Source organism: Flavicella sp. IMCC45537 (assembly GCF_057197705.1).
On the sequence record NZ_CM170067.1, the window covers coordinates 1,441,784 to 1,903,156 of the forward strand.

335 protein-coding genes, 6 tRNA genes and 3 rRNA genes (2 of these 344 only partly in view) are annotated in these 461,373 nt (G+C 34.0%); 130 read left to right on the plus strand and 214 right to left on the minus strand.

All coding sequences use genetic code 11. The annotated features are described in order from the left end of the window. The 8 genes from AC2DGP_RS06235 to AC2DGP_RS06270 all read right to left on the minus strand — a co-directional run. On the minus strand, positions 1-145 hold the 5' portion of the coding sequence (locus AC2DGP_RS06235; RefSeq protein ID WP_484492152.1) for a BNR-4 repeat-containing protein. 1,955 nt of this gene lie to the left of the window's left edge; 145 of the gene's 2,100 nt are visible here — the first part of the coding sequence; it begins with the start codon at positions 143-145; the stop codon falls past the left edge of the window. 139 nt (positions 146-284) lie between these two features. Further along, positions 285-1,415 carry a glycoside hydrolase family 88/105 protein gene (locus AC2DGP_RS06240; protein WP_484492153.1) on the minus strand — a complete coding sequence of 377 codons (1,131 nt, stop codon included), beginning with the start codon at positions 1,413-1,415 and terminating at the stop codon, positions 285-287. Between the two features lie 3 nt (positions 1,416-1,418). Then, on the minus strand, positions 1,419-3,686 hold the full coding sequence (locus AC2DGP_RS06245) for a glycoside hydrolase family 3 N-terminal domain-containing protein (protein WP_484492154.1): 2,268 nt from the start codon (positions 3,684-3,686) through the stop codon (positions 1,419-1,421). A gap of 552 nt (positions 3,687-4,238) precedes the next feature. After that, positions 4,239-7,769 carry a family 78 glycoside hydrolase catalytic domain gene (locus AC2DGP_RS06250; protein ID WP_484492155.1) on the minus strand — a complete coding sequence of 1,177 codons (3,531 nt, stop codon included), beginning with the start codon at positions 7,767-7,769 and terminating at the stop codon, positions 4,239-4,241. 251 nt (positions 7,770-8,020) lie between these two features. Continuing rightward, positions 8,021-8,992 (minus strand): Gfo/Idh/MocA family protein, encoded by a 972-nt coding sequence (locus AC2DGP_RS06255; RefSeq protein ID WP_484492156.1) that lies wholly within the window; start codon positions 8,990-8,992, stop codon positions 8,021-8,023. A gap of 294 nt (positions 8,993-9,286) precedes the next feature. After that, entirely contained in the window at positions 9,287-10,522 is a 1,236-nt protein-coding gene (locus tag AC2DGP_RS06260; RefSeq protein WP_484492157.1) for a DEAD/DEAH box helicase, read from the minus strand. 19 nt (positions 10,523-10,541) lie between these two features. Beyond that, positions 10,542-10,778 carry a hypothetical protein gene (locus AC2DGP_RS06265; RefSeq protein ID WP_484492158.1) on the minus strand — a complete coding sequence of 79 codons (237 nt, stop codon included), beginning with the start codon at positions 10,776-10,778 and terminating at the stop codon, positions 10,542-10,544. Positions 10,779-10,822: 44 nt separating this feature from the next. Beyond that, positions 10,823-12,178 carry an MATE family efflux transporter gene (locus AC2DGP_RS06270; protein ID WP_484492159.1) on the minus strand — a complete coding sequence of 452 codons (1,356 nt, stop codon included), beginning with the start codon at positions 12,176-12,178 and terminating at the stop codon, positions 10,823-10,825. A gap of 258 nt (positions 12,179-12,436) precedes the next feature. Here AC2DGP_RS06270 and AC2DGP_RS06275 point away from each other — a divergent pair, with 258 nt between their 5' ends. The 3 genes from AC2DGP_RS06275 (at position 12,437) to AC2DGP_RS06285 (ending at position 16,958) form a co-directional block, all read left to right on the plus strand. Further along, entirely contained in the window at positions 12,437-13,984 is a 1,548-nt protein-coding gene (locus tag AC2DGP_RS06275; RefSeq protein WP_484492160.1) for a PhoX family protein, read from the plus strand. A 3-nt stretch (positions 13,985-13,987) separates the two neighbouring features. After that, positions 13,988-15,775 (plus strand): cytochrome-c peroxidase, encoded by a 1,788-nt coding sequence (locus AC2DGP_RS06280; protein WP_484492161.1) that lies wholly within the window; start codon positions 13,988-13,990, stop codon positions 15,773-15,775. Positions 15,776-15,995: 220 nt separating this feature from the next. Further along, positions 15,996-16,958 carry a hypothetical protein gene (locus AC2DGP_RS06285; RefSeq protein WP_484492162.1) on the plus strand — a complete coding sequence of 321 codons (963 nt, stop codon included), beginning with the start codon at positions 15,996-15,998 and terminating at the stop codon, positions 16,956-16,958. A gap of 32 nt (positions 16,959-16,990) precedes the next feature. On the opposite strand, the gene bshC is transcribed toward AC2DGP_RS06285, so the two are convergent. Further along, the gene (gene bshC / locus AC2DGP_RS06290) at positions 16,991-18,583 is read right to left on the minus strand and encodes a bacillithiol biosynthesis cysteine-adding enzyme BshC (RefSeq protein ID WP_484492163.1); all 1,593 of its coding nucleotides are present in this window, start codon (positions 18,581-18,583) and stop codon (positions 16,991-16,993) included. Between the two features lie 212 nt (positions 18,584-18,795). On the opposite strand from bshC, the gene AC2DGP_RS06295 reads away from it, so the two are divergent. Further along, positions 18,796-19,998, plus strand: a complete 1,203-nt coding sequence (locus tag AC2DGP_RS06295; RefSeq protein ID WP_484492164.1) for an SMP-30/gluconolactonase/LRE family protein — start codon at positions 18,796-18,798, stop codon at positions 19,996-19,998. A 106-nt stretch (positions 19,999-20,104) separates the two neighbouring features. Then, positions 20,105-21,493 carry an SGNH/GDSL hydrolase family protein gene (locus AC2DGP_RS06300; RefSeq protein ID WP_484492165.1) on the plus strand — a complete coding sequence of 463 codons (1,389 nt, stop codon included), beginning with the start codon at positions 20,105-20,107 and terminating at the stop codon, positions 21,491-21,493. A gap of 36 nt (positions 21,494-21,529) precedes the next feature. Here AC2DGP_RS06300 and AC2DGP_RS06305 read toward each other — a convergent pair whose 3' ends face one another. From AC2DGP_RS06305 to AC2DGP_RS06350, 10 genes are all read right to left on the minus strand, one after another. Next, entirely contained in the window at positions 21,530-22,303 is a 774-nt protein-coding gene (locus tag AC2DGP_RS06305) for a Dph6-related ATP pyrophosphatase (protein WP_484492166.1), read from the minus strand. 9 nt (positions 22,304-22,312) lie between these two features. Continuing rightward, positions 22,313-23,623: a 30S ribosomal protein S12 methylthiotransferase RimO gene (gene rimO / locus AC2DGP_RS06310; protein WP_484492167.1), complete on the minus strand. Its 1,311-nt coding sequence runs from the start codon at positions 23,621-23,623 to the stop codon at positions 22,313-22,315. A gap of 125 nt (positions 23,624-23,748) precedes the next feature. Beyond that, the gene (ftsY, locus tag AC2DGP_RS06315; RefSeq protein WP_484492168.1) at positions 23,749-24,702 is read right to left on the minus strand and encodes a signal recognition particle-docking protein FtsY; all 954 of its coding nucleotides are present in this window, start codon (positions 24,700-24,702) and stop codon (positions 23,749-23,751) included. A 123-nt stretch (positions 24,703-24,825) separates the two neighbouring features. Beyond that, a complete protein-coding gene (locus AC2DGP_RS06320) occupies positions 24,826-24,978 on the minus strand; it encodes a DUF4295 domain-containing protein (RefSeq protein ID WP_300321342.1) in 153 nt (50 codons plus the stop codon). An 8-nt stretch (positions 24,979-24,986) separates the two neighbouring features. Continuing rightward, a complete protein-coding gene (gene rpmG, locus AC2DGP_RS06325; RefSeq protein ID WP_152287890.1) occupies positions 24,987-25,169 on the minus strand; it encodes a 50S ribosomal protein L33 in 183 nt (60 codons plus the stop codon). 28 nt (positions 25,170-25,197) lie between these two features. After that, positions 25,198-25,434: a 50S ribosomal protein L28 gene (rpmB, locus tag AC2DGP_RS06330; protein ID WP_300321335.1), complete on the minus strand. Its 237-nt coding sequence runs from the start codon at positions 25,432-25,434 to the stop codon at positions 25,198-25,200. A gap of 76 nt (positions 25,435-25,510) precedes the next feature. Further along, positions 25,511-26,758, minus strand: a complete 1,248-nt coding sequence (locus tag AC2DGP_RS06335; protein WP_484492169.1) for a competence/damage-inducible protein A — start codon at positions 26,756-26,758, stop codon at positions 25,511-25,513. A gap of 326 nt (positions 26,759-27,084) precedes the next feature. Beyond that, positions 27,085-27,696: a fumarylacetoacetate hydrolase family protein gene (locus tag AC2DGP_RS06340; RefSeq protein WP_484492170.1), complete on the minus strand. Its 612-nt coding sequence runs from the start codon at positions 27,694-27,696 to the stop codon at positions 27,085-27,087. 17 nt (positions 27,697-27,713) lie between these two features. Continuing rightward, positions 27,714-28,586: a formyltetrahydrofolate deformylase gene (gene purU, locus AC2DGP_RS06345; protein ID WP_484492171.1), complete on the minus strand. Its 873-nt coding sequence runs from the start codon at positions 28,584-28,586 to the stop codon at positions 27,714-27,716. 42 nt (positions 28,587-28,628) lie between these two features. After that, positions 28,629-29,489 (minus strand): 1,4-dihydroxy-2-naphthoyl-CoA synthase, encoded by an 861-nt coding sequence (locus tag AC2DGP_RS06350; protein ID WP_484492172.1) that lies wholly within the window; start codon positions 29,487-29,489, stop codon positions 28,629-28,631. A gap of 244 nt (positions 29,490-29,733) precedes the next feature. On the opposite strand from AC2DGP_RS06350, the gene AC2DGP_RS06355 reads away from it, so the two are divergent. Then, entirely contained in the window at positions 29,734-30,990 is a 1,257-nt protein-coding gene (locus tag AC2DGP_RS06355) for an alpha/beta hydrolase (protein WP_484492173.1), read from the plus strand. Positions 30,991-31,011: 21 nt separating this feature from the next. Here the strand turns inward: AC2DGP_RS06355 and lpxB are convergent, their stop codons facing one another. The 3 genes from lpxB to surE are packed head-to-tail and all read right to left on the minus strand — an operon-like array spanning position 31,012 to position 33,179. Next, entirely contained in the window at positions 31,012-32,121 is a 1,110-nt protein-coding gene (gene lpxB / locus AC2DGP_RS06360; RefSeq protein WP_484492174.1) for a lipid-A-disaccharide synthase, read from the minus strand. A gap of 1 nt (position 32,122) precedes the next feature. Continuing rightward, positions 32,123-32,407: a hypothetical protein gene (locus AC2DGP_RS06365; RefSeq protein ID WP_484492175.1), complete on the minus strand. Its 285-nt coding sequence runs from the start codon at positions 32,405-32,407 to the stop codon at positions 32,123-32,125. Position 32,408: 1 nt separating this feature from the next. Continuing rightward, entirely contained in the window at positions 32,409-33,179 is a 771-nt protein-coding gene (surE, locus tag AC2DGP_RS06370; protein WP_484492176.1) for a 5'/3'-nucleotidase SurE, read from the minus strand. A 239-nt stretch (positions 33,180-33,418) separates the two neighbouring features. On the opposite strand from surE, the gene AC2DGP_RS06375 reads away from it, so the two are divergent. The 12 genes from AC2DGP_RS06375 (at position 33,419) to AC2DGP_RS06430 (ending at position 47,792) form a co-directional block, all read left to right on the plus strand. After that, positions 33,419-35,557, plus strand: a complete 2,139-nt coding sequence (locus AC2DGP_RS06375; protein WP_484492177.1) for a carboxy terminal-processing peptidase — start codon at positions 33,419-33,421, stop codon at positions 35,555-35,557. Positions 35,558-35,565: 8 nt separating this feature from the next. Next, on the plus strand, positions 35,566-36,651 hold the full coding sequence (locus tag AC2DGP_RS06380) for an ABC transporter permease (RefSeq protein ID WP_484492178.1): 1,086 nt from the start codon (positions 35,566-35,568) through the stop codon (positions 36,649-36,651). A gap of 160 nt (positions 36,652-36,811) precedes the next feature. After that, positions 36,812-38,143: a PhoH family protein gene (locus AC2DGP_RS06385; RefSeq protein WP_484492179.1), complete on the plus strand. Its 1,332-nt coding sequence runs from the start codon at positions 36,812-36,814 to the stop codon at positions 38,141-38,143. A 216-nt stretch (positions 38,144-38,359) separates the two neighbouring features. Next, entirely contained in the window at positions 38,360-39,478 is a 1,119-nt protein-coding gene (gene dnaN / locus AC2DGP_RS06390) for a DNA polymerase III subunit beta (protein WP_484492180.1), read from the plus strand. A 114-nt stretch (positions 39,479-39,592) separates the two neighbouring features. Beyond that, a complete protein-coding gene (locus AC2DGP_RS06395; protein WP_484492181.1) occupies positions 39,593-40,384 on the plus strand; it encodes a hypothetical protein in 792 nt (263 codons plus the stop codon). 31 nt (positions 40,385-40,415) lie between these two features. Next, positions 40,416-41,051 (plus strand): acyl carrier protein phosphodiesterase, encoded by a 636-nt coding sequence (locus AC2DGP_RS06400; RefSeq protein ID WP_484492182.1) that lies wholly within the window; start codon positions 40,416-40,418, stop codon positions 41,049-41,051. 99 nt (positions 41,052-41,150) lie between these two features. Beyond that, positions 41,151-42,233, plus strand: coding sequence for an AI-2E family transporter (locus tag AC2DGP_RS06405; protein WP_484492183.1), 1,083 nt, complete (start codon positions 41,151-41,153; stop codon positions 42,231-42,233). Between the two features lie 15 nt (positions 42,234-42,248). After that, positions 42,249-43,427: a class I SAM-dependent methyltransferase gene (locus AC2DGP_RS06410; RefSeq protein WP_484492184.1), complete on the plus strand. Its 1,179-nt coding sequence runs from the start codon at positions 42,249-42,251 to the stop codon at positions 43,425-43,427. Between the two features lie 197 nt (positions 43,428-43,624). After that, positions 43,625-44,179, plus strand: coding sequence for an acyl-CoA thioesterase (locus AC2DGP_RS06415; protein WP_484492185.1), 555 nt, complete (start codon positions 43,625-43,627; stop codon positions 44,177-44,179). 127 nt (positions 44,180-44,306) lie between these two features. Further along, positions 44,307-45,098 carry a formate dehydrogenase accessory sulfurtransferase FdhD gene (fdhD, locus tag AC2DGP_RS06420; RefSeq protein ID WP_484492186.1) on the plus strand — a complete coding sequence of 264 codons (792 nt, stop codon included), beginning with the start codon at positions 44,307-44,309 and terminating at the stop codon, positions 45,096-45,098. Positions 45,099-45,105: 7 nt separating this feature from the next. After that, a complete protein-coding gene (locus AC2DGP_RS06425; protein ID WP_484492187.1) occupies positions 45,106-47,403 on the plus strand; it encodes an FdhF/YdeP family oxidoreductase in 2,298 nt (765 codons plus the stop codon). Beyond that, positions 47,400-47,792, plus strand: a complete 393-nt coding sequence (locus AC2DGP_RS06430) for a glyoxalase (RefSeq protein ID WP_484492188.1) — start codon at positions 47,400-47,402, stop codon at positions 47,790-47,792. The genes AC2DGP_RS06425 and AC2DGP_RS06430 overlap by 4 nt, the downstream gene beginning before the upstream one ends. A 2-nt stretch (positions 47,793-47,794) precedes the next feature. On the opposite strand, the gene AC2DGP_RS06435 is transcribed toward AC2DGP_RS06430, so the two are convergent. Beyond that, positions 47,795-48,571, minus strand: a complete 777-nt coding sequence (locus tag AC2DGP_RS06435; protein ID WP_484492189.1) for a carbohydrate-binding family 9-like protein — start codon at positions 48,569-48,571, stop codon at positions 47,795-47,797. Positions 48,572-48,769: 198 nt separating this feature from the next. Between AC2DGP_RS06435 and AC2DGP_RS06440 the strand changes: the two genes are divergently transcribed. Both AC2DGP_RS06440 and AC2DGP_RS06445 read left to right on the plus strand, forming a co-directional pair. Further along, complete coding sequence (locus tag AC2DGP_RS06440; protein WP_484492190.1) at positions 48,770-50,017, plus strand: acyloxyacyl hydrolase; 1,248 nt, start codon at positions 48,770-48,772, stop codon at positions 50,015-50,017. A 156-nt stretch (positions 50,018-50,173) separates the two neighbouring features. Then, positions 50,174-51,331: an acyloxyacyl hydrolase gene (locus AC2DGP_RS06445; protein ID WP_484492191.1), complete on the plus strand. Its 1,158-nt coding sequence runs from the start codon at positions 50,174-50,176 to the stop codon at positions 51,329-51,331. 37 nt (positions 51,332-51,368) lie between these two features. On the opposite strand, the gene AC2DGP_RS06450 is transcribed toward AC2DGP_RS06445, so the two are convergent. Genes AC2DGP_RS06450 through kduI form a run of 3 tightly spaced genes read right to left on the minus strand, consistent with a single transcriptional unit; the run spans position 51,369 to position 54,194 of the window. Beyond that, entirely contained in the window at positions 51,369-52,541 is a 1,173-nt protein-coding gene (locus AC2DGP_RS06450; protein ID WP_484492192.1) for a DUF4861 family protein, read from the minus strand. A gap of 10 nt (positions 52,542-52,551) precedes the next feature. Continuing rightward, positions 52,552-53,346, minus strand: coding sequence for a gluconate 5-dehydrogenase (locus AC2DGP_RS06455; RefSeq protein WP_484492193.1), 795 nt, complete (start codon positions 53,344-53,346; stop codon positions 52,552-52,554). Between the two features lie 5 nt (positions 53,347-53,351). Further along, a complete protein-coding gene (gene kduI / locus AC2DGP_RS06460; protein WP_484492194.1) occupies positions 53,352-54,194 on the minus strand; it encodes a 5-dehydro-4-deoxy-D-glucuronate isomerase in 843 nt (280 codons plus the stop codon). Positions 54,195-54,328: 134 nt separating this feature from the next. On the opposite strand from kduI, the gene AC2DGP_RS06465 reads away from it, so the two are divergent. The 19 genes from AC2DGP_RS06465 (at position 54,329) to AC2DGP_RS06555 (ending at position 88,382) form a co-directional block, all read left to right on the plus strand. Beyond that, the gene (locus AC2DGP_RS06465; protein WP_484492195.1) at positions 54,329-55,354 is read left to right on the plus strand and encodes a LacI family DNA-binding transcriptional regulator; all 1,026 of its coding nucleotides are present in this window, start codon (positions 54,329-54,331) and stop codon (positions 55,352-55,354) included. A 4-nt stretch (positions 55,355-55,358) separates the two neighbouring features. Beyond that, complete coding sequence (locus AC2DGP_RS06470; RefSeq protein ID WP_484492196.1) at positions 55,359-59,438, plus strand: hybrid sensor histidine kinase/response regulator transcription factor; 4,080 nt, start codon at positions 55,359-55,361, stop codon at positions 59,436-59,438. Positions 59,439-59,647: 209 nt separating this feature from the next. After that, positions 59,648-61,186: a hypothetical protein gene (locus AC2DGP_RS06475; RefSeq protein ID WP_484492197.1), complete on the plus strand. Its 1,539-nt coding sequence runs from the start codon at positions 59,648-59,650 to the stop codon at positions 61,184-61,186. A gap of 22 nt (positions 61,187-61,208) precedes the next feature. After that, positions 61,209-64,346 carry a SusC/RagA family TonB-linked outer membrane protein gene (locus AC2DGP_RS06480; RefSeq protein WP_484492198.1) on the plus strand — a complete coding sequence of 1,046 codons (3,138 nt, stop codon included), beginning with the start codon at positions 61,209-61,211 and terminating at the stop codon, positions 64,344-64,346. Positions 64,347-64,378: 32 nt separating this feature from the next. After that, positions 64,379-66,103 carry a RagB/SusD family nutrient uptake outer membrane protein gene (locus AC2DGP_RS06485; RefSeq protein WP_484492199.1) on the plus strand — a complete coding sequence of 575 codons (1,725 nt, stop codon included), beginning with the start codon at positions 64,379-64,381 and terminating at the stop codon, positions 66,101-66,103. Between the two features lie 81 nt (positions 66,104-66,184). Further along, complete coding sequence (locus AC2DGP_RS06490) at positions 66,185-67,594, plus strand: sulfatase family protein (protein WP_484492200.1); 1,410 nt, start codon at positions 66,185-66,187, stop codon at positions 67,592-67,594. A gap of 5 nt (positions 67,595-67,599) precedes the next feature. Then, complete coding sequence (locus tag AC2DGP_RS06495; RefSeq protein WP_484492201.1) at positions 67,600-68,265, plus strand: DUF6250 domain-containing protein; 666 nt, start codon at positions 67,600-67,602, stop codon at positions 68,263-68,265. A 145-nt stretch (positions 68,266-68,410) separates the two neighbouring features. Next, a complete protein-coding gene (locus AC2DGP_RS06500) occupies positions 68,411-69,610 on the plus strand; it encodes a glycoside hydrolase family 88 protein (protein WP_484492202.1) in 1,200 nt (399 codons plus the stop codon). A 5-nt stretch (positions 69,611-69,615) separates the two neighbouring features. Then, positions 69,616-71,178: a DUF4955 domain-containing protein gene (locus AC2DGP_RS06505; RefSeq protein ID WP_484492203.1), complete on the plus strand. Its 1,563-nt coding sequence runs from the start codon at positions 69,616-69,618 to the stop codon at positions 71,176-71,178. A gap of 18 nt (positions 71,179-71,196) precedes the next feature. Continuing rightward, on the plus strand, positions 71,197-71,793 hold the full coding sequence (locus AC2DGP_RS06510) for a CBM96 family carbohydrate-binding protein (protein WP_484492204.1): 597 nt from the start codon (positions 71,197-71,199) through the stop codon (positions 71,791-71,793). Between the two features lie 65 nt (positions 71,794-71,858). Next, positions 71,859-73,421 carry a sulfatase family protein gene (locus AC2DGP_RS06515; RefSeq protein ID WP_484492205.1) on the plus strand — a complete coding sequence of 521 codons (1,563 nt, stop codon included), beginning with the start codon at positions 71,859-71,861 and terminating at the stop codon, positions 73,419-73,421. A 12-nt stretch (positions 73,422-73,433) separates the two neighbouring features. Then, positions 73,434-75,095, plus strand: a complete 1,662-nt coding sequence (locus AC2DGP_RS06520) for a glycosyl hydrolase family 28-related protein (RefSeq protein ID WP_484492206.1) — start codon at positions 73,434-73,436, stop codon at positions 75,093-75,095. Positions 75,096-75,204: 109 nt separating this feature from the next. Continuing rightward, positions 75,205-79,077: a chondroitinase family polysaccharide lyase gene (locus tag AC2DGP_RS06525; protein ID WP_484492207.1), complete on the plus strand. Its 3,873-nt coding sequence runs from the start codon at positions 75,205-75,207 to the stop codon at positions 79,075-79,077. 149 nt (positions 79,078-79,226) lie between these two features. After that, positions 79,227-80,702 carry a T9SS type A sorting domain-containing protein gene (locus AC2DGP_RS06530; protein ID WP_484492208.1) on the plus strand — a complete coding sequence of 492 codons (1,476 nt, stop codon included), beginning with the start codon at positions 79,227-79,229 and terminating at the stop codon, positions 80,700-80,702. Positions 80,703-80,910: 208 nt separating this feature from the next. Then, entirely contained in the window at positions 80,911-82,314 is a 1,404-nt protein-coding gene (locus tag AC2DGP_RS06535) for a T9SS type A sorting domain-containing protein (RefSeq protein ID WP_484492209.1), read from the plus strand. Between the two features lie 150 nt (positions 82,315-82,464). After that, a complete protein-coding gene (locus AC2DGP_RS06540; RefSeq protein WP_484492210.1) occupies positions 82,465-85,515 on the plus strand; it encodes a chondroitinase family polysaccharide lyase in 3,051 nt (1,016 codons plus the stop codon). Between the two features lie 116 nt (positions 85,516-85,631). Further along, positions 85,632-86,612, plus strand: coding sequence for a TRAP transporter substrate-binding protein (locus tag AC2DGP_RS06545; RefSeq protein ID WP_484492211.1), 981 nt, complete (start codon positions 85,632-85,634; stop codon positions 86,610-86,612). A 7-nt stretch (positions 86,613-86,619) separates the two neighbouring features. Then, positions 86,620-87,087 carry a TRAP transporter small permease gene (locus AC2DGP_RS06550; RefSeq protein ID WP_484492212.1) on the plus strand — a complete coding sequence of 156 codons (468 nt, stop codon included), beginning with the start codon at positions 86,620-86,622 and terminating at the stop codon, positions 87,085-87,087. Then, the gene (locus tag AC2DGP_RS06555) at positions 87,087-88,382 is read left to right on the plus strand and encodes a TRAP transporter large permease (RefSeq protein ID WP_484492213.1); all 1,296 of its coding nucleotides are present in this window, start codon (positions 87,087-87,089) and stop codon (positions 88,380-88,382) included. The genes AC2DGP_RS06550 and AC2DGP_RS06555 overlap by 1 nt, the downstream gene beginning before the upstream one ends. Positions 88,383-88,561: 179 nt before the next feature. On the opposite strand, the gene AC2DGP_RS06560 is transcribed toward AC2DGP_RS06555, so the two are convergent. The 13 genes from AC2DGP_RS06560 to AC2DGP_RS06620 form a co-directional block, all read right to left on the minus strand. Then, positions 88,562-88,720: a hypothetical protein gene (locus AC2DGP_RS06560; RefSeq protein ID WP_484492214.1), complete on the minus strand. Its 159-nt coding sequence runs from the start codon at positions 88,718-88,720 to the stop codon at positions 88,562-88,564. A gap of 12 nt (positions 88,721-88,732) precedes the next feature. Next, a complete protein-coding gene (ndk, locus tag AC2DGP_RS06565; protein ID WP_484492215.1) occupies positions 88,733-89,155 on the minus strand; it encodes a nucleoside-diphosphate kinase in 423 nt (140 codons plus the stop codon). A gap of 96 nt (positions 89,156-89,251) precedes the next feature. Further along, on the minus strand, positions 89,252-90,400 hold the full coding sequence (locus tag AC2DGP_RS06570; protein ID WP_484492216.1) for an alpha-hydroxy acid oxidase: 1,149 nt from the start codon (positions 90,398-90,400) through the stop codon (positions 89,252-89,254). 336 nt (positions 90,401-90,736) lie between these two features. Then, entirely contained in the window at positions 90,737-91,591 is an 855-nt protein-coding gene (locus tag AC2DGP_RS06575) for a fumarylacetoacetate hydrolase family protein (RefSeq protein ID WP_484492217.1), read from the minus strand. A gap of 18 nt (positions 91,592-91,609) precedes the next feature. After that, positions 91,610-92,389: an SDR family NAD(P)-dependent oxidoreductase gene (locus AC2DGP_RS06580; RefSeq protein ID WP_484492218.1), complete on the minus strand. Its 780-nt coding sequence runs from the start codon at positions 92,387-92,389 to the stop codon at positions 91,610-91,612. A 27-nt stretch (positions 92,390-92,416) separates the two neighbouring features. Beyond that, positions 92,417-94,078, minus strand: coding sequence for a UxaA family hydrolase (locus tag AC2DGP_RS06585; protein WP_484492219.1), 1,662 nt, complete (start codon positions 94,076-94,078; stop codon positions 92,417-92,419). Positions 94,079-94,217: 139 nt separating this feature from the next. After that, positions 94,218-95,096: an AraC family transcriptional regulator gene (locus AC2DGP_RS06590; protein WP_484492220.1), complete on the minus strand. Its 879-nt coding sequence runs from the start codon at positions 95,094-95,096 to the stop codon at positions 94,218-94,220. 87 nt (positions 95,097-95,183) lie between these two features. Beyond that, complete coding sequence (locus AC2DGP_RS06595) at positions 95,184-96,092, minus strand: LamG domain-containing protein (protein ID WP_484492221.1); 909 nt, start codon at positions 96,090-96,092, stop codon at positions 95,184-95,186. A gap of 74 nt (positions 96,093-96,166) precedes the next feature. Then, positions 96,167-96,328 carry a hypothetical protein gene (locus tag AC2DGP_RS06600; RefSeq protein WP_484492222.1) on the minus strand — a complete coding sequence of 54 codons (162 nt, stop codon included), beginning with the start codon at positions 96,326-96,328 and terminating at the stop codon, positions 96,167-96,169. 11 nt (positions 96,329-96,339) lie between these two features. After that, a complete protein-coding gene (locus AC2DGP_RS06605) occupies positions 96,340-96,867 on the minus strand; it encodes a DUF4442 domain-containing protein (RefSeq protein ID WP_484492223.1) in 528 nt (175 codons plus the stop codon). Positions 96,868-96,926: 59 nt separating this feature from the next. Continuing rightward, positions 96,927-97,442, minus strand: a complete 516-nt coding sequence (locus tag AC2DGP_RS06610) for a VOC family protein (protein ID WP_484492224.1) — start codon at positions 97,440-97,442, stop codon at positions 96,927-96,929. A gap of 102 nt (positions 97,443-97,544) precedes the next feature. Next, on the minus strand, positions 97,545-98,837 hold the full coding sequence (locus tag AC2DGP_RS06615) for a porin (RefSeq protein ID WP_484492225.1): 1,293 nt from the start codon (positions 98,835-98,837) through the stop codon (positions 97,545-97,547). A gap of 420 nt (positions 98,838-99,257) precedes the next feature. Beyond that, the gene (locus tag AC2DGP_RS06620) at positions 99,258-99,899 is read right to left on the minus strand and encodes a DUF6266 family protein (RefSeq protein ID WP_484492226.1); all 642 of its coding nucleotides are present in this window, start codon (positions 99,897-99,899) and stop codon (positions 99,258-99,260) included. A 1,331-nt stretch (positions 99,900-101,230) separates the two neighbouring features. Between AC2DGP_RS06620 and AC2DGP_RS06625 the strand changes: the two genes are divergently transcribed. Further along, positions 101,231-102,037, plus strand: coding sequence for a DUF3800 domain-containing protein (locus AC2DGP_RS06625; RefSeq protein WP_484492227.1), 807 nt, complete (start codon positions 101,231-101,233; stop codon positions 102,035-102,037). Between the two features lie 316 nt (positions 102,038-102,353). On the opposite strand, the gene AC2DGP_RS06630 is transcribed toward AC2DGP_RS06625, so the two are convergent. From AC2DGP_RS06630 to AC2DGP_RS06700, 15 genes are all read right to left on the minus strand, one after another. Continuing rightward, positions 102,354-102,710 (minus strand): hypothetical protein, encoded by a 357-nt coding sequence (locus AC2DGP_RS06630; protein WP_484492228.1) that lies wholly within the window; start codon positions 102,708-102,710, stop codon positions 102,354-102,356. Positions 102,711-102,767: 57 nt separating this feature from the next. Further along, on the minus strand, positions 102,768-103,196 hold the full coding sequence (locus tag AC2DGP_RS06635; RefSeq protein WP_484492229.1) for a hypothetical protein: 429 nt from the start codon (positions 103,194-103,196) through the stop codon (positions 102,768-102,770). Positions 103,197-103,198: 2 nt separating this feature from the next. Further along, complete coding sequence (locus tag AC2DGP_RS06640) at positions 103,199-103,630, minus strand: helix-turn-helix domain-containing protein (protein WP_484492230.1); 432 nt, start codon at positions 103,628-103,630, stop codon at positions 103,199-103,201. Beyond that, the gene (locus tag AC2DGP_RS06645; RefSeq protein WP_484492231.1) at positions 103,623-104,129 is read right to left on the minus strand and encodes a hypothetical protein; all 507 of its coding nucleotides are present in this window, start codon (positions 104,127-104,129) and stop codon (positions 103,623-103,625) included. Before AC2DGP_RS06645 ends, AC2DGP_RS06640 begins: the two co-directional genes overlap by 8 nt. Positions 104,130-104,176: 47 nt before the next feature. Beyond that, positions 104,177-107,029: a type I restriction endonuclease subunit R gene (locus AC2DGP_RS06650; RefSeq protein WP_484492232.1), complete on the minus strand. Its 2,853-nt coding sequence runs from the start codon at positions 107,027-107,029 to the stop codon at positions 104,177-104,179. Positions 107,030-107,033: 4 nt separating this feature from the next. Continuing rightward, the gene (locus AC2DGP_RS06655) at positions 107,034-107,951 is read right to left on the minus strand and encodes an Abi family protein (RefSeq protein WP_484492233.1); all 918 of its coding nucleotides are present in this window, start codon (positions 107,949-107,951) and stop codon (positions 107,034-107,036) included. Between the two features lie 168 nt (positions 107,952-108,119). Next, on the minus strand, positions 108,120-109,322 hold the full coding sequence (locus AC2DGP_RS06660) for a restriction endonuclease subunit S (protein WP_484492234.1): 1,203 nt from the start codon (positions 109,320-109,322) through the stop codon (positions 108,120-108,122). Beyond that, positions 109,323-110,948, minus strand: coding sequence for a type I restriction-modification system subunit M (locus AC2DGP_RS06665; protein ID WP_484492235.1), 1,626 nt, complete (start codon positions 110,946-110,948; stop codon positions 109,323-109,325). 345 nt (positions 110,949-111,293) lie between these two features. Then, on the minus strand, positions 111,294-112,025 hold the full coding sequence (locus AC2DGP_RS06670; protein WP_484492236.1) for a hypothetical protein: 732 nt from the start codon (positions 112,023-112,025) through the stop codon (positions 111,294-111,296). A gap of 17 nt (positions 112,026-112,042) precedes the next feature. Then, entirely contained in the window at positions 112,043-112,336 is a 294-nt protein-coding gene (locus AC2DGP_RS06675; protein WP_484492237.1) for a helix-turn-helix domain-containing protein, read from the minus strand. A gap of 187 nt (positions 112,337-112,523) precedes the next feature. After that, the gene (locus AC2DGP_RS06680) at positions 112,524-112,802 is read right to left on the minus strand and encodes a helix-turn-helix domain-containing protein (protein ID WP_484492238.1); all 279 of its coding nucleotides are present in this window, start codon (positions 112,800-112,802) and stop codon (positions 112,524-112,526) included. A gap of 100 nt (positions 112,803-112,902) precedes the next feature. Continuing rightward, on the minus strand, positions 112,903-114,198 hold the full coding sequence (locus AC2DGP_RS06685) for a hypothetical protein (RefSeq protein WP_484492239.1): 1,296 nt from the start codon (positions 114,196-114,198) through the stop codon (positions 112,903-112,905). A gap of 81 nt (positions 114,199-114,279) precedes the next feature. Further along, positions 114,280-115,497: a site-specific integrase gene (locus tag AC2DGP_RS06690; protein WP_484492240.1), complete on the minus strand. Its 1,218-nt coding sequence runs from the start codon at positions 115,495-115,497 to the stop codon at positions 114,280-114,282. Positions 115,498-115,730: 233 nt separating this feature from the next. Continuing rightward, positions 115,731-115,804, minus strand: a tRNA-Asp gene (locus AC2DGP_RS06695). Between the two features lie 152 nt (positions 115,805-115,956). Continuing rightward, complete coding sequence (locus AC2DGP_RS06700; RefSeq protein WP_484492241.1) at positions 115,957-117,096, minus strand: serine hydrolase domain-containing protein; 1,140 nt, start codon at positions 117,094-117,096, stop codon at positions 115,957-115,959. 247 nt (positions 117,097-117,343) lie between these two features. On the opposite strand from AC2DGP_RS06700, the gene uvrB reads away from it, so the two are divergent. Continuing rightward, a complete protein-coding gene (gene uvrB, locus AC2DGP_RS06705) occupies positions 117,344-119,329 on the plus strand; it encodes an excinuclease ABC subunit UvrB (protein ID WP_484492242.1) in 1,986 nt (661 codons plus the stop codon). Between the two features lie 170 nt (positions 119,330-119,499). On the opposite strand, the gene AC2DGP_RS06710 is transcribed toward uvrB, so the two are convergent. From AC2DGP_RS06710 to AC2DGP_RS06720, 3 genes are all read right to left on the minus strand, one after another. Next, on the minus strand, positions 119,500-121,944 hold the full coding sequence (locus AC2DGP_RS06710) for a TonB-dependent receptor (RefSeq protein WP_484492243.1): 2,445 nt from the start codon (positions 121,942-121,944) through the stop codon (positions 119,500-119,502). A 396-nt stretch (positions 121,945-122,340) separates the two neighbouring features. Continuing rightward, positions 122,341-123,417: a peptide chain release factor 1 gene (gene prfA / locus AC2DGP_RS06715; protein ID WP_484492244.1), complete on the minus strand. Its 1,077-nt coding sequence runs from the start codon at positions 123,415-123,417 to the stop codon at positions 122,341-122,343. Between the two features lie 106 nt (positions 123,418-123,523). Next, on the minus strand, positions 123,524-124,702 hold the full coding sequence (locus tag AC2DGP_RS06720; RefSeq protein WP_484492245.1) for an AIR synthase related protein: 1,179 nt from the start codon (positions 124,700-124,702) through the stop codon (positions 123,524-123,526). 282 nt (positions 124,703-124,984) lie between these two features. Between AC2DGP_RS06720 and AC2DGP_RS06725 the strand changes: the two genes are divergently transcribed. Next, the gene (locus tag AC2DGP_RS06725; RefSeq protein ID WP_484492246.1) at positions 124,985-126,004 is read left to right on the plus strand and encodes a glutamine synthetase beta-grasp domain-containing protein; all 1,020 of its coding nucleotides are present in this window, start codon (positions 124,985-124,987) and stop codon (positions 126,002-126,004) included. Positions 126,005-126,099: 95 nt separating this feature from the next. On the opposite strand, the gene AC2DGP_RS06730 is transcribed toward AC2DGP_RS06725, so the two are convergent. Continuing rightward, positions 126,100-127,035: a calcium/sodium antiporter gene (locus AC2DGP_RS06730; RefSeq protein ID WP_484492247.1), complete on the minus strand. Its 936-nt coding sequence runs from the start codon at positions 127,033-127,035 to the stop codon at positions 126,100-126,102. Positions 127,036-127,167: 132 nt separating this feature from the next. On the opposite strand from AC2DGP_RS06730, the gene AC2DGP_RS06735 reads away from it, so the two are divergent. The 5 genes from AC2DGP_RS06735 (at position 127,168) to AC2DGP_RS06755 (ending at position 129,288) form a co-directional block, all read left to right on the plus strand. Then, positions 127,168-127,305 carry an SsrA-binding protein gene (locus AC2DGP_RS06735; RefSeq protein WP_484492486.1) on the plus strand — a complete coding sequence of 46 codons (138 nt, stop codon included), beginning with the start codon at positions 127,168-127,170 and terminating at the stop codon, positions 127,303-127,305. Between the two features lie 16 nt (positions 127,306-127,321). Next, on the plus strand, positions 127,322-127,555 hold the full coding sequence (locus AC2DGP_RS06740; protein ID WP_484492248.1) for a putative signal transducing protein: 234 nt from the start codon (positions 127,322-127,324) through the stop codon (positions 127,553-127,555). Between the two features lie 60 nt (positions 127,556-127,615). Beyond that, positions 127,616-127,689, plus strand: a tRNA-Arg gene (locus AC2DGP_RS06745). 258 nt (positions 127,690-127,947) lie between these two features. Beyond that, a complete protein-coding gene (locus AC2DGP_RS06750) occupies positions 127,948-128,703 on the plus strand; it encodes a DNA/RNA non-specific endonuclease (protein WP_484492249.1) in 756 nt (251 codons plus the stop codon). Between the two features lie 72 nt (positions 128,704-128,775). Then, entirely contained in the window at positions 128,776-129,288 is a 513-nt protein-coding gene (locus AC2DGP_RS06755; RefSeq protein WP_484492250.1) for a hypothetical protein, read from the plus strand. Positions 129,289-129,291: 3 nt separating this feature from the next. Here AC2DGP_RS06755 and AC2DGP_RS06760 read toward each other — a convergent pair whose 3' ends face one another. Next, positions 129,292-130,239: an aldo/keto reductase gene (locus tag AC2DGP_RS06760; RefSeq protein ID WP_484492251.1), complete on the minus strand. Its 948-nt coding sequence runs from the start codon at positions 130,237-130,239 to the stop codon at positions 129,292-129,294. 186 nt (positions 130,240-130,425) lie between these two features. Here AC2DGP_RS06760 and AC2DGP_RS06765 point away from each other — a divergent pair, with 186 nt between their 5' ends. Both AC2DGP_RS06765 and AC2DGP_RS06770 read left to right on the plus strand, forming a co-directional pair. Further along, positions 130,426-131,436, plus strand: coding sequence for an HAD family hydrolase (locus AC2DGP_RS06765; protein ID WP_484492252.1), 1,011 nt, complete (start codon positions 130,426-130,428; stop codon positions 131,434-131,436). 52 nt (positions 131,437-131,488) lie between these two features. Further along, entirely contained in the window at positions 131,489-132,448 is a 960-nt protein-coding gene (locus AC2DGP_RS06770; protein WP_484492253.1) for a YHYH protein, read from the plus strand. 18 nt (positions 132,449-132,466) lie between these two features. Here AC2DGP_RS06770 and AC2DGP_RS06775 read toward each other — a convergent pair whose 3' ends face one another. The 13 genes from AC2DGP_RS06775 to AC2DGP_RS06835 form a co-directional block, all read right to left on the minus strand. Beyond that, on the minus strand, positions 132,467-134,110 hold the full coding sequence (locus AC2DGP_RS06775; RefSeq protein WP_484492254.1) for an AsmA family protein: 1,644 nt from the start codon (positions 134,108-134,110) through the stop codon (positions 132,467-132,469). A gap of 142 nt (positions 134,111-134,252) precedes the next feature. Continuing rightward, positions 134,253-135,836 carry a hypothetical protein gene (locus AC2DGP_RS06780; RefSeq protein WP_484492255.1) on the minus strand — a complete coding sequence of 528 codons (1,584 nt, stop codon included), beginning with the start codon at positions 135,834-135,836 and terminating at the stop codon, positions 134,253-134,255. Between the two features lie 21 nt (positions 135,837-135,857). Then, the gene (locus tag AC2DGP_RS06785; protein WP_484492256.1) at positions 135,858-137,657 is read right to left on the minus strand and encodes a RagB/SusD family nutrient uptake outer membrane protein; all 1,800 of its coding nucleotides are present in this window, start codon (positions 137,655-137,657) and stop codon (positions 135,858-135,860) included. A 16-nt stretch (positions 137,658-137,673) separates the two neighbouring features. Then, entirely contained in the window at positions 137,674-140,781 is a 3,108-nt protein-coding gene (locus tag AC2DGP_RS06790) for a SusC/RagA family TonB-linked outer membrane protein (protein ID WP_484492257.1), read from the minus strand. A gap of 255 nt (positions 140,782-141,036) precedes the next feature. After that, the gene (locus AC2DGP_RS06795) at positions 141,037-142,644 is read right to left on the minus strand and encodes a helix-turn-helix transcriptional regulator (RefSeq protein ID WP_484492258.1); all 1,608 of its coding nucleotides are present in this window, start codon (positions 142,642-142,644) and stop codon (positions 141,037-141,039) included. 427 nt (positions 142,645-143,071) lie between these two features. After that, a complete protein-coding gene (locus AC2DGP_RS06800; protein WP_484492259.1) occupies positions 143,072-144,934 on the minus strand; it encodes a sulfatase-like hydrolase/transferase in 1,863 nt (620 codons plus the stop codon). Positions 144,935-144,978: 44 nt separating this feature from the next. Further along, a complete protein-coding gene (locus AC2DGP_RS06805) occupies positions 144,979-146,667 on the minus strand; it encodes a sulfatase-like hydrolase/transferase (protein ID WP_484492260.1) in 1,689 nt (562 codons plus the stop codon). Between the two features lie 66 nt (positions 146,668-146,733). Beyond that, positions 146,734-148,296 carry an alpha-L-fucosidase gene (locus AC2DGP_RS06810; protein WP_484492261.1) on the minus strand — a complete coding sequence of 521 codons (1,563 nt, stop codon included), beginning with the start codon at positions 148,294-148,296 and terminating at the stop codon, positions 146,734-146,736. Positions 148,297-148,308: 12 nt separating this feature from the next. Beyond that, a complete protein-coding gene (locus tag AC2DGP_RS06815; protein ID WP_484492262.1) occupies positions 148,309-150,789 on the minus strand; it encodes a glycoside hydrolase family 2 TIM barrel-domain containing protein in 2,481 nt (826 codons plus the stop codon). A gap of 209 nt (positions 150,790-150,998) precedes the next feature. Continuing rightward, entirely contained in the window at positions 150,999-152,672 is a 1,674-nt protein-coding gene (locus AC2DGP_RS06820) for a sulfatase family protein (protein WP_484492263.1), read from the minus strand. 176 nt (positions 152,673-152,848) lie between these two features. Beyond that, positions 152,849-154,891 (minus strand): hypothetical protein, encoded by a 2,043-nt coding sequence (locus AC2DGP_RS06825; RefSeq protein ID WP_484492264.1) that lies wholly within the window; start codon positions 154,889-154,891, stop codon positions 152,849-152,851. 45 nt (positions 154,892-154,936) lie between these two features. Further along, positions 154,937-156,859, minus strand: coding sequence for a RagB/SusD family nutrient uptake outer membrane protein (locus tag AC2DGP_RS06830; protein ID WP_484492265.1), 1,923 nt, complete (start codon positions 156,857-156,859; stop codon positions 154,937-154,939). A gap of 10 nt (positions 156,860-156,869) precedes the next feature. Beyond that, positions 156,870-160,019 (minus strand): SusC/RagA family TonB-linked outer membrane protein, encoded by a 3,150-nt coding sequence (locus AC2DGP_RS06835; RefSeq protein ID WP_484492266.1) that lies wholly within the window; start codon positions 160,017-160,019, stop codon positions 156,870-156,872. A 304-nt stretch (positions 160,020-160,323) separates the two neighbouring features. Between AC2DGP_RS06835 and AC2DGP_RS06840 the strand changes: the two genes are divergently transcribed. Together AC2DGP_RS06840 and AC2DGP_RS06845 are read left to right on the plus strand one after the other, a co-directional pair. After that, positions 160,324-161,868, plus strand: coding sequence for an alpha-L-fucosidase (locus AC2DGP_RS06840; protein ID WP_484492267.1), 1,545 nt, complete (start codon positions 160,324-160,326; stop codon positions 161,866-161,868). Between the two features lie 121 nt (positions 161,869-161,989). Then, positions 161,990-163,570, plus strand: coding sequence for a ThuA domain-containing protein (locus AC2DGP_RS06845; RefSeq protein WP_484492268.1), 1,581 nt, complete (start codon positions 161,990-161,992; stop codon positions 163,568-163,570). A 40-nt stretch (positions 163,571-163,610) separates the two neighbouring features. Here AC2DGP_RS06845 and AC2DGP_RS06850 read toward each other — a convergent pair whose 3' ends face one another. Then, the gene (locus tag AC2DGP_RS06850) at positions 163,611-165,245 is read right to left on the minus strand and encodes a tetratricopeptide repeat protein (RefSeq protein ID WP_484492269.1); all 1,635 of its coding nucleotides are present in this window, start codon (positions 165,243-165,245) and stop codon (positions 163,611-163,613) included. 353 nt (positions 165,246-165,598) lie between these two features. Between AC2DGP_RS06850 and AC2DGP_RS06855 the strand changes: the two genes are divergently transcribed. Continuing rightward, positions 165,599-166,018: a hypothetical protein gene (locus AC2DGP_RS06855; protein ID WP_484492270.1), complete on the plus strand. Its 420-nt coding sequence runs from the start codon at positions 165,599-165,601 to the stop codon at positions 166,016-166,018. A gap of 164 nt (positions 166,019-166,182) precedes the next feature. On the opposite strand, the gene AC2DGP_RS06860 is transcribed toward AC2DGP_RS06855, so the two are convergent. The 3 genes from AC2DGP_RS06860 to AC2DGP_RS06870 are packed head-to-tail and all read right to left on the minus strand — an operon-like array spanning position 166,183 to position 172,557. Further along, entirely contained in the window at positions 166,183-167,742 is a 1,560-nt protein-coding gene (locus AC2DGP_RS06860; protein ID WP_484492271.1) for a PKD domain-containing protein, read from the minus strand. Positions 167,743-167,757: 15 nt separating this feature from the next. After that, entirely contained in the window at positions 167,758-169,452 is a 1,695-nt protein-coding gene (locus tag AC2DGP_RS06865) for a RagB/SusD family nutrient uptake outer membrane protein (protein ID WP_484492272.1), read from the minus strand. Between the two features lie 21 nt (positions 169,453-169,473). Beyond that, complete coding sequence (locus tag AC2DGP_RS06870) at positions 169,474-172,557, minus strand: SusC/RagA family TonB-linked outer membrane protein (RefSeq protein WP_484492273.1); 3,084 nt, start codon at positions 172,555-172,557, stop codon at positions 169,474-169,476. Positions 172,558-173,047: 490 nt separating this feature from the next. Between AC2DGP_RS06870 and AC2DGP_RS06875 the strand changes: the two genes are divergently transcribed. The 15 genes from AC2DGP_RS06875 to AC2DGP_RS06945 all read left to right on the plus strand — a co-directional run bounded on the left by AC2DGP_RS06875 (position 173,048) and on the right by AC2DGP_RS06945 (position 196,460). Continuing rightward, positions 173,048-175,534 (plus strand): T9SS type A sorting domain-containing protein, encoded by a 2,487-nt coding sequence (locus tag AC2DGP_RS06875; RefSeq protein ID WP_484492274.1) that lies wholly within the window; start codon positions 173,048-173,050, stop codon positions 175,532-175,534. Between the two features lie 225 nt (positions 175,535-175,759). Beyond that, positions 175,760-178,300, plus strand: a complete 2,541-nt coding sequence (locus AC2DGP_RS06880) for a glycoside hydrolase family 2 TIM barrel-domain containing protein (protein WP_484492275.1) — start codon at positions 175,760-175,762, stop codon at positions 178,298-178,300. Between the two features lie 113 nt (positions 178,301-178,413). Further along, a complete protein-coding gene (locus AC2DGP_RS06885) occupies positions 178,414-179,205 on the plus strand; it encodes an IclR family transcriptional regulator (protein ID WP_484492276.1) in 792 nt (263 codons plus the stop codon). A gap of 209 nt (positions 179,206-179,414) precedes the next feature. Further along, a complete protein-coding gene (locus AC2DGP_RS06890; protein ID WP_484492277.1) occupies positions 179,415-180,431 on the plus strand; it encodes a zinc-dependent alcohol dehydrogenase in 1,017 nt (338 codons plus the stop codon). Between the two features lie 85 nt (positions 180,432-180,516). Beyond that, entirely contained in the window at positions 180,517-181,281 is a 765-nt protein-coding gene (locus tag AC2DGP_RS06895) for an SDR family NAD(P)-dependent oxidoreductase (RefSeq protein WP_484492487.1), read from the plus strand. A gap of 14 nt (positions 181,282-181,295) precedes the next feature. Next, positions 181,296-182,723, plus strand: a complete 1,428-nt coding sequence (locus tag AC2DGP_RS06900; RefSeq protein WP_484492278.1) for a sulfatase — start codon at positions 181,296-181,298, stop codon at positions 182,721-182,723. A gap of 9 nt (positions 182,724-182,732) precedes the next feature. After that, positions 182,733-184,187 carry an aldehyde dehydrogenase gene (gene aldA, locus AC2DGP_RS06905; RefSeq protein ID WP_152285429.1) on the plus strand — a complete coding sequence of 485 codons (1,455 nt, stop codon included), beginning with the start codon at positions 182,733-182,735 and terminating at the stop codon, positions 184,185-184,187. Positions 184,188-184,211: 24 nt separating this feature from the next. Beyond that, positions 184,212-185,306 carry a mandelate racemase/muconate lactonizing enzyme family protein gene (locus AC2DGP_RS06910; RefSeq protein WP_484492279.1) on the plus strand — a complete coding sequence of 365 codons (1,095 nt, stop codon included), beginning with the start codon at positions 184,212-184,214 and terminating at the stop codon, positions 185,304-185,306. A 23-nt stretch (positions 185,307-185,329) separates the two neighbouring features. Then, entirely contained in the window at positions 185,330-186,364 is a 1,035-nt protein-coding gene (locus tag AC2DGP_RS06915; protein ID WP_484492280.1) for an aldose epimerase family protein, read from the plus strand. A gap of 48 nt (positions 186,365-186,412) precedes the next feature. Then, positions 186,413-187,432, plus strand: coding sequence for an L-rhamnose/proton symporter RhaT (locus AC2DGP_RS06920; protein WP_484492281.1), 1,020 nt, complete (start codon positions 186,413-186,415; stop codon positions 187,430-187,432). A 35-nt stretch (positions 187,433-187,467) separates the two neighbouring features. Further along, a complete protein-coding gene (locus AC2DGP_RS06925; protein WP_484492488.1) occupies positions 187,468-188,718 on the plus strand; it encodes a glycoside hydrolase family 117 protein in 1,251 nt (416 codons plus the stop codon). A 338-nt stretch (positions 188,719-189,056) separates the two neighbouring features. Then, the gene (locus AC2DGP_RS06930; protein WP_484492282.1) at positions 189,057-190,391 is read left to right on the plus strand and encodes a family 43 glycosylhydrolase; all 1,335 of its coding nucleotides are present in this window, start codon (positions 189,057-189,059) and stop codon (positions 190,389-190,391) included. A gap of 154 nt (positions 190,392-190,545) precedes the next feature. Then, positions 190,546-193,008: a glycoside hydrolase family 2 TIM barrel-domain containing protein gene (locus AC2DGP_RS06935; protein WP_484492283.1), complete on the plus strand. Its 2,463-nt coding sequence runs from the start codon at positions 190,546-190,548 to the stop codon at positions 193,006-193,008. Between the two features lie 7 nt (positions 193,009-193,015). Next, positions 193,016-194,872, plus strand: coding sequence for a sulfatase family protein (locus tag AC2DGP_RS06940; protein WP_484492284.1), 1,857 nt, complete (start codon positions 193,016-193,018; stop codon positions 194,870-194,872). Between the two features lie 73 nt (positions 194,873-194,945). Next, entirely contained in the window at positions 194,946-196,460 is a 1,515-nt protein-coding gene (locus tag AC2DGP_RS06945) for a sulfatase family protein (protein WP_484492285.1), read from the plus strand. Positions 196,461-196,569: 109 nt separating this feature from the next. On the opposite strand, the gene AC2DGP_RS06950 is transcribed toward AC2DGP_RS06945, so the two are convergent. The 10 genes from AC2DGP_RS06950 to AC2DGP_RS06995 all read right to left on the minus strand — a co-directional run bounded on the left by AC2DGP_RS06950 (position 196,570) and on the right by AC2DGP_RS06995 (position 216,361). Beyond that, positions 196,570-199,788 (minus strand): VCBS repeat-containing protein, encoded by a 3,219-nt coding sequence (locus tag AC2DGP_RS06950; RefSeq protein ID WP_484492286.1) that lies wholly within the window; start codon positions 199,786-199,788, stop codon positions 196,570-196,572. A gap of 250 nt (positions 199,789-200,038) precedes the next feature. Beyond that, positions 200,039-201,616: a RagB/SusD family nutrient uptake outer membrane protein gene (locus AC2DGP_RS06955; RefSeq protein WP_484492287.1), complete on the minus strand. Its 1,578-nt coding sequence runs from the start codon at positions 201,614-201,616 to the stop codon at positions 200,039-200,041. A 24-nt stretch (positions 201,617-201,640) separates the two neighbouring features. Continuing rightward, complete coding sequence (locus AC2DGP_RS06960) at positions 201,641-204,979, minus strand: TonB-dependent receptor (protein WP_484492288.1); 3,339 nt, start codon at positions 204,977-204,979, stop codon at positions 201,641-201,643. Positions 204,980-205,134: 155 nt separating this feature from the next. Next, positions 205,135-206,301 (minus strand): FecR family protein, encoded by a 1,167-nt coding sequence (locus AC2DGP_RS06965; RefSeq protein ID WP_484492289.1) that lies wholly within the window; start codon positions 206,299-206,301, stop codon positions 205,135-205,137. A 121-nt stretch (positions 206,302-206,422) separates the two neighbouring features. Next, positions 206,423-206,971, minus strand: coding sequence for an RNA polymerase sigma-70 factor (locus AC2DGP_RS06970; protein WP_484492290.1), 549 nt, complete (start codon positions 206,969-206,971; stop codon positions 206,423-206,425). Positions 206,972-207,174: 203 nt separating this feature from the next. Then, positions 207,175-208,725, minus strand: coding sequence for a sulfatase family protein (locus AC2DGP_RS06975; protein ID WP_484492291.1), 1,551 nt, complete (start codon positions 208,723-208,725; stop codon positions 207,175-207,177). A gap of 234 nt (positions 208,726-208,959) precedes the next feature. Beyond that, on the minus strand, positions 208,960-210,561 hold the full coding sequence (locus tag AC2DGP_RS06980) for a sulfatase-like hydrolase/transferase (protein WP_484492292.1): 1,602 nt from the start codon (positions 210,559-210,561) through the stop codon (positions 208,960-208,962). A gap of 228 nt (positions 210,562-210,789) precedes the next feature. Next, positions 210,790-212,178 (minus strand): glycoside hydrolase family 28 protein, encoded by a 1,389-nt coding sequence (locus AC2DGP_RS06985; RefSeq protein WP_484492293.1) that lies wholly within the window; start codon positions 212,176-212,178, stop codon positions 210,790-210,792. Between the two features lie 8 nt (positions 212,179-212,186). Then, on the minus strand, positions 212,187-213,866 hold the full coding sequence (locus AC2DGP_RS06990; protein WP_484492294.1) for a sulfatase-like hydrolase/transferase: 1,680 nt from the start codon (positions 213,864-213,866) through the stop codon (positions 212,187-212,189). Positions 213,867-213,877: 11 nt separating this feature from the next. Beyond that, positions 213,878-216,361 (minus strand): glycoside hydrolase family 2 TIM barrel-domain containing protein, encoded by a 2,484-nt coding sequence (locus AC2DGP_RS06995; protein ID WP_484492295.1) that lies wholly within the window; start codon positions 216,359-216,361, stop codon positions 213,878-213,880. A 350-nt stretch (positions 216,362-216,711) separates the two neighbouring features. Here AC2DGP_RS06995 and AC2DGP_RS07000 point away from each other — a divergent pair, with 350 nt between their 5' ends. Beyond that, positions 216,712-217,596, plus strand: coding sequence for a T9SS type A sorting domain-containing protein (locus AC2DGP_RS07000; RefSeq protein WP_484492296.1), 885 nt, complete (start codon positions 216,712-216,714; stop codon positions 217,594-217,596). Between the two features lie 607 nt (positions 217,597-218,203). On the opposite strand, the gene AC2DGP_RS07005 is transcribed toward AC2DGP_RS07000, so the two are convergent. Beyond that, positions 218,204-219,211, minus strand: a complete 1,008-nt coding sequence (locus AC2DGP_RS07005) for a LacI family DNA-binding transcriptional regulator (RefSeq protein ID WP_484492297.1) — start codon at positions 219,209-219,211, stop codon at positions 218,204-218,206. Positions 219,212-219,456: 245 nt separating this feature from the next. Here AC2DGP_RS07005 and AC2DGP_RS07010 point away from each other — a divergent pair, with 245 nt between their 5' ends. Genes AC2DGP_RS07010 through AC2DGP_RS07045 form a run of 8 tightly spaced genes read left to right on the plus strand, consistent with a single transcriptional unit; the run spans position 219,457 to position 233,368 of the window. Continuing rightward, positions 219,457-221,019, plus strand: a complete 1,563-nt coding sequence (locus AC2DGP_RS07010; protein WP_484492298.1) for a sodium:solute symporter family protein — start codon at positions 219,457-219,459, stop codon at positions 221,017-221,019. A gap of 26 nt (positions 221,020-221,045) precedes the next feature. Then, positions 221,046-223,325, plus strand: coding sequence for an FAD-dependent oxidoreductase (locus AC2DGP_RS07015; protein WP_484492299.1), 2,280 nt, complete (start codon positions 221,046-221,048; stop codon positions 223,323-223,325). Positions 223,326-223,327: 2 nt separating this feature from the next. After that, the gene (locus AC2DGP_RS07020) at positions 223,328-226,357 is read left to right on the plus strand and encodes a glycoside hydrolase family 2 TIM barrel-domain containing protein (RefSeq protein ID WP_484492300.1); all 3,030 of its coding nucleotides are present in this window, start codon (positions 223,328-223,330) and stop codon (positions 226,355-226,357) included. 9 nt (positions 226,358-226,366) lie between these two features. Next, on the plus strand, positions 226,367-227,650 hold the full coding sequence (locus tag AC2DGP_RS07025) for a glycoside hydrolase family 117 protein (protein WP_484492301.1): 1,284 nt from the start codon (positions 226,367-226,369) through the stop codon (positions 227,648-227,650). 37 nt (positions 227,651-227,687) lie between these two features. Continuing rightward, positions 227,688-228,803 (plus strand): glycoside hydrolase family protein, encoded by a 1,116-nt coding sequence (locus AC2DGP_RS07030; protein WP_484492302.1) that lies wholly within the window; start codon positions 227,688-227,690, stop codon positions 228,801-228,803. Positions 228,804-228,835: 32 nt separating this feature from the next. Continuing rightward, the gene (locus tag AC2DGP_RS07035; RefSeq protein ID WP_484492303.1) at positions 228,836-230,173 is read left to right on the plus strand and encodes a family 16 glycosylhydrolase; all 1,338 of its coding nucleotides are present in this window, start codon (positions 228,836-228,838) and stop codon (positions 230,171-230,173) included. A 9-nt stretch (positions 230,174-230,182) separates the two neighbouring features. Further along, a complete protein-coding gene (locus AC2DGP_RS07040) occupies positions 230,183-231,916 on the plus strand; it encodes a glycoside hydrolase family 2 protein (RefSeq protein ID WP_484492304.1) in 1,734 nt (577 codons plus the stop codon). A gap of 21 nt (positions 231,917-231,937) precedes the next feature. Further along, on the plus strand, positions 231,938-233,368 hold the full coding sequence (locus tag AC2DGP_RS07045) for a sulfatase-like hydrolase/transferase (protein WP_484492305.1): 1,431 nt from the start codon (positions 231,938-231,940) through the stop codon (positions 233,366-233,368). Between the two features lie 65 nt (positions 233,369-233,433). Here AC2DGP_RS07045 and AC2DGP_RS07050 read toward each other — a convergent pair whose 3' ends face one another. From AC2DGP_RS07050 to AC2DGP_RS07100, 11 genes are all read right to left on the minus strand, one after another. Then, on the minus strand, positions 233,434-234,222 hold the full coding sequence (locus AC2DGP_RS07050) for a T9SS type A sorting domain-containing protein (RefSeq protein ID WP_484492306.1): 789 nt from the start codon (positions 234,220-234,222) through the stop codon (positions 233,434-233,436). 231 nt (positions 234,223-234,453) lie between these two features. After that, entirely contained in the window at positions 234,454-235,488 is a 1,035-nt protein-coding gene (locus AC2DGP_RS07055; RefSeq protein ID WP_484492307.1) for a T9SS type A sorting domain-containing protein, read from the minus strand. Positions 235,489-235,765: 277 nt separating this feature from the next. Next, complete coding sequence (locus AC2DGP_RS07060) at positions 235,766-236,959, minus strand: T9SS type A sorting domain-containing protein (RefSeq protein ID WP_484492308.1); 1,194 nt, start codon at positions 236,957-236,959, stop codon at positions 235,766-235,768. A gap of 317 nt (positions 236,960-237,276) precedes the next feature. Further along, positions 237,277-238,086 carry a T9SS type A sorting domain-containing protein gene (locus tag AC2DGP_RS07065; protein ID WP_484492309.1) on the minus strand — a complete coding sequence of 270 codons (810 nt, stop codon included), beginning with the start codon at positions 238,084-238,086 and terminating at the stop codon, positions 237,277-237,279. Positions 238,087-238,398: 312 nt separating this feature from the next. Then, positions 238,399-239,949 carry an alpha-L-fucosidase gene (locus tag AC2DGP_RS07070; protein ID WP_484492310.1) on the minus strand — a complete coding sequence of 517 codons (1,551 nt, stop codon included), beginning with the start codon at positions 239,947-239,949 and terminating at the stop codon, positions 238,399-238,401. Between the two features lie 99 nt (positions 239,950-240,048). Then, a complete protein-coding gene (locus AC2DGP_RS07075) occupies positions 240,049-242,595 on the minus strand; it encodes a glycoside hydrolase family 2 TIM barrel-domain containing protein (protein WP_484492311.1) in 2,547 nt (848 codons plus the stop codon). A 12-nt stretch (positions 242,596-242,607) separates the two neighbouring features. After that, positions 242,608-243,858 (minus strand): NAD(P)/FAD-dependent oxidoreductase, encoded by a 1,251-nt coding sequence (locus tag AC2DGP_RS07080; protein WP_484492312.1) that lies wholly within the window; start codon positions 243,856-243,858, stop codon positions 242,608-242,610. A 14-nt stretch (positions 243,859-243,872) separates the two neighbouring features. After that, complete coding sequence (locus AC2DGP_RS07085) at positions 243,873-244,187, minus strand: 2Fe-2S iron-sulfur cluster-binding protein (RefSeq protein WP_484492313.1); 315 nt, start codon at positions 244,185-244,187, stop codon at positions 243,873-243,875. 12 nt (positions 244,188-244,199) lie between these two features. Beyond that, positions 244,200-245,357, minus strand: coding sequence for a cytochrome P450 (locus AC2DGP_RS07090; protein WP_484492314.1), 1,158 nt, complete (start codon positions 245,355-245,357; stop codon positions 244,200-244,202). A gap of 10 nt (positions 245,358-245,367) precedes the next feature. Further along, positions 245,368-246,183: an alpha/beta hydrolase gene (locus AC2DGP_RS07095; RefSeq protein WP_484492315.1), complete on the minus strand. Its 816-nt coding sequence runs from the start codon at positions 246,181-246,183 to the stop codon at positions 245,368-245,370. A gap of 6 nt (positions 246,184-246,189) precedes the next feature. Further along, positions 246,190-247,308: a Zn-dependent alcohol dehydrogenase gene (locus AC2DGP_RS07100; protein WP_484492316.1), complete on the minus strand. Its 1,119-nt coding sequence runs from the start codon at positions 247,306-247,308 to the stop codon at positions 246,190-246,192. Positions 247,309-247,468: 160 nt separating this feature from the next. Between AC2DGP_RS07100 and AC2DGP_RS07105 the strand changes: the two genes are divergently transcribed. The 3 genes from AC2DGP_RS07105 (at position 247,469) to AC2DGP_RS07115 (ending at position 252,238) form a co-directional block, all read left to right on the plus strand. After that, on the plus strand, positions 247,469-248,320 hold the full coding sequence (locus tag AC2DGP_RS07105; RefSeq protein WP_484492317.1) for an AraC family transcriptional regulator: 852 nt from the start codon (positions 247,469-247,471) through the stop codon (positions 248,318-248,320). Positions 248,321-248,442: 122 nt separating this feature from the next. Next, the gene (locus AC2DGP_RS07110; RefSeq protein ID WP_484492318.1) at positions 248,443-249,315 is read left to right on the plus strand and encodes a family 16 glycosylhydrolase; all 873 of its coding nucleotides are present in this window, start codon (positions 248,443-248,445) and stop codon (positions 249,313-249,315) included. A 10-nt stretch (positions 249,316-249,325) separates the two neighbouring features. Continuing rightward, positions 249,326-252,238: a glycoside hydrolase family 2 protein gene (locus AC2DGP_RS07115; protein WP_484492319.1), complete on the plus strand. Its 2,913-nt coding sequence runs from the start codon at positions 249,326-249,328 to the stop codon at positions 252,236-252,238. Positions 252,239-252,303: 65 nt separating this feature from the next. Here AC2DGP_RS07115 and AC2DGP_RS07120 read toward each other — a convergent pair whose 3' ends face one another. The 6 genes from AC2DGP_RS07120 to AC2DGP_RS07145 form a co-directional block, all read right to left on the minus strand. Then, complete coding sequence (locus AC2DGP_RS07120) at positions 252,304-254,127, minus strand: arylsulfatase (protein WP_484492320.1); 1,824 nt, start codon at positions 254,125-254,127, stop codon at positions 252,304-252,306. An 8-nt stretch (positions 254,128-254,135) separates the two neighbouring features. Then, on the minus strand, positions 254,136-255,134 hold the full coding sequence (locus AC2DGP_RS07125) for a Kelch repeat-containing protein (RefSeq protein ID WP_484492321.1): 999 nt from the start codon (positions 255,132-255,134) through the stop codon (positions 254,136-254,138). Positions 255,135-255,136: 2 nt separating this feature from the next. Then, complete coding sequence (locus tag AC2DGP_RS07130; RefSeq protein WP_484492322.1) at positions 255,137-255,832, minus strand: fibronectin type III domain-containing protein; 696 nt, start codon at positions 255,830-255,832, stop codon at positions 255,137-255,139. A 190-nt stretch (positions 255,833-256,022) separates the two neighbouring features. Beyond that, positions 256,023-257,471 carry a sulfatase-like hydrolase/transferase gene (locus tag AC2DGP_RS07135; RefSeq protein ID WP_484492323.1) on the minus strand — a complete coding sequence of 483 codons (1,449 nt, stop codon included), beginning with the start codon at positions 257,469-257,471 and terminating at the stop codon, positions 256,023-256,025. A 13-nt stretch (positions 257,472-257,484) separates the two neighbouring features. Further along, positions 257,485-259,005, minus strand: a complete 1,521-nt coding sequence (locus tag AC2DGP_RS07140) for a sulfatase family protein (protein WP_484492324.1) — start codon at positions 259,003-259,005, stop codon at positions 257,485-257,487. Between the two features lie 133 nt (positions 259,006-259,138). Further along, positions 259,139-263,425 (minus strand): hybrid sensor histidine kinase/response regulator, encoded by a 4,287-nt coding sequence (locus AC2DGP_RS07145; protein WP_484492325.1) that lies wholly within the window; start codon positions 263,423-263,425, stop codon positions 259,139-259,141. A gap of 254 nt (positions 263,426-263,679) precedes the next feature. Between AC2DGP_RS07145 and AC2DGP_RS07150 the strand changes: the two genes are divergently transcribed. Beyond that, positions 263,680-265,140, plus strand: coding sequence for a carbohydrate porin (locus AC2DGP_RS07150; RefSeq protein ID WP_484492326.1), 1,461 nt, complete (start codon positions 263,680-263,682; stop codon positions 265,138-265,140). Between the two features lie 30 nt (positions 265,141-265,170). On the opposite strand, the gene ligA is transcribed toward AC2DGP_RS07150, so the two are convergent. From ligA to AC2DGP_RS07215, 13 genes are all read right to left on the minus strand, one after another. Continuing rightward, the gene (gene ligA, locus AC2DGP_RS07155) at positions 265,171-267,171 is read right to left on the minus strand and encodes an NAD-dependent DNA ligase LigA (protein WP_484492327.1); all 2,001 of its coding nucleotides are present in this window, start codon (positions 267,169-267,171) and stop codon (positions 265,171-265,173) included. A gap of 116 nt (positions 267,172-267,287) precedes the next feature. Further along, positions 267,288-268,889 (minus strand): efflux transporter outer membrane subunit, encoded by a 1,602-nt coding sequence (locus AC2DGP_RS07160; RefSeq protein WP_484492328.1) that lies wholly within the window; start codon positions 268,887-268,889, stop codon positions 267,288-267,290. Beyond that, complete coding sequence (locus AC2DGP_RS07165) at positions 268,879-272,094, minus strand: efflux RND transporter permease subunit (RefSeq protein WP_484492329.1); 3,216 nt, start codon at positions 272,092-272,094, stop codon at positions 268,879-268,881. The genes AC2DGP_RS07160 and AC2DGP_RS07165 overlap by 11 nt, the downstream gene beginning before the upstream one ends. A gap of 4 nt (positions 272,095-272,098) precedes the next feature. Further along, a complete protein-coding gene (locus AC2DGP_RS07170; RefSeq protein ID WP_484492330.1) occupies positions 272,099-273,241 on the minus strand; it encodes an efflux RND transporter periplasmic adaptor subunit in 1,143 nt (380 codons plus the stop codon). A gap of 140 nt (positions 273,242-273,381) precedes the next feature. Next, complete coding sequence (locus AC2DGP_RS07175; protein ID WP_484492331.1) at positions 273,382-274,770, minus strand: trypsin-like peptidase domain-containing protein; 1,389 nt, start codon at positions 274,768-274,770, stop codon at positions 273,382-273,384. Positions 274,771-274,875: 105 nt separating this feature from the next. Next, positions 274,876-276,399 carry a hypothetical protein gene (locus AC2DGP_RS07180; protein WP_484492332.1) on the minus strand — a complete coding sequence of 508 codons (1,524 nt, stop codon included), beginning with the start codon at positions 276,397-276,399 and terminating at the stop codon, positions 274,876-274,878. 14 nt (positions 276,400-276,413) lie between these two features. Further along, the gene (gene nhaC / locus AC2DGP_RS07185; protein ID WP_484492333.1) at positions 276,414-277,841 is read right to left on the minus strand and encodes a Na+/H+ antiporter NhaC; all 1,428 of its coding nucleotides are present in this window, start codon (positions 277,839-277,841) and stop codon (positions 276,414-276,416) included. Positions 277,842-277,878: 37 nt separating this feature from the next. Next, entirely contained in the window at positions 277,879-278,331 is a 453-nt protein-coding gene (gene dtd, locus AC2DGP_RS07190; protein ID WP_484492334.1) for a D-aminoacyl-tRNA deacylase, read from the minus strand. A gap of 1 nt (position 278,332) precedes the next feature. Next, on the minus strand, positions 278,333-279,280 hold the full coding sequence (gene rsgA, locus AC2DGP_RS07195; RefSeq protein WP_484492335.1) for a ribosome small subunit-dependent GTPase A: 948 nt from the start codon (positions 279,278-279,280) through the stop codon (positions 278,333-278,335). Between the two features lie 120 nt (positions 279,281-279,400). Then, positions 279,401-280,483 (minus strand): chorismate mutase, encoded by a 1,083-nt coding sequence (locus tag AC2DGP_RS07200; RefSeq protein ID WP_484492336.1) that lies wholly within the window; start codon positions 280,481-280,483, stop codon positions 279,401-279,403. Positions 280,484-280,548: 65 nt separating this feature from the next. Continuing rightward, entirely contained in the window at positions 280,549-281,403 is an 855-nt protein-coding gene (locus tag AC2DGP_RS07205) for a prephenate dehydrogenase (protein ID WP_484492337.1), read from the minus strand. 27 nt (positions 281,404-281,430) lie between these two features. After that, a complete protein-coding gene (locus tag AC2DGP_RS07210) occupies positions 281,431-282,576 on the minus strand; it encodes a pyridoxal phosphate-dependent aminotransferase (protein WP_484492338.1) in 1,146 nt (381 codons plus the stop codon). A 3-nt stretch (positions 282,577-282,579) separates the two neighbouring features. Further along, on the minus strand, positions 282,580-283,392 hold the full coding sequence (locus tag AC2DGP_RS07215) for a prephenate dehydratase (protein WP_484492339.1): 813 nt from the start codon (positions 283,390-283,392) through the stop codon (positions 282,580-282,582). A gap of 757 nt (positions 283,393-284,149) precedes the next feature. Here AC2DGP_RS07215 and AC2DGP_RS07220 point away from each other — a divergent pair. After that, a tRNA-Gly gene (locus tag AC2DGP_RS07220) sits at positions 284,150-284,222 on the plus strand. A gap of 46 nt (positions 284,223-284,268) precedes the next feature. Here the strand turns inward: AC2DGP_RS07220 and AC2DGP_RS07225 are convergent. After that, entirely contained in the window at positions 284,269-284,910 is a 642-nt protein-coding gene (locus AC2DGP_RS07225; protein ID WP_484492340.1) for a rhomboid family intramembrane serine protease, read from the minus strand. Between the two features lie 190 nt (positions 284,911-285,100). Here AC2DGP_RS07225 and AC2DGP_RS07230 point away from each other — a divergent pair, with 190 nt between their 5' ends. Together AC2DGP_RS07230 and AC2DGP_RS07235 are read left to right on the plus strand one after the other, a co-directional pair. After that, positions 285,101-285,982: a lysophospholipid acyltransferase family protein gene (locus tag AC2DGP_RS07230; protein WP_484492341.1), complete on the plus strand. Its 882-nt coding sequence runs from the start codon at positions 285,101-285,103 to the stop codon at positions 285,980-285,982. 10 nt (positions 285,983-285,992) lie between these two features. Beyond that, positions 285,993-287,645 (plus strand): ArnT family glycosyltransferase, encoded by a 1,653-nt coding sequence (locus AC2DGP_RS07235; protein ID WP_484492342.1) that lies wholly within the window; start codon positions 285,993-285,995, stop codon positions 287,643-287,645. Between the two features lie 11 nt (positions 287,646-287,656). On the opposite strand, the gene glmM is transcribed toward AC2DGP_RS07235, so the two are convergent. Further along, a complete protein-coding gene (gene glmM, locus AC2DGP_RS07240) occupies positions 287,657-289,054 on the minus strand; it encodes a phosphoglucosamine mutase (RefSeq protein WP_484492343.1) in 1,398 nt (465 codons plus the stop codon). A 185-nt stretch (positions 289,055-289,239) separates the two neighbouring features. Continuing rightward, positions 289,240-291,036 (minus strand): 30S ribosomal protein S1, encoded by a 1,797-nt coding sequence (gene rpsA, locus AC2DGP_RS07245; protein WP_484492344.1) that lies wholly within the window; start codon positions 291,034-291,036, stop codon positions 289,240-289,242. Positions 291,037-291,408: 372 nt separating this feature from the next. On the opposite strand from rpsA, the gene AC2DGP_RS07250 reads away from it, so the two are divergent. Then, the gene (locus AC2DGP_RS07250; RefSeq protein WP_484492345.1) at positions 291,409-293,277 is read left to right on the plus strand and encodes a DEAD/DEAH box helicase; all 1,869 of its coding nucleotides are present in this window, start codon (positions 291,409-291,411) and stop codon (positions 293,275-293,277) included. Between the two features lie 90 nt (positions 293,278-293,367). Then, positions 293,368-294,777, plus strand: coding sequence for a 23S rRNA (uracil(1939)-C(5))-methyltransferase RlmD (gene rlmD, locus AC2DGP_RS07255; protein ID WP_484492346.1), 1,410 nt, complete (start codon positions 293,368-293,370; stop codon positions 294,775-294,777). 70 nt (positions 294,778-294,847) lie between these two features. On the opposite strand, the gene AC2DGP_RS07260 is transcribed toward rlmD, so the two are convergent. Continuing rightward, positions 294,848-296,098 carry a tetratricopeptide repeat protein gene (locus tag AC2DGP_RS07260; RefSeq protein WP_484492347.1) on the minus strand — a complete coding sequence of 417 codons (1,251 nt, stop codon included), beginning with the start codon at positions 296,096-296,098 and terminating at the stop codon, positions 294,848-294,850. 16 nt (positions 296,099-296,114) lie between these two features. Next, positions 296,115-298,655, minus strand: a complete 2,541-nt coding sequence (gene gyrA / locus AC2DGP_RS07265) for a DNA gyrase subunit A (RefSeq protein WP_484492348.1) — start codon at positions 298,653-298,655, stop codon at positions 296,115-296,117. Positions 298,656-298,917: 262 nt separating this feature from the next. Between gyrA and AC2DGP_RS07270 the strand changes: the two genes are divergently transcribed. Next, the gene (locus tag AC2DGP_RS07270; protein WP_484492349.1) at positions 298,918-301,458 is read left to right on the plus strand and encodes an ATP-dependent Clp protease ATP-binding subunit; all 2,541 of its coding nucleotides are present in this window, start codon (positions 298,918-298,920) and stop codon (positions 301,456-301,458) included. A 28-nt stretch (positions 301,459-301,486) separates the two neighbouring features. Here AC2DGP_RS07270 and AC2DGP_RS07275 read toward each other — a convergent pair whose 3' ends face one another. The 36 genes from AC2DGP_RS07275 to rpsL form a co-directional block, all read right to left on the minus strand. Next, positions 301,487-302,323, minus strand: a complete 837-nt coding sequence (locus AC2DGP_RS07275) for an arginine deiminase-related protein (RefSeq protein WP_484492350.1) — start codon at positions 302,321-302,323, stop codon at positions 301,487-301,489. 65 nt (positions 302,324-302,388) lie between these two features. Next, positions 302,389-303,675, minus strand: a complete 1,287-nt coding sequence (locus AC2DGP_RS07280; protein WP_484492351.1) for a citrate synthase — start codon at positions 303,673-303,675, stop codon at positions 302,389-302,391. Between the two features lie 281 nt (positions 303,676-303,956). Continuing rightward, positions 303,957-305,246, minus strand: coding sequence for a phosphopyruvate hydratase (eno, locus tag AC2DGP_RS07285; protein ID WP_484492352.1), 1,290 nt, complete (start codon positions 305,244-305,246; stop codon positions 303,957-303,959). Between the two features lie 159 nt (positions 305,247-305,405). Continuing rightward, a complete protein-coding gene (gene carA / locus AC2DGP_RS07290) occupies positions 305,406-306,506 on the minus strand; it encodes a glutamine-hydrolyzing carbamoyl-phosphate synthase small subunit (RefSeq protein ID WP_484492353.1) in 1,101 nt (366 codons plus the stop codon). A gap of 170 nt (positions 306,507-306,676) precedes the next feature. Next, complete coding sequence (gene rplQ / locus AC2DGP_RS07295; protein WP_484492354.1) at positions 306,677-307,162, minus strand: 50S ribosomal protein L17; 486 nt, start codon at positions 307,160-307,162, stop codon at positions 306,677-306,679. A gap of 60 nt (positions 307,163-307,222) precedes the next feature. Next, positions 307,223-308,215: a DNA-directed RNA polymerase subunit alpha gene (locus AC2DGP_RS07300; protein WP_300321630.1), complete on the minus strand. Its 993-nt coding sequence runs from the start codon at positions 308,213-308,215 to the stop codon at positions 307,223-307,225. A 20-nt stretch (positions 308,216-308,235) separates the two neighbouring features. Further along, on the minus strand, positions 308,236-308,841 hold the full coding sequence (gene rpsD / locus AC2DGP_RS07305) for a 30S ribosomal protein S4 (RefSeq protein WP_484492355.1): 606 nt from the start codon (positions 308,839-308,841) through the stop codon (positions 308,236-308,238). Between the two features lie 81 nt (positions 308,842-308,922). Continuing rightward, a complete protein-coding gene (rpsK, locus tag AC2DGP_RS07310; protein WP_152285502.1) occupies positions 308,923-309,306 on the minus strand; it encodes a 30S ribosomal protein S11 in 384 nt (127 codons plus the stop codon). Positions 309,307-309,318: 12 nt separating this feature from the next. Beyond that, entirely contained in the window at positions 309,319-309,693 is a 375-nt protein-coding gene (gene rpsM / locus AC2DGP_RS07315) for a 30S ribosomal protein S13 (RefSeq protein ID WP_484492356.1), read from the minus strand. A 3-nt stretch (positions 309,694-309,696) separates the two neighbouring features. Continuing rightward, positions 309,697-309,813 (minus strand): type B 50S ribosomal protein L36, encoded by a 117-nt coding sequence (gene ykgO / locus AC2DGP_RS07320; RefSeq protein WP_013621733.1) that lies wholly within the window; start codon positions 309,811-309,813, stop codon positions 309,697-309,699. Positions 309,814-309,824: 11 nt separating this feature from the next. After that, on the minus strand, positions 309,825-310,040 hold the full coding sequence (infA, locus tag AC2DGP_RS07325) for a translation initiation factor IF-1 (RefSeq protein ID WP_093668881.1): 216 nt from the start codon (positions 310,038-310,040) through the stop codon (positions 309,825-309,827). Position 310,041: 1 nt separating this feature from the next. Continuing rightward, the gene (gene secY / locus AC2DGP_RS07330; RefSeq protein ID WP_484492357.1) at positions 310,042-311,385 is read right to left on the minus strand and encodes a preprotein translocase subunit SecY; all 1,344 of its coding nucleotides are present in this window, start codon (positions 311,383-311,385) and stop codon (positions 310,042-310,044) included. A gap of 15 nt (positions 311,386-311,400) precedes the next feature. After that, entirely contained in the window at positions 311,401-311,850 is a 450-nt protein-coding gene (rplO, locus tag AC2DGP_RS07335) for a 50S ribosomal protein L15 (RefSeq protein ID WP_484492358.1), read from the minus strand. Between the two features lie 14 nt (positions 311,851-311,864). Continuing rightward, positions 311,865-312,047 carry a 50S ribosomal protein L30 gene (rpmD, locus tag AC2DGP_RS07340; protein ID WP_484492359.1) on the minus strand — a complete coding sequence of 61 codons (183 nt, stop codon included), beginning with the start codon at positions 312,045-312,047 and terminating at the stop codon, positions 311,865-311,867. 11 nt (positions 312,048-312,058) lie between these two features. Then, on the minus strand, positions 312,059-312,583 hold the full coding sequence (gene rpsE / locus AC2DGP_RS07345) for a 30S ribosomal protein S5 (protein ID WP_300321653.1): 525 nt from the start codon (positions 312,581-312,583) through the stop codon (positions 312,059-312,061). 10 nt (positions 312,584-312,593) lie between these two features. After that, on the minus strand, positions 312,594-312,947 hold the full coding sequence (gene rplR / locus AC2DGP_RS07350) for a 50S ribosomal protein L18 (protein WP_484492360.1): 354 nt from the start codon (positions 312,945-312,947) through the stop codon (positions 312,594-312,596). 17 nt (positions 312,948-312,964) lie between these two features. Continuing rightward, positions 312,965-313,510 carry a 50S ribosomal protein L6 gene (gene rplF, locus AC2DGP_RS07355; protein WP_484492361.1) on the minus strand — a complete coding sequence of 182 codons (546 nt, stop codon included), beginning with the start codon at positions 313,508-313,510 and terminating at the stop codon, positions 312,965-312,967. A gap of 15 nt (positions 313,511-313,525) precedes the next feature. Next, entirely contained in the window at positions 313,526-313,924 is a 399-nt protein-coding gene (rpsH, locus tag AC2DGP_RS07360) for a 30S ribosomal protein S8 (protein WP_484492362.1), read from the minus strand. Between the two features lie 248 nt (positions 313,925-314,172). Next, positions 314,173-314,442 carry a 30S ribosomal protein S14 gene (gene rpsN, locus AC2DGP_RS07365; RefSeq protein ID WP_484492363.1) on the minus strand — a complete coding sequence of 90 codons (270 nt, stop codon included), beginning with the start codon at positions 314,440-314,442 and terminating at the stop codon, positions 314,173-314,175. 3 nt (positions 314,443-314,445) lie between these two features. Next, positions 314,446-314,997 (minus strand): 50S ribosomal protein L5, encoded by a 552-nt coding sequence (rplE, locus tag AC2DGP_RS07370; RefSeq protein WP_484492364.1) that lies wholly within the window; start codon positions 314,995-314,997, stop codon positions 314,446-314,448. 1 nt (position 314,998) lies between these two features. Continuing rightward, complete coding sequence (gene rplX, locus AC2DGP_RS07375) at positions 314,999-315,307, minus strand: 50S ribosomal protein L24 (protein WP_300321667.1); 309 nt, start codon at positions 315,305-315,307, stop codon at positions 314,999-315,001. 11 nt (positions 315,308-315,318) lie between these two features. Next, a complete protein-coding gene (rplN, locus tag AC2DGP_RS07380) occupies positions 315,319-315,687 on the minus strand; it encodes a 50S ribosomal protein L14 (protein ID WP_152285515.1) in 369 nt (122 codons plus the stop codon). 1 nt (position 315,688) lies between these two features. After that, positions 315,689-315,946 (minus strand): 30S ribosomal protein S17, encoded by a 258-nt coding sequence (gene rpsQ, locus AC2DGP_RS07385; protein WP_152285516.1) that lies wholly within the window; start codon positions 315,944-315,946, stop codon positions 315,689-315,691. A gap of 12 nt (positions 315,947-315,958) precedes the next feature. Continuing rightward, a complete protein-coding gene (rpmC, locus tag AC2DGP_RS07390) occupies positions 315,959-316,147 on the minus strand; it encodes a 50S ribosomal protein L29 (protein WP_484492365.1) in 189 nt (62 codons plus the stop codon). A gap of 12 nt (positions 316,148-316,159) precedes the next feature. Beyond that, positions 316,160-316,588 (minus strand): 50S ribosomal protein L16, encoded by a 429-nt coding sequence (gene rplP / locus AC2DGP_RS07395; protein WP_484492366.1) that lies wholly within the window; start codon positions 316,586-316,588, stop codon positions 316,160-316,162. Positions 316,589-316,598: 10 nt separating this feature from the next. Beyond that, complete coding sequence (gene rpsC / locus AC2DGP_RS07400) at positions 316,599-317,315, minus strand: 30S ribosomal protein S3 (RefSeq protein ID WP_484492367.1); 717 nt, start codon at positions 317,313-317,315, stop codon at positions 316,599-316,601. Positions 317,316-317,327: 12 nt separating this feature from the next. Beyond that, a complete protein-coding gene (rplV, locus tag AC2DGP_RS07405; protein WP_484492368.1) occupies positions 317,328-317,735 on the minus strand; it encodes a 50S ribosomal protein L22 in 408 nt (135 codons plus the stop codon). A gap of 5 nt (positions 317,736-317,740) precedes the next feature. After that, the gene (gene rpsS / locus AC2DGP_RS07410; protein ID WP_300321686.1) at positions 317,741-318,022 is read right to left on the minus strand and encodes a 30S ribosomal protein S19; all 282 of its coding nucleotides are present in this window, start codon (positions 318,020-318,022) and stop codon (positions 317,741-317,743) included. Positions 318,023-318,028: 6 nt separating this feature from the next. Beyond that, positions 318,029-318,853, minus strand: a complete 825-nt coding sequence (gene rplB / locus AC2DGP_RS07415; protein ID WP_484492369.1) for a 50S ribosomal protein L2 — start codon at positions 318,851-318,853, stop codon at positions 318,029-318,031. A gap of 9 nt (positions 318,854-318,862) precedes the next feature. After that, entirely contained in the window at positions 318,863-319,153 is a 291-nt protein-coding gene (gene rplW, locus AC2DGP_RS07420; RefSeq protein WP_300321692.1) for a 50S ribosomal protein L23, read from the minus strand. Positions 319,154-319,160: 7 nt separating this feature from the next. Further along, on the minus strand, positions 319,161-319,790 hold the full coding sequence (gene rplD / locus AC2DGP_RS07425) for a 50S ribosomal protein L4 (RefSeq protein ID WP_484492370.1): 630 nt from the start codon (positions 319,788-319,790) through the stop codon (positions 319,161-319,163). After that, positions 319,790-320,407: a 50S ribosomal protein L3 gene (gene rplC / locus AC2DGP_RS07430; RefSeq protein ID WP_300321698.1), complete on the minus strand. Its 618-nt coding sequence runs from the start codon at positions 320,405-320,407 to the stop codon at positions 319,790-319,792. The genes rplD and rplC overlap by 1 nt, the downstream gene beginning before the upstream one ends. 364 nt (positions 320,408-320,771) lie before the next feature. Continuing rightward, positions 320,772-321,077, minus strand: coding sequence for a 30S ribosomal protein S10 (rpsJ, locus tag AC2DGP_RS07435; protein WP_139958432.1), 306 nt, complete (start codon positions 321,075-321,077; stop codon positions 320,772-320,774). A gap of 17 nt (positions 321,078-321,094) precedes the next feature. Beyond that, complete coding sequence (fusA, locus tag AC2DGP_RS07440; protein WP_484492371.1) at positions 321,095-323,218, minus strand: elongation factor G; 2,124 nt, start codon at positions 323,216-323,218, stop codon at positions 321,095-321,097. Positions 323,219-323,221: 3 nt separating this feature from the next. Continuing rightward, positions 323,222-323,698 (minus strand): 30S ribosomal protein S7, encoded by a 477-nt coding sequence (gene rpsG / locus AC2DGP_RS07445; RefSeq protein ID WP_139958430.1) that lies wholly within the window; start codon positions 323,696-323,698, stop codon positions 323,222-323,224. A 62-nt stretch (positions 323,699-323,760) separates the two neighbouring features. Beyond that, positions 323,761-324,135: a 30S ribosomal protein S12 gene (gene rpsL / locus AC2DGP_RS07450; protein ID WP_152285527.1), complete on the minus strand. Its 375-nt coding sequence runs from the start codon at positions 324,133-324,135 to the stop codon at positions 323,761-323,763. Positions 324,136-324,324: 189 nt separating this feature from the next. On the opposite strand from rpsL, the gene AC2DGP_RS07455 reads away from it, so the two are divergent. From AC2DGP_RS07455 to rlmB, 5 genes are all read left to right on the plus strand, one after another. Further along, entirely contained in the window at positions 324,325-325,998 is a 1,674-nt protein-coding gene (locus tag AC2DGP_RS07455; RefSeq protein ID WP_484492372.1) for a BamA/TamA family outer membrane protein, read from the plus strand. Between the two features lie 177 nt (positions 325,999-326,175). Then, positions 326,176-329,316, plus strand: coding sequence for a SusC/RagA family TonB-linked outer membrane protein (locus AC2DGP_RS07460; RefSeq protein ID WP_484492373.1), 3,141 nt, complete (start codon positions 326,176-326,178; stop codon positions 329,314-329,316). A 10-nt stretch (positions 329,317-329,326) separates the two neighbouring features. Beyond that, positions 329,327-330,739 (plus strand): RagB/SusD family nutrient uptake outer membrane protein, encoded by a 1,413-nt coding sequence (locus tag AC2DGP_RS07465; protein WP_484492374.1) that lies wholly within the window; start codon positions 329,327-329,329, stop codon positions 330,737-330,739. Positions 330,740-330,749: 10 nt separating this feature from the next. Further along, positions 330,750-331,466, plus strand: a complete 717-nt coding sequence (locus tag AC2DGP_RS07470) for a hypothetical protein (protein WP_484492375.1) — start codon at positions 330,750-330,752, stop codon at positions 331,464-331,466. 79 nt (positions 331,467-331,545) lie between these two features. Next, the gene (gene rlmB / locus AC2DGP_RS07475; RefSeq protein ID WP_484492376.1) at positions 331,546-332,286 is read left to right on the plus strand and encodes a 23S rRNA (guanosine(2251)-2'-O)-methyltransferase RlmB; all 741 of its coding nucleotides are present in this window, start codon (positions 331,546-331,548) and stop codon (positions 332,284-332,286) included. 66 nt (positions 332,287-332,352) lie between these two features. Here the strand turns inward: rlmB and AC2DGP_RS07480 are convergent, their stop codons facing one another. Both AC2DGP_RS07480 and AC2DGP_RS07485 read right to left on the minus strand, forming a co-directional pair. After that, positions 332,353-333,306, minus strand: coding sequence for a phosphoribosylaminoimidazolesuccinocarboxamide synthase (locus AC2DGP_RS07480; RefSeq protein WP_484492377.1), 954 nt, complete (start codon positions 333,304-333,306; stop codon positions 332,353-332,355). Positions 333,307-333,408: 102 nt separating this feature from the next. After that, positions 333,409-334,356, minus strand: a complete 948-nt coding sequence (locus AC2DGP_RS07485) for a PhoH family protein (protein ID WP_484492378.1) — start codon at positions 334,354-334,356, stop codon at positions 333,409-333,411. Between the two features lie 142 nt (positions 334,357-334,498). On the opposite strand from AC2DGP_RS07485, the gene AC2DGP_RS07490 reads away from it, so the two are divergent. The 5 genes from AC2DGP_RS07490 to AC2DGP_RS07510 all read left to right on the plus strand — a co-directional run bounded on the left by AC2DGP_RS07490 (position 334,499) and on the right by AC2DGP_RS07510 (position 342,778). Beyond that, positions 334,499-335,338: an SAM hydrolase/SAM-dependent halogenase family protein gene (locus AC2DGP_RS07490; RefSeq protein ID WP_484492379.1), complete on the plus strand. Its 840-nt coding sequence runs from the start codon at positions 334,499-334,501 to the stop codon at positions 335,336-335,338. A 43-nt stretch (positions 335,339-335,381) separates the two neighbouring features. After that, on the plus strand, positions 335,382-337,742 hold the full coding sequence (gldG, locus tag AC2DGP_RS07495) for a gliding motility-associated ABC transporter substrate-binding protein GldG (RefSeq protein ID WP_484492380.1): 2,361 nt from the start codon (positions 335,382-335,384) through the stop codon (positions 337,740-337,742). A 299-nt stretch (positions 337,743-338,041) separates the two neighbouring features. Beyond that, positions 338,042-340,267, plus strand: a complete 2,226-nt coding sequence (gene pflB / locus AC2DGP_RS07500) for a formate C-acetyltransferase (protein ID WP_484492381.1) — start codon at positions 338,042-338,044, stop codon at positions 340,265-340,267. A 54-nt stretch (positions 340,268-340,321) separates the two neighbouring features. Then, a complete protein-coding gene (pflA, locus tag AC2DGP_RS07505) occupies positions 340,322-341,077 on the plus strand; it encodes a pyruvate formate-lyase-activating protein (protein ID WP_484492382.1) in 756 nt (251 codons plus the stop codon). 198 nt (positions 341,078-341,275) lie between these two features. Next, the gene (locus AC2DGP_RS07510) at positions 341,276-342,778 is read left to right on the plus strand and encodes a DUF3360 family protein (protein WP_484492383.1); all 1,503 of its coding nucleotides are present in this window, start codon (positions 341,276-341,278) and stop codon (positions 342,776-342,778) included. 100 nt (positions 342,779-342,878) lie between these two features. Here AC2DGP_RS07510 and AC2DGP_RS07515 read toward each other — a convergent pair whose 3' ends face one another. The 8 genes from AC2DGP_RS07515 to AC2DGP_RS07550 all read right to left on the minus strand — a co-directional run bounded on the left by AC2DGP_RS07515 (position 342,879) and on the right by AC2DGP_RS07550 (position 360,108). Continuing rightward, positions 342,879-345,965 (minus strand): T9SS type A sorting domain-containing protein, encoded by a 3,087-nt coding sequence (locus tag AC2DGP_RS07515; RefSeq protein WP_484492384.1) that lies wholly within the window; start codon positions 345,963-345,965, stop codon positions 342,879-342,881. Between the two features lie 128 nt (positions 345,966-346,093). Next, a complete protein-coding gene (locus tag AC2DGP_RS07520; RefSeq protein ID WP_484492385.1) occupies positions 346,094-347,566 on the minus strand; it encodes a sulfatase family protein in 1,473 nt (490 codons plus the stop codon). A 47-nt stretch (positions 347,567-347,613) separates the two neighbouring features. After that, entirely contained in the window at positions 347,614-349,062 is a 1,449-nt protein-coding gene (locus AC2DGP_RS07525; protein ID WP_484492386.1) for an alpha-galactosidase, read from the minus strand. Between the two features lie 99 nt (positions 349,063-349,161). Continuing rightward, entirely contained in the window at positions 349,162-350,583 is a 1,422-nt protein-coding gene (locus AC2DGP_RS07530; protein WP_484492387.1) for a sulfatase, read from the minus strand. A 187-nt stretch (positions 350,584-350,770) separates the two neighbouring features. Then, on the minus strand, positions 350,771-353,113 hold the full coding sequence (locus tag AC2DGP_RS07535) for an arylsulfatase (protein ID WP_484492388.1): 2,343 nt from the start codon (positions 353,111-353,113) through the stop codon (positions 350,771-350,773). 196 nt (positions 353,114-353,309) lie between these two features. Next, complete coding sequence (locus AC2DGP_RS07540; protein WP_484492389.1) at positions 353,310-354,848, minus strand: sulfatase; 1,539 nt, start codon at positions 354,846-354,848, stop codon at positions 353,310-353,312. Between the two features lie 5 nt (positions 354,849-354,853). Next, a complete protein-coding gene (locus AC2DGP_RS07545; RefSeq protein WP_484492390.1) occupies positions 354,854-357,286 on the minus strand; it encodes a glycoside hydrolase family 2 TIM barrel-domain containing protein in 2,433 nt (810 codons plus the stop codon). Further along, the gene (locus AC2DGP_RS07550; protein WP_484492391.1) at positions 357,283-360,108 is read right to left on the minus strand and encodes a hypothetical protein; all 2,826 of its coding nucleotides are present in this window, start codon (positions 360,106-360,108) and stop codon (positions 357,283-357,285) included. The genes AC2DGP_RS07545 and AC2DGP_RS07550 overlap by 4 nt, the downstream gene beginning before the upstream one ends. 187 nt (positions 360,109-360,295) lie before the next feature. On the opposite strand from AC2DGP_RS07550, the gene AC2DGP_RS07555 reads away from it, so the two are divergent. Then, positions 360,296-362,605: a patatin-like phospholipase family protein gene (locus AC2DGP_RS07555; RefSeq protein ID WP_484492392.1), complete on the plus strand. Its 2,310-nt coding sequence runs from the start codon at positions 360,296-360,298 to the stop codon at positions 362,603-362,605. A gap of 20 nt (positions 362,606-362,625) precedes the next feature. Here the strand turns inward: AC2DGP_RS07555 and AC2DGP_RS07560 are convergent, their stop codons facing one another. Next, positions 362,626-363,042 carry a Fur family transcriptional regulator gene (locus tag AC2DGP_RS07560; RefSeq protein WP_484492393.1) on the minus strand — a complete coding sequence of 139 codons (417 nt, stop codon included), beginning with the start codon at positions 363,040-363,042 and terminating at the stop codon, positions 362,626-362,628. A 113-nt stretch (positions 363,043-363,155) separates the two neighbouring features. Between AC2DGP_RS07560 and AC2DGP_RS07565 the strand changes: the two genes are divergently transcribed. The 3 genes from AC2DGP_RS07565 (at position 363,156) to AC2DGP_RS07575 (ending at position 366,619) form a co-directional block, all read left to right on the plus strand. Continuing rightward, a complete protein-coding gene (locus tag AC2DGP_RS07565; RefSeq protein WP_484492394.1) occupies positions 363,156-363,554 on the plus strand; it encodes a MerC domain-containing protein in 399 nt (132 codons plus the stop codon). 79 nt (positions 363,555-363,633) lie between these two features. Then, a complete protein-coding gene (locus AC2DGP_RS07570) occupies positions 363,634-365,991 on the plus strand; it encodes a TonB-dependent receptor (RefSeq protein WP_484492395.1) in 2,358 nt (785 codons plus the stop codon). Positions 365,992-366,004: 13 nt separating this feature from the next. Beyond that, complete coding sequence (locus AC2DGP_RS07575) at positions 366,005-366,619, plus strand: GTP cyclohydrolase (RefSeq protein WP_484492396.1); 615 nt, start codon at positions 366,005-366,007, stop codon at positions 366,617-366,619. A 199-nt stretch (positions 366,620-366,818) separates the two neighbouring features. On the opposite strand, the gene AC2DGP_RS07580 is transcribed toward AC2DGP_RS07575, so the two are convergent. The 4 genes from AC2DGP_RS07580 to AC2DGP_RS07595 all read right to left on the minus strand — a co-directional run bounded on the left by AC2DGP_RS07580 (position 366,819) and on the right by AC2DGP_RS07595 (position 370,953). Continuing rightward, entirely contained in the window at positions 366,819-368,198 is a 1,380-nt protein-coding gene (locus AC2DGP_RS07580) for a DUF3500 domain-containing protein (protein ID WP_484492397.1), read from the minus strand. 128 nt (positions 368,199-368,326) lie between these two features. Next, a complete protein-coding gene (locus AC2DGP_RS07585) occupies positions 368,327-369,202 on the minus strand; it encodes a nuclear transport factor 2 family protein (RefSeq protein WP_484492398.1) in 876 nt (291 codons plus the stop codon). A gap of 92 nt (positions 369,203-369,294) precedes the next feature. Beyond that, positions 369,295-370,173, minus strand: a complete 879-nt coding sequence (locus AC2DGP_RS07590; protein WP_484492399.1) for a helix-turn-helix domain-containing protein — start codon at positions 370,171-370,173, stop codon at positions 369,295-369,297. 18 nt (positions 370,174-370,191) lie between these two features. Further along, on the minus strand, positions 370,192-370,953 hold the full coding sequence (locus AC2DGP_RS07595; protein ID WP_484492400.1) for a hypothetical protein: 762 nt from the start codon (positions 370,951-370,953) through the stop codon (positions 370,192-370,194). A gap of 194 nt (positions 370,954-371,147) precedes the next feature. Here AC2DGP_RS07595 and AC2DGP_RS07600 point away from each other — a divergent pair, with 194 nt between their 5' ends. After that, positions 371,148-372,122 carry a hypothetical protein gene (locus AC2DGP_RS07600; RefSeq protein ID WP_484492401.1) on the plus strand — a complete coding sequence of 325 codons (975 nt, stop codon included), beginning with the start codon at positions 371,148-371,150 and terminating at the stop codon, positions 372,120-372,122. A gap of 88 nt (positions 372,123-372,210) precedes the next feature. On the opposite strand, the gene AC2DGP_RS07605 is transcribed toward AC2DGP_RS07600, so the two are convergent. From AC2DGP_RS07605 to AC2DGP_RS07650, 10 genes are all read right to left on the minus strand, one after another. After that, on the minus strand, positions 372,211-374,622 hold the full coding sequence (locus AC2DGP_RS07605) for a glycoside hydrolase family 2 protein (RefSeq protein WP_484492402.1): 2,412 nt from the start codon (positions 374,620-374,622) through the stop codon (positions 372,211-372,213). Positions 374,623-374,634: 12 nt separating this feature from the next. Further along, the gene (locus tag AC2DGP_RS07610) at positions 374,635-375,828 is read right to left on the minus strand and encodes a glycoside hydrolase family 88 protein (protein WP_484492403.1); all 1,194 of its coding nucleotides are present in this window, start codon (positions 375,826-375,828) and stop codon (positions 374,635-374,637) included. 12 nt (positions 375,829-375,840) lie between these two features. Continuing rightward, positions 375,841-377,364 carry a RagB/SusD family nutrient uptake outer membrane protein gene (locus AC2DGP_RS07615; protein ID WP_484492404.1) on the minus strand — a complete coding sequence of 508 codons (1,524 nt, stop codon included), beginning with the start codon at positions 377,362-377,364 and terminating at the stop codon, positions 375,841-375,843. Between the two features lie 4 nt (positions 377,365-377,368). Continuing rightward, positions 377,369-380,365: a SusC/RagA family TonB-linked outer membrane protein gene (locus tag AC2DGP_RS07620; protein ID WP_484492405.1), complete on the minus strand. Its 2,997-nt coding sequence runs from the start codon at positions 380,363-380,365 to the stop codon at positions 377,369-377,371. Positions 380,366-380,575: 210 nt separating this feature from the next. Further along, positions 380,576-384,583 (minus strand): hybrid sensor histidine kinase/response regulator, encoded by a 4,008-nt coding sequence (locus AC2DGP_RS07625; RefSeq protein WP_484492406.1) that lies wholly within the window; start codon positions 384,581-384,583, stop codon positions 380,576-380,578. Positions 384,584-384,813: 230 nt separating this feature from the next. Next, the gene (locus tag AC2DGP_RS07630) at positions 384,814-385,890 is read right to left on the minus strand and encodes a glycoside hydrolase family protein (RefSeq protein ID WP_484492407.1); all 1,077 of its coding nucleotides are present in this window, start codon (positions 385,888-385,890) and stop codon (positions 384,814-384,816) included. A 31-nt stretch (positions 385,891-385,921) separates the two neighbouring features. Then, positions 385,922-386,257: an avidin-fold protein gene (locus tag AC2DGP_RS07635; RefSeq protein ID WP_484492408.1), complete on the minus strand. Its 336-nt coding sequence runs from the start codon at positions 386,255-386,257 to the stop codon at positions 385,922-385,924. A gap of 1 nt (position 386,258) precedes the next feature. Further along, positions 386,259-386,501 carry a (4Fe-4S)-binding protein gene (locus AC2DGP_RS07640; protein ID WP_484492409.1) on the minus strand — a complete coding sequence of 81 codons (243 nt, stop codon included), beginning with the start codon at positions 386,499-386,501 and terminating at the stop codon, positions 386,259-386,261. Positions 386,502-386,561: 60 nt separating this feature from the next. After that, complete coding sequence (locus AC2DGP_RS07645; RefSeq protein WP_484492410.1) at positions 386,562-387,380, minus strand: alpha/beta hydrolase; 819 nt, start codon at positions 387,378-387,380, stop codon at positions 386,562-386,564. 81 nt (positions 387,381-387,461) lie between these two features. Beyond that, positions 387,462-388,028, minus strand: a complete 567-nt coding sequence (locus AC2DGP_RS07650) for a Crp/Fnr family transcriptional regulator (protein ID WP_484492411.1) — start codon at positions 388,026-388,028, stop codon at positions 387,462-387,464. Between the two features lie 106 nt (positions 388,029-388,134). On the opposite strand from AC2DGP_RS07650, the gene AC2DGP_RS07655 reads away from it, so the two are divergent. Beyond that, a complete protein-coding gene (locus tag AC2DGP_RS07655) occupies positions 388,135-389,448 on the plus strand; it encodes a leucine-rich repeat-containing protein kinase family protein (protein ID WP_484492412.1) in 1,314 nt (437 codons plus the stop codon). Between the two features lie 17 nt (positions 389,449-389,465). Here the strand turns inward: AC2DGP_RS07655 and AC2DGP_RS07660 are convergent, their stop codons facing one another. From AC2DGP_RS07660 to AC2DGP_RS07700, 9 genes are all read right to left on the minus strand, one after another. Further along, the gene (locus tag AC2DGP_RS07660) at positions 389,466-390,023 is read right to left on the minus strand and encodes a Crp/Fnr family transcriptional regulator (protein ID WP_484492413.1); all 558 of its coding nucleotides are present in this window, start codon (positions 390,021-390,023) and stop codon (positions 389,466-389,468) included. 206 nt (positions 390,024-390,229) lie between these two features. Next, positions 390,230-391,540 carry a T9SS type A sorting domain-containing protein gene (locus tag AC2DGP_RS07665; protein WP_484492414.1) on the minus strand — a complete coding sequence of 437 codons (1,311 nt, stop codon included), beginning with the start codon at positions 391,538-391,540 and terminating at the stop codon, positions 390,230-390,232. 124 nt (positions 391,541-391,664) lie between these two features. Then, positions 391,665-391,738 (minus strand) — tRNA-Asp (locus tag AC2DGP_RS07670). 71 nt (positions 391,739-391,809) lie between these two features. Continuing rightward, a complete protein-coding gene (locus tag AC2DGP_RS07675; protein WP_484492415.1) occupies positions 391,810-392,409 on the minus strand; it encodes a nucleotidyltransferase family protein in 600 nt (199 codons plus the stop codon). 4 nt (positions 392,410-392,413) lie between these two features. Further along, positions 392,414-393,448, minus strand: coding sequence for an XdhC family protein (locus tag AC2DGP_RS07680; protein WP_484492416.1), 1,035 nt, complete (start codon positions 393,446-393,448; stop codon positions 392,414-392,416). Then, positions 393,448-395,577 carry a xanthine dehydrogenase family protein molybdopterin-binding subunit gene (locus AC2DGP_RS07685; protein WP_484492417.1) on the minus strand — a complete coding sequence of 710 codons (2,130 nt, stop codon included), beginning with the start codon at positions 395,575-395,577 and terminating at the stop codon, positions 393,448-393,450. Before AC2DGP_RS07685 ends, AC2DGP_RS07680 begins: the two co-directional genes overlap by 1 nt. Before the next feature lie 5 nt (positions 395,578-395,582). After that, positions 395,583-396,053 (minus strand): (2Fe-2S)-binding protein, encoded by a 471-nt coding sequence (locus AC2DGP_RS07690; RefSeq protein WP_484492418.1) that lies wholly within the window; start codon positions 396,051-396,053, stop codon positions 395,583-395,585. 184 nt (positions 396,054-396,237) lie between these two features. Next, the gene (locus tag AC2DGP_RS07695; RefSeq protein ID WP_484492419.1) at positions 396,238-398,934 is read right to left on the minus strand and encodes a TonB-dependent receptor; all 2,697 of its coding nucleotides are present in this window, start codon (positions 398,932-398,934) and stop codon (positions 396,238-396,240) included. A 4-nt stretch (positions 398,935-398,938) separates the two neighbouring features. Then, positions 398,939-399,745 carry a GLPGLI family protein gene (locus tag AC2DGP_RS07700; RefSeq protein ID WP_484492420.1) on the minus strand — a complete coding sequence of 269 codons (807 nt, stop codon included), beginning with the start codon at positions 399,743-399,745 and terminating at the stop codon, positions 398,939-398,941. 295 nt (positions 399,746-400,040) lie between these two features. On the opposite strand from AC2DGP_RS07700, the gene AC2DGP_RS07705 reads away from it, so the two are divergent. Both AC2DGP_RS07705 and AC2DGP_RS07710 read left to right on the plus strand, forming a co-directional pair. Then, the gene (locus AC2DGP_RS07705; RefSeq protein WP_484492421.1) at positions 400,041-400,619 is read left to right on the plus strand and encodes a hypothetical protein; all 579 of its coding nucleotides are present in this window, start codon (positions 400,041-400,043) and stop codon (positions 400,617-400,619) included. Between the two features lie 37 nt (positions 400,620-400,656). Continuing rightward, positions 400,657-401,271, plus strand: a complete 615-nt coding sequence (locus tag AC2DGP_RS07710; RefSeq protein WP_484492422.1) for a deoxynucleoside kinase — start codon at positions 400,657-400,659, stop codon at positions 401,269-401,271. 56 nt (positions 401,272-401,327) lie between these two features. Here AC2DGP_RS07710 and AC2DGP_RS07715 read toward each other — a convergent pair whose 3' ends face one another. The 3 genes from AC2DGP_RS07715 to AC2DGP_RS07725 all read right to left on the minus strand — a co-directional run bounded on the left by AC2DGP_RS07715 (position 401,328) and on the right by AC2DGP_RS07725 (position 405,490). Further along, a complete protein-coding gene (locus AC2DGP_RS07715; RefSeq protein WP_484492489.1) occupies positions 401,328-403,631 on the minus strand; it encodes a sodium-translocating pyrophosphatase in 2,304 nt (767 codons plus the stop codon). Between the two features lie 132 nt (positions 403,632-403,763). Next, positions 403,764-404,291, minus strand: a complete 528-nt coding sequence (locus tag AC2DGP_RS07720; RefSeq protein ID WP_484492423.1) for an inorganic diphosphatase — start codon at positions 404,289-404,291, stop codon at positions 403,764-403,766. 218 nt (positions 404,292-404,509) lie between these two features. Continuing rightward, on the minus strand, positions 404,510-405,490 hold the full coding sequence (locus AC2DGP_RS07725) for a pyruvate dehydrogenase complex E1 component subunit beta (RefSeq protein WP_484492424.1): 981 nt from the start codon (positions 405,488-405,490) through the stop codon (positions 404,510-404,512). A 320-nt stretch (positions 405,491-405,810) separates the two neighbouring features. On the opposite strand from AC2DGP_RS07725, the gene AC2DGP_RS07730 reads away from it, so the two are divergent. From AC2DGP_RS07730 to AC2DGP_RS07755, 6 genes are all read left to right on the plus strand, one after another. Further along, a complete protein-coding gene (locus AC2DGP_RS07730; protein WP_484492425.1) occupies positions 405,811-406,557 on the plus strand; it encodes an electron transfer flavoprotein subunit beta/FixA family protein in 747 nt (248 codons plus the stop codon). A gap of 46 nt (positions 406,558-406,603) precedes the next feature. Beyond that, complete coding sequence (locus tag AC2DGP_RS07735; protein ID WP_484492426.1) at positions 406,604-407,563, plus strand: electron transfer flavoprotein subunit alpha/FixB family protein; 960 nt, start codon at positions 406,604-406,606, stop codon at positions 407,561-407,563. A gap of 101 nt (positions 407,564-407,664) precedes the next feature. Next, positions 407,665-408,273 carry a bifunctional nuclease family protein gene (locus AC2DGP_RS07740; protein ID WP_484492427.1) on the plus strand — a complete coding sequence of 203 codons (609 nt, stop codon included), beginning with the start codon at positions 407,665-407,667 and terminating at the stop codon, positions 408,271-408,273. Positions 408,274-408,412: 139 nt separating this feature from the next. Continuing rightward, positions 408,413-409,237: a thymidylate synthase gene (locus AC2DGP_RS07745; RefSeq protein WP_484492428.1), complete on the plus strand. Its 825-nt coding sequence runs from the start codon at positions 408,413-408,415 to the stop codon at positions 409,235-409,237. 225 nt (positions 409,238-409,462) lie between these two features. Next, positions 409,463-410,488, plus strand: coding sequence for a hypothetical protein (locus tag AC2DGP_RS07750; protein WP_484492429.1), 1,026 nt, complete (start codon positions 409,463-409,465; stop codon positions 410,486-410,488). A gap of 748 nt (positions 410,489-411,236) precedes the next feature. Further along, on the plus strand, positions 411,237-411,719 hold the full coding sequence (locus AC2DGP_RS07755) for a dihydrofolate reductase (protein WP_484492430.1): 483 nt from the start codon (positions 411,237-411,239) through the stop codon (positions 411,717-411,719). Positions 411,720-411,827: 108 nt separating this feature from the next. Here AC2DGP_RS07755 and AC2DGP_RS07760 read toward each other — a convergent pair whose 3' ends face one another. The 15 genes from AC2DGP_RS07760 to AC2DGP_RS07830 form a co-directional block, all read right to left on the minus strand. Continuing rightward, complete coding sequence (locus AC2DGP_RS07760; protein WP_484492431.1) at positions 411,828-413,384, minus strand: arylsulfatase; 1,557 nt, start codon at positions 413,382-413,384, stop codon at positions 411,828-411,830. Positions 413,385-413,588: 204 nt separating this feature from the next. Further along, on the minus strand, positions 413,589-415,112 hold the full coding sequence (locus tag AC2DGP_RS07765) for an arylsulfatase (protein ID WP_484492432.1): 1,524 nt from the start codon (positions 415,110-415,112) through the stop codon (positions 413,589-413,591). A gap of 130 nt (positions 415,113-415,242) precedes the next feature. Next, positions 415,243-417,399 carry a tetratricopeptide repeat protein gene (locus AC2DGP_RS07770; RefSeq protein WP_484492433.1) on the minus strand — a complete coding sequence of 719 codons (2,157 nt, stop codon included), beginning with the start codon at positions 417,397-417,399 and terminating at the stop codon, positions 415,243-415,245. Positions 417,400-417,483: 84 nt separating this feature from the next. Beyond that, positions 417,484-418,797, minus strand: a complete 1,314-nt coding sequence (locus tag AC2DGP_RS07775) for a BatD family protein (protein ID WP_484492434.1) — start codon at positions 418,795-418,797, stop codon at positions 417,484-417,486. Then, complete coding sequence (locus tag AC2DGP_RS07780) at positions 418,791-420,506, minus strand: VWA domain-containing protein (RefSeq protein ID WP_484492435.1); 1,716 nt, start codon at positions 420,504-420,506, stop codon at positions 418,791-418,793. The genes AC2DGP_RS07775 and AC2DGP_RS07780 overlap by 7 nt, the downstream gene beginning before the upstream one ends. Beyond that, positions 420,499-421,500 carry a VWA domain-containing protein gene (locus AC2DGP_RS07785; protein ID WP_484492436.1) on the minus strand — a complete coding sequence of 334 codons (1,002 nt, stop codon included), beginning with the start codon at positions 421,498-421,500 and terminating at the stop codon, positions 420,499-420,501. Before AC2DGP_RS07785 ends, AC2DGP_RS07780 begins: the two co-directional genes overlap by 8 nt. Next, positions 421,490-422,002, minus strand: a complete 513-nt coding sequence (locus AC2DGP_RS07790; RefSeq protein WP_484492437.1) for a DUF4381 domain-containing protein — start codon at positions 422,000-422,002, stop codon at positions 421,490-421,492. Before AC2DGP_RS07790 ends, AC2DGP_RS07785 begins: the two co-directional genes overlap by 11 nt. Further along, positions 421,992-422,921 (minus strand): DUF58 domain-containing protein, encoded by a 930-nt coding sequence (locus tag AC2DGP_RS07795; protein WP_484492438.1) that lies wholly within the window; start codon positions 422,919-422,921, stop codon positions 421,992-421,994. The genes AC2DGP_RS07790 and AC2DGP_RS07795 overlap by 11 nt, the downstream gene beginning before the upstream one ends. Positions 422,922-422,926: 5 nt before the next feature. Continuing rightward, positions 422,927-423,892: an AAA family ATPase gene (locus AC2DGP_RS07800; RefSeq protein WP_484492439.1), complete on the minus strand. Its 966-nt coding sequence runs from the start codon at positions 423,890-423,892 to the stop codon at positions 422,927-422,929. Positions 423,893-424,095: 203 nt separating this feature from the next. Next, positions 424,096-424,206 (minus strand): 5S ribosomal RNA (gene rrf, locus AC2DGP_RS07805). Positions 424,207-424,372: 166 nt separating this feature from the next. Further along, positions 424,373-427,202 (minus strand): 23S ribosomal RNA (locus AC2DGP_RS07810). Between the two features lie 287 nt (positions 427,203-427,489). Continuing rightward, positions 427,490-427,563, minus strand: a tRNA-Ala gene (locus AC2DGP_RS07815). A 106-nt stretch (positions 427,564-427,669) separates the two neighbouring features. After that, a tRNA-Ile gene (locus AC2DGP_RS07820) sits at positions 427,670-427,743 on the minus strand. Positions 427,744-427,838: 95 nt separating this feature from the next. Continuing rightward, positions 427,839-429,362 (minus strand): 16S ribosomal RNA (locus tag AC2DGP_RS07825). Together the 16S, 23S and 5S rRNA genes with 2 tRNA genes alongside form the textbook arrangement of a ribosomal RNA operon. An 863-nt stretch (positions 429,363-430,225) precedes the next feature. Then, on the minus strand, positions 430,226-430,903 hold the full coding sequence (locus tag AC2DGP_RS07830; protein WP_484492440.1) for a DUF4294 domain-containing protein: 678 nt from the start codon (positions 430,901-430,903) through the stop codon (positions 430,226-430,228). A 182-nt stretch (positions 430,904-431,085) separates the two neighbouring features. On the opposite strand from AC2DGP_RS07830, the gene AC2DGP_RS07835 reads away from it, so the two are divergent. The 4 genes from AC2DGP_RS07835 to AC2DGP_RS07850 all read left to right on the plus strand — a co-directional run bounded on the left by AC2DGP_RS07835 (position 431,086) and on the right by AC2DGP_RS07850 (position 435,385). Beyond that, a complete protein-coding gene (locus AC2DGP_RS07835) occupies positions 431,086-432,177 on the plus strand; it encodes a M42 family metallopeptidase (protein WP_484492441.1) in 1,092 nt (363 codons plus the stop codon). Positions 432,178-432,340: 163 nt separating this feature from the next. Beyond that, positions 432,341-432,787, plus strand: a complete 447-nt coding sequence (locus AC2DGP_RS07840; RefSeq protein WP_484492442.1) for an NUDIX hydrolase — start codon at positions 432,341-432,343, stop codon at positions 432,785-432,787. A gap of 5 nt (positions 432,788-432,792) precedes the next feature. Further along, positions 432,793-434,706, plus strand: a complete 1,914-nt coding sequence (locus tag AC2DGP_RS07845; RefSeq protein ID WP_484492443.1) for a DUF294 nucleotidyltransferase-like domain-containing protein — start codon at positions 432,793-432,795, stop codon at positions 434,704-434,706. 1 nt (position 434,707) lies between these two features. Beyond that, complete coding sequence (locus AC2DGP_RS07850) at positions 434,708-435,385, plus strand: 3'-5' exonuclease (RefSeq protein WP_484492444.1); 678 nt, start codon at positions 434,708-434,710, stop codon at positions 435,383-435,385. 50 nt (positions 435,386-435,435) lie between these two features. On the opposite strand, the gene acs is transcribed toward AC2DGP_RS07850, so the two are convergent. Genes acs through AC2DGP_RS07865 form a run of 3 tightly spaced genes read right to left on the minus strand, consistent with a single transcriptional unit; the run spans position 435,436 to position 439,337 of the window. Beyond that, positions 435,436-437,340 carry an acetate--CoA ligase gene (acs, locus tag AC2DGP_RS07855; protein WP_484492445.1) on the minus strand — a complete coding sequence of 635 codons (1,905 nt, stop codon included), beginning with the start codon at positions 437,338-437,340 and terminating at the stop codon, positions 435,436-435,438. A 26-nt stretch (positions 437,341-437,366) separates the two neighbouring features. Beyond that, positions 437,367-439,055, minus strand: coding sequence for a sodium:solute symporter family protein (locus AC2DGP_RS07860; protein ID WP_484492446.1), 1,689 nt, complete (start codon positions 439,053-439,055; stop codon positions 437,367-437,369). Between the two features lie 27 nt (positions 439,056-439,082). Next, positions 439,083-439,337 carry a DUF4212 domain-containing protein gene (locus tag AC2DGP_RS07865; protein ID WP_484492447.1) on the minus strand — a complete coding sequence of 85 codons (255 nt, stop codon included), beginning with the start codon at positions 439,335-439,337 and terminating at the stop codon, positions 439,083-439,085. A gap of 223 nt (positions 439,338-439,560) precedes the next feature. Between AC2DGP_RS07865 and AC2DGP_RS07870 the strand changes: the two genes are divergently transcribed. The 11 genes from AC2DGP_RS07870 to AC2DGP_RS07920 all read left to right on the plus strand — a co-directional run bounded on the left by AC2DGP_RS07870 (position 439,561) and on the right by AC2DGP_RS07920 (position 456,611). Further along, positions 439,561-440,340 (plus strand): sulfite exporter TauE/SafE family protein, encoded by a 780-nt coding sequence (locus AC2DGP_RS07870; RefSeq protein ID WP_484492448.1) that lies wholly within the window; start codon positions 439,561-439,563, stop codon positions 440,338-440,340. 483 nt (positions 440,341-440,823) lie between these two features. Further along, the gene (locus tag AC2DGP_RS07875) at positions 440,824-441,813 is read left to right on the plus strand and encodes an outer membrane beta-barrel protein (RefSeq protein WP_484492449.1); all 990 of its coding nucleotides are present in this window, start codon (positions 440,824-440,826) and stop codon (positions 441,811-441,813) included. Between the two features lie 80 nt (positions 441,814-441,893). After that, positions 441,894-443,183 carry an ammonium transporter gene (locus AC2DGP_RS07880; RefSeq protein ID WP_484492450.1) on the plus strand — a complete coding sequence of 430 codons (1,290 nt, stop codon included), beginning with the start codon at positions 441,894-441,896 and terminating at the stop codon, positions 443,181-443,183. A 112-nt stretch (positions 443,184-443,295) separates the two neighbouring features. Then, positions 443,296-443,634, plus strand: coding sequence for a P-II family nitrogen regulator (locus AC2DGP_RS07885; RefSeq protein WP_484492451.1), 339 nt, complete (start codon positions 443,296-443,298; stop codon positions 443,632-443,634). A gap of 20 nt (positions 443,635-443,654) precedes the next feature. Then, positions 443,655-444,896 carry an ammonium transporter gene (locus tag AC2DGP_RS07890; RefSeq protein WP_484492452.1) on the plus strand — a complete coding sequence of 414 codons (1,242 nt, stop codon included), beginning with the start codon at positions 443,655-443,657 and terminating at the stop codon, positions 444,894-444,896. A gap of 324 nt (positions 444,897-445,220) precedes the next feature. Further along, on the plus strand, positions 445,221-449,735 hold the full coding sequence (gene gltB / locus AC2DGP_RS07895; RefSeq protein ID WP_484492453.1) for a glutamate synthase large subunit: 4,515 nt from the start codon (positions 445,221-445,223) through the stop codon (positions 449,733-449,735). A gap of 2 nt (positions 449,736-449,737) precedes the next feature. Beyond that, a complete protein-coding gene (locus tag AC2DGP_RS07900) occupies positions 449,738-451,204 on the plus strand; it encodes a glutamate synthase subunit beta (protein WP_484492454.1) in 1,467 nt (488 codons plus the stop codon). Between the two features lie 158 nt (positions 451,205-451,362). After that, positions 451,363-452,034: a TetR/AcrR family transcriptional regulator gene (locus AC2DGP_RS07905; RefSeq protein WP_484492455.1), complete on the plus strand. Its 672-nt coding sequence runs from the start codon at positions 451,363-451,365 to the stop codon at positions 452,032-452,034. 23 nt (positions 452,035-452,057) lie between these two features. After that, positions 452,058-453,647 (plus strand): SulP family inorganic anion transporter, encoded by a 1,590-nt coding sequence (locus AC2DGP_RS07910; RefSeq protein WP_484492490.1) that lies wholly within the window; start codon positions 452,058-452,060, stop codon positions 453,645-453,647. A 22-nt stretch (positions 453,648-453,669) separates the two neighbouring features. Continuing rightward, positions 453,670-454,275: a carbonic anhydrase family protein gene (locus AC2DGP_RS07915; RefSeq protein ID WP_484492456.1), complete on the plus strand. Its 606-nt coding sequence runs from the start codon at positions 453,670-453,672 to the stop codon at positions 454,273-454,275. Positions 454,276-454,406: 131 nt separating this feature from the next. After that, on the plus strand, positions 454,407-456,611 hold the full coding sequence (locus AC2DGP_RS07920; RefSeq protein WP_484492457.1) for a B12-binding domain-containing radical SAM protein: 2,205 nt from the start codon (positions 454,407-454,409) through the stop codon (positions 456,609-456,611). A gap of 80 nt (positions 456,612-456,691) precedes the next feature. Here the strand turns inward: AC2DGP_RS07920 and AC2DGP_RS07925 are convergent, their stop codons facing one another. Then, the gene (locus AC2DGP_RS07925; RefSeq protein WP_300322746.1) at positions 456,692-456,943 is read right to left on the minus strand and encodes a type B 50S ribosomal protein L31; all 252 of its coding nucleotides are present in this window, start codon (positions 456,941-456,943) and stop codon (positions 456,692-456,694) included. A gap of 123 nt (positions 456,944-457,066) precedes the next feature. Between AC2DGP_RS07925 and AC2DGP_RS07930 the strand changes: the two genes are divergently transcribed. The 5 genes from AC2DGP_RS07930 to AC2DGP_RS07950 all read left to right on the plus strand — a co-directional run. Beyond that, entirely contained in the window at positions 457,067-458,095 is a 1,029-nt protein-coding gene (locus AC2DGP_RS07930) for a glutaminyl-peptide cyclotransferase (RefSeq protein WP_484492458.1), read from the plus strand. A 77-nt stretch (positions 458,096-458,172) separates the two neighbouring features. After that, positions 458,173-459,690 carry a hypothetical protein gene (locus tag AC2DGP_RS07935; RefSeq protein ID WP_484492459.1) on the plus strand — a complete coding sequence of 506 codons (1,518 nt, stop codon included), beginning with the start codon at positions 458,173-458,175 and terminating at the stop codon, positions 459,688-459,690. Between the two features lie 17 nt (positions 459,691-459,707). Then, positions 459,708-460,388, plus strand: a complete 681-nt coding sequence (locus AC2DGP_RS07940; protein ID WP_484492460.1) for an SDR family NAD(P)-dependent oxidoreductase — start codon at positions 459,708-459,710, stop codon at positions 460,386-460,388. Between the two features lie 9 nt (positions 460,389-460,397). Continuing rightward, complete coding sequence (locus AC2DGP_RS07945; protein ID WP_484492461.1) at positions 460,398-460,994, plus strand: SprT-like domain-containing protein; 597 nt, start codon at positions 460,398-460,400, stop codon at positions 460,992-460,994. Then, on the plus strand, positions 460,987-461,373 hold the beginning of the coding sequence (locus AC2DGP_RS07950; protein ID WP_484492462.1) for a mannose-1-phosphate guanylyltransferase. 684 nt of this gene lie beyond the right edge of the window; the window shows 387 of its 1,071 coding nt (coding positions 1-387); its start codon is at positions 460,987-460,989; its stop codon lies beyond the right edge, outside the window. Before AC2DGP_RS07945 ends, AC2DGP_RS07950 begins: the two co-directional genes overlap by 8 nt.

Below are 461,373 nucleotides of genomic sequence, written 5' to 3' on the forward strand. Positions count from 1 at the left end.
AATTCACATCTTTAGTTCCGGCAAAATACAAACCATCGTCTGCAACTTTCGTTGAAGCATTTAAATTTACTACAAACTGTTTTTCTTGTGATTCTACTAAAGAACAATATAACAAGACAAAAATTACAAGGTAATACGTTTTCATACTATATGATTTATCTTTTTAGTAGTTCATTTTAATACAACAAGGCATCTTCCATTTGAAAGATGCCTTGTTGTTAAACTGATAGCTTACCTAAAAATCTCATTATTTTTTTACTTTTTATCAAATTATGAGTATGCTATTATTTTAACTTTAACACCTCACTACCGGCCATTAAAAAAGCACCAGTACCAAAATTTTGCCAGCTGTTTGCAGATGCTGGCTCTGGAGATGCACCAATATTTTGTACCCATCCTACTCTTCCGTCAGGATGTTGGCATGCTGCAAGAGCATTCCATGCTTTTTTTATTGCTGGAGTATATGTAGCTTTATCTAATAATCCATTATTCACACCCCAAGCCAAAGCGAATGTATAAAAACCACTTCCACTAACCTCACCATGATCGTAAGATTCTGGACACAACAAACTCGTTCTCCATAAACCATCTTCTGGTTGAATTTCAAGAATCCTAGCGGACATTTCTTTATATAGATTCAAATAGAAATCTCTATGTTCATAATCTTCTGGCATATCATCTAAAATCAATGCTAGTCCACCAAGAACCCATCCATTTCCTCTAGACCAGAATATTTTATTTCCGTTTTCTTCTTTTCTATCTTTCGAATTTCCTTTCCAAACAAAACGCATATCTCTTGCAAACAAACGCTCTTCTTTGTCGTACAATTGGTTATAAGTTTGCGTGTAAAATTTGTGCATCTCATCCAAATACTTAGGTTGTTCTGTGTATTTGGCATAAAGATTCAATACTGGAGGTGCCATAAACAAAGCATCACACCACCACCATAAAATATTCTTTCCATCGATTCCTGGATTCTTACCTGATTTCCAGTTATCATCTTCAAATAAATGTGCATCTAAGAATTTCGTTGTAGGTTCTAAATCCACAAAATTCCTTCTCTTTTCTGCCTTTGAAATATATAAGTAACTATAAGAAATAGCTACATCATCTGCATGATGTAATCTCTTATAAGTTTGCCAGTTATTATTAACTGCTTGGTTTTTTAAAGCAGCCATATACATCATATCCTTTGTCGTTTTATGCGCTCTTGCAACCCCTGTATAGTAAGCTCCTTCAGTCCAATCTGTTGGATGAATCGCAAAAATAGGATGTGCTTCTTGCCACTCCAAAGCTTTGATCATTGACGCCTCAATTTCGACATTATTTAACGAATCTTGAGCTACTGCTGTTTCTGATACTTTACAGCTTGATACACCTATTACAGCTAGTATACTTAAAATTAACTTTTTCATTTTTTATTTGTTGAGTTTGAATGTAGTTTCTAAATATTCTTTAGATGAAGTTCCAACCATTACAGTATAGTCTCCACTCTCTAAAACTTTTTGCATATTAGCCCCTGTAAATTCTAACATTTTTGGGTTAATCTTAAATGAAATTGTTTTACGCTCTCCTGGATTTAATTCAACCTTTTCAAACGCTTTCAGTTCTTTGTCTGGTCTTGTAACCGATCCTATTTCGTCTTTGATATACATCTGAACAACTTCCTTCGCTTTCATATCTCCGTTGTTTTTCACATCAACACTAACAATCAACTCTCTAGATGGAGTAATTTCAGTATTCGATATTTTAATATTCGAATATTCAAAATCTACATAACTCAAACCGAATCCAAATGGATAAAGAGGACCTTGCCCTAAAAACAGGTATTCCTTTTTATAGTTGATTTCTTTCATACTATAATGGAATGGCAACTGACCTATTGAACGAGGAATAGTTACTGGTGATTTACCAGATGGCGAAACTTCACCGAATACAATTCTTGCAACAGACTCATCTCCAAATTCACTTAAATCCCAAGTATCTAAAATTGCATCTGCTTTTTCTGCAATCGTATTGATAGACAAGGTTCTTCTGTGTTTTAAAACAACTACCACTGGTTTTCCAAGTGCTTTAATTTTTTCTAACAATTCGTCTTGAGGTCCCACTGGATCAATTGTAGCTCTATCCCCTAGTGTACTATTACTAAAATAAGCTTCTTTAGCTGTAAATTTATCACCTCCTAAAAACAACACCACTACATCTGCATTTTTCGCTGTGTTCACTAATTTGCTAATCGCGGCAGGGTTTCTCTCTAATAATTTAGGAGCACCGCCTCTTTCGTTTGTAAGATTGAATCCTTTTTCAGCAATAAACTTAATTTTACTTCCTGCAACAGACTCAAACATTTCTTTTGTGTTTTCTTTCAACAAAGGACCTAAAAGAGCAACTTTTGTCTTTTTCTCTTTCCACAAAGGCAATGTTCCATTTTCATTCTTTAACAAAATGATCGATTCTAAATCAGATTCTTTCGCTAATTCAAAAGAAGACTCTGCTCTCACTCCTTTTTTAACCTCTTCGATATCGATATACGGATTATCGAACAATCCTAAGATAAATTTTGTTCGTAACACACGTCTCACAGATCTGTCAATTAGTTTTTCAAGTTCTGGATTCTTTTTTACCATTTCTGGTAAGTAAGCATAAGAATCTTCTGCATATAAATCAATATCTATTCCTGCCTCTAATCCCATTTGAGCTGCCGCTTCCGGAGACTCAGCAACATTCATAAAATAGAACAAACGTGCAATATCATTCGAATCAGAAACTACATAACCTTCAAACCCCCATTGGTCGCGCAATACTCCTGTAAGCAAAGCTTGATTTCCATGACTCGCAACTCCATTTAAATCTCCATGAGAAGCCATAATACCCAAAGTTTTTGCTTCTTTCACAGCTGCTTCAAAAGGTGGATATATTTCATCTATCAAAGTCCTTGGTGAAATTTCTATAGCTGCAAAATTTGAACCTCCCAATACTTGTCCGTATCCTGCAAAATGCTTTGCAACCGCACCAATATGTGTACCATTTCCAAGTCCTTCATAATTTCCTTGTACACCAATAATGGCATTCTTTACCATTTGTGTTGTTAAATAAGTATCTTCCCCGAAAGCTTCACTCATTCTACCAAACCTCGGATCACGAACCAAATCAGCTTCTGGAGAATGACACATATGCATCCCTCTCAATCTAGCCTCTCTACCTACAATATCCCATTGTCTTTGTACCAATTCTGGATTGAAAGAAGCTGCAGATGTCATAGGTCTACCGAACTTAGTACATCCTTCTGCATCAACACCATTGTAAGATTCTGTTACAAACAATGCAGGAATTCCCCATCTATTGTGTTCAATAATATATTTTTGAAGTTCGTTGTTTAATTTTGCGGCTTCAACAGCACTTATATGCTCTCCCGGATTTTTGATACCCGCAATTCCTAATTCAAGTTTATCTTTAACACGTTTTGATAGTTTCAAGTTTCCCTGCTCATCATGTTTGACACCAATATTAGCATGAAAGATTCTCATTTGAGCAACTTTCTCTTCTAAAGATAATTTCGACATCAACGCTTCAATACGCTCTTCGATTGATAATGATTCGTCTTTGTAATCTTTTGAAACAGCATCTTTACTGCCACATGAATAAAACATCGCTACTACAGCTAATGATAAAACTATTTTCTTCATTTTTATATTTATTTTATTTTAAAATCAAAAGCTTACATTTTCCAGTAAGCGAATATAATTTGCATAATTTTTTCTCAAAATACCTTTCTTTATTTATGGACAATACTTCATCCTAACCTCAGAAATAACTTCAATATCTTGACAAACTTTTTTATTAAAAATCACAAATTGATATGTTACAAAATTTTCAATTTTCATACGAATTACCCCCTCTTTTTCTAAATAGATAACCACTTTCGTACACTTACCACTCTGTTTCTATGGTTTTTGAATGCGACATAGACTTACACAGCTTTCTTTTGAGAACCTTCTTCTATATTCTAAGTGAATTAGATAGCCGTAAACCGAATGCTAGACACCAAATAAACATGATACGCTAACACTATTTCAATTAAAACCCTCAAAAAATTCTCTTTAAATTTAAAAGCCTTTTACAATATACCTGTTCTGAACTGTATAGACTGTTCAATTTTCATTGGCAACCACTCCAAGTGATTTTTCACATCAACTCTCTAAATGCAAAAAGCCAATACTCTCATATTGGCTTTTTTCTTAAAATGAGTTTATCTTTAATTCTATGACATGTTTACCAGGATCTAAACGTACCGAATCAAATGCAGCTGGAACTTTTTCTCCATTATGCAACAAATCTTTCCCTTCTAAATTATTTAATGAAAACTCAGCTACCATGTTTCCAGGAATTTCAATAACGTACTCTTGTAGCCTTTTCCCTTTATAGCTATATTTTGCTTTAATCGTTCCTCTAACTGTAGGAACTTCTATTTCGCTTTTTCTTAAATTAGACATTTGAGGTTTGATACTTGCAATTCCAAAACCTGGTGTTTTTGGTTTGATTCCCCATAAGCCTCTTGGAATTACATTTGCCGGAGCAGCACCCCAAGCATGATTCCAATCTAAGTTTATTTTGTATTCATAATCCCATGCTTCTAAGGTGATGGTAGAACCAACCCTAATCATATTATACCAACTTCTTTTTGCTTTGCTTGCAAGCAATTCTAAAGCATAATCTTCTTCACCTGCATTATATAAACCATCCAGTAAAAATTGTGCTCCATACACACTACATGCCATACCTCTAGATTTCACAAAATCCACGACTGATTGAAAATGCTCTTCAGGTACAATTCCAAACGCCAAAGGCATCATGTTTGCGTGTAATGACGAATGATCTGTACCGATACCATCCACGTAGATTCCTTTTTCTTGATCAAACATTTGTTCATTCACTGCTTTTTTAGCTTTTATTGCTCTGTATTCAAAATCTAAAGCTTCTTGCGTTTTTCCTAATAACTTAGCAAACTCAGCCATGATTTTCATGTTTTCATAAAAGAAAGAATTGATTACAGTACTATAGGGTTTAAAAACAAAACCATCACGCTCTCCTTTTGTTTTACTTCCGTAGAAGTTTTTAGATGGCCAGTCAACGATATCTGTTAATGGTTTTTTATACCCATCAGGAAAACCTAATTTTTTCATGAATTCTGCGTCAACTTTTGTTGAAGTAATCAATCCATCTTCATTAGACAATTCGAATAGGGACTTATGCTTTAATGGTTCATAATAACGCTCTATCAACTCAATATTTCCAGTATACATGTAGTCTGCATAAATCAATAAAGGCACATGTTGTTGCCATTCTGTTGGCCATGTTGGGTTTTTCATAAAATATTCAATGGTTCTTCTTGCCATTGCATATTCTCTATCTGTTGTGTAATGACTTAACTGATTCAAGTAAGCATCTGCTTCGTATGGAATACGTTCTCTATCTCCATCTACGTACAAACCATTAAATGTTGTTGCTTTGATAGAGTATTTAGATAAATCCCAAACTTGATTTAAGACCTTGTTGTCACTTATAAAACTACTCGCTTCTTCATCCCAATAGGTATGGAAAGCTAGCTGCGTAAAATCTTCTGCTTTTAACTCACCTTCAAATCCTTCTATTTCAGCATATCTAAAAGGAACTAATGGAGGAAAACCGTTTGGCAAAGGCACCGCTTTGTTCGGTCTAGTATTTCTTTCATCTGTCTGAACTTGAATTTGATATTCTTTTTTACCAGGTAATACATCAACTTTTATCTCTTGGTAACGAATATTACTTTTCTTTGGTACAACTCTATTCACATTTCCATTATCATCCAACATTTCACCAACTCTCACTGTTATCGTGTGAGCCTTTTTTGCGTTGTATGTAAACTTCATAGTTGCGAAAGCTGCTTTATCAAAATCCATAAAGTAGAAATCACCTCTTTTTTCAAACTTACTAGGCTTTACTTGTGTAGTTTCAAATTTATTTTCTGTAGAAATGATATAATTATCGCTTTTTCCTGTAGTAAATTGTTGTGCTTCTGAATAGTCAACTAACCTATTTGCTTCATCCCAAATACGAACTTTCCAAAAATAAGTTTTACCTATTTCTAAATCTTTCCCATTATATTCTACATCTGTAGATTTTGATGAAGCCACTCTTCTACTATCCCAAACATCACCATTATTTACATCAATATTCGATTTTGAAGAAGCTACCAAAATTTGATATGCACCTTGATATTTAGCCCCTAAAGGAACTGACCATCCAAATTCAGGTTTTAAATCAAAAACCTTTACCTCCGTCTTTGGTTCTCTAATCAATTCTACTGTTAAATCTCTAGGCGCAGCTCTGAATTCATTACTATTCTTTTTAATTAATTCATCACACTTTGCTCTAAGTGCTGCAGCAATTTTTCTATACTTTCTTTTGTTAATTAAATTCTTTGTTTCTAAAGGATCTTTTTTAAGATTGTATAACTCTTCAACTCGTTTGTCATTTACATATCTAAAATATTTCCATTCATTGGTTCTAACTCCTTCACTCGGAGGGATCTCGCTGAAATTCCAGATATGCTCAATCAAAATTGTATCCCGTTCCATCGAACTTTTTTCTTGAGTTACAATTGGCATCAAGCTTTTTCCTTGCCAAGACTTCGGAGCTTCAACTCCCGCCAAATCCGCAATAGTGGCAGTAACATCAATATTCAAAGCCATATCATCTACATCTTGATGCTTTTTTACGCGTGGATCATAGACAATCAATGGAACACGAATTGAGTTATCGTACATCAACCATTTTCCTGCCATTTGTCTTTCTCCCAAGAAGTAGCCGTTATCACCCATGACAATAATAACGGTATTATTTTCTACTCCTTTTGCTTTTAACTTTTCTCTTATTTTTTTGATTTCTAAATCAACCCCAGAAATCATTCTATAGTACCCTTTTAAACTGTGCTGGTATTTTTCTGGTGTATCATATCTCCAAGTCCAACGTAACCTATTGAAACCTTCTCTTACTGCTTTTGGCTGTGCTTTGAAATACTTATCGCTTGCCAACACCGGGCCAGGTATTTTAGTATCTTTCAACATTTCATTAGTAGTCTCTTGCCAAAAGTATTGATCTACCGCACTGTCATGAGCATGAGGTGCGCTAAAGCTTAAAGACAAACAAAACGGCTCTTCATTAGCGCCATTCTTTTCAATAAAATCTAATGCTTGTTGTCCGGTATACCTTGTTAAGTGAACAGTATCTTTACCGATGGTTTTGTAGTAATATCCTCTTCTATCTTTGTATCTATGATTTCTATCGTACGAATCGTACTCGTCAAATTGTTTATCTAATCCATCATAACGTGTACCGTACTTCCCAAAAAAACCTGTATAATATCCATTATCTTTTAGCAATCTAGGATATGAATTATCCATATACTCATCACGTACATTTCCTGTTTGAAAGGTATAGTTATGAGATCTTTCATGTAAACCTGTAAGAATACTTGTTCTACTAGCAGCACAAATAGGCGTTGTTACAATCGCTTTCTTAAAATAGGTTCCAGATTTTGCCAAATCATCCATCTCTGGTGTCTCAACATATTTATTCCCATAATAACCTATTGCGTCATACCTTTGATCATCTGTTAAGATAAAAATAATGTTAGGTTTTTTATTTGTGGTATTATTTTGTTGTGCTTTTATTTTCCCTACGCCGGCGAACACTATAAACGCAAGCAACAAAAATCTATGATTGTGCATATGAATAAAATTAAATGTAAATTCTTAAACCTTGTTGTTTTCATCAGATCAAAACATAACCTAAAAAACACAACAATGTTCTAAATTACTTTTATTGATTTGAATAGCTGTACTGATGTGTAGTGAACCACTCTCTAACAAAACTATATCACACTCATAAACAACATCTTGAAAACTAACTTTTTCAAAACAACTGATTCACATTCAATCTCAAAAGCACAAATTATAAAATCCCTAGTAATCTTAATTATTTACACCTTATGAGTCAAATCAAACATCAAGGACATTATAAGCTCTCCTTCTTCAACAGAACACGGATTATCTCTATTACCAAGAAAATAATCAACGGTTTCCTGAATCATCGGTTGCTGAATATTGATCGGATTTTTAAACTCTAATTCTTCATAACTTCCTTTTGAATGTACCGTTAACTTGTCCTCATAAAAAGAAAACTGCAAGCTGCCATGTGATCCGTATATAGAACACATATCAGTTTTTAAATATTCTGGAGCTACAAAGGACCATAACCCTATAAATTGAACTTTATTTTGGAAATTTATTATTCCATTCACTGAATCATCGACCTCATATTTTGATGCTTGATTTGATGCTATACCAAAAGCACTCACATAATCACCAAAAAAATAATACATCAAATCTAACTGATGTGGTGCTAAATCGTGAAAGTATCCACCTCCTGAGACTCTTTTATCTAAACGCCAAGTAGTTTTAGGGTTAAAATCAAAAGGCTGAAGAAATCGAATATCTACATGATGTATTTCCCCTATATAGTTTTCATCTAAAAGTTGCTTCACTTTAATATACATAGGCAAATACCTTCTATAATGAGCTACTACCACTTTTTGAGAACTTTCTTGAACAATTTTAGACAATGAAGCAGCTTCTTCCTTGGTAAGTACCATCGGTTTTTCAACATAAACGTCTTTACCGGCTTTTAAGGCCTTCACAACAAGAGCATAATGACTAGAGGGAGGCGTAGCGATATAAATAGCATTGATGGTTCTATTAGCCAAGATAGATCCCACATTATCAAACCAAAAAGGAACATTATGTCTTTTCGCGAAATCTTCCGCCAAGGAAGCATCTCGTCTCATAACTGCTATCAACTCTGAATCTTTACACTTCTGAAATGCAGGACCACTTTTTACTTCTGCAACATCTCCACAACCTATGATGCCCCATCTTATATTTCTTTTTTTCATATCAATTTTTATGCAAGTTACACTCAAAATTATTTACTTTTATCAGAAGTCCTGTTCTGAACTGTTATGTAAAAAAAATAATATGTTTTATAAAAAGCCTCTTACTAAACTTTGATAACTAACAGAATATCCTCATCAATCTCTATAATATATCCCTAAAACCCAACTGTTACTTAACTACTTGTTTCCGTCCAAAGATTACGAATCATTTTCTCAAGAATTCAATTGGAACAAAATAATTTGCAAAAAAAATCCGATGTAACTCAATTGTTACACCGGATTATAATTTGTAAATCAATACCAACGTTTTTTCTTTTTCTTAGAAGCCTCTGACTTCCTTCCTGGTCTGTGCTTACTCCCCTTTTTCTTATGAACTTCAGGTTTCGCTTTCGGATCTAATGGATAGGGATGTTCTGTTTCTACAGAAATATGCGTATTTATTAACTTTTGAATACTTGCTAAATATGGCTTTTCATCAGCAGAACAAATTGAATACGAAGTTCCGATTTCACCTGCCCTACCAGTTCTTCCTATTCTATGCACATAGGTTTCTGGTACATTCGGCAAATCAAAATTCACTACTGCATCCAACTCTTTTATGTCAAGTCCTCTCGCAGCTACATCAGTAGCTATTAATATATTCACTTCCCCTCGTTTGAACCTGTTCATCGCATCTTGTCTTTCAGACTGAGGTTTATCACCATGAATACTATCTACTTGATAGCCATTTTTCAACAAACTTTTTTCAAGTTTATCTACACCATATTTGGTTCTTCTAAAAATAATAATATTTCCTTTTATTGTGTTTCTCAACAAATAAAGACAAAGTTCAATTTTTTGAGGTTTAGATGTATAGTACAAAACCTGGCTCACTGTTTTTACAACGGATGAAGTTGGAGCAACCTCTACTTTCTCTGGATTTTTTAAAATAGTCTCTGCTAATTGTACTACTTTGTGTGGCATCGTTGCCGAAAACAATAAAATTTGTTTTTCTACTGGACAGAGTCTTTCAATTTTTTTAACATCATCAATAAACCCCATATCCAGCATCAAATCTGCTTCATCCAAAACCAACGTTTCAATAAAACTTAGATTCACCAAATCTTGCTTATGCAAATCTAACAACCTTCCAGGTGTGGCTATTAAAATATCTACTCCTGCATCCAACAACTTTTTCTGAGGCTCAATGGAAGCACCACCAAAAACAACAGCTGTTCTTAAGACAGTACTCTCCGCATAAGATTTAAAATTTTCTTCAATTTGAATCGCTAGCTCTCTGGTAGGACTTACCACCAAAACTCTTATCTTTCTTCCTCTTTTAGAAGGATCTTGCCTATCGTATAAATTCTGAAGAATTGGTAAGGCAAAAGCAGCTGTCTTACCGGTACCTGTTTGAGCTGATGCGATTACATCTTTCCCTTGTAAAACCAACGGAATAACCTGTTCTTGCACCAATGTTGGTTGCTCGTACCCTTTATTTATAAGAGTTTTAACAAGCGGCTTGTTTAATTTTAAATCTCTAAATTCCATACTATATTTTTTAGCTTCTCTAGGCTTCCTCTTCGTACGCCTTCATCTCATCATCATAAAACTCAGATGCTTCCTCAATAAATCCCGCAACCTGAATCGAAAGTTCTTCTTCATCACTTCCTATGAGATCATCCATCAGTTCAATTTCATCATCTTTTAAATTGATTATAAATCGTGGAAATTCAGTATGAATTACAAAAATATCATCTTCATTTGCCTTCGTATTATCACCTAATAAAAACTTTGGTAACTCCATAGTATTGTATAATTATTATAATTTAATTCAATCTATCAAAAAGCCTATAAAGCTTTCTGTTCATTGATCATTTTATTTGTCAATTTGTGAAAGCGAAGATACAACATAATTGCGGATATAGTTAAGGAAACAAGCATCCCAATCCAAACTCCCAAAGCTTCTAAATTTGTTTTTAAACCCAAATAGTAACTCACTGGCAATCCGATAATCCAAAAAGCGACAAAAGTTACTATCATTGGGTATTTCACATCTTGCAACCCTCTTAACGCTCCTAAAAAAACCACTTGTATTCCATCCGAAATTTGAAAAAGCCCTGCCACAATTAATAATTGTGCCGCAAGAATTACCACCTCCGTATCATCTATATACAATAAAGGCAATAGGTCCTTTAAAAGAATAAAACCAGCCGCTAAAAACAAATCTATTATGAGCATTAAAAATAAAACGGACATGGCAATTCTTTTTAAAGACACAAAATCTTTTAATCCTTTTTGATTTCCAACACGTATTGTAGCTGTAACACTTAGACCAACCGCAACCATGTAGGTCATAGTTGCCAGGTTTAAACTAATTTGATTTGCGGCTTGTGCTTTAGTTCCGATCATTCCTGTCAACAAGATACCACCTGCAAACATACCTACTTCAAAAAACATTTGTAAGGCACTTGGATACCCAACGTTAAATACTTTTGCTACAAACCTCTTTTTAAAATTTGAAATTTTAATTCTCTCCACAAAAACAGCAAAAACATCTTTGGTGTGTACAATGTACATGATGAAGGCCAACATCAATATTCTTGAAAACAAGGTACCTAAACCTGCCCCTATCAACTCCATTCTTGGAAATCCAAATTTTCCATAAATCAACAAATAATTCAATAATACATTGATAATATTTGCTAAAATAGCGGCTCTCATTGGGTACTTTGTTTGAGACATTCCATCTGAAAACTGTTTATATGCCTGAAAAAGAAGCATTGGAATCATAGAATAGATGATAATATCAAAATAAGGAGATGCATACTCAACAACTTCAATAGGTTGATCCATTTTGTACATCAATGGCTTCATCAAAAACAAAACAACACATAAAACAATGGACAATATAAATGACATTAAAATTCCGTGTTGAAAATAACTTTTCCCTCTTTGAACATTATTTGAGGTATGCGCCTCAGCAATAAGAGGAGTGATGGCAAACGTAAATCCGATACCAATACTAAAAGCTATAAAAGCCAAACTATTTGCCAATGACACTGCTGCCAAAGGAGCAGGTCCTAATTCTCCTACCATAATACTATCTGCAAACCCAACAAGCACATGTCCTAATTGACCAAGCATTACAGGATATGCCAATTGCATGTTCTTTTTAAATTCTGAAGTATATTTTGATAGTTTCAACTTATAAATTTTAGATGGCACAAAGATAGAGTCATTTGACACAGCATTTAGAAATTATTTTAAAATCTTATCACTCAACTTAAATTGAGCTAAAGAAACCTCCTTATTTATAGTGATTCTTATTATTAACCATTAATTCACTTGTTTACATTATCATAAAGTTTTTCTAATTCAAAAAACACTTTTAGATAACTCTAAGCTTTTCATACAGAGATAGATTTGCGTCAAAATAATTAATCCCTAAAAACTAATTCAATTATGAAAATTTCAAAAATGTCTATTTTAAAGACTGTAGCAATGGCATTCTTAGCAGCCGCTACCGTTGCATGTACAGAAGACGCAATCAACGGACTTGATGGTGCCAATGGTGAAAACGGTATCAATGGTATCAATGGGCTTGATGGTGAAGACGGTAAAAACTTTGGTGAAATTGATTTCACAAATTCACTAAAAACATCAAAAACTCCTAACCTTTTAAAAGTTTCAAGTGATTTTTCCAATATTGTGGTAAAACCTATTTTATCATCTGAAGACACAATTCCGGAAAGTAAACATTTTGTCTATGGATCTATGGCAGATGGTGCTGGTTTGATTGGAAATAATGATGGAACTTTTACTTTGATCAATAACATAGAAGCAGACTACTCAATTGCTAGAATTTACTTAAACAGTAACTTAGAGGTTGCTTATGGAGAATATATTGTTAACGCTGACGCAACAGCTGCAACTGCTCAATGTTCTGGATCCTTAATTTCTGAAGACGAACATGGCTTTGGACCTTTATACCTTTCTGGAGGTGAATGGGGAGGTGCTTCTAAAGGAGTATTCTTAACAAATCCTTGGAAACCAACAAAAGGAGCAAGTTCTGCTAAAATGTTAACTGCATTCGGACAATGGTCTACGGAAAATGCTGTTGTTATTGGTAAAGATGCATATACTGATAAAACCGTTGCCTTTATTGGAGATGATCATTCTGATAACTCTGTACCTTCTGGACAATTAGGTATGTATGTAGGAAACAGAGGAGACTTAGAAGGAGGAAAGTTATATGGACTAAAAGTTACTTCTGCTGGAATTACAAATGAAGTAGACATGATTGAAGGAACAGAGTACACTGCTGATTTTGTGGAATTAGAAGAAACAGAAATTTCTGCCTTAGATGCAGAGTGTAAAGCCAAAGGTTTGATGGGATTCTCTAGATTAGAAGATATTGACTGGAGAAGAGGAACTGCTGAAAACCAAAGAGAAATATACTTTTGCGTTACAGGAAGAAACAAGCCTGATTTAGTAGGAAAAGGAACTTTATTAGGTCGTATTTACAAAGTAACATTAAACGATACTGACCCAACAGGTGCTGCAAAAATAACTTGCGTTTTAGATGGAGATAAAGTTGGAGGAAAAGCTGAAATGTTCCATTCTCCAGACAACATTTTGGTTACAGAGAATTATGCATATATTCAAGAAGACCCAAATGGTTACAAGTCTTTTGCTGACAATGGATTTGCAAAAGTATACCAATATGACTTAAATACTGGTGCCATCAAAACAGTTTTAGAATGTGATCAAACAAATGCTGAAACATTAGGATATGGCACAACAGCTAAATTTTGGGAAATTACAGGAATGATAGACGTAACGGATGTGGTGAATAACGGAAAAAACACTTTTATGTTGATTACTCAAAACCATGGATGGAATACTAAAACAGGTCAATTATTTACTGACTACAGTGCCGTTTTAGATGCTGAAAACCACTGGGCAGTAGAAGGTTCTACTTTATACACTATCGAAGGATTAGACAGATAATATATGAATCATTCAATTATCAAAAAGACATACACAATCTGTGTATGTCTTTTGCTATTTATCAATAGCGCTTGCAAAGAAGAAAAATCAAGTAATCAACCCATCAAATCTAACCCAATATTAAATTTAGAAACCTATTACAAAGCTCATCTTAAAAAAAGTTTTTTATATTTAGATAGCATCCAATCAACAGAAAGCACGCATCAAAATAAAGAATTTTACTTACAAGCACGAAAATATTTCAAACTTTCAGAACCCATATTATCCTCCTTAGATAAAGAAAATTACAAAACTTTAAACTCCCCTAATTTATTACGAATTCAGGAAGAGGATGCAACGGATATCAAAGTCAGACCCCCTATTGGATTTCAAGTAATTGAAGAAAACCTTTTTGGCGATACCCCAAAAGACAAGCAGATTTTTATCACCTCAAAACATACAAGTGATAGAATTAAATTTATTTACCAAAACACACACATAAAACTTAAAGATCATAACCTTTTATGGCTAATACGTGATGCTGTATTAAGAATTGCTACGACAGGTTTGACTAATTTTGACTCTCCAGTTCTTGGGCAATCTTTAAAAGAATCTACTTTAGTTTATCAAAGTGTTTCGCATATTATTACGCTATACAAAGAACGTTTTGTCCATATTGAAATTTATAATGAATGGTTGCATGAAATTCAAAAATCACAAAAATTATTATCTCAAGATTTTGATGATTTTGACCGTTTCAATTTCATTAAAAACCATACGAATAAGCAACTAGAACTTTGGAACAAAACTGCTACGGATTGGCAAGTTACTTTTCCATTTTCATTGGCTACCCAAAACGAATTCAATTCATTATTCAGTGAAGAGATGTTCAATATCAACTACTTTACAGACCATAATAGTGATACCATCTATTTGACTGATAAAGTTGCATTGGGTAAAGAATTATTCCATGATAAAAATTTATCTACCACCAAAAATATGTCATGCGCCACATGCCATATCAAAGAAAAAGGCTTTGCCGATGGAAGAAAAACATTTGACCGAAATCAAATAAGAAACACGCCAACTATTGCATATGCTGGCTTGCAAAAAGCATTTTTCTACGATAACCGAGCGGGTAGTTTAGAAGGACAAATTGTGGGAGTCGTTACAAACCACAATGAATTCGATTCTAATTTAGAAACACTTGAAAATATTGTTTCTATCAACCCATACTACAAAGCTAGATTTGATAGTTTGTACACTAAAAGCGCTACTGATGAAAATATACGTCATGCCATTGCATCCTATGTTAGAACCTTAAATAAGTTCAACTCAAGATTTGATAATAACATTAACAAAACTGAAAGCAATTTAACAGAAGCGGAGAAAAAAGGTTTTAATCTTTTTATGGGGAAAGCGGCTTGTGCAACCTGCCACTTCCCCCCTTTATTTAATGGTACAGTACCACCAAACTTCAATGAATCTGAATTGGAAATAATCGGAGTCCCAAGATCAAACAAAAATCAAAAACTAGATACAGATTTAGGGAGATATACCATTTTTCATACTGACGAAAGAAAAGGAGCTTTTAAAACTCCAACCCTAAGAAACATAGCTTTAACAGCCCCGTATATGCATAATGGCATCTATAACACTCTTGAAGAAGTGTTGGACTTTTACAATCAAGGTGGTGGAGCTGGTTTAGGTTTTGATGTTCCTCATCAGACATTACCTTTTGATAATTTAGATTTATCAGAAAAAGAAATAAAAGACATTATTGCATTTTTAAAAACACTTTCGGATCAATAAATCTGAAAATCTAATTCAGCAATACGATGAGTTTTACGACTCAAAAGTATTGCTGAACTTTTTTTAGACCAACATGACTATTCAGAATCTAGACAAAAGTTAACTCCATAGAAAATAAACACATATAATTCTTGATTAAAAACATACGCTACAGTAATTCGTTTCATTTTGAAGGGCACTCTATATATCTTAGTCATAACTAATCAAACCAAAAACCCAAATGAAACTAAAATTCACAATCATTGCCACGCTATTTCTAGGTCTTATAATGTCTGACTGTTCTTCCGATTCTGCGGAGAGCATTGATGAAACAGAGGAAACAGAAAAAGAAGCAAATGAAGAAGAGAACCCAATTGAAGAAGAAGAACCAGAAGAGGAGCAACCTGTAGTTACTTTACCCCCAGTATGCGATGACGTTAGTCAAATTGCCTTTCCTATTATTGACACCAATACAACACCTACAGAAAATAAATGTGACATTTTTACAGAAGAAAATGGAATTGTTGTGATGGAAGCGGAAAACACAAAATCTGACTTAAATCTTTGGTCTTTTAGCAATGAGACCTTAATTGGTAGAAAGAGTTGGACTTCCACGATACACGAAACAAAAGAAATTACAGATCATAAAGGAACAGGCTATATACATTACACAGGAACCTGGCTTAGCTGGAATGACCCTGAAAAAGTCTCCCCATTAGAATATACTTTTGAAATTAAAAATGCTGGAATTTATCGACTTTACCTTAGATCTTTTAAAAAGCTAAACGAAGAAGGGGACAAACACAATGACTGCTTTATTAGAGTTGAAGGGCTTGATGGAGCCACTTTTACTCCAGGAGAACCAAATCCATGTATTGAAGATTATGACTCTAAAAACGTACTCCCTGATACCAAAACATGGCTTTTAAAAAATAACACTAAATTTTATGGAGCATCTAACGTTAGTTGGGTCAATAACATGAGATTGGATACTCATAACGCAAGCACCGATGTTCCTCACTATAATAGACCTTTTGCTGTTTATAATTTTAAGGCAAACCAAACATACAAACTTATTATCACTGGAAGATCTTTAGGATTTTATATCGATAGAATTTTATTTGTAGATTTAAACAAATACAAAAACAACAATACGGTAATTAACGAAATTTCAAATACCGCTGCACAAAGTGCTTGTAAATAAAAATAAAAAAAGCGACTTCACAGTCGCTTTTTTTATAATTCTAATATGGTATAATCCATTCTTAAAGGATCTAACTCCTGTAATAGAGACGGAATTAACGATGCTCCATACTCTTCGTAAAACTCAGTGAAATTACTATTTCTTTCTTGTAACCCCTGACGTGGGAATAATGCATCTTGAATTTCTTTTACTCTATTTGTTACATCTAAATATTTCCTTTTTTCAGCTTTTAAAAGCCTTTTCTCAAGATTCTGTAATCCTTTTAGTTGCTTTTTTTGTTGTGCCTCAAGCGCTCCCAAAAAGCTAATATCCGTTTGCTCTGCAATAGGCTTTAAGCCTTTAAATAAATTATTCAAAAGCTCTTTTTCTTTTGATAAGTTTAAATCTAATTTACAACACTCTCGAACTACTTTTTCAATTAATGCTGTTTGCTTTAGAAATAAATCCGCATAACTAAGGTTCAATTTTTCTATTTTTTTCCCTTGCTTTTCCGACGCTATCATTACCGAATTTCTCAATAAAAGTATTGGAAAAACAACCTCAGAAGCATTAAATAGATTTTTTAATTGAAACCAATAGGCAAGCTCTCCCCCTCCTCCAATATAACAGAGATTTGGTAAAACTACTTCTTGATATAAAGGACGCATTATTACATTTGGACTGAATTTTTCTGGAGAGCATTCTAATTCCTTAATAATTCCTTCCTTTGTAAAAGTTTTATCAGTATTGTTAATTTTATACACCCCGTCCTCAAAAACAACACGTTCTCTAAGTTCATTCTCAATATAAAACAAATTAATATCCCTTGGGTTTACCTGTAACTTATAATTACTCTCTAAAAATTCATTTGTACTCTTTGTTGCATTTTTAGCATAACTATCCTCTAACTCTCTCTTTGCATAAGGAATAAATTCTTGCTTCAATACTTTATCATCACCGTCTACAATCACTAATCCGAATTCACCAAACAATTCATTTACCAAAAATCGAGTTGCTTCAGTTAAACAATTATTTTTCAAATAAGCATTATAAAACAAGTCTTTCAAATATTTTGATGATTGCCTATTCTCCAATACTTCAGAGAACAATTCGAATACTTTATCAAAATTTTGTATTCTTTTTCTACCCACCGGTCCAGAACTTTCAATCTCCCAACTTACTTTTTCACTCTTTACAAAAAAGTGATTTATCTCTTCAAAATCATGATCTTCCGTTGCCATCCAATAAACAGGCACAAAATTTTTCTCAGGAAATTCCTCTTTTAATTTTTTCGATAAATTTAAAGTGCTCACTATTTTATAAAGAAAATATAGTGGCCCTGTAAACAAGTTTAATTGATGCCCTGTAACGATTGTAAAAGAATTTGGCATCTTTAAGGAGTCTATATGATCTAGTGTCAACTCTGACACTTTTGTATCTACATATTGCTTTTTTAAGCTAGAAACCAATATTTCTCTTGAATTCAAACTAAATTGCTCGCTTTTCTGCTCTATCTGTTTTTGGAAACCATCTAAATTTGGAAAATTTCCATATAAATTTTTCACAGAATCTTTCCTGTCAAGATAGTCAACCATTAAAGTAGAAAAATACCCTGTGGACTTATAAGGAATATATGTATTCGGCATGCAATAGAAAATCTAATTATTAAAACTATATGTCGGTTTACAAGAACAACCTAACAGTTAAAAGCTAAAATAAACAAACTTATTGATACTAAACCTAGTTGATAAATGAAATTCATAAGGTAATGCGGTAGCACCAAAAGATAATCCTGACGAAGTTTTCAATTCCTTATTTTAATTTCTTGCAGCCAAAAATAATTTTAGTCAAAAACGCTATGAAAAACATTTTTTCTCTAATCCTTTTGTGCCTCTGTTCAATTGCCATTGGTCAGACTCCTATCAAAATAAGTACTCATAATTATAAATTCTTAGAAGGTCCGGCGTGGGATGGAACTGAGTACATTTATTTTTCGGATTTAAATGATTTTAAAGTTTATAAATATTCTACGATTGACAACACATTTGAACTAGCGTTTACAATGAATACAAAACCAAACGGTCTCATGTTTGACTCAAACAAAGATCTAGTAATATGTGAATTTAGTGCAGGAAAAATTTCTAAACGCACTACATCAGGTACTTTTATTGAGTATTTAAGTGAAGGATATAATGGTACTCGTTTTGACAATGTGAATGATTTATGTGTAGATGCTAAAGGTGGGGTTTACTTTACTGACCCTTCTGGGAGTAATTCACCCTATCAACCCGCAAGAAGAGTTTATTATATTACACATGATGGCATTTTAACAATTGTAGATGATGGAACCGGATACCTATACCCAAACGGAATTTTGATTTCTAATGACGGGCAGCACTTATTTGTGAACGACTCACAATCCTATAACATCTACAAATACGATATTGACTCACAAACCGGACATTTGAGTAATAAGCATGTTTTTGCAACTTTAACAAATAACAATGATGGAGATGGTCTATCTAGAGCGGATGGAATGGCGTTGGACTCTGATGAAAATCTATACGTATCGTCAAAGGCTACCATTCAAGTTTTCAATAAGCAAGGAACACAAACCGGTACAATCAACTTTCCTACCAAAACAACCAATATGGTATTTGGAGGTAGCGATAAAAAAACGTTATACGTTACCGGTTGGAACGAGGTTTATAAAGTAACTATTTTTGATGAGACCTCTGACTCTTTTGGTTTTCATCATCCATTTGATTTACCAGCATCAGCAGATTTATCTGTCAAGAGCCTGCTAAAAAACAACGTCATGAATCATTTTTTTCCTAACCCTACCTCAAACTATAAAACCAATATCAATATTGGAAATTCACAAATAGAAAACATCTCCATTTACAATAATTTAGGGAAATATTTAATGCCTAAAAAACATTCCATTAAAGGGAATATATTAGAATTAGAACTCAATCCTACTATTGATAAAGGAGTCTATATTGTCTCTCTTAAAACCAAACAAGGCAATTTTATAAATAGAAATATCATCATAAACTAACCAACAAGTACGTTAATGATAAACGCTCATATGTGTTCCAAATAAAACCATTTCAAATTCGAATCGATTTGCAATAAAGCTATTTTTGAGTATTCAAACCTAGTTTATGAAAATCACACTCAAAACACTATTCACCTTCTTATTTATAATCTCAATTCATTGTTGCTTTTCTCAAATAGCACCAAAGTTTAATAATAGGAAGACCATATGTTTTATTGGCAATAGCATTACACAGGATGGACGATATCATATGTTACTGCAAACCTATTTTGCTACAAGACACCCCAACATACATTTAAAATATATTAATTGTGGTATTTCTGGTGATGTTGCAGATGGTATGCTTGAGCGATTTGAATCAGATATCTTAATTCATAAGCCAAATTATGCCTTTCTAATGGTAGGTATGAACGATGTGCAACAATATTTATATAATCCCGATTTAAAAATTACGGACAATCTTTTAAAGAAACGTCAAAAAGCACTAGAAAACTATTATATAAAAACAGAAAAACTTGCGAATCTTATAATAAAAAACGGAATTATTCCGATTTTCTTGACTCCTTCCATATATGACCAAACTGCAAAAATTGATTGTACAAATAATATCGGAGTAAATGATGCCCTTGAAAAATGTTCGATCCATATTAGAAAATTAGCTAAAAAACACGATGCTTTGCTCGTTGACCTTCAACCAGAGATGCTTCGTTTTAACAAACTTGTTCAGAAAAAAAATCCATCAAAAACAATAATAAGTCAAGATAGAGTGCATCCAGGTGATACAGGCCATTTTATTATGATGCATACAATTCTAAATAGTATTGAAACACCCAATAAAATTTCTGAAATAAAAATTAACGCAAAAAAAAGAAAATTAATTTCAGTTAAAAACTCAGCAGTTACAGTGGTACCTGACTCAAATAATTTGACATTCATGGTCAACAATAATTCGCTTCCATTTCCCTTAACAAAAAATTATAAAGCAGCCGAACAACTTGTCGATTTTACCAAAAATTACAATCAAGAAATTTTAAAAATAACGCAACTTAAAAAGGGAACCTATCAATTGACCATCGATAAAATTAAAATTGGATCCTTCACTTCAAAACAACTCAGACATGGAATTAATTTAAGCAACTATACCAACACACCACAAAGCATTCAAGCAAAAGATATAGCCGTATTATGTAAACGTTACCATAAAATAAATGGAGACTTACGAATCATCGGACTCATTGACTATAAAAACTTAAAAGACTATAATGGCACGAATAATCTTGAATCCAAAAAAAGTTATCTTAAAAATTTGGTTGCAAAACAAAAAGGAAAAAGTTGGTATAACTACATGACCAAAACCACCAATCGATATTTCGAGGTTGTTGAAAAAAAGGATGATCTATGTAAACAGTTAGAAGAAATACGTTTTAAAATTTACGCTATGAATACACCAAAAACACATAGATACAAATTATTGGTTATAAATGAATCACCTTAGTTCCTTCGTTAAAAAACCAACTATTTCAATACAAATCTAATCCTTTTTCAGCAATAAATCACAATACCAAAAGCCGGTATCCCAAGACGATTGATCTTTCTTTTCTTTGTAACAATTTTGGTCTTTATCCTTTGAGAAATTCCCACAATTATCATCTGAGGTATCCGTATTTGCTTTGTAGGTTCTAAGAACCTTTTCTCCAATTTCAAACGGAACTGGTTCGGAAAAAATTGGTCCATCAAAAACAAATGTGTGAAACTCTCCATTTTCACCACACACATCAACTTCATCAGGTAAATCAGCAATAAACTGTTCATTTATCTCTCTTCCTACAAAACTTTCATCCAAGAGTTTGGTATTTACACAAACTGTAATAGCCTTAAAACCTAACTCTAAAAACTCCTTCAACAAAGCTTTTGTGTCTTTTTTCCATAAAGGATATACACCTTCTATTCCAACCTCACTCAGTTTTTTATCCCTGTAAGCTTTTAAATCCTCTAAAAAAATATCACCAAAAACAGCATGTTTGTAGTCTGATTTTAAGATGTCCTCCATTGCCTCCTTCATGATTTTATCATATAAAGACATTGTCACATCTCCTGGAAAATGAATTTTCTTCAAAGGCAATCCAATCAACTCGGCTTGTTTGTCCAACAATTCCTCTCTAAGACCATGCATTGAAACACGGCCAAACTCTCCATTAATATTGGTCAATAATGTACCTATTTCAAAATCTTTTGCTTGCGTAATTTTATACAATGCCAACGCAGAATCTTTTCCGGTACTCCAGTTAAAATAGGCTTTTTTCATCTTTACAACTTAAACAGGCTCTCCGTATAAATCAAAATCTCCAGCTTCAGTAATTTTTACGTTTACAAACTGTCCAACTTGAACATAATGCTTTGTTGCATCAATTAAAACTTCATTGTCTACATCTGGCGAGTCAAACTCAGTTCTACCAATAAAGTAATTCCCGTCTTTTTTATCGAATAAACATTTGATCGTTTTACCAACCTTTTCCTGATTTAACTCAAATGAAATCTGAGATTGAATTTCCATAATTTCTGCAACTCGTGCCTCTTTCACATCTTCAGGCACATCATCATTCAACGTACCCGCATGCGTATTTTCTTCATGAGAATAAGCAAATGCTCCTAATCTATCAAACCTTGAATCAATCACCCATTGCTTTAATTCTTCAAAAATCTCTTCAGTTTCACCAGGATACCCAACTATTAAGGTAGTTCTAATAGCCATTTCTGGTACTTCCTTACGGAATTCGTTAATTAGATTTACTGTTTTTTCATGTGTTGTCCCACGGCGCATTGATTGTAAAATTTCAGTATTGATATGCTGTAGCGGTATATCCAAATAATTACAAACTTTAGGTTCATTTCTCATGACCTCTAACACGTCTAATGGAAACCCTGCAGGAAACGCATAATGCAAACGGATCCATTCGATGCCCTCTACTTTTACTAATTCTTTTAACAATCCCGCTAACTCACGCTTTTTATAAATATCTAACCCATAATAAGTCAAATCTTGGGCAATCAAAATTAATTCTTTGATTCCTTTCTCAGCCAATTTAGTAGCTTCAATGACCAATTCTTCAATTGGAGTTGATCTATGCTTACCTCTCATAATAGGAATTGCACAAAAAGAACAAGGTCTATCACACCCTTCTGCTATCTTTAGATAAGCGTAATGTTTAGGAGTTGTTGTCAAACGCTCACCAATCAGTTCATGTTTGTAGTCAGCTTCTAAAACTTTCAATAAATTTGGCAAATCATGCGTACCAAAATACTCATCCACATCAGGGATTTCTTTCTCTAAATCTGGCTTATACCTTTCACTCAAACACCCCGTAACAAACACCTTATCAACCAAACCTTCAGCCTTTTTTTCAGCATAATGTAAAATTGTATTTACAGATTCTTCCTTCGCTTTACCAATAAAACCACAGGTATTGATTACCACAATATTTCCATCATCATTAGCATCCTCATGCACAACTTCTTTGTCATTAGCTTTCAACTGTCCCATTAACACCTCAGAATCATATACATTTTTTGAGCATCCAAGAGTTACTACATTGATTTTATTTTGCTTTGAAGACTTCGTTCTCATTGATTTGATATTTTAGACTGCAAAAATACTCATTACAAATAAGATTTAAGACAATAATTATAGAAACCTATAAACAAAAAAAAGAGCGCCATTAGGCACTCTTTTATATTCACTTTATAAATTTTCTATTTAAAGAAAGAATCTACAAATTCAACTTTATTAAAAACTTGTAAATCGTCAATGGCCTCACCAACTCCGATATATTTCACTGGAATTTTGAATTGATCTGAAATACCAATTACCACTCCTCCTTTTGCAGTACCGTCCAATTTAGTTACAGCTAAGGAACTAACCTCTGTAGCCAAAGTAAATTGTTTTGCCTGCTCAAAAGCATTTTGTCCTGTAGAACCATCTAACACTAATAAAACTTCGTGAGGAGCATCTGCAACCACTTTCTGCATTACCTTTTTAATTTTAGTTAACTCATTCATTAAGTTAACTTTATTATGCAACCTACCAGCGGTATCAATAATTACAACGTCTGCATCTTGCGCAACCGCAGATTTTAACGTATCAAACGCAACAGATGCCGGATCTGATCCCATTTCTTGACGCACAATAGGCACCTCTACTCTATCAGCCCATACCTGTAGCTGATCAATAGCTGCTGCTCTAAATGTATCTGCTGCCCCTAAAACAACTTTTTTATCTTGTTTTTTAAATTGTGCCGATAACTTTCCGATGGTTGTAGTTTTCCCTACGCCATTCACACCAACTACCATAATCACATGAGGTTTGTTAGTTTCAGGAATCGAGAATTCAGTTTCATTACCAAGATTTGTTTCAGAAAGTAAACCTGCAATTTCTTCTCTTAGAATTTCGTTTAACGCATTGGTACCAACATATTTGTCCTTTGCTACACGAGTTTCAATTCTTTCAATTATTTTCAATGTTGTATCAACTCCTACATCTGATGCAATAAGTACCTCTTCTAGATCATCTAATACCTCGGCATCTACTGTAGATTTACCTGCTACTGCAGTGGTCAACTTTTCGAAAAAACTAGTTTTTGTTTTTTCTAATCCTTTATCTAAAGTTTCTTTTTTTTCTTTTGAAAAAATCTTTTTAAAAAAGCTCATAAAATAATGTTAGTGAATTCAATTTTCTGATTCGCAATTGATTCAAAATTACGTAATAATATTAAATAAGAAAAGCTACTTCCAACAAATTGAAAGTAGCTTTAAATATCTTATATAAGCAAATTACTTTTTAGCTAAAAAGTCTTTCACTTTAGAAGGATCCATAATTGCTTCAACAAATGTATAAGCTCCTGTTTTTGGAGATTTTACCATTTTGATAGCTTTAGACAATCTTTTCGAACCTGTCTGTAACGTTGCTACTGATTTCTTTGCCATGTCTTACCTTATTTAATTTCTTTGTGAACAGTCATCTTCTTCAAGATTGGGTTGAATTTCTTCAATTCCATTCTATCAGGAGTATTTTTTTTATTCTTAGTCGTGATGTATCTAGAAGTACCTGGTTTCCCAGTAGCTTTGTGCTCAGTACATTCTAAAATTACCTGAATTCTATTTCCTTTTTTTGCCATCTCTATATATAATTTATAAGAAAAAAGATTATTTTATAAATCCTTTTGCTCTAGCTTCTTTTAATGCTGCTGAAATACCAACTTTATTGATATTTTTTAATGCAGAAGTAGATATTTTTAATGTAATCCATTTATCTTCTTCTGGTATGAAAAAACGCTTTGTAATTAAATTAGCGTTGAATTTTCTTTTTGTTCTATTCAATGCATGAGAAACATTGTTTCCTACCATTGCTTTTTTTCCTGTAAGTTCACAAACTCTAGACATCTTTAAAACTCTTTTATTGTTATTTTCTAAACGAGGTGCAAATTAACGATTAATTCTAGATACCACCAAACATTTTTCAATAGTTTTTTATAATTTCTTTTCTTAAAAGTTCCAAAGCTTTGTTAGAACTTCTATGAATTACCTTTTCTCTTGGTTTTCCAAAATTAAACTCCTCTGAATAAACCCCTGAATTTGATGCTATTGCAACACAAACCACACCAACTGATTTATCTGTTTCATCCGTTGTTGGCCCGGCATTTCCGGTAGTAGCAATTGCATAATCCGTATTGTGTTTTTTCAACATGCCAAAAGCCATCTCTTCCGCCACTTGAGTACTCACTATTGAAAACTGTTCAATAGTACTTGACTGAACCTCTAATTCTCTAATTTTCATCTCTTTTGTATAAGCTACCAAAGAGCCTTTAAAGAAGGCTGATGCGCCAGGTTTTTCTGTTAATAAAGCAGTCAAATACCCCCCAGTACAACTTTCTGCAACTCCCAAAGTTTTATTACTATTCTTTAACAAAGAAGCTATAAGCTCTACGATACTTTGATCATCTTCATAGCCAACAATCAAATCCCCTAAGAGCTTTTGTAATTTCGCCACTTCCGTATCAATTGTAGTTTCTACCACTTCCTTTTCAAAACCTTTTCCTGAAATTCTTAATTTCACCTTCCCTGGTGATGGCAGATACGCCAAACTTAGCATCTCAGGTAGCTCCTCTTCCCATGTCTCTAATTTTTCTGCTAGAGCACTTTCTCCAATTCCGTAAGTTATAATCGTCTTATGTTGAATATAGGGCAGCGTAAATTTGTTTCTTAGAAATGGTAAAACTTGGTTTGTCATCAATCCCTTCATTTCAAAAGGCACTCCTGGCATACTGACAAAAATGGTTTCGTTTTCTTCGAAAAGCATTCCTGGCGCAGTCCCTAGTTCATTATGCAAAACCTTACACTTTGAAGGGACCAATCCTTGTAACCGGTTCAATTCTGAAAAAGGAATATTTCGTTTTGAAAACATACTTTTTACATGGTTTACTACCGCATCATTCAAAACCAATTCATCAGAGAAATATTTAGCAAATGTATGTTTTGTAATATCGTCTTTTGTTGGTCCTAAACCACCGGTTACCAAAACCACATCTACCCTATTCTGCGCAGCTTTTAAGGCGTTTAAAATATGCTCTTCATCATCTTGAATAGAGGTTACTTGGTACACTGATACTCCAATCTTATTCAATTCTTTGGCCATCCATTGAGAATTGGCATCTACAATTTGACCAATTAAAATCTCATCGCCAATGGTAATTATTTCTACTTTCAAATTCTATCCTTTTTTAGAGCTACAAAAATACAGAAGTCTAGTTCATTTATAGAACTTTACCTCAAGAAACTTCTTTAATATTAAGGCATTTTTCTTCAGTATCCATCTTAATTTTCAAGACAATTCAAAAAGTCTTTTTTTACTTACTTAAAACACACATGAGTATTCTAAAATTTATTTCTGCCAACATACATACTATTAAAAGTCTTTTCTTCAAAACCTCTCATTTGCAAATCAAAAGAAAACAAACAAAGTTTTGTAATATTTAGATACTCAAGCAAACAATTCCTTCAAAAAAAAACGCCTAACAGACGTTAGGCGTTTTTTTATTTTATTTTCACTTCAAAACTCTTTTTCCCGTTGAGCTCTCCAATTAAAATATCGTTTTCTGCAACAGCTCCAACACCGGCCGGTGTACCCGTAAAAATAACATCCCCTTTTTTTAAGGTTAAATATTGCGACACATATGAAATTAACTCATCAATTTCCCAAATCATTTCATTTGTATTTCCTTCTTGCACAGTAGTTTCATTTTTTTTCATAGAAAAAGGAAGATTCTGTAAATCACCTAATGTTTCTTTAGCAACAAATTCTCCCATCACGGCGCTTCCGTCAAAAGCCTTTGCTTTTTCCCAAGGCAATCCTTTTTCTTTACAACTTTTTTGTACATCCCGTGCTGTAAAATCTATACCTAATCCAACTTCATCATAATATTTATGAGCAAATTTAGGACTGATATGTTTTCCAACTTTGTTAATCTTTACCAAAACTTCAACCTCATAATGCACTTCATTAGAAAAAGTGGGAATAAAAAATGGCATCTTTTTCGGAAGTATTGCCGAATCCGGTTTTAAAAAAAACACAGGCTCTTCTGTTTTCTCATTTTTTAATTCTGCAATATGTTTTGCATAATTTCTGCCAATACAAATAATTTTCATCGCTTTAAATTTCGTTTTTACTCACCAGTCATTGGAAAAACAATTGCCTTGTTTCCATCCACAATTATCTGATTGTTTAAATGACAACCAACGGCTCTAGCCAAGACCATAGTCTCTATGTCAGCACCTATCTTTTTCAAAGAATCAGCAGAACTTTCATGAGTTACCCTTTCTACTCCTTGTTCAATAATAGGTCCTTCATCTAACTCTTCTGTTGCATAATGTGCGGTAGCTCCAATTAATTTAACACCACGTTCATAGGCCCTCCTATATGGATTCGCTCCTTGAAAAGCAGGTAAAAAAGAATGATGGATATTAATTATTTTGCTAGGATAATGATTTATAAAATCATTCGTCAATATTTGCATATAGCGTGCCATCACAATTAAATCAATCTGATTGCTATCGAATAATGAAATTAAATCTCTCTCCTGCTCTTTTCTCGTTTCCTTATTTACTGGTAAATAATGAAAGGGAATTCCAAACATATCTGCTACAGGCTTTAATTTTTCATGGTTACTAACCACCATTTTCACATCACACAGTAGTTTACCTTCTTTATGTCTATGTAACAAATCATATAAATTATGACTTGTATGCGATACCATAATAGCTACCTTTTGCTTTTTACGCCCATAATCAACACTCCATGTTATTTGATAGGCCTCTGCCAAACGAGCAAAACGTTCTTCTAACTGATCTTTACTCAATACAACCGAGGCATCAGAAGCCACTCTTAATCTCATAAAAAATAGTTGTTCTTCCTCATTTGTATATTGCTGAGAACTTACAATATTAAATCCTTCTTGATAAAAAAAGTGAGTCAATTTGGCAATAATCCCTTTTTGATCCGGACATTTAATTAAAAATGTAACTATTTGTGGTTTCATTTATTTTAGCCTTTAGTTTTGTTAAGTATTAAGATTTTATTCTTACACTATATATTTTTTATCGAAGTTAGGTTTCCTTTTTTCTAAGAACGCATTTCGTCCTTCTTTTGCTTCATCTGTCATATATGCCAAACGAGTTGCTTCACCCGCAAAAACTTGCTGACCAACCATACCATCATCTGTTAAATTCATCGCAAACTTCAGCATTTTTATAGACATCGGTGATTTTTCCAGAATTTCTTGAGCCCACTCATAGGCCGTATCTTCTAACTCATCATGAGGAATAACAGCATTAACCATTCCCATTTCATAGGCATCTTGTGCTGAATAATTTCTTCCCAAGAAAAATATCTCTCTTGCTTTTTTCTGTCCAACCATTTTGGCTAGATAAGCAGAACCATAACCACCGTCAAAACTAGTAACATCCGCGTCAGTTTGCTTAAAAATAGCATGTTCTTTACTCGCTAACGTCAAATCACAAACCACATGTAAACTATGACCTCCACCTACTGCCCAACCAGGAACTACAGCAATCACAACCTTAGGCATAAAACGGATCAAACGTTGTACTTCAAGAATATTCAAACGATGCGAACCATCTTCTCCAACATATCCTTTATGACCACGTGCAGATTGATCTCCACCTGAACAAAAAGAATATACTCCATCTTTTGTTGAAGGACCTTCTGCAGACAATAAAATAACACCTATATCATTATCTTCTTGAGCATTGTAAAACGCATCATACAATTCAGAAGTTGTTCTTGGGCGAAACGCATTTCTCACATTTGGTCTATTAAACGCAATTCTCGCAACGTTGCCAGATTTATTATAAGTAATATCAGTATATGCTTCTCCTAAATGGCTTGAAGGCTTTACAGGTTGCCAATTTGCTTGTGTCATCTCTCTTATATTTTGGATGTAAATATATAACTATTGAAAAAAACAGGGAAAGCTTTGGATTAAATTTTATAACATGAACTGTTTCTCAAAAACATTTTCATTTTTTCTTCGTTAACATAGTATAATATGTAAATTTGTCACCATCGAATGCTAGTGACGAAAAACTTTTTAAATTGATTTTCTGTCACAGCAAAAAACGAAATATGTTGTACATTCGAAAACAAAAACTGCGATGCCTTCTTTTATGAAAAAAAACATTCTCTTTTCTCTATTTTTATTTCTTTCATTAAAATTTTTCGCTCAAGAAATAACTGCAATAGACATTCATAGTACTTATCTGAATGAAATAAAAGTTGTTAAAATTTATATTCCAGAAGACTACAAAGAAAGCAGACAGCGTTATCCTTTAACGTTGGTCATTGATTCAGAAACTCTTTTTGACTCCTATGTAGCCGACGCAAAACTGTTTTCAAAAAACAAAGCCGTTCCAAAACAAATCATTCTTGGAATAACCCATTTTGCAAATTCTAATAAGTCGAGAGATTATGGTTTTAACATCCTCAACAGTTTTCCACATGAAAACAGTATGAATACTTTAAATTTCATCAAAGAAGAATTAATTCCAAGAATTAAAAGCGAATATAGAATTGCCTCTTTTAAAACGGTTGTAGCAAATGATTTAACGGCAAACTTTATTAACTATTTTATTTTTGACAATAAACCGTTATTCACTGGTTATATCGCAATCAACCCAGACCTTGCTCCGGACATGCCTGAATACATGAAAAACTACGCTGGCCAGATTAAGGGAGACGACACTTACTATTATATGTCTCATGGAAATAATACAGAACAAAAAAAACTCGAAACCATCAACGCTACGGATGTTGGAATGATGGGGGTTTCTAATGTTTATTTCAATTATCGATTTGAGAATTTTAAAAAGACAAATAATTTAATAAGCACCCCACAGGCAATTGCAAGTGCGCAGGAATATATTTTCTCTATGTATTCTCCTATTGACGATGAGGAATTTGAAAAAAATATTTCCTATTTATCTCCCCTTGCTGCGATGGAATACCTACAGTATAAATACGAAAACATAGAATATTTATTTGGAGAAAAAATTCCGATTCGCATTGATGACTTTGTACGCTTAGAATCTATAGTTCTAGACCAAGAAGAAGGAAAACATTTATTAGAATATGGAGAATTGGCTTTGAAAGTTCACCCTACAAGTCCACTTGGAAATTATTATAATGGTCAGTTTTATGAAAAATCTAAAGAATATGACGAGGCCTTATTGGAATACAAAAAAGGTTATGCCAAAATACATGAAAGCTCTCCGAAAAGCATAGGATATTTTATGAACATAAAAAGGGTATTATCGCTTCAGAAACTTGAAGAAGAAGCGCTGAACGAACCAATTACAGAAGAAGAATTAGAAGAAGAAGATCCTATTGAAAACGATGAAGTTACAGAAGAAACGGGGACAATATGACTGAGCCAGAAAACGAATAATTTACTTATTCAATTCGTAAATCATTTTTGCTACCTTGGCTGAAGCCCCCGCACCACCAAGTTTTTCTTCAAGAATTGTATAATTGTTTAACAATTCATCTCTGGTTGTACCACCGATTATTTTTTCAAATTCTAACTTTAAATTTTTCTTGTTAAAATCGTTCTGAATCAACTCTTTCACAACTTCTTTATCCATAATTAGATTAACCAAAGAAATAAACTTTAGTGTTATAATTCTTTTTGCTATTTGATAAGAGATATTGCTTCCTTTATAACATACTACTTGCGGAATTTTAAACAACGCTGTTTCCAGCGTTGCCGTACCTGAAGCTACTAACGCTGCTTTAGAAACCGATAACAAATCGTAGGTTCTGTTTGTGACAAAACTTACATTTTCAGTTTTAATAAACGTTTTATAAAAGTCAAAATCTTGACTTGGCGCACCGGCAATTACAAACTGATACTCTTTATAATCCTCCACTAGAGATAACATTACAGATAACATTTTTGTAATCTCCTGTTTTCTGCTCCCCGGCAACAAGGCTATTATTGGCTTTTCGTTTAATTTATTTTCTTCTCTAAAACTTTTATCATCCATCAATTTCCTATCAGCAATTGCGTCAATTAATGGGTGACCTACAAAATTTACATCATATTGATAGGTATTGTAAAATTCTTTTTCAAAGGGTAAGATCACAAACATATGATCAATATCTCTTTTAATATCAATTACACGCTTCGCTCTACTTGCCCAAACTTGAGGAGAGATATAATAATTAGTTTTATAACCTTGTTGCTTTGCCCATTTGGCAATTCTTAGATTAAACCCAGAATAATCAATAAAAATCAATGCATCCGGTTGATACGCCGCAATATCATTTTTACAAAATTTTACATTTCCTAAAATTGTGGAAAGATTCATTAAAATCTCAACAAACCCCATAAAGGACAATTCTTTATAATGCTTCACCAAGGTACCTCCAACCCCCTGCATTAAATCACCTCCCCAAAATCTAAATTCTGCATTCGGATCTTCTTTTTTCAAAGCCTTCATCATATTAGATGCATGTAAATCTCCTGAAGCCTCCCCAGCGATGATGTAATATTTCATATTATATAAATTTTGTAAATAAGGTAATCAGCGCAGTTAGTATGGTTGCTAATAAAACTCCTTTAGCCCTATTCTCTTGATTCTTTTTTAAATACACAAAAAACACAAAAATATTTGCCACGGCTCCTAAAGTAATAATTTGCCCATACAAATCACCATCTTGAATCATTTCCCATGTAGTTATGAAATCATATTCTGAAAATAATTCCACATACAAATACACTCCAGATAATGTTGCAAACACAGCTACAAGAAATCCGATAAGTACTTCTTTTTGTTGTCTCATGCTACAAATCCCAATTATTTAATTTTGCGATAAAATGATGTGCTGTTAAATCAAACTGAACAGGTACAATGGAAACATAATTATTTTCCAATGCAAACTCATCCGTATCCTCTCCTCCATCTAAATTTTCAAAAACTCCTGTCAACCAATAATATTCCTTTTTCATTGGATTCACACGCTTGTCAAACTTTTCATTCCAATTTGCTCTAGCTTGCCTCGCTATTTTTACCCCCTTGAACTTTTCTTCTGTAATTTTCGGGAAATTTACATTCAGCACAACTCCATCGGGCAAACCATTTTCTAAAACATTCTTGGCGATTTTTGCAACATACGGCTCAAGACCATTAAAATTTGCATCCCAATCATAATCCAACAAAGAAAAACCGATAGATGGCACTCCCTCTACACCTGCCTCTATTGCAGCACTCATAGTCCCCGAATAAATAACATTTATAGATGCGTTACTTCCATGGTTTATTCCAGAAACACATAAATCAGGCTTTCTTTTCATCACCTCTTTGATTCCAATTTTAACACAATCTGCAGGCGTACCAGAACAAGTATACTCTTCCACTCCCGATAGCTCTGATTTCATTTTTGTCAAATACAAAGTCGCGTCTAAAGTAATGGCATGTCCTTTACCACTTTGTGGTGTATCTGGTGCCACTACAACTACATCCCCTAAAGTTGTCATCACCTCAATTAACTTGCGAATTCCAGGTGCAGTAATTCCATCATCATTTGTTACTAAAATCAAGGGTCTATCAGCCATAAAAATATTTTAACAGCACAAATTTACTACAATTTTACAGGACAACAGATTGAATATTTAACATTTTCTAAAGATTAAATGCAACGCGTATTTTGTACTCTTGTATTCACAAGGTTGAAACTTATCAAATTCAATCATATTTTTCAGCATTTTAGCGTTTGATTACAAAAATTGAATGTATCTTAGTAGTTGCGAAATTCTGAAAGAGAAATTTACATTACACATTAAAATTCAAGCATTTGAAAAAATATATTTTTAGTCTTAAAAGAAAAGTACAAATTTTAGGAGCTCTTGTTGTTTTAACAGGAGTTTTAGTAGGTTTTACTTATGAACCAACAACAAACCCTGACCCTAAAAAAGACAAGGTACTCGTTGGAGTTTTGCGGTATATCTTAAAAAATGGTCACTATGAACCTAAAGATATTGATGATGAGTTCTCTAAAGCAGTTTATACAAAATTTATAGATGAAATGGATCCTGTAAAAAGGTATTTCATAAAAAGTGATATTCATGATTTTGAACAATTCAAATATAAAATAGACGATCAACTAAAACGAGAAGATTTAAGCTTCTATACGTATGTTATGGAGCGTTTTGAATTGCGTTTGGAAGAATCTAGAACTTATTACAAAGAAATTTTATCGCAACCTTTTGATTTTGACAAAAAAGAAAAAATTGAAATGAATTATGATCAAATTGATTTTGCTAAAAACAAAAATATGCTGATTGATTCATGGAGAAAGCAAATGAAATTTAATGTACTGAACCGTTTGCAAACTTTAACCGTAATCGAAGAAGACAAGGCTAAAGAAGATAAAAAATACAAAAAAAGAGATTTTAAGACTTTAGAAATTGAAGCTAGAGAAAAAACCTTAGAAAACATTAACGATTTTTATGAGCGAATTACTGAATTAGACCATACAGATTGGTTTTCAACTTTTGTAAATTGCATGGTAGAGGAATTTGACCCTCACACCACCTATTTTGCTCCAAGAATAAAAGAACAATTTGACATCAATATATCTGGAAAGATAGAAGGTATTGGAGCTAGGCTACAAGAAAAAAATGATTACACAAAAATTGTGGAACTAATTTCTGGAGGTCCAGCTTGGAAACAAGGTGATTTAGAAGTTGGAGATATTATATTAAAAGTAGCACAGAAGGATTCTGAAAGTGTTGATATTGTAGGGATGCGTCTGGATGATGCTATCAAGTTGATCAAAGGAAAAAAAGGTACAGAAGTTATCTTAACCGTAAAAAAAGTAGACAATTCTATCCAACAAATCACTATTGTGAGAGATGTTGTTGAATTAGAAGAAACTTTTGTAAAATCAAGTATCGCGATCAAAGACGGTAAAAAGTATGGGGTAATCAATTTGCCTAAATTTTATATAGATTTTGAAAATCCAAATGGAAGAAATTCTGGTTCGGATATGGAAAAAGAAATCGAAGCACTGAAAAAGGAAAATATTGATGGCTTATTAATTGACCTTAGAAATAATGGTGGTGGATCTTTAAAAACGGCTATAGATATTGGAGGGTTGTTTATTGAAAAAGGACCAATCGTTCAAGTAAAATACAGAGACAATAAACCTTCTGTAAAAAAAGATTCAGATTCTGACATGCAATGGGACGGTTCTTTAGTGATTTTGGTAAATGAACTTTCTGCATCTGCCTCGGAAATATTAGCAGCAGCTATGCAAGATTACAAAAGAGCGGTAATTATTGGAAGCAAGCAAACTTATGGTAAAGGAACCGTACAAAATGTAATCCCACTGAACAAATATTACAATTATCCAGATGATTTAGGAGCTGTAAAATTAACAATTCAAAAGTTCTACAGAATCAATGGGGGATCTACTCAATTGGAAGGTGTAAGATCAGATATCACTATGCCAGACAAATACAGCTATGTTGAAATTGGAGAAAGAGATCAAAAAAATCCACTTGGCTGGGATAAAATAGCTAGAGCTAGTTACGAAGAAATGGATTTCTACAAAAATTTTGATGAAGTTATCAATAACAGTAAAAATAGAATTTCCAAAAACAAGGAATTTAACAAAATCAATGAGTATGCTATCTGGCTAAAAAACGCTCAAGACAATAATACATTCTCCTTAAATTTTGACACCTATTTAGAAGAAGATAAAAAACATCAATCTGAAATAGATCAATTTAAAGATGTTTTCAAACATGAATCAAAATTAAAATTTAGATCGCCAGAGAAAGAACTACCACTTATTGCTAAAGATAGTTCCTTAGCTGCCAAAAGAGAAGCTTGGCATGAAAACTTAACGAAAGACATCTATATTGATGAAGCTTTGAAAGTGTTGAGTGAATTGGAACCTAAAAAAAACAATCTTATTGCTAAAAAATAAGATTTAGAATGAGCAGAAACTCAAATTCTCTTAGTCATACAGCAGTCCAGAAGTTCAAAGAAAGTACTTCTGGACTTTTGTCTTTTATCTATATCTGCATTTGCGGTTTTATTGCTGTATTTTGCTATGTCCTGAGTCCAGATAGTTCTAGTAACGCTAACCAAATGCATTTAGAAATGCATTCAAAAAAACCAGGTTTTACAACTACGATGTTGGAGATACCGGTAGCAAACGACCAATCATTTTTTAATTTTTTACTGTATGGAAGTAGAACTCCTGCTGTTGAAACACCTATTTCCGAATATCGCATAGATAGTAAACATCTATATGTAAAAGAACTTTCTAACAGAGATGGTATAGAACGAAGCTATCCGATAACTGACTTCCAACAACCAATTGAAACTTATATCAAAACGAAAACTTATTATTTTGGTACAGATCGTTACGGTAGGGATCTGTTGAGTAGAATTTTAATTGGTACTAGAATTTCATTTTTCATCGGTTTTATTGCTGTATTCATTTCACTTATTCTTGGAATTAGTATTGGAGCTACGGCCGGTTATTTCGGTGGTAAAATCGATGCATTTGTTATGTGGTTGATCAATATTACCTGGTCCATTCCAACCTTATTGTTAGTGATCGCCATCACATTAGCCTTAGGAAAAGGTTTTTGGCAGGTATTTATCGCTGTAGGAATGACTATGTGGGTAGAAGTTGCCAGAGTGGTCAGAGGACAAATTCTTAGTTCAAAAAAATTACAATATGTAGAAGCAGCCAAGGCTTTAGGCTATTCAGACTTTAGAATTATTTTCAAACACATACTCCCAAATATTATGGGCCCAATTATCGTAATTTCTGCGGCTAATTTTGCAGGAGCAATCCTTATCGAAAGCGGCTTGAGTTTTCTAGGAATTGGTGCACAACCTCCTACACCTTCTTGGGGAGGAATTATCAAGGATCACTTTAATTATATCATTTTAGGAAAACCTTACTTGGCCATTATACCAGGTGTGGCCATCATGAGTTTGGTGATGTCATTTATGCTTATCGGTAATACGTTGCGAGATGCCTTAGATGTTAAAAGCAAATCTTAATTTTTTTTCGATCTTCCCCGATTCTTAAAGCAACTGAAAATCAAATAGTTCTTTAAAAACCCTATAAGTTATTAACAAAAATGTCTAATAACTTATTTCCTCATTAGTGTTGGTCATACATAAACATCGTTATATTTAATAAGAAAATACGAATCAAAATATGACTAAAACCAACACTACTAAGATATTTGTATTGGACACTTCAGTACTTTTATTCGATCACAACGCTATTAATAATTTTCAAGACAATAATGTAATCATCCCAATTACAGTTTTGGAAGAATTAGATAACTTTAAAATAGGGAACGAAACAAAAAACTTTGAAGCCAGAGCTATCATTCGATTTTTGGATAAAATGTCTGATAATGGCGGCTTAAACAATTGGATTCCTCTTGGAAAAAATAGAGGGAATTTAAAAATCGCTATGGTTACCTCTGATTTAAAAATAGATGCTGAATCTGTTTACGGAGCTAAAAAAAACGATCATAAAATTATCAATGCTGCTTTAGAAGCAAAACAAAATTACCCTAAAGCTCCGGTAACACTTGTTACCAAAGACATCAACCTAAGAATCAAAGCGAAAGCCATTGGCTTAGCAGCAGAGGATTACCTTACAGGAAAAGTAACAAACATCAAAAATATCTTTGAAGGCGTAGCTGACTTAGATGATATAGATCCAACATTTATTAAAAACCTTTACAATCATAGTAAAATTGATGAAGCTGGTGTGTTAAAAGATTCTAAATCAGCAAATGGATATTACATTTTAAATAAATCCTCTGATTCAGTTTTGGCTCGATACAATGCTAAAACCAAACAGGTTGAACGCGTTGAAAAAACTTACGCTTATGGTATCAAACCAAAAAATGCGGAACAAACTTTCGCCATGGATGCTTTGTTAAATGAAGATATAAAACTTATTGCTTTACAAGGTGTTGCTGGTACAGGGAAAACACTTTTAGCGCTAGCCTCTGCCCTTGAACAGAAAAACAGATTTGACCAAATTATATTATCGAGACCTATTATACCTTTAAGCAATAGAGACATAGGATTTTTACCTGGAGGAGCAGATGAAAAAATCTCACCATATATGCAACCTCTATGGGACAATTTAAAATTTATTAAATCTCAGTTTAGAGAAAACGAACGTAAGAGAAAAGTTCTTGAAGATATGGAGTCCAGTGGATATCTATCCTTAACAGCATTAGCATTTATCCGCGGACGAAGTTTGAGTAATGTAATGTTCATTATTGATGAGGCCCAAAATTTAACTCCTCATGAAATAAAAACAATCATCACCAGAGCAGGTGAAGGAACCAAAATAATTTTTACGGGAGATATTAATCAAATAGACACACCGTATATGGACGAACAAAGTAACGGTCTATCTTACCTAATTGATAAGTTAAAAGGGCAAGAATTATTTGCGCATATCAAACTTGAAAAAGGAGAACGCTCTGAACTTGCAAACTTGGCAAATAAACTATTATAGGAACTTAATTTTAGTGGTAGTTTTACTCAGAATAAAAAAGGCAAATGTTTTTAACAATTGCCTTTTTTTTGTTCAAAACATTTCTTTGCATACGTATCTAATTATAATATATTTGCTAGGCATCATTATTATAAAATAAAAAATAGCATTCTAAATTTTATTTATTTTTAAATAGTGATTATAACCTACACAACGACAGAATAAAACATACTGAAAATGAAATTTATAGCATCAAGTTCACAATTATTAAAACAGCTTCAAATATTAGGTGGCGTTATCAATAGCAACAACACTTTGCCTATTTTAGATAATTTTTTGTTCGAATTGAAACAAAATGAATTGACAATTTCTGCTTCGGATTTAGAAACTACCATTACATCAACTATTGATGTAGAATCGGAATCTAATGGAAGTGTTGCCATTTCTGCTCGTTTGTTGCTAGACACACTTAAAACATTCCCAAACCAACCGTTAACTTTTAAAACGGAAGACAATAATACAATTGAAATTAGCTCTGAACAAGGTAAATACGATATGGCTTACTTTAGTGGAGAAGAATTCCCAAAGACCATTTCTTTAGACAGTCCTAGTTCTACGATCATTCCTGCATCTGTATTAGGTTCTGCAATTTCTAAAACAATTTTTGCTACTGGAAATGATGACCTTAGACCAGTAATGAGTGGTGTCTTTTTTCAGTTTAGCTCAGATAATTTAACATTTGTAGCTACAGATGCTCACAAATTAGTAAAATATACTAGAACGGATATCGTTGCCAATGAGGCTGCTGAATTTATTATGCCTAAAAAACCTTTAAATCTTTTGAAAGGAATCTTAGGAACTAATGATATGGATGTTACGATAGAATACAACAACACAAATGCAAAATTTGTTTTTGATAATATTGTATTGATCTGTCGATTAATTGATGGAAAATACCCTAACTATGATGCGGTAATTCCGAAGGAAAACCCAAATAAATTAACCGTAGATAGAGCTTCTTTTTTAAACTCTACCAAACGTGTTTCAATTTTCTCTAGTAAAACAACACACCAGATCCGATTGAAAATGGCTGGTACAGAATTAAATATTTCTGCAGAAGATATTGATTACGCTAATAAAGCAGACGAAAGATTGAACTGCGATTACCAAGGAGATGATATGCAAATTGGTTTCAATTCTCGTTTCTTAACAGAAATGTTAAGCAACTTAACTTCAGAAGAAGTTTTGATTGAAATGTCACTTCCAAATAGAGCAGGTATTTTAACGCCTGTTGATGGTAACGAAGAGGGAGAACAAATTACCATGTTAGTGATGCCAGTAATGCTTAATAGCTAACTCGATTAATATAAGAAAATACAAATCCTATTAACACAAGTTAATAGGATTTTTTTATGCCTTCGATTTTAAAATTCAAATAAATCTGTATCTTCATTCCATAAAAACTACGTCATGAAAAAGTTACTTATACTATCTACCATACTCATTTGCAATACAATAATTGCTCAAACCAATTCTGAAAAGGAAAAAGCAGCATTAGCAAAAGCTACACAAAATCCGCTAGCAGCCATGTACAGTTTACCTTTTCAAAACAATACCACATTCGGAAACGGACCACATAAAAGACCCCAAAATGTAATGAATATTCAACCGGTAATTCCGGTTAGTTTGACCAAAAATTTAAACCTTATTAATAGGGTAATCATGCCTATCATAACCCAACCTGATACTTTTGAAGACAAAAGCAGTACGGGCCTAGGTGACACTAGTTATTCTGCTTGGGTATCTCCAAAAAAAGCTGGAAAAATTATTTATGGTGTTGGACCGGCGCTTCAAATACCAACTGCAACAAACAGTAACTTCGGATCCGGTGAATTTGGTATTGGTCCTTCATTAGTTGCCTTAACTATGATTGATAAATGGGTTGCAGGACTTGTGACTAATAACGTATGGACGTTTGGGGATGTTGCCGAAAATAAATTTTTATTTCAATATTTTGTCAACTACAATTTACCAAAAGCATGGTATTTAGTTTCTGGACCGATTATCACAGCAAATTGGAACGCTCCAAGTGGTGAAAAATGGACAGTACCCGTTGGAGGAGGTTTCGGTAAAGTATTTAAAATCGGAAAAAGGCCAATCAACTTTAATGCACATGTATACTACAATGTAGAACGCCCTACTGGTTTTGGAGAATGGCAAACAAGATTTCAATTACAGTTCCTATTCCCTGTTAAAAAATAAAATAAAGTTCATGCTGAAAACCTAATACGGCATGCTTTTATCGTATATTTCAATCATGAACTTTCTTGCACATTTATTTTTAGCAGAAAACCCTGAAGGAAAAATCGGAAATTTTATAGCAGATGCTGTCAAAGGATCCAATTTCACCCATCTCCCTATTGAGATTCAAAGAGGTATTATCCATCATAGAGCGATTGATACTTTTACCGATTCTCATGCTATCGTTAAACAAAGTAAAAGAAGACTTCATGATAGGTATGGCCACTTTAAAGGGGTGGTAATAGATATTCTATATGATCATTTTTTAGCAAAAAATTGGTCTAACTACTCCAACACACCTTTAGAGGTATTTGCTGAGGAAACCTATAATTTACTCCAAGAAAATTTTGATATTTTACCCGATAGAACACAATATCTATTGCCGTATATGAGAGAACAAAATTGGCTGTACAATTATAGAACTATCGAGGGAATTTCTCAAATTTTATGGGGAATGAATAAAAGAACTAAAGGAATTTCTAAAATGGATTTAGCAAAAGAAGACTTATTGCTATATTATTCTGACTTTAAAGAAGATTTTGAATTATTTTTTAAAGATCTCAGAGAATTTTCTAAACGATATTTGCAAGAGAAACAAGCTGATCAAGTGTTAACGAACCTGAAATGACTTGTAATTTTAAAGTTACGTTTTAATAGAATTTTACTAATATTGTAGCCTTAGCAGTTTATGTATATATTTGATAAACTGAATTGAAAACAAAACGCTATGGATGCAAAAACGCTTTCTAATGGAATCATTAGAGCTTTATTAGTGATCGCAGGTACTATTTTATTTTTATGGTTCTTGTATACAGTACAATCAGTAATTGTTTATTTAGTTATCGCGGCAGTTATCAGTCTAATTTCTAGACCGTTTATGCGATTTTTCAAACATAAATTAAAATTTCCAAATACAGTAGCCGTGGTAATCACCATGTCGTTTTTTTTGGTCATCGTTTTAGGGCTCATTGGAATGTTTATACCTTTGGTTTTAAAACAAGGAGAAAACCTATCCTTATTAAATACTGCTGAATTTAAATCAACTGTTGAGCAAATATTTCAAAAAGTAAATATTTTTTTCTTAAACAAAGGAATTGATGTTTTTGACGAACTGAAAAACTTTGATCTTTTAGCTCAAATGAAAAGCATTCCTGATATTTTTACAACGATTATTGGAGGTATCGGTTCCTTAGCTATGGGATTGTTCTCGGTTTTATTCATCACATTTTTCTTACTCAAAGACAGTAAAATAGTACACAATAGCCTATTTGCATTCATCGCAGATTCGCATGAAGAAAGAGTTGAAAAATCCCTTGATACCATCAAAGAATTATTATCTAGATATTTTCTTGGACTTGTTTTTCAGATAACAATCCTGTTTATTATTTACACTTCTGTATTATTAATTTTTGGTATTGAAAATGCCGTGGTGATTGCATTTATATGTGCTTTATTAAATCTTATTCCGTATATCGGGCCCTTAATTGGAGGGGCGCTCATGTTTATTTTAACAATTACAGAAAACCTAGACTTGAATTTTCAAAATGAGACACTGCCCGTTACCATGTACGTTATGACGGGATATTTAATTGCGCAGTTAGTTGATAATTTTTTCAGTCAGCCTATCATTTTTTCTAAAAGTGTAAAATCTCATCCTTTAGAAATATTCTTAGTAATTGTTATTGGAGGACTTATGTTTGGAATTATTGGAATGATCGTAGCAGTACCAACGTACACAGCTATTAAAGTAATTTTGAAAGAATTTTTATCAGAAAATAAAATTGTAATGTCTCTTACAAAAGACTTATAACCAAGAGCTCTCTAAGTGAACAATCGAATTATTTCTACAGAGGTACAAGATTTTATAAATCAAAACTTAAAATCTGATCTAAACAAACTTATCTTAAAAGGGAGTCCTTTTAATGATATTTCTATACAAGAATTGGCGCAACAAATTGAAGCTAAAAAAAAAGCAATCAAAAAACTTCCGCTATGGGCTGAAACAAAAAGCATTCTTTTTCCACCAAAGATAAATTTAGAACAAACATCCTCAGAAACAACTGCAGCATATAAAATTCAATTAATCTCAGGAGAATCTATTATTGACCTCACCGGTGGATTTGGAATCGATTGCTCCTATTTTTCTAAAGTTTTTAAAGAAGTTCATCATTGTGAGATGAATGAAGAATTGTCAGATATTGTTACGTACAATAATAAAATATTTGGGTATAAAAACATCATAACACATAAAGGAGATAGTCTAAAAACCTTAAAAAAACTAGACACGAAACATGATTATATCTATGTAGACCCCTCCAGGAGACATGATATAAAAGGTAAAGTTTTTTTACTCGAAGACTGCGTTCCAAATATTCCTCAAAATTTAGACTTTTTATTCGAATACACGGATAAAATACTGATCAAAAATTCTCCTATTCTAGACATCACAAGCACCATAAACGAGCTAAATAATGTCAAAGAAGTTCATATTGTTGCTGCACAAAATGAAGTTAAAGAATTTCTTCTCTTAGTTGAAAAAAATTATTCAGGGTCAATAAAAATTACCACAAAAAATATTTTAAAAACCAATCATCAAGATTTTTCTTTTGATTACAATCTAAAAACAACCTCTGAATACGCTCAACCAGAATATTTTCTATACGAACCCAATGCTGCTATTTTAAAATCTGGTGGTTTTCATGAAATATCTCAAACCTATCAAATTTCAAAACTACACCCGCACACACATCTATACACTTCGGAAAAATTAATCGAAAATTTCCCAGGAAGAATTTTTAAAATTAACGAGGTATTAAACTATGACAAGAAAAAATTAATAAAACTTTTCCCTGAGAAAAAGGCAAATATCACCACTAGAAATTTTCCAGAAACAGTAGCTCAAATAAGAAAAAAAACAAAATTTAGAGAAGGCGGTGATCACTATTTATTTTTTGCTACGAATCTTGAAAATAAAAAAATCGTCATTTCTTGCTCTAAGGCCTAACAGCATATTTTTTAAAAATTATTCAATAAAAACAAAAAGAACAGTTATAATACTGCAAAAAAACAGGTTTAAAAATCTGATTTAGTAAATATTTCGTAATTCTTTTTTTGATTTACATGAAAATTTATCACAATTGAATAAAATAAAACATTAAGTATATATAATACGTATTTTTGCAATTCATAAAACTATTAAGTATGTCAGCAAAAGTAAAAACATCAAAGGAGTCATCTGTTACCATCACAGAATTAATGCTTCCCTCTAACTCAAATTTTAGTGGAAAAATTCATGGGGGTTATATCCTAAATTTAATGGATCAAATTGCTTTTGCTTGTAGTTCAAAATATTCTGGTAAATACTGTGTAACAGCTTCTATTAATACGGTAGACTTTTTAAATCCTGTGGAAGTTGGAGAATTATTAACTTTAAAAGCTAGGGTGAACTATGTAGGTAGAACCTCTATGACGGTTGGTATTAGAGTAACCTCAGAAAACATTCATACTGGAGAAATAAAGCATTGTAATTCTTCTTATTTTTTAATGGTTGCTAAAAATGAAGATGGTAGTAATGCTGAGGTTCCCAAACTAAAACTAACCAGTAAAGAAGGTGTGAGAAGATTCATACGTTCTTTGGACAGATTAAACATGAAACGTCAAAGAAAACAGAACTTTCACAAAGACGAATTTTCTTATGAAGAATACCAAGAAGAAATAAAAAAACACAATGTAATCATTGAGTTAAAAGATAATTAAGCAAAAAAGGATAGTTTTAAAACTATCCTTTTTTGTTATTATTCAAAGCTGACTTTTATCACAATATGGTCAAAATACAGTCTACATACAACCTCTAAAATGTGTAATTTTACCAAAAAGGTAAATTATGCAAACATCTATTTATAGGAGTTTAAAAAAACATGCGGAGCAATCCGTAGAAATTGACGACTATCTCGTAGTTGAGGCTCCCATAGAAATACAGATCAACTCTAAACCATTTACCATGGTGATGAGAACTCCTGGAAATGATCTGCATTTACTTAGAGGTTTGTTATATGCTGAAGATATCTACAAAGGAAAAACAGCCTTACAAGTTATCAGCTCTGACACAGACAAAAATGGTTTTACCAAGATTAATGTAGAGATTAAAGAAACAGAACTTGGCAGTGCCTATCTAAACAAACGTTCTTTATTATCCGTTTCCTCTTGCGGAATTTGTGGCAAGCAAGAATTAGGTACTATTTCTCATCAGCAGAAACCACTAGGCCAATCCGCTCAACTTAATTTTTCTAAAATTCCAGAAATGTTTGACACCATGAGATCAAAACAACACACTTTTGATCTCACAGGAGGCTCGCACGCAGCTGTTGTATTTGATAAGAATCATGAATTCCTTTGTTTACATGAAGATATCGGAAGACATAACGCGGTGGACAAATGTATCGGAGAGCTACTCAACACTAACAAACTAAAACAAGCTACTTTTATGCTTGTCAGCGGAAGAGTTTCTTACGAAATAATCTCCAAAGCCTTTTTTGCAAAAATTAATACTATTGTTGCCGTTTCAGCTTGCTCTTCTTTAGCTGTTGATTACGCAAAAGAATTTGGAATATGTCTCGTTGGTTTTTCTAGACAAGGTAAATCCACGGTATATTCAAATCCTTCCAATATTTTATAATACTTCAATGACACAAAAAAAGACAAATGCTCAAGCTCCAGAAAAGTTAACTGGAATAAAACTATCAGAAGTACCAAAAGTATCTGTGGGTCCTAAAGCTATAAAATCTGCTTTAAGCCATATCAACAATGAAGTTGGTATGATCAAAGGTATTGGATTATTGTCTAAAATAAATCAAAAAAACGGTTTCGATTGTCCGGGGTGTGCTTGGCCAGACCCAGATGAAAAACGTGCTTTTTTAGCGGAGTATTGTGAAAATGGAGCCAAGGCTATTGCAGAGGAAGCTACTAAAAACAGAGTTTCACCTCTATTTTTTGCAACACATTCCATTGACCAATTGGCCAAACTTACCGATTATGAATTGGGTAAAAAAGGACGTGTTACGCACCCAATGTATCTAAAAGAAAGAGCTAGCCATTACGAGCCAATAAGCTGGGAAGAGGCATTTAATTTAATTGGAAAATCATTGCAAAAATTAGATTCTCCGGATGAAGCTATTTTTTATACTTCTGGCCGAACAAGCAATGAAGCCGCTTACCTTTATCAATTATTTGTGCGGCAGTATGGAACAAACAATCTCCCTGACTGCTCAAACATGTGTCATGAATCAAGTGGTGCTGCTTTATCAGAAACTTTAGGTATTGGTAAAGGCTCTGTTACCCTAGATGATTTCAATCATGCAGATTTGGTTATTGTAATAGGTCAAAACCCAGGGACCAACCACCCTAGAATGTTGGCTGCTCTGGAAGGAACTAAGAAAAATGGAGGAAAAATAATCAGTATCAACCCACTAAAAGAAGTAGGTTTGGTAAACTTTAAAGATCCCCAAAAGCCATGGACTTGGCTTGGAAAAGGAACGGAATTAACTGATCTATTTTTACAGGTAACCATCAACGGTGATGTTGCTTTATTAAAAGCAATTCTTTTTCTTTTGAATGAAAAAGAGAACAAAAAACCGGGAACTGTTTTTGACCATGAATTTATAGAAAAAAACACACAAGGATTCGATGCTTTTATTGAAGATATCAAAACCCAAAACATAGAGGAATTAATCGCTCAGTCTGGTGTTTCAAAAGAACAAATTTTGGAAGCTACAGAAATGATTGCTTCTCAAAAGAAAATAATTATTTGTTGGGCTATGGGCCTAACACAGCATAAAAATGGAGTTGACAACATTAGAGAAGTTGTAAACTTATTACTTTTAAAAGGCTCAATAGGTAAAAAGGGAGCTGGAACTTGTCCTGTACGAGGGCATTCTAATGTGCAAGGAGATAGAACTATGGGGATTTGGGAAAAACCTCATCCGAACTTTCTTACTAAACTTGAACAGGAATTTAATTTTGAAGCTCCTAAACATCATGGATTTGATGTGGTAGAAGCCATTGAAGCTATGCATCAAAACAGAGCTAAATTCTTTTTAGGAATGGGTGGAAATTTCATTTCCGCAACACCAGATACAGAATTTACTGCTCAAGCATTAAGAAATTGTGATCTTACAGTTCATATTTCTACAAAAATCAATAGAAGTCATTTAATTCATGGTAAGGAAGCCTTAATACTCCCTTGTTTAGGACGATCAGAAAAAGACCTACAAGCTTCTGGAGCACAATTTGTAACCGTAGAAAATTCTATGGGAGTTGTTTCTAAATCCGCAGGACATTTAAATCCATTATCTGATCAATTAAAAAGTGAAACCGCTATTGTCGCGGGAATCGCAAGTGCGACCCTTAAAAACTCAAACATCAAATGGAATGAATTTGCCAATAATTATGATTTAATTCGTGATAAAATTGAAAAAACAATTCCTGGGTTTGAAAATTTCAACCAAAGAGTAAGAAAACCTGGTGGTTTTTACCTTCCAAACAACGCGAGAGAAAATAATTATTCGACAACCAAAACTGGGAAAGCTAACTTCTCTATAAATCAAGTTTCTGACATCAAAATATCTGAAAATCAATTTTTGATGATGACGATCAGAACACATGATCAATACAATACAACCATTTACGGTTTAAACGATAGGTACCGAGGTATTCTTAACGAAAGACGCGTAGTTTTAATGAATCCTTTAGATATGGAAGAAATGAATCTACAACAAAAAGATTTAGTAACTTTGACTAGTCATTTTAACAATGAAAAACGACATGCGAATAAGTTTTTAGCCATTGCATACGACATACCTAGAAAATGTACTGCTACGTATTTTCCAGAAACTAATGTTTTAGTTCCCATCCAAAGTAAAGCTAGAATAAGCAATACACCGGCCTCTAAAACTGTTGTAATAACCATAGAAAAAGAATCATGAATCAAACAAGAGATCCTTTCCTTTTAAAATATAGACCCGAGATTAAAAATGCTAAAGTTTTAAAGAATAGTTCTCCTGTCGAAACATTCCAAAATATCACTTTACGTCCCATCATAAAGTTTCAACATTCCTTGCTATTTTTAATTCTTAAAAATTATTTAGTCAATATTAAATTTGACACGAAAGAAGCATCTCTAGAAAAAACAACAAATTTCATCTCAAAAGCATTACAAACTAACACACAACTTAATTTACAAGTTGTTCATAGTATTACCGGCTTATTTACAACAGAGGAATTTGAATTTTATGCAAAAAACACAAAAGAAATAAATAAAAGAATTCTTCAAATTTGTAAAGAACGTTTCCTTACCAATCTAGACGCTCTTTAAATTTATTTTTCGGGAGAAAATTCTAGGACCCCAAAACGGTTTGAATTGTGAACATCATCAAGATCCTTTATAGGGAATAGAGTGCTTACAACTCTTCTTTCCCCTTTTACTTCATTCCTTCCTTGTCGTAACACTTGAAAAGTCCACTTTGTTCCAAGCTCCGCTGGATGATACCAATCCATACCCCAAAAAGAGACCAAAGGAATAGCCATCTCCATCGTCCAGCCATTATCAATGTCAGAATTATCATTCAAAGTACCATTAATAATTACGGCTCTTTTAAAATCAGGATTAAATCCTTTCACAACACCTGGTTGTCCTTCATAATAATCTTCAATAAAAACAATATCATTCGCAGTTTTAAATAAATTCACCTCAAAAGCAAAATGAGATTTATTTGCCGTGGGGGTCGGGGTAATAAATAATTCTGCGCAGTCATCATAATACGGTTGTCCGTCTTGTTCAGTAGCTCTTGCCGTTATATATTTATCTTCCGCTTCATAAAACAAGTACAAATTCTTATCATCCCACAGCATCCTAAACTTCGTTTTTTGGCGATCAGATTCTTTTTTTATCTCATAAAAATTATCCAAACTAACCACTACTGCATCCTCCCAAGTTTTTTCATCCATTTTCCCATCAACCTCAATTTTCTCAGAACTTTTCAACATACGATAAGTATCTATTGCACTTTCAGAATGATGATCTTTTTCTTTTTTGCAAGAAAACAATATAAAAGTTAAGACAAATAAGGGTAAAACTTTTTTATAGGTATACATAGATATATTTTTTCGAAGTAAATATAAAGTTAATTACGGATGTAGTTCAATTCATTTTATTCAAAAAAAAATATTTCATCTAAATTCAAGGTTATATTTTTCTAAAAAAGGATTAAAATATAAACAATAGCATACCCAATAATTACTACAAAATTTCATACTTTTGAAAAAAATTTAACACTATTTAACATTATAACTATGGAAGGCTTTGAAACAAAAACTTCAACACATTTCAATAAAAAAAGTTTGGTTAAAATAACGGTCCTCAGTATCATATTTACTTTATCAATAGGACTTACAGCTTTTTCTCAAAAGAAAAAAGAATTGATCAAATATGAAGATGTAAAGGACATTGAAAACTATGGTAATTATAAATTCTTTGAGGTAATTGGTCATGGAGGAAGTCATTTTTATTCTGGTCAAACTTTAGATGATGCACTTTCCAACGGATATGGAGCGTTAGAATTAAGGTTAGGATGGAAAAATTCGGATCCAGAACACTGGAGTAACAAATATTATAATTCTATGAGTTATGGTGTTGGTTTCTATACTGGATTTATTGGTGACCCTGCCGTATTAGGAAACCCGAATGCTTTATATGCCTTTGCAGATTTTCCTATTGGTAGACAAACAGCTGACAAAAAAACAATTTGGAAATTTAGTCCAGCGTTAGGTTTAACCTATAATTTAGTGCCTTACAATCCTTCTGAAAACCCAACAAATGATGCAATTGGAGCTAGTTTTGCAGTATATATTAGTTTTGCTGGAAAAGGAGAAACAGCATTGACAAGAGATATGGATATCACTTATGGATTAGATTTTACTCACTTTAGTAACGGACGTTCTTTTATGCCTAACTATGGTTTAAATATGGTTGGATTCAATACAGGTTTAAAATATCATTTCAATTCAGCGCAAAAAAGAATTACCAGAGATCCATATTCAACAAAACAATTACAAGCACGATACAAAAGATCTCCTAGTATCCCTGTTGAAAAAGACCCTAGCAATCAATTCAATATCTTAACTTCAATCGGTACCGTTCAAAATGGATTTGACGAGAATCAAAATGGCGGAGACCCTGACAACAGATATTTAACTTTTTCTGGTTACTTAGAATACAATCATTCCTTTGATAGAATGCACGGTTTTAGTGTAGGTATTGATTATTTTTATGATGAAAGTTTAGTAATCACAACTCCTGATGAGCTATACATGTTTGGATACCATGTTGGATACGATTACACCTTTTGGAGATTTACTGTAAAAACCCAATTAGGAGGTTATTTTGGAGACGATAAAGGTAAAGGACTTCTATGGGCAAGACCCGGATTGCAATATAAAATCAATAATTGGTTAAGTGGACATGTTGCATTAAAAACTCGAAGAGGCTTTGCTGCTGACTGGGCTGAATTTGGTGTTGTATTCCACCCATTTAAATGGTAAGAGAAAAGAAGAAACCGACAATTTATTAAACAAAAAAGGACATATATTTACTATATGTCCTTTTTTTTTATAATCCTAGGAAGTAATGGTATATTTGGGTAAAAGGTTGAATAATTGCTAAAAACAAAACTTTACATCTTCCCGTTCCCCACAATCATGGTGACTTGTTGTTTTCTACTAACACATAAAATAGCAGCACAAGACATCTACAACGGATCAGATTCTTTAACTACCCAAACTGGTGACTTTAGATTTATAAGTTTAAAAACGCATGTTGGAGCTCATTTTTATACAGGAAAAACCCTCGACGATGAATTAAAGGATGGCTACAGATCCATTGAATTTAGATATGGTTGGCAAAATAGCAACCCAGAACACTGGACTAATAAACATTATAATGGAGTAAACTATGGACTGGGAATTTACACGGCTTATATAGGCACGCCAGGTGTCATGGGTACTCCAACAGCAATTTTTGGATTCATCAACTTCCCTCATAAAAATATCAGTTCAAGAACACGAATCATTACAGATGGAGCCCTTGGAGTAACCTATGATTCCAACTATTACCACGTTACAAAAAACCCCAGAAATGATGCTATAGGAAGTCCTTTTTCAGTTTATGTTAATATTGGTTTGGGATTAGAATCCATACTAACTAGAAATATAGATATCATATATGGCTTAGATTATACCCATTTCAGTAACGGACGTCTAACGGTACCGAACTATGGATTAAATATGCTTGGTGTAAACCTGGGATTGAAATACCATTATAATAAAGATGCAAAAATAAATGACACTCAAATCTCACAGGCTAGATTTAAGAGATACAAAAATACGCCTGCTCCAAAAAACATAAAACAACGTTTCAATGTTTTAAGCGCTTTTGGAACGGTTCAAAACGGTTTTCAAGAAACAGTGAATAAAAGCCTCGAAACGGATCGATTTTATACATTTTCAGGATATATCGAATACCAACTTAATTTCAACGTAAAACATGGACTCGATGCTGGTCTTGATTTATTTTATGATGGAAGTTTAGCTAACTTGTATAGTGAATCCGAGGACAGGTACTTATATGCCTATCATTTTGGTTACAACTATACCTTTGGGAAAATGTTGTTAAAACTAGACTTAGGAGGTTATATGGGACCAAACGGAGACAAAGGAAAAGAAGCCATATGGTCTAGAGCAGCCTTACAATACAAAATTGTAGATTGGTTTGGATTACACCTAGGCTTAAAGACCAAACAAGGTTTTAGTGCTGACTGGGCTGAGTTTGGCTTGATATTTCAACCCTTTATATGGTAAAACTCCCCAATAAATATTATTGAGGAGTTTAAAAAAATTATTTCAAAGAAACTATCAAAGGAGAATTCAATTGTTTTGAAAAATGATCTAAATATGAAAACCAGCTTTCTTTAGTAGGAAATTGTTTACTTTTTTTCCAAGTAAATCCGGCGTAATAAATTAATTTGTCTTTATTGACTTTAAGCTCTGCATAAGCGTTGCTCAAATCTTTTTCATCAACATCATACTTCTCAGAACTAATAAAGGTTTCCGAATCCGCAACAATGGAAGTCCCTAATTCAGAATCCGCATGTGGTTGCCAATACGTAACCCACTGATCACCAGAGAATACTTTACCATCCTTTTCATGTAGCGTTAAACCTGCATAAATGTTATCCGTACCTGAAATACTTGTTTCAAATTTAGATAGGTTATTTCCTAGATCTAAGGTTATTATTTTACTTTCAGTAATAGACTTTGTTCCAGCGTTCCAATTTTCATATTCTAAATAAAAACTGGTTCTTAATGGCCCAGTCGTAATAGTCCTCCACTTAGTATAATTCTTAGAGTAATAAAAAGTATCCTGATCTTTTACCGCTATTCCACCTACTCCTCTACTTACTCCAACATGAAAATTATCCAATCCTTCACCTGTATCTTTATGATAACTTCCCATTTTATCAACTAAAGTTTCTTTATACCATTTATTGATAATCGGATATTCCACTCGTTTTAACCAAGCATCAACTCCGCTAGATAACGTACCACCCTTTTGTCCTGTCTCCTTTAGCATTTGAGCGTTAGGTCCGTATACACGAAAAGCTACCTTATCATTTTCCCAAGTATAATCATCCGTTCTTTCGGGAACAAATCTAGAATAACACAGGATTTCCGTTTTGGGTTGCTTTGATTTTTTAATTTTCAGAACCTGAAATGTCTCGTCTGAATTTGCATCAATTTTAGGCTGAAACAATAGCTGATCCATAGTTCCATCTCCATTATTGTCAACTAATTGGGTAAGCATTAGTTTTCCTGTTGAATTACTTTTAATCCCTACAGTAGCATCTAAAATTTCTATCCCTAAAGAGGACTTATCCAATTCTACAATTTCCTGTGATCTGTCAAAATCCAAAGTGTTTTGAACCACAATGGTTTTGAAGTGTTTGTTACTAGAACAAGATGACAATAGCCCAACAGCCAGTACACAATTAATAATCTTAAATACTTTCATAGAAAAATAATTAATCTTCATTTGCTGGTTTTCCAATAGTCGCTAGAATTCCTCCATCAACATACACCACCTGTCCGTTTACAAAATTACTTGCATTAGATGCTAAGAATATCGCTGCTCCTTGCAAGTCATCTGGATCTCCCCAAACACCAGCAGGCGTTCTACCTACAATAAAATCATTAAAAGGGTGTCCATCTACTCTAATTGGCTCTGTTTGACTTGTCGCAAAGTAACCTGGGCCAATTCCATTAGTCTGGATATTAAATTTTGCCCATTCCGTAGCCATATTCTGAGTCAACATTTTTAATCCTCCTTTAGCTGCTGCATAAGCCCCTACAGAATTTCTTCCCAATTCACTCATCATAGAGCAGATGTTAATAATTTTACCCGCTTTACGAGCAATCATTCCTTTTACAACATGCTTAGACATGATAAATGGGGACACCAAATCAACTTTTATTACTTGCTCAAAATCTGCTGTTTCCATCTCTGCAAGAGGAGTTCTTTTGATAATTCCTGCATTATTCACCAAAATATCAATTGCCCCAACTTCCGTTTCAATTGCTTCAATGTTTGACTTTACCGCTGCTTCATCTGTTACATCAAATAAATAACCAAATACATTCAATCCGGCTTTTTTATATACAGCAACAGCATTGTCCAATTTTTCTTGAGAAGAATTTCCAGTTACAACAATTGTTGCACCCGCATTTCCTAACCCTGTAGCCATTGCCATTCCTAATCCGTGAGTAGCCCCTGTTATTAAGGCTACTTTTCCTGTTAAATCAAATAAATTTACTGACATATATTTTATCTTAAATCTGTTATTTTACAAACATCCATATCTCCATAGTCTAAGTTTTCACCAGCCATACCCCAAATAAAAGTATAATTACTAGTACCTGCTCCTGAGTGTATAGACCAAGGTGGAGAAATAACTGCTTCGTTTTCACCCATCCAAATATGTCTTGTCTCATTCGTTTCTCCCATAAAATGGCAAACCGCCTGATCTTGAGGGATTTCAAAATAGAAATAAACTTCCATTCGTCTATCATGAACATGCGCTGGCATTGTATTCCAAGCAGAACCTGATTTGATTTCTGTCATTCCCATTTGTAACTGACAAGTATCAACAATACTATTCACAATTAATTTTCTAAGGGTTCTTGCATTTACTGTCTCCACAGATCCTAATTCCACCACTTCTGCATCTTCTCTTCCAACTTTTTTATTAGGGAAAGATTTATGTGCTGGTGTTGAATTCAGATAAAATTTAGCAGGATTCGAAGCATCTTTACTTGAAAATACAACTGATTTTGCACCTCTACCAATATATAAAGCTTCTTTAAAGTCTACATCAAATACTTCTCCATCTACTGAAATACTACCTGCTCCTCCAATATTTATGGCTCCTAATTCTCTTCTTTCTAAGAAAAAACTAGATTTCAACGGATCAATTGACTCCAATTCCAATGGCTTAGACACAGGTACCGCCCCACCAATAATATACCTGTCATAATGAGAATACACCAACTTTACGTTGTCATTCGTCAATAAATCCTGAACAAGAAACTCGTCTCTCAACTCATTCGTATCCATCTTTTTAACCTCTCTTGGAGAAGCTGCATAACGTACTTCAAATTTTTCTTCCATGATATCTTCGATATTAATTTTATGATTAATTTTTTGTAAAAGTACTAAAATATTCCAAAAATACAATCGATTGTATTTTTGTTTTTTTATTTTATATATTTGTGATTATAAACTTATCATAAGTAACCTATTGTATGTCTAAAGGAAATAAAATTACCATTCATGATATTTCCAAAGCACTTAAGATCGACAGTTCCACCGTCTCTAGAGCTTTGAATAATAGTCCACGCGTTTCTTCAAAAACACGTGAAAAAATTCAAAAAAAGGCAATTGAACTTGGCTACCAAAGAAATAGTTTAGCTTCCAACTTAAGAACTAATAGAACCAATACTATTGGTGTCATAATTCCAAGAATTGCAAGACACTTTTTTGCTACGGTTATTGCTGGTATCGAAGAAACAGCATATGAAGCAGGCTATAATGTAGTTATTTGCCAATCCTTAGAAAGCTTAGACAGAGAGGTAAAAATCATGAATTCTTTGGCGTCCAACCGCGTCGATGGAATTCTTATTTCTACTTCTATGGAAACTTCCACTTTTCATCATATAAAATCTTATATTGATAACAATAATCCTGTGGTGTTTATTGATAGAGCTTCGGACGCTTTTCCTGAATGCTCTAACATTAGCATTGATAATTTCAAAGCTAGTTACGATGCTACTAAATTATTAATTAAAAACGGTAGGAAAAATATCGCTCATTTTTGTGGACCACAAAACATAGGGCTTTATAAAGATAGAAAAGAAGGATATATGAAAGCTTTAAAAGAAAATAATATACCGGTCAAACCTGAATATATTTTCGAATCTATTCTTTCTGAAGAAGATGGTATTTCTTGTGCAAAAAAACTTTTAAAATATCCAGAAATTGATGGTCTCTATTCAGCTAACGATACGGCAGCAATTAGTGCCATTCAATATCTAAAATCTCAAGAGATCAATATACCTGAACAAATAGCAGTTATAGGTTTTAACAACGATCCAATATCCGAAGTTATTGAACCGTCATTAACAACAGTGCATCAACCTGGATTCGAAATGGGGAAATTATCTACTGAAATTTTAATCCATCAGATTAAAAACAAATCGGATAAGAAAAATAATCAATCTAAAATTCTAGTTCCAGAATTAATTATTAGAAAATCATCTGAAAACGAATAGCTATATGAAATTACTGAAACTATTTTCTCTTATTCTTTTTTTGCATTACACCAACAATGCAAAAGCACAGTTTACGGATCATCATTTCAATAATTTAAAATTTAAACATTACACCACAACACAAGGCTTATCTCAAGGATCAGTCATTGCTATTCATCAAGATAAAACAGGCTATATATGGTTTGGTACTAGAGAAGGACTGAACAAATTTGATGGTACAAAATTCAAAACATTTCGACAGAATTCAGAACAAACAGAAAGTATCTCTGATAGCTGGGTTACAAGTATCTATCAAGATTCGAAAGAAAACATATGGGTTGGAACCAAAAAAGGCTTGAACCAATACAATCCTGAATTGGAAAATTTTCATCCTGTAGAAAAATGGACTGATAAATTGGCTTTAAATAAATTAGAAATTTGGGGAATAACTGAATATAAAGATTCTCTTCTTTTAGTAAGCACAAGTTCAGGTGTTGCTACAATCAACCTCGATAATAATAAAACAGAATTTTTAGTAAATAAAAACAAAGACGATAACAGTTTAACGAATAACAGAACCAGATCCATTTTTAATTCTAAGGATGGAAACATTTGGATCTGTACGATCGATAAAATTGAAAGATACGATATCGAAAATAACAAATGGCAACATTACGATTATCCTAAAGGAGCAACACAGAAAACTAATAGAACCAGTTCACCTAAAATTTTTAAAGATCATAAAAATAATATTTGGTGTGGTTATAGTAACGGATTGGCACTTCTAAATCCAGAAACAAACCGTTTTGAAGACTACCTATTACACGGTAAAAAACCAATAACAAATGAAGTAAGAACATTTTGTGAAGACAAATTCCAAAACCTATGGATTGGAACTTATAAAGGATTGCATATTTTAAATAAAACGGATAAATCCATACAAACTTTTGTCCACGATGAGAACAACCCAACAAGTTTAAGTCAGAATTCTATCTACAAAATCATAAAAGATAAAAAAGGAGATTTATGGATTGGTACTTGGGCAGGGGGTATCAATTACTTTGATTATAGTTATGATATTTTTAAACACATCCCAGCCGGCCCAGTCAAAAGTATGCTCAATTACAAGGTAATTAGCTCTATCATTGAAACAGAAAAGAATAATCTTTGGATTGGTACTGAAGGTGGTGGTTTAAATTATCTTGATAGAAAAACGGGACTTTTTTCTTACTATATGTATCATAAAAATGATAAAACATCCATAAGCTCTAATAATATTAAATCTATGATTCAAGACCATAAAGGTAATTTATGGATTGGAACTCATGATGGTGGTTTGAATTATTTAGATACTTCAAAAAAAATAGTGTCTTTTGAGCATTTTGATGGAACTCAAGAAAATGGCATTACTGTTTCGGATAAAAGAATCCTAGCTATTTTAGAAGACTCCAACTACAATATTTGGATCGGAACCCTTACCAATGGTTTATTACACTACAACACCAAAAGAAAAGAATTTATCAAACTCAACTATAGCTTAAAGTCGATAAATGCCATCCATCAATCCAATGACCCTGAAATACTTTTTATTACTGGTTCTCAAGGATTAGAAAAAATCAACATCAATACCAAGGTGATTTCTAGAATACCCGTTGACTATAAGGATCCCGACTCAAATAAAACGGTTAATTGCGTCTATCAGCATACAGACGGATCAATTTGGATAGGAACAGAGGGAGATGGTTTGTTCTCTTATAATCCATCAACTAAAATCACAAAAAAATATGGCATCAAACAGGGCTTGCTAAATGAAGTTATTTATGGAATTCTTCCTGATTCAGAAAATAATTTATGGTTTTCTACCAACAGCGGAATTAGTAGATTAAACCTTAAAACAGGTAACGTAAAAAACTTTGATGAATCTGATGGTTTACAAGGGAGTGAATTTAACTATGGTGCCTACTCAAAGGCCAATAACGGTTCTTTATATTTTGGCGGTACTAACGGTTTAAACTATTTCAATCCTTCACAAATAGTAGAGAATAAATTTGTACCTGCCGTAGATATTTTTAAAATGCGTGTGAGTAACAAACCCTTTAAAACCTTAACCAAACACACCCCTACTATTACCCTAAATTACAAACAAAACGATTTTAGTTTTGATTTCACAGCTCTTAATTTTTCGCAAGCCAATAAAAATCAATTTGCTTATAAACTAGAGGGGTTTGATGAAGACTGGAATTTTATTGGCAATAACAAATCAGCTACCTATACTAATATTGATCAAGGAAATTATAAGTTTAGGGTCAAAGCCTCCAATAATGATAACCATTGGAATGAGGAAGGAGAATCGATCTCTATTAAAGTACTACCAGCTCCTTGGAAAACTATTTGGGCCTATCTATTTTATTTCGTTTTCTTATCTGTGTTAACCTACGCAACTTATGCTTTGATACGATTAAGAAACAAAGAAAAAAATGAATTAAAAAAAGAAAAAATAAATAGAGAAAGATTGGAAGAAGTTAACCAAATGAAATTAAAACTTTTTACCAATATTTCTCATGATTTTAGAACTCCTTTAACGTTAATTATCGGTCCCTTGCAAAGAATGATCGAAAATAACATGGGAGATGACTTTATTCAAAAGCAACATATTACAATGCAAAGAAATGCAAATATGTTACTTCAACTAATTACGCAATTATTAGATTTCAGAAAAAGTGAATCTGGTAAATTAGAGCTACATGCCTCAGAATCAAATATTGTTTCCTTTACTAAGGAAATTAAACTTGCCTTTCAAGATTTAGCAAAAGTCAAAAACATAAAATACGATTTTGTATCAGAAAGAAAAGAAATCAACTTATGGTTTGATAAAATCAAAATGAAAAAAATTCTTTTCAATTTATTATCCAATGCCTTTAAATATACTCAAGACGAAAGTGAAATAAACATTTATATAGAAAGTACAAATACCGAAGTGATTATTACCATTACTAATTTCGGTGAAGAAATACCTCAGAAAAATATAAAACATGTTTTTGATAGATATTACCGATCCGACCAAGATGGATTTAAATCTGGATCTGGCATTGGTTTAGCACTTACCAAAAGTCTTGTGGATCTTCATAAAGGAAACATTTCCGTTACCAGTTCAAAAAAAGAAGGAACCTCCTTCCAGGTCAAATTTTTACTAGGAGATCATCATATTAACAATTCTGATAAATTATTGGCTACCAAAACCGAAAATCCATTGAGCCAAACAGAATCTGATCCAAATTTCGATCCTTCTGAGACCAGTGCAGAAATAGATAACAATATTACCCTAGATGAAAACAAGTCCACTTTATTGGTTGTTGAAGACAACTCTGATGTAAGAAATTTTATCAAAGAAATATTTGATGAAAAGTACAATATATATACAGCAGAAAATGGAAATACGGCTATTTCTATTGCAAACAACAAAGATATAGATCTAATCATCAGTGATATAATGATGCCTGTAATGGATGGATTAGAACTTTGTAAACAAATAAAATCAAATATTACTAGCAGTCATATCCCAATTATACTTTTAACGGCAAAAACGGATTCTGCCCATCAAAAAGATGGCTATCAATTTGGTGCAGATGCTTATATAACAAAACCTTTTGATGCGGCAATTCTTGAGGTCAGAGTTGACAACTTGCTAAGCACAAGAACCAATTTAATCAGTAAGTTTAAAAAGGACCTTATTTTAACTCCTAAAGAACTTTCCGTTACCTCTGCAGATGAATTATTTTTAGAAAAAGCAATTCAAATAATTGAAGAAAACATAACCGATCCTGAGTTTAACGTGCATGTATTCACCAAACAAATGAATATGAGTAGATCTGTTTTATATCGAAAATTCAAAGCACTTACCAATCAATCAATAACAGAATTTATAAGAACTATCAAACTAAAAAAAGCAGGACAATTGATTGCGAACACAAAAATGCATATCTCTGAAATAGCATATGAAGTGGGCTTTAGTGATTTGAAATATTTTAGAAAGTGCTTCAAGGCTCAATTCAACGAAGTACCTTCGAACTATAGAAACATCCATAAGAAAGAAAATGAGAGTTAGAAACTCTACTCCTTAGAAATTAAAAACTACCAAGATAAACATACATTTATTTTGGTAGTTTTTTTTTATATTTCTAGTACAACCAAGCAAAAACAGGGTTTTGAACAATTCACACCTCCTGTTAGACCATTTTGCACCACAAAAAACAACTTAGTATTCTCCAATTTTACAAAGTAAAACGAATACTAAAACCTAAACTTACGCAACCTATGAAAACAACCTATAGATTAATATTTATGTCTCTTGGCTCACTACTCCTCTTCAGTAGTTGTAATCAAGAGACATTTAGTCCGGGTGCTAGCTTGGATAATTATGAGGGTCCCAGTGAACTGCATTATCATGAAGTTTTAAATGCTAGAGAAAATGCAGCTTTAAAAACAGGAACTCCTACCATCCAAACAAATGGATTGATCCCTCACTATGAAATAGTTTCCGCTAAAAAATCTGACGGAAGTCAACTCGACGATACTTATATGAAAGATGTAAGCATCGAAAATCCAACAGAGAAAACCGTAAATTTAGATCCTGAAGATTATATCATCTTTGAAGGAGATACCATTAAAAGTTATACATCTTACAACTACAGTAAGGCAGGAGTAATTGAAATAGCAGACGAAAACAATTTTGGAATTGATGATTACTATTTTACTGTTAAAGTAACCACAAAAAATGGTGAATCCATAAGTTCTTCAACTTTTGATGATGTTTTTCATTTAGGTGTAGGCCCTGGATTAGTGACAAATTTGTTATACTCACCAATAGCACAAAATTTAGTAACATCAACTGATGCCACTACAACGCAGCCATACCTTATTACCGGAAATCCAGATGTTACATTTTCATTAGGTAGCGACCAAGAGAAATTAGTTATCGATACGGAAACGGGTGTTATTCGCCTGCAAGACGATTACACAACAACCCTTAACGACACCATATACCCAACGGTACAGGTTACTAGTAATATTAGTCAAGAAGTTACAGAATTTCAAGGATCTAGTTTCTTATTCTTAGTAGCCTCTAATGCTCCGGTAGATCTTCCTAAACAAACAAATTACTTTTTCTATCCAACACTACAAGCAGAAAGCAAATTGTATGGATACGAAAAAACTATTTTAAAACCAGGAGATGTAACCGAAGCCAAAACTTGGCTGCAGGCTGCCCCTGCCCCCCTAGCAGCAGAAGAAAGACCTGAATCCGTAATCGGAAACAAATCACTTTGGACCAATATGACTGCCGGAGATTGGGAGCCACATGAATCTTTTATTATTATAAACCCGCAAGACTTAACACAATACAAATTAGGGTACAACCTTGCAACCGTATTCTATACTAAAAATCAATATGTAGAATACAAAACTGATGGAGCTACTCCCTCTGAGCTAGAAATTTATATTTCTACAGATTTCACAGGTGACAACGAAACTTCTACCTGGACTCAAATCAATGACCAATTATCTTGTCAAATCAATACCACAACTGGTACGCCATTCATCGGAACTCCTTATCCTGGAGACCAGAAATTGGGAGATGGGGATCCTGATGGAAGAAAAGACCCTACAAGAAATGCTGATGCCAAATGGGTAAGAAATGAATTAAACCTAAATCCTTATAAAGATTCTAAAAGCTTTGCTTTAAAATTTAAAATTGCTGCTACCTACACTGGACCAGGAAAACCTGACTCTGGTTCAAAAGGAAGACCTGGTAGATACTATGTTTCAGACGTATATTTTAAAGCTTCAGAGGAGTAAAACATTTCAAAAAACGATTCAAATGAAAAATATTATAACAATATTCATAGCACTTACCTGCTTCTCTTTTATCGGGTACGCACAAAAAGCAATCACCGGGAAAGTCTCAGATTCCAACGGAAACCCATTACCTGGTGTATCCATTATCTCAAAAGGAGAAAATAAAGGAACCATTTCTGATTTTGATGGACTGTTTTCTTTAAACGATATAAAATCAGGAGCTAAACTTACCTTTAGCTATATGGGATTTGAAACCCAAGAGGTAATCATAGAAAACAACAATACGCTAAACATAAAACTTCGAGAATCTAATGTTAGCTTAGAAGAAGTTGTAGTTGTTGGTTATGGAACAGTAAAAAAGAAAGACTTAACTGGTGCTGTGGCCTCCGTTGCCGCAGAAGATTTAGTCAATACCGCCACTACTAATTTCGACCAAGCTTTGGCGGGTAGAGTATCTGGTGTGCAAATAGGTTCTGTAGATGGAACGCCTGGTGAAAGTCTTAATATTGTAATTAGAGGAGGAAACTCAATTACAGGAGACAACTCACCTCTATATGTAGTAGACGGAATTCCTCTTGAAGATTTTGACCCTGCTAGTATTAGCACAAATGACATTGAAAGTTTCGATATTTTAAAAGATGCTTCAGCTACTGCCATTTATGGTTCTAGAGCTGCCAATGGAGTTATAATCATAACCACTAAAGAAGGAAGAAGTGATGGTAAAACGGATGTAAAATTTAGTGTAGCACACAGCTTACAATGGATTCCAAACAGACTTCAGGTTTTGGGTCCTTATGACTATGTGTTGTACCAAGAACAAATCGCAAAGGCATTAGACAACTATACACCAGGTCAATACACTAATTTTTTCAAAAGAGATTGGGTTGATAAAGAATTATATCGAAATAGTGAAGGAACTAGCTGGCAAGATGAAATTTTCCAATTAGCAGAAACATCTCGTTACAATTTAAGTCTGAGTGGAGGTAACAAAACGACCAAATTGTACTTTTCAACAGAATACCTTGATCAAGAGGGAACAATGATCAATACAGGATTTAAAAAATACTTGAACAATTTAAAGTTCACGCACAAATTAAATTCTAAGACCACTTTTAATGGTTATTTACAATATTCTCATTTAGACCGAACTGGTCCTACCATTTCTGGGAATAAATATACAAGTGTTATAAGGGATGCTGTCCAGTTTAGACCCGTTGAACCCATTAATGATGATGGGTTGGAAGAAGGTGGTTACGATTTCGATGATAGCAATCAAAGGTATTTATTCAATCCTGTGAAAAACCTTGAAAATACAGATAGATCAAATCGTTCAGATGTAATTCGTGGTAGTTTAGCAATTACTCATAAATTCAAACCCAACTTATACCTTAGAGTGTCAGGAACTTATCAAGTTGACAATAGAAAGGAAACTTTATTCTTTGGATTAGACACACAACAAGGACGAAGAGGAACAGACCACATCAATGGAACTCTTACTACTCGTAGATATCAAACTTTATCTACATCCAACACCCTTACCTACAAAAAGAAATTTGGTAAAAACAGTTTTACTGGGTTGGCTGGATTAGAAGCACAAGCAAGAGATAGCGAATACGCCCGCATGAAAAATTCTGAAATTCCAACCGATTTATTCGGAATGGCAAAGTTAGATTTAGGAACATCACCATCGATTCCTGTTACCCAATTGTCTGCAAACACGTTACTGTCCTATTTTGCAAGAATCAATTATAGTTATAAAAATAAATATTTATTAACGGCAACATACAGAGCAGATGGATCTTCTAAATTCAGTGAAGACAACAGATGGGGGTACTTTCCTTCATTCTCAGCTGGTTGGAAATTAAGTGATGAAAACTTTATGATGGGTCTTGATGCAGTCTCTTTTGCTAAATTAAGAATTGGATGGGGTAAAACCGGAAACAACAGAATTGGAGATTATGACGCCTACAGCCAATTAAACGCAAGTGTTTCCAGTGGTTATGTATGGGGAACAGGTCAAAACTACACACCAGGTGCTTATCAAAGTAATTTAGGAGTTCCTGATTTACGTTGGGAAACTACAAGCCAAACAAATGCAGGGTTAGATCTTGGTTTTTTCAATCAAAAATTACAAGCCACAGTAGACTATTATAAAAAATCTACATCTGATTTGTTATTAAAAGCTGAAATGGCCCCACATACAGGATTTGACAAAGTACAACAAAATGTTGGAAAAGTTCAAAATGCAGGGTTAGAGGTTACATTAAATTCTGTCAATATTACTTCTGATAACTTTAGATGGACATCATCATTTAATATATCATTTAACAAAAATGAAACAATAGCCTTAAACGATGGTCAAGAGGCGATTTTTACTGACCCTGAATGGAATAATAGTTACCCAGAATATCAATATATCACAAAAGTGGGGCAACCTGTTGGGATGATGTATGGTTTGGAATTTGATAGAATTTACCAAGTAGATGACTTTAACTGGGACAATGCTTTACAAACCTATGTTTTAAAAGAAGGTATTCCCGACAATGGTACCTTACCTGTTGCCCCGGGAAGTGTAAAGTTTATAGATCAAAATGGAGATGGTACTGTGAACGATCAAGATAGAGTTGTTATTGGAAATCCACATCCTAAACATTTTGGGGGACTTTCAAATACTTTTGAATTCGGGGACTTTGATTTTAACTTCTTATTACAATGGTCTTATGGATATGATATCTTAAATGCTAATAAAACGGTATTTGGAGTTCCGGAGGCAGGTAGACGAAATGGATTTCCTGATTTAATAAATGCTTGGTCACCAACAAACACCAACACAACTGTGGGTACTATCAGATATGCTAATGTATATGGTGCAGCTCCCAAAGGAAATCAAATCGATAACCGACATATAGAAGACGGGTCCTATTTAAAACTAAAAGCAGTTTCATTTGGTTATAACCTACCTTCTGTATTTGCTGAGCAACTTAAGTTAAAAAGTTTACGAGTATTTGTAACAGGTCAAAATTTATTTACCTGGACCAACTACTCTGGCTATGACCCAGATGTGTCGGTGGGTAAATTTGGGGCATTAACTCCAAATCTAGATTACTCCGCCTATCCACAGAGCACAACTATTATGACAGGACTTGATATTATTTTTTAATAAGAATTTCAGAAACCTTAAAAATCTAAAAAATGAAAAAACTACATAAAATACTTTTAAGCTTATTTGCCATCGCAGCAATAAGCTCGGGTTGTTCTGATTTTTTAAATGAAGAACCACAATCAACTTGGGGGATCAACAATTTTTATTCGAATAGTATAGAGGCGGATATAGCTCTTGCAGGTATATACTCCCAATTTGCCAGTGATCAGGTTTATGGTCAAGCCATGTCGATTATCATGGAATCAGGTACGGATGAAGGTTATTATAATAGAAGATACAATGAAAACTGGACTGTTGGCTTATATCGTCACACCTCAGCAGACAATGATATCAAAAACTTATGGGCTTATTTATATCAGATCATCAACCTGAGTAATATTTTTATAGAAAAACTCGATAAATCCGGATTTGAAGAAGATGAGTACAATAGGTATATCGGAGAAGCGAAATTTTTACGCGCTCATGCCTTTTCTTTATTAGCATCTTGGTTTGAAGAAGTTCCTATGCCACTAACTTCAACCCTAGATCAAACTGCAAATCATCTTAAACCTGTAAGTTTAGAAGAATTATACACTCAAATCATTGAAGATTACACTTTTGCCTCAGAGCATCTACCATTGATTAGTGATGCTAGCTATATTCCGGGAAGGGCTAATAAAATGGCTGCACATGGATTAATGGCGCGAGTTTATTTAAAAATGGCTGGCTACCCTTTGAAAGACAATACAAAATATAGTAAAGTCCTTGAGCAATGCGAAATCGTAATTAATTCTGGTGAACATAGCCTCACTCCTTCTATAGTAACAACAGATATTGTGGACGGTGAAGAAGTTGTTACCATTGTTAGTGATAATTACAGAAAACATTTTTTAAGTTATATTGAAAATGTCTATGATACACAAGAAACTCTTTTTGAGATTTCCTTTAAATATCTAAGAGAATCTGGAATAGATGCCCATGGTAGAATCGGAGGAATCAATGGACTAGCTTTTAATTACGGAGGTGGTGATGATGGATATCCAGGTGCCTACGCTATGTTTAACACTACACCTGTTGTTAGAGATTTATTCGTCTCCAATGATGAAATTTTACGAAAAGCATGGAATGTTCCTGCGATGCAATACACTGGCAGTGGAGATGCTAAAGCAGTTACAAGTACACTTGCTTCAAATTACTGTCCAGGGAAATTTCGTAGATGGGAACCTGCTGATTTTGATGATTTAAATGACTCACCTCCTGCCGGAGAAATTGATCCATATATTCTTTTAGAAGCAAATCCAAACCCTAATAGAAACTTTACTGGAATCAACATTCCAGTTTTGAGATATGCCGATATTCTACTGATGCATGCCGAGGCAGATAATGCATTAAATGGACCTACCACTTCTGCAATAGGTTATTTAGATGAAGTTAGACGTAGAGCTGGTTTGGATTTCATACAAAATACAGGAAGAGCCGCTGCGGTATCTACTCAAGAATTATTCTTTCAGGAAATTGTTGACGAAAGACTAAGAGAATTTTGTTTTGAAGGAAGAAGAAAACATGATTTAATTCGATGGGAGTTACTAGGGACGAAACTAGAACTTTTAAATCAGGCAATTATTGGTTCACCCGATTTTAGTGCTACCGATGAAAATCATAAGGCTTTCTTACGGTCTGGGGAATTTTTTGATGTATCAAAACACATGTCCTTGCCTTACCCCTTGCAAGAGGTTAATTTGAATAAATTTTTAGACCAAAAACCTGGTTGGTAATAAAATATTAAACTAAAAAAAACCTAGTATTTCTTAATTTATTTGGAAATCCTAGGTTTTATTGATTAAAAACACTGCATTATGAAATTTAACATTGCTTCTCTACTTATTATTATTCCATTACTATTAAATGCACAAAAGCAGAAAAAACCCAATATTGTATTAATCCTAACAGACCAACACAATGCCAATGCCCTTAGCTATATGGGCAATCCAAATGTAAGCACTCCTAACATAGATCAACTGGCAAAAACAGGAATCTATTTTGACAATGCCTATGTTACTTTTCCATTATGTACACCTTCTAGATCTAGTATGTTTACTGGTAAAATGCCTCATACCATTGGCGTCAACTCAAACAAAGAAGGAGACAATCAAATTATCACTAATGAAAAACAAAATGTTCTAGGAACTATTTTAACAAAAGCTGGTTATGACTGTGCTTATGGAGGTAAATGGCACGCACATGAAGCAAGTATGTCGGCTGGCAATGGATTTGAATTTATTGCACCGATGGGAGATATCGGATTAGCCGAAAAAAGTATCTCATATATTGAATCGAAAAGAAATACCGAAAAACCTTTTTTTCTGGTAGTATCTTTTGACAACCCTCATAATATTTGTGAATGGGCCAGAAACGAACCATTGCCTTATGGAAATGTACCCTTACCAAAATTAGAAGACACTCCCCAATTACCTATCAATTTTAAAAAGTCCGAAACATTTCCGGAGGTTGTTCAGCTAGAACAAAACGCAAATAAAAAAGTTTACCCCACAACAAATTACACACAAAATGACTGGAGAAATTATCTCTATGCATATTACCGCCTGGTGGAAAAAGTGGATTTCGAAATTGGAAAAATCATCAAGGCGATTGACCGAAATAATCTTAGAGAAGATACTTTAATTATATTCACGTCGGATCATGGAGATGGCAATGCGGCCCATGGTTGGAATCAAAAAACAATCCTATTCCAAGAAAGTGTGAAAGTCCCTTTTATTGCAAATTATATTGGGAGTATCAAACCCAACAAAAAGCCAAACCCTACTTTAATCTCAAATGGACTTGACCTCTACCCAACCTTTTGTGCATATGCGGGCATCACAAACATGCAGTTACCAGGTAAAAATTTAAAGCCACTCTTAGATAATCAAAAATTAAAACTAGATCGGGAGTTTGTTGTGGTGGAAACCAAGTTCGAAGGAAAACAGGCCCTTGGAACTACGGGTCGTTCAGTGATCACTAACAAATACAAATATATTCTATACAATTGGGGAAAAGATAGAGAGCAATTGTTTGATCTAGAAAAAGACCCTTACGAAATGAATAATTTAGTAAGCTCTAAAAAACACATAAAGCAATTAGATTATTTGAGAGGAAATTTACACCAATGGTGCATGGAAAATAATGATGTCAAATTTCTAAAAAAAATCGTATTACCCTCTACTAGTAAAATCTCATCCAGCACACTTTTTGTCACTCCTTATTAAAGATCATGAAAGGTTTAATTTTCACATTTGCATTCTTACTAATTGCATGCAATAAAATACATACCTCTAAATCCGTATCTCTTACCAATGAAAATTGGGTAGTGGAACAACAACCAGGTGGATCCGTCTCTTTTGATAAGAAAAAATTAGAAATAAACGATGCCAAAGGTTGTACTGTATGGTATTCTAAAAAACTTAAAGCACCAATTCAAATTGATTATGAGGTAGAGATCGTTGATAAAGGAGGACCTTTTGATCGCGTTTCTGATTTGAATTGTTTTTGGATGGCTAATGACCCAATGTACCCCGAACATTTTTTCAGAAACACACTTCATAGAAAAGGAAAATTCACAAATTACCATAATCTCATGCTTTATTATGTTGGTTTTGGTGGACATAACAATACTAAGACACGCTTTCGAAGATATAATGGGGAACTAAATCGTCCTCTCTTACCTGAACATGATTTGAGTGGCGAAACTTATCAAATTATTCCAAATAAAAACATCCACATTTCTATAAGGGTTGACAGCAACGGAACTGTTTATAAAAAAGATGGAGAAATAATATTTCAGTTTTCTGACCAAGCCCCTTACACCTCGGGATATTTCGGATTCAGAACTGTAAACAATCACATGGTAATCAAATCCTTCAAAATAACCCAATTGTAACAAAACCCCATCTACCCCCCCTATAATTGTTAGAATCTACACGATTTCCCCCCTAACCTTGAACACTAATTCCCCCTCCAAAAACAGAAGTAATTTGGAACTTGCAATCAGATAACAAAATAAAATACTATTCAATCATACACATATGAAATATCTAAAATTATCTTTATTGCTAGTCATACCAATCCTTTTAAGTTCTTGTATGGCAACTTCAAAGAAAACGGAAGCCCCAGAAATTGCATCACAGATAGAATTTGCGGACAAACAACTATCTTTATTACTAAAGGTTGCAGAAGAAAAAAACAATATCCCTAGAACCTTGGATGCTCAGGGTGATATGCATTGGATTCACAAAAGATTTGATTGGACTGAAGGATTCTATCCTGGTTCTAATTGGTACTTGTACGAATTGACTAAGAATGAAAAATGGAAAATTGCGGCTGAAAAATTCCAAGCAATTTTTGAAAATCATAAAAATTACACCACCAATCATGATCTTGGTTTTGTATTTAATTGTTCCTATGGAAATGGATACCGACTTACCGGAAATGAAGACTTTAAAAAAGTTCTAATTACAGCTGGTAACTCTTTAATTACTCGATTTGACCCAACAGTTGGATGTATCAAGAGTTGGGATGTAGAAAAAGGTTGGCAATCTACTAGAGGATGGAAATACCCTGTAATTATTGACAACATGATGAATTTAGAACTTCTTTTTGAGCTCACAAAAATCACAGGAGACACTAAATACCAAGAAGTTGCTGTAGCTCATGCAGATACAACCTTAAAAAATCACTTTAGAAATGACAATAGTTCCTATCATGTAATCGATTATGATCCAGAAACGGGAGCTGTAAGAAACAAGCATACTGCACAAGGATACGCACATGAAAGCTCATGGGCGCGAGGACAGGCTTGGGGTATTTACGGTTATACTGTTTGCTATAGGTATACTCAAAACCCAATCTATCTGGAGCAAGCTGAGAAAATAGCCAAATTCATCATCAACTATCCTGGAACCCCAGTAGATGGTATTCCATATTGGGATTACAATGCACCAAACATACCAAATGAACCAAGAGATGTTTCAGCGGCAGCAGTGACTGTTTCTGCGCTTATCGAGTTAGATAGTTATTCGAAAGAATCGTATCTTCCTGCTATTAATAAAATCATGAACTCACTTGCAAGTCCTGAATACACGGCTAAACTAGGTGAAAACAAAAATTTTCTTTTAAAACATTCTGTAGGAAGCATTCCTCACAATAATGAAATTGATGTTCCTTTAAATTACGCTGATTACTATTATTTAGAGGCGCTGAGCAGGTATAAAACATATTTAAAATAAGCCTTATGAAAATAAAACATGTTCCACTACTTTTCATTGCTTTGTTGAGCACTACAGCGCATTTTTCGCAAACTTCTCCAACATGGGAGAACTTTGTAAAGGCTAAAAAAACAGGAAAAGAGGCTATCCTACCTGATTTTTCTTTCGCAGGTTACCACTATAGTGAAAATAGCATCCCTAATGCAGCCTATAAAACATTTGATGTTACAAATTATGGTGCCATTCCTTCCGATCATAAATCAGATAAAAACGCTATAAAAAAAGCCATTGCAGCTGCTATAAAAAACGGAAATGGAATTATCTTTTTTCCAAAAGGTACTTATCATATCAATACAGAATCTGATGACCAAAGTCAAATCATCATAAAATCTTCTAATATTGTTTTTAGAGGTGAAGGTGATGATGAAAATGGCTCTGTACTTCACTTTATGAATGACTTACCTCCCAAAGATCCAAAAAAAATGTATAGTTGCCCAAGTGCCATCCAAACCAGCGCTGGAGGATCCGATAGGTTTTTATCAGAGGTAATCTCAAATGCTAAGCGAGAAACATTTCAATTAAAAGTGAAAGATCCGTCTAAATTAAAAAAAGGTGATTGGATCATCCTAAAACTTTTGAACAATGATAAAAAATTAGTTTATGATGACAATGCGCCATTAGAAGTTGAAGATGCATGGAAAACTATCATAAACAAGGGAGTACAAGTTAACGAAAGACACCAAATAGCATCTATCAAAGGAAAAACAATTACTTTTTGCGAACCGATTCATTATAATGTTCAAAAAAATCATGGATGGAAAATATACAGCTTCGCACATTCTGAAGAATTAGGATTTGAAAACCTAAGATTTGAGGGGAATTGGAATAAAAAATTTGTACACCATAGATCTGCTGAAGATGATAGTGGTTGGGGAATCTTAAAAATTTCAAGAGCCGTAAATTCATGGGTACGCAATTGCACTTTTAAAAACGTCACCAACCCTTTGGGCTTTTCACAATCAGCATATTCTACAGCAATTGATATCACTATAGAAGGAAACATAGGTCATAGTTCTGTGGATGCAGGTGGTGGTTCTACAGGTATTTTAATTGCTAAAGTGAAAGATTTAGCCGGGATGCATCATGCTGTTGGAGTTGGTGGTGGCAGCACCTCAGCAACTGTCATATGGAGAAGTTCCTATCCTGCACATACTAGTTTTGAATCACATGCCTCTCAACCAAGGTGTACTTTATTTGACAATATAGAAGGTGGATTTTTCTCTGGACGTGCCGGTGGTGCTCGTCAAAACTTACCCAACCATGGTCGCTACCTTGTATTATGGAACTATAAACAAACAAGTCCTGCTATCAAAGATTTTAGATTTGTTGCTACAGACTCATGGTACTGGAGAATTGTACCTCCAATTATAGTTGGATTCCATGGTGCTGAAACCTCTTTTAACCCAAAAGAAGTTCAAATAGCAGAAAGTATAGGAGTCCCTGTTCAACCAGAATCTCTATTTGAAGAGCAATTAAAATTAAGACTCGGTTCGTTACCACAATGGATTGAAAAAAATGATAACCATTAACCTTTAAATCAATATATCATGAAAAAAATAATAACTTTTATTACACTCGTTGCTGTTACTTTTGGATTACAAGCACAAGCTCAAAAAATTAAGGTACAAGAAGATGCCTTTATTCAAGGTGGAAATACAGCTGATACTGCTTTTGGAGAAACCTCTCCTAAAAACTTAAGAATTTTTAATTCAAACGCTGACTCTAAATATGCGCGAATTACTTATTTAAAATTCGAGACTCCAAAAAAATTAAAAAGTGTCAAAAAAGTAACGCTTCATATCCCCTTAAAAGTTTATAAAGACGAGAATCAACCTGAAGCTACATTCAACCTAGAAATTTATGCTGTTGAAAATGACAAATGGAGAGAACTCTCTATTACTTGGGCAGATGCTTTAGAACTAGGGGAACTTGCAGGTAGTATGGAGGTTCCGCAATCTTTAGACAACAAAAACCAAAAATTAGCAATTGAACTAGACCCCAAAATAGTAAGTAAATTGTTCAATGGTAAAAAAGATCGCAAAATTACACTAGCTCTAGTCAATTCAAATTTTAATAAGATTAGCGCAATGGCTCCATCTAAAGAACAATCTACCAAAGTTGCATCTTATCTAATGATTGAATAAAATTAAAATTTCCGTTTATATAAAAGGATGGGACAGCTCATCCTTTTTACTTTAACTCAACTCCAATGAAATTAAAATACTTTTCACTTTTTGCACTTACGGTTCTATCAATATCATGCAGTTCTCAGAAAAAACAAAAAAATGAGACCGCTGAAAAAAAACCTAACGTGCTTATTATTTTCCCAGATCAACTACGTAGATATTCTGCGGGCTTTTGGTCAGAAGCACCTTATAAAGAATTTGTCAAAGGAAAATCAGATCCTGTAATTACCCCAAACATTGATGGACTAGCGAAAAACGGTATTGTTTTCACTAATGCAATTAGCAATTTCCCTTTATGCAGTCCTTATAGAGGGATGCTTATGTCGGGTAGATATCCTGAGCAAAATGGAATTTGGAATAATTGTAAAGTAGGAAGAAACCACAGTTTAAAAGACGACATTACTACCATTCCAGATTTGTTTTTAGAAGCAGGTTACAACACTTCTTATTTTGGAAAGTGCCACTGGTTAAAAAATGAACCTCTATTTGACATAAACGGGAATTATGTTGGCACAACTAAAGCTCCAGGTGGTCATCACGTAAACAAATATGACACCTATGTGCCTAGTAATAAAAGACACGGGATAGAATACTTTTACCAAGCACTAAAAGATGAGCATTTCAATCCAAGAATCTACTCAAACGACCCAGATGCTATTGAAGGCAAATCAGATGGTGAACTTCATCTACCAAAGATGTTTTCTGCAAAAAATGAAGCTGAAAAAATCATCAGTTACTTGCACAATAAAAAGCACAGGGATCCTAAGAAGCCTTTTTGTATGATTTGGTCTATGAATCCACCTCACAATCCATGGGATGATGAAAATACAGATATGGAATCCTTACACAAACATTACGATACGGATAAATATCCTGAAATTGACAAAGATTTAGTGGTTCGAAAAAATGCTGATACTAAAGTTGCTAACTATGCTAGACACTATTATGCAAATGTTACAAGTGCAGATAAATATATAGGTAAAGTTTTAGAAGAATTAAAGAAAACCGGAGAATTAGACAATACGATCGTAATCTTTAGCTCTGATCATGGTGAAATGTTAGGAAGTCATGGATTAACAGGGAAAAATGTAGTTGAATTAGAATCTCTTGCAATACCCTTTATAGTGCATTGGCCAAAAGGAATAAGCGCAGGAATTTCTGATATCCTAATGAGCGTGCCTGATGTGCTACCCACAGTTATGGGGCTAGCTGGAATTGAAAAAAACATTCCGAGAGATATTGAAGGAACAAACTTTGCTCCCTTACTATTGGAACCACAAAAAACTAGTTTAAAAAAACCTGAAGCTGCTCTTATTATGCTAGGAAATTCACGTGGTGTACAAACTAACAGGTATACTTTTTGTATTCAAGAAAACAAAAAACAGTGGGATAATAAAAAAGCAACTTCAATAGCCTCTGTTTTCTTTTATGACAATGAAAAAGATCCTTACCAACTGCAACAAATTTTTCCTGAAGAACAGCCTGAAGTATCCGCTAAGCTGCTTTCAACACTGGGTCAATTATTAAAGAAAACCAACGATCCTTGGTATCAAAACAAAAAATATAGTGACATCATTCCTTACTAAAAAACTATAAAAATGAAAATCTGGTTCATTGCTATCTTTTGCATATTTCTTAGTTGTACGAAACCCACAAAAGATGGTTTTGAACCCAGAATTTTAAAAGAATACAAAAAAAAGGGGATCTCCTCCAATCTACCCGATTATTCTTATGCAGGTTACGAGTATGGAGAAAAAAAAATTCCTGCACTCGATCAGCTCCACACTTTTAACGTTTTAGACTTTGGAGCCATCCCCAACGATACTATTGATGATACCAATGCTATCAATCAGACCATAGAAGCAGCAGGAAAAAACCATGGTGGTATCGTAAAATTTCCAAGAGGAACCTTTCTAGTCAATTCATCAAAGAAAAAAACAGATATTGTACATATCAACCATAGTAACATTACCCTAAGAGGATCTGGTTCTTCTGAAAATGGAACTATTATTCTAAGTACAACTCCTACCAATCAAGACGAATCTGATAGTCCTTGGCTCTCTCCTTTTGTTTTTCATAGCGGACTTAATTTACATGATACTCATAGTTTTTTTCATGTGGATTCAATTCCCGCAACTACCACTATCACAACTAGTATTCCAAGTAATGCTACTTTAATTCCAGTAAAATCAACTGAAAACATTACCGCAGGTGCCTATGTTATCATATCACTTCAAAACACAACTGAAAATGGCAACTTAATGCATGATCTCATGCAGCCATTAGTTTTCGAAGAATTTCAAAAAAGTTACACCAATGCTGGTATACAAAAGGCCAAATCATTTCAATGGCTTGTTGAGGTAGATAGCATCATAGATCCCAGGACTCTTTTAATAAAACAACCAACTAGAAGAGCTATTAACAAAGAATATAACCCTCAAATTACCATTATCCCAATGTTAGAAAATATAGGGATAGAACATTTTCATTTCAAATCATCATGGAATGGCAAATACAAGCATCATGAAAATCGAGAAATGGATTACGGCTGGGGGGCGATCAATTTGCATAGAGTAGCCAATGGATGGATTAGAGATATACATATTGATAATTATACCCAAACCACACATTTAGTGAATAGTAAGAATATTACTATTGACAATATTCTCATTACAGGAAAATCGGGACATTACTCCCCAAAAATGTACCATTCTTCAGACAACCTTGTACAAAACATTGATATCCAGAGCAAGATGACTCACGGACCTAGTTTGGAGGGGTGTTCCTTTGGAAATGTATTTAGAAATATCAAATTCAAACACCCTTCTACTATTGACCTTCATGGTATTGGAAATCCAGGTTTTTGTCCACCGATGTATAATTTGTTTGAAAACATAACTAATATAAAAAAAATAGCTGGTGGGGGTGCTCCTCAAAACCTACCCCATTCTGGCGAATTTAACACCTTTTGGGATATAGAAATTGAAGGTTGGAAAGACGAAGGTTTTAACGAAGTTTTTTATTCTTGGATATGGAGAAATCCAGAACAATTTAAAAACGAAATGCATATTGATTGCCACAAACAATATCTTCGAAGCAATCTAATTGCAATTAGATCAAAAAGTGAAGATAAAAAAATTAGTATTGAGCATAAATACGAAGACCGCAAAGATAATTTCATCTATGTTGAAGCTTTAAACAATTGTAAAAAAGTAATACCGTTATACAGCACCCAATTATCGCTAAGACTAGACAAGTAAAGTATTACGAGTATTATTCCCCTCTCTAAAAAACAACCAGCCCCCTCTACTATAACCATCATGTTTTAATTTTATGGATTCAACCTTAATCGAACTAATTAAAAAACTAATGAAAAAAAACAACATTAAAAAAACATTAAACCTACTCTCTTATATCGGAATTATATTATTCTGTTTTAAAAGCCATTCACAAGATCAATCTTTTGAAACCACCGATACACCGAGTAATTGGTCAGCAGCTATTGGAACTTTAAATATTTCAAATAAACACACCAAATTAGGAGAAAAATCTTTGCAATGGAACTGGACGGCTAATGATATACTAACAGTATCCAATCTTCATCAAAATGGCTTAGTAAAAGACGAAGTTTTAGATTATTATAAAAACATGTTTAGAATGTGGATCTACTCAGAGCAGGCTATTCCAAATGATGTTTTTGAAATAATTTTTTTAGACAATGAAGATAATCCTCAATTTTTTTATGACTTCTATTTAAATTTTACTGGCTGGAGGGCAGCCTCAGCGAGTTATAGAAATGAAATGGACGGACAAAAAAAAAATGATGACATAAGAACTCTTCAAATTAAAGCTCCTTCTTCAGGAAGTGGAACTGTGTATTTTGATTATATAGACTACACCATGGATAGAAATACTTCTAGAGCTCCTGACAATCAGTTAAAATTTATCAATGAAAATAACAACGAACATTGGGGAGATATTATCTACTTTCAATCTTTACCTAAAACCATTGGATATAATGAATCAATAACAGATCAAGAAGAAATCGATCTTGCCAAAGTGAAAACAGAATATGACAAATTTATTCTGAGTACCAAACCAGGTTCTGATGCTATAGATATTGCAGTTGCAGCCTACCTTAAGCAAAAAATTGAATATAATAATGGGATTATTTCTGGATTACCAATATATGGAACCGATTATTCAGATAGTGAAACTATAGCGGTTGTTGACGACTTTATTCATATTCTAGCTAGAGACTATAAACACAATGGTAATAACTTAAGCCTTACTTATTTTCTGAATTCTATTAGATATTTATTGGACCAAGGATATGCTGATGGTAGTTTGGTAGAAACGATACATCATATAGGATATAGATTTAGAAATGTAGCTAAATCAGTTCATTTAATGAAAACTGAATTGGAAAATGCAGGCTTATGGACCCAAGCTCAAAAAATGGTAGAATGGTATGCAGCAGTAGATATTATTTGGCATCCAACAGCTCATGAAAGTAATATGGATGATGCCTTGACAAGGTCTCTTCCTATCTTAGGAGCGTGTTTATATAAATCGACTAAAGCAGACCAAGTTCAATACTTAAAAGGTTTTAGGAATTATGCGCAAACATGGTTAACAACCTATGCCAAAGAAAGAAATGGACTTAAAGTGGACTATACAGGCTTTCATCATCATGTTTACTACCCTCAATACGCCTTTGGCTCATATAAAAGCTTGGCGCAAGCTGTAAATTATATTTCAAGTAGTAGCTATGGAATTTCTTCTGAAAAAAGAGAAACTTTCAAAAATGTCTTATCAGTAGCAAGGGTTGTAATGTCAAAAGACAACTTCGGTAATTCCCTTTCTGGAAGATCCCCTTTGAATGAAATTTCAATTGCAAGTGCTTACAAAAACCTGGGACTTATAGAGCCCGTAGATGAACAATTAGTGGGTGCTTACAATTATGTTCAAGGCTCTGATGATGACACAAAAAGTTACGCTACAGAAATCCCACCAAATGGTTTTTGGCAAATAAACTTCTCTAATCTTGGAGTATACCGTCAAGATGACTGGGTCGCGGATATCAAAGGGTTCAACAAGTACTTTTGGGGAACTGAAATTTACACCAAAGATAATCGATATGGCCGATACCAAAGTTACGGAGCGGTGGAAATTATGTATCCCGGTGGACATATAAACTCAGGGTTCGATATTAACGGTTGGAACTGGAACATGCCTCCCGGAACTACAAGTATTCATATGCCTTTCGATAATTTAAAGGCTGCCATAAACAGACAAGATGAAAAAACAGATTCTAACTTTGCTGCCAGCCTTCGATTTGGTTCTAAAGCCAACTATTATGTAGATGACAAACTCGAAGGAAACATTGGAATTTTTGGTATGGATTTCACACAAAAGGACGTGCTAGAAAATCAAAAAGACAAAGACGACAACCCTGTTGTATCTAGTTACAACAATACTTTTACATTTAAAAAATCAATGTTTTGTTTTGATGGTAAAGTTATTTGTCTTGGTTCAAATATCAATAACAATGATATCAATAACATCACAGCAACCAACCTTTTCCAAACCAAATTAAATAACACCAACACTCCCATCGTAATTAATAACACTAACACAACTACTTTTCCTTATACACCTTTACCTTTAAGTGCCGATGAGAACCACTGGATACTTGATGCTTTTAATACAGGATATTACATCAAAAAAGGTTCTGAAGTGGTAATTGAGAGAAAACAACAAACCTCTCCCATGGAAGATGGACAGTTAAATGAAGATGGCTCTCCTGTAACAACTACAGGCAAATTCGCCTCAGCGTATATCAATCATAATACCTCTCCAACCGATAAAGGCTATGAATATGTAATTATTCCCGGAAGTAACTCAGAGGATATGCAAGAATTTTCAGAAAAAATGTCGAACAATGCTTCGTCTGTATATGAAGTAATTCAAAAGGATGCCACAGCACATATCATCAGATATAAGTCAAAACATGGATATGTTTTATTCCAAAATGGAGAATACGGAGATGCCACTCCAATTAAAAGTAATGACACCCCTTGTCTTGTAATTACAGAAACGGCAGGAAATAATTTAAACCTATCATTAGTTCAACCAGATTTAAACTTTGCGACAGACTATGGTGCAAGCCAATCCATAACAACAACCTTGGTGCTTAATGGAGATTGGACCCTAAATACTTCATCAGGAGGTAATGTTCAAATTACTGCAGGTGTCAATGAAACTACTCTAAAGGTTGATTTAAAAGATGGATTACCTGTAGATATTGAATTGTATTCCGGTGTTTACAACCCTTTTTATCCTTCTTTCTTTTATGAAGATTTTAGATATAATAGTGGCAATAGAGGCTACAATGTTCAAGTTGTAAAAAACACAAACGGTCAATTAGAATCTAAATTGGGAAAAATTATATCAGATATAGTAGACAATCAAGACTCAAATGGAGAATTCAATGAAGTAAGATCTACAGTAAGAATTCCAGACAATACCTCTAGAGATCAAAAAGCTATTTCAATTGTAGGTGCTACCTCAGGACAAAATTATGAATTGGAAGTATGGATTCCTTTAACTTCTGTAGATTTATCAAGTAACAACCCATATATCGAAGTATCAGACACAAAGAAATATGTTTCTTTTTGGACAGAGTCTAGGTATGCCAATGGTGGGTCATCTGCTTTAACGGTGCACATTTCTACTGATTATACTGATAATGTAATAACAGCAAATTGGACGGATGTAACCTCTCAGTTGGGGAATATTGCAAAAAACGATAACAAGAATGACCAAATATATTTAAAATCTATCTTGGATATTTCTAATATCGACAGTTCTAATTTCACGCTGGCTTTTAAATATGAAAGTAATAACACTCCTCACTCTTCTAGTAATAGAAATGGAACTTTCTATATTTCTGATGTAAACTTCTTTACAAGTTCTGAAAACTTAAGTGTCGATGATGATACTTTTCAAACTGCACTTACAATATATCCCAATCCAGCTAGTTCATACATCAATTTATTAGTCGGAGATTCCAATTCAGAAATAACTTTTGTCGAACTACATAATAGTCTTGGTCAAAAAGTCTACACTCAAAACTCTTCCGAAACAATTTCGGTTATAAATTTCAAAAAAGGTCTTTACTACCTTACGGTTCATCTTTCAAATGGCGCCATTTTGACTAAAAAAGTCTTAATCAATTAAGCTTCTGAAAGCCTCATAGAAAAAAAACAATTTTCATGAGGCTTTTTTTAATTCGAACAATTAACCCCTTCAAAAGGAAGAATAACTCCCCTATTATTAAGATGTAAATGAAATAATTTTACATCATATAACCAATTAAGTATTCTATTATGAGAAAAATTACATTAAACACAATTCTATTTTTTTGCCTAGGACTTTTTTCCTTTATGGGGTCCTCACAAACTTCTTTTTACTACGAAGATTTTAGATATGAGAATGAAAGTAGAGGATTCACTATTCAAATTGTAACGAATGTTGGCCAAACTGTTGCTGACATTGGAAAAAGAGTTGGTGATATACCCGATGCAGATGATACAGATCCTGTATACACAACTAGGCCTACAAATAGAATACCTGAGGGAACCGAAAGAGAGCAGCGAAGTATTTCATTTAAAAATGTTACTGGAAGTCCTGCTAATACGAACCATGAAATTGAGGCTTGGGCATTGATGACATCTCAAGACCTTACAAATACAAGTTCTCCAAGTGTTTCTTTTAGAACTCAACAGAGATATGCTATAGGTGGGAATTCAAGTCTTACTATATGGGTTTCTACAAATTACACACACGGAAATGCCCCGAGCACAGCAACTTGGACAAACGAAACATCAAATATTACCGGTGAAATCGCTACCTCCGGTTTAAAAGGAGAAACTTTTGTTTTGGGAGAGCTAGATCTTTCTTCTTATACAAGTAGTTCAAACGTTACCGTAGCTTTTAAAAATGTAAGTGACAATTCTGTTTTTGTTTCTAATGTAAATACTCATGGAACATTTTACATTGCGGACGTTAATTTTCAATTAAATCCTAGTGATGTAATACCAGGAACAATCACATTAAATTCTAATGTTTCAGGACAGAATTCGATTTTTGACGAACCATATGCTAGCTCAGGAAACAACAGTACTAACTTTGATCCAAAATATTTTGATCGTATTTTTTCAGTCGATAATTATGCAACACGATTTATTTCTGGACAAACTATCCCAGTAAATGAAGGCCCAGTATTTAAAGTATCTATAGCATACAATCCAATTATAGTATCAGAATTTAAATATACTGTTAGAAACGCAGCAAAATCTGGTCTAGAACCAACGTCTTGGAAGATAGAAGCAAGTAATGATGAAACGAGTTGGACAGATGTGGGTGGAGGAGCATTTACACCAACACAAGATTCTGCCAGTGATGCAGCAGAACAAACTAGAGCTGTTAACACTAATAATGTTTCATACAGATATTACCGAATGGTACTAGCTTCTGAACTAACAGCTGCGAACAATACCGGCTTCATAGAGTTTCAAGAAGCCAATTTCACAACAATAGAAGCCACTGCTAGCACTAAAACACAAACGCTAAATAATAAAACAAAGGTATATCCAAATCCTGCAAGTACAAAATTATACATTCAAGAGATGTCTGATGTTACTATTCGAACGATTCGACTTATTGACATGACTGGAAAATCTATTTTTGAAGATACTTACAAGGATCATATAGATGTTTCTAATTTCAAAAAAGGAATTTACATTCTTCAAATAACAACAGACAATGGAGATAACTTTTCTGAAAGAGTTGTTATCAATTAAACTAAAAAATACAACCTCTCTAATAAAACTCCTTGATTTTAATCAAGGAGTTTTTTATTTTAGTAGGAAGATAAACACATGTCAAAACCATAACTACCAAAGCATTACGTATTAATTGAACAGAATACCCCTTAGGTATGAACAATTACTCCCTCATCATTACCAGCAATATGCTTTAGTTTTATAACATAATCAATTCCAATATTTTATGAAAAAAATTACATATACATTATTCTTCCTTTTACTTCTTTCAACAGGAACGTTTTCGAGCTTTGGGCAGGTTGAAAATATTGTGGAATACAACGATTTCCAATTTGACACCAATTCTGGTTTTACAAGTTTTGTAAGTCATAATCCAAACAATGTAGCAACAACTACCTTAATAAAAAGAACCGCTAATTTACCTACGGATGACATTGATGCTCCTGGCACTAGTAATTTGGGTTTCACTAGACCTACCAATAATTTTGGCCATTTTACAGATGTTAGAACTGCCAAATCCATTAAACTTTCTGGGAATAGCAGTACAGAAAATTATGAGGGAATCAGTTGGGTGGTTACTCAAAGTGTTGATATTTCAAAATTTATTGAAATGTCTGTGTCCTTTGCCTCTCAGAACCAGTACCACGAAGGTGCAGATGATGAAGATTTCCAAGTTTTGATTGCCTTTAATTACACAGACGGCGCAGATCCTTCTACTGTTACTTGGACGGACGCGACTGCAAATGTTATCGATATAAATGGAACCTTTGCGAACGATGGTAATTGGGCATATTCTAAATTGGATCTTACGGATCACATTAACACTTCTGGTGCGGATAAATTTGTATTGGCCTTTAAATACACTTACCACGACGACGGAAACCCGTTTAGCGGTACAGAAAACAGAAACGGTAACTGGAATATTTCTGATGTTAAATATGCCTGGAACGGTTATAAAGAGACTCTAGAGAACTACACAGACGAAACGAATATATGGTCTACAGAGACTTATAGCGGAGATAATGGCTTTTCTTGGACTATAGAAGGAAAAACTACGACAAATAGAATCGGTCCAACAAAAGAAATCTACATGGTAGCGGATAAAACAGGATTGACTTCAGGAACTATATCTGGTGGTATCAAATCATTTGCAGTTTCCTGCAAAAATATTTTTTCCACGAACTTGGCTAATTTAGAGTTGCTTGTAAATGGGATAAGCGTAGGAACAACTAGCAACACTACAAATGACGAGGAATATATTTTTAAGGTTGAAGATATAAACATTACTGGGGATTTCACTCTAGGTTTTAAAAATGCTGACACTTCAAATGGTTCTGTTGCATTTGACAATTTAATGTGGACAACTTTCAGTGAAGTGGCCAATACAAAATCACAAGAAAAAATTCGCTTCAGAGCGTACCCTAATCCAGCGACCAATACATTATTTATTCAAACTGAACAAAACGTCCATATTGATCAGCTACAATTAATTGATCTTACAGGTACTGTGATTTATCAATCTAGTTCAACTTCCGCTATTGATGTTCAACATATAAAACCAGGCCTATACTTAGTACACCTAACATCAAAAAAAGGTATATCTTCAAGTACAAGAATTGTTATAGAATAAATTCTTCTAAAATTTCAAAAAGCTCTCTATTCATATAGGGGGCTTTTTTTTTGACTATTCTCCCCCTTGTTGAAGACCAAAAATCCCCTCAGTTCTAACACAATACTATCTTAATTTTATCAAGTACTCAATTAATATTAAATTAGAAACATGATTTATCCTATCGTTCAAAAGCATAACCTTTTTATCAGCGTTATTTTTGCCTTGCAGACATTCGTTGTATTTTCTCAAAATAAACCAGTCGTAGAATCTTTTGAAAATAACAACTCGTTAAAATTTTATTCCCATACTAAAGGAACTAATTTGTCTCTTAGTAAAAAACATCACAAGTTTGGCGAAAATTCTTTGGAATGGTCATGGAAACAAGCAGGATCTTTTTCTACAAAAAATTTTAAGACTTTAGGATTAGAAGAGAGTCCTTTAAAATATGGAGCTCATTTTCCTGCAAGTCCTACCCTCTCAATGTCCATTTACAATGAAATTGCTCAAAATGGAAAAATAAAAATTGCCGCGAAAAACCATAATAACAATGATATCTTTTTTGAGATAGAATTGAATTTTACTGGCTGGAGAACCATTTGGGTACCCTATTACGAAATGAAAGGTGCAACTCCTAAAAAGGGAGAAGCCATAAATATTATTGAATTTTCTATTAGCACAAAAGCTCCACAAGGTTCTTTGTATTTTGATGACATTGTATTTTCTCAATACCAAGATGACAGACATTCCTATCCAGATAGAATTGTTCCGTTTATAAAATCTGATAAAGAGCCAGGTTCAGATCACTGGATGCCCTTAATTTCAAATATGGATTTTATTAACAATATTCAACCTGAAGCAATAAAACAAACTCAACTTAAAGACCTAACGAGTGTTCAAAAAAAATTAGATAATGCTATAGGTACTTATAAAAAAAGAAAAATAGATTTAGAAAAAATAAAATCTTCTTTTCATAAACTGGATTTAATTGATAACGGGAATACTATTCTTGGTCCTCCTATGAATTTCAAACAAGAACAAGTTTACTTTAATCCCAAACAGCAAGGAAAATTTAAAAACAATGAGATCAACAAACTAGGAAAATTAGTTCGAAACATTGGACAAGCCTTTTATTCAGCATCACCAAATGAAAAAAAGGAACTTGAAAGGATCTTCTTAATGGCAACCAAATACTATTTAGATCAAGGATGGCAGGAAGGAGTCTCTGGAGGTACTAGGCATCATATTGGATACAATGTAAGAGAATTAGCTGAAGGATTTTTTATGATGAGAAAAACACTCCAAGAGGCTGGACTGCTAAATGAAGTTGGTGGTAGTTTACATTGGTTGTTTAATCTAGGAATGGTACTAGATGATGAAACAAAATTTCATGTAAATCTTGATTATCTGAATACCCAAGCGTATTATCACTTACTTCTAATATTTATGGTCGATGACACCTCCAAACAAAGCACTATTTTAAAAGCTTATTCCAATTATATTGGCATTACCTTAGGCCAACAAAATCAAGAATGGGGATTTAAAATTGATGGTACCTCTTGGCATCACAACGGTCATTACCCTGCCTATGGAATGGGTGCTTTTAGGAATGTCCCGAGAATCATTCAAACTCTATCTGGAACAAGTTTTAGAATTTCGGAAGAAGGACATACAAACTTTAAAAATGCATTTTTAACAACGCGTCAATACAGTCAAAAGTTCGATTATGGTTTTGGTAATGCAGGTAGACATCCCTTAGAAAAAAGTAATATAAAATCCTTAAAATCGTCCTTCTTACAAATGGCTTATTCAGGTAATCCAGAAGGCACAGAAAAGATTGACAAGGAAATTGCCAGTGCTTACCTGAGACTTTGGGGTAAAAGTGATGCCCTAAACAGAGAAACTTTTAATAAACTTAATCAGATTCAAGAAGAAAATTTAGACGGCTATAAAACCCTACCGTATGCCGCTACAGCCATTCATAGGAGAAATAATTGGGCTGCAATTATAAAAGGTTATAGTAAATATGTTTGGGCCTCTGAAATTTATGTTGGTTCAAATCGGTATGGAAGGTACCCTGCCAATGGAACTATTCAATTATTAAATGAAAAAGGAGAATTAAAAAGTGGTTTTCAACAAAATGGTTGGGATTGGAATCGATACCCAGGAGCCACCATTATATATTTACCTTTAGAAGAATTAGAACCAAATACTCCTTTATTAATGTATCGATCTTGTGAGACTTTTGCAGGAGCTCTTGAACAAGATGGAAATGGTGTATTTGGAATGATCTTAAATGAATCTAAAGGTTCTAATGCAGATGGAAATGAAGTCAATGTTGGTTTCCCTGGAAAACTAAAAGCAAAAAAGTCTATTTTTTCTTTCGGAAAAAAAATAATTTGTATTGGATCAAATATTTCTAGTGAAGACCCGAATCACCCTACACAAACAAATTTATTTCAAACCGCACTAACAAAATCGAACAATGTTACCATCACACAAAAAAAGGGAAATATTACAAAACTTCCTTATGAAAGCGACTTTGGAAACTATATAATTGACCCCTATGGAAATGGTTATTATATTTTGTCTGATTCCAAAGTTGCTATGGCTAGAAAAGAACAACACTCTTTTCATAACAAATATTCCATAAAGACTGGTAAAATGGATCCAAAAGGAAAAGGACAAAAAGAAACCAAAGGAAAATTTGCCTCAGCATGGATCGATCATGGAACAACACCTAGCGATGCATCCTACCAATATGTGATTTATCCTTTTTTGAAAAAAGAAATGATGAAGAAATTTGGAAAAAATGCAAAAAAAGACAAATCATATAAAATTTTTCAAGCAAACGGAAATGCTCATATTGTCAAAGATGAAACTACCAACACCATAGCCTATGTAATTTTCAATGAAAAGGAATCTATACAACAAGGAGTTTTAGCCAATGTTTCTGCTCCCGCTATCCTTATGTCAAAAAAGCATGCAAACAACGCCTATGAAGTTTCTGTAGTACAACCTGATTTGAATTTTGAAGAAGTTAGATCAAATAGATATATAAATAATAGTAGAAAAGTTGACTTAACGGTTACCTTTAAAGGTAGCTGGTCTATCAAAACTAATCCGGATATCAAGAAAGTAAGTATTGAAAATGGAAATACAATTGTAGAAATGGTTTTGCAACATGGTTTTAAATCTACATTAAAACTTGATCTTAAATAGATGTAACTGAATGAAATAAAAAAACCAATACAATCGATTGTATTATTCAGGTGCTTTTTGCTATATTTACACAAAATTAAAACGCTCCTACTCAGGAGTTCTAAACAAAACCAACAATGAAGCAAACACCTATAGCTATCCTAATGGCTATACTCCTCTTTTCTCTTTACTCTTGTGAATCGATTCAAAAGACGAAGACCATTAAGTTAGCGCACGGATTAGACATGAGTCACCCTGTGCATAAAGCCATGGAGTTTATGGCTAGTGATTTAGAAAAAAGATCTGGAGGTACTTTAGCCATCGAAATATATCCAAACCAACAACTTGGTAATGAGCGTCAAACGGTTGAACTATTACAAATTGGTAGTTTAGGCATGACAAAAGTATCCGCTGCCATTATGGAGAATTTCGCTCCAAATATGAAAGTATTTGGTTTGCCTTTTCTATTTAGAGATCGTGCACATGCTTTTAACGTTTTAGACGGAGAAATAGGAAAAGAATTATTGGATGGAGGACAAAAATATTGGCTTAAAGGTTTAGGTTATTATGATTCTGGAAGTAGAAGTTTTTATACAAAAGACCGACCTATTTCAAAACCTGAAGATTTAAAAGGTTTGAAAATTCGTGTTATGGAAAGTGTTACTGCCATGAATATGGTAAATAGTTTAGGTGGTTCCCCTACTCCAATTTCTTGGGGAGAATTATATACTTCTTTGCAACAAGGTGTGGTAGATGGAGCAGAAAACAATCCTCCTAGTTTTTATTTATCTCGTCATTACGAAGTTTGTAAATTTTATTCTTTAGATGAACATACCACAGTTCCAGATGTATTAATTATGGGAACTCATTTATGGAACAGCTTAAACTCACAACAACAAGAATGGGTACAAGCTTCGGCGACTGCATCTGTTGAATATCAAAGAGAGTTATGGGCGGCCGCAGAAAAAGAAGCTTTGGAGGAAGTTCAAAAGGCTGGAGTAGAAATTATCAGACCTGATAAAACTCTTTTCCAAGAAAAAGTAACCTCGATGTATGAAGATTACAAAGATGAGAATGATGTATACAGTTTGATTCATAGAATTCAAGCAGTTAAATAATACTATTATGGATATTAGAAAAAAAGTAGATACTGTTTTAGGAACCTCACTTTCTGTTATTATGGGAGTTATGGTGATTAATGTATTATGGCAAGTGTTCACAAGATTTGTTATTGGGACACCTAGTTCTTTTACAGATGAACTAGCAAGATATTTAATGATTTGGGTTGGGGTGTTAGGAGCCGCTTATATTTCTGGTAAAAGAATGCACGTAGCCATTGACTTAATACCACAAAAACTAAGTGCTGCTAATCAAGCTAAACTAAAAGTTTTTGTAAATATTTTAATTATAATGTTCTGTTTCGGGGCTTTGATTGTTGGGGGAATTAGATTGGTGTATATCACTTACAGTCTAGAACAATATTCTGCTGCCTTACAAATTCCACTTGCATTGGTTTATTTAGTAATTCCAATCAGTGGAGTCTTAATCATTTTTTACAAAGTCTCAGATATCATCAACAAACAATTATCGTAATGGAATATATACCAGTAGTCATATTAGTTTTAAGTTTTCTAAGTTTTTTATTAATCGGAGTTCCCGTAGCATGGAGTATCGCTATTTCATCGCTACTAACTATGTTTGCTAGTATTCCTGTTTTACCAGCACTCACAACGGTGTCTCAACGAATAGGAACAGGTTTGGATAGTTTTGCGTTATTAGCCATACCATTTTTTGTTTTGTCAGGTCAACTCATGAACAAAGGAGGAATTGCACATCGATTGATAAATTTTGCAAAAACCTTAGTAGGCTCTCTTCCTGGAGGATTAGCCTTGATCAATGTAATTGCGGCCATGCTAATGGGTTCTATAGCTGGTTCTGCCATGGCATCTGCTTCTGCGATGGGAAGTATTTTAGGACCAGAAATGGAAAAAGAAGGATACTCTAAAGAGTTTGGAGCTGCTGTAAATATTACTTCGTCAACCATAGGTTTGATCATCCCGCCAAGTAATGTACTAATCGTATATTCTCTTGCTAGTGGAGGAGTTTCTATTGCTGCCCTTTTTATTGCAGGGTACATACCTGGAATATTAACGGGGTTGTTATTGATGGTTGTCGCTTCTTTTTGGGCAAAGAAAAAAGGATACAAACTTGGAGAAAGAAGCACTTTTAAAGCTGTAGGAAAAACTTTTATTGAAGCTTTCCCTAGTTTAATGCTGTTAGTAGTTGTTATTGGTGGAATTGTTGTTGGAATTTTTACTGCAACAGAGGCATCAGCAATTGCTGTTCTGTATACTCTTATCCTAGGATTTTGGTATAAGGAAATTACCGTAAAAGATTTACCTCAAATATTATTAGATTCTTGTGGAACTACAGCAATAGTAATGTTGTTGATTGGTGCCTCAATGAGTATGTCTTGGGTAATGTCATATGAAAATATTCCTCAGAATATTTCTGAAGTTTTACTAGGAATTAGCGACAACAAAATTGTTATCCTATTAATCATAAATTTCCTTTTACTATTCGTTGGTGTATTTATGGACATGACTCCTGCTGTTCTTATTTTTACTCCAATATTTTTACCTATCATTACCAAACTCGGAATGGACCCGGTACAATTTGGTATCATAATGGTTCTAAATTTATGTGTCGGACTTTGTACACCTCCTGTGGGTTCAGTTCTATTCGTTGGGGTGGGAATTGCAAATACAACTATTGAAAAGGTAGTAAAACCATTATTACCATTATTCTTAGCCATGATTTTAGCATTAATGTTGATCACATATATCCCAGCATTAAGTTTATGGTTACCTAGCGTATTTGGATTGTAATAATCCATTATCCGTTCAAAACAAAAGCCTTTCAAATAATTTGAAAGGCTTTTGTTTTTTCCTAAAATCTCATCTTAAAGTGAGAATTGTATTCCAAAATATTTACTTTTATTTTATTCATAAAAAAAGCCCCTTCAAAAAATTGAAGAGACTTATATAATTTTACCTAATAATTAATATTAAAGACTAATATCAAGATCTTCTAAGGCCAGTTCGTAAGCTCTTATTCTATCAACATTATGATTCATGTATTGTTTTGCTAAACGAATCAGTGAAGATCTTTGTTGAAATTTATCTGAATGTAATAAAAATTCAATAATTTGATTTTCTGCAGTCATTACTGTTTCTTCTTAATTAAATATTTCAGTTACATCAAAATGAAACTCACTTTCGATAAATGCGTTTTCATTTGAATCAGAGCCATGAATTGCGTTTTGAGAAATAGATTCAGTAAATTGACTTCTTATCGTTCCTTCTAAAGCTTTTTGAGGATCAGTTGCACCAATTAATGTTCTGAAATCATTTACTGCATTATTTTTTTCTAAAACAGCGGCTATTATTGGCCCGCTAGTCATGTAAGCAATCAATTCGTTGAAAAACGATTTACCCTCATGAATCTCATAAAAATCAGAAGCCTTTTGTTCGTCCAATTGGGTTAACTTCAAAGCTACCACCTTAAAACCGGCTGTATCAATCTTATTTAAAATGGGCATCATATAACCTTTGGCTATTGCATCTGGCTTTAGCATTGTAAACGTTCTATTTGTAATCATTTATTTTCTTAATTTAAAACCCGTGATATTGATAATCATGCTAAAATCTAACTTTCTTTTATTCTATTCAAAACAGGACCTCTGATACCTTAGGTCCTATTTAATTAAATGAGGTTGAAAAGCTCCTGTTTCTTGACAGCAAATTTGCTCCATTACTTGTAACAATTCTCTTTTCATTAAAGAAATTGTATGATCACCTCCTTGTTTACCTAAAGCACCTACTCCATACATAAAACTTCTTCCCATAAAAGTAAAATCTGCTCCACTAGCCATTGCTCTAGCAATATCCGGACCTCCTCTCAAACCAGAGTCAACCATTATTTTTATTTGATCACCAAACTTCTCTGCTAAGTTGGTCATTGGAACGATAGAAGATTGCCCTGCATCTAACTGACGCCCTCCATGGTTGGAAACAATGATTCCATCAACTCCCAAATTTATTGCTTTTTGCGCATCTTCTTCACTTACCACTCCTTTGATAACCAATTTCCCTTTCCATTGCTCACGGATAGAAGCAATTCTTTCTTCATTAAGTCTTCCTGAAAATGTTGCATCCATAAATTCACCTAACTTTTTTAAGTTTAAACCTTTAGGCATATATTTTTCTAAAGTTTTAAAACTAGGTTGCCCATGAATTAAAGTCTGTAAAGCCCAATCAGGCTTTTTCATAACTTCTATGATATTTTTAATACTCATACTTGGAGGCATTGCCAATCCATTACGAACATCTCTAGGTCTATACCCAAAGGTAGGCACATCTGCCAAAATAACTAATACATCTGTACCTACTGCGGCAGCTCTATCTAACAAATCTCTTTTTACAGATTCCTCAGCAGGATGGTACAACTGAAACCATGATTTTCCTTCTGTAATTTCTGCAACACGTTCAATACTAGAAGTAGTTACAGTACTTAAAATAAACGGGATATTATGTTCTTTTGCTGATTTGGCTAGGATTTCTGGAGCATTTGGCCACATCAATCCTTGAAGCCCAACTGGAGCAATTCCGAACGGAGCATCATACGTATGTCCAAATAATTCAGTTTTCATTTCTGACTTTTCAAAACTAGATAAATACTGAGGCATCAATTCTATCTTTTGCAAATCAGTTCTGTTTTTATCTAAATTGATATCTTCATTACAACCTCCATCTAAATATTCAAAAGCAAATTTTGGCATTTTTACCATTGCTCTCTTTCGTAAATCGTCTACCGATGGATATTTGGGATTGATTGTTAATTTCATTTTGGTTTATGTTTATATCGTTTTTGACAATAATGTCTTCAAAATTAAGAACTAGCTAAAGAACAACTATACTTTACAGTTCTGCTTATTGATATTTATTTCAAGCGTTTCTATTTTACTCTTTTAAAATACCATGAATAATTTTACAATACAATATTATTGCTTTTAGCACCTGGAGTCTCCCTAATATTTGATCCATATTGATACTTTTTTTGCCTAATAACACACAAACAACCATAAACTGCAATTTTCAGTTTCATTTTATAAAATAAAAAGGTTTGCCCTTTCCAACAAACATTAGAAAAAACAAACCTTTACGCTTAAAACTAAATACTATTATTGATAAGCTATCACATTTTGCTTAGAGACTCCCAAACCTTCAATTCCAAGCTCAACTACATCACCTGGTTTTAAGTACAATTCGGGTTTCAATCCCATACCCACTCCAAATGGAGTTCCTGTTGATATAATATCACCAGGTAACAATGTCATGAATTGAGAAATATGACTTATTGCCTCTTGAATATTAAAGATAAAATCTGAAGTAGAGCTATTCTGCATCACTTTTCCATTTAATTTTAACCAAACATTCAAATTATTAGGATCTTCAATTTCATCCGTTGTTGCGATAAAAGGACCTATCGGAGCGAAGGTATCGCAACTTTTTCCTTTTACCCATTGCCCGGAACGCTCTAATTGAAAAGCTCTTTCACTTACATCATTGTGCAATACATAACCTGCAATATGATCTAACACTTCATCTTGCTCTAAATAAGAAGCTTTTTTTCCAATCACAACAGACAATTCAACTTCCCAATCTGTTTTAGTACTCCCTTTAGGAATCATAATATCATCATAGGGCCCAACCATCGCTGAGGTTGCCTTGAAAAACAATACAGGCTCCTTAGGCACTTCCATCCCTGCTTCCGCCGCATGTTGTGCATAATTCAATCCAACACAAACTATCTTAGAAGGCCTTGTTAAAGGAGCTCCTAACCTAACCTCATCCTCTATTTCTGGACAGTTAGCCTCATTGACTTCTAACCACTTTTTTAATTTAAGAATCCCATCATTTCCAAAAAAATCCTCATTATAATCTGAACCAAATTCAGAAACATCAATTTTTTTTCCGTTTGCTAATTGAACCCCCGGTTTTTCGTCACCAACAGCTCCAAATCTAATTAATTTCATATCGTATTATTTATTTTATTATTTTCCATTTAATGTTACAAAGCCTCCATCGATTGGGTAATTTGATCCTGTAATAAAACCTGCCTCATCAGAACACAAAAACAAAACCAAATCTGCAATTTCCTGAGTACTTCCCATTCTACCTATAGGCTGTGTTTTAGATAATTTCTCAAACATTTCTTCCTCTTCTCCAGGATAATTCTTTTTTATAAAGCCATCTACAAACGGTGTATGAACCCTACCCGGAGCAATACAGTTACATCGAATTCCATCCTCTATATAATCCTTTGCAATAGAGTATGTCATGGTCAATACAGCTCCTTTGGACATCGAATAAGCAAACCTATCGTTCAAACCTACCGTAGACCCAATAGAAGCTAAGTTAAGAATAACACCTCCACCATTTTCTTTTAAAGAAGGAATACTTGCTTTGATACAATTATAAACCCCTTTGATATTCACGCTATACAACCGATCCAAATCTTGTTCCTCTACAGCTTCAATATTCCCTACATGAGCAATTCCTGCATTGTTTACTAATATTGAGATACTCCCTTGATTTGAAATACTCTCAATAATTTCGTTCACATTTTTCTGATTCGATACATCACATTGATGTGCTTTACCAACACCTCCCAAGCTCTCAATTTCAGCAATTGTTTCCTGAGCCCCCTCTAAATTAAAATCTAAGATATGTACCTGAGCGCCTTGTTCTGCAAAAGTCAGCGAAATAGCTTTACCTATTCCACTACCTCCACCAGTAACAAGAGCTATTTTATTTTTTAAACTAAACTTCATAGTGTTCTGATTATGTTATTCTGATATTTATAGAGACATTCCTCGTTTCCAAGGAATAAAATCATCTTGCCCTAACAACCTCGCTTTGGTTTGTTCTCCACTTGCTACTTTTATGATATATGCTAATAATTCTTCTCCTGTTTCTTTAATATTACTGGTTCCTTCAATAATATTCCCTGTATTAAAATCTATTATATCATTCATTTTTTGATACAATTTTGAATTTGACGCAACCTTTATAACAGGTGTAATCGGATTCCCTGTGGGAGTACCCAAACCAGTTGTAAACAAGATAACATTAGTTCCTGAACCAGCCAAACCCGTTGTTGATTCCACATCATTTCCGGGAGTACAGAGTAAATTCAATCCAGCTTTTTCAACTTGCTCTGTATAATCTAGAACATCTTGAATTGGAGATGTACCTCCTTTTTTTGCGGCACCAGCAGATTTAATAGCGTCCGTTATCAATCCATCTTTAATATTTCCAGGAGATGGATTCGCATAAAATCCAGCTCCCAATGCATCAGCTTTTTCACTGTAAACTGACATTATTTCTGAAAATTTATTTGCTATTTTTGAATTTGAACACCGGTTGATCAATTCTTGCTCAACACCATTTAGTTCAGGGAACTCAGACAAAACCGTAGCCCCCCCTAGACCAACAATTAAATCCGAAACATATCCCAAAGTAGGATTTGCAGAAATCCCTGAGAATCCATCAGACCCCCCACACTCCAATCCAATTACCAACTTACTTAATGGAGCCGGTTTTCTTTCAATTTTATTTGCTTTTATAAGACCAATAAATGTTTTTTTAATGGCTTCAGAAACTAATTCTTTTTCTGAAATACTTTGTTGCTGCTCCAGCACATACATTGGTTTACTAACCCGAGGTGACATTTTCTTCAAAGCTTTTTGTAAAATAGTTGCCTGAGCATGTTGGCAACCCAAACTTAAAATAGTTGCCCCTGCAACATTGGGATTATTGATATAACCTGCTAATAAATTACATAAAGTTACCGAATCTGATGTAGCACCTCCACACCCACCTTCATGGGTTAAAAACTTTATTCCATCAATATTTGGAAACAGCGGGTTTTTATAAAAACTATGATGGTTAGTGATAATATCCTGCTCCAATAATTGCGACTCAGTGGCACCATTTTTATAATTCTCAATAAGACTTTTGACATCGTATTGTGCTCCTTGCTTTTGGGAAAATCCTAATTGCTCTACCAAAGAATCTTTTAATACTTCAACATTTCTATTTTGACAAAAAACTAAAGGTATGATCAGCCAATGATTCTCTGTCCCAACTTTCCCATCTGCTCTATGATAGCCTTTGAATGTTTTGAGCTCAAACCTAGAAATATCAGGAGCATTCCAATCTACTGAGCTATCAGTATCGGATACAGCATATTTTTCTGTATCGTGTTCCAAATTGGCAGTACTGATCAAACCTCCTTTAGGAATCAATTTAGTTGCTCTTCCTACCAAAACACCGTACATATAAACGGCATCACCTTTATCTAAAGCCGTTATACTAAATTTATGTTTTGCTGGAATATCCTCTTGAACACGATAAGAAATATCCTCAAAAATCACCTCGGTTAACCGCTGCAAATCCATCAACGCGACAAGAACATTATCCTTTTTATGAATTTGTAAAATCTGCTTGCTATTTTCCATAACATTTATTCTCATTTGATATGAGACAAAATTAAATGGAATTAGAATGTGCATGTTATAGCAATATAGCTAAACATGATACTATTATTGCTTTAACTAAAAGAAAACAAAAACTTAAGCAATAATACCTTTATAAAGATCAAATATTATTCGTTTTCACGTTGTAATTTTTTAAGTAATCCGATGGAGTACAATTCATTACCAATTTGAACTGTCTATTAAAATTTGAAATATTATTAAAACCTGATTCATAACAAACCGCTGCAATATTAAAACGCTTTTCCATCAATAATTTACAAGCATAACCAATTCTAATTTCAGTCACATACCTAGAAAAAGTTTTTCTGTTCACACGCTTAAAATAACGACTAAATGCTGAAATATTCATGTGTGCAATATTGGCCGCCTCTTCTAAATTTATTTCCTTATTGAAATTTTTAAAAATATACGCTTGCACTTTATCTTGAATTTCACTTTTGGTTGCCTTGAAAGAATTTACAAAACCATCACTGGCAAGTTTTTTTATGTTTTTGTGTTTCGCTAATTTATCTAGAATCATCAAAAAAGAAATCGTTTTTTGAAATCCCTTCATTTCGAGCATTTCCTGAATTTCATCAATTATTTCCTTTCCTACATTCAAGAACTTTAATCCGCACTTTGATCTTTCAAATAATTCCAAAAGATGAATCATCTCAGGCGTCTCAAAAAAAGCTTCTCCTAAATAATTCTGTTTAAAATGGATTGCAATTGCTTTTGCTGCTTCCTCTTTGTCCTGATTAAAATAATTCTCATCATTCAACCACATATGAGGTAAATTTTTGCCAATAAGTACTACATCACCTACTTCAAATTTTTCTATGCTATCTCCCACAAAACAGGTTCCTTCACTTTTTAAAATCACCACGAGTTCCAATTCTGGATGGTAGTGCCATATTTTCAAAAAATAAGGATATTCATTTACTTTAGTCGTAAAAGAACTATTGCTAATACTGCTTCTATCTAAAAGGTGAAGTTTCATAAAACAATACTAATTAAACTCTTGCATTAAAAAAAATAATCATGAAGCAAAAATAATATTATCAAAATCAAATAACTGATTTTTATTTTAATCTAGACTAGGTTTCCAGGTTCTCACCCAATCATAACTAGTGGTTCTCTCTTCCTCTGAACCCGTCATGCCACCATTTAGCGGAACAGGATTCCAATCGTAAGTTTCAGTTACTAATCGTAGATACATCGCTAAGTTGAATTTTTCAACTGGGGTAACTGTTTTTAAATAAATTCCATCTAAAAAAAATAGTATTTCTGTTGGGCTTTTCCACCAAGCGGCATAAATATGGTAATTTTCATAAACAACACCACAAGCAGCAGAATTGCCAATGGAACCTGCTATCGTTTCATCACACTCTGCATTTCTACTATGCGTATTAGAGTGCATCTCTTTATCAAATCCTTGAGCCCATCCTGCATCCGTTGTAACTTCTCCAACACATTCTTGAATATCTAGCTCAGTTGTTCTTCTATCACAACCAACACCTTCATTTTTTGTATTGATCAACCAAAATGTTGAAGACATAAAAGTTTTGTTCGCCTTCATTTTACATTCAAAATACATCCCTACAGTTGCTGTTTCAACAGATCTTATTAACCCGCCGGCATGTGTGTAAGTATTTCCATTCACGATTTCCTCTTCCGCTAGCAAATAATTGGTAATTTTTAAATTTCCTTCTGCTACTGAAATCGCTTCATCTTTGAAAATAGCCGGAGGTCTCCCTACCCATGTGCTTACCCGTGATGCCCATTTCTCTGTGTCCAAATTATTCTGTTCAAACTCATCAGATAAATTTGTAACCTTTTCCCAAGTTCTTCCGTCTGATAAAGGATTCTGCCCTTCTTCAAAATAAGGTGTTTCTTTTGGAGCAGGTTCTATCGGTGGTTCTACAATGGTATTGTCATCATTGGAACAACTAAAAAATAATAGGAATAAAAATAATCTTGATACAATTTTACACATATCCCAAAGTTAAACTTTTCGTTTTAAATCAATAAAGCACTTCTTAGAAATAAAATATAACGGAGAAAACTAATTTACATCACGAAAAAATCAATTACGATATTATCTTTTACAAATTTTTTGGCTTTCTTAGATGCTTCCCAAGTTTTACTTTCTTCACTGTTCGGAATTACAAATGCAGTAATAGCCAAACAACTTAAACTTACAGCAATTATCCTTAATTTATTAAAATTCATACCTATAATCTTTAATTCTGTTTTTTTAAATTTATTTTTTGTTTATAAAATTCCTTATTCGCTATATAAATTGTTTTTAAAACTTCGCAATATACAATAGTACCCTCTTTATTTTTAAGCTCAGTCAATTTTTCTATTTGTATTTCATTCTGATTTTCAACACTAGATTTAATATACCTCAACTCATCATTAGTAAACTGAAATTCTGCATATAAATGTTCTCTTGCCGGTTTTTTAAATCGAATCGTAGCTTCTTTATCCCAAACCACATAATCATTTCCTAAAAGATGAATTAATTGAATCATGGGTATAGGATCTACAGCTGAAAACATACTGCCACCAAACATAGAACTAACATAGTTTTTGTTTTTCCAACTCAATCGAATTTTCACTTTTACAAGACTTAAATCTTTTGCTGTATAAATAACCTTCCCTGTACTTCTTTTGTACATGGGAGATTTATTAAACCCAAATTTAAAAAGAGTTGCTTTTGACACAAATTTCTCACCGAATTCTGTTAACTGCTTATAAATAGACATGGATTTAACTATTTTTATGAGGTTACACTTAACATTTATAGATTACTAAGTAGTTAAATTTACTGCTTGTCTTGATACGCTCCAGAGGAATAAGTCAATTCGTAACTATGCGTATAAATTTCAAAAACAATCCCAAAAGGATCTTCTACATACACCATTTTAAAAGGCTTTTCTCCTGGATAATATTCTCTGATAGGCATTCTTTGCTTTCCTCCATAAGAAACTATTTTTTCGGTCAAAGCTTCAATTTCTGGGTCTTGTACACAAAAATGAAATAACCCTGTATTAAAAGGGTTGAATTCTGGAGCTTCTTTTACTCCATGCGGAAACGAAAACAACTCAACTCCAATACCATCTGAAGTTGCCATATGTGCTATTTCAAATATTTCCCATGCATCTCCGAAAACATCAATACACATTTGTCCAATAGCTGTTTCAGCTTCTTTTTTAACCTCTGATGGCTCCATAATAACATACCACCCCATTACCTCTCCATAAAACGCCACAGCCTTATGAATATCCGGAACAGTGATACCAACATGTGAAAATGACCTAGGATATTTTGTTTCTTTCATATTACATTTTTTTTTAAGTACTCGTTAAAACTAAAAGTATATAAACTTAATCAATTCTCTTAACTTTTAGAAATTTCAAAGTAAATTCCCTCTTCTTTAACTTTAAAAAATAAAACCTAATCCTATTTCATAAATGTGATTTATAGGCTCTTGAACAGCATAATTTGTCCTGTGCTGATAATCCGCTTTTAAGACGATATTTTCCGTAGAATTATAGTTGATACCAAAAGTCCAGATACTCAAATCATTCACTGATTTTGGAAGGTTTTCCAAAACGGTTTCGATATGAAAATGTGTATTCAATCTTTCGTATCGAGTAAATAGCGTTAACTTTTGTTCTACTGCGTTGAAAAAAATATTTTCTTTTTCTTTCCTAACTTTATTTTTAATCAAATAAGGCAATACGTCACAACCCAACTCAACTAAATAACCATATACTTCTTTTCCTAATACCTGACCGATTCCAGTTGCTGATACTGTTTGTTGATAGATTTTTTCTGTATCTGTTAACTGTCCATAGGCCCCCACTCCAACAAAACTAAAATTACCTTTTTGGTAATTGGCATAAACCGAAGTAAGGTTAATCTTCCCCTTTAATTCTTTTTCAGAAACTCCATCAAAAACAGTTGCGCCTTGCCCCGAATCTCCAAAATAACCTGACAATGAAAGTGTAAGATTCGAAAATCCAGTATAATTTATTTGAGGGTTGATTGATATTGACTTCGGAGCATCCAATCGTATTTCTCTTCCTTGACGAATCCAAGTTGGACTTAAAAATTTTTCACTATTCAGTCCCTGAGAAAAACCTAAAGCATAACTCCAATTGTTAGAAAAATTTCCATAGAACATAACCCCTAATTCTATCCAAGTACTAGGAATAATCAAACGTTCCACTTCCGAACGATTTACGGAGTGAAACATAACAGGCTCATCATTATTATTCACATATCCTATAGTCAAAGGGTAAAAACCAAGCCTAGCTTTTAGATAATCTTGAAATAAATAATCTACAAAAGCCTCAAAGACAAATTCTAAATGAGCTTCTTCTTGTTTGTAGTGAATGTATTCAAACTGAACCTCTGAATTCCAAATTAATTTATCCGAAATTCGATATCCGAAAAAAGTGGCAAAACGATACAAACCGGAATAATACAATTCTAAATCCCCTATATTTTTATCAATTTCCCCTTGCGATGGCACAAAATTAAATTCACCAAAACCGCTGATGGAATATCTTTTCTCTGAGAAAAATATTTTGGAGGCTGCCAATGCCAAACCAGGCTGCTGTTTCAACTCAGAAGAATTACTTTTCTGAAGAGAATCTAAGGCATGTTTCTTTTGTCCGTGAACCTCAGAAACACCAATTAAAAATAGAAAAATTAAAAAAAATCTCATTTCTAAATTTTACTTTTCAAGGTACTACATTCTTAAAAAAAGTTAGTTATCCGAATAAATAAAATTAGAATAAATTTAATAACAAATAAATAGCATAACTTTTAAATAAAAAAAGCCTCAAAACAAATGTTTTGAGGCTTTTGCGGTCTGGACGGGACTAGCCCTAATTCCGTAAACACCTTATAATCAGTATCTTTAAAATGTACCTATATAAAGTCCACCTATTAAACCACCATTAATATCAATAATTGCATTAAAAACACCGTAGTGTATTGCTTTTAAATGCACTGTAAAGATACTGATTATAAAGCATATACAGAAACAACAACTAGAGTATTTGCTAAATGATAGCCAATAAAAAAACCGTTACAGCGAGTCTGTAACGGTTTCTTCCGTAAATGTATACTTACACTTAAATAATTAAGCAACCGTACCAGAGCCTAAGTATACACTATCTGAGGTTAAAGTACCTTCTTGATTTATAATAGCGATATAACTATGAACTACATCACCAACAAATGAACTTGGAACTGACACGCTAAACTCTTCTTCCGCTCTAACAATTCCTGTTAAAACCGAAACAGATTCTTTTTTAGATGGATTATAAACTAACATCATCATTAAATCTTCCTCTTTAGCGTCTCCTTCGCCTGTATTCTCTCTCCAACTAAAATCTACATGTCCAGCAGTATCATAAGCTGCTATAGCTTCTTGGGGTTTACTCAAATTACCTTTAGATAATAAAGTCTTTGCATAATCTACTGAAAAGTTTGGAGCTGAACCAGTAATTGAATTTCGTAAATTGTATGACATAGCCGCATTAAACTCAGTTTGTTTAATAGCTGAATTTTTAAAACCAACTCTAAGAAAATCCAAATTTGGTTGTAAAAACTCCAATACCTCTGTAAACTTGTTTCTTTGACTAACCTGTCCTTCTGTCCTTGGATTGGCTACACTAGATGGCTTAACTCTTAAATAATCAATACCTTTCCAACTACCACCAATAACATTACCTACTTTACCAGAAATCCCTCCTAGTATTCCTTGTGAAATCTTTCCCATTTCTATTTAAATTTAAAATTAATATTCGTTCGGATTTGGTACGGACTTACTATTGATATAAACACTCTAAATATAACGAATATTGTGCCACAAAATCAGTTAACAAAGGCTATACAACAACTTTGCACTACGATTCTTCTCTTTGCATACATTTAATCAATAATTTATTTTAGAATCAAAATATACGTTCTTTTCAAGAGCTAGTTTTTAATAAAAAGCATCAATTTTGGCTACTAAATCTTTATAGGAAGAATATCATTTAGACACTTTTTTTATTTTTTTGATTTTTTTAAAAAAGAAAAATACCATGCTTTATATAATTTTTAACATTGAATGTCTTTTATAAAAAATCAAAGCCAAACTAGCAGCAGGATTAAACAATAGGAAACTATGGTGCCTTTTGTTTGGTGTGTTTTTTATAAAATTAACCTTATTAAAAATTTTAAAAGCCGCTGGCACCGCCAGGAAGGGGGTTGCTTGCGAATAGCAAGGGGGCAACGCCCAGGACGTGGGGCAAAAACAAAAAAGCGGGGAATAGTTATATACGTATTACAATCAGAAGTAATAAGCGTGGAAATAGTTGTATTTTAATCGGAGTATTCATCCATCAATAACTATGTAAGACTTTTGTTTTTGCCCCAGAGGGGCGTGCCCTATAAGAAAGTAGCCCCGTTTTGTTTTTTAGAACGAATCCGCATAAATAAACGAGCGAATGACATTGAAAAAATAAAGAGAGGGGCGTCCGAATGACTTTAGGAATGAGACCGCTTAACCCCGAATTGACGTAAGTAACTAAGAACATTGCTTACTTGCCGAAAATGTGAAGCTACCATCGATACTATTATAATGGCTTTTTGCTTTTTTTAGGTACGAAGAAAAAGGAATATGCCATGGGTACGAAAATCAAAAAAGTAGTTGTTTGGCAGTATTTTGTTACGGATGCTTGGATTGTATAAAAAAAACGTAAACGATAGCTCTTTGGAGTTGTAGAATGAGGTACGAATGGAGCAAGCTGCAATGTGCTGGGCTAAATTAAAACGCTAGAGTACTTAAGACACTTAAGAATCCTTTGATAACGGTTTTGGCTATTACAAGTTGTGTTTGGCGATTTTGAAACCAGCATTTTGGAGAACCGAACCGAGCAGTACTTGAGCAAAAATAGTCTGAGTATTTTAAAATTACTTTCCTCGAGCTTTCATCGTATTTATTAAACGTCATTTTATAACTAAAATTTCAAATTTCAGTAAGAGTGGAGCAATTTATTATAGCAGGTGTTGCCTGTAGTACGATTACAGTCTAAATAACTTTAGTAGTGTTATTAATTATGTTTTGTGAAAATATTTAATTTTTATGTGTGTAATATATTTATATATGTTGTATATTTGCATTATAATTGGTGGGTAAATCCTAAGTCAAGTGTGATAAGCGTCATAAGTGTATATTTAAATACACCACTTTTAGGGACCGCCTTTTTTTATGCCTATATGTCTCATAATGTTTATTTAGATGAAAGTGGTGATTTAGGATTTAATTTCTCAGCACCTTATAGAAATGGTGGTTCAAGCAGATACTTGACAATCGCTTTTGTTGTATGTCCTAAAGAAAAAAAACATTTATTACAGAGAGTAGTAAAACGGATATATAGAAAGTATAAATTTAATCCAAAAGAAGAGATTAAGGCTAGTTCTTTAACTAACCCAATAAAAGAATCTATTTCTACAAGTATGATTAGTTTATTAAATTCTAATCCAGATATATCAATAAACTCAATCACTGTAAAGAAAGAAATGGTAGCGACACATATTAGAGCCGATTCTAATTTGCTTTATAATTATATGATGAAACTTTCATTACTTGATAAAATAGATAATCATGCTTTAGTAAATCTTGTTAGAGATAACAGAAGTGTTAAGATTCAGTCAGGTAATAGTCTTTCCGATTATTTACAAACTACACTATATTTTGAATTAGGGAGTGAAACTAAAATTATAGATATTCCTTCTGACAGTAAAAAGGTAACAAATTTAGTCTTTGCTGATTGGTTAAATAATATAGTTTGGGGTAATTATGAAGACTCTAATTCTGATCCGTATTTAATTCTTTCTCCTAAATTAAAAAATCAAACATTATTCTTTTAATTTTCATAAGTAAAAGAAGGTTAAGTATTTACTATTAATAACAAAATGTTTTTTTTAAAATAACGTTTACGAAGTATTATTGGAATTAAATCTTCTTTGATAAATGAAAAAGGATTGGATCAAGTTGCATTGTGGTAGGAATAATAAGCGATATTAAAAATTAGCAAAAAGCATAAAAATTATTTATAAACTCAAAAGAGACATAACTTGCGTTACATCTCTTTTTGTACTAATGAAATTTTATTAATATAAATCCAAGAAAATTTTCCTTATCAACATGTATTTGTTTTCTTAAAAGATTTTAAACTACTAATTATTAAATCTTAGAATATTCTAAATATAACCAATCAACAAAATCACTTAATTTAGATTTTATCAATTCTTCATCATTGTACTCTACCATTTTTAAACCATTATCAGTAACTTCTATTTTTTGTTTCTTTTTAATTGACTGTGTTAAATCATAATATTTATTAAACAACCAATCTCTACAATATAAATTAGCATCAGGTAATTTACCTAATTTTGGATTATGCTCTAAACCATTAAGAGCATTATAATCATAGTCTTTTGTATTGTCTTTTGGAAAACCAACTAAATCTAATACTATATCATAAATATGAACTGTTATATTAGTTAGGTCAATACCTTTCTGTTCTAATTCCTCAAACAAACACACTTGCTTAAATTCTTCAAACAATAAATTAACTAAACCATCTTTCAGATTACATTATTTACTTACTTCAGCGGGAACAGATGGATTAACAACAGGAAGTATAGCTCCATTTAAAAATGTCCCTCTAAAAACACCATACATCACCCCTCTAACAGTTGATATAGAGATTGAGTTCAACATAACTATAATATTTTCAGGTAAAGAACTTGTATTGTTTTCTTTATCAATATAGCCATCCAATTTATCAACATAATACAAACAACTAGCTTTAATATGACCTAATTTATCTTTAGTGTCATTATCCAATACCTTAATATCACAAGTTACGATTACTAACTCCATATCAAGGTTAAAACTTTGCTTCAACTGTAAATCAAAACCAAATTTAGTATTATTATCTATGCGATTCTTAGGTGTATTTATACTTGTTTCAAGTATTTCAACACCTTTAATTTGAAAATTAAATTGTTTTTCTGTTTCCATTTTTAAGCTTGATATTGTCTGCAACCTCCTTGCTGTGAATCTAACACACCAATCTGATTTGCATTAAGTATATAATCTAAACTGTTAAAACTATCAAAACCATTTGTTTTATTTTCCATTACAGGATAACTAAAACTAATAGTAATATCTTGTTTTTCTTTCGCAAAGAAATCAATATTTAATACTTCACCTATTTCAATCAAGGTGTCTTGAGTAAAATTATGAGTACCACTAAGCCATTTAGTAATTATACTTGGGCTTTTCATATCTAATGCTCTTAAAAGTCTGGTATTATTCCAACCTTTAATATCCATAGCTTCACGAATTTTTGCTGCATTAAGCATACGCTGTTCTGTTTTTTTCATTTCTACAGGTGATATTTCTTCTAAAATATCATCTAAAAAATCAAAATCTTGTTCTGCTGATTTATTCATAATTAAGGTTTTCAATTGTTAAATCCCCTTCAAAATCCCTTCCATCTTCACTAAAACGAATTTCTTTATCTTGCATTTTTTCTGTTATAAGCTGTGATAACTCTCTAAGTATGTAGTTTTCGCGTTCTAAATTAGTGTCTTCTTGAAAAGCTCTAATTGATTTTGGTTTATGACCACCACCACCAACAATGACTAATTGCGAACCATACCGAACACAATACAATCTTAAATTGCTATTATCTTCATCATAGAGTGCACAAACGCCATCACCAGGACTGCCTTCGTGTAGTTTAAAAAAGTTTTCTCTCATTCCTGTCTTAGAACTCATAGTCTTTAATCGAGCTACTATATCTTTTATTTCACTTTTAAATGAATTTTGATTATTCATTACAAAGTTTTTAAATGATGTATTTTCTTCTTCATCAATTAAAATAGTATAAACTGAACCTCTTGAGCCACTTAAATTCGGTATTTTTATTAATTGACATTTAGAAAACATATGGTCTGCAAATATATAACATTTTTTACTTATAAGTGAAATTATCTTTAATTATCCATTCCGTTAACAAAAGTCTCTACAAAGTTTACTACTTTATTTAAGATTCTATCTCCAATAGATTTACGTTTTAAAACATTTGGTTTTGTGCCTTCTATCAAATCCAATAATTCATCACGCAAAGGCTCTCTTTCCGCATAGAGATAATCTTCAATTAGTTTTTGTGTTTTTTCTGATGATAAGTTTTCTTCTTTTACAAATACTTCAAATGCTTTTCGCTGTTCTGCTGACCAGAATTTCTCAAACTCTTGTGGTATTGTATCTGCATCTTCTATTTCAGGTAAATTATCTTCTATAAACCTTTCTATTAATTCTCGTTTGCTTCTTAAATTAGCTTCACCAGTTAAAGCATCAACTATTTCTTTTTTCTTCGCTTCTTTTTCTGATTGCTTCGCATCTTTTAAACCTGCTAATAACTTTAAAATATAAGTTACATTGATTACATCGCTATGGATTAATTCTAATTCAAAATCTACATCATCAAGAATTGATACTTTCTCTTTAGCGTTTTCATCTTTGGTTTTTTGCCATAAATCTAAATACTTACTTCTATAATCATTAAACAACTGTTCTTCCATTTCGATATCTCCCCAATCGAAATTAGCAAAGGTTGTCATTGTGTTTTTTAAACGCATCAACTCTCTAAATGCCTTTATAAACTCTAATTCATCTGCCTCACTTACTAATTCATTTACACTATCAACAGTAGGAACTAATTCAAGAAGATTATTATATGCCTCATCAAATTTTTGCACATAATCTTCATAAGGTTCCATTATAATAACATCAATAGCTTCTTTATTACTAAAAAGTGTAATTGCTTCATCTGTTACTTTTTTCAAGTTACGGAATACTACAATATTACCTTGTGATTTCTGCTCGTTTACAATCCTATTAGTACGTGAATAAGCCTGTATTAAGCCATGATATTTTAAATTCTTATCTACGTATAAGGTGTTTAATGATGGACTATCGAAACCTGTTAAAAACATATTCACTACTAACAGAATATCAATTTTACATTCTTTTACTTTCTTTGATATATCATTGTAATAATTGTAAAATGATTGACTGTCTTTTGTAGAGAAATTAGCACCAAACATCTCATTATAATACCCAATATAACTTTCTAACTTATCTCTTTTATGAGGGTTTAGATTATACTCTGCACCTGGTTCAGCTGCTATATCGATTGGATCAGGTATATGACCGTTTGCATCATCATCTTCTTCATTCGCTACATAACTAAATATGGTTGCTATTTTTAGATTATGTTCTCCTGCTTCTTTTTTACGTTGTAGAATATCATAATAATTGACTAACATATCTGTACTACCAACACAAAACATCCCTGTAAACTCTTTGTTGTGTGTTTTACGGTTGTGATTTGCTATAATATAATCTGCTATTTTCTCTAAACGTTTTGGCGATTCCATTAACTCTTTACGGTCAATATCTTCTACTTCAATATCAATTTCTGTTGCAGATTCTTTTTGTTTGTATTTACCAACATATTCTACTGCAAACTTTAATACATTTTCATCCTTAATAGCATCCGTTATTACGTATTTATGTAAGCAATCACCAAATAATTCTTTTGTTGTACGCTTTCCTAATTCGTTTTTAACAGCATTGTCTGCAAATATTGGTGTACCTGTAAAACCGAACATTTGAAAGTTATTGAAGAATGCTTTTATACGGTTGTGTGTTTCTCCAAACTGACTACGATGACATTCATCAAAAATAAAGACGATACGCTCCTCTTTCATTTTCTCCATCTTCGCTAAATAGTTCTTTTTACTAATAGCTGTATTTAACTTCTGAATGGTAGTAACAATAATTTTAGTATCATCACTAAACTGTTTTACTAATGCTTTTGTATTGTCTGTACCATCTATACTGCCTTTAGAGAAACTATTAAACTCTTTAGTAGTTTGATAATCTAAATCTTTTCTATCTACTACAAATACCACCTTTTTAACTTGTGGCATTTTCATAATAATTTGGCTTGCTTTAAAAGAAGTCAATGTTTTACCTGAACCTGTAGTATGCCATATATAACCGTTATGTGTGCTGTTTTTAACCTTATCAATAATGCTTTCTACTGCATAGTATTGATACGGTCTAAGCACCATTAATATTTTATGCGTTTCATTTAATACAATGTATTTACATATCATTTTAGAGATATGACAAGGCTCTAAAAATTCCGATGTAAAACCATTTAAGATGTTAGTTAAACGCTTGTTTTCTTTATCTGCCCAAAAGAATGTTTGCTTAAAAGATTGATGTCTATTGTTTGCGTAGTATTTGGTATTAACACCGTTACTAATTACAAATATTTGTACGTATTGAAATAAGGCTGATTTAGCACCAAACGAATGTCTTTGATAGCGATTTATTTGATTAAAGGCTTCTTTCATTTCTAAACCTCTACGCTTTAATTCTATTTGAACTAAAGGTAAACCATTAACCAATAAAGTAACATCGTAACGGTTTTTATAACTACCCTCTATTGTTACTTGATTAGTTACTTGATATTCATTTTGACACCAATGCTCGGTATTTAAAAACTCGAAATATAAGTTATCGCCATTATCTCTAACAATATGTTGTTTTTCTCTTAATGTTTTAGCTTTTTCAAATACAGAACCTTTACTCAGCATATTTAATACACGCTCAAACTCTTTTGCAGTAAACGTAATATTATTATGCTTCTCTAACTGCGCTTTTAAATTAGTTATTAACGTTGCTTCATCTGGAATACTCACTTTTGAATATCCTTGATTTGATAACTGTTCTATTAACTGATTTTCTAATACTTGTTCTGGTTGTGTACTCATAATTTTATTGCCAAAGAGGTTCTTGAAGCCAATTAGGTTTCATACCTAAAGCATTTGGATCTACATTAGGGTATTTTACAAACAAATCATTTAAACGACTTGTAAAATTGTTATTAGGCTGTATAGTATCTAATAAATATTTCATTAAACATATATGTACATAAAGTTTACTAAACTCGTGTTGCTTAGGAACATTTACAGCATCATTTATCCAAGGGTTAGGTGGTTTGGTTAGTAACTTTACTGTCGCAGGTAAATTACGATTCCATAATCTTGAATGATGCGCACAAAAGTTTCTTATTTGCGCAATGGATTGTAACCAACTTGGTAAATATGTATGATTGACCGCACCATATTCTTTTGCTATCTCATCTTTAGCATTTATAGTGTGTTTTAAATTGCCGTACAATTTAGATAGATTACCGAAACTCACTTGTTCAAGACTTTTCCAAGATGGAGGAAATCTTAAATCATCTTTGTGTTTTTTAAAATGATTTTTTATGGTAACATCTTTACTTCTTGCTCTGGTAATTTCTTCTTCAATTTTGGCGAGTGTTCTTGAAAACTGCAATCTATCATTAAAAATTTCAGAATTACAAAACCACCAAGGGTCTATTTCGTGCGATAAGTAATAAATTAATTTAGTACGTAAACTAATTTCTATTTTTTCAATTACATCAAAAATTAATAAGCGTAACTCAGCATCAAAATTATAGAGTGCAATTACATCTGAAAACTTACTATTAGGCTTAAAAATATGCTTTTCTTTATCTTCTTGCATTACATACCAATACTCTCCTAAACGGTAATAACTTATGTTTGCTAAATAGCGTTCTACAAATGCTGGATTGGGTATCTCTAAACCTCTTTCTTGTAATTGGGTAATTTGTTCCTGTATGGTAATTGCTTTTTTACTAAACATAGAGATAAGGTGTTATTAGTAAAAACAGTAAGGTATATAAAGCAAAAGACACACCCTGGGACGCTGTTCTAACGGGTAGCGTGGTGTGTACTGTTGCAACAAATGTACAAAGTTTATAGTATATATCACTACTTTTTAACATAATTTGTTATTTTTTAACATTTTCAATTACACAAACATCTGTTGCAACAAGCCTTTTTTATAAGACTTTATGTGTTCTATTTTTGTATTAACTAAAGCTATATTTTTATCTATTGCTGATAAGAAATCAGCTATTTTATTTTGCTCCTCTAATGATGGCACAAAGAATTTCATCGTTTTTAGCTCATTGATTGACAAAACAGTTTGAGAAGTACCTACGCTATATTTTCCTATTTTTGATTTATAATAATTTAATAAGGTTATTAAAAAATAATTATTGCACTTTTCAACTTTAAAAACGGGATAATAAACACTTATTATACCTGTAAAGCCTAAACTATTTAAATTAAAATTAAAAGACCTGTTATCACTTCTTGATCTATATGTAATATAGTTTTCAGGTAATATATTAAAACCTAAATTATCTCTTTCCGAAATAGGATTATTGCCTGAATAATATTCTGATTGTAACATTAAACCTCTTTTAGAAGAAGTTAAAACAGGATATTGATTATTAACTGTACTTTTCTTTTTATATTCTATAATTAAATCACCTAACTTTTTTTCATTCCAGTTGCTAAATAATTTACCAGAATCATCTTTAAATCTTAATTCTTGTTTGAAAATTTTTTGCAGAACACCTTTCTTGTATTTTTCTAAAAGAGTTTTCTTTTTCTCTAATATTTGTATATGAGTATCTATTTTTGTTAGGAAATTAGCTATTTTTTGTTGCTCTAATAGTGAAGGATATATTAAGCCAACTTCAGAAAAGTATTTATAACTAATCATTTTACCATCTCTAATACCTTCAAGGTTTTGAGTTAGGTTTTTGATATAGTTATTAGTTTTTAAATAATATTTAAAATAACCTTCATTAGCATCATCTTTAGGTTTAAGAATAATATACGCAGGACTACAAATACCGTGATAATTACTTAACTCAATTCCTCCTTGGAATGATCTTAAGCTAATAATAAAATCGCCTTTTTCAACTACCTTGTACGAAGCTACACTTTGGTTGGTGACACTAATATTAAAATCAATCATTTCTCTTGGAATAGCTCCAAAATCTTGAGTGATAGCTAAAACAGGTAATTCGGAATTATGATTCTTGTTTGAAACACTCTTAAATAATTTATCGCCACTTAACCATTTCCAGTTATCACTAAATTCCTTAAACCTTAATTTGGGTTTAATATTGTTTTTATCAATTTTCTTGTATAACGACATTTAAAAAGGTGTTTTTATTCCTAACTCATTACAAAAAATCTTTATTTTATCATTGATTTTTGGTAGCTCAACATCGATTTGTATTATTTCAGTAGCTATTGCGTCAATATCAATCACTTCTTCTTCTTCAAAGGTATCTACATAACGAGGTATGTTTAAATTATAGTCGTTTTCTTTAACTTCGGTTGAAGATGCTAAAAAACTGTATTTGTCTTCGGTTTTACGTTCTCGGTAAGTAGTTACAATTTTGTCTATATCAGCTTCACCTAAAATATTTTGGGTTTTTACCTTGTCATAATGTTCGCTGGCATCTATAAATAAAATATCATTTGGGTTTTCTCTACATTTTTTAAACACTAAAATACAAGTAGGAATAGATGTACCGTAAAATATGTTCGCAGGTAAACCAATAACTGCATCTAAACAATTCTTTTCTTCAATTAAATATTTACGAATATGTAATTCTGCACCACCTCTAAACAACGCACCGTGAGGTAATACTACTGCCATTTGTCCGTTCTCTGCTAAATGATGTACCATATGTTGTACAAATGCAAAATCTGCTTTACTACCTGGTGCTAACTTACCGTATTGACTAAATCTATCATCACTCATTAAGAGTTGATTAGCACTCCATTTAGCAGAAAATGGTGGATTTGCTATAATAGCTTCAAAACGATGTTCTAAGTGTTGAGGGTGTTCTAAAGTGTCTTCTTGCTTAATATCAAACTTACGATAATGCACACCGTGCAATATCATATTCATACGTGCTAAATTGTACGTTGTACGGTTTAATTCTTGACCGTAAAAGTTGTTTACTTCATCTACTTCTTTTGCCACACGTAATAACAAAGAACCACTACCACACGTTGGGTCATATACAGATTTTAGTTTCTTTTTACCTGTTGTTACCAACTTTGCTAACACCATACTAACTTCTTGTGGCGTGTAAAATTCACCTGCTTTTTTACCAGCTCCACTTGCAAATTTTCCAATTAGATACTCATAGGCATCACCTAACACATCTAACTCTGTATTTTCTAATTTAAAATCTATTTTATCTAAGTGTGCCAATACTTTAGCGATAATCTCATTACGTGCTTCTGGACTTTTCCCTAATTTGGTAGAATTTAAATCCATATCTTCAAAAAGGTCTTCAAAATCTTCTTCACTATCCGTACCCATTGTACTGTTTTGGATATTGTTTAAGATTTTTTGTAAGTCTTCTAATATGAAGTTGTCTTTTGTATTGTAAGTTTCAGAAGTATCTTCTGCTACTGTATCACTTTCTTTTTCATCTTCATTATGATTACCACGTTTTGAAATAGCAGAAAATAATTCTGAGGGTTTTAAGAAGTACCCTAATTTTTCTAAAGATTCTTCTTTTATAGCTTCTATATATTCTTTTCCTGTCTCTGTGTTTTCGTCTATTTCAGAAAATAAAAATGTATCGCCACCTTCTTTAAGGATTTTGTTGGCATATATTTCCATTTTTTCGGCTAAGTACTTATAGAAAATAAAGCCTAATATATAATCACGAAACTCATCTGCATTCATTTTACCACGTAAAGTATTGGCAATATTCCAGAGTTGTTGTTCTAATTGTTTTTTATGGTCTTCTGACATATAATTGGTACAGTATTAATTCAATGTTAAAAATAGAAATATATATTGGTTTGAAGGCTTTTTTATAGTTTACTTTTCACCCCTGTTTTATGGTATATCACAAGTATCAAAATACAACTAAAGACATACCTTTAAATCAGACAGTTCTTACTATATTTGAGATTTGGAAATAGAGTTACACTCTTATAACTCATTTCTTTTTCATAGCATTTTTTTTTACAAACCCATCTATTCTTTTTCATAGCAATTTTAAAGAGGTGGGTTTATTTTTATACAAGAATATTATTGCTCTTATATTAACACTTACCCATTGACACTATTACCTTCTTTTATATATTGCTTTATTTATGTTTCCAATTTTTTCCTTTTACGAATAGAAAATAACGGTGTTATATGGTCTATTCCTTGTAAATGATATTTTCCGTTTCTATAGACAATGCAATTTGTTTGAACATCAGAATATTGTTTCAAGCCTTCTAATTCAAATTTAGAAATATCAAGATCTCTGAATGTTTTTTCTATAGAAATTAATTTTTCTTTCTTTGCTAAGTTTTTAATTCGTGAAGCCTTGGCTTTAGATATATTAAAAACTTCTTTAACTCCATTCACAGAAACTGGAGCACTCTCTAATTTAAAATTAAAGGAAGGAAAAAGAAAATGATAGGTACGTTGCTTTATTTGTACGTTTTTTTCTTTTTTAACCTTCCTCCAAAAATCTTTATGTAAATAACCGTACAACGCTGCACCCAATACTGCTTGTACCTTAAAAATATCATTCGGATAAAACTCAATACTTGCTCTAGAAACCCAATATTCCTTTTTTCTTATTCTATCAAAAGAATACAGTAAATAATATTTTGTTTTCTCATTCAATCGAACCCAATTCAACTCCAATAGCTTTTTTACATTTGCATTAATTGTCTTTTTATTTACATCCAATATCAAACACAAAAAATTTATTTCTTGTTTCGTAAATTTCAATTTACCTTCTGGATACAAATGTTTCAATAGTAGAAATAACTGAAGTGGTTTTTCTAAATTATTTTCTAAAACATAGATGCATTGCGCTATCGGCACCAATCTATAATTAGCTACTACTCTTTTTTTTTGAAAGCAACTTTAGAATTTTCTAACAGACTCCTTACATCTTTAATATCGTAATACACTTTTCCTTTTATTTTAGAATAAGCTATTACTCCTTCTGACCTCCATGTATTCAAAGTTTTATCACTGATATGAAATAATCGTTTGATATCAGCATTGTCTAGTATTTGAAATTCTGCACCTAGCTTTTCTTCTTTCAACTTTATAGAAAGATCGTTTAGGTTTCTTTCAATCTCACCAAGGTGTTTTACACTGGCTAAATATAAATTCTTAAAATCTTGCATCTTTTTATTTTTAATTCTAAATTATAATATTGCTTCATAACCATTTACCTCTTTTGTTTTTCTATTAAAGGTAGGTGTCCATTTTATATTCCCCAATAAAACGGACTTTCAACTTGGTCTAAAACTTGCTTTGGTATACCTGTAATTTGATGTGAAAATTACAGCGTATCATACACAACAAACGGATTTAATGTTTGTTGGATTTATTGTAGTTTTTATCTAATAAGACTTCTACATCTTTCATCTTATAGTAAATTTTGCTTCCTATTTGAGAAAATGAGATTACACCATCATTTCTCCATGTCTGAGCTGTTCTCTTGCTAATGTTCATTAACTGAATAAACTCCTGATTATCGAGAAAAGGCTCTTGAGGATTTTTTTTATTGTACTCTATTGTAGCGTTTAACTGATCTAATTTTACTACTAATTCATTGTACTGCTCTGATGTTAAAATTACTGCTTCCATTTGCTTATTTATTTTAAATTATATCGCAATATGGCAGCAATGAGGGGTACTTAAGCTCCAGACCTGATAAGACCCGATAATGTCTTATATAATTAGCATTTTAATGAAGTGGGTTACTTTTCATGTATTGAATAACCGATTTGTACGATTCTTCAGCTGTATATTTTTTTTCTAATTTTGATTTGATTTCTAATCCTATTTGAGTTCCAATGATAAGACATAAACTGTGTAAATCTTTATTAGGTAAGACACAAGCATCTCTTAGCGCTTCTACCACACCACGAATTACACTTTTTTTTCTTGGACTTAGAATTGATTTCCCATTGTTTGTAATGCTTAAGTCTTCAAGTAGCTTAAGAATATAATCCTGTTTTTCTTGACTTACAAATGTTTTGAAACTTTCCGTTTTCTCTTTTGTAGTATCTGTGTTTAATGAATTATTTATTCTAATTAGTTTCTTTGGACTCTCAACTCCACTCTGATGGTTTATTTCTTTATCTACCATTTTCAATAATTCATAAATATTATGAAACTCGAAAGGATAAAATAATTTCTCTAAATTGGTTGTGTAAGATTTTTTTTGTTCCTCAGTACCTATTACTATTTTTCTATAAATCCCAAGTTTCAAAAAATCTTTTGTAGAATATCCTTTTTCTAACGTTAGTCGTTTAATTTCAGCATCAATTTCCTTTGTAGAAAAAGCACCATCCAATTCAAGTTTCTCACTAAACAAAAACAGTTCGATGTCTTTTTTTAAATATCTTAAAGCTTTTAAATCTAACTGGGTTTTTTCCTTAATTAATTGATAATACTCAAGTTTTGTAACCTCTTTCTCTTTTAAATCATCTAACAATCTATTAAACTCATTCTCTATAACTGGTGTGTTTTCATTAGTTTTATTATACTTCAGTAGTCTATTTAATCTATTGGCTAAGACCATATGCTTTATAAAATGATTCGAAAATTTAGTGTCAAGACCATATTCACCATTCATAATTATAGCATCCCAAAACCAATCTTCTTGCTCCTTGGAGTCTTCGATTGAAGTCCAGTTTTCTCTATTAATAATTACATCTGAAACATCCTCCACATATTCCATTTGTGTAAAACGATACACCAAACTTGTTCTAAGGTCATCGTAACCTAGATTAGGGTCAAAAGGGTGAATGTATTCACTTAAAAATGGTGCAATATCTGGGCTTACATTCAGTAATTTTTTCTGAATCTTTTTTATTTCAGACTTTACCAATTGCTCTTTTTCTTCCTTATTTGTACAGGTAAGAAAAAGCATATATTCTTTTTCTAAATCTTTGTGGATTTTTTCAACTAATTCTCGGTCTATAGCATAGGTTAACCCCTCTAAAATAGATTTAACTACTTCTGAATACTTTGTCATTTATTTTATCTTTTTCATAACTCCAACCTATTACCTAGCAATGAATAATAGAGGAAATCAAATATACTATTTTAGAAAGATTTACATAGCCGTTTTATTCATTAAGATTGCCATATCATTACTTATTTTTGAATCTAAAACCTTAGCGTAAATTTGTGTAGTCGCTATCTTTTTATGGCCTAATAGCTTTGATACTGTTTCCATTGGTATTCCATTTGAAAGAGTAACCGTAGTTGCATATGTATGACGCGCTAAATGCGTATGTAGTTTTTTATTTATACCACACAAATCAGCTACTTCTTTTAAATAGGCATTCATCTTTTGATTGCTTGGTACTGGTAACATTTTTTGTTTTAATTGATGACAAGGATTGTTCTTGTATTTTTTCAATACCTTTTCAGCTTCTGGCAATACCGGTACTCTGCACTCTGAACCTGTTTTTGTTCTATTTAGTATTATCCATTTATAGCCATCAATCCCAATTTGAATGTGATTCTTTGATAGTTTCTCTAAGTCACGATAGGACAGCCCTGTGTAACATTGAAACACAAATAAATCTCTTATTATTTCAACTCTTTCAATATCAAATTCCTTTTCTATTAATTTATTTATTTCTTGCTGAGTAAGACAATCTCTTTGAGCTACTTTTTGAGTGATTTTATAATTTGCAAAGGGGTCTTTTCTTATATAATCATTTGCTAATGCTATTAAAACAACTTTCTTCAATGCTTTTATATGTTTCATTGCAGAATTGTGTTGACACTTTGCAGTAGTTTTTAAATAAAACTCAAAGCTTGTAATAAACTTATGACTCATTTCTGATAAATGAAAGTCTTCATTATTATATTGGACTTTACAGAATATTTTTATATGTTTTATTGCTGCTTGATACCTTTGATACGTCAAAGGAGAATATTCTTTTCCTATCAAACTTTTCATATTATCGTTATGCTCTTTGAATAACTCTACTATTGACCATTGTTTTTCACCTATTCCTAAAAAAGCATTTGACAGTACTTTTGCTGTAATTGTTTTTCCTCTTTCTTGTAATTCTTGTTGATGAGAAAATATCTGTCCTTGTATACTATATATATAATCGTTTAGTAAAATAGAACTATTAGAATTCCCTTTTGCTTTGTTTCTTGAAGTATCCCACAGATTTGGCTTTACACTTCTTTTAATAGAAAACTCTGATCTCTTACCATTTACTGTTATACGCGCGTATACTGGCGCTTGACCATCTTTTAACAATTTACTTTTTTTAATAAAAAACAGGATTGAAAATGTTGCTCTTTTCATAATGAAATATTTAGTTATAAAGTTAGAACAAAACACTTGTATTGTTTAATGCAAAAAACTGAATATCAACGCAAAAGAACAGCAATAGGAGGACTTTAATTCTAAATGAATAGTCCACCGATTAAGACACTTGCAATAAGGAGAATTTAAGAGAAGTAGAAAAGTATACACATAAAAAAAGCCCCATTTTAGTGGGGCTTTCATCAAATTTCTTTGATATACTTTTTAAAAAGCGGTCTGGACGGGACTCGAACCCGCGACCCCCTGCGTGACAGGCAGGTATTCTAACCAGCTGAACTACCAGACCGTTGCTGTTAGCGGTTGCAAATTTACATTGTATTCATGTATCTCACAAACTTTTTCCCATAAAAATTATGTTTATTTCCTTCTGAAAGCGACACAAACGCATAGTTCTTTCATTTACAAATATTTAAAAAATAATATTTTTCAAAAAAAAAATTAACTTTCAAGATATTTCTCTACAATACGCTTGATTTTTGAATTTAAGGAGGCAATAGACCTATAGCTTGTGTGCTCTAAAATAATAATTACCGTATCATCTTTTGGATATTGAATCAAACCTGTGTTAAAACCATTCCATTTTCCATAATGATAAACTCTACCATCTTTACCATGATCTAGTCTAAAACCAAACCCATAAGGAACTTTTCTACCATATTTTGTTTCCCCATTTGTTTGCATCAAAGACACAGAAGCTTCAGATAAAAGCATGCCATTATGCAATCCATAATTCCACTTATACAAATCTTCTGTATTGGCATAGATATTTTTATCGCCAACAATGGCATCATTAACGGTACCTCTAATTTTTAAATGTCTCCAACCCTTATAGAGTCTATAGCCAATTAATTGGTTCTCACGTATGGTATCTTTTTTATAGCTATACACAAAAGAATTTTTCATCCCCAATGGCTTAAAAATATTTTCATGCACAAAATCAGCATAGGTCATACCCGAAATTTTCTCTACAATGGAAGCTAAAACAAAGTATCCTGTGTTGGAATAATCAAAGTTCCTACCAGCTTTAAAAAAACGAGGAGTATTGGTTTCTTCCAGTAAAGCCATCATTTCAGAATTATTTGGCGGTTCTTTCTCTTCCCATTTATGCTCTGCTACCCAAAAATATTTTGGTACACCTGATGTATGAGTCAATAAATGCTCTATGGTTACATCCTTATAGGGAAAATCTGGATAGAATTGAGAAACCGAATCTTTCAAATGTAATTTACCTTGCTCATATAAAAGCATGATAGCTGTTGCCGTAAACTGCTTACTTACAGATGCGATTTGAAACGCAGAAGTTTGATGTAACAGCTCCTTTTTTCTAAAATCTGCAAAACCAATCTGGTTATTATAAACAATTTTACCGTTTTTTGCGACCAATACGGCGCCATGAAAATCATATCTTTTATGAATCCTTTTCAATAATGAATCCATTTTATGCCTCACCTGCTCTACTTTACCATCAGGATACTTTTGAACCACGACTCCTACTTGTCTTTTAATATTTTTAACGGAGTCTATTTCAACATATTCAATAGAATCTTGCGTGTAATTAGAGGTTCTTCCTAATTTCATAAATAGGAAAAGCAGGACAAGGATAACGGAACTAAATAATAAGACTTTTTTCAAAAAAAAATAATTGAGGGGTAATGTCTCGCAAATTAACATTATCTCACGGTATTTCAAAAAAATATGCTTGTTTAACATATACACCAATACCCCATTCCCATTAATTTTCAATTATTTCTCAGTTCAAAGTTCATTTACATGGAATAATTTTTATTATGTCCTTTATTAGATTTTCTTACGTTATTTTTGCAATATGGACTTTACATTACAATCAGCATACAAACCAACAGGAGATCAACCAGAAGCCATCAAGCAACTTACTCAAGGTATTTTAAATGATGAAAAATACATGAACCTTTTAGGGGTCACGGGGTCTGGTAAAACGTTTACAGTTGCAAATGTTGTTCAAAATGTAAATAGACCTACGCTTGTTTTGGCTCATAACAAAACATTGGCAGCGCAGTTATACGCCGAATTCAAAGAATTTTTCCCAAACAATGCAGTGGAATATTTTGTTTCCTATTATGATTATTACCAGCCTGAAGCTTACATCCCTTCTAGTGGTGTTTTTATAGAGAAAGATCTATCCATCAATGATGATATTGAACGTTTGAGAATCAGCACCTCCTCTGCTTTACTTTCTGGAAGAAGAGATGTTTTAGTGATTGCTTCCGTATCCTGTTTGTATGGTATTGGAAATCCTGTTGAGTTTAAGAAAAATGTAATTACCATAGAGCAAGATCAAGTTTTAGCGCGAACCAAATTTTTACATATGTTGGTGCAAAGCTTATATTCTAGAACCGAAACAGAGATAAAAAGTGGGAGTTTTAAAGTAAAAGGAGATACAATTACCATATACCCTTCCTATGGAGAATTTGCATACAGAGTTCATTTTTTTGGGGATGAAATTGAGGAAATTGAATCATTTGACGTTGAAAATAATACGGTAATTGAAAAATTTGAATCTCTAAATATCTACCCTGCAAATTTATTTGTGACATCACCAGACATCCTCCAAAATGCCATTCATCAAATACAAGAAGATATGGTGAAGCAAGTGGATTATTTTAAGGAAATAGGAAAACACCTTGAAGCAAAACGACTAAAAGAACGTACTGAGTTTGATTTAGAAATGATACGTGAATTAGGGTATTGTAGCGGAATTGAAAATTATTCTCGCTATTTAGATGGAAGAGAACCAGGTACAAGACCTTTCTGTTTACTTGACTATTTTCCAGAAGATTATTTGATGGTAATCGATGAAAGTCATGTAACCGTACCGCAAACACATGCCATGTATGGTGGTGATAGATCCAGAAAAGAAAACTTGGTAGAATTTGGCTTTAGATTACCTGCTGCAATGGACAACAGGCCTTTAAAGTTTGAAGAATTTGAAGCCGTGCAAAATCAAGTATTATATGTGAGTGCTACTCCTGCAGATTATGAACTTGAAAAAACAGAAGGTCATTTTGTAGAACAAGTGATTCGACCAACTGGATTATTAGATCCAATTATTGAAGTTAGGCCAAGTGAAAATCAGATAGACGATTTAACAGAAGAAATTCAACAAAGCATTGAACTTGACGAACGTGTTTTAGTAACCACCCTTACCAAAAGAATGGCAGAAGAATTGGCTAAATTCTTAACGAGAATACAAATTCGTTGTAGATACATACATTCTGATGTTGATACACTTGAGCGTGTTCAAATATTACAAGATCTTAGAAAAGGATTGTTTGACGTTTTAATTGGGGTAAATTTGTTAAGAGAAGGTCTAGATTTACCTGAAGTTTCTTTGGTTGCCATTATTGATGCTGATAAAGAAGGTTTTTTAAGATCGCATAGATCCCTAACGCAAACCATTGGTAGAGCAGCGAGAAATGTTAATGGTAAAGCCATTATGTATGGAGATAAAATCACAAAAAGCATGGAGTTAACTATCTCTGAAACAGCTAGAAGAAGAGAGAAACAAATCGCCTACAATGTGAAACACAATATCACACCTAAGCAAATTACTAAAAAAATAGACAATGCACTTCTTGAAAACCAAGGAACCTCCTACTCTTCTATAGATGAAAATATTGCCGCAGAACAAGATTTAACCTATTTAACGAAAGGTGAGATTGAAAAAAGAATCAATCAAGCAAGAAAAGAAATGGAAGCAGCTGCTAAAAACCTTGATTTTATTGTAGCCGCTAAATTAAGAGATCAAATAAAAGAATTAAAAGAAAAACTTTAAAAGGACCTTGAGAAATATTCAAGGTGCATTTATAAATTAATTTTGCCTTGGAGCTTCTGAAATGAAATTTATGCGTTTGAGTAAAATTCTCAAAAGAATTTTGATTAGAAAACACTTCTAATTGACACTTTATTTAAGTAATACTTCCAAAGCCTCAATAACTAAATAATTTACATAAAACCGCCTCCACTAGCTTCATTGGAATCTCTCTTTTTTCTTTTTCTAGCTTTGTTTTTACCACCTCCAAAATTATACATAAAGCCTAGAAAAACAGTCCTACTTTCCCAATTAAATTGGCCACTCTGAGGTATCGGTTTGTCGGATGTGAATTTAAATTTCATTCCTTTAAAAATGTCATTAAAATTCAAAGTTAACGTCCCTTTCCCTTTTAGAATATTATAACTAGCTCCTGTATTTACCATCCACATTGGATCTACATTAAATTGAATGGATTGTCCACCTCCTCTATACATTGCAAACAATTGCAATCGCAAATTTTTAGTGGCGGTAAAATTGTTGTTTACCCTAAAATTAAAAGCATTGTTTTGAACTTCAATTAACTCATTATTGGCTATTCCACTTTCTCTTTGAATATACAAATCCATACTTGCATTCATTCTCCACCAATTTGCAAAGGCGTGATTGCTTGAAAACTCAAAACCATATCTATCACTAGCATCCGAATTGATATAAGACAGCTCTAGCTTATCTTCATCAAATTCATCAATATTTAACACTCTTGTTATATTATCATTGATTTTTCGTAAAAATGTACCAACAGTAAAAGAGCCTTTTTCATATTGTCTCATATAGCTAATTTCAAATGAATTTGTAAACTGTGGTCGTAACTCAGGATTTCCAATAGAGGTTATAAGTGGTGTACTCCACTCTCTAATAGGATTTACTTGTTGAATGGAAGGACGATCAACCCTTCTACTATAACTTATTTGGTATTGATTTTTATCGTTGGGATTGTAGGTGAAAAAAGCAGAAGGATACACGGTAAAAATTTTGTCTGTATATGCTGCTGTTTCTCCAGACTGAGAAAAGTCACCTCGTACCTCATAACCCTCTAACCTAGCACCAAGTTGCATGGTTAATTTATCAAATTGCTGATTATAATTCACGTATGCAGAATAAATATCACGATCATAACGAAAAGAACTATTTCCTATAGCTGTTGTTTCATACCAGGAAACTAATTCGCCCTCTACAATAATTGTTTTTGGAATTCTATTCCCATCATCATCATACACAAAATTATGCTGTGTGGTATTTAAGGAGTTTTTAGTTCGATTATAACGTGCTTCTAATCCTAATTCTAACTTTGTTTTCTCAGATAATTGTTTGGTGTAATCTAAGTTATAAAGCGCTCTATCTTTGTTATCTACGACAAAATCCGTATAATTTCTTGTCATATCGTAAGGCTTGACCTTTTCATAAAAATCAGCATCTTGCTCTCTGTCATAATTGGAAATATTTGCTTCTAATTCAAGCTTTTCTCCTTCTTTTATATCAAAGGTATAGGCAAAATCATATGTTTTTGAATCTCCATCATTCTGTACATCAGAAGGACTATCTGAATCCAACATACCCGTAATTACCGTACTTGAAAATTGAGAATCACGAGATTTATTTTGAGTTGTATAAACAGAAAATGTATGTTTATCATTTATATAATAATCTGCACCAACCTTTAAAATATGATTTCCATAATTGGACTCAAAGTTAAAATCTTGTTGGATACTATTATCATCTCTATTCACCACTCCATAATTAGTATTATCTCCATTATTATATCCATAGTTCCCAAAGAAATTTACCTTACCTGTTTTAAAATTCATATTTGTTGAATAATTATATCGTGGATTATCGCCGTAGGTTAACCCTGTATTTACAGAACCATTAAATCCTAAATTAGAATTCTTATGTAGAATTATATTGATGATGCCACTCATTCCCTCAGGATTGTACTTTGCGGAGGGATTCGTAATTAGCTCAATACTTTTTATAGATGTTGAAGGAATTTGTTTTAATAGCTGAGCTGCTGAAACATTTGTTGGTTTTCCATCTATTAAAATTCTTACATTCTCATTTCCTCGTAAACTAATATTCCCCGATTGACTATCCACCGATACAGATTGTACATTGTTCAATACCGATGCAGCGGTAGCTCCCACGGAAGTTAAATCTTTCCCTACGTTGATTACCTTTCTATCAATTTTTTGCTCTACGGTTGATTTTTCTGCAACTACAACCACTTCATCCAATTCCGAACTTGCTTCTTTCAGCCGTAGCTTACCCAAGTCGTAGGTTCCGCTTTTTTTAGAAATTTGAATTTTTTCATGTAACGTGTCATAACCAATAAAAGAAACCAATACAATAAAATCTCCTTGAGGAATTTTTCTAATTTCAAAATAACCTTCATCATCTGTTATCGTTCCAGAAATTGTTTTTCCCTCAAGGTCTTGTATCTCAATATTCACATATGGCATGGGTTTCATACTGTTTTCATCATATACTTGGCCTATGATCACTCCAAATACTTCATCAGATGCTCTTAGAGAAAATGAAGTAGTTACCAATAGAAAACAGAAAATAATTAAGGATTTCATAGTTAGATTTTTATTATTTTGACACAAACTTACAAAATAAATAGTACTATGCAAAACAAAGTACTATATAAAACAAAAATAACACCCTATAAATAGGGAGGTTAAAATTCACTTATTTATGGTTATTGTGAGAATTGTATGAATACTTTAATTTTACAGTAAGTAAGAGTAATTAAATGGTTATTGTAAAAAACGGATGAAATACGCCCCTTAATGTTCATCCGTTTTTTTACTCTTTTATTTAAGATTGAATTTCAAAAAAATGATAATTAAATTAGTAGTCGGTTAATTATTTCGGTTGTGTTCTCGTGCCGCAGACACAACCGATTTTTTTTTACAAGACACAAAAAAAAGCTGCTAACATCTGTTAGCAGCTTTTTTATAACCTTATATTGCTTAAAGAGCTTCTCCCAACTCTTTTAACCTTTCTGTATTCTCAGCCAACTTAAGACCATCTATAATTTTATGAATATCTCCATTTATAACATTCTGTAAATCATATAAAGTCATCCCAATTCTGTGCTCTGTAACACGTCCTTGTGGATAATTATAAGTTCTAATTTTTGCAGATCGATCCCCACTAGCAACCAAAGAATTTCTCTTCAAAGAATCTGCCGCTAATTTTTTCTCTAGCTCTTGTTCATATAATCTTGAACGTAAAACCTTCATGGCCTTATCTTTATTTTTGTGCTGAGATTTTTGATCTTGACATTGTGCTACCAACCCAGATGGGATATGTGTCAAACGAACTGCAGAATAGGTAGTATTTACCGATTGCCCTCCTGGTCCTGAAGAACAGAAATAATCAATTCTAATATCACTCATCTTCATATCAATATCAAACTCTTCTGCTTCTGGTAAAACCATTACAGTTGCTGCAGATGTGTGTACACGTCCTTGCGTCTCAGTTTGAGGAACTCTCTGTACACGGTGTACACCAGATTCAAATTTCATATCACCATAAACATCCGCTCCTGAAATACTGAAAATAATTTCCTTGAAACCTCCTGAGGTTCCTTCGCTAATATCCTCAACTTCAACCTTCCAGTTTCTATCAGAGCTATATTTTGTGTACATCCTATACAAGTCACCAGCAAAAATACTTGCCTCATCACCTCCAGCACCAGCTCTAATTTCAACAATTACATTTTTACCATCTTCTGGATCCTTAGGAATCAACATGAATTTAATCTCCTCTTCTATCTGAGGGATTTGTTCATTAGCTTCATCTAATTCCATTTTAGCCATTTCAACCATTTCAGGGTCTGAACCATCAGAAATAATTTCTTTAGCTTCTGCAATATTGCTTAATAGCTTTTCATACTCATTAGACTTATCAACTATTTGACCTAAATCTTTATATTCTTTATTAAGCTTTACATAGCGCTTTTGATCCATAATGATATCAGGCTGAATAATCAAATCCGATACCTCATCAAAACGTTGCTTAAATATTTTAATCTTATCTAACATCTTTTAATCTCTTTTCTTGGATACAAATTTACATTTTTTATCCGATTATTATAGATACCAAAAAGACCAGTGTTTACACTGGTCTTTTCACTATATTTTAACGCAACTAATAAACAAATTCACCGAACTCACTTCTAATTGTCAATTTATTACTTTCTGCAGCCTCTACTCTACCCACAATTTTAGCCTCTACATTGAAACTTTTTGAAATTTCAATAATTTCAGATGCAATATTCTCTGGTACATAAATTTCCATTCTGTGTCCCATATTAAATACTTGATACATTTCTTTCCAATCTGTACCAGATTGCTCTTGAATAAGTTTAAACAATGGAGGTACCTCAAACATATTATCTTTGATAACATGCAAATCTTTTACAAAGTGTAAAATTTTAGTTTGAGCACCACCGCTACAGTGAACCATACCATGAATTTCATCTGCTGAAAATTTACTTAAAATTTCTTTAATGATTGGTGCATAAGTTCTTGTTGGTGACAGCACCAATTGGCCAGCATCTATCGGTGAATTCTCTACAGTGTCAGTTAATTTCACTTTACCAGAATACACCAATTCTTCAGGAACTGCAGCATCAAAACTCTCTGGATATTTCTCCGCCAAATATTTATCAAAAACATCATGACGAGCAGAAGTCAATCCATTACTCCCCATACCACCATTATATGATTTCTCATAAGTAGCTTGTCCAAAAGACTCCAATCCTACAATTACATCACCTGGTTTTATATTTGCATTATTTACTACATCAGCTCTTTTCATTCTTGCTGTTACAGTAGAATCAACGATAATTGTACGAACCAAATCTCCTACATCCGCAGTTTCTCCTCCTGTAGAATGAATCTCAACACCAAACTCTTTTAATTCTTGTAACAACTCCTCAGTTCCATTAATTATTTGGGATAAAACCTCTCCAGGAATTAAATTTTTATTTCTTCCAATTGTAGAAGAAAGCATAATATTATCCGTTGCTCCAACACATAATAAATCATCAATATTCATGATCAATGCATCCTGAGCGATTCCTTTCCAAACAGAAATATCACCTGTTTCTTTCCAGTACATATAAGCCAATGAAGATTTAGTACCTGCGCCATCTGCATGCATGATCAAACAGTACTCCTCATCACCCGTAAGATGATCCGGAACTATCTTACAAAACGCCTGTGGAAACAAACCTTTATCAACATTTTTAATAGCATTATGAACATCTTCCTTAGAAGCTGACACCCCTCTTTGACTATACCTTTTACTAGTTTCTGAACTCATTCTAATTTCTTTGAATTTGAAAAATGCAAAGTTACTTATTTGAAATCAATTTTTAGCCTATTGAATGAACTTTATATACGCAGAAACCTTTTAAGATTTTGCAATATTAAGAGCTTGAAAATAAGATATCCTAAATAAATTTCTTTGAAATCAAACATTCCATTAAAAATTTATTTTTCTACGTATTTTTACGTACTTTTTAATCCTTGATAGAAAATTATGTGTTATATTTGTGACTTCAAAAAATTATCATAGAAACATATAAACAATACATATAGAATTATGGCTAAAATTAAATTAGAGTACCTTTGGTTGGACGGTTACAAGCCAACTCAAAACTTAAGAAGTAAAACTAAAGTTGAGGAGCATGAAAACTTCCAAGGAACATTAGAAGAAATAGGAAACTGGTCTTTCGATGGTTCTTCTACACAACAAGCTTCTGGTGGAGCATCTGACTGTATCTTGAAACCAGTTGCGATCTACCCAGATCCTGCGCGTATTAACGGATGGTTAGTAATGACTGAGGTATTAAATGCTGATGGAACTGCACATGAATCTAACGGTCGTGCTACGATTGAAGATGATGATAATGACTTCTGGTTCGGATTTGAGCAAGAATACTTCATCATGGATACTGAAACTGATTTACCATTAGGATTCCCAAGAGGTGGTTACCCAGCTCCACAAGGAATGTACTACTGTTCAGTTGGTGGAAAAAACACTCACGGACGTGATTTAGTTGAAGAGCATGCTGATTTATGTATCGAAGCTGGATTGAACTTTGAAGGAATCAACCAAGAGGTTGCTTCTGGACAATGGGAATTCCAATTATTTGCTAAAGGAGCAAAGAAAGCTGGTGATGAAATTTGGATTGCAAGATATTTATTAGATCGTTTGACTGAAGGTCGTGGAATGTACATCGAGTACCACCCAAAACCATTAGGAAAAGATTTAGATTGGAATGGATCAGGAATGCACGCTAACTTCTCTAACTCTATCTTGAGAGAGTGTGGTTCTGCTGAGAAATACGCTGAAATTTGTGAAGCTTTCCGTCCAGTAGTTAAAGAACACATTGAAGTTTATGGTGCTGAAAACGATCAACGTTTAACAGGAGACCACGAAACTCAATCTATCGATCAGTTCTCATGGGGAGTTTCTGACCGTGGAGCTTCAATCCGTATTCCAATTATCGCTGTAGAAAAAGGATACAAAGGATGGTTAGAAGACAGAAGACCTGCTTCAAACGGAGATCCTTACAAGATTGCTGCTAGAATTATCAAAACTGTTAAGCCAGTTAAATAATAATAAGCACATTTATATAAAAAGCGTTCAAGTTAACTTGAACGCTTTTTTTATGCTCTTCCCTCAAAAACAGACACTATATTATACTTGTATCTTTAAAAAATCATTGTATAAATAAAGCCTATATATATAAGGAGTAAAATTCCACCTTCTAGTTTTCCGAAATTCATTTTTCTGTAAAAAAAACTAAGCGGTAAAATCAAGAAAGAAATAGCCAGCATCCAATAGATGTCATTTTCTATCAAACCTTTGTCTACAATGGTAATCGGATGGATTGCTGCAGTTAGACCTAACACGGCCAAAATATTAAAAATATTAGACCCTAATAAATTCCCTAAACTAATTGCTTTTTCCTTCTTTAGGACAGCTATAATAGAAGCAGAAAGTTCCGGAATACTTGTACCAACAGAGACTATTGATACACCAATAATCCTCTGACTCACATTAAACTGCTCTGCCAATCCAACTGCACCAGAAATCAGCAACTCAGAACCACCCCATAAAGCAGCTCCACCAATCGCTAAAAACATCAGAGCCTTCCATAAAGGCAACTCCTCATCATCTTCAGGCATCTCATCTTCTACTGCTGTCTTTTGAAACTTTAACATATAGATCAAAAATGCAACCAAAGCAGCAAAGAGGATTCCTCCTTCATATCCTTCAAGTACCCCATCAGTAATTATAAAGACATATAAAAGAATAGAAGCTAACATCATAATTGGCCAATCGGTTTTAAAAAAGCTCTTGGTTACCTTTATATCAGACAGCAATACAGTAATCCCCAACACCAATGCTAGATTTGCAATATTGGAACCTATAACATTTCCCATTGCTAAATCTGAATGACCTTGTATAGCAGATTTTAAACTTACAATTAACTCAGGCGCCGAAGTAGCAAATGAAACTACAGTCATACCAATAATAATTTTTGGTATCTGTAAACGCAAAGAAAACCCAACGGCTGATTTTAATAACCAATCTCCACCAAAGATTAACAATACTAAACCAACAATAATAAATATCAAATCCATTTTAATAATTTTGACGCAAAGATACCTATTCTAAAAGAGGTCCTATTTAATTTTGAATTTACTTTAACAAAAATCTTCAATTAATTTTGTAATTTAGATAGATCCTAAAATTGGAGAACTATGAAAAAACAGTTGTACAAATCAATTGCAAAATTCAATAAATTGGTTTTACCTTCTTTCGGTAAAAAACAATTAGACATGAGCAAAGCTAAAAAATGGCAATTGGCTATTATTGGCTACAGAGCTTTCATTACAAAAAAATCATTATAACCATAAATTACATACCATGGCAAACGAATCAAACCATGTTGCATTACATACTGCTTCTTTTATTGAAATCCAACGTCTACAACTAGATTTAAACGACGCTGAAATCCCTTTTATCACAAAAAATGATTCTGAATCTGCACGACTCGCTGGTTTCGGATCTTTTGGTGATCATGTTGAACTTTTTGTTTATGAAAACGACCTTTCAGAAGCAACAAAAATACTTGATAAACTAAAAGGAGAATTAATTTAATTTTTTTTCGATTTTTGTTTTGCATATTGTAATAAAACTCTATATTTGCAACCGCTTAACGGCCGCGTGGCGCAACTGAATAGCGCACTTGATTACGGCTCAAGAGGTTATAGGTTTGAATCCTATCGCGGTCACAAAATCTTATAGATTTTAGATATTAAATCCCTTTAAACATTCGTTTTTAGGGATTTTTTTATTTATCCCTATGAAAGAAGCTATCTTAACTTTAGATGTATTTCTTTTTATTAGCTGAAAAAGAAAACAGATGACACTGTAAAAAAGCTTTAACGCTTACAACTTCTTAAATCCCTATCCTTAAATCCAAGGAATCCCTACATTCACCAAAGTCAACTAGTGGTGAATTTTAATTACTTTTAAATAAAAAATTCAATATGAGAAAAGCAATCTTTTATATCCTATATTTCATTATTAACAATTCATCCTATGCACAAGCATTTGATTATACACCAAGCCCTTTAGACGGACAGGTTCTATATTATACAGAATTTACAACCTGCTATTCTAATCTACATAAGCAACCGTACTGGGTATCTTACGAATTAACAAAGGAAGAAATAGAGTTGGAAAGTAGAGAAAGACTAGGAAAATTTATTCAAGACAAAAATATTATTCTTGGAGCAGCAACGCACGATGATTTTACAAATACCAACTTTGACCGTGGGCATCTTTCTAGGGCAGAATACAATAAACGAAGTGAAAATTCCTATCGTGAAAGTTACTACACGTCAAATATCTCTCCTCAAATTGGAAAAAATTTCAATCGTGTTGGTGGAGATTGGTACAATCTGGAAGAACTAGAAAAAAAATTTTGTATTTCATTGGGAGTCATTTATTGTGTCTCTGGTCCTGTTTTCAATAAAAATATTGAAGCAATAGGTGATGCTACCTCAATTATTGTTCCAGGTTATTTTTTTAAAGCAATACTTTCAAAAGACAAAAAACATGCCATTGCATTTTTATTAAAACATGACAATGTACCGGATAAGTCTTTATGGGATAGTGCCATTTCTATAGACCAGCTAGAAGGTATTACAGGAATTAATTTTTTTAAAATGCTAAGTAACAAAACAGAACAAAAAATTGAAAATAGTCTAGATTTAGAATATTGGAAAAAACAAATTAAATAAATTGAAAGGACATGGATAAGCTATAAAAAAAGGAATTCACTACCTTTGACCATCTAATTCATTTCAAAATTAATGCAACCGAAACCAACTATAGAACTGCTCCCTACAAGAAAATTTATCTTTTTATTTATTGTTAGTCTAGGACTTTACAATGTTTGGTGGATGTATAAAACATGGAAACTTTTTAAGGAGCGTGATCAATCAGAAATTGTTCCACTTGCTAGAGCTATATTTGCGATTTTCTTTTTACATACATTATTTGAAAAAATTCAAGAGTTTGCAAGATCCACCGGTTATAAGGAAAATTTTTCTTCCCTTGCCTACTTTATAGGTTTTGTTGCTTTCAATATGTCAAGTCGACTACCAGGAGGTTTATGGGTTTTTTCTTTTTTATCAGTACTATGCCTGATACCTGCATTAAACGCTTTTAATTACGGCATCAAACATTCAGGAGAGTACGACATCATTGAAGATGAAAAATTCAATCAAAATCAAATTGTATTAACTGTAATTGGAACTTTGTTCTGGATGCTCACTATCATTGGGATGTTTGCAAATCCAGAAGCAATGAATCAAGCTCTTTAACACTTAATTCCAAACGAGTTTTTTCCGTTCCTTCCAATAAGACTCTGTCGGAACTGCAAAGTTTTGCAGAAGTATCAATTCCTCTTCTTGCAAAACAAAATCATTCGCTTTTAAGTTACTTAACAAGTGTTCCTTTTCAAGTGCTCCGCTTAACACAGAATAAGAATTAATGCTCTGCACACAAAACCTCAAGGCTATCGCATCAACACCTACTTTATATTTATAAGCCAATTGTTGTAATTGATTATAAAGCAATTCATATTGTAAGAAGTTTCTATTTGGTAACAACCTTCCATTCGCTAAAGCTTCCTTTATGATAATTCTTTTTCCATTCTTAGCTATTTCATTACAAAATTCGGCAACACTTTGATCTAAAATATTATGAGTCACTTGAAAAACTTCAAACAACTGTTTTTCATTTATTTCAATATCAAATGCCTCTTTTAAAACTTCCACCTGATTGCCTCCAGTAGTGGAAAGTCCTATTTTCAAATCAAATTTCTCCTGATATTCAGCTAATTTCTCTAATACTTCTAAATTCCTTAAAACACCTGTTTCAAAAGTAGCAGAGTGAATTTGATATGTAGTTAAAAATGGTTTTAAGTTTTTAGAAACGCTCCATTGCGAAATTAACTTTTCTAAACTATGCTCCTTTACTTCATGAATAGCAGCATCTTTTTTAAAATCCGCAACGTAAGTATACCCCCATTTGGTAGCCAATTCTATTTCGGAATCCAATTTAGAATTCAACCAATTTAAAAGTATCGATTCTGCCATTCCATAACCGGGTGAGGTGTCATAATAACGAACCCCATTTTTATAAGCCAACTCCAACAAGCTTATGCCATCTTGATTAAATTGATTTTTATCAAAAGGTTTACTTTCTTTTGTTTTTATATTTATATACTGAGGTCTTCCTATCGCAGCAGTTCCTAATCCTATCTTTTGCATATCACTTTCTCTATTGAAATATAAACATACTGTATTGCATAAAACCCTACAAGAAATATCATATCTTAAAAAACAGTTTATTCAATTTTCATCGATTAAATTTTAAACTTAACTTATATATTGATACCTTGTATTTATATAACTATTACAGGAATCTTTAAGTATTCTTAAATTCAAAACCAACTCATGAAAAAATGTATTTTTGCCATTGTTATTCTTCTATTCACTAGTTGTTCTCATAAAGACTCCAAAAGCAACAAAGTCTCTGACCCATTATCATCATGGAATACAGGCAAACATAAATCTCAAATTATCGATTTTGTAAACACTGCCACGAACCCTTCAAGTAAAAACTTCATCCCTGTTAATGAACGCATTGCGACCTTTGATAATGATGGTACTTTATGGTCGGAACAACCTTTATATTTTCAATTTTTCTTTGCAATTGACCAAATTAAGGCCAATGTAGAAAAACATCCATCATGGAAAACTACGCAACCATATAAAGCCGCATTGGAAGGAAACATGAAAGAATTATTACAATACGGAGAGGCAGGAATCGTCAAAATAGTGATGGCTACGCATGCTGGAAGTACAACAGAGGAATTTGAAGAAATTGTAAAAAACTGGTTAAAAACAGCAATCCACCCAACAAAAAACAAACCATATACAGACTTAGTTTATCAACCTATGCTAGAACTTTTATCTTATTTAAGATCAAACAACTTCAAAACTTACATTGTCTCTGGGGGGGGATTAGATTTTATGAGACCATTCACAGAACAGGTATATGGAATACCTAAGGAACAGGTTGTTGGTAGCACTATTAAAACATCATATGATTACAATAATGGAAATCCTATTATAAAAAGGTTACCTGAACTAGATTTTAATAATGATAAGGGAGGAAAACCTGAAGCAATCCATAAATTTATTGGTAGAAAGCCAGTTTTTGCCGCAGGTAACTCAGATGGTGATCTTCAGATGCTTCGCTGGACCGCTTCAAATAAATCTAAAAGTTTTATGCTTTACGTTCACCATACTGACTCAATAAGAGAATGGGCATACGATCGGGATTCTCACATTGGAAGATTTAACAAAGGTCTTGATGAAGCAAAAGAAAAAGATTGGACAATTGTAGATATGGAGCAAGACTGGACAGCAATCTATCCCTACGAACTAGTGCCTAAAAAATAATATTTAAAATTATCCTCGATAAAATAAAAACAAACTAAAAATCTGTAATTATATGAAATCATTGCGCATTATTATTTATTTTTTCAGTCTATGTATTGCCATAAGTTGTGGAACTTCAGAAAATAAAACAAGTTCGAAGAAGCAAGTAGCTCAAACAACAAATTTACTAACAACGGATTTCTTTAAAGAATATAGTATTTCTAGTAGCACCTATGGTACAAATACAACCGTCGAATTAAAGAACGGGAATAGAATTATAAATACCAATGCACTCCCTAATCATGAAACAGGAAAATTCCCTACCTATGGGAATCCAAATACAATTTCTGCGCAAAAATTGAAGTATTCCATTCCGATTAACCCTCAATTATCTGGTAAATCAAAATGGGCTAGAGAACCAGGAATCGCCATAAATGGAGTGAAGTTTGAACCAGAAACAGCGGAAAGATTTGTTTGTGAAACAGGCGAAGTGTATAAAATAGAAGCTTTTCAAGATTTGGTTAACCTAGGATTAGACTTTAACAATGCACATGTTCAACCAACGGGTGCTTATCATTATCATGGAGTACCAACCGAATTAATAAAAATTTTAGACAGAGAAGAAGATTTAATTCATGTAGGTTTTGCTAAAGACGGCTTTCCGATTTATTACTCTAAAACCGGTAAATACAAGCCAAGCTATCAACTGTCACAAACCAATCGAACTGGTGATGCGTGCGCCTATAAAAACCCAAAACATGGCATTGAAAAAGACCTTCAAGACACTCGCCCTGATGGTACTTTTGTTTCTGATTGGGAATACATTGATGGGCTTGGCAACCTAGATGAATGTAATGGAACTACCATAAATGGTTCTTATGCTTATTTTGTAACTGAGGAGTACCCATATATGAGTAGATGTCTAAAAGGGAATTTTACTGAAATCCGTAGAAAAGGACCACCACCGGGTCAACATAGACATAATGGCCGACAAGGACCGCCACAACATGACCATAGACCTCACGATTTGTAAAAAAAGCACTACACATTGCTATTTTTTCTTTTCAAATATCTTTTTTGCATTAGCGCCATCGATCATAAAATAATTAGGATCCGTTGGTACGGGATGACTGACTTTTCCAAAGTAGATGGGATTACATTTTTGCAGCGTTAAAGTTCTAAATAAATTGACGACAGATCCCATAAGCGTTTTTACAACTTTTACTTCATCTAATACAATTGCTTCTGGATTTCCATGAAATTTTTGTCCTAATATTTGACATGCCCTATCCGTTAAAACCACAATTTCTGCATTAGGAATAGAATCTTTTACAATATCATAGTCTGCAAATAAAGCGAGTCTATTGTTATTTGTAGAAAAAGCGACATCTTCAGCTTTTAAAACTCCTTTGGAAAGATTCATATCTATTACAAGTTCCTTTATATTTGAAGAATCTTTATCTGTGAATTTTGTGGTTAGTAATTTTGTAAAATCGGACCCTTTTACAGCAACAGTACCAAACGGACCGGCAAATGCAAAAGCACCAATATCAACCAAATTAAAATTTTGACTCTTTTTATAATTCTTTAACAAATGGTCAAGATCCATACCATAAAGCATTATATCCTTTCCATTCACTCCAATTTTAGCATTGGAGCTTTTCTTAAACTCGCTAAAATTATATCCCTTAAATTTCCAATCGACACAAAAATCTACATTACCTTCAGCAAATTTATGAGGATTATACTCATTCAGAGCTTTGTTTACATCTACATCAAAAGATGATACTTTAAAATTTAATACTTTTTCATTTTGACTGAAGCGTGTGTAGACTTTTCCTTTTGTAAATGCCTCATGCATCTCGGAATCGTTTATAAAACCTTTAAACTCCAAATCAATTATATGATCCTTTTGATAACTATAGCTCCCTTTAAACTGATAAGACTGATTTAAAAACCTAAGAAAACTAGATCTTACATCGATTTTATCCGTATTTAAATCAATACTAAAACCTGACGACAACTCCGATTTCTCAAGTTTTCTTAGATCATATTTTTCAAAAAATGTAGGTCTTATTTCTTGATTAGAATTTACCTCGATATCCAAAACATTACCAGACAATTTAAGTTTTGCCTTAACATTTTCAAACTCAAAAAATTCAGCATTTTTATTCCCATCTAACAAAATTGACATAGAGGCCTGCTTGACTTCTAACTCTTCTATTGCTAAAACAAATGGAGAACTCAATGAAGTATTACTTTGATCTGAAGATATCTCATTTAACACTGAGAAGGCATTGGCGATATTCCAATACTTCTCATATTCAATTAAATTTAAAGATCCATCTTCAATCACGGCTCTTTTAATAATCAACTTAGAACTAGATAACAATTCTTTTAAATCAAAATCAAGAGCTATTTTTTTTAAAGAAAAAATATTTTCATTTGGCTTAACAAAACCATCTTCAATAAATGAAACATTATTCAATGTAATAGCTACCTTAGGGAAATAAGTAAACAGATCATAACCTAAAGATTCTATCTGAAATTCACCTTTAAAATTGTCGTTAGCAACTAAAAGAAGTTCATCTTTCAACCAATCTTTTTTATACTCAAAAACAAACCAAGATCCTATTAGGCCAAAAAAGACAATTATTACAGGGAGTATTATGGCAAATTTTAAAACGTTCCTCATGTAAGCAACATACAATTATTTCAGACAAATATCTTCTTATTTTTTATTTTATCCAAAGCTATCCCCCACTAAAAAACAGAACAAAAAAAAAGAGCCTTCAACAAATGAAGGCCCTTTTTAATTTAAAATTAAAACAATTATACTATGGTCTTTCTTCTTTTTCTATTAAGAAGAAATCATCAATATATATAGTTGCTTCTGTAGTCTGTCCAGCATTCGCATTTATTCTGAACCATAACTTTGCCACATCTCTAGGAGAACGTGTATAGGTAACTTCTTGAGTTATCCATTCATCCGTTGGCAAGGTACCTGTAGAAAAATCTACTGTCGAATTCCATCCCCAATCGTTAAGCATAAACATTTGACCATTCAAAGGCATTACTGGACTATTTGCTCCATCAATATAAACCTTATAACGGAAAATGTATTCTTTTCCTGCTTCTAAAGGAATTACACCATCATTAGGGAACGAATAACCAGATTCTGAAGTTGCTTCTCCTGGTAAAATAGTCATTTTAACACTACTAGTTCCTAAAGATACTTGCTCCGTAGAAAGCTCCACATGTGGTGCATTTCTCCACCATGGCCCCCAAGCACTTGCATCTGCAACATTGGTAGGCAGCAAATTCTCATTATTCATGGTTACAGCTGAATCCGTAAATGCAACCGGAACTCTTGTATCTGTAGACGTAATTCCACTACCATCAGTTAACGAAACTGTAACTACATCAGGTCTGTATATAGGATCATCCAAAGTTACCACTAATACAGTTGCGTCATCCGGATTAATAACTACAGATTTGATAGAGAAATCTGTCCCATTCACTTTAGCTGAGAAAAAAGCTTCTTTCCCTGTAAAAGGAGCAAATTCTCCATTAAACGGTATATGAATCGACTCATCTAATTGCTCTTGAATTGTTCCTGTCACTTGGAATGGCTTAGATGAAGGTATAACATTGATAGTTGCAGGCACAAAATACCTTTCACTATCACCAGGAATATTCTCACCACTTCTTGTCAAATACAATTGCGCACTTTGAACCCCTAATTTTTTGAAGGTAGGTTCAAATACTTGACTAGAGCTTTGTTCGCCTGAAACCGTCCATGTTCTATTCGTCGGTCTCCCAATAGTTGATAAATCAGTAAACTCAAGTGTTCCACCAACCTCTACAGTAATTACATCTGAAGTACTTTCATGAGGTACCAAAGCACCATCTTGTCTTATCTCAATTTGTGGGACAATTGAATCATAAACATCCACTACAAAGGTAGTATCAATAACCCAAAGATCACCCACTTTCACTGATGGTAAAATATAATCTTCCACACCATTATTACCACGAAACGCAACTGAATCGTGAAAGGTGTTATGCAATGTCACCTCTTTTAAACCACCTGTTGGAAACAAGACATGTACAACATCTTCAGTTGAAACCGTATCTGTTTTATTTATAATAAACTGCTCAAAAACAGAGTCTCTTCTTGCAATTGGACCTCTTAAAAAATAATTCCCTTTAGGTATTGTCCAAGTATGATCCACTGTTCCTTGAGATAAATCCATAAAAGACATATAACCTCCAGCGGTTGATCTTAAAACATTTTGTCTAGCTCCTCCTGTGTAAAAACCAACATCAGAAAAGGTATTTGGTTGTTCATAGGATTCATCTTTACAAGCCACAAACATTGTAGCTATAGCGAAAGATAATAATAGATATATTTTTTTCATTTTAATAAAATTTAATTTTTATTATTCAGTCTCAATTCCAATGAAAGGATTTGTAACCAATTCTGTATTCGGTATAGGCCAATACGAATGCAATTCATCCGTATAGTTAGCTGTTGCTTCTTGAAATTCTGTGAAATTAGGATCTACATTTGGATCATCAACAGCTACCTCAACTAATAAACTAGCCCATCTAGTAACTGCATTACCAGCATCATTTACAGCATCATAATAATGTAGTGCATCATATCTTCTACTCGAAAGTTCCTCGAATCTTTGTTTCTTAATTCCCCATCTTCTTAGATCCACATTACGCTCTCCTAATCCTTCACCTCCCAATTCAAGCGGCTTTTCTACATGTCTGATATGCTCTCTTAGCATCTCTTGTGAATAAACAAGTTCATCATGATCATTCGAACCATATTCTGTATCTTCTGCGCTAAGTCCAATTAACTGTACAGCTGATCTACGACGAACTCTATTTACATACTTCATCGCTTCTGGTAAGTTACCTAGTTCTACCATACACTCAGCATAATTTAACATCACTCCAGCCAAACGAATGTATCTCTCATTCACTCCTGATCTTGGCGTTGACGGATAAATATCTTTTTCAGCTTCCACGATATCCCAGTTGGTATGCTTTCTCCAATAACTGGTATTTCCCTGATTAAAAGGTCCCGTTGTACCAGGCAGTCTTCCATACCAAGGAGAATCCACATCATCAACTAAAGCAATTGATGCAGAAGTTCTTAAGCTATACTTTCTAAATCCTCCACCTTCTACTCTATTTGCATCATCAGACAAATCCAACACTTCGTTTTTATACAAAACAGTCAACCAGTTTGATGGAATTGTCCCCAACCAATTTGGAGAAAATCTCCATGCCAAATCACTCGATAACAACTTCCATGAAAAACCAACTTCTGACATCTTAAAGTCAACTGTAAAAGATGCTTCCAAAATGGATTCTATATTAAATTCATCCATCGTCGTAAAGTTACTACCAATATTTGGCATTAAATCATATCCAAAGTCTTCTATAACGCTTATGTACTTTTCTGCAGCCTTAGCATATTCTGAATTATGTAAATATGTATTTCCTAATAAAGCAACAGCTGCACCAGCCGTAACACGTCCTAAATCATCTCCTGTCCAACTATTAGGTAAAACAGATGCGGCATACTCGAAATCAGCGATATAAAAAGTTCTCACTTCATCTGCAGGACTAGGAGTCTTAAAAAAATCACTTGGAGACATAGCAACCTCGGTAACCAAAGGAATAGATCCTCCATTATAAGAATTATACAAATTATAATAGAAAAATCCCCTTAATAGACGAGCTTGGCCTAATGCTAAAATAGCTCTTGCCTTATCTTCTCCTGATAAAGTAGGCATTATTCTATTTGCTGCCTCAATTACTTGATTCGCTCTAAAAACTCCCTCATAACCTTCTTGCCATTTTTGAATTGAAGGATTTGATGCATTATTAAAAGTTTGCAAATAGGAAGTATTCACCATTGTAGGACGTGCTCTCCATGATCCTGCATAAGCGTAATCACTTCTATTCAATTCTTCTACCAAATTCACCATAGTAGTACTTTTGAAGGTATTGTAAACACCATTCAATCCTGCTTCTAAATGTCCTGCTGTCTGCCAGAATACATCTGTAGAAATTTGATTAGGGTTTGATTGGTCTAAAAAATCCTCATCGTTACAGCCCGTTAAGGCAACTAGTAATACTGAACATCCAATAAGAGCTCCTCTTTTCGTTATGCTAGAAAAGAAATCTTTTATTTTTATATCTATATTTATTTTTTTCATGTCTTTCTTTATTTGATTAAAAGTCAAGTTGTACTCCAAATCTTAATATTGAACTTACTGGATATGTTCCTCTATCAATTCCTCTTGTACTTAAACCATTATTTCCTACTTCTGGATCATACCCTGTATACTTTGTAATTGTAATAGGATTTTGAGCAGATGTATACACACGTAATCTGCTTATTCCAGATTCTTTCAATACATTCTTAGGGATTGTATACCCTAAAGTTATGTTTCTCAACCTAATAAAAGACCCATCCTCTAACCAAAAATCAGTTTGTCCTCTGTAGTTTTCATGAGAATCACCTCTGTTTACGGGAATTGTAGAAGTTGGGTTTTGAGGACTCCATTGGTAAATCAAATCTCTATGATTCGATTTTTTATAAGTATACGCTTTCGAACCATTTAAAATTTCTGCTCCAAAAGATCCATACCATTGCATAGTAAAATCAAAATGCTTGTAGTTCGCATTAAAGTTCCAACCAAGTTCAAAATCTGGAACTCCGCTTCCTGCAAACTGTCTATCATTAATATCTAAAACACCATCGTTGTTAAAGTCAACATATTTCAAATCTCCCGCTTGAGCATTCGGTTGAATTTTTCTATATTCCTCTAAATCTTCAGGTTGCACAATTCCATCCGTTTCGATAAGAAAAAACGCTCCGGCTACATACCCCTCCTTAAGAAAAGAAACCAAATCCTCTCCTTGACCAACATTAGTTACTTGACTATTTGCCAATGCAACTTCTTTATTGGTATCACTCATTTTAGTCACCTTATTTCTATTTCTAGTATAAGTCAAACCTGTTTTGATGGTCATCTTCCCTCTATGTGTATAGTTTACAGCCAATTCTGTACCTTTATTTTCCATATCTCCCACATTAGATACAACTTGAGCATCATTTCCTGAACCAACTCCTTGACTCGGAGGTACAATAAATGGAAATAACATATCTCTCTTGTCTGCTTTGTAAAAATCTCCTGTCAATTGCAAGGCATTTCTAAAGAAGCTCAAATCAAAACCAATATTCGTTGAAGTAGATGTTTCCCATTTTACATCTGGATTTGCATAAGCTTGCTGAGTTAGTCCGCTTACCAAATTTTGATTAGATCCAGTATTGAACACATAATCATTTTCAAGAACCAATACCGGAGAATAACTATAATCTGCGATTCCTTGATTTCCTGTTGTTCCTCTACTCGCTCTTAATTTGAAGGCATTAACACTTCGTTTTAATGGTGCCCAGAAATTTTCTTCAGCAACATTCCATCCTACAGAAACTGAAGGGAAAGTCCCCCAGTGTTCTTTTTGAAACCTTGAAGAACCATCTCGTCTTACACTTGCGCTTAACAAATACTTACCATCATAATTATATTGGAAACGACCTAAATAACCAACTAAAGTGTTTGTTTTATCCTGATTCCATTGTCCAGTACCGGATCCTGCATTTGCATCAGGACTTGTAGCTCCATTCAAAACGGTAATATTATTATCCGCAATATCTAATTTCTCTCCGAAAAACTGAGCCGAGAAAAATGATTCTCTAGAGTATACACCTAATAATTTTACCTGATGCTTACCAATTTTTTTATTGTAATTGATAATATTCTCTAAAGAATAATTCTTACGTCTACCAGCAGTATTTCTTATTTTTGAACGTTCTGTTGGAATTTCTTCCCCTTCAAAGTTATAGGCAACATATTCAGGATTAACAGTAATTCTAGTACTATTAGCATATAAAATACCAACCCTAGAAGTAAATTTAAAATTTTTAGAGAAGTTATAAGCGACTCTTAAATTTGCATCAAAAGTATTCGTCTCAGTATCATCTTCTTGAATAAGCTTTCTACCCAAGAAAGTTAAGTTTTCAGCTTCACTACCACTTGATGACCCCGCATCCTCTAAACCATTGCTATCTAAAGTTAATTCTGGCTGAGAAGCATTGTAACTATTAGCATCTAATAACAGGCCCCAAGGAGCATGTTTTCTGTCTTCAGTCCTAAAACCAGCAACAGTAGACACATTCCACTTTCCTTTTTTAAATTGGGTATTTTGTCTTAAGTTCAATCGTTTATACCCCGACTTAATGATAACCCCTTCTTGATCAAAATAATTTCCTGTAAAACTATAAGTCAGTCCATTTTGCCCACCAGAAACACGAATACTATGATTCTTGATAGGAGCATAATTGTTCTCTACCAAGTCAATCAAACTTGTATTGTTTGTCATTTGGTGTGTACTAGTCTCCATTCTTGTCCAAGTATTCCCGTATGTTTTACCTTGTAAAGCTGTTGAACTTAAAAAATCAACATACAATCTGTCTTGGTTATTTAAAAGCGGTACACCAGAAGTTATACTCTGAACTCCGTAGTAAGTACTAAATGACATTTTCATTGTTCCTTCTTCCCCTTTTTTAGTGGTAATCAAAATTACCCCAGCAGCTCCCCTAGTACCATAAATTGCAGCAGAAGCATCATCTTTTAAAACATCAATACTTTCTATTTCCTCAACACTCAATTTAGGATCTCCTTCATAAGGAATACCATCCACCACATATAATGGAGTATTGTTTCCATATACAGAAGATAGCCCACGAATGATAATATTCGCACCAGCACCAGGATCTCCTGAGCTTGCTTGAACATTTACCCCTGCAATTTGCCCTTGTAAGGCTGATGCAACATCGGCCGTTGCAGAAACCTCAATTGCAGCTGCTTCAACTTTTACAACCGCCCCTGTGATCTCCTTTTTCTTTTGAGTACCATACCCAACTACTACCACCTCTTCTAAGGTAGATACATCTTGCTTTAAAACAACATTTAATGCTTTAGCTGTTGTTGCCTTAACCTCCTGGGTAACAAACCCCATATAGCTAAATACAATGATTTCTCCATCGGATGCTTTCAACTCAAAATTCCCATCAAAATCTGACGTTGCTCCTCTTGAAGTTCCTTTTACGACAATCCCCACTCCAGGAAGAGGTTCCCCTTCACTTGAAACAGTTCCTTTTACAATTTGTGTTTGCGCTTGTATATCAAAGCAACACGTTAGCAAGAGAATGCCTAAAAGAAGAAACCTAATTTTAGGTTTGGTTATACTCTTCTTTCTAAAATTTAATTTCATAATTATTCTGGTTTAAATTAGATATACAAATCAAATAATTTCTTTCCATAGATCTGAAAAACTAGACTTGATGAATACTTGATATAGACAAAAACAACCGTTTAAAAACTAAACACAAACTGAACACACTTTGCTTTCAAGCCCTTTAAAACTTAAGATCCCAAATAAACCTGAACAATTCTAAACTCACACAAAGCAAAAAGGCACTTGTCAAACTAGTTGACAGGTGCCTTTTATAAAAAGTCTTTCTTTTTCTTAGAACTTATTTATAAAATCAACTAAATTCACGTTCCTATCCAAACCTAATTTCTTCCTTACCCTATGTCTTGATGAATGAGAGCTCTCTACAGAAATACCTAACAAGGTTGCCATTTTTTTACTCGAAAAATTCAATTTCAGCAAAGCACAAACTTTCAAATCTGTAGGCCCTAAATCAGGGAATTCTGCTTTTAAGTTTTTATAAAAATCCTGATTTATAGCAACAAACCGTGCTTCAAACTCTGCCCAATTATTATTAGGATCACGCTGAATTGTCTTTACCTTATTCTTTAATTTCTGAACATCCACTTTATCATTGGATAGCTTTAGTTCTGAAGCAATCTCAGAAACAAACTCTTCTTTCTCTATTAATTGCAAAGCAGAAAGTGTAAGTTCCTTATTTTTAACTTCTAGAATACTATTTTTAGCATCCAGTTCAATCCTTTGCTTATCTTTTAGCGCTTTTTTCTCAGCTTTATGTTTAAAGCGAATCCCTTTAATAATTAAAAAAGCACTTAACAATATAAAAACCAAGCTAACAATTAAAACTAACTGTTTTAACTTATTGATGCTAGATTCTTGCTGCAAAATCATTAATTCATCTTCTTTGGATTTTAAAAGTTGTTTTTCCTTTTCAATCCTATACTCATCCTTAATATTCAAGAACTGAGCATTTTTTTCAAAATTCGCTCCATAATCTTGTTTATCTAATTTACTCGATTTTGCTAAATACTGATACGCTTTTTCAAACTTTTTTTGTTTTAGAGCCAAAATCGACAATCTTATATAATTCAAACTCTTATAGTTATGATGACTATTATAATCTTCAATCAACTTTAAGGAGGTTAAATAACTGTTTGAACTTTCCGCATATCTGCCTGATTCTTCAAGTGCGCGACCCAATAAATGATTAGAAATAACACTATATCTCTCATTGTACTGGTTTTTTAAAACATCAATCTCCTTAAATGTTTCAATAGCTTCTGCATATTTCTTCTTTTTAAGAAGTAAACTTCCTTTTTCTACTTCTAAAAAATAATCTTTTTTATTCGGATAAATAGCTTTATACATTGCATAACTGCTATCAAGATATTTCTCAGCCATATCAATTCTACCTGAACTTCTATATACATTGAAATAAGCATGATAAATAGATTTCACACTATTAAAAGGTACCTTTTTCTCTTTATAGGCTTGAACCATTATATTCCTTGCGAAATCTAAATGTTCTAACGCAGTTTCCTTTTTACCATATATATTGTAAAGCACTGCCAATTCTTGACGTATACGTGCAGCCCACACCATATCATTCACTGATTCAGCCAAACGTAAACCCGTCCAACAATAATCATAAGCACTACTATAATCAGAAATATGTTTGTGATAATAGGCATTCGCAAATACCGCCTTTATCATTCCTAATGTATCCTGTTGCTCTAATTGATAGTTGTAACTTTTATCGTAATAAAAACCAGTGCTGTCCATTTTAGAAGTTCTTAACGCAACGGCTTTATCAAAAAATTTATCTCTGTTTTTTAACGACTGACTTATTACTGAAAAACTTGTTAGACTCAAAAACAAGATAAAAAATAACTCTTTCTTCATAATTCAAAATTAACATCTCTTTCAAAAATACAAAGATTGTTTTGTTATCAAAAAAAACTAGCAACAAAACATAGACACAAAAACAAAACTCAAAACACTCAAAAACAACACTTTAAAATACATTTCAAAATATTGTCTAGTTTATGTCGGAATATTTAATTTTTAACACGAGTTCTAATCAAGTCTAAAAACGCATATTTCCCCCATTAAGAAATTAAATTTGTCCCTTATTATAACAGCTGATTTTCTGACGCAAATAAGAAAATTAATTGATATTATATTGCTTGCTAGTTTTAGGTTAAATATTGTTCAGCAGTTCGTATAGAAGTAGGCAATGAAGAATTTCAAATTAAATTAGTACATAATTAGAAAATCTATAGGAACTAAAAAAAGCCCTTTCTGTGGTTAGAAAGGGCTTTGTTTTTTTTTATAATTTAGGGATGATTTTTTTGGGGATATTTATTTTCTTATCATCCGCCCCTAATGCAAACTCTGATTTATGGTATTCATTTTGCTTAGTCCAATTACTCTCTATTCTTCCGTCACCTAAGGTAATATTTCCTAATTTTTTTCTAAACCAATCTGCTAATTTGATATACTCTTTATCATTAGCAACATTGTTCCTTTCTTTGGGATCTATTCTTAAATCATACAAAGCCATTTCTACATCCTTTCTAGGGGCTTTGATTCCCCACATAACATTTACGTTCGGTTTTTGTTTATTACTCGCCTTTGCATTACTCTCTCTATTTCTCATAGAAAATGAAAAATTCTTAGTTCTGATAAATGCTCTTGGTCCTGCAACATGATTAAACTCGCCTAGAACATAGTCCCTTTTTAGATTTTTGTTTTTTAACACCTCTGCCAAATCATAACCATCTAAAAAATCATATTCTTCCATTGAAAGATCTGTTCCACCAGCAGCAATTACAGTTGGCATGATATCAACATATTCTGTAAAACCAGTATATACATCACCTGCTTTAAATTTTTCACTTTCTGAAGAAACTACAATTGCCGTGGTATGGTTTGACAGTTCCCATGGCGAAAATTTAGCTTCAATCCCTTGCTCTCCCAATTGCCATCCATGATCTCCACAAACATAAAATATCAAATACTCCCTTTCATTCACTTTCGAGTATTCTTTAAAAGCTTTAATAGATTTTCCTATTTGATCATCGCCATAAGCGCAAAAAGCATAATAGTCTCTAATTGCCTGTTGCTTTTCTTCATAGGTAAGATCATCAATTTTCATCTTATCATATATTTTTTTCAACTGAGCTGGTAACTTTGAGACTTCCCTCTTATCAAATTCCGGAATTTCATAAATTTTTCCCTTAAAGCGATCTCTAAACTCTTTAGGTGGCATTACAGGTGTATGAGGAAAATGATAACTCAAGCTAACAAATACAGGAGTATTAGAATCTGCCCCCTTCATTGATTTACCCACAGGAGACTCATACAATTGATCTTTATTATTCAAATAATCTAAAAATTCTCTAGTAATATTTCCATCTAAAGTCTTATCACCTGGCATAGAATTCACTCCACCTATAATGAGTTCTGGATTACTACGAGTGTAAGCATATAAAATATCTAATTCCTTCTCAATTTCTTTTTTATTTTTTTTATCATTCTTTGTTAGTTTTTCACCCCTTGGAAAATATTTATGAGTGCCATTCGGATAATAAAAATTTACACGAGAACCAAGTTTCTTATACTTGCCATTAACCTGCCCCCACTCCGTACTATTATCCCAGTCTGTTGTATTTTTATTTTTTCTCAATTCAGTACTAGAAACATACTGCTGGTAAAAATTAGTTTCTCCTCTAACAGCTTTTGGCGTCCAATTAAAAATATAATATCCCTTTTTACCAAACATTGCCGTTTGATAACCATTATCTGCCATCACTTGAGGCATTGTTTTATTGAAAAAATCGGTTTGATTATGTGTTTTTTCGAATCCATAAATCCCCGAATGATGCGGGTATTTCCCTGTTATAATACTTCCTCTTGATGGAGCACACGCAGGTGAATTACAATAAAAATTTGTAAAAACGGTACCTTCTTTCGCAAGCGCATCTAAATTTGGAGATTCTACATACCCCAATGGACTATTTTTTTTTCCTGTTGTAATTTCATTAAAATATCCATTAGAATCCATTCTTTGATCATCTGTAACAATCCACAGAATATTAGGTTTTGTCATATTTTGTGCCGTTGTTTTATAAAAACCTGCACTAAACACCATAACCACTATACATAAGAGATGTTGATAATTTTTATACATTTTATACTTATTAGAATTGTTGTTAAAAAATATTATTCAAAATATTACTTATGTTTATTCTTCAGTTTCTTGTTTGCTTTTAAAGATTTCTGTTTTTCTCTCTTCAAATCTTCTAACTTTTTCAACTTTCTTTTGTCTTTTTCTGTTAACGGACCGTTTTTAGCAATATCGAACGTATTGAATCTTGGTAATACGGACTCTAGTCTTTCTTTTTCTGATTTTAGACCTGAAGATTCGTTTTGCCATTTTTTTATTTCCCTATAACTTATCAAATCGTTTGGTGTCTCACTTACATCATACCATCTATTTCTTCCATCCTTCATCAAATTTGACCCTCTTATTATCTGCATATTATCCTTATAACCATATACCCAAGACCTATGTTCATTTTTGTTCGTTGTTAAAAATGGCCAAAAAGATTCTCCATTAATTTCGTAATCCTCTGGTAACGAAACACCACCAATATCGGCTATGGTAGGTAATACATCTGACAAATTAAACAACACATCTTGCTCTCCTTTTTTAGTAAAATTCATTCCAGGAGCGTACACTATAAATGGCACATGGGTTCCTTTTTGAAGGTCAGGACTATTTTTTCCATAACCACTTGTACCATTATCAGCACAAAATATCAATATGGTATTGTCCTCTATCTTTAGATCTTTTAACTTTTTTAAATAAAGAGACAGTTGATAATCTAAATAATTAATATGATTATGAATCCCTGATTTCGTTACAGTACCATGTTTGTCAAATACTCCATTTTCACCTGTTATTTTTGGTGTCATTCTCTTATATTTTCCATTCTTCCACTCTACCTTTGGTGTTCCTGGCCATTTGTTTTTTTCTGTTGGGTTCAGAAAATCATAAGCATCATGTCCGAGGTGTGAGGTATGATACACAAAAAAAGGCTCTTCATTTTTAGTTTTTCTCTCCATAAAATCAAGAATAAAATCCAATTCTACATCCGGACCATAAGTCGATAAACCGTAGTTCTTTTTGGACTTATTAGTATTTGGCCACCATTCAAATTGTTTCTTTGCTGTGGGATGATTCATTAGCATCACATGAGGCTTCCAATACCAGCTTGATTGATCATATGTCGCTACTTTATTTCCTGTATTATTGTTGAGTTGAACTTTTTTCCCGTCCACTTTCTTGGTTTGTACTCGAAAATCAGTATATGGATTATCCATAGCTAAACTAGACTCTCCTGGCGTAAAAACTCCTTCATCAAAACCGAACAACTCTAATCTTTTATTTCTCATTTGTGTTTTACCAGACCAAAAGGTGGCATAACCAGCTGCCTTAGCGACATGACCAATAGTATACTCTGAACTTGCATACAAAGGATAAGATTCCAATTTTCCTTCAGGAGAAGAATATTTACCAATATTTTTGTTTCCCCACCACTTGTGTAAATGTGCATACCTTCCTGTCATCATCATTGCTCTACTTGGAGAACAAACAACAGCTGCCCATGCCGTTTTTATATAGACTCCATCTTTTGCTAATTGATCTATAACAGGAGTAGTTGCACGAAACTTTACATCTTGCGTGTTACCACCATGAGGTGGACTCCAGGTATCCGATTTATAAATCGGAAGTTCTCGAGCGCTAATATCATCAGCCAAAACAACTATAATATTAGGCATCTTCTTTTTCTGAGCATCCACAGCACAAAAAACAAACAAAAAACTAATAATCAACGACTTAAAAACTACTTCTCTCATAATTATTGGGTATAAAAAACCCGCAATTCTTCCAATAAGTTAAAGTTGCGGGTCGTATTTTTCTAATTAATCTACATGTGCATCCACAGCTCCTCCAATGGCAGTTTCTTTATATCCTTCCATCTTGATTTTAAAGGAATGTGCAAATTTCGAACTTAACTTTTTAGGAGACTTGATTACCAATCCTCTTGAATCTCTAGTCCACTGCAATTTCTCCGTACTTCCTAATAATTCCACAGATTCAATTTTAGAGTTTAAAACACCGATATCCGTAGATAATGTTTTAATCACAATTTCCTCCTGTGGAGCATCCATTACAATAGCATAAAACTCCTTATCTCCTTTTTTCGTGAAACGAATATCCTGATTCGTATATGCAATTTTATGTTTTTCAACTTTATGTCCTCCTTCAGGTAATCTTGTAGGTCCCTCTCCAAAAACAGTCCAAGGACGGGTACCGTAGATAGCATCTCCATTTACAGCAAGCCAATCTCCCATATCGACCAAAAGATCTTTCATTTCTTGAGGTATCGACGCATCTGGATTTGGTGGCACATTCAACAACATAAGACCATTTTTTGAAACAATATCGACTAAAATATCCACCAACTCATTCGATGTTGTAAATTTCGCATTCGGTCTATAAAACCAAGCTCCTGGAGAAGTATCCGTTAACCATACTTGCTCTTTAGGTTGATTTGGACGACCTCTTTCAAAATCTTTCACTGCTGTTTCTTCTGGAAATGTAGTTTCTTTATAACAAACAACAACTTCCTTACCCCATTTCAATCCCTTATTATAATAATAAGCCAAAAACTTTTGACGTAATTCTTCATCTAAGTTTTCTAACCACCAATCAAACCATAATACATCTGGTTCATAAACATCAATAAATTCCTTTAACTTAGCCCACCATGCATCATTAAAATCCTTATCAGGTGTATCTGAATCTAATGGATGTGGATTGGTATACAAATCATAATCCTCAGGATCAATTCCTCCATGTTTATGAGAGCCCGCAAAATACTGCCATGTAAAAGCATGATGAAAAGACCCCATGAATTTCATACCTCTAGATTCTATTTCTTTTTTCAATTCAGCTGAAGGGTCATAACCTCCATAATTCATAGAATTCCATCTTGTAGATTTGGCATCCCACATTGCAAAATTATCATGATGCATAGCGACAGGTCCGGCAAATTTAGCCCCAGAAATCTTAAACAACTCCGCCCACTCTTTTGCATCAAAAGCTGAAGGATCAAACTCTTCTATAATTTGCTTGTATCCATGCTCTGCAACAGGTCCATATTTCTGAACATGATGCGTATAATTCGTAGAAGGCTTCCCGTTTTTAGAAGGTACAATTTTACCATCTACGTACATCTTCATTCCATGCCAACCAGCATACCACTTTGTCGGGTCCGCTCCCACAAAAGCAGAAGAAACAGGTCCGTAATGTGTATAAATTCCAAATTTAGCATCCTGAAACCACTCTGGTGCTTGATTTACTTGAGATAAAGATTCCCAGTTTTCTTTGTATTTTTTCTTTTTCTGTGCAACCACTTCATTCTGAAAACAAAATGATGCCGTTACAGCAATAGCCATTAAGGTTTTATTAAACTTTATCATATTTAATATTTTTTATTTATTTATCGATTTTAACTGTTGTACCGCTGTTTTTAATCCTTTGGAAATCACTTTCACTTCAATAGCGCCAGGCTTTTCCGTTGTTTTTATAATTGCTAGGCATTTTCCATTAAATGCTTTTCTTTTTGATGACTGAAAAGAAGTATGATTCATGTTATCTCCATTTCCAGTTGCGATCAAGGTAGCTTCTCCATTAATTAAAAACTCAATGGTATTATCTGCTTTAGGAACTACATTTCCATCTTTATCAAGAATGGTGCATTCTATATAAGCCAAATCTCTCCCATTCGCATCTAACGTAGTTTTTCGAACGAAGACTTCCATTTTATTTGCCTTGCCAGCAGTGTGGATGGTTTTCTCTGCTACTTTTTTCCCTGAATTACGAGCAATCGCATGAAGAGAACCTGGTGTATATGTTACTTTCCATGATTGATATTCTACACCGTGCGTATCATTTTTTTGAATTCCAAGAGATTTACCATCCTGAAACAACTCTACTTCCTCCGCATTTGTATAAGCATAAACAGTCACTTCTTTGCCTTCCATACCTTCTAAATTCCAATGAGGAAAAATATGAACCATCGGTTTAGATGTCCATTGAGATTGATAAAAATAATAGCCATCTTTTGGAAATCCACATAAATCTATTGGAGCAAATGACGAGGATCTTGCCGGCCATCCAAAAGGAATTACTTCACCTAAATAATCCCAACCAGTCCATATAAATTGCCCCATGATATTATCTCTATTCTTAATATCTCTCCAGGCATCCATTCCTCTTTCTCCTAAAAGCTGTCTTTTTTCTACCCATTCATAGGCATCATTAAACTCATAACCTAATTCATCCCACCAAGCCTTTTTTTGATCGCCATACAAGTAGGTGCCTCTTGGATAATAAGATTGTGCAGAAGCACATTCTGTAACGATCCCCATGGCATCTGGAGCAATACGATCCTCTCTAACAAGACCATTTTCTTTTATATAATTATATCCTCTAATGTCACTTGTAGCAGCCGCTCCTTCACTTGGCCAAGCATCCCATCCATAACCAATCAATCCATTTGTAACTGGACGATAATCTAACCCATGTACAATTTTAATCAATCTATTTGCAATAGGAATACCTTCATCTCTTTTCATCTGGTCTATTTCATTACCAATACTCCACATAACAACAGAAGGATGATTTCTATCTCTTAACACAAAATCCGTTAAATCTTTATCTGCCCATTCCTTAAAAATTTCAGCATAATATTTTACCGGAATACGTGTTTTCTTACCATTTTGAACTGTTGCAGGATTTTTAACTACTTCCCATTCATCAAACATTTCATTCATCACCATGAATCCCATCTCATCACAGATATCCAAAAACTCAGTTGAAAACGGATTATGTGAGGTCCTTACTGCATTACATCCCATTTCTCGTAAAACTTCTAACTGACGTTCAATAGTCCTTCTATAAATTGCAGCACCTAAAGGTCCACCTGCGTGATGTAAACAAACTCCTTTCAATTTAGTTCTGACTCCGTTGATAGAAAACCCTTTGTCTTTATCATAACCCAAAGTTCTAATTCCGGTTCTAGTATGCTCTTCACCTATCAATTGTCCACCTTTATACAATTGAACTTTCACATCATATAAATTAGGAGCACTCGGTGACCATAATTTAGGATTGACCACCTCAAGTTGGATCTGAACCTTTGTTTTCTGAGAAGCTTCAATGGCAACAATTTGCTCCTTAACTGTAACTTTCTTATCATCTTTTAAAATTGATACAACCGCTTTAATTTCTTCTGAGATCCCTGATTCATTTTTTATTTCAAAATCTGTATTTACTATTGCTAGCTCATCAGTTATCTTTGGTGTTGTTACATACAAACTCCAATTTGGAATATATGTTCTATTCGTTATTTTTAACGTAACATCTCTATACAATCCAGTTCCTGAATACCATCTGTGGCCAGGTTGCTCAGAATTATCAAGTGTTACCGCGATAACATTTTCTCCTCCAAAATTGATATAGGGTGTTAAGTCGTATTCAAAACCAATATATCCCAATGGACGATACCCGACTTTAACGCCATTTATATAGACCACAGAATTACGATACGCTCCATCAAAATAGACAAATACTTTCTGCGAATTTTTATTAGCATTGACAACAAAGCTCTTTCTATACATACACTTACCCGTAGGCAACCATCCTCCTCTAGAAAAGGAAGGGTTCTTCTTTGAAAACTCACCCTTTATACTCATATCGTGTGGAACTGTGACATTTTCCCAAGAAGTGTCATCAAAAGCAACTTCTGTTGCTCCCTTCACATCACCTTTAGAAAACTTCCACCCTTTATTAAAAGGAATTTCTTTGGGTTCATCTAATTTATCCGCGCAAGAAACAAAGCAAATAGAAGTAATACAAAAAGTCACTACCTGTAGCAACACGAGTTTTAGTCTATGGAATTTAATTTTCATTTTTAATCTATTTCAGTATAGCTACAAATTTAAAAGAGGCGTATATATTCGCCTTGTTCAAATGTCTAAGAGATTAGAACGAATGGCTTTTTAAAACATTTATTATCTACATTTTGTCTATATACAGCCTTATTACCCTTTACAATTAGGCTTTACAAAAATAATGGCCACTTGTAAAGTGACCATTTGTTCTATTTAATTTAATAACCTTAATCATTCCAGTGTGCATCAATCACTTTTTGAATATGAGGATATTTAGCACCATCCTCTTCATTCAACTCTTTACGTTTTGCAACTAGCTGCTCTTTCAAATTGGCAATAACATCTTTGTAAGCTGGATCTGCATAGGCGTTATTCATTTCTTTAGGATCTTTTGTCAAGTCATAAAACTCCCAAGCCGCCGGGGTATGAAGTGTAAATCGATTCCCCCAACTTTTTTTATTCCATTCTGCATCAGGATTATCAGTATCAACCCAATACTTCCCATAAAAGAAGATCAACTTATATTGCTTTGTTCTGATACCAAAATGAGCAGGATTTGCATGGGCATGAGCCATGTGCATCCAATACCTGTAATAGGTAGATTGCTGCCATCCTTTTGGCTCCTCTCCTGTTTCTAAAATATGTTTGAAACTATGACCTTGCATTTCTTTTGGAGGAGTACCTCCAGCCATTTCAATCAATGTTGGTGCAAAATCTGTATTATTAATGATCGCATCCGTTCTTAAACCTGCTTTTATTTTTTCAGGATACCTTACAAAAAAAGGCATACGCATTGCTTCGTCATACATCCATCTTTTATCAATATAATCATGCTCTCCTAACATAAAACCTTGATCTCCGGTATACACAATAATTGTATTATCATACAAGCCTTCTTCTTTTAAATAGGAAATTAAACGAGCTACGTTATCATCTACTCCTTTCACACAACGTAAATAACGTTTTAAGTATTCTTGGTAAGTTGCATGAGTATAAGCATCACCTTCTAACTCATCTGCTTGGTGACGATCAAAATCTGGATTATTCTTTTTACTATAACGATCACTCCACATACGCATTCCCATATTTCGAATTGTATTTCTTTTCGAAACAGAAGACCCTACTACAGATAATAATTCTCCATTTTCACCACGTGTCGCAATAGAACCATTATTTGCATTATCATACAAACTTGCAGGCTCAGGAATCTCAACATCTGCTAAATAATCTTTATATCTAGGTGCAAATTCAAAATCATCATGAGGTGCTTTGTACTGATGAAACAAAATAAAGGGTTTGTTTTTATCTCGTTTATTCTTTAACCAATCCAAAGAAATATCAGTTACGATATCTGAGCTATGCCCTTTGTACATTTTACCTTCATAAGCAGGGTCCTTTTCTTCCGTAAAATGCATCCCTGTTTCAGTTAAATACGGATCAAAATAAGAACCTTGTTGTCCATGCTTGGTAAATACATTATAATAATCAAAATTTGGTTCTACTTTCAAATGCCATTTCCCAATGATTGCAGTTTGATACCCTAATTTCTTCATTTCAATGGGTAAATACTGATGCTCTTTTGGCAATTTCCCCTCAAGATCTAACACACCATTTGCTTGACTATGTTGACCCGATAAAATTGCAGCTCTACTTGGTGTACAAATAGAATTATTCACAAAACAATTGTCAAATATAATTCCTTCTTTCGCTATTTGGTCTAATGTCGGAGTCGGATTCAATTTTGCCAGTCTACTACCATAAATCCCAAACCCTTGGGTTGTATGATCATCTGACATGATGTAAATAATGTTGGGTTTCTTTTGTTCTATTTTCGAAGGTGTCTTAGCACATGAAAACAACGAAAGAATTCCTAAAGAAGCAATAACAATTTTAGAAGTCATTTTATTTTTAGTTTAAATATTAGATGGTAAAAATGCAATTTATCTATAAGGACGAACGCAACATATGTCTCATTCTTAAGAATAAACTACCAGATGTACTAGATTATAACTTGACGAACGAAAAAAAAGCCTATAAATTCTCATTTATAGGCTTTCTTTATTTCAGTTTTTCTTTACTAAGGTCTTACATCTTTCTTGTAAATTTCAAAATCGTCATAATACACTGTAAAGGTTGTTCCACTTGTTGGTATCGGTTGAATTCTAACACCTACATTGAAATAATCAGCTGTTATTTCCTTCTCTGTAGTCACTTTCTCCCATACTCCAGCTGTTGCTGAACCCCAATTTGGTGTAACTGCAGTTGCACCGACTGCTTTATTAAGCCAAATTTTATCTCCGTGCGATGTATCAAGTGTAGCACCCGGAACAATATACCTGTAATAACTAACCACATAAGTTGCCCCATTTTCATAAGTCACATCTGAACCAGACTCTAATCTAGGTTTTAATGTTGTTAGCTTTGCGCTTTGAGTACCACTATTAGCTTGCTCTGTTGAAAATCCAACTGTCGCACCAGCTCCACTTGCGCCTTCTACCCAATAGTCACCAAAAGTTCCTTCAAACCCAGAGTCAGTTAATTGTTGATCAAAATAAGGCATAATAGTTATGGCCGCAAAATCAGTTAGGGAACCGTTTCCAACAGAACGAATATCACTCGGACCTGTAAAACTCACTGTAATCACATCATCCTGATACATAGAATCACTCATATCTATCCCCAATACATTTGGAAACTCTGTATTTACAGCTATTGCATCAATAGGAAATGCGACTCCATTTAACATCACTTCGAAACCAGCAGTTGGATTGGACGATCCTGCTATACTTGCTGGATCAATATCTTGATCAAATGCTATAGCGATTAAATCACCCGATGTTTCTATAATATCCCCAATCTGCATTACAGGTGTTGGCACATACACATCAATTTCTTCATCTGTAAACCCTTGCAAAGGTCTTTCATCCAATGTAACAACAAATTCAGAAGCTCCATCATAAGACATAAATGCCATTCCCACTTCTGACGGATCTAACGGCGTATCTAACCTTACCTCTAACGCCTTATTATTCGTTTCATGTCTATACACTGAAGAAACAGGTCTATCAACACCGTTCACAGAAACACTAAAATGGTCTCCAATATTTTCTGAAAATTCAGCTAAATTGTCATTTAACAATACTCTAATTATATCATTATCTTGCTCTACGATATTTGATACTTCAAAAACCGCATCAGAAGGATTTACTTTAAAAATAACTGGCATTTCGTAAACTGCATTTGCAGCATTCAAAATCTCAGTTCTTTCACGCCTCACCGTTAATCTTCCTCTGAAAGCTCCTATAGCTTTATTAAAAGTAATGGTGTCAATGTTACGTCCTTCATGAGCTCCTCCAGGCACCAACTCTAAAGGGTCATAAGTTGTACTACTATTAAAAATTGTTTCTTCATCCTCTTCATCTTCCTCAATCGTAAAAACTCTCCATACGGTCTGTTCGGGACGAGAATTATTATCTTCCAACAAGGCACTTCTATCATCAAATATTAGTTTATCACCAAAATCTACAGTGATTGTATCAATAGCTTCAAAATCAATATCAACACCATTGATATCTCTCATTTCCATTTCAGGACGGATGGTATCATATACATCTACCAATAACTCAACCTCTGCAATCCATTTATCTCCAATCTTAATTGTTCTGATAGTATCATTTATAAAACCACCTGTTCCACTATTTCCTCCTGTAGGATCCCAGAGTCCTGGATATATAAAAGAAGTAGAATCTGCAAATTCATTGCGTAGTTTAATAATGGTATTTGAATCTCCTTTTTTAAACAATACATGAACTGTTTTATCCGTACTGATTGTATCTCCTGCATTTATGATATATTCATCATGATTTGGCAAATTAGCAGGAATTGGTCCCCTTAGAAAATAACAGTTATCAGGAATTTCCCAATAATGCGCTATTGCGCCTGCAGATAAATCCATAAAAGACAAATAATTATTCACCTCTCCTTGATCTGCGGTACTACCATTTGTTGTAGTAAACACCAAATCAGTAAAATCTTCTGGTTGCTCCCACTCATTTCCTAAACACCCTACTAAAAGCAGCAGTAGTAGAAACGATTTAATTAATATTTTAATTGTTTTCATTTTTCAATATTTTAGTTTTAACTAATAAGTAATATCACGATGAAACTACTCTACAACATTCCAGTTTAAATTACCATTAATTTCGTCTTGTGGTATAGGCAAATAAGAATGAAACTCAGGGTTATAGTTTGTTGAACCTATAAAAGCATCTCTTAAATGTGCTTCCTGCGCTTTAAATCCACTTGCTGGGAAATATGGTGCTTCACCTGTAGGAACCACATAACATCTCCATCTTTTAGGATGATCACCATTTAAATCTGCAGCATAATGATACGCATCATACTCATATTTAGCTAATTCAGTCAGTCTATTTCCTAACTCTCCCCAACGTCTTAAGTTTACTGGTCTATTCCCCTCTAACGCCAATTCTAAAGGCCTCTCAATAAACATTAAATGCTTTTTAACATTCTCCAAGGTTACAGCATTTGTAGGACTGTCTCCTCCTAAGTTGATGTTATCAACATAAGTTGTCTCTGCATTATTAAACTCTGCACCAGGATCTGTTGCGTTTCCAATTAAAGACACATGAGAACGTTTTCTTACTCTATTGATATATTTTAATCCTTCATAAATATCCCCTTTTTCAAGCATACATTCTGCATAGTACAAGTAGATTTCCGCCAATCTAATTACAGGGATATTAATTCCTGATTTATTAAATGTTGGTTCGTTTTGGTTCTTTTCTTCTCCATACCCATCTCCAACAGTATACCAATTTGTGAATTTTTTCCATCTTACCGGACAATTCTTATTCATTGGTGTTGCATTCACATGTTGACCGTAGTTCGCCGCAGTTACCCCATACATAGGTTCATCTGGATCATCCACTTGACATACAGAGTTCCCCATCCTTGAAGAATACATTCTCAGACGAGTATCTGCAGGTTCTGGATCAACTAACTCACCTTTATCGTACACATAATTTGGAACTTGATTTGCAGGATCTGCTGGATCTACTGGATCATTTCTATATAATAACCCCATCCATGTTGTTGGTTGAATATTTCCATTACCGTTTCCTAACTGTGTGGATATATTTTGAGTAACAGCCTCTTCATCTGTAGCTAAAATATTTTGATCCATAGAATAATTCACCTCAAAAATAGACTCATTATTAAATTCGTTTACTCCAGTAAAAACTTGATTTAAATTTTCTGCCAATTCATAACCGTAGTTTGTCATAACGTTCATAAGCAATGGTTCAGCACTTGCAAAATCATTGTCATACATATAAGCTCTTGCTAAAAATGCCTCACAAGCCCCACCTGTGATACGACCAATGTTAGAATCTCCTAAATCTCCCCAAGCAGCATAAGTTGCAGGCAAGTTTTCTAATCCATAAGTCAAATCAGCAATTAAAAAATCTCGTACATATTCCTTTTTAGAAAACGCTTTATGAAATTCATCAAAAGATTTTGGCACCGTTTCTAATACTGGAACAGATCCAAAATTAAAAGAACTATATAACTCTAAATAAAAATAACCTCTTAAAGCTCTGGCTTGAGCATAAATTAGCTGACCCTTTAATTTGGCATCAGCGGTTTCATACGTAGGAACCAAATTATTATATGCATCAATTACCTGATTAACTCTAAATACGCCTTGATACAATGCATTCCATTTATCTTGCACCTCCCTTGTTGTTTGGTCAAATGTTTGGCTTGACATCGGTGTATTTGTCAATTTTACTCTAAAGTTAGTTGGTACCGCCACATCTGCTCTAGTCGGCTCAAATAATATTCCTAGTATATTTCTATTTTTCAGAGTACTATATGCTGCTGTAAGACCAACATTCAAGTCATTATTATCCTGCCAAAAGCTTAAGGTTGTTAAGGCATTTGGATTAATTTGCTCCAAATCATCTGTACAAGATTCAAGAGAGATCAACCCTAGAAACACAAGGGTCATTTTAACCATAAAAATTCTCCCGAATTTCAATGTTTTATGTATATTTTGTTGTTTTTTCATTTTTAACTATTTAAAATTGAAATTGTAATCCTAATTTATACTGAGAAGAAATAGGATATCTACCTGCATCAATACCTCTAGTACTCAAACCGTTATTTCCTACCTCAGGATCAATACCTGTATAATTTGTAAAGGTTATTGGATTTTGAGCTTGAACATATAATCTCAACCTAGAAGCACCAATTCGTTCTAAAACTTTTTTAGAGAAAGAATACCCTAATTGAACATTTCTTAACCTCACATAAGTTCCATCTTCCATAAAGTAATCTGAAGCCCCTCTATAAGATTTAGAATTTGCTCCATCATTCCAAGGAATATTCGAGTTTTGATTATTCACCGTCCATGAGTAAAATAAATCTTTATGTGTTCCCGACTGGTATGCATATGCTTTACTTCCATTCATGATTTCAGCACCAAAAGAACCATACCATTGCATAGAAAAGTCAAACCTCTTGTAATTCGCTGAGAAATTTAAACCAACCTCAAAGTCAGGTGTACCACTTCCCATATAAATTTGATCTTGATCATCAATTACACCATCTCCATTTTGATCCTTATACATTAGTTCTCCCATTCGAGCTGTTGGATCTGTAGATGCCTGATATTCGGCAAGCTGCTCAGGAGTTTTAATAATACCGATTGTTTCCCTCAAAAAGAAGGAAGCTGCTTCATGCCCTTCAGTAATAACCGACACATCTTCAGCAGAAGCTCCATTTTTACTTGAAATATGAGAGTTATTTAATCTAATCAAAGGATTCGACAAACTTGTTTTTGTTACGATATTATTATTTTGAGTATAAGTAGCCGCTACATTCCAATTAAATCCAGATGATTTTCCTTTATGTCTATACTTCACAGCATACTCAACACCTGAATTTTCCATATTACCAATGTTAAAAATAGTTGTCGCATTATTTCCATTTACACCAGTAGAAGGAGCGTTTTTAACCGGAAATAATAAATCTTTCTTTTCACTTTTATAAATATCAGTACTTACAGTAAGTGCATTTCTAAAGAAACCAAAATCGTAACCTATGTTTGTTTCCACATTTGTCTCCCATTTCAAACTTTCATTAGCAAAGGCTTGCTGCGAAGTTCCTAAGTTATAAGTCTCACCTGCACCAGGTAAACCAGCAGTCGCATTATTACTACCGAAAACATAATTTTTATTCGCTACAACTACAGATTGGTTGCTATATAATGCAAACCTATCATTCCCCGTTGTTCCAATACTAGCTCTAATTTTAAAAGAGTTTACCACATCTTTAACAGGCTCCCAAAAGAATTCATCAGACACATTCCAACCTGCTGAAACAGAAGGAAAGAATCCCCATCTATTCTCCAAACCAAACTGTGAAGATCCATCATATCTACCACTTGCACTTAGCAAGTACTTTCCATCATAATTGTATTGAATACGAGCTAAATTCCCTCTGTTCACACGGATCCCATCTCTACCATTACTATCAATTGCATAAACAACTGCATAATTATCAAAAACCGTTACCGCTGGGTGAATATTATCTCTTTTTTCAACTTGGTAATATTCTGTGTTAGACTTCTCATATGAAAACAAAGCCAAGAACTTAAAGTTATGCTTTTGGATTCTTTTCGTATAATTCACGAAAGCTTCAAAAGTTAATTTAGATGTTGTCAAATCAGAAGTTCTATTCGAAGTCACTTGTGTATTTGGTATCAGCTCTCCATTATTATTATACACCTCAACTTTTGGAGATATTCTAACTCCTTTTTGATCATTATAGGTAGCTCCACCTCTAACAGTAAATTTTAAGTTTTTTGTAGCGCTATAATCAAATTGTGCATTTCCTGAATGACTATTAGATGTTCTATCCTCAAAAATCTTAAAATTTCTTGCAACATTGGCCTGCTGTCTTGCAGATCCTATCTCCCAATCATCCAAGTCTTGATCAGAAGCATTTTCAATAACATCTGACTCTAAATCAATATAATCCTGAAAAGGTCTATAATCATAGATCTTATTCATTACATTATTCTGGTTGTTAGGAATTTTCTTACTATCTCTTCTAAAAGTCAATCCAGTTGTAACTTTCCATTTCCCTTTTGTAAAAGTGGTATTAGATCTAACGTTAAATCTTTTATATCCAGAATTAACCATAATCCCCTGTTGGTCATAGTAGTTTGCATTGAATGAATATGTCAAGCCTTGAACACCTCCAGAAACATTTACCGAATGATTCTGAATGGGAGCCAAATCATTTAAAATAATTTCAGCTAAATCAGTATTGTTTGTAAAATACCTAGCATTTCTATGAATCTCTCCTTCTACTCCACCTTGAACTTTACCGGAGTTTAAAGAACCTCTTAAGGTTTCAATATAAGTAAACTCTTCACTTGTCATGGCATGTGCATCAGACATAATTTTTTGAACTCCGTATTCAGAATTTACACGAATATTCATCTGACCAACCTTACCTTGCTTGGTGGTTATCAAAATTACCCCATTAGAACCACGAGTTCCATAAATAGAAGCCGAAGCCGCATCCTTTAAAACATCAATTGACTCAATCTCACTAATCGCTAACTGAGGATCAGAATCATAAGGAATACCATCCACTACATATAAAGGAGAACTATTCCCATCTAGCAATGAACCAAAACCACGAATTAATATGTTCGCTTCTTCACCAGGTGCACCTGAACTAGCTGTTACATTCACCCCAGCCATCTGACCTTGCAATGCTGCTCCTAAATCTGAAGTAGTAGTTTTTTCTAGCTCAGCAGCTTTTACACTTACTACAGCTCCTGTTACCTCCTTCTTCTTTTGAGTACCATAACCTACTACTACAACTTCTTCCAAGGCATTACTTTCTGCTTCCAATACTACATCAACAGTACTTTTACCATTCACCTTAGCCTCAATGGTTGAATAGCCCATAAAACTAAATATCAACGTTGCATCCGCATCCGCTTCAATTTCATAATTTCCGTCAAAATCCGTAATAGCCCCTTTGTTTACGCCTTTTACAAGAACACTAGCCCCTGGGAGGACATCTCCATCCCCAGTAACGGTTCCTTTTACGACAATCTTCTGTGCCTGCGTAAATCCAACCCCCATACATAGCATAAAAGCTAAACATATGGGCTTGGAAACACAACTTGCAAATAATTTGAATTTCATATTATTAAATTAGGTTTAAATTAGTCTCACAAATATCCATAATCATAATTGTAAAACTTAAGACATATGTATCGAAGCATAATACATATGTTTAAAATGTTAAAATCTGTTAATTTAAAACAATACTCAAACAATACTCAATTAACAGATTTCCTATTTTCTTAAATCAAGCTTCACCCCTTAGATTCGTACTAAATATAAACTTGATATTGTTCATATACTGCAATATAAAAAACATATGTTCTTATTTTTGAAATCCACACTATGTAACTTAGCTTAGTAGATATAACTAACATACTTTATAATGAAATTATTAAAAATCAGTCTTTTAACCCTTTTCACATCTTTAGTTTTATTTTCTTGTGGAACGAAACAACAGAAAACATCAGAAAAGGTTTCAAAAACACCCAAATTTGAGGCGAATTGGGAATCAATAAAAAAGAACTACAAAGATCCTGAATGGTTCAACAAAACAAAATTTGGAATCTTTATCCACTGGGGTGCTTATTCTGTACCTGCATATGGTTCTGAATGGTACCCGAGACAAATGTATATGGATACTGCTGTTTTTACTGCCCAATTAAAATTACAAAAAGAAGGTCCGTCTAAAGAATTTTTGCACCACAAAAAAAACTGGGGTGATCAAAAAGAGTTTGGATACAAGGATTTCATTCCTATGTTCAAAGGAGAAAAGTTCAATGCTGAAGAATGGATCGATTTGTTCAAAGAGGCTGGTGCTAAATATATAATCCCGGTAGCCGATCACCATGATGGTTTTGCCATGTATAAATCTAATACTACAAGATGGAATTCATACGATATGGGACCTAAAAGAGATATTTTAGGAGAACTATTCAAAGCAGGTAGAGAAAAAGGGATGATTATGGGTGCTAGTTCTCATTTTGCTTTCAACTGGTCTTTCTACAATAAAAAAGCTCATTTTGATACAACTGACCCTGCTTACGCAGATTTGTACTCTTCTAAGGGAACAGATTTAAGAGAACCTGTTTCTCAAAAATTCTTAAATAGATGGTGGGAAAGAACAAAAGATGTTTTAGATAATTACCAACCAGATATTTTTTGGTTAGACTTCTATGTTGACATTCCTGATTTCCAAAGTGTACGTCCGAAATTAGCAGCATACTACTATAACAAGGGAATTGAATGGGGGAAAGAAGTAGTTTTACAAGACAAGAACTTCTCACATGAAGCATTTCCAGAAGGTTCAGTTGTTTATGATTTAGAAAGAGGTAAATTACCTGGAATTAGAAAATTACCTTGGCAAACAGATACTTCTATTGGTAAAAACTCTTGGAGTTATGTTACAAACTGGAAGTCTAAAACTACAAATCAAATTGTTGATGACTTAATTGATATCGTTTCTAAAAATGGTTGTCTACTTTTAAATGTTGGTCCGAAATCAGATGGTACTATTCCAGAAGATCAAAAGAAAATTTTATTACAAATTGGTGGATGGTTAAATATTAACGGTGAAGCTATATATGACACTAAATATTGGAAAACTTTTGGAGAAGGTCCAACAGAGGTTAAAAAAGGACATCATTCTGAAGGTAAAAATCAGAAATTCTCGTCTAAAGACATTAGATTTACGCAGCATAACGATAAATTATATGCTATTTTATTAGACTGGCCTACAGATGGTAAAATAAACATAAGCTCTTTGGCTAAGGGAAATGAGTTAGCTAAAGGAATCTCTATTGCAAATGTAGAAATCCTAGGAAGTAAAAATAAAATAAAGTGGACGCAAACTGAAAACGGACTTGAGATAAATGCTCCGAAGCAAAAACCATGTGATTATGCTCAAACAGTAAAAATTACATTAAAATAAGTCATCAGACTCCCTTAAAAAGCCATACTAATTCTTTAGTATGGCTTTTTTTGTTTTAATTTACCTGTTAAAAACACCATCACAAATTAAATATTGATTAACCAACTATTCATTTTACGCCATGTTAAACACAATTAAAACAATCTTGCTGGTTTTAACCATTGGAATAGCCACAGCATGTAAAATAAACCACAACAAGGAAACTAAAAAAGACGCACCTCTTAAAAAAAATATATTAGTTTTCACTAAAACCAATGGTTACAGACATAAATCTATAGAAGCTGGAATTAGTGCCCTTAAAATTTTAGGGTCTGAAAACAAATGGAATATTCAATTCTCAGAAGATTCTTTAGTTTTTAACACCCAAAAATTATCACAAAAAAATCTGGTACTATTCTTAAATACCACAGGAAATATTTTGGGACCAAAGGAAGAAGCGGCTTTTGAAAAGTACATCCATGAAGGAGGTGCGTTTTTAGGGGTCCATTCTGCAACGGATACTGAATACGATTGGCCCTTTTACAAACATATGATTGCTGCGCAATTTGCCTCACACCCCAAACAACAAAAAGCGCGTATTACCAAATCAAAAACATTACAACACCCTGCTACAGATCATTATAGCAATGAATTTGAAAAATTTGATGAATGGTACAATTTTAAAGAACCTGTTGAGCAACATGCGAATATCCTGTTGACACTGGATGAATCAAGCTACACTGGTAAACAAATGCATACTGAACATCCTATCTGTTGGTACCATCATTACGAAGGAGGACGAATTTTTTACACAGGCATGGGACATACTGATGCCTCATACTCAAATCCAGATTTTCTAATTCATTTAAAAGAGGGAATCCAATGGTGCTTGGGAGAAACGGAAGTTAAAATTCATCAAGACGGAGAAAATTTATTGGACAAAAGTTTAAGTAAATGGGACGTTTTTATGGGAGGTGTCCATACTTCTGTGGCTATAGATTATGAAAAATCTGACAATGTAAGAACTAGTAAGCCTTTAGGTCTCAATAACGATGTAAAAAATGTTTTCTCAATAATCGAAGAAAATGATGAAAAAATCTTACATATCACAGGTGAAATTTACGGTGGTTTGACAACCAAAAATGAATATCAAAATTATCATTTCCGAACAGAGTTCAAATGGGGAGACAAAAAATGGGAACCTAGACTCAAGGACAAACGAGATAGTGGTATACTATACCATGCCAAAGGAGTTCATGGCGCATTTTGGAACGTATGGATGGCTAGTTTAGAATTTCAAGTGCAAGAAGGCGATTGTGGAGATTTTATTGCCTTAGGTGATGTTTATGGTGATGTTCCTTCCTATGTAAAAGTTAATAACAACGGAAAAAAACATTTCACGTATGCACCGAAAGGAAAAGAAACTCCTCTAAAATGGGGGCCTGGTTTTGAATCAGGACAAGCAAGTAAGTCACAATTGTTTGAAAACCCAAATGGAGAATGGAATACGCTTGAGCTATATGTACTAGGCGATGAAAGTATCCATTTAGTAAACGGTCATGTTGTAAATCGTGTTAAAAATGCACGGTATGATATAGGAGGAAGAACCATACCTGTAACAAAGGGTAAAATCCAAATCCAATCAGAAGCTGCTGAAATTTTTTACAAAAACATGCAAATAAAACCGATTCAAAACTTTCCGAAAGAACTAAAAAACAAATAAAAAAAGAAAAAAGGTTTGACCGATGGTCAAACCTTTTTCTTTAAAATGAATTTATATATTCTGAGAGGTTTTCTGTTCTCTCTAAACCTAGTTTCTTTCTGAGTCTATATCTCGAAGTATGGATACTCTCTACTGAGATCCCTAAAAGAGGTGCCATTTCTTTACTTGAAAAGTTCAAACGAATCAAGGCACATATTTTTAGGTCGGCTGATTTTAGTTTTGGATGCTTTTCCTTTAAATTTTCATAAAAACTTTGATTTATTGAAGTAAACCTAGCCTCAAATTCTTTCCAGTTACTTGAAGAGCTACCCTGAATGGTTTTTACCATTCGACTAATCGTTTTCACATCTACAGTATCTTTTTGTTGTGATAATTTTGAATTTAAACTATTCAAAAACTCCTCTTTTTCTATCAATCGCAAGGCAGAACTTGTCAATTCTTTATTTTTCATTTCAAGAATTTCCTCTTGCCTTTTGGTCTCAGCTTCTTGACGCTCTCGTATTACTTGTTTTTCGGCATTATGTTTTTCTCTTAAATTTCTAACAAAGAAAAAAGTAAACACCAAAATCCCTACAATAGAAAAAATTAAAAATATCGTTTTTAAATACCAAATATCTTCTTCGTGCTCTAATACTTTCAAACGTTGTTCATTCTCCTGATCTTTAATCTGTTCTTTAGACAACCTATATTTGTCCTTTATATCAAACAACGGCAAATTATTTTTGTTTTTTATTCCAAAAACTTCGTCGTTCAAACCCTTCTCTTTTTCCAAATAATAAAAAGCCTTTTCATAATCTTTTTGAAGAAGTTTTAACTCTTTCAAAGCCTTAAAAACTTTAATTTTATAATTGGAATGACTTCTATATTTTTTAGAAACCTCCAATGATTTTAAATAAAATTGCTCCGCCTTTGTAATATTACCCGAAACCTTATAGGCATCTCCATACATGTAATAAATTAAAACCAAATAACTCGGGTCATTTTCACCAAAATATTCTTCAGCACTTTCAAGATCATTGAGTCCCTTAGACAGTTCACCACGCATACATTTTAAATACCCTGACTCGGCTTCTAAATAAAAATTTTTAGAATTCAGCAGAATATTATTCTTTGCTGCGAGACTACTATCTAAATATTTCTGAGCCTTCTCATAATCACCTCTTACCCTATGAAAACTTGTTAGAGCAAAATAATCACTCAGCATGTACACCTCTGTCAAAATGATATTTTTCCTAAACATTTCTTTATTTAACGCTAACGACATGTTTAGATATTTCAAGGCTTCATCATCTCTTTCAAAAAAACTATACAACCATCCTAATCCTTTGTAAATTCTTCCAACTCTTGTAGTAACCTTGCCATCTTCTAATAACAACCCTCTCCAATAACTATCATAGGATTTACTATAATTCACATGGTGAGAATAAATATCTCCAACTTCAATCAAACCTTCAACAGCCCTAACGGTATCATTTTTTTCTAGACTTAATTCAATAGATTTATTGTAACAATCTATCGCTTTGTCCGGCTGAGTAAAAGTTAATTTTCGGGCTAAATAGAATAAAGAATCTCTTTCATTTACCTCCTGAGAATTCATTAACTGAAAACTAAAGAGTACTAAAATAAATAGACTGATATTAATTTTTATCTGAACATTAATTATTTTTTCTAACATAATCTTTTCTCTAAAAAATGATATTTATCAATACTTGCAGAATGATACTTATGAACTCCCTTCAATTTAACTGATAAGATATAAATAAACATTTACATCTCCATAACAAGACAAACAAATCAACAATTATTTTTTTTAAAATCCGATTTCACTACGTATTAAAATTCTCCTGTTTACTTTTTGTCTATATAAAACCTAGTTGACTTATTTGCAATTTAGAGTTTCGTCAAGTTGATGTCAATATAACTCACAAGGTTTCAATATCAAAAAAATATAAATTTACTTAAACCGAAATTTTTAATAATAAACAAAATTCTTTTGAATCGAATAATTTTTCATCTTAAACGAATACCATGAAAATTTTTAAAAAAATAATTATTCTAACCCTAGGGGTTTCTGCTGGGAGTTACGCCCAAAATATCACCTGGAAAAATAAAGTGGAAACTATTCAAGTATCTGATACTATTTCTATGAAGTTGAATTATGATGCAAGACCCTTAAACTTTTTATACATCGATGCAAAACTACTGGAGGTGGATGCAGAAGGGAATGTAATCAACACCTACAAAAATTCTATTCCAATGCTTAAAACGGTGGAGAATGAAAATTTTGGTACTATTGAATACAAATACATTACATCAACAACAAACCCGCCATTAAAACCTAAACTACCTAAAGGGCATTTTTACAAACTTACTGCATTTATGATTTTAAATAACGCAAGCGATTTTGAATATAAAAGCGACTATTCAATCATTAAACTAAAAAAATAAATAGCTTCTAGAAATAGAATTCCACACTATTTCTCATCCTTCAATCAAAAGTTTTCAATAAATATTCTTCTACCATAGTAGAAGAAACTTATCACATAAAAAGACCGATTTACAAGTGTTTTCACACTGCAAATCGGTCTCAAACCTAAATACTCAACATTACATTACGGACGCAATGGTGTTTTAGAAACACTAATATTATCTATATATAATTTAAATTGATCCATATTTTGGGCATTATTCCCTCTTATCATAAACGAAATAGAACTAGCAGCATCAAACTGAGCATTTGCTGAAGTATACACCCATTCACCTGTTTTAAAATCTGGAGTAAACAATGCATGTGAACCAACTCCCCAATTTGTACCTGGGTTCCAATACACTCTTAAATCAGGAGCACTCGGTAAACTTGGTATAGTTCCATCTACATAGACCCATACTCCAATTTCATAATTTACATTTGCCTCAACATCAAACCTAATAAAATCAGATCCATCGGCAAGTTTATGTCCTAAGATCATTCCATTTCCACCTTCCATAATCGCATATCCACTTTTCAAACCATCTTGGGCTTGAACATCAGAAATATCAAACGTAAAGGTTTCAAAACCACCCCATCCAAGATTTTTCCATGTATCTATTGCACTATTTTCAAAACTATAATCATATTCTGAACCAATCAAAATATTAGATTTCTGATAAACTAAAACATGATCAGTAATAGTACTCACTTTAACAAAATCTGTTGAAGCTAGTACGCCTTGTGAATAAGAAACTTTTACAAGGTCATCACTATACACATTTTCTGTTCCTAAATTAAGGACTACAATATTTCCTTCAGTCGCGTCTAATTCTGCACTTACAATAGTAGGCGTTAAAATGGTACCATTCTCTAATGTTACCGTAAAATCATCCTTATTTAAAGTTGTCTCATCAATTTCACGACTAAATTCTAAAGCAATTGCATTCTCTCTTTGATAAACATCATCTAAAGTTACAGGTTGCGAAGAAGGAACAATAGATACAAAATTTGCAACTGTTACCGTATCTGCACTAAAAGGGCGATCTCTTTTAGCTACGAAATTCACTCCAAAAGTTCCGATTTTCTTGTATTTCACATCTATCTCAACATCAGATTCAGAAGTCAATGGGTCTCCGCCTCCAAATGCCCAATTAAAAGCCGCTGGCTCACCAATAGCTGCATATGAGTACCTTACCGTACTTCCCGCCTCTACCTCTTCTTGTGCATTTTCAACAACATTTAATTCACGAATGATATTCCCATCAGAGTCCAACAAACTTGCCTTAACTTCTGCCTCAATAAACGGTAAAACTGATACAACGATAGTCGTATCCAAAACACTACCTTTCAAAATCTCACCGTCATAAGCATCTTTGTAAAATTCTTGGTGTAGTTTAATATCATGATCACCCACAACCTTAAATTGCGTTTTAAAAGTAGATGCTGTAGACACTGTATCATTCGATGTACCTTCAATATCACCAATTCCTTTAGGCAAGGTCCATTTTCTAGAAACAACTCCAGCCGAAACATCCCCGAAAGAAATACTACCATTAATATTCACTCTGTTCTCGAAATCCATTTCCGATGTCACAATTACCCTATGACTTGGAATTATTAGGTCTACTTCTGCCTCGTCTTTACAAGCTGTAAAAACGGCTAACGCAACAAGTAATAAACCATATATATATTTATAATTCATAATGTGTGTTTTAGTTTATAGTTCTTCATTCGTTTGCACTTCTCCTGATGGAATCGGGAAATAATTATGCTGGTTTGGTGTGTAGTTTTGCTCACTTAAAAAGAAATCTGGACGGATTCTTTCAGCAATATAAAGAGGTGGTGTATCAAAAATCGTCGCCTTATTTGCTTCTCTCCAAACTTCATCTGCTCTCAGCTCTGCATAAACTTCCTCAACAATTCCCCAACGAACCATATCTTTCCATCTATGTCCCTCAAAGCACAATTCTAATGGTCTTTCTACTCTTCTAATGTGCTTCATCACCGTAGCTGCATCTGCTGTTACCATTGGTTGAGAACCATGAACTTGAGTACTAACGTGTAATTGCGGAAATTGACCAGAATTCTCATCCATATATTGCTGAAGTGTTTTTACACCCGCCCTATTTCTCACCATATCTATATACGTAATAGCTGTTGCAAAGTCTCCGGTATCCTCAATAATAGCCTCAGCATACATTAACAATACATCGGCGTATCTAATGTGTCGGAAATTAATTCCAGACCTACTATTTCCGTCTTCTGCTTCTAAAAAGTACCAATTCGTATGCTTTTTCACATATGCACTTTGTCCAAATCCCCAACCTTTTGTATCTGTATTTTCTCTTCCGTAGTAATCTCCTTCAAAGTTTTTAGGAGCGATCGATGCTGATAAGCGTCTTGAATGTACATTGCCATCATTTATAGGGTTTGCAGGATCTACCTCATCATACACCATTAATTCATGTAAAAAATAAGAGGCTAAAACTGTATTATACCCTCCATAATTTATTTGACCAAGCGCCCTTGCTAAGGCAGATGCTTCAGCTCCAGTTTCATTTTCAGTATCATCCACAATGGCTCCATTTACACCTGGATTCAATTCACTACTAAAACTAACTTCAAAAATAGATTCAGAATTATGTTCATTGGTATGAGTGAAATTATCAGCTACATCCGAAACAAGACTATACACACCTGAATCTATAACACCTTTAAACTGAGCCGCTGCTTCACTCCACTCTTGGTTGTATAAATATACTTTCCCCAATAAACTCTTGGCAGTTCCTTGAGTTACTCTACTACTTCCTTCAGACCAAGATAATGGCAACCTCGCTGCAGCAAATTCTAAATCAGGTTTGATAACTTGATTTGTTACCTCTTCAATAGTAGATAACGGTTTACTTAAATCTTCTGCAGTTTTAGCTACATCCGTATGAATCACAGCTTGACCATAAGAATGAACTAATTGGAAATAATAGAAAGCTCTTAAACACCTAGCTTGCGCTTCTATAGAAGCCTTTGCTGTTGTAGAGATCTGTGCCTCTTGGATATTTTCAATAACTTGATTTGCTCTAAAGATACCAATATACAATTCATTCCATCTGTCAACAACATAATAGGTATTGTCGTTGTAGGTAAGATTCCTAAACGCTGCTGGTCTGTACCATGATTCGGTTCCTGCAATATCACCCAACATCATTTCATGTTGAATCAATGCACCACTAACTCCCTGAAACTGTAAAGCTCCATAAACCGTTGTCAAAGCCGTATTAAACTGCCCTTCAGTTTCCCAAAACGTATCCGTAGAAATTGCATTCGGATTCACTTGCGTTAGAAAACTATCCTCATCACAACTTACCAAAGCCATAAGACTAATAGATAAGAGTATATATTTTTTTAATATTTTCATAATTTATAATATTTTCAAGAATTAAAATCCTAATTGAACCCCAAGCATAAATCTTCTTGCCACAGGGTAATTCCCTCTATCAACACCTCTTGTAAAGATTCCATCTCCACCAACTTCTGGATCATATCCTTTGTAATTTGTTACTGTCAAAGGATTAAAAGAAGTAACATACAATCTCAATCTATCAATACCTGCCATTTCTTTTGTGTTAGGTACTGTATATCCAACTGTTGCATTTCTTAACCTAAAATAAGTTCCATCTTCTAAAAACAAATCAGATCTCGCTCTTACATTATTATGATAAGCATTCTGTCTTGCAGTTGCGATATCAGAATTCGGATTTTGTGGAGACCACATACTATAAATATCAGTATGACGAGCATTTGCATAGGCAAACATTTTAGCACCATTGTAAATTTTGGCCCCATGAGAATAATAAGACTGTAAGGTTAAATCAAAACCTTTATACGCAAAGTTAAATGTCAAACCTGCCTCAAACTTAGCTTGCCCGGAACCACTATAAACACGATCATTATCATCGATTTGGTTATTCCCATCAACATCTTTATACATCATATCTCCTAATTGAGCTGAACCATCAATATTTTTATAAGCATCTAATTGCTCTTGTGTTTTAATGATACCATCATGCTGTACTAAGAAAAATGCACCCGCTTCATAACCTTCAGCTAAAAATGTAGTATAATCTACATTTGTTCCCATTGATGTTACTGGACGTCCATTTCCATAACCTCTACTAACACCGTCTAGGTTGGTTACTTCATTCTTGTTCTGAGTAAAAGTACCAACTATACCGTATTTCAATCCAAAGTCTGTTTGATCATTATAATTGATAGCCAACTCAATACCTTTATTGTACATGTTTCCGGCATTAACAGTAATCACATCATATAACCCCTCTGTTCTTGGGTGATACGTTCCTGTTGAAGGAGCGATACTCTTTCTCAACAACATATCTTCCTTATCATTGTAATAATAATCCGCAGTAATATTCAATTTGTTGTTAAACATTCCTATATCTACACCAATATTTCTAGAAATAGTAGTTTCCCACTTTAAATTGCTATCCACATATTTTCTTTGCACAGAACCGAACTCTAAATCTTCAGCCGACGTAAATGGATAATTCACACCCGATTGAATTGTGGCAGTTGTTGAATAAGGCCTCACTGTTTGATTCCCTACTTCTCCGTAACTGGCTCTTAATTTCAAACTATTCATTACCCTTGAACGGAAAAAATCTTCGTTATGAATATTCCAACCAGCAGAAATCCCTGGAAAAGTACCATATCTATTTTCTTCAGAAAAATTTGACGAACCATCTCTCCTAATACTTGCTGACACTAAATACTTACCATCATAATTATACATCACACGGAATAATTTCCCAGAGAGTGTGGTTGTTTCATCTTTACTAGTTGGTTTCACACCTTCACTTGCAGAGGCAAATGTTCTCAAATCGTTACTAGTTTGCTCACTAAAAATAGCGCCCACTCCCATTTCACGATAATTAAATTGCTCATAAGAAATTACCCCTAAAAACTGAAGATTGTTCTTACCAAAACTCTTTTTATAGTTTAAGATATTTTCAATAGTTTGTCTTTGCGACCATATATAATCTTCATCTAAAAGAGCATTAATTCTAGAAGCTCCCGGATTTAATTCTCCTTGATTATTATAGGCTAAAATTTGCGGTCTGTAGAATACTCTTTTATTTTCCCATGAGTTTGTACCTAAATTCAGTTTATAAGAAAACCCTTTAAAAATTTCATACTCTGCATTAAAAGCAAAATTCAACGTTTTAGTTGTTCTCTCATCAGTGTTTTGCATTTGATTTGACAGGTAACTATACTGAATTTCATTATCTGGTGGCAAAACTACCCCTGTATCTCCTACAGGAGTTAAAGAGTTCAATGGAGCTCTCCAAGGCTTTTGAACAATCGCTTGTTCATATAAAGCCCAAGGCTCTTGAGTTCTATTCTCTGTAGAAAACCCAACCGTAGTAAACACTTTTAATTTTCCTTTATTAAACTGCCCTGTAATTCTATTTGCCAATCTATCGAAGCCTGAATTTATCAAAACTCCTTCTTGCTTAAAATAATTTGTATTTAAATTAAATGTCAAGTTTTTCACACCTCCGGATATCTGCAAATTATAATTGCTTATTTCGGCATTATTATTTTGAACATCCCCTACAAAATCAGTGTCATAATCCAATGCATCAGGAGTAATGATAAACGTTGTTGGTTTTCTACCTAAAGCCGCTAAGGTTACATCCTCAATGTACAATTGCTGATTAGTATTCATTAAAGGAGTACCAGAGGTAATATTTTGAATTCCTGTGTAGGTATTGAAGTTTATTTTCATTTTCCCTACTTCACCACGTTTGGTAGTAATCAATATTACTCCATTAGAACCTCTTGTTCCATAAATAGCTGCAGAGGCACCATCTTTTAAAATATCAATACTTTGAATTTGATCAGGAGAAATATTTGGATTCCCCTCATAAGGAACTCCATCAACTACATAAAGAGGACCCAAACCATCTGAGTTCAAAGATCCTAAACCACGGATTTGAACATTTGCTGCTTCCCCAGGTCTTCCGCTGTTTGCTTGTACATTCACACCTGCAACTTGTCCTTGTAATGCGCTTCCAACATCAGCAACGGGTGCGATATCTATAACATCTGAAGTAATTTTAACAACTGCACCAGTAACTTCTTTTTTCTTTTGAGTTCCATACCCAATAACAACAACTTCTTCTAAAGCAGCTACATCAGCCTGCATGGTAACATCATAAGAACTTGCCGCAGCCACAACTAACTCACTTTGTTTATAACCAACATAGCTATACACTATCACATCCTCAGTGGATACATTTAACTCGTACAAACCATCAAAATCGGTTATTGTACCATTAGAAGTGCCTTTTACCAAGACACTAACACCAGGAAGAGGGCCGTCCTTATCAGACACCTTTCCTTTAATTGCATTTTTTTGTGCTTGGACAAAACCAACACTCATTAACAACAGTGTTGTCAACAAAATCTTGGCATCCCAATTTGCACATAAATTGAATTTCATATTTTTTCGATTAAAGTTTAGTCCTACAAATATGACCTTTAGCCAAAGTGATTTTTCAGAACTCTACTAGACTTAAACCCTACGAAATGTAATATTCATCGAAAAAATCTATTTTTTCACATAGACAATATATAAACTTAAACTTGACTAAAACCCTATTTTACTGATATTTACAAGCACCCTGAACGAAATCTCTAAATATTTCTATAAATACAAGTTCACAAGTATAACTTATCCATCATAGAGTTTCTAAAACCACACCTATACCCCTTTATTTAAATAAAAAAAGTTACTCTTTAGCCCCGATATAATCCAACCGACCCAATAAATAGAATGTTTTTACTAACCCAAGCTTATCTAGTTTTATTCAATCCATTTTATTTGATTGGATAAAAACATCACAAACTGTTGTGATATTATCTAGTGTTAAAATATTTTTTCAAGATCTACCCGAAGTAAATTTGTAATTGAATTAAAACCAACAAAATCAATGAAACAAACAACCTTATTAATTATGTTTTTCTTAAACTTTTGTGCTTTTGCGCAAACTAAAGTTGACATAAAATTAAACGTACGTCATAAAACTGGAGAAATAGACAGCTTTGACCGAACAAAATTCATAACTATTCACGCCAATCATACCGAAACAGAATGGGATGGTGATAATTTTGTAGATGATTTAAGAAATGATTTTCTTAACGGATATGACGTCTATTTAGGGAGAGATACAGGAGGAATTACATGGAATTTAAATTACATGCCAGAAGACACCGAGAGACCTGGTTTTGCAGACCCAACTAGCATCACTACAAAGGGAACTAATTCAAAAAACACTTATGCCACTAAAACAGCAATTCACCCCTACGAGGCAAGAAGAAACCATGTTATCGCTGCACAATTGCATCCTTTTTGGACAGGAGAAAGTCAAGTACCTACAAAACTTGGATGGGAACTTGCGAACGCAACTGCAACTGGAGAATATATGGGTAGATATTTCAATGCCTTCCATGGCGGAAACGGTCAGCCTCAACCACAATGGGTAGAAGTTATAAATGAACCTGCATATGAAGCACTCGGCGGAAAAACTGACTATACAAACTCACTCCAAGAGATTGCTGAATTTCATGTAGATGTAGCAGACGCCATACGTGCCCAAAATGAAAACTTGCTTATTGGTGGATACACCGTAGCTTTTCCTGATTTTGAAACAGGAGATTTTCAAAGATGGAACAACAGAGATAAATTATTTATTGATGTAGCAGGGACAAAAATGGATTTTTGGTCATGGCATTTATATGATTTCCCTGCGTTTGGAGGAAAAGTAGACTTAAGATCTGGTAGTAACTTAGAAGCTACTTTTGATATGAATGACCAGTACAGCATGATGACATTAGCACACACAAAACCCTATGTTATTTCAGAATACGGAGCGCAGACCCATGATTACAACAACCAAGGATGGAGCCCATATAAAGACTGGCTATTTTTGAAAGCTCAAAATTCAATGATGCTTTCTTTTATGGAAAGACCTGATCATATTGCAATCGCAATTCCATTTACTCCTGTAAAAGCAGAATGGGGATATAACGATAGTAAAGATATCCCTTATAATGCAAGATTAATGCGAAAAACGAATGAACCAGATAGCTACACTGGCGAATGGATTTACACAAACAGAGTTAAATTCTATCAATTATGGCAAAACGTTAAAGGAACACGAATTGATACAAAATCTGATGATTTAGATATCTTAGTAGATGCCTATATAGATGACAACAAAGCATATATTATCCTTAACAACCTTGAATTCAACGAAAAATCAATAGATTTAAACCTATTTGATACCGAAGACGTATCGATTTCAAGTATCTATAAAAGACATCTCACACTAATTGACAACGTTCCTGTTCTTGAAGAGGAAACAATCGCGTCTAATACCCAAAACATAAATCTTGGAGCAGAGTCTACAATGATCTTAGAATATACTTTTGATTCTAATGTAACAATAGATCAACTGAATGAAGAAAAAAAATACTACGCAACCAGTTACCTACAACCTATTATCGCAAACCAATCCATAAACTTTAGCATCAACTCTATTGAAAAAAACAATGCGGGAGAGGCTATTCTTAGACTTGGCTTAGGAAGAGATCACGGATCTAGTCTTACTCCTACTGTTACTGTAAACGGAACTGCCGTTGTAGTACCTACTGACTTTAGAGGTTACGATCAAGCTGATAAAAACAGATTCTTTGGAGTGATTGAAATACCCGTTGCATGGGAAATTCTAACTTCTAACAACACTGTAGATGTAACATTCCCAGATTCAGGGGGACATGTGAGTAGTGCCATTTTTCAAATATTTAATTATTCTGAAGAAGAAGAAGTAACAGAACCTTTTTGTACATGGAAAAACAAGGTTACCAATATTGCTCCAGGTCAAAACCTAGATCTTACGATTGATTACAATACTGCAGGAAAAGATCTTGCCTATATGCAAGTTACACTTCAAGAAATGAACTCTTCTTGGTCCGTTGTAAACACCTACACCCCAATTTACCCTGCAACTAATGACTCTCCTAACCAACAAGAAATAGCGACAACCTATACTATAGATGAAAATGCCACTCCTACTGAAGATTTGCCTGATGGTAATTTTTACTTGATGAAAATTTTTATTTCAATGGATAACAATGCAAGTTTTGCCAATGACAATACTCAGGTAATAATGGATACGGAAATTGCTTCTGTCTTAAACATAAATAAAAATAAAAACTTAAGGATTCATCCCAACCCGGTAAAAGATATTCTTCACCTTGACACGAACAAGAAATCAATCTCGTTTAAAATTTACTCTATAAACGGAAAAGAAATAAAATCCGGTCAAACAGAAGGTTCTATTGAAGTCTCAAACCTAGACATGGGTATGTATGTTTTGATCACAGATTTTGGCATCGAAAACTTCATTAAAAACTAAAAAGATACTTTTAATTAATTTTTCATTCGAATCTCAGAATAGAAATCTTAAAGCTTAAGAAATCGAAATATCCAAAAGATATCTAGATTTTTTGAGCTTTTGTTTTATATGTACAGATTTTGTCTAGACGGTATCTTTTTGAATAACTCAAAATAATAAGATTTTTACACCCTTAATAAAAGCCTCAAAATATTTCTATTCCTAGGCGTTACAATTCTAACTATTATGAAAAATTCCATTCTATTATTTTTAATGTCTGCATTTCTGCTTTCTTGTACTTCTAAACAAAATGTTATACAAGAACGGGAAATAGACTTTAATTTTGGATGGAACTTCTATTTATCACAAGAAAATTTAGCGATCAACCAATTGGAAAACAAAAGATTTCAAGAAGTACAATTACCTCATGATTGGGCTGTAACGAATGAATTTGATGAATCCTTAGGTAAAGATGCAATTGGAACAGGGTATTTAGCTTCTAAGGGCTATGGATATTATCAAAAGAATTTTGATTCTCCATCAAATCGAGAGCAATTAGTTTATGTGTTATTCGATGGGGTTTACAACAACTCTGAAGTGTACATAAACGGAAATAAATTAGGATCTCACCCATATGGTTATTCGCCGTTTTATTATGAGATTTCTGCGTATCTAAATTCTAATGGAAACTCCAATTCAATTATTGTAAAAATTGATCATACCCGATTTGCTGATAGCAGATGGTACACTGGTGCTGGAATTTACAGAAACGTAAAACTAATCACTACGCATAAAGTTCATATTCCTATTTGGGGAACCTTTATTACAACTCCAGAAGTTACAGAAGAACAAGCAATAGTAAATTTAAACACTACAATCAACAATCAATCTCCAGAGGATCAAACACTTTCTATTGAAACTAACATATTAGATTCCAACGGAACCCTTGTTAAAAGCGATACGCAAAGCATCAAATTAAAACAAAACACAAACGGCCAAATTACTCAAGAGATAAATATAAATAAACCTCAACTATGGTCCGTTAACAACCCTAAGCAATATAAAGCAATAACGAGCATCAAATCAAATGGAACCATAGTAGACAAAAAAATTACTGCATTTGGAATCAGATCTATTAGATTCGATACCGATAAAGGATTTTTCTTGAATGGCGAAAACATGAAAATCAAAGGAGTTTGTATTCATCATGATGCAGGAATGGTTGGTACCGCTATACCAAAAGGAGTCCTTAAAAGAAGATTAGAAATATTAAAAGATGGAGGTGTCAACGCCTTAAGAATCTCACATAATCCAGCTTCCAATGAATTATTAGAACTTTGTGACGAAATGGGTTTTTTAGTACAAGACGAATTTTTTGATGAATGGGACAACCCGAAAGACAAAAGATACAATCAAAATGAATCTAAAAGTACCGATTACATAACAAGAGGCTACGTAGAACATTTTCAAGAATGGGCTAAGAGAGATCTCCAAGCCGTTGTTTTAAGTCATCGAAACCATCCTTCCATATTTCAATGGAGTATTGGAAATGAAATTGAATGGACCTATCCTAGAAATGCAGAAGCAACAGGTTTTTTCAATAATATGAGCTGGCAAGGAAATTATTTTTGGTCAGAGCCACCTCACTCTGTTGCTGAAATAAAACATCAATTAGAAACGCTACCTAAAGAGAAATATGACATTGGAAAAACGGCTCAAAAACTATCTAAGTGGACAAAAGAATTAGATACAACCCGCCCTATTACCGCGAATTGCATTTTACCTTCTGCCAGCCATTTATCTGGCTATGCTGATGCTTTAGATATCGTCGGTTATAGTTACAGACGTGTATTGTATGATTACGGACACAAAAACTACCCAGACAAACCAATTATGGGGACAGAAAATTTAGCCCAATATCATGAGTGGAAGGCTGTTTTAGAAAGACCTCATATTGCTGGAATATTTTTATGGACAGGCTTTGATTATATGGGTGAAATTAGAGAACCATGGCCGGTACGTGTTCAACCATCTGGATTGTTAAACACGGCAGGTTTCAAAAAAGGCTCGTATCACATGATGAAAACCCTATGGAACGAGAATCCTCATATCTTTATTGCAACTCAAAATATTGAAAAGTCATTAAACAAAATTGACTCTAAAGGTACTATCGTTGCGAAAAACCCAGAATTCTGGAAAAGAGCTTTATGGCAATGGTATGATATTAACGAACACTGGAACTATAATGAAAACGAAATGATTTCAACTGAAATCTATAGCAATTGTGAGGAAATTGAATTATTTCTCAATGACAAATCTCTAGGAAAGAAAAAGCTTGCAGATTTTGAAGATCACATATACAAATGGGGAATACCTTATAAAGAAGGGACTTTAATTGCCAAGGGGGTTAAAAACGGTAAGAAAATATCTACATCATTAACAACCGCAAAATTGGCATCCAAAATCACTTTGAATCCTGATAAAAAAGAAATCTCTCCGAATAATTATGATGTTGTTCATATTGAGGTTCAATTAACGGACACGAAGGGAAACCCTGCCAAAACAGATGATAAGGAAATTACTTATACCATTGAAGGCCCAGCAAAATTATTAGGTATTGACAATGGTTGGAAAAAAAGTACACAAAAATTCCAAACCAACATCAACACTACCCATCAAGGGAGAACTTTACTTATTTTACAAGCACAAAACACAAAAGGAGAACTTATCATAACCGCAACAGGTAACGGTTTAGAAACCGCCAAAACACAAATTCTAATTAAGTAAAACAAAAAATTAGCTTTACCATTCTTGTTAAAGCTAATTTTATTTTATGTTTCCGCTAAATAGTATCAGCATAAAAAATAATATTACTTTTGTTACAAATCAACCAAAAAAGCATGACTGAAGAAAAAAGCGAAACTAAATCAAGCTACAATGTTCCAAATTTAGAACGTGGGCTCTTGATTATTGAACTATTAGCTGTTCATACGCAAGGATTAACTTTATCGGAAATCATTCAGTCTTTGGATATTTCAAAATCCAGTGCTTTTCGGATCACAAGTACATTGATTTTTAAAAATTACTTGCAGAAAAACGAGACAACTAAAAAAATAACACTTTCTAGAAAAATACTAACGCTAGGTATCTCCTCAATAAACGAACAAAGTATTGTTGAAATGTCTATAGATGTGATGCGTGCTTTACGTGATGAATTAAAAGAATCAGTGATGCTAGGTGTTCTATTAGGTTCTAAAGGAACAATTTTAGAACAGGTATCCTCTTCATACCCTGTAAAACTTTTTGTTGAACAAGGAACGCAATTTAGTTTGCATAGTTCTGTAGGCGGTAAAAGTATTTTGGCTTACTTACCAGAACCTGAAAGCAACAAAATATTAAAGGGCAAAACACTTCACAAATATACAGAGAACACCATAACCTCGATAAAAGATTTTAAGGAAGAATTAAAGAAAGTCAAAAAAACTGGATATGCCATTGATAACGGAGAAGACATTCAAGGTATTCACTGTATTGGTGCTCCTATTTTTAACGAACAAGGAACCCCTGTTGCTGCTATTTGGATCACCGCACCCCATGGTAGATTACCACATAGTGAGTTTGACAACAAAGGAAAAATTATTGCTGATTACGCTTTTCAAATTTCAACTAAACTGGGATATTTAGGAAAATAATATCCTCTACCATTCTTTTTTACACTGCTCAAAACACGAAAAAGTCTATTTATAGCCTAGATTAAACACGTCTAAAAACTAGACAAAAATTCAACATACATCGGTTTCATATATAAATTCAGTTTCTTATTTGAATAAACCATTAACATTTTATATATTTGTTTCATATTAGAAACAAGTTTTTTATTTGAAACAAAATATATTATAAAATGAAAGCAACACAATACGAAGGAAACAAGACTTTTTCAGTTGTTGAGAAAAGTGTAGAGGAACCAAAAAAAGGCGAGGTTAGAATAAAAGTAGCTTATTCAGGTGTTTGTGGTACTGATGTACATATTTACCACGGAATGATGGACCAAAGAGTTGACATGCCGCAAACTATCGGGCATGAAATGTCTGGTACTATTGACGCTATTGGGGAAGATGTTAATAATTACGCTATAGGCGATAAAGTTGTGGTGCGACCTCTTGATGATTCTAAAGCAAAACCATCTGACAAAGGATTCAATCATATTTGTGAAGAATTAAACTTCATCGGAATTGATAGTCCAGGATCTATGCAACAATATTGGAATGTACCTGCTTTCACATTACACAAATTGAAAGAAAATACCGATTTAAAATTAGCGGCATTAATTGAACCATTATCAGTTGCAACACATGATGTTCGATTAAGTGGGTTGGTAGCTGGTGAAACTGCCGTTGTATTAGGTGGTGGACCTATCGGGCTATTGGTAGCAATGGTTGCAAAAGAAGTAGGTGCTCAGGTAATTATTTCAGAAGTAAACCCAACGCGTATCGCAAAAGCTAAAGAATTAGGTTTTGATGCAGTGAGTCCGTTAGAGGTTGATTTAGTGGAATACGTTCATGGGAAAACCGATGGTCGTAAAGCAGATGTTGTATTTGAAGTTGCAGGAGTTCAACCCGCTTTGGATGTTATGACAGAAGTAGCAGGAATTAGAGGAAGAATTGTAATGGTTGCCATTCACGGTGTGAAAAAAGAAATTGATCTTTTCAAATTCTTTTGGAAAGAATTAAAACTAATTGGAGCTCGTGTGTATGAAAGAGAAGATTATGAAAAATCTATCGCGCTAATTACAGCAAATGAATTGCCTTTTGAAGCTATGATTACAGACGTTCAACCGCTATCAAACATACAACAAGTATTTGAAAACATCGACAAGAACCCTGATGGCTTAAAAGTATTAATGGACTGTCAACTTTAATTTTAAACACAAATGTCAGTTCGAATGATTTATTGAGATTAAAAAATCATATCGAAAACATTTACATATAACTAACAACATGAGTATCTTAAATAAATTTAATTTAGAAGGAAAAACAGCTTTAGTAACAGGTTGTAAACGTGGAATCGGAAAAGCAATGGCTATTGGTTTGGCTGAGGCCGGAGCAAATATCATTGGAGTATCTGCTTCATTAGAGCTAGAGGGAAGTCAAGTAGAAAAAGACGTTAAAGCCTTAGGAAAGAATTTCCAAGCATACCAATGTGATTTTTCTGATAGAAAATCTTTATACAAATTTATCGCTGAAGTAAAAGAAGACCACCCTCAAATAGACATCTTAGTCAATAATGCTGGTACTATTTTAAGAGCACCAGCAGCTGAACATCCAGATGAAATGTGGGACAAAGTAATTGAGGTAAACCAAAATGCTCAATTTATTTTAACAAGAGAAATTGGAAAAGAAATGGTAGCTCGTGGTGAAGGTAAAATTATTTTCACGGCCTCTTTACTAACATTCCAAGGAGGAATTACGGTACCTGGGTACGCTGCTTCCAAAGGAGCCATTGGTCAAATGACTATGGCATTTGCCAATGAGTGGGCTGGTAAAGGAGTAAATGTAAATGCAATTGCACCAGGTTATATTTCTACAGACAACACAGAAGCATTAAGAAATGACCCAGTGAGATCTGAGTCTATTTTATCAAGAATTCCAGCAGGTAGATGGGGTAACGCCGAAGATTTTGCGGGACCTACAGTGTTTTTAGCATCAGAAGCTGCAGCATATATGAATGGAACTACCATGTTAGTAGATGGTGGATGGATGGGTAGATAATTCAAAAATATTCAATGAGACTAATTTTAATCAAGATAAACACAATCATACAATCGCTTTGCTTACTAGCGGTTGTATGTGGTGTTTGTCACCAAATTTCCGCGCAACAAAAACCAAATATCGTATTCATCCTTTCTGATGATGCAGGATATGCTGATTTTGGTTTTCAAGGAAGTAAAGATTTTAAAACTCCTAACCTAGATGCATTAGCAAAAAGCGGAGTTAGGTTTACACAAGCGTATGTATCTGCGGCGGTATGTGGACCTTCTAGAGCCGGAATATTAACCGGACGATACCAACAAAAGTTTGGATTTGAAGAAAACAATGTTCCTGGATACATGAGTCACTCTGGACTTACAGGAGATGCAATGGGTTTACCCATAGACGAAACTACAGTAGCCGATTACCTAAAAGAATTAGGGTATACCACTGCAATTTTCGGAAAATGGCATATGGGTAATGCGGATCGATTCCATCCAACAAAAAGAGGTTTTGACACCTTTTATGGTTTTAGAGGTGGTGCAAGAAGTTATTATGAGGTTGACAAAGACAGTCCAAAATTTGAAGCTGATAAACAACTTGAAACTGGTTTTGAGAATTATCAAGAAAGTGAACTTTATTTAACAGATGCTTTAGCTAACGAAACTTCTGAATTTATTGAAAAAAACAAAAACAACCCTTTTTTCGTTTATCTTTCCTTTAACGCTGTTCACACGCCAATGGAGGCAAGAGAAGACGACCTAAAGAAGGTACCAAAACACTTAACAGGAAAAAGAAGAACCCTTGCTGCTATGACAATAGGGTTGGATAGAGCTTGTGGTGTTGTTTTGGATAAAATTAAAAAATTAGGACTGGAAAAAAACACACTAATAGTTTTTGCTAATGACAATGGGGGACCTACGGACTCCAATAAATCTTGTAACGACCCATTAAGCGGAACCAAAGCGAATCATCTTGAGGGAGGTATAAGAATTCCATTTCTAATGTCATGGAAAGGCAAACTTGAAAAAAAACAAGTCTATACAAAACCTATAAGCACCTTAGATCTTTTACCAACATTTGTATCAATTGCAGGTGGAACAATTGAAGACAAACCACATCTAGATGGAGTTAACCTTATCCCCTATTTAGAGGAAAATAATTCAAAGACACCTCATGAAACTTTGTATTGGAAAAAAGAATCTAGAGCAGCGATAAGACACAATGAATATAAACTGATTAGATTCCCTGATCGTCCCGCTGAATTATACAACATTGAACAAGACATTTCAGAAATAAATGATTTGGCTTCTGAAAACCCAGAAAAGGTTAAAGAATTATATAAAAAATTATTTGAATGGGAATTGACTTTGGAAAGACCTCTTTGGCAATTAAAGAGACTTTACGAGGGAAAAGCCGCCATTCGAATGGACAACAATAGAAAAGAAAAATTAAAAAAATAATATACTATTATGGCAGAAATTAAAGATTACCAATTATTTATAAATGGTGAATGGAGAACATCTACTTCAGGTGAAACAATTGATATTGTAAGTCCATCAACCGAAGAAGTAGTAGCACGTGTGCAAAATGGAACAGCAGAAGAAGCTATCGAAGCTTTAGAAGCTGCCGATAAAGCACAAAAAGAATGGAAAAAACTACCTGCTAGAGAAAGAGCAGATTTACTGTACAAATTAGCTGACGAAATTGATGCTAATAACGAATCTCTTGCACAACTTTTAGTAAAAGAACAAGGAAAGTTATTGAAAGTAGCGCGTTTCGAAGTCCAAGTAACAGCTTCTTTTATCAGATATGCATGTGAAGGAGCAAGAAGAATTGAAGGAGATATCATTCCTTCGGATAATCCTAATGAGCAAATTTGGATCCAAAAAGTACCAAGAGGTGTTGTAGTTGCAATTACTGCTTGGAACTTCCCACTTGCCTTAGCTGGTAGAAAATTAGGGCCCGCTTTGGTAGCTGGTAACACTATTGTTATCAAACCAACATCTGAAACTCCTCTAGCAACATTGGAATTGGGAGATTTGGCTAATAAAGTAGGTATTCCTGCAGGAGTAATCAATATCTTAACTGGTCCAGGACGTGCAATGGGTAACGCGCTTGTTGAAAGTCCATTATGTAAAATGGTAACAATGACTGGATCTACTCCAGTAGGTCAGCAAATTGCAAGAAATGCAGCTGACAACCTTACACATGTTCAATTAGAACTTGGAGGAAAAGCTCCTTTTATAGTTTTTGAAGATGCTGATATTGACGCAGCAGTAGAATCTGCACTGCATTCTAGATTTGACAACTGTGGACAAGTTTGTACTTGTAACGAAAGAATGTATGTTCATGAGAATATTTATGATACTTTCATGGAGAAATTTTTAGCAAAAGTTGCTGAAATAAAAGTTGGTGATCCGATGCTAGAAGAAACAGACATGGGACCAAAAGTGAATGGAAATGAATTAAAGCACATGGAGCACTTGGTAGAAGTAAGTGTTAAAGAAGGTGCTACTATTGCCGCGGGAGGAAAACGACCAGAGGGTGCTGAATTCGAAAAAGGATTTTGGTTTGAACCTACTGTTTTAACCGGAGTTACTCAAGATATGACTATTGTACATGAAGAATCTTTCGGACCTATACTACCTGTTTTAAAATTTAATTCTTTTGAACAAGTGATTGAATTCGCAAACGATTGTGAATACGGTTTAGCCGCCATGGTATTCACGAACGATATGAATACAATTATGAAATGTAATGATGAGCTTGAATATGGTGAAATCTATGTAAATAGAGGTCATGGTGAGCAGCATCAAGGTTTCCATAATGGTTATAAACTTTCAGGATCTGGAGGTGAAGATGGTAAATATGGTTTTGAACAATATTTAGAGAAAAAGACATTTTACATCAGACACAAAGCTTAATCCTATTCTTAAAAAAATATTATTATGAGTACAAAAATATCAAAGGTAGACGTAAAACTATTTACCGTTCCATTACCTGAAGTAATGGCTGATGCAAAACATGGTGATCACTATCATTTTGAATTGATCACTACTACCATTACTTTGGAAGATGGTAGCGAAGGAACTGGATATACCTACACAGGTGGAAAAGGAGGTTTTGCAATAAAAGCCATGATTGAGCATGATTTCTCAGAGGTTTTAATCGGAAAAGATGGTACTGACATTGATGGATTATATGATTGCATGGAATGGCATGTTCACTATGTAGGACGTGGTGGTGTGGCTTCATTTGCAATTTCTACCATTGATATCGCCTTATGGGATATCAAATGTAAAAAAGCAGGTCAGCCGCTATGGAAAATGGCAGGTGGTGCGGGTAATACTTGTAAAGCATACTGCGGAGGTATTGATTTGATGTTCCCTATCGAAAAGCTTTTGAAAAACATGGAAGGGTATTTAGCTAAAGGTTTCAATGCTGTAAAAATCAAAATAGGTAGAGAAAACCTGCAAGAAGATTTAGACAGAATCAAAGCGGTAAGAGAATATATTGGGCCAGATGTTACTTTCATGGTGGATGCCAACTACTCTATGACAGTAGAAAAAGCTATTAAAGCGATTGAAGGATTCAAACAATATGACATTACCTGGTTTGAAGAGCCAATCATTCCTGATAACTACAAAGGTTTTGGAGAAATTGTTGATGCCACGGGATTCCCTTTAGCCATGGGAGAAAACCTACATACAATTCATGAATTTGAATATGCTTTTGATCAGGCAAAACTTTCATTTGCTCAACCAGACGCTTCCAATTGTGGAGGAATTACAGGATGGTTAGCAGCTGCTAGATTAGCGGACAAACATGGAATACCAGCTTGTTCACATGGTATGCAAGAACTTCATGTAAGTTTGGTTTCCGCACAACCAAATTCAGGTTGGCTAGAAGTACATAGTTTTCCTATTGATGAATACACAACCAGACCATTAGTTGTAGAAAACTATAGAGCCGTAGCACCCGACTATCCTGGAGTAGGTGTTATTTTTGATTGGGAGAAACTAGCTCCTTTTGAAGAAAAATAAATTACTAAACTTAAACCAATAAAATGAGTATACATATTTCAGACTTTGGAGAAGTTCAAGGCGAAAAAATAAAACAATACACCATTGCTAATGCAAACGGTGTAGAAGTGAAAATCATCAATTTTGGCGCAACTATCACTTCTTTAAAAGTTCCTAACTCTAGTGGTGTAATAGAAAACATTGCTTGTGGATTTGACACATTAGAAGGGTATTTTGACACCACCTACCTAGAAAACTCTCCTTATTTCGGGGGAACAATTGGAAGGTATTGCTCTCAAATTAAAGATGCAAAATTTACTCTAAATAACCAGGAATACAACTTAGCAAAAAACTGTGGTGAAAACAATCTACATGGTGGAAAGCAAGGATTTGACAAAAGGGTTTGGCAATCGAGAGAAATAGATAACGGAGTTGAAATGACTTTGTTTAGCAAAGACTTAGAGGAAGGTTATCCAGGAGATGTGGCTACTACCGTCACTTTTACGCTTAGCAATACGAATGAGCTACGCATTGACTACAAAGCTTCTACGACCAAAGACACTCCTATTTCCTTAACTAATCATACTTACTTTAATCTCGACGGATTTGCTTCTACTGTTGAAAAACATGTAGCAAAAGTAAACACCAACAAAAGACAAGTGATGGATGAAACTGGAGCTGGAACAGGAGAAATTGTTGATATTTCGAATCAAGCCGATGATTTAACAAAAGGAAAAATAATCGGTGATGTTCATAGTGAGATTAATGATGGTTTTGAACACTTTTACACTTTTGAAAATCCTAATTTTGACTTAATTGAAGTGGCTCAGGTAGCATCAAATGAATCAGGAAGAACCTTAACTGTTTATAGTAAAGAACCTTGTATGCTCTTATATACGGGTAAATATACTTCTGATGAAATCAAAAGGGAAAATGGAGAACAATATGGAAAATTCCGTGGTTTCTGCTGCGAAACTCACAGATATCAAAACGGACCCAATATTCCCAACTCACCAAAATCTATAACATCAGCGGGAGAAGAATTTGAAAGTACCACGATTTTTAAATTTGAATGGTAATCTAGACGGAGTATAAAAAAACGAATTAATTAAACTTAAAATTATTATATGTTAACAGGTGTATTATTTGCAATTCTTGCAGGATTATTATTAGGCTTATATGCCTTACCAGAGAAATTCACAAAAGACTTTGAATTTGAAAACACATGGAGTATGTTTTTCGCTATCAACACTTTTGTAGTTCCGAACATTGCAGCTTTTCTATTAATAGATGGATTTTCTGATGTTCTAGCCGCAATTCCTTCCAACGTCTTAATTGGAATGATTGTATCTAGTATTGCATGGGGAATTGGAGCCATGATGTGGGGAAAAGCAATTAACCATATCGGTCTTTCCTTAGGTTTTTCAATTTTTATTGGAACCATCATTTTAGTCGGGTCACTGATCCCATTTTTTATTGGTGGAATCCCAGCTAGTAATGTATTCCTAACAATCTTAGGTGGTTTAGTAGTTGTACTAATCGGGGTCATGGCAAACGGAAGAGCAGGAATTATTCGTCAGCAAGATGAAGAAGCGGAGAGTTCTGAAAAGTCAAGCAAAGGAGGATCAATTGTAACCGGAATCACGATCGCTATTGTAGGTGGATTACTTGCTACCGGATTTAGTTTTGCTAACTCTTATGGAGCAGAAATCATTGATCAGGCTTCACAAGCGCAAGGGAATGCCTCTTGGAAAAGTGCCATTGCCGTGATGTATGTAATCTATATGGCCGGTGGTGTTGCCATTGCAATTTATTTTATACAACAATTATCTGCAAAAAAACTTTGGGGAAAATTCAAAACACCTCACCTAGGAAAAAACATTGCCCTAACAAGTATCATGGGAGTTTTCAATTTCGCCGCTTCTGTAGTTTTTGCATATGCAGCATTTAAACTTGGTAAAGAACTTGGTGGTAGTGTTGGTTATGCTATTTTCAACACTGCGTGCGTAGTTACGGCCATCGTAAGTGGATTGATAACAAAGGAATGGGCCAAAGCATCTCTTAAAGCTAAAAACTCTTTATATTTAGGATTGGCATGTATGGTTATTGGTATCGTAATTATAGCTTACTCAAATACACTCGCTTAAACACAAATTAAAATAAAACGAACAAAATGAACAAAATGAACAAAATGAATTTTTTTATTCCTGCAATCATTGGATTAGCATTATTCTCATGTGAGAAAAAAGCTGATTGCAGTCATTCTCATGAGGATCATGAAAAAGTAGTATTATCCGATGAAAAACAAGATTTTCTAGGAATCACTAACAAAGATAAATTAAGTGCCGCCTCAAAAAGAGCATTGCTTTGGGACGACGAATTAATCTATGGAAATGAATGGTTTTTCCAATACCAAACCTATGATTTAAAAGGTGATTTTGCATATGAAGAAGGAGTCGTAAGAAGAGATCCAAGTGCTATCATCAAACATGATGGTAAATACTATACTTGGTTTAGTAGAAGTACAGGACCTTCTCAAGGTTTTGGAGGCGATGTTGTTAAGGACAAAGTATTTCCTTGGGACAGATGTGATATTTGGTATGCAACCTCAACAGATGGTATTACTTGGAAAGAAGAAGGAGTTGCCGTTGCAAGAGGAAAGGCTGGTGAATATGACGATCGTTCTGTTTTCACAGTGGAAATCATGAAACACGAAGACATGTTTTACCTATGCTACCAAACGGTAAAGAACCCTTACAGTGTTCGTGTAAAAAACCAAGTAGGTTTAGCTTGGTCTAAATCACCTAATGGACCTTGGACAAAAAGTAAAGAACCAATATTAAGCCCTGCCGACAACGGTATTTGGAAAGGGGAAGAGCAAGATAGATTTGCTGTAGAAAAAAAGGGAGATTTTGATAGTCATAAGGTACATGATCCATGTATCATTCCTTACAAAGGGAAATTCTACCTTTACTATAAAGGAGAACAAATGGGTGAAGCTATTACGTTTGGTGGACGTCAAATTAGACATGGGGTTGCTATAGCCGATAACCCTAAAGGACCCTACGTGAAATCTCCATACAATCCAATAAGTAATAGTGGTCATGAAATTTGTGTTTGGCCATACAATGGAGGAATCGCTTCCTTAATTACAACGGATGGACCGGAGAAAAACACAGTACAGTGGTCTCCTGATGGAATCAACTTTGAGATTAAAGCAGTAGTAAAAGGTGCACCACATGCCATTGGTTTAAACAGAACGGCTGACAACGAAAAAGAACCAACTGAAATTTTACGTTGGGGATTAACGCATGAATATAAAAACTATAACTATCAGTATATTAGAGGATTTAAAACTTCTAGAATGCAACACCACACCGCAAAAGGAGTTGTAAAAAAAGGAAGTAAATTTTCTGTAAAAAATCAAAAATAGAATTTTATATTTTATTAAAAAAGGCTGTCGTTTGACAGCCTTTTTTCTTTAGTCTAATCTCTCTGAATACAAGACAACATATATGATTTGACCAAATATAATTCATGCTACTAAAAATCCCCCTATTTTTTTAAACTATCCATTATGCTATCAAGCCAAACTAAAAACTAAATGGTTACAGGGAAAACAAAACCTAATTTCAAAACAACCTCCATTGGATAAAATGTAGTATCATAAACTATATAAAAATTTATCAACCATCTGTTTCCCTTTGAAAATCATCTGTTTCTTTAAACGACAAAATTCTTGATTAGTTTTGAACTAGTAAAAACTACATCATGAAAAACTTAATAAATACTTTATTAGCTTGCATCCTACTTCAAACATTGTATGCGCAGAACCCATTAGTAACCCATTTATATACAGCAGACCCAACAGCTCGTGTATTTGACAACAAATTGTATGTCTACCCTTCTTGTGACGCAATCCCACCAAAGGGTGTAGAAGCTCCCAAATTCTGTATGCCTGGTTACCATTCGTTCTCCCTTGAAAACGGAAACACATGGAAAGACCATGGAAGTATTTTGGATCAAAATGACGTTCCTTGGGGAAAGAAAAACTCCTATGGGATGTGGGCCCCTGACTGCATCAAAAAAGGCAAGACCTATTATTATTACTACCCTGCTCAACCTAAGGATGAAAGTGCCTTTAGACGTATCGGTGTAGGAACCTCTAAATCACCTACAGGGCCTTTTAAATGGGAGAAAGAATATATAAAAGGTCTTGATGGAATTGATCCAGGATTGTTGTTAGATGACGATGGGAAAGCCTATATTTTTTATGCTGGCGGAAGGACATTGAAGGTAGCCAAACTAAAAAACAACATGAAGGAAATTGACGGAAGTGGAATAAAAGTAGAAGGCTTACCCGCTGGTTATGTAGAGGGACCATTTCCATTAAAACATGAAGGAAAATATTATCTGACTTTTGCCCATGTCTTTCCGCAAGAAGGATATACAATTGCATACGCAACTAGCGACACACCAATGGGTCCTTATCAATATCAAGGGAAAATTATGGATAATATTGGAAATGGAACAAACCATCATTCCATTGTCAAGTACCAAGACAAATGGATTTTATTTTATCATTGGTGGGAAATTAGTGGCTACAACAAACTACGTTCCATGAGAGCTGACTATATGGAGTTTAAGAAAGATGGGACAATCAAAAAAGTAAAACCAACTTTAAGAGGCATTGGAACTCCAAAAGTAAATGACACCATTCAAATAGATCGTTATAATGAAATCTCATCAGCTAAAACGGCATTTGTAGGAGGAAACGAACCAAAAGGATGGATGGTTTGTGATACCAAAATGATGGGTTATGTAAAATTTAACCGTGTTGATTTTGGTGATGGTGAAGCTAAAAAAATTAAGGCAAGAGTTGCATGTGGACAAAGAAATGGGAGTTTCGAAGTTCGATTAGGGCACTTCAAAGGTAAACTAATTGCCACTTTCCCCGCGGAATTTACAGGGGGTTGGAACCAGTGGAAAACTATTGAAACCGATATCACAGAAAAAATAACAGGAATAAAAAATATAGTTGTGGTGTTTAAATCTGACTGGGGAGCCGACAAAGTTGTGAATCTAAACTGGTTGCTCATAGAGTAAAAAAGATATATACCTTGATAAAAACACATTCGTATTAGTTTATTGAACATTTGTAGACGGTTATATGTACTATATACAGTTATTTTTGTAGCTTTCGCTTGCCATTCGTGCATTTGAACATAAAAATAAACTTTATCTTATTCAAAACTCAACAATGAAAAAAAATGTGTTCTCAATAGCAACTCTGATAATAGCTGTTTTCATCAGTATATCAAGTTTTGCTCAAAATCAAAACTTCAACAAGTCCTGGTTGTTTTTCAACGCAGAAAGTGAAGGAGCCGAATCGATGGCGTTCAATGACTCCAAATGGAGAAAATTAAATTTACCACATGATTGGGCTATTGAAGGTCCATTCGATGAGAAGTACAATGCGCGATGTGGAGGATTGCCCTTTCACGGAACTGGATGGTATCGTAAACACTTCACAATGCCTACAGAAGCAAAAGGGAAAACAATCCGTATTGAATTTGAAGGAGCTATGTACGATGCACATGTGTGGGTGAATGGAACCTTTGTTGGAAATCGTCCTTTTGGATATATAGGATTTGAATTTGATATAAGCAATGAATTAAAATATGATGGTTCTGATAATATCATAGCGGTAAAGTTGACTCCAAAGGATTTATCTTCTAGATGGTACCCTGGTGCAGGAATCTACAGATCTGTTTGGTTAAAAATTGATGAGCCAGTGCATGTTGGTCAATGGGGATCATATATAACTACTCCTACAGTCACAGAAAAACTTGCTGTGGTTCAAAACGAAACTACGGTTCAGAATAAAAGTAGCAAAACCGTAAAAGCAACTGTCAATCATGAATACTTTGATCCCAATGGAAAAAGTGTTGCAAAAAACATTGACGAAATTGTAATCGCCCCAAACTCCTCTACCATATCTGCGGTATACAATGATATAAAAAACCCAATGCGATGGGATATTGACAGTCCAAATCTATATAAACTAGTTACTACTATAGTACAAGAGGGTAAAACTGTAGACACTTACGAAACTACTCTTGGTTTACGTTCTATCTTTTACAGTGCAGAAGGTTTCTTCTTGAACAATAAAAAAGTAAGGTTTAATGGGGTATGCTTACACCATGACAATGGAGCTTTAGGTTCAGCTGTATACAAAAGAGCTGATCAAAGAAAATTACAAATAATGAAAGATATGGGGGTTAATGCAATTAGAACAAGCCATAACCCACCTTCACGTGAATTTTTAGAAGTTTGTGATGAACTTGGTTTATTAGTTTTGGATGAAGCTTTTGATGTTTGGGAAGAGGAAAAAGTACCAAATGGGTATAATGTTTTTTTTAAGAAATGGGCTGAAAGAGACATCAAAGATATGGTCCGTAGAGATCGTAATCACCCATCAATTATCATGTGGAGTACTGGAAACGAAATCCATGAACAACATGATAAGAAGAACGGTTGGAAAACTGCTAAAATGTTACATGAATACTGCAAAGAGATTGATCCTTCTAGACCTACAACTTTTGGAATGAATAATTATTCAGCTCCGTATCGTTTTAACTTTGCACAACAGGCAGATATAGCTGGTGTAAATTACAAACCTTCTAAATATAGTGAGATTATCGGTAACTACCCTGAAATGCCTATATACGGGTCAGAAACTTCAAGCTGCACGAGTAGTAGAGGTGTATATCATTTTCCAATAGAAAAATACAAACATCACGAATCATTACATGTAACAAGTTATGATATTGTTGGACCACCATGGGCCTACCCTCCTGATATTGAATTCCACTTCCAAGAAAAAAACCCTACTGTTATGGGAGAATTTATTTGGACTGGTTTTGATTACCTAGGAGAACCAACCCCGTATGGAGGGAAGGATAACTCCACAAATGGATACTGGAATGGGGACTGGCCTTCTCATGGTTCTTATTTTGGTGCAGTAGATTTATGTGGATTTCCTAAAGACAGATTTTTCTTATACCAAAGCCAATGGAGTTCTAAACCTATGATACACCTTTTACCTCACTGGAACTGGAAAGGTATGGAAGGACAGACGATACCCGTTTATTGTTACACCAATTGTGATGAAGCAGAGTTGTTCGTTAACGGGAAATCAATGGGAAAAAAAGTGAAAGGAAAAGATCTTACAGAAATTCTAGTTGACTTTATGAGATATGAACCTAAAACATTCAAATCTAAATATCGTTTGTCTTGGGACGTTCCTTATCAAGCTGGGACTATAAAGGTAATTGGTTATAAAGGTGGTAAACAAATACTAGAGGAATCTATAACCACTGCAGGAAAACCAACTAAAATTCAATTAACAGTAGACCGAAAAGAAATAGACGCCGATGGTAACGATTTATCTTATGTAACTGTAAAAATACTTGACAAAAACGGTAATATGTGTCCCCTTGCAGCTAATGAAGTAAACTTCTCTGTAAGAGGAAATGGTACACTTGTTGGAGTGGATAATGGAAACCAAATAAGTTTAGAACCTTTTCAAGCTAAAAAAAGAAAAGCATTTAATGGAATGTGTTTGGCAATTTTAAAATCTACAGAAAAAGCAGGAAAAATAACACTTTACGCTAAATCTAAACAGTTAAAAAGCGCAAAAGTTACTATTGAAACTAAATAATAAAAAAATGAATCAAAAACTCTCTCCTTTTAAAATTTTATTATTCTTCTGTGTTGTAAATTCCTTTTTAGGAACTGCACAAAAGAAAACCCCAAATATTGTTTGGATTGTATCTGAGGACAACTCTAAGCATTATATGAAACTATTCGATGAAAATGGTGTAGAAACTCCAAGCATTGAGAACTTAGCTAATCATGGTGTTATTTTCACCCATGCATTCTCAAATGCGGCAGTATGTAGTGCTGCAAGATCTACCTTGATCGCTTCCTCTTATGGTCCAAGATTAGCGACACATTATCATCGTAGAATGGCAAAAGTTGAAATGCCAGATGGTGTTGAAATGTTTCCTGCGTATCTAAGAAAAGCAGGATATTATACGACCAATTGTGCTAAAGAAGATTATAATATTATCAAGGAAGATAATGTTTGGGATGCATCCTCTAAAAAAGCATCTTGGAGAAATCGCAAAAAAGGCCAACCTTTCTTTCATGTATTCAATATTGCAACTACCCATGAAAGCAGAATGCATTTTAGCAGAGAAGATATGAAGGCAGGAACTAAAAATGATCAAAAAAATGTTTTTGTACAGCCTAACCACCCTCAAACAGGACTATTTAAATACTCAAACGCTAGATACCATGACAAAATTCAAGAAATGGATTCTGAAGTGGGTGCCGTTGTAGCAGAATTAGAGAAAGATGGTTTGCTAGAAGATACCTTTATTTTTTACTATGGCGATCACGGTGGGGTTTTACCAGGCAGTAAAGGGTACATAAACGAAATGGGAGTTCATGTTCCTCTAGTTGTTTATATTCCTGAGAACTACAAAAACTTGGTTTCGGTAAAAGCAAACACCAAAGAAGATGGTTTTGTGAGTTTCGTTGATTTCGGAGCAACAGTATTAAATTTAGCTGGTGTCAAAACCCCAAAAGGAATGGATGGTATCCCTTTCTTAGGAAAAGGTGTTTCTGCAAAAGATCTATCTAAGCGAGATGAAACTTTTAGCTATGCGGATCGTTTTGATGAAAAATATGATATGGTGCGTGCTGTAAGAAAAGGTAAATTCAAATACACTAGAAACTACCAGCCTTTTAATTTTAACGGTCTAATGAATAATTATCGATACAAACAACTAGGATACCAACAATGGAGTAATTTTTACAACAAAGGTAAACTTAATGATATTCAAGCACAATTTTACGAACCAAAACAACCTGAAGAATTGTATGATGTTGAAAAAGATCCTTTTGAAACAAAGAATTTAGCTCAGCTTCCAGAATACCAAGAAACCTTAAAATCACTAAGAAAAAATCTAAACAAACGCATTGCAAAAATGCCCGATTTAGCGTTTTATCCTGAATTTTACTTGATCAACAATGCTTTTGATAATCCGGTGAAATTTGGACAAAAACACAAAAAAGACATCAAAAATTATCTAAAAGTAGCCAATTACAGTCTTTTTGAATTTAATGAAGTTGAAGAAAAACTAAGAAATAGTCTTACTTCAACGGATCCTTGGGAAAGGTATTGGGCACTTATAGATTGTAGTGTTTTCGGTGAGGAAGCAGATACTTTTAAAGATCTAATTAAACAGATTGAAAAAAATGACAATGAATTAATCAATCGAGTTCGCGCCTCTGAATACCTAGGTCTTACAGGGCTGTCAAATCCTGTTGCATCCATGACTAATTGCTTGTATAATTCGAATGACGGAGGAGAAGCACTTCTAATTCTAAATTCTATTGTTTTAATGAGTGATGGTGGAAATAAATATAAATTTCAACTGAACAAAACAAAGCTAAAGAAAAATGCTCTAGATGAGCCACAGGTTTTAAGACGTTTAGAATATCTAATTAAATCATAAAACTAGAATAACTAGAAAAGGAAACTCTATTCTTTTTCTAGTTTTTTTTTGAAATCTAATCAAAACAGGAAACATGAAACATCTATTATTATCAATAAACTTACTTTTTTTGTCGGTCATAGGCATCGCTCAAAACCAACCCAATGTAATAGTTATTTTAGCTGATGATATTGGTGTTGGAGATCTCTCACATTACAGAAGACTACATTCAGATAACATTATACTTGAAACGCCAGCCTTGGATAAACTAGCTAAAAGTGGAATGATGTTCACTAAAGCCAATGCCCCGGCCGCTTTATGTGCTCCTTCAAGATACGCTATCATGACAGGTAACAGTTGTTATAGAAGTCCCTATCCATGGGGTGTTTGGGGATCATTTCAGGCTTCCCCAATAAAAGACAACCAGCTTACATTAGGTAGACTCATGCAAAAAGCTCACTATACTACTGCATTCTTAGGAAAATGGCATCTTGGAGGTGATTTTTTAGAAAAGGGAAGCGACTCTAAAATATACAGAGGTAATAGAGCTAAACCTGAAACAAATGTAGACATCACAAGAATGATTAACGGACCTCAACAAAAAGGATTTGATTATAGTTTTACATTGCCTGCAGGAATTCAAGATTATCCATATGCTGTTTATGAAAACGGAACTATGATGCCTTTGAAAGAAGACTCTAAAGTAGCATATATTTCTCAGGAAAACATGACTAAAATTGGGGTAAAACTTGATAAACTAGAAGGACTTGGTGATAGTAATTGGGATCCTCATCACATAGGTCCTTTGCTGATTGGCAAGGCTGTAAATTTTATTGAAAAAAATGCAAATAAAGACAAACCATTTTTCATGTATTATTGCTCGCAAGCAGTGCATAAACCTCATGCTCCTCCAGCGTATTTAAATGGTAAAAAAATTGCTGGCACTACTCCTTCAAAACATTTAGATATGGTGAAAGAGCTTGATGTTCAAATAGAAATGATGGTTGCATCTTTAAAAAAACAAGGAATTTATAAAAATACTTTGATTATTTTCACTTCAGACAATGGTGGTTTGATGATAAAACAAACTTTGGCATCAGGGCACAAACCTAGTGACATTTATAGAGGTGGTAAAAATCAGGCTTTTGAAGGAGGTTATAAAGTACCATTTATTGCTAGCTGGCCCGATAAAATTAAGTCTAAATCAAAATCTAATATTCCAGTTCTAGGCTTAGACATAATGGCAACTCTTGCAGCTCTAACGAATCAAAAAATTCCAGAGGGACAAGCTATGGATTCCTCTAACCTTCTACCTCTTCTTCTTAAGAAAGACAAACAAAAAATCCATCCATATATCATGGTTCAAAGTGGAACCGGTAAGGAAGTAATGATTCTTAAAGAGAGATGGAAATTAATTATTAAGTTGGATAAAAAAGACAAGACAGATAAAACAAGAACTCCAATCGCTCTGTTTGACTTAGAAAAAAATCCAACAGAGAAAAAGAATCAAAACCTAATAAACTCTCCTAAATACAAAGAGTTAATTGCGGAGTTATTTAAAACATACAACGAGACTAGAGACAGTAAAATAAAAACTGCTATTCGATAGTTGAACCACAAAACAAAAGGGAATCGAATAATTTCGATTCCCTTTTCAAACAACAACCAATTGATAGACTAAAATACTTCATATATTTTAGCCCCACTCAATGTCTTTATCAATTGTTCAAATAAAACAATTGATGTCTATCTTTATTATTTATTACGTAAAGAAATGGTTTCTCGTTTTTGTCAAACCAAATAACATCTCGAACATCTCTGTTAGCAAAAAATCCTGATTTTTTAGATGCTACATATTTGAATCCGCCAGCACCATTACCTTTTAATACCACACCAATACCTGCATCAGACTTTGTCGTTTCAACTTCTGATTGATAATTATTCCCAGCCATTAACAAGTCTTTCTTCCCGTCTTGATCAAAGTCATGATAAACGATACTGTTTATCGGAAAATATTGTGCTTGATTAGGAAAAGGTTCGAATTTAAATTTATTGTTTTCGTTTATAAAAACACCTGATCTAAATTCATTCGCTTCATAATGCAATGCCGATTTAATTCCAGGTCCAACAATTCCAGCCAAATCAGAATTGGCAAATTTTTGATAAGATTTTATCTTATTTTTTAAATGCGGTAACTGTTGAGTTGAACAACTCTTACCTCTCACCGGAACCTGTTTGTTTTTATATTCCTTTGCTAAAAAAACATCTTCTATTCCGTTAAAATCAAAATCACTTGTATACACATGAAATGGTTTTTTCTTTGATGCTTTAAATTTATAATTCAATCCAAGGTTACCTGCAACAATATCTAAATCTCCATCATTATCAATATCCTCTACCAAAATTTTATTCCACCAACCTTTGGTACTACTCAATTCAGAATAGGCTTCGCTTTTCACCAACTGTTTATTTTTATTTAAAAATACTTCGAGACCCATCCATTCTCCGCAGACTACTAAATCAGAAAAACCATCTTTATTTATATCTACCCATTGCGCCGCCGTGACCATCCCCAAGTCAAGAAATCCTGGAGCTAATTCTTTTGTTTTAATTTGAAATTTACCATTGTTGTTAACCAACAAATAACTTTCTGGCGCATAAGGATATTTACCAGGGATAACTCTTCCTCCAATAAACAAATCCATATCACCATCCCTATCGTAATCTTCAGAAATTACAATAGATCCAGAATTATTTACAACAGGAATTAAATTTCTAGACTTGTAAAAGCCTCCTAGCCCATTATTTAAATACAAACGATCTGAAAGCAATTCAGAATTTTCTTCAAATTCATAACTACCACTTACTACATACAAATCTAAATCACCATCATTATCAGCATCAAAAAATGTTGCAGCGGTATCTTCATAAGCACGATCTTCTACAAAAGCATTAATTTTCTTCTCCTTCAAATCATTTTTCTTTGTTCCTATCAACATTTTTCCTGGTTGGGTATGCCCACCTCCAACATACAAGTCATCAATACCGTCTCCATTTACATCTCCCTTAGCTAGACACGGACCGGTTTGACTTAATTTATGAGGTAACAAAACTTGTTTATTATAGTCATTAAAATAAGGGTCTTGATGTATCTCATTTGCTTTTTTCTCTGTAAACAACTTTTGATCATCATTTTTCACGTTATTTACAACTCGAGCGTTCTTATAGTTTAAAACGATATGTTGGTTCACTTTTATATTCTTTAAAAGCTGTGATGTACCGTCCAACCATTGAACCTCTAAACTCTTAATACCTACTCCCTTTTTAACACCAAAATTTAGTTTATTCGACACTGATGATAAAAAACCTCTAGTATTTGTTAATTGCCTTACTTGAACAGAATTATCTGAAAGGTGAATCTTTACCTTTGCACCCGAACCAAATTTATTAGTCTCTGGACCGTTTAACGAAATAGACAAAAACCCTCCCAGTTGTTGTTCTACAGCGTTATTTTTTAACAATGTTGCCTTTTCATTTATATTATTTACAACAATGTCTAAATCTCCATCGTTATCTAAATCGGCATAAATAGCACCATTTGAAAATGTTGGTTTGGTATCATTCCAAGAATCAGATGTATTTTCAAAAGTTAAATCACCATTATTCTTAAAAAAATAATTGTTTAACTTTTGCTGTGGTAACATTTTTGTAAACTGCAAGAAATCTTCCGCAGTAGGTTTTCTACCATTTTTCCTTAAAATGGAAAGAATTTTATTATTGGTATCTCTATCAATCACATCTCTATAAACCCCATTGGTTATATAAAAATCATTGAAACCATCTAAGTCAAAATCCGCTGACAAGATAGACCAACTCCAATCTGTGTTAGCAATACCTGCCATTTTACTTATTTCACTAAAATTCTTTTGCCCGTTATTTAATTGCAACATATTATGCATGTATTGATAATGATATCCATTTTCAACCATGGCCTCAAAGTTTTCAATGGAAGTCATTCCCATCGTTGTTTTTGATCTAATATAATCTTCTGGGTTCATATCCAAAGTCATCAAATCTTCTAACCCATCGTTGTTTATATCCGCATAATCGCTTCCCATACTATTAAAAGACATATGCTTAAAATACGTATCTCTAGATTCAACAAAACCTCCATTTTGATTATTGATATAGACTAAATCCGGATAATTAAAGTCATTACAAACATATAAATCTAGCCAACCGTCATTGTTTAAATCACCTACCTGGGGATTCAACCCAAAACCTAAATCTGTAATTATACCCGACTTTTTTGAAACATCTGTAAAATGTCCGGTTCCATCATTTTGATATAAACGATCGTTTCCTTTTAAGGCTGCATTTTTTGAATTTTTATCAGCACTTCTTAAATCTAAAATTTTTATTTTCCCTTCAATATCAGGAGAATTGGAAACATAAACATCCAAATCATTGTCATTATCATAGTCAAAAAAGGTTGTTTGTATGGTACGGTTATCATCCGCAATACCAAGTTCTTTTGCACTTTCTGTAAATGTTAGATCTCCATTATTGATAAATAATAAATTTGCAAACTTTCCTCCTTGATGCTTCCAACCACCTCGTGATATATATATATCCAGCAAACCATCTGCATTGACATCTACCATCGTTACCCCAGTATCAAAGCCTTCTTTATGATGTATCCCAGCACTTTCTGTTATGTCTTTAAACTTTAAGTCACCTTGATTCAAAAAAAGTTTATTCTCTCCTGTATTAGATGTAAAAAATAAATCAATCAACCCATCATTATTTATATCCCCTGCGGCAACTCCCCCACCTATATACAAGTACATATACTTGTAATAATTTGTTTTCACATCCTCTTTTAAAACATTTGAAAAATTCAAACCAGAAACCCCTGAAGTAACATTGGAAAACATTTTTTGTTTTTTAGGACTTTCTTTTTCCTGCGTTTTCGTGCAAGCGCATAAAAAAAAGAGTGATAAAAAAAAGAGAAAAAATTTTCTAATATGTAGTGAGGTATACTTCATTTTGTGATTCATTTATTTAAAGACTAAATGTATATTTTTTTTGAAAAAAAAGATGCATAGATTCAATGAATATTAAATAGAAACGGCAAGAATCCCAAGATCCTTACCGTCTCAATCAAACCAAATTAATCGAATGTCTTTATTCTCCTAATCCAGGTAATAATTTTATTTGAGCCGCAGGAATAGGTGCAAAATAATTCTCAGTACCTAAAGAACCAATAATTGGATTTTGAACCGCTATAATTCCTCCATTTTTATTATCTGGCGTAACTTGAGGATCTCTATTTCCAAGTGCCTCGGCTACCTTTTCTTTTCTAACCAAATCATTCCAACGTATCCACTCACCAGCTAATTCCCATTTTCTTTCTGTAAAAGTCAAATCCGCTAAATCTCCAGAAGTAACATCTTGATATGTCAATCCTGCAATTGGATTACCCTCAGCATCTAATTGTGGCACTGCGGTTGGGACTGCTGTAGCATAAGGCAAGCCTGCTGCTCTACGTCTTACCATATTCAAGGCTTCCCAAGCTTCTGCCGATGCCCCTCCTACTTCACCTGAAGCTTCTGCATAAATCAACAACACTTCCGCATATCTCATATAGAAATCATTTCTACTTGTAAAGAATACTCCTAAAGGAACATCTAAATCCGGTCCTACGATTTTCTTAAATACAGGTGTCACTTGATCATTAAAATTCGTCCAATCTAAATCAGTTCTGTAAGTTGCCTCTTTTCTTGCTCCTTCTGGAAAATCCTCAAAAAATCTAATCTCAGCAAAAGTTTCACCCCAACCTTTAAGGTCTCCTGGCATTCCCAAACAAGCAAACTTCCCATTTTGAGTACCACAAGGTTGACAGTAAGCAATAGTCCATGTACTTTCTTTATTAAACCTATTATCCATTGTCCAAAGGTTCTCTAAATTACTTTCTAATTCAAATCCATGAGACGCACTATTATCAATTACTTCTTTCGCCGTAGATTGTGCTTTGGCATATTTAGTATTGTCCTTAACCGGGAATCCTGCCCAATCCATATATAAGCGTGCTAATAACGATTTAGCCGAACCTTTATTTGGTCTAGGAGCACCATCTTCTACACCAGGATAAATTACTGGTAACAAAGCCACCGCTTGATTTAAATCTCTTTCAATTTGCTCATACACCTCAATCTCAGAAGAAAGTTTTATGTCATAATCAATTTCTGGAGTGGTAGGTAATGCAATTTTCCCATGCACACGAGCTAAATGAAAAAACATTGCACCACGTAAAAAATATACCTCACCTAAAAGTCTTTGCTGTACCTCAGGATCCTCTAATGTAATTCCTTCAATGTTTTTTAATACATTGTTTGCAGCAGCAATCATTCCATAAATGTTATTCCAATTCTGAACAGTTCTACCATTTGCGTTGGATATACTTCTTTGATCAAATTCTCTAAAATCTGCTTTGTTACTAGTTTTATGAGTAGTCATATCATCACCACTCCAACCATTCACATAGAACGTAGACCACATGGACGCATTTCTTAATTGTGCATATATTCCATTTACGCCTAAGTCTAATTCAAATATTGAACTATAGGCTCCAGGAGCTAATCTAATCTCTGTTGGATCCTCTTCTAAATCTACACAACTTTGAAGAGAAACAGTCAAGATGCAAATAGAGGCAATAGCAGCCATGAACATCTTAAATTTTCTATGAATATTTAATTTTATCATTTTTGTATGTTTTTAGTTTGGTTATTAAAGTTGGAATTTTGCTCCGATAGAAAAAATTCTAGGATTTGGATACGCTCCGGCATCAATACCAACTGCACTATCTGTATTTGCTGGATTTACAGCTACATCCGCAGGTCTAGAACTTAATTCTGGATCATACCCTGAATATTGAGAGATCAAGAATAAATTTTGACCACCCCCATATATTTTCAAAGTTTCAATTCCTTTAATATTTCTAAAAGTATAACCAATATTTAAGTTACTTAATCTTATGAAATCACCTTTTTCAACATATCTGGTAGACCCATAAACATTTTCTCCAGTTGCTGGAATATCTGTTTCATTAGTAGGTGTCCATTGATTTAATTGCTCTGGATGCATATAACTTCTTTGGTTTCCTGAAGCTCCAACAATAATTGCTCTTGTAGTATTATAAACATCAAATCCATGAACTCCTTGAATGAAAAGGTTTATATCCCAATTCTTGTAGGTAAACGTATTGTTGAAACCCCACATAAAATCTGGTGTACCATTTCCGATAGCTCCAATAACTTTTTCGTTATTATCATCTAGTAAATACTTAGCGTCACCTGGCACTGCAATCGGATTACCAGTATCCGGATCTAATGGAATGTTATCCGTAGATTTCCATGTTCCTAAAAAAGTAGCTCCTTGGAATTGTCCTAATGGCTCCCCTACTTGAATAATATTCCAAATATCTCCTTGACCATCTGTACTTTGGAAAGTTCCTTGAATTTCAGTTTTTCCGTCATATAGACTTATTACCTCATTCTTAATCTTAGACATCGTTAAATTAGCGTCCCATCTAAAACTATCAGTATCAATAAAATTAGCTCCTAAAGTAATATCAAACCCTGTATTTTGAACCTCACCAACATTTTGAATCTGACTGATATTTACACCCGCTAATGTTTCAGGAATTGGTACATTCAATAATAAATCTGTTGTATTCTTTTTATACCAATCTAAACTTAAACTGTATTTGTTATTTAAAAATCCTAAATCAACTCCTACATTCAACTGAGTTGTTGTTTCCCAAGTAGTATCTGGGTTTCCAATCCCTGCAATTGTAGATCCTTGAACAGGAGCAGGCAAACCGTTAAAAGAATATTTTTGATTGATACTAACTTCTGGGAAAGTACTGTAGGCATTGATATCTTGATTTCCTACTTGTCCCCATCCTGCTCTAATTTTTAAGTTACTCAAAACATCGCTATCAGCAACAAAGCTCATATTGCTAAAACTGTATGATGACGCGAATGAGTAAAATGTACCTGTTTTATTATCTCCTTGAAATCTAGAAGAAGAATCTGAACGAACCGTACCTGTTAAGAAAAAGATTTTATCCCAATCGTAACCAACTCTGGCCATAAAAGAAGAAATCCCTGTTTCAACTTTATTGTTTGAAATACTATATCCTTTGTTTAATTCAGCAAAATAAAACCCTGCTGGACCAATTAAATCATTTGCTCCGTATGCATTATATCTTGACTCTCCTTTTGAAAATTCATAAACACCAGTCGCTACAACATTGTTCTTTCCAAATGACTTCTTCCAAGTTACAATATTACTTACTTGATAATTTGTAGTTTTATAACTATTAAAGTTAGCATCTGGTGCTTCAAAATCCATTTTAAGATTTTCGTTTGTGATACCAATTGTACTTGCTCCTGCTACAACAGAAAAATTCAACGATTCAACAATATCATAACTTAAGTTGAAATTCACATTCAATCGATCCTCGATTTTTTGAAGATCACTCAAGTTCAATCTATGAATTGGATTGTAGTTAAGAGATGCCAATTCTCTAGTAGAGCGCTCATTGTTCATTCCTGCATCATTTACCAATGGTGTTGTAGGATCCCAAGCAATGGCGTGTGTTACCAAAGTACCTTGGTAACGACCAAATTGTTCGATATCATTGGTTGTTTTACCTCTACTTGCGTAAATATTACTTCCAACTTTAAACTTATTCGTAATTTTTGCATTCACATTAGAACGAATAGAAAATCGTTGATATCCCGTAGTTTGAACAACACCTTCTTGGTTTAAGTAGTTTCCAGAAACAAAATAATTAAAATTTTCTGTTCCTCCACTCATAGAAAGTTGCAAGTTGTGACTTATCGCTGTTCTAAACAATAAATCTTGATAATTTGTACCTCCCGACTGTGCTAGTTCGTCTATTTCTGACTGTGGAATAAACTCGCTTCCTCTTTTTGAATTCTCAATTCTAGCAAAGTTAGCAGCATCTGCTCCTAAACTTTCTAACATTTTTGGAACAGTTGAAAAAGAAGTAAAGTAATCTACATCCATTTTAGATTTCCCAGAACCTTTCTTAGTAGAAATTAAGATAACTCCATTTGCTCCTCGAGACCCATAAATAGCTGTTGCAGAAGCATCTTTTAATACTTCCATAGAAGCAATATCATTTGGGTTGATGGTTGAAAGATCTCCTCCAATAATTCCATCTACAACAACCAAAGGATCATTGTTACCTGTTATTGAATTCGCACCACGAATCCTAACTTTAACAGGTCCACCTGGTGTTCCTGACTGTTTAGCTACCGAAACCCCGGCAGCTCTACCTTGTAAAGCGTCTTCTACCCTAGCTAATGGTTGATCTTCAAAACTTTTTGCACTAATACTAGAAATAGATCCTGTAACATCTGATTTCTTAACTGTTCCGTAACCAACAACAATCACCTCATCTAAAGTAGCTGAATCTGGTTCTAATGCAACTGTAATACCTGTTCCATCACCAATAGAAACGGTTTTTGATTTGAATCCCATATAAGAAACAATAATTGTTGTAGCACTTAATGGAGCCTCTAAAGAAAACTTACCATCAAAATCTGTAGTTCCTCCAACACTTGTTCCCTGCACCATGACAGAAGCTCCAGGTAACGGTCCGCCTGTATCATCTAAAACAGTTCCAGAAACAACTTTTGTTTGCTGAACAGTTGCAGCTGTCAAAGGCTTAGAAGGGTTGTTTAATAGCACAATTTGTTTGTCAACTATCTCATAAGAGATTTTAGTTTTATCAAACAAATTATCTAAAATTGTAAATACCAATTCATTTTCTACATTCACAGAAACTTTTCTGTTGTAGTCAACTTCATTGTCATTATATAAAATCTTAAATTCTGTCTTCTCTTCAATCTCAAGCAATACATTTTCAATGGTTACATTATCCAAATCCATGGAAATTTTAGTCAATTGAGAATAGGTATTCGCTTGTATTTGAAAGAGTGATATAATAAATAGATAAACGGTTAATTTCATCTTTAAATCAAACTTTAAGGCATAGGGGAATCGTTCTCCTACATTAATGAGATTTTTCATACTTTTGTTATAAGGTTTAGTGGTTAAAAAAAATCACTACATTTTCAATCGGGTTATGTTCCAGCATTTCCCGGTTTTTTTTTATAAATGTAGTTCTGTGGCAAGTAAAATTGGTTAAGTCATAAAAAGTAGTTTATTGGTTAAGTTTAGTTAAATTATTTAATTTGAATTCTATCACCGTTAATCACATAGGTTAATTTGTAATTTTTATCAAACGATTGTAGAACTTGTTCTATGGTTTCAACATCAAAAGTTGCAGTAAACGATTGGTTCGCTAGTCCCTCGTTAGAATTCGTGATCTGTACATTATAATGTCTTTCTAGCTTTTTTAAAATATCACGAAACTGCATGTGCTTAAATCTTATTTTCCCATACCTCCAATCCGTATAAATTGAGGTATCAACTTTTTTTATTTTTATCACTTCAGATCCCTTTTTCCAGGTAGCTTTTCTGCCTGGTTTAAGAGCTACACTATTTTGTTTACTATAGACATCGTCTTTGCTATATAAAGAAACCGCTCCTTCTACCAAAACAGTATTTACCTGTTTATCTTCTTCATAAGAACTTACATTAAACGAAGTTCCTAAAACTCGAATATTTAATTTATCCGTTGCTACAATAAAAGGATGTTTTGGATCTTTTGTCACGTCAAAAAACGCTTCTCCATGTAAAAACACTTCTCGTTTTTTACCCTCAATAAAAGCAATGGGATACTTCAATGTAGACCCTGCATTCATATGAACCTTAGTTCCATCAGACAATTCGATTTGAAAAGTTTTTCCGTAAGGGACAGATAAAACATTATAGACTAGCTTTTTTGCAATATGTTCTTTTTTGACAGTTTTATAATCTAACTGTTTTCCAATCTGTTTTCCGATGACCTTTCCTTCTGAATCAACCAACGTTTTTGATCCATCTGCTGAAATAACTTCAACTTGACCATTATCTAATTTTAACAAAACATCTTTCTCATCAAAAACAAAATCCTCTTGAGTTAAATCAATGGACGATTCAATTTTCTCGGGTCCATTATTGTAAAAATAATACACCGACAAAGAAAGAACTAAAACTGCGGCAATTCTTGAAATTTGTAACCAGTAGCTTTTTTTAGGAGTTGGCTGTAACTTTAAAAGTAAATTTTCCCAATCCTCATTTTTAGTTTCCTCTATTTTTTTAATTTTCTTTTCTCTCCGCTTGATAAACTCCCCTTCCTCTAATCGAGATAAAATTTCTTTGGCATCTTTTTCATTATAAAACTCAGAGATCTCCTGAGAATCAACCTTTTGTTTATTCAGTTTAGCCTTGGCAATTATTTTTGCCATTCGAGAAATTTTATGAACAGAATTATTTTTCATAGCAATTTAAGGTGCCTATCGGACACGTTACATTACTAAGACGATAAAAAATCAAAAGGGGGTGAAAAAAAAAAAAAAAAAAAAAAAATTAATTAAAAATAAATGCAATAAAAACATAAGCACCATTTAACATCGGTCTTAATTTTTGGTAAGCAATTCTTTTTTGTGTTTTAACCGTATTTATGGAAACGGATAACTCTTCGGAGATTTGTTCATTTTTCAAACCTTTCAAACTTAACAAAATAATTTCCTTGCATTTGTAAGGCAGAGTGTTTACTGCTTCATGCACAAGTCTAGAAACTTCTTCCATTAAAAGTTCTTTTTCAAAATAAGAATCGCTTTCCAAAATTGACATTTCTAAAGGCGACAATTCTCTTTTAATTGCAAACTCTTTACTTTTTAAATAATCTAAGCTTTTATTTCTTACAGAAGTGTAGAGGTAAGACTTGATGCTGTTTTGATTCGCAAAAACAACATCTTTTTCCCAAATTTTAATAAAAACATCTTGTACAATATCTTTCGCAATGCTCAGATCCTGCACATATTTTTCAGCAAAAATAATCAAAGACGTATGGTAAGATCCATACATATCTTTGAATTTATTTAAAGTTAGTTTCTGTTTGTTGTTGGGCTTCAATGTGGTTATTTTTTACAAAAATTTGGTCAGAACTTTGCTCAATAAAAGTAATTAAAAGATTCCTACTTGTCAAACCTAAATCTATCTAAGGCGACATTTCCACAAAAACAATGAGTTCTAAATAAACTAACAAACCCAGGTAATATGGTTAATTACATGGGTTTATTTTACTCATAAAAAAAATAATTTTTTCTTGTTTTTTTTTAATATGCCTCCCAAAAGTCATATTTTTCCCCCAAAGTATTCCCTTTTTTATCCTTTAATTCAATCGCTTTTTCAACCATCTCTCTTTTCATTGAATCTAATTTACTGCTGTATTCTGGTAAAAAGGATAGATCTGTTATCTCCCAAGGATCTTTCTTAAAATTAAATAATTGTGTCACTCTAGATCCTGCAATAAATTTCCCTCTTTTATAATGTTCTCCTTCTGATCTTACGTATTCAATTAATTTATAATCTCCCTTTCGATAGGCTCTTTGAAATTGTTTGTAGGCATGATAAGTATACGCTCGCACTTGTTCTTTTTCGCCATTTATAACTGGTAACATACTCAGTCCATCTACAGAAGTAGGAATTGGAATTTGCACTACATCGCAAATCGTAGGAAAAATATCATGTATATATGAATATGCTCCAAGTCTTTTTCCTGAATCAGGTGCTGCTCCACCAGAAATAACAAAAGGTACATGAATTCCATCCTCATCATACAAACTTTGTTTCCCCATCAAACCATGATTTCCAACTGCCAATCCACTATCTCCAGCTAATACAATCAGTGTATTATCATATTTACCTGATTTTTTCAATGCCTCTATCACTTTTCCTATTTGAGCATCTAAATGGGTAATAATTGCATAATAACTCGCCAAATGTTCTTTTGCAACCTCCTCTGTTCTAGGCCATGGAGCTAATGCTTCATCTCTTAAAACCATATCTCCGTTATCAAAAGGATGTTGCATTTGATAGGAAGGTGTCAATTCCATATTTTCTATTGGGTACATATCTCTGTATTCTTGGGGAGCTTGTCTAGGATCATGTGGAGCATGAAAAGCCAAATACATAAAAAAAGGGTCTCGTTTTTTATATTTTTTAATATAATTTACAGCATCTCTGGCAAATATTTCCGACGTATGGGGTCCTAGTTCCTCATTACCTGTAGGTCCTCTCTTATCTGTTTTTGCAATAGGTCTCTGAACCTCTTTTCCTTTGTCATCAAATTCTATTAAATAAGCATCTTTCTTTGGAAAAACACCTTTATGATCCCAATCCCAAAGTGGCATTCTGTAATGATCTGTTAAATAAACTCCAATCCCCATTATGTGATCCCCTGAATCAAATGAACGTGACAAGGAAGCTCTATCTTGATGCCATTTCCCTATTACATGAGAGCGATATCCAGATTTCCGAAAGGTTTCCCCCATCGAATGATGATCTAACGGAAGCTCTCTTCCTTTTCCTTTTAAATGAAACAACTGACGCCCGGTATGCAACATAGCCCTACTAGGCATGCAAGTAGCTCCAGAAAATGCTCCCATCAAATACGTATTTGTAAAAACTATCCCTTCTTTTGCTAGACCGTCAATATTTGGCGTTTTTACTGGCATTCCTCCAAGCTCATGAATACCGGTATATCTATGATCATCCGTATAAATAACAATCACATTTGGTTTTTTCTTTTTTTGAGCTTGTACTCCACTAAAAGAAATCAGAAAACACCCTAAAATCAAGACTCTTAAAAAATCAATTTTCATCATATAATATTTTTATAATTCGTTTAGAAAAGAACAAATTTGATTCTTTTTAAACTTCATTTCATTCAAATATAATGAACATAAACATCAAAAATACTTCGAAAATCAGAGCAGCTTCATTTTAAAACATTTGTTCTGTAAATAAGAGATTTCAACTAAATTTTACCCCAAATTTTCATCTAAAATTCAAGTAAAAAAAATCCCTTCAAGAAACTGAAAGGATCTAAAAAACAATACTTATTTTTTGCTCTTTACTTTCGGCACATAACCAGGTGCATCATGTGCTGTATCATGCAAATCATAAATTGGCAATAATTTCAGAAATCGTTCTTGTTCCTGCTTCAGACTTTTCGGCACTTTATCCCAATTCTTAATTATCGGAAAACTTACCAAATCATCTGGTGTTTTTCTAACGTCATACCAAGTTCCTTTACCATCTTTCATTACCTCAAAACCTCTAATCAACTGCTGATCTTTTCTATAAGCATAAATCCAATCTCTATGCTTTTTCGTATCAGTAGTCAAATAAGGCCATAAACTCACTCCATCAAGCTCATAATTCTTTTCTATAGCACCCCCTGTAATATCAGCAATGGTAGGCAATACATCCGCAATATTCACCAAAATATCTTGTTCTCCTTGCTTTGTTAAATTTAATCCTGGTGCATACACTATAAAAGGTACATGCGTTCCTTTTTGACTTACAGGACTCCCTTTACCATAATAATGAGTTCCATTATCAGCGCAAAAAATAAAAATGGTATTATCCTCTATTCCTAACTCCTTAAACTTCTTGATATATAGCCAGGCTTGGTAATCTAAATAATTAATATGATTTCTAATTCCAGGCTTTGATAAAGAATTATGCGTATCATATACTCCATTATCACCCGTTACATTCGGAGCATAGCGAACATATTTATTCCCTTTCCATTCAATTTTTGGGGTTTGTGGATAATTATTATTTGGATGTTGATTAAAAAAATCAACCGATCCATGCCCTAAATGCGTTGTATGATAAACGAAAAAGGGTTTATCCTCTTTGTGTTTTCTCTCCATAAAATCAAAAATAAATTCCAATTCTACATCGGGTCCAAATGTATTTAAACCAAAATTCTTTTTATCCTTTTTTGTACTTGGCCACCAAGCTAATTTTTCATTTTGACTTGGGTGATTCATTAAACGTACATGAGGTTGCCAATACCAACCATATTGCTGATAGGTATCCACTTGCTTACCTGTATCTGCATTGATATAAACCTTTTTGCCGTTTATTTTCTTAGGAATAATTTTAAAATCAGTCATAGGATTATTCGGTGCCCCTTGTTCTCCTGGAGTAAAAACCCCTTCATCAAAACCAAATTTTTGTAAATCAGATCCCTTCATCTGAGTTTTTCCAGACCAGAGTGTAGCATAGCCTGCTTTTTGAGCTATATGGCCAATCAATGTTGAACTCTCGTACAAGGGCCAAGGTCTTTTTTTTCCTTTTTTATCTGTCGAAAATCCAAGATCTCCATTATGCCACCACTTATGCTTATCGGCATATCTTCCTGTCATCATCATAGCTCTACTTGGAGAACAAATAGTAGCTGCCCAGGCCGTTTTCACATACAAACCTTCAGTGGCTAATTTTGTTAATACAGGCGTTTTAGCTCTCATATTCATATCTGTACTTTCTCCTTTAGAATCTCCATTCCAAACTTTTGAATTGTACACTGGAAACTCTCTTGCACTAATATCATCAGCATAAACCAATACAATATTAGGTTTTGTTTTTTGTGCAATACTCATTATCGGTAGCACCAAAGCAAATGAGATAATTATTTTTAAAACATTCATATCTATATTCTTTTTTCAAGGTTACATCTTAACTTTTCTTGGTTCCACAAAGCTATGCCATCATGCACAATCTGCTGTAAACAAATGTTTTTCTTATTACCATAAATGTTTTAACATTTGACGCAACACTCACTAACAACCTAAAAATCAAAACACAACCTTAAAACACCTACAAAAAAAGTCCCACAATTTCTTGCAGGACCTTTTATTCTATTCTAAATATTAAATTTACTTTCTAACAATATCTTTTTTACGAACAGCTTTTCTATTCAAAAAAGAGCTAGACACTACACCATTCGAAACATCATCTAGAACGATGAATGGACGTTCATCTTCTTCAACGGTATTTAAATGAAAATTCCTAATCGTTAAACCATCTATATGCCTCACATAAACCCCAGAAGCTGGCAACGTGCCAACCTTACTGAATTCTGGCCACCAGTTCCCAAGAGTTTCCAATGTATACTCCTTAATAACCTTGTCTGCATCCTTTTTAGTACCACCTCCGGAAACAGTCATTTGAATATTATTCATTTGAATGTCTTCAATATTATGTCCTGGCATACCTGTTATAAAGAAAGCTGAATTCTTATCCAATTCTCTATTATCTACAATAAAATCACTAAAAATAAATCCATGCATTGCTTTCATGGGAAACATTTTCTTTGGCATATCAACCCCCGCTCTTTGTTGACAAAAGGTCATAAAAACAGGTCGTGGTACATTTTTCATTACCAAATTAGAAAATGTCATATTTTTCATTTCTCCCCCTTCATTCATCTGAATTTTCAAACCAGAATCTTGAATATCAAAAAATGTACAATTAGAAACTGTTACAGATTCAAAATCTCCTCTCGAAGCCAATCCGATACGCATACCTCCCCATTTTGTAGTAAAAATGCAGTTTGTTACCGTAATATTTTTACATGGATAGCTCGTGTTTGATGCCTGTAAGCAAATAGAATCATCACTATTATCAAAGGAAGAATCACTTACTCTAACGTTGGTACACCCATCAAAATCCAAACCATCTCCATTACGATTTACACGACTGACAATTTTAATACCTGAAACAACTATTTCATTACAATAAAGCCATGCTGATGTCCATGCAGCCGGGTTTCTTAAAGTTACATCTCGAAGTTTGATATCGTTACATTTGTAAAAACGCAACAACATAGGTCTTCCTCCCAATTTTATATTAAAATTTTTAGGACTTCCATTCCCATCTATCACACCATTACCCTGAATACTAAAAGACTTCGCTTTAGAAGCAAAAATCAAACAGCGATCCATATGCGGTTCGTCCTTATAAGTGTTATAATGAGTATCGGTAGTGTAATCCTTAATATTCGGACTTCCCAATAAAACAGCTCCATTCTCTATATATAGAGTTACAAAATCTTTTATATAAAGAGTTCCGACCACAACGGTTTTACCCGCTGGAATAATGACCTTTCCTCCACCATTTTCTGTGCAAGCATCAATTGCTAATTGCACCGCTTCTGTATCAATAGTACTCCCATCGGCTTTCGCTCCAAAATCCAAAACATTGAATTCTGTCGCAAAAACCTGACACTGAATACTAAAAAAAAGAATTAATATAATTTTCTTCATACTTAAAATTAATGTCCACCTTTAGGGTGACTGTCATTTGTATATCTCAACACTTTCGGTTTACCGGTTCCTCTTGCCATGGTAATCTCCTCCTTCCAAACAGAGCGTAACTTTTCAAGAATTTCTTTGTTTTCTTTTTTGTCAGCAAGATTTTTTAATTCTGAAGGATCATTTTTTAAATTATATAACTCCTCATAGACAGGCTGTTCTCCCTCTAAAGAAGAATCCGACAAGTATCTGTAATAAGCAATATCAGGATCATGTGTTGCATACAACATTTTGTTTACAGGAACCCCCAATTCTTTAGCTGTGGCTATCTTTTTTGATGCAGAGAATGTAGTGTTTTTATAATACCTGATGTATTTCCACTCTTTATCTTGAACAGCTTCACACTTAGGGTTTCCAAACTGAGTAGACCATAGATTCTCTGTATAAACGTAATCTCTTACCTCAGCATTTTTATCCACTAATAAATTTGATATGTCCTTTCCTTGAAATACTTGAGGTATCTCTACACCCGCCATACTTAACATTGTGGGAGCAACATCTATTGACTGTACCAAAGCATCACTTTTTCTTCCTTTATTCTTTCGTTTTGCTTTAGGATTCATCACAATCATAGGAACATGTGTCGTTTTTTCATAACACAAAGCTTTTCCTCCTAGTCCTTGCTCTCCCATAAACAATCCGTGATCCGATGTAAAAACGATAATTGTATTTTTATCCAACTTCAGTTTTTTCAACTTCAAACGTAAATTCCCTACCAATCGGTCAATTCCTGTCATGGCTTGAAGCTGCCTGATATACCTTTCTTTAACATCCTTTGAAGTATCAGAATAATTATAACCTGTTTGACGATCTTCTGCACGTAACAAATCTGCAGGTAACTTTGGTGTTTTTATATCTTTTTTAGCAATATAATTTGCTGGTAAAGGAATATCTATATCTCTATATAATGTTCTATATATCTCGTCATCTGTTTTTTTCATTTTCATAGAACTAGTTCCAGCTCCATGAGGTAAATTAAAATTGATTGACAACAAAAAAGGCTTATCCGCTGGTCTGGTTTCTAAAAACTTAACTGCTCCTTTTAATTTTCTAGCATTTGGATCTAAAAAATCATCTACTCCTTCATTGATCACCTCTGGCTGAGTAGAAGCTATAGCATCATTGAAAATGTCATGTACTTGTTTTGGATAAAAACGAATATGTCCATGACCTGCATACCAATAATCAAAACTTTTTTCCATCAAGCCACTCGTATATCCTCCTTCTCCTATTGGGGCATGATTCTTACCAATCCACCCTGTATAATAACCAGCATTTCTCATAACAACTGGATATGATTTTTCCCAAGCCTCATTTGATACTGCAGTACCCGAGTTAAAATTCACCCCATGTTTTCTTTCATATTGACTTAAAAGGATAGAAATTCTACTAGGAGTACAAATAGCACTTGAAATATGTGCATTGGTAAAAAGCACTCCATCTTTTGCTAATCTATCAATGTTAGGAGTTTGTACTATTTCATTTCCTGTACATCCCATCATTCCATACGATTGATCATCGGTTAGAATAAAAACAATATTGGGTTGTTTTGACTTTTTCTGAGCTTGCAGATTTAAAAATGAACCTACTAATAAGTAAGTCATTGCGAATAAAATTTTATTCATTTTTGTAATATTCATGTTTCAATAATTTATTTTGTTTGAACCGTAATGGTTGTTTCTTTTAAATTCTCAGCGGTAGCGATAATTTTAATATTTCCAGATTTCTCCGTTGATTTCACAATTAACATTGCCAAACCATTAAAAGCTTTCCTATTTGGTTCTTGAAAAGAATCCAATGAAGTCTGGTCACCATTTCCAACAGCTGCAATACTTCCTTGTCCCGTTACTTTAAATTCAATCAGGTTGTCTGCTAATGGACATAAATTCCCATCTTTATCCACCACACGTACTGTTACGAAAGACAAATCGGAACCATCAGCATTGATCATCTCTCGATCTGCTTGTAATACTATTTTTGCAGGTTTACCTGACGTTCTAATTTCTTTTTCCGCCGCTATATTCCCATTTTTATAGGCAACTACTTTAATAGCTCCTGGGCTATAAGGAACATTCCAAGATAAGCGATATTTCGATTTATACATTCCTTTTTTAAAACCATGGTACTCAGAAGGAATCATTGTAAAATCTTTTCCTTTTATTCTTCTTCCATAAGATTTTCCGTTAACAAATAGTTCAACCTCATCACAATTAGTATAACTGTATACAGGGATCACCTCCCCTTCTTTACCTTTCCAATTCCAATGAGGTAATACATGAACCATCGGTTTTGTTGTCCACTGACTTTGGTATAAATAATAACGATCCTTAGGGAATCCACATAAATCTACAGGAGCAAAATATGATGATCTAGATGGCCAATCATCATTCCAATACCCATTTGTAGAATTATCTCTACCTCCATAAGGAGTAGGCTCTCCTAAATAATCAAAACCAGTCCAAATAAACTCTCCCAAAGAATTCGGATTTTTTTCTTGATCGTCAAACTCAATATCTGGAGCATATGCCCAAGGCGGCCCCACAATTGCATCATAACTAGACACGTGATTTGTTTCCTTTTTAGGTAAAAAATCTATTGGCAAATGATACACTCCTCTACTACTCGTTTGAGAAGAGGTTTCTGAACCATATAAAATAATCCCGGGATTGTTCTTTTTAATTTCCGCATATTTATCAGACCAATAATTCATTCCAACCACATCTATTTGATACGCTAATTTATTTTTAAATGGCGCAGGATAATAATTAAATCCAGCTGTAGTTGGCCTTGTAGGATCTTGATCATGGCATATATCACTTAAATGCTTCGCTAATTTCCATCCATCTTTTTTAGACTGCTCTAAAATCTCATTTCCGATACTCCACATAATTACAGAAGGATGATTTCTATCCCTCATAATCATATCTCTTAAGTCTCGTTCATGCCATTCATCAAAATATTTATGATACCCATTCTCTACTTTTCCTAATTTCCATTCATCAAACGCTTCTGTAATGACAACAATTCCCAATTCATCACAAATTTGTAACATTTCAGGAGAAGGAGGATTATGACTTGTTCTTAACGCGTTTACCCCCATGCTTTGCATGATCTGCATTTGACGTTGCTTTGCTCTATAGTTCACAGCAGCACCTAAAGGTCCTTGGTCATGATGCATGCAGACCCCATTCAACTGTGTAACTCTTCCATTCAATAAAAATCCTTTTTCAGCATCAAAAGCAATTGACCTAACTCCAAAGTTATTAGAAACTGCATCCACGATGTGCTTTCCTACTTTAATTGACGTTTCGGCTGTATACAAATACGAATTTCCAATTTCCCACAAAGTAACATTGTCAACATTTATATCATGAGTTAGACTAATCTCAGTTCCTTCCTCCATAGAAGCAGATGAAACCTCTCTTGCTACAACCAAACCTTGTTTGTCCTTAATTTTTGTTTCTAAAACAACTTCTACGGATGAATTACCCGTATTTTTAACCTTTGTATCAACTTGTACAATTGCATTTCCGTCTTTAATTGAGGGGGTCGTAATTGAAATACCATATTGTGGAATATGTACTGGATTGTTAATTTTCAATCTAACATTTCTATATATTCCAGCTCCTGGATACCACCTTGCCGATAAATCTTCTGGAGACAGCTGAACTGCAATAATATTTGCTTGATCAAACTTTACAAAATCCGTAATATCAAATTCAAAACCAATATAACCATAAGGTCTACCTCCCACATAAGAACCATTTACCCAAATTTTTGCATTGTTCATAGCTCCATCAAATTCTACGGAAATACGCTTATCTTTATGAATAGATTCTAGTTCAAAATGCTTTCTGTACCAAGCTTCTCCTGTAACCGGCAAACCACCAGTTCTTGCGTTATGCTTATTACTAAACGGTCCTTCAATCGCCCAATCATGAGGCAAATCAAGACTCCTCCACGAAGAGTCGTCTAACGAAACCTCCTGTCCGTTGTTAATTGAAGCCTTTTTAAACCTCCAACCCTTATTAAAATTTTGATCTTTAACAACCGTAACGGTATTTGAATTACAAGAACTTAAAGGCAGCATCAAAACAAACGATACAAGGGACATTAAAAATTTGAAATATTTCATATTCTTTTTTATTATCATAAAGTTAACTTGGGTAAATATAGCCCTATCCCAAGTGCAAAAAAAGCAAATGAATATCTGTAGCCCTTTAAAGAACATTTGTTCTACTTATTTTTCTAATCTCATAAAAGTTAAAATCATCTTTTTGACACTCCTGTGATACAAATGAAAATTAAATTCGAAAAACCAATTACTAATCCTTCTTACATCAAGGCAGTATTCCGAAAACGTATCCGGAAAATAAAAACGTTTTCGGTAACGATCTCGGTGATAAAAATACAGTTTCACGAATAAAAAAAAGGAAACATTACTAATTTTACAGTAAATATTTTTCTTAAACAAACAATTTTATTATGAAAAAAAGTTACTTAATTACAGCTATTTTAATTCTAGTTCAATTAAATTTTTACGCCCAAGAAACGTTAATATCATCAGATGCCGGATTTACATTTGAAGGTAATGGAAATCCCGGAGGTACATGGTCAAGCGCAGAAAACCAATTAAAAATAGGTGGTACTGCAGACTCGAAGTACGGAAGAAACATGTACTATAACTTTGACATAACCAGTTTAAACAGTTTGACATTAAATAGTGCCAAATTTAAAATATACAACACCTCCAACAATAAAGAAAACATCACAGGAGATAGGATAATTAGCATTAACGCAATCTCGGATGGTACAGCAGGTACGTCTCTACCAATTGTTAGTGGTACTTGGGCAACAGACTTTTATGCTGGCCGTACGGTAGATATGTCAATTGCTACTTATACTTACTCAGGCGGAGCAAGCGTAGATACATATTTTGAATTTGACATACTTACCTATTTAGATAATATGAAAGCCTCAAATATTACTGAGATTTGTTTTGAAGTAACCGTCCAATCTGATGCACAAGCAGGAACAAGCGACGAAACATACTTTACATTTGGTAGTGAGACACACTCAAGCCACCCCGGGAACATTGAATATGAAGTTCCTTCTGCAAACGTATCTAGAGTAAGTAACATTGAAACTATGGTCTTCCCAAATCCAGCTAAAAATGAGGTTCAAATTACTTCAGAAGCAAAGCTTTCTAAAATTTCTATTTTTAACATAAGTGGTAAATTACTTTCTGAAAAAAACATTAGTTCTAAAAATAATAAGGTTGACATTTCTAGTTTTTCAAATGGAATTTATATAATTGAACTTATAGATATTTATGGTAACAAAGCTTGTCATAGGTTAATTAAAAATTAAGCAAAGGATCGAAATAACAAAAAATGAACCAAAAGCTCTAGGTAATTAAAAATCACCTAGAGCTTTTACAACTTTCAATCAAACTAAAAAAACAGGCCACTCTTCCTAGTCAGAACTAAATTTTGTGATCCCCAAATAAGAAAAGAAAGAAAGTGAAGTTATTATAATCTTTAAATAGGGTAGAATTATAAAATAAAACAAGGAAAATATCTTATGTTTCATCTTTCCTTAAAACAAACCGTATCAAAACCATCATTTTAAAAAAGTGAAATTCTTGCAAACTTTTCCTCTCAAAAGTAAAAAAATTGCAAAATCAGATAATAAAATGACTACACCCTGTGTCGTCCTAATATTATTTTAGATTTAGAAACTAACAAAAAGATTAATAAAATTTTAAAGTAAGTTTTATTCAATACAAAATATAAAGATAAACTAAAAACTGATTACTATAACGATTTTCGTAAACACTTTAGTACTCCAAATGACACCAGAGTTTTAATCAATCAAAAATAGAATCTAGCTATGGTGTTCTATTCAAAAACAATATGAACCCGTCAATTAAAAGTAAATAATTCTATCTTGATTCTGTAAACCCACAATTCAATATTTACAAAATCATAGAAGAACCTCTAACATTTAGCCTGCCATTAAGAACAATTGTTTGGGGTACGAATATCCCTTTAGTTTCTATTTGCTCTAGTAATAATTTTGCAGCAGTCTGCCCAATATCTTTTGTTGGTTGACTTACCGAAGTTAATGGTGGCGCAATATGTTCTGCCAACCTTGATTCTGAGAAACCAACAATTGCAATATCTTTTGGTATATTAAATCCATGATCTTTAAATACCTTCATTGCCCCAATGGCAGCAGCATCACTTGCTGAGAAAATAGCCGTGGGAACTTCATTTTGTTCAATTAACTCCAAGGCAATACGCGCCCCTTCCTCCATCGAAAAACCACATTGAATTTTTCTCCCTAATTCAATCTTATGTTTTCTATGAGCCGCATCAAAACCCTGAGCTCTATTTTTAAATAAAGATAAGTCTCTTGGACCAGCAAAATGCACAATATCCTCATGACCTTGAACTATTAAATGCTCCGTAGCGAAAAAAGCCCATTTATAATCATCAAAAACGACTTTAGAGGCTTCTAATTCCTCAACTACCCTGTTAAAAAAAACCATAGGTACATCTTCTTTAATTAGTTGTTTATATTTTTCAATATTCTGATTTTCACAAGACAGTGAAATGATCAAACCATCGACCATATTATCAATCATCGTCTCTATATTTTTCAACTCAATCTCTGAAGATTCATTAGACTGCATTATCAACACTTGATATCCTTGCTCCAATAGTATTTCTTGAGCACCAATTATTACTTCCGAAAAAAAACCGTTTACAAATTCAGGTACTATAACTCCAATATTTAACGAGCGTTGCTGAATCAATTTCCTCGCAATCGGATTAGGTCTATACCCCATCTCATTTGCTGTTTTTAAAATCAATTCTTTAGTCTCTAGTCGAATGTCATATTTGTCATTAAATGCCCTTGACACCGTTGACACGGAAACATTTAATTTTTTAGCGACGTCCTTAATCGTAGTATATTTCATATTACAATATTAGTCTTTTTTTCATTTTCTCGCAAAAAACAGAAACGTTCCCGTAAAAATAAACCCTTTTCGGGAACGTTTTCGGATATCATTTTATTGATTCCATTGCGAAAAACTTAAAATTAATAGAAATTGCACTATCTAAAAATCAAATCTACATGGGTCTTATTGATATTACAGTTATTTTAGTCTTCACATTATTAGTCTTTATATGTGGAATGAGCTTCTCAAAAGCGGGAAAAAACATGAAGTCATATTTTGCCGCTGGAGGTGCTTTGCCATGGTGGATGAGTGGACTTTCTTTATTTATGAGTTTCTTTTCGGCTGGTACTTTTGTCGTTTGGGGCTCCATTGCTTACAAAAGTGGTTGGGTTGCAATCGCAATTCAATGGACTATGTGTATTGCTGGTTTAATCATAGGATTCTGGATAGCTCCTAAATGGCAAAAAACAAAGGCTTTGACTGCAGCTGAATTCATAACAGACAGATTAGGTTATAAAACACAAAAAATATATACGTATTTATTTTTATTAATTTCAGTTTTTACCACAGGTGCATTCTTGTATCCCGTTGCAAAAATTGTAGAAGTATCTACAGGGATCCCTATTAGTGCGAGTGTAATTTTCTTGGGAATTCTAATCTTAATTTACACTACTGTCGGTGGTTTATGGGCTGTAATTGTGACAGATGTACTACAATTCGTAGTCCTCACTGCAGCGGTATTAATAGTAGTTCCATTATCTTTTGAAAAAATTGGAGGAGTTGATAACTTTATATCACTTGCTCCTGATAATTTTTTCGATTTTGTAAATGATGAATATACTCCAGGTTTCCTAGTCGCTTTTGGCTTATATAATTTATTTTTTATCGCTGGTAACTGGGCATATGTCCAAAGATATACTAGTGTTGCTACCCCTAAGGATGCTAAAAAAGTTGGCTGGTTATTTGGAGGTTTATATACAATTAGCCCATTAATCTGGATGTTACCACCTATGATTTATAGAGTACTAAACCCAGGATTAGGTGATTTAGCAGAGGAAGGTGCTTATTTACTTATGTGTAAAGAGGTATTGCCTGTTGGAATGTTAGGTCTTATGCTTGGCGGGATGGTTTTCGCTACCTCTAGTTCAGTGAATACAACCTTGAATATTTCAGCTGGAGTTTTGGCTAATGATGTTTACAAACACTTTAAACCACAGACTTCTGACATTCAGCTCGTTAAAATTGGTAAAACCGCAACGGTTGCACTTGGGGTAATCACTATTATTGTGGCGCTCCTTGTTCCGCTAATGGGAGGAATTGTAAATGTGGTAATGAGTTTGGCAGCCCTTACCGGTGGGGCAATGTTTCTACCTCCTCTTTGGGCTTTATTCTCGAAACATCAAACTGGAAAAAGCGTTTTAGCAATAACATTAATTTCCCTTGCTATCAATGGATTTTTTAAATTCATTAGTCCCTCTATTTTTTCTTTCTCCCTCGATAGGGCTACTGAAATGGGTGTAGGTGTCGCGATTCCAATTATCTTACTATTGATATTTGACCTAATCGCAAAACAACAGAATCTGGAAAACATGCAGCACGCTGAATACTTAGAGAAAGTATCAAAAAAGAGCAGTCCTACTGAAGAAGAATCTAGAAGTGGAAACAAAAAAGGAGGAAGAGTTATTGGTGTTGGAGTATTCTCAACAGGTCTGTTAATTCTTGGACTTTCGTTCATGGCCGACACTGGAGTCATGTTAGTCGGAGGAATGGGTACAGCGGTGCTTATTCTAGGAGCGATCATTATCAAAAAAAACACAGAGAAATAAAATATTATAATTAAAAATCAAATACAATGATTGTTGAAAATCATATAGCAGACGTAAGACAAAACAAAACTACTAGCCTAAACACCGAATTGGTAATTATAGGTGGTGGTACCGCCGGTGTTTGTGCCGCAATAACTGCAGCACGCAAAGGAACTAAAACTGTCCTTATACAAGACCGTCCAGTTTTAGGAGGAAATGCTTCATCAGAAGTTCGACTGTGGATTTTAGGGGCAACCTCACATCTAGGAAACAACAACCGTTGGTCTCGTGAAGGAGGTGTAATGGATGAAATCTTGGTTGAAAATCTATATAGAAATAAAGAAGGAAATGCCGTTATTTTTGATACCGTTTTATTAGAAAAAGTATTGAACGAAGAAAACATAACACTTCTGTTAAATACCTCAGTCTATGATATAGAAAAATCAGATGACAGAAACATCAAGTCTGTAAAGGCTTTTAACCCACAAAACTCAACAGAATATATCGTGAATGCTCCATTATTTTGTGACGCCTCAGGAGATGGAATTGTTGCCTTTAAAGCAGGAGCTTCTTTTAGAATGGGAGCTGAAACCAAAGAAGAATTTGGAGAATTATTTGCCCCAGACAAATCTTATGGTGAGCTTTTAGGTCATTCTATGTACTTCTACAGTAAAAACACGGATAAACCTGTTAAATTTACTGCTCCCGAATTTGCTCTCAAAGACATCAAAGCAATTCCTCGATATAAAGCTATTGGGAAAGACGACAAAGGTTGTAGATTCTGGTGGTTTGAATATGGTGGCCGAGGAGATACTATTCATGACACAGAAGAAATCAAATACGAACTTTGGAAAATCATATATGGAGTCTGGGACTATATTAAAAACTCAGGTGAATTTGAAGATGTTGAAAATATGACCTTGGAATGGGTAGGTACTGTACCAGGAAAAAGAGAAAGTCGACGTTTCGAAGGTTTATACATGATGAAACAACAGGATGTTATTAACCAAAGTAAATTTGACGATGCCATCGCACATGGAGGTTGGGCGATTGATTTACACCCTGCCGATGGAGTTTATAGTGAAAAATCAGGTTGTACACAATGGCATTCTAAGGGTGTCTATGACATCCCTTACAGATCTTTTGTCAGTAAAGACATTGATAACTTATTTTTAGCCGGTCGTATTATTAGCGCAACACATGTAGCCTTTGGATCTACAAGAGTTATGGCTACAACAGGATTATGTGCTCAAGCGATTGGAGCTGCAGCAAACATGTGTATTTCCAAAAAAGTGAAACCTGCGGGAATATTGGAAAATGGTTTGATAAAAGAATTACAAAATGAATTAAATCTTTTTGGTCAAAGCATCCCAAATGTATCTATCCAAAAAGAGAGTAATTTATTAACGTCAGCCGATATTTCAAGTTCTTCTAATTTAAGTCTGTCGACTATAAAATTTGATGGAAACTGGACTAATTTAGCGACTTCTGCTGCACAATTACTTCCTTTAACAGCAAACACAAAATACAGTTTCAAAATTGAAGTGAACGCACAAGAAGATACTGAATTAGAAATTCAACTTAGAACTTCTAAAAAAGCAGATAATTACTGCCCTGAACTAATACTTGAAAAACAAACTATTTCAGTAAAAAAAGGACAACAATTTATCGAATTTACCTTTGACAATTCAGTAAAAGAAAATCAATATGGATTTGTCACCTTTCTATCCAACCCTTCTATTGAAATTAAAAATAGTAACCAACGTTTTAGCGGTATTCTTTCTGTATTTAACGGAGTTAATAAAGCCGTTTCTAATAATGGTAAACAAACCCCACCAGAAAACATTGGGGTTGATACTTTTGAGTTTTGGATTCCTCAAAGACGACCAGAAGGGAAAAACATTGCCATGGAAATTTCACCAGCTATAGAAGCTTTTAATGTAAGTAACTTAGGAAATGGTTTTGTTAGACCAAATACAACAGTTAACTCATGGACTGCTGAGTTGAGTGATTCAACTCCTAACATTAATATAAGTTGGGTGCAACCACAAGAAATTAGTCAGATAACTTTGTTTATGGATAACGACTATGACCATCCTTTAGAATCAACACTTATGGGACATCCTGAAGAAGTTGCTCCATTCTGCCTAAGAAACTATACAATCAAAGACGAACATGGAAATATAGTTGTTCAAAACACAGGAAACTATCAAACCATAAACACATGGAAATTTGATAAAAAAATTAAAACCTCCAGTTTAACTATTGAAGTAGAGCACCCGTCTGACAAAGTACCTGCTTCTATTTTCGAAATTGTATGCGCATAACTATGAAAAACATATTGCTACTTCTAAACTTTCTAATTTTATTGTCTGGATGCTCTTTCAAACAGAATCCCAATAAAGAATTACCTCCATCCAAAATTTCTTTAAATGGCACTTGGAAATTCAATGTTATTTATGGTATGGGTTCTAACCCATTAAATATTATTGAACAAGATTCAGATATAATTATTGACAACAACGACAAAGAAAAAGTTGCAATAAAAGGTAAATGGCAGCTAAAGAATAAGGGAGCAAGAGGATCCGTTTTTTATGGCGAAAATTATTTATCCCGTAGGTTTAATCCTGGTGAATCTTCTGAAAATTATGTAAGATATAAACCTGGTATCAAAACGTCTGGATATTATGAAACTTTGATTCGCTATCCATTTTCTTCACATATGACCGCTCAAGTGAATATAAATCATGCGAACGGAACAACAACTAAATATGTAGGGCAAAGAAATTTTTGTGGGCAATGGTTGAGTTTGGGTATTTATAAAATGGATGCAGATCACAATAATTACATGGAGATCACTGCTATTACAGAAAACAATGTTGCAGCAGATGCTGTTATGTTTAGACCCATTTCCGAAAAAGCCTACTTGGAAGCGAAACAGCAACCTGATGAAGTTTTTCTACCAAATTACAACGACAAAAATTGGCATGATCTAAAAGTCCCTGGCCACTGGGGAATGATCAATTCATTCTCTAACTATAATGGTTTAGGCTGGTATCGTAAAGAATTCACTTTACCTAACAACTGGTCGAAAAGCTCATCAAATAGATATCGTCTTAAATTTGACGGTGTATATCATGTTGCTAAAGTATACGTAAACGGAACCTTTATCGGAACGCATAGAGGGGGATTTACTCCATTTGAATTTGACGTTAGTGATAAGATAATTTTTGGATCTAAAAATGTAATCGCTGTTGAAGCTGATAATAGTGCAAAAGTTGGTGCTACATGGAATTGGGGTGGGATTATTAGAGATGTGTATCTTTTAAAAAACAACGACGTAAGAATCCTTAATCAAAATATTCATGCTTCTCCTGATTTAGAAAATGGAACCGCACAAATAGACCTAAAAGTATTCATTGAAAACAATTCCAAGAAAACTAAAAAAGTAAACATTCATTCTCAAATCAGTAAGAATGGAGATCTAATAGCGTTACACAAAACAGTGAGTATTGGAGCAAACAGCACAGGTGAATTTGACCTAGCCGGAGAAATAAAAGCTAAGAATGTTCATCTTTGGCATTTTGACAATCCAACACTATACAAACTAAAAACGACGATAACAGAAAACAAAACCGTTGTTGACACAAAAAATAATCATTTTGGAATTAGAAAAGTAGAGGTTACAGCATCACAACTTTTATTAAACGGGGAACCAATACGATTAGGAGGTTTCAACCGAGTAAGTGAACACCGTTTTTGGGGATCTTCTGAACCTATAGAGGTCTTGGAAAAAGATGTAGACCTAATGAAGGAAGCAGGTGCTAATTTTATGAGAATTATGCATGGTACGCAAAATGAAAAATTAATTGACTTATGCGATAGAAAAGGAATTCTGCTCTTTGAAGAGGTTAATGTGCGTAACTTAACAAATCCAGAATTCACTCCACCTCACTACCCTCTTGCCAAACACTGGCTAAAAGGAATGATAGAACGTGATTGGAATCACCCAAGTATCATTGGTTGGAGTGTTGGAAATGAACTTACAAACCATTATGAATATGCAAAAAACACGATGGACTATGTTCGTAAATTAGATCCTAACCGACTCGTAACCTGTGTAAGTAATAGTGGACAAAAGGACCACGCTAACAGAAAAACAGATCCAAATACGGAGGTTGACTTAATTATGCACAACATGTATCGTTGGCAAGGTAACCCTCAAGAGATCATAAATAAATTAAGGAGAGAGTGGCCTGAAAAACCTATTTTTATTTCAGAATATGGGTTCGACCCCTACCCTACAACTTCTTTAGATGGGGATCAACAAATTTTTTCTGACTGGCACGAGTTATGGAGAGGAAAAAATCAATTTGTAATAGGAACTTCTTTATGGACTTTTAATGACTATAGAAGTGGATACGCTGCTACTTCTCAAGAAGAAAACAGAGTATGGGGCTTGATCAATGTTTGGAGACAAAAAAGAAGAATGTTCAATCGAGTTTCTAAAGAATTAAGTCCTATAAAAAATATAGAAATTCTAAATTTCGATATCAATAAAAATAAGGCAAAAGTAAACATCCCGATTAGAGGTCCGAAAGATTACCCTAGCTATACATTAAATAATTATACTCTAAGATGGAGTTTTAGGAATGAAGATGGTAAGATATTACAGTCAGACAATATCAAACTACCTTCTATAAGTCCGGCCGACAAAAATTGGAACGGAGAAATTACATGGAAGAAAACTTCAGAAGAAATTTTAGATTTAAAAATAGAATTAATTAGTCCTACAGGATACGTAAGACATAGTGAAACTTATGCTTTTACTACTCCTAAAACCCCAAACATCATAGAAGTAATCCCTGGAGACTCTTCACTAAGGGTACTTTTTGAAAAGGTTGCAGGTGCAAATGAATATTATGTCACATGTAAATCGAAAAACGGAGACATCATCAAATCATTTAAATCCATCACAAATGCCATTGAAGTTACTGGCTTAAAGAACAATGAAGATTATATCTGCAATGTTATCGCTATTAACGACAAAGGAGAAAGCAACATAAACCATGGTACAATTGGAAAAGCCAATGGCAAATTATTACCTCCCAAAATTTGGGATGCTTTTATTGCAGATAACAAAGTGGTAATCGGGTATACCAGTGAGTTTGATGATTCATTTTACAATGTGAAATATGGTTATAGCAAGGACAATTTAAATTTTACTTTTAGATCCAATGTTAGAGGTATGATGACTATAGATACGGAAAAAACGGCTCCAATATACTTACAAATTCAAAGAGAAAACAAAGGAAAAACAAGCAATTGGTCCAATATTGTACTAGCAAATAAAAATTAAACTACTCTCATGAAAACTTTAAACCATTTTAAAACAACTTTAATTCTTGGCCTTGTTGCTGCTATATTTTTGTCTTGCAATAATCGAAAGCAACCAACTAACGAAAACGGTTTTCCTTATAATATCACCGAAGACACTAAAAACAGGGTGTTAAGTAGTGCAATGAAGCGCGCATTTTTTCAATACGATGGTGTTACCCCGATGACAAATGAATTATATTCTAATTTTATGTTCACTGAACTAAAAGGTTTAGACTATAGTAATGGAGATGGAACCATATCCAGAAGGGATCCTTCAAAAATTTTAAAGGAAAACGGGAAGTATTATATCTGGTATACACACAGAAACACTTCTACACCTCCGATTGGTGCAAGAAACGCAGAAAAAAGTAATGACACTATACCTTCAACAGACTGGGACTTATGCGAAATCTGGTATGCTACAAGTACCGATGGATTTACATGGGAAGAACAGGGTGTTGCGGTACCTCGACCACCTAAGCCACAAGTAGGATGGAGATCTGTTGCAACTACAGACATCTTAAAATGGAAAGGAAAATACTATTTATATTTCCAAGGCTTTATGGAAGCAAGTGGTAAAAAAGGAGATTATTGTCCGGTTGCCGTAGCTTCTTCTGATTCTGTTGATGGACCATGGACCTACCATGAAGGTGCAGTTATCAATAATGGAGCAGAAGGAGAATGGGATCAATATGCGATTCATGATCCAAATCCGTTTATCCACAATGGACAAATATACATCTACTATAAATCGGCTTTTAACAGACCAGACAATTTATGGATTGGTGCTGGTTTGGCTATCGCGGATAATCCTTTAGGTCCATTTAAAAAACACCCTTTAAATCCATTATTTAATTCAGGACATGAAACTTCTCTATTTCCGTTTAAAGAAGGAATTGCCGCATTAGTAATTCAAGATGGTAATGAAAATAATACTATCCAATATGCAAAAGACTGGGTGAATTTTGAAATTGCATCTGTTTCTAAATTTATGCCAGTAGCCTCCGGACCGTACATTCCAGACGCATTTTTAGACAACAAAAATGGTAGAGGAATTACTTGGGGTTTGTCACATTTTGTAAATGCTGGCTCTCATAAAAAGCAGCACTCTATATTAGCCCGATTTGATTGTGACCTTAGTTTAGATTTACACGATCCACAAATGAAGAAAAAAATCAGATGGCATAAACCAGAAGTTTATTTTAAACATAAATTAAATAAAAAACAATTGGAAAGAATAAAGGCTGACCAAGCTGCATCAAAAAAAGATTAACCACAGAACAATAATATATTCACCTAAAACACAATAAATGAAACATCTTCTATCACTCACATTAATTCTTTGCATAGCACTGGTTTCCTGTAAACAAAAGGAAACTAAAAATGTCAAAAGCCACAAAATTGAAAACTTTAAAATAGAATTTGGAAAAGTATCCAAAACTTCTGTTTTCAACGAAGAAGACAACAGTGTATGGGGAGGTACCTTAACAAAAGGAGAAGATGGCTTGTACCACATGTTTTACTCAAGATGGCCAAAAAAAATTGGTTGGGAATGGGTAAATTATTCAGAAATCGCTCATGCCACATCAACATCTCCATTCGGACCTTTCAAATTTCATGACGTAGCCTTAGGGGAAAGAGATAACAATAAATGGGACGGAACAACAACCCACAACCCTACTATTCTTAAAATAAAAGAAAAATACTACCTATATTACATGGGTAACACTGGAGATAAAAAAATTGTAAGTGTACCAGGAAAGGCAAAAATTAACTGGATGCACAGAAACAATCAAAGAATTGGAGTTGCAGTGGCAGATTCCCCAAATGGACCATGGAAACGCTTTGACCAACCTATTTTGGATATCAATCATGATGATGAAAACGCATATGATGCTTTGATGACCTCTAACCCATCTGTTTGCGAGATGGCTGATGGTAAAATATTAATGGTTTACAAAGCGGTTGGTAAAAAATTCCCACTTCCTGCAGGAGGCCCAGTGGTGCACATGGTAGCTATTGCAGGCAGTCCTACCGGACCGTTTAAAAAATTCCCAGACCCTGTTTTTGTATTTCCAGGAGAACGATTCCCTGCCGAAGACCCGTACATTTGGTATCAAGATGGGAAATATCGCGCTATTGTAAAAAGAATAAAATTTGAAGGTAAAAAACGTTTGTTTTCATTAGTACACTACGATTCTAATGATGGAATCAAATGGGAAAAAGCAAAACACTTTGATATTTCTGAAAGAAAAGTAACTTGGGAAGATGATAGAGAACAACAGTTTACACACCTAGAACGTCCACAGGTTTATATGGAAAACGGAGAGCCTATTGCTTTGTTATGCGCTGCAGACACCCTAGTGAACAACGTTAGACATTCCTTCAATATTCAAATTCCTTTGAAAATCATTAAAGAAAAATAACAAAACCAATAAAAAAAATAAACCACTCTCGCATGAATCAAAACCTATGTCTTAAACTAAATCACCGTGCGTATATTTATTTGTTCACTTTATTGTCAATTGGATTCACTAGTTGTGCTAACAGTCAGATAGTTGAATTTTCAACCAATCCTCCGAACGAAGAAAATAAAGAAAAAGAAATTTCTTGCGAAGAAAAAAACACCGCTGTGGATATCCCTCGTGTATTACCGCAAAGAACAAATACGGATGAATGGCAATTGTATTGGGAAGACAATTTTTCCTACGCAAATGATCAACTGGATAAGAACTGGGATTCCCAAAACGGCTCTAGCGGACATATCCTATCAAGTCGTTGGAGAGACAACGCAATTGTTTCTAACGGTATCTTAGAATTATTAGCAAAAAAAGAAAAACGAGGAGGACAAGAGTGGACTACAGGAAATATTTGGACCAAAGAAACATTTGGGTATGGATACTACGAGTGTAAATATAAATATGCAGGAGCACCAGGAACAAACAATTCATTTTGGTTGATCCCAAGAGATAAATCAGTTGCTGGCTCAGAACTTATCTGTGAACTTGATGTAAATGAAGGCCATTTCCCGAATGAAGTGAACACAAACAAGCATCATTGGCAAAATGGAAGCAGCGAAAACAACCAGATAGGATTTTCTCATGGATTATCTCATGGTTATTCCCACACATTTAGAAAAACGATTTCAACAGAAAAAATAAGATTTTCTTCCAAAAACTCAAGTCATTTTCACATCAAAGAATTTCGAATTTACCCAGGTAATCTTAACTGTAGCTATCCTGAAAACATAATAACTAACGATAACAAAAACATACAAAATCTTGCGAAAGAAAGTATCATTACAACGAGTGGGGTTTATGATGAACGTTTTAAAAATGAAAATATAATTGATGGTTCTATTGCTAGCGGTTGGGTTTCTCAAAAGGAAGGGTTGAAATGGATTGAATTCACATGGGATACTCCACAAGAAATAGGACATATTCAGTTTATTAATGGATGGAAGAAACATGATTCTTGGATTGGTTTAATTACTGATTATAAAATTGAAGCTTTCGTAAATAATGATTGGGTAGAAATAACAAGTTTTGATGTTCTCCAGAAATATAATTATGCAGAGGAGTACCATATATATGGTATGGATTGGTCAGAAGATGAATTAAAGTTCTACGTTGACAATGAACTAATCAGAACCATACCTAACACACTTTGTAACCAAGAATTAAACATATTCTTAAGCTTAGCAATATTAGATCATGCAGGTGAAGTAACCGATGACATTGATGGTACTAGTATGAAAATTGACTGGGTCAAATATTATAAAAAAACAAAGAAATAAACACTTTCCATGACTTACTTAAACCATATTAAAATTTTCTTGTTAAGCATATTACTTAGTGCGTGCATTGGTTCTAAAACTAAAGGAACAACAAATCCTAATTTAAAAACATTACACGGAACTTGGAATTTTCTTGCATCCAATGAAATTGACAATTCTGACTTACTTAAACAAAACTTCAAAAACTGGGATACGATAACCGTTCCTGGCAATTGGGACACTCGTGAACGTTATGCAACCTACAAGGGAAAAGCTTATTATCAAAAAAACTTTACCGTTCCCGAAAACTGGAATAAAAAAAATATTCGACTGAAATTTGGTGCTGTTTATCAAACAGCGAATGTTTGGCTTAATGGTGAGTTTTTGGGAGACCATGTGGGCGGATACTTACCATTTGAGTTTGATATTACTGAAAAACTAAAGAAAAACGGAAGTAATTCTTTAATTGTGATGGCTGACAACACCATAAGAAGAGGGGCTTGGTGGGCTTGGGGAGGAATCAGTAGAGATGTAACTCTTTTTGCTGATAATGAAATTCGATTGGTTAAACAACATATTACTAGCATACCCGACTTCACTAAAAACATCATTTCGTTTGAAATAAAATACCAATTAGAAAACAAAAGTAACACAGAAAAGGTTATTGAAATTCAATCTGAAATTATTGATCAAGAAAAATTACCCCGTCAACAGATTGCTATTCCAGCGAACGCTAGCATCTACAAAACGATCTCTTTCAAAAGAAATATCGCAAATTATAAACTTTGGAATTTTAACACTCCGAACTTATACAACTGTAAAACTGAAATCACTTTCGATGCTGCTGTTTTAGATTCCAAAACAGATCATTTTGGTATTCGTAAGTTTGAGGTAAAGGGAGAGCAATTTTTCCTGAACAATATAGCTGTGCGAATGAATGGAGTGAACAGAGTACATGACCACCCAGATTATGGAAATACAGAACCAGATCATTTAATCCTAAAAGATTTAAGTGATATCAAATCTTTGGGTTGTAATTTTTCAAGACTTATGCATGCTCCATTATCTGAGAACATACTAGATTTTTGTGATAAAAATGGTTTTTTATTGATTGAAGAAATTCCTGTTTGGGGAGAAAAAGATCCAAATTCTGTACCCAACAACCCTTTGACTAAAGAATGGATGAAAGATTTAGTTGACAGAGACTACAACCACCCTTCTGTTGTTGCTTGGAGTGTTGGGAATGAATTGAGAACAACAACCCCTAAATGGGGCGAACAACATTTAACGGTTAAACAATATCAATATGTAAATGAAATGATTGATTATGTTGCAACTATAGACTCTACTCGATTAAAAACCTATGTTAGCAACACCTCGTACCAAGGAGGTATCAAAGGAATAGAACCTTATGAAAAAGTTGACTTCTTATCAGTTAACAGCTATGGACATGCATTGAAAATCATTGAAAAAGTACATAATCGATTCCCAAACAAACCCATATTTGTATCAGAAATTGGTAAAGGACAAATTGGGCCCGCTCCGAACGCTGTACTTGACCCTAATTTAATTCAATGGATCAAAGATTTAAAGAACTATCCTTATATTACTGGAGTTTCTCTTTGGAGCTATAACGACTATAGAAGTGACTATAAAGGAACTCCTGCCTCAGGATTCAGAGAATGGGGTATTGTTGATGAAAAAAGAAACAAGAAAAAAGCATATCAACAATTAAAGGATGCGTTTGCATTTTGGGCAAAATAAACTTTTGAAAACAATTCCCCTATGAATATCATTAATTTTAAAAAAAAAATTGTCATTGTGTTACTTCTTGCAAGTAATTCCTATGCACAACAAACACCAAATATCATATGGATCAACTGTGATGATCTTGGAAGAGAACTAGCTTGCTACGGTAATCCTGATGTCTACACTCCTAACATGGACAAATTAGCGTCCGAAGGTGTCAAATACACCAATGCTTACTCTAATGCACCTGTTTGTTCTGCAAGCAGATCCTCTCAAATTTTAGGAATGTACCCAAGTGCTGCCAACGTCTTAAACCATAGAACTATGGATAAAAAACCGTTACCTGAAGAGTTCCCAACACTCATGGAATTATTTCGAAAAAACGGATATTATTGCACTAATGGTTGGGCACATGCAATGCATAAACCTGGAAAAGAAGACTATAATTTTTCAGATAAAAACTTGTTTGATAGTACAGATTGGAAAAACAGAGATAAAAACCAACCTTTTTTTGCACAGGTACAAATACACGAGCCTCACAGAGTTTTTGTAAAAGACAAAGAAAATCCAATTGACCCAGCGAAAGTTACGCTACCTGGGTGTTACCCAGATTACCCATTGATCAGAGCTGATTGGGCGCTATATTTAGAAAGTATTCAAATTGCCGACAAAAGAGTTGGGCATATTTTGAATAGATTAGAAAAAGAAGGCTTGACAGATAATACCATTGTAATTCTTTTTGGAGACCATGGTAGACCACACATACGTGATAAACAATGGTTATACGAAGGAGGCCTTGCGATACCATTAATTGTACGTTACCCTAACAAAGCACAAGCAAATAGTATTAAAACAGACCTTATAAGTTTAATTGATGTAAGTGTAAGTTCTCTTGAGATGGCAGGGATCAAACCTACCAAAAACATGCAGGGTAAAAATGTTCTTTCAGGTGACAAACGAAAGTATGTGTTTGGATTCCGCCAACGCTGTGGAGATGCAGTAGATGATATACGATCAATCACTGACGGCAGATATAAATTAATTTGGAACAGAATGCCTGAACTGCCTTATATGCAATTAACCAGCTATAAGAAGCTTCAATATCCAGCTTTTAGTTTATACCATTTATTACATGAAAAAGGGGAACTTGCCGCTCCATTCAATCAATTTATGGCGGATACACGACCTGAGTTTGAATTATATGACTTAACGAAAGACCCTAATGAATTTAACAACCTAGCCACCAAAAAGGAGTTTAAAAAAACAAAAAAAAGGCTTTATAACCAGTTAAACAAACTTGTTTGTAAAATTGAAAAAAACAATGTTCCGGAATCGCCAAAAAGCACAGAACGTGCTAAGGCTGGATCCTATAATTTTTACGCAAAAGGAATGGCGAAAAAAGGCTTGCCTGAAAATGCAACTAACCAAGAAATTGTTGACAAATGGAAAATTGATTTGCTGCAATAAGTACAATTAAAAAAAAAAAAAAGCCTTGAAGAAATTCAAGGCTTTTTGCGTTAAGTAAATACTACTTATTCTTTGATGATCTTACGTTTCAAACCATTATCTGTTTCTACAAAATATACTCCTGGAGTTAAATCTGAAATATCTAAAGTGTCGCTTGCATTCAAACTTTTAACATATTGACCTAAAACGTTAGATACAATAACAGTTTTAGCCCCATGTAAATCAGAAATATTCAAGTTTCCTTTTGTTGGATTAGGATAAACTTTAGTTCCACTGTGTAAAACTTCACCTGAAACACTAGCCGTTGGATCTACAAATTGTTCAATATTATCAATATAGAATTTATCGTTTATGTCTAACGTGTCAAAAATAAAATACATTCTAGAAACGACTCCATCAGGATACCCATAACAATTAACTTCTATAGAAGACCATGTAGACATAGAACCACCTGTGTACGACGTTGAAGCTGTTTGATAAAAATTTCCATCAATTTTTAAACCTAATGTAACTGTTCCTGTCGCGTGAGGAGTAAGTATATCAAATCGAAAAGATTTACCATTTATTGAGTTCATTGAAGTTAACGATGCACCTACTGGATCCACAATCGGGAAAGCATAGTCTGGTGCTCCAGCAGCTGTAATATGCCATTCAATCGCATTAGCAGATGAAGCAGCAGGTGAATATGCTGTGTCATCAACTAACATAGCTTCAGCTTTTTCACCACCATGTTGAAATTTAATTTCCCATTCTGGAGTTTCTTCATCAAAAGTAATTGTTCCAGTTGGTAACTGGGCATTCATTGTTCCTGTAGCGAAAATCGCAACTGCAATAATTTGTAATTTTTTAATCATAATTTAAAATGTTTATATGGTTATTATTTAATTACAAACGTAAAGACAATAATCAGTTATTCAGCCATGAGAAAAACCTAATATAGAAATAACATCATATACACAAATCATTTAAAAATCCCAATAAAACTAATGAATTCAATTATACAATTGATAAACACTAATTAATCATAACGCAAAAACGTCTTTGAAAATCTCAAAGACGTTTAAACTTATTCTTAAAACAAATACTTATTTCACAAACTTAACAGTTCCATTTTCTGTGACAAAAATATAGATTCCTGATGGTAAAGTCTCCACTGAAATTTCAGATGATGTTAAACCTGATTGAACAGACACTCCAGTCATATTATAAATTGCATATTCTTTAGAAACAATAGAATTAACCACTAACACATCTCTTACTGAACTATAATAGACTGCTTCTAACTGTTCGTTTTGATTTTGAATAGATGCAACGGAAGCATCAATATCAAAAGTATCCGATGCATATCCATAGTTTTGAACATCAGAAGTACCATTATAACCATAGCCTAAAACTTGAAGCCTTACTCCGGTAAGAGCAGTATCTAAATGCGGTACTGTAATATCTGCCGTGGTAGATTGTGAAGTACTTAATGTAGTTACAGGAACCGAAATAGTAGTAGCTTCAGGAATTCCACCGTAAGCATTCGTTAAAAACCTAACGCGAACATCCACTATATCACTATTTCCCGGATCTGGTTTAACCGCTGTATAATCTACACCTATCGTTAAAACATCACCAGGAATAAGGTTTTTTCCATTTGCTAAAATATAATCCGCAACACTTACTCCTTCAATAGTCGTAATTGATACATTACAATTTACCTCAACACTGTTATCTTGTGTTATATCAAAAGGCGAGAAAACAGTATTCACGAAACCTGCCCCATTAGAACCACGTGCTTGAATTTTAACAGCAGACAATCCGGGATTAATTGCAGGAACGGTTAAAGCTAAAATAGTTGTTTGAGCTTCTGCATTATTAGCAACAGTTCCAGTAACAACCGTGCCAGCAACTTCATTCCAATCAGATGTTAAGAATCTAACGACAATATTATCGGAACCTGCAACTAAATTAGTGTAAGTAATTTCCACATTTAAAACCGTTCCGCTTGTTAAAGTTGAATTATTCGTTTGAAAAGTACTAGGATCCTCACCATTTATAGCGGTTATTGCAACAGATTGCGCTTTAATTAATGTAACAGCAAAAAGTGCCATCACGAAAAGTAATTTTTTAATCATAATATTTAAATTTAATTGGTTATTGTTAATGCCATCTAAATTAGCAGTTTAACAAGAAACAAGCACCATGATATAAACTTGATACAACAATAATAACAACCTCACAAAAACCGAACAAAAAAAAATCAAACCACTGAAAAACAACACTATAAAAATAAAAAAAACAAAAAAAGACAGATTTAAACTCAAGCACTGTATGTTCATATAAAATCTACTTTTTAAACAAAAAAAAGCCCTTTGAAATATTCAAAGGGCTTTATTATGAAAGAAAATGAATTTAGTTCTTTATGATTTTTCTTTTCAATCCATTAGCAGCTTGTAAAAAATACACTCCTGATTTCAATTCTGAAATATCAATAATAGTCTCTGCATTAAAAGTTTTAACCACTTGTCCTAATACATTTAAAACTTGAACCGTGTCAAGACCTGAAACATCAGAAATATGGATAATTCCATTTGTAGGGTTTGGGTATATCTCTAACTCTCCAATTAGATCATTATCAACAGAAGCAACTGGAGCTTCATTTACAATTGGAAAAGTCATTCCAAAAAAGTCATTTATCCAACCATCATCAGTATCATTTCTACGCTGTAAATCATACCTATCAGCACTACTTCCTGTCACAATTTGATTTCCATCACCATCATCAACAGTTGCATCAACGCTTAAACCATTTAAGGTTGCACCCAATGGAAACGTAAAATTGATTGTACTTGATCCAGAAATTAAAGTACCCTCAGTAGTAGTAATATCTGCATGAGTGACATCACCAATAGTTGCATTTGCATAAGGATCTTCTTCTCCATTCGCTGGATGCACCAATAAAATTCTATACCTAAGTCCTGAAATTGTTGTATTTGCCACATAATCAAACGACATTGTAAAACTCTCTCCTCTTGTTACTGTAGGAATAGTTGTTTGAACGTTAGAAATATCAATATATCCAGCAGGATAGTAAGCATCAACAATTGTGATAGCTTGGTTATTATTTATTAACGATTTCGATCCTACATCAGGATCTCCACCGGAAAACTTTAAAGTTGCAGCCACTTTGTTATCCGCATCTTCCTGATCCAATACTGTTAATGTAGTTACTTCCCATGTAATTATACGAGGAGAAGTTCCTGCTCCAGAATCAGATACGACATCAACATTTGTTTTAAAACCAGAAGATTTTGCAAAAATATTATCATTCGCAGCATTTTTGATTGGCATCCATAAGGTACCAAAAGAAGTAGGTTCTGCTTCTACTGGATCAGCTCCCGCATCCCAAGTAATGGTAGAAGTAACTGTAACTGTAGTTTCACTAAACGGAGCAACACCATCATTACCATCATCATTTAAAAAATATCCATTTGACGAAATCACAAGATTATCTGAACCTGAATGTGAAATAGAATAAGCAGTCGTTTGCCCATAAGACATTGAAGTTACCACCATGGCAACCATAAAAAGTAATTTTTTAATCATCATAAAAATTGTTAAAGGTTATTTATTATTTCATCAAAATTAGATAATATCAGTTTGAACAATCATCGTATATGTTTTAAAAACTACTACAAATGAACCAACAAAAAAATGTTAGAATTTACTAATTTTTAACGTTATTCAACAAGGCCAAGATTCAAAAAAAACAAATAAACACCTTTAAACACTAAAGATAGCTTTAGAACAAATGATTCTAAAAATATCACATATGTGCAAATGATTGCACTAATGATTCTGATAGTTTTGTCAATAAAAAAAGCCTCTGATATACTCAGAGGCTTCAATATAAATATCTATATTTAATGCTTCACAATCTTTCTTTTCAAACCGTTATCTGCTTGTAAAAAATATACACCTGCATTTAAATCTGAAATATCAATTGAGGTTTTAGCATCAAAAGTTCTAACTATTTGCCCTAACACATTAGAAACAGATATAGTCTGAATTTTAGAAATATCAGAAATATTAACAATCCCTGTAGTTGGGTTTGGATAGACCTTAATTTTGTTTAATTCACCATCTTCAACAGAGGCTACAGGAGCATCTTCAACAGTAAGTCCGGTATTTAATTTAAATGTAGCATTATTTGCATTTCCACCAGACTCAGGTGTCTGTACAAAAGTTAATGCCGGGGTAGCAGAAAAAGCACCTACAAAACGAATACCAATATCTGCTGATGTCAAATCTGCGATATTGTTTGCATCACTTGAAGCTGGATATTGTTTAATCGTATAAATACGAGTAAAATACCCAACTGTTGGAGAATCTAAAGTTGTTTCTGTTTTAATAATGGAATTATCAACATCCGTAAAACCTTCATCTAAATTAAACATTGAAGCATTTGAATAACTAGAGTAATGTCCTCCTCCACTAATAACAGTTCCAGAATCATAAACTCTAGAGTTTACTGTAACACCCGTTTCTCCAGCGATATCGTATGTCCCATTTGGAATGTTAGAAATAGTTATTATTATTGGATTTTCCAATGTTCCATCAGAATAAATGGTTGTTGGAGTATTGTCATACGTAACACTGATTTGAGCATTCAAATTTAAACCGGCTACAAAAAGCCCCATTAAACCAAGAAATTTGGGTAATTTTTTAATCATGATAAATTGTTTTTAGGTTATTATATTGTTCTCGACAAAACTACCTTAATACAATTCATATGGATATCATAAATGTTTCATATTATACCTTGTATGTGCACCTCAACAACGAAAATTATTAAGAATAAAAGAATCCTTTTATAAATTTTATTTCTCATTATAAATACACTAGACAAAATCTATTTTAACCGCATAAAACGATACAAATATGAGCATAAATAGGTCAAATGTTTTTTTTAAAACAATTCAAAAAAAAGCTCATGATTACCCCATGAGCTCAAATCAATTAATTAAAAATTCCAAAACTCGTAATTAAAACTTAATTTTAAATACAAATGCATGGTTTCCCAGTTTTTCTTTAGGCATTTCCACTGATAAACATTTATGATTCTGCGAAAAATCCAACTTGGTTTTATTCTCTAAAAATTCAATAGAGGTAATTTTTTTCGACAAATATGGATTCCCTTTTTTCAAACTATGAATTTCCAAAACACCACTTTCAGGCCAGTCCAAAACTGTGGCGTATAAAATATTTCCCTTAGTTGTGAACCTAATATCTTTAGAAGTATTATCTGCATTTTTATGTTCACTTAAATGCCCCTCTTTTACTTCAAAATCTCCTTCGCCATATATCTGAAATGGACGAGTACCGTAGATTGCCTCTCCATTAGTTTTCAGCCAATCCCCCATCTCCAATAAACGTTCTTTTACACCTTCAGGAATAGATCCATCTGCTCTAGGTGTTATATTCAATAATACTGCCCCATTTTTACTTACAACATCAACTAAAAAATCAATCAAACGATTGGTTGATTTGTACTGTGGATTACTAATATGAGACCACGCCTTCCAATCTATAGAGTCATCCGTTAACCAAGGAAATTCTTTTTTTTCCTTCATACGAGACCTTTCTAAATCTAAAACTGCCGACCCTTCTGCAAAGTCGAAAAACTTATAAGTTGAAACAACCTCTTGATTCTTTTCTTCTGCAGTTTGATAATAATATTGCAAAAAATCTTTTCTATACTGTTCTCCAATAACATCTACCTTGTTATCAAACCAAACCATATCCGGACTGTATTTATCAACGATTTCCTTTAAACGATCTAACCATTGTTGATTGAATTCTTCCCCTGCCATTGGGTAAGTTTCAGGATCAAACTTTCTTTTTTTATGTGGATTATTAGGATACTTAAAATCTCCTTTGTTTACTTTTGGACCATACAACCCAGCATATTCAGGATTAGAGGCATCTGTATTTTCATCCCATGTAGGAAACCAAGCATACAACCATTGTCTATGAAAAGTAGCGATAAACTTCATATCACGTTTTCTTATCTCTTTAGATAGCTCTCCCATGATATCTCTTTTGGGTCCCATTTCTTTTGCATCCCATTTTGTTAAATCACTATCCCACATGGCAAATCCATCAGCATGCTCTGATACAGGACCAGCAAATTTTGCCCCAGCATCCTTAAAAAGTTGTGCCCACTCTGCAGGATCAAATTTTTCTGCGGTAAACATTGGTATAAAATCTTTGTAACCAAAAGAATCTAAAGTTCCATATTTTTCAATATGATGCTTATGAATCTTATGCGCTTTCCCTTTTCTCGCCTCAGGATTATTCGCATCAACATACATCCAATGAGAGTACCATTCCGTTTCATAGGCAGGCACTGAATATGGACCCCAATGACAATAAATTCCAAATTTTGCATCCAAAAACCAATCCGGAGTCTGATGCTGCTTTAAAGACTCCCATTCTGCTTTGTAAATAACGCTCTGTTTTGTGGAAGTCTCATGCTTTTTGGAACATGATATCAATATAAGTGAAATTGCTATGATATATTTGATTGCTTTCATTCTATTATATATTTAATTGGAAATGATATAGCTCAAAGATATCAATTAGATCAACTTGTTAGGAACACAAATCGCTTAATTAAAAGACTAAATGGTTTTTTATTCTATTTTGACTTTTAATATTTCTGAGGTAATACCTGCTGTTGAAGCGGAAATAGACTCCATGCCTTGTTCAGTTTTTGTCTGAACCAACAAAATAGCTTTTCCTTGATGAGTTTTCACAACATTACCTTGATGGGTCGCCACATTTTTTTCCCATCCATTATCTACACCAATCGTTTTCAACAACTTACCATGACTAAAACTGATGGTATGGTCTTTATCGGTAATGAGGTTTCCTTTTTCATCTAACAAGTTTATTTCTATGACCGCCACATCATATCCATCTGCTTTTAGAATAGTTTTATTCCCTTTTATAGCAATAGAAGTCAAAACACCTTGACTTGATAATTCATACGAATCAACTTTTATCCCATTATTATAGCCCACTACTTTTAATACACCTTCACTATATGGTACCATCCACTTGATTATATTATCTGTTTCTTTAACATCTTCAAGTTTTTGTTTTCCTAAAGAATTTCCGTTTAAAAACAATTCAGCCTCTTCACAATTTGTATACGCCTGTACAATAATTGGTTCCGTAGTTGTATAATTCCATTTTGGATACACTTTGTACCATTCCCATTTCCTAAGCATTTTCCATACAGGTGCAGGTGTATACTGCATGTCAAATTTCCATCCCTCTTTTTCCGAATAGGAAAATTCTGATTCTTTAGCTGGAGTAGTCACCATATATACCTTTGGGTCCTTTTTCCAAAGACATTCATAAAAATGACCTCTTGGTGTTTTCAAACCAGCATAATCGAAAAAAGAAATTTCCAAACCTTTTCTTGGCCAAGGTCCCGCTTCTCCTAGATACGCAAATCCAGTCCAAGCAAAAATACCAGAAACAAATTCCCTTTCAATACAAGCTTTCCACTCCGAATAAGCCCCCCAATTCTCTGTTCCTAATATTTTTAAATTAGGATATACTTTGTGAGCTCTATCATATTCTGAAGCGCGATAATTAAATCCGTATACGTCTACGGCAGTTCCATAACCACTAGCCATACCTATAGAAGGTAAAACACTACCACACGTTGTTGGACGAGTTGTATCTACTTCTTTGACCCATTTCACCAACTGCTTTGCCGTTTTTGCTAGAGGATCTTCTCCTTCAAAATATTTAGTAAAAACTTTATTAATATTAACCACATCGTAGTCAGGAACTTGCTCATACCCCTGGGCACCAGATTTTTTATTTATTTCTCTGTAAGCTTTAGAATAATACGGAAACGTCCATTCAATTTCATTTCCGATACTCCACATAAAAACAGATGGATGATTAAAATCTCTCAAAATTAAATCTTTCAAATCACGTTCTGCCCATTCATTAAACACAGACGGATAAGATTTAGAATCTTCCTTTGAAGCAGCATTATCTCCTAAATAAACTAAACTTTTCTTTTTAGGGTTGTACCATTCATCAAAGGCCTCTGCCATCACTAACATTCCTTTTTCATCACAAACCTCCATCAACTCAGTAGAATGTGGATTGTGAGACATACGTACAGCATTCACCCCAATTGATTTTAGTTTATCAATCCTATACTCCCAAATTGCCTTTGGAACCGCTGCTCCTACAGCACCAGCATCATGATGTAAATTAACTCCTTTAATTTTCATGTTTTGACCATTTAAAGAAAATCCTTTAGCTGCATCAAAATTAAAAGTTCTTACCCCAAAAGTTTCAATCACCTCATCTACAATATTTTCAGAATCAAACAACTGCACTTTTAAGATATATAAATTGGGAGAATCAACACCCCATAATTTAGGATTCAAAATTGGAATCGCAACCTGAATCGAATTTTGATCTTTCACTTTTTGCTCTTTGCTCTTTACCAACTTTTTATCAGTATCATAAACACTATATTTTATTGATAAATTATTCTCAGACATAGCCACAGCATCCGACAACTTTGTACTAACAGATAACAAAGCTTTATCTTTCGAAACCTCAGGTGTAGTAATTTGTACCCCCCATTGTTTCATATGTAATGGATTCTTCTTTATCAACGTAACGTTCCTATAAATACCAGAACCGGTATACCATCTAGAATCGATAAAAGCCTTTCTATCTACTTGAACAGCAATCACATTGTCAGAACCATCAAAACTTAAAAACTCTGTTAAATTATAAGAAAAACTACTATATCCATAAGGTCTTTTCCCTAAAAAATGACCATTTATCCATACACTTGCATTGTTGTAAACACCATCAAACAAAACTGAAATCTCTTTATCTTCATCTTTTTCTGAAAGGACAAAGTGCTTTCTATACCAGCCCATACCACCTTCAACAAACCCAGTACTAGCAGCTCCTTTTTCCTTATTATAGCCTATTTCTATACTCCAATCATGAGGTACATCTAAAACCCTCCATTGAGAATCATCATATTTCGGAGATGCTATTTTGGCATCATCTTTCAATTCAAATTTCCAATTTTTATTAAAATCAATGGTTTCTCTAGAATTATTTTTCTCTTGACTACAAGCCACAAATAATAATAAAAGGGTAATACTTAGCGATGCTATTCTCATGAGTTTGATGTATTATTTTAACAAGTTCACAGGTTTAAACACCACCGAACTGTCTTTTAATTTAGTTTTATCTATTGGGTTGGAACCCTTAATAAATTTTGTTCCAATGACAAATGCTTTGGGATTATTTACTGCATCAACAGCTAACAATTCGTCTGATTTGAAATACCAAATAGAAAATTTAGCAGGATCTTCCTCTTGTCGAGTGATCACTTCATCATAACCTTGAGACAATCCAACCATTTGTAATTTCACATCATATTGATCTGACCAAAACCAGGGGATACTATTGTATTCTGATGTTTTCCCACAAATTGCTGCAGCAGCAACCTTTGCCTGGTCTACCGCATTCTGAACAGACTCTAAACGAATTTTTCTATCATAATGTGGATTGTAGTGATACGTGCAGTCACCGATAGCATAAATAGAAGCATCACTTGTTTTCGCTGTTCCATCAACTTGAATTCCATTATCAATCACAAGTCCGGCTTCTTTAGCCAATTCTGAATTCACTTTAATTCCAACACCCACAATAATTATATCCGCCTCATAAGAAGATCCATCAGCACAAACAACAACATTAGTTTCCGATTTGGCATCAATCTTTACAACATTTTTATTGACCAAAACATCCACGCCATTTTCATGATGCAAATCCATAAAAAACGAGGACATTTCAAGAGCGGTAACCCTGGCTAAAACTCGTTCTTCCCTTTCTAAAACAGTAACATTACCGCCTAGTTTCTTTAAAGAAGCTGCTGTTTCCAATCCAATATAACCTCCTCCAATAATCAAAATATTTTTCGAAACTGATTTCTCAAATGCCAATCGGATATTCTCTACATCAGCTCCTGTTCTTAAAGGAAATAAATTTAATGCTGATTTAACTCCAGGAATAGGTGGAATAAAGGGTCTAGCTCCTGTGGCTAAAACTAGTTTATCATATTCAATAATGGTCCCATCCTTCAATACGATATTCTTTTCTAGTCTATCAATTTTTTGAACTGATACTCCTAAACACAACTCAATAGATTCCTTATCATAACTCTCTTTTGACTTCAAAAAGTTAGAATCCATTCCCTCTGCACTGGTTAAATATGCTTTTGACAAAGGTGGCTTGTGATAAGGCAATATTGGATCGCGATCAAATAAAACGATTTTCCCTTTCCAACCTTCTTTCCTCAAGGAAAATGCAAAATTAACACCACCATGACTTGCACCTATTACCACACAAGTCTGTGTATCAGTATTGTTCTCAACCATCATTTATTTTTTTATTATTCAGATTCCGCAACCTGCAACACAACACCATCTAAAGCATCACTAATTTCTAATTGACAACACAAACGACTTCTATCATTTGCATGATCATTTAATTCGAGCATATCCGCTTCTATTTCACTTGCTTCACCCGTTTTACTAACATGAGCCTCATCTACATGCACATGACAAGTTGCACAAGAACAAACTCCCCCACAATCACCATCAATTCCAGGCACATTATTATCTACAGCCAACTGCATTACTGACCCTGAAGTCCCCTCTAAGGTAACCATCTCATTCTCTCTTGTTATAAATGTTATTTTTGCCATTTTATTCTTATTTTATTTTTTATTGAATTTTACTTTTATAGAATCGTAACCAACTTTTCTTTTGAACTGGTCTAAATCTTCAATATTCTCTTTGAAGTCAATTATATCTATCGATTGAACTTTATTCGCTAGTGTTTTTAATAAAATATTCATGATTTGTCGCGCATGAGTTGCCCCCAAACAATTATGATGACTGAAACCAAAAGCCACATGCGGATTTAATTTTCTATCCAAAACAACTTCATTCGGATTTTCAAAAACTTTGGCATCCCTATTCGCTGAAGCCCAGCATAATGAAATTCTTGAATCAGTCTTCACTGCATGTTCACAAACTTCAGTATCTTCAGTAACCACCCTACCCATATGAGTTAATGGAGAAAAATAACGAATCAATTCCTCTACTGCTTTTCCAGTAATTTCTGGCTCTTCTGCTAATCTTTTTAAAGATTCCTGGTGCTCGGCAAAGTATGCAATTGAATTTGTGATGGCATTGATCACCGTATCTCTACCACCAGAAAATGTTAGGATGATAATTCCTTTAATTTCCTCTCTAGTTAACTTTTTACCATTTACCGTTGCCGCTAATAACATAGAATACAAATCATCACCCGGATTCTGCATCGCCATACAGATTTTACCATCTATATAATCATACAATAGCTTTGCTTTGTCTCCATCTAGATCATTTCCTTCACTTCGAAACACGTGTGTTCCCCAAGAAATCCATAATTCAGATTCCTCATAAGGAATATTCAATAACAACGTCAAGGCCCTAGATTGTAATTTCAAAGAAAAATCTGCAACAACCTCAACTTCATTCATCGTTAAAACCTCATCAACTAAATCATTTATCTGATCAGTCAGTTTATTTACATACCCTTCCTCTAGAGGTCTTTTAAACCAAGGTTCCACTAAGGATCTAAAATCCTTATGCTCTGGTGGATCTACCTCAAAAGGAATTTGTCTTGTATCCCTTATATTTACTTCAGAAGGAACTACAATTCTCCCTGGGGTAGCACCAGACTGAAACTTTTTCCAGTTATGTGCACATTTTCGTACGTCTTTCAAACCAAGAACCATTGTGACAGGATCCTCCTGATCATTCATTTTTCCATATCCTTTTTGGATACGCGCCTCTTCAAATGGATCTGGCAATGCACTTTTTTCCATATTTTTAGCTTTAAATTTTTATTTGTTTTTTTAAAATTCCATCAAAAAACTCAATGGTCTCTTTAATATGTGTTTCCCAATAAATCCATTCATGTTTCCCTGAATTTTCTTTATAGGTATGTTCAATTTTTGCCTCTATCAACTGCTGATGTAACTTTCTGTTTCCTTCTATCAACTCATCATCCCGTCCACAATCAAATCTAAATGGCGGCAAATTTTCAATATTTCTCAAAATTGTAGCATATACCGAAATAGCTTCTTTATTTTCTTCTTTATAAGCCTCTAAAGGTTCTTCTACAAAAAGTTTCATCTCCTCAAGTACCGTTATGGAGGATAAACCGGACACTCCAGAAAAAAACTGATTGTATTTTATCCCTAACCGTAAAGCACCAAACCCTCCCATAGAGAGACCAGCTATAAAAAATTTAGAAGTATCACTTGCTTGAGGTATCAATTCTTTAACAGCATCTGGAACATCCTCCACAATCCATTTTTCAAAATTTGATTGCCTATGTTTTACATACGCACTTCCATCTCCCCATAAGCCATCAGAAGGCATTGCAATTATCATCGGCTGAATTTCACCTTTCTCTATCCATTCTTTCATTTTTAAATGAATACCAGTTTTGTGAGCCCAAATCCAATGACTGCCGTAAACCCCATGCATCAATATAACAACGGGTAGATTCTTTAATTTTTTTCCTTGTGGTACAAAAACTGAAATATCCCCCCTATGATTCAGATGCTTACTTTTTACCGTGATATGACGTAAATTATTCGTTTCAAAACGCGGGTCTGAAATTTCTGTAGTTTTAAAATTCGACATCATCAATTACTCAAAAACTATTACACCTTTCGCATTTTTTCCTGAAAGCATGTCATCAAATGCTTGTTGTAAATTATCTAAGGGATACGTACGTGTAATCATTTCATCTAGCATGATATCTCCTTTTTTATAATGATCAATAATTTTTGGAAAATCCTTTTGTGGGTTGCATTTACCATATAATGGGTTGATGTATTTCTTATCCCATTCAAACAAAGCCATATCAATCAATACTTCTTGTTCAATTCCGCTTACTTGTACCGCAGTTCCTGCATTTCTAACCATGGCCAATGGCGCCGCTCCTAATGCAGGAATCGCAGTGCATTCAAAGGCATAATCTGCCCCTCGGCCATCAGTCATTGCCTTCACTTTCTCAGCAGCTTTCAAAAGTCCCTTATCATTCTTATCTGCTAATATCGTATGTGTAGCTCCAAACTCCACAGCCATATCCAAACGTGTTTGATTGATATCTATGGCGATTATTTTTGAGGCCTTTGACACTTTTATTCCTTGAATAACATTTAAGCCTACTCCACCTGTTCCCAAAACAACGGCAGAAGAACCTTCTGAAACTTTCGCTGTATTCACTGCAGATCCAAAACCTGTCATGACTCCACAACTTACAATACTCGCCGCCGAATAACTCATATCTTGAATAGGGTTTTTAACGACAGCAGATTCTTTCACTAAAGTAAACTCGGATAGCGTTCCAATATTAAAAGAACGTTCAATGGGTGCATCGTTATACTTTGTCCCATCGATATGAGCATGCCCCTCTGTATAACCATTGCCTCCAGCAACTACAGGAGAATTATTCTCACAAATATGTTCATTTTCATGCTCACACTGAAAACATGCTCCACAGGGAGTAGCCCAATTTAAGATTACAGAATCCCCAACTTTAACGGTTTTAACAGAATCTCCAATTGCAGTAACAATCCCAGCTCCCTCATGTCCCATCACTATTGGTTTTCCCCAACTTAAGGAATCATGATCTGTATGACACAGTCCAGCAGCTTTAATAGCCACTAAAACCTCATCTTTTTTAGGATTTCCTACTTCAATATTTTCGATACTAAAACCACCTTTCCCGTTGGCTATAGCTGCTCTACATGTAGTGCTCATATGATACTATTTGTAATTAGTTAATTGATAATTCAAAAATAAAGACATGTTAGAAAGCAAAAAGTACCTATTCTAGCCGAATAGTAATCTATATTGACATACTGTATAAATAAAACAGATAATAACATCATAATTGAGTATTTTTGAAAAAAAACAGATCATGAAAGCCGAATTTGAAAAAATAGCTTCACCTGCTGAAAACTCTTTTAACTCATTTATTTTCAACAATAAAAGGTTTACTGCACCTTGGCATTTCCATCCTGAATTTGAGCTTACTTATATAGTAAAAAGTAAAGGGATTAGGTATGTTGGAAATAGCATACAAAAATTTGAGGAAGGTGATTTTGTATTACTCGGTCCCAATATTCCTCACTGCTGGAAAAACACAGATGAAAATGTAGCACATGTTCAATCTATCATCTTTCAATGGGATGAAGAATTACTAGGTCAAAACTGGATAGAAAAACAAGAATTCTCAAACATCAAAAAATTATTCTCTAAATCAAAACAAGGAATTAAATTTTCTTCTGATACCTCAGAAAAATTCTCAAAACGTTTATTTGAGTTGTTAGCGCTAGATCCATTTCACAAAATGCTTGGATTTGTTCAGCTTTTAGAGAGTTTAAGTAAAGAGGAAGACCTCGAATTATTATCTTCTTCGAATTTCACTCCCATATTAAATCGAAAGGCCAACAATAGAATTGAGGCAGTTTATCATTTTGTAAGGCATAATTATGATAAAAAAATTAAATTAAGTGATGTTTCTAGTTTAGTGGCGATGACAGACGAAGCTTTTTGCCGGTTTTTCAAAAAAACTTTTAACAAATCGTTTTTCACCTTTGTTAACGAATACAGAATCAATCTAGCCTGCAAATCACTAACTGAGACAACAAAACAGGTCAGCCAAATTGCTTATGACTGCGGATATGAAAGTCTTCCCTTTTTCTATAAACAATTTCAAAAGTTTATGAATTGTTCTCCTTTACATTTTAGAAAAAACCCACACGAATAGTAAATTTTTATCATTCCTCAAGAATTTTGTTCTGTTCAAAAACACATACGTTTCTCAATGAAACCGATATACTCGATAATTTTACCATAGCTTAAAACTCATAAAACAAACCAATTATACTCATGAAAAAAAATCGTCTAACATTATTATTCCTTGTTGTATTTGGAATAGTACATTGCTATTCTCAAAATCTAACGATACCACCAAAACGCTATGTAGATTCCGTAAAAACAGAAACAGCTGTTTTAAGAAAAACGGATAAACACCCTTTGTCCGATCAAGAGAACTCTGGCAACTGGAAAAAATCTAAAAGTGGCTCTGATGAATTTCAAAAAGGAAAACTAAACACCAATAAATGGTACCCTAACAATCCCAAATGGAAAGGTCGAGCACCAACGTATTTTCATGGTAGCAATGTAAGTTTAGAAAAAGGGGAAGTTGTAATTAGAGTCAATCAACACGGCGATGAAAAATTACCTGAAACTTATACACATTCTACTGGCTTTATTAAAAGCAAACAAAAATTTTTATACGGGTACTTTGAAGCTGAAATTAAACTGATGGATGCCCCGTGGGTCTCAGGTTTTTGGATGACTAATGTAAGTAAAGATTGGTGGACAGAAATTGATATTTGTGAAAATGCCCCTGGTGTTATCTACAACCGTCATGACTTAAATTCAAACATTCATGTGTTTAGAGCTCCTGAGGATAAAGGAAATATCAAAAAACATTTTTCAAGAACAAAAAAGTATTACTTCCCTCAAGAATTACAAAAAGACTATCATGTTTGGGGACTTGAATGGACACCTGAGTTTATTCGGTTTTATATTGATGGTATTTTGTTTAGAGAAGCAAAAAACACACATTGGCATCAACCCTTAGAAATCAACTTCAATTGTGAATCTAACAAGTGGTTTGGAGCACTACCTGATGACAATCGTTTGGATGGAGAATTCCACATAAAATATTTTAGAGTCTGGCAAAAGAAAAATTAAATTAATAAATATGAAAAAAAACGCAGCATTATTATTACTTGCCTTGGTATGCTTATCGGCAACAAGTCAAGAGCTTCCTTTTGGTTTCCCAAATACTGATAGGACAAAAACAAGTTTGAATCAAAATTGGAAGTTTCATTTAGGCGACCCTGATGAAAAATTTTACACAAAGAACTTAGATGATTCCAAATGGGAACAAATTAGTGTTCCTCATACATTAAAGCTTACCTCCTTAACATTAGATGGACTTCAAGACGAAAAAACACAATTAGTTTTTCATAGAACGGTTGGTTGGTACAGAAAAAACTTAAATATTCAGGAATCTAACAAAAAGGTATTTCTAGAGTTTGAAGGTGCACATCAAGTAACTGATTTATGGATCAATGGTGTTCACGTAGGACAGAATTCTATCGGAGGGTATACACCTTTTCATTTCGATGTTACAGAATTCGTTCAGAAAGGAAGTGTCAACCAAATTACATTATTAGTTGATAATAGAAGAAATGAAATTGTTCCTCCTGATCCAGGTCCCTTTGACTATGTTAAATTTAGTGGTCTTTACCGTGATGTATATCTAGTGGAAACAAATCCAGTACATGTTACTTTTAACTGGGAATCATTAAACTCAGGGGTAAACATTACAACACCTACTATAGACCCTGTGAATAAAAACGCTACTATTGATATCAAAACAGCTGTAAAAAACGAAAACACAAAACCTACTACTGTAAAAATCAGAACACGTATTATTGACAAAGAGCATATCGTTGTTTTAAATTTAGAAAACACACAAGAATTATTACCCGGACAAGAATATCAATTCAACCAAATAGGAAGTTTAGAAGATAATGTAGAACTTTGGGATACTAAAAACCCATATCTGTACCGTGTAAATTCAGTTATAGAAGTAGACGGAAAAGAAGTAGATTTTATCGAAAATAAAATTGGATTAAGAAAATTCGAACAAGACCCAATAAGAGGGTTTCTTTTGAACGGTAAACCAATTAAATTACTAGGTATGAATAGACATCAACAATATCCATATCTAGGGGATGCTGTTCCTAATTCTCTTCATTATAAAGATGTTTTACAATTCAAGGAATTTGGCTTTAACATTATTAGAACAGCACATTACCCGCAAGACAATGCTCTTTTGGATGCTTGCGATGAACTTGGAATCTTAGCATATGAAGAAGCTCCAACTTGGATTTCTATTTCTCAAAAAGACGAATGGTGGGACAACGTTGAAAAAGCGGCAAGAACTATGGTAAGAAATCATAGAAATCACCCTTCTATTGTCATGTGGGGAGCAGGTGTGAATCACAGAGGTTACGTCCCAAGAATCCATAACACCATTAAGCAAGAAGACCCAAATAGACTTACAGCCTCACAGGGCGCACGTTGGACTGGTTGGCAAGCCTCTGGCTTAACAGACATCAATGCCAATATGCTTTATGGGCCTTTTATCTGGGACCGAACAGAACCTATATTTGCAATGGAAGGACGCATAGGAGCCAAATCAGTTGCTCCTTATAAACGAGACCCGTTAATGACTGGGTTAATTGCATGGACAGCACATGCTTATTATACTTTTCATCCAACACACCCTAAAGCTAACGATTCTATAGATAGAACTAGAAGTGGTTTGATGACCATATTTAGACAACCTAGACCAGCTGCAGAATGGTACAAATCAGAATTATTAGAGAAACCGTTTATTGACATCAAAGAAGAATGGAATTCCAATACGGAGGAAATTACAGTTTACAGCAATGGAAACGAAGTCGAATTACTATTGAATGGTAAATCAATTGCTAGAGACAAACCAAGTGCAGATACAAGTTATGTTGGATTAGATCACCCTCCATTTATATTTAAAAATATCAAGTACAAAAAAGGTAAACTTACTGCGAAAGCATATTTTGACGATGCATCAAGTTTACAAACATCTAAAAGCACTGCTGGCAAACCTCATGCTATTCAATTAAGAGCAGACATTGAAGGGAGGACTTTTGTTGCAGATCAAACAGATATTTTAATGGTATACGCAACTATTGTTGACAAAAACGGTAATACTGTTACAGATTCTGAGAAAAAGATCACGTTTTCTACCAAAGGAGATGCCTCAATTATTGGTGATGATATCGAAATAAATGCAAACCCAATGTTTACAGAATATGGAATTGCTCCGGCATTGGTAAGAGCGGGTTCTAAACCTGGTAAAATTTCCATTTATGCAAAATCAAAAGGTTTGAAATCAGCAAAAATCACAACCTATACCACAGAAAGCAATGCTAATATCATTTCTAGAGATGCCATAACGGTGTATGATTTCAAAAACGAAAGAGTAGATCTAGGAGCCCCAGATCAATTAACACAATTCGGATGGAATTTTTGGAATGGAAGTAATGATCAAACAAACTCGTATGAATTCAAATCTTTTGAAAAGGCTAAAATTAGTATTACTTCAGCTCATAAAGAAGGTTTTGTAAAATGGTTGGGAGAAATGAATGTTGTTGGTAAATATGGATTTGCATATGGCGATGGAGCCATTGGAGTAAGTAAGGAAGGTATCAATTTGACTTTAGAAAATCTACCAAAAGGAAATTATAAGTTAAAAGTTTGGCATCATGCTCCAAGAACAAATTCTGATTTGATGGACCCTAATAAGGACAAATTAAAATCATTAAACACTTATAAATTACCCTATGAAAAGAACCTAACGATCACTTCTTCATCTTTAGTTGGAGAATCACCAGTCAAAGGAACTGTTACAGAAGGAAAACAAATGCAGTGGGACTTACCAGGAACAAGTACCGTGATAATACAATCAGACGGAAAAAATCCGGTAATAATAAACTACAACGGAACTGAAGGTAAAGGTATTTGGATCAATGCCTTTGAACTTAGTGAATGGAAATAATAACAACTTTAGAAATAAAAAAAGGTCAACCGAATGGTTGACCTTTTTTGTTTATGGATAGTTTATTATATTTTTTCTATATAAACATAATAAGCAACATTCTTTTCTCCCTTCTTGTTATAAAAGTTCGCATTCATTTTGGCCTTACCCTGAGTAAGTTCTACAACAAAATCCGCACTCTTATCGTTATCAGAAACTTCAACTTCTCTTTTTACTTGATTTCCTATATTGATAGATGCCTTAGTATACCCAAGATTTTTTCCTTTTGGTAATTCTCTTTCCAATCCTGGAAAATCTTCTTTAGTAATTGCAGGAACCGTTGTATTTATTAAAAGATTTGCTTCCGCAGGATACCTAGTCAAAGAAACTTTATATTTCCCCGTTTCTTTAACATCTATACACCAATAACCTTTTCCTTGATCCCCATTTCTAATAGCCACTTGATTCCAAGGTTGATTTCCATTATCTGCATGAATATCATGGCAAGTCAAAGCTATAGGGTTTTCAATATCTAAACCTACTTTAAAATAAATTTCCTTATCAAAATCCACAGATACTTCTTTCCACCACGCTTCATAAAAGGCACGCATTTCAGCTACTTTTTCTGGGTTAGCATCTGCTATGTTATTCTTTTGTCCCTTATCGTTTGAAATATTATACAATTCTTTTCCATTGATCAACCTCCATTTATTTTGCATTACTGCAGAACTCTTCCACTTTTTTGGGTTTTGAATTCTCTGAGAATCCGTAACAAGCATTCTGTCATTTGTAAGCTGAGGATTTTTCAACATTGAAACAATACTTTCTCCAGCAATCTTAAGATGGTCTTTAGGCAAAGAAATCCCGCATAGTTCCGCTAAAGTTGGCATAATATCAACAACTCCCGTCAACTCATTAATGTCTGTTGATTTATAGATATTTCCATTTTTCCAATGAATAAAAAATGGAACTCTATGTCCACCTTCATACTGGCTTCCTTTATGACCGCGCATTCCTGAATTAAATCCAGTACTTACTTTTGTCTTTTTGTTATAATACTCACCCGCTGCAGTTCCATTGTCCGTCATAAAAATTAATATCGTATTGTCAGCTACTTTTAATTCTTTTAATGTCTCTCGCAATTTCCCGAAATTATCATCTATATTCGTGATCATTCCATAAAAACGCTTTTGCTTCTCCTGCAAAACATCACCAGGTAAATCTTTGTACATATTATAGTATTCAAGAGGTACATTATACGGTCCGTGCGGCGCATTTGGAGCTATATAACAAAAGAATGGATTTTCTTTATTCTTTTTGATAAACTCAATAGCTTCCCAAAAAAAGACATCCGTGCAATATCCTTTATATTGGACTGGTTTTCCGTCCTTGAAATATACATCATCAAAATAAGTGTTATTCCAAAAATCTGGAGTTTGTTGAACACCACCGCCTCCATGCATCACTGTATTTTGAAACCCTCTATGTTCAGGTCTAAATGGATAGTTATCCCCCATGTGCCATTTTCCAAAGCCACCTGTTACATATCCACCTTCTGAGAACATATCTGCTAAAGTTTTTTCTTGCTCTCTCAATAAGGACCAACCCCCGATCGTATGCCATACACCGGTACTATTTGCATATCTACCTGTCATTAAAGCAGATCTTGTTGGTGCACATGTAGGTCCCACATGAAAATCAGTTAAATGATAACTTTCTCCATGGAAAACATCTAAATTGGGAGTTTTAATAATTTTATTTCCATGCACTGCCAAATCTCCATATCCCTGATCATCGGTGATCACTAAAATCACATTAGGTTTTTCAGGGTTATCTGATTTTTTAACTTTGTTAGATGTGCAACTCCCGAGTGCAGCAACAAGTACAATTGCTAATTTTACTATTCTCATATTCTTATTTAATATTGTTCCATTGATTGTAATTCAGGAGAACCACCTCTATGCCCACAGCCAGAAGCCACATAAATATGCTTATTAAAAACAAATGCTCCTGTCCCATGTCTACCTTGAAGTAAGGAAGGATAACTTCTCCATGTATTATTTTTAGTATTCAACGCCTCTACTTCAGCATGTGCCAAATCTTGTGTGGCCGATTCACCACCAATTACCAGAACATCATCTTTAAAGGCTACTGCCATATTACCGGCTCTTTGCGTAGGTAAATTCTCTTTCAGGGTTGACCATTTCATCAAATTCATGTCAAACACATCGACTTCAGCAATTGTTTCCGAAAAAGTTTTTTTAGGTGCCTTCGATAATCGACCCGCCAAAGAATAGATTTTATTGTTCAAATAGACCGCCTGAAAATGATCTCTTGCTCTAGGTGCATCTGGTAGAATCTTCCAATTTCCGCTAACTAAATCAAAACTATCAAACCATTTTTGATGACCACCTCTATGTCCATCTACAATTCCACAAGTAATATAAACCATACTTCCTTTCAAAGCATTTCCAGTAGAACCTCTTCTTCTTTCAACAGGGATTTCAGAAGATTTATGCCATGAATCCTTAATTGTATTATAATAATACACATGTGACACAGGAGTTTCTCCCGGGTATTTACCTGTCATAGCCCCTATGATATAAACTTTATTTTCAAACACCACAGGTTGAAAATGATGGAACTCCATAGGAGGTTTAGTCCCTTTTGACCATGTTTTAGTTGTTGTATCAAAAATACTAACCGGTCTAATTCCTCTGCCACCTAACAAATAAAATTTTGTCCCCACATTTACAAAAGCTGCTTCATGTCTTTGAATCGGCTCAGATCCATCTGAAGATAAAACAGCCTTCCATTGAGTAGTATCTTTTGGTTTATCTTTCGTAGGTAAGCCAGTACATCCCATCAAGAATATGACACTAACCCCGATACATAAAAGCTTTTTGTAAAAATTCATCTTTAATTAATCGAAAATTTAGAAATTACAGAAGTGGATGAATTTCCAATTTCATCTCTCGTTACTACCTTCCAATAATAGGTTTTACCAGCCGATAAATTTTGAACCAATTCAGAATCGGTAATAGCATCTCCCACCTTCGTTGTCGGAGTTTCATTCTCGTCTAAATAAACATCATAATTTAAAATATCATTATCTGCATCGCTCCCTTCCCAAGTTAATGTTACCGACGTATTCGTCAGTATTTCTTCAAACGCTGGACTTATTAATTTAGCAGGAAATGGGACATAATTGACTTCTCCATCCCCAGATAAGTAAAATTGCCAAACATCGCTTTTCGCAGTAGCTTCAGAAGAGCTTGAACTAGACACTACATACCATGAATAAGGAGTTTCTCTTGTCAAGGTTATTTCTCTACTATCTATTGAAGTAGTTTCAGATAATTCTTCATTTGTATCCAAGTTTTTATAATAAACTCTATAGCTCGTTGTATTAGCAGATTTATTCCAATCAAACAAAACGGTTGCTCTTGTCTCAGATTCAATAGAACCTGGTTCACAAGCCTCATTATTTAATGGGTATACTAAAACCGCTGGTTCTGGTGCGGGTGCAGGAGCAGGATCATCTTTAGAACAAGATGCTGTAATAACACACAGAACTAAGGTAACTATTCCGACTAGGTTTTTCAATAATTTCATTTTCAAAAGTTTAATTTGGTTTTAAGTAGTAAAGTTATAAATAGATTGCATATGAACAACATATCAATACCTTGATTCAGTATAACATATGGTTTTGACCACTGCCCATCGCGTACTTTTTACTGAATTAAAACTGAACTTCATTATTTCAAATTCTAAACTCCTTGTTATTTCAATTAAAAATAAAATTTTAATGTTCTTCTTTATTTTTTTTAGAATAACGTTTTTTACTCATGGTATAAGTCGATTTTTTTCTTTCAAACTCCCACTTTTTTTGTCCTTTAATGCAGTTTGGAATATGCGGATCTAACCAACCTGGCTCAATGTTTTCAGCATCCCATTTTTTGTATTCTTTTTCTAATTCTTTTACAATATCTAGATAAAGATCCGCAATGTCATGTCGTTCATACGAATCAGCTTTTAAATTAAATAAAAGTGTTTTCTCCTTGGAGGCACTTTTATACAATTTATAATCACCTTTTCTAACAGCATATTCATAACCACCAACAGACCTCCAGAATAATAAATCATGAGGCTTATCTAGTTTTTGCTCACTTACATATGGCAACAAACTAACTCCATCTAATTGTTTTCTTTGCTTCGGATCCTCTCCAATAGCATCCAAAAAAGTAGGAAATAAATCTAAAGAAGTTACCATGTTTGAATATACTTGATTTCCTTTTAATCCTCCAGGCCATCTGATGAAAAATGGAACTTTGATTCCACCTTCAAACAACATTCCTTTATACCCCCTATTTGGACGATTATCCGCAAATTCACCACGACCTCCATTATCACTTAAATAGACTAAAATCGTGTTCTCTTTAATCCCATTTGCAACAAGAGTTGAATCTATTCTTCCCACGTTATAATCCACTGCATTCACCATAGCACCATAAACACTTCTTCCACCATACTCAATATGCTTTGTGTTATCCAAGTATTTTTCGGTGGCATGATTTGGACCGTGGGGAGCATTGTATGCTAGATACATAAAAAAAGGCTTGTCAATTTTTTCATTAATAAAACGAATTGCTTCATCTGTAAAATCATCCGTTAGATAAGATAATTCCTCTTGCGGAACCTCAACTCCATTTCTAAAAATAGTTTGTAAAGGTCCGTTTGATATTCCCCAATAATTCATACCTCCTCCTGGAAAACCAAACCAATGGTCAAAACCTTGTTTAGGAGGGTGCAAATCAGGATGATCTCCTACATGCCATTTTCCGATAGCGCTTGTTCTATATCCTTTTTCTTTTAATGCTTCGGAAATCATCACTTCAGACAAAGGAGTTCCTACCGTTTCATCATTCACGGTATTATAAGGCATATTACAATCATGCCCAAAACGAGCTTGAAACCTACCTGTTAAAAGTCCTGCCCTTGAAGGACTGCAATAAGGATGTGAAACATAACCATTAGAAAAAATCACACCTTCACTTGCAATAGCATCCAGATTTGGAGTTGGAATATCGGTTCCGCCATTAAAACCAACATCAGCCCAACCTTGATCATCTGTGAGAACCACAATAATATTGGGTTTCTGAGAAGTTTTATGAGACTTATTTTTATTCTCTTTAGACTCACAACTTAAAAGTACGAGTCCAGTAATCATACCAAATACAATATTTTTATACATCTGAAGTGAGCTTTTAAAGTTTCTTATATATAGATTGAATATCTAATGGATCATCCATTTCTTTCTGCAGCCTTATCAAATCTTTAAATAAGGCTCTCACCTTTTCTTTGTTTTCCGGTAATTGAGCAATATCGTTCATTTCTTCAGGATCACTATTCATATCAAACAACATCACTTTTTCGATTTCTGGATAGACCAATAACTTAAACCCGTTTTTTCTAATCATACGTTGCACACTTAAATATGCTCCATAAACTTCTTTATAATGACTTTCAGTTACATTTCCTTTTGCTAAATCAAGAAAACTATTGAATTCAACAAACTCAGGTTTTTGAATCCCTGTCAAATCAATGGCGGTAGCCATAGCATCTTGTAAATACACATCGGAATCAACTCTTTTATTTTTAGGTACTTCAGGCCCTAAAATGATCATTGGTGGACGCATACTATGATCGTATAAATTTTGTTTCCCAAGTAATCCATGTCTTCCCATTGCCAATCCATGATCTGCAGTAAAAATTATATACGTATTATCCATTTTACCTGATTTCTTTAACGCATCTACAATCAATCCAATTTGAGCGTCTACATGTGTAATACTCGCATAATATTCTTTAATATGAGTTTTTATAGCATACTCTGTTCTTGGGAAAGGAGCCAATGCTTCATCTCTTAAATCGTTGCTATTAGCTATATCATGACGATAAGGATACTCAGACATATAACTTTTTGGCAATTCCATATCTTCCACCTTATACATATCTTGATATTCCTGAGGTGCCTGTCTAGGATCATGCGGTGCATTAAATGCTAAATACATAAAAAACGGAGTTTCCTTTGTTTTTGCTTGATTAATAAAGTCAATGGCATCATCTTTTAATACTTCACTCCAATGCTTTCCTCCCTTCCAAAAACCACCAAATTTGGTTTCCGTTGGAGACCAAGAGGTATCATTTTCATTTTGAGGCCTGTTATAGCCAACAGGCATAATTGCCTCTGATCCATTTTTCTTGTATTCTGGATTTTTTTTGAATTTTTCTACCATTGCATAATGATCCCATGCATCTTTTGGCATCCCAGGTCGAATATGTTTTACATTTTTAAATACTTTTCCTGCAGGAGCATCTACATGCCATTTCCCTGTCATATAAGTATCATAACCCGCTGATTCCATAACTTTTGACCAAGACTTATCAAATGAGGTTGGATCGTTATTCTTCCATTTCTGTCTAAATTCATTGGCTCTCCATACAAATCTTCCAGAATTCATCATAGCTCTAGAAGCTGCACAAACGGCACCACTCCAAGATCCCATATTATAAGCATGCGTGAAAGTAGTCCCTTCTGCCACAAATGAATCCATAGTTGGAGTAATAATTTGATTATTACCTAAAGCATGAATAGAAGAATACGTTTGATCATCTGTAAAAACAAATACGATATTCGGTTTAGAACTAACCTCTTCCTTTTCTTTTTTACTTCCGCAACTTGTCAATAAAACAAAACAAGCTAGAATTATAATTTTTATTCTCATATGTCTCAAAAAAATACTCGCTTAAAAGCGAGTATAAATTAGCAATTAATATTAATTTACATCTTCTCTACAAAGATTGATTTTATAAACTAATAATTAAAATACATATGTTCTTTAAACCGATACAAATGGTTTAAGTTGCACTATCATCCCCTTCATTAGAGTCACGGTCCGCTTGTCTTACATATTTACTAGGGATCACCCCAAATTGTTTTTTAAAGCATTTAGAGAAATAGGATGCGGTATTGAACCCTGTCATATACATTACCTCTTTCACCGACAAATCACTTTTTTCTAATAATTGAACAGCTCTTTTTAGTCTTATATTTCTGATAAACTCACTAGAGGACAAACCTGTCAGTTCTTTAATTTTCAAGAATAAATTACTCCTACTTAAAGCCATTTCTTTTACCAACAACTCTACACTAAATTCTGAATTCATCATATGTTTTTCAACTATCTCTATAGCCTTTTGCAAGAATGTTTCATCAGTTGAAGTTACCGTCACTTCTTTCGGCTGAAGGACTATTTCCCTGTTAAAAACCTTTCGTAGCTTCTGTCTATGTTTTAAAATATTTGACAACTTTAACTCTAACAATTCCATATCAAAAGGTTTTCTAACATAAGCATCTGCTCCAATTTTCAACCCTTCAATTTCAGACTCTTCTGAGGTTTTAGCGGTTAACATAACTACTGGAATATGACTTGTTTCTTTTGTCGTTTTTAATTTTCCACACAGCTCTACTCCATCCATTATTGGCATCATCAAATCGGTAATAATTATATTTGGAATTACCTTATTTGCAACTTCAAAACCTTTTTCACCATTTTCTGCTTCATAAATATAATAACTCTCACCTAATCCTTTTTTGATAAACGATCTAATATCAGGATTATCATCAACAACCAACAACACGGGTAATTGAGATCTTGATCTTGATAAATTTTGATCTACAATATCATCCAAAACTCCCATCACATGCGTCTCCGCATCAGCCTGGCCAACAAGAGGTTCTTTCTCATTAACATCTCTAAAACTTACATCTTTTGAAACATGATACATTTCTTTATCTTTCGGCAAAAACACAAAGAAAGAAGTTCCATAAGAAGGATCACTTTTTACATCAATAATTCCAGAATGGTGTTCTACTAATTTTTTAGTAAACGAAAGTCCAATACCAGTACCTTTCATATCTAAATTTGCTTTCCCAACCTGAGTATAAAATCTCTCAAAAATATGCTGAATTCTATGTTTAGGAATCCCTGGGCCAGAATCTTTAACTTGAATGATCACATATTTAGACTGATTTTCAACTTCCTGAATTCCTTGTGGTATTTCAAATGTAGCTCCATCATGAACCATCAAATCAACGGAACCATTTTCAGGCGTAAATTTGAATGCATTCGATAATAAATTATTAATAATCTTTTCCAAAGCATTTGAATCAAACCATGAATTAATGCTCTTCTTTTCTGACGAAATCTCAAATTTGATTTTCTTTTTTGAACTCAAAAATTGGAAAGGTTCTCCCAATCCTTCAACAAAGGCAACCATATCACTCTCACCAAGAACCAAATCCATTTTACCTTTATCCATTTTCCTAAAATCAAGCAACTGATTTACCAAACGCAATAAATAATCCACGTTTTTAAACATTAATTCATACTGCTCAGATACTTCTTTCTTAGAAATAGAATCACCTTTTTTTCTTAAATAATCCAGCGGACCACGAATCAAGGTTAACGGAGTTCTAAATTCATGAGATATATTCGTGAAAAATTCTAGTTTTAATCTATGTATTTCTTCGTGTTGCTCTTTTTCTAAATGTTCTAATTCTAGATCATGCTTCTTAGAGGAACTTATTAAGGTATACCTCCTGAAACCAAACAGACTTAAGGCAAAGAGTAAAAGGTATATTATTTTTGCTAAGTTTGAACTCCACCAAGGTGGTATCACCTTAATCTTTAATTTCGTTGGTGTTTGATCCCAAACCCCGTCATTATTTGAGGCCTTCACCTGTAGCGTATATTCTCCTGGTTCTAAATTAGTATAAGTTGCGAACCTTTTATCTGAGGTTGTATATACCCAATGTTTATTAAAGCCATCCAGTTTGTAGGCAAACATATTTTTCTTGGGTGCTGCATAATGTAAGGAGGCAAACTCAAAAGAAAAACTATTTTCACTGTATTTTAAATCTATTTTTCCAACTTCATTTATTGCTTTGGTAAGGATTACTCTTCCGTTTACCTCTTCTCCTATTGAGATAGGTTTATTGAAAATTGAAAATCCAGTAATTACCGTTTCACCGCTAACTTTATTATTTTTTATGGTAGATGGGTCAAAAATATTAAAACCACTCACCCCTCCAAACATAAGTTTTCCCTCTTTCGTTTTCCAAGCGGCTAACTCTCCAAACTCATCGTTTTGAAGTCCATCATTAACATCAAAATTTTTAAAGCTTTTATTAACCGGATTAAATTTAGAGAGACCTCTATTGGTGGCTAACCATAAATTCCCATCATTATCTTCTAAAATACCTTTGATAACATTATTTGGCAATCCATTAAGCTCTGAATAAACTTCAAAAGAAATACTACCCGACTCAGGGTCTTCTATCATTTTATTTAAACCACCTCCAAAAGTTCCAATCCAAATGTCTCCTGTAGAAGATTGAAAAATATTTAAAATATAATTATGGCTTAAACTAGAAGGATCCTTAGGATCATTCTTAAAAACCTGAAAAACGGGGTTTTTCTTTAAACTCTCAACCGAATCCAATTTACATAATCCATTACCAGTTCCAAACCAAACATTTTTATTTTTATCGATAAAAACTTTTCTGATAATATTACTTGAAACACTACCTTCTTGGTTTTTATTATAAGAAAGGATGTCTTTCTTAAAATCATTGGTTTCTTCATTCAATATCCATCTGTAAATTCCGGCTCCATATGTTGCAAACCATAAATTCCCGTAACTATCATCCGCTATAGAAAATAAACTACTGTTAAAGTCATTGTTCTTTATTAAGTCAGATTTTTTAATTTCTTTATCTTCAGTGATATCTATTTTATACAATGCAGCAGGTCCTTGACACCCCATCAATAAGATTTTCCTCTTATTAATTTCAACTTCTTTGATGGAATATACCGGCCACTTTAATCCGAAATTCACAAATTCAAATCCTTCGGATTTTTCTCTGTTCTTTCTCATCATATTTACACCTCCTCCTTCAGTACCTACCCATAAGGTACCATTAGAATCTTCATAAATTGATCTTACTTTATCATTACTAAGACTTTTAGGATTTAGGGTTTTCCTAACTGTTTCAAATTGCTTTCTCGTTGGATCATATTTATTTATACCTCCACCATTAACACCAATCCAAACAATTCCAGTTTTATCTACAAAAATGGATGTTACATTGTTTTTACTTAAACTTTTTGTTGGAAACCTAGGATTGTAAGTAAACTCCTTAATTCTTTTAGGTTTCTTTAAACCTTTATTATTTTTAAAATAAGTTAACCCCCTATTACTTCCTGCCCATAAATAATCTCCCGCAACGGCAAGTTCTCCATAACTCATGCCTGAAAATCTATCGGCTCTGTAAACATTCTGATCCAACTGTAATTTATACAATCCTTTTGAGGTAGATATTAAAACCCTCCCAAATGAATCTTCAATGATATTCTTAACAGGCGTAAATTTTGGAAGACCAATCATACTGTTCACTCTAGGAAAATAAATACTTCCGTTTTCATCATGAGACAGTCTGTGTAAGCCTTTTGCTCCTGCTACCCATATTTGCCCATTAGAATCCTCAAATATCTGATTTACACTGTTCGCATTTTTACCTCCTAAGACCACTTCGTTTGACGACAATTTAAAATGTCTAAATTTTATGGAATCTTGTGGCATTTCTAGATTCACCATATCTATCCCTTTGGCAGTTCCAACCCAAAGCCTATTCTTAGTATCTTTAAACACTGCACGTATGGTGTTATCTACAATACTATGTTTATTAAAATCATCATGTGTATATCGGGTGAACTTTTCTGTTTTTCTATTGTATAAATTCAAACCATTTCCTGTGGTACCAACCCACAGATTTCCATTTTCATCCTCAGCTATAGACCATATCAAATTACTACTGATACTAGTAACATCATTAGGATTCGGTTTAAAAACCTTAAAACTATAGCCATCATATCTATTCAAACCATCATGGGTTCCAAACCACATAAAACCTTGTTTATCTTGATAAATACAATTTACATCATTCTGAGACAGTCCATCCACAGTGGATAACTGCTCAAACTCTATAGAATTTTGTCCTGATATACTTGTTGAAACACAAAACAACAGAAACACACAAAACAACCTACATCCAATAAAACTTCTATGTATAAAATCAATCATATTCATAATTCAAAAGAATTCAATCAGTCTGGAGAGAGACTCGTTTTTCAAGAAATGCGCTGCCAAAAGTTGATGAACTTACAGCAGGCTAAAAATTATTCAATAAAAACAAATGTAGACGGTTTCAATCAATAATCAAAACAAAATAGAAAACTCATCCAATCCTTCAGAAATACAGAAAGCAAAAAATTAACATTTTTTAACATTCACAGTATATTTTCTTTATATTTATCCTGCTAACTAAACGAAAAAAGATGAATTTCAAAAAACCTAACTTTCAACTCTTTGTACTTTTAACTGCACTTATTTTAAGTACGTCTACGACAAAATCGCAAATCGCTTATGACCATATCACAAACAAAGCTGTTTCAGTTGGATCTTATGGTAGAGTTGGTGTAGATTGGTCATTTGATCATGGTAGAACCATTGGACGTCGACTAAACTTAAACAATATGGGAAGTATTGGTGGGCGTATGGAAGAGCAAGATTATTTAGAATTCGCCCCGTCTTTACAATTCAGACCCCAAAAAGGTGATAGTACGTATATCAACATGCAACTTAGACTTTCTGTTTATAGCAATAGTTTAACTTCCTTTGGTAACAGTACAACATCAAGTCTAGGTGGACTTACGTTTGCCATACCTGAATTATTTGTCCAAGCAAGAAATATTAAGAATACCGGAATTAATTTTTGGATAGGATCAAGACTTTATAGAGGACCTGATGTACATGTAGCGGATCACTTCTATTTTAACGACCATTCAGGCCAAGGTTTTGGTATTGAATTTAAGAAAACAAGACTTGCTGCTATTTTTGTTACCGCAACAGATACTACATCAACTGTACCACCCTATTTTTATCTGAACATTAAAACAGGAACTCCAAGTGCAGCTTTAAGGCAAAGAACTGTTTTAGTCGCTGAACATGATATTGATTTAAATGATCAAAATAGAATTACTTTATTAGGTGAGTATCACAGAATTCCAGACGCTCATGCAAGTGAAATAGAAGAGATACCAACCAACCCTATAGAGCCTGAGGTTCCTGTTTATAACTACGACTCAGATTATGGATTTGTTTTTGGTGCAAGACATCATGTTAATTTCAAAAACTTGAAAGAAGGTTCATTTAATGATTTTACAATAAGATACGGTACAAGAATTGCAAATGGTGGTGATGGTGGAGTCTCAAAAACCTGGGCTACTTTTGGAGCACCAGACACTATTTCTAGAACTTTTAAAGGAGCACATTCCCTTGCAATAGTGAATCATTCTGTATTTCACACTTCCGAAAACAATACCATCAACCCATATGTGATCATGACGTATAGTAAAGGTGGTGCTCCAGGAAACGGACTATCAAAAACCTATTTTGGTAGAGAAGTTTACAATAAAAAAGTCGACTTTACTATTGGAGCAAGAGATGAATATTTTTTCACAGACCATTTTCATCTAATCACTGAATTTCATTATTCAAGAAGAAGTGATGGTGATAATCCCGCAGCAAGCATGACTAAATTCACGATAGCTCCTGTTTTTGTGCCAAATGGACAGAGAAGTATATGGGCAAGACCACATTTTAGATTTGTTGCTTCTGTTGCAAAATATAATCAATACGCGCAAGACAATTTGTATTCCCCTTTTCTTCAATTCACAGGAAAGCGAAGTTGGGGTACCTATTTTGGTGTAAAGACTGAATGGTGGTTATGGAATTAAAAAAAGGGAGCAAATAATTGCTCCCTTTTTTTATTTAATCATTGAAATAAAATCTTCTTCTGAGATTATCGTAATTCCTAAATTAGTTGCTTTTTCCAATTTAGAAGGTCCCATTTTATCTCCCGCCACAACATAAGTTGTTTTCTTAGAGATAGAACTTGAAACCTTACCTCCGTTGTCTTCTATCGCTTTTTTCAATTCGTTTCTTGTTAGCTCATAAAAAACTCCAGATACCACAAATATTTTTCCTTCAAGTAAACTAGATTGATTCTCTAGAACTTCTGCAGACAATTCTAACTGTAACCCTGCGGTTTTCAACCTGTCAATTAATTCAAGATTCTCTTCATCCTTAGAGAAATTCACAATACTTTCTGCTATTCTGTCTCCTATTTCATCTACGGAAATTAACTCTTCAAAAGAAGCAGCAAATAAAGAATCTATATTTTTAAAGTGTTTGGCTAATTTTTTAGCGACTGTTTCTCCTACAAATCTGATCCCCAAAGCAAATAATACTTTCTCAAACGGTATCTCCCTTGATTTCTCAATTCCTCTAACAATATTTTGAGCGGATTTCTCAGCCATTCTATCTAAGGGAAGAATTTGCTCTTCTGTCAAATCGTATAAATCTGCATAGTTTGCGACCAAATTTGCTTTCCTTAAAAGCTCAACTGTTTCACCTCCTAAACCATCAATATCCATTGCTTTTCTACTAATAAAATGTTGAATTCTACCGGTTACTTGGGGCGGACACCCAAACTCATTTGGGCAATAATGTTTTGCATCTCCTTCCTTCCTAACAAGCTCAGCATTACATTCCGGACAATTTGTAGCATACTCAGTCTCAATAGAATGTTTAGGTCGCTTCTCTAAATCAACTCCAACAATCTTAGGAATTATTTCTCCTCCTTTTTCTACATATACAAAATCTCCAATCCTAATATCTAACTTTTCAATTTGATCCGCATTATGTAAAGAAGCCCTGCGCACTGTTGTTCCTCCTAGCTGAACTGGTTCCAAATTAGCCACAGGAGTAATTGCCCCTGTTCTACCAACTTGATACGTAATTTCATTAAGCACAGTACTTTGTTGCTCCGTTTTAAATTTATAGGCTATTGCCCAACGTGGCGCTTTTGCTGTATACCCAAGCTCTTCTTGTTGCCTTAAAGAATTTACCTTGATTACAACTCCATCTGTTTCATAAGGCAAATTATGTCTCTCTAAATCCCAACGGTTCACAAAACCAAATACTTCTTCAACACTTTTTGTAACAGTCATGGTATCTGGTACTTTAAATCCAGATTCTGCAGCCGCATTAAGAATATCTGAATGAGACTCAAATTTCGATCGATCCACAACAACCTGATATAAAAGACAATCCAAAGGCCTTTTGGCAACTTCAGTACTATCCTGCAACTTTAAACTTCCACTCGCCGTGTTTCTTGGATTGGCATAAACATCTTCCCCTTCTGCTTCTCGAGCTTCGTTCATTTTATTAAAGCCATCCAAAGGCAATATGATCTCTCCACGAATTTCAAAGGAGTCTAAAAACGGTTTTGTCAATTTTAAAGGCAGGGAACGAATCGTTTTCACATTAGTCGTAACATTATCTCCTTGAAATCCGTCACCTCTTGTTACGGCTTTCACTAAGCTGCCATTCTCATAAGTTAAATTAATTGACGCACCATCATACTTTAATTCGCAGGTATATTCTATAGGTCCTTCAACTATTTTCTTGATCCGTTTTTCCCAATCCTCTAGATCTTCTAAAGAATATGAATTATCCAAGGAGTACATTCTATTTTTATGTACTAATGTTTCGAAGTTCTTGGTTATTCCTCCGCCAACTCTTTGGCTAGGTGAATCTTTATCATAAAACTGCGGGTATTTTAGCTCTAGTGCTTCTAACTTTTTCAACAACATGTCAAAATCAAAATCAGAAATAGTTGAAATATCCTTCACATAATAATTATAATTATGCTTTCTTATTTCCTCACGTAATTCCTCTATCTGGTTTTCAACTGTCTGCCCCATTTATATTCTAATATATGATTTCATACAAATCTAATAAATGATCAGACATTTTCTATTTGAAACTTAAAAATAATCAAAAAAAAAGAACATCTAAATTGATGTTCTTTTCTCTCTTATTATTTTTTGGAATTCTTTGCTTCCTTCTCTCTTTGCTTGTAAGCTTCTTTTTCTTTCTCCTTCTGTTGCTTTCGTTGTTCTTTTTCTTCTTTCGTAAGTTTATAATCTACTATTTGCCCCATATAAACCAACGTATCTCTTTTAATAGAATCCAACTCAATATCTCTTTCTTCAGCAATTATCTCAGCATATTTTTCCATTTCCGCCTCAGAAACCCATCCACCTCCAAGTGATTTATACAAATTCACATAAGCGGTTAATAATTGTTGAAAGTTATCAGAATATGATAATTCTGCATCAAATTCTTGACGTTGATTCTCTGTAACTTCTAAATAACTAGTAACCCCTTGATAATATCTTTGACTGGACAAATTACTTGCATTATTAGCAGCGTCTAATCTTAATTGTCTAGCTTTTAACTCTTCTTTCAATGTTTCTATCTCTACTAAAGAGTTACTTACTTCTTTCATTGAATTCAAGACAGTATTTTCATATGATAACAAGGACTGTTTTGCTACTTCCCTGGCAATATCTACCCTCTTTTTATTTTTCCCAAAATTAAAAATAGGACCAGTTATCCCCGCAGAAGCTCCCCAACCTAATCCATTATCCAACACGGTTGACAACTCATTACTTCCTAAACCTAGAAGACCTGTTAAACTAAATGAAGGATATCTCATAGCCTGTGCTACCCCCACTTTAGCATTCGAAACTCTAAAGTTTTGTTCCGCTTGTAAAACATCTGGTCGTCTTAATAAAACCTCAGACGGAATTCCTATAGGAATAGAATCTGGTAGTTTATAATTATAATAAGTCACCTTTGTTTTTACATCGTCAGGCATCTTACCAACAAGTACACTCAAATTATTTTCAGTAATCGCAATTAGCCTTTTGTAATAGGGTACTGCTGTCTGTGCAATTGCCTTCTGAATTTCAGCCTGATTCACGTCGATAATGTGGGTATAACCAAAATCAAATCTATTCTGAATTATTGTTAACGTACTGTCACGACTCGCTAGCGTTTTATTTGAAATATCTAATTGCGTACGGTAGCCAATTAACTTAAAATAATTGATCGCAATCTCACTAATCAATGCAATTTCAATAGCCCTTTTCGCATACAAAGTACTCATTAACTCCGCCTTTGCCGATTCCGTTGAACGTTTATACTTCCCCCAAAAATCAATTTCCCAACTTGCATTTACAGTTCCATTAAAACTATTAAAGCCTTTATTATCCGGAAAAACATTTGCAAATGCCATATTTCTTCCTGCACTTGCATTATACGAAAATTGCGGAAGCCTATCTGCGTTGGTGAATTTCACATTGGCTCTTGCCTGTTCTATCCTGCTCGCAGCAATTAATAAGTTTTTATTATTCACAAGTGCCTGACGAACTAAGGTGTCAATGACACTGTCTTGAAAAATCTCCCACCATTTCAAATTCACAACACTATCTGTCAAGGTAGTGTCTTTTGATTTAAACCTGAATTCTGAGGTGGTCTGATCTTTAGGTTTGTGATAATTAGGTCCAACCGCACATGAATAGATTAACAAACCTATTACAAACATACTTATATACGTAGATAAATTAATTTTCATCATTAGCTTCTTTAGATGTTTCTAACTCATTCAATCTCTGCATCTCTCGTTTTTTCTCATATCCAGCGAGTTTTCCTATCAGGATAAATAACATAGGATACATGAAAACGCCCAAAAATGTAGCTAAGGTCATTCCACCAAGCAACGCCATTCCCATCACTTTTCTCGCTTCAGAACCAGTACCGGATGCTACTACCAAAGGAAAAACCCCTAAAATAAAAGAAAAAGCAGTCATTAAAATCGGTCTAAACCTAGATCTCGCCGCTTCAAGAGCCGCATCAAATAAACTTTTGCCTTTTTGAAATTCATCATTGGCAAACTCCACTATCAGAATGGCATTTTTAGCGGCCATCCCAATTAACATGACAAAAGATACTTGAGCGAAAATATTATTCTCAAAAGAAGGACTAAACAGTCTTGAAATCCATAGGGCAAACAATGCTCCAAATATAGCAAAAGGCGTTCCTAGAAGAATACTAAATGGCAACGACCAACTTTCATATTGGGCTGCCAAAATTAAGAATACAAATACCAACGAAAACGTTAATATAGTTCCTAAAGATCCTGAAGCCTTATTTTCTTGATAAGACATCGCATTCCAAGAAGTTGTCATATCTGATGGTAATGTCTCCGCAGCAACTTCTTTCAGAGCATCCATTGCTTGTTTGGAAGTATATCCAGGGGCAGGCCCTCCAGTTACCTCAACAGATCTGAATAAATTAAAACGAGTGGTATAATCAGGTCCGGAAATTGGTGTAATTGTAGCTACTGTTGACAAAGGCACCATATTTCCATCCTTATTTTTTATAAAAAAGTTCTCTATCTGAGACTCATCTACACGATACTCATTTTCTGCCTGAATATAAGTTTTATACAATCTACCAAACCTAGTAAAATCATTTACATATGCCCCTCCCATAAAGGCCCCTACTGTGGTATATAATTCATTTAATGAAATTCCTAATTTAAGAGCTTTCTCCTTATCAATATCCATATACCTTTGAGGTACTGTTGCCTGAAAAGTGGTAAAGGCACGACCTATTTCTGGCCTTGCATTTGCAGCCATGATAAACTTATTGGTATTTTCTGAAAGATATTCAGGTGAGTTACCTCCCTTATCTTGCACCATAATACTAAAACCAGATCCATTTCCTAATCCAGGAATTGCAGGAGGTCCAAAGGCAAAAGCTTGGGCTCCCTTTATTTTCTGAGCCAGCTCTACATTCAACCTATCAATAACCTGTTTAACCGTAGCTTCACGCTCTGACCAATCTCTTAAAGTTACGAACATGAAACCATTATTAGACGCCATAGAACCAGAAAGCATACTATAACCAGTTGCATTTGTCACATATTCCACTTCTGGATAGTTTAACAAAATAGCCTCTACATCACTTGCAACCTTATCAGACCTTTGTAATGAAGCAGCATTTGGAAGCTGTAGGTTTACATAAAAATACCCCATGTCTTCCTCAGGTATAAAACCTCCTGGAACCATTTTCCCGAAGATCCCTGCTCCAATAGTCAAAATAACTATAAAAATAGCTCCTCTCTTAACCTTTCCAGAAATAATTCTAGTATAAGTCATGTAGGAATCCGTACTCTTCCCCATCCATTTATTAAAAGCATCAAAGAATTTTCCTAACAAGCCTCCATAAGGTTTAGGTTCTTTTAATAATAAGCTACATAATGCTGGACTCAAAGTTAAGGCGTTTACCGAAGATACAATTACAGAAACCACAATAGTAATTGCGAATTGTTGATAGAGTAACCCAGTAATACCCGCCATTCCGGCTACAGGAATAAAAACCGCTACTAAAACCAATGTTGTTGCAATAACAGGAGCTGTTACCTTACGCATAGCATCTAATGTGGCTTCTTTTGAATTCATACCCGATGCAATATTCACTTGAACCGCTTCTACAACGACAATGGCATCATCTACAACAATACCAATGGCGAGTACTAGTCCCAGTAATGACAATACGTTAATTGTAAAACCTAAAGCAGGAAAAAACATAAAGGCTCCAACTAATGAAACTGGAATAGCCAATGTTGGAATCAGAGTTGCCCTCCAATCCTGAATAAAGATAAAGACCACTAGTACTACCAAAATCAACGCTACAATTAGAGTAACTATAATATCTTTAATACCTGCAGTAATCGGTAAGGTGGAATCTAACGAAACATCAAAACTCATTCCTTCTGGAAATCCTTTAGACAACTCCCCCATTTCTTTAACCGCATTTTGAGCCAACTCCACAGCGTTAGAGCCAGGTGCTTGATACAAAGCTACAATCGCCGATTCTTTTGGAATGGAATCTCTACCATCTGCATTGACCCCTAAACGAGGAATCATATTATAAGTTTCCACCCCTAAATCTACTCTCGCTACATCACCAATTTTCACATTAGAACCATCAGATTTAGTTCTAATTACAATCTCCTCAAAGGCTTCAGGTGAGTTAAATCTTTCCGGTAATCTCACGGTATAGGTAAACTCCGTTCCTGCTGGTGCAGGTTCCGCTCCAAATTTCCCCCCAGGAACAATTAAGTTTTGCTGATTAATCGCATCAATCATTTCAGAAACTGTAATTCCTAATCTTGAGAGTCTGTCTGGTTTAATCCAAATTCGCATAGAATAATTGGCTGCTCCCATAACATCTACACGACCAATACCTTTTAATCTAGCTAATTGATCCTTTATATTGATCAAAGCATAATTCCCTAAAAAATCCTGATCATTATGAGATGGATTTTCAGAAGTTAATGAGATAAGCATCAAAATATTGGGTAATGATTTTTTTGTAGTCACCCCATATTTTGTAACTGCTGCCGGTAATTTTGCAGTAGCCGCAGACACCCTATTCTGTGCAAGTACCGTATTCATATCCGGATCTGTACCTACGTCAAATGAAACTTGAATCACCATAGTACCATCATTGGCATTGGTAGATTTCATATAAATCATATTATCTACACCATTCATCTCCTGCTCTAAAGGAGTCGCTACAGATTCCTCTACATTCGTAGCATTTGCACCGGTATAAGTTGCTCTAACTTCTACAATCGGTGGCGTTAAATTTGGATATTGTTCAATTGGCAAACCAATTACTGAAACTGCTCCAACTATAACAATAATAATTGCTATTACTATGGCAACAATTGGACGGTGGACGAAAAAATTCCCTTTACTATCAGACATATATTTATTTTTCAGTTCTACTTTCGAACTCCACTAGATCCGGAACAATTTCCATACCCGCTCTAACTTTCTGAATTCCGTCTAATATTATTTTTTCACCTGGTTTTAATCCTGATTTTATCAGTCTAAAATCATCAACAGACAAACCAACTTCAACAGATCTATTTTCAACTTTATTTTCGTTCGTTACAACAAATAAAGAATAGTCTCCTTGTAATTCTTTCAAACATTTTTGAGGAACAAGCAAAGCATTTTCTGCATTTCTAATATTTATTTTCACTCTACCAAACTGACCAGGTCTTATAATCCTATCAGGATTCGGAAACGAAGCTTGCAGCAAAATTGCACCAGTTGTTGGATCTACATTTCTATCAATAAAATCAATATGACCTTTATGCTCATAAGTACTTCTATCTGAAAAAATCAATTGTACATTCTCCTTTGAGTCCTCTTCTTTAAATTTTTCCTTTTTTGCTGCAGCATATTCTCTAGCAATCAATAAATAATCATTTTCTGACAGAAAAAATTGAACTCGAACAGAATCAACTCTCGATACAGTATTTAAAATTACTGGATTCGGATCTTTACCGACAAATTCTCCTTGTCTAGCTAAGGTTTTACCTATCAAACCATTTAGGGGAGAATAAATATTAGTATACCCTAAATTAATTTTAGCAAGCTCTAGACTCGCTTTTGCAGCTTTCACCTCAGACCTAGCCGCATCCCTTTGTGCTCTAGCCATATCCAACTCTCGCTTACTTACAGCATCTATTTCTGCCAAGGGCTCTACCCTTTCTAAATCACTTTCTTTCTGAATTAAACTTGTTTTAGATTGTGCTAATCTACTTTCCTGAGTTGCAACATCTTGCTTAAAAGGATCTGCATCAATACTATAAAGCAGTTGTCCTTTTTTAACTGTGCTACCTTCTTTAAAATGAATTTGTTCCAAAAATCCTTCAACTCTAGCTCGAATAGGAATATCACTTTTACCGTAAACCTGACCTACAAACTCCCTATAAATTGGAACTGTTTTCGGTATTACTTCAACAACTTTTAATTTCTGAGGTGGTAATTTTACTTTTTTTTCTTCTTTGCATGAAGAAATCGCAAGCACACTCAACATGAGAGCATAAAGAGTAAATTTCATATGTGTTAGATTATAGTCAATTTTAAAAAGTAAAAGTAAAAAAAATAGCGGAGCTTTCCTCTATTTTAAATCACTATAAAAAAACAAATAAAAAGCCGATACTCATGGAGTAACGGCTCTAAAACTCAAATTAATACTTATTATCTAAAAATATAATTCTCTTTAACTCCTTTTGAATTTAAAATACCCAATTTTAAATAGCCAACCTCTGACTTTTCTTTCAACAAGGAATCCACTTGAGAAACGTTGGTCACTTTTTCATTATTTATTTCAAGTAACACATCCCCTTCTACAACACCTAATCCCTTTAATTCAGAGTTTCTAATATTCACAATTTTAACCCCTGAATCAACTTTTCGTTTCTTCATTTCTGCTTTTGACAATTCCTCAACTGAAAACCCTAACAAATTAACATGAAGTGTTTTATTTTCAGTTAATATGACCGTTTTTGTGAGTGTAGTATCCCCTCTAAGCACAGTTACTTGGATTTTATCACCAGGTCTTTTTGCATTTAATTGTCCTTTTAAATCTGAAAATTTTCTGATCTTAACATTTTCAATTTTAACTATAATATCTTCTTCTTGAAGTCCAGCTTCTTGAGCACCACCACCGTCGGTAACTGCCGTAATTCTCACTCCCTCTAAATCATCTTTTCTAGGATCATATTGGATTCCAATAAGTGCTTTTTGAACATTACCAAACTCCATAATATCCTCAATAACTTTCTTCGCTATATTTGATGGTACCGCGAAAGAATAACCCACAAAAGAACCTGTTTGCGATGAAATCGCTGTATTAATACCTATTAATTCCCCTCTTGTGTTTACCAATGCACCACCACTATTTCCCGGGTTAACCGCCGCATCAGTCTGAATAAAAGATTCCGTATTGGAATTCCCTTCTAAATCTCTTCCCTTTGCACTAATAATTCCTGCAGTAACTGTAGAAGTAAGATTGTAAGGATTCCCAACTGCCAATACCCACTCTCCAACTTGAATAGCGTCCGAGTTTGCAAAAGTTAACGACTCAAAATCATTCCCTTCAATTTTTAATAAAGCAATATCACTACCTGGATCTGCTCCCACTAACTCCGCAGTATAAGTTTTCCTATTATTTAAAGTAACTTCTATTGAATTAGCGTTGTCAATTACATGATTATTCGTAACAATGTAACCATCTTGTGAAATTAAAACGCCACTTCCAGTCCCTACAGACTCTCTCTCTCTTGGCGCACCATTTCCTCTTCCGTAAAAGAAATCTGCAAAAGGATCATGATATGTACTAATGGAAGTATTTTTTACATGCACCACTGCATTTAAACTCTTCGATGCTGCATCTACAAAATCAGTATTTTCACCAGCTATACTAGGAACACTTAGATAACTAGTTGGTATCGGAACAAAACTACTTGAAACTACCGAAGTTTCTGGACTTCCATGTTTTTGGTTTTTAGACAAATAAGAAAATCCTGCTAACGAAATTGCTCCTCCTAAAAAAGCAACAAAGACTAAACTAACTAATTTTTTCATTTTTAATTTTTATAATTCTAATCAAAGATAAAAAAGTAGTAGATAATTGTTATTATTTTTAACTCCCGTTAACTTTTTTAACGACGTTTTAACACCTAGGTTTTTCTACTTTTTAAGCAGTTGACTCAGGTGAAACTTAAGTCCAAAATCTAAACTCAAAGGATTAAAGTTCCCTTCAAACGGCTGGGTTTGACCAAAGTGAACAAGTAGATCCCATCTATCACTCAATTCTCGTTCAACACCAATTGCATATTCAAATAACAAGCCCTCTCCTAAGTCCAATGCACCGCCACCAGCTGCACCCACCATAAACTTTAGAGATGCCTTAGTCTTATTAAAAATAGGTTGATAGTAAGTCGCACCAACAAGCCCCTCCGCATAGGCACCATAATCACCTTGATAAGCCCATACAGTACCTGCATTAATACTAAATCTATCACCAAAATACTTTTGGATTTCAAACCCTAAAGAATTAAAACTCGACAAATAAGGCTCACCATTTTTATTCAAAGCTTTTGGAGGAAAATACGTTCTATTAAAAATAGACAAGGCTATATCATTCGCATAGTAATCATTAGAATTTACATTAAATTTATCCATACCTGAAACATCTGCTCTTGGCTTTAATCTTCCAAAACTTTTACCCAACCCAATCTCTACATGGTTAGAATCAAATGGCCCCCATGGAGAAAAAGTCTTACCAGTCATCATTTTTAAGTCGTACCCGTTACCTAACAGAAACGTTAATCCAGCCTCTGCTTGCACCGTAGCTCCACCTCCAGATTCAACACCACCACCTCCAGTAGGTCCCATTAAAAGACGTGACTCCAAATTCATAAAATTTGCAACCAATGGTAATTTAGCTCCAGCGCCCAAAAATATAGACATATACCCATCTGTACCACCTGCAAGCGCACCATTTAATTTTACAAGTCCATAAAAATTATTATTAATTTCTGCTTCCAATTGCATACCTAAAAGACCAATATTTGTTACCTCAGGTTTTGTTGGAACCGAACCATCAGATAAATTGAAATAAGAAGTACCGACAACGGCTACTCTTAACTTTGACTCCGCTAAATCATCATGTTTCACAAATTCATACCCGGAGTCTTTAACTTTCAAATAATTATTACCATTTAAGGTAAGTCCAACGTTGACCTGATTTCCAGAAATATTCCCTGTAGGAAAATCAATCCTAGAAACACCAAATCGAACCCCTAGCGCACCAAATCTTTGTTCTAAATTTAAATGAGGTCGAAGTATCAAACCTCCTCCATCATCAGCACCACCACCACCTCCTCCTCCAAGAAAGAATCCAGTATCCAAAAAAAGTCCAGATTTAGTTAATTGGGGACTCCAACCGGCTGACATCCCAAGTGTAATCAACCCCGGCCTTATTCCCGTTACTGCAGAATAAGAATTCACACCTACATATATGGTATTGGTGTTTTTCACCAAATGAAATAAATCAAGACCTATCCCTACAAAGCCTAAATCTGCTTCTGTTGACATTGAAACAGTCTCCCAACTCAACCTAACACGATTTGGAAATTTTTCAACAGAATATTCTTGAGATGTACAAAAAAGGCTAAAAAAAAGTAATACTTGTGTGATATAAATTTTCATTAAAAAACTATTTTCTAATTCTTCAAGTGTTTAATTTTCAAATTAAACGCCGCAAATAAAAGTGTAGTAATTGGACTTAAATAATTGAATATTGCAAAAATAAAATATTCTGAAACGGATACCCCTAGCACAGAGGATTGATATGCTCCACAAGTATTCCATGGAATTAAAACAGAGGTAACAGTTCCTGAATCTTCTAAAGTTCGACTTAAATTTTCTGGTGCAAGGTTTTTATCTTCAAAAGCCTTTTTAAACATTTTCCCTGGAATCACAATAGCTAAATATTGATCAGAAGCAATAATATTCAAACCTAAGCAACTGCCAACAGTAGCAAAAAACAATTCTAAAGTTGACTTTGTTCGTTTTAGTAAATATTCTGTAACAACCCCCAAAGCACCAATTCCATCCATCACTCCCCCAAACACCATTGCACTTATAATCAAAAGAATTGTCCATATCATTCCCTGCATCCCTCCAGAGGAAAACAAATCGTTCAATGCTTCATGACTTGTTACTATTTCAATATCAAAAAAAACTGCTTGGACTATACTTCTTACAAAGGAATCCGAAACTTCCAGTAAAACATCAGGTTGAAAATAAACAGAAAATACAATCGCTAAAAGCACACCCGATAATAATGCTAATAACGGTTTTACTTTCAAAAGAATTAAACACACTACCGTAGCCGGAACAACAAACAACCAAGGGGTTATATAAAATGTTTCTTCAATCACATTAAACATATCTGACAAATCTGTTTCACCTGTTGTAGTCAAATTAAAACTTATCAACGTAAAAACAAATAGCGTTACTAGTAATGTTGGAACTGTGGTTAAGGACATATATTTAATATGTGTAAATAAATCCGTTCCCGCCATCGCAGGAGCCAAATTTGTAGTATCACTTAAAGGGGACATTTTATCACCGAAATATGCTCCAGAAATAACCGCACCTGCAACCATCCCAGAGGGCACTCCTAACGCACTTCCTACTCCAACTAACGCGATACCTACCGTTGCTGAAGTAGTCCATGAACTACCTGTAGCAATAGAAATTATTGCAGAAATAACAACGGCAGCGGGCAAGAATATTTCTGCACTTAACACCTGTAAACCATAATAAACCATTGCTGGAATAACACCACTAACCAGCCAAGTTCCCGCCAATGCGCCTACTAAAAACAAGATCAGAATTGGAACCAAAACACTTTTAAGATTTTTAAAAACCTCCTTGAAAATTGAAAAAAACGTCTTATTCTTATTCAAACCCAGGAGCAATGCACAAAATGCGGAAATCAACAGAATGTATTGGTTGGAGTAATCACCCAATAGAACACCTTCCGCAAAAAAAATATTATACGCCAACAATGAAACCAACAAGACAACTGGAATCAAAGATTCTTTAATTGTTAAAACAGAATTTAATACTTTGTTACCCGACATAAAAAATGATTGAATAATATTTCGAATATAGCTTTTTTTATTTTCTATCTTTAGAATCTACCACAATGGTAACAGGTCCATTGTTAATCAAACTAACCTTCATATCTGCCCCAAAAACACCAGTTTGCACAGGTTTTACTAAATCAAATTCTAATTGGGATACAAATTTTTCATACAAAGGTATAGCAATCTCTGGCTTAGACGCTTTCATATAAGATGGCCTATGTCCTTTTTTAGTACTTGCTTGTAAGGTAAATTGGCTCACCACTAAAATTTCACCTTCCACGTCCTTCACAGAAAGATTCATGGTGTGATGATCATCAACAAAAACACGCATATTTGTAATTTTATTAGACAACCAAACAATATCTTCTGTTGTATCGGAATCCTCTATTCCTACCAAGATCAACAACCCGCGATTTATTTTAGAAAAAAGCTTCTTTTCAACCGTAACGGATGCTTCTTTAACAACCTGTAAAACAATTTTCATATTATTTTTTTTGACTGTAGATATCTTGTCTAAAATGCTCCTCTTCCCCCCTCATTATTTGCACATAACTAAAATACCTAGATGGAGCAATACTATCATCCTCTAATCCATTTTTTACAGCACATTTTGGTTCATCGAGATGCTTGCAATTATGAAATTTACAATCCTGTTTTAACTCAAAAAACTCAGGGAAATAGCCTGAAATTTCATCCTCTTCAAAATCTACAATTCCAAAACCTTTTATTCCAGGAGTATCAATTATATACCCACCAAAACTCAAAGCATGCATCTCCGCAAACGTAGTTGTATGCTGCCCTTGCTTGTGCTGCTCAGAAATCTCCAGGGTTTTCAAATCCAGGACTGGTTCTATAGTATTAACCAAGGTGGATTTACCAACTCCTGAATGCCCCGAAAACAAAGTTACCTTTCCCTGCATTAACTCCTTTACCTTCTCAACATTTACTCCTTCTTTGGCAGAGATCTCTATACATTCATAACCAATATTCTCATAAATTTCAATCAACTCCTCTTTCAGTTCATTTGATTCTTCAGTGTAAGTATCTATCTTATTAAACAACAACGTTACAGGTATATGATATGCTTCTGCTGAAACCAAGAAACGATCAATAAAACTTGTTGTAGTAGGCGGATTGTCAATGGTAATTACCAAGAAAGCACGATCTATATTAGAGGCAATTATATGGGTTCTTTTCGATAAATTAACCGACTTTCTAACAATATAATTTGTTCGATCGTGAATTTTTTTAATCACTCCGGTTTCTTTCTGCGGTTCTAGTTCAAAATCTACAGTATCTCCTACAGAAACAGGATTTGTACTCTTAATCCCTTCCATACGAAATTTACCTCGGATTCTACATTTATGCACTTCTGCATTCTCCGTTCGAACCAAATACCAACTACCGGTAGATTTTACAACCACTCCCTTCATAACCTATACTCTATAGCAAACCTTTAATAATACATTTGAAAACAAAAATACCACAAAGACCTCAATAATTTGAGAAACTTGTGGTATTCTTATCTTGTTTAAAAAACAATATGCAAGAAATTATTTTCCTGATACAATTGCTTCTTGATGGTTTATTGATTCTTGGTGAATCGCTTTGAAAACTGACTCAACAAAAGCATCACTCAATCCTCTAACAGCTGCTTCTTTTTTTACTGTTTCTAAAATTGCTGCCCATCTATCATCTTGTAAAATAGAGATATTTTCACCCTTTTTCACTTCTCCGATTTGCTCAACAACCTTCATTCTTTCAGCTAAAGTATCTAAAATATGATTATCAATTACATCAATTTCAGCTCTCAATTCTTTCAATTGATCTAATGCCTCACCTTCAGCTTTTGGCTCTCTTACCTTCAAGTCGTTCATGATTTCCACCAAACGATCTGGAGTAATTTGTTGCGCAGCATCTGACCATGCGTTATCTGGATCAACATGCGTTTCAATCATTAAACCTTCAAAGTTTAAATCTAAAGCAATTTGTGAAATATCCTGAATTCCAGTTCTATTTCCACAAATATGAGATGGATCATTGATAATAGGTAAATCAGGGAAACGTTGTTTCAAAGCAATTGGCAACTGCCATTGAGGTACATTTCTGTAACTTGTTTTCTTATAAGAAGAGAAACCTCTATGAATAACTCCTAAGTTTTTAATATTTGCAGTATACAAACGCTCAACACCACCTAACCACAATGCTAAATCTGGGTTAATTGGATTTTTAATTAAAACGATTTTATCAGTTCCATTTAAAGCATCTGCTATTTCCTGAACTGCAAATGGGTTTACAGAAGTTCTAGCTCCAATCCATAAGATATCAACATCTGCTTCTAAAGCTAATTTTACGTGTGCTAAATTAGCAACCTCTACAGCAATTTTCATTCCTGTTTCTTTTCTTACTCTCTGTAACCAAGGTAAAGCAATAGCACCAATTCCTTCAAAACCACCTGGTCTAGTTCTTGGCTTCCATACACCTGCTCTAAATACAGTTGCATCTGTGTTTTTCAATTCGTGAGCAATTTTCAACACTTGCTCTTCTGTTTCTGCACTACAAGGTCCAGCAATAACCAATGGATGGTCTAATTGCATGTCATCTAACCATGTTCTGAATTCTTTCGTATTTTCCATTTTAATCTAGTTTCTAAAATTGTTTCAAAATCAGCTAAAACCTTAGCCTTCTTTTAATTTATTTTTTATTTTTTTATTCCGTTTAATATTTCTTTTATGTAATTTGTTTCCGACATTGAATTCTTCAATGCTTCTGTATCCTCGTTTTCTATCAATTCTTTAAACTCTTGAAGATTTTTTATAAAACCATCTAAAGAGGTCAAAATATTTTTTTTATTTCCGACAAAAATTGGGGACCACATCTTTGGAGAACTTTTCGCTAAACGAACAGTAGATTCAAATCCACTACCCGCCATGTCAAAAATGTTTTTTTCGTCTTTTTCAATTTCCAAAACAGTTTTCCCTAACATAAAAGAACTTATGTGAGATAAATGAGATACATATGCAATATGCTTATCATGTTCTTTACTATCCATAAAGATAGTTCTCATGTTTAATCCATCGAAAATCTCTAAAGTTTTCTGAATAGACTCCTCACTACTCATCCCTTTATCACAAATGATATTTACCTTTCCATCGAACAAATTACAAATTGCTGCTTCTGGTCCAGAAAATTCAGTTCCGGCAATTGGATGAACGGCCACAAAATTAACTCTTTTTGAATGCTTTACAACATTTTTGCAAATGTTTTCTTTAGTTGAACCAACATCAAAAACCAAGGCATCATTTTTTACTGCATCCAACACCTCTAAAGCCAGTTGTGGCGCATGATTGACAGGTATTGCTATGACAACAACATCAGCAGAATTAACAATGGAAAAATCTGCAATTTCATCAATTATCCCTAGTTCAAGTGCCTTTTTCGCATTTTCCTCACTAGAATCAACGCCAAAAACAGTCCATTGGAAGCGTTTTTTTAGTTCCAAAGCGAGAGACCCTCCTATAAGTCCCAATCCAATTACGGCTACTTTTTTATTCATTTTATTACTTTTCAATATTCAGATTCGTTAAGAAACTCTTTCCAACACTTCTTCTAGTTTCTCTTCAGAAACACATAATGACAATCTTATATAACCTTCTCCATTGGATCCAAAAACAGTACCAGGAGTTAAAAACACATCTTTTTCATAAAGCATTTTATCAGTCATCTGTTCAGAAGTAATTCCTTCAGGCAATTTTGCCCAAACAAACATCCCTCCATTTCCAACATTGTATCCACAATTTAAAGCATCTAAAATTCTCCATGTCAAAGCTCTTCTTTTTTCATAGACTGCATTTATCTCATCAAACCAATCTTTAGATAGTTCTAATGCCTTAATCGCTCCTTTTTGAATTCCGTAAAACATACCTGAATCCATATTACTCTTTACTTTCAGAACTTCTGCGAGATACAACTCTGAACCAGACACCATACCAACACGCCAACCTGCCATGTTAAACGATTTGCTTAATGAATTTAACTCTAAAGCTACCTCCTTTGCTCCTTCATATTGAAAAATACTTTTAGGATGATCATTTAGAATAAAGCTATATGGATTGTCGTTCACTAACAAAATATCGTGTTTTTTTGCAAACAGTATCAAATCTTTAAACAATTCATCAGAAGCCTTTGTTCCAGTTGGCATGTGAGGATAGTTCACCCACATAATTTTCACTTTTGATAAATCATTCTTCTCAATCTCCTCGTAATCTGGCAACCAGCCATTCCCTTCAATTAGATTATATTCTATAGCCTTAGCTCCAACTAACTTTGTAACAGAACTATACGTTGGATATCCTGGATTCGGAATTAAAACCTGATCTCCTTCATTCAAAAACGCCATAGAAATGTGCATTATCCCTTCTTTTGACCCTAGCAACGGAAGAATCTCATTCTCTGGACGTAGAGATACTCCAAAAAAATTATTGTAAAAACTAGACATTGCACTACGCAATTCAGGAATTCCTTGATAACTTTTATAACCATGAGCCATAACATCGCCTAAAGAAGATGTCAAAGATTCCAACACCTCTACTGGTGGATTTAAATCTGGACTACCAATCCCTAAGCTAATAATTGGCTTTCCTTTTGCAATTAACTGACCTACTTCTCTTAATTTCTTAGAGAAATAATACTCCTTAACATCGTTTAATCTATTTGCTTTTGAAATCATCACTTAATTCTTTTTATATTCTCCTAACACTTTACAACTAGAAACTTTAGATCTAATATCTGAAAGGGCATTTTTATATTCTTTATAATCAGTAAAAACCAAATCCGCAAAAAATGCATATTCCCATGGTTTATCGATAATTGGAAGCGATTGTATCTTAGACAAATTAACTTTATGATTTGCCAATTCCATCAACACCTCTCCGAGAGAGCCACTCTCATCCTTAAGGACAAATTTTATAGAAGCTTTTGTTGGAAACTCAATCAAATCTTTGCCTTTTTTCTCTACAATAACAAATCGCGTATGATTGTCTTTTACTGTTTGAATCTCGGAAGCCAATATATCTAGTTCGTATATTTGGGCTGCTAAAGAACTTGCTATTGCCCCAACCCCTTTCAACTTTTTTTCCTTTATTCTTTTCGCTACATCTGCCGTGTCTTTATCTTCAATCAGCTGAATATGTGGAAACTTTCTAAAAAATTTTCGACATTGAAGTAAAGCCATAGGATGCGAATGAACCTCTTTTATTTCAGAGATATCTTGTCCTTCTAAAGCCATTAAATTGTGATGAATCGGTAAGTAATATTCACCAACGATAGTAATATCAGCTTCATCAATCAACGCATAATTTGGTAAAATAGCGCCTGCTATGGAATTTTCAATCGCCATAACAGCAATATCTACAGCTCCAGACATAACTTTATCTGGCATCTCAGCAAAAGTCATACACTCCTCCAAATCATTATTTTTGCCAAAATAATTTTCAGCAACTATGTGATGATAAGATCCTTTTATTCCTTGAATGGCTATTTTCATACTTCGATATCTATATAACAAAAAAAAGTCTCGATTTCTCGAGACTTCCTAAATTGTATTATTTATTATTTATTTTTACAACACACAGAAAGTCTCGCTTCTTTTAAAAAAATAAAAGAAGAAATAGAAACTATTAAATGCAAATGTGTTTTTCATTTTCTTGATATGAGCGACAAATGTAAATAAATATTTTCTATTACCAAACAAATAGCTTGATAAATTAATAATTATCACGAAGATATGTAACACACCAATTTAAAACTATGACAAACTTCATCGTAAAATAATTTTAAAAGAAAATATTCTACCCAACACCCCTCCATCGATCCTAAACACCAAAACTCCTTTAAATATATTAGAAGAACGTGTTTTGGAAATAACTGATCAAAATTATGAATGCATTGGTGTCTACAAAAGCAAAAGATTAATCGGGGTCTCCAGGTTATGGTCATTAACAAGGCATTGTAGTGATAAGTTCTTGGACTTGATTAGGTCATCATTCATAATGATCTCAGAAGTCAAAATATTGGTCAATAATTTTTCGAGTGAATCTATCTTTACCCAAAACAAAAAGACCATGAGACAACAGAACTAAACACTTATACAGGAAACAAAAAAATCTCATAAATTTTAATTAAATAACAATTATGAAATTCATGAATACCACTTTATCAAATTGTTTAAAAAAAAACAGTGAATTTTATTGATTTTTTTCTTGGTAGATCTAAAAAAGAAAGTATCTTTGCACCGCAATACCGCGAAAGTAGCTCAGTTGGTAGAGCGTCAGCCTTCCAAGCTGAATGTCGCCGGTTCGAACCCGGTCTTTCGCTCAAAAAAAGCCTTATCTATCGATAAGGCTTTTTTTTATGAAAACATTTAATTGGTAATTCTTTTTTCAATTACAAACAACAATATTATTGGAATCGCAAGTAATCCAATCATTATTGGATTTTCAAAAATCAATTGTGGGTACAAAAGTAAAGTCAATCCAAATCCTCCGATTGCTCCTCCTAAATGCGCACTATGCCCAACATTACCCAATTGTTTTTTCATTGCATATATTGAATACAACAAATACCCAACTCCAAACACATAACCCGGCAAGGGAATTGGAATAGGAAACATAATCAAGCTCATATTAGGGTATAACATTACAGCACTATAAACAATTCCAGAGACTGCTCCAGAAGCCCCCACCGCACTGTAATACGGTTCATTTTTATGATAGGCCAAAGAAAACAAATTCCCTAGAAACATACTACCAACATATACAATCAAGAAATTAAGAACCCCAAGGGAATCTATAACGGCATCAGAGAATATGTATAAAGCATACATATTAAAACCTAGGTGCATATAATCTATATGCAAAAAACCAGAGGTAAAAAGGCGGACTTTCTGCCCTGCCAAAATTGGACCTACTTGAAACTTATATCTATCTAAAAATAATCTGTCTTGAATTCCTTTATACGAAAACAAAACGTTGATAATAATAATACTGAGTACAAAATTGTTCATAATAATAAAACGCCCGGCTAAAGATAAAACTAAATTTTAATTAAAAAAAAATATTTTTTCATACCGTTTAAATCAAAAAACAGACCATTCATTAAAAATTGCAGCTATGTTTTTCATTGAAAATTTTAAGAAAAAACGTCAAACATCAATAAATAGGTTTACTTATCTTTGCTCTTCAAAAACAATTCACATGAAGCGTTTACAATTTTTAATTGTCTACCCAATTATTTGGTTTTTTTCAAAGCTGCCATTTTTTATACTACATCGAATATCAGATATTGCCTACTTTATCTTATTCTATATTTTTAACTACAGAAAAGAAGTAGTTTTAAACAACCTTAAGCTTGCATTTCCTGAGAAAAGCAACGAAGAACTGCTAAAAATAAGAAGACATTTTTTTCGTCATTTCATTGATATCTTTATCGAAATGATCAAATCATTTACTATCTCAGAAAAAGAACTAAATAAAAGATACAAATACACAAACCCAGAAATCTTTAGAGAGCTAGAAAGCTTAGATAAAAGCGTCATCATAATGGGAGCGCATTATGCTAACTGGGAGTGGATTGTAAATCTTGCTAGTTTTACCACTATTAACTGTGTGGGAGTGTACTCTAGAATAAAAAACCCACATTTCGACAACTTGGTAAAAGAAAATAGAAGTCGATTCGGAGGAAGTTTTATTCAAACCAATCATACCTTAAAAAAAGTAATTCAAAATAAACAGAAGGGAATTCTTTCTCTATATGGGTTATTGAGTGATCAGTCTCCCGCAATTCAAAAAACACACTATTGGTCTAAGTTTCTAAATGTAAAAGTTCCAATTCATACAGGTGCAGAAATGCTTGCAAAAAAACACGACTTTACCGTAATTTACATGAAAGTAGACCGAGTTAAAAGAAGTCATTACGAAGTAGAATTTGAAATTTTAGCCAAACACCCGAGAGAATATAAGGATTTTGAAATTACTGACATGTTCTTAGAAAGAGCTGAGAAACAAATATACGCGAAACCAGAATATTATTTTTGGACGCATAAAAGATTCAAACACAAAGACCAAGCACCTTCCTAAAGGCTTCCATATGAAAAAGTATTTTTTGACCATTGTATTAGTTGGTGTCGCTATGATTAACATCATCCAAGCTTACACTACCGAACTTTTACAAGATGAAGCATATTATTGGATGTACAGTAATTTTTTAGATTGGGGATATTTTGACCACCCTCCCTTAGTTGCTTTATATATTTATGTAAGTGATATATTTTTTTCAGGTGAGCTCGGGGTCAGATTCATGTCTGCTATCCTATACAGTCTCACTGTCTACTTGCTTTGGCAGGTGATTGATATTCCAAATAAAAAAGATCATTTGAAGCTATTTTTATTAATAGTCTTGTCTACTTTTCTTTTTAATGTTTATGGTTTTATCACAGTTCCTGATACGCCTTTGTTATTTTTCATGGTGTTATTTTTAATTTCCTATAAGAGAATAATTAACGCAAATGATTGGCAAGCCTATCTTCTGTTTTCACTATCCATAGCAGGATTACTTTATAGTAAATACACTGGACTATTAATCGTAATTTTCACGTTGCTTTCAAATTTAAAACTTTTAAAAAGCACACAGTTTTGGTTGAGTATTCTTGGGGTAATTCTTTTATTCTCTCCTCACTTACTTTGGCAAATAGAAAATGATTATCCTTCTATTCGTTATCATTTATTTGAACGTTCCAATTCAAGAACCTATAGAATTGATTACACCACAACACACTTATTAAATCAAATAGCTATTATTGGTTTTACCTTTCCAATTGTCTATTTGGCATTCTACAAAAACCTCAAGAATAAAGAGCTTTTTCAAAAAGCACTTAATTTTATTGTTGTTGGATTTATATCCTTCTTCTTTTTAATGTCATTCAAAGGTCCTACACAAGCACAATGGACCATTCCCATTACTTTTCCTTTAATTATTATCACATTCTTATATTTAATAAAAAACGACAAAAACCGAAAGCTATTTAAAAAACTTGCAATCATCAACCTGATTGTTATCTGCATCGCACGAATCATCATGGCTAACGAAGGAATCATTCCAATCCAACTAGAAATGCATGGTAACAAAAAATGGGTTTTAGACGTACAAAAGGAAACGCATGGAGAAGCTAAATTATTCGTAAATTCTTATCAGAATGCTTCCCTATATTCATTTTACACTAACGAACTTACAGGCGCATATAATGCTTTTTCCTCGAGAAAAAATCAATTTAACCTATGGGACTTTCAAAATCAATTGACAAACAAAAATATTCTGTTAATTGATGGACACAATAACAATAACGCAACCTTCACTTTTAAGAAAAAAGAAAAAGGCACACTCTATGCAACAAGACTTAATAATTTTGAACCATTAAGAGATTTGAAGTATGTTTCCATAGATAAAAATTTTATATTTAATACAGGAATCAACACTGCTACAGTCTCTATATCTAATCCCTACGCTTATGGTTTCAACTTAGACAACCTAGAAACCTTAATCGTATTTAAAACCAAAAAGAACCAAACAATATCCACAACTAAGGCAATCTATAATTCCAAGAATGTAATCGTTGAGAAACAAGACTCAATACAAACTCAACTTAATTTCAATATTTCAAAAGAAATTGATATCAAAAGAATAGACCATTTTAATATTGTCATTAGAAACAATACCAAAATGGCCTATCAAAAAGTAAACTAATAAATTACGGTTTAAATACCTGCAATAGTCTTTATTTCCTCAATTGTCTTCTCTGCTAATGCATCCGCATTTTGCTGAGAATCACTTTCAGTATAAATTCTAATTATAGGCTCAGTATTAGATTTTCTTAAATGAACCCATTCTGTAGGAAAATCAATTTTAACCCCATCAATAGTATTCACGTTTTCTGACTTATGCTTTTCCGCCATTTTTGCTAGAATATCATCAACATCTAACGTAGGTGTTAATTGAATTTTATTTTTACTCATAAAATAACTCGGGTAAGAGTCCCTTAACTCTTTACATGTTTTATCACTCGTCGCTAAATGTGATAAAAACAGAGCAACTCCAACTAGAGAATCTCTTCCATAATGAGATTCCGGATAAATAATCCCTCCATTACCTTCTCCTCCAATTACTGTATTGGTTTCTTTCATGGCTATTACCACATTCACCTCTCCTACAGCACTTGCGGTATAGGATCCTCCATGCTTTTCTGTAATATCTCTCAAAGCTCTAGAAGAAGATAAATTCGAAACTGTATTACCTCCTTTCAACTTTCCTAGTACATAATCTGCACAAGCAACCAAAGTATACTCTTCACCAAACATTGATCCATCTTCATTAACCAAAGCTAAACGATCAACATCTGGATCTACCACAATTCCAAAGTCCGCTTTCTCAGAAACAACTAGCTTAGAAATAGCACCTAAATGCTCTTTCAAAGGTTCCGGGTTATGCGGGAATTCACCATTAGGCTCGCAATATAATTTAATACATTCCACCCCAAGTTGCTCCAATAAAGCAGGAATAAAAATACCTCCGGTAGAATTCACAGCATCTAATACCACTTTAAACTTAGCTTTTTTAACTGATTCAACATCTACTAAATTTAAAGCTAAAACTGCATCTATATGTTTTTGAACATAAGATCTATCTTTAGTATAGCTCCCCAGATTATCAACTTCAGCATATGAATAGGCATCATTTTCAGCAATCACCAGAATTTTTTGACCTTCAACACCGTCTAAAAACTCCCCCTTCTCATTTAAGAGTTTAAGGGCATTCCATTGCTTTGGATTATGAGATGCAGTGATAATGATACCACCATTTGCTTGCTCCATAGGAACTGCCACCTCAACAGTAGGAGTTGTAGACAAACCTAAGTCCACAACATCAATACCTAAACCTACCAAGGTGTTAGATACCAAACTACTTATCATTTTACCAGAAATACGAGCATCTCTACCAATAACAACTTTTAATGTTTCTTTGGTACCTTTATTCCTTTCTACCAACCACGTACCATAAGCACTTGCAAACTTCACTGCATCCAACGGTGTAAGGTTATCTCCAATAGAACCTCCAATGGTTCCTCTAATTCCTGATATTGATTTAATTAATGACATATTTCTATTTCGATTTATATGAATTTGAACACAAAAATAAAAAAGTACACAAGGTAAGCTTCTATATTTGACTATTTTTTTTACAAATATACAAAACTTATGTGTTCGAACACATGGATTATCCAAAAACAAAAAGAGCCGTCTAAAAATAGACAGCTCTTCTCTTATTATTAAAAAGGTTGGAACTATTCTTTTCCTTCCATTTTCTTCTTCAAGTCTGCAAGACCAGCAATATCTCCAAATGTAGATTTTTCAGCAGATTCTGCTTTCTTAGCTACAGCTTTGATATTCTTAGCCTCTTCTGCTCTAAAGATTGCAGTATGAGAAGCAACAATTCTTCTATATTCTTTGTTGAATTCTAATACTTTAAAGTCAGCAGCATCACCTTTACCAAGTTTACTTCCATCTTCTTTTTCTAAATGACGTCCTGGTACGAAAGCCTCAACTCCATCAGCAAAAACAACGATCGCTCCTTTGTCTGTTTTCTCTTTGATTGTACCTGCATGTACAGATTCGATGCTGTAAGTAGCCTCATGTCCATCCCATGGGTTATCCTGAGTTTGTTTATGACCTAAGTTTAACTTACGGTTTTCAACATCTAATTCTAGAACTTGAACATCTAATACATCTCCAACTGCTACAAAGTCAGATGGGTGCTTGATTTTCTTAGTCCATGATAAATCAGAAATGTAAACCAATCCGTCAATACCTTCTTCTAGCTCAACAAATACACCAAAGTTTGTGTAATTTCTTACTGTTCCTTTATGCTTAGAACCAACTGGATATTTCTTAGTAATATCTGTCCATGGATCTGGGTGTAATTGTTTGATACCTAATGACATTTTTCTATCTTCTCTATCAAGAGTCAATACTACTGCCTCTACCTCATCTCCAACTTTCACAAAGTCTTGAGCTGAACGTAAATGAGTTGACCATGACATTTCAGAAACGTGGATCAATCCTTCTACTCCTTGTTCAACCTCAATGAACGCACCATAATCAGCAAGTACTACTACTTTACCTTTTACTTTGTCTCCAACTTTCAATTCAGCATCTAAAGCCTCCCATGGGTGAGCGTTTAATTGCTTCAATCCTAATTGAATTCTTGTTTTTTGGTCATCAAAATCAAGGATTACAACATTTAATTTTTGATCTAATTCAACTACCTCAGATGGGTGATTGATTCTTGACCAAGATAAATCAGTAATATGTACTAAACCGTCTACACCACCTAAATCGATGAATACACCGTAAGAAGTTACGTTTTTAACGATACCTTCAAGTACTTGTCCTTTTTCTAATTTACCAATGATTTCTTTTTTCTGTACTTCAATATCAGCTTCAATAAGAGCTTTATGAGATACAACAACGTTTTTAAACTCGTGGTTGATTTTCACAACTTTGAATTCCATTGTTTTATCTACATACTGATCGTAATCTCTAATTGGCTTAACATCAATTTGAGAACCTGGTAAGAATGCTTCGATTCCGAATACATCTACAATCATACCTCCTCTAGTTCTGCATTTAACAAATCCGTTAACTACTTCACCAGTTTCTTGAGCATTGATTACTCTATCCCAAGCTTTAATTACTCTCGCTTTTTTGTGAGATAATACTAATTGACCAGAAACGTCTTCTCTTTTATCAACCAATACCTCTACAACATCACCAACAGCTAAGTTAGGATTGTAACGGAATTCGTTCAAAGAAATAACTCCTTCAGATTTTGAATTGATATCGATGATAGCGTCACGCTCAGTCAATCTAGTAACTGTACCTTCAATTACATCCAACTCGTTAACGAAACCAACAGTTCCTTCTAAAGCTGATTCAAATTCTTTCAATTTAGCTTCGTCTACAGCCTCAATACCTTCTTCGTATTTATGCCAATCGAAATCTGCTAAAAATTGTTCTGGGTTTACAGCCTCAACTGCAGGTACTTCCTGAGCTTCAACTTCGTTTTTTAATTCTTCAGACATGTTGTCTTAATTATTTGTATCCAATCATTAACCAGATTTTTTAAACGAAATTAACAATAGGAGATGTTAATTTAAAAAATATATTCAATCCTTTCTAAATCTGTACTCGTAAAAAGGAGTGCAAATTTAGCGTTTATTTTTAAACTGCACAACACATACTAAATTTTAATTCAACTGATTTTTAAACAGTTAGAAGAAACCTTAACTTAACAATATTTTTTTAATGAATGAAACACAACTTAGATCTATTAATATATTCAAAAAAGAACTCCATTCCTTAGATTAATGAAACTATTAGATGTACCTTTGCAGACTTTTAACAACGGCTAACAAAGTAGCGATATTATTTTGTAAGTCAATAACTTATACAAAATGTCTACATTTAAAGAACTAGGATTGAACGACGAAATCCTAAAAGCGTTAACCGATTTAGGATACGAAACACCTTCCGAAATTCAAGAAAAAGCTGTCCCGCAAGTTATTTCATCTACACAAGATTTAAAAGCTTTTGCACAAACTGGAACTGGTAAAACAGCAGCATTTAGTTTACCTGTATTGCAACAGCTAGATACAAATAACAAATCTACACAGGCAATCATACTTTCTCCTACAAGAGAATTAGCTGTTCAAATTGGAAAAAACATCGAGAGTTTTTCGAAGTACATGAAAGGTGTTAATGTTCTTACTGTTTACGGAGGAGCAAACATTGATGAACAAATAAGAGGTCTTAGAAAAGGAGTTCAAATAGTTGTTGGTACACCCGGAAGAACAGTTGATCTTATCAAAAGAGGAAAACTAAAATTAGAAAATGTTCAATGGTTGATCCTTGATGAAGCAGATGAAATGCTTAATATGGGATTCAAAGACGAATTAGACCAAGTACTTGAGGTTACACCTGAAGAGAAACAAACTTTGCTATTCTCTGCAACTTTCCCTAGAGAAGTTGAATCTATCGCAAGAAACTACATGGACAACCCTGTTGAAATTACAGCAGGTCAAAAAAATAAAGGTTCTGACAATGTTACTAACGAATACTATGTTGTAACGGAAAGAAACAGATACCCGGCATTAAAACGAATTTGTGACGCGAATCCTGATGTATATGGTATCGTTTTCTGTAGAACAAAAAGAGAAACTGCTCAAGTCGCTGAAAACCTAATTCAAGATGGCTATAATGCAGATGCTTTGCACGGAGATTTATCTCAAGCTCAACGTGATGGGGTCATGCAAAAATTCCGTAACAAGAGTTTACAAATGCTAGTAGCTACTGATGTTGCAGCACGTGGTTTGGATGTAAACAACCTTACACATGTTATCAACTACAAGTTACCTGATCAAACTGAAGCCTATACACACAGAAGTGGAAGAACCGGTAGAGCAGGAAACAAAGGTATCTCCATTGCATTAATTACAAATAAAGAAGTAGGTCGCTTACGCCCTATTGAAAGAAAAATAAATAAAAAATTCGAGAAAAAAGAAGTCCCTTCTGGAGAAGAAATTTGTAAAAGTCAATTATTCAGTTTGATCAAAAATGTAAAAGAAACTGAAGTAAACCATGAGCAAATTGACAACTACTTAGAAAGTATCTATTCGAGTTTAGAAGGATTAAGCAGAGAGGACTTAATTCAAAAATTTGTATCGGTAGAATTTAATAAATTCTTGAAATATTACACTAATTCTCGTGACTTAAACGAAGCGGAAAGAGGAAGAGCGGATGAAAGAGGAAAATCTAGAGACGACGAAAACATGACGCGTTTCTTCATCAACTTAGGTAGAAAAGATGATCTTAATCCAGGAAAATTAATTGGACTGATCAACGATCAAGAAATTACAGATAACGTTGAAATTGGCCAAATTGAAATATTAGACACATTCTCTTTCTTTGAATTGGACAAAAACTTTACAGATGAAACCATTAGTTCTTTTGAAGGAGCTGAATTTAATGGAAGAAGTGTAAATGTTGAAATCACTCAAAAGAAAAAGCGCTCTGGAGGCGGTGGACGAGGAAGACGTGACCGTAGAGGAGGAAGTGAAGAAAGAAGAGGTCGTGGTAGACGTTACGAAGGAGGAAATCGCTCGGAAAGAAGAGGCGGTTCTGACAGAAGAGAAGGCGGTAGATCTGACAGAAATGATAGCAGACGAAGAGACGGCGGATCAGAAAGAAGATCTTCCGATAGAAGAGGTTCTGACAGACCTGATAGATCAGATAGAAGTTCAGGTTTCGGAAGAAGAAGAAATTAATAATCAATAAAATAAGTATTATCCTCTTTACAACTACGTAGAGAGGATTTTTTTTGAGTTATATTTTCAAGAAAAAAGTATCTTTGCAAAATGGGTAGAAAAAAGAAAAATTATACGTTCGAAAATATTGAAGTTATCGACGCTGGAGCTAGGGGGAAATCAGTTGCAAAAGCTCCTGATGGTCGTGTTATATTCTTAACAAATGCAATTCCTGGAGATGTCGTAGACATTCAAACAGGCAGAAAAAGAAAAGCATACTTCGAAGGTTCTGCAACTAAATTCCATAAATATTCTGACAAAAGAGCTGAACCAAAATGTACTCATTTTGAACATTGTGGAGGGTGCAAATGGCAACATATGAAATATGAAGACCAACTTTTCTATAAAGAAAAAGAAACTATTCAAAACCTACAACGCATTGGACACCTTGAACTAGAAAACATAACTCCAATTCTAGGTTGTGAAGAATCCTATTTCTATCGTAATAAAATGGAATTTTCATTTTCTAGTAATCGCTGGCTTACCTATGAAGAAATAAACTCCGATGAAGAAGTAGACAACAGAAATGCATTAGGATTTCATATTTCTGGAATGTGGGACAAAATATTAGATGTTGAGAAATGTTATCTTCAAGAAGACCCATCCAATGAAATAAGAAATTCAATCAAAGATTTTGCAATCTCTAACGAAATCGAATTCTACAACCCAAGAGAACAAGACGGTCTTTTAAGAACCATGATGTTACGTATTCTCTCAACAGGAGAAATAATGCTTGTAATTCAGTTTTTCAAAGAAGACATAGCCAAAAGAGAACTTCTTTTAAACTTTATAAAAGAAAAATTCCCTCAAATAACCTCTTTGCAATATATCATCAACAGTAAAGGAAATGATTCAATTTACGATCAGGATATTATTTTATACCATGGTAGAGATCATATTTTTGAAGAAATGGAAGGCCTAAGATTTAAAATAAATGCTAAATCTTTCTATCAAACGAACTCTAAACAAGCATATGAACTCTACAAAGTCACTAGAAATCTTGCTAACTTAACAGGAGAAGAGCTTGTATACGATCTATATACAGGGACTGGTACAATTGCCCAATTTGTTGCTAAAAAAGCAAAAAAAGTTATCGGTGTTGAATCTGTTCCTGAAGCAATTGCAGATGCTAAAGGAAATGCAGAACATAATAAAATTGAAAACACCGAATTCTTTGTTGGAGATATGAAAGAAGTATTTACTTCTGAATTCATTAACAAACATGGACAACCTGATGTAATTATAACTGATCCACCTAGGGACGGTATGCATAAAAAAGTAGTAGAGCAAATTTTAAAAATTGCTCCCAAACGCATTGTTTATGTAAGCTGCAACTCTGCTACTCAGGCAAGGGATTTAGCCCTTATGAAACACAAGTATAAGGTCGCTAACACGCAAGCCGTAGATATGTTTCCACAAACACATCATGTTGAGAATGTAGTTCTTTTAGAGTTATTATAATTGAACTTATACAATACGAAAAAGCCTAGTGAAATTCACTAGGCTTTTTTATTTTCAAAAATCAGATATTCTATAAAGCATCTAATTTAGCTTGAGTAGCTTTTTGTTGATCGTACATCTCAAGAATTTCATACAACCCAACTAAAGTGCTTAAAGTAGCTTCATTCGTAGGTCTTAATTCTAATGTCTTTTCAAAATAAGGCAAAGCCTCTTTATACACCTCTTTTTGTTTTGCATTTAAGGCGTCATATTTTTTGAAGTTAGACAAATTTTTATTCATCTCTTCTACAATAGGTTTGGTTCTTTCCAATATTGCAACACCAATATTATTGTAAGCATCCGCATAATCAGGCTTCAATTCTACTGCTTTTTCAAAAGCTTTTATAGACTCATCTACATAACCTTGTTCTAATGTCAACACTCCAACGTTATAATACAATTGAGGATCATTAGGCTTGATCGCGATTGCCTCTTTTAAACCAGCAAGGAATTTTTCATTGTCCCCCAACTTATAGTATATATTAGCTTCACTTATAACCAAAGTATAGTCATTAGGAAAAGATTTCTTCGCTTCTGCAATCGCTGCTAAAGCACCTTTCTCATCACCTTTTGCAATATAACTCAATGCAATATTTTTAGCTATATCTCCGGCTCTAGATTCAGTTTGAAATACTTCTGGCTGCGTTGCAGCTTTTAGAATAATCTGGTTATCCATTTCCTTTTTTGTAGCAAAATACACATATTCACCATTGAGTCCTTTGGCTCTATATTGAGTAGCAATACCTGTGTATCCTAAATCTAATAGTTTTTGATAAAAACGGATTGATCTATCATAATTTTTATCCAAAAAAGCAGACAAAGCAGCATTATCCAAAAATGATGTATCTTTTTTACTCAAGGTATAGACCATTTCAAATTGATAACTTGCGTTTTTGTACTTTTCTTCTTTGTACATTTTAGAACCTGATGCAGCAAATTTCTGAACGATTGCAGACAGTGTAGTTTCCGCTTCTTTCAAATATTTTTTTTGACCTGATTCTTTTTCAAACTCTATCAATTTTTTAAAGGCCAAACCTGCAGGTTTGTCATTCTTCCAGTTTTTACCATTACCATAAATAGATTTTGCATTTATGTAATAATACTTTTCCTTTAACTTGTCATCAGCACCTTCCAACAAAGGCTCTACTGCTTTTAATTGCTCTTTCGCTGCAGCATAATCTTTCTTTTTCAAAGACTTCTCAGCGGCTTTTAATTCTTTTTTCTGAGCAAACACTGTGATGCTAAGCAATAGCATCATCAGTATGGTTAACTTATTTTTCATTAATTAAGGTTTATATTTATTCTTCTGAATTTTGGTTAATTTCTTCACTTGAACTCTCTTGGTCTTTAGGTATTTCCGCTCCATCAGTTACTTCCGCTTCAACATCAATCACTTCCTCTTCCTCATGCATTACCTTCGCAACAGCAGCAATAGAATCATTTCCTTTGATATTGATCAATTTCACACCCTGAGTCGCTCTTCCCATTACCCTTAATCCACTTACAGCAAGACGGATGGTAATACCAGACTTATTGATAATCATTAAATCATCCTCATCTGTAACATTTTTAATAGCAACAACATCACCTGTTTTTTCTGAGATATTTAGAGTTTTAACTCCTTTACCTCCTCTATTCGTGATTCTATAATCTTCTAGACTAGAACGCTTACCATATCCTTTTTCTGAAACAACAAGTATATTACTATCCATATCGTTTACGGCCACCATCCCAACTACTTCGTCTTCATCATGAGCCAAAGTAATACCTCTTACTCCTGAAGCACCACGCCCCATTGGTCGAGTTTTTTCCTCCTCAAAACGAATAGATTTACCAGACTTTAAAGCTAACATAACTTGACTATCTCCTGTGGTAAGTTTCGCTTCTAACAATTCATCTCCTTCTTTAATTGTAATGGCAGCAATACCATTTGCTCTTGGCCTAGAATATTGCTCTAACAATGTCTTTTTAACCTGACCCTTTTTAGTAGCCATAATAATATAATGGCTATTGATATAGTCTTGATCTTTTAGATCTTGAGTAACCAAAAACGCTTTCACCTTATCATCATTTTCGATATTAATAAGGTTTTGTAATGCACGACCTTTGGCGACTTTTCCACCTTCAGGAATTTCATATACACGCATCCAGAAAACTTTACCCTTCTGAGTAAAGAACATCATATATTGATGATTCGTTCCTACAAACAGATGCTCTAAAAAATCTTCGCTTCTAGTAGAAACTCCTTTTTGACCTCTACCCCCTCTATTCTGAGTTTTGTATTCAGATAGCAAAGTTCTTTTTACATAACCAGCATGAGAAATTGTAACAACCACTTTAGAATCAGGAATCATATCCTCAATTCTCATATCCGCTCCTCCAAATTCAATCTGAGATCTTCTATCGTCTCCGTATTTGCTTCTTACCTCAATTAACTCATCTTTGATAATTTCCATTCTCCTAGGCTCATTTGCTAAGATATCTTTCAAGTCAGTAATCAAAAGCATAATTTCCTCATACTCACTTCTTAGTTTATCTTGCTCCAGACCTGTCAACTGTCTCAATCGCATCTCAACAATTGCTTTCGCTTGAATTTCAGTCAGACTGAACCTTTCAATTAAACTTGCTCTTGCCTCATCTGCGTTATTCGATGCCTTGATAATAGCTATCACTTCGTCTATATTGTCACTTGCAATGATCAATCCTTCCAAAATATGTGCTCTAGCTTCAGCTTTCTTAAGTTCAAATTGAGTTCTTCTAACAACTACCTCATGTCTGTGCTCAACAAAATGATGAATCATTTGTTTTAAGTTCAACATTTCAGGTCGTCCATTCACCAAAGCGATATTATTAACACTAAATGAAGTTTGAAGAGAGGTATACTTAAACAATTTGTTCATTACAATGTTAGGAATCGCATCACGTTTCAAAATGTACACGATTCTCATCCCATTTCTATCGGATTCATCGCGTATATTTGCGATACCTTCAAGTTTCTTCTCATTGACTAACTCAGCAGTTTTCTTAATCATCTCTGCCTTATTGATCTGATACGGAATCTCCGTCACAATAATACATTCTCGACCATTCACCTCCTCAAAAGAAGCTTTTGCTCGCATAATAATTCTTCCTCTACCAGTATGAAATGCTTCCTTAATTCCTTCAGTTCCATACAAAACACCTCCTGTTGGAAAATCAGGTGCCTTGATGTGCTCCATTAACTCATCAATTTCAATATCTCTGTTGTCGATATATGCAATCGTTCCTCCTACCACTTCGGTAAGGTTGTGCGGAGGCATATTAGTTGCCATACCAACGGCGATACCTGAAGCACCATTCACTAACAAGGTAGGGATACGAGTTGGTAATACCGTAGGTTCTTGTAAAGTATCATCAAAGTTCAGTTTATGATCCACTGTATCCTTTTCGATATCAGCCATCATATCCTCAGATAGCTTCTTCATTCTAACCTCAGTATAACGCATTGCTGCTGGGCTATCTCCATCAACAGAACCAAAATTCCCTTGACCGTCAACCATCATATAACGCACACTCCAATCTTGAGCCATACGCACCATTGCATCATAAACAGATGTATCACCATGAGGGTGAAATTTCCCTAATACCTCTCCAACAATTCTCGCCGATTTCTTATAAGATCCGGTAGCCTTAATACCTAATTCATGCATCCCAAACAAAACCCTTCTATGTACTGGTTTCAAACCATCACGTACATCTGGTAATGCTCTAGATACGATAACCGACATTGAATAATCAATGTATGCCGATTTCATTTGTTCTTCTATATTGATAGGTATCAACTTATCCCCGTCTGCCATAAAAATATATTTAGTTTTACTTAGTTTTTTTTCTGATAAGCAAGATACAATTTTTACACTTTTAGGCAAGAAATACTAGCGCTTCATTTACATAGAGTTATTAACATTTTCACAGGGTTTTCAACATCATTTATACAACTGAAAATCAGCTACTTTTTTTATAAAAAAATGTTAATAATATAATTTTTACCCAACTATAAACTAAATTTTGTAATTTTTTATAAAAATTTCTACTAAATTTACCTAAATCAAAACAAAAACTATGGACGATAATTTCTCACAAAAAGTAAAAGATGTTATAGGATACAGCAAAGAGGAAGCATTAAGACTGAGCCATGATTTTATTGGTACTGAACACTTAGTTTTAGGCATCCTAAGAAAAGCTGAAGGGAAAGCTATTGACATATTGACAACTCTAGATATAAATCTAGATTATTTAAAGAAAAAAATTGAGGCTTTGAACCCTTCAGAGCCAGGAATCAGCGATGAAGCTGACAAGAAAAAACTTCATTTGACTAGACAAGCCGAAAAAGCATTGAAAACAACCTTTTTAGAAGCTAAACTATATCAAGATACCGCAGTCAATACTGCACATCTATTATTATGCATATTGCGTAATGAAAACGACCCAACAACGAAACTGTTGAATAACTTTGAAATCAATTATAACGATGTAAAATCATTATTCAAACAACTTGAAAGTGGTACGGATCATTTACCTGAATTACCGACAGCAGAAAGTGGACAAGATGATGAATTCTCTGAGAACAAACCCAATCCGTTTGACCCACAGCCGGCAAAAAGTAAGGCCAATACCAAATCTAAAACTCCTGTATTGGATAATTTTGGTAGAGACTTAACAGCCATGGCCGAGGATCATACTTTAGATCCAGTGGTTGGACGTAAGGAAGAGATTGAACGTGTTTCTCAAATATTAAGTAGAAGAAAAAAGAACAACCCAATGTTAATTGGTGAACCAGGAGTAGGTAAATCTGCAATTGCAGAAGGACTAGCTTTAAGGATTGTACAAAGAAAAGTTTCAAGAATTCTTTTTGATAAGCGAATTATCTCTCTTGATCTTGCTAGTTTAGTTGCCGGAACAAAATATAGAGGTCAGTTTGAAGAAAGAATGAAGGCCTTGATGAATGAACTAGAGAAAAACAAAGATATCATCTTGTTCATTGATGAAATTCATACGATTGTTGGTGCAGGTGGAGCTACTGGATCTCTAGATGCTTCTAACATGTTGAAACCTGCTCTGGCCAGAGGTGAAATTCAATGTATTGGCGCGACTACTCTTGATGAATATCGACAAAACATAGAAAAGGATGGTGCTTTAGAAAGACGTTTTCAAAAAATAATTGTAGAGCCTACATCCATTGATGAAACTGTGCAGATTCTTCATAATATAAAAGAAAAATATGAAGACCATCATAATGTTTTATACACGGAAGATGCTATAGAAGCATGTGTAAAATTAACAAACAGGTACATGACAGATAGATTCTTACCAGACAAGGCTATTGATGCTTTAGATGAAGCTGGTTCAAGAATTCATATCACCAATATTGTTGTACCTGAACAAATCCTAGAACTTGAAAAAAGATTGGAGGACATAAAAGAAAGCAAAACAAACGCTGTGAACCGTCAAAAGTACGAAGAAGCAGCAAAGCTTAGAGATGATGAGAAAAACATCGAGGCTGCCTTAAAATCTGCTCAAAACCAATGGGAAGAGGCATCTAAAGAGAACAAACAAATTGTAACAGAAGATAATGTTGCAGAAGTTGTTTCTATGATGACAGGAATTCCTGTTAATCGTGTGGCGGAAGCGGAATCAAATCGATTAGGTGAATTGCCAGACAAAATTAAGGGAAAAGTTATTGGTCAGGATGACGCGGTTGCGAAGGTAGTTAAAGCAATTCAGAGAAACAGAATTGGTTTAAAAGACCCAAACAAACCAATTGGTTCTTTTATTTTTCTTGGATCTACCGGTGTTGGAAAAACACAATTAGCAAAAATTCTTGCTAGTGAATTATTTGACTCTAGCGATTCATTAATTCGTATTGACATGAGCGAATACATGGAAAAATTCTCTATTTCTAGGTTAATTGGAGCTCCTCCAGGGTATGTAGGTTATGAAGAAGGAGGTCAATTAACTGAAAAAGTCAGAAGAAAACCTTATGCTGTTGTTCTTTTGGATGAAATTGAAAAAGCGCACCCAGATGTATTTAACATGTTACTACAAATTTTGGACGAAGGTTTTGTAACAGACAGTTTAGGACGTAAAATAGATTTTAGAAACACTGTAATTATAATGACATCTAACATTGGTGCTCGTCAATTGAAAGACTTTGGCGGTGGTGTTGGTTTCGGGACTGCAGCAAAAGTTGAACAAGCGAACGACCATGCGAAAGGTATTATTGAAAACGCTTTAAAAAAATCTTTTGCTCCTGAATTCATTAACAGAATAGATGATGTGATTATATTCAACGCACTAGAAAAAGCTGATATTCACAATATCATTACAATTGAATTGAAAAAGCTTTTAGATAGGGTTTCTTCACTAGGATACGAACTTCAACTTAGTGAAACTGCTAAAGATTATATCGCTGAAAAAGGGTTTGACAAAAATTATGGCGCTAGACCTCTTAAACGAGCTATTCAAAAATACGTTGAAGATGCTTTAGCTGAGGAAATTGTTAATTCAAAACTTTCAGAAGGAGATTCAATCTTAATGGATCTAGATAAAAAAAGTAACGAACTAACGGTAAAAATAAAGAAGAACAAAGAAAAAATAGAATAACAAAGAAAGGAGCCAAATGGCTCCTTTTTTATTTTATTATTTCATTCATCATTGCTCCCAAACTATGATTCCCGAATCCTTCTATCTTCTCACAGTCAAAAACCCTGATCCTTCCTAAACTCGAAATCCTATCAAGTTGTTCCTTTCTAAAAGAATTAAAAGCCGTTTTAGACATTAAGACTAAACTATTCCCTTTTTTGTCTCGACACTGAACAGTATCGTTAACATAGTTTTCTACTTGATGTTTCTCAACATAAATAATTTCTCTGCCACTATTTTTCAAATATGTCAATACAAGCTTCCGCTCTTTTTTATTTAGTATTCCAGAAGAACATAGCAACACAAAATCTTCACAAATCTTTATAATATTCGAAGTTTTCATTCTTTCATTATTTAGAAAAGCATCCTCATTAAACAAAATAGGAGTATATTCTAACTCTTCACAAAACTCAATAAAAAGATCCGGATCACTTAACTGAGAGGCACTACAATAAGCAACTCTATTAATTTTATCTAGTACAACACTACTTAAACCATGAAAAAACACGCCTTCGATTTCAGCTTCGGTAAAATCAATTACATTAGTAACATCAAAATTATTTTCTTCCAACAACTCGAAAACCAAATCGTTTCTTTCCCGTTGCCTATCTAAAAGAGCCATTGGATACACCACAACAACACGATCATCATCAAAGGATATCCAATCTCTCGAACACAAATATTGGTTTCCTTTAACTGCATCAGAAGCGGGTAGCATAAGAATTTCCAATCCTAACGTTCTTAACTCAGATACTATATTTTGAAATTCAAATTTTAACTGCTCCTCACCATTTTGTGGTGTTACCATTAAATAAAATTCAGTCATAAAATATTATTAACATAAAAAACCCCCATAGTAAAACTATGGGGGTTCAAATATAAATTATTTAATTATCTTTTTTCAATAGATTCAAAACCTCTTAAAACTTCACCAGTATAAAGCTGACGAGGACGTCCAATTGGTTCATGCTTAATTCTCATTTCTTTCCATTGAGCAATCCAACCTGGTAACCTTCCTAATGCAAACATTACGGTAAACATCTCTACTGGAATTCCTAATGCACGATAAATAATACCAGAGTAGAAATCAACATTTGGATATAAATTACGCGATTTAAAATACTCATCATTTAAAGCCACTTTTTCTAAACCTTTTGCAATTTCCAATACTGGATCATTTATTCCAAGGTCTGCTAACACTTCCTCAGCCGCAACTTGAATAATTTTTGCACGAGGATCAAAATTCTTATAAACTCTGTGTCCGAATCCCATTAAACGGAAAGGATCATTTTTATCTTTTGCTTTGGCAATATATTTATTATAATCTCCACCATCATTTTTAATATCTTCCAACATTTCAATAACAGCTTGATTAGCCCCACCATGCAATGGCCCCCATAATGCAGAGATTCCAGCAGAAATAGACGCAAACAAACCAGCGTGAGAAGAACCCACAATTCTTACTGTAGAAGTCGAACAGTTTTGCTCATGATCGGCATGTAAAATCAATAACTTATCCAACGCATTTAAAACTACAGGATTCGCTTTAAAGTCACAGTTCGGTTTAGAGAACATCATTTTGTACATGTTTTCAACATAGCCCAAATTAACATCTCCATAATCTAATGGCAATCCTTGTTTTTTACGTAAAGTCCATGCTGCAAGAACTGGGAATTTAGCTAAAAGTTTAACAATCGCGTCATACATATCTTCTCTAGATTCGATATTTACCGATTCCGGATTAAACGCAATCAAAGAACTTGTTAATGCAGAAACAACTCCCATAGGATGGGCTGACTTAGGAAAACCATCTAATATCTTTTTGATATCTTCATCAACTAAAGATTCTGCAAGGATATCATCATGGAATTTCTTTAACTCTGCTTCCGTCGGCAATTCTCCGAAAATTAACAAGTATGAAGTTTCTAAAAAATTTGACTTACTAGCTAAATCTTCAATTGAATATCCTCTATACCTAAGAATACCTTTTTCACCGTCCAAAAAAGTTACAGCACTTTCACAAGACCCTGTATTTTTATATCCTGAATCCAACGTAATAACTCCTTCAGTAGCGGCTCTCAATGATTTTATATCAATTGCTAATTCATTTTCAGTCCCCTTTAATAAAGGAAATTCGTACTCTTTACCGTTTACTTTTAGTTTCGCTGTTTCAGACATATTTTAATTTTTTTTGTTGGATTTTAAGCTTCTCTTTCCAAGAGATGCAAATTTACATAAAATCCCTTGTTTTTCTACCAAAAAAATTCGCAATAAAATCGGTGAATTTTTAATAATTACACAATTTTACATCAACTAACACAGATAGTGTTAGTGTAAATATGCGAATTTCGCTAATTCATCATGAAAACAATAATTGGTTTCCCAATTAAAATAAGGATAATTGTAACAAAAAAAGCCGTTTCAAAAATGAAACGGCTTTTTATATTCTAAAAAGAATCTTAGCTCAATTTGAAAGCTTTATCCTGTGGATAATATGCTTGCTCTTCCAACTCTTCCTCAATTCTTAATAATTGATTGTATTTAGCCATACGATCAGATCTTGATGCAGAACCAGTTTTAATTTGACCCGTATTCAATGCAACTGCCAAATCAGCAATTGTATTATCTTCAGTTTCTCCAGATCTATGAGACATTACAGAAGTAAATCCAGCATTCTTAGCCATGTTCACAGCTGCAATTGTTTCCGTTAATGTTCCAATTTGATTAACTTTAATCAAAATAGAATTAGCGATCCCTTCTTCAACACCTTTTGATAAACGCTCCACATTAGTCACAAATAAATCATCACCAACTAATTGAACTTTATCTCCAATTTTTTCTGTCAAGTATTTCCATCCTTCCCAGTCATTTTCATCCATTCCATCTTCAATAGAAATGATAGGGTATTTTTGAGACAATTCAGCTAAATAATCAGCCTGCTCTTCAGAAGTTCTAACAGCTCCATTTTCACCTTCAAACTTTGCGTAGTTGTATTTACCATCTTCAAAAAATTCAGCGGCAGCACAATCTAATGCTAACATCACTTCTTCACCTGGCTTATATCCAGCTTTCTCAATAGCAGATAATACAGTTTCAATTGCATCTTCAGTTCCTTCGAACGTTGGTGCAAAACCACCTTCATCTCCTACTGCAGTACTTAAACCTCTTCCGTGCAATATTTTAGCTAAGTTATGGAATACCTCAGATCCAATTTTCAATGAATGAGAAAATGTTTTAGCCATTACTGGCATAATCATAAACTCTTGAAATGCGATCGGAGCATCAGAATGTGAACCTCCATTTACAATGTTCATCATAGGTACAGGAAGCGTGTTTGCGCTTACTCCACCAATATAACGATATAAAGGTTGGTTTAATTCATTAGCAGCAGCTTTAGCTACAGCCAAAGAAACTCCTAAAATTGCGTTAGCACCTAATTTAGATTTATTTGGTGTACCATCTAAATCAATCATCGCTTGATCAATAGCATTTTGCTCAAATACAGAAAACCCTAACAACTCTTCAGCTATAGAAGTATTTACATTATTTACTGCAGTTAAAACACCTTTCCCCATAAAATCAGAACCACCGTCTCTTAATTCTACAGCTTCATGTTCTCCAGTAGAAGCTCCAGAAGGAACTGCTGCTCTACCTAATACTCCACTTTCCGTGATAACATCTACTTCAACAGTAGGATTCCCTCTTGAGTCAAAAATCTGACGTGCATGAATGCTAATAATTACGCTCATTTAATATATATTTTAGTTTATTCTTAATTCGTATGCAATTTACAAAAGCACATATAAATTACTTTCTTATTTCTTTTTTATTTCCTAAATCGTATTCGTAATACAATTACCAATATCAAACATTAACTCGACATTCTTATCATCGAAACGTTAAGAAAATTACTTTTTTAAATTCTCAATAAATTGATCAAACAAATATGAAGAATCATGTGGTCCAGGATTCGCCTCTGGATGATACTGCACAGAGAAACAATTTTTATCTTTTATTGCAATTCCAGCAACTGTATTATCATTTAAATGGATATGAGTTACTTCTACATTATCATTCCCTTCTAATGAAGCTCTATCAATTACGAAACCATGATTCTGAGATGTAATTTCACCTTTACCAGTAATCAAGTTTTTTACAGGATGATTAATTCCTCTATGCCCATTATGCATTTTTTTAGTTGTAACCCCTTGTGATATTCCTATCACTTGATGCCCTAAACAAATACCAAATAATGGTAAATTTTGTTCAATTATCTCACCAGCTACTTTTTGTGCATTCTTCAATGGTTCTGGATCACCAGGGCCATTTGATAAAAAGTATCCATCAGGATTAAATGCTTTTAACTCCTCTAATGATGCTGTATTTGGAAATACTTTGATATAACAATCTCTTTTAGCTAAATTTCTTAAAATGTTAGTTTTAATACCTAAATCAAGGGCAGAAACTTTGTAAGTCGCATTTTCATCTCCATAATAATATGGCTCTTTTGTTGAAACCGTAGAAGCCAAATCCAAACCTTCCATATTAGGAACCTCTTTCAATTGTGCTTTTAAACCTTCAATATTATCAACATCAGTAGAAATAACAGCATTCATTGCTCCTCTATCTCTAATATAGCTCACTAATGCTCTCGTATCTACATCAGTTATCGCCAATAAATTATGCTTTTCTAAATATTGCTCCAAAGATCCATGAGATCTATCTCTAGAATAAGGAAAACTAAAATTACGACATATCAATCCAGCGATTTTAATACCATCTGATTCAACTTCGTCATCATTAACCCCATAATTACCAATATGGGCATTGGTAGTAACCATAAGCTGACCAGAATAAGAAGGATCCGTAAAAATCTCTTGGTATCCAGTCATTCCCGTATTATAACAAACTTCCCCAAATGAAGATCCCTCGATTCCAACCGATTTCCCTTCAAAAATAGTTCCGTCTTCTAATAATAAAATTGCTCTTTTTAAATTCTTGTAATTCATATGTATAAGATCTACGTTCGTTAAAACTTCTGTTTCAACTCAAAATTATAATGTACTTTTTTTCGCTGTGCAAAGATAATAAATGCGTTCTACATTTCCTTATCGTATATAAAAAAAGGATAAACTAAAAAATAGTTTATCCTTTATATAATTGTTATTGATATAACATCTTATTCTTCAGAAGATTTAGTTTCCTCAGTAGCAGGCGCCTCAGCAGCCGGTGCAACTACAGCATCAGCTTTTTTTCTTCCTCTACGAGTAGATTTTTTCTTCTTAGCTCCATTAGGTTTGTAAATTTCGTTGTAATCAACTAATTCCACCATACACATAGAAGCGTTATCTCCTTGACGGTTTCCTAATTTGATGATACGAACATATCCACCTGGACGGTCAGCAACCTTTACTGAAACTTCTTTAAATAATTCAGTTACAGCAAATTTGTTTCTTAAAACACTAAAAACTAATCTACGATTGTGCGTAGTATCATTTTTAGATTTCGTGATAATCGGTTCAACAAATTGACGTAAAGCTTTAGCTTTAGCTTCTGTTGTGTTAATACGTTTATGCTCAATTAATGAACATGCCATATTAGCTAACATTGCTTTTCTATGTGCAGTTTGTCTACCTAAATGGTTGAATTTTTTTCCGTGTCTCATGACTTTTCTTTTTTGCTTTCATCTTGCTCAACTCACTTATGAGGAGCAAACTATGAAAGATTAATCTTTATCTAATTTGTATTTACTTAAATCCATTCCAAAGTTCAATCCTTTTACATGAACTAATTCATCTAGTTCCGTTAAAGATTTTTTCCCGAAATTACGGAACTTCATTAAGTCATTTTTGTTGAATGATACTAAATCTCCAAGAGTTTCAACTTCGGCAGCTTTCAAACAATTCAAGGCTCTAACTGATAAATCCATATCAATTAGTTTAGTCTTCAACAACTGACGCATATGTAAAGACTCTTCATCATATGTTTCAGTTTGAGCAATTTCGTCCGCCTCTAACGTTATTCTCTCATCAGAGAACAACATAAAGTGGTGAATCAAAATTTTAGCTGCTTCTGTTAATGCATCTTTAGGATTGATAGAACCATCAGTAACGATGTCAAAAACTAATTTTTCGTAATCCGTTTTTTGTTCTACACGGTAATTTTCTACTGCATATTTTACATTCTTTATTGGAGTGTAAATTGAGTCAGTAAAAATAGTTCCCATAGGCACATTTACTTTCTTATTCTCTTCTGCAGGTACAAAACCTCTACCTTTTTCGATAGTAATTTCCATATCAAACTTTACACTGCTTTCTAAGTTACAGATAACTAAATCTGGATTTAATACTTGGAAACCTGATGTAAACTTCTGGATATCTCCAGCAGTGATTTGCTCTTGTCCTGAAACTGAAATAGAAACTGTTTCTCTATCAGTATCTTCAATTTGTTTCTTAAAGCGTACTTGCTTAAGATTAAGGATAATTTCAGTAACATCTTCCACAACTCCTTCTATAGTAGAGAATTCATGTTCTACACCTTCTTTTCTTAAAGATGTAATAGCAAATCCTTCTAAAGAAGAAAGTAATACTCTTCTCAATGCGTTACCTACTGTTAAACCAAAACCTGGTTCTAAAGGTCTAAACTCAAATCTACCTTCAAAATCAGTAGATTCAATCATTATTACTTTGTCGGGTTTCTGAAAATTTAAAATTGCCATAGTTTAACGGGTGTCAAAAATTATTTAGAGTATAACTCTACTATTAATTGTTCTTTGATGTTCTCAGGAATCTGAAGTCTTTCTGGTACAGAAACAAAAGTTCCTTGTTTCGTATCAGCATTCCAAGTTAACCACTCGTATACATTACTGTTTGCAGCTAATGCATCTTCAATAGCAACTAAAGATTTAGACTTTTCTCTTACAGCAACAACATCACCAGGTTGTAATGAGTATGAAGGAACATTTAAAATTTCTCCATTTACAGTGATATGTCTGTGAGATACTAACTGACGAGCTCCTCTACGAGAATTTGAGATTCCCATACGGAATACTACATTATCCAAACGAGATTCACATAATTGTAATAAAACTTCACCAGTAATTCCTTTACTGTTTGACGCTTTTTTAAACAAGTTACTGAATTGACGCTCTAATATTCCGTAAGAATACTTTGCTTTTTGTTTTTCTTGCAATTGCATCGCGTATTCAGATTTCTTTCCTCTACGTCTTGCATTACCATGTTGCCCTGGAGGGTAATTTCTTTTTTCAAAAGATTTATCATCTCCGAAAATCGCTTCTCCAAACTTACGAGCAATTTTAGTTTTTGGTCCTGTATATCTTGCCATTTCTTATTGTTTTATAATTAGGGATTGTGAATTAAGGCGAACTCCTCCGACAATCTAACTCCTAATCAAATTTAAAATTAATTATACTCTACGTCTTTTTGGTGGACGACAACCATTATGAGGAATAGGTGTTACATCAATAATTTCTGTAACTTCAATTCCATTATTATGCAAAGTTCTAATTGCAGACTCACGTCCATTACCAGGTCCTTTTACATAAACTTTTACTTTTCTTAATCCAGCTTCATGAGCAACTTTTGCACAATCTTCTGCAGCTGTTTGAGCAGCATAAGGAGTATTCTTTTTAGAACCTCTAAATCCTTGCTTACCAGCAGATGACCAAGAAATTACATCTCCTTTTTTGTTTGTTAAAGAAATAATGATGTTGTTAAATGAAGCCGTGATGTGCGCTTCACCCACTGACTCAACAATAACCTTACGCTTTTTTGAATTTGATTTAGCCATAATTTCTAGTTATTATTTAGTAGCTTTCTTTTTGTTCGCTACAGTTTTTCTTTTACCTTTTCTTGTTCTAGAGTTGTTCTTTGTTCTTTGCCCTCTTAATGGAAGACCAGATCTATGACGAATTCCTCTGTAACATCCGATGTCCATCAAACGTTTGATGTTCAATTGAGTTTCTGAACGTAATTCACCTTCAATAGTGAAAGTACCAGCTTGCTCACGGATTGCTCCAATTTGCTCATCAGTCCAATCCTGAACTTTGATGCTTTCGTCTACTCCTGCGTTTGCTAAAATCTCTTTAGCTCTACTGCTACCAATTCCAAAAATATAAGTTAAAGCAATAACTCCTCTTTTGTTTTTTGGTATGTCAATTCCTGCTATTCTTGCCATAACTTACCCTTGTCTTTGTTTGAATCTAGGATTCTTTTTGTTGATTACATATAATCTGCCTTTTCTACGCACAATCTTGCACTCGGCACTTCTCTTTTTTATTGATGCTCTTACTTTCATCGTATAATGTTTTAGTATCTATAAGTAATTCGAGCCTTAGATAAATCATAAGGACTCATTTCTAACTTCACTTTATCGCCTGGTAACAATTTGATATAATGCATACGCATTTTACCAGATATATGAGCGGTTACGATATGACCGTTCTCAAGTTCCACTCTAAACATTGCATTTGACAATGCCTCAGTAATTGTTCCGTCTTGTTGTATTGCAGCTTGTTTAGCCATATTACAATGATGATTTTCTTTTATTTCCTACTTTCATTAAACCGTCATAATGACTGTTCAATAAGTAAGAGTTAATTTGTTGAATAGTATCGATAGCCACACCAACCATAATGATCAATGACGTACCTCCGTAAAATAATGCCCAGTTTTGTTGAATTCCAAATTGCACAGCTATTGCTGGTAAAATAGCCAACAATGCTAAGAACAAAGAACCTGGAAACGTAATTCGAGATAAAATAGAATCTAATCTCTCCGCAGTTTCATGCCCAGGTCTAATTCCAGGAATAAATCCACCACTACGTTTTAAATCATCAGCCATTTTATTAGTTGGTATTGTTATTGCTGTATAGAAATAACTAAACACAATAATCAATACTGCAAATAAAATATTATACCCCAACCCATTCATGTCAGCAAAACTAGCTCCAATCGCTTGGAAAGATCCTTCTGCTTTTTGAGCCAACGCTCCAGGAATGAACATAATTGCTTGCGCAAATATAATAGGCATAACACCTGCTGAATTTAACTTTAACGGAATGTATTGTCTTGTACCTTCTACATCCTTAACATCTCCTACTACAGTTCTTCTTGCATATTGAACCGCAATTCTACGAACCGCTGTTACAAGTAACACTGAAGCCAAGATTACTAAGAACCAAACTACAATTTCTAACAATATCATCATTACTCCACCTGCACCACCACTAGCCGTTTTAGAAGCTAATTCTTGTGCAAACGATGAAGGGAATCGAGCGATAATACCAATCATAATTAGTAACGAAATTCCGTTACCAATACCTTTATCAGTAATTCTCTCTCCTAACCACATAGCAAAAACAGTACCGGCCATCAAAAGAATCATAGACGAGAACCAGAAGAATCCAGTACCAACAACTGCATCTGCAACAAAAGCAGATTCTGGCAAAATAGATGCCATATTAGTAATGTAAGCAGGTCCTTGAACTAAAGTAATTCCTATAGTTAACCAACGTGTTATTTGCGTAGTTTTCTTTCTTCCACTTTCACCATCTTTCTGAAGTTTTTGTAAATAAGGAACCGCGATTCCCATTAACTGAACTACAATTGAAGCAGAAATATATGGCATAATTCCTAGAGCCATTATAGATGCTCTAGAAAACGCCCCTCCTGTAAATGCATTTAACAAACCTAACAGACCTCCATCTGCTTGATTTTCCAAAGCTGTCAACTGAGTTGGATCAATCCCCGGAAGAGGAATTTGAGCCATAAAACGGTAAACCGCCATTAAACCAAGTGTTAAAAGAATCTTATTTCTAAGTTCTTCTATTTTCCAAATGTTCTGTAAGGTTTCTATAAAATTCTTCATTTACTTAAATCTTTCTTATAAAGTTACTGCTGTTCCACCTGCTGCTTCAATTGCCGCTTTGGCAGATGCAGTAAATTTATGTGCAGTAATATTCAACTTTGCTTTTAACTCACCACGACCTAATACTTTTACTAAGTCATTTTTGTGAGCTAATCCAGATGCTACTAAAGATGCTAAATCTACAGTCTCAGAAATTTTTCCTGCATCCAAAAACTCTTGCAATTTATCAAGATTAATTCCTTGATATTCTTTACGGTTAATGTTTGTAAAACCAAACTTAGGAACACGTCTTTGCAAAGGCATTTGACCACCCTCAAATCCAATCTTTCTTGAATATCCTGAACGTGATTTTTGACCGTTGTGACCTCTAGCTGCAGTTCCACCTTTACCAGAACCTTCACCTCTTGCTATTCTCTTACCCTTTTTAACTGAACCAGCTGCGGGTTGTAAGTTACTTAAACTCATTACGTGAATATTGTTTATTTAATTTCTTCTACAGAAACTAAGTGATTAACCTTATTTACCATACCAAGTATTGTTGCTGAAGCTTCATGCTCCACAACTTGATTCATCTTACGCAACCCTAAAGCAATTAAGGTTTTCTTTTGAGAACCTTCGCGTCTGATTTGGCTTTTTACTTGTGTTATTTTAATTTTTCCCATCGTTCTTCGATTTATCCGTTAAAAACTTTATCTAAAGAAACTCCTCTTTGCTTTGCAATAGTATGAGCACTACGCAACTGTAATAAAGCATCAAAAGTTGCTTTTACCACATTGTGAGCGTTAGAAGATCCTTGAGACTTTGATAATACATCATGTACTCCAACTGAATCTAATACCGCACGTACAGCTCCACCGGCAATAACTCCAGTACCATGAGATGCAGGCTTCAAGAACACTCTTGCTCCTCCAAACTTACCTTTTTGCTCATGTGGCAAAGTAGCGTTTATAATAGGAATTCTCACTAAATTTTTCTTAGCGTCTTCAATTGCTTTTGCGATTGCAGATGCAACATCTTTAGACTTCCCTAAACCGTGACCTACAACTCCGTTTCCATCTCCTACAACAACGATTGCAGAAAATCCGAATGCGCGTCCACCTTTCGTTACTTTAGTAACCCTGTTTACACCTACTAAGTGATCAACAAGCTCTAAACCACTTGGCTTAACTAATTCTACGTTTTTATATTTTTGATACATACTTTACTTCTTAAAATTTTAAACCAGCTTCTCTAGCTGCTTCAGCTAATGCTTTAACTCTTCCGTGGTATAAAAACCCATTTCTATCAAAAGAAACAGTTTCTATTTTTGCAGCGATTGCTTTTTCAGCAATTGCTTTCCCAACTGTAGTAGCTACTTCGGACTTAGATCCTTTAGCGTCAACTCCTTTATCTCTAGATGATACAGATACTAATGTTGCACCTGCTACGTCATCAACAATTTGAGCGTAAATCTCTTTATTACTTCTGTAAACAGAAAGACGTGGTCTTGCAGATGTTCCAGAAACAACTTTTCTAATTCTAGATTTAATTCTTTGTCTTCTTTCAAGCTTTGATAATGCCATAATATATTTTCTATAAATTATGCAGATTTACCTGCTTTTCTTCTTAATTCTTCACCTACAAATTTAACTCCTTTTCCTTTGTACGGCTCTGGTCTTCTGAATCCACGAATCTTAGCAGCAACTTGTCCTACTAATTGTTTATCAAAAGAACTTAACTTTACAATCGGATTCTTTCCTTTTTCAGAAACAGTCTCAACTTTCACCTCTGGAGCAATATCCAAAACGATGTTATGAGAAAATCCTAAGGCTAAATCTAATACTTGTCCTTGGTTAGAAGCTCTATAACCAACACCTACTAATTCTAACTCTTTAGTAAATCCTGTAGCTACTCCTTGTACCATATTACTGATCAAAGATCTGTATAAACCGTGATTAGCTCTATCAGTTTTACTATCTGATGGTCTCTCAACGATTAATGAGTTATCTTCTTGCTTTACTGTAATACCTCCACTAATTTCTTGCGTTAATTCACCTAATTTACCTTTTACAGTAATTGAATTATCAGCGATAGTAACGGTCACACCTTCTGCTATTGCTATTGGGTTTTTTCCTATTCTTGACATAATACTATCTCTTTATTAATAAACGTAACATAAAACCTCTCCTCCAACATTCTCTTGACGTGCTTTCTTGTTAGTCATCACACCTTTTGAAGTTGAAACGATAGCAATACCTAAACCATTCAATACACGTGGCATCTCTGATGCGTTTACGTATTGTCTTAGTCCTGGTGTACTAATACGTTCTAATTTCTTAATTACTGGCTCTTTTGAGTCAGCATCATACTTTAAGGCAATCTTGATAGTCCCTTGAACAGTATTGTTCTCGAACTTGTAGCTCAAAATGTAACCTTGCTCGAACAAAATTTTGGTCATATTCTTCTTCAAGTTTGAAGCAGGAATTTCCACAACTCTGTGTCCGGTTGCTGCAGCATTTCTTATCCTTGTAAGATAATCTGCAATTGGATCTGTGTACATATATACTTATTTGCGATTACGGTTTTTCGTCTTACTCTAAGACAAAACCTGAAATCAATTTATATTCAATTTTCTCAATAAAACCAGACCTTTTTAAGTCGATTTTCATTGAATTCAGTCATTCTCATACAAATAACAGCGTGCAAAGATACTAAAATATGTATAATATCTTCAACGTTTCTAAAATTTATATGAAAAAAAACTCTATTTCCAAAGAAATAGAGTTTTTATTATCTATAATTGGTGAATTACCAACTAGCTTTTCTTACACCTGGGATCAAACCTTGGTTTGCCAACTCACGGAAAGTCACACGAGAAATTCCAAATTGACGCATATAACCTTTAGGTCTTCCAGTTAATTTACAACGATTGTGCAAACGAATTGGAGATGCATTTTTAGGCAACTTTTGTAACGCTTCGTAATCACCAGCCTCTTTCAAAGCTTTTCTTTTCTCAGCGTATTTAGCTACAACTTTTTCTCTTTTAACCTCACGGGCTTTCATTGATTCTTTAGCCATATCTTAGTTCTTTTTAAATGGTAATCCCATTTCAGTTAATAATGATTTAGCTTCTTTATCAGTTGGAGCAGACGTTACAAATGTAATATCCATTCCTCCAATTTTATTTACCTTATCAATATTGATCTCAGGGAAAATGATTTGTTCTGTAATACCTAAAGTATAGTTTCCACGTCCATCAAAACCGTTAGCTTTAATCCCGTTAAAATCTCTTACACGAGGTAATGAAGCAGTAATCAATCTATCTAAGAACTCATACATCTTAACACCTCTTAACGTAACTTTCACACCAATTGGCATTCCTTTACGTAATTTAAATGTCGCGATATCTTTCTTAGAAAGAGTAACAACTGGTTTCTGACCCGTAATCGTAGCTAATTCTTCAACAGCATATTCGATTAATTTTTTATCAGCAATAGCAGCACCAACTCCTTTACTAATAACGATCTTCTCTAATTTCGGTACTTGCATTACGTTACTGTATCCAAACTCCTCAGTCAAGGCAGATACAATTCTCTTTCCGTAATCTTCTTTTAGTCTTGGTATATAACTCATATTATATAGCTTTATCTGATTTTTTAGAAAAACGTACTTTCTTTCCGTCTTCTAATCTATAACCAACTTTCGTTACGTTACCGTCTTCTAACAACGCTAGATTAGAAACATCTAAAGAAGCTTCTTTCTTAACAATTCCTCCTTGAGGACTTTGAGCACTAGGCTTAGTATGTTTAGATACTAAATTTACACCCTCTACAATCGCTCTGTTTTTTTCTGCAAAAACACGAGTAATTTTTCCCTCTTTTCCTTTTTGATCACCAGCAATAACTCTTACGTTATCTCCTGTTTTTAATTTTAGCTTCGCCATTTTTTATAATTTTAAAGCACTTCAGGTGCTAATGATACAATTTTCATGAATTGTTTATCACGAAGTTCTCTAGCTACAGGTCCGAATACACGAGTTCCTGTCATCTCTTCAGAAGCATTTAACAATACACATGCATTGTCATCAAATCTGATATAAGATCCGTCTTTACGTCTGATCTCTTTTGTAGTTCTTACAACAACTGCTCTATGAACTTGTCCTTTCTTTGCAGATCCATTAGGAGTTGCACTCTTTACAGAAACAACAATTTTGTCTCCGATTGAAGCGTAACGCTTTTTAGTTCCTCCTAAAACTCTAATTACTAAAACTTCTTTAGCTCCAGTATTATCTGCTACTTTTAATCTTGATTCTGTCTGTAACATATTATTTAGCTCTTTCTAGGATTTCTACTAATCTCCAACGCTTAGATTTACTTAAAGGTCTAGTTTCCATGATCTTTACAGTATCTCCAATATTGCAGTCGTTTAATTCATCATGCGCAACATACTTTTTCGTTTTCAAAACGAACTTTCCGTACATCGGGTGTTTTACTTTCTTTACCTCAGCAACAACGATAGATTTCTCCATTTTGTTACTAGATACAACACCAATTCTTTCTTTTCTAAGATTTCTTTTTTCCATCTTTTCTAATATTTACTGAGCTCTACTAGTTAATTCAGTAGCAATTCTAGCAACTGTTTTTCTAATAGTTTTTAATTGCAAAGGATTTTCCAAAGGAGAAATCGCATGTGCCATTTTTAGATCAGTATAGTTTTTTTTGAATCCTGCTAGTTTTTCTTGTAACTCAGCAACTGATAATTCTTTAATTTCTGATTGTTTCATGTCTCTTAGATATTAAGCGTTATCAAAATCTCTTGCAATTACAAACTTAGTTTGAACTGGAAGTTTCTGTGCTGCTAAACGTAATGCTTCTTTTGCAACTTCAAAAGGAACTCCTCCTACTTCAAATAGAATTCTTCCTGGTTTTACTACTGCTACGAAATATTCAGGAGAACCCTTACCTTTACCCATACGTACTTCTAATGGCTTTTTAGTAATAGGCTTGTCTGGAAATATTTTAATCCATAACTGCCCTTCTCTTTTCATATGACGTGTTGCCGCAATACGAGCTGCCTCAATTTGGCGAGATGTAAGTAAGTTTTGATCCAAAGATTTGATTCCAAACATTCCATTAGAAAGTTGGTTTCCTCTTTGAGAGTTACCCTTCATATTACCCTTCGCTTTCTGTACCTTACGGTATTTTACTCTTTTTGGCTGTAACATTTCTTAAGTTTTATTTTCTTTTACGAGGTTGTTGTTTCTTTGAATTACCACCTTTACCACCTTGCTTTTTCTCTAAGCCAACTAGTGGAGACAATTCTCTTTTACCATAAACCTCACCTTTCATAATCCACACTTTAATACCTAATCTTCCATAAGTAGTATGTGCTTCAACTAGTGCATAATCAATATCTGCTCTAAAAGTAGAAAGAGGAATTCTACCTTCTTTGAAATGCTCAGAACGTGCCATCTCAGCTCCATTCAAACGACCTGAAATCTCAATTTTGATCCCTTCAGCATTCATTCTAATAGCAGCTTGAATAGACATCTTAATAGCTCTCTTGTAAGAGATTCTATTTTCAATCTGACGAGCAACACTTGAAGCAACTAAAGTAGCATCTAATTCTGGACGTTTGATTTCAAAAATATTGATTTGAACTTCATTTCCAGTAATTTTCTTAAGCTCTTCTTTTAACTTGTCTACCTCTGTTCCACCTTTCCCAATAATGATACCAGGTCTTGCAGTAGTGATAGTAACGGTTACAAGTTTAAGCGTACGCTCAATAATAATTCTAGAAACACTTGCTTTAAATAATCTAGCACGAACGTACTTTCTTATTTTATCATCTTCAGCTAATTTATCACCGTAGTCATTTCCACCATACCAGTTAGATTCCCATCCTCTGATAATTCCTAAACGATTTCCAATTGGATTTGTTTTTTGTCCCATTTCTACTTACGATTAATTAGTTGCATTATTCTTACTTCCCAACACGATTGTAACATGATTAGAACGTTTTCTAATTCTATGTGCACGACCTTGCGGTGCCGGTCTTAACCTTTTTAACATACCTGCGCTATCAACACTGATTTCTTTTACAAATAAAGCAGCATCTTCGATACTAGCTCCTTCGTTTTTCGCTTGCCAGTTAGCAATAGCAGAAAGTAAAAGTTTTTCAACGTTAATTGATGCTTCTTTTGAACTAAATTTCAAAATTTGTAAAGCTTTCTCAACTTCCAAACCTCTTACTAGATCAACCACCAAACGCATTTTTCTTGGTGATGTAGGACAGTTAGTCAACTTTGCAAAAGCGATAGACTTATTCGCTTCTTTACGTTGGTCTGCCATATTTTTCTTACGAACTCCCATACCTACTATTTTTTACCTTTGTTTTTTCTATCCGCACCGTGTCCTCTAAATGAACGTGTTGGTGAGAATTCTCCTAATTTGTGACCTACCATATTTTCAGTAACATAAACAGGTACAAATGCTCTTCCATTGTGTACTGCAATTGTTTGTCCTACGAAATCTGGAGTAATCATTGTTGCTCTAGACCAAGTTTTGATTACTGATTTACTATCTGCCTCAACATTAGCTAAAACTTTTTTCTCAAGTTTATGAAATACGTAAGGTCCTTTTTTTAATGAACGTGCCATATCTTATTATTTTTTTCTACGTTCTATAATATACTTATTACTCGCTTTGGTCTTAGATCTAGTCTTGTAACCTTTTGCAGGGATACCGTTTTTAGATCTAGGATGTCCTCCTGAAGATTTACCTTCACCACCACCCATTGGATGATCAACCGGGTTCATAACCACTGGTCTCGTTCTAGGTCTTCTTCCTAACCATCTACTTCTACCTGCTTTACCAGAAACTAGTAATTGATGATCTGAGTTTGATACTACTCCAATAGTTGCCATACAAGTTGCAAGAATCAATCTTGTTTCTCCTGAAGGCATCTTTACAGTAACATACTTACCATCTTTCGCCATTAACTGAGCAAATGATCCAGCACTACGAGCCATTACAGCACCTTGACCTGGTCTTAATTCGATACAGCTAATTGTAGTTCCTAAAGGCATTTCTGATAAAGGCATCGCATTTCCAACTTCTGGAGCGATATTTCCTGAACCAGCCTCAACTTTTTGTCCTACTTGTAATCCACCTTGGGCGATTACATATCTCTTTTCACCATCAGCAAATTGCAACAAAGCAATAAACGCTGTACGGTTTGGATCGTATTGAATAGACAATACTTCAGCAGCACCCGCTTTATCTCTTTTGAAATCAATAATACGGTACTTTCTTTTGTGTCCACCTCCCATGAATTTCATGGTCATCTTTCCACTGTTGTTTCGACCTCCAGATCTTTTATTCGGAACAAGTAAACTTTTTTCCGGCTTATCAGTAGTTATGGCGTCGAACCCATTTACTACTCTAAAACGCTGACCTGGTGTAATTGGTTTTAATTTTCTAACTGACATCTCTAGTTATTAAATATTGTTATAAAAATCAATTGCTTCACCATCTGACAATTGAACGATTGCTTTTTTGTATTGACCAACCATACCAGAAACAACACCTTTCTTAGTGAATTTTTGTGTTCTTGTTACTGGGTAAACCATTGTTCTTACTTTCTCTACAGATACTCCGTAAGCAGCTTCAACAGCTTTTTTGATCTCTACTTTATTTGCTCCAACAGCTACTTTAAAAGTGTAACGGTTAAACGTTTCACTATCAGCAGTTGCTTTTTCTGTGATAATAGGTTTAATTAAAATACTCATCTCTTCCCTATTTACTTAAATTAGACTCAATTCCTTCTAAAGCTCCTTCAGAAAGGATAACTTTATTTGTATTTAAGACTCCATAAGTACTTAACGCATCGCTAGTAATTACTGATGTCTTTTTCAAATTACGAGAAGATAAATAAACGTTGTTATTAGTATTCCCTAGTACAAACAAAGACTTAGAATTCTCAACACCAAAAGCTTTTAATACGTTCGCGAAGTTCTTTGTCTTTGCAGTTTCGAAAGAAAAATCTTCTACTACTACAATGTTTTGATCCTTAGCTTGAGTACTTAAAGCAGATTTACGAGCTAATCTTTTTAAGTTTTTGTTTAATTTGAAAGAATAGTTTCTTGGTCTTGGACCAAAAACTCTACCTCCACCTCTAAAAACAGGAGACTTGATAGATCCTGCACGAGCAGTACCTGTCCCTTTTTGTTTTTTGATTTTCCTAGTAGAACCAGCAATATCTGCTCTCTCTTTAGACTTGTGCGTTCCTTGTCTTTTATTAGCCAAGTGCTGCTTTACATCTAAATAAATTGCGTGCTTGTTAGGCTCTAATCCGAATATAGCATCAGAAAGCTCAACTTGTCTTCCTGTGTCTTTTCCTGTAATATCTAAAACTGCTACTTTCATTACTTCTCAATAGTTATGTAAGCGTTTTTGTGACCAGGAACACATCCTTTCACTACAAGTAAGTTCTTATCAGAAGATACTTTTAAAACTCTTAAATTTTGAACTTTTACATTTTCACCACCCATTCTTCCGGCCATACGCATTCCTTTGAATACTCTTGCTGGATATGATGCAGCACCGATAGAACCTGGAGCTCTTAAACGGTTGTGTTGACCGTGTGTTGCTTGACCAACTCCGGCAAATCCATGACGTTTTACAACCCCTTGGAATCCTTTACCTTTAGAAACTGCAGACACATCTACAAATTCTCCTTCTTCAAATAGATCTACTGTGATAGTATCTCCTAATTTGTACTCCTCATCAAAACTTGTAAACTCAACGACTTTTTTCTTAGCAGTAGTCCCAGCCTTTTTAAAGTGACCTTTTAACGCACTAGAAGTACGTTTCTCTGCTTTGTCATCGAAACCTAACTGTAAAGCGGCATAACCGTCTACTTCTTCAGTTCTGACTTGGGTAACTACACAAGGACCACATTCAATAACAGTACAAGGAATATTCTTCCCGTTTGCATCAAATAAGCTGGTCATTCCGATTTTTCTTCCTATTAACCCAGACATTTTTATTTATTTATATTAATTATTATTCTCTTATTTTATTCCAAAAAAAACAGAGCAAAAATATATCCAGCTCTGAATCTATTTTTTACCGTTTTTCCTTCGCTCGCAGCTCCGGACATGTATATACGTGATTGTCTTAACAATCACCTATTTTTAATGAGGTGCAAATATAGAATATATAATTTGAATAAAAAAACGAATTAGATAATAATTACACAATTCTAAAACTCTCATAAAAAACAAGTTACCATGCCAATTTTATACTGAAACACAAGGATTCCCGAATTATATTTCTCAGATAAACAAAAACAAAAAAAAAGGCTATATCAAATAATATAGCCTTTTCTTATTAGTCAGAAAGAAATTAAACTTTAATTTCTACTTCAACTCCACTTGGTAATTCCAATTTCATTAAAGCATCAATCGTTTTTGAAGATGAACTATAGATGTCTAATAATCTTTTGAAAGAACTTAATTGAAATTGTTCTCTAGATTTTTTATTTACGTGTGGCGAACGCAACACAGTGAAAATCTTTTTATTTGTTGGTAAAGGAATTGGTCCATTAACTACAGCACCAGTTGACTTTACAGTCTTTACAATCTTTTCAGCAGATTTATCTACTAAATTATAATCGTAAGATTTTAATTTTATTCTAATTTTTTGACTCATGATTTATATTTTAGAGATTATGCTTTTGATTTTGCGATAACTTCTTCTGATATATTAGAAGGAGTTTGTGCATAATGAGAAAATTCCATTGTAGATGTTGCTCTACCAGAAGAAAGAGTACGTAACGTTGTTACATAACCAAACATTTCAGATAATGGCACATCTGCCTTGATAACTTTCGCTCCCGAACGGTCTCCCATATCGTTTACTTGACCTCTACGTCTATTCAAATCACCAACAATATCACCCATATTCTCTTCTGGAGTAATTGCCTCCATTTTCATAATAGGTTCTAAGATTACAGCACCCGCAGCTTTCGCACAAGCTTTATAACCCATTTTTGCAGCTAATTCAAAAGAAAGAGCATCAGAATCCACGGGGTGGAAAGATCCGTCTGTCAAAGTAATTTTTAAAGTATCCATAACGAAACCAGCTAACGGTCCATTTTGCATAGATTCCTTAAATCCTTTTTCAACAGCTGGAATAAATTCCTTAGGAATACGTCCTCCTTTGATCTGATCAACGAATTGTAATCCTGGTCCTTTGAAATCTTCATCAGCAGGTCCCATCTCAAATACGATATCACCAAACTTACCACGTCCACCAGATTGCTTTTTATAAGTTTCTCTGTGCTGAGTAGTTTTCGTTACAGCTTCTTTGTATTCAACTTGAGGCTCACCTTCGTTCACTTCAACTTTAAATTCACGCTTCAAACGATCAATCAATACCTCTAAGTGCAACTCTCCCATTCCTGAGATTACAGTTTGCCCAGAAGCTTCATCTGTTTTTACGGTAAATGTAGGATCCTCCTCAGCCAATTTCGCTAAAGACATACCTAATTTATCCATATCTCCTTTCGTTTTAGGCTCAATAGAGATACCAATTACTGGATCAGGGAAATCCATAGATTCCAAAATAATTGGAGCTTCTAAAGAAGACATTGTATCCCCAGTTTTAATATCTTTAAATCCAACAGCAGCACCAATATCACCAGCCTCGATAAAATCGATTGCTTTTTGCTCATTAGCATGCATTTGGTAGATACGTGAAATACGCTCTTTTTTACCTGAACGGTTGTTCAATATATAAGAACCAGCATCTAAACGACCTGAATAAGCACGGAAGAAAGCCAAACGTCCTACGAAAGGATCAGTAGCAATTTTAAATGCCAATGCAGAGAAATCATCTTTTGCATCTGGTTTTCTAGAAGTTTCTTCACCTGAAGCAGGATCTGTACCAACGATTTCATCTCTATCTAATGGAGAAGGCAAGTAACGACAAACAGCATCCAACAAAAATTGAACTCCTTTGTTTTTAAATGCAGAACCAGCAATCATAGGAATGATAGCCATATCCATTACCGCAGCTCTTAAAGCAGCATGTACTTCTTCTTCAGTGATTGAGTTTTCATCTTCCATGAATTTCTCTAATAAGTTCTCATCGTAAGATGCAACTTCTTCGATCAATCTAGCACGAGCCTCTGCAGCCTCGTCAACCATATCTTCAGGAATATCAATAACATCAAAAGTTGCCCCTTGAGTTTCATCATGCCATAAAATAGCTCTGTTTTTCACTAAATCTACCACACCTTTGAAATCCGCTTCTTCACCAATTGGCAATACGATTTCAACAGCATTAGAACCTAACATTTCTTTCACCTGAGTACAAACTCTAGCAAAGTTAGATCCTTGACGGTCCATTTTGTTCACAAAACCAATTCTTGGTACTTTATAGTTATCAGCTAATCTCCAGTTAGTTTCTGACTGAGGCTCAACACCATCAACAGCACTAAATAAGAAAACTAAACCATCCAATACACGTAAAGATCTATTTACCTCAACAGTAAAATCAACGTGTCCTGGAGTATCAATAATGTTGAAGTGGTACCCCTTTGTATCAGGAGTAGCTTGCCCATTTTCCACAGGGAATTTCCACTCACAAGTAGTTGCAGCAGAAGTAATTGTAATACCTCTCTCTTGCTCTTGCTCCATCCAGTCCATTGTAGCCGCACCATCATGAACTTCTCCAATCTTATGAGAAACTCCTGTATAATACAATACACGTTCTGTTGTTGTAGTTTTACCAGCATCAATATGCGCAGCAATACCAATATTTCTTGTAAATTTTAAATCTCTTGCCATTTCTTAGAATCTAAAGTGTGAGAATGCTTTGTTTGCTTCAGCCATCTTGTGGACATCAACTCTTTTCTTAACAGCAGCTCCTTCTTCTTTAGCAGCAGCTAAAATCTCACCTGCTAACTTTTGAGCCATTGTTTTTTCATTTCTCTTTCTAGCAAATGAAATCATCCATTTGATAGCCATAGAAACTTTTCTATCTGGTCTAATTGGCATTGGAATTTGAAAGTTTGCTCCACCAACACGACGGCTACGAACTTCTACTTGAGGCATTACATTTGACAATGCATCTTTCCAAATTTCTAAGGCAGATTTCTCTTCCTCTCCCTTTTTTTCTTCTACGATATCTAAAGCATCATAAAATACTTTAAAAGCTACTGATTTCTTACCGTCCCACATTAGCATGTTTACAAAACGTGTTGCTAATTGATCGTTAAATTTAGGATCCGGTAAAAGAACTCTTTTTTTGGCTCTTCTTTTTCTCATGTTTTCTTGAGTTTGTTGTTGTTGCTAATAAATCAATTGACCCCTAGCGAACATTAAAAAATTTACTTCTTAGGACGTTTGGCTCCGTATTTAGATCTACGTTGAGTTCTTCCCTCAACACCAGCCGTATCTAAAGCTCCACGAACAACGTGATACTTTACCCCTGGTAAATCTTTTACTCTTCCTCCCCTTACTAATACTATCGAGTGCTCTTGTAAATTGTGTCCTTCTCCAGGAATGTATGCATTTACCTCATTACCGTTAGTCAAACGAACTCTGGCAACTTTTCTCATTGCAGAGTTTGGTTTCTTAGGTGTTGTAGTGTAAACACGTGTACATACTCCTCTTCTTTGAGGACACGAATTTAAAGCAGCCGATTTACTCTTCTTAGTGTTTTGGGTTCTTCCTTTGCGTACTAATTGTTGAATAGTTGGCATACTAAATTGTTATAAATTGTGTTTATTTTATAATTCTCTATTTTTTAGAGGGTGCAAATATACGTTTTTTATCTAATTAATCAAATACCAGTTAGTTAAATTTTAATCTTTACATATTTCTTGATAATTGCATAATTATAATTTAGCTTTGACCTTAGGCATTTTATCAAAAGTGAAATGTTTTCTTACATGCAAAACAGACAATTAAACCATCCATTACCTTCTACCAAAAACATTCTACTACCATTATTTGTTGTTGTCCTACACTTTTCCACAACTATCTTAGCACAAAACAAAAACATCCAACTCAAAGAAGAGTACTTAGATAGCTTAAGAACACCCAAAAGAGACACCGTGTTTGAAAAGCACACCGAACTAACTTCATATCTTAAACAAACCGGTCAAAAGCTCAACGAACAAGGATATATAAATCATGAAATAGTTCTCACCAAACAAAATGATAGCAGTTATTCTTACACGATAAATTACCGACAAAAAATAAACTTTGTTAAATTAGAATTTACGCACCCCGCAGAACTCTTACCTGATTTTAAAGCCAATGATGTAGTTTTTCCTTTTCTGGAGTTACACCAAAAGCTGAAAACTCTGTATCAATATTATGAGAAACAAGGCTATACCTTTACAGCACTAACTCCGACAATAAAAAACCAAAGAAACGACACACTTTTCACGGAAATATCTATAAAAACAACAAAAAAAAGAACTATTGATAAAGTAGTAATCAACGGATACAAAAGCTTTCCTCAAAAATTTATAAAACGACACTTAAAACTTAACTCTGAAGAAACCTACAACAAAAACACACTTTCAAAAACGAGTGAAGAGATCAAAGATCTTTCATTCGTTACAGAAACAAGAAAACCGGAAGTATTATTCACAAAAGATTCCACCCAGATATACTTGTACTTACACAAACATCAATCTAATAAATTTGATGGCCTTGTAGGCTTTACTAACGGAGAAAATGGGAAATTAAGATTCAACGGTTACCTGGATGTATCTTTAAACAACACCTTTAACAAAGGGGAACATCTTGCTTTCTATTGGAGTAACAATGGTAATGAACAAGAAAACTTTAAAATAAAAGCAGCAACCCCATATATTTTTGGCTCTTCCATAAATCCAGAAATAAATTTTGAGATCTACAAACAAGACTCTTCTTTTATCAACACTACACTAAACGTTTCACTAGACTATAACCTAAACATAGAGCATCAAATAGGACTTAACTTTTCTTCAAAAAACTCTACTAACCTACTAACAAACAACAACACAACTATTGAAACTTTTCAGAAAAAACTTTACGGGACACAATATTCCTTTAAACACAAAAGACGAAACAAAACCAATATCAAATTAAATGCTAAAGTTAGCGCTGGAACAAAAAAAACAACAGCAACATCAGAGGGCCAATATTATACTTTGTTAGATTTCTCCTTCTACGAAAAACTCTCAAAACGAAGCAGAATATACATTCATAACAGAACTGAAAACATATTTGGAAAAAACCTTACTCTTAATGAGCTTTTTCAAATAGGAGGAGCGAACACCATTAGAGGATTTTACGAACAAAGTATTTTTACATCCTCCTATAATTTCACAAATTTTGAATATCAATTACTTACCTCACTAGAGTCCTACTTATACACATTCACGGACTTTGCTATAACAGACAATCCAACAACCTCAATAAATGACAGAAATTATAGTTTCGGACTAGGATACGCGTACAAAACAAAGGGAGGTTTCATAAATTTAAACTATGCATTTGGTAAAACAAATGATAGCCCGTTCAACCTTAACCAAGGCATATTCCACATTAAACTAACAACTGAGTTTTAACCATTCTTCAAAAAAACAACACCTTTTGCAAATTATACTTAGCGAAACGAAGTTTTCCAAAAACCTAATATACAAAAGTTAACAATTTCTTAATATCGAAAATTTTTCACTACCTTTTATAGGGAATATTCCAAAAAAAGTTATAATTATGTTAAATAATCTAAAAACTCTACCCAAATGAATCTAAAATTACATCGATTGACGATGCTCTTTTGCATGCTCGTTATTCAAATTTCTTATTCACAAAGCCAGAAAATTACTGTTACCGGTACTATTTCTGATGCTTCAGGACCACTTCCTGGAGTAGTGGTTTTAGTTAACAACACTTCCAACGGAACTCAAACAGACTTTGATGGAAACTTTTCTATTGAAGCCGAAGTTGGAGCTGTTCTCGATATTAGTTATATTGGTATGGTTTCCCTACAAAAAACAGTGCAAAATTCTTCACCAATGCAAATAACCATGCAAGAAGATACTGAGGCACTTGAAGAGGTGGTTGTTGTAGCATTTGGTAAACAAACCAAAAAATCTATAGTAGGAGCCATTTCATCAGTCTCTTCAAACACTTTAGCAAACCAACAAATTACTTCCGTAGCGACTGCATTGCAAGGAAATGTTGCAGGGGTTAATATAATTTCTGGAGGAGGACAACCTGGTGAAAATCCAACCATCCGAATAAGAGGAATAAGTTCGATTAATGCTTCTGCCGAGCCATTAATAATTGTTGACGGCGCACCATTCAACGGAAACCTTAACACCATTAGTGCAGACCAAATAGAAAGTATGAATGTTTTAAAAGATGCATCATCGACTTCACTATATGGATCTAGAGGGGCCAACGGGGTTATTCTTATTAATACAAAACGAGGAAAATTAAATACTGCTACCAAAGTTTCTTTTACATCTAGTTATGGAATATCAGGAAGGGCAGTTGAAAGACATGGTTTATTAAATACAGACGAATTCACAGAGTACACTTGGGAAGCAATAAAAAATAACAACCAATATAGACAAGGGTTAAGTGCAGAAGCAGCAGCTATCGCAGCTTCCAATGGTTTAGTCGCTAATTTAGGTTACAATCCTTACAAAAACGATCAACCTGTTGGTACGAACGGAAAATTAATCTCTACCGAAAAACATTGGGATACTGATTGGGCAAATCTAATTGAAAACAATAATGCACAGAGGGTAGAGCACACTTTAGGAATTTCAGGTGGAAGTGAAAAAACTACTCATTCTTTCAATTTAAACTATTTGGACCAAGAAGGAACAGTTAATACTTCCAACTTTGAACGTGTAACCACACGTCTATCAGTTGACACAAAGGTCAACAAATGGTTCAAAACAGGTATTTCTTTATTTTACTCAAATTCATCACAGAATTTCCCGGATCAAAGTGGTACCTCTTTTACTAGTACCATGCAATGGATCAATAGTGTTTCTTCATATTACCCATTATACAGAAGAGATCCCGACGGCAATTTAATTAAAGATGCAAATGGGAATAACATATATGATTATGGTAATAATACCGGAAGCTTAAATGCCTCTAGACCAGTTTTATCAGGAGGAAATGCAGTAGGTACCTTGTACTTAGGTAAGCAAACTTATAAAAGAGATAATTTTAGCGCAAATGGTTATGTAAATTTCCAAATTACTTCCTACTTAGACTTTAAAACTCAAATTTCATATGAAAAATACATCTACGATGCTTATTCCTATGATCATTATAAATATGGTGCTGGTGCTGCTGCAAAAGGAAGAGTAGATCAAGATAGAGACTTTACAACTACTAAAAACATAATCAACAGTTTAAACTTCTCTAAATCCTACGATAAACATAATATCTCAGCTAACCTTATACATGAAGCCTTTGAAAAAAACATTAGTGCCTTAGGAGCTCAAGGGGTAGGATTTCTCCCTGGCGTAGAAGTACTGTCTGGTAGCACAACACCTGAAGCCGTTAGAGGATCATTTACAGACGAAACACTACAATCTTTTCTTGGAAGAGCAATGTATAACTATAACGAAAGGTATTTTATTGAAGCCTCCTTTAGACAAGATACCTCTAGTAGATTTCACCAAAGTGTTAGAAAAGGTAACTTTTTCTCCATTGGTGGGTCATGGGTTATATCTGATGAAAGATTCATGCAAAACATAGACCAAATTCAGTTTTTAAAACTAAGAACATCTTATGGTCAATTAGGGAACAACAGAACTTTAGATGCAGACGGAAACGACAATTACTTTCCTTATTTATCGCTATACGAGACAGGATTTAACGAATTATCAAATACCGGTGTACTCCTTGGAAATGTTGCAGACCCAAATTTAACTTGGGAAAAAACAGGATCATTTAATATTGGATTAGATTTTAATTTCTTCGGTCAATATCTTAACGGTTCCGTTGATTACTATTCAAAAGAATCGGTTGATTTAATATACGATGCACCTTTAGCAATATCAACCGGTAATGAGTCAATAGTAACCAATATAGGCGCAGTTAAAAACTACGGTGTAGAAGTTTCGCTTAGATCAAACATTCTTAAAAAATCAGAATTTAGTTGGACAACCGGACTTAATTTTTCTTTCGACAACAATAAAATAACTGAATTATCACAAGATTCTTACATAAACGGAACGAAAAGATGGGAAGTTGGAAGATCAATTTACGACTTCTATCTTGCTGAATGGGCAGGAGTCAATCCAGCAAATGGAAATGGAATGTGGTATAAAAACATCAAAGACGAAAACGGAAACATTGAACGAAGAGAAGTTACTGAAGTTTATGCAGAAGCTTCTGATTCTAGAACCTATGTAAACAAATCATCACTTCCTGATTTTGTAGGTGGTTTCACCAATAACTTTGTATATGGAGATTTTGACTTAAACTTTCTTTTCAACTTTAGTTTTGGTGCTTATGTTTACGACTCAAGTTATGCTTCTCTAATGGGGGGAATGGAAAGAATTGGAGATCCAGGTCATGTAGATTTGTCAAGACGTTGGCAAAAACCAGGAGATATTACAGATGTGCCTCTTTTGTTAAATGCACAAAACGATCACACTTCACAATCTGACAGATTCCTTTTTAAGAATGACTACATAAGACTTAAGGCCCTTACATTTGGTTATAATCTCCCTAACAAATTAGTCACTAAAATGCATTTATCAAGATTTAGACTTTACATTCAGGGAGATAATTTATTTACTTGGCAAAGTCATAAAGGTATCGACCCTGAACAAAACCTTGCAGGAACCACAGACAACCGATCATACAATTTAAAAACTACATCTTTAGGTTTAAACTTAGAATTTTAATTTTTACAACATGAAAAAACTTATAAACACAACAATTATTTGCGTTGCAATGATTTTATTCAGTTGTAGCGATGATTTTTTAAACGAGCCAAAACCTACCGATGCAGTTACCGAAACCGTGATTTTTGACTCTAGAGAAGGAGTGGAAGCTCATTTATCCGGAATACAAAGACAGTTTAGAGACCAATTTACAAGAACAGATGCGGGTGGTATGTATTCCATGTATTTTGCAAGAACCGTGAAAGGAAATGATTTTATTCAAAACTCTTGGTACAACTTTGACTATGATAATGACAACAGAGAACCGAATTATACAAGAACTGTTTTTAGTTGGGAATACCCTTATTATATGATCAATCAAGCTAATTCAATTATCAACGGATTACCAAATAGCAATATAGGAGAGGATGATGTAAAAGAATTAATGGGGCAAGCAAAAGCTATTAGAGCCTTTTTTTACTTTCAATTAAGTATGGAATTCCAACACACCTATTCAAAAGACCCTACTGATCTTGCTCCTCCAATTTACCTAGAACTATCCCTAGAAGGAAAACCAATGTCTACTTTAAGCGAAATGTATAATTTAATCGTAGCAGACCTTACAGAATCTGTTGCTAATCTAGACGAATCTCGCCTAGGAAAATCCTATATCAACAAGCAAGTAGCTGCAGGTATATTAGCTCGTGTATATTTAGTTATGGAAGATTGGGAAGGAGCAAGAGACGCAGCAATAATTGCATATGGTGGGAATCCATCAGCAGCATTAAATGCCTCAGAATACTCAAATGGTTTTGACAAGATTGAAAGTTCTGAATGGATGTGGGGAAGTCCACAAACAACAGACCAATCAAACTATTACTATGCTGCCCCCCATGCATTTAGTGATCATTTCGCTGATGGATATTTTGGTACTTATGTTAATGAAGATTTTCGTGCACTTTTTAGCAGCACAGACGTAAGGAACTTATTTGATGAAACATATGATCAAACAGTTGGAGCGGAATGGAAATTTTTAACAACTACAAAATTTAAATTTTCTTTTGAATCTGACCTTCCCTTAATGCGTACATCAGAAATGATTTTAATTGAAGCAGAAACGAAACACAGGTTAGGTGATCCAACAGCTCATGATCTTTTATTCGCCTTACAGTCTAACAGAGATCCAAATGCAATTAAATCTACTAACACTGGTGCTGACTTATTAGAAGAAATTCTTATTGAAAGAAGAAAAGAACTATATGCGGAGATTGGAGTTGAATGGTTTGATGCTAAACGATTACGACGTGCAATACCTAGAACAGGAAATCACAGATTACCTAACTCTGATTTAGAAGCGGATGATAATAAATTCTTTTTAAAAGTTCCTCAAAAAGAAATTGATGCTAATGAAAACATCAATGACTCTGTAAATGCTAATCGTTAAAACTAAAATCATGAAATACATATACAAACTTAGTTCTATAATATTGGTTCTTTTCTTATTGGCTAGTTGTCAAGACGAAGGACCTACAATTGCGGATTTTGTTACTTTAGAATCGGATGTTTCCATCCTGGTTCCAAATGGAGAAACGGTAGTTCAAGATATTAAAATATACGCTAATCAAATTCATTCAAATGATAGAGTTTTCAATATAGAAATACTTGACACTTCTACATTAGATCCATCATCTTATACATTACCTAATACTGTAACCATTCCAGCAAATAGCAATATCGGTAATATTCCATTAAGTGTTCAAGACATGAATATTGATCCTGACAAATTACTTAATTTGAATCTTACCTCGGAGAACAATAACATTTACATTGGTGAGCCAATAACTATTAGTGTCGGTTTAAAATGTCCAAAACTAGAAATTGTATTTGACGGTTATGCTAGTGAAACTTCAGTTGAAATTAGAAATTCATCAAATGAATTGGTCTATTCTTTTGCTGAAGGAACATATCCAGACGGCACAACTTCCATGTCAGTAACTCTCTGCCAGTTAATTCCCGGAGATTACACATTTACAATCAACGATGCTTTTGGTGATGGATTATCCTATCCTGAATACGGAAACTACAAAATGACTTTAGCCGAAGAAGTTTACTTTTTCAATAATGAATTTGACTCTGCTTCAGAATCCCATACGTTTACTGTTAACCCATAAACAAAAATATTGCAACAGAACTCATAACCCGCTTTTAAAGCGGGTTTTTTTATACAAATAATAGCAGTACATTTGCGCCATGGAAATAAAGACGTCAAAAATATTTGGATTACGAGCAGTAATTGAGGCTATCAATAGTGAGAGCTCTATAGATAAAGTGTTTATTCAGAAAGGAATTTCTGGACATTTAATGAATGAATTGATGACGCAGATTAAAACCAACAAAGTTGCTTTTAGTTATGTTCCTGTAGAAAAATTGGATAAATTATCTAAATACAACAATCACCAAGGTGCAGTGGCACAGATTGCTCCAATTAATTTTCACGATTTAGATACTTTAGTGGAAGCTACCTTGGAAAAAGAAGAAACACCTTTATTTTTATTATTGGATCAAGTATCTGATGTACGAAATTTCGGTGCAATTATTAGAACTGCAGAATGTACAGGAGTACACGGAATAATTATCCAAAACCAAGGAAACGCACCAGTGAACGCTGAAACCGTCAAAACTTCTGCCGGAGCCGCATTTAATATTCCTATCTGTAAAGTAAACCATATTAAAGATGCCATGTTTATTTTACAAGCAGCCGAAATTCAAATTGTAGCAGCTACAGAAAAAACGGAAGATTTATTATTTGATGTTGATTTAAAAAAACCTTCTGCCATCATTATGGGTTCTGAGGATAGAGGTATCAACCCATCAATCTTAAAAATGGTAGATGCAAAGGCAAAATTACCACTTAAAGGAAATATTGGATCTTTAAATGTATCTGTTGCTTGTGGAGCTTTTCTATATGAAGCTGTGCGACAAAGATTATAAAAAACACAAACTAAAAAAAAGCCTCTACTTATTCAGTAGAGGCTTTTTTTACACACTGGTATCGATTTAAAGAGAATTCAAAAAACCTTTCACATTTGTGTCGATTCTTTCTATAACTCTAGACACATCTGCCTTCACAAATGTTTCTCCGGTTATTTTCTCATATAATTCAATATACCTATTCGAAATATCAGTTATTTTTTCTTCCGTTAATTCAGGAACTACTTGCCCTTCTTTTCCTTGAAAACCATTTTCTATCAACCACTCACGAACAAACTCCTTCGACAATTGTTTCTGCTTTTGATCTTTTGCTTGAATCTCTTCATAACCATCTGCATAAAAATAACGAGAAGAATCCGGAGTATGAATCTCATCAATCACAACGATTTCTCCATTCGCAGTTTTACCAAATTCATATTTTGTATCCACCAAAATAAGTCCTTGTTTTGCAGCAATATCAGTTCCTCTTTCAAACAACGCATAAGTATAGGCTTCTAGTTGTTTATAATCCTCTTCTGATACAATTCCATTTGCCAAAATATCTTCTCTAGAAATATCTTCATCATGATCTCCAATATCTGCTTTTGTTGATGGTGTTATTATAGGAGATTCAAATTTTTGATTTTCAATCATTCCTTCAGGCATTGCAACCCCACACAAAACTCTTTTACCTGCCTTATACTCTCTCCAAGCATGCCCTGTAAGGTAACCTCGAATTACCATTTCTACTTTAAAAGTCTCACAAGAATGCCCAATGGTAACATTTTCATCCGGTGTACCCACCACCCAATTTGGCACGATATCTTTAGTTGCTTCCAACATTTTCGAAGCAATTTGATTCAATATTTGCCCTTTAAAAGGAATCTGTTTTGGCATGATCACATCAAAAGCTGACAACCTATCAGTAGCTACCATAACCAAAAGATCGTTACTAACCGTATATACTTCTCTCACCTTTCCTTTGTAAACTTTCTGTTGTCCTGGAAAATTAAAATTTGTGTCGTTGATCGTATTTGTCATTATATAAAATTTATTGCTATCGTTATGTCTATAAAATAGTTCGGCAAAAATAAAGAATTCTAAACTAGAAACTTCATTTCTTCATTTACTTTATCACAATAATTATTCTGTTTCAATATTTTTATAAGCTTTGATAATCTCTTTTACCAATCGATGACGTATTACATCTTTGTCATCTAAAAATATATTTGCAATACCCTTTACCCCTTTTAATGCCAATAACGAAGTTTTTAAACCAGAAACTTGTTTACGAGGCAAATCCACTTGCCCAGGATCACCCGTAATAATAAACTTGGCTCTTTTTCCCATTCTGGTTAGAAACATTTTCATTTGGCCGGTAGTTGTATTTTGTGCCTCATCCAAAATCACAAAAGCATTATCTAACGTTCTTCCCCTCATAAAAGCTAAAGGTGCTATTTGAATCACTCCTTTTTCAATATACGAATCCAATTTTTCAAAAGGAATCATATCTCTCAAAGCGTCGTACAAAGGTTGCATATATGGATCCAATTTATCCTTTAAATCACCGGGTAAAAAACCTAAATTCTCACCTGATTCAACTGCAGGTCGGGTTAATATAATTCGTTTCACCTCTTTATCCTTAAGCGCCTTTACAGCCAAAGCCACTGCTGTGTAGGTTTTTCCCGTTCCGGCAGGGCCTATTGCAAACAACATATCATTTGTTTCCATTTTGGCTACCATTTTTCTTTGATTTTCCGTTTGGGCCTTGATCAGCTTCCCTCCTACACCATGCACCAAAACAGCATCGGCCGTTGAGGAGGTTGCTGTTTTTTTACCGGTATTGGTCAATAATTGTTCGATAGAATTCTCATCTATCTTATTGTATTTATCAAAATACTTGATAATCATTTCCAGACGTTTTTCAAACTCATCCAAAATAACGGGTTCACCATAGGCTTTTATTTGAGAACCTCTTGCCACTATTTTAAGTTTTGGAAAATAAGCTCTTAACTGTTTGATTGTAGCTTCTTGGTGTCCAAAAAACTCATTAGGATTTATCTCTGAAAGACTTATAATACGTTCGTTCAACTGCTTGCTTTTTATTGTTTATATTTCCTTTATTTTCATGTTTAAAAATACTATTAATTCCTATATATTTGTATAAATTTGTTCAAGATTTTTAAGGATTCATATCCATAAAAACGAACACTCAAAAGGAAGCAAACCACAGATGTCTATAATTACTTTAACTACAGATTTTGGAACCAAAGACCACTTTGTAGGAGCAGTTAAAGGTGCTATTTATTCTACGGTTCCAGACGCTAAGATTGTTGATATATCTCACCGAATTTCGCCTTTTAATATTACAGAGACTGCTTATATCTTAAAAAATGCATATAAGAATTTTCCGGAAGGAACCATCCATATTGTTGGGGTTGATTCAGAATTAAACGAAGATAATAAACATATTGCGCTCTTGTTAAATGGTCATTACTTTGTATGCCCAGATAATGGTTTGATTTCCATGATTGCCTCTGAGATAAAACCTTCTAAAATTGTTGAAATAAATATTCATGATCGATTTGAGTCTAGTTTTTCCGTTTTAGATGTTTTTGTTCAAGTTGCAGCGCACATAGCAAGAGGTGGTACTTTAGAGGTAATAGGAAAACCTTTGGAGACTTATAAAAAAATATTTGAGCTTCAGCCTAAAGTATCAAGCGACCTTTCTAGTATTTCTGGTAATGTTATTTACATCGATAATTATGGGAACGTTATTAGTAATATCACAGAAAAACTTTTTAAAGAGGTTGGTAAAGGACGTCAATTTACATTAAGTGCAAGTAGATATACTTTCTCTAAAATTAATTATAAATATTGTGATATTGTTGACTTTACCTTAGATCCTGTATTAAGGCAAAGCGATGGTAACAAACTTGCCATATTTAACTCTGCTGGTTTTATTGAAATTGCCATTTATAAAAGTAATCTAACTACGGTTGGTGGCGCTTCAAGTCTTCTCGGTTTAGACTATAGAGACTCTATTACATTAGATTTTCATAAAACAGAATAACTATTTAAAAGTTCCGTTATAAAAAAGTAAAACTTCACTATTTATGTTAGCCGTATTAAAAAAGGAACTTCGATTATTTTTTGGATCTCTAGGAGGCTACACAATAATTCTTGGTTTTCTTATTTTGAATAGTTTATGGCTTTGGATTTTTAAAACGGATGCCAATATTATAAATAGTGGTTTTGCTTCACTTGCAAATTTTTTCCATAGTACTGCATGGCTCTTTATTTTAGTTATTCCGGCCCTGACTATGAAAAGTTTTTCAGAGGAGTATCTATCTGGAACCATTGAAATTATTAAAACCAAACCCATTAGCAACTTAGCATTTGTTCTTGGAAAGTTCTTTTCAATATTGCTTATTATTGGTTTCATGTTACTGCCAACAATAATATATGTTTACAGTATTTACAAACTTGCATCACCTGTAGGAGCTATTGAAACAGGTAGTATTATAGGATCGTATCTAGGTTTACTTTTTTTGGCCAGCGCTTTTATTTCCATAGCACTCTACGTCTCCTCTCTTACTAAAAACACTCTTATTTCTTTATTAGGTTCTATTTTACTCTGTTTCATATTATACAGTGGACTCTCTGATATAAGTTCGATTGTCCCGAGCCTTAATACAGAATCTCTAAGTTTATATACTCATTTTTTGAGTATTGCTAGAGGTGTTGTAGATACAACAGATATTATTTATTTTATTATTGTAACGGTTTTCTTTCTACAATGCACCCTCTTTAATTTTTACAGTATTGCACCCAAAAAGAAAATAGCGACATTATTTGTTTTAACAATTCTTCTTATCACAGTAAGTAAATCTTTTCACACAAGATTTGACCTAACAAGTGATAAAAAATACACGCTCTCAGAAACCTCAGCATCTATCCTAAAAAACTTAGATGAAATTGCAGTCATTAAAGTATATCTTGAAGGGGATTTCCCACCAGAATTTAAAAGACTTCAAACCGAAACAAGACAGTTTTTGGAAGAATTAAAAATAATGAATGGTAATATCAAAGTGTTATTCATTGATCCGAAAGATAACTTACAGTCATTAATTTCGGAAGGTCTAACACCAAGCAGACTTACCATTGAAGAAAATGGTGTAGTCTCAGAAAGTGTAATTATTCCATGGGCTACCATCACCTACAAAAACAAAAAAGAAACTATTTCTTTATTAAAAGATAGTGATCCTAAAAGCTCACAAGAGCAACAACTAGAAAACTCCATTCAAAATTTAGAATATGTTTTTTTACACGCCATAAAAAACGTCTCTTCTAAAAAAGAAAAAAGTATTGTAATTCTTTCGGGAAATGGAGAATTGGAAGACATTCAACTATATAGTTTATTAAAGTCTGTAGGCTCAAATTATCATCTTGCAAAATTTACATTAGATTCTGTTCAAACAAATCCTTTAAAAACGATAGAGCACCTAAAATCGTTTGACCTAGCCATCATTGCAAAACCAACTATCCCTTTTTCTGAGGAAGAAAAATACACCTTAGATCAATACATATTGAATGGTGGTAAAAGTTTATGGATGGTTGATAATGTCCAAGCCGAAATGGATAGTTTGTTTCAAAATGGTAAATCCCTTGCCTACTCTAAAGAACTTAACCTAGATGATTTCTTTTTTAGATATGGAGCTAGGATAAACCAAAACCTAGTAAAAGACTTATACGCATCTAAAATAGCTTTAGCAACAGGTAATACTGGTAATAAAACAACCTTTGAAAACTTTCTTTGGCTTTATGCTCCCCTGGTTAGCTCTAAGAGTAATCATCCCATCGTAAATAACATAAGTCCAGTATCTTTAAGCTTTGTATCTTCCATAGACACCTTAAAAAATGATGTAAAAAAAACAATCTTGCTGCAAAGTTCAATGCTTTCCAAAGAAGTTCAAGTTCCGACAATTGTGGAATTAAACTCTGTTATGGAAAAACCTGAACCTAATACTTATAAAAACGGAAATAAAATCTTAGGTCTTTTGTTAGAGGGAAATTTTAATTCCGCATACAAAGATCGTATCAAACCGATTAGGATTGCGAAACCCTTAGAAAAAGGTTCTCAGAACAAAATGATCTTAATTGCAGATGGAGATATTGGAAAAAATCAAATTCACAAAGGACAACCGTTAGAATTGGGTGTGGATAAGTGGACACAACAATACTATGGCAATAAAGAGTTTTTATTAAACGCTATTGAATATCTTCTAGACGATACTGGACTTATAAGTATTCGTTCAAAAAAAATTAATTTAAGGTTATTAGACAAACAAAAAATATTAGAAAATAAATCTTATTGGCAACTGATAAATTTATTTACTCCCATTGTATTCGTTTCATTACTTGGGTTTCTTCTACATAAACTTAAAAAATATTTATATTCCAGGATAAATTCCTAATTTCCTTTTAGCAAATTCCTGCGATTACACAGGTTAGACAAGTCTTTTTAAAAAAGATTAAATTATCTTTATTTTTATGAATTATTCATAAAAACTATAGGTTTCATTACGTGCTAGTAAACTGACTCCTAATTAATTTTCAATCTATCAAAATATTTTAATAATCATTAGAATATAGACACCTTCAAACTGCATATTTCCACTCTTTAATAAAAGACTAAATTGTATTCTATGTGTTTTAATTGTAAATTTGACCTGTAAAACAAAAGGTAGATTTATACAATTAAAAAACATTGGACATGAAAGTATTAGAATTTAAAAATGGAATTTGGGACAAAGAAATTAACGTTAGAGACTTTGTTATTCAGAATATTACTCCTTACTATGGGAATCATGAGTTTTTAGTTGGCCCCTCGCAAAAAACACAAAAACTTTGGGATATTTGTAAATCTGCTGTAAAAGAAGAAAGACAAAACAATGGTGTTAGATCTGTAGATACAGAAACTATTTCTGGAGTAAACTCTTTTGAAGCTGGATACATCGACAAAGAAAATGAAACAATTGTTGGATTGCAAACCAATGAATTACTAAAACGAGCTATGAAACCATTTGGAGGATACAAGGTAGTTCAAAAAGCACTTTCCGAACATGGACTTGCCCCTAGTGATGCAGTAAATGAACTTTTTACTAAATATGTAAAAACACATAATGATGGTGTATTCTCAGCTTATACCGCTGAAATCAAAAAATTTAGATCTCTAGGATTCCTAACAGGATTGCCTGATAATTATGCACGTGGACGTGTGATTGGAGACTATAGAAGAATTGCTTTATATGGAATCGATCAACTGATTAAAACAAAACAAGAAGACTTAGCAAAGATTACTGGTCCAATGAGTGATAGCGTGATTCGTTTACGTGAAGAAGTTGCCGAGCAAATTGGAGCCTTAAAAGATATGATCGCGATGGGTAATCATTATGGATTAGATCTCTCAAGACCTGCTCAAAATGCACAAGAGGCTGTGCAATGGACTTACATGGCTTATTTAGCTGCGGTAAAAGAACAAGACGGTGCCGCTATGTCTTTAGGAAATGTCTCTTCTTTCTTGGATATTTACATTACGCAAGATTTAGAGGCAGGTGTTATTACAGAAGAGGAAGCGCAAGAATACATTGACCAATTCGTAATGAAATTAAGAATGGTTAGACACTTACGTATGGAGGCTTATGATGAAATCTTTGCAGGAGATCCAACTTGGGTTACAGAAGCCATTGGTGGTATGTTTGCCGATGGAAGAACAAAGGTCACCAAAACTTCATTCCGTTTCCTCCATACTTTATACAACTTAGGCCCATCACCTGAACCAAATATTACTATTCTTTGGTCATATGGTCTTCCTCAAAACTTTAAAAACTATTGTGCTAAAGTATCTATAGATACCTCATCTATTCAATTTGAAAATGATGAGTTAATGAGAACCACAAGAGATTCTGACGATTATGGTATTGCCTGTTGTGTTTCATTCCAAGAAATCGGGAAACAAATACAATTCTTTGGTGCACGAACGAATCTTGCAAAAACGCTATTATTAGCTATCAATGGAGGTAAATGTGAAAATACTGGGACTCAAATGGTGGAAGGTATTGCACCAATGACTGATGACGTTCTAGATTTCAATAAAGTAATGGACAATTTCAAAATTGCCATGAAAGAGGTTGCTAGAGTTTACAACGATTCTATGAACATCATTCACTATATGCATGATAAGTATTATTACGAAAAATCCCAAATGGCTCTTATTGATACCAATCCAATGATCAATATAGCCTATGGTATTGCCGGATTATCTATTGTTGCCGATTCGTTATCAGCTATCAAATATGCGAAAGTTAAACCTATTAGAAATGAGGAAGGACTGACAGTTGACTTTACAATTGAAGGAGAATTCCCTAAATACGGAAATGACGACGATCGCGTAGATATCTTTGCTGCAAATGCTGTTGCTGATTTCAATAATGAATTAAAAAAACTACCTGTTTATAAAGATGCTGCTGTAACCATGTCTGTTTTAACAATTACCTCTAACGTAGTATATGGTAAAAAAACAGGAGCTACTCCTGATGGTAGAGCAAAAGGAATTCCATTTGCACCCGGTGCTAATCCAATGCATGGCCGTGATTCTAATGGAGCTATTGCTTCACTTAACTCAGTAGCAAAAATAAATTATGAAGATTCTCAGGATGGTATTTCTAACACTTTTTCAATTGTTCCGAAATCTTTAGGGGCAACAGAAGAAGAAAGAATTGACAATTTAGCAACTACTTTAGATGGATACTTTGACAAAGGAGCACAACATTTAAATGTCAACGTACTTGATAAGGAAACTTTGTTAGACGCTATGGAAAACCCAGAAGAATACCCACAATTAACAATTCGTGTTTCAGGTTATGCGGTCAACTTTATCCGATTGACAAAAGAGCAACAAATGGAAGTTATCACAAGATCTTTCCACGAATCTATGTAATTAAAATAAGGTGTTCGGTACTACCCCGCCGGGCACTATATTTCATTAAACAATTTGCCTATCAAAACTTCAGAAAATACATTAAGAGTACATTCTATCGAATCTTTTGGAACCCATGATGGTCCAGGAGTTAGAATGGTTGTTTTTTTACAGGGATGTAAATTAAAATGTTTGTACTGCCACAATCCAGATTCTATTGACACACATGGAGGTGAAGAACATGAAATTGAGGATTTAGTTCGACGTGCTGTTAACATGAAATCTTACTTTGGCAACAAAGGAGGAGTAACCGTATCTGGTGGAGAACCTTTATTACAATCTAAAGAATTGATTCATTTTTTCCAACGTTTAAAAGAAGAAGATATCCATACCAATATAGACACCAATGGTAGAGTTTTAAATCATTTTACAGAAAAACTTTTAGACGATTACGCTGATCTTGTAATGTTAGACATCAAACACATGACAGAGGATGGCTATCAATACTTAACTGGTGCAAAAAACAAAGAAACAACATTCAAATTCGCAGCTCATAGAGAAGCTTCTGGTAAAAAAATGTGGTTGCGATACGTGTTAATTCCAGGTATCACAAATAGGCCAGAATTGCTTCATGCCATGGGAAAGCATTTCAAAAACTACAAAACTATTGAAAAAATAGAATTACAACCTTATCACAAGTTAGGCGTTCATAAATGGAAAGCCTTAGGATGGGAATATAAATTAAACGACATACAAGAAAACACCGAAAATGAACTGAACGAGGCCGTAACTATTTTGAATGAATATTTCAAAGAAGTAAAAGTCAACTAACAACACCTAGCACTCATAACATTTATGACCTGCGAAACGAGAAATAAATAAGTTTTATTGTTACTACAATTAAGTTTTAAATTGATCAAAAAACGCATAAGTATCAACTTTTCAAAACAACCATTAGCATAGATAAAACTTCCAGAATATACAGATGGTTATTAGGATAACAATATCATCTCCGAAACATATTACAATATGAAAACCTACAAGGAACAGCATAAACCGGCATCAGCGTTTGAAAGCCGAACTGACTATTTAGAACATGAGTTACAAATCATGAAACCACGAAGGTTCAAATTAAACCTACCTGGCAGAGATTATAAATTTGAATGGGAAGATTTAGTACCAGCACTGGCAGGAACCCTTGGTATTATTGCCATGTACTCATCCGTTATGATGGCTTGGGCAGAAGGATTATCCAAAGCATGGGATCATATATCACTTGGAAAAGAATTTGCTATTGAAGTATCCCGAGTAGAAATGATTATTCCAGCATTTCTGTTTGTTATTTTAGCATCTGGATTTTTTAATCCAAGGGCAAATTTAGCAGGAAATCATGGACCAATGATACCATTAATTGCAAGTATAGCATTAGCAGGTGCTCATCCCTTAGCGCTTGCGATCCTAATAGGTGTATTTGGTTTACTGCTCAGTTTTTTTAAAGGCGGCTCTAAACTAGTAAACCTTACAAGTAAAGGAGTTGCAGGAGGGTTATTAATTTTCCTTGGATTTATGGGAGCATTAAGCCAGATCAAAACAATTCAAACCTGGAGTAAAGGACTTTCCTCTGAAACAGTTGAAGCCGGATCTATGGGATTCTTAGGCTTAATCATTTTAAGCTTTACGATTATACTATACAGCTATCTAGCAAGAATTGACAAACGTTGGTTATCCATTCCTGCTTGTGCTGTTTCGGCTTTATTAATAGCTTTAATCGGTGGGGCAAGTTTTGACCTTCAAATTACTACAGAAATAGGATTACCTAATTTGAATCCAGCTTACTGGTGGGGAAATACTAGTGAAGGATGGATGCTAGGATTACCAAAGGCAAAACATTTTGTGGCTTCCTTACCTTTTGCAATTTTAGCAGTAGCAATGTGGTCTCCAGATTTCTTAGGACATAGAATTTTTCAAGAAATGAATTATCCTAAAAAATCAGATAAAGTACTGATGGATGTAGATGATACAATGACAATGTGTTCCATAAGACAAATGGTAGGAACCGCTGTTGGAGGTGGTAATATTACCTCTTCTTGGGGAACCTATTTGATTCCAGCCGCAATCGCTAAAAGACCCATTCCAGCTGGGGCAATTTTACTCGGGCTGATGGTAATTGCAGTAGCAATACTAGGAAGTCCTATGGATGTTGCCGTATGGCCCCCCGTAAGATCAATTGCCCTATTGGTCGGAGTATTTTTACCTATGATTGAGGCAGGTATTCAAATGGTTAAGGAAAGTGCAAGCGCTCAGGCAGCCGGAATTTGTATTTTCATGGCCATGGTAACCAACCCTGTGTTAGCATGGGCTTTGGCGATGTTTCTAGATAATAATGGATTAATTGGAGACAAAGAACGACCTAAAAACCTAACCATTGTAGACCGATTAATTATTCCGCTTAGCATTTTAATAATTTGTGTTATTGCAGTGCTCTCTGTTGGAATGCTCAAAGGAAGTTATGGTATCCTAGCCTTCTTCTAAAAAATATAAAACTCGCTTACGAGAGGCCAATAGTTTGCAGTTATTGACCACAAAAAAGCTCTCTATTCGTATAGAGAGCTTTTTTAATTTCTAACGATTGTTATTCAATAATTAGTTTTTTCATCTCCCTAATGGATTCATTTTCTATAGATACAAAATACAAACCAGCTTCTAGGTCACTAATAGAAATAACTTGTAAAGTTGACTGACACACCAAAGTTTTAACTAAAACACCAGAAACATTATAAAAGGTAACCAAACTATTTTTTGGAGCCTTGATACTCACCTCGTTCTTAGCTGGATTAGGGTATATTGTATATTTCTTCTCCTTAACTTCATTATTTATAGAAAGTGTTTTCTGATTAAAACTAAGATCATCTACATACAATACTGATGGATAACTCTCTATTGCACTATCTAAAATTTTAAACGAAAGTTTAGATGCAACCGTTTCACCTAATTCGATTTCTTGACTCAAATCGTGCCATTTTTTTTCCTCCAAACCATTAAGATCCCATGAAATTGATTTAAAAGGGGAAGCAATATTAGTTTGAATTATATTTGGACTATTTTGATCTATATAAACAGATAGCTTTGCAATATATGTTCCTTCTTCTAAAGATAGCTTAGAGTTTTCAGGAGAAGTACTACCGCCACCTTGAGCTTGATATGAGGTTTCATTTCCAACAGAAGAATCAAACTTCAAACTATAAAATCCAGAATTTTTCACAGACTCAGAAAAAGAATAATTTCGATGCTGAAAAAACCAACCAGTTTCCACTGCATTTCCATTTGAATTCGGTTCTATCACACCTGGTGTAACAGCATCAGCAGATTCAAATCCATAATAATCTATCAAAACATCCTCAGATCCTTTGTCAATTATTTCAACAAAATAAATTTCATAAGGTTTCAAAACAGGCGACAACGAAGTTTCAATCCCTTTAATGAAATCTTTTGCAACAACAGGGCCAATTGATTCTTTCAAACTAATTTCCAGGGAAGCATTACTTTTCCCCATATTTACAACCGACAAAACAACATTTCCATAAGCATTACGATAAGATCTCCAAACACAACCTTTTCTATTCACTGAGTTCGTCTCACTTACAATTATACTCGGCAACTCGTCATTTTCATCCAAAATCTCGAAAGCTTTCGTCTTCATCTCTTGATGGGAGGTAACAGACAAAACTCCATTACTTGCCATTAACGGAGTTAAATCTTCACCATATTCGTTATGCTTTAAACTAATGTCATCCATCACAATAACACCACCATTATCTAAATAATTTTGCAGCGCAAGAACCTCCTCTTCTGATGCATATTCGGTATTAGATATTAATACTACATCCCATGAATCCATTGACTGATTCAATAAAATGTCTTTCGTTACGAAACCAATTGGGGTTCCTTCAAAATGCAATTCTTCATACAATTCAAAAATGTCATCCATATGAGCTGCTTTGTTTATTGCGGAAGTTTTCGAATAAAAGATACGTATCGGCTTTTTCAAACGCTGAAATGTCATGATTTCTTCTGAATGTGAATTTAAATCCATCATGGTAGACATTACTTCATTGGTAACCCTAGGTTGCTGAATATTTGATCCTGCATATCCATTCCCCACGCTTACTCCATTTCTTGGAGAACCATCTTCGGTTCGTGGCCAAAACCAAGTTTGACTTGCCGTCATTGCATACATATGACCTAGCCAATAAGTAGCTCTTGCGTAAGCAGGATCTAAATATAAATCCCTAGACCGTACGGTGGATAAATAATGAACTTCAGTATTGTAATTAATTTTATTTGGACTTACAGATTTCATAAAATCATAACCCATACATAATTCTCTCCACTCTAAGGCATAGTTTTCTTCCCACTCTTCTTCTGGCCCCCACATATGATTATTTATAGCACCAGCATCATTTCCAACAATTTCACTTAAACTTGTTAAAGCTTCCAAATCTATACCATGTACCCTTTCGTTTTCTGTCCATAAATTGGGCATAATTTTTAAATGGATTTTGGTATCATCATCATACTTTTGAATTTCTGATTTCAAAAATTTATACCATTCTGTCACTCTATACATATTAAACAATGACCAATCGTACCATTTCGCACTCCCCCTTAAACTAGTATCAATAGGAATCTCAATAGTAACATCGCTAAAATCCACAAAACTAGTTTCCCACAAACTATTAAGTCTTTCTATAGTACCATGTTTACTCTCAAGCCATACTTTAAATTTTTCAATTGTAAATTCAGAGACAGGTCCGGATGCCCATGCCAGTTTATCACCTGTTTTTTGCGTGAAAAAATGAGGTTCATTACATAACATATACCCCAAGTTGGAATACTTTTTACCTGCCATATGAGGCACCGTGCCTCCAATTAAAAATGATTGCATCTCTCTTGCTCCGGGATTATCAATATCGTAGCCTGTATAGGTATCAGTACGCATTTCAAAATCCTCTCCATATTCCTGTATTGACCAATCTGGTACATTCTTATGGTTCATAAAAATAAATCCAAGAGCCCCAGTCTCCTTAGCTATTAGCTCATTGTATGTATTTGTTTTAATAGTACCTTGATTGTCTACAACAAGTCCCGGTGTCAAAAAATACCCATCTTGATTCCCGTAAAACTCTGTTAATTGATCAATTTCTGGTTTCCAAGTAAAGTCGGCCAAAAAAACTGGTTTTCCATTATAAGTAAGCTGATCGTTTTCATGTACAACGTTCTCCCAATCAATATTTGGAATCGATTCTCTAAAAACTGTTTTATCAATTAACATCGATAAGTAAGAAATCGATTCCTCTAACATATTTAACACATCAGATCTTTCAAAATCAGGCAACAATTCAGCCATTTCTCCAGCATTATCTTTATACCTGCTAACCATAGCGAATAACTCAGTATTCATACTAATGTTGCTTTCATCCCAATTTGCATAATCTAAGAAAACCTCAGCAGTTCGAACTGTCATTTCTTCTTTTAGAACTTCAATACCGTCGTTTTTAGCAGTTGTAATTAATGTATTTAATTCCAATATTTTTGTTCGAGCTTGTTCTTCTAAAGTTTGAGCTGTTAGGTTAAATACCATAAAAAAAACAAACAAAACATAAAAATATTTGTTCCCTTTGATTTCTGTTCTTTTGAAATTATTCAGCATTTTAGTCATTCTTATTATTTAAAACATCTAAAGGAGATATGGAATCTCATAAATATGCATAGATTTATAAATTAATTGTATTTTCAATTTTTATTGTTCCTGTAGAACTAACCTACTTTATACAAAACTCCAAATTCCTATTTTGTAACATATGTTTGATTTAACTTTAAACCAGGTTCGTCAAACTCTTGTAATTGCTTAAATAATTCAGTCTGCATTTTTTTTGCAACTTCTTGATACTCCTTATTATTGTATTCATTCACCAGTTCAAAAGGATCTTTTTTCATATCAAACAAATAAGGTTTTTCTTTTTTATCAATTACCAATTTAAATCTATCTGAAACGGCAGCAACCCACCATCCTCCAGACTTGGCGAAATATGTAATACGATCACTATCCACAACTTTTTTTCTATTTAAGAAATCTTCTGAGGTATCCATCCCATGAAAACGTGCATCAGAATGAACTCCCATTATTCCCAAAACAGTTGGGGTAAAATCAACATTCGTATAGGCTTTATTGATAACCTTCCCTGACTTTATTTTTGAAGGATAACGCAATACAAACGGTATTCTAGAGGATGCTTCATATGGTACTCCTTTGTTTCTTCTTTTGTGCTCGAAAAACATATCCCCATGATCTGAAGTGAAAATAATAATTGTATTTTCTTCTAAATTATTCTCTTCTAAAAAATTTAATATTCGGCCTACACTATCATCAATATGACTAACCATACCAAAATATTGTTTCAAAGCTTCTTTTTCATTTTCAAAGGCTTTTTTCTTAGTAGCCTCATTACTTCCACCTTTTCCCCAACTCGGTCTGTTATTAGCGTATTCAGGTTTAGAGGTCAATGGAGCCTGAATATCCATATTGGCATACATTTTATCATATGGCGGTTTTGCAAAGTCAGGCGTATGAGGGTCGGGAATCGATAGCATTAATGCAAAAGGTTTGTTCTTATCTCTTTCTAGTATTTCTAATGTCTTATCCGTGAAAAAGTCGGTTAAATGAATTACTTCATCCTCAGGCAACTTTGCGGCTACTTTTTCATTAATTCCTTTATATGTTCCATTTTTTATATGAAAATATGGAGCGTGTCCACCTCTCATCATATACCTATTATCGGCAAATCCGGCTTGGTACTTAATTCCGAAAGTATATTTCTCATGTCCTGCTAAATGCCACTTACCCACATAAGAAGTTGCATAACCATTTTCCTGTAAAATAGTTGCAAAAGTTGGAATATCCTCTCTAATATGCATTCCATTTTTAGGCGCTCCAGTTGCCTGTGGATACAAACCTGTTACCAATGATGCTCTAGAGGGAGTACACACAGGAGAAGAAGCATAGTAGCTAGTGCAAATTACGCCTTCATTAGCAATCTTATCTATATTGGGTGTTTTGGAGTTGTTTCCTTTTCCCCAAACAAAAGCCTCGGCTTCTGGTAATAATTTTTGATAACAACTTAATGTTCTAAAATTATGTTCATCCGTATGGATAATAATTAGGTTGGGCCTTTTAGGTTTTACTTCCTCCTCAGCAGCGTTACTGAAAAGAGCACTAAAAGCAAATACACCTGTCACTAAAGTTTTAAAATTAATCTTCATTATAATACTATTTAGTAATGTTAAGTTTTATCATCATTTGATTCTCTCTAATAAAAATCTGAAAGAATATTTTTAGGGCCTTTTTCATAGTTCCATAAATAATCTCCAGTTTCATCAACACACTTATTCCCAAAATGATGTGGCAACACCGAAACCAAAGGAAAGCCTGTTTTGGTTTTATAACTCTCTAAGTGCTCTAAAAATTTCTTTTCTGTTATTGCATCAGTCGAGTTACCTCCAATATGATCTAAGTTGATTCCTTTACCTGGAGCCGACTTATAACAAATCTCATAGTGTGTTTTTACACGACCTTTCCAGTTGTATTTGTCCAATAGCCAAATATCATTCGTACGTACTACATCGGCATATTTGGAAAGAAAAATATCTGGTACATGAAACTCCATTTCAATATTTTTATCGATGTCTTTCGCTGCTCTGTACAAAGCTCTATGGATTGGTAACATCTCTGATTTAGTGTTGTAAGACATGTCTATTTTAAACTTCATTACCCCCATCTTATGAAAACGTGAAATCACTTCTGAAGCATATCCATATATATCGGATTGACTATTTAAATACTGTACATCATCTTTCCTCCCTATTTTTGTTCCAAAAGAATAATTGCCTAAAAGTTCAGGATACCGTTGAGCGGCAATACTATTTTTATGAATCTTCGGAAAACCAATCCACAAACCAGGCGTAAATCCTTTTTCATAGATCATATCCATTGTTTTTCTAAAATCAGGGAATTTTTTAGGATCCGGAATCCATGACCCAAACCCAGAATTGATACTGCCATCAGGAAAAGTACCCCAACCATGATCTAAAGTCAACTTACCCTTGGGATACCCAAGCTCCACAATTTTATCTATATAGTACTTTACAAACTTATGATTCAATAAATGAAAATGCTCGTGTCTTTTACTCGACAAATGTTTTTGTTCAGACCAAGTACAATACTCAACATCTGCCCAAAATTTAGGGGTTTGCACATATGGTGTATAATTCAATCGTTTCATCATTACTCGGTTGTATTCTTTCCAAGCTTCATCTCCATTTCCTGTTTCATCTAAAAAAACTTCTTGTCCCTCAGGAATAATTACAGTTAAGGTTTCTTTACCGTCAAAACTATATATTGAATTTTCATACCCTAAAGTAGTCATGAACCCAATAAATTTACCTTTTGCATCAATAATTACCGGAGATCCAGACATCCCTGCCGCTTTGCATGTGAATGGATTGTAAACAAACGGTTTACTCTGATAATAGTAGGAATTTCCACCCTTCTCACCAGGACCATTCAAACTCTGAAAAGGACAAAACAAGGGGACTTGCACTTTTACCTGAATTTGCTTCCCTTCACCAATAATTGTTTTATTAGAAAACAAATCTTCGCCATCAAGCTTCGTTAACTTTCCCATAGCCGAAGTCGACATTCCTGTCATGGCAAGACTTCCAAGTCCCACTTTTTTTAAAAAATCTCTTCTATTTTCCATCTATTTCACAACCCAACTCTTATGAACATTCTATTGTTCCTTTATAATTTTGAATACAAAATTCTATAAAGAATGAATTACTCATAAATCAAGTTTTTTTTAGTTCAAAAGGATTTTTAATTCCTCCCTAAACTTTTTAATCACCTTTTTATTCTTAGATTCTTTTGCAACATTTTTCCACTCCATTGGATCATTTCTATGATCGTATAACTCTTCAAAGCCATCTGAATAAACAATATATCTAAAGTTTTCATTTCTCAATGTGTGATTCCCCAAGCCTTTAGTTGTCAAAGCAGAATGATTCCAAGTCCCCTTTGGATTGGACACTAAATGCTCAAAACTATTTCCATCCAAATCTTTCTTTTGTGGCAAATCGCATAAGTCTATTAAAGTTGGATAGACATCTATCAAAGAGACGGTCCTTACACTAACTTCACCTTTACTTTTGCTTGGGTCAAATATGATCAATGGTGTTTTTGCTGACTCTTCCCAAAGTGTCTGTTTTGACCAATGTTCTTTTTCACCTAAATGCCAACCGTGATCCCCCATAATAACAACAATGGTATTGTTTGCATAGGCACTATTCTCTAAATTATCCAACAAATGTCCAACACATGCATCCGCAAAAGCCAAACTTGCGAGATAACCTTTTACGGCTGATTTCCATTTATTATTTCTTAATATCTCAGCATGCAACTTATTTCCCGTCCAGTTTTTCCCAATTCGACCCACATCGTCTAAATCATTTTGTAAAACTTTAGGTAGTTCAATACTCTCTTCATCAAACATGTCGAAATATTTTTTTGGTGCATAAAGTGGTAAGTGAGGTCTGAATATTCCACAGGCTAAAAAGAATGGTTTATCATGTTCTTTCTTCAGATAATTAGAGGCATATTCTGCCGACTTCCAATCATTTGTCTTTTCATCAGGAACATTTACAGGTCCCCAATCAAAAGATCTTGTTTTACTCCCTTTAACTCCTGCCTTTTTAAAGTCTAAACCATGTGGAAATCTATTTTTCGGATACGGTGTTCCTAAACCAACTTTGTTTTCAATCTGGAAAGATCCAGGATCGCTTCCTTCTTTTGGTTCTTTAGCGGTTCCTCTTGGACTGTGAAAAATTTTACCTGAAGCAACCGTTTCATAACCGTTTTCTGCAAAATATTGAGGAAGGGTAATCGTATTTTCAAAGCCTTGCATTTTTCTAAAAACCTCTACATTTCCATATACTCCTGTCTTAAAAGGCTGGTAACCTGTTAGCATACTGGTTCGCGACGGATTACACAAAGCAGCCGAGCAATATGCATTTTTAAACACAGTACTTTTTTTTGCAAACTTATCCATATTAGGCGTTATTGCTTGAGGATGTCCCCCGAACACGCCTACCCAATCATTCATATCGTCAACTGTAATCAACAATACATTGGGTTTACTTTTAAGCTTTTGTGAATAGGCTGAGGATTTAAAACCAACAACAAACACTAAGAGTGCCATAACTTTTAAAGACATTGTATTTCTCATATTCTTATCTAATTGATGATACGAATTAAAAAAATATAAAAAATAATAGCGTCTCCGAGAGTTTAATATTTGTCCCCTACAGTCATAACCCCGCCAAGACATACCTTTTCACTTGCTTTATTTTCATCTTTAAAATAAAAAAGCCTCCAATATTGCATTGGAGGCTTTTGAATCTTATTAGTGAAAATTATTTTATTTCAACAATCACTTTGTCAATTTTTCCTGTAAACTTAGTTTCTTCTGGACCATAACCTATTCCTTCAGCTACTGGAGTTTGATTGTCTAACCCAACATCGGCTGTTTCATCAGCAGAAAACATATTCGGTTGTGTTTTCTCAATTCTTCCATTTCCTTTAGAGCCATCAGAGACAACAATACTCGCATCTCCACCTTTTCCGTTACCTCCACCGTCATAGTTAAATGTAAAACTTATTTTATGTTTTCCGGCTGTCAATTTACTTTTTGTACTTATAACAAATCTTTCTAACCCTAAGAAATTATAAGTAAATTCAGGAACCCCTTCTTTCATGTATAAACACCATCCTCCAAAACGGCCTCCTTGCGTCAAAATAACACCAGTAGCATCGTCTTTCACTTCAACTTCAGCATCAATAGTAAAGGATCTATTTTTAATGTTGATGAAAGTGTTTTCCATCATACCTTCCATTCCTTCATATAACTTCAATACAGTTCTACCTCCCATAATATCTGGGCGACCTGCTATTGCCGGATTTGTTCTTTCAACTACACGATCATCAATCGGTAACACATGATATTTTTCAGCCTCAGCCATAAATAAATCCTGCATTTCTTTTAACTTCTTAGGATACTTTTTAGCCAAGTTTTTAGTCAAACTAAAATCATTCTTCACATCATACAACTCCCAAACATCATCTTCTAAGTTAGGAAAATCTTTCATTTCCCAAGGCGCTCTATGTAATGTTCTAGCATACCATCCATTTAAATAAAGAGCCCTATTTCCAAACAATTCAAAATATTGTACATTGTGTCTTTCTGCAGCCTCCTTATCATCAAAAGTATATGCAAAACTTGTACCTTCTATAGGTGTTTGAGGAACTCCATTAACCACCTTTGGCTCAGGCAAACCAGCAACTTCTAAAATAGTAGGTGCTATGTCAATAGCATGTGTAAACTGTTCTCTAATTCCTTTACCTTCTTTTACCTGATCAGGATAATGTACAATCATTCCTGTTCTTGTACCTCCAAAATCTGACGCAATTTGTTTTGTCCATGTAAAAGGAGCATCAAAAGCTACAGCCCAACCTGCGGCCATATGAGGGAATGTATTTGGTAATCCCCAATCATCCATTAATGGCAATAAATCTTCTACCTTTTCTTCAACAAAATTAAAGTAAGTCATTTCATTGTACATACCTACCATACCCCCTTCTGCACTTGTTGCATTATCTCCTGCGACAAAAACAATCATGGTATTGTCTAACTCGCCAATTTCTTCAATTGCATCTACCAATCTTCCTATTTCGTAATCAGTCATTTCCACAAAACCAGAGAAAACCTCAGCCTGACGAGCAAATAATTTACGTTCGTTGTCAGTCAATTTTTTCCAATCCTTAATATCATCAGGTTTTGGAGCCAATCTTGTTTTAGATGGAATAATTCCACCTGCTTTCATATTCTTAACAGATTCCTTACGAACCTCATCCCATCCTTTGTCATATTGACCTTTATATTTGTCTGACCATTCCTTTGATACATGGTGAGGCGCGTGTACAGCTCCTGTAGAAAAATAAACAAAAAATGGTTTATCTGGAGTCATCGATTGTTGCGCCTTAACCCAGTTAATTGCCTGGTTGGTCATATCCGTTGTAAAATGGTAATTGTCCATTTTAGGAGGATTCACCTTCTTTACTCCATCAAAAATTAGCGGAGCCCATTGATCTGTTTCTCCTCCAATAAAACCATAAAACTTGTCAAATCCTTGACGCGTTGGCCACCTATCAAAAGGTCCAGATACGCTTGTTTCCCAGGCAGCTGTTTCATGCCATTTTCCAAAAGCCGCTGTACTATAACCATTCAACCTTAATGTTTCAGCTAACGGAGCTACACTTGGTGGCAATGCACCTGTATTTCCAGGATATGCCGTACTTGTTTCCATAATTGAACCCGTGTTACAGGTATGGTGATTTCTACCGGTTTTAATGGACATTCTGGTAGGAGAACATAAAGAAGTGGTGTTAAAATTATTATATCGTAATCCAGCGGCAGCCAACCTTTCCATGGTAGGAGTTTTAATAGGCCCACCAAACGCAGTTGTTGCTCCCATACCCAAGTCATCAATTAAAACAATGACAACATTTGGTGCTTCTTTCGGTGCATTTACCTCAAACCTTTTTGGTGGCTTTGTATTACGTGCATCTAATTCTGTGTACGTTTTGGCTTCCGGTTCAACGATTGGTAAAATCTCACGATTCAATAGATCTTGTGCAAATGTGGCAACTGTTCCAAAAAACATCCCCACAAAAGTCAAAATAATTTTATTCTGTTTCATTTTCATAAGTTTTAATTAGGCTAATAAATCCTTAATTTAAAACTAAATTCCTCATTTTTTCTCAAACAACCAAATGAAACTATCATTTTGAACAAATCTATTTTGAAAACAAGTAACCTCAGGCATTTAATTTAGAAAAAACAACTTGTTAAAAAAGCCCTAAGTACTATTGCTCAAATTCTTTAGTTCTTTAAAACTAATATTCCATAACCGCATTTGGAGGTAAAGGCACTTTATTTGATTTTCTCCAAGCAACCAATTCCTGTAACAACTCTTGCTTTTTACTCTTTTCTAATTCTGACAAATCTTTTGATTCTGCCTGATCTTGTAAAAGATTATACAACTCAACTTTACCTGTTGCTAAGAACTGAATCAATTTATAATTACCCTTTCTGATTACAGAGCAAGCTCCATGTTTATATTGACTTGCTACATGCCAAAAAAGGGGGCGGCTTTGAAACAACTCTGTATCTTCTTTAAAAATATCTGTAACAGAATTTCCATCCAAAACACCCGCATAATCTTCAACCCCAGCTACATCCATTAAAGTAGGAAAAATATCCATACAAGTAACAGCTGCACTACTTCTTCTTGGTTTTACCTTGCCTGGCCAATTGACAAGCATTGGCACTCTTAAACCTCCCTCATAAATATATCCTTTTGCACCTCTCAGTAATTTATTATTGCTTTGCCCTCCATGATACCCATTATCCGAGGTAAAAACTATCATTGTATTTTCTCTCAAACCACTTTGATCTAAATAGTCTAAAATGCGTTGAACATTGTTATCAACAGACTCCACCATTGTGGCATATCCTGCATGATATTCTCTGCGTTTTTCTTTCACATGCATCCCTTGACCATACACTGAATCCACTGGTTTCTCTAAATATTTTTTCAATAATGCCTCGCTTCTAGCTCTAACAGGAGCATGCACAGCGTAATAGTTTAAATTAATTAAAAAAGGCTCTTCTTTATGCAAGTCCATGAATTCTATAGCTTCATCTGTCATTCTATCTGTTAACCAATTATCTGTTGATTTGGGCTCTATAAATGGATTGCTAAAAGGAGCCCAATAGCCTCCTGATTCACTTTTATAACCACCAGGTTCTAAAGCAGGATCACCACGATAGGTACCTCCAACATTTTTTATAAACCCTCTCCCTCTTGGATAAAACTGTTGCGTAAATGGTTTTTTATGCTCCTCAGCCCAACTATAATCACCAGGATCAGGTTGTGATAATTTTTGCTGCAAGGGAAATTTCATAGCCAACTCTTCAGAAGGATTTGGACCAACAATATGCCATTTCCCAATATGAATTGACTCGTAACCAACCTCTGCTAATGGCTCTGCATATATGGGATGTTTTTTCTCTACCGTCCAACGGGAAAACACATTTTCCTCAGCGGTCCCTTTTTCCAATACAGGAACTGTATAGACTCCTGTTCTAAAAGACTGTTTACCCGTAAAAATTGCCGTTCTTGAAGGAGAGCAAGTAGGATACATATAAGCATTATCCAAAACCAAACTTTCTTTTGACAACGCATCTAAATTCGGAGTTTCAAACCAAGTTGATCCATTAAACCCAACATCAGCATACCCTAAATCATCAACTAAAACAAAAACAATGTTTGGCTTTTTATTTTTCTGTTTCTCATTTTTTGTGGTACTACAACTCATTGTACTGATTGCAATGCAACACACCAACATCCAATTCTTAATGCTTCTATCCATAATTATTACTTGCTTTCTTTTATTTTCAAATTCAATGTTGTTTTCATTTTATCTTCCGATGAAATATTTATTTTAAGCTTTCCTTCTTTCTTTCCTGCTTTTAAAAACAATTTACATTTACCATCTTGAGTAAGACATTTGATCTTATCTGATGCACTTTTAATATCAGACATATCACCATTACTAAATGCTAAAACATCAGCATTTCCTTCAACATTCGCAGAAAGATTCTTTGCCGCTCGCACCAATGTTCCTGAACTATCTTGTAATTCAACAATCAGTTCTATCACTTCATTTGGCTTCAACTCCTTTTTAGGTGTTGTAATCTTAATTTTCTTTAATCGTTTAGCCGTTTTTAACTCAAACTCACAAACTTCTTTTCCTTCTATTATCCCTACAGCCTTAATTGTTCCTGTATTAAATTTCACTTTCTTCCACTTGACAATCCAATTTTCAAAATCAGACAAATTTTGCCTACCTATTTTTTTTGAATTTATATAGAGATCTACCGCATCACAATTGGTATAGGTAACAATGTCTTTCACCTCATTTTTTTCAAAATTCCATGACTCCATTATTTTTGGAAACCACCATCTTCCTGATTTCGAAAAATCTTCAGCATCATCTTTATAAACAGCAATTCTTACCATTGGTTTTTCTGACCAAAAGGCTTCGTATAAATATGAGATTTCTTTCCTAAACCCTGCTTTATCTATGAGTCCACAATTGGTTCCGGTAGCAGGAAAATTCTTGGCCTCCCCTAAATAATCTATCCCTACCCACAAAAAAAGCCCCATATTAAATGGGTTTTCCATAACATCTAACCAGGGAGCTCTTTCAATATTGGAAAATCTCTTTTCTGGTGTACTATTAAAATAGACATAACTTTCAGTACTCACATAAGGTTTTCCTGGACCTTTTTTAGAAATCGCTTTACACCATTGTTCCCCATAATTAAGTGCAATTAAATCCATCTCTTTACAGGTTTCAATAATCGCATCTACTTTGTCTGTTGGATTACCATCTCTCCCGCGTTCCATCCCAGAAATCACAGGTCTTGTAGGATCTAATGTTCTTACAAATCCCGCATAGGTTTTGAGTCCCAACTTTTGACGTACATCACCTGGACTATGATTTTCATTCCCCACACTCCATATGATGACACTTGGATGATTTCTATCTCTTTTTACAGTCTCTTCATAATTTTTCCTCCACTCTAAATAAAAGTTAGGATCACCAAATCCACTAGGATTAAAAAAATTACTCTTGCTTTTTTTCGCAGAAGCATAAGGTTGATTGTCGTACCATTTATCAACAAACTCATCCATAACTAAAAAACCTAATTCATCGCAAAGATCCATAAACTCCGGAGCCGTAGCATTATGGGCAGTTCTAATAGCATTGCAACCTATTTCTTTTAAAATATTCAATCTTGATCTCCAAACCTCTATGGGAACAGCCGCTCCTAGATCTCCAGCATCATGATGCAAACAAACTCCTTTCAGTTTTGTGTGCATTCCGTTTAGAAAAAAACCTTCCTTATCACGAAATTCAATGTTACGAACTCCAAAACTACTTTCATAATCATCTAACAAGGTCTCACCTTCCCATATTCTAGAGATAACTTTATAGACATGAGGACTTTCCAAATTCCAAAATATCGGATTATCTATCTGAAGCTCCTGATTTACAGTATAATCTTTTCTTAAACTTGCTAGTATTTGGGTTCTAGAAATGGCAACTTCTATACCCGATTGATCATAAATTGTGGATTCTAAGACTAGTTTCCCTCGGTTTTTAAAGTTCTCAATTGTAGTTTCTACTTTTACTTTCGCTTGTTCTTTACTTATTTCGGGTGTTGTGATATAGGTACCCCAATTTTCAATATGCGTTGCATTACTAATGGTCAACCAAGTATTTCTGTAGATCCCAGAACCACTATACCAACGACAATTAGGCTGCACAGAATTATCTACTTTGACCGCAATGGTGTTTGGTTTATCAAATACTACGCAGTGAGATATATCAAAATAAAAACTTGTATAACCGTCATATTGCGCACCAACATGTTCTCCATTAACATATACTTGAGCATGTCTATAAACACCGTCAAACTGGATCTGAATATACTTTCCTTTTGCTGATTTAGGTAATTGAAAACTTTTTCGATACCATCCAATACCTCCTGGCAACCAAGCATTTCTCCCTGTATTTTTCGGGTCGAATTCCCTTTCAATACTCCAATCATGAGGTAAGATTAATTTACGCCATTGGGAATCATCAAAGTCAACATCCTTAAAACTTGCATCATCTTCTAATTTAAATGCCCAATCCTTATTAAAACTTTCTACAACTCTTTTTTCTAGTCCATTTTTTTTCTGAGCTGGCAACACAGTAATCGCAAACGCAGTAATTATAAAGAAAATTAAATTTCTCATAGACTCTTCTTTAATTCAATATCAATAAATCTAAATGCGCCAAGTGGAATCTCTATATTTGTTGTATTCTCTTTTGATATTTTAAATTCTTCTCCAGTCAAAATATCTTTTATTTTTTCTACATCTGTTCTATTAAATTTAACCACAGCAGTGCTTTCTTTAGGGTTGATGTATCCATTATCAATTAAGGTCAATCGAATGTGTTTTGGAGCCGTTTGCGCTGATACCCATGCAACATCACCAGAAACAGTAAGCGGTAAAATTTTAGCAGATTCTTTTATCTTCTCTTCGATTACTTTGTAATATGTATCTGCCGGATACGTTTCTTTTCCATCTGCTGAGTAGTAATGATGACCATCCGTGATAAATTCAGTAAGATTCTTTTTATAAATAGGATGTAAATTTTCCTCTAGCGGAGCTCTTTCTACATTTTTCTGAGCATACACTCCCTCTTGAGGTGGTGTTATCAAAACAAGCCCTTTTTCATAAGGTGCTAGAAAATTCAACCTTCTCTCTTTAACACCTGCTGCATATCTAGAAAAATCATATTCAGTAACAGCCGCTCCAGGCCATGTTCCATTCATTCTGCTAAAAACAAAGGCATTGTTCTTTTCATACTCTTCATCATAAAAAGTGGTCCACTTACCGTTAGAGCCTTCATTCATAAAATGATGATCAGGAGATTTCATACTTACATGAACAGGAGAAATACTTAAAATCTCATTTCTTTTAGGAACATACAAAGCTCCTCGTGCTATTAATTCCCAATATATACTTTGATAGTCTTGATTTACCGCAAAATTATTAATGAATTGGGCACCATTTGCAGTATGAAAAACTAACATTCTTAAAAAATGACTTGGCAATCTTTGGTATCCAAGTTGTTTGGATCTATCAAAAGCCGTGTTATCTGGTACCGCTCTTGTTCCCCAGCTATTTACTGCACCACTGGTCCACATTCCCATTCTACCTGCCAAACTCAACTCCATTGTTTTATCTGTTGTTTCTTCCATGGAAGGAACAAAAACATCAGCATATTCACCAGACATTAATTTTGCCCATGATTCTAAATAATTTGACCCCAACCAAAATACATTTTTGGATCTCAAAAATATATTTGTGTTTTTACCTTTTGCATAGTCAGCTAAGGGATATACTAAATCATTCACTAAAAAGTCTAAATTTTTCTTTGAATGATCTTCCATTTCTGGATAAATCAGCACCGTTTTTTTACCGGCAGCTTTATCAATAACCTTTTTTGTAGTACTTATGTGAAACATATAAGGATCATTCCCATGTCCTGCCCAATAAGCAATTCCTGGAGCTCCAACATAACTATCACTTATTTGTTTTACTGCCTGCTCTTGAGTTAAAGTATATTTTTTTCTTCGGTCTCTTGACTTTCTATACTTTTCATTGGTTACTGCAGATCTATCCCAATTCTCAACATACCTCATATGCAAAGAATTTAAAAAAATAGGATTCTTATATTTTTTCTCTAAAGATCTTTTTAAACTCTCAAGATTCGCAGGTACTTTTTCTGTCATCAAATAAACCGATTGCGAAACTTTTTCATATGTTGGTTTTTCAAACGATTGTAAATCTTTTCTAATCTTGGCTGCATTATGAATTATAGCCGCCATTTTACCTGTTGGCTCTAGTTTGATAAATTCATTTTTCCATTTATTATTGTTCACATCAATAATATGTATACAACTTCCTCCACTTTGAGTACTTGCTAATAAAAGTTTTTGAGCATCTGCATTGAAACGCATATCATTATAAGCATATTTAGCAGTCAACCTTTCTACATCCTTGTCTGCAGCATCAGGCTCGTAAATATGGATTTGACTTCCCACTCTAGTCACATATTCAGTTTTATTTTTTTCCTTTAACACCACCGTATGCGCAATGTCATAACCAAATTTCACTTTTTTTATAGGATGAAAACTAAAAACGTCATTACTAAAATCATAAGTAGAAACTAAAAGATCATTTGCATGTGCTGAAGCACCCAAAATAATCTCCTCATTGCCATCATTATTGATATCATACACTTGGAAATCTCCTAAAGGGCGAATTCTCAGTTTACCCCTAGTTTTTTTATCAACTGAAATTTTCTTTTTTCTAAATGGTTTTTCTTCCAATGGATTGAAAAAATATAAAGTCCCCGCCACTTGCATATGGTTGTTACTTCCTAAAATAACAAGAATTTCTTGACCTTCAGAATTTTTAATCTTTCTAATAAAATTAGCAACACATTCATTAGGTTTTGGAATTATTTTGGTCGCACTTTTATATGGTTTTTCAATAGAGAAAACCGAAGTTGGAATTTCTTTTATCAATACTCCAGTAGAAGACAAATAATATATTTTTTTATCAAATCCGCCAGCAACAACATATGCTTGCTTATTTTTATGTATCACACTAACTGCATACATTGGTGTAATACCTGCACCATACTCCCACAACAAATTTCCTTTAACATCTAAGCAATAAATTTTACCGTCTGCATTAGCTAACAAAACTTCATCATTTCCATCTCCCGTGATATCCTCACACCACAGATCATGATTCATAAAACCTGACATTTTATTCTCCCATAACTTTTTACCTTCATAGGAATATCCAACTACAGTTCCTTCATAACTAGAGGCAACAATAAACGCTTTACCTTTGGCTTGCGCATTTCTTACTTTTAAAATGGTTAAACCGGTTTCTATACTTTGGATAGCAGATTTTTTCTTTGCACCAATTTTATTATTTATTGCAAAAAGGCTGAGTGAACAAAATACAAATGCAATCTTTAATACTATTTTCATATTTATCATTTTAGTAATCCAAATAAAGTTAAAACAATTTAGCAAATTGTCTCTGTACATACACAATTTGTACGCTACAGTTATTGATTGAAATTGAATTCAACCAATCGCTATTACAACTGAAATGACATTCTTTACTTGTTATTACATTGAATCTATGTAAATTTGACATATCGATCTTAATGCTATGAAAAGAAACTTTACCATCTTCCTTTGTATCTTATTTATTGGCTTTTGTGGAATAGCACAAACCTCCAAACCAAAAGTGGCTCTTGTACTTAGTGGTGGTGGAGCAAAAGGAATTGCACATATCCCAACATTACAGGCTATGGATTCCCTAGGGATTGTACCGGATGTTATTATTGGAACAAGTATGGGTAGCATTGTTGGAGCACTATACGCCAGTGGTTATTCTGGTGATAGTATTGCTGCAGTTTCTCAAACCACAGACTGGACTAAACTCTTTAGCAGTAACATTCCTGTAACTGCTGTAAGTAATGAGGAAAAAAGTGAATACAAAAGATATTTAGTAGAATTAGAATGGGAAAAAGGAAAGATTCGAAAAAAAACATCCATCATCAGTGATCAAAACATCAATGCCTTTTTTAATGAAATGACTTATCCTGTCAACAATATAAAAGATTTTGATAGTTTACCGATACCGTTCAGAGCAGTTGCTACAGATATAGTAAACGGAAAAGAGATAATTCTTGATCAAGGTTCTTTGAGTTTTGCAATGAGATCTAGTATGTCTATCCCAGCAGTCTTTGCTCCAATGGAATATAAAGATGTACTATTAGTGGATGGCGGTGTTTTGAATAACTTCCCTACAGATATTGCTAAAAAATGGGGGGCTGATATTATTATCGGAAGTGACGTAGGAGGAGGAATGGAACCTAAAGAGAAACTAGATAGTCCCGTTACTGTAGTGTTTCAAAGTGCCATGCTAGCCTCCAATTTAAAGGTTCCTGAAAACAAAAAGTTATGTGACGTTTTAATCGACCATACAAAATACCTAACGCACTCTACGGGGAGTTTTGGCAAGAATGTAGAAATTTATCAGGAAGGTAAAATTGCTACTAAAGAAAATATTGCTGGACTTACGGCAATTGCTGAAAAAATAAAAAATTTCAAACAGTTAAAGCCCGAATTACCAATTGTTGCAAATAAGGTTTTGTTGGATTCTATCGTAATAGAAGGTATTAGCAAAGGAAATATGGATCTTTTTAGATCAAGAATTAACTTAAACATTAATGAATATTACACTTTAGACGAAATCAAGGCGGCCTCACATAATGCCTTAGGGACTAATTTATTTGATGCTATTTCATTTCACTTATTTCGTTATAAAAATAAATCTGGTTTAAAAATTACCGCAAAAGAAAAAACAACGCACCTATTTAAAGGATCACTTCATTTTGATGACTTCAGAGGAGTCGGCTTATTTCTGAATTACACTGGAAGGAATTTACTAGGAGAATCCTCTAGAATAATTGCAAGTGTTGATTTATCCAACGATTTACGTTATAGATTACAATACCAGAAAAACTTTGGAAGAAATAAAGATTGGTGGTTTAGATCGGATTTATATGGAGAAAAATTAGATCAAAAAACCTTCTTTGTTGGGCAATACTCAGGAGATCTTAGAAATGAACACATTCAATTTGACAATCAAATAAATTTTAATCTTGATTCATTTAGAAATTATATTGGGCTTGGATTTACTTATGATTGGAACAGATTAAAACCCAAAATTGACCCAAGTATCAGTGACAATATTTATAGTTTAGACCATTATGATTTCAAAAACATTGATATCTATGCTCAATATATTCACAATACCTTAGACAAGGTTTTCTATGCTGAAAAAGGAACTTTTTTTAAGGTAAAACTAAGTACTTCTGTACTTAATAACATGATTGCAGAGTCATTGGATGAATTTAATATTCCTGATACTGAAGGAGCATTAAGTACCTTTACTAGATTTAGATATAAGTTTGAAAAACGAATTCCAATAAATAAAAAGCTAACAGGTATTATTGGTGTTACCGGTGGACATACTTTTTTCAATGATAATGGAAGCAAAATAAGCTATGACAGTTTTGGATATGCCGCGAACTTTTTCTTAGGAGGAAATATTGAACGTCCTAGATATGATGCCTTTATAACACCTGGTTTGGAAGAAAATGAATTAGCTGTAACACAGTTTAATATGTTAGCTCTTTCTGCCCAATATTCTCCTGTTTCAAGTATTTACTTTACTCCACATGTAAATATTGCCTCAGTTGGTTTTGGTGACTTTAATAACTATCTCAAAGATTTCTATAAACCTACTGGCCAATGGGTAACACAAACACAAACAAGTTTACTTACTACGGTTGGGCTCACAACATCATATAACTCAATCATCGGCCCTGTAGATTTTGACATTTCTTGGGCCAACAAAATTAGTGGAGCACGGCTCTTTTTAGGAATAGGTTATCATTTTAACCCGTAAAATGTTGATGTAATATTTTATTAAAAATTACTACAGCTCGGACAACTACCTTCCAATGTCAATTTAGATTTGGTTATACGAAATCCTTTCGCATCCTTGATCTTAGGAATTTCAACATCATCAATACAAAATGTTTCATTACAACCATTACAAATAAAATGTGCATGGTTATGTAAATGTGCATCTGCACTACATTTACTATGGCACAAAGCGTAACGAGTTAGATTGTTTTTATCAGGAACACGATGAATCAATCCTTTTTTCTCAAAAGCATCTAAAGCTCTATAAACAGTTACCCTATCCGTATTCTCTCCTACTCTAGATTTCACTTCATCAGCCGTAAGGGAAGAGTTAGATTTATAGAACGCATCTAACAACTCCTTTCTAAAAGTTGTTTTTCTCAATCCATGCTCCTTTAAAACCAATTCTAAATTCATATAATACACCTTAGTTGTGATTTCAAAAATAATATAAATATTTTATTAAAGCAACATTGTTGCGTTTGTTAATTTTTTATATATTTGCAACTTAGTTGCGTTAATAGAGTATTATGTCCACATACACAATAAAAAATGATTTCCTTGGTGCTATAGCTGCATTTTTATGCTTGCTACACTGCCTAGCAACACCTATATTATTTGTTAGCACTACTAACCTTAACAGTTCCCAGTTGGCTCCAAATTGGTGGCCTATTTTGGATTATGTGTTCTTACCGCTATCATTTTATGCGGTCTGTAAAATTCACAAAACACAAAACAACAAATGGGTTTTATTAGGTTTATGGACAAGTTGGATATGGATGTTTTTAATTATTTTAAATGAAAAATCGGTACATATCAATATCCCTGAAGAAATAATTTACATTCCTTCTACCTTATTAATTCTTTTACACTTGTATAATATTAAATTTTGCAGGTGTAACGAAAATAAATGTTGTGTTGCAAAATAAAACTCAGATCCTTTCCCTACTGATGAATCCTAAAAGAAAACGCTTTTATTTTATTCTCATATTTATTTTTCAAATATGCATGATACAAGCCCAAGATACGGCTTGTAGCCATAGTGTAACTGGTGAAATTTTAGATAATGAAACCAAGCAACCCATCCCTTATGTTACCGTAAGGATTCAAGGCACTGAGAAATACACAACTACTGATATTCACGGAAAATTTTTGATTGAAAATTTATGTAGTGAGGCTAATACACTCATCATATCCTGTTTTGGATATTGCGATACCGTTTGTGAACACAATCACCAACATGGTAAATCTCCTCATATCTTTTTAACTCAAGAAGTTATGGGCTTAGAAACTGTTCTAATAGAAGCCCAAAACAAAAAAAAGGAAGGAACCGTTACTATTTCTCAAATTAATGTGAACAAGGCTGAAATTCAGTTAAACCCAACACAATCTATGGCTACAGCCTTAGCCGATGCCCAAGGAGTTACTTTTGTATCCTCTGGAAATAATGTCCAACTCCCAGTTATCCATGGGTTGTACGGTAATAGAATTTTAGTTCTTAACAATGGAATAAAACATGGTTTTCAAAATTGGGGTACAGATCATGCTCCAGAAATAGATATTTCTGCTGCAAACTCTATTACGGTTATCAAAGGAGCTGCGGGTGTTAGATTTGGTCCTGAAGCCATAGGTGGTGCCATCAATATAAACCCTAACCCTATGCATTTAAACAAATCTACTTATGCCCAAATTGGTACAAGCTTCCAAAGTAACGGAAAAGGATATAATGCAGGTTTTGAAACAGGAACAGGTTTTGAAAAATGGAGTTATTTTATCAATGGAAACTACACTAAAATCGGTGACAAACATGCACCTGATTATATGCTAACCAATTCGGGAAAAGAAGAAAAATCTTTTGGATTAGGAACGCGTTATCATTTAAAAGATTTTGATTTTAAATTGTATTACAGTTATATTGATCAGAATTTAGCATTTCTTAGATCTTCCATTGCTGAAAGTGGAGAAACCTTTGTGAAAGCTATCAATTCTGACAGGCCTCTTTTTATCAGACCTTTTTCATATGATATAAATGAGCCTAACCAACTTACAACACATCATTTAGCAAAAGCGGCAATCAACTGGTATTATGCTGATGATGCAAAACTTACCCTAATAGCAGGAAAACAACTCAACCTAAGAAAAGAGTATGATGTTAGAAGAAATGCAGACAAACCCATCATAAATTTAGATTTAACTACTTCTGACTATCAATTAGAATGGAAACACCCTGAGTGGTTGAAATTTGATGGCCTGATTGGACTCCAAGTTTTCAACCAAGACAATGACAATAATCCAGGAACGGGTACCACACCATTCATCCCAAACTATAACACAAACAGAATCAGTGGTTTTATAACAGAAAGCAAGTCATTTAATAAAACCACTTTTGAAATAGGTTTTCGATTTGATCACGAAACAAGTGATGTAAGAGGAAGGGAATCTAACAATGATGTTTTTAAGGACAACTACAGTTTTTCAAATTTGTCTTCAAGCTTCGGGTTTATCAGAAAAATAAATCATCACAGTACATTTAGATCCAATATAGGTACCGCATGGCGTTCCCCGAACATGGCTGAATTATATAGCTTTGGGCAACATGGTTTTAAAAATAGTTTTGGTTTGCTAAGATATTACACTAACGACGATGGTGACCTAAAAACTGACAAAGTTATTTCTATGAAAGACTCTAAGGTAGCACCGGAAAAAGGCTATAAATTCATTAATGAGTTTTCAACACACAATACGAATAATTCACACCATATTACACTTTATGGACATTATATAGAGAATTTTATTTACGATCGTCCATATGGCGTTTATGGCACCATTCGAGGTCCGATGCCTGCTTATATTTATGTTCAATCTGATGCTGTTTTCTTAGGTACCGATTATAGTTGGAAACATGAATTTACTGGGCAACTTGCAGGGACCTTTGGTTTGAGCTATTTGTGGTCAAAAAACATAAGTGAAAATGAACCTTTGATCAACCAACCTCCCACCTCACTTAGTTATAAATTAGAGTGGAAAAAAGCCAAACTTGGAAGTTTAGAAAACTCTACAATTACCATTAAACCAAGCTATACCTTCAAACAGTACCAAGCACCAAGAACGGTTCCTCCAGAAGATTTAATCGATGGTTCAGAAATAATTACTCCTGAAACTCCCATCTTTGATTTTAAAGATGCTCCTGATGGTTATTTCTTACTAGACATCTCTTGGAACTTTCAATGGAAAAAAATTAAAACAGGATTCACTATTCAAAATGTATCCAATACCTCATATCGAGATTATTTAAATGAAATGCGTCTATTTGCAGACGAACCCGGAAGAAATTTCCTATTAACTCTTAACTATACAATTAATTAATAAATTACTAAAAATGAAAACAATCAAAAACTTGAAAATCTACAGCCTAATTGCAATTCTTTTTACCGGAGTAACATTCACTAGTTGTGACAATGATGACGATGAAATTCCTGAAGAAGAAAATCATGAGGAAATCATCACAGATATTAAACTAATTTTCACGCCAACTACAGGACCTGTTGTTGAAGCTAGAGCACAAGATCCAGATGGTGAAGGTGTAGAAGAGTTGGAAATCATAGATGAGATTACTCTTACTCCAGACACAGAGTACACACTTACGTTTGAAATTATGAATAATTTAGAAACTCCTGGAGAGGATATCGGAGAAGAAATAGACGAAGAAGCTGATGAACACCAGATTTTCTTTGGATTTACAGACGGTGCTTTTTCTAATCCAACTGGAACTGGAAACATTTCAGGTTCAAGCACTATCAATTATTTAGATTTTGACGAAAACCAGAACCCATTAGGTTTACAAACTACATGGACAACATCTGCCTCTGCACTACAAGCAGCAGGGACTTTTACTGTTAGATTACAGCATCAACCAGATATCAAATCTTCTAGCACGGGAGCTACGGACGGTGACACTGACTTTGATCTAACTTTTGTTCTAAATATTGAATAATAACTTCCTTTCAAATAATAAAAAAATCCCATTTCTATGAAATGGGATTTTTTTATTGGCACACATTGTTATATCAAGTAATAAACTAAAAACAATTCGTAAACAAAAGAGGAATAGCTTTAGCAATCCCTCTTTGTATTCTAATTATATAAAGTATCAACTTTTAATAGATGGAATGTTCATGATGCGTATGATTATGCTAATGATGCTCATGGGTAACATTACTCTTTATAATAGAATAATCAAATAACATTTTACTCACTTTGTGATGATCGGTAGTCGCATAATGCTCATATAGTGTTTTATACCCATTTTTATTAATCACCTCTGCGAAAGTTCCATAATCCCCACCATTGTCTGTAGCGGGTCCATTTGGTATTCTTGTTATGGTATGTACATGGTTATAATCTGCACCACCACCTCCTAAGGCATTTTCAGAATTGTACTCTACCCACAAATAAGGATTGTAAATTCGATAATAGAACGGTGAAGTTGCATTTGGGTTATCTACTTCATCCTTCCAAACAAAATACGTATCTTCTATGTTTACCATAATATCAGCCCACCACTCATCAGCAAAAGTAGTTGTCATATTATAGACATATTCTTTCATCACAAGAATAAGGTTTGCTTGTGTCTGGGCGGACATATCAGAATATTTCAAACCAATGCCACTAAATCCAGAATAATCATAACTGCCGCGGTAAGGATCAACACTTCCGGGAGAGGAAGCTGGCCCTACCTCCATGGAATGCCCTTCAGAACTGACCGCATTTGGAGTTTCATTATTTGTCAACCCATTAAATAATGCCAACCCTAAATCTCTTTCATCTTTAAAAATATCAAATTCAGTTCCGTTAAACGATGAAACAGCAGGCTCCCCACCTAAAAAAGCTGGCACAATGGACACTTTCTCACCATGCACTAAAAAATTAACTGCCAAATGGTGTCCATCAAGTTGAAATCCCCAAGATCCACTATTTTCCGGATCTCCAAATAAATCAATTGAATAATAATCAGGACTCCATACTGAAGGGGACGATTCATTTAATAAACCTTCTGCTAACATAGTTATTTCATCTACTTTCTGATAGCCACTTTCGCTTAAAAACAACTGTAACAATTCTTTAAAATTTTCTAATTGTTCTACAGATAAATCACCATAAATAATTCCGTCTCTTGAATTACCTCCTCCATTAGGTGTATTGTGCCAAAGATAAAATCGTTCATCATCCAAACAGTTTGATGCTTCTGTTAGTAAGGAAGTAGATAATGAATTACGAAAAGTAAGCATTGTTTGTCTCATTACTTCTATTTCCTGAACTTCTGATTGATTCGCCTCATTTTCGACATCACAATCCACCGTAACAGAACCACTATCATCATCGTCGTTATTATTCGAGACATAGCCATCTGGTTGCTCACAAGCCGTGATACTTTCAGAAGGATCTCCCAAATTATCACCATCATTATCTAAATACCAAACGCTGTCTGTACAAGTTTCACTTTCCTGTTTACAGGATATCACGCTTGTTATAAAACACGCTATTAATACAATTGTTAGGTAATTTCTTTTCATCATACATTTATTTAATTTGGTTATTTCTATCTATAAAACAGTTAAACTAAAAATCACCCTACTAAAAAAGGTCCAGAATATATATTCCTGAACCTTTTTCGTTTTATCCAATGTATCAATAGGGATTCTTAAAAATTGAATTTACCCTTACTATTTTTATGTTCACTCTCAGGTAAAATAGTTTCAATAACATCCCAATGCTCTACTATCAACCCATTTTCTAACCTAAATAGATCATAAAAAGAAGTGGCCTCTCCTTTTCCGAACTTCCCCTCACTAATACTCAAAACAAAATTTCCTTCTGCCAATACTTTATGTGTTTTATCATACTCCATCACCAGTCCATTCTCAGCAAAATATTGCATTGCAGCACCGAATCCCTCTAAGCCATCAGCTACTGCAGGATTGTGTTGAATATATTTTTCTGGGTTTATATAATCCGTGTAATTCGATTGATGTTTGAATAATATCGAATCAATAAAATTCTCTACAACTTTTCTATTTTCCTCTGTTTTATCCAAATCAGTTAATTCAGTCGCACCATCTATCTGACTTCTACCACTAGGGTTGTTCGGTTGAATTGTAATTAGATTATCCCAATGCTCCACGATGAGTCCATTTTCAAAACGAAAAACATCAAATCCTATTTTGGGACCAAAAAAATCATATTTAGTTTGAGAAAAAGTATAGTCACCATCTTGAAAAGACCTAATCACATCGGCTTTAAAACCAACTTCTGGGGCATTGTGTAACACTTCACCAAATCCTTTCAATCCATCGCCAACCATAAGATTATGCTGTATATACTTCTCAGGGTTTATATAGGCAATAGTTGATTTGTCTCCAGTTTCTAAACTTTTAATAAGAGCTGCTGCTTTTTCTTTGTTTGATAATTCCATTTTAGTTTCCATTTTTTGATTTGTGTTTTCTTTGACTTTCTTTTTTGCAGTATTACATGAGATGATAACTAACGTAACTGCCAATGTTGTAAATAAACGTTTCATATTTGTAGATTTTTGTTACTACAAAGATGGTACAACTTGGTACAATCAATAAGATACAAATCGTGATAAAAATGGTTAAAATCGAACCAAAATTATTTATCTAATGACTTTACAAAAGAATTTGGGGTGAAACTTGTATTTTTCTTAAAATACTTAGTGAAATTTGTAGGGTCATCAAAGCCAAGTTCATAAGCTAAATCCGTACTTTTAATTCTAGCATTGATCAATCTTCTTTTTGCTTGAAGAATAACAAAATCATCAATCACATTTTTGGCTGTTTTATGAGCAAGTTCCTTACAGATAGTATTTAAATGTTTATAGGTAATTGCTAACTCACTTGCGTAAAACGTTGCAGATCTAGTAGTTCTGAAATTCTTTTCAATTGAAAGGATAAAACGATGAAAACAACGTGTTTTAGAAGTATCTTTTATTTCAATGGTTCTAGTTTTCCTAATACTCTCTGCCTTAGACAACAAAATAACGAATAAAGAATTAACTACATTTCTTTGATTAAAAGAGTTAGCGACTTTATATTCTGCCTGTAACAATTGAAAGTATCGTTCAAAATCTGAACCATCCGGGATTTGTAGTATTGGAGAGAACAACTGAGAGTTGAACAAACGAAACACAAAATCCTCTGTGATATTTGGGAAACAGCTCACAAAATAAGCTTCGGTGAATATCAAACAATAACCTTTTAAGTCTTTAGAAAACTCAAAGGCATTAATTTGATCCTTGGTGAGATAAACTAGTGTGTTTTTTTTAACAAGATACCACTTAAAATCAATATAATGTCGTCCGGTTCCACTTGTATAAAAAATAAAATTGTAAAACTTTAATTGATGTGGCTTTTCCGGATCATGTCCTTGGGCTTTTTTCTTTCCAGCAATTTTCTCAATAGGGACAATTTCAAAACCAAAATTTTCTTCCGAATCAGGATTGAAAATAATGTGTGGAATTTTCTCTATCATAGCATGGTTGTGATTGAATTAAAATGTTTTAATTATTCTAGCCACACCTGATAAATCTGACTGATTTTCATAAAACTTTGTACCAACCCCGAGCTGTAGAGAATATCCTTTTTCAAATTCGAAATGCACTTGAGGTAAAATTAACAATTCCATTTCGTTATTATCCAAACCCTGAAAGGTAGGATCTGAGTTGTTTATTTCTAGACCAACTACAGTTTTATTATTGATATCCGCGAATACCGAAGCATTTAACAGAATCGTATATTTTTTTTCTGCTGCATCATTTCCAGATTCAAGCATCAAACCAAATAAACCTATCGCACTCCAAACCTCATTAAATCGATAAGCGGGTACATATAAAAAGTTCAATTCCAATAAATCTAAATGCGTATACGACTCTCCTATCACTTGAATACCATGAATAAATTTATTGTTTTTTGAACTTCCCATCGTCCATTGAATAGCCATTTTATAGGCTTCCAATTCAAAATCATTCATAGGAAATTCTAATTCCACGGCAAAATTATCAAACAAAGCATATTCAATTTCGGGTGCCCATTCCACACCACGAATGGCACTGTTGTTTACAGGGAAATCAGCCAAAGCATTGATTTCTAACTCTCCCTTCTTTGCTCCTAACCCTCTTACCAAATCAAACATTAAAGGTTCAGGTATCTCCACAACATCATGTTCTTCTTGCGCAACAGCTCCTTGAAAAAACAAAGCACAAATTAAAACCAACCAATACATTTTTAAGCCAGACGAAAACCAGTTCAACATCATAATTATTTTAAATAGATAAAACTTTTACAAAAATACTTTTTTTTAAAGTCTTACTTTCCTAAAATACGTTAATAAGAAGTTATAAACTAACATAATTTGATATTGACAATTACCAAACCATTACAGATTACAAAAGAACTTCTAAGTGACATGTTACTAGTAAATTTACCTCAACAAAACTTTAATCCGCCATGCTGAATAATAAAAAGACCATCTATTATATGCTGAGTTTCTGCATTGCTTCATTTTTTATGGCTTGTTCATCACCAGAAGAAAATGAAATTATTGAGAATAGACCACCAGCTGAAAAAGTTTATGTAACAGGTGCAGAAACTATAATTCCGGATCATACATTGAAAATGTATTTGGATGAAAATTTTAGTCAGATGTATTTTTTAGATACCAAATTCAACGAAAGTCATGGAGGAAGTTATGTTTTAGAATATTTCGATGAAGGCGGACAAGGAATGGACTCTTACCCAAGTATCACTATTGGAAGTGTAAGTTTCGGAAATAATTATTGGGTTTCGGACAAAGCAGTAGTTGGAATGCCAGTACAATTGAAAGACATCCCTAATACCTTGACCTTTGATTTTAAAACAAGCCAATTAGAAGCTAATGACGCTGATGATAAATGGATGGCTTCTATCAACTTTATTTTTGATAATTATGGAACTGAAATAAGTGAACCTGTGGCTAGTGAACGAGATTACGATTTAGTGATTATGAATGCGCATCACAATTTCAATAATAGCATTGAAGACAAACCGTTGGACGAAAATACTAAAAACACACATTGGTATTTCGCTAGAAACTCCGATAAAAGTTTGAAACCTTACCTCCTAACTATCGATGGAAAAACATATACTTATGCGGTTCGATATAAATTTTTTATCAATTCAGGAGATAAGAATAACAAAACTCACTTGAAATTTATTCCATACGGAAATACGGAGTTACCTGACATTTTAAAAATCAACGTAAAAGAAGTCGTTCAAATCACCAAAGATTATTTGCCATATGTAAATCTCACGCCAGAATTGAGAACCCTAGCGGAAACCAATATTGCTTTACCAAATACATGGCTTAAAAGCATCAATGCTGGATATGAAGTTTACACGGGAAACGCCACATTAAAGATTGAGCAGTTCAGAGTAAATCCATAATTCTGGTTAAAGACAGTGCTATCCACTAGAATTTCAATTAAAACCAAACTGTTCAAAGACTAAAAGACAAACATTTTTATTACAACCTCTATTCCAAGGTCAAATAGGTCCCTTTAAAATTTTGATTCAGCACCATAATTTCAATTTTGTTATGTTCTTTTGAAGGAACCACTTCAATACTTGCCTTACCGTTTGCCATATTTATAATTTCACTACCTGTTGGTGTTCCTTGATGTTTCAACGTTGCTCCACCACTTAAGCATTGAAAATACACACGATTTTCATAATCTAAACAACGTAAATTATTCTTATCAACGGCGATAGCAGAAACTAAATAATTTCCATTCTCGAGTACTTCGTAAGATAATCTTAAACTTTTAGCAGGTCCATTTTTCACAAACCTATAATTCACCTTCAAAGAATCTCTGAAGGTATTTTGGCCTCTTGATTTCCCTACAGCAACCAAATCATTTTCTCCTTTTTTAAAGTTAACATTCCAAGTTAATCCAGAAGCTGGAAATTTTGTGATATCTCTTTTCTTTGTGCCTAAAGATTTTCCGTTTTGATACAACTCTACTTCAGAACAATTGCTGTAAACACTGATTTCTCTTGCTTTATTTTTAGGTCCTTGACGCTCTGTCCAAGTATGCGATTCGATATATGTAAAAGGCTCATCACTCCAGTAACTTTTAAATACATAATAAGCATCTTTCGGAATTCCGTTTCTATCTGTAATCCCTTTTTGATTCATATATGGGATATCATTTTCTGGACGCAATGGTGTTCCAAAATCTTTAAAGGCCCATTGAATATTACCAACAAAAGTAGAATCTAATTCTGAAATTCTTAAATGCCAATCAAATAAGTCAACGATGTAATTCTCACTCCAATCCCCAATTTGAGCAATGTTTGCGACATCCGTTTGAACAATAGCTTCTTCCCATCCATCAGAATTGATACGCCCCTCACCTGTAATTGGATTTTCACTATGCCTACCTAGATGACTCGAGCCACCGTACTCTGCATGAATAAAATGTGGGTATTGTTTTTTATACAAATCAATCGCTTTTTGGTAACTCTTATAACTACCCGAATACCAACCAGACCATATTGATGGAGAAAAAACATCCACAATATCTGCTCCTTCATAATATTTTCTGATCGCTGTTTTTCTTGAAGGATCTAATTCATGAGCTAAATCGTTTAATTCTATTAAAAAACTATTTATCTTTTCTGTATCATCTCCATTTTCGAAATCAGGCAACCAATAAATCTCATTTCCTAAAGACCAAATAATAATACTTGGATGGTTTTGATTTTGAACGATCATTTCCGTTAACAAACTCTTTGCATTTTTTTTCCAAACATCATTTCCGACACCTCCACGACACCATGGCAATTCATCCCAAACCAGCAATCCCAAAGAATCACATGCCTTATATACTTCAGGGTCTTGAGGGTAATGTGCCAATCTCACGAAATTCGCTCCCATTTTCTTAATTAATTTCATATCATCCCAATGCTGTTCGTTTGACATTGCAGCACCAACTCCCGCATGTTCCTCGTGTCTGTGCGTTCCTCTTAACAGCAATCTTTTACCATTTAAATAAAAAGGGCCATTCTTTTTAAATTCAAACCATCGGAATCCAACTTTGTCATGCAATACGTCCAATTCAACACCTTCTTTTAACAAAGAAACTGACACCGAATATAGATTTGGATTTTTAGTATCCCATAATTCAGGGTTTAAAATAGAATCAAATGCAACTTCCATAGAGTTACTAGATATCTTTTCTTTTTTCGATAAAACTTCAACTCCTTTCGAATTCTTGAGAACCGTTTTCAAAAATAAGTTTTCCTCATTTTCCAAATTATTGATTTGAACATCTACGTGCATAGATGCTCTATCATCAGAAACAATTGGTGTACTAATCTTTAGTTTTGTCAAATGTGTTTTAGGTTTCACTACCCACCAAACATCTCTGGTAACCCCTCCATAGATAAAAAAATCGCTCTTTTGCGAAGGAATCAACTCTGGGTTGTATCCATTGTCTACCCTCACTAATATCTCATTTGTTCCCTCCTTAATAAATTTTGAAACATCTATTTCAAATCCAATATATCCTCCAATATGCTCTCCTGCTTTTTCTCCGTTTACGAACACCTGAGAAGTACAATTCGCTCCTTCAAAATATAAAGCATAAAGATGTTCTTTTGATAGCGAAGGAATCTCTAGAACTTTTTTGTACCAACTAGCGTTTCGTCTGTAGCCCGGTTCATTGTCTGTAACATCTAAATTATTCCAAGTATGTGGCAAATCTATTTTTGACCATTCTTTTGATAATTCAAGCATACTTTCGGAGTCATCCTCCAAATACAACCACTGCTCATTGATATTTTGTTTTGTACGTTGCATCGTATCACTTGCATTTTTATCACAAGAATACATTGCAAACAGAAAAATAATACTCAAGGATTTAATTAGAATTTGGATTTTCATAAAAGGATATTTTTATTTTTCTTCTGAATAACTTCTTTGTCTTAGTAACGCTTCTAAAAAATAATAGTCTGCATATACTATAGGTTCGTCAATTTCATCATTTTTGGGACCATTTCCTGTACTATGTTTTAATATAAATGGGCCATTTATAGATTCTTCTAAAAGATAATTCTGAGAATTCAAATTATTTAAAACTCTCATGGCAAATGTACTATAAGATTGTTTTTTCGTATACGAATACAGTTCAAATAACCCCGAGCTTACTAAAGCCGCTGCAGAGGCATCCCTTGGAGTATCTGGTCCCGAAGGCAAATCAAAATCCCAGTACGGTATTCCATCTTCAGGCAAATTTTTATGAGACATATAATAAGTTGCTGTCGCTTCGGCTTGGTCTAAAAAATCTTTGTTTTTAGTATATCTATAGACCATTGTAAAACCATAAATTGCCCAACCTTGTCCTCGTGCCCATGAAGACTCATCATGAATCCCTTGATGCGTCACCTTTTGCTTCACAGCACCATTTATAGTATCATAAACAACAACATGATACGTGCTATTGTCTGGTCTAAAATGATTATTTAAGGTTGTTTTCGCATGTTGTTCTGCTATTTTATGAAAAGTGCTATCTCCAGAAACTTTAGTTGCTTCAAACAACAACTCTAAATTCATCATATTATCAATGATTACTGGAAACTCCCATATATCAGCATTAAAATCCCACGAACGTAACAACTTCACTTTGCTGTTATACCTGGTACATAATGTTTTCGCACTTTGTACAATTACATCTTTATAATATTGATTTTCATGATATTTCAATCCTTCACCAAAACTGCAAAATATTTTAAACCCCATGTCATGCGTTTTGTCATTCCATTGCTGGTCTTCCATCAAAGCAGTCCACTCCATGGCTTTGTCTTTAAATTCTTTTCCTCCTGTCAAAGCATAAATTTGCCATAAGTTCCCTGGAAAAAAACCACTCGTCCAATCTTTAGAGGGGACTTTATGAATTTCTTCAGGATTCAAGGACATACTTCTAGGAAATGAAAGTGCATCCACCTGATAATCAAGTAATTTTTCGAAACGTTTTTCTAATAATCCGTTTGTATCTGTTGCTCTTATTTTTCCCCCCTTGTTAGTATTGGATTTACATGCTCCGAAGAGCAATGCAAACCCAATTAATATTATAAAAATATTTTTCTTCATTGAAATTATAAATTAATATCCGTTGTTTTGAGGTAATAAGTTAGGATTTCTTTTCAATTCATCCGCAGGTAACGGTAAAAAATAATCTCTAGATGCGTCAAATAACGGTTGTTCTTCTAAGCCAGAAGCTGCAAATACTTCATCACCCAACTGCCTTCTTTTAATATCATACCACCTTTTGTACTCAAAAGCCAATTCCCACTTTCGCTCTTCTAAAACCATCGTTCTAAAATCGGCTTGTGACAACCCAGGTGTTACATCTGCTGGAAATGAAGTCATCACTCCTCCTTGATTACGAGCTCTCGCTCTAACTCTATTTACATATCCCTCTGCCTCGGTAGATCCAGGTGATGTTTCATTCAATGCCTCTGCAGCAATTAGTAAAACTTCAGCATAGCGCATTTTAGCATAATTTGTACTAGACCCTCTACCGTTTCCGTTTGAAGTTACCCCAGGAAAACGAGTATACTTAGCGATATAAGCAGAAGCAATATTTCTAGCATCAAAAGTAGGAAAGTTTGTATATGGCTCAACATTGCCGTCAAAAATCCCTGTATCATCTAAACTTACAGCTCTTCTATAATCATTTACATCCCAGGTATTATATACCTTTACACTTGGCACTGCAACAGACCAACCGCCACCAATATCACCTGCTTGATTTGCTCTAATCCCAGTCAAAGCGGCCTGATAATCTTGACCATAATTCCCATCTCTAAAACCGTTAAAATCTAAAGAAAATAAAGACTCTTTTAAACTATTTTGTTTTGATGAATTGAACAAGTCTTGAAAATCTGCAGCCAATTCCAATTCAAATCTAGCTTCATTATCTATCACATACTTTGCTTCGTTGTAAGCCTTTGCAAAATCTCCTATCGTTAAATACACCGAACTTAAATACGCCGCAGCACTTGCTTTTGTTGGTAGTGCTCTTGTTGGTTGCGTATCTGGCAACCAGGTTTTTGCATACTGTAAATCTGCTATGATTTTAGCATACACTTCTGCTTCAGATGTTTTTGAAACAGTTTTGGCAACATCTAAATTATCAACAGGTGTATCTAAATATGGGATATCACCAAATAACCTCACAAGATGATAATAAGCATATGCTCGAACAAAATGCGCTTGAGCCGTTATAGGGTTCAATTGATTTTCTGGAGCATTTACCAAAGCGGCTCCTGAGATGGCTTCATTGGTTGCAGCAATCACTTGGTAAGATCGTGGCCAAAAAGCAGTGATCATTCCGTTATCCGCTTGTACACTAAATCGATCATGATCGATACGTCTTTGAGCAGTTCCTACGTCACCAATACTTACCATATCACTTCTTAACATTAAAGGCAAGGACATTTTTCTTCCCCAATAGGCTTCTTCTGCCATCGTTCCGATTGCTCCATTTACAGCTGTTTGAACATCTGCAGGAGCCTTAAAAAACCCCGTTGGAGATAACAAACCTACAGGTTCTTCTACCAAATCTGAACATGCTACCCCTAAACATGATAACGCTATGATATATATATATTTCAATTTTTTCATCTTTTTAAAATTTTAAGTTAAGACTAAAAGTTACTGACTTAATGTTCGGATAATTTCCATATTCGAAACCTTGATTCACATTCCCTCGTTGATTACCAGAACTTTGATAACTAGCTTCAGGATCTGTACCTGGGTAATCTGTAAAAGTCAATAAGTTTTGACCACTAATAGAGAATCTCACATTATCCATATGTATTTTTTCAAGTATTTGTGATGGAAGATTGTACCCTAAAGCAATATTTTTCAAACGGATATAAGATCCATCGTATACAAATCGAGAAGAAATTCTTTTTTCTCTCACAGCAGCTGATGGTACGTTTGTATCTGTATTCGTCGGTGTCCAAGCTCTTAACGCTTCGGTTGTTGCGTTTGATCCTCCAGAGGCGAGTTCTAACAATGTATAACTAAATAACTCTCCTCCATAAGCGCCTTGAAAAAACACTCCCAAATCGAAATTTTTGTATCGAAACGTGTTGTTAAATCCAAAGGTCCAATCTTGGTTTGGGTCTCCTATTATTTTTCTATCATCAGTTGTTATTACACCATCTCCATTGATGTCTGTAAATAATTCTTCACCTAGTGTATTCGAAAAACTAGCGGTACCTTCAGGAAGTGTACCTCCTTGGTTTACACCTCTGTATTCATATCCAAAAAACTGTCCAACAGCCTCTCCTTCTCTTAAGATATGTGTTTCATCTTGCAAGAAATGACCTGGTGCAGAGTCTAAGAATACATCTTCTCCTCCAATTAATTTTTTCACTGTATTTCTATTTCTTGACCAGTTGAATTCTGTTGACCAAGAGAAATTTTCGGTTACAATATTTTTAGTTCCTAAAGCGATTTCAAAACCACTGTTATTAATTTCTCCTATATTTCTGTAAGCAGTAGAATTTAAAAAACCTGCATATTCTGGCGTTGATGTATCTGGCAAAATAACATCTTTCGTATCTATTGTATAGTAATCTACAGATAAAGATATTCTATTTTGGTACATCCCTAAATCCACACCAAAATTTGTTTGATACGAAGATTCCCATTTTAAATTTGGATTAGAAAGCTGATTCGGAACAACCGCATTTACTGTCTGATCGCCAACAACAGCATAAATATCACTATAACTCGCTAAAGATTGGTAAGGCTCAATAGAAGGGTTTCCTGTAACACCATAACTTGCTCTTAATTTCAAATTTGAAATCGTGTTACTCTCTTTTAAAAACTCTTCATTAGATATTTTCCACCCCAGTGCTCCAGAAGGAAATACTGCATATTTTTCATTCGCAGCAAAGTTTGAAGCACCATCTCTTCTTACCGTTGCTGTAACTAAATACCTATCATTTAAATCATAATTTAATCTAGCAAATTGAGAAACTATTTCTGTTTCACTTAAAGAAGATGTAGGTGTCAATGTAGTAGCACCTTGACCTAGATTTCTAAATGACACACTATTCGTAATGAATCCCTGAGAACCAGATGCATTTCTTTCGGTTTTTTGCTTTTGATAAGAATAACCTAGCAAAGCAGTTAGCTTTCCATTACCCATTTCTTTTTTATATGTAAGATAATTTTCACTTAACACATTCGATCTTTTAAAATCTGATATGGTTGCTATTCCACCTACATCACCTGCTGTTGCCACTAAAGTAGATGGTTTAAATGTACCTCTAGATGCATTTTCTGAACTAAACCCTAAAGTGGTTTTAAATGACAAACCTGTAACGATCTCATAATCGGCATAAAAGTTAGCACGATACTTATCTCTAACAGTCTCATCTATGCTTTCTGTTGCAACAGCATAAGGATTGTCAATATCATCGCCAACAGAATTTACAGTATTGATTCCATTTTCATCGGTCAATCCTAAATCTGGGGCAAATCTGTATGCTCCAGAAATTACATCTCCTGAACCTCTTCCTCCTGTATCAGCTTGAGTAGAAACACCATTTTTAGTACTCCTGCTACCGAAAGCATTGAATCCTATTTTTAGTTTTTTATTGATTTTAGCATCAATATTACTTAGGAAAGAGAAACGCTCGAATCCAGAATTGACAACTACACCTTTTTGATTGTAATAATTCCCGGAAACATAATAATTGATATTATCTGTTCCTCCAGAAAAAGCAAGCTGCGTATCCGAAACACTTCCAGAACGATAGATTTGATTTTGCCAATCTGTAGTAGTTGGCCCTTGTACATAAGTAGGATTGATTGCTTGTTGATAAGCAGCAAACTGATCGGCATTTAATAGCTCTAACTGATTGGAAATATTTTGTGAAGAATAACTAGTATTTACTTCAACCGACATTTTTCCTTTTCTACCTTTTTTGGTAGTTACTAATACAACACCATTAGCACCTCTAGACCCGTAAATAGCGGTTGCAGATGCATCTTTTAGCACCTCCATTGATTCTATATCTGAGGCTTGTGGCATTGCCGCCCCAACAAATCCATCAACCACAATTAGCGCTGCACTACTCGCACTAATAGAAGTATTTCCTCTAATTCTAATAGAAATTGCCGCCCCTGGTTCGGCTCCATTGTTCGTTTGAACCGCGACCCCAGCTGCACGACCTTGTAGTGCCTGAGCTGCGTCCAAAACAGGAAATGCAGTCAACTCCTCATTATTGACAGAAGACACTGATCCTGTAATATCACTTTTCTTTACAGCACCATAACCTACTACTACGATCTCATCTAAAGCACTTACGTCTGATTTTAAAGTAATATTTACGTTGGTCTTTGAACCTACCATGACCTCTTGAGTACTGAACCCTAAATAACTGAATACTAATGTAGTGTTATTACCATCTAACTCAATAGTATAATTTCCATCAAAATCGGTCGAAGATCCTGATGATGTTCCTTTAATAACAACACTTACCCCAGGAAGTGGCATTGCGTCATCACTTGAAATTACCTTACCTGTAATCGATCTTTTTTGAGCGAATGTTACGGTGCTCATGAAAACAAAGAGAAGTAACAGATACTCTTTGTTAATTTTCATTTTTTTGAAATTCATAAATTTTGGTTTTAAGTTGATCCGTTAAAAAAGTGATCTTATTTTATTTGCAATGCACACAAAACAGAACAACATTTTTTAACAGTTGATTAGTTTTTAACTGTTCCAAAAGTAGTTATGAAGTAGGTTTTAAAAGTACGGAAAAGGGTATCCAAAAATACCAATCCTATATATTACGGGGTATTCAAGGGGTAATTATGAAAAATTATTATGAAATTTCTCTCTGTACTTAGTTGGAGAGTCTCCATATTTTTTAGCGAAGCATTTGCTAAAATATTTAGGATTTTTAAACCCAACCTTATAACTAATCTGAGAAATATTAATTTTATCCTGTTCCAAAAGTCGTGCTGCTGTTTTTAATCTTATTTCAAGGATAAAATCTTTAGGAGTAAAATTTGTCCATGCTTTTATCTTTGTAAATAAAACTGTTCTACTGACCCCCAATTCTGAACAAAAAGTATGAATATCAAAATCGTCATTAGAAATATTTTGTTCAACCACTGAAAATGCTTTTTTAAGCAAGTCTTCATCAACAGACGAGACTGCTATTTGGCTAGGTGTAAGATTATTTTCTATGGAAAACTTAGTTTTTAATCGCTGTACAGACTCTAAAATATTTTTTACTTTTAATCTAAATTCTTTTACATTGAAAGGTTTACTTATGTATTCATCTGCTCCACTTTCTAAGCCTTCAAATTTATATATCAAGGACGACCTCGAGGTTAACAACACTACAGGTATATGACTCGTGATGATATTCTCTTTTATCTTAGAACACATCTCTGTACCCACCATTTCTGGCATGATTACGTCACTAATGATCAAATCAGGAATGTTTTGTAATGCCATTTTCAAACCTATTTTCCCGTTTTCAGCTTCTATAATTTTATATTCATTTTTGAGGAGTTGCTTTATAAATGATCGCAATGGTTTATGGTCTTCAACGATCAAAACAGTAAATTTATTTTCTTCCTCTCTTATATCGTTGATGGCATCCTCAAGATTATCTTCAACTGATTCTATTTGGGATACATATTGAGAGATATCATTGCTATCCTTATAATTTTCAATAACCTCTTCTTCCGATAAATGCTCTTTTCCGAGTGGGAGAAAAACTTCAAACACAACACCTTTATCAGTTTTATTTCTGACTTGAATGATTCCTTTATGCAGGGCGACAATATTTTTTACAATAGACAATCCAATACCTGTTCCTTTAGAGTAATTTTCACTTGATTTGTTATGGATAGCCAGTTCAAAAAATCGATCAAAAATCTTATCTACAAACTCTTCATCTATACCAACTCCATTGTCTTCAACAGAAATAAGAATTTGTCCTTCTTTTGTTGCCACTTTTATAGCAATGCTTCCGTTTTTAGGTGTAAACCTAAAGGCGTTCGAAATCAAATTATAAAAGACTCGTTCAAGTTTGGCACTGTCAAAAAACACATCTATATGATCTTGTTCTGCTTCGAAAGTATAGTTGTATCCGCCGTCTTTCGCGTATTCACTAAATGAAAAATATATTTCTTTCAAAAAGTTCACAAAATTTCCTTCAGCAGCTTTTAAATTGAATTGGTTATTTTCAAGTTTTCGAAAGTCCATCAATCGATTGATCAGTTTTAATAGATGGTTCGCGCTACTCTCGATAACCAAAAGCTTTTTATGCATTTGATTGCTACCCGAATAATCCATTAACAACTGTTGAAGCGGTCCTAAAATCAAGGTTAAAGGTGTTCTAAATTCATGGGAAATATTTGTAAAAAACTCTAATTTTACTCTATTCGCCTCTTCTATTTTCTCATTTTCCAATTGTTCTAAATCTAACCTTAATTTCAATTTAGATTTTGACTTTTGAAAAACTAACAAACCAAAAAATGAAAATGCGATTACTAATATATATAATAGGTATGCCCACCAACTTTTCCAAGGTGCTGGTAAAATTACAATAGATAACGCCGTTGGGGTCTCATTCCATAATCCGTCGTTATTCGCTCCTTTTACTTCAAACACATAACGACCTGCTTTTTGTATCGTATATGAGGTTTCGGTATTCGATGTAATTTTCCATTCGTCCTCTAGGCCCTTTAACCTATATGCGAATAAATTGTTGGTTGAATTTATAAAACTAGGAATTGAAAAAGAAATACTAAAATTGGATTTATCATGACTCAATTCAATCTCTTTGGTACAATAAATACTTTCATTTAAAATTGCATCTTTATCATCACTAACATCAATTTTTTTATTTTGAATTTTAAAATCTGTTAGTATCACTTGTGGGGCATACAAATTTGAAACAATTTTCTGTGGATTAAAATAACTCACCCCAGAAGGCCCTCCAAAATAAAACTGATTCTCAGCATCTCGATAACAGCTATTATCATTATAATAGTTACTAATTAAACCATCTGATTGGTTATATAATACAATTTCTCTAGTTTTAGGGTGGTATTTTACAATTCCATTGTTTGAACTCAACCAAAAAAAACCTTTTTCATCTTCCATAATAGAGTGAATAGATGTAATCTCAAAATCCCCTTCAATGATTGGTACTTTCTTAAAAGAATTTCCATCAAAAAAATACAAACCTTTTGCCTTTGTCCCTACCCAAATTTGATTATTTGAGTCTTCAAAAACAGTTAATATATCATCTCCAGAAACTGAATTTCTATCAAAGAAAAAATATTTAATATTTTCTTCTGTATGCACTGAATTGGCAATTAAATTAAGACCACTTTGTGTTCCAATCCAAACTCTTTTTTGAGAGTCGATTAATAAGGAGCGAATTCTATCATTGGTTAAAGAATTAAAAGGACCATTATGCTTAACATAATGTTTGATATTGTTATTTTGTGTCTCATAACGAACCAGTCCATTACCAAAAGTTCCAATCCAAAAGATATCGTTACCTTCTAAATCAATCGTATAAACACTTGTTCCTTCAACAATCTCATTTAACTGTTTGCTAAAATAATTTGGTAATATTTTTTTTCTTGATATATCATAAACAAGCAACCCTTTACCAATTGTACCGATCAGTAACTTATCATTTTTGTCAAAAGCGAGTTTTTTAACATTATTTGTAGAAAAATATTCTGTATTACCTGTATTTATAAATGATACCTTTTTTTTCGCAACATCTAAGATTGAAATTCCTCCTCCTTCAGTTCCAAAATATAAATTTTCATTAGCATCAGCAGTTATTGAAGAAACCACATTGTAACTAAGTTGATTATTTCTTTTATTTATTTTTGAAAAATTAGCGTTGGTTTCATCCCAAATACTAACACCATCGTAATATGAACCAATCCAAACTGATCCTTTTTGATCATTATAGATAGTTTTTATTTTACTTTTATTTACATCTCCTATTTTAAAAAATGTAGACTTTTTGGCAAACCTATAATCACTAATTATATAAATACCACTGTAAGTACCTACCCATATATTCTCTAATTGATCAATTGCTAATGCTCTAAAGTCATTCTCTTGATTGTTTTCAAAAACCAGCTCTAAGGATTCTGTATCTCTATTCAACACGTATAACCCCTTACTTTTTGTACCAATCCATAAATTCTGATACTTATCCTCCAATATAGTCTGTACAAATAAAGGTTTACTGGCAATTTTGCTCTTGTCTTCAGCAAATCTATTAATAGCATATGTATTTTTAACCTTCCCCTTCGATATGCTACAAAGACCTTTAGAAGTCCCAATCCAAATAGAGCCATCTTTGGATTTTAAAATTTTTAAAACAAAATTACTTGGCAAAGTATTATTCTTGTCTACTTCTGAAAATATATTTCTAAAAACTCCAGTTTTCTTATTAAGAATAGAAAGTCCATTTGAAGTTCCAATCCATATTTCACCATCTATTTCTTCAATACACCAAATCGTATTGCTACACAAAGAGCTAGGAGTATCTTCAAAATAATATTTTTTAAACACTTCCTTTTTGGGGTCATAACTGTTTAATCCATTATACGTTCCTATCCAAAGTAAACCAGAACTATCTTCTTTTAAAGAAAGAATATCACTATTGCTAATAGAACTCTCATCTTCAGGATCATTCTTGAAAACCTTAAAATTTGCTCCATTAAAAAGATTTAATCCATCTCTTGTACCAAACCACATTTGCCCCTGCTGGTCTTGATGAATTGCAATAACAGAACTCTGAGAAAGTCCGTCAGAAGTGGACAACTCCCTAAATACATATTTGCTTTGTTGTGAAAAGCTAGTTATACACAACAATAAAAAAATAAAGAATATATTGAGTTTAATCCTCATTAAATATTAATAGGTTCTATTCATTTTATTAATGAAACCCCGAATATATTCAATTTTGTTCGATACTCATAGACCTTCATATTAAAAATTCTTAATTCTTCCTATTTTTCCAAATAGCAAAAAACCTTAATCTTCCCACTTGTTTATTTTAAAGGAATAAACAAAGAATAAGCATTTCCTTCCATATCCAAGGCTGCCACGGTTAGAACCAAAGCCTCTCCATTTTCAACATAAATATAAGGTCGTTCCAAACGATGCACAGAAACTTCGGTACCATCCGATTTTTTAATTGCTTTATCCAATACTTTATAATGCTTCGCTTTCTCCCAATTTAAACCATCCGTGGAAGTAATCATTCCCATATAACCAAAAGCATGATAAATTCCATAATAGCGCTTCCTCTTTTGATCATACCAAATTGCAGGGTCTTCAGAATTCAAATTTCCTACAGCTGCTTTTGGTTGAATTTCCCAAGGACCAAGTGGACTTTTAGACAAGGCAATCGCTTGACTTCTTACCAATTCTGACTGGCTTGGGTAAATACCGTTTGCATATGCTACATTTGGTTTATCGCCTCTTAAAATCATTATATAACCACCTTCCGGTCTTTCCACTAAAGCTGGGTTACAGGTAATTTGAGCAATCGGTCCGGCAGGTTCTACTAGCGGCTTATCAAAACGCTCCCATGGTCCATCAACACTGTTAGCAACAGCAACTCCAATACGTTGGTTTTCTCTTACCAATGCTCTATATTCATTTGAAATACCACTTTTCCTTGCCTGTTCCCATTCTGCAGATGATAATTCTCTATCTCCAACATTTGTAGACATATAATATAAATAATATTTCCCATCAAAATATTTGATGCGGGGATTATGAGCTGTATGAGCATCCCAATATCCATTTCCTCTTCCTTTTAAAACCACTTCTTTAAACTTATACGGCCCCGCTGGATTCTCAGAAACGGCATGAGATACAATACCATCTGTCAGCCAGGTACTAAACCCAAGCTTTTTTGACATTTGTGCATAAAACAAATGATATTTCCCATCTTTTGTTTTCACAATTGAAGACCCCCAATTGTGATAGTTTTTATCCCTTAAAATATTTGTTTCTGATACTTCTTGTAGCTTAGATGCTAAATCCAAATCATCGGTAGAACCTTGAGCATTTGAATTCCAGGCTATAAAAAAAACGGCAATAATTAATATTTTTTTCATGTATCCCTATATTTTAATTTTTGTAGTCACTTTAGAATTCTTCAATAATTGAATTTCCACTTTCAGTTCCCCCAGAGGTCCATTTCCAAGATTCATGCAAACGGACTTTACCGTTAGATAGAATTTCAGGTATAGACTTGCATATACCCGACTTTAATTCTCCTTTAGTATTTATTTGATGGTAACACATATCAATGGTACCATCCACAGAAACAGAACCGAGCAACTGTCCTTTTATTACAGACCCTCCGCTGTAGGTTCCTTTTAAAATAGCTCCACTTTGAAAATATAGAAAAACAGTTTCTTCCGTAGTTTCGCCAAATTCAGAATTCGTAACCGCTCTAAATTTTTTATTGTTATAATTCATCTTATTTAATAGACAAAGCGCCTGAAGGACAAAGTCCTAATTGATGTTTTAATTGACCTGTAGTAGCTTGATTTATTTTTACCCAAGGTACTTCATTAGGTCGGTAAACTTTTGGCAATATTTTTACACAAACCGCAGCATGAATACATTTTTCGGGCTGCCACAATACTGTTATTTCTCCATTATTATATTCTTTAGATTTCATCATAAATAATTTACAATTGATTCCTTGTAAGTTATACATTTATTATTTATTCTAAAAAAAGAACAGCATTCTAGTTTAGAATGCCGTTCTTTTCACACTTCAATCAATCCAATCAAAGATACTTGTAGCAATCTCTCTCCAGTTTTTTTCCTCGAGCATCCAATGAGCATTCTCTTTAAAAACTTTCAACTCTGCATTTCCTTTATACTTTTTGACTAACTTTTCTGCTATTTTTACAGGAGACGCTTTATCCTGCCCGCCTGACACAATTAAAACGGGAATTTTAATTTCTGAATATTTTATTTTGTTCGGTTTGTATCCAAAAACATTTTTAATCCAAATCATCTCTTTTAGTACAAGTCCTGATTCATCGACCATTTTATGGTATACCTCTTTTTGTTTTTTTGCTGATAAATTGCATAACATACCTTCTACCGCTTCTTCAAACGTAGGTTTGCCCGTATTCTCTTTCAAATGATCAATACTGTTAACCCATTTTACCGATTTAATACTTTCAGAAGGAGGCATCATACCATAATTTACGGGAGGTGCTATCAAAACCAGTTTTGATGCAAGACCTTCCATGGCCAAACGTTGTGCAATAATACTCCCCATAGAATGAGCCACCAGAACAGGTTTGGCATCTTTTTTTTGAATTATTTCTCTCAACTGATCCACATAATCCTCCATACTTATTCCAGTTATTTCGTTTTTGGAATCCGGAGTATGTCCCAATAATGTAGGACTATCTACAAGAACCCCTTTTGATGTAAAATAAGATTCATAATGGGCCCAAACTTCACCCGTTGACCAGGCTCCATGGATAAAAACAACATTTTTATTTTCTGCTAGATTATTTTGAGATTGAACCGTAATTGCCAACAAGACAGCCACGAACAGACATACATTTTTTTTCATATTTACTTTATTTAAATAGTTATGAAACAAAAATAGCATGACAACCAAGGCTATTCGATTATCCTATGGTAACTAATAAAATTATTTTTCCTTTCTAATTCGGCTCAAAGATTGTGGCGTGATTCCTAAATAAGATGCTATCAAATACTGAGGTACTCTTTGTACTAAAGAAGGCCTAGCATCAATTAATTTTTGGTATCTTTTTTTTGCATCATCCATTACTAAAGAAATAGATTTCTCCTGCCAATTTTTAAATAGCGATTCTGCAATCAAACGTCCAACTCGCTCAAAGTTTTGATGCTTATCATACAATTCGTAAAGATCTTTCCTGCGGATCACAAGTATTTCTGAATTCTCAATACAGCGAACATCTTTCTCTGCGTTTGTATTGTCAATAAAATTTTTATAATCGGCAATAAATTCATTTTCAAGAGAAAACTCATCAATAATTTCATCTCCTTCTTTGTGATACACACACATCAAAGCTCCTTTTACGATAAACCCCAAATAATCACACTTTTTCTCTACATGAATAAAACATTGGTTTTTTGAGTAAACCTGCAGTTCGCATTTGGATAAAAATAATTTTAAATCCGAGCTTTCTAAAGGAATAAAATCCTGAATTGTATTTTCAACGAAGGGGGTCATAATTTTCAAAAAAAGAAAAAATTTCAGCTTTTAAAATTAGTAATTAATTCTATGAACTAAAGAAATTTCTCAGGAAAAATATACATTTGCGACACAAAATATTTACATGACACAAACGCTACAAGATTTAAGAACTGGAAAATTATTAGGAGTAAAAACCTTAAAGCTCGCTTGCGACCTTGAAACCTTTCCTAATGAAATTTTTTCTTTAGCTGACACTCTAGAAATTTTAGATTTATCTGACAATAACTTATCCGAATTACCAGAAAACATAGATCAGTTAAAACATTTGAAAATTATTTTTTTCGCTAGAAATAAATTTACTGTTTTTCCAAAAGTATTGGCATCCTGTACGTCATTAAAAATGATAGGTTTTAAATCCAATCAAATAGAAACAGTTCCTGAAAACGCATTTCCAAAATTTTTAAATTGGCTGATTTTGACCGATAACAAAATCACAGTACTTCCTAAAAGCATTGGAAATTGCCATCTATTGCAAAAATTTCTAGTTGCAGGAAATCTGCTTTCAGAATTACCCGAGGAACTACAAAAGTGTACTCATTTAGAGTTATTAAGAATTGCGGCTAACAAGCTAAGCGCAATTCCAAAATGGTTGTTAGAAATGCCAAAACTGTCCTGGTTAGCCTTTGGTGGAAACAACATCCCTGTAGCAAATAATTTTGGTAACAAACTGACTGCTTACAATTTTGATGATTTTGAAATTAAAGAGATTTTAGGAGAAGGTGCTTCGGGAATTATCTCTAAAGCAAGCTGGAAATCTAAAAACAAAGAAGTTGCACTAAAAATCTTTAGAGGTTCTGTAACGAGTGATGGCTTACCAGATGATGAAATGCAAGTTTCCATTGCCGCCGGCCAACATAAAAACCTTATTCCTGTTCTCGGTAAAATAAAAGAGCACCCTGAAGCTAAAAGTGGACTTATTTTACAGTTAATTTCTGCAGAATATAAAAACTTAGGAAATCCGCCAAGTCTAGAATCTTGCACACGTGACACCTTTGAAAAAGATAACAAATTAACAATTTTAGAAGTTTATTATTTATCAAAAAATATTGCTTCTGTTTCACATCATCTTCATACTAGAGGAATCAATCATGGCGACTTATATGCCCATAATATTTTAATAGCAGAGTCTAATAAATGTATCTTTAGTGATTTTGGAGCTGCTTCCTTTTATGAAAAAAACGATAAAGCCTGCAAAAATTTAGAAAAGATAGAAGTCAGAGCCTATGCTTGCTTTCTTGAAGATATTCTTGGACTTGTTACTTCTCAAGAAAAACTTTCTGGTTTAATACTCGATCTTGAAATATTGATAAATGATTGTAAGAATCCAATCGTTGAGCTTCGTCCAAATTTTAGAGAAATTTTAAAGAAACTTAACGCATTACCCATTCCATCATAATGATCAAAAAGAACCACTCAATCTTTCAATTGCCTTTTTAACTTACTTAAAAACTCATGTGTAATCCCTAGATAACTTGCAATATGACGATCAGAAATTTTGGAACAAATGGTTGGGTAAGTTGTCAAAAAGTTAGAATATCGTTCTTTTGCCGTCAAAGAATTACTATGAATCAATCTCCTTTGCCAAGCAACCAAAGCTTTTTGTGACATAACTCTAAATAACTTTTCGATGGCAGGTAATTTATCATACATCTCAAATTTATCACTTCTTTTGATAAGCAATACAGTGCTATCTTCCAAGGCCTGAATATTTAATTCTGATGGACTTTGATTTAAAAAGCTATCAATATCCATTACCCACCAATCCTTCGTGGCGAAATACAAAGTATTTTCATTTCCCTTTGAATCTATAGAAAACACCCTAAAACACCCACTTATCACAAATCCTTCAAATTTATAAACTTCTCCCTGCTTTAGAAGAAATTCTTTTTTACCAATTGTTTGAGAGCTAAATTTAGAACAAAACAAATCTTGATCTTCTTTTGATAACAGAAGGTTCTTAGTAATATTCATTTTTAATAATTCGTAGGACATTCAAATAAGGAATATGTATTTCGATAAAAATAATTTTTTTTATGGAAATACAGTTATTTTATTGAATCATATGACTGCATTTTATGATAATAATAAATTTCCAATGCATACCAACAACTCCTATTAGATAAAAAAAGCCTACTTTTAAAATTAAAAGCAGGCTGATAAAAAAACAATCTCTAAAATTACTTCACTATTAACTTTGTCTTAGATATTCTACCATTATTAGAGATCTCAACAAAATAAATTCCACCTAGAAAATCATCAATAGGAAAGTTTGTAATTTCCGTTTCACATTTAAAATCCTTTATCAGAACTCCTAAAACATCAAAAATTCGTACTCCACTTCCAATCGATGCATGAATATTTACAAAACTATTGGCAGGATTAGGATACACCAAGTTTTGCTCACTCTGTTCTTTTGATACGGATAAAATAGAACTTTCCACCAATTTATCTGTCGCTGGATTTTGAAGTAATGCTTCCATACTTAAATCATGTGTCATTCTCCCCAATCGATCCGCGTCCATATTATTGCCTACGGTAATTTTTTCATTTTGAAACCCCGTGAAATTCAGCGTACCCAATTGGGTAAAAAGAGAAGTTTGTATAGTAGTAATCGTTAACTCCGAGATACCACTCGTATCCAAATTTAGAGTACTTGCCGTGTTGTATTTAACAACATTAATTGTTTGAAAAGCATTCAAATCAACAGTAATTGTTGTACCCGCAGGATGATTACTATTAATAGTTCCTAACATTGTATTAGCTCCGTTTATTTCAACGACACCACCACCAACGGTATTAAACTTTAGCACACCAGCTACCCCTCTTAGCTTTCCAGTTCCTGCACTTGTACCAATATTAGAAATCATCTTGTAACTTCCAGACTCAGCGGATTGATATTGCAAAGAGCCTGTGTGGTCAGATAAGTCAGCTAAATCTCCAAAGACCACATGAGAAGCACTACCCTTGTGAGTGGTCAAATTTCCTGTTCCAATTACATTACAATTAATTTCTAAAGTGTTATCCGAATAATTTCTAATATTCAAATTTCCAATAATATCCAATGTTTTTCCCGCTGCAAATAAAATTTTATTACTTGCTTTTCCGGCAGAAGTATCTATATTTCCAACCGTCATAATTTTCACATCGCAATCAATCGTTAGAAGAGCATTCATCGTATTTTTAATAGGTTTATCTGAATCCAGAGTCAGCACATTATTGACCTCTCCTGAGATCGTGTAATCACCACTTCCCCCCATCTCGATACTTCCAACCGTAACAGAAGCATCAATTGTTGGATTACCTGCGATAGTTGCAACTTCACCTGTTCCAGGTACAACACCACCGCTCCAATTATTAATATTGCTCCATAAAAATTTTCCTGAACCGTCCGCTTCTGTATCCGTAAAAGTTCCTTGTGCGTAACTTTCAAAAAACAATAAGTTTATTGAAATAATCATAATAACGTGTAGTAGTAGTTTTTTAGTCATAATTAAGTTTTTTAGATTTAATTTTAAATTACAAAAAAAAAATAATTCGACAAAAGCCACAATTAATTATAAACATTTGAAAAGAAATAAAAAAAGCCTCAAAACAAATGTTTTGAGGCTTTTGCGGTCTGGACGGGACTCGAACCCGCGACCCCCTGCGTGACAGGCAGGTATTCTAACCAACTGAACTACCAGACCGTTGCTGTTAGCGGTTGCAAATATAGAACTTTATTTAGATGTAACAAGGGCTAACATAAAAAAAAATGAAATTATTTTTTACTAATCATTCTACAGCATTTCTCATAATCTTTAGGTGTATCAATATCAACAAATTCTGTAACCGTATGTAACTGAATTACTGACGATTCATGATTTTTCAATAATTGCTGCGCTCCATTCTCACCTGATAATTGTATCAATTCATCAAAATATATTTTATCAAATAAAATCGGAACTACAGGTTTCTTTATATTCCTATAACCGGATGCGATGATTCCATGAACATTGTTGTCGAAATATTCAATCATTTTCAACAAATGCTTCGAGTTCAAAAAAGGTTGGTCCGCTACCAATATTAAAACTCCATCATACCCATCTAACTTGCTTACTCCTTGGGCTATCGATTTCCCTATTCCCTCTGTCCACTCAGGATTAAAAACAGTCTGAAGATTAAATTTTGACAACTCCTCTTCTACCACATCTTTTCCAGATCCAACAACAACAAAAACATCCTCAGGAAAAACAGAAATAGCCATAGTAACTACACTCCCCAAAAGTGTGCTACCTCTCCATTCCAACAACTGCTTTTGACTTCCCATTCTAGAAGAGCTACCCGCTGCCAAAATCAAACATGCTATATTTCGTTTCATTTCCTTATTTGTAGCTAGGTTTTACTCTTTTATTATGAATTGCTCCTTTTTTATCTTGCAATGACATCACTTTTTCATTCCTCACAACAGATAAAATTTCTGCAATAATAGAAATTGCAATTTCATGAGGCGTCTCCGCACCAATATTCAAACCAGCGGGACCATAAACTTTTTCAAAAAATGCTTCATCAACCTCAGGGTGGTACTCTAAATAAGCATGCAATAATTGTTCTCTTCTCTTAGCGGGTCCTAACAAGCCAATATAAACAGGTTTAGTATCTTTTAATGCCTTTAAAAACAAAACATCTTTGGCAAAGTTATGAGACATAATGACCACAGCTGTTTCAACATCAATCAAGCTTGCATTAAATCCCTCTGGCGTACTTAGAATAACTTCAGAAGCACCAGGAAAATCCAAAATCGATTTTGAACTTTTAGGAGAACAAACAACCGTAACATCCCACCCTGTCGATGCCGCAATTTCACAAAGCTTAACCGTATCATGTTCACCTCCAAAAAGCACCAACTGAAAACATGGCTCCAATTTTTCTTCAAAACATTCCAATCTTGTGCTAGGTTTGATATGTCTATTTAGACTAGTACTCCCTCCAGTATCAAAATATATCATCGAACCCATAGGTAATTCTCCATTTTCAGATGAAAACCAAGACTGTATTACAAACCCGTTCCTTTTACGAAAGGAATCATGGATCAATTCAAGAGTTTCAGAATCCATATCCAATTCTTCTAACAAAACGAATAAAGTCCCTTCGCACCCAAGTCGAAACCTTCCATCATAAGTCATAATTTTCGCAACACCTGATTTAAATACAGATTGTGCTTGTAAAACAACTTCTTTTTCTACGCAGCCCCCACTTATTGCTCCGATTGTTTTTCCATCCTCAAACACCAACATCCTGGCTCCTTCTCGTCTATATGAAGAGCCTTCCACATGGACAACAGTAGCGAGAACCGACTTTTGTCCTGTCTCATTCACTTTAGAATAAGCATCTATTATTTTTCTAAATTCATGTGTCATTATGCGTTTAATTTCAAGTTTTTAACAAAAGGTAATTTTCGTATTCTTTTTCCTGTGGCTGCTTCTATAGCATTCCCGATAGCACCACTTATTGGAGGTAAAGTAGGCTCTCCAAGACCTGTAGGATCCTCATCACTATCAATAAACGAACAAATAACTTCTGGTGTTTCCATCATTCTAATCAGTCGATACTGATCGTAATTTGAACTTTTGGGCTTTCCTTTTTCAAATTCAAAATCTCCATACAACGCATGTCCAGCTCCGTCAATAACACCTCCTACAACCTGATTATCTGCACCAAGGGGATTTACTACAACTCCACAATCAACCACACAATATACTTTTTTAACAACAGGTAACTCATCAATCATCTCAAGCTCTACCACCTCAGCAACATAGGAAAAATGACTATAATAAGCGCTAAACCCCTGATAAACTCCTTTTTTACTTTTTCCCCAATTAGAAAGTTCTCTCACTTTTTTAATAACTGTAGTCATTCTATCTACAGAATAGTTGACTTTTCCTTTTACATCCTTTAGCAATTCCAATCTATATGCTATTGGGTCTTTCTTTAAAGCTTTTGCCACCTCATCTAAAAAACTTTGTTCCGCGAATGCTAAAAAGTTAGAAACCGGTGCTCTCCAAAAACCAACAGTTACCGGACTTTCTATTTTTGCAACTCTAGCTTTATAGTTTGGAACTGCTCCAAACGGAAAATTCTGAGCATTATGACGATACATATTCCAATTCACCGCAGCTTCCGTTAATTGATAACCCGACATAGTCCCTTTCTCAAATGCTGCTTTAAAATTATATTTTACATTTGGCTTATATACTCCACCAGTCATATCATCCTCTCTTGTATACACCAATTTGATTGGTTTTTTCGCCTGATTAGATATAACTGCTGCATCTACCACAAAATCTCCATTTAAACGCCTACCGAAACCACCTCCCATTCTTGTCAATTCCAGCGTGATTTCTGAAACATCTCTATTTAATTTTTTAGCAACATTTTTAACAGAATTTTCCGGGGTTTGAACAGGACCCGCCAATAAAATTTTATCAGATTGTACATCCGCATAAAAATTCATTGGCTCCATACAGTTATGAGGTAAAAAAGAACTTTCATAAACCTCATCTAAAACGGAATCTGCAGTATGGAAGGCATTTTCAATATCTCCCTTTTTACGCAGTTCTTTAAATTCATTACCTGCCAAAAGTTTCAACATTTTAGCATCCCATTCAACAGTTCCTTCCAAGTCCTTATCTGAACTCCACTTTGCTATAATTAATTTCTTTGCTGAAAAAGCAGCCCAGGTGTTTTTTGCCACAACGGCAATATTATCGTCAAATTTCAAAACCTCTTCAACACCAGGATATTTTTTTGCTTCACTGACATCAAAACTAACTAAAGTTTGTCCAAAAGCAGGAGGACGCACCACTGCTGCATAAAACATCCCTTCTTTTCTATAATCTATTCCAAATAAAGGTGCTCCCTTTGTAATTTTTTCTACATCAACATTTCCTTTAGACTGACCAATTATGGAAAAATCTTTAGGTTCTTTTAATTTAACATTAACCGGTATTTCAAGTTTTGCTGCAGCAACAACCAACTTACCATAGCCCAGTTTTTTTCCATCGGAATGCAAAACATACCCTTTTCGTGTAATCAAACTATCGGCAGAAACATTCCATTGTATTGCAGCAGCATTTAATAACATTTGCCTTGCCGTTGCTCCTGTTTGCCTCAAGGGTTTCCAACCTCTTTTTATACTTTGACTTCCTCCGGCTACTTGCCTTTTAAAATTTTGCGTATCTAGTTTTGCTTGTACAACCTCAACATCATTCCAATCTACATCTAACTCTTCAGCAATAAGCATTGGCATAGATGTTTTTACTCCTTGACCAATCTCTGGATTTGGAGAATATATTGTTACTTTCCCTGTTTCAGCTATTTTAATAAAGGCATTAAAATCATGAAAATTTAATTTCTCAACTGAATTTGGTAACAAAGAATCTGGGTTTACAGCTTTTATTAGATTAAAACCAAACAAAATTCCACCACTGGCCAACAATGAAGTTTTCATAAATGACCTTCTATCTGTACTGTTTTGCATTGTTCCCATTATTTTTAAGAATTTGATTGTTTTTCTTTTGCTGCTAATAGAACCGCGTTTTCAATTCTATTATAAGCAGCACACCTACAAATATTACCATGCATTGCCTCTCTTACTTCCTCTCTTGTCGGGTTATTATTCTCTTCAATAAAGGCAGAAGCAGTCATTATTTGACCTGCTTGACAATACCCACATTGTGGTACATCTAATTCTTTCCATGCTTTTTGAATGGGATGATCATTATTTTTTGAAATCCCCTCAACAGTAGTGATTTCACTGCCAACTGCAGCAGATATAGGTAATAAACAGCTCCTAGTAGCACTCCCATTAAAATGTATAGTACACGCACCACATTGACCTATTCCACAACCGAACTTTGTTCCTAACAATCCTAATTCATCTCTGAGCACCCAAAGCAAGGGAGTACTTTCCTCAACGTCAACCTTGTATTTTTTTCCGTTGATTTTTAACTGAAACTTCTTCATAAACTTTTTATTTGTAATAATCCATTCTTAAAAACTGAATCACAAGTTATTAAAATAAAAAAACATAATAATAGGATTTTTTATTCCAACACTATTACTTAATTACCCAACTTTAATAATCAAACAAACTCAAAAAGCAGGAGGTAGTTTAGATCATTTGATTAAATCTCTAACACAAAAAGAACTATAAGTTATATTTTAAAATAAACATGACAAACCTTGGCTGTACAAAATAACTACTACTAGTAACTGTGTTGGCAGCAATAGAAATATTATCTCTATTTAAGGATTTGGTATCTAATAAGTTTGTACCAGAAATAACATATTCCCAATGACTATCTGTCATTCTAAAGCTTAGTTCTGCACTTAAAAAGGCATACTTATTTGAAATTGTTTTTGCTTGATCATGATAATTGTAATAATCATAATCCGCAGTAAAAATAAAATGTTTCAAAAATTTAGCATCAATATTCACAAACGGTTTATCTGTATAATAGACACGATCACCATAATCATTCGTACTTTTCGTATACCCCACTTTGATATTTGGAGCCTTGTTAAAATTTGTTCCTAGATCACCTCCATAGGTATAATTGTACACATTATTTGCAAACCATTCTCCATTTCTAATATTGTAATTTTTCGAATAATTTCCATTAGTACGCAAATTCACTTTTATCTTCCTAAAAGTCCTTCCATATCGAAACCTAGCTGATACGGTCTCATCTGGAAAAATAGAATTAACAGACGTTCTATCCTGTCCAATCCCATTAAATTCTGTATCTGTTTTTATGGTGTTTTCTTTCTTTGTGTAATCAATAGAGGCGTTGATATTGGTATAATTATACATGATAAAACTAAAATAACTCAACGAATATTTATGATAAACCGCACTTTCTAAATTTCTATTTCCAGCATAGACAGAATTGTAATTATTAAACAAAAGTCCCTCTGAAAGTTTTTTAATATCCGTAAACTGATTTGTCATATTATACCTAAAACGAAGATTTTCTGCTTTTTTAAATTGGTAATTCGCATAAAAATCAGGCAACATTCTATACTGCGAAGAACTGTTCTCAGATCCCAACTGCTCATCTTTTGTGGTATAAAGATGTAAAGAAACTCCTGGTTCAATGGTCATTTTTTTTCTTACGAATTTATAATGAACCCCTGAATAAATATCAGAAAACTTAAATAACACATCGTTCACATAACGATCTTCAGAAAACAAATTTTCAGATCCATCATCTAGAATCTGTAATAAACCTGAATTAAACTTTTGATTACTTAACAGAGTTCCCATCGTAAAATTCAAATGACTTTGGTTATTTAATACATAATAGTAATCTACTTTAGCATCTAGTCTACCAGTACTAATAGTTTTATCTTGAAATAAATTATAAAACTCCTGTGCAGTATCTAAAGGGGGAGTTAAGGAAGTATCTACATTTAAAACATCTGAAATTGAATTCAACATAGGCAGTTCTTTTTGATAAAGATACTGTCCTTCAAAAGCCAAGATATTCTTTGGATCGATGGTTTTATATATATTTAAATTCTGAGAAACAGAATAGGGGTCATCATTGTTATCGGTTAGAATATACCCATTCCCCATATCATTCAACTCAGAACTTCTAAGAGAATTCTCTCCTTGCTCCGATTTTTTAATAAACAAATCATAATCCAATTGTAAGTCTACCGATGGTTTATAAACAGTACTAAACTTAAACAACCCCAGTTTGCTCTTCTGATCCGTAGCACTATTTATTTTTTCAATATCGTCGGTATCTTGGTAAGTTTTAGTAGTTAACTCTAACAAATCAGTTTGCGTACCAGAATAAATACCAAAACCACTAAATGAAACTTTCTTATTTGGATTATGATTGAAGTTTGCTGCACCAAATTGCGTATTCAATTCAAAGGCTTTATTATTTTGGGTTGTTGCCAAACCAACTGTATTATTATCAATATTCAAAGAGGTTCCTCCTCTTGAAGACAAATTCCTTAATCCACCTGTAAACCTATAGTAGTCTCTATTCGTAAACGGAACTTGCCCTATATTATTAAAATCCGTTAAAATACTCACACTTGTTTTGGGACTATAAAAAAACACCTTCGGATGCACCAAATATCGATCTTCAACACCTGCACCAGCGGTTACTTCTCCAAACCAAAATTTATCCTTCCCTTTTTTCAATCTAATATTGATTGCGATAGAATCTTCATTGTTGGTAACTCCTTTCATTTGACTCACCTCATTATAATTCCTTAACACTTCTATCTTATCCAAGGCATTTGCAGGAATATTATCTACAGCGACCTTAGAATCACCATCAAAAAAGTCCTTCCCTTCCACCATTACTTTCGAGACTCTTTTCCCTTCAATCTCAATTTCTCCATCGTCATTAATCTCCACTCCTGGTAATTTTTCTAACACATCTCCTAGCTTTCTTTCTGTTCCATTTCTAAAAGAATCTGAATTATAAACAATCGTATCTCCTTTAATTGTCACAGGCATCTCATAAGCTATTTCCACCTCATCTAACAAATCCTTTGTTTCCTTTAATAGCACATCTTTAGACATATCATCTGTAACCCCTACAAGGTCAATGGATACAGTTTTAGTATCAAACCCCATATAACTTACCTTAAACTCATATACTTGACCAGCTTCTAGGCTTATGGAATACCGCCCCTTAGAATCTGTAATTGCGTACTCTGCCATTTCATTCGTTGATGAAGCAAAGGCAATAACATTTGCCATCTCTAAGCCACTTCCAATTGAATCTTTTACGATTCCTTTTATTTTGATAGTTTGCGCACAATTAACCCCAGAATAAAACAACAATAAAACAGCTAACCAATTTTTAAATCCTCTCATAAACTTATTGTTTTGGTCTGTTTCCGCCACCTCCTTGACGACCTTTTCTGAAACGCTCTCTCATTTCTATAGTTTTTTCCTCGACAATTTTATCAAACTCCTCTTCCGTAACTTTTTTACCTTTCTTGGGAGCTTTCAATTCTTTCTTTTCTTTCACATTCAACACTACCTTGGTACATATAACTTGTGTGTCACCTGCATTTACACTTAAAATTAACCCTGGTAATCCCCAATATTTATCAGGCCCCATAGAAACCGGTATTTCTGGTGAGTACCAAACGGCCACAATAGTTTTGGTTTGTAATGAATCTTTACTTTTCGCAAAAGGATTCTCTTTTTTATCAATCGAAGTAGTTGCTTTAAAACAAGTATACTTCCCTATCTTTTTTGTTTCCTTTTCTAACTTCCAAGCAAAAGGCTTCAATGGATCTTCCACTAAAAAATTTTTACCAAAAAACTCCACAGCTCTTTTGGATTCTTTTTTCGCGATATTTTTGTAGGTTTTCCCCATACTCGGTCCACCAAAAATAGAAGCAAACATAGCCCCTCTTCCTCCTTTATCTTGAGTCTCTAATTTTACTTCCTCTTCATAAATAGAGGCTACTTTATTAAAATTTAAAACAAATGTTTTTTGCATTGCCTTATCCATTCGTTCTTGCATACGCTTTTTAGCATCCTCTGGAATTTTTCTTGTTCCAAAATCAAATTGAAATTTAGTCTTTGACATATATACAGCTTCTCCTTGAAAATCTTGAGAAAATGAATAAAATGAAATCAGCATACAACCAATTCCTAGTAATAAGTTTTTCATAGTTGGGTTTTATTTTTAGTAACACTTCTTACTAAGACCAAAGAAACGCAACATGGTTTAATAAGTAACCTTAGTTTTTCAATAAAAGATTCTTAAGTTTTGTAACTTTGTTTTTATGCGATATTTATTATGTTTTTTTCACCTTCTCTATTCCATCAATTTCCACGGACAAACGCAAAGCAGTTTGGTAAAAAAAACAAAGCTCGAAGCGGATCATTTTATTGGATGTGATTATGACTTCAATTATTACTATTTCAGTAATACAATACTCTCAAAACAAACAAAAAACAACATCTTGTCGTACTCAAATTTTCTTTATGGAAATATTAGTTCGGTGGATATTACTAATCCCTTAAAAATTGTAGTTTTTTACCAAGAGTTTAATGTGGTAGTTCTTTTGGACAGCCAATTAAATGAAACCGATATTATTCAACTCCCTTATGACGTAAGTTTTGCAACCAAGGGAACGGCAAATCATCTTTGGCTTTTTACTACAAACACCAAAACCATAGAAAATTTTAATTTTAAAACTCAAACAGTCCTAGCTAAATCTCAACCATTAAAGAATGCAACCGTTTTGAATATGAAAAGTACCGAAAATAATGTTTTTATTCAAACTACAGAAGGAATTAGAACTTATGACTATTTAGGGAATTTTATAAAAAATTATAAAAACAAAAATCTAAAAGACTTTCAATACAACAATAGAGTGCTTTACACCCTACAAAACGATACTATTTTCAGAACAAAAAACGCAGGTCAAGTTATCACTTTTCCAAAACTATCGAATATTGAAAAATTCTACACTTTAAATAATCATTTCTTTATCTTTGACAGTTCTGAGCTATATCTTTTTTCTACTGATAAAAAATAATATCTTAGTACACTAAAACTACTATAAAAATCTATCTATGCACGTAGCGATAGCAGGAAATATTGGAGCTGGAAAAACAACTCTCACAGAACTTTTAGCAAAACATTACCATTGGGATGCGCATTTTGAAAATGCAGAAGACAATCCATACTTAGATGATTTTTATGGTGAAATGGAACGCTGGTCATTCAACCTTCAGGTTTTCTTTTTGAACAGTCGTTTTGATCAAATATTAAAAATTCAAAAAAGCGGTAAAAACATTATTCAAGATAGAACCATCTATGAGGATGCGAAAATATTTGCTCCTAACCTTCATGCAATGGGACTATTGACCAATAGAGACTACAGCAATTATTCCTCTTTGTTTGACTTGATGGAAAACCTAGTAACTCCTCCTGATTTACTGATCTATCTTAGAGCCGATATCAAAACATTGGTAGGCCAAATTCACAAACGAGGTAGAGCATATGAAAACAGCATTAGTATTGAATATCTAAGTAGACTGAATGAAAGATATGAAGCTTGGGCATCTCAATATGACAAAGGAAAATTATTAATAATTGATGTTGATAATATAGATTTTGTTGAAAACCAAGAAGACCTAGGAATGATCATTGATAAAATTGACGCTCAAATCCATGGGCTATTTTAAAACAAAAAAAAGGAACCTCAATTGAGATCCCTTTTTTCATATATTAAATCATGGAATTAACAGTCAGATTCATCTTTCACTGATGTAATTATTTGAACTGTTTTTTCTATTTCGTACATAAAAGAAACTGTTTGAATTACTTCTTTTTCCTCTAAGACTTCTTCAGAAGTAATTTCTGAAGGAATAACCAATTCAATAGCTGGTTTTTCAGCTTCTTTCTTTTTAATATAATCTGCTACTGCAGTATCATTCGCAATACTAGGAGCAATTACCAAGGCTACTACAGACATCAGTTTTAATAAAATATTTAAAGACGGACCAGAAGTATCTTTGAAGGGATCTCCAACTGTATCTCCAACTACAGCAGCTTTGTGAGCATCTGTACCTTTTCTTCCTTGTTCCTCAATCGTTTTTTTAGCATTATCCCAAGCACCTCCAGCATTGGATTGAAAAATCGCCATCAATACACCACAAGTAGTCACACCTGCTAACAAACCTCCTAGCATTTCAGGACCACCTATAAATCCAATCGCAACCGGAACCACAATAGCTAAAACTCCTGGCAATACCATTTCTTTCAAAGAAGCCTTTGTAGAGATGTCCACACATTTATCATATTCTGCCACACCATCCGCAGCATCAAAAATAGCTCTATCCTCATCTGATGCTTTTGACATATCAGAATCATATTTCCTCATAATCTCCAAAGCAGCTTTCAAAGCAGGAATGTCTCTAAATTGACGTCTCACCTCTTCAATCATTGCCATCGCAGCTCTACCTACTGCATTCATAGACAACGCAGAAAAAACAAACGGCAACATACCTCCTATTAATAAACCTGCCATGATAAGTGGTCTGGAAACGTCAATCGCAACTACATTTGCAGTTTTCATATAAGCAGCAAACAAAGCTAAAGCCGTTAACGCTGCAGAAGCAATTGCAAACCCTTTCCCAATTGCCGCTGTAGTATTCCCTACTGCATCTAACTTATCTGTTCTTTCTCTTACTTCACTTGGCAACTCTGCCATTTCCGCAATACCACCGGCATTATCAGAAATAGGCCCATAAGCATCCACAGCCAATTGAATTCCCGTATTTGCAAGCATCCCTACTGCCGCAATAGCAATACCATAAAGTCCTGCAAAATAATGAGACACAATAATAGCAGCCGCAATCAATATAATCGGCACAGCAGTTGACATCATTCCTACCCCTAAACCTGCTATAATATTCGTTGCAGATCCTGTTTCTGATTGAGTGATAATTGAATTCACAGGTTTAAACCCAGTTCCCGTATAATATTCCGTTACTTTTCCAACAGCCAATCCAGCCACTAATCCAGCAATGGTAGCCCAAAAGACTCCCATCGCCCCAAAAGGCAATCCGGAAATACTTTCTGGCAACAAACTATTGATAATAAAATAAGAAGCTACCACCATCAAACCTGCAGAACCAAATTCTCCAATATTTAATGCAGCATGAGGAGACCCTCCATCTTTAACTTTCACAAAAAACGTACCTATAATTGACATTACAATTCCTACTGCAGCTAATACAAGTGGTAAATACACCGCACCAAGACCATTGAAGTCAGGCGTTACAATAAAAGCTCCTAGAACCATTGTACCAATAATAGAACCTACATAAGATTCAAATAAATCTGCTCCCATACCAGCAACATCACCTACATTATCACCTACATTATCTGCAATTGTAGCTGGATTTAAAGGATGATCTTCAGGAATCCCTGCTTCTACCTTCCCTACTAAATCCGCACCAACATCAGCTGCCTTTGTATATATACCTCCACCCACACGCGCAAATAACGCAATAGAAGATGCTCCTAAAGAAAATCCTGAAAGTACGTTTAAGACTTCATTCAGTCCCCATCCTTGAGCACTATACACCATAAACAAACCACTTAAGCCTAATACTCCAAGTCCAACAACTCCAAGTCCCATTACAGCCCCTCCTGCAAAAGCAACCTCAAGAGCCTTTCCTAATGAAGTTCTTGCTGCTTGTGTTGTTCTAACATTGGCTTTAGTTGCTACTCTCATACCTATAAAACCAGCTAAAGCCGAACAAATAGCACCAACGATAAAGGACACGGCTACCATTCCATTGGAATCTGCTTCTGAACTCCCTTTAAAATAAAGTAATACTGCAACAGTCAAAACGAAGATCGAGAGCATTTTGTATTCTGCCTTTAAAAAAGACATGGCACCATCTGCAATATTCCGTGCAATTTGTGCCATTTTTTCACTTCCTTCATCTTGTTTTGAAACCCATGTGTTTTTCAAGAACACAAAGGCTAAAGCCAATACCCCGAACAGAGGTAAATAATTTACGATTAATTCCATCATGTAATAAATTTTGATTTAAATATTAATTTTTGGTTTAGTTGTTTCTAAAATAGGGAAATATAATAGACAAAAAAAACACCGTGTCTAAATTAATAAACACGGTGTTTTCATTTTATGAGAAAAATCACATTAAATTGTAAAGTTTCCTTTCTTTTTATCTTCACTATTCTCATAGCGTTCTACACATTCTTCGTAGATCTGAATAGCAGCTTCAGCATTACCCCAACCGCCTGTATCTACTTTTTTCTTTTCTAAGTCTTTGTAAACTTTAAAGAAATGCTCAATTTCTTTTAATCTATGAGGATTTAAATCAGAAATATCTTCCTTATTACTCCAAATAGGATCTGAAACAGGAACACAAATAATTTTCTCATCCGGTCCTTTTTCATCTGTCATATAGAAAACACCAATTGGACGAACCTCCATTACAACCATTGGATAGGTAGGCTGATGTCCTAATACTAAAACATCTAAAGGATCACTATCCAATGCTAATGTTTCAGGTACGAATCCATAATCTCCTGGATACATCATAGAAGAAAATAACATTCTATCGAAACGGATTTTATGCAAATCGAAGTCATATTCATATTTGTTTCTACTCCCTTTTGGGATCTCTATTAAGACATCGAAAGTTTTTGGTGAATTTACACTCATAGTTTGATTTTATTTGATTGCTTACTAATTTTCCGTAAAAATAGACAAATTAAGTATTCTGCAAATCAAATAGACAAAAATTTACTCCAACGTTTTCTTACTGTTTTAAATGTAAAATTAACAGCAATAAAGCTATCATTTTACATCTAATCTTTAAATCAAAAAATAAGCCTTTTTTCAAAATCGAAAAAAGGCTTATTCTTAAACTATTAAAGTTTTTACTTCACGTATAAAACTTCTTTTACTTCTTTAATTACATCTGTATAATCTGGCAACCATTCTGCCAATAAAACAGGAGAATAAGGAGCTGGTGTATCAGCAGTATTAATTCTCTTGATCGGAGCATCTAAATAGTTAAATGCCTTCTCTTGCACTTGGTAAGTAATCTCAGTAGAAATATTACCATAAGGCCAAGCCTCTTCCAATATAACTAATCTATTTGTTTTCTTAACAGACTCGATAATAGCATCAATATCTAAAGGACGAATTGTTCTCAAGTCGATAATCTCGCAAGAAATCCCTTCTTTTGCCAATTCATCAGCAGCTTTGTATGCCTCTTTGATAATTTTACCAAAAGACACAATCGTTACATCAGTACCTTCTCTTTTCGTATCAGCAACACCTAAAGGAATAATGTACTCACCTTCTGGCACTTCACCTTTATCACCATACATTTGCTCTGACTCCATAAAGATTACAGGATCATTATCACGAATTGAAGCTTTCAATAAACCTTTTGCGTCATAAGGGTTAGATGGTACAACAACCTTCAAACCTGGTGTATTTGCAAACCAGTTTTCAAATGCTTGTGAATGCGTAGCTCCTAATTGACCTGCAGATGCAGTAGGACCTCTAAATACAATCGGACAAGGAAATTGTCCACCTGACATTTGACGAATTTTAGCTGCATTGTTAATTATCTGGTCGATACCTACCAAAGCAAAGTTGAATGTCATGTATTCAACAATTGGTCTGTTACCTGTCATAGTAGATCCAACAGCAATACCACCAAAACCTAACTCGGCAATCGGTGCATCTATTACTCTTTTTTCTCCAAATTCATCTAACATTCCTTTTGAAGCTTTATATGCTCCATTATATTCGGCAACCTCTTCACCAATCAAGTACACGCTTTCGTCCAAACGCATTTCTTCGCTCATCGCTTCGCAAATCGCTTCTCTAAATTGTATTGTTTTCATTGTAGTCATCTTTATGAGACAGCAAAAATAAGGATTTTCAGTTCATAATTGTTAATTAGTTCTCAAAAAAAAAATATTTTCAAGAAATCATATTATTCTTTCACTAAAAAAAATATGTTATCGGAATATTTTTTAAATTATCAATAAAATAAAAGTGTTATATTTATGAAAAACCAAAAAATCCAAAGCCAAAAATGCTGAGATTACTTTAATTATTGTATTGATAAAAATAGATACTCTTCCTTATTAAAATTACATTTTACTAAAATTTTAAGTACCTTCGCATTACTTATTAAATAACATTACAAGTCCTTATAACTATGAAAATATTAGTGTGTATAAGTCATGTTCCGGATACGACTTCCAAAATAAATTTCTCAGCAGATGGTGCTGAATTTGACACAAATGGTGTACAATACGTTATCAACCCATACGACGAATTTTCATTAGCTCGTGCTATGTGGTTTAAAGAAAAGCAAGGAGCTAGTGTAACAGTGATTACTGTAGGTGATGCTTCTACAGAGCCTTCTTTAAGAAAATCTTTGGCTATAGGAGCTGATGATGCGATTAGAATTGATGCAGAAGCTACAGATGGTTTTGCCGTTGCCAAACAACTTGCGGAGGTGGTGAAAGGTAATAGTTATGATTTGATCCTTATGGGAAGAGAATCTATCGATTACAATGGAGCCATGGTACCTGGAATTTTAGCTGCATTAATCGATTATAATTTTATAAACGCTTGTGTTGGTTTAGAAATTGAAGGTTCTAATGCAACAGCAACAAAAGAAATTGATGGAGGGACAGAAAGTTTGTCTAGTTCATTACCTTTAGTCGTTGCAGGTCAAAAAGGACTCGTAGAAGAAAAAGATCTGAGAATCCCTAATATGAGAGGAATTATGATGGCTCGTAAAAAACCATTAGCTATAGTTCCAAGCAACAATGCCGAAGCACTTACTAAAGCTGTTAAATTTGACAAACCTGAAGAAAAAGGAGCTTGTAAAATGGTAGATGCTGGAGCCATTGATGAATTAATTGATCTTTTACATAACGAAGCTAAAGTTATCTAATTAGAGATAACTAAAAAAAATACGTTAACTTAATAACACATAGTATATGTCTGTATTAGTTTTTGCCGAATCATCGGAAGGAAAATTTAAAAAAATTGCATTTGAGGTTGTTTCTTATGGAAAAAAAGTAGCTACTCAATTAGGAACTCAATTAGTAGCGCTGACCATCAATGCAGATAATGCTTCAGAAGTAGCTAGCTACGGAGCAGATAAAATTATCAAAGTATCTAATAGTGAATTAGTTTCTTTTAACGCCAAAATTACTGCTTCTATTATTGAGCAAGCTGCCACAAAAGAAAATGCAGAAGTCGTTATCATTGATTCTAGTTCAAACGGCTTGTATTTAGCTCCTATTGTTGCTGCAAAATTAGAAGCCGGATATGCTTCTAACGTAATTGCAGAGCCTAGTGCTACCGCCCCTTTTACTATAAAAAGAAAGGCTTTTTCTAACAAAGCTTTTAACCATACTGAAATTTCAAGTGCGATTAAAGTATTAGGACTTGCTAAAAACTCTATTGGACTTATTGAAAATCCAACAACAGCCGAAGAAGAAGATTTTTCACCTGAAATTATTACATCAGGAGTAAACTCAACTAGCATCAATAAAAGTGCGGGAAAAGTTTCTATTGCAGATGCAGATGTAGTTGTTTCTGGTGGTAGAGGTTTGAAAGGCCCTGAAAACTGGAATTTGATCGAAGATCTTGCTGATGTTTTAGGTGCTGCTACCGCATGTTCTAAACCTGTTTCTGACCTTGGTTGGAGACCACATGGTGAACATGTTGGACAAACAGGAAAACCTGTTGCTTCAAATTTATACATCGCAATAGGAATTTCCGGTGCCATTCAACACTTAGCAGGTGTGAATGCATCAAAAGTAAAAGTAGTTATCAACACAGACCCTGAAGCACCATTTTTTAAGGCAGCAGATTACGGAATTGTTGGTGATGCGTTTGAAGTTGTTCCACAACTTATTGAAAAACTAAAAGAATTTAAGTCGAAAAACTAACATTTTTCACTAAATTGAGACCATATAAGACTGTTTATACTAATTCGAACTTAACTCGATCTTATAAACAGTCTTTTTTTACACTACAACTAGAAAAAGATATGAGTTTAGTACAACTAGACATTAAAGGGATTTCATACAGTCAAACTCAAAGCGGGGCATATGCATTAGTTTTGACAGAAATTAAAGGAAACAGAACACTCCCAATAATTATTGGGGCATTTGAAGCACAATCAATTGCAATCGCACTTGAAAAAGAAATCAAACCTCCAAGACCTTTAACTCATGATCTTTTCAAAACATTTTCAGAAAGGTTTCAAATAAAAGTACTTCAGGTGATCATTCATAAGCTTGTAGACGGAGTTTTCTTCTCTAGTCTTGTTTGTGAAAAAGACGGAGCAGAGGAAATTATTGATGCAAGAACATCTGATGCCATAGCTTTAGCTACAAGATTTAATGCGCCCATATACACCTATGAGACTATTCTTGAAAAAGCAGGTATCTTTTTAAAATTAGAAGCAGAGGATATTGTAAGTGACACTAGTGAACTTGACATGAATGAATTGTTAACAGAAACTTCAACAACAGAAGATGAAGACCCATTAAAGCGTATGTCGCTTCAAGAGTTAAACAATCAACTTCAAATAGCTATTGAGCAAGAGGACTATGAAACTGCTGCACATTTAAGAGATGAAATTAGCAAACGCTAAATCATTTTTTTTTAGCACTGTTAAACTGTTAATTACTTTTCTAAAAATAAAAACCTAAGTCCTTTTTTAAAAATATGCTTTTGTTATTTTTGTAAAGCTTGTTTTAAATTTTTGAACAAACAAGATTAAAATAAAGAAGATGAAGCAGTATTTAGACTTAGTAAAACACGTACAAGAAAACGGCGTATTCAAAGGAGATAGAACAGGTACCGGAACTAAAAGTGTATTTGGTTACCAAATGCGTTTTGACTTAACGGAAGGATTTCCAATGGTTACTACTAAAAAGCTGCATTTAAAATCTATCATCCACGAACTTTTATGGTTTCTAAAAGGAGATACCAACATCAACTACCTTAAAGAAAATGGTGTAAAAATTTGGGATGCTTGGGCAGATGAAAATGGAGACTTAGGTCCTGTATACGGTCATCAATGGAGAAGTTGGAACAGTGAAGAAATTGATCAAATTCAAGAAGTCATTGAAACACTTAAAACAAATCCTAACAGCAGACGTATGTTGGTTTCTGCTTGGAATCCAAGTGTGTTGCCAGATACCACGGTATCTTTTTCTGAAAATGTAGCAAACAACAAAGCAGCCTTACCACCATGTCATGCTTTTTTCCAGTTTTATGTAGCGGATGGAAAACTATCTTGCCAACTTTATCAAAGAAGTGCTGACATCTTTTTAGGCGTACCTTTTAACATTGCATCATATGCATTATTGACAATGATGATTGCACAGGTTGTTGGATTAGAAGCGGGTGAGTTTATTCATACTTTTGGTGATGCACATATTTACACCAATCATTTTGATCAAATTGAAGAACAATTGTCAAGAGACCCAAGACCTTTACCAACTATGAAAATCAATCCTAATATAAAATCTATTTTTGATTTCACTTTTGAAGATTTTACATTAGAAGGCTATGATCCTCATCCTTTAATTAGAGGAGCTGTATCAGTTTAGTATCTTTTAAGAAACAATACAAAAATGAACCCTATGGGTTCATTTTTTTTTAAGATTATCTTTTGCGTAACCAATAAGCAACTTGATTAAAACTCCTTTTACACTGGAACACTAATAAAGTTTATGCTACTAGATTAAAACATATAGACAAAAACTAACAACAAGGCTTTCTGCTTTTTAGCAACGAGATATTCTGCTATTTTTATTGACTCAAAAAAACTAGCTATGACCAAATATATTTTCGGATTTATCATTCTATTTTCATTTCCAATCTTAAACGCTCAAAAGATAAGCTTTACAGATTACCAATACTTATCCAAACCTGATTCTACAAATGTAATTTCCCAATATTTCAAAAAAAATATTGCTGATACATTATTACAAAAAGCCAAATTTTACAAAAACAGTACAGTCATAACTGCTAAATTTTATGTAAATAATCATAAGAAAATCTATTCAGTAAATCTTTCAGCCAAATATTCCGAATTGAATAATGAAATTTATAAACTACTTTTTCATCGTTTCACAAAGGAATCATTCTATGACCTAAAACCAGATTGTTATTATGGTATGCAACTAATTTCAAAAAAATCTGATATGATTTTCTTTAATTGTAGCACCAAACCTATTGAATTAACAAGCCCTATTTGTGGCGATTACAGCCAAGAAATCTTATACTTTGATAAACTTACATGTACCAATGAAAAAGTCAAGGAACATTTTTTCGATAATTTTAATTTTAATTTATTTAACAATCGCAAGTATACTCAGCTTAACGTAAAATATATTATTGATGAAATCGGTAATTTAAAAATCATACCGAGTTCGAATGAAGACCAAATAATTTTTGAAGAAAAAGAAAAAATCTTAAAATCATTTCCTTTAAAAATTAAACCAGCAACTTTAAACGCGTCATATAAAACTTCCACCCAGCATTTTTCAATTTCTTTTGATGAAAAATTTTATCCTAAAACTTATAAATACAACTCTAAACTAACAGATTCTATAGCAGAAAACCAAGACTTACTTTCATACTTAAAAAGTCACTTAACAACTAAAGACATACGGGAAGCAGAACTATCGTATTTTCAGCCAAATTTAAGGGTCACATTTGATATTGACAATAATGGAAAGATATACAACCCACATAATAACAGCAGAGATATCTTTTTATCCTATAGGATTAATAAATTGATTAAAAATGCCCCCATTGATATACTCAAATTAATTGATAATCATAATATTGACTAAGCCTCCCTAAATATTCTATGTTATAAAAATAAAAAAACCATTATCAATCCAAATCCTATTGTTATTATTCATCAGAACCCAACGATCCTTGGATGTGAAAAAGAACTAACCACTCGTGATAGAAAGCATTGCAGTGAGCAAACTATTCACGAATCCATAGCTCAAAATTTCAAAAGTACTAAACTTGAAAAACTAAACCTGAAACCTGGTAAACATCGTTTTTTATCAACGTTACAAATACAAGAAAATGGTACTTTTAAGTTTCTATATTCAGATGCTAAACACAGCGAATTGGAAGAGGAAACAAAAAGAATAATTAAACTAATACCTAAATTCAACCACTCTGCTCTTAGACAAGGAAAGCCATACAAATCAATTTTTTCACTACCAATTAGCTTCATGGTCGAATAAAAATATTCATATGATTTTTTGTCCCTTTCCTCAAATTCCAATTTGCAAAATCCTAAATAAAACAACTTTCCTATTTTCATAAAAGAAACATATTATATCACCCGAAAAATGATAAACCTACCCACTAGACTAAATCGGATCGTTATCAGCATAAAAAACCAAGTCAAGATTATTTATACCAGAATCACACGAACCCGAAATAAACTAGAATATCAATACTTCAGCTACATAATCTCTAGTTTCTTTTGAGATTTTTATAGATAAAGCTAATTATGGTTTTTACTTGCAAGTATCTATAAACCTCACTAAATTGGTCGATTAGAAAATCAACTGAAAAATGACAACAATAATTGCTGCAATTGCAGAAAACAATGCTCTTGGAAAAAACAATGATTTAATCTGGCACTTACCTGCAGATTTAATTCGTTTTAGAAAAACCACTACAGGCCATCATATCATTATGGGTAGAAACACCTATGAATCCATTGGAAAACCACTTCCAAATAGAACTACTGTAATCATTACAAGAAACAAGAATTACAAAGCCGAAGGGTGTATTATCGTTAATTCAATTTCAGCGGCTTTAGAGGTTGCCAAATCAGACTCTAGTCCTTTTATTATAGGTGGTGCCCAAATATACAATGAGGCTATAAAACTTGTAGACCAGTTAGATATCACTGAAGTTCACCATACATTTGATGCAGACGTTTTTTTCCCAAAAATAGATACATCTGTATGGAAAGAAACAAAAAGAGAAACTTTTAAACCTGACGAAAAAAACAAATACGCTTATAGTTTTGTAAGTTATACACGCAAATAATATTTTTCAACATCAACTACCATGATTTACGGTGCGTCAAAATCATGATAAAAAAAAGTCCAATAGAAATCTAATTCTATTGGACTTTTTAATTTTTAAAGCACCCTTTTAATTTTGATGCGGTGTAGATAGTTGATCTAAAACTTTATCCAAACTAAAACTTGCTGCTTTCATCCTTGGAGGATACTCCTCAAAAGTAGATAAAAACTCACCTACAATTTCCTGACTTGGAACAAGTAAGAATACGTGATCTAATAACCAATCATAGTAAGTATTTGAAGTGATTGTCGCCTCTTCATAAGGATCTCTACGTAAGTTAAAAATCAATGGTACACGTAAAGGAGTAAACGGATTTGCCCACACTCCTAAAGTACCTGCCATTCTTTGCTCCATAAAAATAAACTTCCAGTCATCATAACGAAGTGCTGTTAAGTCACCATCATCAGAAAAATAGAATAACTCATGACGTGGGTTCTCCTTAGATTTCCCAGTTAAAAGTGGTAACATATTGTATCCATCTAAATGAACTTTGAATGTTTTATCTCCTACTTTATACCCTTTTAATAATTTTTTCTTTACGTTTTTATCTCCAGCAGCGGCTAAAAATGTAGGAAGCCAATCCATTCCAGAAAATATATCATTAGAAATAGAACCTGCTTCTATTTTCTTAGGCCAACGTACCATTGCTGGTACTCTCCAACCACCTTCCCAATTGGTATTTTTTTCACCTCTAAACGGACTTGCTGCAGCATCTGGCCAAGAGTTTTTATGAGGTCCATTATCAGTACCATAAGTTACAATTGTATTATCTGCAACTCCTAAATCATCTAACAACTTCAACAACTCTCCAACATGCATGTCATGCTCTACCATTCCATCTCCGTACTCATTTTGTCCAGAAATACCTTTATGCTCCTCTTTAACATGTGTTCTAAAGTGCATTCTTGTTCCATTCCACCAAACAAAGAATGGTTTCCCTGATTGTACTGTTTTTGTAATAAAAGCTTTGGCAGCCGCTACAGTCTCATCATCAATTGTCTCCATTCTCTTTTTAGTCAATGGCCCCGTATCCTTTATTTTTCCATCAGAAGAACTGCTAATCACACCTCTTGGTCCATATTTCTTTCTGAAATTAGGATATTTCTTTGGGTCTGGATAATCTGGTAATTCTGGCTCTTCCTCAGCATTTAAGTGATAAAGATTCCCAAGAAACTCATCGAATCCATGATTTGTTGGTAAGTGCTCATCTCTATCTCCTAAATGGTTTTTCCCAAACTGACCTGTAGCATACCCTAATGGTTTTAACAATTCTGCAATTGTAGGATCTTCAGAAGAAATTCCTTCTTTGGCCCCAGGTAAACCAACTTTACTTAAACCTGTTCTAAAAACACTTTGTCCCATTATAAATGAAGATCTACCAGCAGTACAACTTTGCTCTGCATAATAATCTGTGAAAATCAATCCTTCATTTGCAATTCTATCAATGTTCGGAGTTGTATACCCCATCATACCTTTGGTATAAGCACTGATATTAGATTGTCCTATATCATCTCCCCATATCACCAAAATATTGGGTTTCTTTTGTGCTTGTGCAGCAATTCCAATTGCCACCATAGCAACGGCTGAAACAATGGATTTAAACAAATCCTTTTTTTTCATTTTCATAATAACATATTTAATTAATAATTGATTTTCAAATAATTAAAAGTCTTCAAAATTATTTATTGTATAAAAAACTCTCGAAACTAAATTACAAACAAATGGCCATGCTCCCCTTAACAAATGTTTACCTCTAAGATAAGAATTATGTAAGCATAAAAAAAGCTTGTACTAAATTATAGTACAAGCTTTTTTGAAACCATTGGTGTTTTAGTTTCTTGGTGGTGTATTCAAGGATTGAACAACCTTATCTATTCCCAAGGAACCTCCTTGAACCGGTGGATATTTTTTAAATGTTTCTAAAAACTTTCCAATATAAGCCTGTGCTGGGACAAACAACCACATATTATCAGCCATCCATCGGATGTATAGAGCAGAATCTGTCGAAACTTCATACGGATCTGCTCGTAAATTCACTACTAACGGCCAAGAAGGTGTTTTTCTATAAGCTGTATTAATAGCACCTTCCATTGTTGAGAAATGCAATTTCCAGTTTCCATATCTTAGGGCGTTTAGATTCCCTCCAGCGTCGAAGTAAAAAATTTCTTTTCTCGGATTTTCCTTAACATCTCCTTTTAAATAAGGCATCATATTATATCCATCTAAATGAACATTAAACTTTTTATCGTTTGCTTTATAACCTTTCAATAATTTTTCTTTCACATCAGGAACTCCTGCTGCTGCTAAAATGGTAGGCATCATATCTTCATGTGAAAAAATACTGTTTTCAACTGTACCAGGTTTTATCACTCCAGGCCAGCGTATTGCACAAGGAACTCGAAAACCACCTTCCCAAGTAGTACCTTTTTCTCCTTTGAACGGAGTTGTTCCTCCATCAGGCCAAGTAAATTTTTCAGCTCCATTATCAGTAGAATACATAATTAAAGTATTATCAATAATTCCTAATTCTTCTAGTTTGTCTAAAACTACACCAATCGTTTTATCGTGTTCTACCATACCATCAGGATACAAACCAATTCCGGTAACACCGATACTTTCCTCTTTCATATGTGTCCAAACATGCATTCGCGTAGCACTCAACCAAACAAAGAATGGTTGCTTATTAGCATGTGCTTTCTCAATAAACTTAATCGCCGCGGCAGTAAACTCATCATCGGCAGTTTCCATACGTTTTCTTGTCAAGGGTCCTGTATCTTTTATTTTACCATCAGATGTAGCATGAATTACGCCTCTTGGACCAAATTTCTTATGAAACTCAGGGTCTTTAGGATAATAATATGTTTCTGGTTCTTCTTCTGCATTTAAGTGATATAAATTACCATTAAACTCATCAAATCCATGGTTTGTTGGCAGGTGCTCATCTCTATCTCCTAAATGGTTTTTACCAAACTGACCTGACGTATAGCCTTGTGTTTTTAATAATTCTGCTATAGTTGGTTGGTTATCTTTTATTCCTTGGGTGGAGCCCGGCATACCAATAGTTAACAAACCTGTTCTAAAAGGATGTTGCCCTAAAATAAATGCTGCTCTACCAGCTGTACATGATTGCTGTGCATACCAATCCGTAAACATAGCACCTTCATTTGCTATCCTGTCAATATTAGGGGTTTTGTACCCCATCATACCATGATTGTAAGCACTAATATTTCCCCATCCTACATCATCCCCCCAAATTACAAGAATGTTAGGTTTCTTTTGTGCATTTGTACTAAAACCAAATGCAAATGCTGTAGCTGCAATTGCAATAGATTTAAAAAAATTGCTTTTTTTCATAGTTCAATTATTAAATTAAGTATTACGGTTTTTAATATTAAGTCAAAAATCACCTGATCGGTGTTAGTTAATTTATAACAGACTAAATATAAGCGTAATAATAAACATCAGCAACAATTTACATATCATTCTATGATTTAGAAGGTAATTGCTGCATGATTTGATTATAGTTTGGATTATTGGGAGCTATTTCCAATAACAACAAACAAGTATTAAATGCCTGCTCCGAAGCGTTAGAATTTAATTCTACAATAAGTTTGGCATACAACAACTTTTCATTTTTTGGGAATCTTTTTACTGCCATATTTAAAACAGATAAAGCTTCTTGCAATCTCCCCTCTTGCTGCAGTAGCAATGCATAATTATAATAAGCATTCAAGTTGCTAGGATCCTTATCCATTGCATATTTCAAATGATAAAGAGCCTTTTCAGGTTTCTTCAACTCGCTATACAACAAACCTAACATATAATAAGAATACCCAAATTCTGGTTCTAGCTCAATAACTTTTGTATACAATTCTATGCTTTTTTTAATCTCTTTCTTCTGATAATACAAGAGCGCCAAATTCATTCTAGCTACATTATAATAAGAATCAATTTCAATTGCTTTCAGATAAGCTTCAATGGCTAAATCAGTCTCCCCTTTTGATTGTAAATATTCAGCAATCTGCAATTGACCACTCGCAAAATCAGAATTAAGATCAAGAAAATTCAAAAACTCTTTATGAGCTATTTTATAATTTACATCATCAGAAACATCAATTTTTAAAGCTATAAAATAACTTACAGCAGCCATTCTAACGGAACGTATTGAATCATTCAACAAAGGTTTAATTCTGTTTGCATACGACGCATCTCTTGTTTTTTGAATAGAAACAATTGCCTCTCTTCGCAGCAAGGCTGAAGCGTCATCCAACTTTAAAGCAATCTTTGCAACTTCCGCCTTAGAGGCTCTTTGGTTAATCAAATGCGACATAGAAGTAGCTACCGCAATGTCTGGATATTTATCACTCCCCAACAATTTTAATAAAGCCGCTTTATCTCCTTGAGAGCCTTTTAATAAATAATCAGAAAAATGATCCGCTCTTTCCGATCCATAGTTCTTTACAATAGCATTTGCCGCCCATTCATTGGTTTTATTTTTATGGCAAGTTACACAGGAATTTGGAGTACCATACTTAGCTGATTGATCTGGTCTAGGGATTCTAAAACTATGATCTCTTCTAAAATCATTTCCCATATACACTTTACCATCCATGTGACAACTAATACATTCAGCCTCCTTGGTATTCATTTTATGATGATGGTGTTCAGGAGAGTCATATTTTGATGTATGACAATTTAAACAAAGAGCATTTCCTTCTTTTTTAAGCTTCAACGAGTGCACATCATGACAATCTTTACAAGAAACACCATTATGGTACATTTTACTTTGTACAAAAGAAGAATACACATAATCCTCATCTTTTATCTGACCATCTAATTCATAGGTAGGTGCTTCTAATAACCTAGGGATATAATGATCTAAAAACGCACCATCATAATTAAAATAATCTGTGATTTGAGTTCTTCTAGAATGGCATCTTGCACATTTGTCAACCAATTCCTTTGAATTCATATTTGACTCCATGTACAGTGTGGGCGCTGCTTTACCTGCAATTGGGTTTTTATAATGCGCTACATGACCTGAAGCAGGGCCATGACAGGCTTCACAACTTACATTAATTTCACTGAAAGTAGTTTTGTAATGTCCGGTCTTAGAATCATAGTTCTTCTTCAAATCTGTAGAATGACAATCCGCACACATTGTATTCCAATTTGAAGCACCTCCCGTCCAATTCAACCATTCGTCGTGTGCTAAATTAACATCTTTTTGTAAATGAAACCATCGTTGTTTTTCCGTGTCCCATGCCGTTAATAAACATTGATATGCTCCATTGGGAAAGACTACAATATACTGCTGTAACGGAGTTACACCAAACGTATATACTATTTTGTATTCCTCTGGTTTCCCTTGTTTATTAGCTGTTGTAACGTAAAAATCTTTTCCTTTTTTATAAAAAGAAGACTTGACACCCTTATGTATAAAAACTGCATCATTAAAATCTCCCTTAACTGAAGCAGAATCCGCAACTTTCATTGCCATATCATGATGTGATCCTTTCCATTTATTAAAAGATGCTGCATGACATTCTTTACAACTTTCTGATCCTACAAATTTTGAATTCTTGTAATCATACTTTACTTCTGTGTAAGCATCTTTTTTATCACTTTTACAAGAAGTCATTATAACAATGAAAAGAAGCAATAAATGGGTTATGTTTTTTTGAAAGGGATAGTTCATGAGCAATTGATAAGTACTTTGACAAATCTAAGGATTTACCCAATTAGAGTTAGTATTGATGTTTTCTTTTTTTAAAGCAATATATTTTTTTCTTGATTTTTTCCACTCTGTCTTTAAGGCTAAAATTTCAGAAAAATTATGATTTGAAATTTTATTCTGTTGATACTTTTCCATCAAAATTTTAGTACCGTATTGGGAAATAAAATAATGTATGCTTGGTTCCTTCAGAGCTAATTGATCTAACCATTTATAAATATTCTTTTGCTTTGCTGTATAATCCTTGGCTTTTATAAACCTATGAAAAAAGAAAGCTTCAGATTTCTGATAAGCCACTTTTTTTAATTGTACCCTTTTTACAATTTTTCTACTAATTTTAACCCCAATAACTATCATCAAAATAACAAGTGCTAGCCTTGCTAAGAATTCTTTTATCGTATAGCCCAATATTAATAACTCTTTCTCATCAGGAACCTGCTCTTCTATCGATGCTTCCAATGATTCCCTAACACTTTCAAGCATCCCCAAATCAGGATTTTCTACTACCTCAATGGTTAATTCTTTTAATACTTTCTTATATAATTTACTATATCTTGGGTTCCAATGATACACCACAATTTCCGGAATTGTGTACACCCCTTCTTTTTCAAATAAATATCTCGTACCATCAACTCGCTCCGCACTGATCGCTGTTTTTGTCTTATTATTTTTCAAATAGGATCTTTTAGGATATAAACTTACATTTTGCAAGGTATCAAATGTAACTTTCGGAATAAATTCTGAAATAGTTCCTTCGGCTTTAATCGTAATATTTCTTTCCAAAACATCTCCTACTTTCACCTTAGTTAGATCGCCTTTCCAAGAATTATAAACCCTGACTGATGGGGAAACCAACCAAGAATTTTTATTTACTCCAGGGGGAATTGGTTTTACCACAATCTCTCTCGATCGTGTTTTAACTTTACGTTTTATGCCTATATAATTTCCCTCATCTGGAGTTTCAACTACAAACTCCAAGGATGGAAATTCAACATTCTCTTCGTTGTAGGGAAAAACATTAAAAAACAAAGTCACTCCTGAATATAATTTATTCCCAAACTTTTTTGAAGTGCTTAAAGACCTAAAATAAACAGTATATGCTCCGTTGATTTTAATATTTCCTGGATCAACTCCTTCTGTAAACCAAGTAGAAGAATAAACCGTTACACTTACTTCCATGGGTTCTCCAACATAAACAGCTCTTTTGTTAAAACTAACTTCCGTTCTAAGATGCCTTTGAGCTTGAAGCAAAAAGGTACAGCATAAAAAAATCAACAGTACATATTTTCTTTTTTCTATTACCATCTATCCATTTTTCCGTTCGGTTTCAATCCCTCTTTTTTAACCTGATGTCTAAATTTTCGTTTTAAAAACAAGGAAGGGTCATCATCTACTTTTTGCATCATAATTTTTGGACTCTCACTTGGCTTCCCTAACTCAAAATCATCTGGCAATTCATCCAACTCTTTCCCCTTTCTAATATCCGTATTCGTTGTTTCTTCTAGACGCTTTTTCTGCATATCTTTTTCTGTAGCTTCCTGCCCTCCTCCACTTAAATCCTCCGGACTTTTATTTTGTTCATTTTGAGCTCGTTCTTTATTCTCAGAGTCTAAAGTAGCATCTTCTGGTGTTTCACTGGTACCTCCCGACAAATGTTGAGCGATTGTTAAATTATGACGAGCCATGTTTATCGTTGAGTCAATTTCGATTGTTTTTCCAAACGCCAAAGCAGCAGCTGCGTAGTCACCGTTTTTGTAATACGACAAGCCTAGATTATACATTCCTTGTGCAGTTGTATCCTTTGAAAAAGCACGGATTGCTTCATCATAATTACCTGCTTTATAATATCCAACTCCTTTTCTCAAAGGATCTTGGAATAATGCCCCCGCCTGTTCAAAATTCTCCTTATTCAGTTCTAATTGACCTTGATAGTCCTTTGTCAACCATAAATCTTTAATTTTTTGATCATCAGAGCAAGAATTGAATACTGTAAGGATAAAAAACAATACCATTCCCTTACGAAAGTAAAATAATATAATAATTGCAAACGGAACTATAAACAACAATCCTTGATCTTCCCAGTCATCTTCCTTCTCTTCTGCCTTATCAGTAAAAACTAAATGCTTATGAATGGTTTTAGAAACACGCTCAACATCGCTATTATCTAATGTCAAATAATTCACACGAACATGCTCAAGAGAATTTAATTTCTGTAACACGTTTTCATTCAAACTTGAAATTACTACCTGCCCTTTGTCATCTTTCATTTCCCTGTTATATCTACCAAAAGGGATGGAAGAACCTGTAACCGTATTTACAGGAAAGATTTCAAAAGCAGACTTTGTAGATTGGCCCAATATACTCAGATAATCAAAGTCAGTTTCATCAAAATCATCAGAAAAAACAATCACCGTTGCCGGAGCATCTGTCACATTGGTAAGCGCAATAGCCTTTTCAATTCCCGCTTTTAAATCACTACCGTAATATGGCATTACATTCGGACTTAATTGGTTGATATGTGAATCTATCAATGAATAATCATTTGTCAAAGGAAGAATCACATGAGCCGTTCCAGAAAAACCGACAAGCGCAACCCTAGCCCCAGGTTTCGCTTTTAACAAATCCATAATTTTAAACTTGGCTCTTTCTAACCTATTTGGTTGAATATCCGTTGCCATCATACTTTGAGACAAATCTAAAACCACAACAACCGGAGTTTCCAACCTTTTACCCGGTATTTCAATTTTCGACCAAGTCGGCCCAGAGAGTCCAAATACCGCAAGAACAAAAGTAAAGTACATTACTATTTTCCATACTAACACTTTTGTCTGATTTCCCTTTTCTATCATAAAAGGTCTCAAATGTTTCGAGATCTGTTTTTTCCATTTAATTTCTTCCTCTCTTGATAAAAGAAAAAGAATTACAATAATTCCCAAAGGAATAAATAACCATAATAACGACGGCCTTAACAAATGGAAATCCTCTAAAACAAATTTATCTATCATTTCATCCATTGGTTTCTTTTTTAATTCTTTTCTTAAATAAAGAAATAACCCCAGTAATCAAACTATATATAGTAAACAGCAGCAATGCTACTCCCAAGGGATAATGGTATAATAACGTTCTTGGACGATACGTTTCCTCTTCATATTCAATCGGTTCCAATCGATCTAATTCCTCGTATATAGAATTCAATCGTTCGGTATTTATGGCTCTAAAATATTGAGCCCCGGTGATTTCAGAAATTTCTTCTAGTGTTTTCTCATCTAAATCAGAATTACCAGTATTAGGATCACCTATCCCTATGGTATAGATCAAAATTGAATCCCTTTTAGCAATATCAGCAGCATCTAAAGGCAGCACGCCAATCCCTGCATCAACCCCATCAGTCAACAAAAGCATTACCTTTGTTTTTATCGTGTCTTTGTCAAACAAATCAACTCCTTTCATAATCGCTTTACCAATAGAAGTTGTCTGTCCAGCCAACCCAACAGCAGCTTCATCCAACATCATTTTTACAGTAACTAAATCCGGAGTAAATGGTGCTTGTACGTATGCATTAGAACCAAATAATACCAATCCCATACGATCTCCTTCTCGTTTTTCAATAAACTCATTCATTACATCTGTCACTGCTTCCCAACGAGTCACCGGTTTATTATCTATCTTCCAATCCTTTTGTGCCATACTAAAAGACAAATCAGCTACAATTAAAAAATTTCTAGAATTCTTTGCTTTTAATTCCGCTTTACCAACCAACTGAGGAGAAGAAAGGCTTGCTAACAATAATGTCCAAATCACACAAAGAACGAAAATCTCAAAGAAAGATTTTTTGTTTATAAAAGAAGATTTTGTGGGTTCTTGCTTTGTATAAATAGCAGATTTAGCCAGATTAGGCACTAACAAAGAAGCACTTTTTATCTTTAAGGCAGGAAATATAAAAAACACCAAAGGCAATGGTATTAAAAATAAGACCCATATATGTATAATTTCAAAATTATCTGGCATGATGTTTTATCCATTTTTTTGTCTGATTCAACACCAAATCCAATTCAACATCTGATATTTCTTTTAAATTAAAACTTGCACTATTAAAAATAGATTCTAATTCACTAATATTTGAAGATCCACATTTTGAATCTAAAAAAGCCAACCAACTAGATCCAGACATTCCAGCTACTGTAGGCCTTCCATAAACTTCTATCGCTATTTTTTTTAAGATTGTATTTGCAAAATTCACCTTCTTGATATTATCATCCGATGAAATATTAAGTCCACTAGCAAGTACATTTAATGCCATACGCCTATATTTATTTCTCACAAAGTTTCTCAGAACAAAAGCAGACCAAATCAACAAGCTGAACAAGAAGAAACCAAAACTAATTTTCCAACCAAGGGTATCAAAGGAAAAGGCAACTGGATTTGGCTCTAGCAATGGGCCGAGATCTTCAAACACTTCCTTATCCTGCATTACCGGAGTCAAGACAATATGTATTAATTCAATTCCCATTAAAAACATTCTGAATTTGATCGCTCACGTCCTCTACTGTATTAATTTTAAACAATGGAATTCTATGCTTTTTCATCTGCTTCTCAAATTTCATATAATCAGCATCAAAACCATCTTGAAAATTTTTAACCAACTTTCTATCATTACCATCGATAGATAATTGCTTCTGTCCATTACCACCAACGTATTTACTTGGAATTGAATTTCTTTCCAAAGGGTCATACACTTTAGCAAGAACTACATCATTATGGGCAGCTATATATGAAATTTCTTTTATTACTTTTTCCGAATACCGATGAAAATCACTCACAATAAAAACTAAAAAATCATGAGTTATTATATTCCGAACTTTTTGAAAAACCTCTTCTAATCCAGCCTCAAAATCAAATTGTTTCGAGTTTTTCAATTCATGATTTCTTTTTATCAGTTTATCGAAAAAAAATAACATGTTTTTCCTATTCCTTTTTGGCAAAACAGCATCGACACCATTATCACCAAAGACAACTCCTCCCACTCGATCTCCTTCTTTAGAAACTCTAAACGCCGCCATAGCGGCTAATTCTGCTGCAACAGTAGATTTTGTTTTATTTACACTACCAAAGAACATAGATTTTGTTTGATCTACTATTATCAAAGCCGGCTTCTCTTTCTCTTCTGTAAAAACTCTAAGATGAGTCGTCTGTGTTCTTGCTGTTACTTTCCAATCAATATTTCTAATATCATCACCAGGTACATAATTTCTAACTTCTTCAAAATCTAACCCTCTACCTCGCAATCTAGACGCATGTTTACCTCCTAACACACTTTTTACTTTTTGCTTTCTAGCCAAAAAACTAAAACCACGGGCAATAGGTTCCATTTTGAGTAAATCCTCAAGTGAGACAAAAACTTTTTCAGGAAAATCAGAATGTTCAGCCATATCTCTTATGCAACAACAGCTACTTGGTTTAAAATTTCATCTAATACACTATCAATGCCAATTCCTTGAGCATTTGCCTCATAACTTAAACTTATTCTATGTCTTAAGCAATCATGAACAACAGCACGAATATTATCCGGAGTTACATAGCCTTGTCCAGACATCCATGCATGTGTACGAGCAGAACGATCTAAAGCAATCGTACCTCTTGGGCTTGCACCATACTCTATCCATGTCCCTAAATTTTCGTTATACTTTTCCGGATATCTAGTTGCTTCAATTATATCTACAATATACCTTTCCATATTTTCGGATATAGTTATCTCCAAGATTTCTTCTTTAGCATCAAAAATCACTTTTGGATCCATTTTGTCGATAACATCATCCTTCGCCTTTTTTTGTTCATTTCTATTCAAACGCATAATTTCTAATTCAGATGAATTATTCGGATAATCAATAGTAACATGCATTAAAAACCTATCCATTTGAGCTTCTGGTAAAGGATAGGTACCCTCTTGCTCTACTGGATTCTGCGTAGCCATTACCATAAATAATTGCTCCATTTTGTAAGTTGTACCTCCTACTGATACTTGGCGCTCTTCCATAGCCTCTAACAACGCTGATTGTACTTTAGCAGGAGCTCTATTGATCTCATCTGCCAAAATCAAATTACTAAAAATAGGTCCTTTTTGAAAAATAAACTTCTCTTCCGACTCTGGTTGATAAATTTCAGTACCTGTAATATCAGAAGGCAATAAATCGGGTGTAAATTGAATTCTACTTAAACCACTATTCAATTCTTTTGCAAGACTTTTTATAGTTCGTGTTTTAGCCAAACCAGGCAAACTTTCTAATAAAATATTTCCATCTGAAAGCAATACCAATACCAATCTGTCAATCAGTTTTTCCTGTCCAATTACAGATTGAGACATTGCATTTTTCAACTTATTAATCTTCTCTAATGTAGTCATAAACCCTAATTTATTATTTCTTAGTGGACACGCCAACTAATACTAAGTAAATATAGGCAAAACAAGGCACGATAAAAAAGTAAACTATGAAGAGCGAATAACCATTTACAAATATAATTAACAATGTAATTTAGCGTTCATCAAAAACCTTAAAAATAAGGCACAAAAAAAACCTCAATCATTTTACTGATTGAGGTTTCAAAAAAAGGCGGTGACATACTCTCCCACCGGTTAGGCAGTACCATCTGCGCTGATAGGTTTAACTTCTCTGTTCGGAATGGGAAGAGGTGAGCCCTATCGCAATAACCACCTTAAGGTCTTTGCTAGTCTAATTTCTTAAACCAGTATTTAATAATTAACATATTGAAATGCATCACAGATGCCAGAGATATAATATTCAAATTAGAAGTGCTATAATATTTGGAGTAATAGAATGTATAAAGAGTTTCCCTCCCGCTAGTTGCCTAGCGGAAGTTCTTTGTACAAAAGCCTATGGGTTATTAGTACTACTTGGCTATGACATTACTGCCTTTACACCTATAGCCTATCAACGTGGTAATCTTCCACGACCCTTTAAAGAAATCTCATCTTGTGGTGGGTTTCGCGCTTATATGCTTTCAGCGCTTATCCCTTCCCAACGTAGCTACTCTGCAATGCCCTTAGCAGAACAACAGATACACCAGAGGTTAGTCCAACTCGGTCCTCTCGTACTAGAGTCAGATCCACGCAAATTTCTAACGCCCGCTACAGATAGAGACCGAACTGTCTCACGACGTTCTGAACCCAGCTCGCGTGCCACTTTAATGGGCGAACAGCCCAACCCTTGGGACCTTCTCCAGCCCCAGGATGTGACGAGCCGACATCGAGGTGCCAAACCCCCCCGTCGATGTGAGCTCTTGGGGGAGATCAGCCTGTTATCCCCGGAGTACCTTTTATCCTTTGAGCGATGGCCCTTCCATGCGGAACCACCGGATCACTATGCTCTTGTTTCCAACCTGATCGACTTGTTAGTCTCGCAGTCAAGCACCCTTATGCCATTGCACTCTACGCACGGTTACCAAGCGTGCTGAGGGTACCTTTAGAAGCCTCCGTTACTCTTTTGGAGGCGACCACCCCAGTCAAACTACCCACCAAGCACTGTCCCCTTCGCAGGGTTAGGCTCTAGACAAGCAAAGGGTGGTATTTCAAGGACGACTAACATACGCCTGGCGACGCATGATCGATGTCTCCCACCTATCCTACACATTACTTATCCAAAGTCAATACTAAGCTATAGTAAAGGTTCACGGGGTCTTTTCGTCCCGTAGCGGGTAATCGGCATCTTCACCGATACTACAATTTCACCGAGCTCATGGCTGAGACAGTGTCCAGATCGTTGCACCATTCGTGCAGGTCGGAACTTACCCGACAAGGAATTTCGCTACCTTAGGACCGTTATAGTTACGGCCGCCGTTTACTGGGGCTTCATTTGAGAGCTTCGCCGAAGCTAACTCCTCCACTTAACCTTCCAGCACCGGGCAGGTGTCAGGCCCTATACATCAACTTTCGTTTTAGCAGAGCCCTGTGTTTTTGATAAACAGTCGCCTGGACCTATTCACTGCGGCCCATCATAGATGGGCGCCCCTTCTCCCGAAGTTACGGGGCGATTTTGCCTAGTTCCTTAGCCATGAATCACTCGAGCACCTTAGAATTCTCTTCCCAACCACCTGTGTCGGTTTAGGGTACGGGCTGCTTCACTCGCTTTTCTTGGAACTCGCTTCGCTGTATTATCACCTTGACCGAAGTCTCAGTGTACTATCGGGGTGTTACCACTCCCTTCAACGTACTATTCTGTCAGTACGCAACAACTATACGAATCCGTCACTTTTAACGTGAGCAGGTACTGGAATATTAACCAGTTGTCCATCGACTACCCCTTTCGGGTTCGCCTTAGGTCCCGACTAACCCTCAGCTGATTAGCATCGCTGAGGAAACCTTGGTCTTTCGGTGGGCGGGTTTCTCACCCGCCTTATCGTTACTTATGCCTACATTTTCTTTTCTAGACGCTCCAGCATTCCTTACAGAACACCTTCAACGCAACTAGAATGCTCCCCTACCACTTATGATAAATCATAAATCCATAGCTTCGGTAATATACTTATGCCCGATTATTATCCATGCTCGATCGCTCGACTAGTGAGCTGTTACGCACTCTTTAAATGAATGGCTGCTTCCAAGCCAACATCCTAGCTGTCTATGCAATCGAACCTCGTTAGTTCAACTTAGTATATATTTGGGGACCTTAGCTGATGGTCTGGGTTCTTTCCCTCTCGGACATGGACCTTAGCACCCATGCCCTCACTGCTGTGTATATTTATTAGCATTCGGAGTTTGTCAGGAATTGGTAGGCGGTGAAGCCCCCGCATCCAATCAGTAGCTCTACCTCTAATAAACTAAACCACAACGCTGCACCTAAATGCATTTCGGGGAGTACGAGCTATTTCCTGGTTTGATTGGCCTTTCACCCCTACCCACAGGTCATCCCAAGACTTTTCAACGTCAACGGGTTCGGTCCTCCACTGTATGTTACTACAGCTTCAACCTGCCCATGGGTAGATCACCAGGTTTCGCGTCTACTACTACTAACTATACGCCCTATTCAGACTCGCTTTCGCTACGGCTGCGTGACTGAATCACTTAACCTTGCTAGAAACAGTAACTCGTAGGCTCATTATGCAAAAGGCACGCCGTCACACAGTAAATGTGCTTCGACCGCTTGTAGGCGTACGGTTTCAGGATCTCTTTCACTCCCTTACTTAGGGTTCTTTTCACCTTTCCCTCACGGTACTAGTTCACTATCGGTCTCTCAGGAGTATTTAGCCTTACCGGATGGTCCCGGTGGATTCATACAGGATTACTCGTGTCCCGCACTACTCAGGATACCACTATCAATAATTAATCTTACCCGTACGGGGCTATCACCCTCTATGGCCAAACTTTCCAGTTTGTTCTGATTCAATTAACATCAAATGTCGTGGTCCTACAACCCCAAACTTGCCGAAACAAGATTGGTTTGGGCTAATCCGCGTTCGCTCGCCACTACTAACGGAATCACTATTGTTTTCTCTTCCTCCGGTTACTTAGATGTTTCAGTTCACCGGGTTCGCCCTCCTTGCGGAGTAACATGTCTTCAACATGCTGGGTTGTCCCATTCGGAAATCTTCGGATCAATTCTTATGTGCAAATCCCCGAAGCTTATCGCAGCTTATCGCGTCCTTCATCGCCTCTGAGAGCCTAGGCATCCGCCATACGCCCTTACTTAGCTTTTTGTACTTTTTGCTCTTTTATTCTATTATTTGTATCATGTAATTAGTAGCAGGAAATAAGTATTAATACTTATCCCAAACTAAATACCTTCTACGGTTTGCATGCTATGCATGCCTCTATTTGTATTATAGCTCGTTATTAATTTTAGTTTTTCTAAAATATAACTTCTAATATCATACGATATCAGTATTTCAATATGTCAATGAACTCTTTGCAATAAACAATTCTCAAATAACAAATAACAATTATAAAATTGCTAATTGTCAACTGATAATTGTCAATTGACTTTTGTGGAGAATATCGGAGTCGAACCGATGACCTCCTGCGTGCAAGGCAGGCGCTCTAGCCAGCTGAGCTAATCCCCCAAAATTACTAGTAGCTAGTATTGGGTAGTTAGTCGTTAGACTTCTAACGAATACTCAACTTCTAAAATTTCCTATATGTTATATACCTAACTCTTTTTTAAAAAAGTAGTCTCGGGCAGACTCGAACTGCCGACCTCTACATTATCAGTGTAGCGCTCTAACCAGCTGAGCTACGAGACTCTGTTTCTTTTAGTCTTGTATATAATATAAAATTGAACAGCAATTAAAGAATTAAACAATTCTTAATTTTCATAACCTAACATCTCTTTCTCTAGAAAGGAGGTGTTCCAGCCGCACCTTCCGGTACGGCTACCTTGTTACGACTTAGCCCTAGTTACCAGTTTTACCCTAGGCGGCTCCTTGCGGTGACCGACTTCAGGCACTCCCAGCTTCCATGGCTTGACGGGCGGTGTGTACAAGGCCCGGGAACGTATTCACCGCATCATGGCTGATATGCGATTACTAGCGATTCCAGCTTCACGGAGTCGAGTTGCAGACTCCGATCCGAACTGTGATATGGTTTGTAGATTCGCTCCCTGTCGCCAGGTGGCTGCTCTCTGTCCATACCATTGTAGCACGTGTGTAGCCCAGGACGTAAGGGCCGTGATGATTTGACGTCATCCCCACCTTCCTCACGGTTTGCACCGGCAGTCTCTTTAGAGTCCTCAGCTTAACCTGTTAGCAACTAAAAATAGGGGTTGCGCTCGTTATAGGACTTAACCTGACACCTCACGGCACGAGCTGACGACAACCATGCAGCACCTTGTAAGAAGTCCGAAGAAATAAGTATCTCTACCTAATGCATCCTACATTTAAGCCCTGGTAAGGTTCCTCGCGTATCATCGAATTAAACCACATGCTCCACCGCTTGTGCGGGCCCCCGTCAATTCCTTTGAGTTTCAATCTTGCGACCGTACTCCCCAGGTGGGACACTTATCACTTTCGCTTAGTCACTGAGATAAATCCCAACAACTAGTGTCCATCGTTTACGGCGTGGACTACCGGGGTATCTAATCCCGTTCGCTCCCCACGCTTTCGTCCATCAGTGTCAGTATACTCGTAGTAGACTGCCTTCGCAATCGGTATTCTGTGTAATATCTATGCATTTCACCGCTACACTACACATTCTATCTACTTCCAAGTAACTCAAGACTAACAGTATCAAAGGCAGTTCCATAGTTGAGCTATGGGATTTCACCTCTGACTTATTAGTCCACCTACGGACCCTTTAAACCCAATGATTCCGGATAACGCTCGGACCCTCCGTATTACCGCGGCTGCTGGCACGGAGTTAGCCGGTCCTTATTCATATAGTACCGTCAAGCTCTTACACGTAAGAGTGTTTCTTCCTATATAAAAGAAGTTTACAACCCATAGGGCAGTCTTCCTTCACGCGGCATGGCTGGATCAGAGTTGCCTCCATTGTCCAATATTCCTCACTGCTGCCTCCCGTAGGAGTCTGGTCCGTGTCTCAGTACCAGTGTGGGGGATCTCCCTCTCAGGACCCCTACCTATCGATGTCTTGGTAAGCCGTTACCTTACCAACTAACTAATAGGACGCATAGTCATCTTGTACCCATAAATGTTTAATAATTAAATGATGCCATTCAATTATACTATGAGGTATTAATCCAAATTTCTCTGGGCTATCCCTCTGTACAAGGTAGATTCTATACGCGTTACGCACCCGTGCGCCGGTCGTCAGCAGAAAAGCAAGCTTCTCCCTGTTACCCCTCGACTTGCATGTGTTAAGCCTGCCGCTAGCGTTCATCCTGAGCCAGGATCAAACTCTTCATCGTTATTTTTTTTAGTCACCGAAGTGACTTATTTTTATACGATACTAGCTTACTCTAATCAGAATTCGTGTTACTAAAAACACGTAATTTAATCTTTAATTTTACGCTGTCAATTTCAATATTTTCAATGAACGTCAGATCTAAGATCTGGTTTGTTTCTTTTTTCACTAACAACGCTTGGCGTGTTAGCGGCTGCAAATCTAAAACCTTTTTTCGTTATAAAAAAATAAAATTTAATTTATTTTTTAAAACTCTTAATCTTAAATTTTACCAGCATTTTAAAGAACTCCTTGCCTTCCAAAACAACAATAGCTGTTTTCCTTAGCGGATGCAAAACTAGATCTTTTTATCGTTACAACAATGAAAAAAATCGCTTTTTTTGAAATTATTTTATTCCCAAAACCTACCCGCCTTAAAACATGCGTTTTAAAACAAAATCTTTTTTATATAAACAGAAACAATACCCGAACTTATAACCGATTCAACAAATAGTATCAGCATATAAACACCGAAAAACGCAAACATGAAACTTCACAAAAAAATCCACCCTTTATTACAAAAAGTGGATTGCATCTATTTTTTTTAATCTTATCAACACTAAAAACAGTAAAAAATCACTCTATATAGTCTTTTCCTTCTGCACTATCTTCCACAGAAGACAACCAATCTTCTAATTCTGTCATCATTTCTACAGCAATAACAGACTCTATTGCTAAAAAAAATCAATTCGCACATTACTTATATCACCTATTCATCATACTACCCCTCTATCAGAACTTAATTAAGACCATCCCTGTCTAAACAAATCAACCAATAACTATATTAAACTACACAACCTTTTACACAAATTGTTTCAAATACCGCCATTAAGATTTTTTATGCTTGTAGTCTGGAGGATACCCTAAATTCCATTTCTTTTTTATGTTAGGAAAATCGAAATCTATTTTTGGCGCATCCAAATCAATTAAATTATCCCTCCATGCTCTCTGCAACACATCTTCTATCATATAATCCTCCTGAACATTTACTGGATCATAACCATCTTTCAAAGACATTTTAAACATATTTGCAGTGGCATTATACCAAAAGGCTTTCCAACCACTTCTATACTCTTTCACTAAATCATAAGTTATTTCACCTGTTTCGCGATGCATTAACTTTATCAAAACCCTCCCTTCAGTTCGAGTTAATTTTTTTAACTGAGGCGTAAATTCCTTTTCTAAATACTTTCTAACCTCTTTAGTATATTTTTTCTTTTTCCTTTTCGTAGGAATACTATCTAAAGCATCATTTAATTTAGACAATTCTTCCGCTGCTATTTTAGCATAAGGATACGCTTTCAAGACCTTTTTCCTAAACCAATAATAATAACGTTTATCATTATAGGATTCAAACTCTAACTTAGGCAAAAGCTGTACCTCTTCTAAGTCTGTAATCAGGCTATCATTTTCAAACAAGGTATAACGACTTAGATCTAAGGAATCTTTATCCTGAGACATCACTAACCCAGAAACAAAAAACAAGACGAAAAATATTCTATTCATGAAAACCATATAATAAGGACTCAAAGTTATCGAATTAATTTTTGATACATTTTATTTTCACAACAAAACATACAGACATTCCTAACACACCCCACAAAATCATAATCTAATTCAATCTTTGAACTCAACAAACTATTCATTACTTTTGAACAATTAACAGTAAAGAAACACAGACATAACATATGAGCAAAACATCAATACTGAATGATAATTCTATAGCATTCTTAGAAAAATATTTAAACAACGCATCACCAACTGGCTACGAAAGTGAAGGTCAAAAAATCTGGATGGATTACCTTAAGCCATATGTAGATACATTTATTACCGACACATACGGAACCGCAGTTGGAGTTATCAATCCAGATGCTAAATTTAAAGTTGTTATTGAAGGGCACGCTGATGAAATTTCTTGGTATGTAAACTACATCACTCCTGAAGGATTGATTTACGTAATTCGCAATGGTGGAAGCGACCATATAATAGCTCCATCTAAACGCGTAAATATACATACAAAGAAAGGTATAGTAAAAGGAATATTCGGATGGCCCGCTATTCACACCAGACTTAAAGGAAAACAAGAAGACACTCCAAAATTAGACAACATATTTATTGATGTTGGATGCAAAACGAAAGAAGAAGTTGAAGCCTTAGGTGTCCATGTTGGTTGTGTAATTACATATCCAGATGAATTTATGATCCTAAATGAAAATAATTTTGTTTGTAGAGCGCTAGATAATAGAATGGGCGGTTTTATGATTGCTGAAGTTGCGCGTTTACTAAAAGAAAACAATAAAACTTTACCTTTCGGATTATACATTACAAATGCTGTTCAAGAGGAAATTGGCTTAAGAGGAGCTGAAATGATAACACAAACCATCAAACCTGATGTTGCAATTATCACTGATGTTTGTCATGATACCACCACACCTATGATTGATAAAAAAGTGGAAGGAGAATCAAAAAGTGGTGATGGACCGGTTATCTCTTACGCTCCAGCTATTCAACACAATTTACGAGAATTAATTATTAGTGCTGCCGAGGAAAACGACATCCCTTTCCAAAGACACGCATCCTCTAGAGCAACAGGAACTGACACCGACGCATTTGCTTATAGCAACGGAGGAGTTCCTTCTGCATTGATTTCTCTTGCATTGCGTTATATGCATACGACAGTTGAAATGGTTAGCAAAGACGATGTGGAAAACGTCATTAAGTTAATTTATGAGAGTTTATTAAAAATTGAAGAAGGGGAAACTTTTAGCTACTTCAAATAAACAATAAAACTACTATAAAAAGAGGTTTGTCTATTATTACGACAACCTCTTTTTTTTACATATTATGGATGAATATATAGAACTTCTAGACAAAGACAACAAACCAAGCGGAGAACGCTGCTTAAAATCTGAGGCTCACAAAAATGGTCTTTATCATGCGAGTGTGCATATTTGGCTATACACAGCGGACAAACAATTATTAATCCAAAAGAGACACGCTGACAAAAACACCTTCCCTAACTTATGGGATGTATCCGTAGCAGGCCATATAGCATATAAGGAATTACCTATTATTGCCGCACAAAGGGAAATTCTGGAAGAAATTGGACTTACTATCCAAGACAAGGACTTAAGAAACATTGGAACGAGTTCACATAAACACGTTCATTCCAATAATTTAATAGATCATGAGCTTCATCACATTTATATCTGTCCGCTGAACGAAAAACTAGAAAACTTAGTCATCCAGCAAAGTGAAGTTGCTGCAATTAAACTTATACCAATAGACGCCTTTAAATTTGAACTAAAAAACAATTCGGAGGCATATGTACCTCATGGTTTAGATTACTACAACAGGATTTTCGACGCTATCAGACAATTTTCACATTAAACAACATGAAAAATACTATTGCAGAAAGAATTGCAGACTTTTTAAAAAATTACCCTCCCTTTAACCTTCTTTCCAAAAAAGAACTGTCAGCCATATCCGAAGAAGTTGAAGTTCTATATTTAGAAAAAGGGAAGTTCATTTTTAACGCTACCTCAAAACCTCTTGCTCATTTCTATATTGTAAACAAGGGAGCAGTTAAGCTTACCATGGAAGAAGAGGACAAACAAAATATTATTGACATTTGTGATGAAGGAGATATTTTTGGTTTACGTCCTTTGATGATTCAAGAAAACTACATTCTAAATGCCGAAACAAATGAGGAATCCATTTTATACGGTATTCCTTTACACATTTTCAAACCATTATCTGAAAAAAACAAAAACGTAAAAAACTACTTGATCACTAGTTTTGCATCAAACATAAAAGACACTTCGATTGTTGAAGGTAGAGGAAACATTTCTTCTTACATAAAGAAGGAAACCAACAATGATTTGTTCAATTTACAAAATGCAAAATTCACTAAGAAACCGATCACTTGTGAAGCTACCACCACTGTAAAAGAAATTGCCATTTGCATGCGAGATCAAAAGATTGGAGCGATGGTTGTAGCAAAAAACAAAAAACCTATCGGTATAATTACGAGTAAAGATTTACGCAACAAGGTTGCTACAGGCGATTTTGAAATTCTTAGTGAAGCACAAGAAATAATGTCTAGTCCCGTGATCACCTCTACCGAGGAGATTACTATACCTGAAGCACATATTGCCATGCTTAAACATTCTGCAAGTCATATATGCATCACCAAAGATGGTACTCCAAAATCAAAACTCATTGGAATTCTTTCCCTACACGATTTAATTGTTTCACTTGGAAACAATCCTTCCGTACTTATTAAAGAAATAAACAGAGCAAAGAAATCCAAACACCTAAGAACTATCCGCGAAAAGGTAGATCTTTTACTAAAAACATATTTAGAACAAGAACTGCCATTTCCGCATATACTAAACATAATCTCTGAAATAAACACCGTAATTATTTCTAGAAGCATTGAACTATGTCTCAAAAAAATGGACACAAAACCTCCCGTCAAGTTTACGTGGTTAGCGCTAGGTAGTCAAGGGAGAAAAGAACAACTACTAAGATCGGACCAGGACAATGCCTTAATTTTTGAGGATGTCCCAGAAACAAAGTTCAAGGAAACACAAGAATATTTCATTGCTTTATCTATTAAGGTTGTAAAATATCTTAATACTATAGGATACGAATACTGTCCTGCAGATATGATGGCAAGCAACCCAAAATGGTGTACCTCCTTATCAGAATGGAAAAAACAATTTGACGATTGGATTATAAATCCTGATGGAGCAGGAACCCTTCTATCTTCAATATTTTTTGATTACGAATATATTTATGGAGAAAAAGAACTTACCGATCAACTAGGTCGTAGTTTGTTTAAAACCATAAATGAACATAAATATTTTTTATCAAAATTAGGAAAAGACGTTATTGACAAACCATCACCTGTTGGATTCTTTAGACAATTCATTGTGGAGACTAACGGAGAACATCAAGAAGCTTTCAATATTAAAATTCGTGCTTTAATGCCACTTATTGATGCCGCCCGAATATTGATCCTATCACATAATATCAAAAACAGCAACAACACCTTAAACAGATATAAAAAACTAGCAGAGCTTGAACCTCAAAACGAAGATCTTTATAATTCCTGCGCTAGAGCATTTAGAACCTTATTAAAATTCAAAACCGAACAAGGCATTCTTAATAACGACTCAGGAAAAATAATCAACTTAGAATCACTTAGCAAAACGGAAAAACTAAAACTAAAAAGAGCCTTCAAACCCATCAAGGAAATACAAGAATTACTGATTATCCGATTCAATTTAAAACAAATGATGTAATATGAAGTTTCCATTTTTCAATTTTAACAGAACCGAAGTCCCTGAATTCTGGAAAAGATACTGCGAACATTTTAAAACTAAAGAACTACGCACTATCAAAGAAACACGCTTCATTGTTTTGGATACAGAGACAACTGGTTTTGACTTTAAAGAAGATCGAATCTTATGTATAGGAGCAACAGCCATCAAAGACAACAAAATACTTATCAAAGATGGACTTGAAGTGTATTTAAACCAAAGTGTATTTAAAGCTGACACAGTAAAAATACATGGTATTTTAAAATCCGAAAAAGTTAAGAAGGTAGAGGAAATTGAGGCACTCATACAATTCTTAGATTACATTAAAGATAGTGTACTTGTTGCTCATCATGCAGGATTTGACATTGGAATTATTAACAGAGCCTTAAAAAGACACAATCTTGGAAAATTAAAAAATGATGTGCTTGATACCGGTGTCCTTTTTAAAAGATCAAAACACATCGTCAATATTATTGACCCAAATAAAAAATATACTTTAGATGAAATTGCTCAAGAATTAAAAATAACACCAAAAGACAGACATACTGCAGCGGGAGACGCCTTTATTACAGGACTAGCTTTTTTAAAAATAATGCCAAAACTTAATAAAGATGGAAAAATGAAATACAAAGATCTTTTTATCAACCCACTGAACTATTAAAAAAAAGCTTGAAGAATTCTTCAAGCTTTTTTTATCAAAATTACAATTGTTTATTTAATTACATTTTCCATAATCTCTGTTACCACCTCCGGATTCAATAAGGTAGACGTATCTCCCAAATTAGAAGTATCATTACTTGCAATCTTTCTCAAAATTCTTCGCATAATTTTACCAGACCTTGTTTTAGGCAACCCAGAGACAAATTGAATCTTATCCAATTTTGCGATAGCTCCAATAGACCCACGAATCAAATCATTAATTTCTTTCCTTAATGCATCATCCGAAATCACAGATTCATCAATTTTAGTAACATAAGCATACAAAGCATTTCCTTTTACATCATGCGGAAATCCAACTACAGCACACTCTACTACATCTAAATGTTCATCAATAGCATTTTCAATAGGTGCAGTTCCTAAATTATGCCCAGAAACAATTACAACATCGTCTACTCTACCTGTAATCCTATAGTTCCCCATAGCATCACGATATGCACCATCACCTGTGAAATACATTCCTTCATACGCAGAAAAATAAGTATCTTTATAACGTTGATGATCTCCGTAAATCGTTCTAGCAACCGACGGCCATGGCGCTTTCATTGCCAATCTACCTTCCGCAGGAGAATCTAAAATCTCTTTTCCATTTTCATCCATCAGTGCCGGCTGAACTCCCGGTAACGGCATCGTAGCAAAAGTTGGCCTCAACGGAGTAATCCCAGCCATTGCAGATATCATTATTGCACCCGTTTCTGTTTGCCACCAAGTATCAACAATAGGACAAGTTCCTTTACCAATATTATCATTATACCAGTGCCAGGCATCTTCATTAATCGGCTCTCCAACCGAACCTAAAACTTTCAAACTAGACAAGTCATATTTCTCAACCAAACTAATCGGATGTTTGGCTAAAGCTCTAATTGCAGTAGGTGCCGTATAAAAATGAGTCACCTTTAATTTTTCAACTATTTCCCAAAAACGTCCATAATCAGGATAAGAAGGCACCCCTTCAAACATCACAGTAGTTGCACCAGCTGCCAACGGTCCATAAATTATATAAGAATGACCAGTGATCCAACCAATATCGGCAGTACACCAATAAACGTCATCTTTTTCATACTGAAAGACATTCTGAAATGTATACGTTGAACCGACCATGTACCCACCAGTGGTATGTACCATCCCCTTAGGTTTTCCAGTGGAACCTGAGGTATACAAAATAAACAACATATCTTCTGCGTCCATCTCTTCTGCCTCGCACTCAAAGTCTTCTATTTTCTGTAATTCATCAAACCAAAACACATCTCTACCCGCTTTCATTTCGGTTGGCTCTACTGTTCTTCGATAAACAATCACCTTTTCAATAGAAGGAGTATCTTCCAAAGCCTCATCACAGACTGCTTTTAAATTAATTGGCTTTGTTCCTCGATACACTTCATTTGCGGTAATCAACAACTTACACTCCGAATCATTTATCCTACTCGACAAAGCGGACGAAGAAAAACCTGCAAAAACTATAGAGTGAACAGCTCCTATCCTAGCGCAAGCCAACATAGCAATTGTCAACTCAGGAATCATAGGCATATATAAACAAACCCTATCCCCTTTTTTAATTCCATTATTTTTTAAAACATTGGCAAATCGGGATACTTTTACATATAGCTGCCGGTAGGTAATATAACGAGATTCCTCATCTGGATTATTTGGCTCCCAAATTATAGCGGTTTTGTTCCCGTTTTTTTCTAAATGACGATCCAAACAATTTTCGGTAATATTTAATTTACCACCTTCAAACCATTTCACCTCAGAGTTTTCTTTATCATGCTTAAAAACAGTATCCCATTTTTTTCTCCATGAAAACCCCTCTGCTATTGAACCCCAAAATTTTTCAGGGTTCTCAACACTCTCAATATAATCTTCTTTATATTTTTTATAAGAATGAATCTTCTCTACCATATCTTTTTAATTTTTATTATTCTTTTTTAATGATCAACAGCTTGCCCAGCTCCTGAAGGTATTCTAATATTCTCAACAATTTCTTGCACATTTTTTGGCGGTGCAGGTGTGAATTTTGATATAACTATTGACACCACAAAATTTACCAGCATCGCAAAGGTTCCAAATCCTTCAGGCGAAATTCCAAACCACCAATCTTCTTTGGCGCCACCACCAAACCAACCAAATTTAAATTTGGTCATATAAAATAGCATCAACAAAACTCCAATAACCATACCAGCAATAGCTCCCTCCTTATTCATCCTTTTATAAAAAATTCCTAAAACGATTGCCGGAAAAAAAGATGCAGCTGCCAAACCAAACGCCAAGGCCACAGTTGCTGCAACAAAACCTGGCGGATTGACCCCGAAATAACCCGCAAGAATAACCGCTAAAAAAGCAGAAACCCTCGCCGCAATCAACTCACCTCTTTCAGAAATATCTGGTTTTACAATTTTCTTAATTAAGTCATGAGAAACCGAAGCCGAAATAACCAATAATAATCCGGCCGCTGTGGACAGTGCCGCGGCAAGCGCACCAGCTGCTATCAACCCAATCACCCAATTGGGCAACTGAGCAATCTCTGGATTTGCTAACACCATAATATCCCTATCAACTGTAAGCTCATTTGTTTTCTCATCTGCAACATATTGCACCAACCCATCGTTATTCTTATCATCAAACTGTAACAAACCTGTTACCTCCCAATTTCCAAACCACTCAGGAAGCTCTGAATATTTCTTATTACTTACCGTCTCAATTAAATTAACTCTTGAAAAAACAGCAATTGCAGGAGCAGTTGTATACAAAACAGCAATAAACAACAGGGCCCAACCAGCAGATTTCCTTGCATCACTCACTTTTTTCACTGTAAAAAACCGAACAATAACATGGGGTAATCCGGCTGTTCCAACCATCAAGGCAGCAGTTATAAAAAACACATCCATCACCGATTTAGAACCTGAAGTATACTCATGAAAGCCGAGCTCTTTATGTAATCCATCCAATTTATCTAACAAATACACACCATCTGTGGCTTCTGCTCCAAATCCAAACTGAGGCACTAAATTTCCTGTCATCTGAAAACTTATAAAAATGGCTGGTACCATAAACGCAAAAATCAACACACAATACTGAGCAACCTGAGTATATGTAATTCCTTTCATACCACCCAAAACAGCATAGAACAAAACGATAACCATCCCAATCAAAACACCTGTATTGATATCCACTTCTAAATACCTAGAGAACACAAGTCCAACCCCACGCATTTGACCTGCGATATAAGTAAATGAAATAATCAAAGCACAGAACACTGCGACTGTCCTAGCAACATTAGAATAATATCTATCTCCTATAAAATCTGGAACCGTAAATTTTCCAAATTTCCTAAGATAAGGCGCCAATAACAAGGCTAATAAAACATAACCACCAGTCCACCCCATCAAATAAACAGAACCATCATACCCACTAAATGAGATCAAACCTGCCATTGAAATAAATGACGCCGCAGACATCCAGTCAGCAGCCGTAGCTAATCCATTAGCGATAGGAGAAACACCCCCTCCTGCTACGTAAAATTCTTTAGTTGATGCGGCTCTTGCCCAAACAGCAATACCTATATATAATGAGAATGTTATTCCTACTAGAACCCAAATCCACAATTGTGCACTCATAATTTTATCTTTTTCAGTTTATTGATACTATTCGTCTACACCGTATTTTTTATCCAATTTTGACATGAGTCTTATATACATATATATAATGACTACAAAAACATAAATAGAACCTTGCTGCGCAAACCAAAAACCAAGTTTAAAACCTCCTATTCTAAAATTATTTAGCTCTTCTACAAACAAAATACCGCATCCATAAGAAACTACGAACCATATACTCAACAAAATTGCTAAGTATTTTAAATTTTCTTTCCAGTATTTTTTTAAATCTTGTTTTGACATTTAGCTGATAAAGTTTGGTTAGAGGATAAAAATATAATTTTAATCCGAATAAAAAAGAAGACATTACAAAAGAAGCGAAAATACAACCCTAATCTGAAACATATGACTCCTATTCATTTATTCACGAATTTAAAAACAGAAATGCTATATCTAAAAACATATCTACAAACAACAGATTCAAAAGCACGAACTACACTTCACAATAATTTTTGAGTATGTTTGCATGGAATTAATTAGCATGAGTTATTTAGATATTATACACACCCACTGGGAAATTTTACTCTCCTTTTTTGTTATTGCAACTTTATACGCATCGGTTGGCTTTGGGGGAGGATCAAGCTATTTAGCGATACTTGCACTCACTTCTTTCGCTTTTACTGAAATCAGAGCAACAGCTTTGATATGCAACATTGTTGTAGTTTCCAATGCTACATTCCTATATTACAAAAATGGTTTTTACAATTTCAAAAAAGTTACCCCCTTAGTTCTTACAAGCGTACCCCTAGCATTTTTAGGTGGATACTTAAAAATTGAAGAAAGAATATTTTTCTTACTACTTGGAGCCACACTTCTCGCAGCGGCAGTCCTAATGCTCATACGTAAAACAAACATTACTTTTAAAGAGGCGAGTATCCATTCAATCTATAAAAGTTTGGGGTATGGTGGCTTTATCGGATTTTTATCTGGACTTGTTGGAATTGGAGGTGGAATTTTTTTAGCCCCACTACTACATCTTTCCAAATGGGACAATTCCAAAAGAATCGCAGCCACCGCTAGTTTATTTATACTAGTAAATTCTTTAGCTGGTTTAGGAGGACAAATTACCAACCCCGATTTCTCAATAAAACCAGAAATAACTATACTTCTTGCAGCTACTGCTTTTATTGGTGGCCAAATAGGAACACGTATAGGGATCAAATTAGTGTCTGAAAAAAGTCTTAAAACTGCCACAGCACTACTTATATTCTACGTAGCACTTAAAATAATTTTTAAGTACTTATAAAAACTACTACGTAAAACTAAAATTAAGGAAATACAATGAAAATTACTATCATTTTAGCAATTTTCATAAATCAATCCAATCGAAAAACGCAAAAACCTACGTAAAAAACGCAAAATCCATCAAAATAAGCTTTCCCCTACACCTCTTTAATCGTTTAGAACACAGCGTTTTCATCGTACTTAATCCTGCGATACCACAGGTTTGAATAAAAAACATATTTATACTACTTAAATTGATATAAAATATTTCAAATATTAATTTTTATCATATCAACAACAAAACACCAAATTAACACAAATTTCATCATATTAACTGAAGGTTAAGGATTGTTTAATTATATTATTCACAAAATACTTAGGTTTTTTTTAACAAGAAGTCGATATAAATACTTAATTTTTTATCGAATAAATTTGTAATTACGTAAAACTACGTATATTTGCCATGTATTAATCGAAACACAATTATCAATTTAAATTATCAAAAATGAAAAAAATTATTTTATCAGCATTATTACTTGCAAGCGCAGTTACTTTTGCACAAGAAGAAAAAAGCCCACTAAGTATTTCAGGTAGTGTTGATGTTTACGGAACAGCAAACTTTGTTGATGGAGCAGGAACACCTGGTCTTTTAATAGCAAACCCTCAAAACGCAAATGCTTTTGGATTAGGTATGGCAAACGTAGTGTTAGGATACGAAACTGAAAAAGCAGGATTTGTTGCTGATTTAGCATGGGGACCTAGAGCAGATGATGCTAATATGGCAGGTGCAATTAACCAATTATATGCTTACTACAATGTTTCTGACAAATTAACTGTTACTGCAGGTCAATTCAATACTTTCTTAGGATACGAGGTGATTTCTCCAGCAGTTAACTTTAACTACTCAGTATCTTACTTATTCAACGCAGGTCCTTTTTCTCATACAGGATTAAAGTTTGACTACGCTGCTTCTGAAGATTTATCTTTCTTATTAGCCGTAACAAATGCACACGGAATCACAAGTGATGATGGTAACGTTACTGGTGATATGCAAATTGGAGGTCAAGTTGGATATAAAGGACAATACTTAAACATTATCTACGGAGCAACCGGAGCTGCATCTACAAATGATGATCTTTACATTGACTATACAGGAGGATTTAACTTAACAGAATCTTTATACTTAGGGATCAACGCTGCATACGCTAACTCTGCTGAAGCTGATTCTGGTTACACTGGTGCTGCCTTATACTTAGAGAATTCATTCACTGAGAAATTTGCTTTAGGATTACGTCCAGAATTTTTCCAATCGAAATCTGCCGGTACAACTGGTGATGTAATGGCTTTGACTTTAACAGCTAACACTTCATTAACTGAAAACTTAAAAGTAATCTCTGAATTCAGATATGACTCTTCTGAAGATGGTTTGATTGAGGTATTCCCAGCAGAAAAAAGCGTTTCTGCTATAACTATCGCAGCAGTATATTCTTTCTAAGAAAACAAAAAAAAAACAGTTTTACGGACTGGTCTAGGCCAGTCCGCAATTCAAAAAAGATTTAATTCAAAATTTACAATATGAGTTTAGCACTTACAATAGCACAAGAAACTTCTACAGCTGACTTAGCTGCAGCAGTGGAGCAAATAAATGGAGACATGGGAATGTTATGGATGCTTATATCGGGTATCTTAGTATTCTTAATGCAAGCAGGATTTACATTAGTTGAATCTGGAATGACACGTTCTAAGAATGTTGTTAACATTGCAATGAAAAACGTATTAGATATCGCTGTAGGATCTTTAGTATTCTGGTTTATCGGATACTCTTTAATGTATGGAGAAACTAATGGTTACATCGCTTGGGGTGGTTTAATGTACAACCAAGGACCAGCTGATTTATTTTTCCAAACTGTTTTCTGTGCAACTGCTGCTACAATTGTTTCTGGAGCTATTGCAGGTAGAACAAAATACACAACTTATATTATCTTTTCAGTAGTTTTAACAGCTATTATTTACCCAATCGCAGGTGGATGGCAATGGAACGGTGACGGTTGGTTAGCTCAAAAAGGGTTTATCGATTTTGCTGGATCTTCAATTGTACACGCTGTAGGTGGATGGGCTGCTTTAGTTGCTGCAATCTTAGTTGGACCTAGAATCGGGAAATACATTGACGGTAAAGCTGTTAATATTCCAGGACACAATAAAATGTACGCTGCAATTGGTGTATTTATCTTATGGTTCGGATGGTTCGGATTCAACGGTGGATCTCAATTAGCTTGGGGTGGTGATGATGCTGTAGGTGCTTCTATGGTAGTACTAGTTACAAACTTAGCTGCGGCTGCTGGAGCTGTTGCTGCATTAGCATTGACATGGATCAAATACGGAAAACCTAACTTAGACATGACTTTGAATGGAGCATTGGCTGGTTTGGTAAGTATAACTGCTGGTTGTGGTAACATGACTGAAGGTGGTGCAATCATTGCTGGTTTTATTGGAGGTATCATCGTAGTTCTTTCTATGGAATTTGTAGAGCAAAAACTTAAAATTGACGATGCTGTAGGTGCATTCTCTGTACACGCTATCGGTGGTGCATGGGGTACTTTAGTTATCGGATTATGGGGTGTTGACGGAGATACTGCTATCGGTTTATTAAACGGAGGTGGAGCTTCTCAATTCATGACTCAATTAGTTGGAACTTTAGCTTATGCTGCATGGGCAGTTGTTACTTCTTTAATTTTCTTGACTATCTTAAAGAAAACTATTGGATTAAGAGTTACTGAAAAAGAAGAAATTGAAGGATTAGATCTTTCTGAACACGGAGCACTAGCTTACCCTGGTGAACGTGTAAGAGAAATGGAAGACAAATAAAAAGACATATGTCTAAATAATGAAATCACACAAAGATTTTAGGTCTTTGTGTGATTTTTTTCATGATTTATTATTTCTTTACAGAAATTTTAACGACAAAACATAAACTATTATGAAAAAAATTGAAGCAATCATCAGAAAATCAAAATATTCTGCTGTAAAAAAAGCCTTACATGCTGTAAATGTAAATTTCTTCACATACTGGGACGTAACTGGACAAGGAAACGAAAAAATAGGTCACGTATATAGAGGTGTTGCTTATAGCACTAGTGACATACAAAGACGTCACATTTCTATTATTGTTAATGATGATTTTGAACAAGCAACAATCGATGCTATTCTTTCATCTGCAGCAACTGGAGAAATAGGAGATGGAAAAATATTTGTATCAGATGTTTCAACTGCATACAGAATTCGTACCGGAGAACAAGGAGAAGACACTTTAAAATAAAAAACAAAAATTAAAATAATATGGACGCAGGTTTATTTACAGCGAACAATGTATGGATGATGCTATGTACGGCATTGGTATTTTTCATGCACTTAGGTTTCTCTTTATTGGAAATCGGATTAACAAGACAAAAAAACACAATCAATATTTTATTTAAAAATGTATTTATTGTTTGTACAGGACTATTATTATACTGCTTAGCAGGATTTAACATGATGTACCCTGGAGACTTTAACCTTATCGGTGACGGGATCCTTGGATTTGCAGGTTTTGGTATCTATGCTCCAGAAGGAGGAATGACAGCCGAATACGCATCTGGTGGATACACTTGGTGGACAGATTTCTTATTCCAAGGAATGTTTGCTGCAACTGCTGCAACAATTGTTTCTGGTGCGGTAGCTGAAAGAGTAAAACTTACAACCTTTATGGTATTTACTGTTGTTTACGTTGGGCTAATCTACCCTATCGTAGGAGCATGGAAATGGGGTGGTGGATTCTTAGACGCTATGGGATTCTATGATTTCGCAGGTTCTACATTGGTACACGGTGTTGGTGGATGGGCAGCTTTAGTTGCTATCTGGTTATTAGGAGCTCGTATCGGAAAATTTGATGAAGAAGGAAACCCAAAAGTTATTCAAGGACACAATATTCCTTTAGCTACAGCAGGTGTTTTAATTCTTTGGTTAGGATGGTTCGGATTTAACGGTGGTTCTGTTTTATCTGCAGATCCAGAATTAACTTCATTAACGTTAGTAACAACTTGTTTGGCTGCTGCTGCAGGTGGAGTTGGTGCATTTGCATTCTCTCAAATTCTTTATAAGAATTTCGATTTAACAATGTTCTTAAACGGAATCTTAGGTGGTTTAGTAGGAATTACAGCTGGAGCTGATCAAATGAGCCCTACTGATGCAATTTTAATAGGAATTATCGCTGGTATCATCATTGTATTGGCTGTTGCTTTGGTTGACAAATTAAGATTGGACGACCCAGTTGGAGCTGTTGCAGTTCACCTTATTTGTGGTATTTGGGGAACCTTAGCTGTTGGTATCTTCGGGGCTATGGCAAGTGTTGAACAATTCTTTACTCAATTAACAGGTGTTGCTATTGTTGGTGCATTCTGTTTAACAACGTCTTTCATAATTCTTTACACTTTAAAGAAAACAATGGGATTAAGAGTTTCAGAAAAAGAAGAAATCGAAGGATTAGATTCTGCTGAACATGGAATGAGTGCTTATCCTGACTACAGAATGAACGATCATTAACATATTTTAGCTCACTAGAGCAATCATATTCAATATTTTAAAAGCGACTTTGAAAACTCAAAGTCGCTTTTTTCATGGCTATATTTTAAAACTTCAAACCTGTGTGGATTTTCTACAACGATTTAGTGAAATTTCATTATTCGCAAACTTTCTAGCACTAATTCCATCAATATAACATTATCAGTTATTTTATGTTGATAATTTTCACATTTAACAATATTGCTGCAACAATATTATAATAAATACATTTTTACTTTTTCTATTCCCATTCTATTGGTTTTTAATATTGAAATTACGTAATTTTGCGTTCTTATTTTCAAGATTATGATAGAAAAACAAGGTCTATATTTACCAGAATTTGAACACGAAAACTGTGGAGCAGGTTTTATTTGTAACCTAAAAGGTGAAAAAACAAACCAAATCATCCATGATGCATTGGAAATTTTAGTAAAACTTGAACACCGTGGAGGTGTGAGTTCTGATGGAAAAACAGGAGATGGTGCAGGATTATTAATTGATATCCCTCATGATTATTTCTCACGCGTTTGTGATTTTGAAATCCCAGCACAAAGAGAATATGCCGTTGGAATGGTGTTTTTACCAAAAAACGAGAACCAATATAAATATTGTAAAGATACTTTCGAAAAAGAAATTAAAGCGCAAGGATTATCTATCTTAGGATGGAGAACTGTGCCTGTTGACTCAAGTCAATTAGGAGAGATTGCCTTAGCGTCTGAGCCTAATATAGAGCAAATCTTTATTGGAAAAACGGAAGATATTGAAGAAAACATCTTCAAAGCTAAATTATATGCTGCTCGTAAAATAACAGAGCATGCTATTAGCTCTTCAAAAATGTCTGAAAGTTCATACTTCTACTTACCTAGTTTATCAAATACGACTTTGATCTACAAGGGTATTATTATGCCTGAAGATATTGGACCATACTATACAGATTTACAGCAATCTGATTTGGTTACAAGATTAGCACTTGTACACCAAAGATTCTCTACAAATACAATGCCTGCATGGGAATTGGCACAACCATTTAGATACATGTGTCAAAATGGAGAAATCAATACTTTAAGAGGTAACGTAAGTAGAATGCGTGTTCGTGAAGAAATCATGAAAAGTGAGGTGTTTGGACCGCAGATCGATAAGTTATTCCCTATTATCTTGCCAGGTAAATCTGATTCTGCCTCTATGGATATGGTGGTAGAATTATTAACGCATACAGGTCGTTCTTTACCGGAAGTAATGATGATGATGATTCCTGAAGCTTGGGAAAAAGACGCAACCATGTCTGAAGAAAGAAAAGCCTTCTATGAATACAATGCGTGCTTGATGGAGCCATGGGATGGACCTGCCTCTGTACCTTTTACAGATGGAGATTACGTTGGTGCTTTATTAGATCGTAACGGTTTAAGACCATCTCGTTATACGGTAACTAAAAGCGGAAAATTAATTATGGCATCAGAAATTGGTGTTGTTGAAGTTGCTCCAGAAGATGTTGATAGTCATGGTAGATTAGAGCCAGGAAAAATGTTCTTGGTTGATATGAACGAAGGACGTATCATCAAAGATGAAGAAATCAAAAGTAAAATTGTTTCTGAAAGACCTTACAAAGAATGGTTAGACAAAACAAGATTACACCTTAAAGATATTCCTGTAACTAACACGGAATGCCCAGTTGAAACATTAGACATCGCAACAAGATCTCGTTTGTTCAACTATACAATAGAAGATATTCAAGAAGTAATTACACCAATGGCCATTGCTGGAAAAGAAGCATTAGGTTCAATGGGTATTGACACTCCTTTGGCTGTATTATCTGACAGACCTCAATTAATTTCTAATTACTTTAAACAATTATTTGCACAGGTAACAAATCCACCTTTAGATGGAATCCGTGAAGAAATTGTAACAGATATTAGTTTAGCACTTGGTAAAGACAGAAATATCTTTAGTATTACTGAAAGACAGTGTAGAAAATTAAGAATTCAAAACCCTGTTATTTCTAACTCAGATTTAGAAAAAATCAGAAGTATTGACGTTGATGGTTTCCAAGCTGAAACTATTGAAATGTTATATCCAAAAGACAAAGGTCTAAATGGATTAGAAGATGCTTTAGATAATATAATCGTTCAGATTACAAAAGCACTAGAAAGAGGGACAAATATCATTGTACTTTCTGATAGAGGTGTTAATAAAGAGTTCGCTCCTATTCCATCGCTGTTAGCCTGTTCTTTTGTACATCACCAAATGAACCGTTTACGTAAGCGTTCTTACTTCGATATTATCATCGAATCTGCAGAACCACGTGAACCACATCACTTTGCTACTTTATTTGGATATGGAGCAAGTGCGATTAACCCATACATGGTTAACGAAATTATCAGAATACAAGTACAACAAGGCTTCATCACAGGAATGGATGAACAAAAAGCAGTTGACAACTTCAACAAAGCTATTGGAAAAGGTATTCTTAAAGTAATGAACAAAATTGGAATCTCTACTTTACATTCTTATAGAGGTTCTCAAATATTTGAAATAGTTGGTTTCAATTCTCAATTCGTTGAGAAATACTTCCCATATACTGCTTCTAGAATTGAAGGAATCGGTTTGTATGAAATTGAAAAAGAAATCAATGAAAGATATAAATATGCTTATCCAGATACACAAATCAAAAACCGTTTAGGATTAAACATTGGTGGAGATTACAGATGGAGACGTAACGGAGAAAGACATATGTTTAACCCTACAACTGTTGCAAAATTACAACAAGCTGTAAGATTAAGCGATCAGGCTAGTTATGATGTTTATGCTAAAAACGTAAATGAGCAAGCTGAAAACTTAATGACTATCCGTGGATTATTTGAATTTGACAACTTAGATCCAATTCCATTGGATGAAGTTGAACCATGGACTGATATCGTAAAACGTTTTAAAACGGGAGCGATGTCTTATGGATCGATTTCAAGAGAGGCACATGAAAACTTAGCGATTGCTATGAACAGAATTGGAGGTAAATCTAATTCTGGTGAAGGTGGAGAAGATAGAAGAAGATTCCAACCAAACATTAATGGAGATAGCCGTAACTCTGCAATTAAGCAAGTTGCCTCTGGACGTTTTGGAGTTACTTCTCACTACTTATCTAGTGCAAAAGAAATTCAAATAAAAATGGCTCAAGGTGCTAAACCTGGAGAAGGTGGACAGTTACCAGGAGAAAAGGTATTGCCTTGGATTGCGTCTGCACGTAACTCTACTCCTTTCGTAGGATTGATCTCGCCACCTCCTCACCATGATATTTACTCTATTGAGGATTTAGCACAGTTGATTTACGATCTTAAAAATGCAAATAGAGCTGCTCGTATTAATGTTAAATTGGTTTCTGAAGTAGGTGTAGGTACAATTGCTGCTGGAGTTTCTAAAGCCAAAGCTGATGTTGTATTAATATCAGGTTACGATGGTGGAACAGGAGCCTCTCCTTTAACATCATTGAAGCACGCAGGATTACCATGGGAGCTTGGTTTAGCTGAAGCACAACAAACATTAGTATTAAATAACTTAAGAAGTAGAATTGTTGTAGAATGTGATGGTCAGTTGAAAACTGGTCGTGATGTTGCAATTGCTGCCTTATTAGGAGCTGAAGAGTTTGGTTTTGCTACCGCACCATTAGTTGCCTCTGGATGTATTATGATGCGTAAGTGTCATTTAAATACTTGTCCAGTTGGTATTGCCACTCAAGATAAAGACTTGCGTAAAAACTTCAAAGGAACACCAGAACACGTGATTAACTTCTTTTACTATGTAGCGGAAGAATTAAGAGCAATCATGGCTGAATTAGGATTCAGAACTTTGGAAGAAATGGTTGGTCAAACACATAAGATCAATGCGAACAAAGCAATTACACATTACAAAGCAAAAGGATTAGACTTATCTGCTATCTTACACAGACCTGCAGCATACAGCGAAATGCCTGTTAAGAATACTGAAAAACAAGACCACGGATTAGACAACGTTCTAGACTTCCAAATCTTAAAAGATTCTCACCGCGCATTGTACAGAAAAGAGCAAATGACTCTTGAGTACCCTATCATCAATACAGATCGTTCTGTGGGTGCTATCGTAAGTAACGAAATCTCTAAGATTTACGGACATTTAGGATTACCTGAAGACACTTTAAATCTTAAATTCACAGGATCTGCTGGTCAAAGTTTAGGAGCATTTAGTGCGCATGGATTGACTTTTACTGTAGAAGGAAATACAAATGACTATTTAGGAAAAGGTTTATCTGGAGCTAAATTAATTGTTAAGAAACCAGCTGAAGCTGATTTCGTAGCAGAAGACAATATTATTGTTGGAAACGTTTGTTTATTCGGAGCCGTTGAAGGAGAAGCTTATATCAATGGTATTGCCGGAGAGCGTTTTGCAGTTAGAAATTCTGGAGCAACAACTGTTGTTGAAGGAGTTGGAGATCACGGTTGTGAATACATGACAGGAGGTAAAGTTGTAGTTCTTGGTAATACAGGTAGAAACTTTGCTGCTGGTATGAGTGGTGGTATCGCTTATATATACGATCCAGAAAACAAATTTGTTAATGGATTATGCAACACTGAAACTATTGAGTTTGAAGATATCTTAGAAGAAGATGCAGCAGACTTGAAAGGATTGATTGAAAAGCATGTTTTATATACTGACAGTAATAGAGGTAAAGAATTGTTGGCTGACTGGGACACTAGTTTAAGTAATTTTGTTAGAGTTATGCCAACAGAGTATAAAAAAGCCCTAGCTCGTTTAGCGAAAGGTGAAGTAATGGTTGAAGAATTAGAAACAGTATAACAATGGGAAAAGTAACAGGTTTTAAAGAATTCGAAAGAAAAGATGAAACATACACGCCTGTAAAAGACCGTGTAGAGAATTATAGTGAGTTTACAGTTCCATTAAGTGAAACTGAAATTACAGAACAAGGATCTCGTTGTATGGATTGTGGAATTCCATTTTGTCATAGTGGATGTCCACTTGGTAACTTAATTCCGGATTTCAACCACATGGTACACCAAGGAGAATGGAAAAAAGCTTCTTGGATACTACACTCAACAAACAACTTCCCTGAATTCACAGGTCGTTTGTGTCCTGCACCATGTGAGCAAGCATGTGTATTGGGAATTATTGAAGATCCTATTTCAATTGAAAATATTGAGAAGAATATAGTTGAACGTGCTTTTAAAGAAGGTTGGATCAAACCTCAGCCGCCAAAAACTAGAACAGGTAAAACTGTTGCTGTTGTTGGTTCTGGACCTGCTGGTTTGGCTACTGCACAGCAATTGAACAGAGCTGGTCATACAGTCACTGTTTTTGAAAGAGACGATGCAATCGGAGGATTGTTGCGTTACGGAATTCCAAACTTCAAAATGGAGAAAGGAATTATTGACAGACGTGTGGCTATTTTAGAAGCTGAGGGAATCACTTTTAAAGTAAATGTAAACGTTGGTGTAAACTATGACGTCGAAGATTTAAAAGCATTTGATTCTATCGTATTATGTGGTGGAGCAACTGAAAGAAGAAGTTTGCCAACTCCTGGAATTGACGCTGATGGTGTTGTTCAAGCAATGGACTTCTTAACACAACAAACCAAAGTTGTATTCGGACAAGAGATCAAAGACCAAGTTTTAGCGACTGATAAGGACGTTATTGTTATTGGAGGTGGAGATACAGGTTCTGACTGTGTTGGTACTTCAAACAGACACGGTGCTAAATCTGTAACTAACTTTGAGATCATGCCGAAACCTCCTGGACACAGAGCAGCTTCAACTCCATGGCCTTATTGGCCTTTACAGTTGAAAACATCTTCTTCTCACAAAGAAGGATGTGATAGAAACTGGTTGATCAATACTAAAGAATTCATCAAAGATAAAAATGGGAAACTTACTGCTTTAAAAACAGTAAATGTTGAATGGAAAATGGTTCCTGGTCAAAGACCTCAGTTAATTGAAATTGAAGGTACCGAAAAAACATGGCCTTGTGATTTAGCATTATTGGCATTAGGTTTTACAGGTCCAGAAAGTACTTTAGCTGACAAATTAGGACTTGATAGAGATGTTCGTTCTAATTACAAAGCTGAATACGGATCATACCAAACAAATGTACCGAACATATTTACTGCAGGTGATATGAGAAGAGGACAATCATTAATCGTTTGGGCTATTTCTGAAGGTAGAGAAGCTGCTAGACAAGTTGACATTTATTTAATGGGTAAATCAGATTTACCTACTAAAAACGCTACTGGAGATTTAGTTGGAGTACAATAATTTTCAAGTACAAAACATATTAAAAACCTTTACTATTAGTAAAGGTTTTTTTATGTTTTAGAATTACTGATCATATCCATAATACATAGAAAATAGTCGTTTTATTTGCATAATCAATAGTAATACTATTATATTTACAATAGGCTAGAAACAATTTTATGGAAGAACTACACATACATATTGAAATAGATTCTGAGTTATATACAAAAAACCCAGACTCTTCAGCCTTAGGAAAAAAGATCATTTCTAATAGTATAGAACTTATTTATGAGATAGGTTTTGAACAATTCACTTTTAAAAAATTGGGCTCAAAAATTAGTTCCCCTGAAAGCTCTATTTACAGATATTTTGATAATAAACATCGCTTATTAATCTATTTGACAAGTTGGTATTGGACTTGGATGGAATATAAATTATTGTTTGCCACTACAAACATAGACTCCCCAAAAGAACGATTATCCAAATCCCTAGATCTTCTTACCAAACCTGTATTAATTGATAATGATTTCTCTTATGTTAACGAAGTATTACTAAGTGCCATTATTTTTTCAGAATCAACGAAAGCCTATCATACTAAAAATGTAGATGAAGCCAACAGCAAAGGTTCTTACACCGCATTCAAATCCGTAGTAAACAAAGTTGCTGAGATTATTTTAGAAATAAAACCAGATTTTAAATACCCTCATATGCTTGTTTCAACTGTAGTTGAAGGAGCACACCATCAAAAATATTTTTCTGAACACTTACCTTCTCTCACAGACTTATCTGACGATAAAGAAGCAATCACCGTTTTTTATAAAGAGTTAGTATTTAATTTCCTTTCAACCTAAAAATAATCGCCATGAATTCGTCAATTTTCAAACATCTCAAGTCAGACCTACCTGCAAGTATTGTTGTATTTTTTGTTGCTCTACCTTTATGTTTAGGAATAGCATTAGCCAGTGGAGCACCACCATTCGCCGGAATGATTGCCGGTATCATCGGAGGAATTGTTGTTGGTTCCATTAGTGGATCACAGATCGGAGTAAGTGGTCCTGCAGCAGGTCTAGCCGCTATTGTTATGACTGCGATAACAGATCTTGGAGGATATGAAAACTTTTTAGTCGCTGTTGTTATAGGTGGTGTTATTCAAATTTTGTTTGGTGTCATTAGAGCTGGAGTAATTGGCTATTATTTCCCGTCTTCTGTAATCAAAGGAATGCTAGTTGGAATTGGAATAATAATTATTCTAAAACAAATTCCACACTTCTTCGGATACGACACAAACCCTGAAGGCGATTTTGATTTTTTCCAGGTTAATGGTAATAATACTTTCTCGGATATTTTAAATGCCATCAACTCTGTAAATATAAGCGCTACTTTAATTGGTACCATTGCACTTATATTGATTATTTATTGGAGTAATGTTCTTTCTAAAAAAGGAAAATTCTTTACCTTAATTCAAGGGCCTTTTGCAGCGGTAATTATTGGGGTGATTTATTATATTATAACTAAATCTAGTGATTCCATGGAAATGCTACCTGAGCACTTAGTCAAAGTTCCAATCCCAGAAAATATTGATTCTTTTTTTGCACAGTTTTCATTACCTGACTTTACCGCCTTATCTAATAAAAATGTCTGGATTACCGGTTTTACCATTGCTTTAGTAGCAAGTTTAGAAACATTATTATGTGTAGAGGCAACTGACAAGATTGATCCTAGAAAGCGAATTACACCAACCAACAGAGAATTATTTGCACAAGGAACAGGTAATATTTTATCAGGAATGATTGGTGGTTTACCTATCACTCAGGTGATTGTTAGAAGTTCCGCCAATATACAATCTGGTGGTCAAACAAAGCTTTCTACAATCATCCATGGTTTTTTTCTTTTAATATCGGTAATCGCAATTCCAACAATTTTAAACATGATTCCGTTAGCAGTTTTGGCTTCAATACTGTTAGTAGTTGGCTATAAACTTGCAAATCCAGCCACTTTTAAAAAAGTATATAAATTAGGTTGGCAGCAATTCGTGCCTTTTATAGTTACTGTGTTATTAGTTCAATACAATTTATTGGTTGGTATTGGTGTTGGATTGGTTTTAGGAATTTTGGTGGTACTATATAAAAGTTATTTAAACTCTCACTTTCTACACATCAAAGACTCTGAAACAGACCAACACTATTTAAGCATGGAGCTAGCAGAAGAAGTAACTTTTTTTAACAAAGGTGCTATTATGAGAGAATTAGAGAATATCCCCAAAGACACATATTTAGAAATTAATTTACTAAAAACAAGATTTTTGGACAATGACATTATAGAAATATTAGAAGACTTTTTGTTAAAAGCAAAAAACAGGAACATAAAAATTAAATTAAATTCGAAACGCGGCGTCGTAGAAAACCCAGAAAGTTTTGTTGCGTTTTTTAATAATAGGCCAAAAAGTAAACTATCTATCAACTAACAATATTATAAATACATACATAATGAAAGCACAAACTAAAGAAACGCAACAAACATTCACTCCTGAATCTGTCATTGAAACATTAAAATCAGGAAACAAGAGGTTTGTTGAAAACAAAAAGGTAGAAAGAGACTTAAATAGTCAAGTAAACGAAACTAGTGCAGGACAATTTCCTTTTGCTGTAGTTTTAAGTTGTATTGATTCACGAGTACCTGCTGAAATTATTTTTGACCAAGGGATTGGAGACATTTTCAGTGTACGCGTTGCAGGAAATGTAGTCAATGAAGATGTATTAGGTTCGATAGAATATGGATGTAAGGTAGCAGGATCAAAATCTGTTGTTGTCCTAGGTCACACAAAATGTGGAGCTGTTACAGCTGCATGTAAACATGTAGAACTTGGAAATATAACTGCTCTTTTGAATAAAATTCAACCTGCTGTTTCTAAAGTAAATAAACCTGAAGTTACTGAAGAGTCTATAGAAGAAACAGCGATTACTAACGTTGAATTATCAATTGAACAAATAAAAGCTGAAAGCCCAATTTTAGCAGAAATGGAGAAAAACGGTGAAATAAATATTGTAGGTGCCTCTTATGATGTCTCTACAGGTAAAGTAACTTTTATCTAATTCCACCAACCTTGAATTTATAAAAGATTCCTTTCTGATAAAAGGAATCTTTTTTATTTCTATAATATCCAAAGCTTGCTAATTCTCCTATTACCCTAGATTGTTTATGTATCTTTGTTAAAATTATAGGTTTGACAGAAGCATTATTAATAACACCTCCTTTTACTCAATTAAACACTCCTTACCCAGCAACTGCATATTTAAAAGGTTTTTTAAACACCAAAAATATCACTTGTTATCAGTCAGATTTAGGTATTGAAGTAATCTTAGAATTGTTCACCAAACAACGATTAGAAGAATTTTTTGGTATCGCATATGAGTCTCAAACCATACAATCTGATAATTCAAAAAGAATCTACTCTTTAAGGGAAAATTACTTTAACACCATAAACACCATTATCTCATTTTTACAAGGTAAAAACCAAACGCTCGCGCGCATTATTTGTAGTGACAACTTTTTGCCAAGGGCCAGCAGGTTTGATCAGTTGGATGATTTAGAATACGCTTTCGGAGCAATGGGAATGCAAGACAAAGCCAAACACCTTGCAACACTTTACCTAGAAGACATCTCTGATTTTATTATTGAATGTATTGATTCTAATTTTGGGTTTAGTCGCTATGCTGAAAGTATTGGAAAAAGTGCCAATAGTTTTGATGAACTTTACCATGAATTATCTTTAGATCTAAGCTATATAGATAGCATCACTTTAGACCTTTTAGATGGAAAATTAAAACAGTCGAAACCCAAATTAGTGTGCCTATCAGTTCCTTTCCCAGGAAATTTATTTAGTGCTTTCCGTTGTGCACAATATATTAAAAGCAACTACCCTACAACAAAAATTGCAATGGGTGGTGGCTTCCCAAACACAGAGTTACGAGATCTAAAAGACCCAAGGGTATTTGAATTTTTAGATTTCATAACACTTGATGATGGTGAACTTCCCATTGAATTACTTCTTTCCAATTTAAATGATCCTACAGAGAAAAATGAGGATTTTAATAAATTTAAAAGAACTTTGTTATTAAAGGATAACAAAGTATGCTACAACAACAGTTCTTTAAAAAGTGATTACAAACAAAATACGGTTGGTACACCTGATTATTCTGATCTTTTACTAGATTCCTACATTTCTGTGATTGAAGTAGCGAATCCAATGCACAGTTTGTGGAGCGATGGTAGATGGAATAAACTAACCATGGCACATGGTTGTTACTGGGGTAAATGTTCTTTTTGTGACGTTTCCTTAGATTATATAAAAATATATGAACCCGTAGCGGCTAAAATCCTAGTTGATCGAATTGAAGAACTAATAGAACAAACAGGAGAAAATGGATTTCATTTTGTGGATGAGGCTGCACCACCCGCTTTGATGAAAGCTGTTGCGATAGAAATTTTAAAAAGGAAATTAACACTTACTTGGTGGACGAATATTCGATTTGAAAAAAGTTTCACACAAGATCTATGTTATTTACTAAAAGCATCAGGCTGTATCGCTGTCTCAGGAGGTCTAGAAGTAGCTTCAGATCGCTTATTACAATTAATTGAAAAAGGAGTAACAGTAGAACAAGTAGCGCAGGTTACCAATCACCTTACTCAAGCCGGTATTATGGTTCATTCCTATTTAATGTATGGCTACCCAAGTCAAACTGTCCAAGAAACTATTGATAGTTTAGAAATGGTCCGTCAGCTCTTTGAAATAGGAACCATACAATCGGGATTTTGGCACCAATTCTCACTTACCACACATAGTCCAATAGGAAAAGTACCACAAGAATACGGAATCACTCCTTTGTATCAAGATATTCAATTTGCAAACAATGATGTTGATTTTACCGATAAAACGGGAATCAACCATGATAAGTTTAGCAAAGGATTGAAAGCTTCCATTTTTAATTACATGCATGGAATTGGTTTTGAATTATCTCCACGAGATTGGTTTGAATTTAAAACTCCAAAAACAACTATTACACCGAATTATATAGAAAATTGTATCCTAAACAAAAATAGATTCAACACAAAACCTAACGCTCAAATTCTTTGGTTGGGAACAGATCCAATTTTTGAACTTTATAAGAAAACTAAAAAAAATAATTCATGGCCTATGATGCGTTTGTTCTTTCATACAACTACAGAAACGAAAGAATTTTCTTTAGAAGAATCAAAAGGAAAATGGCTGGTTGCATTACTACCTACGTTGAAAATAGCATCAGACATGAAAAAAACAACGTTTTCTGACATGAAGAAAGACTATGAAAACAACTTTGAAGATTTTGAGTTATTCTGGTATTCTAAACCCATAGAAAACCTGAAGAAGATCGGTTTACTTAGCGTTTAACACCTACCTAACTATTAGAAACAGAAAAAATCCTATCAAAAACTGATAGGATTTTATATAAACTAAAAAGTAAAAGAAGCTTACTTCTTGAACTTTGCGTATTTTGTCTTAAATTTATCGATACGTCCTGCTGTATCAACCAATTTAGATTTACCAGTGTAAAAAGGGTGAGATGTTCTAGAGATCTCTAATTTGATCAATGGATACTCAACACCATCAACATCTAAAGTTTCTTTTGTAGCAGCTGTAGAACGAGTTAAGAAAACATCATTGTTTGACATATCTTTAAAAGCAACCATTCTGTAGTTTTCTGGATGTATACCTTTTTTCATCTTTATATATTTTTAATCTTTAATTCTTTTTTTGAGACTGCAAATTTAACGATATTTTTTAGATTTCAAACAAATAAATTGTTTTATTTGTTATCAAAACTTCCTAATCCTAAATTTTCACAAATGTCACTTAAATATCCAGTCATTTTTTTTCTTTTAAGCCTAGCAATCATAGGATGTGGAGAAGATATTGAGTTCAAATTCAATACTCCACAAAAAATTAACATAAATGAAAATTTAACATTATCGGTTAAAGAAACTAATGGGAAAGAATTGGATTCCGTTCATTTTTTCATTGATGGAAAACGTATTAACGTTCAAAATAATACTCCAATTTCTATTTCCGAGGAAGTCTTAGGAATACATACTTTAACTGCGCATATTTTCTATGATGACATTACCAAAAAGCTGAATAATAGAATTTATTTTCTTGCGGATAAAAAACCATCTATTTATTCCTACAAACTAATCAACACTTACCCGCATGACCCTAAAGCCTTTACACAAGGACTGGAGTACAAAAACGGTTTCCTTTATGAAGGAACCGGTCAACGTGGAGAATCTTCTATTAGAAAAACGGATTTAAAAACTGGAGAAATCTTAAAAATACAAGAACTTGATAAAAAATATTTCGGTGAAGGGATTACCATTCTGAACTCAAAGATTTTTCAACTGACATGGCAATCTAAAATTGGATTTATCTATGATCTAGAAACGTTTGAAAAACTCGGTTCTTTCAATTACAACAAAAGTAAAGAAGGATGGGGATTGACAAATAACGGCAACCAGTTAATTAAATCTGATGGTACAGAAAGAATTTGGTTTCTTGATGCGGGAACTCAAAAAGAAATGCGATATATTGAGGCCTATACCAATACGAGAAAAGCTGAAAGCCTGAATGAAATTGAATATATTGATGGTAAAATATACGCTAACATCTGGCAAAAAAACACGATTATCATTATCAACGCGACCAATGGTACCATCGAAGGAGTTGTGAATCTAAATAGCTTAAGAAATAAAGTTGACAAACCAGACCCTAATAAAAGTTATGTATTGAACGGTATTGCTTACGATAAAGTTGGTAAACGCTTATTTGTTACAGGTAAAAACTGGAATAAAATATTTGAGATTCAACTGGTGAAAAAATAATTATCTAGCTATAGTTTCTTCCATCTAAATCTGATTCAATACGAAAAAGTGTATCTTTACAAAAATGTAAATTTTCGATGAAAAACACACTTATTTATCCTGTTTTAATAACGGTCTTGCTTCTTACTTTCTCTTGTAGAAAGGACTTTTCAACGATTCCAAGTCACAGTGATAATTTATCTTTTTCAGCGCCAAACGACACCATTTTTTTAGATACGGTTTTTTCTAATATTAGCACAAGCACTTATTCCTTAAAAGTATACAACAACAGTTCAAATGACATCCATATCCCTTCTATCTATTTAGGAAGAAGTGATTCTTACTACAGATTAAATGTAGATGGTTTGCCAGGTACTTCTTTTCAAAATGTCCCATTAAGAGCAAGAGACAGTTTGTTTATTTTTATTGAAGGAACCATTAATTATTCTGCAACAAACCCAATATACACAGACTCCATAGTTTTCGATTCTGGAATCAATGCCAAAAACATAAAATTGGTTACTTTAGTTCAAGACGCCCACTTTATTTACGTAAATAATGCAATAGATACTACTACGGTAGTTCCCTATTTTCTACCAGATGCTTCTCCAAAAAAAATACATTATTTATCGGATGAAGAGATTGCTATATTTAATGATCCGGCCAATGAAAAATCAATTGTTTTTTATGGCTATTGTGCTGTCCCTGAAAATAAAACATTAACGATTGCTCCGAATAAAAATCTTCACTTCCATAAAAACTCTGCCTTGGTCGTTGAAAAAGATGCAAGTTTAGTTATCAATGGAACGTTTGATGAAAAGGTATTGATTGAAGGAGATAGACTAGAGCCCGAATTTAGTGACAGACCCGGACAATGGGACGCTTTATGGTTAAGAGCAGGGAGCAAGGGAAACACTATTAATTATTTAAACAATAAAAATGGACGATTTGGAATCGTCTGTGACTCTCTTAGTGTAGACGGTTCAACACCTACTCTATCTATTAGTAATTCTGAATTCTACAATCATGCAGAAGTAGGTTTATTTGCCAATCATTCTATTGTAAATGGAGAAAACCTTGTTATCGGAAGTAGCAGAAATTCATCTCTTACTATTCTTAATGGAGGTACTTATGACTTTAATCATTTGACCATCGCGAATTATTGGACCGAAAGTATTCGAAGAGGAAGCAGCCTACAAATTAGTAATATAAAATCAACGGACTTCCCTGAAGAAACTGCAACTGATTTAACTTTCAATATAAGTAACTCTATCATTGATGGAAATACAACTAATGAATTATATCTAGAGAAAAATGAATCTGACGTCTTTTCATACTTTTTTCAAAACTGCATGCTAAAACAGTCTGAAACTTCTGAAAACCCACTATATGACTTTACAGATACTTCTAAATATTTAGACAATATTTTCAATGCAGAACCCAACTATCTAAATACGTCATTGAACAAGTTTGAAATTGGTGAAGAAAGTGAATTGATAAACAAAGGTGATATCACCAACGCAGCCAAAACTCCTTTGGACATAATTCAGACGGACAGAACAACAGCACCTGATATTGGAGCATATCAACATATTATTTTCCCTGAAGAGGAATAAAATCATACTTACTAAAAATGAAAAATGTAGTTATCACAGGAACCAGTAGAGGTATTGGTTTTGAACTAGCACAGTTATTTGCAAACAACAATTTTAACGTTCTGGCTCTTTCTAGAAACGAAGAAACTCTAAAAGAGCTAAATCATAAAAACATTACAACCTTAGCAACAGATCTTACAAACGAAAATTCTTTGGCAGAAGTTGCAAACTATGTAAAAAACAATTGGAAACAAGTTGATATTCTAATACATAACGCCGGAACCTTATTAAATAAAGAGTTTGCAGCAACTAGCACAGATGATTTTATCCAGATATATCAAGTGAATGTATTTGCCGTAGCGGCACTTACACAACAATTAATTCCATACTTCAAAGAAAATACACATACCGTTACTATCAGTAGTATGGGAGGTATTCAAGGGAGCATGAAATTCGCCGGACTTGCTGCATATAGTTCTTCTAAAGGTGCCGTAATTACCTTATCTGAATTATTAGCAGAAGAATATCGAGACCATGGTTTCAAATTCAATGTTTTGGCAATTGGAGCCGTTCAAACTGAAATGTTAGAAGAAGCATTTCCTGAATATCAAGCACCTTTGAAACCTAAAGAAATGGCAGCTTACATATATGATTTCTCTACCAAAGGAGCTAAATTTTATAATGGTAAAGTCTTACAAGTTTCTAGCACAACTCCATAATTATTTTTTTTGAAAGACGTTTACCATTACATTCCAACTCCAGCACATGCCACAATAACTGAATACCTAAATCAAAATGATTTAACCGTAGTAGTTAAAAAAGAACGTGCCACAAAACATGGGGATTTCAGAAAAAGAAAACAAGGTGATTTTTTAATAACCATAAACAACAATTTAAATCCGTATCAATTTTTATTAACGTTGGTTCATGAAGTTGCACATTATGAAACTTATAAAAAATATGGTCGTGTAAAACCTCATGGGCTTGAATGGAAACAAACCTTTAAAAATTTGATGCTACCGTTGGTAAGACCTGAAATTTATCCTTTGGATATTTTACCTCATCTAGCAAAATACTTACTAAACGCGAAAGCTAGTACCGACAGTGATCCTAGATTATCCCTTGCGTTAAAACAACAAATAAAAAATTCCAATAAAAATTATATCTTTGAGTTAAAAATTGGATCAGAATTTGAATTCAAACAGAGAACGTTTGTTTTATTAGAAAAAAAACGAACTCGCAGTATTTGTTTGGATGTAAAATCACAAAAAAAATACTTAATACATTTAAACTCTGAGGTAAGCCTCAATACACACTATGAATAAAAATAACTACGCAGTAATCATGGCGGGTGGAATTGGTTCAAGATTTTGGCCTATTAGCACAGCGGAAACACCTAAACAATTCCATGACATGTTAGGAGCTGGAGTTTCTTTGATACAAAAAACCTTCATGCGACTTGAGTCTTTAGTCCCTTCAGAAAATGTTATTATAGCAACAAATGAAAGATACAAAGACATTGTTTTAAGACAATTACCAAGCATTTCTGAACACCAACTATTTTTAGAACCTGCAATGAGAAATACAGCTCCTTGTATTTTAGCAACTGCATTAAAGGTACATAGCCAAAACCCTGATGGAGTAATGATTATAGCTCCTTCAGATCATTGGATTGAAAATGAAGAAGAGTTTCTAAGAAACATT

What these genes read in the sequence shown, in the direction of transcription:
- AC2DGP_RS06645 (WP_484492231.1), bottom strand. Translation starts at nt 104,129, where the DNA reads ATGTTTTCTAAATGTCAATTAATAAAAATACCGAATTTAAGTGGCTCA.
- AC2DGP_RS07180 (WP_484492332.1), bottom strand. Translation starts at nt 276,399, where the DNA reads ATGAAAATTTATATCACACAAGTATTACTTTTTTTTAGCCTTTTTTGT.
- AC2DGP_RS07940 (WP_484492460.1), top strand. Translation starts at nt 459,708, where the DNA reads ATGAAAAATGTAGTTATCACAGGAACCAGTAGAGGTATTGGTTTTGAA.
- AC2DGP_RS06560 (WP_484492214.1), bottom strand. Translation starts at nt 88,720, where the DNA reads ATGACTGCAGAAAATCAAATTATTGAATTTTTATTACATTCAGATAAA.
- AC2DGP_RS06355 (WP_484492173.1), top strand. Translation starts at nt 29,734, where the DNA reads ATGAAAAAAAACATTCTCTTTTCTCTATTTTTATTTCTTTCATTAAAA.
- AC2DGP_RS06530 (WP_484492208.1), top strand. Translation starts at nt 79,227, where the DNA reads ATGAGAAAAATTACATTAAACACAATTCTATTTTTTTGCCTAGGACTT.
- AC2DGP_RS07780 (WP_484492435.1), bottom strand. Translation starts at nt 420,506, where the DNA reads ATGGATGAAATGATAGATAAATTTGTTTTAGAGGATTTCCATTTGTTA.
- AC2DGP_RS07755 (WP_484492430.1), top strand. Translation starts at nt 411,237, where the DNA reads ATGACAACAATAATTGCTGCAATTGCAGAAAACAATGCTCTTGGAAAA.
- AC2DGP_RS06915 (WP_484492280.1), top strand. Translation starts at nt 185,330, where the DNA reads ATGAGTATACATATTTCAGACTTTGGAGAAGTTCAAGGCGAAAAAATA.
- glmM (WP_484492343.1), bottom strand. Translation starts at nt 289,054, where the DNA reads ATGTCATTAATTAAATCAATATCAGGAATTAGAGGAACCATTGGAGGT.
- AC2DGP_RS07605 (WP_484492402.1), bottom strand. Translation starts at nt 374,622, where the DNA reads ATGAAAATCCAAATTCTAATTAAATCCTTGAGTATTATTTTTCTGTTT.
- AC2DGP_RS07785 (WP_484492436.1), bottom strand. Translation starts at nt 421,500, where the DNA reads ATGCCAGATAATTTTGAAATTATACATATATGGGTCTTATTTTTAATA.
- rplB (WP_484492369.1), bottom strand. Translation starts at nt 318,853, where the DNA reads ATGTCAGTTAGAAAATTAAAACCAATTACACCAGGTCAGCGTTTTAGA.
- AC2DGP_RS06400 (WP_484492182.1), top strand. Translation starts at nt 40,416, where the DNA reads ATGCTTTTATCGTATATTTCAATCATGAACTTTCTTGCACATTTATTT.
- AC2DGP_RS06650 (WP_484492232.1), bottom strand. Translation starts at nt 107,029, where the DNA reads ATGAGTACACAACCAGAACAAGTATTAGAAAATCAGTTAATAGAACAG.
- AC2DGP_RS06780 (WP_484492255.1), bottom strand. Translation starts at nt 135,836, where the DNA reads ATGAAAAAAATATATCTATTATTATCTTTCGCTATAGCTACAATGTTT.
- AC2DGP_RS07610 (WP_484492403.1), bottom strand. Translation starts at nt 375,828, where the DNA reads ATGAAGAAAAATATTTTTATAATATTAATTGGGTTTGCATTGCTCTTC.
- AC2DGP_RS07460 (WP_484492373.1), top strand. Translation starts at nt 326,176, where the DNA reads ATGAATCTAAAATTACATCGATTGACGATGCTCTTTTGCATGCTCGTT.
- AC2DGP_RS07270 (WP_484492349.1), top strand. Translation starts at nt 298,918, where the DNA reads ATGGACGATAATTTCTCACAAAAAGTAAAAGATGTTATAGGATACAGC.
- rpsS (WP_300321686.1), bottom strand. Translation starts at nt 318,022, where the DNA reads ATGGCACGTTCATTAAAAAAAGGACCTTACGTATTTCATAAACTTGAG.
- rpsH (WP_484492362.1), bottom strand. Translation starts at nt 313,924, where the DNA reads ATGTACACAGATCCAATTGCAGATTATCTTACAAGGATAAGAAATGCT.
- AC2DGP_RS07095 (WP_484492315.1), bottom strand. Translation starts at nt 246,183, where the DNA reads ATGTCGAATTTTAAAACTACAGAAATTTCAGACCCGCGTTTTGAAACG.
- bshC (WP_484492163.1), bottom strand. Translation starts at nt 18,583, where the DNA reads ATGCCGAATACATATATTCCTTATAAGTCCACAGGGTATTTTTCTACT.
- AC2DGP_RS06240 (WP_484492153.1), bottom strand. Translation starts at nt 1,415, where the DNA reads ATGAAAAAGTTAATTTTAAGTATACTAGCTGTAATAGGTGTATCAAGC.
- AC2DGP_RS07535 (WP_484492388.1), bottom strand. Translation starts at nt 353,113, where the DNA reads ATGAAACAGAATAAAATTATTTTGACTTTTGTGGGGATGTTTTTTGGA.
- AC2DGP_RS07465 (WP_484492374.1), top strand. Translation starts at nt 329,327, where the DNA reads ATGAAAAAACTTATAAACACAACAATTATTTGCGTTGCAATGATTTTA.
- AC2DGP_RS07300 (WP_300321630.1), bottom strand. Translation starts at nt 308,215, where the DNA reads ATGGCAATTTTAAATTTTCAGAAACCCGACAAAGTAATAATGATTGAA.
- AC2DGP_RS07235 (WP_484492342.1), top strand. Translation starts at nt 285,993, where the DNA reads ATGAAAAAGTATTTTTTGACCATTGTATTAGTTGGTGTCGCTATGATT.
- AC2DGP_RS07145 (WP_484492325.1), bottom strand. Translation starts at nt 263,425, where the DNA reads ATGATTGATTTTATACATAGAAGTTTTATTGGATGTAGGTTGTTTTGT.
- AC2DGP_RS07860 (WP_484492446.1), bottom strand. Translation starts at nt 439,055, where the DNA reads ATGAGTGCACAATTGTGGATTTGGGTTCTAGTAGGAATAACATTCTCA.
- AC2DGP_RS06850 (WP_484492269.1), bottom strand. Translation starts at nt 165,245, where the DNA reads ATGTTAGAAAAAATAATTAATGTTCAGATAAAAATTAATATCAGTCTA.
- AC2DGP_RS07545 (WP_484492390.1), bottom strand. Translation starts at nt 357,286, where the DNA reads ATGAGAAATTTAATTTTCTTTATAATTACTGCGTTTGCGATTACTGTG.
- secY (WP_484492357.1), bottom strand. Translation starts at nt 311,385, where the DNA reads ATGAAGAATTTTATAGAAACCTTACAGAACATTTGGAAAATAGAAGAA.
- AC2DGP_RS06485 (WP_484492199.1), top strand. Translation starts at nt 64,379, where the DNA reads ATGAAAAAACTACATAAAATACTTTTAAGCTTATTTGCCATCGCAGCA.
- AC2DGP_RS06450 (WP_484492192.1), bottom strand. Translation starts at nt 52,541, where the DNA reads ATGAAAGTATTTAAGATTATTAATTGTGTACTGGCTGTTGGGCTATTG.
- surE (WP_484492176.1), bottom strand. Translation starts at nt 33,179, where the DNA reads ATGGCTGATAGACCCTTGATTTTAGTAACAAATGATGATGGAATTACT.
- AC2DGP_RS07745 (WP_484492428.1), top strand. Translation starts at nt 408,413, where the DNA reads ATGAAGCAGTATTTAGACTTAGTAAAACACGTACAAGAAAACGGCGTA.
- AC2DGP_RS06245 (WP_484492154.1), bottom strand. Translation starts at nt 3,686, where the DNA reads ATGAAGAAAATAGTTTTATCATTAGCTGTAGTAGCGATGTTTTATTCA.
- AC2DGP_RS07740 (WP_484492427.1), top strand. Translation starts at nt 407,665, where the DNA reads ATGAGTTTAGTACAACTAGACATTAAAGGGATTTCATACAGTCAAACT.
- rplD (WP_484492370.1), bottom strand. Translation starts at nt 319,790, where the DNA reads ATGAAAGTAGCAGTTTTAGATATTACAGGAAAAGACACAGGAAGACAA.
- AC2DGP_RS07565 (WP_484492394.1), top strand. Translation starts at nt 363,156, where the DNA reads ATGTCCACATACACAATAAAAAATGATTTCCTTGGTGCTATAGCTGCA.
- AC2DGP_RS06600 (WP_484492222.1), bottom strand. Translation starts at nt 96,328, where the DNA reads ATGAATTTTAATAAATTAAGGATAATTGCTGTAAGTTTAAGTTGTTTG.
- AC2DGP_RS07060 (WP_484492308.1), bottom strand. Translation starts at nt 236,959, where the DNA reads ATGATTAAAAAATTACTTTTTATGGTTGCCATGGTGGTAACTTCAATG.
- AC2DGP_RS06570 (WP_484492216.1), bottom strand. Translation starts at nt 90,400, where the DNA reads ATGAAATTAACAATCAATCCCAAATATCCATCGGTAGACGATTTACGA.
- AC2DGP_RS07175 (WP_484492331.1), bottom strand. Translation starts at nt 274,770, where the DNA reads ATGAAAAAATTAGTTAGTTTAGTCTTTGTTGCTTTTTTAGGAGGAGCA.
- AC2DGP_RS07675 (WP_484492415.1), bottom strand. Translation starts at nt 392,409, where the DNA reads ATGAAACGAAATATAGCATGTTTGATTTTGGCAGCGGGTAGCTCTTCT.
- AC2DGP_RS07750 (WP_484492429.1), top strand. Translation starts at nt 409,463, where the DNA reads ATGACCAAATATATTTTCGGATTTATCATTCTATTTTCATTTCCAATC.
- AC2DGP_RS06775 (WP_484492254.1), bottom strand. Translation starts at nt 134,110, where the DNA reads ATGAGGAACGTTTTAAAATTTGCCATAATACTCCCTGTAATAATTGTC.
- rsgA (WP_484492335.1), bottom strand. Translation starts at nt 279,280, where the DNA reads ATGAAGGGAGTGGTTGTAAAATCTACCGGTAGTTGGTATTTGGTTCGA.
- gldG (WP_484492380.1), top strand. Translation starts at nt 335,382, where the DNA reads ATGTTAGCCGTATTAAAAAAGGAACTTCGATTATTTTTTGGATCTCTA.
- AC2DGP_RS07225 (WP_484492340.1), bottom strand. Translation starts at nt 284,910, where the DNA reads ATGAACAATTTTGTACTCAGTATTATTATTATCAACGTTTTGTTTTCG.
- AC2DGP_RS07470 (WP_484492375.1), top strand. Translation starts at nt 330,750, where the DNA reads ATGAAATACATATACAAACTTAGTTCTATAATATTGGTTCTTTTCTTA.
- dnaN (WP_484492180.1), top strand. Translation starts at nt 38,360, where the DNA reads ATGAAATTTATAGCATCAAGTTCACAATTATTAAAACAGCTTCAAATA.
- ykgO (WP_013621733.1), bottom strand. Translation starts at nt 309,813, where the DNA reads ATGAAAGTAAGAGCATCAATAAAAAAGAGAAGTGCCGAGTGCAAGATT.
- AC2DGP_RS06980 (WP_484492292.1), bottom strand. Translation starts at nt 210,561, where the DNA reads ATGAATGTTTTAAAAATAATTATCTCATTTGCTTTGGTGCTACCGATA.
- AC2DGP_RS06535 (WP_484492209.1), top strand. Translation starts at nt 80,911, where the DNA reads ATGAAAAAAATTACATATACATTATTCTTCCTTTTACTTCTTTCAACA.
- AC2DGP_RS07510 (WP_484492383.1), top strand. Translation starts at nt 341,276, where the DNA reads ATGAAAACCTACAAGGAACAGCATAAACCGGCATCAGCGTTTGAAAGC.
- rplF (WP_484492361.1), bottom strand. Translation starts at nt 313,510, where the DNA reads ATGTCAAGAATAGGAAAAAACCCAATAGCAATAGCAGAAGGTGTGACC.
- AC2DGP_RS06675 (WP_484492237.1), bottom strand. Translation starts at nt 112,336, where the DNA reads ATGCAAGATTTTAAGAATTTATATTTAGCCAGTGTAAAACACCTTGGT.
- pflB (WP_484492381.1), top strand. Translation starts at nt 338,042, where the DNA reads ATGAAAGTATTAGAATTTAAAAATGGAATTTGGGACAAAGAAATTAAC.
- AC2DGP_RS06755 (WP_484492250.1), top strand. Translation starts at nt 128,776, where the DNA reads ATGCAACCGAAACCAACTATAGAACTGCTCCCTACAAGAAAATTTATC.
- AC2DGP_RS07560 (WP_484492393.1), bottom strand. Translation starts at nt 363,042, where the DNA reads ATGAATTTAGAATTGGTTTTAAAGGAGCATGGATTGAGAAAAACAACT.
- AC2DGP_RS07790 (WP_484492437.1), bottom strand. Translation starts at nt 422,002, where the DNA reads ATGGGAATTGAATTAATACATATTGTCTTGACTCCGGTAATGCAGGAT.
- AC2DGP_RS06610 (WP_484492224.1), bottom strand. Translation starts at nt 97,442, where the DNA reads ATGAAAGAAACAAAATATCCTAGGTCATTTTCACATGTTGGTATCACT.
- AC2DGP_RS06470 (WP_484492196.1), top strand. Translation starts at nt 55,359, where the DNA reads ATGAAATTACTGAAACTATTTTCTCTTATTCTTTTTTTGCATTACACC.
- AC2DGP_RS07890 (WP_484492452.1), top strand. Translation starts at nt 443,655, where the DNA reads ATGGACGCAGGTTTATTTACAGCGAACAATGTATGGATGATGCTATGT.
- AC2DGP_RS06455 (WP_484492193.1), bottom strand. Translation starts at nt 53,346, where the DNA reads ATGTCAGTAAATTTATTTGATTTAACAGGAAAAGTAGCCTTAATAACA.
- AC2DGP_RS07680 (WP_484492416.1), bottom strand. Translation starts at nt 393,448, where the DNA reads ATGACACATGAATTTAGAAAAATAATAGATGCTTATTCTAAAGTGAAT.
- AC2DGP_RS07050 (WP_484492306.1), bottom strand. Translation starts at nt 234,222, where the DNA reads ATGATTAAAAAATTACAAATTATTGCAGTTGCGATTTTCGCTACAGGA.
- AC2DGP_RS06875 (WP_484492274.1), top strand. Translation starts at nt 173,048, where the DNA reads ATGAAACAAACAACCTTATTAATTATGTTTTTCTTAAACTTTTGTGCT.
- AC2DGP_RS07000 (WP_484492296.1), top strand. Translation starts at nt 216,712, where the DNA reads ATGAAAAAAAGTTACTTAATTACAGCTATTTTAATTCTAGTTCAATTA.
- AC2DGP_RS07250 (WP_484492345.1), top strand. Translation starts at nt 291,409, where the DNA reads ATGTCTACATTTAAAGAACTAGGATTGAACGACGAAATCCTAAAAGCG.
- fdhD (WP_484492186.1), top strand. Translation starts at nt 44,307, where the DNA reads ATGCAAACATCTATTTATAGGAGTTTAAAAAAACATGCGGAGCAATCC.
- AC2DGP_RS07570 (WP_484492395.1), top strand. Translation starts at nt 363,634, where the DNA reads ATGATACAAGCCCAAGATACGGCTTGTAGCCATAGTGTAACTGGTGAA.
- AC2DGP_RS07530 (WP_484492387.1), bottom strand. Translation starts at nt 350,583, where the DNA reads ATGAGAAATACAATGTCTTTAAAAGTTATGGCACTCTTAGTGTTTGTT.
- AC2DGP_RS06955 (WP_484492287.1), bottom strand. Translation starts at nt 201,616, where the DNA reads ATGATAAAATTAAATATTCATAGAAAATTTAAGATGTTCATGGCTGCT.
- AC2DGP_RS06910 (WP_484492279.1), top strand. Translation starts at nt 184,212, where the DNA reads ATGAGTACAAAAATATCAAAGGTAGACGTAAAACTATTTACCGTTCCA.
- AC2DGP_RS07045 (WP_484492305.1), top strand. Translation starts at nt 231,938, where the DNA reads ATGAATATCATTAATTTTAAAAAAAAAATTGTCATTGTGTTACTTCTT.
- AC2DGP_RS06750 (WP_484492249.1), top strand. Translation starts at nt 127,948, where the DNA reads ATGAGAAAAGCAATCTTTTATATCCTATATTTCATTATTAACAATTCA.
- AC2DGP_RS07580 (WP_484492397.1), bottom strand. Translation starts at nt 368,198, where the DNA reads ATGAAAAGAAATTACCTAACAATTGTATTAATAGCGTGTTTTATAACA.
- fusA (WP_484492371.1), bottom strand. Translation starts at nt 323,218, where the DNA reads ATGGCAAGAGATTTAAAATTTACAAGAAATATTGGTATTGCTGCGCAT.
- AC2DGP_RS06680 (WP_484492238.1), bottom strand. Translation starts at nt 112,802, where the DNA reads ATGGAAGCAGTAATTTTAACATCAGAGCAGTACAATGAATTAGTAGTA.
- AC2DGP_RS07275 (WP_484492350.1), bottom strand. Translation starts at nt 302,323, where the DNA reads ATGACTGAATTTTATTTAATGGTAACACCACAAAATGGTGAGGAGCAG.
- AC2DGP_RS06425 (WP_484492187.1), top strand. Translation starts at nt 45,106, where the DNA reads ATGACACAAAAAAAGACAAATGCTCAAGCTCCAGAAAAGTTAACTGGA.
- AC2DGP_RS07025 (WP_484492301.1), top strand. Translation starts at nt 226,367, where the DNA reads ATGAAAACTTTAAACCATTTTAAAACAACTTTAATTCTTGGCCTTGTT.
- rpsA (WP_484492344.1), bottom strand. Translation starts at nt 291,036, where the DNA reads ATGTCTGAAGAATTAAAAAACGAAGTTGAAGCTCAGGAAGTACCTGCA.
- AC2DGP_RS06920 (WP_484492281.1), top strand. Translation starts at nt 186,413, where the DNA reads ATGTTAACAGGTGTATTATTTGCAATTCTTGCAGGATTATTATTAGGC.
- rpsG (WP_139958430.1), bottom strand. Translation starts at nt 323,698, where the DNA reads ATGAGAAAAAGAAGAGCCAAAAAAAGAGTTCTTTTACCGGATCCTAAA.
- AC2DGP_RS06900 (WP_484492278.1), top strand. Translation starts at nt 181,296, where the DNA reads ATGAGACTAATTTTAATCAAGATAAACACAATCATACAATCGCTTTGC.
- AC2DGP_RS06880 (WP_484492275.1), top strand. Translation starts at nt 175,760, where the DNA reads ATGAAAAATTCCATTCTATTATTTTTAATGTCTGCATTTCTGCTTTCT.
- AC2DGP_RS06515 (WP_484492205.1), top strand. Translation starts at nt 71,859, where the DNA reads ATGAAATTAAAATACTTTTCACTTTTTGCACTTACGGTTCTATCAATA.
- AC2DGP_RS07665 (WP_484492414.1), bottom strand. Translation starts at nt 391,540, where the DNA reads ATGACTAAAAAACTACTACTACACGTTATTATGATTATTTCAATAAAC.
- AC2DGP_RS06835 (WP_484492266.1), bottom strand. Translation starts at nt 160,019, where the DNA reads ATGAAATTCAAATTATTTGCAAGTTGTGTTTCCAAGCCCATATGTTTA.
- rpsK (WP_152285502.1), bottom strand. Translation starts at nt 309,306, where the DNA reads ATGGCTAAATCAAATTCAAAAAAGCGTAAGGTTATTGTTGAGTCAGTG.
- rpmG (WP_152287890.1), bottom strand. Translation starts at nt 25,169, where the DNA reads ATGGCAAAAAAAGGAAATAGAATTCAGGTAATTTTAGAATGTACTGAG.
- AC2DGP_RS07905 (WP_484492455.1), top strand. Translation starts at nt 451,363, where the DNA reads ATGGAAGAACTACACATACATATTGAAATAGATTCTGAGTTATATACA.
- AC2DGP_RS06945 (WP_484492285.1), top strand. Translation starts at nt 194,946, where the DNA reads ATGAAACATCTATTATTATCAATAAACTTACTTTTTTTGTCGGTCATA.
- AC2DGP_RS06395 (WP_484492181.1), top strand. Translation starts at nt 39,593, where the DNA reads ATGAAAAAGTTACTTATACTATCTACCATACTCATTTGCAATACAATA.
- AC2DGP_RS06725 (WP_484492246.1), top strand. Translation starts at nt 124,985, where the DNA reads ATGGCTAAAATTAAATTAGAGTACCTTTGGTTGGACGGTTACAAGCCA.
- AC2DGP_RS07210 (WP_484492338.1), bottom strand. Translation starts at nt 282,576, where the DNA reads ATGATTTCAAAAGCAAATAGATTAAACGATGTTAAGGAGTATTATTTC.
- AC2DGP_RS07455 (WP_484492372.1), top strand. Translation starts at nt 324,325, where the DNA reads ATGCAAAACAGACAATTAAACCATCCATTACCTTCTACCAAAAACATT.
- rpmC (WP_484492365.1), bottom strand. Translation starts at nt 316,147, where the DNA reads ATGAAACAATCAGAAATTAAAGAATTATCAGTTGCTGAGTTACAAGAA.
- AC2DGP_RS06885 (WP_484492276.1), top strand. Translation starts at nt 178,414, where the DNA reads ATGACTGAAGAAAAAAGCGAAACTAAATCAAGCTACAATGTTCCAAAT.
- AC2DGP_RS07685 (WP_484492417.1), bottom strand. Translation starts at nt 395,577, where the DNA reads ATGGGAACAATGCAAAACAGTACAGATAGAAGGTCATTTATGAAAACT.
- AC2DGP_RS07730 (WP_484492425.1), top strand. Translation starts at nt 405,811, where the DNA reads ATGAAAATATTAGTGTGTATAAGTCATGTTCCGGATACGACTTCCAAA.
- AC2DGP_RS07230 (WP_484492341.1), top strand. Translation starts at nt 285,101, where the DNA reads ATGAAGCGTTTACAATTTTTAATTGTCTACCCAATTATTTGGTTTTTT.
- AC2DGP_RS06965 (WP_484492289.1), bottom strand. Translation starts at nt 206,301, where the DNA reads ATGGCAAAAATAATTGCCAAGGCTAAACTGAATAAACAAAAGGTTGAT.
- AC2DGP_RS06730 (WP_484492247.1), bottom strand. Translation starts at nt 127,035, where the DNA reads ATGGATTTGATATTTATTATTGTTGGTTTAGTATTGTTAATCTTTGGT.
- nhaC (WP_484492333.1), bottom strand. Translation starts at nt 277,841, where the DNA reads ATGTCGGGTAACAAAGTATTAAATTCTGTTTTAACAATTAAAGAATCT.
- AC2DGP_RS06855 (WP_484492270.1), top strand. Translation starts at nt 165,599, where the DNA reads ATGAAAATTTTTAAAAAAATAATTATTCTAACCCTAGGGGTTTCTGCT.
- AC2DGP_RS06590 (WP_484492220.1), bottom strand. Translation starts at nt 95,096, where the DNA reads ATGAAACTTCACCTTTTAGATAGAAGCAGTATTAGCAATAGTTCTTTT.
- AC2DGP_RS07655 (WP_484492412.1), top strand. Translation starts at nt 388,135, where the DNA reads ATGACACAAACGCTACAAGATTTAAGAACTGGAAAATTATTAGGAGTA.
- aldA (WP_152285429.1), top strand. Translation starts at nt 182,733, where the DNA reads ATGGCAGAAATTAAAGATTACCAATTATTTATAAATGGTGAATGGAGA.
- AC2DGP_RS07760 (WP_484492431.1), bottom strand. Translation starts at nt 413,384, where the DNA reads ATGAAAATGAAAAAAAAGGATTTGTTTAAATCCATTGTTTCAGCCGTT.
- AC2DGP_RS06540 (WP_484492210.1), top strand. Translation starts at nt 82,465, where the DNA reads ATGATTTATCCTATCGTTCAAAAGCATAACCTTTTTATCAGCGTTATT.
- AC2DGP_RS06845 (WP_484492268.1), top strand. Translation starts at nt 161,990, where the DNA reads ATGTTAAACACAATTAAAACAATCTTGCTGGTTTTAACCATTGGAATA.
- ndk (WP_484492215.1), bottom strand. Translation starts at nt 89,155, where the DNA reads ATGATTACAAATAGAACGTTTACAATGCTAAAGCCAGATGCAATAGCC.
- AC2DGP_RS07800 (WP_484492439.1), bottom strand. Translation starts at nt 423,892, where the DNA reads ATGACTACATTAGAGAAGATTAATAAGTTGAAAAATGCAATGTCTCAA.
- AC2DGP_RS06860 (WP_484492271.1), bottom strand. Translation starts at nt 167,742, where the DNA reads ATGAATTATAAATATATATATGGTTTATTACTTGTTGCGTTAGCCGTT.
- AC2DGP_RS06445 (WP_484492191.1), top strand. Translation starts at nt 50,174, where the DNA reads ATGGTGACTTGTTGTTTTCTACTAACACATAAAATAGCAGCACAAGAC.
- AC2DGP_RS07160 (WP_484492328.1), bottom strand. Translation starts at nt 268,889, where the DNA reads ATGAAAATTAATTTATCTACGTATATAAGTATGTTTGTAATAGGTTTG.
- AC2DGP_RS06795 (WP_484492258.1), bottom strand. Translation starts at nt 142,644, where the DNA reads ATGAAGAAAGAGTTATTTTTTATCTTGTTTTTGAGTCTAACAAGTTTT.
- AC2DGP_RS06430 (WP_484492188.1), top strand. Translation starts at nt 47,400, where the DNA reads ATGAATCAAACAAGAGATCCTTTCCTTTTAAAATATAGACCCGAGATT.
- AC2DGP_RS06720 (WP_484492245.1), bottom strand. Translation starts at nt 124,702, where the DNA reads ATGAGTTCAGAAACTAGTAAAAGGTATAGTCAAAGAGGGGTGTCAGCT.
- AC2DGP_RS07640 (WP_484492409.1), bottom strand. Translation starts at nt 386,501, where the DNA reads ATGTATAACTTACAAGGAATCAATTGTAAATTATTTATGATGAAATCT.
- AC2DGP_RS07935 (WP_484492459.1), top strand. Translation starts at nt 458,173, where the DNA reads ATGAAAAACACACTTATTTATCCTGTTTTAATAACGGTCTTGCTTCTT.
- AC2DGP_RS07660 (WP_484492413.1), bottom strand. Translation starts at nt 390,023, where the DNA reads ATGAATATTACTAAGAACCTTCTGTTATCAAAAGAAGATCAAGATTTG.
- rpsQ (WP_152285516.1), bottom strand. Translation starts at nt 315,946, where the DNA reads ATGGAAAAAAGAAATCTTAGAAAAGAAAGAATTGGTGTTGTATCTAGT.
- AC2DGP_RS06940 (WP_484492284.1), top strand. Translation starts at nt 193,016, where the DNA reads ATGAATCAAAAACTCTCTCCTTTTAAAATTTTATTATTCTTCTGTGTT.
- rimO (WP_484492167.1), bottom strand. Translation starts at nt 23,623, where the DNA reads ATGAGAACGAAGTCTTCAAAGCAAAATAAAATCAATGTAGTAACTCTT.
- AC2DGP_RS07695 (WP_484492419.1), bottom strand. Translation starts at nt 398,934, where the DNA reads ATGAGAGGATTTAAAAATTGGTTAGCTGTTTTATTGTTGTTTTATTCT.
- AC2DGP_RS06285 (WP_484492162.1), top strand. Translation starts at nt 15,996, where the DNA reads ATGAAACTAAAATTCACAATCATTGCCACGCTATTTCTAGGTCTTATA.
- AC2DGP_RS07205 (WP_484492337.1), bottom strand. Translation starts at nt 281,403, where the DNA reads ATGAATAAAAAAGTAGCCGTAATTGGATTGGGACTTATAGGAGGGTCT.
- AC2DGP_RS06640 (WP_484492230.1), bottom strand. Translation starts at nt 103,630, where the DNA reads ATGAATAAATCAGCAGAACAAGATTTTGATTTTTTAGATGATATTTTA.
- AC2DGP_RS07070 (WP_484492310.1), bottom strand. Translation starts at nt 239,949, where the DNA reads ATGAAAGCAATCAAATATATCATAGCAATTTCACTTATATTGATATCA.
- AC2DGP_RS06840 (WP_484492267.1), top strand. Translation starts at nt 160,324, where the DNA reads ATGAAATTATTAAAAATCAGTCTTTTAACCCTTTTCACATCTTTAGTT.
- AC2DGP_RS06925 (WP_484492488.1), top strand. Translation starts at nt 187,468, where the DNA reads ATGAACAAAATGAATTTTTTTATTCCTGCAATCATTGGATTAGCATTA.
- rpsD (WP_484492355.1), bottom strand. Translation starts at nt 308,841, where the DNA reads ATGGCAAGATATACAGGACCAAAAACTAAAATTGCTCGTAAGTTTGGA.
- AC2DGP_RS07010 (WP_484492298.1), top strand. Translation starts at nt 219,457, where the DNA reads ATGAAGTCATATTTTGCCGCTGGAGGTGCTTTGCCATGGTGGATGAGT.
- AC2DGP_RS06710 (WP_484492243.1), bottom strand. Translation starts at nt 121,944, where the DNA reads ATGAAATCCTTAATTATTTTCTGTTTTCTATTGGTAACTACTTCATTT.
- eno (WP_484492352.1), bottom strand. Translation starts at nt 305,246, where the DNA reads ATGAGCGTAATTATTAGCATTCATGCACGTCAGATTTTTGACTCAAGA.
- AC2DGP_RS07615 (WP_484492404.1), bottom strand. Translation starts at nt 377,364, where the DNA reads ATGAAAAAATTGAAATATATATATATCATAGCGTTATCATGTTTAGGG.
- AC2DGP_RS07700 (WP_484492420.1), bottom strand. Translation starts at nt 399,745, where the DNA reads ATGAAAAACTTATTACTAGGAATTGGTTGTATGCTGATTTCATTTTAT.
- rpmB (WP_300321335.1), bottom strand. Translation starts at nt 25,434, where the DNA reads ATGTCTAGAGTTTGTGAACTTACAGGAAAAAAAGCAATGGTAGGAAAC.
- AC2DGP_RS07865 (WP_484492447.1), bottom strand. Translation starts at nt 439,337, where the DNA reads ATGTCAAAACAAGATTTAAAAAAATACTGGAAAGAAAATTTAAAATAC.
- AC2DGP_RS07125 (WP_484492321.1), bottom strand. Translation starts at nt 255,134, where the DNA reads ATGAATTTTTACAAAAAGCTTTTATGTATCGGGGTTAGTGTCATATTC.
- AC2DGP_RS07850 (WP_484492444.1), top strand. Translation starts at nt 434,708, where the DNA reads ATGAAGTTTCCATTTTTCAATTTTAACAGAACCGAAGTCCCTGAATTC.
- rplV (WP_484492368.1), bottom strand. Translation starts at nt 317,735, where the DNA reads ATGGGAGTTCGTAAGAAAAATATGGCAGACCAACGTAAAGAAGCGAAT.
- AC2DGP_RS07930 (WP_484492458.1), top strand. Translation starts at nt 457,067, where the DNA reads ATGTCACTTAAATATCCAGTCATTTTTTTTCTTTTAAGCCTAGCAATC.
- AC2DGP_RS07140 (WP_484492324.1), bottom strand. Translation starts at nt 259,005, where the DNA reads ATGAGAATAAAAATTATAATTCTAGCTTGTTTTGTTTTATTGACAAGT.
- AC2DGP_RS06960 (WP_484492288.1), bottom strand. Translation starts at nt 204,979, where the DNA reads ATGAAAAATCTCATTAATGTAGGAGAACGATTCCCCTATGCCTTAAAG.
- AC2DGP_RS06280 (WP_484492161.1), top strand. Translation starts at nt 13,988, where the DNA reads ATGAATCATTCAATTATCAAAAAGACATACACAATCTGTGTATGTCTT.
- AC2DGP_RS06440 (WP_484492190.1), top strand. Translation starts at nt 48,770, where the DNA reads ATGGAAGGCTTTGAAACAAAAACTTCAACACATTTCAATAAAAAAAGT.
- AC2DGP_RS07030 (WP_484492302.1), top strand. Translation starts at nt 227,688, where the DNA reads ATGAAACATCTTCTATCACTCACATTAATTCTTTGCATAGCACTGGTT.
- AC2DGP_RS06655 (WP_484492233.1), bottom strand. Translation starts at nt 107,951, where the DNA reads ATGTTTAGTAAAAAAGCAATTACCATACAGGAACAAATTACCCAATTA.
- AC2DGP_RS06575 (WP_484492217.1), bottom strand. Translation starts at nt 91,591, where the DNA reads ATGAAATTAATTAGATTTGGAGCTGTTGGTGACGAAAAACCGGGGGTT.
- AC2DGP_RS06525 (WP_484492207.1), top strand. Translation starts at nt 75,205, where the DNA reads ATGAAAAAAAACAACATTAAAAAAACATTAAACCTACTCTCTTATATC.
- purU (WP_484492171.1), bottom strand. Translation starts at nt 28,586, where the DNA reads ATGAAACCACAAATAGTTACATTTTTAATTAAATGTCCGGATCAAAAA.
- AC2DGP_RS06865 (WP_484492272.1), bottom strand. Translation starts at nt 169,452, where the DNA reads ATGAAAATATTAAAAAAATATATACTCTTATCTATTAGTCTTATGGCT.
- AC2DGP_RS06950 (WP_484492286.1), bottom strand. Translation starts at nt 199,788, where the DNA reads ATGTTTTCCAATGTTACTTCAGGGGTTTCTGGTTTGAATTTTTCAAAT.
- AC2DGP_RS07100 (WP_484492316.1), bottom strand. Translation starts at nt 247,308, where the DNA reads ATGAGCACTACATGTAGAGCAGCTATAGCCAACGGGAAAGGTGGTTTT.
- AC2DGP_RS07540 (WP_484492389.1), bottom strand. Translation starts at nt 354,848, where the DNA reads ATGGATAGAAGCATTAAGAATTGGATGTTGGTGTGTTGCATTGCAATC.
- AC2DGP_RS07595 (WP_484492400.1), bottom strand. Translation starts at nt 370,953, where the DNA reads ATGTTGAACTGGTTTTCGTCTGGCTTAAAAATGTATTGGTTGGTTTTA.
- rlmD (WP_484492346.1), top strand. Translation starts at nt 293,368, where the DNA reads ATGGGTAGAAAAAAGAAAAATTATACGTTCGAAAATATTGAAGTTATC.
- AC2DGP_RS07635 (WP_484492408.1), bottom strand. Translation starts at nt 386,257, where the DNA reads ATGAATTATAACAATAAAAAATTTAGAGCGGTTACGAATTCTGAATTT.
- AC2DGP_RS07600 (WP_484492401.1), top strand. Translation starts at nt 371,148, where the DNA reads ATGCTGAATAATAAAAAGACCATCTATTATATGCTGAGTTTCTGCATT.
- AC2DGP_RS06255 (WP_484492156.1), bottom strand. Translation starts at nt 8,992, where the DNA reads ATGAAAAAAAGAAATATAAGATGGGGCATCATAGGTTGTGGAGATGTT.
- gltB (WP_484492453.1), top strand. Translation starts at nt 445,221, where the DNA reads ATGATAGAAAAACAAGGTCTATATTTACCAGAATTTGAACACGAAAAC.
- rplC (WP_300321698.1), bottom strand. Translation starts at nt 320,407, where the DNA reads ATGTCTGGGTTAATAGGAAGAAAAATCGGAATGACCAGCTTATTTGAT.
- AC2DGP_RS06465 (WP_484492195.1), top strand. Translation starts at nt 54,329, where the DNA reads ATGTCTAAAGGAAATAAAATTACCATTCATGATATTTCCAAAGCACTT.
- AC2DGP_RS07130 (WP_484492322.1), bottom strand. Translation starts at nt 255,832, where the DNA reads ATGAAATTATTGAAAAACCTAGTCGGAATAGTTACCTTAGTTCTGTGT.
- AC2DGP_RS07170 (WP_484492330.1), bottom strand. Translation starts at nt 273,241, where the DNA reads ATGAAATTTACTCTTTATGCTCTCATGTTGAGTGTGCTTGCGATTTCT.
- AC2DGP_RS06380 (WP_484492178.1), top strand. Translation starts at nt 35,566, where the DNA reads ATGAGCAGAAACTCAAATTCTCTTAGTCATACAGCAGTCCAGAAGTTC.
- AC2DGP_RS07735 (WP_484492426.1), top strand. Translation starts at nt 406,604, where the DNA reads ATGTCTGTATTAGTTTTTGCCGAATCATCGGAAGGAAAATTTAAAAAA.
- AC2DGP_RS06580 (WP_484492218.1), bottom strand. Translation starts at nt 92,389, where the DNA reads ATGAAGTTTAGTTTAAAAAATAAAATAGCTCTTGTTACTGGTGGAGGT.
- AC2DGP_RS06480 (WP_484492198.1), top strand. Translation starts at nt 61,209, where the DNA reads ATGAAAAATATTATAACAATATTCATAGCACTTACCTGCTTCTCTTTT.
- AC2DGP_RS07215 (WP_484492339.1), bottom strand. Translation starts at nt 283,392, where the DNA reads ATGAAAATAGCCATTCAAGGAATAAAAGGATCTTATCATCACATAGTT.
- AC2DGP_RS06935 (WP_484492283.1), top strand. Translation starts at nt 190,546, where the DNA reads ATGAAAAAAAATGTGTTCTCAATAGCAACTCTGATAATAGCTGTTTTC.
- AC2DGP_RS07915 (WP_484492456.1), top strand. Translation starts at nt 453,670, where the DNA reads ATGAAAGCACAAACTAAAGAAACGCAACAAACATTCACTCCTGAATCT.
- AC2DGP_RS07900 (WP_484492454.1), top strand. Translation starts at nt 449,738, where the DNA reads ATGGGAAAAGTAACAGGTTTTAAAGAATTCGAAAGAAAAGATGAAACA.
- AC2DGP_RS07065 (WP_484492309.1), bottom strand. Translation starts at nt 238,086, where the DNA reads ATGATTAAAAAATTACCCAAATTTCTTGGTTTAATGGGGCTTTTTGTA.
- AC2DGP_RS06585 (WP_484492219.1), bottom strand. Translation starts at nt 94,078, where the DNA reads ATGGAAAATAGCAAGCAGATTTTACAAATTCATAAAAAGGATAATGTT.
- uvrB (WP_484492242.1), top strand. Translation starts at nt 117,344, where the DNA reads ATGGACTTTACATTACAATCAGCATACAAACCAACAGGAGATCAACCA.
- AC2DGP_RS06660 (WP_484492234.1), bottom strand. Translation starts at nt 109,322, where the DNA reads ATGTCGTTATACAAGAAAATTGATAAAAACAATATTAAACCCAAATTA.
- AC2DGP_RS07620 (WP_484492405.1), bottom strand. Translation starts at nt 380,365, where the DNA reads ATGAAAATTAACAAAGAGTATCTGTTACTTCTCTTTGTTTTCATGAGC.
- AC2DGP_RS07020 (WP_484492300.1), top strand. Translation starts at nt 223,328, where the DNA reads ATGAAAAACATATTGCTACTTCTAAACTTTCTAATTTTATTGTCTGGA.
- AC2DGP_RS07015 (WP_484492299.1), top strand. Translation starts at nt 221,046, where the DNA reads ATGATTGTTGAAAATCATATAGCAGACGTAAGACAAAACAAAACTACT.
- AC2DGP_RS06295 (WP_484492164.1), top strand. Translation starts at nt 18,796, where the DNA reads ATGAAAAACATTTTTTCTCTAATCCTTTTGTGCCTCTGTTCAATTGCC.
- AC2DGP_RS07775 (WP_484492434.1), bottom strand. Translation starts at nt 418,797, where the DNA reads ATGGTAATAGAAAAAAGAAAATATGTACTGTTGATTTTTTTATGCTGT.
- AC2DGP_RS07115 (WP_484492319.1), top strand. Translation starts at nt 249,326, where the DNA reads ATGAAAAAAAACGCAGCATTATTATTACTTGCCTTGGTATGCTTATCG.
- AC2DGP_RS06475 (WP_484492197.1), top strand. Translation starts at nt 59,648, where the DNA reads ATGAAAACAACCTATAGATTAATATTTATGTCTCTTGGCTCACTACTC.
- AC2DGP_RS06805 (WP_484492260.1), bottom strand. Translation starts at nt 146,667, where the DNA reads ATGAGAGAAGTAGTTTTTAAGTCGTTGATTATTAGTTTTTTGTTTGTT.
- infA (WP_093668881.1), bottom strand. Translation starts at nt 310,040, where the DNA reads ATGGCTAAACAAGCTGCAATACAACAAGACGGAACAATTACTGAGGCA.
- AC2DGP_RS06975 (WP_484492291.1), bottom strand. Translation starts at nt 208,725, where the DNA reads ATGATGAAAATTGATTTTTTAAGAGTCTTGATTTTAGGGTGTTTTCTG.
- AC2DGP_RS07645 (WP_484492410.1), bottom strand. Translation starts at nt 387,380, where the DNA reads ATGAAAAAAAATGTATGTCTGTTCGTGGCTGTCTTGTTGGCAATTACG.
- AC2DGP_RS06520 (WP_484492206.1), top strand. Translation starts at nt 73,434, where the DNA reads ATGAAAATCTGGTTCATTGCTATCTTTTGCATATTTCTTAGTTGTACG.
- AC2DGP_RS06405 (WP_484492183.1), top strand. Translation starts at nt 41,151, where the DNA reads ATGGATGCAAAAACGCTTTCTAATGGAATCATTAGAGCTTTATTAGTG.
- AC2DGP_RS07690 (WP_484492418.1), bottom strand. Translation starts at nt 396,053, where the DNA reads ATGAAGAAGTTTCAGTTAAAAATCAACGGAAAAAAATACAAGGTTGAC.
- AC2DGP_RS06990 (WP_484492294.1), bottom strand. Translation starts at nt 213,866, where the DNA reads ATGAATATTACAAAAATGAATAAAATTTTATTCGCAATGACTTACTTA.
- rpmD (WP_484492359.1), bottom strand. Translation starts at nt 312,047, where the DNA reads ATGGGAAAAATTAAAATAACACAAGTAAAAAGCCAAATCAGACGCGAA.
- AC2DGP_RS07520 (WP_484492385.1), bottom strand. Translation starts at nt 347,566, where the DNA reads ATGAAGATTAATTTTAAAACTTTAGTGACAGGTGTATTTGCTTTTAGT.
- AC2DGP_RS06305 (WP_484492166.1), bottom strand. Translation starts at nt 22,303, where the DNA reads ATGAAAAAAGCCTATTTTAACTGGAGTACCGGAAAAGATTCTGCGTTG.
- AC2DGP_RS06275 (WP_484492160.1), top strand. Translation starts at nt 12,437, where the DNA reads ATGAAAATTTCAAAAATGTCTATTTTAAAGACTGTAGCAATGGCATTC.
- AC2DGP_RS06740 (WP_484492248.1), top strand. Translation starts at nt 127,322, where the DNA reads ATGGCAAACGAATCAAACCATGTTGCATTACATACTGCTTCTTTTATT.
- AC2DGP_RS06995 (WP_484492295.1), bottom strand. Translation starts at nt 216,361, where the DNA reads ATGAAATATTTCAAATTTTTAATGTCCCTTGTATCGTTTGTTTTGATG.
- AC2DGP_RS07575 (WP_484492396.1), top strand. Translation starts at nt 366,005, where the DNA reads ATGAAAACAATCAAAAACTTGAAAATCTACAGCCTAATTGCAATTCTT.
- AC2DGP_RS06930 (WP_484492282.1), top strand. Translation starts at nt 189,057, where the DNA reads ATGAAAAACTTAATAAATACTTTATTAGCTTGCATCCTACTTCAAACA.
- AC2DGP_RS06635 (WP_484492229.1), bottom strand. Translation starts at nt 103,196, where the DNA reads ATGGAAACAGAAAAACAATTTAATTTTCAAATTAAAGGTGTTGAAATA.
- AC2DGP_RS07925 (WP_300322746.1), bottom strand. Translation starts at nt 456,943, where the DNA reads ATGAAAAAAGGTATACATCCAGAAAACTACAGAATGGTTGCTTTTAAA.
- AC2DGP_RS06810 (WP_484492261.1), bottom strand. Translation starts at nt 148,296, where the DNA reads ATGATAAAGTTTAATAAAACCTTAATGGCTATTGCTGTAACGGCATCA.
- gyrA (WP_484492348.1), bottom strand. Translation starts at nt 298,655, where the DNA reads ATGGCAGACGGGGATAAGTTGATACCTATCAATATAGAAGAACAAATG.
- AC2DGP_RS06415 (WP_484492185.1), top strand. Translation starts at nt 43,625, where the DNA reads ATGTCAGCAAAAGTAAAAACATCAAAGGAGTCATCTGTTACCATCACA.
- AC2DGP_RS06545 (WP_484492211.1), top strand. Translation starts at nt 85,632, where the DNA reads ATGAAGCAAACACCTATAGCTATCCTAATGGCTATACTCCTCTTTTCT.
- AC2DGP_RS07650 (WP_484492411.1), bottom strand. Translation starts at nt 388,028, where the DNA reads ATGACCCCCTTCGTTGAAAATACAATTCAGGATTTTATTCCTTTAGAA.
- rplN (WP_152285515.1), bottom strand. Translation starts at nt 315,687, where the DNA reads ATGTTACAGACAGAATCAAGATTAAAAGTAGCAGATAATACTGGAGCT.
- AC2DGP_RS06770 (WP_484492253.1), top strand. Translation starts at nt 131,489, where the DNA reads ATGAAATCATTGCGCATTATTATTTATTTTTTCAGTCTATGTATTGCC.
- AC2DGP_RS07260 (WP_484492347.1), bottom strand. Translation starts at nt 296,098, where the DNA reads ATGAAAAATAAGTTAACCATACTGATGATGCTATTGCTTAGCATCACA.
- rplP (WP_484492366.1), bottom strand. Translation starts at nt 316,588, where the DNA reads ATGTTACAGCCAAAAAGAGTAAAATACCGTAAGGTACAGAAAGCGAAG.
- rpsJ (WP_139958432.1), bottom strand. Translation starts at nt 321,077, where the DNA reads ATGAGTCAAAAAATTAGAATAAAATTAAAATCTTACGATTATAATTTA.
- dtd (WP_484492334.1), bottom strand. Translation starts at nt 278,331, where the DNA reads ATGAAAATTGTTTTACAGGTTGTTAAAGAAGCATCCGTTACGGTTGAA.
- AC2DGP_RS06555 (WP_484492213.1), top strand. Translation starts at nt 87,087, where the DNA reads ATGGAATATATACCAGTAGTCATATTAGTTTTAAGTTTTCTAAGTTTT.
- AC2DGP_RS07870 (WP_484492448.1), top strand. Translation starts at nt 439,561, where the DNA reads ATGGAATTAATTAGCATGAGTTATTTAGATATTATACACACCCACTGG.
- AC2DGP_RS07795 (WP_484492438.1), bottom strand. Translation starts at nt 422,921, where the DNA reads ATGGCTGAACATTCTGATTTTCCTGAAAAAGTTTTTGTCTCACTTGAG.
- AC2DGP_RS07280 (WP_484492351.1), bottom strand. Translation starts at nt 303,675, where the DNA reads ATGTCTGAAACAGCGAAACTAAAAGTAAACGGTAAAGAGTACGAATTT.
- AC2DGP_RS06260 (WP_484492157.1), bottom strand. Translation starts at nt 10,522, where the DNA reads ATGGAATTTAGAGATTTAAAATTAAACAAGCCGCTTGTTAAAACTCTT.
- AC2DGP_RS07885 (WP_484492451.1), top strand. Translation starts at nt 443,296, where the DNA reads ATGAAAAAAATTGAAGCAATCATCAGAAAATCAAAATATTCTGCTGTA.
- rplO (WP_484492358.1), bottom strand. Translation starts at nt 311,850, where the DNA reads ATGAGTTTAAGTAACTTACAACCCGCAGCTGGTTCAGTTAAAAAGGGT.
- rplE (WP_484492364.1), bottom strand. Translation starts at nt 314,997, where the DNA reads ATGAGTTATATACCAAGACTAAAAGAAGATTACGGAAAGAGAATTGTA.
- AC2DGP_RS06615 (WP_484492225.1), bottom strand. Translation starts at nt 98,837, where the DNA reads ATGAGATTTTTTTTAATTTTTCTATTTTTAATTGGTGTTTCTGAGGTT.
- AC2DGP_RS07040 (WP_484492304.1), top strand. Translation starts at nt 230,183, where the DNA reads ATGACTTACTTAAACCATATTAAAATTTTCTTGTTAAGCATATTACTT.
- AC2DGP_RS06820 (WP_484492263.1), bottom strand. Translation starts at nt 152,672, where the DNA reads ATGACTTCTAAAATTGTTATTGCTTCTTTAGGAATTCTTTCGTTGTTT.
- AC2DGP_RS06815 (WP_484492262.1), bottom strand. Translation starts at nt 150,789, where the DNA reads ATGAAAATTAAATTCCATAGACTAAAACTCGTGTTGCTACAGGTAGTG.
- AC2DGP_RS06790 (WP_484492257.1), bottom strand. Translation starts at nt 140,781, where the DNA reads ATGAAATTAAATTTTAGAAAGAAGAGTATAACCAAACCTAAAATTAGG.
- AC2DGP_RS06620 (WP_484492226.1), bottom strand. Translation starts at nt 99,899, where the DNA reads ATGGGAAAGATTTCACAAGGAATACTAGGAGGGATTTCTGGTAAAGTA.
- AC2DGP_RS07720 (WP_484492423.1), bottom strand. Translation starts at nt 404,291, where the DNA reads ATGAGTGTAAATTCACCAAAAACTTTCGATGTCTTAATAGAGATCCCA.
- acs (WP_484492445.1), bottom strand. Translation starts at nt 437,340, where the DNA reads ATGGTAGAGAAGATTCATTCTTATAAAAAATATAAAGAAGATTATATT.
- AC2DGP_RS07765 (WP_484492432.1), bottom strand. Translation starts at nt 415,112, where the DNA reads ATGAAAAAAAGCAATTTTTTTAAATCTATTGCAATTGCAGCTACAGCA.
- AC2DGP_RS06685 (WP_484492239.1), bottom strand. Translation starts at nt 114,198, where the DNA reads ATGACAAAGTATTCAGAAGTAGTTAAATCTATTTTAGAGGGGTTAACC.
- AC2DGP_RS07525 (WP_484492386.1), bottom strand. Translation starts at nt 349,062, where the DNA reads ATGGAAAATAGAAGAGATTTTTTAAAAAAAGTGGGACTTGGAAGTCTT.
- AC2DGP_RS06830 (WP_484492265.1), bottom strand. Translation starts at nt 156,859, where the DNA reads ATGAAAAAACAACAAAATATACATAAAACATTGAAATTCGGGAGAATT.
- carA (WP_484492353.1), bottom strand. Translation starts at nt 306,506, where the DNA reads ATGAATTACAAGAATTTAAAAAGAGCAATTTTATTATTAGAAGACGGA.
- AC2DGP_RS06385 (WP_484492179.1), top strand. Translation starts at nt 36,812, where the DNA reads ATGACTAAAACCAACACTACTAAGATATTTGTATTGGACACTTCAGTA.
- AC2DGP_RS06985 (WP_484492293.1), bottom strand. Translation starts at nt 212,178, where the DNA reads ATGAAGAAAATTATATTAATTCTTTTTTTTAGTATTCAGTGTCAGGTT.
- AC2DGP_RS07845 (WP_484492443.1), top strand. Translation starts at nt 432,793, where the DNA reads ATGAAAAATACTATTGCAGAAAGAATTGCAGACTTTTTAAAAAATTAC.
- rplQ (WP_484492354.1), bottom strand. Translation starts at nt 307,162, where the DNA reads ATGAGACACGGAAAAAAATTCAACCATTTAGGTAGACAAACTGCACAT.
- AC2DGP_RS07630 (WP_484492407.1), bottom strand. Translation starts at nt 385,890, where the DNA reads ATGAAAAAAATATTAATTATTGCCGTTTTTTTTATAGCCTGGAATTCA.
- ligA (WP_484492327.1), bottom strand. Translation starts at nt 267,171, where the DNA reads ATGGGGCAGACAGTTGAAAACCAGATAGAGGAATTACGTGAGGAAATA.
- AC2DGP_RS07090 (WP_484492314.1), bottom strand. Translation starts at nt 245,357, where the DNA reads ATGGAAAAAAGTGCATTGCCAGATCCATTTGAAGAGGCGCGTATCCAA.
- AC2DGP_RS06500 (WP_484492202.1), top strand. Translation starts at nt 68,411, where the DNA reads ATGAAATATCTAAAATTATCTTTATTGCTAGTCATACCAATCCTTTTA.
- AC2DGP_RS07830 (WP_484492440.1), bottom strand. Translation starts at nt 430,903, where the DNA reads ATGAATAGAATATTTTTCGTCTTGTTTTTTGTTTCTGGGTTAGTGATG.
- AC2DGP_RS06800 (WP_484492259.1), bottom strand. Translation starts at nt 144,934, where the DNA reads ATGTATAAAAATTATCAACATCTCTTATGTATAGTGGTTATGGTGTTT.
- rpsM (WP_484492356.1), bottom strand. Translation starts at nt 309,693, where the DNA reads ATGGCAAGAATAGCAGGAATTGACATACCAAAAAACAAAAGAGGAGTT.
- AC2DGP_RS07085 (WP_484492313.1), bottom strand. Translation starts at nt 244,187, where the DNA reads ATGGCAAAAATAACATTTATAACAAGAGAGAATGAGATGGTTACCTTA.
- AC2DGP_RS06785 (WP_484492256.1), bottom strand. Translation starts at nt 137,657, where the DNA reads ATGAAAAAAATAAATATAGATATAAAAATAAAAGATTTCTTTTCTAGC.
- AC2DGP_RS07135 (WP_484492323.1), bottom strand. Translation starts at nt 257,471, where the DNA reads ATGTATAAAAATATTGTATTTGGTATGATTACTGGACTCGTACTTTTA.
- AC2DGP_RS06435 (WP_484492189.1), bottom strand. Translation starts at nt 48,571, where the DNA reads ATGTATACCTATAAAAAAGTTTTACCCTTATTTGTCTTAACTTTTATA.
- AC2DGP_RS06870 (WP_484492273.1), bottom strand. Translation starts at nt 172,557, where the DNA reads ATGAAATTCAATTTATGTGCAAATTGGGATGCCAAGATTTTGTTGACA.
- AC2DGP_RS07585 (WP_484492398.1), bottom strand. Translation starts at nt 369,202, where the DNA reads ATGAAACGTTTATTTACAACATTGGCAGTTACGTTAGTTATCATCTCA.
- AC2DGP_RS06320 (WP_300321342.1), bottom strand. Translation starts at nt 24,978, where the DNA reads ATGGCAAAGAAATCAGTAGCAACGTTACAGACAGGTTCGAAAAGATTG.
- AC2DGP_RS06250 (WP_484492155.1), bottom strand. Translation starts at nt 7,769, where the DNA reads ATGCACAATCATAGATTTTTGTTGCTTGCGTTTATAGTGTTCGCCGGC.
- rpsC (WP_484492367.1), bottom strand. Translation starts at nt 317,315, where the DNA reads ATGGGACAAAAAACAAATCCAATTGGAAATCGTTTAGGAATTATCAGA.
- AC2DGP_RS06350 (WP_484492172.1), bottom strand. Translation starts at nt 29,489, where the DNA reads ATGACACAAGCAAATTGGCAACCTGTAAAGCCTTCAAGCCATTTAGGA.
- AC2DGP_RS07165 (WP_484492329.1), bottom strand. Translation starts at nt 272,094, where the DNA reads ATGTCTGATAGTAAAGGGAATTTTTTCGTCCACCGTCCAATTGTTGCC.
- AC2DGP_RS06825 (WP_484492264.1), bottom strand. Translation starts at nt 154,891, where the DNA reads ATGAAAACAATTAAAATATTAATTAAATCGTTTCTACTACTGCTGCTT.
- AC2DGP_RS06690 (WP_484492240.1), bottom strand. Translation starts at nt 115,497, where the DNA reads ATGAAAAGAGCAACATTTTCAATCCTGTTTTTTATTAAAAAAAGTAAA.
- AC2DGP_RS07555 (WP_484492392.1), top strand. Translation starts at nt 360,296, where the DNA reads ATGAAAAGAAACTTTACCATCTTCCTTTGTATCTTATTTATTGGCTTT.
- rpsL (WP_152285527.1), bottom strand. Translation starts at nt 324,135, where the DNA reads ATGCCAACTATTCAACAATTAGTACGCAAAGGAAGAACCCAAAACACT.
- AC2DGP_RS07875 (WP_484492449.1), top strand. Translation starts at nt 440,824, where the DNA reads ATGAAAAAAATTATTTTATCAGCATTATTACTTGCAAGCGCAGTTACT.
- AC2DGP_RS07110 (WP_484492318.1), top strand. Translation starts at nt 248,443, where the DNA reads ATGAAAAAAAATCGTCTAACATTATTATTCCTTGTTGTATTTGGAATA.
- AC2DGP_RS07200 (WP_484492336.1), bottom strand. Translation starts at nt 280,483, where the DNA reads ATGGAAAATACGAAAGAATTCAGAACATGGTTAGATGACATGCAATTA.
- rplR (WP_484492360.1), bottom strand. Translation starts at nt 312,947, where the DNA reads ATGGCATTATCAAAGCTTGAAAGAAGACAAAGAATTAAATCTAGAATT.
- AC2DGP_RS07120 (WP_484492320.1), bottom strand. Translation starts at nt 254,127, where the DNA reads ATGAGAATAGTAAAATTAGCAATTGTACTTGTTGCTGCACTCGGGAGT.
- AC2DGP_RS06340 (WP_484492170.1), bottom strand. Translation starts at nt 27,696, where the DNA reads ATGAAAATTATTTGTATTGGCAGAAATTATGCAAAACATATTGCAGAA.
- AC2DGP_RS06765 (WP_484492252.1), top strand. Translation starts at nt 130,426, where the DNA reads ATGAAAAAATGTATTTTTGCCATTGTTATTCTTCTATTCACTAGTTGT.
- rlmB (WP_484492376.1), top strand. Translation starts at nt 331,546, where the DNA reads ATGGAAATAAAGACGTCAAAAATATTTGGATTACGAGCAGTAATTGAG.
- AC2DGP_RS06490 (WP_484492200.1), top strand. Translation starts at nt 66,185, where the DNA reads ATGAAATTTAACATTGCTTCTCTACTTATTATTATTCCATTACTATTA.
- AC2DGP_RS07150 (WP_484492326.1), top strand. Translation starts at nt 263,680, where the DNA reads ATGAATTTCAAAAAACCTAACTTTCAACTCTTTGTACTTTTAACTGCA.
- AC2DGP_RS07515 (WP_484492384.1), bottom strand. Translation starts at nt 345,965, where the DNA reads ATGACTAAAATGCTGAATAATTTCAAAAGAACAGAAATCAAAGGGAAC.
- prfA (WP_484492244.1), bottom strand. Translation starts at nt 123,417, where the DNA reads ATGTTAGATAAGATTAAAATATTTAAGCAACGTTTTGATGAGGTATCG.
- AC2DGP_RS06665 (WP_484492235.1), bottom strand. Translation starts at nt 110,948, where the DNA reads ATGTCAGAAGACCATAAAAAACAATTAGAACAACAACTCTGGAATATT.
- lpxB (WP_484492174.1), bottom strand. Translation starts at nt 32,121, where the DNA reads ATGAAATATTACATCATCGCTGGGGAGGCTTCAGGAGATTTACATGCA.
- rplX (WP_300321667.1), bottom strand. Translation starts at nt 315,307, where the DNA reads ATGGCGAAGCTAAAATTAAAAACAGGAGATAACGTAAGAGTTATTGCT.
- AC2DGP_RS07835 (WP_484492441.1), top strand. Translation starts at nt 431,086, where the DNA reads ATGAGCAAAACATCAATACTGAATGATAATTCTATAGCATTCTTAGAA.
- rpsE (WP_300321653.1), bottom strand. Translation starts at nt 312,583, where the DNA reads ATGTATCAAAAATATAAAAACGTAGAATTAGTTAAGCCAAGTGGTTTA.
- AC2DGP_RS07055 (WP_484492307.1), bottom strand. Translation starts at nt 235,488, where the DNA reads ATGATTAAAAAATTACTTTTCGTGATGGCACTTTTTGCTGTTACATTA.
- AC2DGP_RS07005 (WP_484492297.1), bottom strand. Translation starts at nt 219,211, where the DNA reads ATGAAATATACTACGATTAAGGACGTCGCTAAAAAATTAAATGTTTCC.
- AC2DGP_RS07770 (WP_484492433.1), bottom strand. Translation starts at nt 417,399, where the DNA reads ATGACTTCTTGTAAAAGTGATAAAAAAGATGCTTACACAGAAGTAAAG.
- AC2DGP_RS06550 (WP_484492212.1), top strand. Translation starts at nt 86,620, where the DNA reads ATGGATATTAGAAAAAAAGTAGATACTGTTTTAGGAACCTCACTTTCT.
- AC2DGP_RS06510 (WP_484492204.1), top strand. Translation starts at nt 71,197, where the DNA reads ATGAAAAAAATAATAACTTTTATTACACTCGTTGCTGTTACTTTTGGA.
- AC2DGP_RS07480 (WP_484492377.1), bottom strand. Translation starts at nt 333,306, where the DNA reads ATGACAAATACGATCAACGACACAAATTTTAATTTTCCAGGACAACAG.
- kduI (WP_484492194.1), bottom strand. Translation starts at nt 54,194, where the DNA reads ATGGAAGAAAAATTTGAAGTACGTTATGCAGCTTCTCCAAGAGAGGTT.
- AC2DGP_RS06495 (WP_484492201.1), top strand. Translation starts at nt 67,600, where the DNA reads ATGAAAGGTTTAATTTTCACATTTGCATTCTTACTAATTGCATGCAAT.
- AC2DGP_RS07075 (WP_484492311.1), bottom strand. Translation starts at nt 242,595, where the DNA reads ATGAGAATAGCATCGCTAAGTATTACCCTTTTATTATTATTTGTGGCT.
- AC2DGP_RS07550 (WP_484492391.1), bottom strand. Translation starts at nt 360,108, where the DNA reads ATGAAAATAGTATTAAAGATTGCATTTGTATTTTGTTCACTCAGCCTT.
- AC2DGP_RS06890 (WP_484492277.1), top strand. Translation starts at nt 179,415, where the DNA reads ATGAAAGCAACACAATACGAAGGAAACAAGACTTTTTCAGTTGTTGAG.
- AC2DGP_RS06595 (WP_484492221.1), bottom strand. Translation starts at nt 96,092, where the DNA reads ATGTGTAAAATTGTATCAAGATTATTTTTATTCCTATTATTTTTTAGT.
- AC2DGP_RS06760 (WP_484492251.1), bottom strand. Translation starts at nt 130,239, where the DNA reads ATGCAAAAGATAGGATTAGGAACTGCTGCGATAGGAAGACCTCAGTAT.
- AC2DGP_RS06505 (WP_484492203.1), top strand. Translation starts at nt 69,616, where the DNA reads ATGAAAATAAAACATGTTCCACTACTTTTCATTGCTTTGTTGAGCACT.
- AC2DGP_RS06700 (WP_484492241.1), bottom strand. Translation starts at nt 117,096, where the DNA reads ATGAAATTAGGAAGAACCTCTAATTACACGCAAGATTCTATTGAATAT.
- AC2DGP_RS07725 (WP_484492424.1), bottom strand. Translation starts at nt 405,490, where the DNA reads ATGAAAACAATACAATTTAGAGAAGCGATTTGCGAAGCGATGAGCGAA.
- AC2DGP_RS06365 (WP_484492175.1), bottom strand. Translation starts at nt 32,407, where the DNA reads ATGAGACAACAAAAAGAAGTACTTATCGGATTTCTTGTAGCTGTGTTT.
- AC2DGP_RS07490 (WP_484492379.1), top strand. Translation starts at nt 334,499, where the DNA reads ATGTCTATAATTACTTTAACTACAGATTTTGGAACCAAAGACCACTTT.
- AC2DGP_RS07710 (WP_484492422.1), top strand. Translation starts at nt 400,657, where the DNA reads ATGCACGTAGCGATAGCAGGAAATATTGGAGCTGGAAAAACAACTCTC.
- AC2DGP_RS07880 (WP_484492450.1), top strand. Translation starts at nt 441,894, where the DNA reads ATGAGTTTAGCACTTACAATAGCACAAGAAACTTCTACAGCTGACTTA.
- AC2DGP_RS07590 (WP_484492399.1), bottom strand. Translation starts at nt 370,173, where the DNA reads ATGATAGAGAAAATTCCACACATTATTTTCAATCCTGATTCGGAAGAA.
- AC2DGP_RS06300 (WP_484492165.1), top strand. Translation starts at nt 20,105, where the DNA reads ATGAAAATCACACTCAAAACACTATTCACCTTCTTATTTATAATCTCA.
- rpsN (WP_484492363.1), bottom strand. Translation starts at nt 314,442, where the DNA reads ATGGCTAAAGAATCAATGAAAGCCCGTGAGGTTAAAAGAGAAAAAGTT.
- AC2DGP_RS07105 (WP_484492317.1), top strand. Translation starts at nt 247,469, where the DNA reads ATGAAAGCCGAATTTGAAAAAATAGCTTCACCTGCTGAAAACTCTTTT.
- AC2DGP_RS07715 (WP_484492489.1), bottom strand. Translation starts at nt 403,631, where the DNA reads ATGGAATTAATCGTAAATTATTTACCTCTGTTCGGGGTATTGGCTTTA.
- ftsY (WP_484492168.1), bottom strand. Translation starts at nt 24,702, where the DNA reads ATGAGCTTTTTTAAAAAGATTTTTTCAAAAGAAAAAAAAGAAACTTTA.
- AC2DGP_RS07035 (WP_484492303.1), top strand. Translation starts at nt 228,836, where the DNA reads ATGAATCAAAACCTATGTCTTAAACTAAATCACCGTGCGTATATTTAT.
- AC2DGP_RS06265 (WP_484492158.1), bottom strand. Translation starts at nt 10,778, where the DNA reads ATGGAGTTACCAAAGTTTTTATTAGGTGATAATACGAAGGCAAATGAA.
- AC2DGP_RS07080 (WP_484492312.1), bottom strand. Translation starts at nt 243,858, where the DNA reads ATGGTTGAGAACAATACTGATACACAGACTTGTGTGGTAATAGGTGCA.
- rplW (WP_300321692.1), bottom strand. Translation starts at nt 319,153, where the DNA reads ATGAGTATTTTAATTAAACCTATTATCACAGAAAAAGCAACTGCTGAT.
- AC2DGP_RS06605 (WP_484492223.1), bottom strand. Translation starts at nt 96,867, where the DNA reads ATGTCTATTTATAAGCAGTTAACAGAATTCGGTGAGAAATTTGTGTCA.